We start from the raw sequence: 461,373 nt of genomic DNA, 5'->3' as shown, positions 1-461,373 counted from the left end.
GGCTGATTCCTGCTGCAAGGGTTCCCATTCCGGTATCTGCTGCTTCTGCACCTGCGCTTAATGCTTTTGCGCCGGTGTTTGCACTCTGGATACCTGCTAAAAGCTGAGATGCACCGCTCTGGATTCCGCCTAAGGCTTCTGACTTAAACTGAGTTCCGCCTGCTGCTACCTGCTGGATTCCTGCTGTCAGTGCCGGACTCTGTTCTGCAAGCTGTTTTGTTCCGGCTGCCAGTGTCTGGCTTCCCGGAAGAATCTGAGTACTTAATGCACTGTTAATTGTTGAAATTCCAGTTGTAAGTGCCGGTGCCTGTGCTGTAATCTGCTGAACACCACCTGTATAACTATTTACACCAATTTTTAAACTGTCACTTGCTGATTTCAATTTATCAACCGTAACAATTAACTGTTGTAACTGTTCTGCGCTTACTTCTGCCTGTGCAGAAGTTGAAGTGTTTGTTGTTGTAGTTTCAACGCCTGCCACTTTGTCAAGCTGTGCACTTGCATTATCGGCTGCTGATGAAACGTTCTGGCTTGCACCTCTAAGTGTTTCTGCTGCGCTTGCACTCTGGGATGCTGCATTTGCAAGCTGGCTGTTTGCGTCATTTACAGATGCTGCATTTGCATTCGCTGCTGCAATCGCCTGATTTGCAATGTCTGCTACCTGATTGATATCACCATTTGCAACGGCTGTTGCCAGTGCTTCTGATAATCCATCAACTGAAGTAACCGCTTCCTGATTGGTGCTGATGCTTCCTACGCTGTCTGCTGCTGATGAAAGTGCATCTGCCTGACTCTTTAATCCATTCACTGCATCTTTTGCACCAGATACATCTACGCTAACTTCTTTTGTTGTGCTCTGTGAAGTCTCGTTTGCTGAAGCAGTTGTTCCTGCCATCTGATGAAGCATTGCGGAAAGCTGGCTAAGACCATCATTAATTCCTGTTGCTCCTGCTACAAGCTGTTTGGAGTTTGCTCCATCTGTTCCATTTACTTTTTCAAGTCCTGCCTGTAATGCTTTTGCACCACTTTCTGCACTTGATGCTCCTGCAGTTACCTGCTCGAGTCCTGCCGAAAGCTGAGATGCTCCATTATTTAAAGCTGTGGAAGATTCCGGAAGACTTGCTGTGCTTTCCTGTAACTGATTAAGTCCCGCACAAAGTTTTGCCATTGCCTGGTCTGCTGTACTGATTCCCATTGTCAGAGAAGTTCCACCGGCTTCAAGCTGTTCTGTTCCGGCTGCAAGCTGACTTGCTCCAGTTTTTAAACTAGCTGTTCCAGTTTTTAATTTTCCAGAACCATCAACTAACTGAGAAGTTCCACCCTTTAACTGAACTGCGCCATCTGCAAGTGCATACACACCATCCTGTAAGGTTGGCACCTGTCCATTTAACTGGTCAAGTCCGGTCTTTAATGCACTGGAACCATCTTTTAACTGGCCGGAACCAGATACTAACTGAGAGGTTCCAGATGCAAGCTGTGCGGTTCCGGTTTTCGCAGTTGCAATACCGTCTTTTAACTGACCTGCTCCACTGTCGAGCTGTGTTGCTCCACTGCCAACCGTACTGACACCGTCTACATACTGCTTTAATCCAACTTCAAGTGTATCACTACCATCTTTAAAAGTAAGTGAACTGTCTGCTAAAACATTCAGATTTTCGGAAATGGTATTATTTCCATCGACTAACTGTGTAACTCCGTCTTTTAACTCTTCAGAGCCATCTGCCGCTTCCTGCATTCCATCTCCAACAGTTACAATCTGATCAAATACAGTTTCTACATAAGTCTTTGTTACCTCTTCGGCCACACTGTTTTTAATCTTTTCCATTGCAGTTTCACTCATTTTAGAAGCAATGTAGTTTGTTCCCGGATTGGTATCATAATCGAGTTCCATTTTCTGAGGTTCTTCATCCATAACTGTGGATGCATTTTCTGAGAAGTTTTCCGGAATCGTAATTACCATGTAATAAGTTCCGTTTTTTAAACCTCTGGCTGCTGTCTCCTGGTCTACAAAGTTAAAACAAAGAGAATCCTCATCTTTCAGCTTATCGACTAATTTCTCTCCGACTTTAAGTTCCTTGTCATTGTAGGTCACCGGTTTATCTTTATTGACTACCGCTACCGGAAGTTTATCAAGATTTCCATAAGGATCCCACATTGACCCCAGAAAAAGTGTGGTGTAAATCGTCGGTATTGCAATAACAGCAATTACAACCACTAAAAGCAACTTATTCTTGAACAAGCTTTTCCACTCTTTCCCTAGCATATACATTCCCCTTTCCTTATTCAGTTTTCTCTTTCGGATATTTGTTATCTTTGAAATGCTTATCATTTCTAAAAGATAATTGATAACTCTGTTTCTTTCTACGTCAAATCGCTTATCCGATTTCGATTTGTTTAACGTACTTTGAATAGTTTAATAGATATTGTGTTGATTTTTTCTTCATGATGAATTATACTAAAGGTGCAACAGTGATACAACCATCAATAACTAGTTTTTATGTACATTAATAGACATTTTTTATCATTTATGTTGCTTTTTCTTCAAAAACCTGAGAGGAGTCTTATATATGGAAAAGAAAACTGACCGAAGAGTCCGAAAAACCAAAGCTCAACTTCGTGCCGGACTTGCGAAATTGATGCAGACGAAAAGTATCAAAGAAATTACGGTAAAAGAATTAGTTGATGAAGTTGATATTAACCGTTCTACTTTTTATCTTCACTACACAGATATTTACCAGATGTTAGAATCAATCGAGGATGAGCTTGAGGGGGAAATCAATCAGATTGTAAATAATCATCCTGTGGATTCTTATTACAAAGAAAGTTTCCCTATGATTAAGGAAATTTTAGAAGTATTATGGGATAACCGCGATATCTGCAATGCCCTGCTTGGTTCAAACGGAGACATGGCATTTGTGCTTCGTATGGAATCTATTATTTCACAACACAGCCTGCATGTTCTGACTACAACATTTGCTACAGACGTAACCAATATTAAATATGCTTATGCCTTTTGTCTGACCGGTTGTGTGGGTATGGTCAAATCCTGGCTGGAATCTGGAGATACTACAGATACCCCGCTTCAAATGGCAGAATTGACTTATCATCTGATTATGAATGCACTCAAAGATATCAAACGACTGCCAAGTACAACTTTATAGCTTAAATCAAACATATACGCAAAAAGGTTCAGAAGAAATTCAACTTCTTCCGAACCTTTTCTTGTTTCTTTTTCATTTTTTAAAAATCAAATGTCGCCGTTTTCGTATTTCCCATATTCCATTTATTACGAAGAGTCACATACAATTCTGCATTTGTTGCTTCCACATAAGGTTTTACATAGAACACTACTCCCAGACCACAGGTCACTGCACCAAGCAGTCCCCAAAGAATAAACGATAAATCCAGCACAAATGTATTCATCTTTTCTCCATCCATCATCTCACGGCTGATGCGGATTGCATCCCGATAATTAATATCCGGCTGTTCTGCCAGAATATATGGAACCATGCGGTAAGAATAGGATTTTACAATTCCTGGAATTACAAACAAAAGTGTCCATAAGAAAATATATAAATTCTGCATGAACATTACCATTGCCACATTTGCAAAATTTCCATTCTGAAATCCAAATCCTATCTTTGAAACAGGTGCATTATAGTCTCGATTTTCAATAAAAAAGCGAACTGCTCCAACCATCAATACATTTAACACAAAAATCTTTAAAATCAGAACAAATAATGTAACTCCACCCACAATCGGCAGTGAAATATCTGCGGAATAACCACTGTCATTTACGACACCATTCACTGTGCCTCTGACATCATAACTGCCACCTATCGAAGCTGTTGCAATTGTAATCATCAAACCTGCTAAGACAGATGCTGCGTAGTTTCTATGGAAGCAAAGTTTTCCTCTTTCTTTTAAGTCTGCTCTCGTCCACATAATCATTCTCCCTTTTTATCTCAATATTCGACTTGAACTTTATTTTATCTCCGCTGTCGCTTCTTTGAGCCATTCTTTTTCTTCTTTGTTCTCTAACAATGGCTCTACTACTTCATACACATGTTTATGATATTCATTTAACCATTTTAATTCCGTTTCTCCCAAAAGTTCCGGAATGATTGCTTCTCGTTCAAATGGCACAAGCGTTACGACTTCAAAGTTCATAAACTGTGCATAGTCATTTTTTTCTGCTTTTTTGCACATCAGCAGGTTTTCACAGCGGATTCCGTATTTTCCTTCCAGATACAGTCCTGGTTCATCGGAAATCAATACGCCTTCTTCAAGCGGAATCATTCCACCCGGACGGATTCCACTGTTCCAGTTGATGTTCTGTGGTCCTTCATGTACATTTAAGAGATATCCGACTCCATGACCGGTTCCGTGATTGAAATCCAGTCCCGCATCCCACAGTGCACCTCTTGCCAGTATATCCAGATGTGCACCGCCTACGCCATACGGGAATTTTGCCATTGCCAGACGAATATTTCCTTTTAATACAAGCGTAAAATGTTTTTTCTCTTCTTCGCTTAACGGTCCTACCGCAATCGTTCTTGTGATATCCGTTGTTCCCTGCCAGTACTGTCCGCCGGAATCAATCAGGAAAAATCCTTTTGGTTCCACTTTTGCACAGTCCTCTTTTGACGGTGCATAATGACACATTGCAGCGTTTGATCCATAAGCACAGATTGTTTCAAAACTTAAATCCAGACAGTCTTTATCTTCTTCACGAAACTCTCTGCTTTTTTCTGCAGCATTGTATTCATCCACTGTTTCCTCTGGCACCGTTTTCTTTAACCAGTAAATAAATCTGCACATTGCTCTTGCATCTTTGATGTGCGCAATGCGTTCATTTTCCATCTCAACCGCATTTTTCATTGCTTTTGCCGGTTTGGTCGGATTCATCGCATTGACTGTGGTAACTTCTTCTGGCAGATTTTCAAATAATGTATAGTTTACTACACCTTCATCTAATAAAATCTTACTGTCTTTTGCAAGTGTTTTTACTTCTTCATAAATCGCAAAGTATGGGCGGAGTACCACTCCGGCTTTTTCTAATTCACTCTTAATTTCATCGGAAACCACGCCATCCTGCACATAGAAAATGACTTCGTCTGCTTTCACGACAACATAAGAAAGCACAACCGGATTGTAAATAATATCGTTTCCACGGATGTTTAACAGCCATGCGATATCGTCCAGACTGGATAAGATATGCACGTCAGCTTCATATTTTTTCATTGCTCTGCGCACCATCTCGATTTTTTCTTCTCTGGATGTTCCAACATATTTTATATCCACAAGATAAGCCGGTTCTTTGGACAGTTCCGGACGGTCATTCCAGATGCCGTCTAATAAGTCTTCCTGACAATAGAACCGTCCTTCTTTGTCTTCCATCATTTTTTTGTATGCTTTTCCCTGTGACACGCTGATGACTCTTCCGTCGCAGGCAAGGCAGGAACCTTTTGCCAGGTTCATTTCCAGAAATTCATCGACTGTCGGAACGCCTGGTTCACGCATCTTCATTAAAGTAACTCCGGTATCTTCAAGTTCTTTCGCTGCCTGAATAAAATATCTTCCGTCTGTCCATAAATATGCCTGGTCATCGGTTACAAGCAGTGTACCTGCTGAACCACTGAAACCAGAAAGCCATTTTCTGGCTTTAAAGTAATCCCCTACATATTCAGACTGATGAAAATCTGCTGTAGGAACCAAATACATATCAATGTTTAATTCCTGCATTTTTTCCTGTAATTTCAGGATTCTTTCTCTGTTCTCACTCATGTTAAAAACTTCCTCTCTTGCTTCTATCTCTTACTTCTATTTACTGAATTCCTTTCATAGTAAGGGAAATTCGCTTTTTCTTTTCATCCACATTTAACACTTTGACTTCCACGATGTCTCCAACGCTGACTGCTTCAAGTGGATGTTTGATATATCGGTCTGTCATCTGTGAAATGTGTACCAGTCCGTCCTGATGCACTCCGATATCCACAAATGCACCAAAGTCGATGACATTTCGCACTGTACCTTTTAAAATCATGCCTTCTTTTAAATCTTTCATATCAAGCACGTCGGTACGAAGCACCGGTTTTGGCATTTCTTCTCTCGGATCACGTCCTGGTTTTCCAAGTTCTTTTACGATATCACGAAGGGTTATTTCTCCCGTTCCAAGAGACTCTGCCATCTTTTTATAATCTTTTACATAAAATGCACCATGACCCTTGAAAATATCCTCTGCAGTTGTTCCCATATTTTCCAGGAATTTTTCTGCTACTTCATAGCTTTCCGGATGCACACTGGTTGCATCAAGCGGATTGCTTCCCCCTGTAATACGAAGGAAACCTGCACACTGTTCAAACGCTTTCGGTCCTAATTTTGGTACTTTTAAAAGTTCTTTTCGACTCTCAAAACGTCCATTTTCCTCACGGTATGCTACGATATTTTTTGCAATCGCTTTGCTGATACCGGAAATATATTCAAGCAGGGAAACCGAAGCGGTATTTAAATCAATTCCGACTTTATTCACGCAGTCCTCTACAACTCCAGACAGGGCTTCCCCTAATTTTTTCTGGTTCATATCATGCTGATACTGTCCGACACCAATGGACTTCGGGTCAATTTTTACCAACTCTGCAAGCGGATCCTGAAGTCGTCTTGCAATGGAAGCGGCACTTCTTTGTCCTACATCAAAATTTGGAAATTCTTCGGTAGCCAGTTTACTTGCAGAGTATACAGAAGCTCCTGCCTCGTTTGTAATTACATACTGAACCTTCTCCGGAATTTCTTTTAAAAGTTCCACAATAATCTGTTCGGATTCTCTTGAAGCGGTTCCGTTTCCAAGAGAAATCAGGCTGACATTGTATTTTTTAATTAATTTTTTCAGAGTTTCTTTTGCCGACGCAATCTTAGCGGGAGTGGTCGGTGCAGTCGGATAAATCACAACCGTATCCAAGACTTTTCCGGTTTCATCTACCACTGCAAGTTTACAACCGGTACGAAACGCCGGGTCCCATCCAAGCACTACTTTTCCAACAATCGGCGGCTGCATCAACAGCTGCTGAAGATTTTTCTTAAAGACTTTAATGGATTCATCTTCTGCTTTTTCCGTCATGCTGTTTCGGATTTCTCTCTCAATTGCAGGTGCAATCAGACGATTATAACTATCCTCGATTGCTTCTTTTAATACATCCTGTGTATTTGGATTTTTTCTTGTAATAATCTCTCTTTGGAGATAACCTAAAATTTCTTCTGCCGGAGCTTCAATTTTTACACCTAAAAACTTCTCTTTCTCTCCACGATTAATAGCAAGCACCCGGTGTCCCGGCATTTTTTCCACACGTTCTTCATATTCATAATATTTCTCATAAACAGACGTCTCTTCCGGTTTTTTTGCAGTTGAAACAAGCATGCCTTTCCTGAAAGTACGCTCACGAATTTCACTACGGTAATCCGCTTTATCGGAAATACTTTCTGCTACGATATCTTTTGCACCGGAAATAGCCTCTTCCACTGTTGCCACTTCTTTTTCTTCGGAGACAAATGCCTTCGCTTCTTCTTCAAGGGATTTGTCTGTCATTTGTAATAAAATAATATTTGCAAGAGGTTCCAACCCTTTTTCTTTTGCAATCGTTGCTCTGGTACGGCGTTTCGGGCGGTATGGACGATATAAATCCTCTACCACAACCAGCGTCTGCGCTTCTAAAATCTGTTTCTTTAATTCTTCAGTCAGCTTTCCCTGTTCTTCAATGCTGGAAAGCACCTGAGTTTTCTTCTCTTCCAGATTTCTAAGATAAGTCAGTCTGTCGTTTAAATTACGAAGCACTTCATCATTTAAAGCACCGGTTACTTCTTTTCGGTAACGGGAAATAAATGGAATCGTATTTCCTTCATCTATCAATTTTACAGCAGCCTCTATCTGCCACTTTTCCACATTTAGTTCTTTGGTCAAAGCTAAAATAATGTCCATAATTTTCTCCTTTTAAATCAAGCAATTCTTGCCATTTGCTTTCTTTCTAACCTTACCAACCTATGACAGTTTTGTCAAGAAAACAAAAAACGCAATGAACTTTTTTATTAAAAATCCACTGCGTTTTACTCTTCTTGATTTTGTTTTTGAATTTGATTTCGATTGCAGATTTCCAGACCTGCCTTTAAAAATACTTCCAATTCCTTTTGTAAATCAGAATCAAATTCCTGCCATACTTTATTTAAACTGCTAATGTTTTGTACATCCTCATAAAAAACAACAGATGGCGGATAACCCAGATTCTGATACAACACTGCCAGAAGTTCTGCATTAACACCTAATCTGCCTTTTTCAATTTCACGATACCTTTTTGTCGTAATATCTAAATGCTGTGCCATCTTATCCTGTGTAATATCACTTGCTTTTCTCATCCAATACCAGATTGTTCTTGAATCCGTCTCTTTTTCAAAAGCAGAATAACGGAGCAGTCTGATTTCTTTGGTATAATCCACTCCATTTTTCTGTTCTTTTCCCGAAATATTGATACCCTGCTCTATTGTCCAGACCATAAGCTGTAAGAAATCGCTTTTTATTTCTTTCTTACAGACACCCAGATAGTGATTTAATATCGTTTCTTCACATTCCTCTCCTGTCAGCAGATAATCCATATCACAGCCATGACTGTCAAAATTTTTGAGTTCTTCTGCTGAAATAATGGTCTTTCCCTGTTCCAACTTACTATAGTGGCTCTGGGTAACACCCATCATCTGACTCATGCTCTTCTGATTCAGTTTTCTCTTTTGTCTGTACATCTGCAGTCTTTGCAATACTCCTTCGTATGCACTGCCCATAGTGTTACCTCATTTCCAACGGTCAAATTTTTCTTATCTTTTTATTGTAATATTTTTCAAACTGCCCTTTTATCCCCTATTTTTGACTATTCTGATAATTTTTAGTCAATTTTAAGAGATTGACAGCTTTCATCCCAAACATTTGCCTGACACATAAGGTTTCTGCGCACTTTAAGCGGCGGAATGCTTATCTGCGTTCAAACGCTTGCCCTAATCGGTACAACGTGTTAAAATGAGCAATAACAATTTTTTTATTTTTGAGAAATGAGGTTTTTACAAAATGGATAATTTTTATAATTCAAATGATAATTTTCCGCCACAGACACCGCCTTATTATGAACAGCCTCAGCGTTATCAAGGCAGTTCGAGCTGTGCCTCCGCCTCTTTGATTCTTGGAATTCTTTCCCTGTTATCAATCTGCTGTATGCCACCGCTTGCCCTTGTTTTTGCAGGACTTGCCTTGATTCTTGGTGCACTTTCCAAAGGCGACCGAACCCGTCCGCAAAATGCGCGTGTCGGCATGATTTTATCAGGTATCAGTTTAATAGCTGTTTTAATTTTGCTTGCTGTATTTCTGGTTCGATTCACTTCAAATTCGACCAACACCGAATTTTTCAAGCAATATCTGGACATTATCGAGCATCCGGACGATTATTCCGAAAATGACATCTACAATTTTCTGTATGATTATCTTTATCCAAACGCCGGTTCAGATTCCGATCATAACTATGAAAATTCACAGCCTTATCACTACGACCATACGCCTTATGATGGAGATGATTCCGATGGCTACGACTATTACTATGAATATCCGACTCCACATCAGGAAGATTCTGGACATCATAATGTAATTTAACCAAATCAAGTAAGTCCCCTGCTTCAATTGCGAAAAGCAATAAGCGGGGGTGGGGACTTGCTTGTATCAGGAGGGGGCAAGCCCCTTCTGATAAGCGCGTAGCAGCTATTTGGTTATGAGCAAGTAGCGTAGCGGATTGCGAATATCCACTTGACTAAAACAAAAAAATCCTGCTTTGAGGAATCGAAAACCTCAAAACAGGATTTTTATTTTTCTAATCTGATTTTTCCAGTCTAATTTTTTTATTTTAAATTTTCATATTCTTTTGTTTCCAGTTCAATTACCGGTTCTTCTTTTTTGTCAAACTCACCTTTTAAATCCAGATAAAACGCTGCCATCGTTGCTTCCATATAAGGCATCAGCCATAACAGACCAATATAGCAGGTCAGCATACTTGCCAGAAGCAGTGGAATAAAACTTAAATTAATATAGAAATAACGCCACTTATTTCCTTTCATAAGGGAACAGCTTTTTTTCATTGCATCCACTGCTGATAAATTGATATCATCCAATAACAGATAATCCGTAACAGCCAAAAACAGATTTAAAACCAAAGCTACTATTGTATCCACACACATTGCAAGTACAGAAAGCCAGATATAAGAAATACTGCTACTGTCTGTCCAGAGTGGAATATTAAACGGCAGACCAATTACAAACTGTACAATCAGAATAATCAGGTGTACAATAATAAAACGGTCTGGATGATGCGTAAATGCAAATGCCAGGTCTTTTCCTTCAAAAGACTCTCCACGACAGATATTTACCATCATTTTACTATATCCAGCCTTCAACACGCTGACAAGAAGTGAAATAACATACACTAAAATCTGCGAAGTAACCAGTCCCATTGTTGTACCGGTACCCATCGTAGAAGAAATAAAAAAAGAGGGAAGAAAGGAACAAAGTCCAAGCAGTAAAATTCCTGCCATCGGAGTTCCATAATTTCCACTCAGTTGCTGTCTCGCAATCAGCTTAAGAGAAGCAGAAGTTCTTTTCATAAAATAAAGTCTCCAATCTTTTGTAATTAACTGTTTATTTCAATTGTCCATTTCAATTAGTGTAAGATTATTTTTTCATTTTGTCAAGAAAAGAGGATATATTCCATTATGCATAAACAGGAAGAAAAAAATCTATATCTCTTAGGGTGGATTTTACTCGGAATTTTTCTAAGTTATTTATTGATAGCAAAGTTTTCCCATTTCAGAACCTTCTTTCATCTCCCCTGTCTCTTCCGTACCCTGACCGGATATTACTGTCCGGGATGCGGCGGAACACGGGCATGTATCGCCTTTTTACATGGACATTTTTTACGTTCCCTGCTCTATCATCCGGTTGTTCCTTATACAGCAGTCGTATATTTGATTTTCATGATCAGTCACAGTATCGAACTTTTATCAAAGGGGAACTTCGCCATAGGTTTAAGATACCGGGACAACTATATTAAATTTGCCGGTATCATTATTTTAGTACAATGGATTTTACGGAATTTTTTGAAATGGAAATGGGGAATTGATGTGCTTGGAAATTAAAAAAGAGGCTGTTTTTGACAGAACAGCCTCTTTCATTTTTTACGCTTTAAAACGGATTCTGGAGATGATTTCCGGAAGTTTTGCTGCTTTTGCTTCGTACTCTGCTTCGCTTAACGGTCCTGTGATAATTGCAAATTCGCCTTCCACATCCGGAACGGATACAGTTTTTACTGCACCAAATACAGCTTTTACTGCATCTGCCATTTCCGCTTCCTTTCCTTTTATACGAACCAGGAATGGATGAACCACTTCTTTGATATCCATTAAATCTAATTTTTCACTGTTCCAGCTTGTCATCACATTTTCGTGAAGATGTTTTGCACAATCTACAACATCTCCTACAACTGCGCTTGCTGTCGGAAGTTTTCCTGCTCCACTTCCATAGAACATTGCATCTCCGAGTACATTTCCATGTACGAAGATTGCATTAAAGACATCATTTACACTGTAAAGCGGGCTGTCTGTTCCAACAAGTACCGGACTTACCATCGCATAGAATTTATCATTTTCTTTCTTGCTTGTCGCAAGCAGTTTAATGCTCATGCCAAGTGCTGAAGCATACTTCATATCTTCTACTGTGATTTTTGTAATACCTTCTGTGTAAATCTCTTCATAATTTACATGGTTTCCAAATGCCAGAGAGGATAAGATTGCAATCTTTCTGCAGGCATCATATCCCTCTACGTCTGCTTCCGGATTTCTTTCTGCATACCCTTTTTCCTGAGCTTCTTTTAATACTTCTTCAAAATCTGCATTCTCAGCCTGCATTTTTGAAAGAATATAGTTTGTTGTACCATTTAAGATACCGGAAATTTCATCGATCTCATCTGCTGTTAAAGAAGAGTGAAGTGGACGGATAATCGGAATACCACCGCCACAGCTTGCTTCAAACATATAGTTAATATTTTTCTCTTCTGCAATTTTAAGCAGTTCCAAACCATGTCTTGCAACTAATTCTTTATTGGATGTGCAGACACTCTTTCCTGCCTGAAGTGCACGTTTGGTAAAAGTATACGCCGGTTCTACACCACCCATTACTTCCACTACAATATCTACTTCCGGGTCATTGATAATGGTTTCATAATCATGAACCAAAACTTTTTCTACCGGGTCTCCCGGGAAGTCACGTAAATCTAACACATATTTAATGTTGACTTCCTGTCCTACTCTTTTATTAATGCTCTCATGATTGGTGTTGATTACTTCCACAACTCCCGAGCCTACTGTACCATAGCCTAATACCGCAATCTGTATCATCTTTCCTCTACTCCCTACCTAAGATTTTCAGATAGTGAACGCCCTCGATGTGTTCAATCTCCGCCACCATTGCTTCTGCATCACCCTGTGCAGGCAAAATCTGTACACTTAATGTAAGACTGGCAATTCCGTTAATCGGAATACTCTGGTGTACGGTAAGAATATTGCCATGATAGTAGGCAATCGTTTTTAATACACCTGAGAGCAGTCCTGGTTCATCATCCATCTGAAGAATAAATGTAATATTCTGTCCTTTGGTTTTTTCACGAAAAGGAAAGATATCATCTTTGTATTTATAAAAGGAACTTCTGCTGATTCCTACTGCTTCTACGGCTTCCTGTACCGTTACAGTCCGTTTTGACTCCAAAAGTTTTTTTGCCTCTACTACTTTTAACAGTACTTCCGGGACTGCCTTTTCTGTTACTACAAAATACCTTTTATTATCTGACATTCGCTTCCCCTTTGTTTGTTCCAAAAATACATTTGTGTTTCTCCAAAAGATATTAACACATTCTTGTATTTTTATCAACTATTTTTCTTATTTCCAAGCGCAATCCATTTTAGATAAGCATTGATAAAACGGTCAATATCTCCATCCATAACTGCATCTACATTTCCGGATTCCTCATTGGTTCTGTGGTCTTTTACCATTGTGTATGGCTGCATGACATAAGAACGAATCTGATTTCCCCAGCCAATTTCAGTTAATTCACCCTGAATACCGGAAAGTTTCTGCTCCTGTTCCTGCTGCTTTAACAAGTACAGTTTTGCTTTCAACATCTGCATCGCCTTATCTTTATTTTGGAACTGGGAACGCTCGTTCTGACACTGTACCACAATTCCGGTCGGAAGATGCGTAATACGAATCGCCGATGAAGTTTTGTTGATATGCTGTCCACCTGCTCCACTGGAACGGTAGGTATCAATTCGCAAATCATCATCTTTGATTTCCACATCAACATCTTCTTCAATATCCGGCATCACATCACAGGATACAAAAGAAGTTTGTCTCTTTCCTGCTGCATTAAACGGAGAAATACGCACCAGACGGTGTACTCCCTTTTCGGATTTCAAATATCCATACGCATTTTCCCCATTAATCTGAATCGTAACAGATTTGATTCCTGCTTCGTCTCCATCCAGATAATCCAGTACCTCAGTGGAATAGCCATGACGGTCCGCCCATCTTTGATACATTCGATAAAGCATGCCCGCCCAGTCGCAGGATTCTGTTCCGCCCGCCCCGGCATGTAAGGTCAAAATCGCATTGTCCTTGTCGTATTCACCGGAAAGCAGTGTTTTTACACGGATTTTTTCAAAATCCGCCTGAAATTCATCGAGCATATCCTGAATTTCAGGAATGACCGAAGCATCATTCTCTTCGTATCCCATCTCAATCATCAGCTCAATTTCTTCTTTTTGTGTCTCTAATTTCTGATAAATCTGAATATCCTCTTTTAAGGTACTCAGCTCTTTCATCATTTTCTGGGAACGCTCCGGATTATCCCAAAAATCAGGAGCTTCCATTTCTCTTTCTAATTCTTCGACCCTTTTTTCTTTGTTAGCGAGGTCAAAGTGAATCCCTCACTTCCACTAATGGTCCATTATAGCCGTTTAATGTATATTTAAACTGATCTAATTCTACCAATAGCTTCACCTACTTTCATGAATATTTTTCTTATTTTTATTCCTCATCGATTTCCACAGAAACCATATAAATGGAAATCTGTGGCTCGACTTTTATTACCGTACCGCTTAATTTCTTAAGTGGACGTTTTAAATTACTTGACATTGCAATGGCATCTTTAATTGTATAATAATACATCTGTCCGGACATGGTACTCGCACAGTCCTCTTTTAATTCTACTCGGTCACCCTCTTTTACCAGTCCTTCTCTTTCCATTGTAAATTCTACAATCTGTCCCATTTGTTCACCTTCCGGCTTTTTGCTTTTGCCTGTTCTCTTTTATCTGTATCTGCTTTAGATTCTTTTTCTTCCACAGCACTGTTTATATTTTTTACCGCTTCCACATGGGCATGGGTCATTTGGATAAATTTTGTTTTCTTCTCTTTGAATCGGCTTTTTCGGACCGGATTCATCTTTATTTGTACCGGTTACCTGTGCAACCTGTTCTCTTTCTACCTTCTGTTCAATTCTTACATGATACAGCAGACGAACCGTTGTCTCCTGAATGTTGTTAATCATGTTATCAAACATTTCATAAGCCTGCATTTTGTATTCGACTCTCGGGTCTCTCTGACCATAAGCCTGAAGTCCGATACCCTGACGTAACTGATCCATATCATCGATGTGATCCATCCATTTCTGGTCGATTACTTTTAAGAGGATAACACGCTCTAATTCACGAAGCTGTTCTGCTTCCGGGAATTCTGCTTCTTTTTCCTCATAGAGTTTGACAGCAGCTTCTTTTAATTCCTGTTCTACCTGTTTTTTCTTTTTGCCTTTGACATCTTCTTTGGTCAGAGCTTTTAATGGAATCGTCGGTAAGAGTACAGAATTAAATTCTTCTAAATCCCATTCTGCGGTATCTACATCATCAGAGAAGCACATTTCTACAGCATGTTCTACGGTATCTGTAATCATCTTATAGATAGAATCACGCATGTTTTCTCCGTCCAGTACACGGCGTCTTTCTTTGTAAATAATTTCTCTTTGTTCATTATTTACCTGGTCATAATCTAACAGGTTCTTACGAACACCATAGTTATTTCCTTCAATCTTCTGCTGTGCTTTTTCAATTGCATTGGAAAGCATCTTATGTTCAATCTGTTCATTTTCTGCAACACCAAGTGATTTGAATACTCCCATCAGTTTTTCAGAACCGAACAGACGCATTAAATCATCCTCCAGAGAAATGTAGAAGCGAGATTCACCCGGGTCTCCCTGACGGCCGGAACGTCCACGCAACTGATTGTCAATTCGTCTGGATTCATGACGCTCTGTACCAATAATTTTCAAACCACCGGCTTCTCTTGCTACATCATCCAGCTTGATATCGGTACCACGACCTGCCATATTCGTAGCAATAGTAACCATTCCGGCTTCCCCTGCATGTGCAACGATTTCGGCTTCTTTCTCATGATATTTTGCATTTAATACCTGATGAGGGATTCCTTCCCTCTTTAACATTTTACTGATTAATTCAGAGGTCTCAATGGTAATCGTACCAACCAGTACCGGCTGATTTTTTGCATGTGCTTCTTTAATCGCCTCAACAACTGCATGGAATTTTTCTTTCTTGGTCATGTAAACGGCATCGTCATAGTCAATACGCGCAACCGGACGGTTGGTCGGGATCTCGATAACATCCATTCCATAGATTTCACGGAACTCTTTTTCTTCTGTCAAAGCTGTACCGGTCATACCGGATTTCTTTGCATATTTATTAAAGAAATTCTGGAAAGTGATTGTTGCAAGCGTTTTACTCTCACGTCTTACTTTTACATGTTCTTTTGCTTCGATTGCCTGATGCAGACCATCGGAATAACGACGTCCCGGCATGATACGTCCGGTAAATTCATCAACGATTAAAACCTCATCGTCTTTTACCACATAATCCTGATCGCGGAACATTAAATTATGAGCACGCAGTGCAAGAATAATATTATGCTGGATTTCCAGATTTTCCGGGTCTGCCAGGTTTTCAATATTAAAGAATTTTTCTACTTTATGAACACCCTGTTCTGTCAGGTTTACGATTTTATCTTTTTCATTTACGATAAAGTCACCGGTCTCGATGATTTCCTCACCCATGATAGCTGTCATTTTGGTCATTTCACCACTGGCTTCTCCGCGCTCTAACTGTCTTGCAAGAATATCGCACACTTCATAGAGTTTTGTGGATTTTCCACTCTGTCCGGAAATGATAAGAGGCGTTCTTGCCTCATCAATTAATACCGAGTCAACCTCATCGATGATTGCATAGTGTAAATCCCTTTGCACTAACTGTTCTTTATAGATTACCATATTATCACGCAGGTAATCGAATCCTAATTCATTATTGGTTACATAAGTGATATCGCAGGCATACTGTGCACGTCTTTCATCATTTTTCATGGAATTGAGTACAACACCTACCGTCAGTCCTAAAAATTCATGAACTTTTCCCATCCACTCTGCATCACGGTGTGCCAGATAGTCATTGACTGTTACGATGTGGACGCCTTTTCCCTCCAGTGCATTTAGGTAAGCCGGAAGGGTAGATACCAATGTTTTACCTTCACCGGTTCTCATCTCTGCGATACGCCCCTGATGAAGAATAATTCCACCGATTAACTGAACACGGTAGTGCTCCATATTTAATACTCGCTTTGCTGCCTCACGTACGGTTGCAAATGCTTCCGGAAGTAAATCATCCAGTGTTTCGCCTTCTTCCAGACGTTTTTTATACTCCCTTGTTTTTCCACGAAGTTCTTCATCGGAAAGAGCCTGCATAGATGGACGAAGGGAATCAATCTTATCTACAATCGGCATGATACGTTTTAATTCTCGCTGGCTGTGAGTACCAAACATTTTCTCAATTATATTCATACTTAATTATACTCCTGATTTTATTACTAGCTTAAACATAAGTGTCATACTGTAAGCGTATCTACACTATACCACAGTACTATTTATTGTATCACTTTCCAGTAACGAAAACAAGGGCAGGAATTATGAAATTCCCGCCCTCGTAGCTCTGATTTTTACCAGTTAATTACTAACTGCTTTGTCATCTTTCCTGCTAAAGCTTCACTTCTCTTATCCGGACCGTTTGTTCCGACAAAGAGAACACTGGAAGAAGAATCGAAAATCTTTTCTCCTTCGTCATTTACGACTTTATAAGCTTCTTTTGAAACTGTAATGGTCAGCTCTTTTTCTTCCCCTGCTTCAAGAGAAACTTTTGCAAATCCGCACAGAGCCGGATTTACCGGTGCATACTTAGAATCCTGATTCTTGATATACACTTCTACTACATCTCTTGTTGCTACTTCAGAATGATTTTTCACGGTAACGCGAATTTCAGCATCCTGCTCTTTTTCCGGTGCTTTTGCAAATTCTGCCTTTTCCACCTGCACATCGCCATAGCTTAAACCATATCCAAATGGATATAATGGTTCTTCGGTCAGATAACGATAAGTTCTGCCTTTCATAGAATAATCTGTAAAATCAGGCAGTTCATCTAAAGTACGATAGAAGGTAATCGGCAACTTTCCACTTGGAGAAACTTCTCCAAATAAGATATTTGCCAGTGCTTTTCCACCCTGTGAACCCGGATACCATGCCTGAATGACTGCATCTGCTTTTTCTTCTGCTTCAGAAAGATTCATGGCACTTCCGGTAAAGTTGCATACAATTACTTTTTTACCGGTTTCTAATACTGCATGCATCAGTCTCTGCTGACTTTTTGGAAATTCAAGATTCTCTTTATCTCCGGACGCATAAGCATTTCCGGTATCTCCCTCTTCTCCCTCAAGTGATTCGTCCAGACCAATACATAGTACAACCACATCACTATGCTCTGCTACGCTGAGTGCTTCTGCAATTCTGTCATCTTCCTGTGCAAGCGCTTCTTCTTTATCCAGAAATAAATGACTTCCTTTTGCATACATGACTCTTACATCATCGCCGACATAATCCTGAATTCCTTCAAGTGCTGTAATATAACGGGAAGCTGTCCCATGATAATTTCCATCCAGAGAGCTTCTGTTATCTGCATTTGGTCCGATAACACCAATAATCTTAAGTTCTTCTTTTTTGAGCGGTAAGATTCCATTATTCTTAAGAAGAACAATGCTTTCTTCTGCTGCTTTTCTGGAAAGTTCCAGATGTTCTTTGGATTCTACTGCTGTATACGGAATCTTATCAAATTCAGTCTCGTCGAACATTCCAAGCAGAAATCTTGTAGTAAAGAGACGGATTGCAGCCTCTTTTACTTTTTCTTTTGTGGTCAGTCTTTTATTTAATGCTTCTTTTAAACACAGATAAGTACAGCCACAATTTAAGTCACAGCCTTTATTTAATGCCAGTGCTGAAGATTCTACACCGTTTTTGGTTACCATATGGTGTTCATGGAAATCACGGACTGCCCAGCAGTCTGACACATAATGACCTTCAAACTTCCAGTCTTCACGAAGAATGTGTTCCATCAGTTCTTCACTTGCACAGCACGGTTCTCCGTTTGTACGGTTGTAAGCTCCCATCACTGCTTCTACATCCGCTTCTTTTACGCAGGCTTCAAAAGCTGGAAGATAGGTTTCATACATATCTTTCTTGTTTGCTTTTGCATCGAAAGAATGACGAAGTGCTTCCGGTCCGGAGTGAACTGCAAAATGTTTTGCACATCCTGCTGTCTTTAAATATTCTCCATCACCCTGCAGTCCTTCGATAAATGGAACTGCAAGTCTGGATGTTAAAGTCGGGTCTTCCCCATAAGTTTCATGTCCTCTTCCCCATCTTGGGTCACGGAAGATATTTACATTTGGAGACCATAAAGTAAGCCCTTTGTAAATGTCTCTGTCTCCATGCTTTATAGACTCATTATATTTTGCACGTGCTTCTTCTGAAATAACAGAAGCCTCTGCCTTCATTAAATCTGTATCCCACGCTGCCGCCATTGCGATTGCCTGTGGGAATACGGTTGCTGTACCGGCTCTTGCTACTCCGTGAAGTCCTTCATTCCACCAGTTATATGCAGGAATTCCAAGTCTTTCAATTGCCGGAGCATCAAATTTTAACTGACTTGCCATCTCATCTACTGTCATCTGTGAAACCAGTGCTTCTGCCCGTTCTCTTGCTTTTTTTCTGTCTCTCATCTTTTTTCCTCAATTCCTCTCTTTATTTATCAGCAGACTATTTTATTAGCAGACTTTAATTACACCTTTTACGATATCTGCTTTATTCTTTACGCAGGAATCCAGTGCATTCTGAATATCATCTAACTCAAAGTAGTCTGTTACGATATCTTTGATATTGATTTTTCCGGAAGCAACTGCATCGATTGCCATCGGATAAATATTTCTGTAACGGAATACAGTTTTAAATGTCAGTTCTTTGTCAAGTGCCATACCGATTGGCAGTGTCATTTCACCGCTTGCACTGTATCCGACAAATACGATAGTTGCGCCTTTATTTGCACCTTTTATTAACTGGGAAGCTGTAATCTGAGAACCTGCGGTTTCGATTCCAAGGTCAAATCCTCTTCCACCTGTCAGTTCCATAATGCGGGCAACCGTATCTTCTTCTTTTCCGTTGATAACTGCTGTTGCTCCAAGTTCCAATGCTTTCTGCAGACGTTTTTCCATAATATCAACTACAATTACATTAGATACACCCATTGCTTTCAAAGAAAGCAGAGTTACAAGACCGATGCATCCTGCACCTGTCACAACTGCTGTCTGTCCAAGATGAGCATCTCCCTGATTTGCGGCATGCATACCAACTGCTAATGGCTCAATTAATGCACCTTCCATTGTGCTTACGTTTTCCGGAAGTTTGAAACAAAGGTCAGCTTCATGTGCAACATACTCCTGGAATACACCATCTACCGGCGGAGTTGCGAAGAATACAACGTCTTTACACAGATTGTATTTACCCTGTTTGCAGAATTCGCATTTTCCACAGGTTTTTCCTGGCTCTAAGGCAACTCTGTCACCAACTTTTAAGTGTTTTACATTTTCGCCAACTTCCACAACAGTACCACCTGCTTCATGTCCCAGTACGAAAGGAGTTTCTACGATGAAATCTCCGATTCTTCCTGATTCATAGTAATGTAAGTCAGAACCACAGATTCCTACATATTCTACTTTTACAAGTACTTCATCACTCTTCGGTGTCGGAACTTCACGTTCCTGAATTTCTACTTTCTGTAAATCTGTCATTACTGCTGTCTTCATTTTCATTTTGACTGCCATTGTCTTGTTCCTCACTTTCTTTTTTTATTTTTCTATTGATAATGTTACTCTGCTACATTCTTTTTCCCCGAGATAAGAAGTGTCTCTTTCCATGTCTTTTGGATAAACAACCAATCTCTCCAATACAAGTCCCGCTTCTCTTGCGGAAACTGTAATTTTATTCAAACCTTTTTTCAAAGCAATCTCTGTACTTCCTGTATGTTCCTGATTCAAAACTGCCTGTTCCCATGGAATGCAGCCCGGTTCTCCACCTTTATAGCCATCCTCTGTAAATGTAACCAGCTTATCCACCTCGCCATTTACAGAAACTCCCATAGAAAGTTTTCCTCCATAAATCAGTGGATTTGCAGGAGAAGTATAAAGTTTTAAGATGCACTCTTTTTCTTCTTCACTAAAGAGTTCATACGTTACAGACGGAGCATTTTCTTTTGAATCAAACGCCGCCGTTACCGGAAATGCCTTAATTCCGCTTTGATATTTCCCAAAGTCGTATAACTCTTTAAATTCTACAGTTTCTTTCTCATATGTTCCTGCATTTTTATCTGCATAATGAATTGCATCGATTACAAACATGCCATGTTCTGCAAGAAATGCACCTTTCGGAAGTGCACTGGTATCTTTTTTCAGTGCTTTTACCAGAACCGGAACAAACTCAGTTTCTGTCTTAATTTCAAAACTGCAGGATACTTCTTCTCCAAGCGGGAGATTTTCTTCTTTTAAAGAAATTTCAACTTCGTCCTGAAGTGTAGTCTCTCCTGATATCTGGGAAAATTCTAGCCATTCGCATGAAGTTTCATCCTGAGATTCATGTGCAATTCCATCCAATCCGACTTTTCTTGCGCCTTCCTGTATCTTCCATTTTACGCTTCCCTGACCACCGTTAGCAATTTGAATTTTAGCCTTTTTGCTAGAAGAAACTACGAAATCATCAATCACAAGTGTAATCGGGAAATACTGGTTCGTATAATGCTGGGTTTTATCTGCTCTTGTCACGACCAGTCTCGGTTTTTTCGGAAGACGAATTACGTGACGCACCGGATATCTCCAGTCTTCATCATTCCAGTTTGTAAATCCAATATGAGAAGCCAATTCCATTCCTGCCCATTTTCCATCTTTAAATGCTGCCATCTGAGCTTTTAAGGCTTCATCTTTTTCAATACAAGCTTCCACTAACTTGTCATACTCATTTGCAACTGCCTTTCCCTGAGAAGCATATAAGTGGTTTTTTCCAGAATAAAGATGCATTTTCAGTAAATTAAAGGATGCTTCTGCTGAGAAATAAATCATGCTGAAGTAAGCATCTCCCATACCACGCTCCTCTAAAGTTTTCCACAGCCTTTCATTCTTTTCTTCGAGTTTTCCACAAAAAGATAATTGTTTTTCACATTCTAAGTAATGTGCCGGATGGTAAACCGTATCATTTAAAGATTCCGGTTTTCTTAATGCATTGATTTTTAAATAGCCTTCTAATACTTCCTGAATTTCTTCTCGCTCTTCTTTTGAAGTATAGCTTCCGAACATGGATGAAATCCATGCTTTGGTATACTCTTTTGTGCTGTTTGGAGCAGAAGAACCCCATTTTTCAAAATCATATGCCAAATCCATAAAGTAATTTAACGGAAATTCCTGGAATTTCACATCTCCGACATTGACAATCCAGAGTTCTCTTACTCCGTATTCATAAGCTTCTGTCATCTGCTCCCAAATCTTGGAAAGTTCGGTAGAAGAAACCCATTCATAAGAAACAGGGTCTCCATGATAATCCAGATGGAAATACATTCCAAATCCACCTTTATGATTTCTCTCAAATGCTTCCGGAAGTGCTCTCATATTTCCCCAGTTGTCTTCGCAAAGCAGTAAGGTTACGTCCTCAAGTTCTTCAAATCCACGCAGTCCTTCTTCGCTTCCACCACCAAAATAGTAATCTTCTACTTCTTTATAAACTGCAAATAACTGCGGAACTTTCTTTCCGTCTGTTTCCAGATGTTCATGAATCATCTCACGCTGTTTTGTAATAATTTCTTTTAACAGACGTACATTATCGGAAATCAGAGAATCTTCGCCCAGCATCTTGCTGTCGTTTTCTCCTCTCATTCCGACTGTTGGAAATACATTGTGACCGATGCTTCGTTTCACACCGTCCTCCCAGAATCTTAAGATTCCTTCTTTGTTTGTCACATAGCTCCATGCATCTCCATACGGACTTTTCGGTCCTCTCACCTTGCTGTATTCTGCACCGGAACGCATACAAGGTTCATGATGAGACATTCCGATATAAATTCCGTATTCATCAGCCAGTTTCATAGACTCCAAATCCGGACCGTCTAACATAAAGTTTTCCGCCCACATCGCCGGCCATAAATAATTTCCTTTCATACGGAGGAGGTATTCAAAAATATGGTCATACATTTTTGCATTAAAACTTCCAAAATGAGAAGTTGCCCAGTTTCCACAACATGGCCATTCATCATTGATGAAAAATCCTCTGTATTTCACAGACGGCTCTTTTGATACAAAAGAATCCTCTTCTTTTAAGATAAAAGAGTCCTGTTTCACGTACTGGCAGTCTCCCCAGTCAACCATTGCTGTCACACCTAACAACTCTGACAGATGAAACAGTCCATAAATGGTTCCAAGTTTATCACTTCCGTAAATAACAAGTGCGCTTTCAATTCCTTCTACCGGATTTTCTGCCACAATAAACGCATAAGATTCCCGTTTTCCTTCTACCTGTCCAAGTTTTGAAATCTTACTGCACAGTGTTTCTGCCAGTTTTCCGCTTCCTGCAGTCACTGCAATCACTGCCTGTTTTGCCGGTACAGCTGTTTCACAGATTTCAGGACAAAATGAGAGTGTCCCCTCTACATCTTTTGCCACTTTGCCTGCTACTTTTTTCACACCGATTCCACATTCTTCTGGAATTACAAAATAAAGTCCCTTATTCTTTGAAATTTCTAATGTAGCCATACATCCTCCAGGTTTATTTCCATGTTTTTTGTTCTAAAAAGAACCCGACAGCTTGCGCTGCCAGATTCTTTTCTCTGGTTACTGCTTATTTTAATTATTTAAGAAGGTCTTTTGTATCCTGATAAATTTCGTTTGCTTCGTCTACGTATTTCTGGCTGCCTTTGTTTTCACAGTCTTTTACGTAAGCATCCCAGTCTTTATCCAGATCACGTTTACCAGTGATGAATTCCAGAGCTGCTGTATTTACATAGTCCATAAGAGGAGTCTTAACTAAGTTCATTTCTTCTTTCTGCATTTCATCAGCAAGAATTGGTGGTTTTAACTGGATATCTTCTTTGCTTGCATTTACTCTTTCGTTCCATTCTTTTTCTCCATCAGAGAATTTAGAATACTGAAGTTCTTTAGAACCGCCGTAAGCAAATACACCGTTACCAAATCCATAGTCTACGTTTAACTGTTTTTCTGCACCTGGGTTAATACCATTGTAGTAGATGTCAGAGTTTAATACGATATTTCCATCATCATCTTTTGTATAGGTTTCACCTTCAACACCCCACAGACATAAAGTCTGTCCTTCGTCTGAGTACCATAACCAGTCGATGAAACGAAGCATTTTGATAAATCCTTCTTCACCAAGTTCATCTAAAGCATTCTGAGTAATCATAATACCATTTTCAAGACGACCAGCTGCGCTGGAAACTTTTAACTGTCCTGCGGAACCTGCCGGAGGAGTCAGGAAGTATAATTCAGCTCCATCGACCTGCATTTTACCATTCTGGATATCAGAATAAATCTGATAGTTCATATTTAAGACATAAGAATCACCACGGAAGAATTTTGCCTGCGCCTGTGTGGTATCCTGTGTAAATGTTTCAGGGTCAATTAAACCATCTTCGTACATTTTGTGGAACATTGTGAGGTATTCTTTGTATTCGTCTGTTGTATCAGCGAAGTAGAATTCTCCTTTATCAAAGTCAAATTTTGTACCATCTTTTAAGCCCCAGTCACCACCGTCATTGGAGTAACCACCTGTTACGTTATAAACTGTTGCAGCGATATTCATGGTACTTCCGAACCCAAATCCATCAGACCATACATAATCTGCTTTTGTATATTCTTTTACTTTCTTTAATGCTTCATAAAAGTCATCCCATGTCCAGGAGCTTTCATTTGAAAGGTCTACACCTGCTGCTTCAAATACATCTTTACGAATTGCAAGAGAGTAACCACCGGCTGTTGTCTCCCACATACCCGGCAGACGATAGTATTTACCGTTGGATGCCAGAATCTGCTGTAAGTCGTCTTCCATGCCCCAGTCTTTTACGCATTTTTGATAGTTCGGCATGTACTGAACCCAGTCACTGATTGGAACAATCTGACCGCTGTCTTCGTAAGCAGTAGAATCATAAGTTTTTGGAATGATATAAGGAGCACTACCACTGTTTACAGAAGCAGAAACTTTATCATTGTAGTCTGTTCTTGCAACGATTGTCAGGTCAAATGTTACATTTGTTTTTTCTTCGATTGCTTTCCAAAGTAACCAATCCTCATTGTAAGGATAGTTTTCATGGTCAGAGTACATCATGGAATATTTTACTGCTTCGTCTGAATGGAAAGTTTCGTCTTCTCCATAAGTGTAATCAAGGTCTTTGTCTGCATCTTCTGCTGAAAGAGTCGGTCCGTCTTTGCTGTCTGATGATTTGCTGCCGCCACAGCCTGCTAATGTAGTGCCAGCCATAGCTAACACAAGTGTCATTGCTACGAGTTTCTTTTTCATAATTACCTCCTTAAGTTATGATTTTTTAACGTACGTTTAATCATACGCAATTCACATAGTTAAATTATAAATTTCCTTATATGCGGGTACGCCTTGGCGTACCCTGTTAAAACTTGTTAAGTATCAGCCTTTTACTGCTCCGATTGTCATACCCTGTACAAAGTATTTCTGTACGAATGGATAAACACAGATAATCGGGATAGATGTTAATACCATGGTTGCAGATTTTACAGTTGCCTGTACACTACTTGCATCGGAAGAACCGATTTCCGTATTATTTGCCCCCTCTACTAACTGTCTTACATACAGAGCAACCGGCCATTTGTCTTTTGAATCTAAGTACAGCATTGGCGTGAACCATTCATTCCACATGGTTACCATATAGAACAGACACATGGTTGCAATGATTGGTTTGGATAACGGAATAATGATTTTTAAGAAAATCTGATAAGTATTCATTCCGTCGATTGCTGCTGCTTCTTCAAGTTCTTCCGGAAGTCCTGCGAAGAAAGATTTCATAACCAGTAAGTTGAATGTACTGATTGCATTTGGAAGAATGATTGACCACATACTGTCCTGAAGACCTAACCACTGTGTGATTACGATATAGTTTGGAATCATACCACCTGCAAAATACATGGTGAATACAACTAACGGTGTAATTACTTTGTTTAATCTTAATCTTGGTTTTGACAGCGGATAAGCAATCAGCGCTGTACATGCTACAGAGATAAATGTTCCGACTACTGTATAAAAAATGGTATTTCCATAGTAACGGAAGAACTGATTATCTCTTAAGATATATTTGTAAGTGTTTACGTTAAATCCAATTGGATAAAAAGTAACTTTTCCGGCACTTGCAGCAGCATCACTGCTGAATGACTGTGCTACAAGATATACAAAAGGATACAGGGTAATAAAGATGACAAAAATCATAATAATCGTATTAATGACCTGAAAGGCACGATATCCTTTTGTTGGTTTCATATTGTTCATTTTCTTCCTGTACTCCTTTCTACCATAATGATGTTTCTGTAAATTTCTTAGATAAGAAGTTTGCAGATGTAACAAGAATCAGACCGATTACACCTTCAAACAGACCAACTGCTGCGGCGTAACTGAAGTTACCACCTGTAATACCCATTCTGTATACCAAAGTTCCGATGATGTCGGCTCTCTGCTGATTCAGTGGGTTGTATAATAACAAGATTTTCTGCATATTACTTGATGTTACGATACCACCGATATCCATGATTAACAGGGTCATGATTGTTGGCATGATTCCCGGAATTGTTACATGAATAACCTGCTGGAATCTTCCTGCACCATCCATAGATGCTGCTTCATATAATTCAGTGTTAATACCTGTCATTGCTGCCAGATAAAGGATTGTACCCCATCCTAATGCCTGCCATACACCAGATGCGATGTATACAAAATCGAACCAACCTGGTTCAGACATAAATGCGATTTTATCAGCTCCAAACATCTCAATCAATTTGTTGATTGGTCCTTGTGCTGCTAACAATTCTTTTACCATACCACAGACAACTACCAGTGAGATAAAGTGTGGCAGATAAGAAATTGTCTGCACGGATTTCTTCCACATTTTCTTTCTGATTTCATTCAGAAGAAGTGCAAAGATTAAAGTAACCGGGAAACGCACTAATAAATATCCGATACTTAATCTCAGTGTGTTCCAAAATGCCTGCCAGAACTGAGGGTCTTTGATAAACTGTTCAAAGTACCGAAATCCTACCCAATATTCACCAAGGATATTCGGACCTCCCTTATAGCGTCTGAAAGCAATGATATTTCCGACTACCGGTACATACTTGAAAATAATGTAATATAAAAGAGGGATAATCATTAAAGAATATAATCTCCACTCTTTTTTAATATGTCTCAGCAGTGAATGTTCTTTTGTATTAACTGCTATCTGACCCGACTGCGGAACCTGTACATTGTCTTTCTGTTTTTTCATTTCGTTGCTCCTCCCTTTCAACTAAACTTTCTTGTGTTCCACTTGATAAGTCAATTATATCGTACGGTTAGCGCTTATGCATTTCTTTTTTTGCCATTATTTTAGCAACATGTGCATAATACTTGTATGTTTTTATGCATTTTCCCATTTGGCTAGTCACATCTTGCTAAAAAATGCCCAATTTTTGCTATTTCTTCTGGCTATTTTCCATATCTTTCCTCATAAATTGCTCACATCTTGCGAATAACACCTTAATAAAAACAAGGACTGCCTGTTTTTCCCATGCAGTCCCTGTCTTATTTTTTATGCTTCGCAAAAACAGATACTCGTAAAGTTAAAGTTGCTTCCCGGAAGGAATACCAGACTTACATCGTTAACTCCGTAAATCGGTTCTATCTCAAAGCTCTGTTTCGTCTTTGTTCCCATAAATTCAACCATTCTCTGTTCTTCAACTCCATCTTTGGCAAATTTCAGAATAATCGTATTCTTTTCAAGCGGAGTACTTCCACAAATTACAAGACTCTTTGTTCCTTTTTCGCCAAAATCCATCTGTTCAAAACGAATGGTAACGTTATTTCCAATCTGATGAATTTCTTCTCCTGCACGTTCAAAGCTGTCTCCGTAAATCTTGTCACATTCTCCTGCCACAAGTATCTGCCATGCACGATTATAGCGTTTAAACCAGAATCCTTTGATATGAACCTTCGCACGAAGTACAAAGCAGATTTCGCTTATTCCACGCAGTCTCTTATTCAAATGGAAAGTTTCTAACTGATAAACATTCCATATTTTTGGCTTTTGATAGATAAATTTGCCAAGCAGACTGCCTCCTTCATCCGGCATGCCTTCATAAATTTCAATTTCATAAGGGTCATCGGTCAGTGCAAAAACCGGAACGGTAATTTCGTCAGAACCATACACGCCAAAGTCAATATTTCTAAATCCAACCTGACTTTCTCCATCTCTTGCAGTCGCCACTCCATGTTCATTCCCGTTTCCGATTTCACCTTTGCTGTAGTTATACAGACCTGCACTTACAAATTCATAAGGGTCGGTAAAGGCTTTTCCAAGTCCTGTAATAATAAATTCCAGGGAAGAAATAATACAAATATGGTCTGTTCCGCTCTTTGACATACAGCGAAGTCTGAAATTCCCATCACTCTTTGCGGTTACTTTTACGCGACCGTACCCGATTTCTTCAATTGTTGCAATCTTTAACGGAATCCCCGCATCATCTACAATACTCCAGATTAATTCTTTATCTTTTGCATTTGCCGGACTAAAATGTGCTTTTACGATCGTTTTCTGATTTTCTTCATGCAGATGCAGACCATTTTTGCTTTCCAGATAAATGTTTCTCACTTCCACATCCTCTGTTTTTTCCGGTTCTGCTTTTCTTACTCCTTCATAAGCAAGCAGACTGATTCCTTCTCTTACTTTTGCTTCTTTTACCGGAATGACCAGTTCTTTTGTTTTCATTCCTGCACTGCTGACACGGATTTTTAAATCTCCTGCTTTGTCTTTTGTCTTAAATACTGCTAAGAGTTTTCCGCTGAATAACCTTCTACTTCCGGAAGTATACTGCTCGGTATCGGTACTGTCTCCATTATCTGTTCCAACTAAGACTCCGGCGCCTTCCGCTTCAATCCAGACACGGTTGTTTGCATTTTGAACCGGATATCCGTCTTTATCTCTCATTGAAATTTCTACAAATAATAAATCTTCACCGTCTGCAAGCAGTTCACTTTCGGATGCGTTTAAGCAGATTTTTTCCGCATCTTTAAACGAATGTTGAACATCTTCTGCGATTTCATTTCCTTCTTCGTCACAGGCAACCGCACGCAGTTCGCCCTCTTCATAAGGAATCTGCCAGTGTCCGGCAAGCTGTTTTCCACTCTTTGCATCTAATGTACAGATTCCCTGACTCTTGCCATTAAAAATCAATTCCACAACCGGCGCATTGGAGCAGACTCTTACATCAATAAACTGTCCGTCATTAAAATCCCAGTATGGGAAAATATGCACAAATGGTTCTTTTCTATAATCGACCCACCCCGCCTTATATAAATAGAAAGAATCCTTAAAAAATCCAGCTGTATCAATCTGTCCAAAATAAGAATTTTTTGTGTGATACGGAGTCGGCTCTCCGATATAGTCAAATCCGGTCCAAATAAACTGTCCACAGGAATACGGATGTTCTGCTTCTGCCTGAATACATGCTTCAACCGATTTTGCACCCCAGCTTGTTGTGGAATTTCCAAGAGCAGAACACTGCTCATCTTCATCTGTCAGTACAGACTGGCGGTATGGGAAATGATAGATTCCACGGCTCTGTACAATCGAAGCAGTCTCACTTCCATAAATGACCCATTCCGGATGATTTTTATGGTGGTCTGCATAATATTTCTCTCCATAGTTATATCCGGCATTTTTTACGATATCCGCACATTTCTGTGCATTTTCCCACGGCATATAGTTCGAACCAATCGTCACTTCGGCATTGTTTCTCGGGTCGTATTTTCGTACTTCTTCTATTAAAATACGAGTCCAGTACTGTCCCTTATCACCGACATGGGTATCATAAATTTCGTTTCCGATACTCCACATCATCAGACTTGGATGATTTCTGTCACGTTTCACCCAGTTTTTGACATCTCTTTCATACCATTCAGGGAAAAATCTTGCATAATCATACGGATTCTTAGAAGATTCCCACATATCAAAAGCTTCTGTCACAATCAAAAGTCCCATCTCATCTGCCAGTTCCATGACTTCCGGTGCCGGCATATTGTGAGAAAGACGGACTGCATTGGTTCCCATCTCTTTTAAGAGTTCAAATTTTCTTCTCATTGCCTTTTTATGAAAAGCAGTTCCAAGACATCCTAGGTCATGATGGTCACAGACACCGTTTAATTTTACTTTTCTTCCATTTAATAAAAATCCCTGATTTGGATTCAATTCAATTGTACGGAAACCGACATTCTGCACTTCCTGCTCAATTAATTCTGTTCCCTTATATAAAGAAACGATTAAATCATAATAATCCGGATGTGCTACATCCCAGATATCCGGGTGATTCACTTTTGCCTTTAAATGATGCACATAAATGCCGTCTTCTTTTGTTACAGTCTCTTCCCCGACAAGTTTCTGAATCGTTTCTGAATTTTTTGCTTTTAATTCATAAACCACCTGCAGTTCGCTTGCTGCTTCAACCTCGGCATCAATCTCTACCTGCCATATATTTTCATCTTCTTTTTTGGCTGAAAAATAAATTCCATCTGATACAAAATGTTCCAAAGGAAGCCTCTTTAACCATACATTACGGTAAATTCCGGCTCCGGTATACCAACGGCTGTTTGGAGTCTGAAAAGTAATCGATACAAAGATTTCATTCTCGCCGTCTTTTAACAGGTTCGTAACGTCTACTTCAAATGTCGTATATCCGTATTTCCATTCTCCTGCCTGTACTCCATTTACATAGATACGGCTGTCCATGTAAATTCCATCAAATCGAAGTACAACCAGTCCTTTTTCCTCTTTTGTCCAATTGAACTTTTTATGATACCAGCCCATTCCGTCTTCGTATAAATTTTCCACCTGGGAAATCATCCAGTCATGCGGGATTCCTACTGCATAAAAATCCTGCATTTTTTTCTGTACCTGTTCTAAGCTTGTCTCAAGGGGCTGTTTACAAAACTCCCATCCATCATTAAATAATCGTTTCATCTTCCGCTCCTGTTCCTTTACTTTTTTCTGTCCGATTTAGGTTTGATTCTCTACTTTATTTCCATCTCAAACGGAGCTGTCAAAAATCCCTCTTTATTTTTTAACAGACCATCAAGTGGGGAATCCTTCCATGCATAACGCACTTTTTTAATTTCTTCTCCAAATACTTTTACTTTCGTATCTTCAATTTCCGCTTTTGCCGGATAAAATACTCCATCTGCTTTTGCAGTTTCAAATTCATTTACGCTGTCTCCGCAGGCAATTTCCAGTGGCTGACCATCCTGTGTATCAAAAATAAATTCTACGCCATCTGCTGTTTTCTCATAAGAAATCAGCTTTGGTCCTTCACTGATAATCTCTTCTTTGTACATCACTTTTCTTGCTGCAAGATAAGCACGGTGTGCCACACCTTTTTTATTAAGTGGATGCAAATCATTGTATTCTCCCAAATCTAAGTTTACAGTAACTGCCACATCTGGAAGTTTTGCTGCATTTTTCTGGGCTTCACGAATGACTGCCCATGCGCCGTCTCCACGGTTATCCATTCCACAAGCCGGAAGCTGAATCACAATAAACGGCAGTTCTTCCTGTTTCCAATGTGCTCTCCAGTTCAAAATCATCTTCTGAATCAAATCTTCATAACTTTCCGGATACCACTCATTGGATTCTCCCTGATACCACAGCACTCCTTTTACGGTCATGTTGGTACACGGTGCAACCATTCCCTGATACATTCCGGTTGGCTGTCTTGTAATAAAGGTAAGTATCGGAGCCTGTTCGCTGACTACACGCACCTGATAGTCCCATGTTCCACGAAGGCTGATTTTTTCTCCTGATTCAAAACATACATCACAAGGTTTATCCGGAGTGATACGACCTTTTCCATCACGACACTCCAGACGGATAAAGATTTCATTTTCTCCTGCCTTTAAAAGTCCCTCCGGTACCGGATAAATTCTTGGCGGAAAACAATAACCGGTTTCTCCCACCTTTTCTCCGTTGATAAAGATACGGTCACTATCCACAAGCGTTCCCATTTTTAAAATTGCAGATTTTCCTGCCAGTTCTTTTGGCACTTCAAAAGTTCTCTTTAAATGTAGTAATCCACTGAAGTTTTCAAGTCCCTGTTTATCAAACCAGCCCGGAACTTCCAAGATGTTCCACGGTGCATCCTCTGTCTCTGCCTCTTTCTTTGAAAGCAGTTCATGCCATGCATTTTCTTTTTTATCCTGTGCACTGAGCAGATTTTCAATATATCCGTCTTGTGCAAAACGCTCTTTTACTTCTAAAAACTCCGGGTAATCTGCCAAGGCTTCTTCACTCATCCATGCTTCTACCGGAGTTCCCCCTTTGCTGATGTTGATAATTCCGACCGGAACCTGCTCTTTTTTCTGAATCATATCTCCAAAGAAATATCCCAGTGCAGTTGTCTCTTCTAGTGGCATTCCCACACATTCATTCCAGCCTGCTTCTTTATGTTCTTTTAATGCCCCTGTAAACACCGGACATTCTTCCACTTTATACTGGTGTACCATTGCATTTCCCGGTTCATCCGGAAACATTTCACGCACTCTTGTAATCGGAAGTTCCATGTTAGACTGTCCAGAGCAGACAAATACATCTCCCACATAAACCTCTTTTACGACTGTCTCCTGTCCATCTTCACTTTTTATGCTCAACACATAAGGACCACCTGTTTTTTCACAGGAAATTTCTGTCTCAAATGTTCCTTCCGCATCACATTTGGTTCTGTAAACTTTCTCCTGAAATGTAACCTCAAGCTCTGCCTGTGGTTTGTACCATCCCCAAATTCTTGTTTTTTCTCCACGCTGTAATACACAGCCTTCCTGCAGAAGTTTTGGAAGTTTAATTGACTGACTCATAACGGTCTCCTTTTTTCTACTCTATTCTGAATTTACTCGTTTCTTTATTTTACCCTTATCATAAAGGATTCCCTGTAAAAATTCTCCCTTAATGTTGCCGAGTGTTTCCCGATTCTTGCTTTCTTTTTATACAACAAAAATAAGAACCCCGAAAATGGGATTCTTATTTTTTCCTGCACATCTCATCGGTACTGCTTTTTCCACGATACTCCGATGGTGAACATCCTTTTATTGATTTAAAGGTACGGTTAAATGCACTAATCGAAGAAAATCCGGAGCTCATTGCGATTTCCGTCACACTTTCTCCGGTCGTACTAAGCAATTCCTCTGCCTTTGAAATCCGCTTCTGATTCAGATATTCATAGAATGTCATATTCATACACTGCTTAAAAATCCTTGTAAAATGGAACTTGGAAAATCCACTGAATTCTGCCACCTCTTCCAAAGAAAGAGCTTCCTGATAGTGCTGATTAATATAATTACAGGCACTCATAATCGTTTCCATATATTCCTTTTTCTTTTCCGGATTATTTTCTGTGCGCAAAACCTGATTTTTATTCTTTCGACCTCCGCTTATAACATTTCGTCCGATATGTACAAATATTTCAATTAATTTTGCGTAAATGACTGCATTAAAAAATGCCTTTTCCTCATCATACTCCACAATAATGGAATCCATCTGACGTTTTACAAAACTGTATAATCTCTGCGTGTCTTCTTCCTCTGATAAATACAGCACAGGCGGAAGCACATTTAACAGTGTCTCCATTTCTTTTAACGAATATAATAAGTAGTCACTGAATTGTAAAATAATACGTTCCCCAGTTGGCGGTGCTTCCAATCCATGCAGTACACCCGGGTTGATAATTAAAATATCTCCTTCTTTTAAACAATACTTTTTACTTCCGATAATCACGTTATATCCTTCATGAATCGGCATAATGATTTCAATTGCAGTATGCCAGTGCTCCGGGTAATCCTCGTAGTCTACATTATGAAACAATCTAAGTCCTAATGGATTACCATAGTTGATTGTCTCGTGTGTTCCCTCTAAGATTTCTATCATCCTTCGTATCCACCATCCCTATCTCATCTTTATAGATTTTGTTATCAGGTTCTCTATAACTAGTATACTAGCATGGTAGTTTTGGAAATTCAAGGTACTTTTTTCATTTTGCACGCAAAAATAGAGACTGTAGAACTTCTCCACAGCCTCTATCCATTTTACCAATTCCAATATTCATTTCCCTGTGCAACAACAAATTTTCCTAACCAATCAGCAAATGAATAGGGAAATCTCTTATCTTCTGGAAAAGGATATAGTAGATATTCTTCTCCATCCGAAACTTTTGTATCCAAAAAAATTTCTCCAATATCTTCCAGAAGTAAAATTGGAAGCAAATCCTTCGTATCTTCATTTTGAAATAAAATACTCTGATGTAAATTTTCTCTATGTACAAACGCTTCTTGCAAAGAATAAATTGTACAAATAGTTGATGCTTTACAAGTTAAGCTTTCATAGAGCTGAGCCCCATTAGAGCATTTCAAAAAGGCAATATACGATTCTGGCAGTTTTATATTTGGATACTTTTGGTAAATTTTTTGCAATTCCTCTAACTCAATAGGGGCATTAAATTTACATACTACCTTATCAATTGTTCCATCTTCCAACCATCGATAAATACATTTTTGTTCCTGCATTTGTAATTTTAAATTTTCAATAATTTTTAATATTTTCTTTGAATCTTCCATGTTAATTATATTTCCTCAGAATATAATAGAGACTGTAGATTTTTCTACAGCCTCTATCCCTAGCCTATTCAATTTTTAATCTTCATCAGAGAAATCCGGTTCAATCAGACCATACGTGTTACCTTTTCTCTTATACACAACATTGACTTCTTCTGTTTCTGCATTTAAGAATACAAAGAAATTGTGTCCAAGTAATTCCATCTGTACGCATGCATCTTCCGGATACATTGGTTTAAATCCAAATTTTTTGGTACGAATGATTTTAATTTCGTTTGTATCATCTTCGTAGTCTTTTTCAATAAATTCCGGCTGGAATGTTTCCACGTTCTGTTTCTTGTTAATAATTTTTGTTTTGTATTTTCTTAACTGTCTTTCAATGATTTCTTCTACCAGGTCAATGGAAACATACATATCATTGCTTACCTGCTCAGAACGAATGATATTACCTTTTACTGGAATCGTTACTTCAATTTTCTGACGTTCTTTTTCTACACTTAATGTTACAATAATTTCTGTATCCGCTGTAAAATATCGTTCCAGTTTTCCTAACTTATCTTCGACTGCTGTTCTAAGTCCGTCCGTAATATCAATGTTTCTTCCGCTTATAATAAATTTCATGCTGTCCAACCCCTTTAACGTGTATTTTACAGGTGTTTTACTTTCGTTCCTGTAATGTAAATTTATTATATCAATATTCAGTCAATTATTCAACAGTTTTTAGAAAATTTTAACTATTTTATCTTTTTTGTATACATCATTATTATGTAAACACAGTTGCAGTCTGATTGCAGCTGTGTTAAATCTTCTTTATTAATTATTTTTATTGTTATTCAAGTTATTGTTATCATTATTATTGTTGTTCCCATCTTCTGTCAAATCATTGATGCCGTCTTTTAATCCTTCACCGATATCTTCCACGCTATCACCGATGTCTTCTCCAATATCTCCGATGACACCGTCCCCATTATTATTCCTATCATTATTATTTCTATCATTATTCATTGTATCATCTTTCGTCGTACCATTATCATTTGTCGTACTATCATTTACTGTATCATTTTGATTTCCGCCTGTCGCATCATTCATGTTATTTCCACATGCGGTCATAACAACCATCATTCCTGCAAGCAGTAAAGTAAATACATATTTTTTCATCGATTTCTTCTCCTTTTCCTGTTGAAAATAATTTTCCTGCTTATAATATGCGACAAAAACCGGATTTTTATGTTTTCAGATAACAAAAAAATGCCAGGAAAAATTTCCCAGCATTTTTTTATCCATACGCTTTTTTATTTTCAAACAGATTTTCTATTCTGTCAGCCGATAACATCGCTCATGTCATACATTCCAGCACATTTTCCTTTGAGGAATTTTGCTGCTTCTACTGCACCTTTTCCAAATACAGCTTTTGAATATGCAGTGTGTTTGAACTCAATTACTTCGTCCGGACCGCAGAATAATACTTCGTGTTCTCCTACGATTGTTCCGCCACGAACTGCGGAAATTCCGAGTTCTTTTTTATCTCGTTTCTGTCTTACCTGACTTCTGTCATAGATGTATTCGTACTGATTGTCCATTGCTTCATTGATGCTGTCAGCCAGTGCAAGTGCTGTACCGCTTGGTGCATCCAATTTCTGATTGTGATGTTTTTCTACGATTTCTACATCAAATCCTGCTGCCGCAAGCACTTTTGAAGCATCCTGCAGTAATTTTAAAAGTGTATTGATTCCGAGGGACATATTTGCAGAACGAAGTACTGCAGTTTCTTTTGCAGCTTCTTTAGTCTTTGCAAGCTGTTCTTCAGAAAGTCCTGTTGTACACAGTACTAATGGAAGTTTCTTTTTCGCACAATACTCCAATACCTTATCTGTCGCTTTTGCAGATGAAAAATCAATCATTGCATCGGCCTCTACATCACATGTATCAATATCTGTAAACACCGGATATCCATTGTCTCTGTTATCTACAATATCAATTCCTGCTACGATTTCTGCATCTGCATCTTTTTCAACCAGACCACTGATTACCTGTCCCATGTGACCGTTACAGCCACTCATAATAATTCTTACCATCTTTCGTTCCTCTTTTTCCTGTATTCTCATGCTACTACAGCAAATATTAAGTAATCCACTTATTGTTTTGCCTTAATTTTCGCTGTATTACTTGATAATTTCGAGTGATACCACTCGGTCTGCTGCTTCTTTTAATTTCGGAGTTACAACATTTCCTGTCAAAATCATTTCCATCTCCTCATCTTTTGCCTGTATCAGGTTGACGACATCATCATCTGAAATGATTCCAAACTCCACAGCACCTAATACTTCATCAAGAATCAGCATGTCACATTCCTGTGTCACAAGAACTTTTTTCGCATAATTCAGCCCGTTACGGATATTGAAGTTCTCTTCCTGACGCTCTTCTTCGGTCAGATCCTCATAACACTTGTTCTTTTTTTCAAATCGGAACAATTTTACATTCGGTTCAAGAACCGAAAGATAATCCACCTCGGAAGTCGCTCTGCCTTTCAAAAACTGGATTACAATCGCCGTTTTACCATGACCGATTGCTCGAATTGCCTGCCCAATTGCCACACTTGTTTTGCCTTTTCCCGGGCCACAATATACCTGGACAATTCCTTTGTTTTCCATATTTACACCTCTTACAGATTCGATATAGACCTTTTTCCTCTGTTTCTTGCGTTTTCCACATGCTGTGTATATCTTACTACACCTGACCAAAGATTGCAATCCAAATTCCTGTCCGGCAAAACTTCTCTGTTTTTATCCGTTCAGCAGGTCTGTATCTCCATAATTTTCTCCGTACTCCAGTTTACTGACAGAAACTTCATACGCAGTTCGCTTTTCTGTCTCGGTTTCACTTAATTTCTTTATATATTCCCTGCTCTGGATTCTTCCCCAGATATGGAGACGTCCTCCAACTTCAAATGAACGGGCAAAATTTGCATTTCTTCCCCAACAGATACAGGGAATATAATCCGATTTTCCATAAGGACGGTTCACTGCCAGAAGCACATCCGCAATCTCTCTTCCAAGCGGAGTCATTCTGTGAACCGGCGGCTTACATATGTAACCGTTCAATTCAATCAGATTCGTCTCTACTGAATCATCTTCTTCCTCTACAAAGGTAAGTTCTCTGACAAATACCGACAACACCAGCCGGTTCTTCTTTTCTTCATGTCTGTTATAGGACCGAAACTGTCCCTGCACCTGTATATATTCACCTAAGTAACTTTGCGTAACATCCACCAGTCTTTCTGAGACCATAAGCGGAATTCTGTCCTCCGAACCACTTAAGCGTTTCACCAAAATGTCTACCATGTAAAAGCCCTCCCCATATACTTCGTGGCTCTTTACAAACTCTGATGCAACTACGCCCACCATTGATACCTGATTGTTTTCAATAATTTTATCTGCCATGAATCACTTTCCCCTTCCTCTTTTTGGTATTTTATCTTTATTAATCTATTCATGAGAGTGGGGATTTATTCCTGTTTTTTTATTTTTTTTTGAAAAAATTTTTGAAAACTAAATTTTTTCTTTGTATTTACGGCTAATTGTGATAGAATGGCTTGTGATTAAAAATGTTTTTTACGGTTTCTAATGTGCCATTTACTATTTTATATAGGTACATTCTATTTGGAAAAGAGGTTATTATGAAAACAAAAAGAGAAGATATCAGAAATGTAGCAATTATTGCCCACGTTGACCACGGTAAAACCACCCTTGTTGACCAGCTCTTAAAACAGAGTGGTGTATTCCGTGAAAACCAGGAAGTGCAGGAACGTGTCATGGACTCCAATGACATCGAAAGAGAACGTGGAATCACAATTCTTTCTAAAAATACTGCTGTTTACTACAAAGATACAAAAATTAATATTATCGATACCCCAGGACATGCAGATTTCGGTGGCGAAGTAGAGCGAGTTTTAAAAATGGTAGACGGTGTTATCCTGTTAGTTGACGCCTTTGAAGGTGCAATGCCTCAGACAAAGTTCGTTTTGAAAAAAGCCCTTGAACTGGATTTACATGTTATTGTCTGTATCAACAAAATCGACCGTCCGGAAGCAAGACCAAACGAAGTTATCGATGAAGTCTTAGAACTTTTAATGGACTTAGATGCATCAGACGAACAGCTTGACTGTCCATTTTTATATGCATCTGCAAAAGCAGGTCACGCTGTACTTGACCTTGCTGACACTCCTGAAAATATGGAGCCGCTCTTTGAAACTATCTTAAAATATATTCCGGCTCCGGAAGGTGACCCTGAAGAAGGAACTCAGGTACTGATTAGTACCATCGATTACAACGAATATGTCGGACGTATCGGTGTCGGAAAAGTAGAAAATGGAACAATCCGTGTCAATCAGGACGTTTTACTTTTAAACCATCATGATCCTGATAAGAAAAAACGCGTAAAAATCAGCAAACTCTACGAATTTGACGGACTTGGCAAAAAAGAAGTAACAGAAGCCGGCTTTGGTTCTATTGTTGCAATCTCCGGTATTGCAGATATTCATATCGGTGATACCTTATGTTCTCCGGAAAATCCGGTGGCAATTCCATTCCAGAAGATTTCCGAGCCGACAATTTCCATGAACTTCATTGTAAATGACAGCCCGCTTGCCGGACAGGAAGGCAAATTCGTCACTTCCCGTCATTTAAAAGAACGTCTCTTAAGAGAATTAAATACAGACGTCAGCTTACGTGTAGAAGAAACAGAAAGCACAGACTGCTTTAAAGTTTCCGGACGTGGAGAACTTCATCTGTCTGTTTTAATCGAAAACATGCGTCGTGAAGGCTATGAATTTGCAGTCAGCAAAGCAGAAGTTATTTATCACGAAGATGAACGCGGTAAAAAACTCGAACCAATCGAAATCGCATACATTGATGTTCCGGAAGAATTTTCCGGTACTGTTATCAACCGTTTAAATGAAAGAAAAGGTGAACTGCAGGGCATGAGTCCGGCAAGTGATGGAACTGTCCGTCTGGAATATCACATTCCATCCCGTGGGTTAATCGGTTTCCGCGGAGAATTTATGACCTCCACAAAGGGTACCGGTATCATCAATACTGCTTTTGACGGCTATGCACCATACAAAGGTGATATGAACTACAGAAAACAGGGTTCATTAATCGCTTTTGAATCCGGTGAAGCTGTTACTTACGGACTCTTCTCCGCACAGGATCGTGGTACTTTATTTATCGGACCTGGTGAAAAAGTATACAGCGGAATGGTTATCGGACAGAGTGGAAAATCAGAGGATATTGAGTTAAATGTCTGCAAGACCAAACATCTGACCAACACCCGTTCTTCTTCTGCCGATGATGCCTTAAAACTGACTCCGCCGAGAGTGTTAAGTCTTGAACAGGCTCTCGAATTCATTGATACCGATGAGCTGCTTGAAGTCACTCCAGAGTCCCTGCGTATCCGTAAAAAAATTCTGGATTCCAGACTCCGTAAACGTGACAATATGAAAAAATAGTAAAATCGGAGCATTAAATATCGAATAAAACTCCCAAAAAAGAGAACATTACCGACTGGAAATGTTCTCTTTTTTTTACTTTTTTGATACAGGTCAAGCGGATATTCGCAATCCGCTTCGCTACTTGCTCATAACCAAATAGCTGCTACGCAGCTTATCAGAAGGGGCTTGCCCCTCCTGATACAAGCAAGTCCCCACCCCTGCTTATTGCTTTTTGCAATTGAAGCAGGGGACTTCCTTGATTTGGTTAAATTTTTAACATTTTTCAGAAAATTTCGATTATTTTTTAATAATTCTTGCAATTGCTTCGTTACTATGCTAAAATAATTTCATAAACAAATGGTTTTTATATGCAAAGCAACCAATTTTATTTTAGGAGGTCTCTGAATGGCAAAAAAAGTCGAATCCAAAGTACCTGAAACTATCGATAGCGTAGAAGCACTCCAGACAAAGATTGCTGCTATGAGAGAGGCGCAGAAGAAATTTGCCACCTTTACTCAGGAGCAGGTTGATAAAATCTTTTTTGAGGCTGCAATGGCTGCAAACAAACAACGTATCCCGCTTTCCAAACTGGCCGTGGAAGAAACTGGAATGGGTGTCGTTGAAGACAAAGTAATTAAGAACCATTATGCTGCGGAATATATGTATAACGCTTACAAACGTGTAAAAACCTGCGGTGTAATTGAAGAAGACAAATCTTATGGAATCAAGAAAATCGCTGAACCGGTTGGTCTTGTAGGTGCAGTTATTCCTACCACAAACCCGACTTCTACCGCTATCTTCAAATGTCTGATTTGTTTAAAAACCAGAAATGCAATCTTAATCAGCCCGCATCCGCGTGCAAAAAAATGTACCGCTGAAGCTGCCCGTATCGTTTTAGAAGCAGCTGTAAAAGCAGGTGCTCCGGAAGGAATCATCGGATGTATCGAAGAGCCGACCATCGAACTTTCCAATGAATTGATGAAAGCTGCCGATGTCATCCTTGCAACCGGTGGTCCTGGAATGGTAAAAGCCGCTTATTCATCCGGAAAACCGGCAATCGGTGTAGGTCCTGGAAATACTCCTGTTATCATGGACAGCTCCTGTGATATTCCTACCGCTGTTTACTCTGTCATCCATTCCAAAACATTTGATAATGGTATGATTTGTGCTTCTGAACAGTCCGTTACTGCAATCGCTGATATCTATGATGCAGTGAAAAAAGAATTTGTCAAACGTGGATGTCATGTACTGAACAAAACAGAACTTGACCAGGTTCGAGGCATTATCTTAACAGAAGCAGGCACTGTAAATCCGAAAATTGTAGGACAGCCGGCATACAAGATTGCTGCTATGGCAGGCGTTACTGTTCCTGCTGATACAAAAATCTTAATCGGAGAGGTTACATCCGTTGATGTTTCCGAACCATTTGCTCATGAAAAACTGTCCCCTGTCCTTGCTCTTTATAAAGCAAAAGATTTCGATACTGCACTTGATATGTCAGAACAGCTTATCGCAGACGGTGGATACGGTCATACTTCTTCTCTGTATGTACATCCATCAGAAACTGAAAAACTTGCCAAACATGCCGCTCGTATGAAAACATGCCGTATTCTGGTAAATACTCCGTCATCCCACGGTGGTATCGGTGACCTTTATAACTTTAAGCTTGCTCCATCCTTAACATTAGGCTGTGGTTCTTATGGTGGCAACTCTGTTTCAGAAAACGTAGGTGTCAAACATCTGCTCAATGTTAAAACAGTTGCCGAAAGGAGAGAGAACATGCTGTGGTTCCGTGCACCTGAAAAAGTTTACTTTAAGAAAGGCTGTCTGCCGGTAGCTCTTGATGAATTAAAGAATTATTATCATAAAACAAAAGCATTTATCGTAACTGATACTTTCTTATATCAGAACGGTCATACCAGACCAATCACCGATAAACTCGATGAAATGGGTATTCCTTATGACTGCTTCTTCGAAGTTACTCCAGACCCGACTTTGCAGTGTGCACAGAGAGGTTTAGAGCAGTTGAAAGCATTTGGTCCTGACGTTATCATCGCTCTCGGTGGTGGTTCCGCTATGGACTGTGCAAAAATTATGTGGATGATGTACGAACATCCGGAATGTGCATTTGAAGACCTTGCTATGGACTTCATGGATATCCGTAAGAGAGTTTACACCTTCCCGAAGATGGGTGAAAAAGCAATGATGGTTTCCATCCCGACTTCCTCCGGAACAGGTTCTGAAGTAACTCCATTTGCTATCATCACAGATGCTACAACAGGAACAAAATGGCCAATCGCAGACTATGAACTGCTTCCAGATATGGCAATTATTGACGCTGATTTCATGATGAGCCAGCCAAAAGGACTGACCAGTGCTTCCGGTATCGATGCTCTGACTCATGCGCTCGAAGCTTACGTTTCCATTATGGCAACTGACTTCACAGACGGTATGGCATTAAAAGCAGCTAAGATTATCTTTGATTATCTGCCATCTGCTTACGATAAAGGAGCAGCTGACCCGATTGCCCGTGAAAAGATGGGTAATGCATCTACCTTAGCCGGTATGGCATTTGCCAATGCATTCCTCGGTGTCTGCCACTCCATGGCTCACAAACTCGGTGCTTATCATCACCTGCCACACGGTATCGCAAACGCTCTGTTAATCGAGCTTGTTATGCGCTACAATGCAGACCCGGCACCGGTTAAAATGGGAACCTTCTCCCAGTATCCATATCCACACGCAAAAGAACGCTACTGTGAAGTTGCACGTTTCGTAGGCGTGACCGGAAAGAATGATGATGAAGTATTTGAAAACTTTATCAAAGCAATCGCTGAATTAAAAGAAAAAGTCGGAATCAAGAGAACCATTAAAGATTACGGTATCGAAGAATCTGCTTTCCTCGCTACATTAGATGAAATGGTTGAAAATGCGTTCAACGACCAGTGTACCGGCGCAAACCCAAGATATCCACTTATGTCTGAAATCAAAGATATGTACTTAAAAGCTTACTATGGTGAATAATTGAATCATTGTTACCGCTTATTCACTTTTCGTTAAATTTGAATTACTCCTTTCGCGCTATTACCTAAATAGCAAAACGACCGCTCACAGGGAAACCTGTGGGCGGTTGTTTTTTCTTGTCATAATAAATAATTGTTTTGATTTTTTCTTTACTCGACCTGCTGTTCGCCTTCTCCGAAGTAATAATAAGCATTACCACTCTGAAGGGTTTTTCCTTTTGCTTCTGCCAATTCACTGACAGTCACAAGCTTAAATCCTTTTGCAATCAAATCCGGTATCATTCGAATTGCCGCTTTTACCGACCATTCATGAATGTCATGCATCAATACAACGGAACCGTCCTGTGCATTATCCATAACAACCTGATAAGTCTGGTCCTCACTCTTGGTTGCCCAGTCCCTGGTATCAATACTCCAGATAATCAACGGATGATCAATTGCTGCTTTGACGGAGTCATTGAAAGAACCACCTGGCGGACGCATTACGGTTGCTTCAAATCCCGTTGCAGATTTTAATGCTGCATCCGTATTGCTTACCTGCTGCGCTGCTGCCTCTGATCCAATTGTCACCAAATCCGGATGACTGTAAGAATGATTTCCAAGTTCCATTCCGGCATCCGATACTTTCTTTGCAATTTCCGGATATGCTTCTACATTTTGTCCCAGCATGAAGAATGTTGCTTTTGCATTATTTTCTACCAGACAATTAATCAATTCTTCGGTATACTCACCCGGACCATCATCAAAAGTCAATGCAATCATTGGACGCTGTTTTGTCTCATCGTATTTTCCATCTTCATCAAAATAGCAGTCTTTGTCATCAATTGTCTGCCATCCTGTCAGGATATAACCATTTGAATTAAAATAATATGTACTGCCATTTACTTCCTGCCAGCCATCCTGATAATAACTGCCATCCCGATTCTGATACCACCAGCCGTTTTCATCCTGATGCCATCCAATACTTGGCGCTGCCTTTAACTTATCTACATCAGAAGCACTCATGACCGGCTGTTTTCCTGCCTCACCGGTGTCTTCTGCTGCCTGAACTTCTACGGTACTGCTGTTTGCATTCTTAGCACTACTGTTTTTTATATGAACACCGGAGAACAGCTTTCCAACTCCTCTTCCTGCAAAAAACAATACTAATACCAGTACAACTGCCATTGCACCAATCCGCATCATTTTTCTTCGACGTAACTGACGTATCTTTTCCTGCTTACGGCGCATCATTCTCTCATGTCGAATACGCTGACGCTCTAGTTCGTCTCTTTGTTCTTCGTCCATTTTTCTTTATCCCTCATTTCCTTTTCACACTCAAATCCTTTGTTAATCATACCTTTTTTTTCGACATTATGCAACCTCTACACTCTTAATTTTCCTTTACAAAAGTGTTACAAATGAAAAAAGAGATTAGTCATTTTCTGACTAACCTCTTTCTGCTGTTTTTTCAAGCAGACATTCTTTGACAGCTCGAACTAATTCATTTATTTATTTTCTAATTTGCCTGTACTTCTGCGCTTTTTACTTTCGCTTTCTGTTTTCCAAAAAACGCTTTTGTCTCTGCAAATACAACCGGACTTAACGCAATCAGTGCAATTAAGTTTGGAAATGCCATCAATGCATTAAAGATATCTGCGATATTCCATACTGCTTCTACTGTCATGTAAGGTCCGATAAAAATTGCAAGAATATATAACCAGCGGTATCCTTTTACTACTTTTTTATTACGGTTGAATAAGTATTCAATACATCTTTCACCATAGTAATTCCATCCAAGAATTGTGGTAAATGCAAAGAATACCAAACATACCATCAATACTAAAGATGCAACAGCCGGAGGGAACGGGAGTCCTTTCTGGAATGCAGCTGTTGTAATTGCCACACCTTCAAGACCAGTATTCCATGTACCTGTTATAACAATGGTCAGACCTGTCATCGTACAGATTACAATAGTATCAATAAATGTACCTGTCATAGAAACCAGACCCTGACGTACGGTAGAATGGGTCTGTGCTGCTGCCGCTGCAATCGGGGCACTACCAAGACCTGCTTCATTTGAGAAGATACCACGTGCAATACCCTTCTGCATTGCAACTACCATCGTTCCTGCCGCTCCACCTGCCAGTGCGCTTCCTGTAAATGCACTCTTTACGATTGTGACAATTGCTGCCGGAAGTGCTGTAATATGTGTAATAATGACAATAAAAGCAAATACGAAATAGATGATTGCCATAAATGGCACAACAACCTGTGAAACACTTGCAATTCTCTTTAATCCACCGATAACAACCAGCCCAACACATACTGTCAGAGCCAGACCTGCAATGATTGTTGCGATAGAGTAATCTCTGCCAAATAATGCGATAGTGTTTACTTTATCCGGGTCAAAGAAATTACAGACTGCTGAGGAAATTCCGTTTACCTGTGTGAATGTACCGATTCCCAGTAAACCTACACCCGCACCAAAGAATGCAAACATTTTTGCAAGCCATTTCCATTTTACACCCATACCATTTTCGATATAGTAGAATGGTCCGCCAAGTACATGACCTTCTTTATCGATAGTACGATATTTGATTGCCAGCACACCTTCGGAATATTTGGTTGCCATTCCAAAAAATGCTGCAACAACCATCCAGAATAATGATCCCGGACCACCTGCTGCAAGTGCGGTTGCAACACCGACGATATTTCCGGTACCGATTGTTGCTGACATTGCAGTACAAAGTGCACCAAAACTGCTGACTTCACCTTTTCCGCCCTCTTCATTTTTTACCATAAATTTCAGGGCTTTGCCCAGGTGCCGGATTTGAAGAAATCCCATGCTGACAGATAAATAAATACCTGTACATAAGATGAGAATAATCAGCGGTAATCCCCATACCGCTCCGTCAATCCAGCTGATTACATTGTTCATTGTTTCAAACATTTCTTTTACGTCCTCTCTTTCTTTTCGATGCACCACTTTGGTACATTTCCTAGAACCTCTCTTGAATTTTTCAGTTCAGAAAACAAAAAAACTGTGGAATCCTCATTCCACAGTCTCATAAGAGTACGACAAAACATATACAAGATAACCTCTGTATACTCTGTCCTTTTGCCTGAGAGATTAACAACATAAATGTTGCCGTACACCTTCGGCGCTCTTACTTGAGACTCTCCAGAGTGTTGTCTTTCGACAACGTTTACTATAGCATATTCCCGTGCTGAATACAAGTGTTTTTTTATGGGAGACATTTTTTCTAAAATCTGCTCAAACTACAGTTCCTGTTTCTTGACATTTTATTCGCACAAATTGCATAGTCATTCCCGATTTCCTGTGCTATTATCAAAGCATCATCACTTACTTTATAATTTATTAATTTTTCATGTAAAGGAGCATTAATCATGTTAAAAAATACGTTTAAAAATCCACTTCTTTCCGGATTTTATCCAGACCCGTCTATCTGTCGTGTAGGCGAAGACTATTATCTTGTTACTTCTTCTTTTGTTTATTATCCGGGACTTCCGATTTTCCACAGCCGTGACCTGGTACACTGGGAACAAATCGGCCATGCAATCCATCGTCCGGACCAATTAGATTATAAAAATTGTGAGACCTCTTTAGGATTATGGGCACCAAGCATCCGTTACCACGAAGGTACATTCTATATTATCAATACTTTTGTGTCCGAGGGCAGAGAAGCCAGACGCGATAACTACATTGTAACCGCAAAAGACCCGGCTGGTCCATGGAGTGACCCGGTATTTGTAGAGGGTGCAGACGGAATCGATTCCAGTCTGTTTTTCGACGAAGACGGAAGTCTCTGGTATGCGGGAAACTTTATCAGTGAAGAATGTCGTTATGAGGGACACCACGGAATTTATTTAAATGAATTAGATACCGAAACTTTCCAGTTTAAAGGTCCACGCTACATTATCTGGGATGGTTTCAAAACCAGAAGTAAATGGATTGAAGCTCCACATATTTATAAAAAAGACGGTTGGTATTATCTACTGGTTGCAGAAGGGGGCACATTTGTAAACCACAGTGTACAGATGGCTCGCTGCCGTACCATCAATGGTGACTATGAGATCTGTCCGAGAAATCCAATTATTACTCACCGTCATCTTCCGATCGAAAATCCGATTTCTGTTACCGGACATGCTGATATTGTGGAAACTCAGAATGGAGAATGGTGGATGGTACTTCTTGCCGTTCGTCCTTATGTCGGAGGTCACTATAACCTTGGCCGTGAAACATTTATGGTTCCATTTGTATGGGACAAATATGGCTGGCCAATGATTGACAATGAAACCGGAATGGTTCAGACCGAAGAACGTCTTCCCAATCTTCCAAGAACCATTGTTCCGCTGATTCCGACTACCGATAATTTTGAAAGCGAAACCCTTGCAATGCAGTGGAATACCATTCATCCGCCGGTAGAACCATTTTATTCTCTGACAGAACGTCCTGGATTTCTACGTCTTTCCACCCGCCCGGAAGTGCTTGAAGAAATCTGTACTCCATCTTTTGTTGGACGACGCCAGCAGCATAAAACATTTTTAGCCCGCACTGCCATGGAATTTATTCCACAGACAGAATCGGAAGAAGCCGGTGTTGCGATTCTTCAAGATGACCGCTTTAATTACATTATGGTTCTAAAAGAAAAAGACGATGAACTTGTGCTCGAGCTTCACAAAACAGAAAATGGAACAAGAAGTCTCATTACCTCTGCTCCTGTAAAAAGAAGTAAACGTCTGTATCTTTCTATTCAGGGAAATGTAACCGACTACAGCTTCTATTATGGATATGACGAACAGGAAATGACTTTACTTGCTTCAGGTCTTGATGCTTCTCTTTTAAGCTCTGTTGTAAACGAAGGATTTACCGGTGCTTATATGGGTATGTATACAAGCTCGAATCATACCGAAAGCTTTAACCATGCTGACTTTGACTGGTTTTCTTATCAGGGTGAATAATTTTAATTTTTGCCTCTGCAAGTAAAACATACAAAAAATGGCCCACAGAAAAAACTCTGTGAGCCATTTTTTTATTTAAACGCTTCTGCTATCTGTTGTACCAGAGCGTTTACATCTGCATTTTTTACCAGATATCGTTCCGTTCCATTGACTGCAACACTGTCATAATTTCCATCATAAGTATAATACGTCAGTGTAATTTCCGGTGCTTCTTTTGTACTTCTGTGGAATACCATACACAGCACTTCTTCTTTTTCATTATCCGCCTTCGGAGTATCTAAATTAGAATCCAGCATCACATTCAACAATGCCTGATACAGGGTTGTAAAGGTTTCTTTTTCCACTTCTTTATCGCCCATATAATATTTTCCATCTTTGATTTTCATTGTATAAGAAGATTCTTTTGTCTTGATGTCAATGCTTTCTACGGTATCAATATTTACAAGTGCCGGAATTTTTAAGATATAATCAAATGGATTTAAGTTGTAAATTGCTTCAAGTGTACTGGAAGGGATTGTATACACTTCATTTTCATAGCCTGCTACTGCCACATAACGATTTCCAAGGTCATCTTCATTTCCAAGCAGTAAGGTAACCGTCTTATCTGCTTCGGCAGAGGTATCAGTACTCTCTGTATAATCAATCTGCATCGTTGTTGTACTTCCTTCGACACCGGTATCTGTTCCATCCGGAACTTCCGCAGTTGTTGAAAAATCAAATCCGCTTAACACGTCAAACAATTTATACATGGTTTCCGTATTTACAGTCGCTGTCTCATCGTAAGGATTTAAAATTTCCCAGTAATCAAACTCCATCTTGTAATCGGCCGGTTCTTTTGACAAAGAGAAAATTTCTTCTCCATCTCGGTTAAGTACGAGTTTACGGATTCCATCAGAAGTAAAAGTCGGGTGTTCTGTCTTTTCAAGTTCTACTTTCTTTTCCTCTGTCTTTTCCTCTGTCTTCTCTTCGGTTTCCGTTTTTTCCTCATCTGCAGCTTCTTCGGTTTTTTCTTCCGCTTCGCCATTCGTATCTTCTGTATTTTCTACTTCTTTCGTGCCTTCTTTTTCTGTTTTATCTTCGCTTTCTTCTGCTTTTGTCTCTGTTTTCGTTTCCTTTGTTTCCGTTGTCTGCTTCTGACATCCTCCAAGTGTAAACATACTTAATGATGCTATAATTCCTAACAACGCAATTTTTTGCAATATTTTTCGCATATTCTTTTTGTCCATCCTTTCTTACCCTTTTCTATTCTGTTACTTTTTCTTTAATTTCTCTAAAAAGGGGAATCTCTTCGGATTCCCCTCTATACTAGCACGTTCTCTTTTAAATGGCAAAATCAATTTTTACCGATTTGCATCTCCCTTAAAATCTAATTAACTATTTCTGTCACTTCACAGGCTTCTTCTCTTCCCGCCAGTACCAGATTTTTAGAAAAAGCCTCTCTGATATCATGGCAGAATCCACAAACTCTATTGACATGACCCGCTCTAAATGGTACGATTTTCACAAATAGCCACAAAATTTTTAGAGATGTAGGTGAAAAATATGAACTATCAAACACAAATACAAAGCTTTACAGATGAGCAGCTTGCAGCTCTTATTGACGATGAAACTGCCACAGAAACACTTGGATTAGAAGCCGATAAAATCCGTCGGAAAAACTATGGAGACGAAGTCTATGTACGTGGTTTAATTGAATTTTCAAATTATTGTAAAAATGACTGCTACTACTGCGGTATCCGAAAAGGAAACCGGAAAGCAGACCGCTACCGCCTTTCTTTTGACGACATTTTATCCTGCTGTGAAGAAGGATTTGCTCTCGGTTTCCGTACCTTTGTACTGCAAGGTGGAGAAGACCCGTGGTACACGGATGAGAAAGTCTGTCAGATTGTTTCTGCTATTAAAGAACGCTTTCCGGAATGTGCCGTCACGTTATCGATTGGAGAAAAATCAAAAGAAAGCTATCAGGCTTATTTCAATGCCGGTGCAGAACGCTATCTGCTTCGCCATGAGACAGCCGAACCTGAACATTATCAGAAATTACACCCTGACAGCATGAGCCTTGAAAACCGCAAACGCTGTCTCTTTGATTTAAAAGAAATCGGATATCAGGTTGGCTCCGGTTTTATGGTCGGCTCTCCTTATCAGACTACCAAAAATCTCGTCTGTGATCTTCGATTTTTGCAAAAATTACAGCCTGATATGATAGGAATCGGACCTTATATTACCCATCAGGATACCCCGTTTGCCAATTTTCCAAGTGGAAGCCTTACCAAAACTCTCCGTATGGTTTCTATTTTAAGATTACTCTTTCCTTATGCACTGATTCCATCCACTACTGCACTTGGAACGATTCATCCGGAAGGACGAGAATTAGGGCTAAAAGCCGGAGGAAATGTCGTAATGCCAAACCTTTCTCCGGTATCTGTTCGTAAGAAATATGAGCTTTATGAAAATAAAATCTGCACCGGTGAAGAAGCTGCACAGTGCCGAGGATGCCTTGAAGCAAGGGTAAAAAAAGCGGGGTATCAGATTGTAACGGCAAGAGGTGATGTAAAAAAACATTAAACATAAGGGACGGAGTTCGTGGCAAACGCCATAAATTCCGTCCCTTATTTCTTACTGCAGTGCCTGAAGCATCTGAAGCATTGTCATGTTTGTAATTGGATGACGTTTCCACGGTGCAATTTCTGCCATTGGAATCAATACAAAGTCTCGTAAATGCATTTCAATATGCGGAATATGTAAATCCGGTGCATCGATTACTTCGTCATCATAGAGTAAAATATCCAAATCCAAAGTACGAGGTCCCCAGTGGATGATTCGTTCTCGGTTTGCATCCGCTTCGATTTCATGAAGCAGGTTAAGCAGTTCATAAGGTGGCAGCAGAGTTTTAAGTTCCAATGCTCCATTTAAAAAATCATCCTGTTCCACTCCGCCATAAGGTTCGGTTACAAGATAATCCGAAACCCGAATAACACCGCAGTCGTCTGCTGCATCAAGCAAGGCAACCGCACGGTCAAGATATGCTTTTTTATCACCCATATTAGAGCCAAGAGCAATATAGGCAGTATGCCAGCTTCTGCTGATTTCAACTGAAACGGTATCAAGTGGAAGATTGATTGGTGCCCATGGTTTTTTTACTGTAATATCTACCTGCTTCACAAGATTAGAATAAGTTACTAAGATTGTATGAGCAACTTCTTCTGCGATTTTTTCAATTAAGTTCCAGGTATTTTCCTCTACGACTTTTTTTATCAAATGGGAAACTTCCCCATAATTAATTGAATTTTCAAGGTTATCGGTTAAGCCTGCCATGCGGGTGTCTGTGTGAAGAACTGCTGAAATCACAAATTTCTGTCCCAGAAAATTTTCCTGCTCATACACACCGTGGTTGGCAAATACTTCTAAATCTTTGACAGTTATCTTATCCATAATAAGTTCTCCGATTCGTTATTAGTGAGCAAGAATTGCTTTTGTCATCTGGATGATACGTTTGTTTTCTTTGATATCATGAACACGGACAAATGCACAGTTTTTCATCACACCGATTACAGTTGTGGCAAGTGTTCCTTCTACACGCTGGTCAGCCGGCAGATTCAACGTATTTCCGATTACAGATTTTCTGGAAGTTCCAAGTAAAATTGGGAAACCAAGTCTGTGCAGAACGTCTACATGATTGATTGCAGCGAGGTTCATTTCATAAGTTTTTCCAAATCCAACACCTGGGTCTAACATGATTTTATCATCAGCAACTCCGGCTTCTCTTGCGATTTTAACACATTCAGCCATCTCACTTACCATGTCTTCTAAGAAATCATTGTAAACTGCTTCATCTTTGTTATGCATCAGACAGCAGGCTGCATTATATTTTGCGGTCATAAGTGCCGTTTTTTTATCAAATTTAAAGCCCCATATATCATTTACAAGGTCTGCGCCTGCCTGAAGAGCAGCTTCTGCAACATTTCCTTTATAAGTATCGATTGATACCGGAACATCAAAACGAGCTTTGACAGCTTCAATAATCGGGACAACTCTTGCGATTTCTTCTTCTTCTGAAATTACAATATGTCCCGGGCGTGTGGACTCTCCACCGATATCTACGATATCTGTCCCTTCTTTAATCATTTCTTCTGCATGATGCAGAGCTGCATCAAGATTATTAAATTTTCCTCCGTCTGAGAAAGAGTCCGGAGTTACATTTAAAATCCCCATAATATAGGTTTCATTTTTTACATCAAATTCACGATTTCCGATTTTCATAGTCTTTTATCTCCAAATTTAGTATTTAACAAATTCGTTCTAATAAAACAACGCTAAATTTTTCTTGGTATCCGGCCAGTTACATTCTTTGATTGCCGGACATGCAAAACAGTTCCGAGACTGTTTGTCTGCACGGTAAAGATATTTTGCAAGAAGAGAATCCTCCTCAGAAGATTCTTTTCTGTGACCGGCGATGGCTTCTGCAACCTGTATAACTTCTTCTTTAGAGAAATCACAGAAAGTCATAATTTCATCCGCTATCCTCGCACCGGAAATATGGTGTGGAGTACCAAGTGAAATCTGTTCATAGCGTCCGATATCATGCAGCAGGGCTGCCGCATAGATCAGTTCTTTACTTACGTTTGTTTTTTCTTCTAAGGTATAGATGTACATCAGTCTTGCAACATCAACAAAATGTTCCATTGTATGACGGCAGAACTCACGATCTTTTTCTGCATCCTGTAATAATTTAAACTGTTCCTGATACAATGGATGATTTAAAATTTTCTGGATTCGTTCCATAAATGAATCAACCTTTTACCATCTGGAAGAAAGTCTGCTGAAGGTTAAAGTCTTCTGCAAAAGCACCGCGAACCATAGTTGTTACGGTTTTGCTTCCCGGTTTCTGAACTCCACGCATGGTCATGCACATGTGCTCTGCTTCAATCATAACCATAACACCCTTTGGCTGAAGGTGTTCTTCTAATGCATCTGCAATCTGTGCAGTCATATTTTCCTGAATCTGTGGACGTCTTGCAAATACTTCAACGGTACGGGCAAGTTTGCTAAGACCAGCTACTTTTTCATTTGGAATGTAAGCAACGTGTGCTTTTCCGTAGAATGGAAGTAAATGATGTTCACAGGTAGAATAGAACGTAATATCTTTTTCTACTACCATATTGTTGTTGGTTGCATGGAACTGTTTTTCAAGATGTACACCTGCATCTTCATAAAGTCCGCCGTAAATCTGTTCACACATGCGGGCAATACGGTCCGGTGTCTCTAAAAGTCCTTCTCTGTTTACATCCTCTCCAATACCTTCTAATAACAGGCGAACGCCCTGTTTGATTTTCTCATGGTCCATCATTTCTAAAAATCCTCCTCTAATATAAATGAATAATGTTTCGGGATGTAAGACAAGAAAAGTTTAAAAGACACAAAAAAAACATCCCGATGTGAATAAGTCATCTGGAATAAATAATAATTTTTATATCCCTTCACAATCGAGATGTTGCTGTCATCTGTGTGTTGCAACGGGTGCGGACTCCATATCGTAAGACGAGCTTTTCGTTTCTGCGGCAACTCCCCATCCACTGAACACTTAACGCATAGAATCCTATTTTGCATATTATTTATCTGCGGCTATTATAGCATCGAGTACAGAAGAAAGCAATAGAAATCCGTAGTTTGCAGGGGAGTTTTGGAAGGTTTTTCCTGTTTATGTAAAATTCAAAAGAAGGGAATGTAAAACAATGAGACAAAGAATCTGAAAATTAAATAAATAAGTAGAAATAGCCGCTAAACTGTTGGTATGATATAATATTAATATAGAAATCTAAGAAAACGATTTGCGTATTCATTTTTTTAATTCTTTCAAGGAAAGGGGAAAATGTAATGAAAAAACAGAACAAATCCTCTATTGTATGGTTTATTCTTAGCGTTATTGCAATGATTTTCTTGACAATGCGAGTTGCGATGAACTGGAAATTGAAGGGTGCAGTATTGGTGTTTTTTATTTTGGGTATCGTAATAGAAATTATCTGGATAGCAAAAAATATAATAAAATTTTTTCGAGAATATGAATAAAAAGCCTCCTGATTTTAGAGTCCCAAAAATAAATGGGCCATCCTCAAACTGGATTAGCCCATTTATTTTTTATTTTTCTCGATTTGCCAATTCTTCTGCAATCTGTGGCATTTCACGGTCTAATTTGTAAATCACCAGCATAATTGCTGCAATCACCCAAATGATGACCGGTCCCCATTTATAGATATCAGCAATCATTGAAATCGCACTTCCTGGCTGTACTACATCTGCTCCCTGTGAACTGATGTATCCACTTGCAGTCATTAAAGAAGTAATCACTGCACTTGCAATTCCTGAACCTACTTTAAATCCAAGACTTGCGCCTCCAAAAATCATGCTTTCCTGACGGAAACCATTTTTCCAGTAACTATACTCTACCACATCTCCCAGCATACCAAATACTGTCGCATTTAGCTGTGCTACACCAGCTGAACGAATCAATGTAATCGCAAACATATAGTAGAAGTTGTTTGGATTTAGCATAAGACATACCTGCGCTGCAATCGCAACTACTGCACCGGCGAGTGTAATATTTCTTTTCCCCCATTTCTTGATAAACACAGGACAAACCATCGCACCCAAAATAATTACAATCGTCTCTGCAAAATATAATACACTGTACATCCATGAATCATTATGGAAGATATATTTACAATAATATGGAAGACTTGTACCAATAATTGTCATGTGAGTAACCTGAACTGTCCACAATACCAGTACACACCAGAAATATTTATTTTTAACCAATGCTTTTAAGTGAGTCAATACCGGGATTTTTTCTACTGTTTTTTTCTGCTCTGTTGTTATAGTTTCTTCACATTTTAAGAAGCAGAATAAGAGTAATGCCATAGCAATGACAACCCATAATCCCATTGTTTTAATCCATGCAGCCTGATCATTTCCAAATAATTTTACGATTGGCATTGTAAAAGTTACAGAAATAATTCTTACAAACGGAGAGATAATCATTCTGAAAATTGATAATAAATCCTGCTGATAAGAATCTCTTGTCATTAATCCAGATAATGCGCCATAAGGTACATTAATTGCGGTATAGATTACAGTTGTAAGTACGTTATAGGTAACAAAAATATAAATTCCCTGAATAAATTCCGAAGTATGCGGAACAGTAAATAATAAGATAGCAGCAATTCCATACGGAACCATCATCCATAACAACCAAGGTCTTGCTTTTCCCCATTTACTCTTGGTACGCTCTACCACAATTCCCATAATCAGGTCAGAACTTCCATCGAAAATTCTGGAAATCAGCATAACCATTCCAATTGTAATTGGCGAAATTCCAACGTAATCTGTGTAAAATAATGTAAGTAACGTATTTACCATACCATATACAATATTACATGCTGCGTCACCACATCCATAAGCGATTCTTATCTTGTTTGTTATTTTTTTCAATCTAACATTCCTCCATAATCGCCCTCACTGCGGTTTCTGTATCTTTTAACGGAAACAGCTCATATCCGACATAACCTTTATATCCTGTCTTTTCTAAATGTCGAAGTACTGTCTTATAATTAATTTCTCCTGTTCCCGGCTCATGACGTCCCGGTGCATCTGCAACGTGAATATGACCAAACTGTTCTCCATAATTTGTAATGGTGTCGCAAATACAGCCTTCATTAATCTGCATATGATAAATATCATAAAGTACTTTCAATCTTGGTGAACCAATCAGGCGACAAATCTCTGCTGCCATCTGTGAGCACTTGGACTTGAAAAAGAAATCAAAGTAATCTGCCATGACGTTACTGCTAACACAAAACTTTTATTAGAAGATGGAAGTATTGATTTCACAATTACTCAAAATCTTTATCGTCAGGGTTACCTGCCGATTATTTACTTAAAAGAATATTTAAAAAATGATACCCTTCCAGATTCTACGAATATTACACCTCATATTTCTATCATATCAGACAGAGTACCACGTCTATAATACTTGCATAGGCGTGGGTGAATGGCTGTGTTTTATTTTATTCCCTGATTTTTAATATAATTTTTCACTACATCCAGAGTATTTTCACTTACGGTTGCAATAAAATAACTGTCAGACCAAAAATAAGGTTTCCAGTAATACTTTTTAAGCAATGTATCGCCATAAAGCTTACGAACTTTGCGGGACGTCTGAGTTTTTATTACATTGACAAGTTCTGACGGAGGAGTCTGCGGGTTCGCTTCAATAAGCAGATGTATGTGATCCAGTTCCCCATTTAACTCAAGTATATTAAACCCTCTGCTTTCAGCTACATAATTAATCCGTTCATAGACAGCAGTTTTTACATCGCCGGTAAGAACCGGATGTCTGTATTTTGTTACAAGTACTATATGATACTGCAATAAAAAACAGCTGTGCCTGTTTGTATAATATTCGTACCCTGTTTTCTTTTTCATAAGGATCAAATTCTCCTTTACATCCAAATATATGTTTGCTATGATTATATCAGAGATAATCCATGTTTTCAATACTTATAAAACTTACAAAAGGAGTGCAGCTATATGTCTTATAAGGTAATCCAGTGTCAGATAGCACAGGGCAGCTTAATATATGATTACTGCGACAGCAATGCTCAAAAAGCAAAGCTGTTGTATAATGCTGCGCTCTTTCGTATCAGACAGATTTTCACAGGCTGGGATAAAGACTCTCATACGGACAATGAGAAAGAAGTCTTTGCTGAAGTAGCTCTTCTGCAACAGACTTATCCTTCTGTTAAAGTGAAAAAGGTCATTTCATACGGTCACCTTGAGAAACTGATGCGCGTTACGCATAACCCTGACTTCTTTGCAGGACTTCCAATGCAGACGGCACAGGCTGTTGTCAAACATGCAGGAACCGATTTCTCAAACTGGCTGAAATCCTTAAAGGCTTACAAGCAGGATCCGTCAAAGTTTTTAGGAAAACCGCAGATGCCGCACTACCAGAAGCGTAAGGTTATCACATTTGGTATTACGAATCAGGATGCTGTATTATATCCCGCAGATCATGGTGTTAATTTAAAACTCCCGGGTAGAAAGGAACGCCTTTATCTTTCAAATGTAGAAGCGGATTCCGTCCTCAAAGAGGTTAAAATTAAGCCTTATTATGGAAGATACATCCTGTGCCTTACCCTCGAAAGTGAAAATTTTGCCGCAGATAATACAGACATGCCCAACATATGCGCCATAGACTTTGGTGTGAGCAACTTCGCAGCTGTCGTATGCAATGATGGTTCATCAATGCTGTACAAGGGCGGAGCGGTTCTGTCAGAGTGCCAGTGGTTTCACAAAAAGAGAGCCAAAGCTGTCAGCATTATCACAAAAGGCCATGAACACATGCATGCCAGCTCCAGATACCTGAGCGCCTTAAGCAGGCATCATGCCGATTTCATTAAGGACCAGTGCCATAAAATCAGCCGCAGCATTATAAACTACTGCATAGAACATCACGCCAGTACACTTGTTCTTGGCGAAAACAAACGCTGGAAACAGGACTGCGACATGGGTTCACAGAACAACCAAAACTTTGTCTCAATGCCTACAGGGCTGCTCAAACAGATGATTATTTACAAAGCATCTGATGCCGGAATAAAGATAATCATGCAGGAAGAGTCATACACCTCACAGGCTGACATAACAGCAATGGACTACATTCCTGTTTATGGCGTTGATGCCGAAAATACGGTATTTTCTGGCAGGCGCATAAGCCGCAGTCTCTACCGCTGCTTTAACGGCATGATTATCAATGCCGACTGCAACGGTGCCGCAAATATCATGCGCAAGGCCATAACGGATGCATGGAACAGCATAACTGATTTTTCATTCCTCGCATCACCTGAAGTGTCAGGATTCCACGAACTGAATCCCCTAAGTATTTCCGTAAAAGGGATAGCGGCCGCGTGAACGGCCTCGGCAGGTGGTGGACAGCTTATTTTTAGGTTCGAAAGACGACTTATAAAGTGTCCTGCTGCCACCCAGATACCACTTCCATAGGAGCTATGCACCGCATGGGAGTTGGTAATTCATTATCTGTTCGCAAAATATTTAACTCAGATTCAACACTTGTAAGACTCATCGCATGATTACAAAGAAAAAAGCCATCTTTTTTAATTTTTTAAGATGGCTTTTTTCTTTTTCACAAATTTTTCACATTTTTCCTATTTTATTTTTTATTTGTAGTGTTATAATACAGATAGTGCATATAGAACTTCTGTTATCACATCTTCTATACCTACACGAATAATTATTTTGATTTTTCAGGAGGAATAGATATTATGACTACATTAAAAACCACAAAAAGAAATCCGGAAGTAAAAGCAAAAAAATTAAGACGTGACGGTTTTGCCACAGGTGTTCTTTACGGAAGAGAAATGGACGAAAACATTCCGCTTCAGTTTAGTGCGGTAGACGCCAGCCGCTTTATCAAATCACATAAAGAAGGTTCTCAGGTTATCCTTGATTTCGGGGATACCAAGACAAGCGCTATCGTTAAAAATATTGATTACGATGCAATGAAACGTCAGGTAATGGCTCTGGACTTTCAGGCACTGGTTGCCGGGGAAGCAATTTCTACGACTGTTCCGGTAAAACTGGAAAATGAAGGCGCTGTTCAGGGATTTGTTGACCAGGAACTGACTGAAATTCATTACAAAGCAGACCCTGCACATCTGCTTGAGCCTATTGAAATTGACCTTACCAAATTCCACACAGGCGATGCTCTGTATGTAAAAGATTTGGGTCTGGAAGAAAAAGGTGCTCAGCTTATCACACCGGCTGATTCCTTAATTTTCCACATTGCTGACCATGCAAAAAACATGGAAATTGCTGAAGATGAAACAGCTGACGAAGAAGCTGCTGAAGCCTAAGTAGTAAAATGAATAAAGGACGGAGTTTATGGCATCTGCCACAAACTCCGTCCTTTATTCATTTTTTTATTAAATCTCCACCTTTTCTACTCTCCACTTCCCATCTTCCAGATATAAAAGAGCCATCGACGGTGCATCGAAAAATCTTTTTTCCCCACAACTGCCTGGATTAAGCCAAAGCCTTCCCTCTTTTTCTCTTTCTTCATATTTATGAGTGTGACCGTAAATCACAATCTGCGTTTCTTCTAAATTCCAAGGCACATCTTTTTTCTCATGTACCACACAGAAATTGACTCCGTCCAGTGTAAAGCGCTGGCATTTTAAAAGATGACAATCCCACACTCCATCATTATTTCCACGTACAAAATACACCGGTACTCTTGACTTTAAATGTATAAAAATCTCATCTATAATTCTCTGAGAACCGATATCTCCTGCATGAATCAGCGCATCACAACTTTCAATTTGTTCAAGCACTTCCTGTCGTAATAATCCATGCGTATCCGATAGCACTGCAATTTTCATCCGGCACACACTCCTTTTTGTTTTTCTTTTTATTTTACCACAAAAAAAGCTGTGAGCTAATCTTAATAATCAGCCCACAGTTTTTTTATTTTTTCTGCTATCTGTTGTAATTTCTGTCCACGATATCCAAAAATCCTCACTGCTAAATCTCCACTGCAAAGCTTTGTCACACCGCCGTCACATTCTGATTCCATTTCAAGGATTTCCCAGATTCTTTCTGTAATTTCAGGCATCACTTTTCCGTCCTCAAGTTCGGATAAAAACAGGTTTGCGACATGCGTATACCCTTCATACAGACCAATTTTTTCCATCGGCATTTTTTCTGGTTCATATCTGGTATTGTCCCGGTAAATCATTTTTCCACTTCGGTAAATCGTCACTTTTGAAGCAAACTTTCGGTATAAAAAGCGCTCTTCATGTGCCGTTCTTCCACAGGAAATCACATCCAGAAAAAAGAGTTTTGCACTCTTATCTTCCAGTTGAATCTCCATCGTACTCTCGAAAGCAGAATCTGCAAATGGAATCACCGGCTGAGGATAATAATATAACACCGAATCTTTTTCGACGTTTACTTTGATATTTCTTTTCGCCTCACCGCCATCCATTTTATGGATTTTTTCAAATGACTGTGACAGTACTTCCAAATCTGCGCCCTGTCGTACCTGATAGGAAAATTCCTGCAAATCGCCGCTCATAATTCCGGCGGATGCACAAAGAGGCATGACCTGAATCCCACCATTTTCTTTCTCAAATGGTGTCATAATCTTATACGGAGCGGTAAAGGATACATCCTCTAAAATGGTTTTTCCGTCTTTTTTTCCTGCACAGATTGAGACACGGGATACTTTTCCGAATTTATTTTCCATTCTACATGCCCTCTAAGAGTACGTTTTTCTTAATCCACTCTACCACAATATCCACATTTTCATCCCCACGGATGTTGGTAAACACAAAAGGACGCTCTCCTCTCATTTTTTTAGAGTCTCTGTCCATTACCTCAAGACTTGCTCCAACATAAGGTGCTAAATCAATCTTGTTGATTACCAGCAAATCAGAACGGGTAATTCCCGGACCGCCTTTTCTCGGAATTTTATCGCCTTCTGCCACATCAATGACAAAAATCGTCGCATCGACCAGCTCCGGACTAAAGGTTGCAGACAAATTATCTCCACCACTTTCAATAAATAAAAGTTCAATATCCGGAAAACGCTCTACCATCTCATCCACTGCCTCTAAGTTCATCGAAGCATCTTCACGAATTGCTGTATGTGGACATCCACCTGTTTCCACACCCGTAATTCTCTCTACAGGAAGCACACTGTTCTTCGCCAGAAACTGTGCATCTTCTTTGGTATAAATATCATTTGTGATAACAGCAATGCTATATTCTTTTGCCATTTTCCTTGATAAGGCTTCAATCAACGCTGTTTTTCCTGAACCAACCGGTCCTGCTACTCCAATTTTTACATAAGACATATTGCTTTCCTCACTTTTTAGCTCACATTTACTTTTTACGACATATATAATCTGGAATACAGTTTTTCATGCTGAATTCCACGGATATCAAACCCCGGCGCAGACAGACAAAGCTCCTCTTTGGTCTGTGTTTTTAATGTTTCAAGCACTTCCTGAAATTCAAAAAAGCATCTGCTTAACAACTTTTGCCCTACACTTTGACTTAACGGAATCGTCTTTACACAGTTTGTCACCATTGCAGAGGTCTGCGCATAAAGATAATGTTCTAATGCTTCTTCTAACTCAATTCCAAGCGCCGAACAAAACACTCCATAAACACAGCTGTGACTGATATTTTTTCCTTTTCTTGCTGTCACATACTCTTTATAAATTCCTGTTTCATTAATTTCTAAATCCAGTTTTTCAATCGTCTTTACAAACCGAGAGCCCATTTTTCTGACTGCATCTCTTTGTTCCATCGGAATTCTGGATGCCTCTAAAATTTCTTCTAATTCTTCCAGTTCTTCAAGACGTTCTGCCTCTGCTGACTCATAGGCCAGCTTTACCGAAAGCAGTTCTGTTGTAGCAAAATTCCATTTAATTTTATTTTTAATATACTCTTCTGCTGTTTTTTCATCATGTACAATTCCATTTTGTATATAAGTTTCCAATCCCTGTGAATGAGAATACGCACCAATTGGAAATAAAGCATCATTTACCTGAAGCAGATAAAATTTTTTCTGTGACATGTAAACGTCTCCTTTTAATGATGATGATTATGAATGGAAGCAGAAATCCGTTTATCAAAATCCAATTTCATCACTTCTTTTTCTGCTTTTACACCATGAATTTTTTCAAGCATCACAAGCATTGGCTCATTATAAATCGTAATAAATGTATCATTTTCACCCCAAAAAAGCGGTGCATGACGGTTTCCAATTTCGTAACATACCTTCGCAGACATCTTCTCATGTCCCGGTATCAAAGTCACACGAATCACTTCACATGGAGGGGTATTGACTACCACTAATTTTTTATCATCTGCATAGATGACATCGTCCTGATAAAGACCGCGGGAAAGAATGGAATCATCCATTCTTATCCCAACTTCTGTGCCTTTATCTGTATTTTTCTTATGGATTCTTTTAAATGCTTCATGCCATTCAATATCAACTGTTTCGATTTCTTTTCCGGTTGTATCAAACTCATTAAGCTTTCCAAGTACCTGTTCGCACAGCATATTTTTTCCTCACTCTCTACCAAACCTGTAACAGCATCATAACCCCTGGAATCCAGGCAGTTACCACACCTTCAAAGACCTGCAGGCAAGGTACAAATTTTCCAAGTTTCTTTCCCATAATGTCCTCTACAAAAGCAGTTCCCCACAGAATTGCCCATAAGTACCAGATAGCAGCCCAGCGGATATCTGCAGTAATTCCAAGTGCACTGCTTCCTGTGATACCCTCGATTGTACCAAATACTACGGCATTGACTGCTACAAATGTAGAAAACCAGGCAAACGGAATCGGACTTAATTTTAAAATTTTACTAAATGCTACAAATAAATAAGTAAAGCAGAATAACAGTCCAGTTCCTGCTGCATAATAATTTCCCATAACGAGATTGACAAAATTAATAAATAAAGACAATCCACCGGTCAAAATATTCATGACCGCTGTAGATTTTCCATCCACTTTATATAAGGCGCACATTCCGTTATTAATTAATACAATCCCTACAAATAAAAGACAAACTCCCAGCATAAGCTCCCTCCTGAGTATTATTTTATTTATGTCAATTGAACGTAAAACTTGAATTTAGAACAAGCTGTACAGCTGTGTAAGCGGCAGTCTTTCAGCTGGTTTTGAAGTAATTTCCTCGCCGTCTACCGTCACTTTATAAGTCTCAGGGTCTACGGTAAGTTCCGGTGTTCTGTCATTATATACCATATCTTTTTTACCGATGGTACGACAACCTTTTACCGGAACAACTATCTTTTCAAGACCGTATTTTTCTTTTACATTTTCATCCATTGCTGCCTGTGAAACAAAGGTTAAGCATGCTTCATTTTTTGCTTTTCCATGAGCAGCAAACATTGGCTGATACTGTACCGGCTGAGTGGTCGGAATGGATGCATTTGCATCTCCCATCTTAGATGCCACAATCATACCGCCTTTGATAATCATATCCGGTTTTGCTCCAAAAAATGCCGGATTCCAAAGTACAAGGTCAGCAAACTTTCCTTCTTCAACAGAACCTACATACTGTGCGATTCCGTGTGTCAGAGCCGGGTTAATAGTATATTTGGAGATATAACGTTTTACACGGAAGTTATCATTTTCATGACCTTCATCTTCTGGCAATGCGCCTCTTTCATCTTTCATTTTGCTTGCAGTCTGCCAGGTACGGGTAATGACTTCACCGACACGTCCCATTGCCTGTGAATCAGAACTCATCATGCTGAAAATTCCCATATCATGAAGCACATCTTCTGCTGCAATGGTCTCCGGACGAATTCTGGAATCTGCAAATGCTACATCTTCCGGAATCTTTTTATCCAGATGGTGGCATACCATAAGCATATCCAAATGCTCATCTAACGTATTTACAGTATAAGGCATCGTCGGGTTTGTTGAGGATGGCAGTACGTTTGGTGCTGCTGCCGCACGGATGATATCCGGTGCATGTCCACCGCCGGCACCTTCTGTATGATAAGTATGAATCGTTCTTCCACCGATTGCTGCAAGAGTATCTTCGACACATCCGCCCTCATTTAAGGTATCGGTATGAATGGCTACCTGTACATCGTATTCATCTGCAACATTTAAGCAGTGATTGATAACCGCTGGTGTTGCACCCCAGTCTTCATGGATTTTTAATCCCATTGCTCCTGCTTTTACCTGTTCAATCAAAGGCGCTTCATCGGAGCAGTTTCCTTTTCCAAGAAATCCAAGATTCATCGGATATTCTTCGGCTGCCTTTAACATCATTCTTAAATTCCATGGTCCGGGAGTACAAGTTGTCGCATTTGTTCCATCTGCCGGACCTGTTCCACCACCAATCATGGTTGTGACTCCACTGTAAAGCGCACAGTCAATCTGCTGAGGACTGATGAAATGAATATGGGTATCAATTCCACCTGCTGTGACAATCATGCCTTCGCCTGCAAGTGCTTCTGTGGATGCACCGACTGTCATTCCCGGTGTCACACCATCCATAATATCCGGATTTCCAGCTTTTCCGATTCCCTTAATTTTGCCATCTTTAATTCCGATATCTGCCTTTACGATTCCTGTAGAATCCACGATTAATGCATTTGTAATAACCAGGTCTAAGTCTCCATCTTTACTACAGGTTTTTACAGACTGTCCCATACCATCACGAATGGTTTTTCCACCACCGAATTTGACTTCATCCCCATAAGTGGTATAGTCTTTTTCTACTTCAATTACAAGACTGGTATCTGCCAGACGAACCTTGTCTCCGACAGTTGGTCCGTACATTGCTGCATATTTACTTCCGGAAATTTTTACACTCATCTTCGTACCTCCTTACAGAAATCCTTTTAATTTTGCTGTTTCCATCGATGTCGCTTTGGTATCTTCACCTGTCTGGGCACGGGTTAAATCATTTAACCCAAAGACACGTTTTCTTCCACCCATCTCGGTTAACTGTACCTCTTTTTCTTCACCCGGCTCAAAACGAACCGAAGTACCGGATGCAATATCCAAATGATATCCATAAGCCTTTTCTCTATCAAAAGACAGACATTTATTTACTTCAAAAAAATGATAATGAGAACCTACCTGAACCGGTCTGTCTCCTTTATTTGCAACAAGAATGGTTACTGTTTTTTTGCCTTCATTTAATGTAATATCCCTTTCTGCCGGAATAATTTCACCAATTTTCATCTGATTGCCTCCTTTACTGAATCGGGTTATGTACTGTTACAAGTTTGGTTCCATCCGGAAAGGTTGCTTCGACCTGAACTTCTCCAATCATATCTGCTACACCTTCCATTACGTCATCCTTTGTCAGTATTTTTGTGCCAAGCTGCATCAGTTCTACCACCGTTTTTCCATCTCTGGCAAGTTCTAAAAGTTCTGAACTGATGTAGGCAAGTGCCTCTACATAATTCAATTTCAGTCCTCTTTCTTTTCTCTCTTTCGCAAGATTTCCTGCCATGTGAAGCATTAATTTTTCCTGCTCTTTTGGATTAAGCCTCATAACATTTCCTCCTCTTAAAGGTTCTAAAAGTCAGTTTTTAAGTCTGCAGGTTTTTGAAATTTCAATCGAGCGTAAACAAAAAAAGCAGACAAACCGCACCTTAATTCAAGACGCCATTGTCTGCTTTTAAAATCCCTTATTCTTTTCAAAAACTCTACCCGCATTATACACGAACTACTTTTTTTCGTCAATCATTTTCTTCTCTAATTCAATAAAGTTCACAATTTATTCAGATTTTGCGAAACTCATTTTCACTATACCATACTCTGTCCTTTTCATTAATATCCAGCGCATACAATTTTTCATCTTCTATTTCAATTACGATTGTATGCTGGTTTTCATCCTCTAACCACACCTTATCCATTGCCGGTTTTCCCTCCGGACGCCCCTCACAGCCAAAATCCGGTTCATCAATCCGCTTTACGAAATACTCCATTTTTTCTTCCTCTTTTCCTGGTTTTTATCTTATTTACACAAAATTATAGCAGGTGTTTCTGGTAAAATCCATTCCTAGTCTTGTTTTCCCCCTTCACTTGACTTATAATCGAAACCGAATCTAATGAAAAGAGGAAATTTTTATGGTTACCCTACTTCTTACCGAACAGCTCACTGTGTTATTTCTCATGATGGGCTGTGGTTTTGTTCTTGTAAAGACAAAAATTGTAAAGTCAAGAGACAGCAAAACCCTGTCCCTTATCAGTGTCTATCTGATTATGCCTTGCGTTATTATAAATGCATTCCAGATTGACTATTCAAAAGAAATTCAAGATGGATTTTTACTGGCACTTTTTGCCGCTGTTATCCTTCATCTTCTATTGTTTCTTATCTGCGGAATCCTTGGAAAATTTTTAAATTTAACTTCCGTAGAAAAAGCATCTTTGATTTATTCCAATGCCGGAAATCTGATTATTCCGCTTGTTACTTCCGTTCTCGGAAGCGAATGGGTCATCTATTCAAGCGGATTTATGTGTGTCCAGACCTTGCTTTTGTGGACACATGCACAGTCCATTATGCAGGGAAAAACAGAATTTAACTGGAAAAAGATTTTGCAGAATGTAAACTTAATTGCCATTGTAGTCGGAATCATTCTCTTCTTTTTCCACATCAAACTTCCTGTTATTCTATCCGACACCATTAACTCCCTTGCTTCTTTAATCGGACCGGTCAGCATGATTATGCTTGGAATGTTACTCACAGAAGTAGACTGGAAAGCATTGTTTACTTCCAGACGGATCTACTTAATGACAGCATTAAAAATGCTTGTTCTGCCACTTATTATGGTCGGCTGTATGCGGCTTCTTGCGCATCACTGCTCCCTCGCAAATGCATCTACAATACTGTTAATCAGCCTGCTTGCAACGATCACTCCATCTGCGACAACCATTACACAAATGGCACAGATTTATGATAATCATCCGGATTATGCAAGTGCAATTAATGTATTTACAACAGTTGTCTGCATTGTCACAATGCCAATCATGGTATTATTATATACACTTTAACGCAAACACCCCTGTATTCTGTTTTTTCACAAAATACAGGGGTGTTCTCTCTTCATAATTCACTTTTAAAATGGTCTTGGAGAGCCACAATACTCACAGAATCTTCCGGTATTTTCCGCACCACACTGACATCTCCAGGTACCACCTGACTGCTGCATATTATTCATGTCTTGCTGCATTCCTTGATTCATTCCCCGGTTCATGCCCTGATTCATACCATAATTCACACCTTGATTCATGCCATAACTCATTCCTTGATTCATGCCATAACTCATTCCTTGATTCATGCCTTGGTTCATAGGCATTCCACTCTGCATTCTCGGTGCCTGTCCGGTCAGCGCCGCTATAATTTCATTTCCGACACGTTCCATCTCCATCATCTCTGCTCGATTTTCCTGCTCAATTGCAAAACTGTGTAACTGAAAATCCATATCATCAAACCATGGAGATCTCACCTGAATCTTCATACTGTAATAATACTCGTATTTATAAACCGGTGGCTGATAACTGACTGTCTTTCCATCTTTCGTATATGTCTCTTCGATCCGATCCTGTTTTACATCCATATTACACTGAACCACATCTGACAGTGACAGAATATCCGGATTTTCTTTTGTATCCAAGTTATGCGCAATGGTAAAATTTCCCTGCGTTTCATCAAGAAATACGGTGTACTTTTTTGTTGTGATCCGTCGTGTGATACGGAAATTCTGTACTTTTTCCTTATTTGCTTCACGGTATTCTAATTGTTGTTTAATATCCTCTACGGTACTATGTCTGCGTTCCTCAAACCATGGAGACAGCTTCTTCGCACATTCCTTACATAGATTTCCATCATCTAGTTTGCGATTTCCAAGCAATCCGATTTTTTCTCCACAGATATCACAATATTTCTTATCGAATAATCCCATCTTATTCCTCCCGTCTCTTACATACTTTCAGCATCCTACTCTTCCCCTGCACTTTTTACACATTTGAAGGTCAGATAATCATCTTCATCACTGTATTGAACAGACAGTGACCCATCCTCTTCCATTGTGATAAGTACATTCTCCGGTGCCTCATCATCCATTTCGATTGCATAATATCCATAAAGTGCAGACCACGGATAAGTGCCTAACTCTGCGCCTTTATAAATCACCTGTACTGTGCGATCTTTTGCGAAATTCAAACGCATTGCATCATTAATATTATCTACACCGTCCAGTGTCGTCTGTGCTTCCTCGTCAAGCAACTCTTTTACATTTTCTGAATACCATTCACCAATCACTGCCAATTCATCTTCTGACAGATAATTTTCCGGATTTGTTGCATCTGTCCCTTCTCTTCCGAAGATAATATTTACTCCCTGTCCCAGCAGATCATCAAGAGTAAGGGTATCTCCATCAAGGGTAACTGACATTTCCTCCCCTTCAATTTTTAAAACGGTTTTTTTATCTTTCTTTGCCAGTCTTCCGGTGCCTTTGTCATTGTCAATCGTAAATTTTACTTTTCCGCTGTGCTCTATTTCGAGATTTACATCCCCCTCAAAACACTCTTCAATTGGCATCTGCGTTCCAAGCGCTTCTGCTACAACCGCAATCCATTTCCCCTCATATGGATTCTTTTTAGCAGCTTTTCCACCTCCTCCACATCCGATTAAGGATAACATACTTACAACCAGAATCACGCTCAGCAAATATCTTATACTCTTCTTCATCTCTTTTTCCTCCTTTGCATAATGTGATTTTCTCTTATATTCACATTATACAAGGGAAACACTATTTGTTCACTGTTACTTCTGATAGTAATTTAAAAATTATCTGATTTTTATTAAAAATATCATTTTAATGTCGTAACAATCAACTTACTTTCCAATGCTGCGGCAATCAAATCTTCTTTGCAGCTATAACCGGCTTTTGAAATCATTTCCTGAAAATTCCACCTTACGCCTGCCCTTGAACAATTCATCTTTTGAGCAATCTCTGCATAAGAAAATCCACAAATATACAATCTCAGCATCTCTAGCTGCCTTGGGCTAATTTCCCCACTCGTAATCCAGTTTAACTCCACACTCGGCGTAACATCCGGAAAAACATGTTCTCCTTTTACAGTGCGCCAAATCACATCCCGAATTTCTTCCTCTCCATGATCTTTATACCAAAGGCTGTCCGCACACCCACTTTTTGCACGCTCCAGCACCTTCGGATCAATAAGAGAAGTCACAATCAAAATCTTTGTATACGGACATGCCTCTTTGATTGCTTTTCCCGCTTTTAATCCATCATGATTATGAAAGGTCTGGACATCCATCAATACAATATCAATCGCAGAATAAGTACAAATTTTCACTGCTTCCTCTGCATCTGCAACCGTATCAACATGTCGAAATTCCGGATCCTGCAAAAGGATATACTCAAAGTATCGTTGCATAATCTTTTGATCTTCTACAATTAGTACACGCACCATAATTTTTCCCCTCTTTCAATCCTGTCTCCACTGCTTACTTTGTCTTTGGCATCTTTATAAGTAAACAAAACTCTGGCTCAAACACGATAAACATCCTGCACCCTTCTATCTCCAATGCTCTGCGAAGCGCAGATAATCCCCCACCTTCTCTTGCACCTTTTTTTGGAACCATTCCATCGTTTGTAAGCTTAAGCAGATATTCCCTCCAATCTTCTTCTATCTTCACATTTACTCTTTTTCCATGTGCATGCTTCGCACAATTTGTCACGCACTCACGAATTGCACGGTCAAGCAAAATTCGATATGTTGAATTTTCCGGAACATTTCCTTCCAGACAAATGGTAATCCCAAGTTCTTTGGCATGCTTTTCTGTATCCTGATATAAGTCCTCTAAATTTTCAACTGTCATACTTGTAAGAATATACACTTGTTGCCTTAACAAATCCAATTGTTTATTAATAGAAAGGGTATCTTCTGTATTTTCTTTATTTTCCAGAATTCTTCGTATTGTAAGCAAGCTACGCCCAAAATTATCATGCACCTGCATTTTCATTGCCAATGTTTCCTGTTTGCGTATTCTTTCACCAATCTTTTTATACATTTCTTCTAATTGCTGATTCAGCGTTTCCAATTTTTCATTATTAAACTTAATTCTCTCGCTATTATAATAAATTTCGGAAACATCAAGCGCAATTGCCTGTCTATATCCAGCCAGTTCCCTGTCCTTAAGCTGATACTCCTGAAACATCCAGACTTTCCCATCCGGAAAAGCAAATACACTGCCATCAGAACTCATCGAAATGATCTCTTCTCTGATGTTACCTTCCGAAATAGCCTGATGCAGCATCTTATAATTCTGTAATTTTGTTCCAAGCAGCATTTTGCTTACTTCTCTCATCTTGGAATTGCAAAGAATAATCTGATCAAATGCATTTGCAAAACATACACCGCATGGCGCATTGTCTACTGCTTCTTTTACTGACCATGGTGACAACCTCTGTTTTTCTCGTCTTATCTCCTTTAAAATGCTCCGCACCAGATAAAAAGTCAATCCTGCAATTCCGCATAACATTACCACAATCGGAACATTCAAAAGAAGCGATTGCTCCAGCGCTTTTGCATCGTATTTCTGTACACATTGCAATAAAACCGTTCCCAAAAAAGTAACCCCAAAAAGCACGGTTACTGTAATTTTTCTTCTTAAATGAGCAGAACCGGTCATTCTTAAAAGTATAAGAATAAACTCAAGCACCAGACAAAATTCCATAACACTCATTATTAAATTTTGTATTTCTACACTGCACTCTATAAAATTCGACATCGAATCAGCCACTCTTTCTCGTCTTCTTGTTCTACTTCTGCACCATGTTGCCCGGAAAGCAATGCATAAATGTCATTTTCTGAAATAATATTTACCGAGATAATCAAATGTGCCTCCATCTCAACGACACGAAAAAAGATCATTTGCATTCGATCAAACAGTTGCTCTACCAGCCACTCAAAATAGTCATAACATTTAATTAATTCTTCATCATGGAATTCCAGATTTTGAATATTCACATAATAAAGTGCCCGGATCTTGCACAACTTTAAAGCCATACACGATTCTGCCAGACTCTGTATCAAATCCTCTGTTTTCAGTGCTTCCCTATTTTCATTCTTTTCATTATGAAGCGTTAACGTAAGATTTTTTCGCCTTTTTAAATAGGTTCCGACAACCACAATCTTCCCCAGAAGTCGTTCATATACTTCTTTCGACTCGGTTTTTTCCAGTTCTTCCATAAAGTGTGAAATCAGTTCAATCTGACCGGCCGTCTGGCTTTGTATCAAATCTAAGAGCCGGTTTTGTTCTTCCACTTTTCTCCGCTTTGCCTCCTGCTGATAGTTCTTTTGCAAAAGGCGATTTCGCTCTCTTAATTCTTCTTGCTGTTCTTCAATATCCTGATACTGGTCCATAAGCAAAGAAACATCCTCTGCCCAAAATAAATGACCACCTCGCACTAACAAATGATTCATTCGTGTTCCGTTTTCTATCACAAGGGTGCCAACTAAAAGTGTTTCTCTTACTTCCTGTGGTATGTCCAAAAACTTTCCTGAATGATAACATTTCTTAAAGCTCCAATCAGTAATCTCTGCATCTAATCCGCCCGCAGCTTGAAACAACTCAATATACCTGCTGTTAATTGGAATCAATCCACAGATAATAGAACTCTGATAAATTGCGACCATCAAAAAACAACATACTGCGGTCATATCTCCTACATATGCTTTAATAAATGGCATCCCCAGAATATGACAAAGATTCCAGCCAAGCAATAAAAGTCCCGGAAGCACCGGAAACCAGGTCCACTTTCTTCCGGAAGCGGCACTCTTACGCATCAACACCACTTCCATTATCATCAGACACAGCATCATCCAAATCTGAATCAAAATAAAAATAAAGCGATATTCATAGACCTCATTGGAAAAGAAAAATCCTTTCGGAAAATAAAACACTTTTTGATGCAAGTCATTTGTCAATACTGCAAAAATCAAACATAGTGCCGGTATTATTAAACATGCACTTTGTTTTTTTGTATTTTCTCCTTCTTCTTTATCCATTAATAATGCCGCATTAAGCCCGAGTGTCGGAATCAAAATCATAGGAATATAATAAAGATACCAGCAGATGCGCATCTCTAACGGTTCCATGAAAATAAGAAACTTAATCGTTCTTACTAAAAACCAAAAAACCATAAGACAAGCAATCCACGTCAAACATTGACGCATTTTCGCATCCACCACATGTTTCTCCAAATAGATGACCCAAGCACAATATAAACCGATATAAATGCTGCTTCGACACTGACCGGCAAACTGAATCAAAAATAAGCTTTTAAATGAGATCTGCCGACATATGTAAGCCAATATAACAAGGCTCGCAATTGCGATATAGGATAACAGCCTTTTTTTCTTATAAGACATCTAAGACATCACTCATTCCTTTCTTCATCTGAAAGCAATTTCATATCCAATCGTATTATTTTTATTATATCATATTCGTTTTCCAAAATCGAATCCCAACTGTCGCTGAACACAAAGCGTAAATATGACACAACTCAAAAGCATTAAGTATTGAAATTTTTTTTCATCCATACTAAAAGAATAAAAAAAAAGTAAACTTTTGTCACTATCGTAAGGGCTAGTGTAGACGCTTTGAAGTCATGTGATAATATAATTGAGGTGATTTTATCATCCGCAAAAAAATTCCCAAAAAATTGAGGTGATTTTTATGATTTCTTCCTGGTCAGATGCAATTGGTCTTTCCTTCGCCTGGTCCTTTGGATGGGGACTTGTACTTACCTGCTATGTTCTGGATTGGAAAATCGAATGGATGCAGCCAAAACTTTGGTTTCTTTTTCTAAAAAAGAAACTAAATAAGACAGAAGATTTCTTTTTGAATGCTTCTGCAATTCCACCAAAAGTACTAGGCGCATTTAAGAAGGTTCTCTCGATTTTAGAAACCGGAGACTTTCAAAATTTATCTGCAAGTATCGGACAATCTTACCGAAAAAAGCTGGAGCATGAACTTGCATTACTGAAAAAAAATGAAATCAAACATGAAATTCGCATGACTCATTTAAAACTGACAGAGGAAAATGAAAAGAAACAAGATTTTCGTCATTGGAGCGACGCTGGACGTGAATGGCGCGAAATCGTACTTCAGGGCACGGTATTAAACAGATATCGAAGTCTCAAAAGCGGAAAAATTTTATATGAAGACTTTTTCCCACATGGCTCTGTCCTGCTTAGACAGTCCAGACACATTCGCCATGACGAAGTGGGGAGCAAAAACAGAAATGAAGAACAACAGTTTTATGCTCAGTATCAAAATATTATTTGTCCAAGCTGTGGTGCCGAGATTACATTAAAAGGGGACGAAGCGCACTGTCCTTATTGCGGTGGTTATATCAAAAGTGATTTCTTTGATTGGCAGACAGAAGAATTTTTAGTTTATCGAAGCCTGAATCCGAATGCATCCTATTATAAATTAGTTCTTGCAACCATACTCACTTTTTTCTTTCCGTCTATTCCTTGTTTTCGGTTCATCCATAACGATTATCTGATGTTTGGTACTGCCTTTGCGCTTACACTTTTACTGGCTGGCGCAATCTGGATTTTACTCTTAAACCAAGAAAAGAAAGCTCACGTTTCGACTGACCAAATCGTGCGTTACGATGAAAAAGTTTTAATTGTAGATCTCAATGAAGCACTTTATGGTACCGAGCTAACCGCCGATGCCCTGTTTTACAGTGTCGATAAACTACAGCTGAAAGACGTAGAAAACACAGAGAATCGCACAACGATTACCATTTCTGCAGTGCTGCACAAACTTACACTTCAGCCAAATCAAAAGATTCTAAATAAAAATGAAAAAATAACTTTAAAATTGTACAGAGCCCGTTATCCACGACGCATGAAATCAAAAGGACAAGCAGTGTTTGAAGAAAAAGAATGTCCTCGTTGCGGTGCAAATTTCATGCCGGACAAAAATGGCTGCTGTCCCTATTGTGGCTATCAGCTATCAATAGACAATTCAAAATGGCGAATTGATTACGAGTAGAATATCTTATATTTAGTAAGTGGCTGTTGCACTAATTACTTAGTGCGACAGCCACTTTTTCTGAGTTTCACATATAAAAACCAGCCTTTCTTTATTTTCCCATCCGTTCCACTTCCACTTTCTGGTTCAAAATGCCTTTCTTCCACACCATCACATACACTTCAAACTCTACAGAATCCTGTGCATACACAAATGGCTCCTGCCACAGCACTTCCGACTCGATTCCTTTTGCTTTTAATGCTTTCTGTCTTTCATAAGCCTGTTCGATTTGTTTTTTATGTTCTGCGTTTGATTTCTTTCCAAACGAACGTTTCGGATAATTTTCTGCTTCTTTTTGAAGCTTTTTATCTAAGAGTTTGACTACCGCAAGATGTCTTTTTTGATGTAGCATTTTCGCTATAATCTTTGCAATCGTTTTTACCGGATATTGCTCATAAAGTGCCAGCATCTGTATCAGCATCTTATCCTTTACCTGCATTGCGAGTTCTTTCATCAGACGGATGGCATCGAGATTCACTTGCCAGGGTTCACTTTTTGGAACGACATATTCTGGTTTAACAGAAGGATACGAGCAATAATTTAATGGTGGAAATTCTGCCAGCAGGGCAAGCTTTCGTTCTTCCTTCGTACAACAGTTTTTCTGTTCTCCCAGGTAATCCACCTTGTCTCTTAGAATTGCAATCCGATATTCTAACTGGCGCAGATATTCATAACCTTCTACCCAGAAATGTCCGATTTTTCCATAGTCATAACATTGAATTTCCAGTTTTAATGACTCAAAAAAGATAGTAAATACCGAATCTTCACCCTGATTTACCACCAGAATGTACTCTTTTTCTTTTTTTTCCAAAACTGCCTTGATTGTACCCTCATAATCCGGCAGATATTCTCCTGTAAATCTTGCATTTTCAAATACCAGAAAACTTTCCACTGCATCGTTCATCAGATAAACCAGACGCCAGTTATTACTGCTGTCTTTTGGTGCTAAAAATTCAAGCTGTTCTACCTCTACAAGCTGTGCCAGTTTAAAAAATTCCTCCGGCATTTCTTCTGATAAGCCTTGTAAAACCTGTTTGTAATATAATTTATCTTCGTTGTCCATTTTTTCCTCATTATCTTTTATGGTTTTGATTTATCGTATCATAATTGGAGAAATTTAAAAAGCCCCCGAATCTTAAATCCAAAAGCTTATAAATTCAAACGTTTTCTATAATTAGAGCATTATCGTTTCACTTTAAATGCAACGTATTTTTTTTCGTTGCATTTTTCGTTGCAAATTTTGACATTTTTCTGCTAATCGTTGCATTTCAAATGTATCAAAAACTCTCAGACTTCTGTCCAAGGGTTCTAATTTCTTCTGTTTTCTTTTATCTTCTTCTGCCTTTTCCTGCTGTTTCTATTCTTCTGCTGTTTCTGTTATTCTTCTCTTTGTTTTTGAACTCTCTTATCTACATAAGTCTCTTCGCCACTTTCCAGGCAAATTGCAGCAAGCCTTCCACTTGGATTGCACGCTCCACAATCTATTGCGATATGATTTTTCTCCCGATAAATGTATCCTGGTCTCTCGTTTTCTGCAATTAGCTGGGTTGGAGTGTGTCCTGTTACCAGATAAGTATTTTCAAAATACTGCCGTCCATAATCTGGTCTTTCCCATACAATATCATGCAGAGAATAATCTTCTATGTCTTTCTCCGGTGAAAAATTTCCAAGTCCGCCATGTACCAGTAAATAATTTTTCCCTTCTATTGTAAGTGTTTCATATACCAGAAAATCTTCCATAAAATCCAGCACGTCCAGCTGTGTTTCCTCATCTAATCTACGAAATTCACTGATTGTCGTCTCTGCTCCGTTATACTGCCAGGTTGCCAGATTATCCAGAAGTTTTTCGTCTATTTTTTCAATCGAACTTTCTGTAATTTCCTGTCGAAGAAATTTCAGGCATTTCAGTGCCATCACCTCATGATTTCCAACAAGGCAGACTGCATTAGGCATTTCCATCAATTTCAGCAAAGCCTTTATCGGATGCGGACCTCGGTCTATCACATCACCTAAAACATACAAAGTATCTGCACTTGTAAATCGAATCTTTTCTAACAGCTTGATAAATAATTCATATTCTCCATGAATATCCGAAATAACATAAGTAGCCATGTACTTCTCTCCCCTCTGTCCGTGCTCTTTTTCTTTATTATACCTCTTGTCTGTAGAACCCCACAAGAAAAAATCTCGCATGGCATTTATCTTAGTCGGAAATTAAGACTTTCATTCATGCAAATTTATTAGTAAGCTCGTCACCAGTCTTATATCACCAAAATAAAATTCTATTGAAATGGATTGATAACTCGCTACTTATAGAAGCAGGAATCTTATTGACTAAGATAACGCAAAAATTTAAGCCCCCGAACTTTAAGTCCGAGAGCTTATAAGATATTTTTTAAGCTGCCTCTGCGATTGTAATGCATGCATACCGTTCATCTTCAATGATTTTTCGCATCATCTCAACCGGAGTCATTCCTATTCCTTCATCCAGATGCTCAAAAATTGTGACAGCACTTCCAGACAAAAGCTGTACTCCTTCTCTTTTTTTATCTGCATGAAAGGCATTGTGACGGGAATCTACATTCCAGAACACAACATTCGGAATTGTATAACCATTTCTTTTAAATTTCTTTTTCATAGTTTCATAAAACAGCCAGTCAGAATCATAAGTTGCAGAGTCAAATTCCATATCTGAAATAATAATTAAAGATTTTGGCATTTCTTCTTCTGGTACATGATTTTCCACCGCAGTTTTAAGAATACTATCAAAAGCCGCTTCCAGATTTGTATTCAAACCCCAGTCTGCCTCTACTGCACAAGCAACTTTTTCAGCTAAAGTTTCACCTTCCAAATGCACAATGCTTGGTAAAGCGCTAAACGTCATGAAACGATTATGGTAATCTCCCTTATTTCTTTCTGCAAAATAAATTGCAAGACCAACCGAGGTTGCCATTGGTCGTCCATACATAGAGCCTGAAACATCTGCCATAACAAGCATATTTTCATCACCAACTCCATAATCCGGAAGATTTCTCCACTGTGCTTCCAACACCTTACTATCCTCGTTTCCGTATAAAATCTTTTCTACTATATCATAAGGATACAGTGTTTTAGAATGAATGTTTTCCTTGCCTTCCAGTGCCAGGTTGATAAATTTTTCAAATCTTTCCGTATCGTGTCTGTCAAATGCTCTTCGATACTTCATCATCGCACGTCCTGGAACGGCAGAATAATCAATCTCATCCCAATTGTTGCCACACATTTTTATTTCTGTAACATCAATATATTTTCTTAACGTACGGATTATTCTTTTAAAGTTATAAACTGGATATCCTAATTTCTCTGCAGTTAAAATACCTAATTTTCTTGTTTCTTCTACTTTTGAATCAGCAGTTTTCACCCATTTTGCAAGCAGAGACACTGGTTTGCCTAATTGAAAGTTTTTTAAATCCTCCAGTAACTGTCTTTTCATTGCAGTCCACATTGCCTCTTCTGCCGGTGTACCAATCAGATAGTACCAGTCATCAAAACGACCATATTCACCAATGAAATCAATGTTTGGAATCACTGCCTCCGGATGATATTCAGCCAGATTCTTTAATAAAATCTGAAAGACTCTTCGTTCTCCAAGACCCTCTCGGATGTCTCTTGCATAAAATAAAATTTTAACTGCAGACAATGGGTCTTCTTCATAAGCCTTCTCAAATAAAATTTTGATTCGTTCTTCATCTGCAGTTCTCAGTGCACCGATTGTTGCAAACAAATCCAGATTCGCATTATCTGTTGTATTCACTGCTCTTGCACCATTTTCTGTATGAGTTAATTTATTTGATGTTTTCTCTAATAATTCTACGAAATTCATTTTGCTTCCCCCTATAAGTTCAAGCCAAACGCCAACTCTTATGAGTGTTTGATTCTACAGAGTTACGATGAGTGAGGGCAGGACTCGAACCTGCACTTCGTCCTCTTCTCCTGGAATAAATTGCTGTATGTTCCACAAACATGAAACACTTTTTCGTGCTTTACCATTAAGCTACCTCACTCAGATAAGGCAGGCAGGATTCGAACCTGCATCAATTTACTTACATTAAATTAGAAATAAGAAATTAAAATTGCTGTATATTCCACAAACATGAAACGTGCTTTATCTCATACTCTACCATTGAGCTACTGCCTTATATTTACTTTATCTTGTTGACAAGATTAGAATAATCCTTATCTTCAGAAATTGGAGTGGATTTTTTCTTTTTTTATTATTCCCTCATCAACTGAGCTTATCTTATCATACTGTCGGTACCTCCACAATAAACCGCCGGTTTAAAAATAAAACAAATCGTTAAAGCTCATAAACTATTAGAACCCTCAGACTTCTGTCCAAGGGTTCTACAATTCAAAAATTCATTTTATTTCTTCTCAATTAATGCCATTCTTTTGTATTTTCATCTGTAACTTTTAACGTATCCTTTTGTATTAAGAAAAAATCCACAATCGCAGGAGACGCAGCTTCTGTATTATCAGAATCATAATAATATTCCTGCAATACATATTCATCCGTTTCTTCATCTATATGCGACTCATTATACAGCAAATGCAGTTCTGTTACTGCTCCGGTATTTTCATCAATCTTTTTATTAATAACAGCAAATGGCCAGCCTTTTGAAGTCAGACGAAACTCCAACTGATACTTCGTATCTGGATAAGAATCCAAGAATACATCTGATTTCGTTTGAATATAATCCGATACCTCTGCCAATTCTTTTTTGTATCGTTGATATTCTTCTGTCATCGGATATCCATCTTCATCGTATTTCGTATCCTCTTCTTTTTCTTCATTATCCAAAGAATGAGATTTCCCTATCTTTTTCTGCTGATTCTGTTCTTCTTCTGTTTGTTCTTCTGCTATCTCATTTAATTCGTCTAAAGTTTTTCCATATTTCGTGTTCAGTTCATTTATTTTATATTTTCCATCAAAAAAAAGAAGAAACTGCTCATCGTTTTGCTCCTCTCCATAGATAATAATTTCAACCTGGTTCTTTTTCCACGTAACATGCCAGGTGTCCTGCGAAATATTTCCCCCATCATCTCTTAGCGAAAATTTAACTTTACTGATTCTTTTTTCCCCTTTTTTCAAGATAAACTGACCATCCGCAGAACCGAAAAATAATGGCTCTCCCACTGCCTGCATAGTCAAAGAATACTCTCCACCCGAAGAAAGACTTGTGTCTACATTCGAAACTTTAAAAACAATTAAATAATAAAAGATTCCTGCAAAGCACAATACAGTAATACAAAGTCCTGCCAGAATCCCAAACAAGCATTTTACTATTGTATTATGTACTTTGATACAGCCGATTATCAAACTCACCGACAGCAGAATTAATATGAATAGAATTACCATCTTATTTTCTCCAGTGTCTTTATCAATATCTCACTATTCTTTTCAACTACTGTACAATTCATTTTTTCAATTGATTCATCAATTCCAATAATTCCATTTCCCAGTCACTGATTCTGGAATACCAGATACATCCATAAGCTTCACGAATTTTAATATTTAAAGACGAACAGATAATTACTTTCGTATCTATTCCTCTTTCTTTTAAAATTCCAAGCAGTTTTTCTCCGGCATCGAAATCTCCCTCTTCGCCTTTTCTCATTGGATAATGCATATCTGTAATAATTAAATCAAAGGGATTTCCTGCTTCTTTCTCCTGGATTAATAATTCTAATCCCTCTTCCACATTATCAACCTGTGTAACATCTGTTACGCCACATCTATCATTTAACACTTTTTTGATATCATTTGCTTTATACACGTCATCTTCAAAATTTAAAATTCTCATTTGCTTATTCTCCGTTCAAAATTCTCTGATATAGTTGTTGGACTTCCCCTTTGGCAAGCTGTTTACAAATTTCCATACGTTCCGCAATGACAGGTAACTGGATGTGGCTGTTGCATCTGCCTATTAATTTACTATTTTTAATAACACCTTCTGCACTTCTTCCGACTGTATCAACAACTTTATTCTCTCATTTCCCTTTTTAGTCTCCGGAATTCCACATCTTAAACTATCCGGATGCTCCGATACACAGCAGTCCTGATACCAACATTCACCCATTAAAGTACCTCTAATTGACCATTTTTCATTTTCCGTCAGTTCTCCTGCTAAAGATTTCATTACACGCTCTGTCGAATATTTCTTAAATCCTGTTAAATATTTTAAAGTTTTTCCATCTTTAATTTTTTCCAAATTTATTTTATGATTTTCTATCGCAGAAAGTATTTCTTTGCGAATCTGAATTTTATCTGTTTTACCAGTACCTGTCCATTGTACTAATTTTTCAAATGCTAAAACCAGATATTCAAAACATATCATATCTAAAATTATTATTTGACCATCTGATTTGCGTGCAAATAATTTCAATAAACGATATTTATTACGAATATCCTGATTATCCACAATATAATCAAATGCAATATAATACTTATCTTCTTTTTTTAATTCTAAATTAGAAACCGCATCTAGTATTCCCTGATTACTTTTCTTACTCTCAACAATAAGCTTATCATCAAAAAAGATTTGATTCACCAAATTCCAGAAATGCAGTCCAGCTCCTGTATCTTCCGTCCATAGATAGTTCATTTACAATTCCTCTTCTAAGGTTATCTTATTATTTTCCATTTTTAATTCTTTGAAGCTTTTATCTGACACATTCAGACCATCACAATTTCGCAAGAATAGCATGTATTGATTTGAAAACTCAAAATTAATAAATTTTCTTATATCATCATCCATTAAAATATCCGCATTATCAATTACAATAAAATTATTCCGACACTTTTTAAGATTTTCAACCAGATTATCTGATTTATAATTAAATAATTTAATTGCCTGATATTCGTCTGTTAAGCGCAAATCTTCCAACATTTCATAAAGCACCGTTTTTCCTGTTCCACTGTCTCCTCCGACAAGGGTTATTCTATCTTCAAAAAACAGCTCATATAAAAATGGAGAGGCTTCAAATTTAATTTCTTTATAAATCATGTCCTTCTCTCCTCTCATATTCTTTACTCCACCATGCATGATATCCTGCACTTCCCACTACTACTTCTTTATCATTAAATCTAAGTCTAACATTTTTTGGAATTTCCATGAAACTTGGTCTGGACATATAAATTTTAATATTATCCATTTCAAATATTTTTTTAAGTACATTTGGTCCACATTCTTCGACACAAACCACTTTCTCTGGATGCTTTACAATATTTAACAATGTCTTACAACCAGAAGACAAATTTCTAATTGTTCCCAATCCATATTTTGTTTCAATATGTTTATCCGGAGTTAGTATTGCATCATCCACCTCTCGGATAAGCTCAATTTCTTCTTTTGACATCTCTTCATTACTCGTACTCAAATTAAAATATAAATCATTTTTTAAAATCCAGTCTTTAGAATTTTTCTTTTCTGTATAGATATCAATCATAATTCATTCCCCATTTTTCAAATAGATGCTTATTTATTTTTTATTGATTTGATAGACGGAAATCTTCTTATAAGCCCGCGCAAGTGTTTATAAAACCTTGCGAAAATGGCTTAAAATCAAGGTTTTCCGCGTATCGTCATTTATCTTGCCGTATCTCCGTATAAGATGATTTTGTAAGACCGGGCACCATTTTGGCACCACAGATTATAGGAGGACGACATGAAAAACGTACTTTTAGACAAGGGTATTATACTCCCGTCCGGCGAAATCAGCAAGGATAAGGTAAACCTTGTCGCCGGGGCAATCACGCAGTCATTCGCAGAAATGGTATGGGTAACGACAGGCGGCGACATGGAAACCGTAAACCGCTTGACCGACGTACTTGTTACCATGAACACCCCCGCCGACCGGGGGAAGCTGTTCAAAATCATAAAAATGCTCTATGGGCTTATGGGCTTGCCCTTTTCCGAAGAAGCCGAGCCTATGGACGCAGACCCCGCCGTTTTGGAATACTTCATTTTTTCCTTTACGGCAGACTTTGGCGAAGTCATACAAGACCTCATAGCCGAAGAAGCAGAATAACGCACCGCACAGGCGGCGTTTCTCACTTCCCACAAGGAAGAACAGGAACGCCGCTTTTTTCATGCCCTTTGTTACGCAGTAGGCAGGAAAAAGCCCTTGATTTATGCGGCTTTGCGGGCGCGGTTTTCAGCGGATAAGGGATTGATACCTAAACCCTCAAAATCGCGTTTCTATTGCGTAACAGGTATGCAGCAAAGGAGTGATGAAGCTATGGCAGTTTTCAGAGTGGAGCGCAACAAGGGCTATACGGTTATGAGCAACCACCACTTACGCAATAAGGAGCTATCCCTAAAGGCAAAAGGGCTGTTATCGCAAATGCTGTCCTTGCCGGAGGATTGGGACTATACCCTTGCGGGGCTGTCCTTTATCAACCGGGAGAAAATCGACGCTATCCGGGAAGCCGTTAAGGAACTGGAACGCGCCGGGTATATCGTCCGTTCAAGGGAGCGCGACGAGAAAGGACGCTTGCGCGGCACAGACTATGTAATCTTTGAGCAGCCGCAGACCCCGCCTGTATCGGATTTACCTACATTGGAAAATCCAACATTGGATAATCCAACGTTGGAAAAACCTACGCAGGAAAAACCTACGTTGGAAAATCCAACGCAATTAAATAAAGATATACAAAGAACTAACTTACCAAAAAAAGAAAAATCAAATACGGATTTATCAAGTACCCATTCCATTCCTATCCATTCCCTAAATCCCTTGCCTTATGGCGAGGACGAAACGGCACAGCCGCCGGAACGGAAAAGAACGGAAAGGAACGACGCTTACAGAGTGTATGAGGAAATTATCAAAGACAATATCGCCTATGACATTCTCTTACAGGACAGAAGCCTTGACCGCGACCGTCTGAATGAAATTGTTGACCTCATGCTTGAAACCGTCTGTACGGCAAGAAAGAAAATCCGTATTGCCGGGGACGATTACCCCGCCGAGCTTGTGAAGTCAAAGTTTATGAAGCTGAACAGCGAACATATCCGCTTTGTGCTTGACTGTATGCAGGAGAACACCACGAAAATCCGCAACATCAAGCAGTACCTAAAGGCGGTGCTTTTCAATGCCCCGTCTACCATTGACAGCTACTATACTTCCCTTGTCGCTCACGACATGGCAAGCGGCGCATTATCCGGCAAGCCTAAATACGGCGACCCGGACTACTACACCTACAACGAGGGCGAAAGCCTGTAAACGAAAAAAGGAGGATTTACCACATGGCACAGAAAACAGGAGCTTTAATTTTTGACGAAACCGCTGACCGCTACGATATTCGCTTTGATATTGCCGACTATTACGGCGGCTTGCATTGCGGCGAGTGCATGGACGTATTCACAGGCGGCAAATGGAAGCCGACCCGGATTGAGTACGGGGACAACTGGTATCTTGTAGGTATCCGCGCCGAGGACTTGAACGGGCTGCGGGTGCGGATTTAACGGGGCGGCGTGAAGAACGGACGCCCTTTTTTCACGCCCAAAAGCGGCGTACCACCTTAACACTATCACTACTACCGGGAAAGGAGGACGGTAAACATTGCAAGATGAAATCAACGAAAAAGTGGTTGCGCTCTCTGTCAAGGGAGCGAAGCTGACCGCTGAAACGCTGCAAAAGGCAATCAAAGCCATGCTTGCACAGGCAAAAAAGCAGCAGGAAAAACAGCCCCACGGGAAGCAGACCCTAAAGCAGCTTGCGAAGCAGAACGCGGGGCTATCCAACATTGAGATAACCGAGGGCAATATCAAAGCCTTTGAGCAGACGGCAAAAAAATACGGTATCGACTTTGCCCTAAAGAAAGACAGCACCGAAACGCCGCCCCGTTATCTCGTCTTTTTCAAGGGGCGGGACGCGGACGCTCTGACCGCAGCCTTTAAGGAGTTTTCCGCAAAGAAGCTGACACAGGAGCAAAAGCCCTCTATCCGAAAGGCACTTGCCACATTCCGGGAAGCAGCAAAGCAGCTTAACGCGAACCGTCAAAAGACAAAATACAAGGACAGGGAGGTATCGCTATGAAGCCGAATATCAAGAAGCTGCTTATCCTAAACGCCCCCTATCTGCTCTTTGTGTATCTCTTTGATAAAGTCGGACAGGCGGTGCGGCTCTCGCCGGGGGCTGACCTCTCCGGCAAGCTGGTTTCCATTGGCAGCGGCTTTTCCGCTGCCTTTTCAAATGCCCTGCCGAGTTTTAACCCTATGGATTTGCTTATCGGCATTGTCGGGGCTGTCGTTATCCGGCTTGCGGTCTATGTGAAAGGCAAGAACGCAAAGAAATACCGTAAGGGCATGGAGTACGGCTCTGCACGTTGGGGCAATGCCGAGGATATAAAGCCATATATCGACCCCATGTTTGAAAATAACGTGCTGCTGACGCAGACCGAAAGGCTGATGATGAGCAGCCGCCCGAAGCACCCGAAGTATGCAAGAAACAAAAACGTGCTTGTCATCGGCGGCTCCGGCAGCGGCAAAACAAGGTTTTTTGTAAAGCCCAACTTAATGCAAATGCACAGCAGCTATGTTGTCACAGACCCGAAAGGAACGGTTTTAATCGAGTGTGGAAAGCTCTTGCAGCGGGGCGGGTACAAAATCAAGGTGCTAAACACCATCAATTTCAAGAAATCCATGCGGTACAATCCCTTCGCCTATCTGCGCAGCGAAAAGGATATTTTGAAACTGGTAAATACCATTATCGCCAACACCAAAGGCGACGGGGAAAAATCCGGCGAGGATTTTTGGGTGAAATCGGAACGGCTTTTTTACTGCGCCCTTATCGGCTACATCTGGTACGAAGCCCCGGAGAATGAGAAAAACTTTACGACGCTGCTTGAAATGATAAATGCGTCGGAAGCCCGCGAGGACGACCCGGAATTTCAATCCCCCGTTGACCTCATGTTTGAACGCTTGGAGGAAAAAGACCCGGAACATTTTGCGGTGCGCCAGTACAAGAAGTTTTTGCTGTCTGCCGGAAAAACAAGAAGCTCTATCCTCATTTCCTGCGGTGCGCGTCTTGCCCCCTTTGACATTCGGGAACTGCGCGAGCTGATGGAAACCGACGAAATGGAGCTTGACACCTTAGGCGACCGAAAGACCGCGCTTTTTGTTATTATCTCCGACACCGACGACACCTTTAACTTTGTTGTATCAATCCTTTACACACAGCTTTTCAATCTGCTTTGTGACAAGGCAGATGATGTGTACGGCGGGCGGCTACCTGTTCATGTGCGCTGTCTGCTTGACGAGTTTGCAAATATCGGGCAGATACCGAAGTTTGAAAAACTCATTGCCACGATAAGGAGCCGCGAAATCTCCGCGTCCATCATCTTGCAGAGCCAGTCGCAGCTAAAGGCTATCTACAAGGACAACGCCGATACCATTGTCGGCAACTGCGATACGACCCTGTTCTTGGGCGGCAAGGAGAAAACGACCCTTAAAGAAATGTCGGAAATCTTGGGGAAAGAAACCATTGACAGCTTCAACACTTCCGAAACAAGAGGACGGGAGCTTTCCCACGGGCTGAACTATCAGAAGTTAGGCAAGCAGCTTATGAGCGAAGATGAAATTGCGGTCATGGACGGCGGGAAATGTATCTTGCAACTACGCGGGGTGCGTCCGTTCTTCTCCGAAAAATACGATATTACCAAACACCCGAAGTACAAGTACCTTTCCGACTTTGACAAGAAAAATGCCTTTGACATGGAAAAGCACTTGCGCCGCCGTCCTGCAATCGTAAAGCCGGACGAGGTATTTGACTATTACGAAGTTGACGAAGCAGATTTGCAGGAGGACACAGAAAATGAATAAGCGTATCAGAAAGAAAAAGGCAAAACAGCAGCTAATCCGGGCTATCAGCGGGCTTGTGGAAGCTGCCGAGGAAATGCAGCGGGAACAGGAACGCAGGACAAGACAGGCAGGTATTTCCTATATCAAGTATATCGAAGCTGTCCGGGAACGGCAGTACGGCATTAAGCCTGTCTACACACCGCTTTTTGAAAAGGAGGGAGCTTAAAGTAAAAATAATAAACACGGGCTACATGGTACGCGCCCCTACTCCTTGCGCGTATCGCGGCAGGAAGCCGCACCCTACAACTGAATACCGCCGCGCAGCAGCAACAAACGCAGCGCGGGGACTTATGACCGCGGCAGTTATCGAAAACTGACCGCCGTTTTTTATGCCCTTTTTCGGGCAGCCGCACAGCGGCAGAAAGGAGTTATATTATGGCATTTTTCAACAGCGCAGTAGGCGTTTTGCAGACACTCGTTATCGCTCTCGGAGCAGGTCTTGGCATTTGGGGCGTTATCAACCTCTTGGAGGGCTACGGAAACGACAATCCGGGCGCGAATGCTCATGTACGGTAAAGTATCACAAGAAAATTATGTCGAATTGACAGCCGCCTCCGCTATACCGAATAAGGAAATAAAGAGTCCTCAAATTTTGCGCTACTAAATGAAGACGAGCGGAAGTAATCTCCCGCTCGTCAGTAAACTTAACTATGCCATATCAATCCCGCTTCTTTCCCGCCACCGGCACTAAGAACAGCGCGGGCAACAGCAGGAAAGCGGTACAGACCAGCCCCCAGGGTATGGACACCTGCTGGGCTACCAGCCCCACAATAGGCCCGCCGATGATCTGCCCGAAAGAGTCCAGCTGTCCGCTGGTGGAAAAGACTGTGGCGCGCATTTTCTCATCCACCTGGTCGTTCATCCAGGCGGCCAGCACAGGCTCCTTGATGGTGCGCATAAGCCCCGCCAGCAGGAACACCAACAACATGAACCAAAAGCTCCGCCCCACCGCGAAGAGAACCAGGCACAGGATATACCCGGCGCTGGTGGACATGACCACACTGGTTCGGCTGACAGTCCCTTTTTTCTCCATGCGGGCGATGAGCAACTGAGAAGCCAGAATACCTAAGCCGTTGCCGATAAGACTGATAACACCGAACCAAGTGACGCTGTTCAGCGGCCCGATAACGGGTATTACCGTGTCATCCAGAAAATGAGCGGTGGAGAGCCGGTCAAAGCCTTCACTGGCAAGTCCCCCGCATAGTGTGATTGCTAAGAGCGCCAGCAACACAGGTGCGCCTTTCACAAAGCCCAGGTTGAGCTTGAACAGGCAGACAAAGTCTTTAAGCAAGCCCTGCCGTTCCTCAATAGCAGGGGAGAAGTTGGTTTCTGGCATGATGCGAACCAACACCAGCCCCAACAACAAGCACAAACTGCCCCCCAAGATGAGAGGCATTTGCAGGTTTATGTTTCCCAGCAGTGTGCCCAGCACCACGCCCAGAACGCCGCCGATTTGCCCCATTTGACTGCCCCGCAGGAACACCTTGTCTGTGGGTTTGTCCTCTTCCTCCGAGGCAATCCACGCCTCCAGAGCGCCGGTGATGAAGGTATCACCGCAACCCCAGACAACCTGGGCCAGCAGAACCGGCGCGAACCACGGTAGCGCACCCTCCATCAGAAAGCCCAGGCCGTAGAGGAACATTCCAATCAGCACCGAGCGCCGACGGCTATACAAATCCGCCACCACACCGGTGGGCATCTCGAACAGAAAGCAGGAGGTCTCCTGAACCGTCCCTACCAGGACAAGCTGGAAAGCATCCAGCTGCACCACCTCCAGGTGGTACACGATGGAAAGCACTGTGGACATAGAAACCGCCAGGGAACAGACAAATCGGAACAGCAGGTAGACAGAATATGCCTTTGAATTTTTAGCAAACATGAAGTTACATTCTCCTTTCAAATCTCATTTTATATGACTTTTGCAAGCTGTTAAGCTAACTTGTGGAACATATGCCGAACCTTATCTATACGGCTATTCGGGCGGCGGGGTTGGCAAATAAATTTACCAATAGCTGGCTGGTATCCTTTTAACTCTGTCAAGCAGACTCCCTGCCCATTTGTGAAATAAGTTAAATCGTTCCTGTATTCTTGAATACATCTAGCAGGGATTTCTCCTTTCAGAATGACCTCGTCATTCTTTATCTGAGTACTTACAATATCTGCACAATACCTTGGAGCATCATGATACGCCCGTGAGAGATATTCCTGCGGTGCATAAATTTCAAAGTGGAGATATGGCTCTAATAGTTCTGTCCCTGCTTTTTTTAAAGCCTGCTCCAATACGATAGGGGAAAGCAGCCGAAAGTCTGCGGGGGTACTTACAGGACTATAATACAATCCATATTCAAAACAGATTTTACAGTCTGTCACTTTCCATCCATACAGCCCCTGCTCGCAGCCATAAAGAACCCCCTCCATAACCGCATTTTGGAACGATTGATTTAAATATCCAAGTGAAACTCTGCTTTCATACTGCACTCCGCTTCCAATAGGGAGCGGCTCTATGGACAACCCGACAGAAGCCCAGAAAGGATTTGGCGGGACTTCTATGTGGATGGTATATTCTGCTTTTCTAAGCGGTCTTTCCATATATATAACAGTAGGCTCTTTTATTTCTGCCTCCACATGATATTTTTCCTCAAGGATGGCACAAATGACTTCCATCTGCACTTTCCCCAAAAAAGAAAGTATAATCTCATGCGTTGTAGTATCCACATAATATTTTAAAAGAGGGTCGCCATCTGAAATTTCTGTAAGTGCCCCAAGCAATATTTCCCGCTGTTCAGATTTCTTTGCTGCAATCGTTGTTTGGAGCATAGGGAGAGGATTTTCAATAAATGTTCTCTGCGGCAACAGCATTTCGTTCCCCAAAATACTGTTTAGCTGCAAAACATCATTTGGTAAAATTACAATATCACCAGAGCAGGCTGTATCGGATGAACATAATTCACCGTTTGTCGGAACACACATCTCTGTGATTTTTATTTTCTCTTTTTCAGATATTTTAATAACATCCCTCAAATGCAATGTTCCGCTATATATACGCACATAAACAAAACGCCGCCTTTTCTCTGAATATTCAATCTTAAAAACCTGCCCGCATAGTTCAGATTGACCTTCAGGCGTTGATGAATAAAACTTACTGGCAATCACTTCTATAAGCTGCCGAATCCCCAGATTGTTTTTAGCGCTTCCGTGATAAACGGGAAATAACGTTCCGTTTTGGAATCTCCTGTTTTCTTCCTGTTCCAGTTCTGACATTTTAAACGGTTTCCCTGACATATATTTCTCTAATAGTTCATCGTTTCCCATAATTACCGCATCCCACTGTTCCATATCGTCATTGTCCGTTACATTTATATGAGGATGCTGCCCAACCTTTTGCTTCACTATAATTTCCGAAGAAAGCTTTGCTTTCATTTCTTGATATACCATTGGCAAATCAATCCCCTCTTGGTCAATTTTATTGATGAAAAAAATTGTCGGAATCTTCATTGTCTGTAGTGCATGAAACAGTATACGGGTCTGTGCCTGTATGCCATCCTTTGCAGAAACTAATAATACTGCTCCGTCTAATACGGATAAAGAACGGTATACTTCCGCCAAAAAATCCATATGGCCTGGCGTATCTATAATGTTGACTTTTACATCCTCCCACTGAAAAGATGTCACTGCTGTCTGGATAGTGATTCCCCTTTGACGCTCCAAATTCATTGTATCTGTCCTTGTTGTGCCTTTATCTACGCTCCCTGGTTCTGCAATTGCACCACTGGTATACAATAAACTCTCCGTTAATGTTGTCTTTCCTGCGTCAACGTGAGCCAGAATGCCTAAGTTAATTATTTTCATGTGATTTTCCTCCTATCAACACCCAAAAAAGGGCATAAAAATACCCAGTGATAAATACTCCTATCACTGGGTAAATAACTCCAATAGCCCCAAAACACTTATATGTTTTCGGGCATATAAAATTACATGATAAAAGTATTCTTAAACTGGGTACAAAAAACTAAGCCCCATATTAAAAGTGAAACGGGACTGCTACTTTTTGTTCCCACTATCAAATTGACAGTTTATTTAAGAATACCTTGCCGCATATTTTTTACTCCTTTTCTAGAATGAAGCTATTATATCACATCAGTTTTAGGAAAGCAAGTACTTAAAAGAAATTTTTCTTCCCCTTATATGTAACAATCATACCGGCTTCCTGGTGTTCAGAATGGTTTCTGCTGTCTGCTGTGGTGTTTGATTGGAATTGTCCAGCCAAAAGCCGATCCGTGGTGTTGTCTGCATAAATGTATCGTATATTGATAAAATCAGCATCAGAGAGGAGGAACCATTTTGAACCAGAAACAGACGGATATTACAACAGGAAAGCAAATACGTCATCTGCGAACACAATCGGGAATGACACAGGAAGAACTGGCTGGGGAATTGAATGTTACCCGGCAGGCGCTATCGAATTGGGAGAGAGATGTTAATGAACCCGATTTAAATACGTTGAAAAAAATTTGTTTTCTTTTTGGAGTCCACATGGACGATTTTGCGAAGGAGGTAATAACAAAAATGGAAACATGTGAAAAAAAAGAGAAACGACAATTTAATAAGTATGATATGGCAATTGGACTTTTTTATGGTGTCGGGATATTTCTTGGCATTGGTATTTTCTTTGTTGGCGGTTTTATGACAATGTCGGGTGCAGGGTGGGGAGCATCACTATTTGGCGGTGGCTGTTTTTCTCTTGTATTTGGCTTGATATGCCATGCAGTTATTACATTGAGAAGAAATGACAAATGATGACATATCCTGCTTTCTAGACTTTTCGGTCATATCGCGTAAAAAAGCCGCTGCTTTTGGCTTTCCAATAGCGGCGGCAAAGGGAAATATCCTTTGAATACCTTACAGAAGAAAAGTTTTGCAGCATTATAAAAATAAAAGCCTATACCATTTTGGAAAGAAAAGATACATAATAGTCAAGACGGCAACAATCAGAAGTTATGGAGGGTAACAATGGAATATAGTAAGGAAGATTTAATGGAAGCAAAAAGGCAAATTTTGGGAGTGGGAGAGAACATGGGAACAGAGGAAAGTAAAAAAATCTGGGAGAAAAACGCACAATTTTGGGATAATGCAATGGGTGACAAATCTAATGAATTTCACAGAGAGGTAGTGCGTCCCAAAGTAACGGAACTTCTATCTCCTAATCCTGCGGATTACATTTTGGATATTGCGTGTGGCAATGGAAATTATTCTTCGTATCTTGCACAAAGAGGCGCTTCGATTGTCGCTTTTGATTACAGCAAAAAAATGATAGAATTGGCTAAAAGACGGCAATCACAATATGCAAAACAAATTGAATTTTGTGTAGCGGATGCGACCAATAGAGAAAGTATATTAGAATTAAAAAGAAATCGAGCCTTTACGAAAGCAGTTTCTAATATGGCAATTATGGATATTACGGATATTGAACCACTTCTTATGGCTGTTTATGAACTGTTGGAGGAAAGCGGAATTTTTGTCTTTGCAACGCAACACCCTTGTTTTATCACGTTGACTGAAAAATATATGACACCGCACAGTTACTATGGTATAGCGATTGAAGGGCAACCGGAGGAGCAGATTTATTATCATCGTTCCATACAAGATATTTTTAACCTTTGTTTTAGAGCTGGATTTGTCATTGATGGATTTTATGAAGAATGTTTCAAAAACAACAAAGAAATTCCTATGGTAATGATAGTAAGGCTTAAAAAGGTAAAACGTGATAGCTTAAAATAAATTCAAGTTTGCCGGATAAATAGCAAACCTGGCCGAGCCAGTCAACGGTCAAGATGAACGGGCTTCGCCCGCCGTTGACAGCCCCGCCCGGTTTTGCAGTTAGGCAGTCAAGGAGCGACAGCCTAAAGTGCTGCCGCCCCTTACTATCATAAAAAGCAACTACTAACCAGCCACAGCCCTTTTGGGAGGAAAGGGGGATTTTCCATGACCTGTACAGAAGAATATCGGGAACATATCGAGTACACTTTCCATGCCTTTTGCAAAGTCGTTATCCGAAATGCAACGATCAACGCAGCGAGGACACGGAGCAGGAAGCACAAAAGAGAAATATCCCTTGAATACCTCACAGACGAAAAGCACTACCCTTTAGGCACGACAGATGAATATTTCCAAGCCCCGGAGCCGGACGAGGAATACATACTTACCCTTTGCGGCGATACGGTCATTTTCAGCAGCGGCTTACTTGCGGAAGCCCTGTCACGGCTGGACGAACGGGAGCGGGAAATGATTTACCTGTCCTTTTTCAAGCGTATTCCACAGCACGAAATTGGCAGACAGTACGGGCGCAGCCGCAGCACAGCGGGCTACCATATCCGAAAAGTCCTACGGCAGCTCCAAGCGGAAATGGAGGGAATGGCATATGAGAAATAATAGGCTTCTCCCCTATGAAACAATCGTCCAAGCCACCAGCGGGGAGCCGGAAGCGGTGGGAACTGTATTGCAGTATTACCGCCGCCGCATACAATGTGCCGCCCGTGTGAATGGACGGGTAGACCAAGATACAGAGGACTACATCACCCAGACGCTTCTCACAGCTATTTTCAAGTTCCGCTTTGGGAGATAGCCCTACCGCCTACAACTGAATAACCGCCGCTTCGCCGGCAACCAGAAAGCAGTAAATCTATTCAACAGATTTGCTGCTTTTTTTCGTTCCTGTTTGGCATTTTTGAAAATCCCCAGTATGAAAAAACAAAAGGGAAAATTGCCGCCGCAGTTGGCAAAATCCCTTACTTATCCGTGGAGGGTATCAAAGAAAAAAATACTGCCATTGTCCGCCTTTTTCGGCTTGCGTGGTGTTGTAGGGAATAAGGGGAAATTCTAAAAATCTCCGTCCATTTTGCTTTGCGTGGTGTTGTAGGTAGTGAAAGGAAAATTTTCAAGATATGCCGGAATAGCGGGTAGCAAAGCCCTTTTGAAACGTCTTGTTAGCGGAAAGTACGGAAGCCGGGGAACGCCGGAGTTTTTCAGAGCAAGATTCTACCGCAGTACCAAAATTCGCTTATCGCTCATTTTGCCCCTGCGGGAATCTTGTTGGGGAGTGCCTTCCCCAAACCCTGCTTATGCGGCTTACGCCGCTGGAAAATCCCTCAAAATAATTTTTCGGATTTTTCAAAAACAGTTCCGCTTTACACCCTGTTTTTCTCCTATTAGTGAGAGGACACCACGCACAGCCGAAGGAGGTTTTACCATGCGAAAACGATATAACACGCCGCACCGCAGCCGGGTAGTCAAGACACGCATGACCGAGGAAGAATACGCCGAGTTTGCGGAAAGGCTTTCTGCTTACAACATGAGCCAAGCCGAGTTTATCCGGCAAGCCATAACCGGGGCAGCCATACGCCCCATCATAACCGTTTCCCCCGTCAATGACGAGTTGCTTGCCGCTGTCGGGAAGCTGACCGCCGAATACGGCAGGATCGGCGGCAACTTAAACCAGATAGCCCGGACGCTGAACGAGTGGCACAGCCCCTACCCGCAGCTTGCCGGGGAGGTACGGGCGGCGGTTTCCGACCTTGCTGCCCTAAAGTTTGAAGTCTTGCAGAAAGTGGGTGACGCTGTTGGCAACATTCAAACATATCAGCTCTAAAAATGCGGACTATGGCGCAGCGGAAGCCTATCTCACATTTGAGCATGACGAGTTTACCATGAAGCCCACCCTTGATGAAAACGGGCGGCTGATACCGAGGGAGGATTACCGCATTTCTTCCCTCAACTGTGGGGGCGAGGATTTCGCTGTTGCCTGTATGCGGGCTAATCTCCGCTATGAGAAAAACCAAAAACGGGAAGATGTGAAAAGCCACCACTATATCATCAGCTTTGACCCACGGGACGGGACAGACAACGGCTTGACCGTAGACCGGGCGCAGGAGCTGGGCGAGCAGTTCTGTAAAGAGCATTTCCCCGGACACCAAGCCTTAGTCTGCACCCACCCGGACGGGCATAACCACAGCGGCAATATCCATGTGCATATCGTCATCAACTCCCTGCGGATTTATGAAGTCCCGCTTCTGCCCTACATGGACAGACCAGCCGACACACGGGAGGGCTGCAAGCACCGCTGCACCAACGCCGCTATGGAATATTTCAAGAGTGAAGTCATGGAGATGTGCCACCGGGAGGGGCTTTACCAAATCGACCTCCTAAGCGGCAGCAAGGAACGGATAACCGAACGGGAATACTGGGCGGCAAAGAAAGGACAGCTTGCCCTTGATAAAGAGAACGCTGTCAGAGAAGCCGCAGGACAGCCGACCAAGCCCACCAAGTTTGAAACGGACAAGGCGAAGCTGCGCCGGACGATACGGCAGGCACTTTCCCAAGCTGGCAGCTTTGACGAATTTTCTTCCCTTTTGCTGCGGGAGGGTGTGACCGTCAAGGAGAGCCGGGGGCGGCTTTCCTACCTCACGCCGGACAGGACAAAGCCTATCACAGCCCGGAAGCTGGGGGACGATTTTGACAAGGCTGCTGTCCTTGTCCTGCTTACGCAGAACGCCCACAGAGCCGCCGAACAGAGCAAAGCCATACTCGAATACCCTGCCGCGGTTAAAAAGCTGTCACAAGGGGAAAAAACCACAAAAACCACCCCGGCAGACAACACCTTGCAGCGCATGGTTGACCGGGAAGCCAAGCGAGCCGAGGGCAAGGGCGTGGGCTATGACCGCTGGGCGGCAAAGCACAACCTAAAGCAAATGGCAGCTACCGTTACCGCCTATCAGCAGTACGGCTTTTCTTCCCCGGAGGAACTGGACGAAGCCTGTTCTGCCGCCTATACCGCCATGCGGGAAAGCCTTACAGAGCTGAAGCAGATGGAAAAGACGCTGAACGGGAAAAAGGAGCTGCAACGGCAGGTGCTTGCCTATTCCAAGACCCGCCCTGTCCGGGACGGGCTGAAACAGCAGAAAAACGCCAAAGCAAAAGCAGCCTACCGTCAGAAGTACGAAAGCGACTTTATCATAGCAGACGCAGCCGCCCGCTATTTCAGGGAAAACGGCATTTCCAAGCTGCCGAGCTATAAAGCCCTGCAAGCAGAGATTGAAACCCTTATCCAAGAGAAAAACAGCGGCTACAACGATTACCGGGCAAAACGGGAGGAATACCGCCGCTTACAGACTGTCAAGGGCAATATCGACCAGATTTTACACCGGGAGCGCAAGCCTGTGAAAAGGCAGGAACAGGAACGATAAAAACCGCCCCAAAATGTACCCGAACCTATACAGAACAAGGGGGCTGCCCCGTACCCTATCCGCAAATACCAAAGGATTTTTTAACGGGCTTATAGGGCAGAAAAAACCCGAAAATGATACCGAGATGATACAGAATTACCGCCGATACCGCCACACCAGCGGAAACGGCAGAAAGGAGCGCACCCATGCCAAGAATGAGCAAGAAACGGCGGCTGGAATGGTCTTTTTTCCTGCGGCAAGTGAAAGTCGGGAATTCCACCTGCGATCGTATCACATACAATGACCTCTGCCGGGGCTGTACCCATAGCTGCAAGCAGAGCTTCCGGGCGGTTATCATACTCTGCCCCCACTACTACTCCAAACGCCGGAAAAAGGAGGACAGGGACAATGGCAGATAACCGCAAGTATTACTACCTCAAGCTGAAAGAGAACTTTTTTGACAGCGACTCCATTGTGCTGCTGGAAGATATGAAAGACGGGATTTTATACTCCAATATCCTCTTGAAGCTGTACTTAAAATCGCTGAAAAACGGCGGGAAATTGCAGCTTGACGAGCATATCCCCTACACAGCGCAGATGATAGCGACACTGACCCGCCACCAGATAGGGACGGTTGAGAGGGCTTTAGAGATTTTCCGGCAGTTGGGGCTTGTGGAGCAGCTTGACAGCGGGGCTTTCTATATGACCGACATTGAGCTGATGATAGGACAGTCCTCTACCGAAGCCGAGCGGAAACGGGCTGCAAGACTGGAAAACAAGGCACTTTTACCGCCCCGGACAAAAGGCGGACATTTGTCCGACATTCGTCCACCAGAGATAGAGATAGAGTTAGAGAAAGAGATAGAGATAGAAAAAGAGAGAGAGGGAGAAACGGGACACCCCGCCCCCGCCGCTTATGGCAGATACAACAATGTGATACTGACCGATACAGAGCTTTCCGGGCTAAAAACAGAGTTGCCCGACAAGTGGGAGTATTATATTGACCGGCTTTCCTGCCATATCGCTTCCACCGGGAAACAGTACCACAGCCATGCAGCCACCATTTACAAGTGGGCGCAGGAGGACGCTGCCAAAGGCAAGGCTGCCCCGAAACAGGGCATACCCGATTATTCATGCAAGGAGGGCGAGAGCTTATGAAAAACGGAATTGAAGCTATGATTACGGACATTACAGCCACTACCGCCGAAGCGGAGGACTACACAGGCGAGGACGGGCTTTTATACTGCGGTAAGTGCCATACGCCCAAAGAAGCCTATTTTGCAGAGGGAAAGACTTGTTTCGGGCGTGACCGCCACCCGGCAGAGTGCGACTGCCAGCGGGCAGCCCGTGAAAAGCAGCAAGCCGCCGAAAGCCGACAGAAGCACCTTGAAAAAGTGGAGGACTTGAAACGCCGGGGCTTTACCGACCCTGCTATGCGGAACTGGACATTTGAGCATGACAACGGCAGAAACCCGCAGACCGAAACCGCCCGCTTTTATGTGGAGAGCTGGGAAACCATGCAGGCTGAAAATATCGGCTACCTGTTTTGGGGCGGCGTGGGGACGGGAAAAAGCTACCTTGCCGCCTGTATCGCCAACGCCCTTATGGAAAAAGAGGTTGCCGTCTGCATGACAAACTTTGCAACGATACTGGGTGACCTTGCCGCCAGCTTTGAGGGCAGGAACGAATATATTTCCCGCCTTTGCAGCTACCCTCTGCTGATACTTGATGATTTCGGTATGGAGCGAGGAACAGAATACGGGCTGGAACAGGTTTACAGCGTGATTGACAGCCGTTACCGAAGCGGCAAGCCGCTGATCGCCACGACCAACCTCACGCTGGAGGAATTGCAGCACCCGCAGGACACGCCCCACGCCCGTATCTATGACAGGCTGACTTCCATGTGCGCCCCCGTCCGCTTCACGGGCAGCAACTTCCGAAAGGAAACCGCACAGGAAAAGCTGGAACGCTTAAAGCAACTGATGAAGCAGCGAAAGGAGAGCCTATGACAGAAACGAAACAGACAAGCACCACCAAAACAGACCGCCGCCCGGACTGTGTGACGGAAATCCGCATGGGCAACTCCGTCCTTACCGTTTCCGGCTTCTTCAAGCAGGGCGCAACCGACACCGCAGCCGACAAGATGATGAAAGTGCTGGAAGCGGAAGCTGCTACACAAAAAACGGCGATTTGACCGACCATAAAGAAGCAGATTTGACGCTTTTGCCGCTATACAGACAGCCGCCCCATGTGGTACAATCAAGGTACGGAATAGTGGGGCTGGCTGTCGGAAACGGAGGATTTTATGTTAAGACAGACCAACCAACAACCAATTACCGCCCTTTACCCAAGACTATCCCATGAGGACGAGCTGCAAGGCGAAAGCAATTCCATTTCCAATCAGAAGCGTATCCTTGAAACCTATGCAAAGCAGAACGGCTTTTCCAATCTGCGCTGGTACACGGACGACGGTTATTCTGGTGCGAACTTTCAAAGACCCGGTTTTCAAGCCATGCTTGCGGACATTGAAGCCGGAAAAGTCGGGACAGTTATCGTAAAGGATATGTCGAGGTTAGGGCGAAACTACCTGCAAGTGGGAATGTACACGGAAATGATTTTCCCACAGAAAGGTGTCCGCTTCATCGCTATCAATGACGGAGTGGACAGCGCACAGGGCGACAATGACTTTGCCCCGCTGCGGAATATCTTTAACGAATGGCTGGTGAGAGATACGAGCAAGAAAATCAAAGCAGTAAAACGCTCAAAAGGCATGAATGGCAAGCCCATCACAAGCAAGCCTGTGTATGGCTACCTCATGGACGAGGATGAAAATTTCATTATTGACGAGGAAGCTGCACCCGTAGTCAAGCAGATATACAACCTCTGTCTTGCCGGGAATGGTCCGACCAAGATAGCCCGTATGCTCACAGAGCAGCAAATCCCCACGCCGGGAACGCTTGAATACCGCAGGACGGGCAGCACCCGCCGCTACCACCCCGGCTATGAGTGCAAGTGGGCGACCAATACCGTAGTGCATATCCTTGAAAACCGGGAATACACAGGCTGTCTGGTAAATTTCAAGACAGAAAAACTTTCTTACAAAGTCAAGCACAGTGTAGAAAATCCCCCGGAAAAGCAAGTGATTTTCGAGAACCACCACGAGCCTATCATAGACACCCAAACATGGGAACGGGTGCAGGAGCTTCGCAAACAGCGCAAACGCCCAAACCGCTATGATGAAGTGGGTTTGTTCTCCGGCATACTGTTCTGTGCGGACTGCGGCAGCGTGATGTATCAGCAGCGATACCAGACGGACAAGCGCAAGCAGGACTGTTATATCTGCGGCAACTACAAGAAACGCACCCATGACTGTACGGCGCACTTTATCCGCACCGACCTCTTGACCGCTGGTGTACTCTCCAATCTGCGGAAAGTGACCAGCTATGCGGCAAAGCATGAAGCCCGGTTTATGAAACTCTTGATTGAGCAGAACGAGGACGGGGGCAAACGCAGGAACGCCGCCAAGAAAAAGGAACTGGAAGCCTCCGAGAAACGCATAGCCGAGTTATCCGCTATCTTCAAGCGGCTGTATGAGGACAGCGTGACCGGGCGCATATCAGACGAGCGTTTCACAGAGCTGTCGGCAGACTATGAAGCAGAGCAACGGGAGCTGAAAGAAAGAGCCGCTGCTATTCAAGCGGAGCTTTCCAAAGCACAGGAAGCCACCGTGAACGCAGAAAAGTTTATGAATGTTGTCCGGCGGCATACCAGCTTTGAAGAACTTACCCCTACTCTGCTGCGGGAGTTTGTAGAGAAAATCGTTGTGCATGAGTGCAGCTATGACGAGAACAAGACCCGCAGACAGGACATTGAGATTTATTATTCTTTTGTTGGCAAGGTGGACTTGCCCGAATAACCGCCCGACCTATCCGACACAATGCGCAAGTGCCGGATAGGAACGGCAAAATTTTTTACACTTCTATTACTTCTTTATCGCACATCAGTAAAAAGCCAGGGCATGAAACAGCTCATGGCGGGCGGCGGCGTTGCCCTTATCGGCGGCACCCTCGTACCTCTGCTTGCCGGACTGTTCGGTTAAGCGGCGGGGTTAGCCTATGCAGAGCATACTTGACGCGATTAACGAATGGATAAAGGAAATCCTCATTGGAGCCATTAACGGTAATCTGTCAACTATGTTCGGGGACGTAAACGAAAAAGTCGGAACTATCGCCGCAGAGGTAGGACAAACCCCGCAGGGGTGGAACGCAGGCATATTTTCCATGATACAGAGCTTGTCGGAAAATGTGATTGTACCCATTGCGGGGCTTGTTATTACCTACGTTCTATGCGTGGAGCTTATCAGCATGGTAACGGAAAAGAACAATATGCACGATATTGACACGTTCATGTTCTTTAAGTGGTTTTTCAAGGCGTGGGTAGCGGTGTATCTCGTTACCCACACCTTTACTATCACTATGGCGGTGTTCGATATGGCGCAGCACGTTGTTTCCGGCGCGGCGGGCGTGATCGGCGGCGATACGAATATCGACGTTGACGCCGCCCTCTCGTCCATGCAAGCCGGACTTGACGCTATGGAAATCCCCGAACTGCTTATGCTCGTTATGGAAACAAGCCTTGTGAGCCTTTGCATGAAAATCATGTCGGTGCTTATCACGGTTATCCTGTACGGCAGAATGATAGAAATTTACCTTTACTGTTCGGTATCGCCTATCCCGTTTGCAACTATGACCAACAGAGAGTGGGGGCAGATAGGCAACAACTACTTAAAAGCCCTGTTCGCCCTCGGTTTTCAAGGCTTCCTCATAATGATATGCGTCGGCATTTATGCGGTTTTGGTTGGCAGCATGATTGTAGCGGACAACCTGCACAGCGCGATTTTCTCCCTTGCAGCCTACACCGTGATTTTGTGCTTCTCCCTATTCAAAACAGGCACACTTGCGAAGTCAATCTTTAACGCCCATTAAAGACCGAAAGGAGGTTTTCACTTGGCGTATGTACCCGTACCCAAAGACTTATCAAAAATCAAAACAAAAGTCGCTTTTAATCTGACAAAGCGGCAGATTATATGTTTTGCGGCAGCCCTCGCTATGGGACTACCGCTTTTCTTTTTGCTCAAAGACAGCGCGGGAACAAGCATGGCGGCATTTGCAATGATTGTCGTTATGCTTCCCTGCTTCCTCTTGGCAATGTATGAAAAACACGGGCAGCCCCTTGAAGTCGTGATAAAGAACGTCATTCAGACAAAGTTTATCCGACCAAAGGAACGCCCCTATCAGACGGAAAATTTTTATGCCGTCATAGAAAAACAACGAAAACTGGAAAAGGAGGTATCGGCTATTGTCAATGGCAGAACGAAAAACCATGACCCGCGCGGTAAAAAATCCCGTGAAGCGTAAGCTGACCCGCGCAGAAAAGAAAGAAATCGCCGCCGTGATACAGGCGGCAAAGGGCGACGGGAAGCCCCACACCGCGCAGCAGACCATTCCCTACTTGCAGATGTACCCGGACGGGATTTGCAGGGTAACGGAAAAGAAATACAGTAAAAGCCTTGTCTTTGAAGATATTAACTATCAGCTTGCACAGGCAGATGATAAGACCGCCATTTTTGAAAACTGGTGCGATTTTCTCAACTACTTTGACGCTTCCGTTTCGGTGCAGCTCTCTTTCATCAATCAGGGCGCAAGAAAGGAAAAGGCACAGGCGGCTATCGAAATTCCGGCACAGGACGACGCTTTTAACTCTATCCGCAGGGAGTACGCGGATATGCTGAAAAATCAGCTTGAAAAAGGCAACAACGGACTGGAAAAGTGCAAGTACATTACCTTTTCCATTGAAGCGGACAATCTTGCGGCGGCAAAAGCCCGCCTTTCCCGTATCGAAACCGATGTACTGAATAATTTTAAGGTGCTTGGTGTAACCGCCCGCCCCATGAACGGACAGGAACGCTTGAACGTCCTGCATGGGATTTTCCACCCGGAGGGCGAGCCGTTCCGCTTCTCTTGGGACTGGCTTGTGCCGTCGGGGCTTTCTACAAAGGACTTTATCGCCCCGTCCTCGTTCCGTTTTGGCGACGGGCGCACGTTCCGCATGGGGCGAAAACTTGGTGCGGTATCGTTCCTTGAAATCCTTGCGCCGGAGCTGAATGACCGTATGCTTTCGGACATTCTCGACCTTGAAAACGGGATAATCGTCAATATGCATATCCGCAGTATCGACCAGAGCGAAGCAATCAAGACTATCAAGCGCAAGATAACCGACCTCGACAAGATGAAGATTGAGGAACAGAAAAAAGCGGTACGCAGCGGGTATGACATGGATATAATTCCGTCCGACCTTGCTACTTTCGGCAGCGAAGCAAAAAATCTGTTGCAGGATTTACAGAGCCGCAACGAGCGAATGTTTCTGCTGACGTTCCTTGTGGTAAACATGGCAGACACAAAACGGAAACTAGATAATGACGTATTTGCTACGGCGGGCTTTGCACAGAAAAACAACTGCGCTCTGACCCGCCTTGACTATTTGCAGGAAGCGGGCTTTATGTCCTCTATTCCTCTTGGGGAGAACCTTATCCCCATTCAAAGAGGGCTTACGACCAGTAGCACCGCTATTTTTATCCCGTTCATCACGCAGGAGCTTTTCCAAAGGGGTGCAGCCCTTTACTACGGCTTAAATGCCCTTAGTAACAACATGATACTCTGCGACCGCAAGCAACTGAAAAATCCCAACGGGCTTATTCTTGGAACACCGGGAAGCGGTAAATCCTTTGCGGCAAAACGGGAAATGACAAACGCCTTTCTCATTACCGACGACGATATTATTATCTGCGACCCGGAAGCAGAATATTTTTCCCTTGTGCAGCGTTTGGGCGGGCAAGTGATACGTCTGTCGCCTGCCGGAAAAGGCATGGACGGCAAGCCCCAGTATGTGAACCCTATGGATATTAACCTCAACTACTCCGAGGACGACAACCCGCTTGCCTTGAAATCCGACTTTATCCTTTCCCTCTGCGAGCTTGTTATCGGCGGCAAAGAGGGCTTGCAGCCCGTGGAAAAGACCGTCATTGACCGCGCCGTTAGGAATGTGTACCGACCTTTCCTTGCAGACCCCGACCCGGCAAAAATGCCGATTTTGGGCGACCTCTACAACGAACTGCTGAAACAGCCGGAGCCGGAAGCTGCCCGCATTGCGGCGGCATTGGAGCTTTATGTTTCCGGCTCTCTGAACGTCTTTAACCACCGTACCAACGTGGAGCTTTCAAACCGTCTTGTCTGCTTTGATATTAAGCAGCTTGGAAAGCAGCTCAAAAAATTAGGTATGCTCATTGTGCAAGACCAGGTGTGGAACCGCGTGACCGTCAACCGCGCCGAGAAAAAGGCAACCCGTTACTATATGGACGAATTTCATTTGCTTTTGAAAGAGGAACAGACCGCAGCCTATTCTGTGGAGATTTGGAAGCGTTTTCGTAAATGGGGCGGCATACCGACGGCTATCACACAGAACGTCAAAGTGCGCCCAGATAGGGCGCTGTGCAAAGCAGTTTAAGGTACTGCCGCACACGGCAGTGTGCGAAACAATCTGCCTTACCGACTAAGGAGAAATCCTTTACGGGAACAGCGCATGGCAGAAAAAGGAATAGTCACCAAAGGACTTAGGTGCGACTGTTTCCTAATGTTAAGAAGATATGAGGATAAGATTGGGTTTATCGAATGCAAGGTTCCAGTTCCTGTTTTTTGCAGGTGTGGGAAAAGTCCTGAAACCCATGTCATAACGCTGTCACGTCATCTTTCACGGCGGGACAACTGCCAACACGTTATGAAACAGGCGTGAGAACACGTCACAAAGAACCGAAAGCATATCCGACAATCTTCATTAACCTATGCACAGTGCTAACTGGGGATTGCCTAAGTTCGGCTCATTTGCCGGATATGGTAACGGAGGCTCCATAGTAGTTTGAGAACCCTGAATTGACAGGGAATGCCGTAAATTCGGATGCGGGAAAGCCGCTTACATGGCGAAGGGAGCCAGTTAGTAACATCTAAAATGTAGGAATGAAAGGGAGGAGAAACCTCAATGAAACCAACATCTGAAATTTTAGAGCGTATTGAAAAGTGTTCCAGCGAACACAAAGACGGCGTGTTCACAAGGCTTTACAGATATTTGCTTCGTGAAGATATTTACTACGCCGCCTACCAGAAACTTTATGCAAACAAAGGCGCAACAACACAGGGTATCGACGACGATACCGCAGACGGTTTCAGTGACTTCTATGTAAAAGAGTTAATCCAGTCATTAAAGGATGGAACCTACAAGGCTAATCCTGTAAGGCGTGAGTATATTCCAAAGAAAAATGGAAAACTCCGCCCTCTGGGTATCCCGTCTTTCCGTGACAAACTCCTGCAAGAAGTTGTCAGAATGATTTTGGAAGCTATCTATGAACCTGTCTTTGACAGTCATTCCCACGGTTTCAGACCGGGCAAAAGCTGTCATACCGCACTCCGTCAGATTTCTTCTGACTTCACGGGCGTGGTTTGGTTTATCGAGGGCGATATTCAAGGTTGTTTTGATAACATCAATCACGAAAAACTGATTGAAATTTTGAGCAGGAAAATCAAAGACAGTCGTTTTCTGAACATCATTCGCCAGTTTTTGAAAGCTGGGTATATCGAGAATTGGAAGTACAACGCCACTTACAGCGGTTCTCCGCAGGGTGGTATCTGCTCTCCAATACTTGCAAATATCTATCTGAATGAGCTGGACAAGAAGTTTCGGGAAATCGCAGAACGCTTTGATAAACCGAGGTCTGCATATCAGACACCGGAATATCATGCGGCAAGCAAAGAATTAAAAAGACTGTCCTATTGGATTGACCATACCGCTGATGAAGCGGCAAGACAAGAACTGATTGACCAACATAGGGCGCAGAAGAAAGCTATGAGAAATCTGCCCTGCAAACCTGCCGACAACAAGAAGTTTACTTTTGTCCGTTATGCGGACGATTGGCTGGCAGGCGTGTGCGGCACAAAAACGGAATGTGAGGAATTGAAAGCCGAAATCGCTGAATTTCTAAGCACAGAGCTGAAATTAACTCTAAGCGAGGAAAAGACGCTGATAACGCACAGCTCCGAAAAAGTCCGCTTCATTGGCTATGATATTTGTGTCCGCAGAAATCAGGAAGTCAAAGGTCACAGAATGAAAAACGGAACGTGGAGAAAATCCCGTACCCTGCACATGAAAGTCGCCTTGTCTATTCCCCATACGGAAAAGATTGAAAAATTCATGTTTGCAAAGAAAGTCATTCGCCAGCAGGAAAACGGGGAGTTTCAGCCGATACACAGAGCCGGACTTCTCAACCTTGCGGATTACGAGATTGTGGAACAGTACAATGCCGAAGCAAAAGGATTATGCAACTATTACAATCTGGCTTGTGATTATCACACGCTGGACTACTTCTGCTATCTCATGGAGTACAGTTGCTTAAAGACGATTGCCAATAAGCATAAAACCAGTATCCGCAAAATCATTCGCCAGTATAAAGACGGGAAAACATGGTCTGTCCCTTATGAAACTAAAGCAGGGACTAAACGTGTTCGCCCTGTTAAAATCGCAGACTGCAAGCGTGGCGAAGCGAGTGACATTATTTATCAGAGAAAGAAATTTAGCTGGAAAACCACTATCAGACAACGGCTCAATGCCAGAGTTTGTGAATTATGTGGGTGTAAAGAAGCCGATTTGTATGAAGTTCACGTCATACGGAACTTAAACGAGTTGGGTAATTCTGATTGGGAAACCGTGATGAAAAAGAAGCGGAGAAAAACGCTTGTTGTTTGCAGCAAGTGCCATGAAAGAATACACAGACACTAATCAATACGTCAATTACTAATGGGGAGCCGGATACTTCGAGAGGAGTAAGTCCGGTTCCGAGGGAGGGTGTAGGAAACCTGCCGCCAGCGGCGGCAAGGCGCCTTTACCCTACCCTACGACCTTTTAAGCAGCCGCGAAGTCGAGAATATCTTTGAAAACTCCGATTTTGTCCTCATGCTCAATCAGGCACAGGGCGACCGGGCTATCCTTGCAAAGCAGCTTAACATCTCCCCGCAGCAGATGAAGTATGTAACCCACACCGAAGCGGGCGAGGGGCTTATCTTTTACGGGAATGTGGTGCTGCCGTTCATTGACCGCTTCCCGACGGACACCGAGCTTTACTGTCTGCTTACGACAAAGCCGGAGGAAGTGAGCAAGCCATGAAAACAGACGTAATCATCAACCGCGACGCCCTCTATGCCCTGCGGGAGCTTCCGAGCGAAAGCGTGAACTGCTGCGTCACAAGCCCGCCTTACTATGGACTAAGGGACTACGGGCTTGACGCGCAGATTGGACGTGAGGACACGCCGGAGCAGTATATCGGGCGGCTTGTGGAAGTGTTCCGGGAGCTGCGCCGGGTACTCAAAGACGACGGGACATTTTGGCTGAATATCGCAGACACATACTGCGGCAGCGGCATGAAAGCGGGCTGCAAGCAAAAGGATTTAATCGGTATTCCGTGGCTTCTTGCCTTTGCCCTGCGCTCTGACGGGTGGTATTTAGGTAGTGTAAATTATTTTGTGTAAACCTCTTGAATTGATGAAAAAATCATTGATTTAAGATATTAAATTTATTATGTGACTGGGCTGAATGGCAGCATTTGCTATTCAGCTCTTGTCTATTTATTAGCATGAATACAGAGACATGTCAAGGGCACCCAATAAAATTGGGTGTATTTTTCCCTTTACAGGTTTCTGTATTTGTGCTTATTCAATGTCTATCGGCTGGATTCTATCTCCAAAATAGATACATAACTGATCAAGGGTAAGGCCCCAATCGCATGATTTTCCAGTCCATTTTTTAGTCGCATCTGTCATAGCAAGATACAGCATCTTAAACAGTGCATCATCTGTCGGAAAAATGGTTTTTGATTTTGTCACCTTTCGTAACTGTCGATTGAAATTTTCAATCGAATTTGTAGTATAAATCAACTTTCTGATTTCACAAGGATATTTGAAATAGGTTGACAACTGAGGCCAGTTATTTCTCCAGGATGCTATGGATGCCGGATATTTCTTTCCCCATTTTTCTTCTAAATCGTCTAGTGCTACAAGCGCTAAATCTTCCGTATCTGCTTTATACACCAGTTTTAAGTCGGTCATAAAAGGTCTTACATCTTTATAAGAGATAAATTTTGTAGAGTATCGGATTTGATGGACTATGCATCTTTGAATTTCTGCCTGCGGAAAAACAGCTTGAATTGCATCTCCAAAACCGGTCAAACCATCAACCGATACAATCATAATGTCTTCTACTCCTCTATTCTTAATCTCGTTAAGTACAGAAAGCCAGTACTTTGCACTTTCATTTCCACCAATCCACATACCAAGAACTTCTCGTTTTCCGTTTAATTTTACACCAATCGCAACATATACGGCTTTTTTTACCGTACGATTGTCTTCTCGAACATGAAAATGAACGGCATCCATAAATACAATCGCATACTTCCGTTCTAATGGACGGTTTTGCCATTCTTTTGCAATCGGCAGAATTCTGTCTGTCATGTGTGAAATCATTTCTGCGGATGCTTCTACACCGTAAACATCTCTCAAATGGGAAGAAATATCCCTCGTTGTCATTCCTTTTGCATACATAGACAAAACTTGGTCTTCGATATTTGAGATATCGGTCTGGTTCTTTTTTACAATCTCTGGCTGAAACGTACTTTGACGATCTCTGGGAATCTCTAAATTTATTGTTCCCATAGTTGATGTTACTGTTTTGGGACTATATCCATTTCTGCTGTCATCTGTTTCTTTGTTTTGGTAGTCATACTTAGAGTAACCAAGATGCTCATCCATTTCCGCTTCCAACATACTTTGTAAAGTGTCTCCCAATAAATCTTTCAACATTTCCTGAATATCTTGAGCATCTTTCGGCTGATAGTGCTCCAATAAACTACTGATAAATGCTTTACGTTCTGGGTCCATTTTTCTTCTTCGTGCCATAAAAAAATCCTCCTGAATTGATATTTATTTTAACATCAATCCAAGAGGATATAGAACTCTTTTTTGGAGTTTACACAGAATTATTTACAGTCTCGGTATTTACGCAGCGATATTATCTGGCTGAAAGAAAACCCTATGCCGGAAAGCTGCCGCGACCGACCGAGCCGCTGCTATGAGCATATCTTTTTACTGACGAAATCAAAGAAATATTACTATGACGCTGCCGCCATTGCAGAGCCGATCGCGCCGGGAACGGCTGCGCGCTACAGGCAAGGGCGCAGCGCAGGACACAAATACGCCGAGGAAGTACCAGGACAGGGCAAGGTACAGGGTATCAATCAGCCCCGCAGCGGCAGCTATTATGACGACGCCCTTATGCCGACCACAAGAAACAAGCGGGACGTTTGGCTTATCAATACCGTACCGTACAAGGGCGGGCATTTTGCCGCCTATCCCCCGAAGCTCGCGGAAACGTGCATACTTGCGGGCTGTCCGAAAGGCGGCGTTGTGATAGACCCGTTCTTTGGAAGCGGCACCACCGGGCTTGCAGCGCAAAGCCTTGACCGCCGCTATATCGGCATTGAACTGAACGCCGAGTATTGCGCCCTTGCAGGGGCGCGGATTGGAGGTGGTAACACTTGAAAGACCCATTAAAGCCCCGCGATAAAATCACGCAGAAAATGACCCGCGACGGGGCTATCGCAGAAAATCAGACCACGGGAGACACGGAACGTATCAGCAACCGCATACGGGACGCGGATTTACAAAAGACCCCGGAACAACAGGCGGCACAGGACGCTATGCAGCTTCCCCCGGTATCTGATACAAGCCCGCTTCCCCATGTGCCGGGAGCTGCCCCCAAAGCGGACACAGGCAAAACGGAGCGCGTCATGAAGCATATCGACGACGCCCATACACGAAAAGCCAGTAAAAAGGCAGTACGAAAAGCACAGGCAGAAGCTACCGCCGGGACGAAATCTTCCCGGCTGCAATTTACCGACGAGGAACGCGCTGCCCCGGAGCTTGAAAAGTATATCAAGAAATCCGATAAAGCCGCCGACCGCTTGGATAAGGCAAAGGCAGCTATCCCCAAAGAAAAGAAACTGGTAAAAGAGCGCACCTTTGACGAAACCACCGGGAAAGGCAAGACCCGCCTGCACTTTGAGGAAAAGGACAAGCCGCCCGGATTTAAGGAGAAGCACAACCCGCTATCCCGCCCCACACAGGAAGCCGGGATTTTGGTACATAACAAAATCCATTCTGTCGAAAAGGATAATTCCGGCGTGGAGGGCGCACACAAGAGCGAGGAAGCCGCAGAACGGGGATTGAAGTACGGGGCGCGGAAAATCAAGCAGGGCTACCGCAACCATAAGCTGAAACCCTACCGGGAAGCGGCAAAGGCAGAAAAAGCGGCTTTTCGGGCAAATATGGACTTTCAGTATCACAAGACCCTGCATGAGAACCCGCAGCTAACCAGTAACCCCATTTCCCGGTTTTGGCAGAAGCAGAAAATCAAGCGGCAGTATGCAAAGGAAGCCCGCAATACCGCAAAGGGTATCAAGGGCGCGGCAGAACGCACCCGCAAGGCGGCAGCCAAAGCCGCCGAGAAAACGAAGCAGACCGCAGCATTTGTGGCAAGGCACCCGGCGGGTGTGGCAATCGCTGTCGGGGTGCTACTGCTCTTTATCATGGTTATGTCCGGGCTGTCCTCTTGTGGGGCAATGTTTTCCGGCACGTTAAACGGCGTGCTTGGAACGTCCTATACGTCCGAGGACAGCGACCTTGTGGAAGTGGAAAACAGCTACGCAGGATTGGAAAACGAGCTGCAAAGCAGGATTGACAATATCGAGCGCGACAATCCGGGCTATGACGAGTACCGCTATGACCTTGCAAATATCGGACACAATCCCCATGAATTAGCGTCTTATCTGACCGCAAAATACCAAAGCTACACCTGCGCCGAGGTACAGAGCGAATTACAGCGGATTTTCAATCAACAATACAAGCTGACGCTGACCGAGGAAGTGGAAATACGCTACCGGGAGGAAGAACGCACCGACACATGGACAGATGAGGACGGCAACGAGCATACGGACACCTACACGGTACAAGTGCCTTATGAGTATTACATCTTGAACGTCAAGCTGACGAATACCCCACTATCCACCATTGCGGAAAACAATCTGACCCCGGAACAACTGGAAATGTACCGGGTGTACTTACAGACAAGCGGGAACAAGCCCCTTATCTTTGGCGGCGGCTCTCCCGACACTTCCGCGTCGGAAGATTTAAGCGGCGTGGACTTTGTAAACGGAACGCGCCCCGGCAATACCGCTATCGTTGACCTTGCAAAACGGCAAGTCGGAAATGTGGGCGGCTATCCGTATTGGAGCTGGTACGGCTTTAATTCCCGCGTGGAATGGTGCGCCTGTTTCGTGTCCTGGTGCTACGGGCAAATGGGACTTTCCGAGCCGCGCTTTGCCGCCTGCCAGTCGCAGGGTATTCCGTGGTTTACTTCTCACGGACAATGGGGAGCGCGGGGCTATGAAAACATTGCCCCCGGCGACGCTATCTTTTTTGACTGGGATTTAGACGGCAGCGCAGACCATGTAGGACTTGTTATCGGCAGGGACGAAAGCCGCGTCTATACCGTGGAGGGCAATTCCGGCGACGCCTGCAAGATTAAGAGCTATCCCCTTGACTATGCCTGTATCAAAGGGTACGGGCTGATGAACTGGAACTGACACATTTTTTGAAAATCGAAAGGAGAAAAATTTTATGGCAATGAGTAAAATCGAAAGAATTGACAAGGAAATCCAAAAGACCCGTGAGAAAATCACGGAGTATCAGAACAGGCTGCGCGGACTGGAAGCACAGAAAACCGAAGCGGAAAATCTGCAAATCGTTCAGCTTGTGCGCTCTATGCGCCTTACCCCGCAGGAGCTTACCGCTATGCTTGCGGGCGGAGGTATTCCGGGCATTGCCCCTATGCCCGCAGACTATGAGGAACAGGAGGACAATGCAGATGAAGAATAAAATTCTTAGAAGCCTTACCGCACTTTGCGCCGCCCTTATGCTCATGGGCGGCTTTTCTGTTACCGCCTTTGCACAGACACCTACGACGGAAGAAACCGACGACAGCGGCGTGATCGTGGAAACCGAACCGCAGCCCCTTACCCCGGAGGGCAACATGACCCTTGTGGACGACATCGACGGGGACGCTGCCGAGGATAAACAGTTTATCGTCGTGAAAAGCAAAGGCGGCAACTATTTTTACATTATCGTTGACCGGGCAGCCGAGGGGGAAAATTCCGTCCACTTCCTAAATCAAGTAGACGAAAGCGACCTTATGGCGATTATCGGGGAGGAACAGACCGAACAGCCCCCGGCTGTCTGCAACTGTACCGAGAAATGCAAGGCGGGCGAAGTCAACACCGCCTGTCCTGTCTGCTCTGTAACTATCAATAACTGCACAGGCAAGGACACCGAGCCGGAAGCTCCCGCAGAGCCGGAGAAACCCAAAAACAGCATGGGCGGGCTTCTCATCTTCCTTGTTGTGGGACTTCTTGGCGGCGGCGCAGCCCTCTACTACGTTAAGTTTATGAAACCGAAGCAGAACGTAAAAGGCAGCACCGACCTTGACGAGTTCGATTTTGACGAATACGACGAGGACGAGCCGGAGGAAGAAACTGACATCGCAGACACCGAACAGGAGGACGAGGAAGAATGAAACTTGTGATTTGTGAGAAACCCAGCGTCGGGGCGGCGGTTGCCGCCGCCCTTGGCGTTACGGGTAAGAAAGACGGATATATCGAAAATGACAAGTACATCATTTCTTGGTGTATCGGGCATTTGGTACAGCTTTCCGAAGCTGCCGCCTATGGGGAGCAGTACAGAAAATGGAGCTATGACAGCTTACCCATTCTGCCGCAGGAATGGCAGTACACCGTAGCCGCCGACAAGGGAAAACAATTCAAAATCTTGAAAGACCTCATGCACCGCGCCGACGTTTCGGAAGTCGTGAACGCCTGCGACGCGGGGCGCGAGGGAGAATTGATTTTCCGATTTGTCTATGAAATGGCGGGCTGCAAGAAACCCTTTACCCGTCTTTGGATTTCCTCTATGGAAACGGACGCAATTCGAAGCGGCTTTGAACATCTGAAGGACGGGCGCGGGTATGACACCCTCTATCATTCCGCACTATGCAGGGCAAAGGCTGACTGGCTTATCGGTATCAATGCGACCCGCCTTTTCTCCTGCCTGTATGGAAAGACCTTGAACGTGGGACGTGTGCAGACCCCGACCTTAAAAATGCTTGTAGACCGGGACGCTGCCATTACAAACTTCAAGAAAGAAACCTACTATCATGTGCGCCTTATGCTCCCCGGCGCAGAAGCGGCAAGCGCGAAGATCTGCGCCGCTGATGAAGCGGGCAAACTGAAAGCAGCCTGCGAAGCGTCGGCGGCTGTCTGTACTTCCCTTGTGAAAGAAAAGAAAACCATTGCCCCGCCGAAGCTCTTTGACCTTACCAGTTTACAGCGGGAAACAAACCGTATTTACGGGTACACGGCAAAGCAGACCCTTGACCTTGCACAGACCCTCTATGAAAAGAAGCTCTTGACCTATCCGAGAACGGACAGCGCATTTCTGACCGATGACATGGGAGAAACAGCGACGGGCATTATCGCGCTGCTATGCGGGAAGCTGCCCTTTATGGCGGGCATTTCCTTTACGCCGGAAGTTTCCCGCGTTCTGAACAGCAAAAAGGTATCAGACCACCACGCAATCATTCCCACTATGGAGCTTGCAAAGGCTGACCTTACCGCGCTGCCGGAAAGCGAGCGCAATATCCTTACCCTTGCCGGGGCGCGTCTGCTTATGGCGACCGCCGAGCCGTACAGTTTTGAAGCGGTAACGGCGGTTTTCTCCTGCGCCGACCATGAATTTACGGCAAAGGGAAAGGCGGTAATCGCTGCCGGGTGGAAAGACATGGAACGGCTTTACCGGGTGACCCTCAAAAAGAAGCCGGACAGCGACGACGAAAACGAACTTGTTTTAGATGTGCCGGACTTTACCGAGGGACAGACCTTTGAAAACCCTGCTGCAAAGGTTACGGAGCATGAAACGACGCCGCCGAAGCCCCACAATGAAGCGTCCTTACTTTCTGCTATGGAACGCGCTGGGAATGAGGACACCGACCCGGACGCAGAACGCCGGGGGCTTGGGACGCCCGCTACCCGCGCCGCTGTCATTGAAAAGTTAGTAAAAGGCGGCTTTATCGAGCGCAAGGGCAAGCAGCTACTTCCTACCAAAGACGGCACAAACCTTGTGTGCGTCCTGCCGGACAGCTTAACTTCTCCGCAGCTTACGGCTGCATGGGAAAACAATCTGACGCAGATTGCAAAGGGTAACGCTGACCCTGCCGCTTTCATGCAGGGTATCGAAGCAATGACGCAGGAGCTTGTAAAAACCTATGCTTCCGTGTTGGGTGAGAAACAAGAGCTTTTCAAGACAGAAAAAACAGAGCTTGGGAAGTGTCCCCGCTGCAAGTCCCTGGTCTATGAGGGAAAGAAAAACTACTACTGTTCCAACAAAGAGTGCGGCTTTACCATGTGGAAAAATGACCGCTTCTTTGAGGAACGAAAAACCGCCTTTACCCCGAAGATTGCCGCAGCACTTCTTAAATCCGGCAAGGCAACAGTTAAAAAACTGTACTCTCCGAAAACGGGCAAAACCTACGACGGAACGGTACTTTTAGCCGACACGGGCGGTAAATATGTGAATTACAAAGTAACCATTTCAAAGAACAAAGAACTTGAATAGCAAGCATAGGAAGCGGGTACCCACTTCCGTAAATCCCCCGTTTTCGTCTGCCGACGATTGCGGGGGATTTTTCTTGTTGGGAAGTTTCCCAAACCCTCTGCAATTTTTCAAAATCTTTGGCAGAACAGGCGGCGCGTTGTATTTAGGAGCGTAACCACCAACGCGCAGCGTCTACGCTGCCATTTCAGAAAGGAGCGAATACATGAGCGAACAATTTTCCATTCTTATCGACAGCCGCACCCGCTTTGAAACAAGCGAACCGGGCGGCGTGTGGCTTTCCATGCCGACCACAAAGGAGCAGCTTCACGAAGCTATGCAGCGCGTCGGCATTACTGCGGATAACCCGCAGGACTTCTTTATCAACGGCTTTGCAAACACCGAGCAGCAGCCCTTTGACGTGCCGCTTCCCGTTATCCAGAGCGCAGGGCTTGACGAACTGAACTACTTAGGCAATCTGCTTGCCATGCAGCGCGACGAGGACAGGGACAAGTTTACGGCGGCGGTAGCTCTTGGGGAACGTGCCGGAAGTGTCAAAGACCTTATCAACCTTGCACAAAATCTTGACTGCTACTGGCTTTATCCCACCGTACAGAACGAAGAAGATTACGGCTATTACCTTATCGACGAACTGGACGAATTAGAACTGCCCGAAGAAGCAAAAAAGTATTTCATGTATGAGGATTACGGGCGGGACGCTGCTATCAATGACGGAGGACGCTTTACCGAACAGGGCTATATCTACAACAACAAGAACACCTTTACGGAGTGGTACAACGGCAGAGAAAGCGACATACCGAGGGAATACCGCGTTATGAGCTTCCCGCAGCCGCACCGCCCCGACCCGTCAAAGGTAGAAATGGACGCAGCCGCACCGGGACAGAAAACAGTGCAGACCATAGAGCAGCCGCAGGAGCCGCGCCCGGTTATCCCTATTGTGCTGACGAGCGAAAAACCCGCAGAGAAATTGAAAGAGATTACCGACCGTCTGGAACAGGGAATAACGGAACTCTTTGACAGCGAGCGTTACCGGGAATATCTGCGCGTCATGTCAAAATTTCATAATTACAGCTTTAACAATACGCTGCTTATCGCCATGCAGAAGCCGGACGCTTCCCTTGTTGCGGGCTTTTCCGCATGGAAAAATAATTTTGGGCGAAACGTGATAAAAGGGCAAAAAGGAATTAAAATCATTGCCCCGTCGCCTTACAAAGTCAAACAGGAAATGAAGAAAATCGACCCCCACACGCAGCAGCCTATCATTGGGAAAGACGGGAAGCCGGTTACGGAGGAAAAGGAAATCACGATACCCGCTTATAAGGTAGTGTCTGTCTTTGACGTGTCGCAGACCGAGGGGCGCGAGCTTCCCGACATTGCCGTAAATGAACTGACGGGCGACGTGGAGCGTTACAGGGATTTTTTCGCTGCCCTTGAAAAGACTTCCCCCGTTCCTATTGGCTTTGAGCAGATACCGGGTAGCTCTCATGGTTACTACCATTTGGAGGACAAGCGCATTGCCATTGACGAGGGCATGAGCGAGATTCAAACCTTGAAAACGGCGATACATGAAATCGCACACGCAAAGCTGCACGATATAGATTTGAACGCGCCGGAGAACGAACAGCAGCCCCATATTGACAGGCGTACCCGCGAAGTCGAAGCGGAAAGCGTCGCTTATACCGTCTGCCAACACTACGGGCTTGATACGTCAGACTATTCCTTTGGGTACGTCGCCGGGTGGAGCAGCGGCCGCGAGCTTTCCGAACTGAAAAGCTCCCTTGAAACAATCCGCAGCGCAGCCGCCGAGATTATCAATTCCATTGACGAAACATTAGCGGAGCTTTCAAAGGCGCAGGATAAGGAGCAGACTGCCGGACAGGAGCAGCCGGACAAAGAGGAAAACGCCGCGCCGGAGCAGCCGAAACAGGAAGCCTCCGCACAGGAAAAAGCAGCCTTTATCCCGGAAACAGTTTACCGGGTGCGCCGCAATCCTTACAGCGACAGGAAAGAGAACGCCTATCTGCTGCAAGCCTATGTAACGCAGGAAAACGGGCGGGCAAAAATGGGCGCGGTACTTTTCACAGGAACGCCCCAGAAATGCCGCGAGCTTATGGGGCAACTCAAAAGCGGCGAACTGACCGAGGGACAGGTCAAGGAGCTTTACGCAAAGGCACAGGAAACCGCTAAGACCGCCGAACAGGACAAAGGCACCTTTTCCATTTATCAGCTAAAGCATGGCGACGAAACGCGGGACTTGCGCTTTGAGCCATACGACCGCCTGCAGGCGACGGGAAATGTGGTTGATAAGGCGAACTATGAGCTTGTCTATTCCGCAGAGCTTACGCCGGGGACTTCCCTTGAAGATATTTATACCCGTTTCAATATCGACCACCCCAAAGACTTTAAGGGACACAGCCTTTCCGTTTCCGACGTGGTGGTGCTTCATCAGAACGGGCAGGACGCCGCCCACTATGTAGACAGCTTCGGCTATAAGAATGTGCCGGAGTTTTTACAGGAGCAGAAGCAGCTTACGCCCGACGAGTTGGAAACAGGCGAAACAATCAAAACGCCGCGCGGTACTTTCTATGTAACCGATATGAGCCGCGAACAAATGGAAGCCGCCGGATATGGCTTTCACCATCAATCCGACGACGGAAAATATTTAGTCATGGGAAATGGTACGCGGGCGTTTGCCATAGCAGCCGAGCAGCGGGAAAATCCCTTGAAAGCTGCCGAGCAGACCACCGAGCAAAACGAAAACATGATTGACGGGATTATCAACAATACGCCGACCGTTGACGAACTGGAAGCAAAGGTTAAGGCGGGAGAAACGATTTCCCTTGTTGACCTGGCTAACGCGGTCAAAGCCGATAAGGAGCGCGGCAAGGGCAAGCCGGAAAAGAAGCCCTCTATCCGGGCGCAGCTTAAAGCGGATAAGGAAAAGGCACAGAAGAAAGCCGCAGCGAAAACAAAAAATCACGATTTGGAGGTATGAGCATGAACAGATTTACCGTTGAGGAAACAAACCTTTTGAGCATTTACCATGAGGGAAGCAAGGCGCAGCTTACGGAGAACATCAACGCCGCGCTGCCTTACATGGACGCGGATATGCGGGAACTGGCGAAGCGCGCCCTTTCCAAAGTGGACGCGCTGACCGAGGAAGAATTTGCGGAGCTTACCATTTACGCCGCAGAGGAAGTATGAGCAGCATTAAGCGGCTTTCGCCGCCCCAGAGCCGGAAAGTCAATTCCCTTGTGCGCCGGGAGTGCTGCAACTGCGATAACGGACACTGTATTTTGCTTGACGACGGGGACGAGTGCGTATGCCCGCAGCTTATCTCTTATTCGCTGCTTTGCAAATGGTTTCGGATTGCCGTACTTCCCCTTGATAAGCTCCTGTATGCCGAGCTTTTTAAGACCGAGGATAAAAAGCGTTGTACTGTATGCGGCACGTTCTTTGTATCAAAGTCAAACAGCGTCAAATACTGCCCGGACTGCCGCAAGCGTATCACGAACAGACAGGCAGCGGAGCGCATGAGAAAACGACGCGCCCTTGTTACGCGATAAGGGCGAAAATAGCCTTGATTTACAGGGCTTGCAGCGCGTGAAAATCACTTAGGCGATACAGAATACCTTTTCCCTTAAAAACAGCTTTCTACTGCGTAACATACCAAAATCAGCACCCACAAAAAGACAGGGCGCGGGAGGTCATTACTGGCTTTCCGCGTCCTGTCTTTTTTTGCGCCTGTTTATCCGCGCTCTGTTTCCTTGCCCCGTTCCGGCTGCTTTCCTGTCTGCAAAATGCTGTCTATGTTCTGCTTGATAACGTCATATTCCCGGACTTTCTTTTTCAGCTTGCCATAATCGGCGTAAAGGGCTTCTTTCTGCGCTTGGAGTGCTTCATATTCCTTTTGCAGCGTGGCGGGATTGGGGAGCTTTGTAATGCCCGCCGTTTTGAGTGCCTTTGCCGCAGCTTCATGGAGGATAATATCGCGCTCATGTCCGGCGCGGTATCGCTCTTTGTTCTTTGCCTTGCGGTATGCGTCATAGACAGGCTTTGTCTTTTGATAAGTGGCGACGTGCTTCATCAGCACCGCCATATCTGCAAGCCGCTTTTCAACGCCCTTTAATACGTCTGCCGCCTGTTCGCTTTCTGCCGCCACTTCCTCAATCCGGCTGACTAAATCCGCGTACTGTTCAATCTTATTCTCCGTCAAGAAATTCATGGTCTTAGCTGCCTGTTTCAGATTGTGGATTTTCGCCCAGTGTTCATAGCCTTTGCTCTGCGCCGCCTTGATACTGTTTTCAATGTCAATCAGCAGGCTAACGCCGCCGCGATCTGCGCGGGGAGCTTTCGCAGCGCGGGCGCGTTTGCCCTCTATGCGTTCCCTTATGGCTTCCTCTGTATAGTCTGCGCCGAGGGTTTTAAGACGGGTAAAGCGTTCCTGTCCGGGAGCGCGGCAGGACACATATTTTCCCGGCTTTATCTCATAGCCCGCAGCTTGCAGCCGTTGTAACAATTCCTCAAAACTGGACACTTGGGGAATGAGTGCGTCAACGGCGATTTTCAGCTTGCCTTTCCGACTGGTTCCCGTTTTTTCCTCTTGATACTCTGCATAGCTCTTTCCCTTGTTTCCCTTTTTCGGGACAATGACGGATAAGCCGTTTTCCCGGCACAGCCTGTCGCTCATGTTCCGTATGCCGTAATAACTACGCTTATTGGAATTATACTTGTGGTGGTCTACAAAATTGACCGCGCAGAAAATAATGTGATTATGGACGTGTCCTTTGTCAATGTGCGTCGTCAATACATACTCATGCTGCCCTTTTGTTACCGCGTCGGCAAGCTGCTTTCCGATTTTGTGGGCGGTTTCATAATCCACTTCCCCCGGCTCAAAGGACTGTATCAGATGAAAGGCTAAATTGTTGCCCTTTTGGAGAGCTTGCGACAAGGTATATTCAAATTCAATGTCTGCCGTTTCATAGGAGCAGCCAAAAGAGGACACAAGCATTTTCCCGTCCGTCTTATCGGGATTTTGGATATAGTCAAGGGCTTTGCTCAACGTGCTTTTAATAGGCTTAATCTTTGTAACCGCCATATCTCCGCAAGCACCCCCTTTATTTCCTCTATGTCCTCTTGGTAGACGCTGCCCGTACTGTTTACGCGCTTTGCAATCTGGTTGACGTTGACACCGATTTTCTGTATCTCCGCTGTCATGGCTTTTATGTCGGTGTGGTCTACTTGGATAATGTATCCGTCAATGGCAATCTTCCTAAGATATGCCGCCATGTTCCGGGTGGGGACGAGCTTCATTTTTTCAAGAATTAAATCCCGTTCTGCTTCTGTTACTCTGAATTTGATTTGTACCGTTCTTTTGCGTCCGTCCATGCTTTCGCTCCTTTCCATTCCGAGGGTTTGGGACACTTCCCAACAAGCCATTTTCAACCGACGTGCCGCAGCGCAGGAGGGCGAAAATACGGAAGTGGGTACCCGCTTCCTATGCTTGCTACGAAAGTTTTTTCTTAATCCTTACTACAACGGAAAGCCCCGTTTTGCCAAACTTACACAAAAGAAAAACGCTGCAATCTCAAAAAGATTACAACGCTTCCTAAAGCCTATTTAGTTTTCGTTTTCGACTTCTGCAATTTCTTTCGCCGTCGCGGTAACAATCCGTATTCCTGTATCGCTCATATCATCAAGAAGCGCGTCAAGCTGCCGCCGCTTTGTGTCTTTCTCCGGCTGCGTATCTAAAAGAAACTGGTCTACGGATATATGATAGCGCAGCATAAGCTCAAAGAAAATCTGTAAACTTGGGTGCTGCCCGTTGTTCTCAATGTTTGCAAGGTAACGCGGGGAAATATACATTTCGTCGCTTACTTTCTTGCGGCTCTCTTTGCGCTCTTTCCGCGCGTTCTTTATTGCTTGCCCAAAAGCCTTGAAGTCGTACTTTTCTACTGGTCTTTTTGCCATATTCATTCACCCAGTTACATTTTACTGTTCCCCTTTCTTCTTGGATATGTCTATATACTTCCTATAACGAACCTAAATAATGCCTATTTCCGCACTTGCTATTATTCGCCATACCGTATATAATTATACTGATAAACTTTGAAGAAAGGACGGGTGGCTTATGGAATATATGTCTTGTGCAGAAGCAGCGGGCAAATGGGGCATTTCAGAAAGACGGGTGCAGAAACTTTGTGAGGGGGAGCGCATACCGGGCGTTTCAAAATTTGGTAGTATGTGGCTGATACCAAAAGACGTGGAAAAGCCAACTGATAGACGCAGAAAGGAGTTTCAACATGAATAATGTTTTAATTATCGAAGATGATAAAGAAATTTGCGTTATGATAAAAGACCATCTGGAAAAGTACAATTATCAAGTCTTCTTCACACTTACTGGTGCAAATGCGATTGAACGCATAAAAGAATTATCCCCAGATTTAATTATTTTAGATTTAATGCTTCCTTTTATCAGTGGAGATGAATTAATTAGAAATATCAGAAAATTTTCAGATGTACCTGTAATTGTTGTTTCTGCAAAAAGTTTAACATTCAACAAAGTCGAACTGCTACGCTTGGGTGCTGATGACTATTTAACAAAGCCGTTTGATTTGGACGAATTACTAGCGCGAATTGAACGCAATTTGCTAAGAAGTCAAAAAGATACTCCCCATCTTTGTTTGACCTTTGGAGAACTTTCCATTAATACATCTTCAAAAATAGTTACTGTTGCAGACGAAATTATTGTGCTTACAGCAAAAGAGTATCAACTTGTAGAACTACTGGCGAAATATCCTGATAAAGTTTTTTCTAAGCAAAATCTTTATGAAAGTATTTGGCAAGAACCATTTGCAAGGGATAATGATGTCATTAACACACATATAAGTAACTTACGAAAAAAATTAAAGGGCGAAGGCTGCCGAATTAAGACCATATGGGGCTTGGGTTACCGATTTGCAAAGTGAGCTTTAGATAATCTTTAGCTTTACCTTTAGATTATTCAAGGAATTGTCTGCGATACTAAATAACAAGAAAGGAGCTGTGAAAAAATGAACGTAACAGTTTTTGAAGCTATCAACATCACAAAAAAGTATCGCAATACACTAGCCCTAAATCAAGTATCTATGTCTGTAATGCAAGGAGATATTTATGGGTTTATCGGAGAAAACGGTGCCGGTAAAACAACAATGATTCGTTTACTAACCGGACTGGCAGAACCTACTACTGGCAAAATTGCTTTATTCGGTGAAAGCAATAAGAAACTTGCAAAGCAGCGTGAGCGCATTGGCTGTATTATTGAGAGCCCTTCTCTTTATCTTGATATGACAGCCTATGAAAATTTGGAGGTACAACGTTTGCAACGCGGTATTCCAGGAAAAGGTTGCATTGATAATGCTTTAGCATTAGTTGGTTTGAAAGATACCGGAAAGAAAAAAGCAAAAGATTTCTCTTTGGGTATGCGGCAGAGACTAGCTCTCGCAATCGCTTTGCTTGGGAATCCTGAATTTCTCGTACTAGATGAACCAATTAACGGACTAGACCCTACTGGAATTATCGAATTAAGAAACTTACTCAAAAGACTAAATAAAGAACGTGGAATCACTATTTTGATTTCAAGTCACATTCTCACGGAACTTCATCAATTAGCAAATAGATATGGTATCTTACATGAGGGGAAACTTTTACAGGAAATTACCGCTACAGAGTTAGACAAACGCTGCAAAAAGCATTTGTTGTTGCAAGTGAATGATGTAGCTGCTGCTAGTGTTTTATTGGAAAGCAAACTGAATACTTCAAATTTTTCTGTTATGCCAGACAAAAGTATTCATCTATATGATTATGTTGAAAATGCCGGAAAAGTATCAGCGTTGCTAAGTGCAAATAACATTACGATTTATCAGTTAGCACAATCTGGAGATAGTCTTGAAACTTATTACACTAATTTGATAGGAGGGTGCCAAAATGATTAACCATTTTAAAGCTGAATTTTATAAATTGCGTCACTCAAAGATATTGATAACTATATTAGGCGTATGTGCGGCGGTTATAATGGTCTCTTTTGCACTTGGTGACATGACTTTTTTTGGAGCCGGAGATGGAACAGAAAGTGTAATCGGATTTCAAGCTAAGTGTTATCTATCTAGTGAAATACCAACGTTTCAAACTGTTGCCCGCTCATCTCTTGCATATACAGCCTTTTTCTGGATTATTGGCATTTTATTTGCAACCATATTTTTTACAAAAGAATATAATACGGGTACAATCAAATTATCTGTTGCATACGGCACTAAACGAACTATTCTCTACTACACCAAAGCGATTACAATATTGGTGGTGTCTCTGATAACGTATCTGATTTTTGTAGCTACATTTTTCGTTATTGAAATCATACAATCCGGTTACATTCCAACTGCGAGTGAAGTAATAAACCTTTTGGGATGGGCTCTTGCTTGCGGAACGGTTTTATTAGCATTAGAAAGCATTTCTATTTTTTTATGTGTCGTTATTCAAAATACAGGGATTGTAACAGGGATTTGCTGCTTATATGTATTCAGTGGAGCGTCTGTTTACTTAATGCTATGGAGTGATATGGAGACGGTTTCAATACCCTTAAAATTTTTTGTATATGGAAATCCTATGTACTATTGGATGAATTTCAGCTCTTGTCGCACAATGGGTATTATTGAGCATTTACCATTCTATTTCATAGGGTGCATTTCTCTTTTGATTGTTGGCGGTCTTATTATGATTAGAAAAGAAATCAAGTAAAAGGGAGGTAGAATATGGGTTGGGCGATTATGTTTCTTGTTCTGATAGCATTGGTCATTATCCTTTCAATTTCTTTAATTAACTGGAAAATACAGATATATAAAGTAATCGTCCAACTAAATGCTATTCTGAATAGAAAAACGAAAAAGTTAGTTACAGTGTCTTTATCTGATAGGCGGTTAGAGCATTTGGTTGAAATCATAAATCAGATTGTATCAAAAGATAATATTTATCTGGGCGAAATTCAAAAAAAGGAGAATGAATTAAAAGAGAATATTTCTTGCCTTTCTCATGATTTACGGACACCACTAACTTCCATTCGCGGATATTTGCAACTTCTATCAAGTGCGCCTGATGAAAAAAGAGCGGAATATATTTCAGCATTATCCGGAAAAGCATTGAGATTAGAACGTCTCATAGATGACTTTTATCAAATCTCTCTTTTAGAAGCAGGACAATATCCATTTTACTATGAAAAGGTTGAGCTATGCTCATTGCTTACTGAAATCCTGCTAGACAATTATTCGATTTTCAGCGTTAATGGAATTGAACCCCAAATAGAAATACCTAATATGGACATCTATCTTAATGCTGACAGAAAGGCGTGTATTCGCATTATACAAAATCTTATATTCAATGCGGTAACATCCACTACAAATAATGTTGTAATTCAACTAATTAATATCGCAGATTCTGTACAACTCTGTATTAAAAATCCTGTTGCATCTATTCCTACAGAAGAATATTCAAAACTGTTGGAACGCTTTTATGTAGCAGATGTTTCAAGAAGTAATGGTACGTCTGGACAAGGACTTTACATTGTGAAAAAGCTATTACTTATGATGAATTGTACAAATCCAATAATTGAAATACATGACCATAATTTTATGATTACGATTGATTTTTCGCCCTTACTCATAAAGAAATAATCTGCCGGACGACGGCAAAAGAAAAAAAGCCGTCGCAAAGCAGAGGTATTTTCACGCGCCATTTCTAAATTACGGCGGCTTTGATTTTCAGAGCCGCCGTTTCTTTTTGCGCGACGACCCATAGCCATATAAAACGGCGGCTTTAGGAGGTAGCCGCCATGAGCGATAAACCATATCGACAATATTCTACTTTCTTTGACTTATCAAAAAAAGCCCGACCATCGCCGGGGACACTTCTACCCTTAGATATGAACTGTCAAATCATCTGAATACCGCTTTCAATTCCCTTGCGCTTGTCTGCGTCTTGCAGACAGGCGCATTTTGCATTTTCGGGAGGTTTTTTCAAAAAAGTTTCGCTTTCATTCGGCGTTTGAAAAAATCGCCTGTATTATCCCGCGAAAAGGGGAGGTACTACCTACCTTTCGGCACGAAAGGAGGTGAGAACATGGAACCTAATCGCGTGGAATTTCAGAAGCAATGTATCTTTCAAAGTTTCTGTAAACGGGTGCTGCACAACGAAGCCTGCAACGCCCATGAGGAAATCCGGCGTCGCAGAGCAAAGGAAGTGTCGTTTTCCGACCTTGCCTTGCATGAGGAGCGGCAGCTTTACACGCTTGACAAGTATTTTCAAGACGAAGAAGCCGAGCCGAGCTATCAGCAGGCGGGAAAGAAAATCACGCCGAAGCTGTTGCTTGAAGCAATCCGCACTTTGCCGGAAGAAAAAAGGAAAGCTATCATGCTGTACTATTTCGAGGGCATGACCGACGTGGAGATTGGAAAGTTATTCAATACGTCGCGCAGCACGATACAGTACAGACGGACAAGCTCTTTTGAAATCTTGAAGAAATATTTGGAGGAACACGCTGATGAATGGGACGAATGGTAAACAATCTGACTTCCCGGACGTTGCCCTTGTTCCCTATCCTGTCATTGTGGCAGCGACAAAGGGCGACCCGGACGCTATGAAAATTGTCTTGCAGCACTTTAGCGGTTACATAGCGAGCCTTTCTATGAGAAAGCTCTGCGACGAGCGCGGAAACGTCTATTTTGGCGTTGACGAGGATATTCGGCAACGGCTGCAAGCAAGGCTAATGAGGGCAATCCTCACATTTAGGGCTGAATAGCTGCACCGATACCGAAACGTCTTAACCCCTTTTTCGTTTCGTATCAATCCGCAGCAGCCCCGTATGTTCCTTGACAAAGAAAGCGACGCAAGATAACGGCGACGCAGTATAGGGCAAACCGGGTACGTCCTTTTTGCGCCGAGCCATACAGAGGGTGCGCCATGACGCTATTCCCCTATCGGGAAAAGCCGAGCGAGAAACACCACGATGGAAAGCAAGTTAGCAGCTTGCGGGCGACGACACGCATTGAGGGGAGATAAGCCTTTACAGCCACAGTCCGAGCGTTCAGAGCGTCGCAGGCAATGGGTAAAGCTGCCTTAAATGAGCAGGGGTGCAATTCCCGCGAGGTTGTGCTAACAGCCGCCCGGTTAAAGCCCACTTTTTGTAACTTGACTTTTTAGCCATTTATGAAAGGGGGTATTTTCCTATGGCAAAAAAGGAAACAACAAGCCCCGCTATCCCTGTATTCCCTATGTTAAAGACCGTTGAGCAAATGAGCAAGCTTAGCGGTATCGGGGAAAATAAGCTGCGCGAGCTTATGGATAGCGGCGAGCTTGAATATATACAGAATAGAAACCGCCGTTTGATAGCTGACGCTGCAATCTGGGACTGGTATCACAGGGCAAAGACGACAGCGAAGCCCCCGGCACGACAGGGAGGTTAAGCTATGGCTATATCAACAAGGCAGGTTAAGAATAAACGCGACAGCAACGGCGTACTGACCGGGCGACCGGGAACAGTTTACGACGTGAATATCAAGTACACCGCCCCGAATGGGGAAAAGAAAACCTATTCCAAAAAGGGCTTTCCGACAAAAAAGGAAGCAACGCAGCATGAAGCAGAGATGAAAGCAAAGCTCCATAATCCGGGGCAGATTGCGTCTATCGCTTCACAGCGGAAACAGACCGTTGCAAGCTATCTGAATGAATGGGTGGAAAGCTATGCAAGAGTGAACTTGCGCCCCTCTACTTACGACGGGTACAAAAAGACGATTGCAAACTATATCAATCCCTATATCGGCGGCGTTGCCCTTAATCAGCTTACCCCCGCTATGGTAGAAAAAATGTTTCAGCAGATTATTGACAAAGGCTTGAAACCGTCCACCGCAGCCGGGGCAAAGCGTGTTTTGAGCGTGGCGTTGAGCCATGCCCGGAAATACCGCTATATCGAAACAAACGCAGCAAAGGACACGCTTACGAAGTTTGGAAAGAGCGACAAGACCCCCGACCCTTATACGCCGGAACAGGTAAAAGCCCTTATGCAGCGCGTCGAGGGTACCGTTTGGGAAATGCCCGTTATCTTAGGCGGGCTTTACGGTATGCGCCGTTCTGAAATCCTGGGCTTGCGCTGGCGTAATGTGGATTTGGAAAACAACACCTTTGACGTTTCCGAGCAGCTACCCTTTAAGGTGCCGTCGAAAACAAAAGTCATTGAGGAAATGGCACCGCCGAAATCCAACGGGCGAAAGCTGCCTATCACAGAGCTTGCCCGCCCGTTCTTCCTCAAACAGTTTGCTATGCAGGAAGCGCAGCGCGAACAGGCAGAAAAAGACGGAAAACCATACTATGACAATGACCTTGTTGTAGCGAAGCCGGACGGTTCCCCTATCTCCGCGTCGTGGGTATCTTCCCAGTTTGGAAAACTGCTTGAAGATTTGGATATGCCGCATATCCGCTTTCACGATTTACGCCATACGGCGGCTACGAATATGCACCAACTGACAGGCGACTTCTACACCGTAGGCGAAGTGTTAGGACATACGCTTGCGGGTATCGGCGTATCGCTTGGACTGTCTATGAACTTTGAAGCTGTTACCGCCCGTTATGTGGACGTGCGGCTTGAACGCAAGAAAGAAGTCTTAGACGCTTATCATGGGGCGGTCAAACAGTCTGACCCGGCAAAGGCAGAGAAAGCCGAGCCGAAGAAAGCAAAGAGCGCGGCAAAGAAAAAGAGCAGCGATTTAGAGCTTTAACCGCTGTATCTCTTTACCGCTTCTTATATCGTTTTATAGCCCCGCGTGGGATTTGGGCACCATTTGGGCACCATTTACCGAAAAAGCACCACTAATACAGGCGATAAAAGAAACGCCGAGAACCCGCAAAAACATAGAGTTTATGCGGGTTTCCGGCGTTTTCTAATCCCTCAACCGACCTAAAATCATCTTGCGGCAGAGAGAAAAATTCTACTATTTTTTATTATACAGCTACAGCTTAAAGCCACGCAAGAATAAACAAAAGAATTATCCATAAAGCAAAACGAAAGCCTCCAAAGCTGGCACTCTGAAGGCTTTCGTTTTGTTTTATAGAATCTCATCACATTCCTTAGCTGTTATTCGTATTGTTTTTTACTTTCATTTAATTTTTCAACTGAATTTGATTGACATCTGGTTCCTTTTAGTTGAAAGGTTTTTTCATTTTAATTATTACCCATAATGAACTTAATAGGAAAGCCGAAAATAAAATAACATACTTATAGTTCTTATCATTCGTTCCAGCGTTATTACTTAAAGCAGTTCCATCCGCTTGATTTACAGATTCATCATTTTTAGAATTTGTATTTTCAACAGAACTCTTGTTATTATCACTTTTACTCTCACTATTTTCTACTTTAGAATCTTTTTGGTCTGAACTTTCATTATTTTTATTATCTTTATTTTTGTCTGCGTTATTCGTTATATTATCTTTTTTACCATCATTCTTTACATTGTTATCTTTATTTGGGTTATCTATATCTCCAGATTGATTATTATCTTTTTTATCATCTTGCTTCTTATCTTCTTCAATTTTTTCATTTAAGACGATTTTTTTTATCTCATCTTGAGTTTTTAGATACTCTTCATCAATTGTAAATTTATACCTTGTTTCATACTTTCCATTTTCATCAATAATAATTTCATAATCACCAAATTCTTGTCTGTCCGGCGAAATTTTACCAGCTTTGATGTTTTCATTCATGATTATTTGATTACTATTTTTAATCATTTTTACATTAATATTATCTAAAAAATCTTCTCCTGTTTTTCTCACTAATTGATAATGTATATTAGCTTTTGTTACACTAACTGTTATATCAACTCTTGAACCAACCGTCAATGTCGAAGAAGCATACACATCATTAAGCGTAAATAAAATGGCAAAACTTAAAAATAACGGAAAAATAAAAGAATTTATTTTCTTCATTTATACTCCTCAATTAATTGTTACATTGATTGGGAAAAATGATTGGACATTAGATTTTTCATTTCCATTTGAATATCCAATTTTTATTTTCCATTCAAAAGTTCCTTTTTCATGATTCTCATTTAATGTTATCTCCGTACATTGATATCCTAAAGCGATTTCACTTGATTGAAACATTAAATTATCATTTTCGTCATATAACTCAAAAACAATTGGATATCTATTATTTTCTTTATTCAAGACTTTAAAACTAGTACTATTTTTCCCATCAAAAACAGCACTTGAAGAATAACTAATGTTAATCATTCCCTCTTCTACCGCTTTATTAACAGCTTCTTGTTTTTCGCTATCTGGAATTTCACTAATTTTTTCAGTCTTAGTATCATTTGTTTCATTCTCTTTATTCGTATCTGATTCATATATATTTTCCAGGTAGTAATGATTATAGATAAATATAGATGAAACTAGTAATAAAATTAGTGAAATCATTATAATTATTTTCTTTTTAAAATTAAACATATCATAATCTCTCTATTTAAATCCCAAGAATTTGAACTACCCCAGCCGACTTAACTTGACGGATGGGGTTTTCTGCCTTATAAAAGATCACTTAATTTATTCCAAGGATAAATAAATTATAAAATTTAATGTTTAGTTAAAATCAAATGTTGTTGTCATAGTAAATGCTGCTGCATTTTCAAGTGGAACTGTAAAAGAACCTCTATAAACTTCAAAATCAAGTGTTACTGACTGTTTAGGTTCGATAACAACTTCATCATTTTCAAATCTTGCACTACCTGTTTCCATAGGTTCATCAAGCATTGGAGAGACAGCTTTTGAATTTACAACAAATAAAATCTGCCGTGTATTAGCTGTAAACTGTGTTGGGTCCATACTTTCCGGAATAACTTTCCAACCAGAGCCCTGTGCATCTAATCCTACACTTGTTAAATGAATTGCTGACATACTATTGTTCTGAATTGTATAGTTATCTGGAATAGTATTGCTGCCATCTTCATTAAATACAATTGGTAATGTTGAAGGCACTGTTACATCAACTAATGTTGCTTCTGTTTTGATTTCAACTTCTGTTGATCCTTCTGTGTCTGCAAATGCCACTGTATTCATTGACATAATTGATGCTGCTGCTGTTGCGATTGCTACGATTCTTTTTAATTTCATAATTTTCTTCCTCCCAAATTTTAAAGTAGTGCCAAAAATTACCTATTTTTATTTCCCTTAACCCATTATTTAATAGCTTATTCAGCACCTTTTTATATTTTATAACTATATTTACTATAGCTATAGAACATTATAGCATCACTATAATAATATTTCAACTACAAAACATTTAATGATACTAATTTCCTTTTTCTTTACTAAGCATAGCAGGTATTAATGTCTAAATTGGGCACTGATGGAACAAAAAACAAGATTCTCCAGAGCTGAAACTCCAAAGACAAAATAAGAAAAAAGTTATATTTATGTATGAGATTGGGATAATGAGATTCATGCATTAATAGAAAAATTTACTGAAATCTAATTTATAACTGATACATTCAAAAATCGTAAGCGCTTACCAAGTAACTTATTCGCAATACCTCTTATACAAACTCTCCACCGCATCTCTCAGCTCTTTCCCCAACTCTTCATCTTTATTTTCTATTAACTCTGCCACATCATAATGATGCAACAGCCAATAGACCATTCCTCTTTTCGTTGCTTTTATCCTGACATCTACTGTTTTTTCAGTTTCCGTTCCATCTATTATTTTTATTCCATACGAAAATGTATTTACCAACCGAGAGAAATACTTTTTTTGTACCCTTAACTTATAAGTTTTTATTTCTCCACCAAAATTATATGGCGTCTGCAAGAGATACTCTGCCCGTTCAAAATTTCTTTGTATTTCTTCTTCTCTGATTCCATCCTGAAATCCCGGAACTATCCTAATCTCTTTCATCAAATCCACATTATAAGTGTAAATTTTTCTCCCTTTTTCATAACGAACATGCGCACAGTATCGACCTTCATTTAAAATCAGTCGAATTGGTTTTACTGTTGCCTGATAAATTTCTCTTGTCTCTACTTTTCCATTTACGATATCATAAACATTCCAATTAAAGGAAATACACTGACCGCTTTTTATCGCTTTTAAGATGATATCAATATTTTGAAGCACATCTGTTTCCAAGATAAATCTTTGTCTTCCAAAGCTGTCATTGACATAGGGTGTAATGTCTTTTAAATTTTTCCCACTTAGATTTTGTACTCGTTTTGCAAAGCTTTTTGCCTGTTTAGAGTTGAATATTTTTCCATACATAATCGAGTCGATTAAATATTTTAATTCAACATCTGAAATATCGGTACTGCTTTTGTTATAATAATAATTTGTTTTTCTTCCATAGCGTTCTTCATAACAGATTGTTTTTTCTTCATTTGGTAAGTTTGCTTCTTCTTCAACAAGATTTTTCAGGCACGTTCTGACTTTTTTTAATGTGATATCCGGATAATCCGCATGTAATTTTTCATAAATCTCATTCTGTTGCATTGTTTTTATTTCTTTAGAGTTTTTATCTTCCCCTGTATTGTTCTTCAACAGTTCAATCAAATATTTCCTAAGATTCATGATTTTTCTCCTTGTCCCATAATACAAATTCAAAATAATTTTAAATAATCCTTGAACAGAATTGCTTCTACAGCTGGAGTTTCTGATGCAAATTGAGCCTTTTCGATTCCGTTTGTCAGCAACAAGCGGTCCCAAAGTTTTGTGTCATCCTGAAAGTCAAATTTATTGTCGTCCAAAATAATATATTCTTCTATCTCGGTATGTTCCTCTAAATATGCCTTGATTCCAGCACCTCTCTTGCGCTTATAAGTAATATCTTGTGTCTGCGCTACTATTTTCAGCCCATACAAAGCAAGCTTGTCAACTAAATAAATATAATCATCATCTGTCGACTTCATCTCTTTCCAATCAGAGGATAACACAATATCTCCCCCTCCAATTTTATCAATTATCTTTGCCAGGATTTCCACTCGTGCATTATCAATCCCCTTATATCCATTCGGGGTTTTCTTACACGTTGTTTCAGTATTTAATACACCATCTACATCCAAAAATACTGCAAAATGATTCTGTTTTTTCTGCATCTACGTTTTCTCCCTGATTTTTAATCTAAAACCATTACCTATTTTCTCTTTTATGTTGTTATGTGCTTATTTTATTCTCTATAGGCGTCATTTGCATGCCGCTTTTAAATATTCCACAAAAATATTATTATCGTATGATGCTCAGATTCCTTTTGTTACCAGCTAAATCTTTTATGAAACCGAAGACTCATTCTTTCACTGAATAAAGACCTGCAAGCTCTTTCACTTTGTTCCGAATCATTTCCTGTATCGCTGGTGTCTCCACAATCACATCCTGCGAATTCATCATCGCCCAGTTTGCAATAAAATAAGCGGTTCGAAATACCAACACCCGATCATACTCCTCGGTTCCACCTTCTAAAAAATAAAATTCATTATCAAATGTACGATACATCACCGTATACGCATTTGGAGTTTTTTGCACTCTTAAAATGATTGGCTCCACATCTCCATAACTTCCCCCCTGATGCTCTGTGGTATAGCAATATTTGTCTGTTAAAACTCCTCTCTTTTCTAATTCAGATATTTTACGATATCCTTTTTCCAATATTTTAATATTGTCCATGCGTTCAATCGGATAATGTGACAAATTATTATACGGCTCATGATTTCCAACAAGCCACAGCTTTCCATTCAAACTGCTAATAAAATACGGAGAAATCTTATAGACCTTTCCTCCATTCACATATTCCACCTTACCTTTATCATTATACTGAACTAATTTAAATGATATCTTTCGAACGAATTGCCCCGTGGAATCACTTAATGCTTCAAAAATTTTATATATATTTTCATGCAAATTTACATAACAGCATGATTCTGCCCGTCTTATAATTTTTTCTTCCTCTACTTGAGGATTTTGGGGATATTTATTTTCTTTCTCTTTCTCTGCATCTTCATCTTTTTCCAATCTATATTCTGGTGAAAAATGCTCCAAATAACAACAATACTTTTTCAAATTCCCAGCACCGGCACAGCGGAGTAAATCATCAATAATTTCCCGTTTTTCTTTTAATGTCGCTGTCATTGTAAAAGTATGCTCAATCAAAAAAGGGAGTTTTTCCTGACTCAATGGATGATTGTAATAAATAACTTCCTTTTTATTATCTATATTTCCATTCTCATCTATATCCATAATCCTAATGAGACCCGCTTCTTCTAGTTCAAAAACATCCTTTTTTACTGTTTTGATTTGAGAATCACGCATGTTTTTTTTCGATGATTTGTCCGAATTGTTCTTCAAAGTATTCCATTCTTTTTCGCAATCTCTATAAACTGCAGCTCGTAATTTCCAAATGGATGTTGGTCTTTCCTTGTTTGTATTCTGCATTAACTCCTGTAAAATTTTTAATTTTACGCTGTCCTTTATTCCCATAAATCCAACTCCTCACAAATCCTAAATTTATTTCGCAAATACCTGTTAGTCTAACTCATTTCGAGCAACTTCTCTAAATCTGTCATCATCATAATTTCATTCATCTGATGTAACACGAAACAGAAATCTACTTTAATTAAAGATAGTCTTTAAAATCAAACTCAAATACTCTCTTAAGCGTTCTTAGAAGTTCATTCTGGAAGATTCTGTCCTCGCTGTATCTAAGATTTCTATCCTCAATCTTTTTCTTTTCATCCTCAAAATAACGCTTTCTTGCTTTTATTAAAGATTCATCTGGATAGCAAGCAAGCTTTAAATCTGTAAGTCCCCAACTAATTTGCCGATACATATCTGGGCAAGTTTCCATCAAATCAAATGCACATTCAAAGAATAAAATACGTGGGTTAATTCGTTTCCAGCGAGTCACAACACCTGGCTTCTCATAAGCTCTAACAAACTCTTCTGTCTCATCCGTAATACGAATCAGTTTAGCTTGCATATCCTTATCACCAAGAAAAAGCATATCAATTGTCTTACGAATTTCTAACAGCTTTTCTGTTAAGTAATCCCAAATATCGACCTGCTGCTTTTCTCCTTCTGGCATTTTGTTGAAGCATTCTGTTTTCTCGTACAGTGCTAATACATCCCAAAGCATTCCATAAACAGTTTTAATTGAAGAGCTGATTTCTTTTCCCATTGCAATTGCCTCCTATAATTTCCCATTTCTTTATCATTAACTCGTTTTGTAAATTCCAATTAATTTTTACTTGCCTCATTTTAATCTTTTTCAACTGAGGCTATCTATTTCCTTTAATACATATGTGAGTAAAAATCCAAAACAGGAACATTTTTTTCTATTAACATATTTCCAATTGCAGTTTCTACATCTCCTCTGCTATATCCATCAGGAATATTTTTTAACGGAAATAATAACACTATCGATTCATCCCACTTCTTTCCAAGCTTATGAATAAGAATTCCTGCTGAATTATGAATCCATTCTTCTTTATTTTTCTGTTCATACGAATTATATACAACACGCTTATTATCGTATTCACTACTGTCTTTCGGAATATCAAAATTCACATCCGCACTCACCGCAACAACGCCTAAATATCCATCTTTCGTAAATTTCATCCAAACTAAATCTTCCCTGTCCGCTAAATCAAATTCTTGCTGAATCTTTTCATAATCGATACATTTCGGGTCATATTTAGGATTTTCAGTCGTTCTAATTCCTACTTTATTCAGGTAATTTACAGTATAATTAATTATTGTTTCTTTATCGACAACGTCTCTTTCTGCCTGCTTTTTTGCTTCATTATATCTTATAAAACTTCTTCCATGAACAGATTGACAATACTTTTTACCTTCATTATTTATCCAATATGCTGTTTTAGGTGTTCTATGTAAATATTTTTCCAATTCATTATTCACTGTTTTCATTTTATATCCGTTCCTTTCCCTTTTTATTTTTTAATTTCTTTGGTAATGTTAGTCTACCATTTAGGGGCGTCATTTGTGTGACGCTTTTTTATTTTTAAAATATATGCTGCTCACTATGAGCAGCATATTGGATACCCGGATATTTAATGATTTGGATTTGGTTGATGGATGACACGTTTCAGAATTTATGACTGGTTTTTATTGGTGTCTGGTATTACCCTTTCTGTTCTACTTTTTATAGCAAGCATTAATTATTTTATTTTTCTTCAGTAATCCTTCAATTGTGTTGAACTTTGGTATCAAAGGCATCAATTCATTTTGATATTTCATTAAAAATTTAACAGTTGACAATGTTGCAAATTCTTTATTTCTTTTTAATCTAAGCCTAACTTGTAATGTTTTATCACACATGAACTTATCGCGACACATTTCTACAAAATCGCACATCGTTAAATCTAATCGGTCATTAATCTTCTTTTTCGATTTATATGTCTTTAACCAGAATCCTCTAGCTGAATTATATCCATATGGTACAAGCATCATATTCTGTATTGTATGAGTATGTTTAGCACGTTCCTCAAACGATTCATAACATTCTATCTCTTTAGGAGTAAACATATTTTTAATTTCCGACTGAATTTTTCCCCAGTAATATAGCTTAAAAGGCTCATAAGCATAATCTGCCCAACTACTCGGAAGATCATAAGCTTTCATATATGTTTGAGTCCACATTTTTCCTAGATTTTTGTTAAGTATTTTGCGCATAAAATTTCCAAAATCACCCATAAGGGAAATAGCAGTATCTGTTTCAAAATATAGAGGAGTACTCTGGCCTTTTAAAAATACTTGAAAAGTTCTATACTTTTCATCATCTGAAATTTCTTTTCCTACTTTAACATCGCTAACTTCAGCAATATTTTTCAATTTTTCTTTAAAATGTTCTATTACTGGTGTAGTAATATCCGCATCATCATATCCATCTTCATATAATCCAAAAGCTCCTGCTGCTCTATATCTGCAAAAATTTTCTAATGATGATATTTTAGAGTTAAATTTAAAATATTCCATCCAATCTTTTTCTTCAACCTTATTAATTGACATTAAACCTTTGCATTTGTTTAATGATTTTTCCACTTTTTTTTCACTTATTTTTAAATATTTTTTTAAATCTTCTTCTACTTCCATTTACCTATCCATCCTTTCAAAAATTATATCTTTTTTATTAATTTTTACACTTCAGCCCATAAATGAAACAGTTTTCTCGTAGTTCAACTAAATTTAACTATATCTAATATTCTCGTTACTAAAAATTTATTAGTATATAATATTTTCTTAGTTAATCGCCAATCAGAGACTCAAATAGTAGTGAAACTGTTTCATAACTCTGCCTTTTAACTTACAACAATGCCCCCAATTTTAGAATTCAAATTATGACTTTTTGAAAACGAGCGCCATGATATCCAGATATATTTTCACTTACAATACCTCTCATCCAACCTCTCCACCACATTCCTCAATTCTTTTCCCCCACTCTTTCTCCTTATTTTCTATCCACTCTGCCACATCATAATGATACAACGACCAATAAACTATTCTATTTTATTGTACATTTTGTATAGATAAAATGCAATATATTTATTTTTATTGTGCAATTTTAAAGCTTTTCATAATCTGAATCACCTGCTGTTCTTCTTCCTCTGTAAATGTACCATCTGGTGATTCTGCAATGAATGCATGAGGATTTGGATATTCAAATGAAAATTCATCTACATTTCCTGCCTGTCCCTGAAATTCTCTTTCTCCAAGATAAGATTCCGGAACAACCGCATAAAATGCCTTATCAATAGACATATAATCTGAATCGAGTCCTGGTATCATTTCTCCCACAAGCTGTACTTTGGCTACCACAAATGTTCCAAGTCCCGAACAGTCCTTATCTGTTCCTGCCGGATATCCCGCTACAAATGAAGAATCTGCTGCCTTTGAAATCTCTGCTTTCAACATTGACTTCGCATTTCCTCCTAAATTCGTCTGGCAGTCCCAATAGGTAACTGTAATGCCTCTTGGATTAGAAATCACTACATTTTCTTCTATCACATTTCCAGCATCTACATTTTCCGTTTGAACATTCCATCCTTCTGGATATTCAAACTGAAATACTGGTGCTGTCACTGCATTTGTCTGTGCATATTTTGTTGTATAGGTAGTTCCTGTTACACTTTCTGACTGTACTTGCGGTGTTTCTGATTCTTCTGCTATACCTTGATTTCCCTCATTTTCTACTGCTTCAGATTCCTGTATTGTTTCTTCATTTGCAGTTTCTTCTTCTGGATTTGTTTCCTCTTCTTGTTTTCCAACCGCTTCTTCTTTTTCTTCCATTTCTTCCGGTTCGCTCTGTTCTTCTGCTATTGAACCCTTTTCATTTTCTTTTGTTGCTTCACTTACCTTTGCACTTTGATTCAATTCTTTCTGTTTCATTTTCTCTTTGTATACACAAAATCCCGTAATTCCCAGTGCTGTGACAAGTACAATTGTCACAATAATTATAATTTCTTTTTTCATATTCTTCTTTTCCTCTCCACACACTATTTATAACTATATTTATCATACTTGCAAATCATTATACTCGCACTACAAAAATATTACAATCAGTAAAACTGTAGTATTTTATTTTAAAGGAGTTTTCTAAATGAAAGAACTTGATTTTCCAAAAATAGCAAAAAAATTAAAAGAAATTCGTATTTCTAAAAACATGACACAAGAATATGTTGCCAGTGTTGCCGACGTCAATGTCAGTCATATCAGTAACATCGAAAACAACCGTGTAAAGGTCTCTCTTTCCACTCTTGTTCAGATGTGTAATGCGCTTGATGTGACCTTAGATTTCATTCTTTCCGATGAATATAATGATGTTTCCGGTCCGATTGAGCAGGAAATTCTTCACGAATTACAATCCTGTCCTTATGAAACGAAAGTACAAATTTTAAAAATCGTCAAAGCCCTCAAATAGTTTTTTACATTCTTCCGAATCTATTTGAGGGAGCTTTGCTCCCTGACAGAAACTTTTCTTCTTTTCTTCTAAAAGGATTCCAAAAATTTCATCTCGAAAGGCTTCCATTTCATTTTGGCTTCCTTGGTAATACTTTCGAAATGCTACTATCACCTTAGTATCACACTCTCTGATCTCCTGAATCATCTGCTGGTCTGTTTCCAGTAATATTTCATAAAGTTTCTTTAATGTGGCTTCAGATAGTTTCATACTCATAATTTATATTCTCCTTGTTTTTTCTTCCATAAGCATAACAAGTTCCAATGCCCAAATTGGGCATTGATAAAAAATCTCCCAGATTTTTTCATCTGAGAGACTTTTCTTTAACTATCCTTTACACATTTTCTGTACTCACATATTTGGTTCGATTTATCTGCTCTTTACCCATACACCAGAGCCATTTACATACCAATTACCGACCCATCTGTTTGCAGCCATTTTTCCAGATGCATCCAGATAATACCATTTACCGCCTACTTTCTGCCAACCGGTTTTCATTGCTCCACTTGATACAAAATAATACCAGGAACCGTTTATCTTTTGCCAGCCGGTTACCATTCTTCCGCTTCCGTTCATATAGTATTTTGCATTTCCAACTGTAGTAAAGCCTTTTGCCATTTTTCCACTGCCGTTAAAGTAGTACCATGCACCATCAACTTTCAGCCAACCCTTTGCCATCTTTCCATCAGATTTTAAATAATACCAAGTTTTGTTTTCTGCAAACCAACCGGTTTTCATTGCTCCACTTGAGGCAAAATAATACCAGTTTTTATCGTAACTAGCCCAGCCGGTTCTCATCCATCCTGCTGCATCAAATCCATACCAGGTATTTCCGATTTTGCATAATTTATTTTTCGGATAAGAACCATCTTCATAACGATACCACCATCTGGAACCGGATTTAATCCAACGACCGTTGGTTTGGTATTTAGAATTGAAGTGGTAGACTAAATCCATTCCACTTTCAAAATATTCTCCTTTTGGTATGTTATTCCATTCTTGCTCTGTTCCAGCGTAATAGAAATCTAACTTTATATGTGTATCCAAAAATATATTTCCTAAATTTATTAACGTTTTTGGACAATAAATCTTTTGTAAATTATCACAATACGTAAAAGCAGAATCTTTTATCTCTTTTACTCCCTCTGAGATTATAACTTCCGTCAGACTTTCACATCCATAAAAAGCTGTCTCTCCTATTGTTTCAATGTGACTTGGAATTACAAGTTTCGTAAATCCACACATACCAAAAGCAAATGCTTCTATCGTTTTAACTTGTTTTGGTATTGCAATCTGAGTTAAATTTCTACATCCATAAAAAGCTGATTTTTTTATTCTTTTTACATCATCAGAAATTTTTACGCTTTTTAAATTAACGCAATGTTCAAAAGTTCTCTCACCTATTGAAGTAATTCCTTTTTCTATTACAACAGATTCTATTTTATCTATTTGTTTTGCCCATGGAGTATCTTTCTTTATACCATTTTCATATCCATAATCATACAAATCCCCAGTTCCCGAAATCGTAAGAACCCCATTTTCTAATTTCCAACTAGCATTTGCCCCACAAGGTTCATTTGCCTCTTTTAATTCATTTGTTTGACTTCCAGACAGTTCTCCTTCTTCTGCCTGACTTTCTGTTTGGTTTCCTTCGGAATCTAAGTTTTCTTCACTTAATGTCTCTTCGCTTGATTTTTCTTCTTTTAATGTTTCTTCCTGTTTGCTTTGTTCCGTCTCATCTTCAGTCTGTTCGTCATTTGCGCTTTCAGCCTCTCCAGTTTCCTGTACCTGTTCTTCCGCATCAGCTTCCTGCGCTTCATCATTTACTTCACTACTTACTTCATTTGTTTCTTTTTCTTCTACCTGTCCTGCGTTATTTTCCACTTGCGCTGCCCATGCAGGTGTATTCACGCTCATGCTTAGTGAAACCGCTAACATTGCTGCTACTACTTGCTTTTTCATAATGTTATCCCTCTCCTTATTTTTTTGCAACTATACTTATTTTAGTTTTAAACCATTATATCATTACTATAATAATATTACAATTACAAAACATTTAATGATACTAATTTCTTTTTTCTTTTCTAAGCATAACAGGTATTAGTGCCCAAATTGGGCATTGATGCAAAAAAATCCCCCGAACTTTCGTCCGAGGGCATTTCTTTCTATATATGCAAATGACTGGATGGTAGACATCCGGCAGCAACAGCCTAAACGGAATAACTCACCGTAACGAATACGAAGCTTGAGTTTATTCACCAATTTGTAACCTTGAAAATTATAATCTATTTCTCTTCTTTTCGTTTACTATTGGTATGAATTCCTCTATTTTCATCTCCTGCTTCATTGACACCAAATTCGTAGTCATTTCCCGGCAGAATAATATTTAAGGCAATTCCTGCAATCGCTGCAATCGCAAGTGCTGTCAAAGTAATCGAAGTTCCTGCTACCGTAAAGGTAATTCCATCACTGAATCCCAGACCACAGACAAAGATAACGCCTGCAATAATCAGGTTTCTGGATTTTGTCAGGTCTACTTTATTTTCTACGACATTACGCACACCAATTGCGGAAATCATTCCATAAAGCATGAAGCTGACTCCACCAATAATTGCGCTTGGCATGGTACTGATAACAGCGGATACTTTTGGAATAAAGCTGACGATAATTGCAAACACGGCAGCAATACGGATAACTCTCGGGTCATAGACTTTACTTAATTCGAGTACTCCTGTATTTTCTCCATAAGTGGTATTTGCCGGACCTCCAAACAAACCGGAAACAGCTGTCGCAAGACCATCTCCAAGCAAAGTTCTGTGAAGTCCCGGTTCTGCAAGGAAATTTTCTCCTACTGTTGCGGAAATTGCAGACATATCTCCTACATGTTCCATCATAGTTGCAATGGCAATCGGTGCCATAACAAGAACCGCAGTTACATCAAATTTACAAAGCTGGAATCCCGGAAGTCCCACCCAGCTTGAACTTGCAATAGATGCAAAATTTAAAATTGCAGAACCATCTGGATTCTTAATTCCACACGCATTCATAATCATTGCCACCGCATAGGAAATCACAACCCCCATCAGAATCGGAATGATTTTAAACATTCCTTTTCCCCAGATATTAAACACAATGATAACTGCAAGGGCAACCAGTGCAAGAAACCAGTTTGTGGATGCATTGGAAATTGCAGAGCCTGCAAGACTTAAACCGATACAGATGATAACCGGTCCGGTTACAACAGGCGGAAGATAACGCATCACACGTTTGACTCCCACGATACGGATAATCAGTGCAAATATCAGATAGAAAAGACCTGCTACTACAACTCCCCCGCAGGCATAAGCTGCTTTTTCATTTGCTCCCATAGATGCATACATTCCACTGTTTAAGTTTGCCACTGTGGAAAATCCTCCCAAAAATGCGAAGGATGAACCCAAAAATGCAGGCACTTTGAATTTGGAACACACATGGAACAACAATGTACCAAATCCTGCACCAAATAAGGTTACGGAAACAGTCAGACCGGTTGTAAGCGGTTCCCCACACGCCTGAACAAAATAGCTGTTGACCAGAATCGGTACTAAAATTGTTGCACCAAACATGGCGAACATGTGCTGTAAGCCTAAAATCAGCATTTTAGGCACGCCAAGTTTTCTGGCGTCACGAATTGCTTCTCCTCTTTCTCCCATTTTTTCTCTCCTCTTTCGTTTTTTTATCTTTCATGTGCTCTCGGAATCTTTTTGAGAGTACATCTTACCCATTATAGAGGAGAGAATCCTGTTATGGCAAGCAAAATCAAAGAATCCTTTCAAAAATCATACAAGTTTATAATGAAAAAAACTCTTTAATCTGTCCCACAATAATCTGCATCAGTCTGGTTCTCGCTTCCACACTTGCCCATGCAATATGCGGAGTAATGATAAGCTTCCTGCTGTCTTTTATTTTTACCAATGGATTGGTTTCACTCATCGGCTCTTCGCATAACACATCAAGACCTGCTGCCGCAATTTCTCCGGTCTCCAGAGCTTCACACAAATCCTGTTCTACCACAATCGGTCCACGTCCTAAATTTAAGAAAATCGCTGTCTTTTTCATCTTTGCAAATGCTTCTTTATTCATCAAATCTTTTGTATATTCATTTAACGGAGCATGAACAGAAACAATATCGGATTTAGAAAGCAGCGTATCAAAATCTACCTGTTCATATCCTTCCTGTGCGCTTCTTCCGGAAGCCGAATAATAAACCACATGTGCACCAAATGCTTTCGCAATATCAGCAACCCGTCTTCCGATCGTTCCAAGCCCGATAATTCCCCAGGTTTTTCCGCTGATTTCATTAAAATGCTCTGCAAAATGAGTGAAAATCGTATCATTTACATATTTTTCCGTTTTGACATACTCATCATAATAACGCATTTTTTCCAGTAAATAGAATAACAGCGCAAAGGTATGCTGGGTAACCGACTCTGTCGAATATCCGGCTACATTTCTCCATGCAATTCCACGTTTTTCAAGATATTCCTTATCCAGATTGTTTGTTCCGGTAGCTGTTACGCAGACTAACTTTAAATTTTTTGCTGTTCCAATCGTCTGCTCATTAATCTCAATCTTATTAATTACTAACACATCTGCATCTTTTACACGCTCCGGCACTTCTTCTGATGTGGAAAATCCATATTTCACCACTTCTCCAAGCGCATCATAGGCTGATAAATCAATGTCATCTCCTATTGTCTTTGCATCCAGAAATACAATTTTCATGATCCATCTCTCCCTTAATTAAATTTCTTTACTCATTTCATCATAAGTGCAAAAGTTATATCCTAATCTCTGATATAGCGCAACCGCACCTGCATTTTCTTTTTCTACTTCCAGACGGAATCGTACTGCATCTGTATAGATTTCTTCTACTGCCTCAAAAAATTTTCTTCCAATTCCGTGTCCTCTATACTCTGGCTTCATATACAAATCTTCCAACCAGATACACACTCCGCCAAATTCGGTTGAATATCCGGTCGCTGCAATTCCATATCCGGCAATTTCACCTTCGATTTCAAACACATATCCATCCACGTATGGGCAGTCTCCAACGCAATCTGAAATATCTTTCTGTAATGTTTCATCATCCGCTTTATGAATGACCACATCCGATGCATAAAAGATCTGCATCATTTTTAAGACCTCTGCTCTGTCTTTTTCCTGCATGGAACGAATTATAACCTCTCCCTTTTTCATTTCTACCTTCATTTTTAGTATCCTTTCCTTATAAAATCATGCTCTCCTATCACCGGAAGCGTTTTCACATCCATATCTGTGATCAAAATATACGTCTGTGAATTCAAATACTGAATGAGTTGGTCAATTTGCTCTTCTAAACCTTGCACTTCGGCTTCGACCGTCCCATCGTATTTGTTTTTTACCCAGCCGGTTAATCCAAGCTGCCTTGCTTTATGTACGCAATAATATCGAAATCCCACGCCTTGTACATGTCCATAAAAAATAATATGTCTGCGAATCATAAATACACTCCTACTATCTGTGAATTGCTCAGCTACAAGTAACCGAGCTTCTTGCTTAAAAATAATAAAAAACATTTTTGCTGTAAGTACTATATCCGTTACGTTCATAATTTTTTTCCCTCAAGTGTTTCGTTGCTACTATCATAGGGTGAGCAAGCGGTTTTTGTCAAGCATAAGACAGGAACTAAAAAAAAGACCTCAACAAGCCGCAACTGCATTCCTGTTGAGATCTTTTTTCAAGAACAGATTAATATTACTTTAAAATTTCAATGTCGGTCTGTATTACCTGTGGTTCTTTTTTTAGTAAATATTCTCCATTTCGTACAGAAGCCAGAATTCCGGCTCGTTCGCATACTGCATCAAACTCTGATTTCGCTTCAAGTACAATAAAGTTTGCCGGCTTGCCCTCTTCCAAACCATATTCGTCCTGGATATGCATGGTTTTTGCTCCATTTACGGTAATTAAATCCAGTGCATTGTCGATTTCTTCAAATGACATCATCTGGCAGATATGAATTCCGTGATCCAGAATCATCATCATGTTTCCATTTCCAAGAGGATACCATGGGTCTGACATCGAATCCTGGGCAAAGCAGACATTAATCTTTGCATCATTTAATTCTTTTACTCTGGTTAACCCTCTTCGTTTTGGATAGGTGTCCTGACGTCCCTGAAGGTAAATATTTTCTGTCGGACAGGAGATAAAATTAATTTCTGCTTTCTTCAATAATTTCATCAAACGAAAGGCATAGCTGTTATTTGCAGAACCAAAAGAACAGGTATGGCTGGCTGTTGTTTTACTTCCGATTCCTTCCATATAGCTTAAAGCTGACAACAATTCCAGAAATCTTGACTGGTCATCATCTGTTTCATCACAGTGTACGTCGATTAGTTTGTCATATTTCACTGCCAAGTCCACCGTTTTATGAATGGATTTTTCTCCAAATTCTCTGGCAAATTCATAATGAGGAATGGCTCCGACACAGTCCGCTCCCATTTTCAAGGCTTCTTCTACCAGTTCATCTCCGCCCTTATAAGCGTACATTCCCTCCTGCGGAAATGCCACAACCTGAATCGTCACAATATCTTTTAATTCTTCTCTTAATTCCAGCAAAGCTTTTAAAGAGGTAAAATTCGGGTCTGTTACATCTGCATGAGTACGAATATACTGGACTCCTGCTGTCATCTCTTTTTTTATTCCGGCAATTGCCCTCTGTTTTACTTCTTCTACCGTAAGGTCTGATTTGGTTTCACTCCATCTTTGGATTCCTTCAAACAGAGTTCCGGTGCCATTTAAAGCACCTTCTTTTCTTGCAGTAAATACATAATCCAGATGAATATGAGGGTCTACATACGGTGGAACAGTCAGATACCCCTGCAAATCAATCACTTCTGCCTCATCCGGCACAGAAATCTGCTCTGCTATCTTTTTAATTGTTCCATCCTCTACCAGTATCATTTTTAATTCTTTTTGACCCTTTAAACGCACATTTTTAAATAATTTTATCATAACATTTTTCTCCTGCTTTTTGAACCAGCACTTTCTTATCTGTTACTTGATTCGGTTAAATTTTTAAATCTGAAATTCTTTCTTACATATCTTTACAAGTTCAGGAACCACACTGTCTACAATAATTTTTCCTCTCTCTGCACTTGAAGAGACACTACTTGCCAAAGCTCCGCTTTCCGGCACATCTCCTTTTTTCAGTGGATAACGGAAATATGGAAGTGCTTCTGTAGGAGGAGCTTCCACAGCTCTCTCAAAATGAACCAGTTCCGGCGCAAAATACATCATAAGAGAAGTTTCGGTTACTGCTGCATGTTCAAATGCCCAGCCCGGAAATGGTACTTCGTCAAATACTTTATCAATCACATCTTCCGGCATCGGATCCCACCAGTTCGATTCGATAATCGTAGCCACACCATGTGTATCACGATTGACCAAATCCATCGCTTCTACCACAAACGCTTCATTTTCAAAATGTGCATTCATAATAAAGATTTTTGTAAATCCATCTTTTATCAGCTCCATCAAAATATCATACACTAAATCAATCACGGTTTTTCCATTTAAATCAATCGTTCCCGGAAAAAGTGGACCGCCTCCGCTCAACGGCTTTGATTTATATCCATAAGTTAACGTCGGCATGATAATTCCATCTAATTCTTTTGCCAGATAATATGAAAATTTTTCGGCAATTTTTGCATCTGTACAAAGCGGAAGATGCTGTGCATGCTGCTCCGTCGCTCCAATCGGTAAAATTACTACCGAATCTTTTTTTGCCTGAAATTCAGGCCATGTAATATCGTGCATATAATAGGACATTTTTTTCAACCTCTTCTCATTCTTATTTTTCTACTGCATATTTTTTGCGTATTTTTTCATTTGACAGCTTTCCGCTTTTTTATTGACATAAGCAGAAATTCCAATCATTAAAATTGCGGCAATGACAACTGCAAGCAGGCAGGAAAACCAATAGTTAATTCCAATGACATAATTAAAAATCAGATAGGCAATCGGTCCTGTAATTGAGGATACAACTGCACCTTCTTTTGTCGCACGGTTTGAAATAATTGCTGCAAATAACGGAACTCCAATACATGCTCCAATTCCACTTAATCCCAGATAAAGTACTACGCTCAAAAATTCCGGTGGATTTACAAAATTAAATGCAAAGCAGATAAATGCAACTGCAACAACTGCAATTCTTGTTACACGTACTTCCTGTTCCGCAGTTGCATTTTTATTAATGGTCTTAGAATAGAAATCACGTCCGACTGCCTGACCTACAACCAGCAAAACAGAGGTTGCCGTAGACATCATCGCTGCAAAAATACCAATCATCATCATTGCTGCTGCCCATTTTGGAAGCATTTCTTTTGCCATTGTAACGGTTAAATAATCAGCTTTTACATCTGGGAATAATACTCGTCCGGTTAAACCACAAAGATAAAAGCTGTTATAAATCGTACTTAAGATCAATGCGGTAATTAAGAACGTTCCAATTGTTTTTCTCTTTACATTTGGAATCGCAAGAAATCTGGAGCAAAGGTAAGGCTGACTGATAAAGATAATGCACCAGAATACAAAGTTACCAAACACACCGGATAAGGACATCTGCGCATCGGAAGATTCTGCCTGTACAATATTTAACATGTTCGGGTCAATCTGAGCCAGTTTTGCTTCAAGTCCGTTAAATCCTCCAACTGCTTTTAAAGATAAAATTACAAGTACCACGGAAATAATCAACATCGGAAGTCCCTGTGCAAAATCAGTCCATGCAACGGATTTTAATCCACCCACAATAACATAGAAGATAATAACAACCGTAATAATTGCAAGACCCGCTTTAAAAGAAATACCGGTAAAGGATTCCAATAATACTGCAGCACCTTTAAACTGAGCTACTAACGGGAAAATATAAAAAACAGAAATCACACCTGCAATAATTAATCTCAAAGTTTCACTCTGATAACGGTCACCTAAATATTCCGGAATGGTAAGAGAACCAAGTTTTTCTGCCTGCATCCTCATTTTCGGCATCAACAGTACTGCCGGAATAATCAGCCCCGGAATAACTGCAATAACAACCCAGTAATATGGCCATCCTACGGTTGACATAATACCCGGGTCACCCATAAAACAGGCTGCACTGATGGATGAAGTTACATAAGAAAATGCAAGCACTACGGTTGGTGTACTTCTTCCACCCAAATAATAATCTACATCTGCCGAACCACTGGTCTGCTTTGCTCCAAGTTTACTTGAAATAAATGCAACCAGACCTACAAAAATTAAAAATCCTACGAAAAAAATAACGGAAATCTGTTCAAGTGTCATTTTTTCTCCTCCTTTTTTTGAAAATGGTCTAAAAAAGCGTAAAAAAATAATGCCTGCCGATTTCCTGCTGTATTTTTAAATTTTCACAGCAGGATTCAGGCATTTTCCTTATACAGTTCCATGTGCCAGTGTACCTTCCATTACAGGTGTCGGTTCTGTTTCAACTGCATCTAATGGTTCTTTCTTTAACATAAATGAAATCACTACTCCTGCGGAAGCTAAAATCGAAATCAACTGTGCCCCTATCATAATTTCCCATGTCATCATAATCATTTCCTCCTTTAAATCAACTTTCTATTCTTATTTTTCTATTGCAACCAACAGTAACGCTACTTCAAAACATTAGAATCAAAAAAGGAGCTTACACAGATTTTGTTTATCTGTATAAACTCCTTTGTTTACGATTCCTGTATGTTTTTGATGATGCCATTATAGGCACAATTTTTTGAAAAGTCAATATTTTATTACTTTATTTCTTTTATTTATTAGTCAGAAACGAATCTTCTTTCCTCTATTTGTCATCTTTGCACAAATCACTTCAAAAATAAGTTGAAACCAAACGATTCTTCTTTTATAATGAGTTAAACATTTTTTCAAGGAGGGCGCTATTATGTTTCAATGTAAAGACCTTTACACATTGTCATCTTTATCCAAGTTAAAATTAATCGCCGGAAATAACGGACTGCACAAAGGGATTCGCTGGGTCTACAAAGCAGAGTCTTTGTCCCTTTCTCAATGGGTTCATGGCGGAGAACTTCTAATCATCAGCCGACCGGTCAGCTCTGAACCCAATTTCAATCTTTCAGTGCTTTTAAAAGAAGCGATTCACCTGAATATGTCCGGTGCACTTTTACTAATCGGTCCAAACTATATTGAAAAAATCTCAAAATCCGTGCTTTCCTTATGCAATGAAAATGATTTTCCTTTATTTGCAATTCCATGGAATCTTCCGCTTGTTGACTTCTTTGAAGAAATCGGTCATGCAATTTCCAACAATAACTATTACCAAAGTACCCGCAATGATGTTATCTTTAATATTATATTTGAAAACCATATCAGCGCTTCTGCCCTGAAACTTCAAGCTGCCAATAGTGGATATTCTTTTGAAGGCAGTCATCATTTTTTCCTTCTGCATTTTATCTTACCGGAATCTGGTCAGACTGCCGGAATGGAACAAACCATCAGCAATAATCTTTACGAATATCTTCATCAGGCATTCTCTGAACAAGATGCATCCTTCCTCGCATCTACTTACAGCAACCACATCATTGGTATTTTTCCTGACAAAGATTTTTCTGAAATTACGGAATCATTTTCCCAAACAATGGATTATGCCTGCCAGACCCATCCGCAGTTAACCTGCAATATCGGTATCGGACTTGCTGTATCCGATATTAAAAAATTAAAACAAAGCTATGAGCAGGCTGCGGAATGTATCAATTACTGCAATAAATTAAACTTAAATCATCAGTCCCTCTGCTACAACCAGCTCGGTCTTTATCAGCTGTTTTCCGATTTAAACCAGACTCCTTTATACGAATCTTTCATAGAAAATCAACTGGGTGTACTCATCCGCTATGACGCAGATAACCACACCCAGTTAGTTGAAACGTTATCTCTTTATTTACAAAATAATTGTAATATTCTGCATACCGCAGATGCTACCTATACCCATAGAAATACCATTAAATACCGCATTACAAGAATTGAAGAACTGTTACGTGTCGATTTACAGGATGCTTCTGTTCGTCTGAATCTGCATCTTGCCCTTTATCTGCATCAGTTCATCGTGAACTACTCCGATTTATAGAAGTCGGAGTAGTTCACCTTAGGTATCTATTTTTGTAAAATCATTTACTTTCTACACTTTGAATTATACAGAAAGCTATTTGCCAAAAGAATCCTTATCACACATTAACAGAATCAATGGAAATTAAGTAGTTACTTCATCTTTTCCTTCTCCTCTATTAATTTTATGAATTCTTCTTCTGATATTTCTGCCCGATTGGCAGCATCTTTCGTACTCAATACATGGTCTCTAACCAACGAGATGAGCATTTCTAATTTGCCCTGTTCTATTCCTTTTTCTATTCCTTTTTCTATTCCTCGTTCTTCTACTGCATCTGACAAATTACACATAAAACTCAACTCCTCTCCTAGTCCATTTTCCATTTTAATTTCATACTCTTTTTCTAATCGGTCTTTTTTCTCTTTCTCTGGCATTTCGGTATCAAACAGTGTATTCATCATTTGAAGAAATGTATCTTCGGTCTCTGTTTCGGTATTCAAACACACCATTACAACTGAAAGTTTATCATATTCCAGCCTTTTATCTGGAATTCCCGATATTAAATCACTTTTTTCAATTTTATATTCTGAAATAGCATTTCCAATATATTTCGGTGCGTTCATACAAATCCAGATAGAGTATACTTTTTTCAAATTATTGTATTTAGGAATTTCAAATTCCGTTCCAAGCTGTGCTGAAAGCATTCTTGCAGCATAAAAGACTCCTCTTGTCATTAAAGAATATCCAACATAATATGCTTTCTGTGCTTCAATATTGATAATCAGTTTAATTCTTTCCTCTTTTTTCGGTACCCAGGCAAAAAAGCGGATATCATAATATATTTCTCCTTCTTCATTTACCTTGTCTTCATTAGGTAAACCTGTAATCCGTGTTGCATTCGTCTCTCCCGGATTTACTTTTCTACTTCCAATTTCTGGTTCTCCTTCTATGCATTCCATAATTTCTTCTCGACTCATACCTGCATATTCACTGACAGTACGCTGCATAATCCAAGAAAGAATGTTCTTATCTCCTAATACTTTTTTGCACTGCTCATCATACTGAATCTTTGCTTGCGCCAAATCTAAATTTCGTGCAAATTCAGTTCGCATGATTCCCCTTCTTTCCTTTTTGATTTTCTCTTATTCATAGCCTTATTCCTAATCAAGTTCTAGTTATGCCCTGCATTCTCCAAAATCTCTTTTAACGTCCTCGGCTCATAATTCATCCACGGTTTCATACAGCCGACATTATATGCCCGTGGCATTTTGTCATAAATATGCCCACACTCGTTTTCGCTCATTTGTACGATACATCTTTGGAAATAATCATCCTCTTTCCCATTATGCGTGTGACCATACAGCAAAATCGTTCCTCTTCCCATATTTTTCCAAGTGAACTACTCGGCAACTGAGTTACCAGAGCATCTGAAATCTGGCGGGATACCGCCTTTTTTCAGGGTGCGTCCATGACACCAATACTGCTTGCCTTTCGGCTATGCAGCTACTTTTATTATATCTGGTTTTTTTAGTCCGGTTACGGACAGTTCCTTCTGTTTTCCGGATACGGAAAGATATTTCCGCAGGATATTAAATGCGCCTACCGCATCTGCATTGTATCTTACTCCGTCAGTTACATACATGCCACGTTCTTTTCGGTTTGATGCTTCTGCATATCTTTTTGATACTTCTGGTGATAACGGGCTGCACTGGCTGGTATAGCTTTCTTCTTGTTTTATCAATGGAATCCCATACCGTTTCAGCTTATATTCCAGCATGATATACAACTTATTATACGGCAGGCTGTGAAACTTCTGGTTTGTCTTGTGTCCCATATCTTTTTCTTTCCGGATATTTCGGATGTCTCCCACAACCACACAACGGATCTCTTCTTTTCTGCAGTATTCTGCGATCCATCTGGTCACTTTGTGAAGATAATCCTTCACTGCATTCTGCTTTTTCCTGTAAAGTCTCTGGATATGTTTCGATGATTTTGGATATTTTATTCCTCTTTCCGATTGTTGTGTATACCATACTGACTGCACTCTGGCGATCTCTTTATGAAAATATCTTTCCAAAGAAAGATATTTTCTTCCCAGGATAAAAGCCCGGCCATTTCCAGAATCATAACAGGTCATCAGATTATGAATCCCCAGATCTATAGATAAGTAATGTCCATTCTGGGAAAGCTGTTCCGGCTCTTCACTCTCATAAATAACAATAAGGGCGCATTTTCCATTCTCCGGTGGATAGATCTGCAATTGTTTTATATGGTCCATGCTCCTGAAAATCTTATTTTCAAGATATAGAAATTTCTCATGGATCCCGTATGTTTCTTCCATATAGCTTTTCAGATTCTTTGGCAGAGACAGTCTCAGCTGGTCTGAACCTTTCTCATGCTGAATCCCCATCTGCATATATGTAACCGGGATATTTCCCTGTTTAAAACGGGGCGGATTTGGATCTTTGATCCCTCCAGTCTTTTTTAGGACATAAAAGGATTTCCATGCTTTGTCCAGCTGCTTGCAGATCTCCTGCGCTGTCTGTGACAGAAGCTGTTTATACCACAGATTTCCTTTATGTGCTTTTTTCTGATAATACCAGTCAGGATACTTTTCCAGTCCCAGCTCTTTATAATGACGCCGTTCGTAGTTGCAGATATTCCAGAGTTTGGAGGCTGCATAACACATATGCCCTATGATATTGGAATATTCCTGACTGATCTTTATGGATGTTTTATGTGACAGCAGCATTCCTCTTCCTCCTTTAATCACTGCGCAGATAGGGATTCACACTCCATCTTGAATCAATACGATTTGCTCTGATGTTCAATATAACGGCGGATATTTTCTTCAGATACAGATCCGATCGTTTCCACATAATAAGAATGGTTCCACAGCTCTCCTTTCCATAGCTGGTTTCTTATTTCCGGAAAACGTTCGAACATTTTTCTGCCAGTGATCCCTTTCAAATACTTAACGATTGCTGTTATAGAAAGTTTTGGTGGAGCTGATACAAAGCAGTGGACATGGTCGCCTTCATCACATTCAAATAAATGAACAGTAAAGCCCTTGTCCTCAGCAATCTGCTGCACCAGTTCCTGAAGGTATTCCTCAATTTCTTGTTTTAATATCTTCCGTCGGTATTTCACTGACCACACCATATGGTAGTTAATATTACACACGCAAGTTCTATAATGTATTAGGTTTTCTTTCATGCATATAGTATATCATATTGAATTGTAATGCGCAACAATTATCCGAACATATTTTCGTTTTTATTATATACCGGTTACGGCATTTATTTTTTATATTTATATTTTAACAGAGGATGAGGATTATTATACTGTTTGCATTGTGCAGATATGCACACTCCTGCGCTTTCATCTCGGTAATTGAATTGCCGAGGATTCCCGCTTATTGTCCTAAATGAACCAATAATGTCAATACGTCATCTTTTCCCTGAAAGGTTGTCATATCATTTGAAAATGTTCCAGTTTAAAATTTACCAGTTTATTTTTAATAAACCTTAGCGTTGCAAGTGCCGTTCCACATGTTGACGACATTTTATTCGTTGCCATCGCTATATGTGGAGTCAGACCGGCAATTAAATCCATTTTCTCGTCCCCTCAAGTCTTTTGTTTTTCTTATCATAGGGTGGGCAGACAGTTTTTGTCAAGTAAACAAAAAGAAGCTTTCGGAAAATTTAGAGTTTTCCAAAAGCTTCTTTTTTATTTATTTTTATTTACGCATGCCAGATGTCGTTATTATATTCTGCAATTGTACGGTCAGATGAAAAATATCCTGCTTTTGCAATATTGACAATCATCTTCTTCGCCCATGTTTTTCTATCTTCATAAGCTTCTAAGGCTTCTTCTTTCTTTTTGGTATAAGCCTTGAAATCTAAGAGTGTCATAAACCAGTCTTTATTTAACAGTTCATTCTGAAGTCTGGTTAAGTTTTCTTCATGACCGATTGCAAGCAGCTCTTTAGAAGTAATAAAGTCTACCGCTTCTTTGATTGTCTCATCTTTTTCGTAGAAGTCTCTGGAAACGTAGTCTGCATTTTCATAGTGTTTGATTACTTCTTCACTGGAAGCTCCAAATACAAAGATATTATCATCACCTACCAGTTCATGGATTTCTACGTTTGCACCATCTTCTGTACCGAGAGTCAGCGCACTATTTAACATGAACTTCATGTTTCCTGTTCCACTTGCCTCTTTAGAAGCCAGAGAAATCTGTTCTGAAATATCACATGCCGGAATCAGTTTTTCTGCTTTTGTGACATTGTAGTTTTCAATCATAACAACCTTTAAGTATGGACTTACTTCAGGGTCATTGTTGATTAATTCCTGTAAACATAAAATCAGGTGAATGATATCTTTTGCAATCACATAAGCTGGTGCTGCCTTTGCTCCAAAAATAACTGTGATTGGAGTAGATGGTTTCTTACCCGCCTTGATTTCTTTATATTTATGAATCACATATAATGCGTTCATCTGCTGACGTTTGTACTCATGCAGACGTTTAATCTGAATATCAAAAATAGATTCCGGATTCAATTCTACATTTTGAGTCTGTTTTAAGTAATCGCAGAGTGCTTTTTTATTGTCTCCTTTTACACTCAGTAATTTTTCAATGACTGCATCATCATCTTTGTAAGCCAGGAGTTTTTCCAGTTCTTCTGCATTTTCTCTGTATCCGGTTCCGATTAATTCATCAAGCAGAGCAGTCAGTTCCGGATTGCAGTGAATCAGCCATCTGCGGAATGTAATTCCATTTGTTTTATTATTGAATTTTTCCGGATAAATCTTATAAAATGCATTTAGCTCTGTATCTTTTAAGATTTCTGTATGCAGAGACGCTACACCATTTACACTGAAACCGTAATGAATATCAATGTGTGCCATGTGTACCACATCATTTTTATCAATGATTACAACACTTTCATCATCAAATTTTCTTCTTACTTTATCATCTAAAATTTCGATAATCGGAACCAACTGAGGAACAACTTTCTTTAAATATTCCATCGGCCATTTTTCAAGTGCTTCTGCAAGAATGGTATGGTTTGTGTAAGCACAGGTTTTGGTTACAATCTCAATTGCTTCATCCATCTGGATTCCACGTGCAACCAACAAACGAATTAATTCCGGAATGACCATAGTCGGATGAGTATCATTAATCTGGATAACCGCATATTCATACAGATCATGCAGATTTGAACCACGTGCCACACATTCATCCAGGATTAACTGTGCACCATTACTTACCATGAAATACTGCTGATAAATACGCAGCAGACGACCTGCATCATCACTGTCATCCGGGTATAAGAACAGTGTAAGGTTCTTTTCGATTTCTTCTTTATCAAAATCAATTCCTTCTTTTACAATGCTGTCATCTACAGATTCTAAGTCAAATAAGTGAAGTTTATTGCTCTGATTGTTGTATCCGGTTACTTCAATATCATACATTCTGGAATTTACAGTCAGATTTCCAAACGTTACAGGATAGCTTACTTCCGTTTTTGTCAGCCAGCTTTCTTTTTCAATCCATGGATTTGGAACTGCATTTTGTAATTCATTTTTAAATTCCTGTTTAAATAATCCAAGATGATAATTTAATCCAACTCCATCTCCGCTTAATCCTAATGTTGCAATAGAATCAAGGAAGCAGGCAGCCAGACGTCCCAGTCCACCATTTCCAAGAGATGGTTCCGGTTCAATTTCTTCGATTTCGCAAATATCTTTTCCATTTTCTGCAAGCATTTTTTTCACATCATCATAAATACCAAGGTTAATCATGTTATTGGATAATAATTTACCAATTAAAAATTCTGCTGAAATATAATAGATTTTTTTCTTCTTTACCGGTACTTCTTTATCCTTTGCCATATTCTGAACAACATGTAACAGTGCATAATACACTTCTGCATTAGATGCTTCTTTGACTGTTTTTCCAAGTTTTGTTTCTAATAATTCCTGAATTTTCATCATAAAAAAATCCTCCATCATTTTCTTTATCTTGCTCTAAATTCTATTTTCCTGTTATCCTGTCGTGTTTCTTATCTGCATTTTACTATGCTTTTTCAATTATTTCTTGCAAAATACTCTCTATTTATAATACAATACTATTAAAATATAATTTACAAATTTTGTATAAAAATGGAGGAATTTGTTCATGAACCTCACAGAATACCAAAATTACCATGAGTCAAAATCTCATACTTCTCTCGAATTTCCTTATAATACTTACCTTTGCTGTATCCCTATGGACTTTACGCATGTTCCCATTCACTGGCACAATGAAATGGAATTAATTGTCATCCAGAAAGGCAGTGGAATCATCTCCGTAGACTTTATTACCCATGAAGTAAAAGCCGGAGATATTGTCTTTGTGCTTCCCGGACAACTCCATTCCATCAGGCAAAAAAAAGAAGCACGGATGGAATATGAGAACATTCTCTTTCATCCATCTATGCTTCTTTGTGGTGAACCGGATTTGTGCGGAACAAATTTCATTCTTCCTCTCATGGAAAATCCTGCTACCATTCAGACCTTTCTCACTCCAGATGCCCCTGCTTATGAATCTCTTTCCGGATGCATCCGAAAAATCGATAATCTCTGCGATTCCAGACCAAAAGGCTATCAGCTTGCAGTCAAAGGCTGGCTCTTCCAGCTTATGTTCTTTCTCGTTTCCAATCAGCAGACACTAAAACAGCCTTCTCAGTCTCACCAAAAACATATGGATAAACTGAAAACCATTTTAAAATATGTCGAAGAACATTACAACGAGCCTTTAAACATTGAAGATATGGCAAATCTCATTCATTACAGCAAATCTCATTTCATGAAGTTTTTTAAAACACATATGAATATGGGATTTACCCAGTATCTCAATCATTATCGAATGAGCATGGCGGCAAAACTTTTAGTTTCGACCGATGATTCTGTTTTGACGATTGCAGTCTCTTCCGGCTTTGATAATCTTTCATATTTTAATCGACTCTTTAAAAGAGAATTTCATATGACGCCACGAGAATACCGTCGTCAGCAATGATACGTTTGACACTTACATGATTCTTTTCAAAAAACCTTATTGAGCTTCCGTTTTTTTAACTCAATAAGGTTTTTGTTCTATCTTGATTCTATTTTTATTTTACTTGCTTTTCACTGCTTCTGCAATTTTCTCTACAACTACACAAAGCACAACTGTAATCACCATATCCGGTAATGTGTTTCCCACCGGTGTATCTACCTGCATCAGCAGACGATAAATCACAAAACCAACAAGCCACACCGCCAGATTTCTCCACTGAAATGCAGATTTTTGGGCATCTGCCTTTTTTAACATAAAGTAATCTGCAATTTGCACTGCAATCATCGGTGCAAACACAGAACCAATCAGATATAAGAAATTTGTAATGTTATCCATTGGATACACAATTGCGGCAATTGTTCCAATTATCGTTACTACAATTGCTGCCCATTTTTCCTGAATTTTAGAGGAAATCGATACGCTAGAAACTCCTGCGGAATAAGCATCCAAAAAGGTTGTTGTGACTGTGGAAAATACAATAATTAAAAGTCCCACAATACCAAATCCTGTTTTTAACATAATCTGCGCAATGTCATATTCACCTGTAAAAATAGCTGCTCCCATACCAATCATATACATAAAAATGCTGACCAGACTGTAAACAACTACACTTGCAAATGTCGCTGCAAATGGTTTTTCTGCTTCTCTTGTATAGTCACTGATCAGTGGCAGCCAGGAAAGCGGCATTGCTACCGCAAGCTCTACTGCGGCTCCAAATGTCAGACTTCCATCATCTACAATTGCCGGCATGCTTCCATTTCCAAAAAAGATAACTTTAAAAAGTACCAACGATAAGATAAAAAGTGCAGTCATTGCAACGGTGTTTAATTTACCAAGATTTGTAATCCCAATCAGAATCCATACAATAATCAGAACACCGATAATAATCGCCCAAATCCAAATGCCGGTATGTAGCACACCATCTGCTGCAAGTGCACCGTCATAAATCATAATTGCAGTCCAACCCACAAGCTGTAAGACATTTAAAATGGCAAATAAAAGGCTTCCCCTTTCACCAAAACTCATTTTTACTGTTTCCATGGCACTTTTACGTTCTTTTGCACCAATCATTCCCGCTGCAAACATCATAAGTCCGCCAATCAGATGTCCCAGTAAAATCGCTGCCATTGCTTTTCCAAAGCCAAGTGGTGCAAAATAAGTACCGGTCAGGATTTCAGCTAAAGATACCCCTGCACCAAACCAAATCAGTCCGTTTGAAAAAACGGAAGTTCTCTTTTCACTCATCCCTCGTACTCTCCTTTGACTGCAAACGCATGATTCATCGGTCCGCTTCCTTTTCCAAGGTCAAGCATAGCGGCAAGTGCGCCGGAAATATAATTTTTTGCATATTTTACGGAAGTTTCCAAATCTCTTCCTTTTGCAAGATTTGACGCAATCGCTGAAGAAAGAGTGCAGCCGGTTCCGTGTGTATTAGAATTATCAATTCTCTTTCCATGGAACCATACCGGCGCTTTTCCTTTTTGAAAAAGCAGGTCGTTCGCATCATTTAACTGATGTCCGCCTTTTAATAAAACTGCACAGTCGAATTTCTCACAAATAAGCTCTGCTGCTTTTTCCATATCTGCTTCTGATTTAATTTCCATCTCAGAAAGAACTTCTGCTTCCGGAATATTTGGAGTAATCACTGTTGCAAGCGGTAATAGTTTACTTTTCAATACACTGATAGCATCTTCACTAATCAGTCTTGCCCCACTGGTTGCCACCATAACAGGGTCTACTACGATATTTTTTGCGTGATACTCAGTCAGTTTTTCTGCAATGGTTTCAATCAGCTCACTTGAAGAAACCATTCCTGTCTTAATCGCATCCGGATAAATATCTGTAAAAATACTATCAAGCTGCTCTGCCAAAAATTTTGGTGTTACCTCCATAATATCTGTTACGCCAGTTGTATTCTGAGCAGTCAACGCCGTAATCGCACTCATCGCATACACGCGATTTGCGGTCATTGTCTTAATATCTGCCTGAATGCCGGCGCCTCCACTGGAATCACTTCCAGCAATTGTTAATGCTGTGTACATCATTTTTTCCTCCTTGTTCTTTGCATTAATTTTATAGAGCGACAAAAGGTGGTGCCCCCAATCTGCCGCTGTTATGCCTTGAATCTTTCAATGTATTTTAAAAATGCAGGAACCCAACGAAAGATTCCTGCATCTAAAACACATATCTGTGATTCATTATCTCCCTACGTTGGCATTACCCAAATCAGGTTCTGGGTTAAAGCATCCGCTTACTCTCAGCCTGCTTACGCAAGCACCCCGCTTTTTATAACAATTTTATTATACACCCTTATCTTGAAAATACAAGTTTTTGATGCTATTTTTCCCTTGAACCCAAATAGCAGGTGCAACTGATATAATAATCTATCGCACCTGCCATCTTCCTTCATCGTTCTTACGATCGAGGTAAAGCCTTTTCCACTCCAATAATTTGTTATATGCTTTTCTTCAAGATTTCAATCTCGCATTTTATGACTTTCTTCAAGATTTTATTTTACGTTTTTATGACTTTCTTCAAAATTTTATTTTTCTACCGGCTCATCCATCTTGCCCAGGCTGCCAGCCCTGCTCCATGTTTTATTTCACCTGATGCCACCATTCTTTTAAATTCTTCTATCGAGACTTCATGAAGTTTCAGCACCTCTGCCGGGTCCAAAGATTCCTCCCCCTGCTTTCCACAACAAATTGCAAAAAGATGGATTTTCTCATTCGTCGAACCAAACGACGGATAAAAATCTCCAAGCGGAATCACCTCTTCTGCTTCATATCCCGTTTCTTCTTTCAATTCACGTACTGCTGCCTGCTCTGCTGTTTCCCCCGGGTCTATCAGTCCTCCCGGAAGCTCCGTCTGCCACAAGCGGATTGGATAACGATATTCCTTCAGCGTAATAATATTTTCTCCATGAAACGGAAGAATACTTACTCCTTCAATCATTTCAAGATAATCATAAGGTCGGATCTGATTTTTCACCCGTACTTTATCCTGTACAAGTGTAAAGCGACCCAGCTTTATTTTCTCTGACTCTACTGTTTCAAATGGACTTTTTATTTCCTTCATATTTCTTCCCCATTTGTCTTAATGACATGTTTATACCAATACGCCGAATCCTTTAGAATTCTCTGCTGATTACGATAATCCACATACACAAGTCCAAATCGGTCAGAATAACCTTTTGCCCATTCAAAGTTATCCATCAATGACCACTGGAAATATCCTCTGATATCCACCTCTGTTGCAGCTCTTTTTAGTTCATGCAGATATCTTCCAAGAAAATCAATTCGATTCGGATCATGCACTTTTCTATCCAGTGAAATCACGTCATGGCAAGATAAACCATTTTCTGTGATATAAATTGGTTTTTGATATCTTTCATATAAGAATTTTGGTCCCCAATATAAACATTCCGGAGTAACCGGCCACTGTATCGCTGTTTTCGGAAAACCTTCATATCTTTGAACGGCCTCCGGCTTTCCATTCTCTCCCATACGATAAGCGCAGCCATTATAGATATTTTGTCCATAGACATCAATTGGTTCAGAAATTAATTTCATATCTGCATCTGTAATTTTCGGAAGATATTTTTCATAACGAACCAAGCCTTCTTCCGGATAATGTCCAAGCAGTACCGGGTCAGACCACCACGCTACATTCCAGGTCCAGTTACTGTCATCTTCCTGCATGGAAAAGTACATCTGTCTTGCGGCTTCAATATCTTCCGGACGGTTAGTCTCAGGATAGCAGACAGAAGAAGTCGGAGCATATCCAATCGTCAGCTTTTGTTTTCCATAAGCGCGAAGCATCTGCACTGCACGCCCATGTGCTTTTAATGCATTATGTGCCATCTCAAACGTATCTCTTAACGGTGCTTTTACACCCGGCGCATGCTCTCCTGTAAGAAAGCCAAGTCCTACGAAACACTGTGGTTCATTTAAGGTAAAGAAATGTGTTACTCGATCACTAAAACGCTCTGCGACAAGCTTTGCATATTCTCCAAACCACTCCACAATTTGCGGATTCATCCAACCTCCTCTTTTATAAATCTCATAAGGAAGTTCCCAATGATACAGCGTAATATAAGGTTCAATCCCATTTTCCAGCAACTCATCAATCAGTGCATTATAAAATGCGATTGCTTTTTCATTTACTCTACCATATCCTTCCGGAAGTACACGTGACCAATCAATTGAAAAGCGATACGCTTTTAAACCGATTGCTTTCATTAGCTGTACATCTTCTTTGTATCTGTGATAATGGTCACATGCAACCTCTCCTGTATGTCCGGAGTAGATTTTTCCTAGTTCTTTTGTATATACATCCCAGATGTGTTCCCCTTTTCCATCTTCTGTCACGGCACCTTCAATCTGGTAAGCACTTGTTGCAGCGCCCCAGACAAAGTTTTCTGGAAATTTAACTTCTGTTTTTGCCATTATTTTCACTCCTGTTCCTGTTTTAATCTTAAAGCAAACTTGCAGCTCCAATCATTCCGGCATCATTTCCAAGTGCTGCGCAGTCTGCAACATGTGGATAACTGCTTTTATCTTTTATAATCGGAACACGGTTGGTTACAGCAAGTGCTTTTTCAATGTGTAAATCTCGTTTTTTTGCATCTTTTCCCACTCTGCCGTAATCATACACACGATAAGTCACATTCGAATTTTGCTGAAATTCAGCAATCAAAATGCCTGCGCCAATTGCATGAATGGTTCCGGATTCAATAAAAAGCACATCTCCTTTTTGTACCGGAACTGCATTTAATACTTCAAGTAATGTGTCTTCTTCGATTCGTTTTGCAAACTCCTCTTTACTGATTTCTGTTTTAAAACCATAATACAAATAGGCACCCGGATCCGCATCCATGACATACCACATTTCTGTTTTTCCGTACTGGCCTTCATTTTTCAACGCATAACGATTACTTGGATGCACCTGTACGGAAAGACTTTGTTTTGCGTTAATAAATTTTGTCAAAATAGGAAAATCTCGGAATCTTCGGCAGTTGAGTCCAAGCACTTCTTTGCCTTTGATATCGATATATTCCTGCAGTGTTTTCCCTGCATACATTCCATTTGCAATATAAGATGGCCCGTCCGAATGACAGGAAAGCTCCCAGGCTTCTGCAAGTACCTTTCCATCATATTTTACACCATACTCTTCTGCCAGTCTATGACCACCCCACAGATAATCTTTACAGCTTGGTTTCAATTTTAAAATACTCATCTTTTATCCGCCTCTATCATTTCTCACTTAAACAATCAATATATTTCTGACACATTTCTTTGTGGATTCCGGTCGCCTGAAAAACAAGCACAAGGTCTTCTTTCTCTGTTCCATCAAGCTCACTTTCCAGTTTTGTACCAGTTAAATCAGTTGCTTTTGTTCCTCCAGCTTCACAGCGATTCAAGTCTTTTATCTCAAATTCATCGGCAGAGTAATACTCTCCGCCAACACTGGTGCAGTATTTCAGAAAGTCTTTTGTCAGAATCACTGCATCTAATTCTCCCTTAGACCACTGGAAGAAAAATTTATCAAATCCGCTTTCATTTCCTGCATCCTGTTTTTCTTCAGTTTTCTTATAAGAAATCACATAGTCTGAATCAAATACGATTCTTTTTGCATCAAGACCTGAAAATGTGGCAAATTCTTCTGATAAAACTACATCCCTGTCTGAATCAATTTTCTGATTCACCAAGGCACATTTAAAAAACGGTTTTTCTTCTGGAAATGCAAAATGGACAACCAGGAAAATCAAGAGAGCAAGGACTGCAAGAATGCCTAACATATGGTACCAATAATAGGTAAAAATATATTGTACGGTTTCTTTTCGATTCATGTCCTTTGTATTGTCTTTGATTCTTCCAAATAAGCTGCCCATTTTTCTCATTCCTTTTTTCTGTACCAAATTTTTGGTACCGTTATTTTTTCATTATTTCTTATTTGTTTAATAATTTAAGATTTTTCTCAATCAGTTCACATCTTTGTTTTACGCAGTCCGGGGAACGAAGCGGGTCTTGCGGAGTTGAAAACAGATAGTCTTCTAATTTATCAATTGTTGTGGTAGCTACATGCATTCTGGTATCAGATGATGCATAATAAATATAAACATCTCCATTTTCTTTTGCAATGGCACCGTTTGTAAATACAACATTTGAAACGTCACCGACTCTTTCTTTTCCAAGCGGAACCAAGAACACTCCGGATGGCTGTGCAATTAATTTGTCCGGCTGTTCTAAGTCTGTTCCGAATACATACAATACATAACGAAGTCCTGCTGCGGTATTTCTTACACCATGTGCAATGTGTATCCAGCATTTCTTTCCTTTAATCGGAACTGCACCAGCACCATTTTTGGATTCTGTCAAAGTATGATAAACTCTTCGACTGATAATTTTTTCTTCATCAATCACCGCATGTTCGATATCTTCGCAAAGACCAAATCCGATTCCACCGCCACTTCCGGTTTCGATAAATCCATCCATCGGACGAGTATAAAATGCATATTTTCCATCGACAAATTCTGGATGAAGCACTACATTTCTTTGTTGTGGAGAATGAAGAGTTTTTAAGTTATCCAGTCTTTCCCAGGTTTTTAAATCTTTCGTTCTTACGATTCCAGCTGCTGCAACCGCTGCAGATAAATCTGGATTTTCTTTATCTTTACTTTCTGAACAGAACACACCATAGATGTATCCGTCTTCATGTTTGGTCAGACGCATATCATAGACATTCGTCTCTTCCGGACAGGTATCTGGAAGTACCACTGGATAATCCCAGAACTTAAATCCATCCACACCTGTTTCACTTTCCGCTACTGCAAAAAAAGATTTGCGGTCTGCGCCTTCCACACGTGCAACCAGATAATATTTTCCATTTAACTCGATTGCACCGGAGTTCATCACTGCATTAACTCCAAGGCGTTCCATAAAGTATGGATTTGTCTCTTCGTTAATATCATATTTCCATGTTACCGGCACATGGTCTCTTGTTAAAACCGGGTCTTCGTACCGGTCAAAAACTCCATTATAAAAATCGCTTTTTCTGTTTTTTCTTTCCTGTAAGCGTTCCAGTTTTGCCTGTTCTACATAATACTGGCTGTGAATCATTTGCTTGTCCTCCTGATGATTTCCATACACATTCTTCCGTTGTGATACGGACATTTCCATGGTTCTACAATCGTTTTTTTACTTTCTGGTTCGGAATCTTTATTTAAATCCCAGAACCATTCTGAGCCTTCTCTTTTGTCAATAATATGTTCTTTGATATAATCCCAGAGCATTTCTGTGACTACTTTATATTTTTCGTCACCAGTCTTCTCATAACAATTATAAAATCCGACCATTGCTTCTGCCTGAACCCACCAGACTCTGGTTGTGTCTACAACGCCTTTGGAACATTCATTATTCATTGCTCCATTTTCAAGCGCCTCTTTGTAGACCTCACCTGCAATCGCTGTGGTATACGCTTTCGTTTTCCCGGAAATTTCTTTGTCATTTAATACATCGCAGGCACGGTCTAAGAGCCAGCTTACTTCAATATCATGATCATAAGAGTATAAATCTGAAATGGTATTCATTTTTGCATCAAAGAACACTTCCAGACGATGGTTTTCTTTATTATAAACTTTCCCAGAAAATGCATTTAAGATTTTCTTTAATGCCATGCCAACTTCTTCTGATGGTGCTACACGATAAAGCTCTGTATAGGCTTCCAATATATAAAGCAGAGTATTCATCGTTTTATCTGCAAGCAGTCCATTTTCGGAAAGTTTATCATTATCCTCTAATATCCAGTCTCTTGTAAAGGATTCCAGATATCCAAAAGATTTTGGAAGAGCAAGTACAGAAGTATTTGCATACTCTTCGTTTGATTTAAATGCAGTCAGCACGCAGACTACAACCGGAATGACTGCAATCAATGATGCTGCAATCAGTGAAAAATATTTTACGAAATTTAAAATCAAAGTTCCTGGCTGGATTGATTTCTTCATTATGCAACTCTTCCTTCTCCAGTTTACGACGCCTTTTTTCTTCTTTTTTTCTTTTTCTGACTGCTGCTTTGGACTCATCACTTGTCCCATCATCAAATGCATATTTAAAGAACAATTTCTGTGCGACAGTACAGATAATGATAATGACAAGAAGAATGATTGCCATTGCACAGGCAAGTCCGACTTTCTGGTTTTCATGTGCCAGACGGTTCATGATTACAAAGTAAGTACCGGTTTCCATCTGACCATTTGTGATAACATAAGGCGGTTCAAATGCACTTAAAGAACTACTAATAGAAAGAATCAGGTTTAATACAATAATGGATTTGATACTTGGCATGATAATGTAACGAAACTGATGCCATTTATTTGCTCCATCCAAAGATGCTGCTTCATATAAATCCGTATCGACAGACATCATTGCACCAAGGAATAAAATCATGTTCTGTCCGGTGTATCTCCATACAGAAGTTGCAGCCAGAGCAAAGTTATTAATGCTCTTATTCTGAAGCCACATTGGAATATTATCAGGATTCATTCCGAGTAATTGAAGAATAGTATCTAATACATATCCTCTTGCATAGAAAAATTTAAAGATAAATCCGACTGCAATACCACAAATCAGGTAAGGAAAGAACATAAATCCTTTAAAAATAGATTCGCCCTTTACTTTAAATACCATCATAGTTGCAAAAAATAATGCCAGTATAAGCTGTACAACTGTACCACCCATGTAGTAAACACTGACAAACAAAGAACCAAAAATATCTGGTCTGCTGAATACTTCTTTGTAATTCTTAAGTCCGACCCATACCTTGTCTCCAAGATATTTCATATCATAAAAGCTAAACTGAACCATTTTAATAAATAGAACATAAGTAAAAACGACTAAAAGCAGAAGCGGAAGAAACATAAATATTACAATCAGAAGTCTTTTTTGTACTTTTCTGCGTCTTAGAAGACTCCCAGTCACTGGATGCAGGGTCTTCTTCTACCAGTTTATCTGCAACTGCTGTATACAGAGTGTAGTAAACTGCATAAGGATCGCTGTTTTCTTCATTCTTTGTGAATGGATTTTTTGTATGAAGCAGAATGTTATTCTTGTAATCCGGGTCACCATTGGAAGCGATTCCTACATAATCATTCCATACTCCCATTGTCCAGCCTGCTGCAAAGTTTGTGTAAAGCGGAATGGCGTCTGTTTTTTCTTTAATTGTTTTTAAGTCATCGATAAATTCATCCGAAGTTTTTGGAAGTTCTGTAATTCCGGCTTCTTTCCAGACTGCTTTGTTATAAGCAACACCGCCTGCTGTACCACCATTTGGGATTCCATATACGGTTCCGTCATAAGTTTTTTTCTGTTACGAAATTATAAGTATCATTTAATGTGTCGTAGTCACCAAGCGGAGCAAAATAAGTTGAGAAATCACTCTTGTCACAAAAACTTGGAATAAAGCAGATATCGCCCCAGTCACCATTTGTCAGACGAAGATTTAATCCTTCATCCTAATCTGTAATCGTCTCATAAGTAACTGTGATGTTTGGATACAGTTTATGGAACTCATCTGCATATTCTTTATATTTTGTATCTACAATGTCCGTTCTGTTTGTCAAAATTTTAATGTCTGCTTTTAAGTCCTGATAATCATCTCCAACCTTAATCTGGTCGATTGTCGGGATGTCGGCTGAGCTGCTGTCTCCTTTACTGCTGTCACTGCTTCCACCATTTTCGCAGGCAGTTAAAGATAATACCATGACTGCTGCCATCATAAGACTTGCTACTTTTTTTCTTTTCATAATTTGCCTCCTGATTAATTATTTTTTAATTCTTTTTAAATTAAATTTAGTACGCATCATTTAAGTTCATTTTTCAAGCATTTTATGGCTCAAAATGACATTTTGTTAATTTTTAATTAATTTAAGTGTGGTTTTTTGGTAATATCCCCTATGTTTCTGTGTGTTTTTCGCTTAAATTAAACTTAATAATTAGCTTAAATTATTTTTTAACCAAAAAAATAAAAAGCTGACTCATTTGAGCCAACCTCTTACCTTGTTTACAACCTTTGTATAAATATCCTTGCCATACCACTCAATGCAGTTCGGCATTAAAGCAGAGCATCCGCTAAACATATTTTCTAACTCCTTGACCTGCTTCTTCAGATGCGATGGAATACGAATATGCTTCAAACTTACACAGCCAGCGAATATTTCATCTCCAAGTGTTGTAACACTGGCTGGGATTGTAACTTCTTCCAGTGCACTGCACTCCTTAAAAGCGCCCGCCTCAATATGTATCACGCCTTCGGAAATGTGCAGAGTTTTCAGTTTTTCACACTTCCAAAAGGCCTCCTCTCCAATCTCTGACACACTGGAAGGAATTGTCAATTCTTTCAATGCAAGCGACGAAAACGACCGTTTTCCAATACTTGTGACTGTGTCCGGCAGTACCAGACGCCGTACTGCCGGACGCCTGCTAAGTAAAAATTCTTTTTCTACCCGTACCACCCCATCTGGAATAATGACCTCACCGCCTGGTCCATCATATCCAACCAGTGTACCATCTTCCTCGATGGAAAACTGCGGTATTTCACTGTATGTAATCACCTCGTCAGCTTCAGCTCTACCAGGAAAGAGACAAATATCTGCGTACTCCAAATATTCCGGCATGATTACCCTCGTTACCCAACACTCTGAGAAAATATCTTTTCCAAAACACCTAACACTTAGCGGAATCACGAGTTCATCAATCCATTCACAATCGGCAAATGCCGACTCACCAATTATCTTCAGCCCCTCTGGCAATTCTATCTTCTTTAAACTATAACAACCAAAAAATGCTCTTTCTCCAATCTCTTTCAGTGTTTCTGGCATTTCCACCCTCTCCAAGTTGTCACATTCCATAAATGCCTCTTTCTCAATCACTTCCAATCCTGCAGGCAGTTTTACCTCTTTCATTACTTCTTTTAATTTATTCTTTACGTAATATCCTTCATCCTCCTCAACATATCTCCACTTCCATGCAAATGCGTGTTTTCCTATGACGCGTACGCCCTCTGGAACGACTACAGTCTCGTCAACCCCGCAGTACACACTTAATCTATCATTCTCAATCCAGAACTCATTCTCATTATAATTCGGTTTGATCTCTGGCGATGTCTCTACATTCTGTTTTGCGTCGTACCACTCAATATTGTCATACCATTCCTCGTTCTGGTTAGTATCTCTCGTTGAAGAACGATTCTTCTGGTTTTCTATCGCTCCCCGTAGATGCTCTGGAACAAGGATGTGCTTTATTGTACATCCGTCAAATGCAAGAGGATCAAGTCTTTTCACACTAGGTGGAATAATCACCTGTTCAAATGACCCGCCACACCCAAATGCACGCTCCTCGATACTTATCAATCCATCTGGTAAATTAATCTGTTTTAAATCGCAGTATTCAAACGCACCTCTCCCAATCACTTCAAGACTGGACGGCAATTCTACCTCCTTCAACCCATAGCAAAACCAAAATGCATTCTCAGCAATTCTCCATACTGTTTCTGGAAGGATGACTTTTTTTAATCTTTCTGCCTCACCGTCCATTTCAAGGTTTGGTTGAAATGCGCCATATCCAATTACGTGCACTCCCTCTGGAACGGTCACAACTTCATCTGTCCCATTATATTCTTCCAGCACGCCTTTCTTGATTACAAATTCTTCATTCACGTCCATCCCCCATTTCTTGTCTTCTGTACTCTCGGAATCTTTCTTACACCCGATGCCTCTAGCTTTCCTTTAACCTGCGCAATAAATTTATATTTATCCGCACAAACCGTTATTCGGTTTTGAACAAGTATCAAAGCTTATTTCGAATATCCATTTGAATCTGTTTATTTTTTAAGCTTTACACTCTTCTTAATCACCATCCGTCCAGACACAATATCCATCCCATGTCCACGTTTTGGATTTTTAATCTGTTTCAGTACTTTTTCTAATGCTACTTTTACCATTGCTTTTATATTTACTTCATAAGTTGTAATCTCTCTGTCCGCAAGTTCTGGATAGAGATAATTATCGAATCCAACAACAGAAATATCTTCCGGAACTTTATATCCTCTTTCATTCAGCTTATCAATCAGCATATACGCTGCAAGGTCACAGCTACAGACAAAGCCTTTCGGCAGTCTCTTTGGAAGTTTAAATCCCATCTGTCCCAGTTCACCCCTGTCCTCAATGAGCCACTGTGGTTTTATCTCTTTTTTGTGGCTCATCATTGCTTTTAAGAATCCGCAGTATCGATCCATAATACTGCTTGTTGAATAAATCGAGCCGACAAAGCCAAGTTCTTCAATTTCCTGTTCAAACATGAATTCTGTCAACAGATATGTTCCATAAAAATTATCGGTAACGACTGCATCCTTTGCAAAGTCTTTATCATAATAATCCAGAAATACCACCGGAATCCTTGCTGTTTCTGTCAGCTTTACAATGTATTCTTTATTAATTTTTCCAAGAACAATCAGTCCGTCCACTTTATTTTCTTCCACACATGCCGGAAGTTTTAAAGTATTTCTTTCATCTTCTTTTCTTAAGATTTCAACTGCTGCAAAACAGCGTTTTTCTGTTGCAGCTACCGCAAGTTCCTGATACATTTTCCAATAAAATGTTTCGTATTGTGCAAGATAATTTTCTGCAATAAGCACACCAACTGTATAACTTGCTTCTCCTGCTGCCTCTCTTGCTTTCTGTTTTCGTTCTGACAAAATCTGATAGCCCATCTCACTTGCCACACTTTGAATCTTTTCACGCAGTTCTTCACTGACACCTTTATTTCCGGCAAGCGCATTATGAACCGTAACCGTGCTGACGCCCACTTTTTTCGCAATGTCTGCCAGCCTGACTTTTCCCATCTTTTTCACCTCATCTATTCTTTTAATCTTTTTCATCTACTTAAATTTAAGTTAATTATAAAGGGGTTGGGCTTAAGCTGTCAATAGACGTCTGCCTGCCGATTCCTCCATCCGAGGAACGTTTTTTATTTCTTATGACGCATTCATATAGAATGGACAAAAAAAGAAGACGAGCCCCGGTGATTTCGACCACCTGTACTCGTCTTTTTTATATTCTTATATTTTTACATTACTCCATACTTACCCGCTCAATATGCATCGCAAGATATCCAATCTCAATCTCTTCAAGCTGAACCCGAAGTGCCTTACTCAAATGGTCACAGACAATTCTTGCAAGTTCATAAGACTGTGGAAAATTGTGCTCCACATAATCATTCATATTTACTTTCAGTGACTCTTTATTTAATGCCCGTGCTACCATGAATTTTACATGGTTCATCAAACGGTTATAACTCAAAGACATTACATCAATATGAATCTTTCTCTGTGCTTCAATCAGCGAAATGCATTCTCTTACCGCTCTTGCCATCTGCATAGAAACCGCAACGGACTCTTTTTCAAGCGCTGAATGAATATGCAGTGCGACATATCCAATCTCATCATCCTGCACATCAATTCCTTTTTCTTTTTTTAAGCGTTCTTTTAGTGCCAGCGCGACTTTAAATTCTCCATAGAATAACGTCTTAATATCCTGGGTTAAAGGATTTGAAATCTGTTCTCCCTTTTGCATTCGTTTTACTGCAAACTCGATATGATCTGCCATCGGAAACAAAATGCTCTGATCAATTGTTCCAAACTGCTCTCTTGCCCGATTTAAAATCTGATTTGCCATTTCCAGATATTCAGGCTCTATACTCCTTGCCAGTTCAGATGCAGCTCCTCTTGATGAAGTTTCCTGCAACGAATAAACGGTACACTCTTCTGGTTGTTCCATTCGTTCGCCTACTTTTTTTCCGAACCCGACTCCTTTTCCGAGCAACACATATTCTTTATTATCCTTCATATCAAGCGCAATCACACCATTATGATTTAAGACTTTGCAAATACGATACACCGTTCTCCCACCTTTTCCCAGGATTCCCCCGTTTTTTTCTAAAACCTTTTTGACCCCAACTTTCTATCTCTACTTTAGCATATTTTTTGTTATTTTCCCACTGAAATTTCAGTTTTTTGAGAACTCACAAATTCTTTTTCTCAGTTTCAAAATCATACCCGGAGCAACAGAGAGCTCATCCACTCCCATCTTCATAAATTCATCGGTAAGTTCCAAATCTGCACCTAACTCTCCACAGATTCCAGCCCATTTTCCATATTTATGAGCGTTTTCCACTACCATTCGAATCATCATAAGGATTGCCTTATGATGCGCATTATAGAAATCATCCAGTTTCTCGTTCTGACGGTCAATAGCCAGCGTATACTGAGTCAAATCATTCGTACCAATACTGAAGAAATCTACCATCTGTGCCAGGTCTTCACTAATCATAACTGCCGCCGGAGTTTCAATCATTACTCCCTGTTCCGGTACTTTATACGGAATTTCTGCGGCATCCAGTTCCTGTTTTACTTCTTCCACAATCGCAAAAATCTGCTCTACTTCTTCTGTAGAAGTAATCATTGGATACATAACAGACAGATTGCCATAAACTGCTGCACGCAGCAGTGCACGAAGCTGGGTCTTGAAAATCTCCGGCTGTTTTAAACAGATACGGATTGCACGATAACCAAGTGCCGGATTTTCTTCTTTTCCAAGATTAAAATAATCTACCTGTTTGTCTGCTCCAATATCAAGGGTACGGATAATGACTTTTTTGCCTGCCATCAACTGCAATGCCTGCTTATAGGCATTAAACTGCTCTTCTTCTGTTGGAAAATCTGTTTTTCCAAGATATAAGAATTCACTTCTGAATAACCCGATTCCTTCGGCATCATTTTCCAATACACTGGCAATGTCGCCTACACTTCCGATATTGGCATAAAGATGCACTTTCTTGCCGTCTGCTGTTACGGTTTCTTTTCCTTTTAATTCCTGCAGCAGTTTTAATTTTTCTGCTTCTTCACGCATTTTTGCTTCTGTTTGTTGCTTTACTCCTTCTCCGGGTTCAACAACAAACTTTCCTTCAAATCCGTCTACAACGGCTTCCATTCCGGTTTTCAACTCTTCTAAATCAACCGGAACACCAATCAATGCCGGAATATTCATCATTCTTGCAAGAATTGCCGTATGGGAATTCGTAGAACCATGAACGGTCACAAATCCAAGAATTTTTTCTTTATCCATCTGCACAGTCTCACTTGGAGAAAGGTCATCTGCAACAATGATGGATGGCTCCATTTCACTTAAATCAACAGAAACATCTCCTCTTAAGTTTTGAACCAGACGATTCGAAATATCTTTTACATCTGCTGATCTTGCCTGCATGTATTCATCATCCATACTTGCAAAAATTTCCGCAAAGTTATCACCGGTTACTGCAACCGCATACTCTGCGTTTACCAGTTCTGTCTGTATCATATTCTGAATTGCATCCTGATAATCTTCGTCTTCCAACATCATCTGATGCACTTCAAAAATTGCTGCACTTGCTTCTCCGACTTCTTTTACCGCTTTATCATATAAATGCTGTAACTGTGCCTGTGAATCTGCAACTGCCTGTTTTATCCGTTCTATTTCCAGCTTGGCATCCTCGATTTTTTCACGTTTTACCTGAACATCATTCTTTTTTAATACCGCAATCGGTCCGATTGTCAGACCTCTATACACGGACTTTCCTCTATATTCACGTTCCATTTTCGTTTCCTCTCTTAAAAACGGCCAGATAAAAATCTGACCGCCATTTTTTTATAGATTTTCCTTGAAAAATATTTTTATTTTTATAAGTTTTCTTCGAAAAATGCTTTCATTCCTTCAAATGCTGCCTCTTCGTCGGCACCATCAATTTCTACTCGAACATCCTGTCCGCATTTTACACAAAGTCCCATAACTGCCATCAGTCTTGTCACATCCACTGTTTTTTCCCCTTTACTGATTGTAATGGAACTTTCATATTTCTTTGCCTCTTTTGCAAGAATACTTGCCGGTCTTGCGTGAATTCCCTGTTCATCTTTAATTGTGTAAGTAAATTCTTTCATGGTAATTTCTCCTTTTATTTTTTTATCTTTATATTTTTTTATGCTTCATAAATATCAACTGCGTATAACGGTTCTCCCGCTTTGATTTCTCCGTTTGTAAGCAATCTGACTTTCTGATTATCTTCTAATTCTGTACACAGAATCGGAGAACATAAAGAAGGCGCATTGGCTTTAAGATACTCCAGATCAAGTTCCAGCAATTTATCACCTTTCTTCACTTTCTGTCCATTTTCTACAAAGCAGGTAAACCCTTTTCCATCCAGTTTTACGGTATCAATTCCGATATGCAGCAACATGGAAAGTCCGCTGTCACTCATAAATCCAATTGCATGCTTTGTATCAAAAACAAAAGCAATTTCTCCATCTTCCGGAGCAACAACTACAGGATTTGTCGGTGTTACCACCGCTCCGTCTCCCATCATTTTTCCTGCGAATGCATCATCCGGAGCATTTGCCAGGTCATCTGCAATTCCGGTAATCGGGCTGGAAACGATAATCGTTTCTTTTACTTTTCCAGTCTGTTTTTCTTCTGTTTTCTCTTCTGTTTTTGAATCGGCTGTTTCTTCCATTGTATGAAGTTCTTCATCCGGAGCTGTTTCCAGATAATCTTCAAAGTTTGATTTAATTACAGTAACTTTTGGTCCGTAGATAATCTGCACACCATTTCCTTTATGAACCACACCGGATGCTCCCGTTGCTTTTAAGATTGCATCATTTACCAGCTCTGATTTAAGCACGGTACAACGAAGTCTGGTTGCACAGCAATCTACGTCAGAAATATTTTTCTTACCACCAAGACCTCTTAAGATTCCTTCGGAAACCTGGTCCTCTGCAGATGCACTTTTTTCTCCTTCTTTTCTGGCATTGACATCTGCTCTTGTGTAGAGTTTTACTTCTTCTGCATCATCTCTACCCGGAGTTTTTAAATCTAATTTTTTAATCAGGAAACTGAACAGCACATAATAAACAATGAAGTATACCACTCCGACAACTACAATCCAAATCCAGTTTGTCTTTTTATTTCCCTGTAAAATACCAAATAAGAATAAATCAATAAATCCACCGGAGAATGTCATTCCTACTCCGACTTTTAAGATATGCATCAGCATATAAGCAAGTCCGGCAAATACACAGTGAATTCCGTATAATAATGGTGCTACGAACAAGAATGTAAATTCAAGTGGCTCTGTAATACCTGTCAGCATAGAAGTTAAAGCTGCAGATAAAAGCAGACCTTCTACCGCTTTTCTTTTTTCCGGTTTTGCAGTACGATACATGGCAAATGCAGCTCCCGGAAGACCAAAAATCATAAGTGGGAACTTACCTGACATAAATCTTGTAGCAGATACCGCAAAATGTTCTACACTCGGATCAGATAACTGTGCAAAGAAGATATTCTGAGCACCTTCTATCATCTGTCCGCCTACTTCTAAGGTACCACCAACTGCTGTCTGCCAGAACGGAAGATAAAATACGTGATGAAGACCAAACGGAATTAAGAGACGTTCCATAAATCCATAGACCCAGGTACCGGCATAACCGGAACGAAGTACTAAATCTCCAACTGCATAAATTCCGGCCTGAATGGTCGGCCATATAAAAAACATTGCAATACCAACCACTACATAGACAAGCCCTGAAATAATCGGCACGAATCTGGTTCCTCCAAAGAAGGATAATACCTGAGGCAGCTCAATTTTATAAAAACGATTGTGAAGCGCTGCAACACCAAGTCCGACAATAATACCTCCAAATACACCCATCTGTAAGGAAGTGATTCCACATACATCTGTAGTTGCACCGGAAAGCATAGCTTCTGCTCCGCCATTAATATCAATTAATGCTCCAATAGATGCATGCATGATGAAAAATGCGATTACCGCTGAAAGTGCGGCAACTTCTTTTTCTTTCTTTGCCATTCCGATTGCAACTCCCATTGCAAATATAATCGGAAGATTCGTAAAAATAATATTTCCTGCGGCATTCATAATCTGTAAAACCTGATTGATTATGGTGCCAGGTCCCATTACATTTAATAAGCCATATGCTTTCAACATGGTCTCATTTGTAAAAGAACCACCAAGTCCCAGTAACAGACCGGCTACCGGAAGGATTGCGATTGGAAGCATAAAAGAACGTCCAACTCTCTGCAAAATCCCAAAAATCTTGTCTTTCATAATTTTCTCCTCTTTTCTTTTTTTTAGTATATCCGCTTTTGAGTTTTTATATAGGTAAGTCTTTTTTAGCCGGCTGTTTTCCACAAAGCTTTTTATGGAATAAAAAAAGGCACTAACCCTACACAAATATCTCAAAAAAATATTTATGCACAGTTAATGCCTGCTTACTCAGTAACACACTATGACTGAAATTATTTATATCACAATTCAGATAAAAAGTCAACTACTATTTTTTAACTACCGGAAAACATAATCTCATCCGATAGGTATTTTCTGAAATTCTTGCTTCTGCATATCCATTCATTTGTTTCATCATGAGATCAATATTCTTTAGACCAATGCCTGTTCCTTTTACATAGGGATTCGGTTTAACAATCTCATTTTGAAATTCAAGCCCTATATGTGCAGGAGTGTAAATTATTTTCAAGTAAACCGGCTTATCCCTCATCGCATATTTTTCTACATTTGATATTAAGTTATTCATAATTCTACCAAAATAATTTGTATTAATCCGAACTTTAACCGGATGCCAGTAAACATCTTCAACGTCTATTTTAAAATTATTACACTCAAGAAATGCACAAAATTCTGATAAATAATCTTCAAACGCACTTTTTGCTATTTCCGGTTCTTCCAATTCCATATTTGTCTCATTACTTACAAGAAAATATTCAAATAGCTGGTCAGAAACAGAGCGTAACTGTTCCGCCTTATCAAATGCTTTGGAGGCATATTCTCCCGCAGGTTTTCCTTCTTTTTCCATTTTTTTAATAATTTCAAGATAAGAAAATAGACCCGTAAGAGGAGTTCTCATGTCATGTGCCATTCCCAGAACCAGTGCATCCTGAGCTTCTTTCATTTTCTCCTGTGTTTTCTTTTGTTCTAATAGCTGATTTCTCATAGTATCAATCCCAACAGCAAGCTGGCAGATTTCATCCTGACCGTCAATTGAAACTTTTTCGCCTAATTCTCCACTTCCTATTTTCTTAACTTTTTGTTCCAAATATTGAATATTTTTAATTTCATCTTGAAGTTCGCTCCCAAAAATCAAAATACAAATTACAATACTGATAAAAATAGAAGCACCGGAAATCATATCATAATATTTATCTGCAAATCCATCATAGACGTATAGATTTGCCTGTCCATCCGCAAAATTTATTGAATAAAGATAATTAAATGTATTATTTTTAATCGAGCCCGGAAAAATATCTTCTTCGTATCGATTATCAAAATAAATCTTTGTTCCCTTTGATATGATAAATTCTCGAACATTTTTCTTTTTTATCCAACTTCGGATTTTTTTACTATCTGTAATTTTTAATTGATTTTCATCAATATATTCCTGAAATTCTTCAACTTTTTTCTGTTCCAGCTTAGAGAAATGCCCACTTGAAAGTAAATACTCCTGAAACATAGAGGTTGCACCTCCACTTAATATCAAAAAAGCCACTACACCAATTATCAGGTCTTTCATCATACGATATAGCATTTTCGAAGTCAGATTTTTCTTAACCATTTTTTTCAAAACGATACCCCTTTCCCCATACCGATACAATTCTCTTCGGATTTTGAGGGTCTTGTTCTATTTTTTTCCTTAACCGCCTGATATGTACCATCACTGTATTTCCAGATGTATACAGATATGGTACATCCCATACACTTTCATACAGATTCTGAACAGAAAATATCTTTCCAGAATTTTTCATCAGAAGTAGTAAAATTTTATATTCTATTTCCGTCAGACTGATTTCCCTTCCGTTTAAATACACAATATTGGTCCGCATATTAATACGAATATTTTTCCATTCAATCCATTCTTCTGTTTCTTCTTGTTCCTGCTTTTCTACTCCGGCTTTATCATATATCAGATGTCTGCGCAAAAGTGCTTTTACTCTTGCAAGCAATTCTGCATAAGAAAAAGGTTTTACAAGATAATCATCTCCTCCAGACATCAATCCTAGAAGCTTATCAGATTCCTTATCTTTTGCAGTCAAAAACAAAACCGGAATATTACTTTTCTTTCGAATTTCCTCACAAGTTTTATACCCAGAAATTCCCGGCATCATTACATCAAGGATTACCAGATGAATATCTGCACTTAATTTTCTTAAACCTTCAAATCCATCTACTGCTTCCTCAACATGAAAGTTTTCTCCTTCCATTAAAATACGAACTCCTTCTCGAATATCAGGGTCATCTTCTATCACTAAAATATTTTGAATATTCATAGAAACCTCACAATCAATTTATTCATTTAGCTTTTTTTCTTTTCCATTGATTTCAATGCAATTATAATCACGATTATAAATCCTATCATTGCAGGAAGTCCAGTTTCTATGTCATCCGAGCCTATAATACCTGTAATCCAGCGATACTCTCTAACCGGTGTATATGTCCAAAATGCCGGAAATCCCTGATTTACAGATACATGAAGAATATCAAGGTCTCCAGAGATAATATTATAAACACCATGAAACACAACCCCTGACCAGATAGAACCCGTTTCCAGAACAATTAAAGCAAACGCAATTCCAACAATCGTAATTGCTACAAGTAGCGAAATTACATTATACAAATTAGAGGTATCTATATTCACCAAATGCATTAATGCAAATAAAAACGCCGAGCCGATTACTGCACGTTTAGAACCCCATGCCTTTTTCAGTGAGCTAAAGATTAATCCTCGAAATACCACTTCTTCAGTTATGCCAGCACGTGGTCCACCAGAAAGTATTGTATTACTCACTGCTCCTATTACAGATTCTCTTGAAAAATCTCCCTTTCCAAAAGTTCCCTTTGTCAAAAAAATGCAGCAACATAAAACCCCTGTTGATAATAGAAGTGCAATTATTGTCCATTTCACACTTGGAGCCGGCCTGCATACATAAATATCTGACCATTGCTCTTTCAAAACATACTTATTGTATAAATATACAAAAAATAATACCGCAAAAATATCCAGACTCACATAAATAAATTCCTCTAATAAAACAGGCATATCATACCGGGTTTCATAAAGACCAAAGCGTTGTGAAAAAAATAAAATCAAATATCCCAGAGGGATTGTCATAAAATATTTGAGTTTCATAAATAAAATATCTCCTTCTTTCCTGATATATTTTTAATTCTTTATCTGAACAATTCAAATTTTAATATTTAAATCTTACAAATCATCTTAACTATTTTCTTAACAAACCTTAATTTTCAAGCCATCCTTCACCATATTAAAACTTTATTTTACGTATTGCAATGATTACTAAGCAAACACAAAAAGACGGGTACAAATGGCTTTTGATTCCACCTGTACTCGTCTCTTTTTAACCTCAATTCACAATTCGATAATACTCTTTCGCAGTCACCCCATACACAATCGCATAGAACACCGCAAACACCACCACACTCACAGCCGTACATTCTGCAAACAGCGTTTCATTTGCCAGATTCAGCACCGCCAGCAGTTTGGTCATAACAGGAAATGCAACTGCTACATGTAAGATTGCAACGCCAAGTGGCAAAAAGAACACGCTCAACACCTGACTGTGGATTGCACGTTTGACTTCTCGTTTGCTCATTCCCACTTTCTGCATAATCTTAAAGCGTTCTTTATCGTCATAGCCTTCTGAAATTTGTTTGTAATAAATAATCAACACCGTTGCAATCACAAACATCATTCCAAGATAGATTCCAATAAAGAAGAATGAACCATACAAACTATAGAAAGACTTTTCACTTAAAATCCGGCTTTCAAAATTAATGTTGGTATTTTCTCCGAATTTTATCTGCATTGCTTCTAAGGCTTGTTTGCAGGATTTTTTATCACCTTTTAAATCAAATCCAATCGAATAAGAAACATCTGTCATCGCTTTTGCAGATTCTTCTTCCTGTCCATTTTTTAATGCCAGTTTTTTTGTCTCTTCGGAAAATCGGTGTATTTGTTCCAGATTTGGAAGAATCACATAAAATGTTCCATAAGTACCGGCTTTATTTTTGGGTTCTGCTTTCAGCGTTTTTAATTCTTTCTGGATTTGATAAGTTGTTCCATTTATCGTAATCTGAGATGCACCATAAGTTCTATCTGTGCAATATACTAATGCCTCATCTTTATTTAAAGAAACATTCTGGTGTTCCATCTGATTATATTCATCCACCGGAATTAAAGTCATCCCACAAATCCCAAAAACGGAAAAATCAGATGCCGGTCTTAAGGTAAAGGAAGTTCCTTTTGATTCTGCCATAAGAACTGCCCCATGATAGGTAATCTCAGAAGTTTCTGTCACACCTGCTTTTTCTGCTTCATCCTTTATTATCTGTCTTACCTGTTGTTCCGTCTCTTCATTTGTTGAAAGAATCTCAACCTTTGCCGGACTTGGAAATCTTACGGAAAGAATATTATTCATTCCCATATATAAAGATACCGTCATGGAAATTAGTACAAGCACCATCGTACTTAAAATACAGATATTTGCAAGTCCGACTGCGTTTTGTTTCATTCGATAAATCATTCCCGAAACTGTCGTAAAATGATTTGCTTTGTAATAATATCTCTTATTTCTGCGAAGCAGTTTCAAAAATGCAATGCTTCCTGCAGTAAACAGCGCATACGTTCCAATAATAACAAGAATTGCCGCTACAAAAAATACCCCAAGTGCCGCAAGCGGGTCTTTTGTGGTAAGCGCCAGGTAATATCCTGCCGAGAGGGTTGCCACTCCAAACAGTGCCATCAGCCATTTTGTCTTTGGTTCTCGTTCTCCTGCATTTCCTCCATGAAGAAGTTCCACCGGATTAGACAGACGAATCTGAATGATATTATAGAAATAAGTCAGTAAAAAGATTGCACCAAATACCACAAGAGTATCCACTAATGCCGGCTTTGAAAATGCAATGTTTAAGCTTGCATTTCGATGCAGAATTTTTAAAAACAGCAGATACATCAAGCGATTAAACAGACTGCCCAGTCCAATTCCACCTAAAATACTGATACCGCCAATCAACAGACTTTCAATTCCCATCATTTTTGCAATGTGGAATTTTCCCATTCCAAGAATGTTATAGACACCGATTTCTTTTTTTCTTCGCTTAATCAAAAAGCTGTTTGTATAAAATAAAAAGATAACGGAGAAAATCACCATAATTCCGGCTGCATACTGAAGGCAGACCTGCATCGTTCCTTCTCCCGCGATTTCTTTTATTCTGCCCAAAGTATCAATCATAAAAAACATCATAATACTTAAAATCGCAGTTAGCATATAGGGCACGTAAGTTCTGCGATTATTTTTTAAGTTCGTTACTGCCAGACGAAGATAGAGTCTCAATGCATTTCACCCCCTGTTGTAAGTACCGTAAGCGTTGCCGAAATCTTATGGTACATCTCTTCATTTGTCATATTTCCACGATACAGCTGATGAAAGACTTCACCATCTTTGATAAATAACACTCGACTTGCACTGCTCGCTGCTTTCACGCTGTGCGTTACCATGACGATCGTCTGACCATCCATGTTAATTGTATGAAATAAATGCATCAGGCTGTCTGCTGCCTTAGAATCCAATGCTCCCGAGGGTTCATCCGCTAAAATCAACTGCGGTTTTGTGATTAACGCACGTGCAATCGCAGCTCTCTGTTTCTGTCCGCCAGATACTTCATAGGGATATTTTTCCAACAACATTGTAATTCCAAGTTTCTCTGCTATCGTAGCAAGCCGTCTTTCCATTTCCTGATACTTCTTTCCGGAAAGCACCAGTGGAAGAAAAATATTATCTTTCAAAGAAAACGTATCTAACAAATTAAAATCCTGAAAAACAAATCCCAGATTTTCTCTGCGAAAGGCTGAGATTTCTTTCTCACGAAGCCCTCCCAAATCACTTCCTTTTAAATAAATTTTTCCCTGCGTCGGCTTGTCCAGTGCCGCTAAAATATTTAACAGCGTCGTTTTTCCAGAACCGGACTCACCCATAATCGCTACATATTCTCCCTCTTCCACGGAAAACGTTACATTTTTTAGTGCTTCTACCTGATTCTTTCCAAATCGGGTGGTATATATTTTCTTCACATTCTTTACATCCAGTAATGCCATTTTTTCTCATCCTCTCTTGTTTTGTTCGTCTTTATTTCTTTACCTTACAATGCTTATTATAAAAAAAGAGAAAATGTATTACCATTGAATCAGGTTACATTTTCTCTTTGAATCTTACATTGTTGTAAGTTTAAAATTTCACTGTAAAACTAAATTTTTTATTCTTCATAATTTTGTCATACACATTAAAATAAATCAATACTTTTTTAATTTGACCATACATCACCAAATTAGTATAATAAATTTATAGAAAATAAACATCCAAAAGGGGGATTTATTTCCCTGTGATATATCTTTATTTTTTATTTTTTTATTCCGGATGCAGTTCTTCTCTTGCCAGTCCCAAAAATACCTGTGTTCCCACACCCACTTTGGATTCTATCCGAATCTGATGCCGTAACCGTCCCATCACTTTCTTACAAAGATACAGCCCGATTCCGGTGGATTTTTTATCTGCCCTGCCGTTATATCCGGTAAATCCCCGCTCAAATACTCGTGGCAAATCTTCTTCCCAGATTCCAATTCCATTATCCTCAATCACAAGCCATAACTGATTGGATTCCTGTTTTGTAAAAATCTGAATCGTTCCACCTTTTTCGGTGTATTTTAACGCATTCGATAAAATCTGTTCGATTACGAAACACAGCCATTTTTTATCTGTAATTACATTCTGATTCACCGCCTGATATTCCAGCTGAATTTTCTTTAGGATAAACATCTGGGAATATTTGCGAATACTTGCCCGAATTAAATCATCAAGCGGATAATGCTCAAATTTCAAATCCGAAGCCATATCTTCCATTCTAAGATACGTCAGCACCATTTCCACATACTGTTCAATCCGAAACAATTCCGCTTTTAATTCCCGTAGTTTTTTCTCTTCTGGATACTCCTCTTCCATCGTTTGTAACAGCATCCGCATTGCAGATATTGGTGTCTTAATCTGGTGCACCCACATCCCATAATAATCCTGCATTTCCTGTCTGAAAATCAATTCTTCGGATTTTAATTTTCTTCGGATTTCTTCTAATTTATCAAGCAAATCCTGATAATCATTTTCAATTAAAGTATCCGGTTCCGGCAAATCCAGAAGCGCATCCTGCATATTTTTCTCTACTAAAACAAGCTCTTTATGCCTCTTATAAAACTCGCAAAAATCAATGAAAAATAAAATTCCAGCCAGTACAAGAACCAGCAAAAAACCATAATTCAACACATCAGATGGAAGATTATAGAGGAAAAATACAAATTTCAAAAGTGCCAGCGTTATTATATAAAGCAAAATTTCCCTTGCCCGCTCTTTTAAAAATCCTGCAAATATTCTCATTTTGCCACCATATATCCAATTCCTTTTTTGGTCTGAATCACTTCTTTTAGACCAATCTGTTCGAGTTTTTTACGGAGTCTTGTCATGTTTACAGTCAGAGTATTATCGTCAATAAACTCATCACTTTCCCACAGTCTTGTAATGAGCGCATCTCTCGATACAATCTTTCCGGCATGTTCTAACAACATCTGAAACAGGCGAAATTCATTTTTTGTTAATTCCATTTTGTTCTTCTGATACTCAATCGTTGCATCGGCAAGATTTAAGTATGCCCCGTGCCATTGCATCACATCGACACTGCCCTGAAATTCATACGTCCGTCTGAGCACTGCCTGTACTTTTGCCGTCACCACATTTAAATCAAACGGTTTTTCAATAAATTCATCTCCACCCATGTTCATTGCCATTACAATATTCATGCTCTCGTTAGCCGAAGAAATGAACAGAACCGGCACCTTCGATACTTTTCTGATTTCCTGACACCAGTGAAATCCATTGAAAAATGGCAGAACCAAATCTAAAAGCACAAGCTGTGGCTCAAATTTTAAAAACGTATCCATTACATTTTTAAAATCCGTCACACCCTCCACCTGATAATCCCATTTTTCAAAGTGTGTTTTTAGCCCATCTGCAATTACAACATCGTCTTCTACGATTAATATTTTATACATAATGTCCTCATTTATTATAATTCAAACGCTTCCATATCATCCGGCACATAGAGATTTCCATGATAATAGGCTTTTCCTTCTTCGGTATAAAGTACCTTTCTCTCTTTGATATTTTTATCTTCGGTATGATATAAAATCAGATTTTCCACCCCTAATTTTTCTGCCAGCTCACAGGCATCTTTTACGGTAGAGTGATTTTTTTCATACGGATGGAAGGTATCTCGCTGTCCATACAGGCAAAATGCTTCATGAAGCAGCCATTTACTTTGTCTTGCGTATTTTTCTTCCCAATCGCAGTATGGTTCATCTCCACAGCAGGTCAGTTTCTGTCCTTCTTCTAATTCCATGCAGAAACCAAACTGTTTTGCTTTTGTGGAATGAATATCAAAGAACGTCACTTTCTTTCCAATGATTTCTTTTTCTTCTCCATCTGTAACCACCACCAGATGCACTCGTTTTCCGATAAAATCGGTCTGTTTTTTCTGAAGCAGTTTCTCTGAAAGTTCCTGAATTAAAGAAATCACTTCCTCATGTCCGTAAATATATGCATCGCCTTCATAAGCACCTTTCTGCATATTTTGGCAGATAATACGAGTCATCCATACAATTCCCAAAATGTGGTCGATGTGTTTATGGGTCACAAAGATATGGTGAATATCTGCAATAGAAATCTTAGCGTCTTTTAAGCGTTTTAAAATTTCACTTCCGCCGCCGCCATCAACCAGCAGATATTGGTTTTCATTTTCTATCACAAAACAGGTATTATAAACCTCTGTTACCAGTGCATTTCCGGTTCCAAGCATTGTTAATCTCATTGTTTTTTTCCTTTCTGTCTTACCTATCATTCTCAAATACTGTCTGCTGTTTTAATTCCCGATGCACTTTCTTTCTTACAAAATAAAAGCAGACCGCCTGCATCAAAATAGTCAGCATCCAGGATGCCGGATAGGAAACAAACAAAATTTTTAAAGAACGATGGGATGGGAAAATCCCAAAAATCCATACAATTCTTGTTCCAACGGTACCAATAATGGATAAAATCATCGGCACAGCAGACGCTCCCATTCCTCGAAGTGCTCCTGGGAATAAATCCATCACTCCGCATAAGAAATAGGTCACCGTTGTCAATGCTAAAATCTCCATACCACAGCCAATAACCTCCGGGTCCGTCGTATAAATTTTCAGGATTTCTCCACCAAATGCATAAGCGCCGCATCCAAATACCAGTGACACTCCCACACTTAAAATAACACAGTCCATCATAACCCGATCCATTCGTTTTGGTTTATTTACACCATAATTCTGACTTGTAAAACTCATACACGCCTGTGTCACCGCATTGATTGACGCATATAAAAATCCCAGAATATTATTTGCCGCCGTATATCCGGCCATCGCTGTTGAACCAAATGAGTTTACGGAAGACTGCAAAAGTGCATTGGAAAAATTAATGACCGTACTTTGCACCCCTGCAGGAATTCCAACCTGAAAAATCTGTTTCAGATACTCTTTTTTCATTCTTAATTTTGAAAAACGAAGCTGATAACTTCCTTCTGTTTTATAAAGGCACCACAGCACTAAAACGCAGGAAATCAGCTGTGAAATCACTGTCGCAATCGCAACACCTGCCACTCCCATGTCGAATACAATGACTAAAATCATGTTAAGAATTGCATTGGTAACCCCTGAAATAATCAAAAACATCAACGGACGTTTGGTATCTCCAACAGCTCTTAAAATAGCTGCTCCATAGTTATAAAGCATGAAAAATGGCATACCTAAGAAATAGATTTTCATATACAGACTCGACTGGTCTATGACATCCGCCGGTGTCCCCATCAGTTCCAGCGCCCACCTTGAAAAAAGCAGTCCGACTATCGCCATTGCAATTCCACTAATCAACGCCAACAATATCGAAGTATGTACTGTTTCTGACATTTCTTTTTGTCGCCCTGAGGCATAAAAACGTGCAGCCAACACATTTGCCCCAAGTGATACTCCAATAAATAAATTCGTAAACACATTAATCAATGCCGTCGTTGAACCGACCGCCGCAAGGGCGGAACTTCCACTAAACCTTCCTACCACAACAATATCCACCGCATTGAACATCAACTGTAAGATTCCGGAAAGCATAAGTGGAAGAGAAAATGAAATCAATTTGTCCATAATCGAGCCATTGCACATATCAATTTCATATTTATTTTGTTTCATTTTTATCTCCATCTCCCGTCTTTTTTTACTTCTCTTTATCAGTATACTATACAAAAAATTGCAATACAATGGAGAAAAAATCAAAAAATCAGGTAGGAAAATTCCTGCCTGATTCTTTGACTACTTATTCAATTTAATCACAATATCTCCGTCATCTGCCTGTAATTTCAGATTGCCATCTTTTCCACTTCTTTGATAACTGCTTTCATCCACATCTTCTTCATGAAGCTTTCCTTCAAGAAAATCCGGTACCTCAATATCGCCAAGACTTGTAGATGCATCAAATCCAAGTGCTAAAAGCTGTTCTTTTTTTGCTTCAATATCGATATCTCCCAAGCTGCTGGAAATGGAATTTTCACCAGTAAACTCACTATCTTTTGCAACGAAATCACCATCGGAAAGTTCAAAGTTACAAGCTCTTATCTTAGAATCATAAGTTTTCACATCACCTAAAGAAGCTGAAACAGCAACCTCTTTTAATGTGCTGTTCTTAATAAAAATATCTCCATCACCTGATGAAACTGTTCCACTTTCAAAGCAGACATGATTCAGCAAAATATTACCCAAAGCACTATTTAGCGTTGCATTTTGAAATTTTGCATTCTCCGGAACATATAATGTTACAACATTTTCATCCGTCGTAAAGTCTTTGTCTTTTGACAGGAATGCTGTAAGAAATCCAATATCTATATGTGTATAAGAATTGGAGTCTGAATCTTCTTTAAGCGTAAGAATTTTATTTTTCACATCATAAGAAACCGGTTCTTTTTCCTTTGAATCTGAAGTCGTATAACTGATATAATACGAATCATCATCAGAAGATACAATCTGCAAGTTTAAAGAAGAAAGATCCACGTTTAATGTGCTATAATCATCTATCTTTGTTTTTTCTAATCCATAAGTTGAATCTTCTTTTGTTGCCGAACCTTTCCATTGGTTTAAATCAGCGGCAAGCACATAATTTTTTCCTCCGTTCAAAAATCCAACTGCAAAGAGAAGTGCTCCTGCCACAACGCATCCCGCACCTGCTGCAAGACAATTTTTAATCCATATTTTCATGAATCCTTCCTCCTTTTCCAAATCTCTTTGAACGTCCTGAAACCCATTTTGCCAGTTTCACGAATAATAACCCAATCCCTTTTGCAAGCACAACACCAAGAATAATGCTAAGTATTCCAAGACCAACCACGAAAAGTCCGCTTCCACTTATGATTGCAAATCCTGGTACGGAAAACGGAATTGCTAAAATTCCCCGGATAAATAGTTTTGCTCCGACTAAAAAGAAACAAAATGCAAAAATAAAAATACATAGTACTATGACTCCAAGACAAATTACCAATGATAATACGACTGCAAGGAAAGCAATTGCAAGCGGTGCACCAATCGGTGCCGCACAAATTGCAAGGCAGGCTATCCAAAAGAGACTCCATTTCGATGACTTTTTGGTTGTTTCGGATTCCGACACCTGCTCCTCTAACTTCCTATCCAGAAGATTAGAAATCAAGTCTCTTGCTGCTTCTTTTGGAGTTCCAAGTTCGTTCATTAACTCCTTTGCGCCCTCTTCGTCTGTCTCTTCAAAATATTCTGTGAAATACTCCATCGCATCTTCATAATCCTGCGAAGAAAGTTTTTTCAAATATTTTTGTAACTGTTTTAAATACTCTTCTTTACTCAACTTCGAATCCTCCCCTCTATAATTCCGTCAATTGTATCGCAATAGGCAATCCACTCATGACTAAGATATTCGATTTGCTCTTTTCCACTTTCGGTAATCGAATAATACTTTCGTTTTCTTCCCTGAAACTCCTGTGAATACGTGGTAAGAAATCCTGCCTTTTCAAGTTTTTTCAAAATCGGATAAAGCGTTGATTCCTTAATATCCGCCACCAGTTTAATTGTCTGACTGATTTCGTATCCATAAGAGTCCTGAGTTTCCACAATTGTCAGAATCAGATATTCAATCAATAAAGCAGAAACCGGAAAATACATGCAATCATCTCCTTTTTTAATATGTAAAATATTTATATATATAAATTTTATATATAGTATAATACCAGAGCATCGTATTGTCAATATATATGTAAAAATTTTATATATACATTCTTTCCCAAACAAAAATACAGGATTCCAGCTCACTCATGAGCCAGAATCCCATACTCTTTCGGTAGTTTCATTTCTTTATGCTGATATAAAATTTTTTCTAATTCATAAATCGCAGGTGTCAGAAATTTATTTTTATGATACACCAGTTTAAATTTTCGGTTCCATTCCTGTTTTTCATCATAAAACACCCGAATTTTTTCATGCGCCAGCTCATGTGTTAAAAGACGAAGCGACATAACAGAAAGCACTTTATTCCAAATCACTGCATTGATAATCGTACGTGGACAATTTGCCTCCCACGTTACCTTGATTGAAATGTGATGCCGTTTCACATAGTCCTCAAAAAGCTGTCTTGTTCCGCTTCCCTGCTCACGCATTGCAAAGCACTGACCATTTAATTCTGAATTTGAAATTTGAATTTTTTCAAAAAATGGATGCCGGCTTCCGCATCCAAGTACCAGACAGTCCTCAATAATCGGAATCACAACCAAATCCGGCGACTGAATTTCTCCTTCCACGACTGCCGCATCGAGTTCAGATTTCAATAATTTCTCTTCAATTTCATGCGTATTGCTGACAAAAGAATACACCTCAAGCCCCGTCAGACTCTGTTCTAATTCTCCAATCAATGCCGGTGCAAGGCATGTTCCCACTGTCAGCGTTGTTCCAAGCCGAAATCGTTCGTTCTGTCCCTGATTGAGCATCAACTCATCTAACTGTTCAAACCGGCTCACCAAATCCCTTGCGTGAGAAAGCAATAATTTTCCCCTCTCTGTCAGATATAATTTCTTTCCAAACCGTTCAAATAATAACCCATGATAATGCTGTTCCATTTCACGAATTGCCTGACTGACGGTCGGCTGTGAAAGATAAAGATGTTTTGCCGCCGCACTCATCGTTCCATACTCTGCAACAGCCAAAAAAATCGTAAGGTATCGAATCGTCATTGTTTTTATCATTCCCTTTTATCTATAGGTAAAACCTATCATTTTTATAAAATAATATCATTTTTCAAATACATCAACAAGTGTTATATTATAGTTATTAAAACTGGTACATTGAATATTAAGCAGCTGCTATATTTACGCTGTACTGGTACATAAAAAGCTCAAGGAGGAATAAAATGTCAGCATTAACTGTCAGCAAAGAAGAAGAAAAACGTTTAAAAGGACTTGGCTTCTTAAATAACAAAGGAACCGATAACTTTTCTGCACGGGTTATCACTGTAAATGGAAAAATTTCCGCTGCTCAGGCTCAGTGTTTAACAGAAGCCGCAGAAAAATTCGGAAATGGAGTGCTTACCTTCACTACCCGCCAGACTGTAGAAATTCAGGGCATCCCTTATGATAAAGTAGAAGCATTTCAGGCTCATCTTGCAAAAGAAGGCTTAACCGTTGGCGGAACCGGTCCACGTGTTCGCCCAGTTGTATCCTGTAAAGGAACCACCTGCCATTATGGTCTGTTAGATTCTTTCGCAATTTCCGAGGAAATTCACAAACGTTTTTATGAGGGATATCATGAAGTAAAACTTCCTCATAAATTTAAAATTGCCGTTGGCGGATGTCCTAATAATTGTGTAAAACCAGATTTAAATGACCTTGGAATCATTGGTCAGAGAGTTCCAAACTTTGATAAAGCTCTTTGTAAAGGCTGTAAAAAATGTGCCATCGAAGCAGTATGTCCGTCCGGTGCCGCTAAAGTTGTTGACGGTGTCTTAAACATTGATAAAAAGGTCTGTATCCACTGTGGTCGCTGTGTTGGAAACTGCCATTTTGACAGCATTAAAGATGGTACTTACGGATTTAAAATTTACATTGGCGGACGCTGGGGAAAACAGATTTCACAGGGTCGTGCCTTAAATAAAGTCTTTACTTCCAAAGAAGAAGCAATGGATATCATTGAAAAGACCATCTTATTCTTCCGCGAAAACGGAAAACCGGGAGAACGTTTTGCACTGACAGTAGACCGTCTTGGATTTGAGAATGTAGAAAATGAAATTTTAAACGGAGACATCTTAAGCAGAAAAGAAGAAATTTTAAAACGTGAACTGTAAAAAATCCCCCGAGGTTGTTACCAAAAACAACCCAGGGGGATTTTTTATGCTAAATCTATTAATTTAATTATGCTAAGTATTCTTTTAATGTTGCTCTTACTGCACCAACACCTGCAATCTCTTTTACAAAGATTTCTTCAATCAGTTCGCCGATACCAGCTTTGTAGAGGTCAATTCCGAAGATGTTTTCATTAGAAAGAATGGATTTAAGCTGTCCGTTGTAGCTTTCCGGTTTGCCAAATTCGATTCCTTTTAATTCTGCTTTTAATTCATCCAGCATTGGGTCTGCGGAAAGTTCAAACGCTTCTCCATTGTCATCAAGACCAAGAAGATATCGGCACCATCCAGCGATTGCCAGCGGGATTGCTTTTAATTTCTTTGCATCTCCGTATTTTTCCACATAAGATTTGATAGTTTCTCCGTAACGGATTCCAACTTTCTGAGAAGTATCTGTTGCAATACGCTGTGGAGTATCAGGCATAAATGGATTCGGAATACGAGTGTTGATAACTTCGTCTACGAACTCTGCCGGAGAAAGGATGCCCGGGTCTGTAACAACCGGCATACCTTCTACAGGACCGATTTCATGAACCAGTTTGTTTAACTGTTCGTCTTTCATTTCGTCTGCAATTAAAGTATATCCTAATACACATCCGTAAGTAGCCAGTGCTGTATGCAGTGGATTTAAGCAGGTTGTAACTTTCATACGTTCTACTTTGTTTACAGTGTCACGGTCTGTCATGTAAACACCTGCTTTTTCAAGAGCCGGTCTGCCATTCGGGAAACGGTCTTCAATTACCAGATACTGCGGTCCTTCTGCATTTACAAATGGTGCAATATAAGTTCTCTTAGAAGTAATAACCGGTGCAATGTCTTCGATTCCAAGTTCCTCTAAAGATTTGCATACGGATTCTGCCGGTCTTGGTGTGATTTTATCAATCATAGACCATGGGAAAGATACCTGTGCTTCATCAGAGATGTAAGCCACGAATTCATCTTCTACGAATCCTTTTTTGTTCCATTCTTCTGCCATTGTAAGAATAGAATTTCTCAGCTTTTCTCCATTGTGAGAGCAGTTATCCATAGAAACAACAGCTAACGGAGCTTTTCCTGCTTTGAAACGTTCATGAAGCAATGCGCATACAACAGCCATTGCAGAACCTGCTTTTTCCGGACCATTGTCGATATCGCTCTGGATGAATGGGAAATAAGTTCCATCTGCGCCTTTTAATGCATAACCTTTTTCTGTGATAGTAAAGGAAATCATCTGAAGGTCTTTATTCTGGAAGATTTCTTTTAAACGATTCCACTCAGCCTCTACATTAGACTGTGCTTTGATTGCCTCTGTTAAAGAAGCGATTACTTTTTTATCTGTACTTCCGTCTGCTTTTAAGGTAACACCCAGAACCAGATTGTCATAAGGAGCGTAGATTTTGTCCACTACATCGAAGTCAAATGTCTCTACGCAGGTAATACCTTTGTCCATAGCTCCGTTGGAAATTAAAGTATCTGCGATTCCACCAATGAAGATACGGAAAATATTTCCGATTCCGAAATGTACCCAAGCTGGGGATTTCTTTGTTTCTTCTTTTACTTTTTCAATATCATAGGATGGAAGCACAACGCCTGCTGCTTCCCAGCTTTTCTTATCTTTAATACCGTCTAATGTCAGCTTCATCTTCATTTTCACCTTTCTATTCTTATTTACTATAATTATTTATTTGCGCTTTTTGCTTCTTTTTCGATTGCTTCCCATAATCCGCAAAGGTAAGCTGCACCAAGTGCTCTGTCATACAGACCGTATCCTGGCATTGCTTTTTCGCCCCAAATCATTCTTCCATGGTCTGGACGGATTGGTCCTTCAAATCCTGTTTCATATAAAGCTTTCATAACTGCATGCATGTCAAATGTTCCGTCAGAGCTTAAATGAGCACTTTCTTCAAAATCTCTCATTCCATCATTGAAACGAAGGTTTCTGATGTGCGCGAAATGAATTCTTCCTTTTAACATCTTAACAGTTGCAACTAAATCGTTGTTTAAGTTTGTTCCATAAGAACCCATGCAGAATGTAACACCGTTGTGTTTATTTGGCACCATTTCAATCAGACGTTTTAATTTTGCCTGAGAAGAAATGATACGTGGAAGTCCAAATACGCTCCATGATGGGTCATCTGGATGAATTGCCATGTTGATGTCGTATTTGTCACAAACCGGCATGATTGCTTCCAGGAAGTATTTCAGGTTTTCAAACAGTTTTTCTTCATCAATATCTTTGTAAAGTTCAAACAACTCTTTTACTTTTTCCATACGTTCCGGTTCCCAACCCGGCATTACAGTTCCGTTCATATTGTTTTTGATAGCGTCGAACATTTTTTCAGGATCCATGCTGTCGATTACATCCTGATTATATGCAAGAACGGTTGTTCCATCTTCTCTCATACGGTCAAGTTCTGTTCTTGTCCAGTCAAATACCGGCATGAAGTTGTAACATACCATGTGAATATCTGCTTTACCAAGGTTCTCTAATGTTTTGATGTATGCTTCGATGTCTTTGTCTCTGTCCGGACCGCCGGTTTTGATTGCATCACTTACGTTAACACTTTCGATACCTGCGAGGAAAAGTCCTGCATCTTCAACATCTTTTTTCAGTGCAAGGATTTCATCTAATTCCCATACCTCTCCCGGCATTTTGTTATACAGTGTGGAAATAATTCCTTTTACATAACAGCTCTGACGAATCTGCTGTAATGTAACTGTATCATACTCTTTTCCATACCAACGCATTGTCATTTCCATAATAAACATTCTCCTTATCATTTTGATTTTTTATTTTATGTTTTCAGTTTATGTGTATCTTTTTCTCGTATACTAGTATGGTAGTATAAACTCAAAATTTTTTCAATTCACATTTTCACTATATATTTTTTTATTTTTCTGTGTATTTTGTACAAGTTTTTTTATTTTCAGTTTAAACCATTGACTTTAAGTCTCGATTTTCAGTATACTAGTATGTAAGCTGTTAAAAGGATAACAAACTCTAATTTTCATCTGGTAAAAAACAGTTTCATAGCGTATAATTAGAAATTAGGGTATCATTTCTACTATTAGCAAAGAGAGGGTATTTTATATGATAATACTTAACAGAAATTCTTCTGAAACAGCAAGATCCTATGCCATGCGGGTTCTTTTATATAACATTATCCACGTTGAACTTCAGCCCGGAAGTGCAGTCAGTGAAAATGAACTTTCTTCTGCCCTTTCCCTTTCAAGAACCCCGATTCGTGAAGCTTTAATCGAATTAAACCGTATTGGACTTGTCGAAATTCTTCCACAAAGAGGAAGTTATATTTCTAAAATTAATTATGCAATTGTCGAAGAATCCCGTTTTGTACGTCTTGTTATGGAAACAGCAGTTATCAAACTTGCCTGTGAGTCTATTACAGATGACTACCTGCTTGCACTGAAACAAAACATTGAACAGCAGAAAGCCTGCCAGACTACCAAAGACGGAGACCGTTTTCTTGAAATCGACAATGAATTTCATCGTCTTATTTTTGAATGTGCAGGCAAAATGTGGTCCTATCATTTTGTAGAAGAACAGATGGTTCACTTTGACCGGCTTCGTGCACTTGCAGCAAAATCCGGATATGCGAAATCAACGATTCCGGATCACGAAGATATTTTATATGCATTAAAACGAAAAGATGCTGAAATGGCAGAAATTTTTATGACCCGACATTTGACCCGATATCAGACAGAAAAAACGGAAATTATGAAACAATATCCGGAATATTTCACGAAATAAAAAACAGAGGTGTATCGTTTTTAAGCAATACACCTCTGTTTTATTTTTTATCTATTAAGTTTTTAGCACATCAACAATAATCAAGATATGACGCAGTATGATTTCTTCATATTATTTCATAATTGGTTCTAACGCTTTAGCTAATTTCTCCTTCTCAGCCTCTGCTTCTTCCAGATTCTTTCCAAGTGTTGTGTAATAAATCTTAATCTTCGGTTCTGTTCCGGATGGACGAACAACAACAGTTTCACCGTTATCCAGTTTGTAAATTAAAACATTTGCAGATGGAAGTCCTGTTTCTTCCGGTTTTGTATAGTCTGTTACTTTGACAATCTGATGTCCGGCAATTTCTGTCAGTGGTTTGTCACGAAGTCCCTGCATTAATGCAGACATCTTGTCCATTCCACTCAAGCCCGGGAATTCAAAACTGTCTACTTTATTTAAGTAACGACCATACTGTGCGTAGATTTCTTCCATTCTCTGTTTTAAGGAACTTCCGATACTTCTGTAGTATGCAGCCATTTCACAAATCAGCATAGAACCGATTACAGCATCTTTATCACGTACATACGGTCCTGCAAGATATCCATAACTCTCTTCAAATCCAAAGATAAAGCGGTCTACTTCACCAGCTTCTTCAAGCTGTGCAATCTGGTCACCAATCCATTTAAATCCTGTCAGTACGCTTCTGAGTTCTACTCCGTAATGCTCTGCTACTGCATCCGCAAGTGGTGTGGAAACGATAGATTTTACTGCTACCGGATTCTTCGGCATTGTGCCTTTTTCGATACGACCTGCGCAGATATAGTCTAAAAGCAGTACACCAACTTCATTTCCTGTTACCAGTTCATAGGAGCCATCCGGGCATTTCATTGCAATACCAACACGGTCTGCATCCGGGTCAGTTGCAAGCATTAAGTCTGCACCTGTTTCTTTTGCCAGATTTAATCCTAATTCCAGAGCCGCAAAAATTTCCGGATTCGGATAACTGCAGGTTGTGAAGTATCCATTTGGATATTCCTGTTCCGGAACGATTGTGATATCTGTAATTCCGATATCTTTTAATACCTGAGTAACCGGCACAAGACCGGAACCGTTTAATGGGCTGTAAACCAGTTTAAGACCTGCTGTTTTGCAAAGACCCGGACGAACCTGACGAGATTCGATTGCTTCATAAAGCGCTTTTTTGCAGTCATCTCCTACAAAACGAATCAGTCCTTCTTCCACACCTTCTGCAAAGGACATATATTTGGCACCTGTTAATACATCTGTTTTCTGAATCTCTTCATATACAATTGCAGCTGCGTCATCTGTCATCTGGCATCCGTCCGGACCATAAGCTTTATATCCGTTATATTTTGCCGGGTTGTGAGAAGCGGTTACCATAATACCTGCGTTACATTCATAGTAACGTGTTGCAAAGGAAAGTGCCGGTACCGGCATTAAAGCGTCATAAATTCTGACTTTAATTCCATTTGCAGCCAGTACACCTGCTGCATTTTTTGCAAATACGTCACTCTTTAAACGACTGTCATAACTGATTGCCACAGTCTGATTTCCGCCCTGTGTTTTTACCCAGTTTGCAAGACCCTGTGTTGCCTGACGTACCACATAAATGTTCATGCGGTTTGTTCCTGCTCCAAGTACACCACGAAGTCCTGCAGTTCCAAATTTTAATGCTACAGCAAAACGGTCTTTGATTTCTTCATCGATTCCTTTAATTTTTGATAATTCCGGATTCAAATCCGCATCTTCAAGGTCTGCTGCCAGCCAGCGTTCATATTCTTCTTGATACATTTTTAACCACTCCTACTATTCTATTTTTTATGTATGTATAAAACGTAACTATACTATACCATATTTTTGGTAAAACCGCAATAAAACCAGAGGACTTTGCACCTATTTTTGTGCTCTTTTTTCGACAAAATATACAATGATTATTGGCTTTCTATTTTTTCTCACACTTTTAAGTTCTCCCAAAAAGCCCTTAAAGCCCCTAAAAACCATTGACTATTTCTTATATTTATGGTATTTTTTTGCTATAAGATACTATGTAGGATGTTGAATATATTAAAGATTCCAAAAGTGCATCTAGTAAAAAAGGAGGGTTTTTATCATGAAAATTGGATTTGGAAGTGACCATGCTGCGATTAGCTTGAAAAACTGCCTGCTCGAGCATCTAAGAGAACGAGGATTTGAGTGTGTCGATTATGGCGCATACAGTCCGGAGGAAAAGGTGGATTATCCTGTTCCCGGACGAACGGTAGCCGAAGCAATCCGCCGTGGAGACATTGATAAGGGGGTACTTGTATGCGGAACGGGTGTAGGTATTTCTCTTGCCGCTAACAAAGTCCCTGGAATTCGTGCCGGAGTCTGCAGTGAACCTTATACTGCAAAAATGATTGCGGAACATAACAATTGTCAGATTGTTGCAATGGGTGCACGCGTTGTTGGTGAGGAACTCGCCAAAATGATTTGCGATGCATTCTTTGACTCTGAATTTCTTGGTGGCCGTCATGAAAGACGAGTTGGACTAATCAGCAAAATTGAAGAAGATTATGGATATTCTGATGCTGAAATCAAATAGAATGAGGTGATAACTATGCAAAGAAATAATATTTTAGCTCCATCTATTCTATCTGCTAATTTCAATCATCTCGGAGAAGATATTAATTGTGTAATACAAGCCGGGGCACAGTATCTTCATATCGACGTAATGGATGGAATGTTTGTTCCAAGCATTTCTTTCGGGATGCCCGTTATCCGCTCCATTCGAAAAGAACATGACTGCTTTTTTGACGTTCATTTAATGGTTCAAAATCCAGAGCGTTACATCGAAGAATTTGCCAAATGTGGTGCGGACAGTATTACCATTCATGCTGAGTCCTGTACTCATCTTCACAGTGCCATACAGCAAATCAAAAAACACAATATTCGTGCTGCTGTCGCATTAAATCCTGCAACACCACTTAATGTCTTAGACTATATTTTAAATGACCTTGATATGGTGCTTCTCATGACAGTTAATCCTGGTTTTGGAGGGCAGACCTATATTCCTGAAACGACCGAAAAAATACAAACTCTTCGCAATCGGATTTTAAGTACCGGAAAAGAAATTGATATTCAGGTTGATGGCGGTGTAAATGATTCTACAATTCATACTGTACTGGAAGCCGGAGCAAATATTCTGGTTGCAGGCTCTGCTGTTTTTAAGGGAAACGCAGAAGAAAACGTAACACATTATCTTAACATCTTAAACCAATATCAAACTTACTGATGTTATTTATTCTTGTATGGCTTTTACTCTGAACAAAACGGACATTCGCAATCCACTTTGCTACTTGCTCATGAACACAGAGAAAATTAAAAATTCTGCCATACAAAACAGAAAGGAGACTTATGGAAACCATGATTTATCTCGCACCAATCGTTGGTGTCCTTGCCCTGCTTTTTGCTTTTACACTCTCAAACAATATCAAAAAGCAGGATGCAGGAAATCAGAGAATGCAGGAAATCGCTTCTTACATTCATGAAGGCGCACAGGCCTTTTTAATGGCAGAGTACCGTATTCTCATTATCTTCGTTGCACTTTTATTCTTTATTTTAGGCTTTGCTTTAAAAAGCTGGAGTACTGCCTGTGCCTTTCTTTTAGGTGCACTGTTCTCTTCTGCTGCCGGTTATTTCGGCATGCAGGTTGCCACAAAAGCAAACGTCCGCACTGCCGGAGCCGCAAAAGAATCCGGTATGCCAAAAGCATTATCCATCGCATTTTCCGGTGGTTCTGTTATGGGAATGTGCGTGACCGGACTCGGTCTGATTGGTGTCAGCATTGTCTACTTAATTACAAAAGATACCGGTGTCATTTCCGGATTTGGGCTTGGCGCTTCTTCCATCGCTTTATTTGCCCGTGTAGGTGGAGGAATTTACACCAAAGCTGCGGATGTTGGAGCTGACCTTGTTGGTAAAGTAGAAGCCGGTATTCCGGAAGATGACCCTCGTAACCCTGCTGTTATCGCTGATAATGTTGGTGATAACGTCGGTGACGTTGCCGGTATGGGGGCTGACCTTTTTGAATCTTATGTCGGCTCTCTTGTATCTGCAATTACTCTTGGTGTCATCTACTTCAAAGAACCGGGTGCCGTATTCCCGCTTGCACTTGCTGCATTTGGAATCCTTGCATCGATCGCCGGTACTTTCTTTGTAAAAGCCAGCAAAAATGCAGACCCAGGAAAAGCATTAAAAGCCGGAACTTATGGTTCCAGTGCCGTTGTATTAGTTCTTTCACTTGTACTAAGTAAGGTATTCTTTGGTGATATGAAAGCAGCACTCGCTATCATCAGTGGTCTGATTGTCGGACTGTTAATCGGTATTATGACAGAATATTATACTTCCGGCGATTATAAACCGGTTCAGAGAATTGCAGCCCAGTCAGAAACCGGTTCTGCTACCACAATCATCAGTGGTCTTTCTGTTGGTATGCGTTCCACTATGCTTCCACTGTTTTTTATCGCAATTGGTATTTTATGTTCCTATCATTTCTGTGGACTGTACGGAATTGCTCTTTCCGCAGTCGGTATGCTTTCCACAGCCGGAATCACAATCGCAATTGACGCTTATGGTCCAATCGCTGATAATGCCGGTGGTATCGCAGAAATGTCCGGATTAGAAGATTCTGTTCGTAATATTACAGACAAACTTGACTCTGTCGGAAATACAACCGCAGCTATGGGAAAAGGATTCGCTATCGGCTCTGCTGCCCTGACTGCCCTTGCCTTATTTGTTTCTTATTCAGAAGCAGTCGGACTGGAATCCATTGATATCTTAAATCCACAGGTTATCGTCGGACTCTTCCTTGGAGGCATGCTTCCATTTTTATTCTCTGCTATGACTATGGATTCTGTTTCCAAAGCAGCAAACAAAATGATTGAAGAAGTTCGCCGTCAGTTTAAAACCATTCCTGGTATCATGGAAGGAAAAGGCAAACCGGATTATTCTTCCTGTGTGGAAATTTCTACTCAGGCTGCCTTAAAAGAAATGATGCTTCCGGGTCTGATGGCAGTTGCTGCTCCTCTTTTATGTGGAGTCATTCTTGGTTCTTCTGCACTTGGCGGACTGCTTGCCGGTGCTCTTGTAACCGGTGTTTTAATGGCAATCTTCATGGCAAACTCCGGTGGTGCATGGGATAATGCCAAAAAATACATCGAAGATGGACACCATGGCGGAAAAGGAAGTCCGGCTCATAAAGCAGCTGTTGTCGGTGATACTGTCGGCGATCCATTTAAGGATACTTCAGGACCATCTATCAACATCCTGATTAAACTTATGACAATTGTTGCTGTTGTATTTACTCCATTATTCTTATAATCTGATGTAAGTCTATATTGAAAAAGGATATCCCAAGGCGACAAGGGATATCCTTTTATTGTGTTTTATTTTACTGTGTTTTGTCTTCTTATTTTTTACCTGCATTTAAAAAATAAGTTGCTTCTACAGACTGATGCAGACCCTCTTTCTGGCGATTTTCAATCATTTGATACACTCGTTCATGTGCTTCATACAATTCTTCTTTCCTTCCGGACTCTAACATTCCCTTTACTGATTCGTATCTCGTAGAATATGTGAGAACGCGCGTAATCGCGTTTATTTTAGAAATCATAGAGTTATGTCCCATATCTGTGATTGCATCGTGAAACTCGTTATCTGCCTCAAATACAGCATCTACATCCGGATGTTCTACCATAATTGTTTCTCTTAAATGAATCATTCTTTCTTTCAGCTGTGCAATCTCTTCTTCACTGCATTTTTCAACAGCAAGACGCATCACACCTGTCTCTACCATTGCTCTTAATTCATGCAGTTCTTGCTCATTTTGCTGATTCAAGATAATTCCATAAATCATTGGGTCAATCAGGCTTTCTGAGAATCCATTACATACAAAAGTTCCTTCTGCTCTTTTAATTTCTAATACCCCAATATAAACCAGAATCTTTATTGCTTCACGTATGGAGTTGCGTGCCACTCCCAGCTGCTCCGACAGCTCCATTTCTGTAGGAATCTTATCTCCCGGTTTTAATTCCCCACTCAGCATCGCCTGTGTAAGACGGTCAATTACACGCTGTACAACCGATGACCGGTTAATTTTTTTTAAGTATTCAGGCATCGCTCATACTCCTTTCCTCGTTTTTGTGTAACATTGGATGTTGTTCATTCTATTATACCTGTTACAGTTCGATAAAACAACTAATTTATTCGTGATGTAAACCAAAATTTTTGATATTCATATCAGACTTTAATCGGATAATAGGATAATAAAACCGGTCAGTCAGATTAATCGGATTTTCTGACTGACCGGTTTTGGGAATGAATGCAATGGCAAGTTGCATCAATGGACTTTTATTATTTCTATGATTTTTTCAATTTATTTTAGTAGGAATGAATGAGAATGTTCAATGGATTCATGGCATTAATCCATGTGAGAACCTCCGTTAATATCAATTTCTTCTCCAGTAATATAAGAAGCTTCTTTAGAAGCAAGGAATACGATTGCATTTGCAACTTCCTGTGTTTCTCCAGGACGTCCCATAGGAATTCCTGCAATTACAGCGTCAGCCTGTTCCTTTGGTAAGGATTTCCAGATTTCTGTATTAATCAGACCTGGGCATACACAGTTTGTTGTAATACCATATTCAGAAACTTCACGTGCAAGGTTTTTAGAAAATCCAAGAACTGCTGCTTTGGATGCTGAGTAATGAGCTCCGCCGAAGATTCCACCTCCACGTTTTCCTGATACACTTGATAAATGAACAATACGACCGTATTTCTGTTTTTTCATTACTTCACATACTGCCTGAGTGATTAAAAACAGACCAAACATATTTACGTTAAAGATACGTTTGATATCCTCTAAAGTCATATCAGCAACTGTAACTTTCTGGGAAATTCCGGCATTGTTAACTAAAACATCAATACGACCATATTTATCAACAATTTTATTAACCAGTTCTTTTACTGCTTCCGGGTCAGTTAAGTTTGCCGCAAATCCTGCTGCTTCGATTCCCATTTCCTGCATTTCTTTTACGTTTGCGTCAAGACCTTCCTGATTGATATCACAAATAACTACTTTTGCTCCCTGCTTTCCAAATGTATGAGCAATTGTACGTCCAATTCCTTTTGGAGAACCTGCACCTGTTACAACAACTACCTGATTTGTAAAATCTAACATATTAATTTCCTCCTTGTCTTTTTGGGACTTTCTTATTTTTTTTGCAGGGAAATGCATTTTTTACATTTCCCTGTCTCATATTTATAAGGGTGATTTATGAGCTTTTTTATCAGTTTATACTGATGATGTGAGTATCAAAGGTAAATTTTGTCACTCACCGATGTAATGGATTACTGCATCTTTTCTGCTGTTTCTACAATATTTTCTACTGTGATTCCATTGATTGCCAGCAGTCTTTCATAAGGAGCAGACTGACCAAACTGATCCTGAATACCAATACGTTTTACAATTCCTTTTCCAAGCTCTGCTGCAACTTCACATACTGCTGATCCTAAACCATTCATAATATTATGGTCTTCTACTGTAATAATTTTTCCAATTTCATTTACGCAGGCAGTTACTGCTTCTACATCTAATGGCTTAATTGTATGCATATCCAGTACTCTTACAGAAATTCCTTTTTCCTCTAACAGATTTGCTGCTTCAATTGCCAGACGAACAGTATCACCATTTGCGATAATTGCTACATCTTTACCATCCTGAATCTGATGTGCTTTTCCGATTACCAGTTCTACGCTTTCATCATAAATCTGAGGAATCGCATCGCGGGTGAATCGAAGATACATAGGACCGTCTGTCTCTGCTGCTGCACGTGTCAGTTTTTTTGCTGAAACATAATCCGCCGGCATCATAACAGTCATATTTGGAATAGAACGAAGCACGCCCATATCTTCAATTGCCTGATGAGATGCACCATCATTTGCCGGTGTAACTCCACCATGTGAGCACGCAATTTTTACATTTAAGTTTGTATAGCAGATTTCCTGACGAATCATCTCACACATACGAAGAGAACCAAATACTGCATAAGTTACGACAAACGGAATTTTTCCGCAAGTTGCAAGACCTGCTGCCACACCTGCTGCGTTCTGCTCTGCGATTCCTACGTTCACATACTGATTTTTGTCTTCATGATATTCTGCAGACAATTCTTTACGAAATGCTCCTGTTTTACAGCTTTTTCCGATATCTGCATCTACAATCATAATTTCCGGATTTTCAAGACCGAGTTTTAATATTTCTTCCCCAAAACCATCACGGGTTGCAATCTTTTTTAATTCTTCACTCATTTTTCTATCCTCCTGAATCTATCTTAACTAAATCTCGTTTACTGAAGTTTACGGAATCAGCTGTGCATTTAATTCTTCAAATGCCTGGTCACGCTCTTCTTTATTTGGTGCAGTTCCATGCCATGAGCAGGAATTTTCCATGTAAGAAACACCTTTTCCTTTAATTGTGTGTGCATAGATACATTTTGGTTTTCCGTTTTTGGAAGCATAGCATTTATCAAGGGTTGCGCAAATCTCTTCCATGTCATGTCCGTCAATTTCTAACACTTCCCAGCCAAAACTCTTAAATTTTTCACCCAAATCTCCATTCGGCATTACCTGGTCACAAGTACCATCAATCTGAAGGTTATTAAAATCAACGAATACAATCAGATTATCCAGTTCATATTTATGTGCTGTATTTGCAGCCTCCCAGATTTCACCCTCCTGAGTTTCTCCATCTCCTACCACACAAAATACTTTATAATCTTTTTTGTTGATTTTTCCTGCAAGTGCCATACCGGCTGCACAGGCAAGTCCCTGTCCAAGAGAACCTGTTGAGATGTCAATACCCGGGCATTTATTCATAGAAGGATGTCCCTGAAGCATAGACCCTTCTTTACGAAGCGTATCCAATACATCTTCCGGAAAATATCCCAGTGTCGCAAGGCAGGCATACTGAATCGGGCATACATGACCTTTTGAAAGAACCATTCGGTCACGGTCTTCCCAGCCTGGATTTTTCGGGTCAATATTCATATACTTAAAGTAACATGCAGTTACAAAATCTGCTGCTGATAATGAGCCACCTGGATGTCCAGATTTTGCTTTATAAATCATGTCAACAACTTTCATCCTCATTTGAGTTGCAGTGTTTTTTAATTCTTTCATAGATACATCTTTCATTACTTTCACCTCATTTTAAAATTGTTATGTTGATAGTTCAACGTAGGATGTTTATATTGTTTTTATATGACTGGACTGACTCTTCCACTTGTCAAGCCCAATCATATCTGTTACCTTATTTTGTTTTTCGTCAAGGAGACTTCCTTGATTTGGTTAAACAAACATCAGCGAAATTGCCGGTATGTAAGTTACAAGTAATAATACAATTAACATTGCTATCAGACAGGAGATAACACCTTTTGAAATATCTTCTATCGATATCTTTCCGATTCCACAGGCGACATACAGGTTTACACCAACCGGAGGAGTAAACAGACCAATTGCAAGATTTACAATCATAACCACGCCAAGATGAATTGGATTAATTCCAAGCTCAATTGCTACCGGAGCAAAGAGTGGTGTAAAAATATATAATGCTGATGTAGAATCTAAGAAACATCCTGCAATCAGAAGTACAATATTTACAATGATAAAGAAGATTATCCAGTTTCCACCGGTTATTGATAACATCACATCTTTAATTGCCAGGTCTATTCTTGCACGGGTTAATACATAAGCAAACAGTGATGCGCCCATTGTAATAAACATAACGGTTGCTGTTGTTGAACAGGAATCTACCATAATATCAATCATTTTTTTCACATCGATTTCACGATAAATGAAAATTCCGACAAACAATCCATAAAATACAGAGACAGCTGCTGCTTCTGTCGGTGTAAAGATACCACCGTAAATTCCACCAAGAATGATAACCGGCATCATCAGTCCGAAGAAGGCATCTTTAAATGCTTTTAAACGCTCTTCTTTAGAAGCCCTTGGAGACACCTTTAAATCACATTTTCTTCCGAGAATTAAAGCTACTATAATCAAGCCTGCTCCCATTGCAAGACCGGGAACCATACCTGCTTTAAATAAATCTGTAATAGATGCGTCAGCAATTGAGCCATATACTACAAATGTGATAGATGGCGGAATGACTACACCAATTGCTCCACCCGCTGCCATAAGTGCACAGGAAAATGCTGCCGGATATCCTGCTTTCACTAATGCCGGAATCATAATCAATCCCAACGCTGCTACCGTTGCCGGACCAGAACCGGAAATTGCTGCAAAGAAGCAGGATACAACTACACAGACAATTGCCATTCCACCTTTAATATGTCCAAGACATTTCTCAGCCAGATTAATCAACCGTCCTGAAATACCGGCTTTTTCCATAACATTACCTGAAATGATAAAAAACGGAATCGCTAATAATACGAATTTACTGCTTGAAGCGGAACAAATTCGAGGTAATACTGACATTACCGCTACCAGTGGTTTTCCAGCTCCCTGTACTAAAATTGCAGCCACACTTGACATTCCCAGACAGACCGCAATCGGTGCGCCAAATGCCAGCAGGAGGACAAATACTCCAAGTAAAACAATACCAACCATTTCTTTTTATTCCTCCTTTGTTCTTGCTGTTTCTACTGCTACACTTAAAAATGCAATCATTGCAAACGCTGCACCAATTGGTACAAACAATCCGTAAATCCACTCCGGCCACTGCATTGTCGCTGTTTCCTGACCTAAGGAATACTGACTCATTACCATCTCCACCCCGAAGATGATAATTAACAGACAGAAGATTGCTGCGATTATGTACATCAATACCTGTACTTTCTTTGCTACTGACGGTGAAAGTTTATCCGTTACAATTGTAAGCCCTAAATGAGCTTTTTTTCTGGCTGCAATCGCAGTTCCCATAAAACTCATTAAAACAAACAGATAACAGGACATCTCATCTGCAACTGCAAGTGGACTGTTAAAAACAAATCGTGCAATTACATTTGCAAATACCAGAACCGCCATCACTGATACACAGGCACAAGCAACAAACTTTTCAAATTTCTCTATAAATTTCACGCTCCATGCCTCCTATTTCTTCTTGAATTTCACACCATCTGTGCTGATGCCAAATGCCTCACAGGCTTCTTTTCCATACTCTGCTTTTAACTGATTCATGGAATTTTCAATCAGTTCTTTAAACGGAACAAGTTGTCCTTCTGATAAATATTCCACCTGCATTCCATCTTTGATAAATTCACTGATGATTTCTTTTTCTTCGGTTTCAATTGTTTCATTTCCCCAGTCACAGGCATCTTTAATACATTCCCGTAACAGTTTCTGTGTATTTTTATCCATGCTGTCCCAGACTTTCGTATTACAGATAATCAGGTCACAGTCATAAGCGTAATTCCATACCGTCATATATTTCTGCACTTCATACATTTTTGCTGATTTGGTAATCGGAGCTCCATTCTCCTGACCATCAATCGTTCCCTGCTGAATTGCGGTAAATACTTCTGACCAGCTCATGGCTGTCGGACTTGCACCGATTGCTTCCCAGAATTCCATATAAATTTTAGAACCTGGAATACGGATTTTTAAACCTTTTAAATCTTTTGGTTCTTTTACCGAATGTTTACTGTTTGTCAACTGACGAAATCCATTATGAAATGCTCCCAGATAAGTCAGCTTCTTGTTTGCCAACCGCTTTTCATAATAATCTCCACCAGTTGTATTGATAATCTCTTTTGCTTCATCATAATCAGCAAATGTCCACGGCATTGTTGCTATGTTTAATTTTGGATCAATTGCTGATAATGTACTGGTCGCATAAGCTGCTAAATCTGTTGCCCCCGCACAGACATATTCGATTCCTTTTGTAGCATTTCCCCCTGCCAGCGTATCATTTGGAAATACATCAATTGTAATATTCCCTCCAGATTTCTTAGAAACCAATTCTGCCAAATACTGACCAACCTTAGTATCAATCTGAGTATCCGTTCCGTTTACTGCGAATGATAAATTTAACTTCGGATATTCAACCTTTGTTTCCTTGGTCGTCTTTGCATATACAGCCGTTGTGAAACTTGTTGTGAACACTGCTGCTGCTGTTAGTCCTGCAAGTATTCGTTTAAATTGCTTCAACCACCATACCTCCTTTTTTGTTAATACCTTCTCCGTTATGTCCAATGTAGAATGTTCTCCATTGATTTCATGACTTAATCATACCACATTTCACGAAAATGTCAATATAATCAAATTTTTAACAATGCTTTTCGGCATAATACCTAAAATTCATTTCTCATTTTTGCGCATTATAACCTATGTATAACATCCTACATTGCGTTATATCTTTATTCATTAAAAAAATTCTTTGAAAGAGGTCTCTTCTTCGAGAAATTCTTCACAAATCTTCTTTCTTATATTATTATGTTAATCCAATCATCATATTGATTCACCATGGCATCTCTGCCATGGCAAATCTCTTTTTGTTTTTTACGTTCTAATTTGCTATCTTAATGCACCATCGGAACCAAAGTTATATTTCTTTCCATCAATAGTCTGCCATCCGGTTCTCATTGCTCCGTCATTTGCTCCGCCAAAGTAATATTTCTTTCCTCCAATGGTCTGCCATCCGGTCTTCATTGCTCCGTCATTTGCTCCGCCAAGATAATATTTCTTTCCTCCAATGGTCTGCCATCCGGTCTTCATTGCTCCATCATTTGCTCTTCCAAGATAGTACCATTTGTTATAAATTTTCTGCCAACCGTTCTTCATCGCTCCATCATTTGCATGTCCGAGCCAATAATATTTGCCATAGACCTTTTGCCATCCGGTCTTCATCGCTCCATCATTGGAGTGTCCTAACCAGTAATACTTACCATATACTTTCTGCCAACAGGTTCTCATCGCTCCATCACTTGCCAACCAGTAATATTTACCATAAACTTTCTGCCAGTAAGTTTTCATCACACCGTCATTACCAAACCAGTAGTAGGAGTCATAGATATAATTCCAGTACCGAGCCATATCTCCATATTCATCAAAATAATGAGCTTGATCATAAATATCCCAATACCAGTAATTTTTCAGTGGCACTCCCGAATCATCTAAGACATAAGTATGATTAACTCCATCTATTTCAATTTCAAGCATTTCATAAGACATGTATTCCGATGGAACTTCAAGCCCTTCAATCGGGAATCCTTCATCATTATCATAGTCTCCCTCTTTCATAAAATAATGATAGCTGTCTTCTCCTGTCATTCCATCTGACCATACAAGATAGTACCCTCCTTCTGGAATTCCTGCCGTTCGATCATTATAATCTGCACGAAGATAATATCTTAAAGGAATCTCTCCGAATTCATATTCATATCTGAGCCCTACCATGTATGTTCCGGTGTCCAGCGTATCCGGCACTGCATTCGGCTCATCACTATTATAACATCTCCAGCGCCTGTCATTTGCTGTATAAACCCATTTGCTTTCAAGCTTATTCTTCGTATGTGCATTATCATAGTTACGATAGATTACTTTTTGAATTTCTCCACTGTAAAAATTGGTTACAATTTCCTGTGTCCACTCATCGCCTTGCAACACTTCACCGGTCGACATTTCATCGGACCAGCCAGCCTCCACAGCGGCGGCTGCCACCGGTGCAGGTACAACCGAAGTGACCCCCAATCCAAGTGCTAAAGCAACTGCCAATCCCCCTAATCTTTTTCTCTTCATAACGTTTCCTCCTCTCGGATTATTAGTACTTATATTGTACTATATTCTTTGAGGTTTTCCAACGTTTTTTCTGAAAATTTCTTAAAGCTTTTTTATTTTAACAATTATTTTCATTAATCTTTTTTTCTGTCGCACGAATCCGAATATAATAACTAATGCAAAGTAACAAAGTCGCTCCACTCCAGGCAGCAATCTCGGCAAAAAAGATTCCATTTTGACCGATAAAAATCGGAAGAATCAAGGCAGCACCAATTCGCATCAAGAATTCCGCAAATCCACTTAACATTGGAAGCAAGGTATCTCCAAGCCCCTGGAGTGCCGAACGATACACGTATAAAAAATATAACACCCACAGCATCGCCGCCATAATAGAAAGATAATGAAATGCAATCTCAAGTACCGCTTCGATCTGGTGTTGCTCTCCGGAGAGGAACAAGGATAAGATTGGTTTTCCAAATAGAAACATTGCAATGGAAATCACGATGGAAGTCGCAAGCGAAATCAAAAGACTGACCCGAACTCCACTTTTAATTCGATCAAATTGCTTTGCTCCTAAGTTTTGTCCGACATAAGTTACGATTGCATAACCATAAGAAATTGCTGCCATCTCAAGCAAGCCATACAACTTATTAGTCGCAGTAAATCCGGCGACAAACAAGAAACCATAGCCATTTATTACATACTGAACAACCAAGCCTCCCACTCCGATAATAATATTTTGAAAAACTACCGGAATTCCCAGTTTCAGTAAATTTAAATCCAGTTTTGTCTCATGCTTAAAATCCGATTTTGCTAACTGTACCAGCTTAATCTGCTTTAAAATTACAAAACAATAGATTGCAGAAAACAGCTGTGCAATAATTGTTGCGATTGCTGCTCCGGCAATTCCCCAGCCAAACACAGCAACAAACAATAAATCCAGTACAATGTTGATAATCGATGCAATCAGCATTGCCGTCAATGGTGCTTTACTGTTTCCAATTGCCCGCAGCTCACAGGCAAGCATGTTATATGCCGTCGTAAATGGAATTCCACAAAAGATAATCCGCAGATAAAGCAGCGCCATTCCAATGATGTTTTGCGGGGTATGCAGTCCGGTCAATGCCGCTGAAGCCAACAGCTGGCTCAAAGCAAAAACCAAAACGGCAGTAATCGCAGTCAAACGATAACTATGCGCAATTACTTTTCTTAAAGCGACTCCATTGCCTGCACCGTAATGCTGAGAAATCAAGATCGAAAATCCCTGCGTAATTCCTGTTGAAATGCCTGTCACAATCCACATTAAAAAATCAACTGAGCCAAGCGCTGCCAAAGCCTCTACACCTGCAACCTGACCGACAATCATAGTATCTACCATAGTATAAAGCTGCTGGCAAATGTTTCCAAGCATTAACGGAAGCGCAAAAAAGAAGATTAACTTTGCGGCATTTCCCGAAGTCATATTTTGCGTCTGTGCCTTCATAACATCTCATAAATCCTTTCAAAAAATACGTTTTTTATCCTTTCAGATATTAACTCTATTCTACCATATTGCCCTGTAAAACGGAAGAAAAGGGACTGAAATTCAGTCCCTTTTTTTATGTGTTTTTTTCTCCGGAAGCACCAACATTGCAAGCGCTGCTAATACGATAATTAACCCTGTAATGGAAAGCACAGTTGGGATTTCTCCAAAAAAGCAAATACCAAATACCATTGCCGCAACCGGTTCACATGAGCACAAAATGGATGCCTTACCTGCATCCATATGGTCCAGTGCCACTGTGTAAAATGCATATGGAGCCACCGCAACACATAAAGAATGCACCAACATAAACCCCGAATGCGGTAACGGATTTTGCATAATATACTGCGCCACATCGCCCCATTTTGCAAACGGAAGCAGGATTACTGCAATTGAAAGGATACTATAAAAAGTAATCGTAAGCGCCGGATACCCACGTCTCATCCCAACTTTAGAAAAGATGCTGTACATTGCATAAAAAATGGCGCCGACACTTCCGACTAAAATTCCAATCCAACTCCAATGCATGCTCTCATTTGTTTCAAAAATCCCACTTGTCAACACGCAGCCACAAATTGCTAAAAAAATACTTAATACTTTTCTTTGCGTAATCGCTTCATGAAAGAGAAAAAATGCAACAATCATGACCACAATCGGAGAGAGTGCAAGCAGCACCGCTGCAAGCGAAAGCGACAACTCATTGATAGCAAAATTGTAACATACATTCACACCAAGTGACCCAAGAAGCCCTGCTCCAATAAAAATCCAGCAATCTTTTAAATGAATTTTAAAATACTCCGGATACGAATACGCAAGCCAGATTCCAAGCAACAGTACTGCAACAATCAATCTCGAAGCCACAATTGTGGTGTTATTCATATTTCCGCTCAATTTGCGCACAAAAATCCCGGCAGAACCAAAACAGATTCCGGTAATAATTGGCATAAAACCATATAATTTTTTCATTTTTTACCAACTTTACTCTCATTAACAATACTTTTTCAGAATTTCATGCATCTTCTCAAACTGCTCTTCCATCTCTTTTACCAGGCGAAACTGTGTTCTTGCGCGCACCAGATTGTGCTCCGGATATGACGTTTTAAAGTATACATCGCCCTGAAGGAAATCCGCAAGAAAACGCATTCCACACTCTAAAGTCATCAATCTGGCTCCCCATGGAAGGCTCTCAATTTCTGCCGGAGTCAGCACATCTTTTGCCATCTCCAGATATCCCTTCACATAGATTTCATAAAGGTTGATATCAAAGTGTACTTTGTCCAAATCTTTTTCATCTTCTTCTGCGGTAGAGGCGCCAAAACGAATGGAATCGCCAAAATCGTTACACGCAAGCCCCGGCATAATCGTATCCAAATCAATGATACATAAGCCCTGATCCGTATCTTTATCAAACAAAATGTTATTCAATTTTGTATCATTATGTGTCACACGAAGGGGTAAGACTCCCTTTTCTAACTGCTCCATCAAAACATTACAATCGGATTTACGAGAAAGCACAAATTCAATCTCCGGATGGCATAATCTGGCGCGATTTTTCACATCTTTTCGCTGCGCATCTTCAAAATCACGAAAACGCTTTGCAGTGTCATGAAACTGCGGAATCGTCTCATAAAGACTGTCTGCCGGGTAATCTCCCAGTTGCTTTAAGAAATGTCCAAAACTAAGCGCAGATTGATAAAACTGCTCCGGACGCTCCACCTGCTGATAGCACACGGAATTCGGCACATAATGCAGACAACGCCATGGCTGTCCCTTCTCATCCTCAAAATAAGTATCGCCACTCTTTGTCTTAATATAAGATAAGGATTCTCTGTCTAAATCGCCACCGTCCTGACGAATAATATTACGTAAATATTCCGTCACTCCAAAGATATTTTCCATCACCTGATCCGGATTTTTAAAGACGTTAATGTTAATTCGCTGCAATACAAAGAGCGGCACATCATTTCCATTTTCATCCGGCAAATAGACTGCATAAGTCTCATTAATATGACCTTCTCCAAATGGCTTTACATAGCTACAGCAATCGCCAAACCCAAACGCATAAATCGCATCTTCCAGACTTCGGCTATCTGCGCCTTCGATGGTTCTTCTGGTAGAGAAAATCACTTCTCCTGCTTCCACTTTTCTGCCCGGTTCAATCACACAATGTGCTTTTACTACGCTGCCAAGACCAACATGTGCACCTTCCTCTACAATCGAATCATGGTCTACCACTGCACCGCTGTTAATAAGTGCTGCCATTTTGATTGTTGTATTCATATTTACCACTGCTCTTTGCATAATAAAACAGCCCGGCTCTAAGCGAACACTCGGACTGACGATTGCAGATGGATGTACGATTGCCGGTACTTCATACTCCTCTTCAAGCAATTTTTGCGTCCAAAATAAACGCGTCTTGTTATTTCCAAAAGCTGCTACCGCTACTGAATAATCTCTATGATACAGATGATAATCGCAGCATCTGCCAATCACATCATCATCCTTTGCTGTATCATCTAAAAATAAGACTTCCTCATAACCAAGTGCCAGTGCGGTTTCTTTTATCATTCTTCCAAAACCGCCTGCACCAAGAATTAATAAACTTTTCATTTTCTTCTTTCCTTCTTTTTTATCTTGAGAGCGTACGCTCCGATTTGTATTCTGTAAAATTTATAAGCACAAACCTATTTTATCATCTGCTTCGCTTTCTTTTCAATAATACTTATTGAAAAAAGCCTTGAATTTGCCCAGGAATTTCTTTTTGTTCGAACTTATTCTGCAAATACTTCTTCCAAAGTCTGATATTTAAATACCGGGAAATCGTTCTCATCATAATGTACTTTCATTACCATAGCATGGCGGTTCGGATCGTACAACGGATCTCCCACAATTTCATCGTAAGGTCTTGCATGGTAAATACACAGGTCTGTCACTCCATCTTCTGCTTTTACAAATGAGTTATGACCAGGTCCAAAGACGCCTGCTTCTCTGTCTGTCTTTAATACCGGATGACGTAGTTTTTTCCAGCATGCAGGGTCTAATAAATCTGCATGCTCGTCAATGTAAAGCATACCCATGCAATAACATTCTCCGGTTGCACTTGCAGAGAATGTCAGATAAATTTTTCCATTATGTTTTAAGATTGCCGGTCCTTCATTTACCCAGAAATCAATTCGTTCCCAGTCATAATCCGGTGTTGTTAAAAGTACCTGAACGGTAGCCAATTTGTTCGGGGCTTCCATTTTTGCAATGTACAGGTTTGAGATTTGCTTTCCAACACCTGTTTTTTCAGCCCAAATATAGTAATATTCCCCTTTATGTTCAAATACCGTTGCATCCAATGAAAACGCATGGAAAGAGAATTCATCTTCATCTGCTGCCTGCATCATTCCAAGTTCTTCCCATTCATCTTTCATCGGATCCTGTCCTTTACAATGAAGTACGTAAGGGCGAATCTCCCAGATATCATCTTTGTCTCCTGCTGCATAATATATGTACCATCCACCATCTACATAATGAATTTCCGGAGCCCAGATATGAATACTCTGCGGACCTTCTTCATGTTTTACCCAAAGCGTTCTTTCTTCTGCTTCTGCCAGTCCTTTTACTGTATCTGCTGAGCGTAAAACTACTTTGTCATAAGACGGAACAGATGCAGTAAAGTAATAAGTTCCCTCTTTACTCTTATAGACATAAGGGTCTGCTCTTTGTAAAATCAACGGCTGATTATATTTGGTTTCTTTATAATCATCTTTATTCATTCTCTTTTTTCTCCTCATTTTTATTTTTTTCTGGCAAACTTATTTTATTCTTCTGCCTCAACCCATTCTACGGTATATTCTTTTCCGATTTGTTCTCCTACATTTTTCACATATCCTTCAATCAGGCTTTTCGCCCGTTCTTTTGCCTGATTTAAAAGATTTCCGTTCTCCTTTGCAGTTTCTTCCATGTGATTTTGCGCCTCTGCAAGTGCCTCGGTTTTTTCTTCTTTTGTGATTTTAGTCATAAATCCGGTATCGGTAAGAGGCTCTCCCATAGAATCCTCGTCTAAATCCACACTCAAAATCTCAGCATCCGGAATGGTCACCTTTACCACGTCGTCTTTGCTTGGTTTGGAAACAGACACCTTGCTGACATCTACCCCAAGTTCTACAATTCCACTGTACTCAGTCCGGATTTTTTTATATCCTGTTCCAAGCCATTTAAACAATCCGCTGGCTTCTGTCTCTGATTTTGCTACATTGTGATAATAGCATTTTAAAGTTGCCAGTTCACAGACGGATTGAATTGCTGAAAAATCAGCCTCTTTTTTTCCTCTTTCTTATCTGCACACCCGGTAAGACACAGCATACTGATTACTAAAAGACAAAGTATTTTTTTCGTTTCATTTTATTTTCTCCATTTTTTATCACACTTTACCACTGAATCGAATACCCTTCATGTTCAAGAATCGGTGATAGCAATGCTTCGATTACAGATTCTAGATTTTCCTAGGCTGTTTCATATAATTTATCTGAATGATTTGCCTCATTCATTGCATCTTCTTTACAAAGCGTAATGACTTCTTTTAAAGAAAGGTCTGGATTCTAATGAATTATAACATGAATAATCGGTATCTCACAGATAAAAAAGGCCAGATAATGATTTTTTCTCATTACCTGACCTCTCTCCTAGTCTATCGCATTTAAGCCACTTCCCCAGATTACAACTCCACTTTTACTGTCAAGTGCAGTAAATGTCATGACATATTTCTTCCCATCTTCATCCCACTGTTTTAAAGCAATCCCTTTATACTCTGCCTCGTCGGTCTTTATGGTAATATTATAATCTCCACTTAATTCCCAAGTTCCCTCAAGAGCCCCACTTATCGTATTGTTTTTATTCAATACCAGTTCTTCAGACTCTTTCATATCCGGAGAGATATCACGTCCGTGGTTAATATATTTATACGTTCCAACAAGCTGTTTACTTTCCAGTTTTTCTGCACTTTCTTCGGTATAGCGGTATGGCGCAATAACCGGCCAGCCTTCTTCATTAAAAAACATCTGGTGTACACGCACTTCATGAGTTTCTCCGCTATTTTCAAATCGTGTGTGATAAATAATAAAATATTTTCCGGTTTCTTCCTGATACAGACAGGAATTATGACCTGGTGAAAGATAGCCTTTTCGATCTTCTCCTTCTTCTCCTTCTTTCCAGGTAAATTTATAACCACCCATTAATTTTGTTCCGTACTGTTCTGCCGTTGCATCACTAAAGGCACTTCCCGCCGGACCTTTACAATCTTTCATGTCCTGTCCCATGGAATCTACATAAGGACCATTCGGGTTCTCGGAACGACACACACGGATATTATAGCCTCCATCTGAATCTAAGCCTCCAAACGATAAGAACATATAATAATATCCGGTTTCTTCATTATAGATGACATAAGGAGCTTCAATTCTTAGATGATTTCCTCCAAGCAGTTTTTCTCCATATCCGCTCTCTAAAGGCATTCCGCTCTCTGCATCCATTTCTTTTACAAAGATTCCTCCGGAATAAGAGCCATAAATCATCCAGAGTTTCCCTTCTTTATCATAAAATACAACCGGGTCTACCACATTTGGGTCTGTTGTCGCCTGATACAGATTTCCATCTTCGTCCTTCTCACTTGCACTCATTCCGGATTTTAGCATAATTCCCTCATTGCTATAAGGTCCTTCCACAGAATCTGAAACTGCTGTTCCAAGACAGGATAGCGGAGAGTCCCCTTTGCAATTACAATAATATAATTTATAACTTCCATCGTTTAATTTTATGACGTCTGGAGCCCAAAACGTATTGCTCTGTGACCACTCAAATGCTTCTTTCATTTCTTTTAATACATTTGGAATCACCGTATTATTATTTTTTACTCCCTGATTGACATACGTCCAGTTCATTAAATCCTCTGTTTTTGCTACTGCAAGATGTGAGCCAAAAATATAATAGCTTCCATCTTCTCCCTCTATAATCGATGGGTCATGAACCGATACTTCAGAAAATTCTTTTTCCACCGGAGTATCTGCTTTTAATTTTTCTTTTTGTGCGCCACAACCTGTCATTAACATGAGAGACATTGCAGCAAGCACAATTGCTATTTTTTTTCGTTTCATAAATTAAATCCTTCTCCTGTAAAAAAAGCCCAAATGGATATCATCTACCTTCTATCCATTTGAGCCTTTTCTTATTTTTTTGCTATTTCCATCGGACTATAGGCAATCCGAACTTTAATATCCTGATTATAATTTCCAAATTCACTTCCGAAAATGGTAATTCCACCGATATTTTTTGCATCTTCTTCAATTTCAAATTTAAATCTTACCGTGCTTTTATAATCCAGATTAAATTGATTAATTGTAACATCTGAGATTTTCAATCCATCTACAAACGTTCCCTTTTTATTAATTACAATCATCTTTAACAATCCATACTGGTTCCAGTTTGGAAACCACCAGTCCGGTGTAAAGATTCCCTGTACATCTCCATAGTCTCCCGGACTTGTCCAAGTACCGATTTTTACATCATTCAGGAAAATTGAAATATCCGAAGGCCAGTCATTATTGATTCCCGGTGCTTCTGAACTGATTTCAAGAGAAACCGTAATCTGGTCAATTTTGGTTGCACTCGGCAACAGATTTGGAATCATATACTCAATATAACCTTTTGTAAACCACAAAATTCCAGCATTGATTCTATCCGGATGAGAAAAATAACGTGGGTCATCTACCTCTCCGACAATTGCCTTACTTGTAGCAAGTCCACAGGTCGGATATACATTATAATCCGAATAATGTCCTACTTTCACTTCCGTATTATAAATATTCTGGTCTTCTTCGGTTTCTTCAGATTCTACATCAACCACAATCTTATCAACTGCAACTTTACAGATTTTCTGATTTCCATGTCCTCCGCGTTCTGTCATAACCTGAATGATTCCACTTTCTTCCAGTTTCTTGATATGACTGGTCAGCGCACCATTTGTAATTCCAAGACTTGTTGCAAGTTCATTCATGTTCATCTCATGGTTTTCCTGAAGAAGCTTGATAATATTAATTCTCAGTTCTGAACCAAGCGCCTTGAAAACCTCCAGGCCCTCGTCCAAATTTTTCACATGCAACATCTTATAAGTCCTACTTTCTCAGAAATAAATACCTCGTATCTTCAAAATACCTTTAGATTGGTCTAAAGTATACTATACCACGAATTTTCCCCAATACGCAAGACCTAAGTTGTTGATTCCGGTCAGCACATACCCTTTTTTTTGATTTTCAATATCACAGCATGAATAAATAATTCCATTCTGAAAATATTCACTCTCTTTATCCAGTGTACAGACCTTTGACTGTTTCATATTGTTATCAAATTCATCAAATATAATTAATTCCCAGTCGCCTTGGAGCTTTTCCATATCCGGTTTCGATACCGGCTCAAAGTTCTCTCCCTGATATGGTTCTGCACCAAATACCGGCCAGTCATTGATAAAAAACATCGGCCGTATCATCATATAATGAATCTGATAGCTATCCCTGTCTTCTGCTTCCTCATAAATACGATTTACCTTTGCACCATCCCGTACATGATGCACAAAATAATAATGTTCCGACTGTGGGTCATAAAATGGGACACCATGCCCCGGTCCACGAAATCCTCCCCACTTCCAGTCTTTTTTTGCTTTACCCACTCTTGGATTTACCGCTTCAAACTGATAACTCCCTGCAAGTTTTATCCCCATTCCTTCTTCTACAAGTGAATTTCCATGCCAGTCCAGATACGGCCCTGTCACGCACCTGCTTCTTCCAACACGGATGTCATAAGTATCTCCAAGCCAGCCATAAGACTGAAACAGATAAAAATAACCTGTCTCAGGCGCATAAATGACCGATGCCCCCTCCGGTCCGTCAATCAATGACTTTTTTGCTTTTCTTGAGATACAGTTGCCAAGCTCCTTCGCATCATTTGAGAGAGAAAGACCACTTGTGGCATCTAACTCTTTGATATAAATTCCACCAAAGAAAGAACCATACACTAGATAACACCTCTCGTTATCCCAGATAATATGTGCATCAATTGCATTTGGTGCTGTATCATCCGTCCCCCAGGTATCTGCTACAATTCCTCTGTTTTCAAACGGTCCAAGCGGATGTTTAGAAACTGCAAGCCAGATTCTTGATTCCGAACTGCCAAATGCTTTTGTTGCTGAATAATACATCCGGTATTCTCCATGTGTATATTCCACATAAGGAGCCCAGAAATTCACAGTCTGTGGATACTCTCCGTTGTCTCTTCCTTCTTTGATGGCCTTTTGGGAAAGCGCAATTCCTTCATATTCAAAATGAATCAAATCTTTTGAGCTTCTGACCGGAATTCCGATTTTTTCTGTCAGCCCATCTTCCGGCTGATATACATCCGTACTATAAGAGTAGTATTTTTCTGTCACCGGATCCCACATCATAGAAGGGTCATGGGACCACAGAGATGCATTTTTAAAAACGCTGCCTTCATTTAATGTTAATATTCCTGTTTTCAAAATTTCTCCTCTTTTTAAAAAAGGGCTGTTTTCAGAATATCTGAAGACAACCCTATCTCTTTTTCTTTTCTTATCCTTTTACACCGGATACAGCCATAGATTCAATAATGTAACGCTGGAAGAAGAAGAACAACAACAGCGTTGGAAGAATCGAAAGCACTGACGCAGCCATAATCAGAGGATAATCACTGTTTACCGCATAATATGCATTAAAGGAACGGATGACAACCTGTAACGTAAACCATTCTTCATTCTGAATAAAGATGGTTGGTGCAAGGTAATCATTCCAGATTCCCATAAACCAGAGAATCAACTGTGTCATTAATGCACCTTTCATCAACGGAAGGAAGATGCTCCAGTACATGCGGAAGTAACTACATCCATCGAGTTTTGCAGCTTCTACGATAGAATCCGGAATACTGGTCAGATTCTGTCTTAAGAAGAAAATGATGCTTACATTTCCGAATAATCCCGGAATGATAAGTGGAAGCAGACTATTTGTCCATCCCATTTTTGTAAACATTACATACTGCGGAATCATAACAACTGCAAATGGAATCATCATCGTTGCAAGAAGTCCTAAGAAAATACCATTTTTTCCTTTGAATTTTAATTTACTAAAGGAAAATGCTGCAAGGGAAGAAGTAAATGCTCCCACTACCAACACCGGTATTGCAACAGTTAAGGTATTTCTTAAACCTCTTAAAAATTCCGGTTTCTGCAATACTTCAGAGTATTTTCCAAATTTCCAAGGGTCCGGAATAATACTAAAGTTTGCAGAAAGAATCTGGTTCTTTGTCATAAAAGAACTTAATACCATGTACAAAAGCGGGAATACCATTGCAACCGCTCCGATTAAAAGCAGTAAAAATATAATGCCATCTATCGTTTTTGCTTTTTTTGTTTTTACTTCTGAACTCTGTTCATCTAATTTTGCCATATTCCCACCTCCTTACTCGATTGTCTTAACCCACTTATCCTGACCTTTAAAGTTAATTGCTGTTACAATAAAGATTAAGATAGCAAGTATAAATGCCATTGCAGAACCGTATCCCATCTGATTATTTCCAAAGGATTTATCATACATATAGAATACAACGGTTGCCGCACTGTAGTTTAATCCACCATTTGGAACCATAACAAGTACTTCTACAAATACCTGGAATCCTCCAATCAAACCGGTAATCAACAGATAGAATGTAACCGGTGATACCAGTGGAAGTGTAATGTGACGGAATAATCTCCAGCCGCTGGCTCCATCAATTTTTGCTGCTTCATAATAGTCTCTTGGAATACTCTGTAAACCGGACAGGTAAAGGACGATAGAACCACCAAGTCCTTTCCATACCATGAAAATAATCATGGATACTTTTACCCAGAACTGGTCACCTAACCAGTTTGGTCCGTGTATACCGGATACCGCTTTGATAATACTGTTTAATAGACCATAATCATAGTTGAATACCCACATCCACAGAATTGCAACTGCAACTAAGGAAGATACAACCGGTACATAGTATAAAGTACGAAGAATCTTAATTCCTCTCATTTTACGATTCATTCCAACTGCAATCAACATAGCCAGTGCCATTCCAATCGGAATACCAAGCATGTAAACAATAGTATTTCCTAATACCTTCCAGAATTTTGCATCTGTCAATAATTTTGCATAGTTCTGAAATCCTACAAAATTATCTAACATGCTGTTCATACCATTCCATTTTGTCATACTGGCAATCAGTGCAAACACAATCGGGAATGCCATGAAAATACAGAAACCAATGAACGGCGGTGCTACAAATGCCAGTCCCCAGCAATGTTCTTTATATGCCGCACGGTTCATTTTTTGCTTTGTTTTCGTTTTGCTCATCTCTTCCGCTCCTTAATCTTTAAGGAAGCAAAGCCGGAATAATCCGGTTCTGCTTGAATTTACTATTCTACACTCTCCCATGCTTCATCCAGAGATGCCTGCATCTGAGGCTGTACCTGCTCGATGTATTCATCTACTGTCATAGAGCCATTTTTCACGTTATCAAGTCCTTCAAGAAAAATGTCGTTCCATTCAGCATTTGGAGTATAAGTTGTTTCCTGGAATCTTCCCTCGTATTTGTCTGTTCCCTGTAAATAGTTAAAGAATACATTTACATTTGATGGGAATGCAAGTGTTCCATCTTCAATTGCTGTCATAAATTCACCGTCAGCAAGGTCTTTCATATTTGGCAACTGGATGGACTGCCCACCTTCGATACCACTAAGCTGTTTCTGTCCGGCATCATCTGTACACAGATAAGAAACCAGTTCAGTTGCTTCTTCTTTATTTTTACTGTTTGCAGATACACAGAAACCAACTGTTCCAAGCCATGTCATGGATTTTCCGGTTGACAGTGTCGGATATGCACATAAATCCCAGTTGAATGGGAATGTTTCTTTATCCATAAATGCTGCTACGTCCCAAGTACCACATGCATAAAATGCTTCCTGTCCTGCAAGCCATCTCTGATATACACCAAGAGAAGCATCCTGTTCTACAGTAGGAGTAATTCCAAGTTCCAGTGTACAGTCAACATATTTCTGAAGTGCTTCTTTAAATTCCGGAGTGTCAATGGTTACTGTTTTGTGGTCGTCACTTAAGTAGCTTGCTCCGTTTGACCATACAAATGGCTGAAGCATGAATGCATTTGCAAATCCACATCCCCACTGGTCGATTTCTCCATCACCATCTGTATCTTTAGTCAGTTTTTTACAAACTTCGATGAACTCATCGTATGTATATGGATTTTCCGGGTCCGGATAATCAAGTCCTGCTTCATCAAATAAATCTTTATTGTATGCATAAGCAAATACGGATGCATCTTTTGGAAGTGCATATAAATCGCCACTTCCTGTCTTATCTCCATCATAGCGATAGCTGTCTAAAGCTTCCTGTGCTAACATTCCATCTGTGCTGATTCCTTTTTTATCCAGAATCGGCTGAAGGTCTTCAATATATCCGTTCTCAACAAACTGTTCTACTGATTCCGGTCCAACATAAAAGATATCCGGCAAATCCCCTGCTGTCATCATACCTGTTAATGTTTTGGAATATTCGTCCTGAGTTGTAATCTGTACATCAATGTTTCCAATTGTATCTGCATGGTCTTTCTTATACTGGTCAATCATGCTTTTGTATACAGTTGACTCATGATCATTTGCAAAGATAAAAATAGAAAGGTTTTTCTTTCCGTCTGCTGTTTCTGATGAATCTTTGCTTCCGCCACATCCTGCTAAAAGTGATGTAGCCATTACTGCTACCAGTCCTGCTGAAACTAATTTCTTTAACTTCATTAAGGGCTCCTCCTCTTTCTTCGATAGACTATATCGTACTTCGTTTCTAAAGCCATACTAGCACTTAGTTTTAGATTTAGCAATAGTTTTTTATATTTTTCTAAATATTCACATGATTTTCGCTTTTTTCTACAATTCTGTCATTTTGTTTTTGTGCATATTTTTCTAAAATATTTAGATTAACATAAACTATATTTCTTATGCAAATACCTCTTCCATTGTCTGATATTCAAACACCGGGAAATCATTTTCGTCATAGCGCACTTTCATTATCATCGCATGACGATTTGGGTCATAAAGCGGGTCTCCCACAATCTCATCATAAGGTCTTGCATGATAAACACAAAGGTCTGTCTCTCCATCTTCCGCTTTTACAAATGAATTGTGTCCCGGTCCAAACACACCGGCTTTTACATCTGTTTTCAGTACCGGATAGCGCAGTTTTGTCCAGCACGCTGGGTCTAACAGGTCTGCATCCTCATCGATAGAAAGCATACCCATGCAGTAACATTCTCCGGTTGCACTTGCTGAGAAAGTCATATAAATTTTTCCGTTATGTTTTAAAATTGCCGGTCCTTCATTTACCCAGAAATCAATTCTTTCCCAGTCATAATCCGGTGTTGTTAAAAGTACCTGAACGGTTGCAAGCTTGTTTGGTGTTTCCATTTTTGCAATGTACAGGTTTGAAATCTGTTTGCCAACCCCTGTTTTTTCTGCCCAGATATAGTAATAATCCCCTTTATGTTCAAATACTGTCGCATCCAGTGAAAATGCATGGAAAGAAAATTCATCTTCATTTGCTGCCTGCATCATTCCTAATTCTTCCCATTCATCTTTCATCGGGTCTTGTCCTTTACAATGAAGAACGTAAGGACGAATTTCCCAGATGTCATCTTTATCCCCTGCTGCGTAGTAAATGTACCATCCACCGTCTACATAATGGATTTCCGGAGCCCAAATATGAATACTCTGTGGTCCTTCTTCATGCTTTACCCAAAGTGTTTTCTCTTTGGCCTCTGCAAGTCCTTTTACTGTATCGGAAGAACGAAGCACAATCTTATCATATTCCGGTACGGAAGCAGTAAAATAATAAGTTCCATCCTGACTCTTATACACATACGGATCCGCCCTCTGTAAAATCAATGGTTTGTTGTACTTGGTTTCTTTATAGTTATTTTTGTTCATTCCTTTTTCTCCTTTTAGATTAATGTAAATTAATTTTATATTATTTAAATATAAATTTCAATAGTATTTTAGACTTTTGTAAAATATTACTGATTCCAATTCAGCTTTTTTGTGAATGATTTTGCGGCTTTTTGTTTGAATTTTATATTAGATTATTCTATAATATTATACAGAAACCAAAACATTTAAGATTTTACCGCCAAAAATGGCAGAACGGAGACGATTTTTTTATGAATCTTTTTACCCATGACAGCTTGCTGTCTCGATTTTTCTATCTTGTAGGAGATATCATCACCCTTCATTTTTTATGGATTTTATGCAGTCTTCCAATTATCACCATTGGAGCTTCCACTACTGCTCTTTATTACAGTTGTATGAAACGTATCCGTACGAAAGAAGGATACCCGCTTAAAAACTTTTTTTCTTCTTTTAAAATAAATTTTAAGCAATCCACACTTATCTGGATTGGGCTAATGATTATCGGATTTGTATTTTTTACAGACTTTCGAATTGCCATGGCACTTGAAAATACACTCGGTCGTCTGATGCTGGTGACCTGTTCCTGTTTTCTTATTCCATACCTTCTCATTTGCCTTTATATTTTTCCGGTACAGGCAAAATTTAAAAATACCATCTACAATAATTTAAAAAATGCTTTTTTTATGGCCATCCGTCATTTTCCATTGACTCTGCTTTTAATTGCAATCGATGCCACTTTTATTCTGCTTTTCTTTTCTTTCGTTCCATTTATTGGACTGGCACTTTGCTGTGGAGTCGGATTGCTTGGATATTTAAATGCGAATTTATTTGTTTTTATCTTTCGTAAATATGTACCCGATGAATTAGAACACGACCTGGAAATCTCCGGTGAACGATTTTAAGAGGAGCCCTTTTTATGAATACAAAATTCAAAAAGACTGCTTTGGAAGATGATGCAGAGATTTATCAGCACGGCACAAAATCAGCCACAAAAGACGATATCAAAAAATTGCCGCCCAAAAAACGTATCGCTTACTTTTGTGACTACTATCTGGCAAAATGTCTTGTGGTCCTTGCCCTTATCATCTGCATCATCCTTATTATATGCGCAAGTATCAATGGAAAACAACATACCCCCGTACTTTCTGTCGCACTCATCAATGAAGTCTACCTTTCGGATACGGATGCCCTTTGTGATGAGATAAAAGAAAGTCTTGAACTAGATGAAGATGCCATCGTAAACGTCACTTATTACAATCTCAACGAATATCAAAATAACATGTCTTATCTGGCTCATCTTTCTGCCGGAAGCGTCGATGTGATTCTTTGCTCTGAAGAATTTTTTACTGATTCTGCTCCACAGGGAATGTTTGCAGATTTAAGTACCCTGCTTTCAAAAGAGGAACTTTCTGCTTATTCCTCGCAGTTAAAAGAGGCTTCTATTGTTGATACCGACACAGACGGAAAAATCATTTCTAAATCTGAACCTGCTCCTATGGGGATTGATGCAGGAAATTATATTATCTGTCTAACTGAAAAAGGGGACAACCCAGAAAATGCGAAAAAAGCAGTTTCTTTCTTTACGACACACACAGACTGCCTGAACCCATAAATTCAGGTAGTTTGTGTGTTTTATTTTTGAAATAGACTTTTCCCTTTGTAAAATTTCTGGTATGGTTAAATAATATCAATTACAATATTCCTGCTTATTTCAATTAAATAAACTGGCCGAAGTAAAAGGCATGCCTTCTGTTACCTTAAAACAACGATAACGCCCGTTTTAACGATGCATTAAATCCAGAAAAACTCGAAGGAAGCTATACCTTAAATGGAGAGCTTAATACCAGTGTTACCAGTCCTATCGCAGATGCTGCCAATCAGTTAGGAAATGGCGGTCTTTCTAGCGCAGACGAAGCATTAAATTTATCAAAAAGAGATAACATAAAAAAGGGACGGAGTTTGTAGCTTGACTAAGCCACAAACCCCGTCCCTTTTTAGATTATTCACAATAACTTTTTATCAGTTCATAAATCTCATTTCTATTTTTTCCAAGCACCAGTTCTAATTCTGAATACAGGCGATTCTCCGCTATATCAAAGTATCTCTCGTCTACTATCGGTACTTTTTTGCCTTGTTTTTGACGTCCTTGTTTTCTTTGATAAATCAATTTCACAATACCTATCAGTCGCTCTGGATTATTGCTTTGTATCGCTTCTTTATAGTTTCATTTTTCCCACCTCTGTTTTCTTTCTATCTTTATTTTACTCTTTATTTAATTTTCTTTCAAAGGTGGTTTTTCACAAACTTTTTTGCGATGTCTCTGCAACAAGTTGCACAATTAGAAGTATTTTCTAATCTCTAAGAGGTTTTCTACGCATCCATATAAGATTTCTTTTAATGCTTCTTCTGGTTCTGTCTGGTCCGGAACCATCACAACTTTACACCCTGCACGATAGGCACTTAAGACTCCATTTGGCGAATCTTCCACTGCCATACATTCTTCTGGCAAAAGTTTAAGCTGCCTACAGGCATATTCATAAATATCCGGTGAAGGCTTTCCGTATTCTACCATTGTTGCACAGATAATTTTATCAAAATATGGTTCTAAACCAATTTGTTTTAAGTATTTTCTGGCACGTTCTTCATCCGTTGCCGTAGCAATCGCACGTTTGACATTTTTTGTTTTTAAAAATTCAAGCAGTTCTACTGCTCCTTTTTTCAGTTCAATTCCATTCTTTTGAAGACATTCTTCCATGATTTCTTTTCGATAATTACGAATTGTAGTGTAATCCAGATTCTCATCATGAAACATCTCTTTTAAATGTTTTGGCGCATAGGGTCTTCCAAGAGAGCGCATACTAAGTGCCTGTTCATCACTCATCTCATATCCAAAATGTGCCAGTGCCTTTGGCCAGAAAATCCGGTAATATTTCTCTGTGTCAATTAATGTTCCATCCATATCAAAAATGACTGCTTTTATCATACTGATTTTTTCATTCCTTCTCTTTTTATTCTTCTGTTTTATTCTTCTGCCTTCGCATCAACCCACTCTACGGTATATTCTTTTCCGATTTGTTCTCCTACATTTTTCACATATCCTTCAATCAGGCTTTTCGCCCGTTCTTTTGCCTGATTTAAAAGATTTCCATTCTCATTTGCAGTTTCTTCCATGTGATTTTGCGTCTCTGCAAGTGCCTCGGTTTCTTCTTCTTTTGTGATTTTAGTCATAAATCCGGTATCGGTAAGAGGCTCTCCCATAGAATCCTCGTCTAAATCCACACTCAAAATCTCAGCATCCGGAATGGTCACCTTTACCACTCCGTCTTTGCTTGGTTTGGAAACAGACACCTTGCTGACATCTACCCCAAGTTCTACAATTCCACTGTACTCAGTCCAGATTTTTTTATATCCTGTTCCAAGCCATTTAAACAATCCGCTGGCTTCCGTCTCTGATTTTGCTACATTGTGATAATAGCATTTTAAAGTTGCAAGTTCACAGACGGATTGAATTGCTGAAAAATCAGCCTCTTTTTTTTCCTCTTTCTTATCTGCACACCCGGTAAGACACAGCATACTGATTACTAAAAGACAAAGTATTTTTTTTCGTTTCATTTTATTTTCTCCATTTTTTATCACACTTTACCACTGAATCGAATACCCTTCATGTTCAAGAATCGGTGATAGCAATGCTTCGATTACAGATTCCAGATTTTCCTGGGCTGTTTCATATAATTTATCTGAATGATTTGCCTCATTCATTGCATCTTCTTTACAAAGCGTAATGACTTCTTTTAAAGAAAGGTCTGGATTCTTTGGAATATAGCTAATCGAATTTTCATCTAGCGTTGCAATATTAATCTCTATCTTTGGAAGAACCGGTGTCACAGTCTTTTTTTCTTCATTGATTTTAAATGTCACCTCTTCCATGTTAATTCCGACTTTCACATTGGCATCATACGCAATATAGCAGTCTATCTCATCCGGATTTTCTTGATTATGTTTTTCTGCTACACCGTTATAAACAAACTCTGCGGTAGAAAGCTGGCTGATATTTATCGCATCTTCGAGTTGAGAAGATGTAATGGTCGTTTCTTTTCCTGCCTTGTTCATCACGCCCGGAAGTACCAGACCTGCTCCTGCTGCAATTGCCACAATCAGAACAAGTAAGACAAGTTTTTTCTTCATAGTATTCTCCCATAATTTTAAAGTTTTCTGGTTTCCTGCTATTTTATCATATTTTATTAAATCTGGAAATACAATGAAAATGCACAAATGTTATTGCAAGTCGGACATATTTTCTATATAATGATGTTTGTTGTGACTTTAGATTTACAAAGGAGAGAAACATGAACGAAAATAAAGAGTTCAAGCCGTATATTCCGGCTGAAAAAGTGACACCTGAATTTACAATCACTTCTATTGTAATGGGTATCCTTCTTGCAATTGTGTTCGGTGCAGCAAACGCTTACCTCGGATTACGTGTTGGTATGACCGTTTCTGCATCCATCCCGGCTGCTGTAATTTCCATGGGTGTAATTCGCGTTATCATGCGAAAAAACTCCATTTTGGAAAGTAACCTGGTACAGACTATTGGCTCTGCCGGAGAGTCTTTAGCCGCTGGTGCTATTTTCACCCTGCCTGCTTTATTCTTATGGGCAGCAGAAGGAAAAATGGATAAACCAAGTATTATTGAAATCACAATTATCGCTTTAATCGGTGGTCTGCTTGGTGTGTTATTCATGATTCCGCTTAGAAACGCATTAATCGTAAAAGAACATGGCGTACTTCCTTATCCGGAAGGTACTGCGTGTGCAGAGGTTCTTTTAGCTGGTGAAGAAGGTGGAGCAAATGCTTCTACTGTATTTGCCGGACTTGGTATTGCTGCCGGATTTAAATTCATTATCGATGGATTAAAACTGGTTCCAAGTGAAGTATCTTTCCGCGTAAAAGGATACGCTGGAGAAATCGGAACACAGATTTACCCAGCTGTTATGAGCGTTGGTTACATCTGTGGACCAAGAATTTCTTCTTATATGTTTGCCGGTGGTATTGTCAGCTGGCTGGTATTTATTCCGGCAATTGTACTGTTTGGTAATGATTTGACTTTATATCCGGGAACTGCTCCTATCGGAGAAATGTTTGCAGCCGGAGGCGCAAGCGCAATCTGGGGAAGTTATATCCGCTACATCGGTGCCGGTGCACTGGCAGCAGGCGGTATCATCAGTTTAATTAAATCCCTTCCTCTGATTATCCGTACGTTCCGTGACGCCTTAAAAAGTATGTCCGGTTCTAAAGGTACAGGAAATAAACGTACTGAGCAGGATTTAAGCATGAAATTCTTATTAATTGCTATCCTCATTCTGACTCTGCTTGTATGGTTAGTACCTGCAATTCCGGTAACTCTCGTTGGTGCGATTATCGTTGTTATCTTTGGTTTCTTCTTTGCAACTGTTTCTTCAAGAATGGTTGGTCTTGTAGGAAGCTCAAATAACCCGGTTTCCGGTATGGCAATCGCAACTCTTCTGATTGCTACTATCATCTTAAAAATAACAGGTGACCATGGTGCCCATGGTATGCAGGGTGCAATCGCTATCGGTTCCATCATCTGTATCGTAGCTGCAATCGCCGGAGATGCTTCTCAGGATTTAAAAACCGGATATTTACTCGGTGCAACTCCTAAGAAACAGCAGATTGGTGAAATGATTGGTGTTATCGCCGCTGCTTTTGCAATCGGTGGTGTATTATATTTATTAGATGCCGCATGGGGCTTTGGTACTGAACAGCTCGGTGCACCTCAGGCAATGTTAATGAAAATGATCATCGAAGGCGTTATGGATGGAAATCTGCCTTGGACTCTCGTATTTATCGGTGTATTCCTTGCAATTGCAGTCGAAATCGTAGGAATTCCGGTACTTCCATTTGCAATCGGTGTTTACCTTCCGGTACAGCTCAATGCTTGTATCATGGTAGGTGGTCTTGTTCGTCTTGTATTTGATAAAATGAACAAAGAACAGAAAGAAAAAGATGCAATCATCAGCGACGGTATCTTATATTGTTCTGGTATGATTGCCGGAGAAGGCTTAGTTGGTATTTTACTCGCTATCTTTGCTGTATTTGGACTGAATGATGCAATCGACTTATCTTCTAAATTAAATCTTTCTACACCGGTAGCTAATATCGGAAGCTTAGTTGTATTTGCTCTGATTATATTAAGTTTATTGAAATTTTCCGTCTGGAAAAAAAGAAAGTAAATGATGAAAAAAAATAACAATGTGATTTCAGAGAATTATCTGGAACGAAAACCAAGCCGACCGGAGGGCATCTCCTGGTCGGCTGATGAAAATGGAATTATTACACTCGACATTGAAAATACCGGTGCTTTTAACCGAATTGCGCAAAAATTTTTTAAAAAACCAAAAGTCACACATATCCATCTGGATGAAATAGGAAGCTTTGTATGGCCTTTATTAGATGGAGAAAAAAATATTATCGAACTTGGAAAAGAAGTCGAAAACCATTTCGGTGAAAAAGCAAATCCATTATATGAACGCCTTGCCAAGTATTTTCAAATATTAGATAGTTATCACTTTGTTGAGTGGAAGTAAAAAATAGCTCTTATCATGAAATTGAATTTTCACGATAGGAGCTATTTTTATTTACTTTTATTATTTACTTTTTCTTTTTGACACAATTATCATCTGAGCTTATAATATCTGTAGATTTTTTTAATCCAACTTTAACGAAAGGACACCTTTTATTTATGTTTCAATGCCAATCCGGATACACCCTTCGCAAAATAAAAGACACCTGCTATTTACTGCCTTATGGTCAGCAAATCGCAGATCAACGAAAAGGCATGGTTTTGAATGAAACCGGAACCTTACTCTGGAATCTTTTGCAACACAATGAAGGCATGGAATTTGACGACCTTGTAAGTGCGATTGCCAGAATTTATCATTTGGACTCCGATTCAATTCCAATGCTTTGTGACGATGTGCGTGACTTTCTTACACAACTTCAAGCAAACGGAATCCTTGTAGAGGATCTCCAGCCAGTTTCCAATTTCACTACAATTTACTTAGAAATTGCCGGACTCAAACTGCAGATTTATGACCCAAAGCAGCTTCTCTTAGAGCAATCGGCACTCACGCATTTTGACTCTTTTGGTTTTGAACCGGATTCTTCCACAAATGCCAAAGCTGACCAGCGCTTTGAACTGCTTACAATTCCTCCGGCAAGCCACGCTTATGGAGAAGTACTGCTTCAAAACTCAGAACTGAGCGTATTTGAACACGCCAATCATTACATCATCGTCTTTCATCCTATGCAAAATTTATATGAAGCGCATATGACCAAGGACGGAAGTTATGTCCGAATTTATTGCAAACCGGAACACTCCGATATTGCCACTGAAAATTTATTTCATGCTATCCGTTTATTTTTTCTTTTTATTGCTCAAAAAAACGGATTATTTGCGATTCATTCTGCCTCTCTTTTGTATCATCAAAAAGCATGGCTGTTCTCTGGTCATTCCGGAGTTGGAAAATCTACACATACTGCTTTTTGGAACACACTTTTTCAAACTCCATATTTAAATGGCGACTTAAATCTTTTAGGTTTTGATATCAAAAAAAAGCAGATTATGGTTTATGGAATTCCCTGGTGTGGAACTTCCGGGATTTTCACTGCACAAAATTATGAACTTGGTGGGATTGTTCTTCTCGGGCAGCATCCATCTAAAAATCATTTTGAAGATTTAAATGAATCAGAACAGATTCTTCGGGTGATGCAGAGAATGATTTCTCCGGTCTGGAAAGAACAACAGCTTTCTTTGAATTTGATATTTGCTGAAGAAATTGTTTCCCATGTGCCTGTATTTTCTTTTCTATGTATGCCAGAGCCTTCTTCTGCACAAAGCTTAAAAGCAGGAATTAACCTTTGGGAGGATAACCATTTGACATGAAAGAAAAAATTTCTCTTATATGGAAACACTTCAAGCAGGGTTCTTTACAAAAAATATGGCTTCAGACATTATGGATTTATCAATACGGAAAACATTATTGGAAATCTATGCTTATCTATACTTTACTTGGGCTTACCGGGACCGTGGTTTCCCTCATCTCCAGTCTGATCTCCAAGGATTTGGTAGATATTATTACCGGTCATCAAACCGGAAAATTAGTAAGCACCTTTATTGCAATGATTAGCTTTTCTATCATCAGCATTCTGATTTCTCAGGCTTCCAGCTACGCATCTACTTTTATTAATCTAAAAGTAGATACTGAGATTAAAAATGACATTTTCTCCAAAATGCTCGTTACAGACTGGGAAGCTTTGACCAAATATCATACCGGAGATCTGGTAACTCGCTGGAGTGCCGATGCTTCAAATATTTCAAGTGGAGTTTTAAACTGGATTCCAAATCTAATCATCTACGTCTTTCGTTTTCTCAGTGCACTGGCCATTGTGCTTTACTATGACCCAACTTTTGCACTGTTTGCTTTGATTGGAATTCCATTTAGTGCCCTGCTTTCGCGACCGTTATTAAAACGAATGAAACAAAACAACCAGCGCAGTGCCGCAATGAATGCCAAACTCTATGGCTTTAACCAGGAAAGTTTTTCAAACATTCAGACAATTAAGGCCTTTGACTTGATTCATTTTTATACCAATAAATTAAAATCACTGCAACAGGATTATATTTCCATGCGCCTGGATTTTCAGAAAATGTCCATGCTGACTTCTATCTTAATGTCTATCATCGGATTTATTGTATCTTATAGTTGCTATGGTTGGGGAATTTATCGTGTGTGGAGTCAGGCAATCAGTTATGGAACAATGACCATGTTTTTATCACTCTCCAGCACCTTAACGGCTTCTGTAAATTCATTGGTTGGCTTAATTCCCTCTGCAATCTCTTTGACTATCTCTGCCGGTCGTCTTATGGATATCGTAGAGATGCCACAAGAAGACCATAGCCAGGACACTCTGGTAACCGAGTTTGAAGCACAGCACAAATCGGAAGGCATCGGACTTGAACTAAAAGAATTAAACTACGCTTATCATACCGGTACAAAAGTTTTCTTGAACGCCAACTTAAACGCTTACCCACATGAAATCATAGCGTTAGTCGGTCCTTCCGGAGAAGGAAAGACAACTATGCTTCGCCTACTGCTCTCTTTGCTTAAACCACAAAACGGAGATCTTTCGGTATGTTCCGGAGCAAATTTTAGTAAAAAAATTTCATTGTCTCCTTCCACTCGAAAATTATTTTCCTATGTCCCGCAAGGAAATACTATGTTCTCCGGCACCATTGCCGAAAATATGCGGATTGTAAAACCGGAAGCGACCGATGCAGAAATCATAGAAGCGTTAAAGCTTGCCTGTGCCTGGGAATTTGTCGCAAAATTGCCGGACGGAATTCAAAGTGAAATAAAAGAACGAGGCGGTGGACTTTCAGAAGGCCAGGCGCAGCGACTTTCAATTGCCCGCGCATTGCTTCGAAAATCCCCGATTCTGCTTTTAGATGAGGCAACTTCCGCACTTGACGTTGCCACTGAGCGAAATGTATTAAAAAATATTATGCAGGATACTTATCCCAGAACCTGTATTGTCACGACACATAGACCAACGGTATTAAATATCTGTACCAGGGTTTATGCAATTCGGGAGAAAAAATGTGAGTGCTTAGCCGAATCAGAAATTCAAAAACTGATAGCCGAATTTTAAAAAAACCTCTGCCGCTGTGAACAACATAGCGACAGAGGTTTTTTATTAATTTATTAGTTTACAGAATAAGTAAAGCTTTCCATCTTAAGATCATCAATGCTGGTTCCATGATCAATATGAATTCCAATTGTAAGTGGATTTGATGCAGTACTTGCAAAAGTTAAAGTAGCGGTACTTCCATTCCATGCGCACTGTACCGATGCATCGTCTGTCTCAATCTGGTCTACGGTCTCATTAAATTTAATGTTTAAAGTAATGGTCCCATCAATTCCGGACCAGTCTGCCATAGCCAAACCTTTTCCGCCATTTGTACCCCATCTGTCCCATACTCCATGATAAGTTACATTTAATGTGCCCTGTGTTGCTCCACTTGCTGCATAAATCCCTTCTGCCATTCCACTGTCCACTGTAATTACCGGCTTTTCGTATGCTCTCATTTGTATCTCCTCCTTTAAAACTATACTTACTAAATTAAGATTTGTTTTTTTATTATCATATTCATATATTATCCAAAAGTCAAGAATTTTTTAATAAGATTTATTGTACTTTGTGACTGTCAATGCTATAATTACAAAAATAATTGTACCTTATTTAGACAGGAGAAATTATGGAACCTAAAATTGATCTCGAAAAATTACTAAATGACGGTGCTATCATCCGCATCAAGCCTCAGGGCTATAGCATGTATCCTTTATTTATTCCCGGTCGTGATGAAGCGCTGATTCAACAAGTCCCGATTGGATACTTGCAGCGAAATGATGTCGTGCTCTATCGTAGAGCACATAGCATTCTTGTTCTGCACCGAATTTATGCTGTCACTCCTGCCGGTTTTTTTATGGTTGGAGACAATCAATCTGAGCTTGAAGGTCCAATTCAGCCGGAACAGATCAAGGGAAAGCTGATTGCTTTTATTCATAATGGAAAAGAAATCTCTGTTAACAATATCCCCTATCAAATCCTTTCTTTTTTATGGCTCTGGCTGCTTCCGATCCGCCCGTTTTGCTTCAAATTAAGCGCTTTTTTGCGAAAATTAAAGCAGAATCTCTTTCGCTTTTAACAGCTGCACGACTGCTTCTACATCTTCGTAGACTTCATCCGGCGTTACTTTATACTCTTTTGCCACTAACAGAGCCAGTTGCTCTATAGTCTCTGCTTCTTCGGCATGCTCATAGATAAAACCCGCAGTTTCACTAAGCGAAAGGACTTCATGCACTGTTTCTGTCTTTTCTCCGACAGGCAGAAGAATCCATTCATCTTCCAGTTGCTTTATCAGATATCCATTTGATTTTTTCATATTAGGTTTCCTTTTCTTAGATTTATGCTATAACATTTTTATTTCAGGAGTTTATTTTTATGCAACAAGTATATCATACCTATTTAAGTATTATCAAAAAAAATTGCACTAACTCTGAGTGCAAGATTGTAGTTCCAAAAGAAGAGTATTCTCAATTAATAGAATTGGCAAAGAAACAGTGTACGCTTCCGTTTCTCTTGCCTTACTTTCGTGATACGCCTTATTTTCTGTTCTTGAAACAACAGACGAAACAGATTTTACTAAACTATTATGAGCTGGAACATTTTACCAGAAAAACGGTTTCATTACTTTCACAAAATCAGATTTCCTGCTATCTCTTAAAAGGTCTGAGCCTTGCCAGTTATTATCCGGTTCCGGAGTATCGTAAATCAGGAGATGTGGATTTATATATCAATGATTCCGAAGCCTTTGAGAAAGCGAAATCTCTGCTGATTTCTCACGGATATGTCTTACAAGATGAACTCAGTGACCACCATATGCTTTTTTTGTACACGTTTCCAAAAACCGGGCGCCAATTTGAACTGGAACTGCATTATCGCATTGTCGGGTTATATCAATATGAACAAGCCAATCAAATCGTGGAGGAAGTATTTTCCAATCCATCTAAGCTGACACAAACACTCTATGGATACTCCTATACGGTGCTTGCCCCGACTGAATCTGCATTTTATCTGATTCATCACATGTTAAAGCACTATCTGTACAGTGGTTTCGGAATCCGGCTGCTCTGTGATTTTACCGTTTATTTAAACCATTTTTATAATGAAATTGATTTTGAGAAACTGCATGCCTGGTGCCGAGAATCCAGAATTTTTCATCTTTATGAAATTATTTTAGCGTGTTGTCGAAATTATCTCGGACTTGCAGAGCAAATTGATCCGGAAGTTACTTATGATACTGACGCCTGCGAACACTTTCTTTCGATGATTTTAGAAGGAGGAGATATGGGTACGAATGCGAATCATGCGATTGTCGGATCCACCTCTTATCAAAAAATAAATTGGTTGACGTATTTTAAAGAAGGCCATCTGCAAATGAAAGTACGCTTTCCAAATGCCTCCCATCTCCCTGTTTTATGGCCATTTTTATGGTTCTGGACCTTTGTCTGCTTTCTTAAAAATAATCGAAAACTTCGAAACACAACATTTCGGGCAGTCCTTCGAGAGTTTAAAGAAAAAAATGAACACACCAGGCTTATCCGTATCTTTGAAAACAGCGACTCTTAATAATGAGCCGCTGTTTTATTCTTTTATTTTATCCTCCACAACTTTGTAGCCTTCACCGATTTTATTTACAATCGGATCATATCCAAGTACTGCTTTTAGTTTCTTTCGAAGTGACGACATATGAACTCGGATTGAACCACTAAAACTATCCGCAGACGCATCCCAGACATGTTCAATTAATTCCTCCTGACTAACCGGTCTGCCTTGATTTAGAAGCAAGTATTCTAAGATTCCATTTTCTTTTCGGGTCAGCGCTACAAATTCGCCATTGGCATAGGCTTCTCGTTTCTTTGTATCGAACTTTATGCCTCCGCAAGTCAGGCACACATCTTTTTGTACAAACTTACGGCGGGTCAAGCTTCGGATACGAGCCTCTAATTCTTGTAAATGAAATGGCTTTTCCATATAGTCATTTGCACCGGCATCCAGCCCTTCAACTTTATCTGCTATCTGACTTCTTGCCGATAAAATCAGAACCTTTGTTTCTTCATTTTTTTTGCGTAATTCTTTTAAAAGCTCCATTCCATCCATCCCCGGCAAATTCAGGTCGAGCACAATCAAATCATAGTTTTCTGCCAATATATAATCCAGTGCTTCGCTGCCGTCATAACAGGTATCGACTTCATAGCCGACGTGATACAAAGTTTTGGCAACCGTATCACATAATTCTTTTTCATCTTCAACAATTAATAATCTCAAATTTTTTCCCCATTTCCTTAACAGAAATTTTACACCCTCTATTGTATAATACTTATGTCGACAGGTCAACAAAGACAAATTTGGGCAAAAGAAAGGAGCAATCAATTTTTGAAGAGCAAACAAATACTACAACTTATCTTACTTGCTGCCGGTATTATTCTGGTGACGTATGGGATATCCAGAGGAGAAGCGGCTGTTGTACTTAGCAAAGCAATTAAATTATGTCTGGAGTGTGTAGGAATTGGATAAGAAAACAAAACTCAAATCAAAGAAAATCGCAGGCTTGCGTGGTTGGATTCAGGCGGTCGCCACCTTGCTTACAAATATACATATTCCTAATTTATTTAAGGGAAAAATTTATCAGGGTGCTGCCAAAAATGTCTGTGTACCGGGACTAAACTGTTATTCGTGTCCGGCAGCTGCCGGAGCCTGTCCAATCGGAGCCGTACAGGCAGTGATTGGTTCTTCAAAATTTAAATTTACTTATTACATCACCGGATTTTTTATTTTACTGGGTGTGCTGCTTGGAAGATTTATCTGTGGATTCTTGTGCCCGTTTGGGTGGTTTCAGGATTTACTTCATAAAATTCCGTGCAAAAAGTTTTCTACCGCAAAGCTTAAGCCATTAAGATATCTGAAATATTTCATCTTAATCGTGTTTGTCATCCTACTTCCGATGCTTGTGACAAATTCCATAGGAATGGGCGATCCGTTCTTTTGTAAATATCTTTGTCCGCAAGGCGTGTTGGAAGGTGCCATTCCATTAGCAATCGGAAACACAGCAATTCGCTCGGCACTTGGCAGCTTGTTTCGATTTAAGAGTATTATCTTAATTACGGTGGTTGTCTTAAGCATTTTATTTTACCGGCCATTTTGTAAATGGATTTGCCCACTGGGTGCAATTTATTCTTTATTTAATAAAGTATCCTTACTTAGCATAAAAGTAAAAGAGGATCAATGTATTGGTTGCCACAAGTGTACCACCGCATGTAAAATGGATGTGGATGTGCTAAAAAATCCAAATCATCCGGAGTGTATCCGGTGTGGTGCCTGCATGAAAGCATGTCCAAAAGATGCCATTTGCTTTCAATTTATGAAAAACCAAAAATAATAAACTATATATCTGTAAAGGAGATTTTAACCATGAAAACAAGAAAAAATATTATTACCATTCTCACACTTTGCGCAGCCTTATCACTGACTGCATGCAGCGGAAAAGACACTACTGAAAAGAATCCTAAGAAGAACGAAAGTACTACCTCCGATACAAAAGAGTCAACGGATGCTTCCACTAAAAAATTAGATGATCTCTATCAGCAGGAAAATCAGATTTTTGCGGATCATAGCGAAGTATGGGATAAAGTATTTGGCATGATGAGCAAGACAAATACAGATTCCGATAGTGCCTATGCAGATTTCCTTACCGCAACCATTGAAGAAAATAAATCTTCTTTTACAGAGGATGAACTCAAGACATTAGAGAGCGACATTGAAACCATTCGTGGAATTGAAGAGCAGATTTCCAAGCTGGAAGATGAACTGGCAACAACCGGCTCTGCGGATACAGAAGATGCTGCTGATGAGGATACTCCATTTAAAGATCTTTCCGGAACAGACTTCGACGGAAATAAAGTGGATGGAACTCTGTTTTCCAACAATGCCGTAACCGTTTTAAATTTCTGGTTTACAGGCTGTAAACCTTGTGTTGCAGAATTATCCAAACTCAATGAAATGAATGAAGCAATCAAATCTATGGGCGGAGAAGTCGTAGGAATCAACACTGAAACTTTCGATTCAAATGAATCTGCAATTGAAGATGCCAAAAAAGTGCTGGAAAGCCAGGGCGCAACTTACCGTAACCTTTCTATTGCATATGATTCCAATGCAGGAAAATATGCTTCCGAAATTATGGCATTTCCTACCACGATTCTTGTAGATCGAAACGGAAAGATTGTAGGCGATCCAATGCTTGGCGGAATCGATGATCCGGATAATTATGATACGCTTATGAGCCAGATTCAATCCGTGATTGATGCAGACAGTGCAAATAAGTAAGTAAAAAATCATGAAAAAATTATCAATCCAATGGCGACTTACAATCATCACTACATTATTCATTGCATTAATCTGCGGATGCCTTACGTTATTTATCTATAAAAGCGGAGTTTACTACATTGATTCTCTGCAAGATACGGTAAATGCTCAAAATGAAGACGGCAGCAAAGACGGCTCGGAGGAAATCTATATCAGCATCCCGGATGAAAAATGGCAAGATTTTGCAAATGATTTTTCCATTCAAGTTTACAATAACAAAGCAGATTATAGGAAAACAAGTCTGATTCTTTCCGCACTGATGGCGCTTTTGGGCGGTGTTATTACCTTTTTTATAAGCGGACATGCGCTAAAGCCCCTCAGTGAATTTTCGGATAAAATTGAAAAAGTACAGGCACAAAACCTGGCTGCTTCACGAATTGAGGAAAACAAAGTCAAAGAACTCAATCAACTGAGTATTTCCTATAATAAGATGCTTGAACGACTCTCTGAGTCCTTTGAAACCCAACGCCAATTTACCGCAAATGCCGCGCATGAGCTTCGTACTCCCCTGGCTGTCATGCAGGTACAACTTGATTTGTATAACGCTACCGAACATCCGGATAATGATGAGTGTTCTCAAAAAACGCTCAAAATGGTGACCGAACAAAACGAACGACTCAGCAAAATGGTAAAAACCCTTCTGGATATGAGTGAACTGCAGACCGTGGCACGCGACGAAGAAATTGCACTCGATGCACTCGTCGAAGAAGTCCTCGCAGATTTAGAGCCGCTTGCCCAGAAGAAAGGCATCACCCTTACCGGAAACTGTGAAGCCCTTACTATGATAGGCAGCGACATCTTAATCTACCGACTTGTTTATAATCTTGTAGAAAATGCGATAAAATACAATCGCTCGGACGGTCAAGTTACCGTAACCGTAGCAAAAAAAGACCAAAACATCATTTTATCGGTTGCGGATACCGGAAATGGGATTCCTGAAGAACTCAAAGACAAAATCTTTGAACCGTTCTTTCGCATTGATAAATCCCGAAGCCGTGCACTTGGCGGTGTCGGACTTGGTCTTGCACTTGTGTATGAAATTGTAAGAGTCCATAATGGCAATATTACTGTCAAAGACAATCCTGCGGGTGGTACAATTTTTGAAATTGTTTTTTAAACATGCAAATTTTTTTGCATCTCTTCTTTAAACTCTCTGCCTTTAAACAACAGCACGCCTACTAAAAATAAAAAGCACGCCAATGCACCAAACATACTCACAGTTGGGCGCTTCACCACTTTGCAAAAAAGCAGGATGCCCGGAAGAATCAGCCCATACCCGGCAGCCATAATTTCATAGATCAGATACTCTCTTACCGGGCTTTTCTGCACTTTTGCAATCACACACATTGCAAGCAGAGTTCCTACACTCATCAGCGGCAGCACAAAATCGACCGACCAGCTATGCCATCCGGTTAATGCATCCCAGATAAAGCTAATGATGGTTCCGATTAACAGCTGCCACATCAAATTTTTTAATAAATTGTAGCGTTTAAAGAAGCCAATTGAAGAGGCAATCCACATTGTTGCAACGCCTCCGGCGGTAAACAGTGTCCAACGAATCTTCGGATGGAAATTTAAGTCGGTCACCAACATCAATGCCACTAGTGCAATACATAAAAAACTATAAATTTTATAGACTTTCATCTCCTGCTCACTTGGCATCGTTGGCTTCGGAAAGACCGGCTCTACTTTTTGGGCTGAAATTCCCTGCTCTTTTAATAAGCGATAAAAATTGCGTTCAATATTTTCGGTATCATATCTGGAGGTAAATGCGAAGGACAGTTTATCTTGGAATGAACACAGACATAATTCCATTTTCGGAGTGTTTGTATAGACACCAAATCGCTCAATATAAGGCACATAGCTTTTGGGCATTTTAACCGCACTCATATTAGAAAAAATTGCGGTTACATTCTTTTCTGAGAATTTTGCTCCTGCTTGAATACAGAGATTCTTAAGTTCCAGCGGTGCGAGCCGCAAAATCGGGTGTAGTTCTAATGCAAGTAATTCACTGATATGTGCCGACATTTTTTCTTTGGTCAACTCCGCTTCAAAAAAGGCTTTTGTATGATTCAATACTGCTTCAAAGCTTCCATCTTGCGTTGCAAAATCATATCCCGGTTCAATCCAGTTAAAGAAATTTAACATCGACGTCGATGGAAAAAATTTTCTTAAATTTACCGGTACCATTAATATCACAGAACGTTTTTTCTGCATCTTCGACATTTCTTCGTGAATAGCCATCATATAGATTGCCGTCAAAAAGATGGTCATAGAAACACCAAGCTCCCTGCTTCTTTTTAAGATTGCCTGTACCGAAACAATAGATTCATGGACATGCAGACGGTTTCCATCTTTCTTTTTTCTACGTATCTGAAATGCATGCAGCTTCCTTTTTTTCGGTCGTTTTTGGTCTTTTGAATAATATTTCAGGAAACTATCATCTTCCTGATCCTGCACTGTCATATCTTCCGGCTGCAAGGAAACCTGCTCCAATCTCTCTTCTTTATGCGCAAGATACAGATAGTTTTTCACCAATTCTTTTAAAAATTCGGTTGCCCCTGTACCATCGGTCAGTACATGAAATACTTCAAAATTAATACGTTTTTGATAATATGTCACTTCAAACAGCAAGTTTTTTTTATCTCGGATATAAAGCCTGCTGCAAGGCTCTTTATACTCTTCTTTTACAACCGGACGTAAATTACAAGGCTCAAGATAATGCCAAAATAACCCTTTTCGAAGTACCATAAGAAAAGTCGGAAAGGTCTCTACCGTTTGTTCCAGCGCTTGTTGCAAAAGTTCAGACTGCACTTGTTCTTTTAATTCACAATAAAATCGAAAAACTCTTGTATCTTTTTTGTTACTGGATGCAGAATATAATTTTGCTGCATTATCCAGCTTTCTCCAACGTGCTTTTTTTTGTTTCACGACGCTTCCCCTTTCAAAAATTCATTAATGTAAGTGAAGCTTTCCTGCACATGCAGCTGCTTGATTCCCAATGCAAAATAGCCGTGAAGGGCATCTTTAATGCGATGAATCCGTACCCGGTTGCCAGCTTCTTTTAAACGTTCTCCATACGCTTCTCCCTCATCTCGAAGCGGATCAAACTCGGAGGTAAGAATCAATGTATCCGGCTGATCACTTAAATCTTTTGCCAGATATGGCGCAAAATACGGATTCTTTTTATCTTCCTCATTTCTCGCATAGAGGTCAATATAATCCTGCATTTTTCCTGCTGTCAAAAGATAATCTGTTCCATTTTCTTTTACAGAGGCAAATGGCGACTTTTCGGTGTAATCGTTATACGTAGCAGGATAAATTAAAATTTGTCTGCTCGGCATAAACTCTTTTCGGTCTCTTGCCATCAAAGATAATGCAGCGCAAAGGTTTCCGCCTGCGCTGTCTCCAATCAGTGTAATGTTTTCCGGCTTTACATTTAATACAAACTGACCGGAATATAACGCCTTTGCAACTGCATAGCAATCCTCCAGCCCTGCCGGAAACTTATCTTCCGGCGCCAATCTATATTCCACCGAAACGACATACTGTCCGGTTGCGTCTGCAAGTCGCGCACAGATTCTTTCATAATTGTCAATACTCTCTGTCACCCAGCCACCGCCATGTATAAACAAAAGCAGCTTTCGTTCCTGGCTGTCCGCTTTTTTTTCTTCACTCTCCCGAAAGCTTTTTTCATTTGGGAAAAAAATGCGAACCGGTACTGCATGGCTCCCGTTATATATTTTTTCATCTACTTTTTTATAAAAGATTTTCATAGGATCCAATCGCTTTAAGTCCGCCATATGACGAAACATTTCTACTTCTACACCATCAAAAGAAAGTGCTTTTAAAATTTTCTTTGCCGCTTGATTGATCAATATTTTTTACTCCTTTTGTTCATGAATTTTATATTGATTAAGTTTTAGTATAGCACAAAGCGCAATGGATGCTCTAGGGTTTTTCCTCTTTCTAACTTTTAATTATTTGGATGCACTCAAAACACTATTTCCGTATCTCTGGCATACGCATTTGAAACAATCTCCATCGGCACTCTCTCCAGCCAATCTTCGCCCCACTCTTCACGCTTTTCCAACACAATCATCCGTCCTGTCTCTGTAAGCACTCTGGCTAAACGATCTTCCGATGCTGTTAGTGACGGTTTATTTCCTGAATAATAGCCTGCCGTTGAACTCGGAGTTTTTCCATACTTTTCTGCAAAACAAGAGACTTCCTTTGCGGTTACCGTTCCTCCGGCTCTGTAAATCTCCTCAAGCACCGCCACTCTTCTTATCTCTGCGAGCGTCGCAGTCACTGTGTTATGTTCTGCTTCAAGCCGTACAATTATTGCAGATAGTTTTGCCTGCATTTCTTTTAATTCGTCGAGTAAACTTTGCATGATTTTCGTTTCCTTTCGTATTTCATCCTTCGAACCGTTCTTTCATACTTTATAGGAATACCATACCACAGCTTGACCGCTTAGTCAATTCATTGGTCCATTCATTCTTTGGTTCTTACAATGAATTTTTACAAAAAAACAGTTTGCCTTAACAGAAAACACTCCTGTTAAAACAGACTGTTTTTAAAAGTGCTGTAAAAACCAATGAATTGATTCCCTTCATTCTACTCTTTATCATCTTGTTTTTTACAGGTTCCTTCCATCTTTGCAATTTCTTCTGCGGTATATTCCTCTACTTTTGTCTTTGTTACCGATTTTATATGTTGCTTTTTCAATCTCGAGTATACAAATTCGCGGAAAATCGTATACAATACAGATACCAAAGGAATAAAAACAAGCATTCCTACAATTCCCATAAGATTTCCACCAATTGTAACTGCTGCAAGTACCCAGATTGATGGAAGTCCTACAGACCCACCCACAACATGTGGATAAATCAGATTGCCTTCAATTTGCTGTAAAACAAGAAATACAACAATAAACAAAATTGCCTGTTTGGGACTCACCATAAAAATCAAAAAACATCCCATTACGCACCCGATAAACGCCCCAAAAACAGGGATTAATGCAGTAAATGCAATTAAGACTCCAATTAAAAGTGCATATGGCATTTTCAAAATACTTAATGTAATAACAAACATACTTCCGAGAATCACAGCTTCCACACACTGTCCGGTAAGGAAATTGGCAAATGTGCGATAAGTCAGGGAACAAATATCAAGAAACATCGTCGCTTTTTGTTTCGGAATAAAAGCGAAAAAAATCTTTCTTATCTGTACATGTAATTTCTCTTTTTGAAAAAGAATATAACAGGCAAAAGAAAAGGCAATAAAGAAAGTTGCAAATCCACTAACAAGGGAGCCTACTGCTGACATTGTCGTATTCATCATATTGCCTGCTCCGTTTCCAAGAACGCTGATTCCCCACTTAATTGCTTTATCAGAATCAAATTGCACCTGATTTACCAGGCTCATAATTTCCTGATTATCATTGGAAAACTTTCGAATCCACTCTTGCATCTGCGGAATAAAATCAGCAATACTTGCCATTAAGTTTCCCATTGTTCGCGTAAGTTGCGGAATTACACCAAACAACACTAACAGAATCACACTAAGCACTAATATAATGGTAAGCAGCAGACTGACTGGTCTTGCAAACTTTCCCCCTGCCTGTTTTCCTGCTTCTGCTTTCCCAAAAATTTTCTGTTCTAAAAAACTCATTGGTACATTGATCACAAATGCAATCGCTCCACCAAGAGCAAAGGGGAATACAATTCCCCATAGCTCTTTTATTACGTGGATTACTACATCGAACTTCCATAATGCAACAACAAGAAGTACAGTAAATGCAATCAATTCCCGAATTTTTTTAATATTCATTTTATTTAAATCCATTATTATTCTCCATTTTTTCTTAATTTTATGCGTACCCATTTAAGAAATTGAATAATCGGAAGGCTGACAAACGCATACAGATATACCAAACCCAGTTGAATCCAATTCAGAGTTTCTACTTTAAATATTATATGAAGTTCCGGAATCATCAATACTGCTGTAATAAATGCTGCACCAAGTAAAAATGCTCCCTGAAGCCATTTATTATTAAAACAGCGTTTTGTAAAGAGAACCGGATGATCTGATTTACAGTTAAATCCATGGAACAAACGTGCCAGGCAGAGTGTTCCAAATGCATATGTACTTCCGAGTAACGCACCGTTTTGATGATAGCCTGTCAAAAATCCAATCATCGTCATTGCACCAATTACCAAACCTTCCAGACCGACTTTACCAAGAAAATCTTTTGTCAGTATTGACTCATCTGCGGATCTTGGTTTTTCATTCATCACTTCTCGGTTATGTGGTTCCATTCCTAATGCGATTGCCGGAAGACTATCCGTCAAAAGATTAATAAACAATAGATGCACCGGTGCAAATGGAACCGGAAGCCCTGCCAGTGATGCACAAAGCACCGTTAAAATTGCTCCGAAGTTACCTGATAAAAGAAATTGAATCGCAGACTTGATGTTTCGATATAAATTTCGTCCATTCTCCACTGCTTTTACAATTGTTGCAAAGTTATCATCTGTAAGCACCATTGCCGCTGCATCTTTGGCAACTTCTGTTCCGGTTACTCCCATTGCGACACCAATATTTGCCTGTTTCAATGCCGGAGCATCATTTACACCATCTCCTGTCATTGCCACAATCATTCCTTTTTCCTGCCATGCACGAACAATACGAATTTTATGTTCTGGTGATACTCTTGCATATACAGAAATATTCGGAACAAACTCTCTTAACTGCTCATCACTCATATTTTCAATCTCTGCACCTTCGCAAGCTTCCGATAAATCATGCAATATTCCAATTCTTTTTGCAATTGCTGCCGCCGTGATTTTATGATCTCCTGTAATCATAACCGGACGGATTCCTGCTTTTATGCACTCTTCAACTGCCGCTTTTGATTCTTCTCTCGGCGGATCCATCATGGCAATTAATCCAAGAAATACTAAATGATTTTCATCTTCTATCGTTAATTTATGCTGGTCAGGAATTTCACGATAGGTAAATGCCAACACTCGTAATCCTTCCATCGAAAACTCCTGATTTTGTTGCCGGATTTTTTCTTTTTCTTCTTCCGTAAGTTCTCGAACTCCAGCTTTCGTCCAAATTCGTTCTGTTCGTTCTAAAAGCCGATCAACGGCTCCTTTTACAATCATTCGATTTTCACCGTCAATTTGATGCAAGGTTGACATCATTTTACGCTCACTATCAAATGGAAGCTCTCCAATCCTTGGAGCAAGACTTCTTACACTTACAGCTTCAACCCCATATCGACTTCCTAAGTTAATTAACGCAGTTTCTGTAGGATCTCCGATTTCTACCCCATTTTCATTTGTTGAATCATTACATAAAATACTATCGTCCAAAAGTCGTCTTTGAGCCAGGTCTGTTATATCAATTTCACCTGCCGGAATCCGTTTTCCATCTATATAATAATCTTCTACTGTCATTTTATTCTGGGTTAGTGTTCCGGTTTTGTCTGAACAAATAATAGAAACACTTCCAAGCCCTTCCACTGCCTGAAGCTTACGAATAATTGCATGCTCTTTTGCCATTCTCTGTGTTCCAAAAGAAAGCACAATTGTCACAATCGAACTCAACGCTTCTGGAATTGCTGCAACTGCAAGCGCCACTGCAAACATAAACGCACTGCTGATTTCTTCACCACGAAATACGCTGATTGCAAATAAAATCCCACAAAATATTACAATTAAAATAGAAAGGTTTTTTCCAAATTTCTCCAAACTCATCTGAAGAGGAGTTTGTTTTTCCGAAGTTGATTTCAAAAGCCCCGCAATTTTTCCGACTTCAGTCTGCATTCCTATTTTAGTAACAACTGCTTTTCCTCGCCCATATGTTACAAAGCTACCGGAAAACAACATATTTGTCCGATCACCAAGCGGTACTTCCTCCAAAATAGTATCCATACTTTTTTCAACCGCAAGGCTTTCTCCGGTAAGTGCACTTTCGTCAACCTTAAGGCTTGCATTATCAATTAATCTTCCATCTGCCGGAACCATATCGCCTGCCTCAAGTAAAATTACATCTCCTACAACTAACTCTCTTGCTGGAAGCTGAATGACCGCCCCATCACGCAATACTTTCGCCTCTGGTCCGGAAAGCTTCTTTAAACTCTGTAACGATTGTTCCGCCTTTACAGTCTGTATTGTTCCTAAAATTGCATTAACCGTAATAACTGTCACAATTACCGCCGCACTCTCTATGTCTCCAAGCATACCGGATATGACTGCCGATGCAATTAAAATGAGTACCAAAAAATCTTTATACTGTTCAAAGAAAACTTGAACAATATTTTTTTTCCTGCCTTCTGCAAGCTCATTCCAACCACATTTTTCTCTGGACTTTCCTACCTGCTCACTTGTAAGCCCTAATTCTTTACTGCCTACCTGTTTAAGGACTTCTTCTACTGTTTGTTGATAAATTTCTTTCATTACGTTTCAGCCTCCTCTGTTTACTAATGTACTCTGCTTATTATGCAATGAAAGACTCTTTCGATAAAAATGTATAAAAAAAGAAACCCTTATTGCACAACAAAAAATGCAATAAAAGTCTCACCATTTTTTTGTGGCACCGGATGTCTCCATCGTACTGACGACACCACAAACGTTATTTGTAACGTAGGTTACTCCCCTTTATTGGTACTAATCATATACTAAAAATGCTCCCCTGTCAATATAAAAGATTAACAGATACCCTAATTCATGCTAAAATAAAACTAACAAATACGCAAAAATAGGAGGTATCTATTATGAAAGAATCATTTGTGCACGTATACACCGGGAATGGCAAAGGAAAAAGTACCGCGGCGTTTGGTCTGGCTTTAAGAGCCTTGTTTGCCGGAAAGAAAGTGTATATTGCCCAGTTTATCAAAGACATGAAATACCACGAAACCGGCATAGAAACTGTAATGGACGGCATCAAAATCGAACAGCTTGGAGCTGGCTGTTTCATTGACCGAAAACCTGATGAACATGACAGAGAAGTCGCAACTGCAGCTTTACAAAAATGCGGAAAAATCTTGGAATCCGGCAAGTTTGATGTGGTAATCTTAGATGAGATTACAATCGCCCTATATTTCAAATTATTTTCCAGTGAAGACGTAATTAAAATTTTGCAAAGTCGAAACCCGAAAGTAGAAGTCGTCCTCACTGGAAGATATGCACCGCAGGAGCTTATTGACTACGCAGATTTGGTTACGGAAATGCGTGAAGTCAAGCACTATTATACTCAGGGTGTTCTATCCAGAGATGGTATTGATGTGTAACAAATCGCAAAATGCATCAATCCTATTCATAAACTATTTCAGTTCGCAGGTAAAATGCTGGCGCAGCTGTGCCGGATTTTCACACTCCTTGCCAAGATCAATAAAACTGCGTCCGCTGTGAACTGCAATATACAGCCTGCCACCAAAGTTGAGATTTATAATGCTCTAAACACCTGAGCAAAAACAGTGGGAAGCAATTACAGCCAGCTTTCCAGAACATCATTCAGCTTATTCATATCCAGCGGTTTTGCGATATGTCCATTCATGCCTGTATTTTTGGCAAGCTGTACGTCTTCTGCAAAAGCATTGGCAGTCATGGCAACAATAGGCAGTTTTCCCTTTTCACCCGGAAGACTCCTGATTGCCGCTGTTGCCTCATAACCATTCATAACAGGCATTTGGATATCCATAAAAATAAGATCATACAAGCCTTTCGGTGAAGCTTCCACCTTTTCAACTGCAACTTTTCCATTTTCTGCCGTTTCCACTTTTGCACCTGTCATCTGCAAAATTTCACCAGCAATTTCTCTGTTCAACTCATTATCCTCAACCAGCAGAATCCTTTTTCCCGTGTAGTCTGATTCTGACAGCTTCTCCAAATAATTTCTTGCTGTTTTTTCTTTTCTTCCTGAAGTAAACTGCCGCAGTGTAGCCGTCAGCCTGGAACGGAACAGCGGTTTTGCAATAAAAGCATCTATGCCCGCCGCCTTTGCTTCTTCTTCAATCTCGCTGAATTCATAAGATGTCAATACAATGATGGTGATCTCTTTTCCTATCCGTTTCCGGATCTGTCTGGCAGTCTCTATACCATCCATATCCGGCATCTTCCAGTCTAAAATAACAGCAAAGTAATCATCTTTCAACTCATGCCGTGCATAACAACGTTCAACCGCTTCCCTGCCAGAGAGAACCCATTCACCCATAATACCGATTTCCTTCAGTGTGGCAACTGTACTTTCACAGCATGTCTTATCATCATCCACTACCAGAACCGGCAGATTCATCAGATTTTTGTCCTGTTCTTTTTCTTTTTCCTGAAGCTCCAGATAAATTGTTACTGTGATTTTAGTTCCCTTGTGCAAGATACTATCCACTTTAATAGTGCCATTCATCAGGTTCACAATATTTCTGCTGATTGCCATTCCCAGACCGGTTCCCTGGACTCTGGTTGTCCGGTGGTCATCCGCGCGGCTGAACGGATCAAACATGATTTTCTGGAATTCCGGTGACATACCGATCCCATTATCCTCAATCGTAAATTCATAGCATCCAAGTTCTGAAAATCCATTTAACTTTTCCTCTATGGAAAAAATAATATTCCCGCCATCCGGTGTATACTTGATCGCATTACTCATCAGATTCACAAATACCTGCTGAATCCTCAAGCTGTCACCACAGACAGCCTCATGTTCAATATGATTGATGTGTATATCAAAATTATGTTGATGTTCATCAAGCAGCGGTTTCGTAAGTGTAATAAGATTATCTACCAGCTCTGACAGATTAAAATCTTCCTGTGCCAGTGTCATTTTTCCACTTTCAATACGTGCCATATCCAATACTTCATTGATCAGCCCCAGCAGATGGCGGCTTGATTCTGTGATCTTTCCGAGGCATTCAATGACTCTGTCCTGACTCTCAACATTTGCTCCTGCGATTGCCGTCAGACCGACAATCGCATTCATTGGTGTCCGGATATCATGGGACATATTGTTAAGGAATTCTGTTTTCGCACGATTTGCATTTTCTGCGGACCGGTAAGCCTCTTTCAGCGCCTGACGAGATTCAATCTCTGCTTTCTTCTCCTGCGTCACATCCATGGATGCCAGCAATACTTTTACCAGTTTTCCATTCTCCCATTCTAACGGAATATAAGAAGCGATTTTATAAGTCTTTTCATCCCGGCTGCAGTACTCAAACTTATAAATATCATTTTCACTTTTCAGTTTTTCCCGAATATTATCCGGGGCTATCAGGATATCGATAGCTTCCAATGGTTCCAGTGTCTTATATTTTTCAAGAACCTGCATCTGAAAATCATGATAAAATCCCAGAGGTTTATATATCATCTGTCCATTCAGATTGTAGAATTCATATCTGTCATTTTCCAGATCACAGACAACAAAGCGGTCAACCAGACGCACAATACTCTGAATCAGCTGCTCCATGGAAGCATTATCCGCTGCCATCTGCAGATGCCGTGCGCTCTCTACCTTTGCCTCTGTGATATCACGCAGAAAGATCATGGCATATTCTGAATCCTCTATTTCGCCACGTATGACCACATTGCGGACCCATCGTTCTTTTCCATTCAGAGTGATACGGCACTCTAAAGCCAATTCGGTTTCCAGACCCTTCAGCCTTTCTGCAATATAACCACGGTCGTAAAAAGAGGATACCGCCTTCTTATCTGTCTCCACAACATAGGAATCCACAAAATGCCGAATCAATTCATCCCACGTATAACTCTGTTCAAAGACGGTCATCAGGGACGGTTCAACCTTAAAGGTATCAAAAGTATTCGCTTCCAGATTCACATAATACTCGCACAAATCTGCTTTCGTAAAAGCCCGGTGGAAAGCAGCAGATTTTTGTGCCTGCATGATTTCTTTTTTCTCCCCATCAATGTTAATAAAAATCCCGGCAATCCTGCTGGCAGAACCATCCAGACGGCGTATTACTTCTGCCGATGCCCGAAACCACTGGTATTGATTATCCTTCATTCTCATACGATACTCTACCTGGTATTTTATCTGGTTTGTCTTATCCTTAATTGCCGCCTGAAGCTGCACCATGACTCTTTCTTTATCCTGTGGATGCAGAAGATCTGACCAGGATTCCAGTTTATTCGGAAAGTCCAGAGTGTCATGATAGCCAAGCATTTTTCTAAATTCATGACTCCAGTTTGCATTCACAATCTCACTGTTTTCGTCACAGTCAAAATACCAGAAGCCGGAACAGATAGCCTCATTGAGCAGTGCCAGATTTACATGATCCCAGTTGACCTGTACGGACATAACCCAGATCTGTCTGCCCGCCTCATCTGTCGCATCCTCTTTACAAAGCCGTACATTATTCACTGTACCGTCTGCTGCAAGGATCTGTGCTTCCCCTGTTCCGTGAAGCTGCAAAAAACGTTCCTGATCCAGTATCTCTATACCATCTCCATAAAAGAAGTTTTTCAATGAACCTTTCGTCTGCTTCATAAAAGAATCAAAGGTATATCCTGTACTATGTAACAGCAGATTGCTCACAGACAAAATAGACATATTTTGATCATAATATCCTGTCATTATACCTACTCCGCCATTATTTTCCAGTGTTTTCTGTACTACCTGTGACATAGCCCGTGTTTGTCCCGATACAGTCTCACTTAAAGAATATATTTTATCTTCATAATTTCCCATTTTATAAAAATCCTCACTTCGTTTTATACCTTTTTCATCCTGCTTCAATCTGCCTATTGAAAATTTTCTTGCTGTCTAATGATTTCTGATAATGTCGACAGCAACTTATCAACTTGGATTGGCTTTGCTATATGACCATTCATTCCAGCCGCAAGAGCCGCTTTCTTATCTTCTTCAAATGCATTTGCCGTCATTGCAATGATTGGTATACACGTTTTAGCTTTATCTGGCAGATGTCTAATTTCCTGTGTTGCTTTATAACCGTCCATTTTGGGCATCTGAATATCCATAAGCACCATATCGTACGTACCCACCGGCATTTCCATTATCCTGTTTATACACTGAATGCCATTCTCCACACGTTCTGTTTTAAGACCGGCACGCTCCAGTATTATTTCTGCAATCTCCGCATTCAAATCATTGTCCTCTGCTAAAAGGACATTCCTGCCTTTCAGGATCTCACTACCTGTTTCCTGGTTTTCAACATATTTTTTTGCATAATAGCTTTTATCCGCTATCTTGTGCTTTAGTGTGACTGTAAAGACGCTTCCCTCTCCAAGCTCACTTTCTACATTTATTGTTCCACCAAGCAGAGCAACATATTTTTTTACGATTGACATTCCCAGTCCGGTTCCTGTGATTTTGCTCTTTGTGGTGTTCTGTTCCCGTGTGAACGGCTCAAAAATCTTTGTCAGATAATCCTGACTCATACCGATTCCTGTATCGCTCACCCGAGTTCTTACTATTATGTACCCTGACTCATCGCATGGTAATTCCTCTACGTTTACCGTAACAAAACCGCCGGATAAAGTATATTTCATGGCGTTGCTCATAATATTAACAAATATTTCCTCTACCTTAGTAATGTCTGTCAATATGTGCTTATGCTCTACATCCACCTTGTAATGAAATACAATATTCTTTTTCTTTGCTTCATCATCAAATAGTTCAAACAAATTCTGCCAGATAGCTTCAATCTGGGCATAATTCTCATCAATCTCCATCCTTCCGCTCTCAATCCGAGCCATATCAAGTACATTGTTTATGATTGACAAAAGGATTCTGCCAGACTGTTGCAGTTTTTCCAGATGTTCTGAAGCTTCAGGCAGTTCTTTTCCTTTTAGTTCATCCTCCATAAGCTGTGCATAGCCCAGAATTGCATTCATAGGAGTACGGATGTCATGCGACATATTGTTAAGAAAATTTGTCTTTGCAAGGCTGGCATTTTCTGCTTTTTTCAGAGCAATTTCCAGCTTATCATTGAGTTTTTGTGTATTATTTGCCGCAAGCTTTGCGACAGTTTCCGCTTTTTTTGCCTTTCTTAAAAGTACGAGAATAATGCCAATTATACTAAAGGAAGAAAAACCTATGGTGACAAAAACAACAAGCAGATTGTCTTTTACAAAGTCGTAAAATGTCACCTTACCTGCCGTACTGTCATAAATAGCAATTGCACTTGTAAGCATATCAGACGGCATGGCCTTTAAAGTTTTATTCAGTATTGACAAAAGAGCTGCCTCTCCACTTCTTACCGCAAAGCATGCCTCCATTGTTTTTGTAAGTGGAACACTTTTGAAACTCCTGCTGTTATCATATATCATTGCCTGACTTGCTCCCATGAGGAAACAGTCTGCTTTTTCACCGGAAACCATATCTGCAGCATCCTCAAGCGAATCACAATCTACAAGCTTCCATTGTGGATAACTGAACGCAATATGCTGTTTTAAGGCATCTTTTTCCTTTTGCACAGCTACTGTATACACATTATTTTCATCAAACTTTTTCTCATCTGTTACCGCCATCAGACTGTAAGTCCACGCTGTATTTGTAAGTGCATATCCTTTTTCTTCTGCAAAATCAGGATTTCTGCTGGTATAAAAAATAATATCAATTTCATGTTCCTGTAGCGCCTGAGTCATTTCGTCATAATTATCATACGACTTCATATTAAACTCCAGTGTCTGATCATTCAGGCAATCTTTTGCATAAGAGATATATTCTGACAGCATGCCGGTAAGTTTTCCAGTCTCTTCATCCATAGAAAAGATTGCCGGATCATTGTTTAAAAATCCTACCCAGATATCACCATGTTCTTCCAGATAGGACTTTTCTTCACCTGTAAGAATCTGATTATAATCAAGAGTAAAATACTTCTTATACAGATCTGCCTGAAAAAAAGGACTATCTTGAGCCAACTGACGCATAGCCCAGTCCAGTTCCGTCTTGACATCGCTGCGCTCTTTGTTCATTACAAAATATATACCTGATTTACCAATATTGGTAACAGATGATATTCCCTGTTCAGACCAGATGGATTCCTCCAAAGATACAAAACAGTCTATCTCATGATTTGCTAATTTCTTTTCAACATCATCATTATTATACACATTTATATGTTCTGTATTTATGCCGTTCTTATCTTCCCACTCTGTCAGCATGATTTCAGGTTCTGTACCCATGAGCACACCTACACGTTTCCCATCCAGAGACTTAAAATCAGAAGTCACAATATCCGTATTTGACAAATCAGCATAAAGAATATATTTTTCCTCTCCCATCGGTTCCTCGGAAAAAAGCATCTTTTCTGTACGTTCATCGGTGTAAGAGATATCACCCATAATATCAATCTCACCCTTTTCAAGCATGTCAAAACAGTTTGACCAGTCACATTTCACATACTCAAATTTCCATCCGGTATAGCTTGCCAGAGCCTGCATGAGTTCGTAGCCAAATCCTCGTCTGACACCGTTTTTATCAATATAATTAAAGGTATCCTCAAACGAACCGACACGGATGATCTTCTGCTCTTTTGCCTGCGTGTCTGATTTTTTTGTTTCCTGTTGCGTTAAATTATCCTGCTTTGCCATCTGTGGCTGTTCTTTATCATTATCTGTTTCAGCAGCCCAGCAACGTACTGATACCATCATCCACATTCCCAAAACCACAAGTATACCTATACATAATACGACTAATCTTTTTCTACTTTTGTACATTGCTCTTTTCTCCACAATTTACCAGGTTATTACCCAGCACTGATTTTCTATTTATCGTTTTCCCTACCTTTTTCATCATTATATCTTGTATTGTTAACTTCGGTCAACAATGCACTCTTATTTTTGTCTTTTTTGTGGATATCATTAAATTTAATTTAACCTCAACAGATTCATTACCAATTTTACCATTACATCTTTTTCTTCCGCTTTTGATTCAGCAATCATTAATGTAATTGCTACTAACGTTCCATCACTGAGTCTCTTCTCTCCATCCTGAAACAGCGCATTGTTCTTGTCTAAAAATTCCAGGAACAGTGATGCGGCAATTCTTTTACAGCCATCTGCGTATGGATGATCTTTTATCATAAAATACAATAAATTTGCCGCTTTCTCTTCCAAAGACGGATACGCATCTTGTCCAAATACACTTTGGTAAACTGCAGCAATAATTCCTTCTACCTTACCGGTCTCTTTTTCCACACCAAATACATCTGTTTCAAAAGAATCCTTCATCTGTCCAACCATCTGAACACAATCTTCATAAGTAATGCGGTATATCGGAGTACTTCCCTCTGGCTTACTTAATGCCTGGTGGTCATATTGATCCAGAAGAATCAATGCATCCGTGTATTCATTTATAGCTCTGAGCACATTTTTTTCTTCTATGTCAAGTGCATCCACAAGCATCCTTGACTGAATATCAACTGTTTTCCTAAGTGCCTGAAGATGATTTTCATTGAGCGCATAGCCTTTCAAGATAAACTGTTTAAGAACACTATTGACCCATTTTCTGAAAGCGATACCTCTTTTGGAATGAACTCGATACCCTACAGACAAAATCATATCCAAATTATAAATCTTAGGTTTTCTTCCCCCCGTACTTCTGTCGGAAAAGCCGACAGAAGTCTCATCCAATTCTCCTGAAGCAAGAATATTTGAGATATGTTTGCTTACTGTAGCGCGCTTAACCTCAAACAACGCTTCCATTTGTTTTTGAGTCAGCCAGACAGTCTCTTGCTCAGGATTAATTTGAACTTCTATATTAACATCACCATCTGTAAATAATACAATTTCACTCTTCATCTTTTCGTTCCTTTCCATGAATATTTCACGCTGACTTTTCCAAACCCCATTTTCAGTCAGACTACTTTTTATCCTTTGATTTATAAATGAGTAGTGAAAACCCATAGGCAAACCTATGGGTTTTCACTACTCATTTATCTTTTTTCATTCTTTCACTCCGCCCGTTTTTAAGTATTCATCCGCATTTTTACATATTTTATTAAATACTTCTGTACATATGCGCCTTTCTTCTTGGGTTAGTCCCTGCAAGACCGTTTTTGCAAACTCATTCTGCACTTTAATTCCATCTTCTATGATCGGAATAGCTGCCTCCAATAAAACAATCTCGATATGCTTCTTATTGTCAGTGCTTTGGACTCGCTTTACCAGGTCTCTGCTTTCAAGATTTTTCAAGGAAGAGGACACATGAGATTTTGTGGATTTGCGGATTTTGACAATCTCCGCTGCCGTATTATGCCGTGGATTGTTATGCAAAAATATCAGTATGTCATATTCCATCTGTGTTAACTGGTATTTCTCACATACTTTTCTTGAAAGCATTTCATAACAACTTGAGATTGTCTTATGTTGATCCCAAAAAAACATAGCGTTTCTCCTTCCTTTCACTTCGTTCTATTTAGAACGATTATATGGTGTCTATATCCCCTTGTCAACCCTTACTTATAATTTTTTCCACGATTTTCTGAGTGCCACATAGGAAATCAGAAAATTTGCAAACCAGCCAGCTGGTACAGCAAGCCAGACAAATGAGATGCCAAAACGAGGTGCACAGAGCAAAGCAACTGACAGACGGATTGCCAGGTTTACCATATTCGCAATGAGAAAAGGCTGCATGATTCCAAGTCCGCGAAGAACTCCATCCGTTGCCATCTTGATACCCATAAAAATAAAAAAGCAGCCGAGCCATCTCATATAATCCCCGGACACCTGATATGCCAAAGCGGTTCCATCCTTACCCAGAAATAACGAGGAAATTTGAGTATGCAGTGTTTCAATGATTATAAAAGCAAGAACTGCAAAACACAGATCCAATACCAGTGCAGCATGATACCCTTTTTTGATACGCTTGGGTTTCTTTGCGCCAAGATTCTGGGATACATACGGTGAGACTGCATTTCCAATAGATACAAAGATCAATGAAAAAACATTTTCCACCCGCATCGTTGCTGAATAACCAGCGAGTGCCTGTGTACCAAATGGATTTACAACTGCCTGTACGATCATCATACCAATTGATACTGTGGACTGTTGGAGAATTGATGGCACGGCGATTTGAAGCATAGAATACAACTCCTGCCCATTAAACCAGGCAAAATGACTTTTATATCGGCGCATCCGACTAAAGAAAATCAAAAGCGAAAACACTGCGGAAATCCCCTGTGCAATGAGAGTTGCAAGGGCTGCGCCGAACACACCCATACCAAGTCCGGCCACCATCCAAAGATCCATAAATATATTCAAAACAGAAGAGAATATCAAAAGACCCAATGGAATTTTTGACTCTCCGATAGATGTGAACATCGTTGAAAGGATATTGTACATAAACAGAAACGGAAAGCCTACAAAATAAACGCGAAGATACAGCACTGCTTCATCCAGTATATCAGCTGGTGTCTGTAATAAGTTCATCATTGAACGGGAAAAGCAAAAACCAAAAACCCCCAGAAGCATACTTAGAATCAGAAAGCTAATCAATGATGTTGACACGATTGTTTTCATTTTACTATAATCTCTGGCTCCAAAATAACGGCTCACAAGCACCCCTGCGCCCACACCGGCACCCAAGGCTATACAAATGAAGACATTCGTAAGTGCAGCGCAAGCACCAACTGCCGCAAGTGCAGAAGAGCCGACAAACTGACCAACGATAATAGAATCAGCCATATTATATACTTGTTGAAAAAAGCTGCCTAAAATCATAGGCATTGCAAAAACAGTCAATGCTTTCAGAGGCGCATCTGTGATCAAATATTCATCCTTTGACATTATCTTATTTTCTCCTCCATCAGAATTTTTTGTATTTTCGAAATGTAAGTTATAAGTTTCGTTATGTAATAATTATATGTAGTCACAGTAACCAAGTCAAGCTATTGTTTACTTTTTGTAATATGAATGATATGATATTTAATATGCAATGGACATTATTTTACAGGAGAGACTATTATGTACCTAGACGGTTTAGATGAACTGGATCAGAAGATTATCCAGTTGCTTATAGAAAATGCACGTATCTCTTACTCTGATATTGGTGAAAAAACCGGTATTTCCAGAGTAGCAGTAAAAGCCCGAATTCAAAGTTTGGAGAAAAAAGGTGTAATCGAAGAATATACAACAATAATAAACCCTCAAAAAATTAGTGGTGCTGTATCATGCTATTTTGAAATCGAAACAAAGCCAGAGCATCTATCACAGATAACAGATATATTGTATAAAAATGATACAGTTACACAGATTTACCGTGTTACAGGAAGAGACAAACTTCATATACATGCAGTTGCTTCGTCAAGTGATGAAATGGAATACTTCCTGTACAATGTCATTGACACACTGCCTGGCATTATCAACTGCAGCTGCAATACCATCTTATCACGCATTAAAGATATTAAAGGATTACGGCTATGAATTATATCCAATTTAGACATTGTATAGCTTAATCCCGACATTCTCATGGGATAGTAAATTTAAAGAAGTTTCTGTGGGAGTACTAAACGAATTTACAAGGCTCCTCACACCTCCAAAGGAAGTGGAAAGAGCCTATGACAAACAAAAGGATTTTATTTATGAAATAAACAGCCGTTCCTGATATCCTGCTCTTTTTGAAATCCCGCCACTCCACTATGCATATCTCCATCTTTTTTCACTGCCTCCACCCGATACAACATTACAGAATTCAAAACATCATCCAGCAAAATTCCGGCTGCAAGAAAACTTCTCTGTCTTTTATAGGCCGGAAAGGTCTCTATTTGCCCTATTATTAAATTTCGTAATTCCAAATTTCTCTGAATTATCTGATAAAGAAGTCTGCCTCACACAGTGCCTTGGTCAAATGCATGTGGATTTCCAGTCACCATTGCAGCAAAAACTGCCAGGTATATTTTTTGTGTTTTCCTGTATGGCAGTTTATTAAATATTTCTGCGGAAAGCTTTAACTGTTGCTCCAGTTCTTCAAAATCTTCCCTGGAATTTCCTTTCAGCATTTGCATGAAATATTCCAACTCCACCTGTGCCGGTGTCCCCTCATACTCGCTACTTATGCGCAGTAGCAATTCCTGCTGTTTCTGCGCCTTTAAGATTCTTTCTTCCTGTTTGCTACACAGTGCTTTTCCAAAATAGCTTTCCAGAATCTCTTCCGGTGCAAGTCCTTTATAGCGACTATTTTCTAATACTTTTTGAAATTTTTCAGCAGAAATTGTCACACTTTTTTGCCGATGAAAACTTTTTCCAAATAATCCTTCCAATTCTTCCAGTTCTTCCGGCGATAAGCTCTGAACACGAACGCTCCCTGAGAATCTTCCATAAGAAGCATATTTTTCAAAAAAACCGTTCAGTACCTTTTCCCATACTGAGTTTTGCCGAAAATATTCTACACATTTCTTCAGTTGCTCAGATTCTTGCCGCCTGCTCAATCTCGATTCCTCTCTCTTCTACCTTTTCCTCATCTTCTAACAACTCTTTTTTATGCCCATTCCAGAGATATGGCATCACCGTAACAAATTTCGCATTTTCCGGACGAATTAACTGATAAATTGCAAGTGCATCCAAAGTATCACAGTCTCCCCAAAGCACCTGAGAATTGATGATAAAGTCAAACTGGAATTCTGTCATAAGGCGGAACATATCCCGAATATTTTTATTATCTACTCCGGCAAACGCTTCATCCAGTGAAATCAATCTAGGCGCGTCTGCTCTTCCACCCTGATATTTAGCAACTACTGCTGAAAATAAAGGCACATACATCGACATCGCTTTTTCTCCGCCACTAAATATTCCAAAAACACTGTTTGTCAACTCTTTTTGCCGCTCTCCACTTTTTTGGCAGAATAGTTGAAACTCAAACCACTTTCGATAATCCAACGTATCCTTCATAATCTGATAAAAGAATACCATATAATCCTGATAATTTTGATTCAAACGAACAAAATCATGGTTCAAATCCGTCCACCAGGTATAAACTTCATCTTCATCTAACTCTGACATTTCCGGAAAACGCTCAATTTCTCTTCTGATTCGTTCTAATAAAGTTGGCTCCAGTGATGCACCCTCAATAAAAAGATTCTCTAAACGTAGCACCAAACGTTCAATTTCCACACTATATTCTGACATCTGATAGCGGTATTTTTTATTCTTAAATGCTTCGATAGAGGCTACTTTTCTAGTATCCTGAATCGTGTTCAAATTTTTCCACTCCACTAGCATAGCCAGATCCTGCTGGCATTGTTCAGGCTTATACTCTGCAAAATAAGGATCTTTTATCATTTCTTCATAAATATCTTCCTGATACAGCCAGTACTTCAATTTTTCATAGTTTTCAAAAAAAATGCGCATAATACAGCGATATCTGCTGACATTATCCGCATTTAAATATTTTATTTCTGTTAAGGGTTTGATTAACTTATCTGATACCTGCACGGTAGATCTCCTTTATTCATGAACTCCTATAACTATTAACTATAGCTTGATAAATTTAATCATATCATGCAGGTAACTGTTATTCAATGTGCGATTTTATTTTTTTGCAAAGCGCACTATTAGTAAAGCGGTAAAAAAATCATCTACAACAAAATATATCCATCATCTCCGTAAACCATTTCAATTCGCTGGTAAAACGCTGGCACAGCTGTGCCGGATTTTCACGCCCCTTGCCAAGATCAAAAAAACCGCGTCCGCTGTGCACTGCAATATACAGCCTGCCATCGGAATTGAGGTTCATAGAAAATCTACCAAAGGTAGAGTCTGCCAACGTCAAAATCTGCGCTATGCGACTAGAAGACAGGATATGAAGGGCTGCCTGCACATCATCACTACTCAGATTGAAGCGTTTGTCAAAGGCCTCGTTGTTTGTCTTAATTGTCTGGGCGTTGAAGAGTTTATCCATCCTGTCTCGAGGCCAGATTGTCAGCCATGTAGAAAATTCCTGATTCAGCTCGCACAGCATCCACTGTCCCGTGTAGACCTTCTGTTCCGTCTTTTCCCACAGACCGGTCTCCTCCCGCTGAACTTCACTGACACTTGTTAACTCAATTGTACACAATTCCGTAGTCAAACCACGATATATGCCTCGGACATACCCGCTGCCACTGCAATAGCTGTGATTTGGCAATGGAATATTTGTATCTTTCACATCTAAAAGATGAGGAGCAGGATTTATCTGTACGTCTTCAAAAATCATGCTCATCATATCCGGCACAATGGTATCAAATACCTGCTGGCTTGTCTCTCCCCTGGACTTACCCTGTACCATTTGCCCCAAACCGATAAGCACACCGCCGATGATTACCAACACAATTTTGCCGCCCAGAATCACTCCTGCTATACCAATTACTGCGCCCAACAGCGAAAGCATTTTACCGCCTAACTTGCCACTCTTACTTTTGTTCAGTTCCTGCGCTAACTGTTCCTCTATCATGGTCATTTTCTGTTCTATTGTATTTTTCATAGCTCCCCTTCCTCCATTCCTTCTAAAGTTTTTCGGCATGTTTAAAAGAATGCACGATATGCTTCTATTGTGAATCTAAAACAATCCGTCAAAAGCACATTTATTCCATTTTATAATAAACACCCTCATCTCCCCAAGCCAGAGAATTCTCGTCAATTTCAAAAACTCGGTACGACACACTGTCATACAAAGTGGAATTGGCATAATAGGTGCTCACCTCATCCGTGGAATAAGAAAACGTACCATAGTCCATTTCCGCAGGCTCAGCGCCGGGAGCACGCTGGTAATAACTCCAATTGCCATTACTGTCAATAACAATATAGATTTCCGCTGACAAATCACCATCATAGTACCAAATACCTTTGAATTCCGAAACATTTCGTTGACAAAGTTCGGAATCCCAGCTCCAGTAGATGTCTGACTCTCCACTCAAGCGTCCGTTCCACTCTGGCACTTCGTCTCTCGATGAATCAGATTCGTCGTCCTCGGTAAGACGGCTCCCGTCCTCATACAAAAGATTTTCCATCCCTTCTCCATAGTTAAAATAACCATAAGCTGCACTGTAAAGCTGACCGTCCTCTATGGCAATACGGCTACCGGAATCATCCAGGTTACTATATGCATAGATAGCTTCCCACTCCGGCTCATAGCAGAGATAGCCGCTATCCACCACTTCACCACTGAGAAAAAGCGTCCAATTGCCCTCTGAGTCAATCTCCATAGAATCATACTCATTGTTCGCTTCACCCAACCAAATCCCCTCAAATTCACTGAAATCATTGACCGCATCTTCGTTTAAGCCACCTCCTAAGCCTTCATTTGGATTGTCCTGTGCTGCGATCTGCTCTGAATCCTTAACCCTCCCCTCGAAGGAATCCGAATCATCAGAAAAATTGTCGTCGCTTTTACCATCGCTACCGCAAGCGATAAAGCTCATACATAGTGCCAGTACTAAAGTAAGCGACAGAGATTTTTTTAAGCGTTTCAGCATGCTCTTCCCCTCCTTCTTCAAATAATAAACTATATCTCAAAGCCGCCTTGGATTCTTAAAGAAACTAAAAATCCACTGTACAAATATTGTACAGTGGATTTGATAAAATAACCATTAACCAAAGGTTAGTTCTTTTGCCTGAGCAACTCAGCAAGCTGCTTTCGCTTAGTCTTGGTATCGCCCTCAATATGAAGTTTAGAATAAAGCTGATTTACATACTGCTTTACGCTACCCTCAGAGAGAAACAGCTTTTCTGCGATTTCACGATTTGACAGACGTTGCACTTTCAAACAAGCGAGCTCATACTCCCTTTCAGTCAATGTGACAAATACCGCTGGTCGGACATTTTCACCTCTTCGACGTTTTGCTGCTTCGCCCAGTTTAATAATCTGTGCAATAAAGTCGGTCCGAATTTCCAATGCCAGCACCGGCTTCAAAAAATCATAGTTTTCCACAAATGGCATCACAAGATTATCCGGTTCAGCATCCGAAAGTGCTTTTTTCAGCCATATACGGGCTTCCTCAAGTTTACCCAACTTTTCATAAGCTGCTGCCGTCTGAATCTGAATATGCAGAGCTACCAGCACATAATGCATGGTCTCACACACAGCTAACAGCTGTGTGCTACGTCCTACCACCTTGGCATAAGCGCCCTCTGCAAGATACACCTGATTTTCAATCATCTCCATCATGGGCTTGCCCGGTGCAAGCATATTAATGTCCGAAAGCCGATGTTTTAAAAAAACTTCCGGAATTTTGTCAATTTTGCCACACAATGCATGGTAATAAGCGCTGGTAGCGCACCAAAGGTTAATCCACGAAGCATCATGATAACGCAACAACATCGCATATCGTTCGTCAAAAGTATAACGTTGCTCTACCTCAACATACAGCGAGAGCCTGCGTGAAAGAAAATCACAGCAAAGCGCCATGTTAATCTGCCCATTTTCTTTGACCTGTGTATAGGCGCGTTCCAATTCAATGTGCGCATCAGTGAAATGTCCCTGGCAAAACAACGCCTCTGCGCGCATAATGGTCTCCGCTCCCTGTCCGTGATGACTGGTGACCTTATAATAATGAGGCATGCACTCATCCATTTCAGCAAGTTCATTTTCCAAGTCTCCCGGCATACGGTAAAACATCATCAGAACGGAAGGCGAGCCAAAAGTCCAACCACCGCTCGATTGGATACTAATAGCTGAGTGCGACATCTGGCTGCTGGCGCTACGGTGCAGGCGGCTCATGGCGCCGATGTCATTGTAGCAAAGAAAACTTAAAATAAGATCACATTCTCCCAGTAAATTGCCACGTTCTTCTTCGGGCATCTCCGGATGTTCCTCAATTGCTGTCATCAATAACTCTTTCAGTTCCATCATTTTCGGGATCTGTCGCCATGTGAACATTCGACGCATTAGCACCAAAATTGCAAAAGGATGTGCTTTCAACGTTTCGGCAGGACATTTATCCAGCGCTTTCCGTACATCCTCAGCCTTCAACGACGCCAACAGAATACCTGCGTCGCTGCGAATGACACTCAGCAGTGCATCATAATTTTCGCTCTTTTCATAAGCAGCGATCGCGTGAAGATACTGCCGATGTTCTTCATACCACAAGCCAAAGCGCTCCCAATAAAGTTGCTGCACTTCTGCTTTCATTTTCAGAAAACTACGCTCGGCGCATTCTTTCATCATGTGATGGAAACGATACGTCGTACCGTCCGGCAGGTGCGTAACAAAGGCATTTTGCTCGGTCAGCACAGAAAGCATTTGCCCCGCATCCGCATCACCTGTGATATACTGTGCCATTTCGACCGTAAATTCGTCGGCAAGCCCCATGACCGCCAAAAACTTCCGTTGCGGTCTGGGCAGCGGATCAATCATAGCAGCGGTAAATGTAGCATAAATATCAGAATGACGACCAGGCAACACACCACGCTCAAAAAGTGTGTGCAGATTCAGATACACAGCTGAAAACCAGCCCTCGCTGGAATAAAGCAGATTTTTCAGTTGTGTCTCAGAAAGCTCTGTGCCACAGCGATGGGCATAAGTGGCAAGCTCCGTCTGATTCAGGCGTAGCTGTTCTGTGCCAATCTGATACACCTTTCCTCCAAGCCGCAGCGCCTCTGCAGCAGGCAAAAAACGGTCCCGACTTGCTACAATCAGATGCATATTTGAAGGTAACCGATTTGCTAACATACAGAGAAATAGCGAAGCTCGTTTATCCGTAAGTAGATGAAAATCATCAATAAAGAGATAGCAGGACACTTCCCCCGCCAGCACATGACAAAGATTATCAACCAACAATCCGCCGCCTGCTGCGTCTACCGGACAAGAATACTCCTGTAGAAAAGAGAAGCCAGCACGAGTAAACGCCTCCTGTACATTTTTCCAAAAAATCGCAAGATTATCGGAGTACACGCTGATGCGAATGATATGCAGCTGCTCTACCTTGGTACGTTCACTGAGATACCAGTTTACCGCAGTGGTCTTTCCGTATCCCATAGGTGCAACCACCGTGGTCATAGCACAATGAGAAATAGGCTGTAAACTTTCCTGCAATCGCTCAGATATGTAAATCGTATTTAGCTTCCATTTTGCTTTTGTCATAATGTATCCCTCCGATGTATTACAATCTTTCTAATGATTAACACTATTATACGTTCCATCCATCACTTTCAGCAAGTAAGAAAAAAGGAATCTCCAAACAGTCGAACGATCTAATCATTCACGAGTGACTCTCGACAGCTTCTATACTTTTCTGTAAATTCCGGGTGAAACATCATATTTTCTTTTAAAAATACAATTAAAATAAGACAGGCTGTCAAAACCACTGAACCTGCGAGCATCAAAATAGACTCATCGGATGATTTGAGAAGCTTTGCCGCCATTATAAGCCGGTAATTGTTTAAGTATTCCGTAAAATCCATTCCCATGTGAGCTATAAATAATCCAGATATTGTAATAAAACTGTTTGCTACTGTTTCCGTTGTATTCCAAACGTAGATTTACCAAATTTAAATTGCAATTGATTCTCTTTCACAGAAATTGAAATCCCACGATTCATTTGTTTGGCTCGAATACAGGGCAATACTCCATATTTAGGTATGCCAACCGGGGAAAAAGGTAAAATCTATAAAATGTTTTTCTTTAGTCGACTGATATGTAAGAAGAACACTGACTGCAAAATCAGTGTCCTTCTTTCTTCCTTTACATATATTTCATAATAGTCGGCAATAATACATTCATATCTATTGGTTTTGCAACATGATCATTCATGCCACTTGCCAAAGCCATCTTCTTATCTTCTTCAAACGCATTTGCTGTCATTGCAACAATTGGAATCTGCGATTTGTTACCGTCTTTCAGTTCTCGAATTCTCCTGGATGCTTCATATCCGTTCATAATCGGCATCTGAATATCCATCAGAATCAGACTGTAGTAATTTTGCTTTGCTTTGTTAAACATATCAATACATGCAACGCCGTTTTCCGCTCTTTCTATCATGATTCCCTCTTCCGTCAAAAGTTCCGTTGCAATTTCTGCGTTCAAGTCATTATCTTCTACCAGAAGAACCCTTTTTCCTTCCAGTTTTTTGATATTCAACTGACCGTCTGCATGTTTCGGATTCCTTTCTTCCGCATTTGCTATTTTTAATGGAAGCGTGATTGTAAAAGTAGAACCTGCTCCCGGTTTGCTCTGAACTGTGATCTTGCCATTCATTAAATCCACCAGTTTCTTCACGATTCCCATGCCAAGTCCGCTACCTTCTATTCCGCTGTCTGACGAAGATCGTTCCTGTGAAAATGATTCAAAAATATGTTTTTGGAATTCTTCTGACATTCCGATTCCGTTGTCTGCTATGATAAGCTCTAATACACTCCAACCTTCTTTTTCGCCGGGATATTGGTTCAATGTACAGCCTATGTTACCGCCTTCACCCGTGTATTTCACAGCATTACTCAAAATGTTAATCGTAATTTCAGATGATCTTGCATCATCCATATACAAGTATGGATATCGAATGTTCTTATTGACTTTCAGTGTTTGATGTTTTTCTTCTATCTGTTTCCTAAACATATCAATACATAAATCAAAGTTTTTAGAAACATCTGTTATTGTTTCATCCAGCGTTGCTTTGTTGTTTTCGATTCGTGCTAATTCAAGAATGTTATCAATCAAATGCAGCATTTTCTTTCCGCACAATAATATTTTTTCAAAGTAATCTTCTAATATAGTTGGCTCCTTTAAATGTTTCTCTCCCAATTCTGCATATCCAATGATTGCATTCATAGGGGTACGAATATCATGAGACATATTAAATAGAAATGTTGATTTTGCTTTATTAGCTGAATCGGCCAGTCTTGCAGCTTCCTGCAACAGTTTTTGCTGTTTCTGCTCATTTTCTTTTTGCTTCTTATATACAGAATATCCACAGGTACATAATATTACCAAAATACACGCTGTAATGCATCCCAGTACAATACTTAACTTATTCGTCTTCTCAACCATTCCATACGCTTTCTGCATATCCATTTCTATGCAGAAAGCACCTATCACTTCATTAGATTCATCTTCCGCTGTCACAGGATAACAGGCTGTAAAAATAGGTCCCCATGTTGTATCAACAATATCCTGAGAATATACTGTTTTTCCAGAAAGTGCTTTTTCTATATAAGGAACCATCTCCTTTTCAATCGGATCTCCTGGATGTCTGACGTCACCAGCCGATGGATCCAGTCCGTCTACAACGTAAATCAATCTACCGTCTTCATTTCTGGTTGCTGTGTAAATATATCTCGTAGAATTCAGCGTTCTGATTTCATTCATATATGTCGACATATTCTTGAATAGTTCTGTATTCTCATCAGCTTTACTTTTTATTTCATTAAAATCTTTTCGTCCCAGTCTGTCATTTACCAGCTTATGAACCGCATCTGCACTGGAAATATCTCGTTCAATTTCTGTTTTCAGAGCAGTTTTGGTATATGCTTGTTGTAAAATAAAAGTATATGCAACAACAGCCAAAATCACCATTGCCAGAAGGAATACCAACCGTCCCTCAAAAATTTTCCAATGATTTACCGGATTTTGATCTTTTCTTTTTTGTTTTATATAGTTATTTTTCATCATCGTATTTCACATGCCTTTTCCCTAATTTTAATTTAATACAAAAATGCCTCAACTCTTCACGTATTTTGCAATATAGTGGTTCAGTTGTCAAGACAAAAATCTAAGCATTTTATAATAAACTGATATATGTAACTGGGTAGGGGAGAAAATCCCCCCTTAGGCTGCATGATCATCCAGTAACAGGATTGGATAATAGCAGGATGCCAGTGTCTGATTATTGAGTGCGGAATGACAACGTTCAAAGTTGTATGTATGCACATATTTCCCAATAGCCTTCCTTGCTTCTCGGATATTGTTGTATTGGGTCAGATATGCTTCCTCGTACTTGAAACTCCGGAACCATCGTTCGATCATGATATTGTCAGCCCAGCGATTTTTACCATCCATGCTTTGACGGATCTGGTTCTCAAGGACAGGAAGTGTATATACACTTCTGGAAAACCAGCAATTTAGGGAACCCTGCCCTAAATTAAAAACCCAGAAATCACTACTTCGAAAAACCCAAAAAAGGAGAATCTGCCTATGGCAAATAGAAAAAGAAATATACAGATTTTGTTTTGTGTTTCCCCCGAAGAAAAGAAGCTGATTCGCAGAAAGATGATTGAATCAAAGACCAAAAACATGGGAGCTTACCTTCGTAAAATGGCAATCGACGGTTACATCGTCAACACAGATACCACTCCACTGAAGAAACAGTATGAGGAAATGCACAAGATTGGTGTAAATATCAACCAGATTGCAAAAAAGGTAAATACCACCGGAGATCTATATCCGGAAGAAATGCAAGAATTGAAAGAAATGGTGAAAGAAATATGGCGTATCTTAAGATCTTCCCTATTAAAGTAACAGACAAGAAAGCTCTGGACTACATCACGAATCCAGATAAGACAGATGAAAAACTGTTAGTTTCCAATTTTGGCTGTTCTCCGGAAACTGCAGATCTTGAATTTTCTATGACAAGAGAAATGACAAAAAAGAATGGAATGGACAAAGGTGATAACCTGGCATTTCATCTGATCCAGTCCTTTAAACCTGGAGAAGTTGATGCCGAAACTGCCCATCGCTTAGGGCAACAATTTGCAGACGAAGTACTGAAAGAAAAATATGAATACGTGATCAGCACCCATGTTGACAAAAATCACATTCATAACCATATCATCTTCAACGCTGCAAGCTTTGTTGATCATCACAAATATGTTTCCAATAAGCGGAGCTACCATAAGCTCTGCCGGATCAGTAATCGTATCTGTCATGAAAATGGACTTGCCACCAGTATGCCAACCGGAGAAAAAGGCAAAAGTTATAAGGAGAACATGGAATATCATCGTGGCACCAGCTGGAAAGCCAAGCTACGAGTTGCAGTTGATAAGGCAATCTGGACTTCCATCAACTATGAGGAATTTCTACAAAAAATGCAGTTAGCCGGATATGAAGTCCGCCAAGAAAAACACCTGTCCTTCCGTGCACCGGAGCAGAAGAACTTCACTTATATGAAATCTCTCGGAAGTTATTATAGCGAAGGAAATGTCCTCATCCGTCTGGCAAAAAATCGTAGCAAAGCGAAAGTTCCAAAGCATCTGTCCATAGAAGCTCGCCTGTATATCAATATCTCCACTTATGTTACGACCGGCAATCGAGAAGGATTTGAACGATGGGCAAAACTCAATAACCTGAAAGAAGCAGCCCGCACCTTCAACTATCTTTCCGAAAATAACCTGCTGAATTATGAAGATTTCCAACAGCATGTTTCTGATGTTGATGCTTCTGTTAAAGCGGCTGATCAAAGAATAACGCAAATCAACAGTGATCTGAGCACACAGAAAGTCATTCAGAAACACTGCGATTCTTACCGGCTCTGCCGTAAGGTGATTGAAGATTGCAAATCTGCTAAAAATCCAAAAGCATACCGCACCAAGCATCAGGCAGAATACCAGCTCCATGATTCATTAAAAAAAGAGCTTCAGGATCTGGGTGTTACCAAAATCCCAAGCTCTAATAAAATCCAGAAGCGGATAGAAAATCTTGAATCTGAACAGACTGCTACTGTTCGGGAAAAACAGGAATTGCAAAAAAAGCAGAAGACACTGGATATCATTAGACAGAATTTTACAGCACTATTCTATGCTCCTGAGATCAGTTCAGACTTACTTCCAGCAAAACGGGAACCTATTTCTGTCACGAGAGATAAATAAGATTGCACTGACAACTCAATTATTGGTAGTGTAAATTATTTTGTGTAAACCTCTTGAATTGATGAAAAAATCATTGATTTAAGATATTAAATTTATTATGTGACTGGGCTGAATGGCAGCATTTGCTATTCAGCTCTTGTCTATTTATTAGCATGAATACAGAGACATGTCAAGGGCACCCAATAAAATTGGGTGTATTTTTCCCTTTACAGGTTTCTGTATTTGTGCTTATTCAATGTCTATCGGCTGGATTCTATCTCCAAAATAGATACATAACTGATCAAGGGTAAGGCCCCAATCGCATGATTTTCCAGTCCATTTTTTAGTCGCATCTGTCATAGCAAGATACAGCATCTTAAACAGTGCATCATCTGTCGGAAAAATGGTTTTTGATTTTGTCACCTTTCGTAACTGTCGATTGAAATTTTCAATCGAATTTGTAGTATAAATCAACTTTCTGATTTCACAAGGATATTTGAAATAGGTTGACAACTGAGGCCAGTTATTTCTCCAGGATGCTATGGATGCCGGATATTTCTTTCCCCATTTTTCTTCTAAATCGTCTAGTGCTACAAGCGCTAAATCTTCCGTATCTGCTTTATACACCAGTTTTAAGTCGGTCATAAAAGGTCTTACATCTTTATAAGAGATAAATTTTGTAGAGTATCGGATTTGATGGACTATGCATCTTTGAATTTCTGCCTGCGGAAAAACAGCTTGAATTGCATCTCCAAAACCGGTCAAACCATCAACCGATACAATCATAATGTCTTCTACTCCTCTATTCTTAATCTCGTTAAGTACAGAAAGCCAGTACTTTGCACTTTCATTTCCACCAATCCACATACCAAGAACTTCTCGTTTTCCGTTTAATTTTACACCAATCGCAACATATACGGCTTTTTTTACCGTACGATTGTCTTCTCGAACATGAAAATGAACGGCATCCATAAATACAATCGCATACTTCCGTTCTAATGGACGGTTTTGCCATTCTTTTGCAATCGGCAGAATTCTGTCTGTCATGTGTGAAATCATTTCTGCGGATGCTTCTACACCGTAAACATCTCTCAAATGGGAAGAAATATCCCTCGTTGTCATTCCTTTTGCATACATAGACAAAACTTGGTCTTCGATATTTGAGATATCGGTCTGGTTCTTTTTTACAATCTCTGGCTGAAACGTACTTTGACGATCTCTGGGAATCTCTAAATTTATTGTTCCCATAGTTGATGTTACTGTTTTGGGACTATATCCATTTCTGCTGTCATCTGTTTCTTTGTTTTGGTAGTCATACTTAGAGTAACCAAGATGCTCATCCATTTCCGCTTCCAACATACTTTGTAAAGTGTCTCCCAATAAATCTTTCAACATTTCCTGAATATCTTGAGCATCTTTCGGCTGATAGTGCTCCAATAAACTACTGATAAATGCTTTACGTTCTGGGTCCATTTTTCTTCTTCGTGCCATAAAAAAATCCTCCTGAATTGATATTTATTTTAACATCAATCCAAGAGGATATAGAACTCTTTTTTGGAGTTTACACAGAATTATTTACAGTCTCCAATTATTCTTTTCCAACTCCTCCCAAGGTTTCAGATCTATTTCCTCTCAGGTGACACCATACGGTGCACCTCCGGAGGTATTTACCTTTGGCTTACGCCAGTTGAGTAACTAAACGAAAAGAACGAGATTCCCTGATCTCCTCATATTATTTATGGACTTTTCTTTTACATATACTAAATATGATTAAGGATATTCCCATTAAGGAAAGCCACATAATTACATTTGTATCGTCTCCCGTCTTTACATTTGAAGTATGACTGCTATTATCATCTGATGGTTCTTCTGAAACTGGTGGCGTATTCGTGGTAATTGGTGGTATCGATTCATTTTTAAATTTAGGCTCTGCCGTTACATTCCAAATTATCTGACCATCATAATTACCTGGAACTGTTATGATAAAAGGTTCGCTTTGATATACTTGATTGCTAATTTGTGTTTTTTGTGTCTGGACAAAAAGATACACTCCTTTTTCCAGATCTCTGTACATAACTTCTCCGTCTGAGTTGGTCTTTCCGGACATTCCTTTGATGTTGTTATCCTGTACATATTTTTCCATTTTTTTTGCAGCTTCTGCCTGAGCGGAAGAATCATCAAAATCAAATATGACTCCAGACTTTGCAAACTCACTCACTAATGCCAATGAATTATTTTTATATGTTCCAACCTGATACATCGTAAATTCAGTATTACTTAGCTTATATACCGTGGTCTCATCTTCAACAGTTGCTTTTAATAATATACTTCCCAGATCATTCGCAGACACCGGTAACGGAATGAGGAGTAAAAGCATACACATCACACTGGCCATACACATATATATTTGCTTACGTTTACTTATTCTGCTCATGTTTTTTCTCCTTCCTGCGTTTATGTAACTTAATGCTCACCCATATGATGATTAAAGCAACAATTCCAGCAATCAATAGAATCAAATTGAATGGGATTGTGCGCTGAAGACCAACTTCCTCATCTATCTTCTGTGCCTCTTCATACGGAATTCTAGTGCCACGTACAAGCAGTCTGTGCGTGTTAACTGCATAAGGAGTGCATGTGACCAGTGTTACATAATCCTTGCCCTTTTCAATCTGTAACGAATCTGTATCTGATGGCAATACTGTCAGAATCTGATCCACCTGATAGGCAAAGGTATGATGAAGAACTTTAATATAAAATACATCTCCAACCTCCATCTTGTTCAGGTCGGTGAATATCTTGGCATTTGCAAGCCCACGGTGTCCGGATAATACCGCATGACAGCTCTCACCGCCTACCGGAAGCGAGGTGTTTTTCAGATGTCCTACACCTGACTGCAGTACTTTTTCAGATGTTCCATGATAAACCGGAAGAACAACATCAAGCTTTGGAATATCAATATATCCCATCATTCCAGTATCATCAATTTTCAAAAGTTTGTTATACTCATCATCTTCTGTCTGGTTTTCATTGCTTTCTGAAAATGGATCTGCTATGGAACCAATTCCAATCAGGCTTTCATTGTATTCCTGCGCCTGCTCGATCATTGCATTTTCCTGTTCTTCCGACAGATGAGAAACTTCCTGTTCATAATCTGTAGCAATTGTTGTGCTGTTCATCTGATTGATGTAATTGCTCACTACCGGATACAAGATTAAAGAAAATGCTGCCAGATATCCAATTCCTCTTAGTATTTTCACTATTTTTTTCATAATACCTTTCACCTTTTGTCTGTTTTTTCTGAAATACCCAGTCCTCACTGGATATTTCAGAAAAAGCAGACATCCTCCCGGTGCAATACCGGGAAGATGAACTGTCTTTTTGTCCTTCTTAAACTTCAGGACGCCTTAGTTTTTTGCTTTCTTTTTGCCAAAAGCTTTGCTTGCTGTTAATGCACCGAAAAGAACGATACCAGCCAGTGTTACCATGAGGGCACCCTTGCTACCAGTAGATGGAAGCTGTGCGCCTGTCTTGTTTTCTACAGCTACTTCTGGAGAGCTATCTTTGGTTGTGATTGCAGTACCTGGTGTTTTAGTTCCATTGTATGTGTAATCAACTGAATAGCTTGTCAGTTTGCCAGTTGTTTTATCATAGTTTGCTTTAATCTCAACCTTAATGTCGCTGAGAAGTTTATTGTATCCTTCTGGAGCTTTTGTCTCTCTTAAGTAGTAAGCTCCGGCATCAAGACCTTTTACAAGAACTTTACCATCATCATCAGATACAATTTTTGCTGAAGTAAAGTCTGTTGTTTTAGCTTCATCAGCTGTTGCCTTACGATATACGCCGTTTCCTTCGTTTACGATATTAATCTTAGCATTTGTATCTGCTGCAGTACCTGCTGCATTTTCCTTATAAAGCTCAAATTCTGCATTTGCAAGTGGAGTCTTATCGTCTTTATTATTCTGGTCTTTTAAATAATATTTATAAATTGTGAAATCAAAGGTATGTACATCTACGATGCTTGGCTCAGATGTACCTATTCCATCTGACTTCGGATCATTACTGTACTCAACGACCGCCTTGTTGGTATTTGGATTCATACCGATAACAGCATCTTTGTTTAAGGTTGCAGTATAAACAACTGTGATTGTCTCGCCTGTACGATTCTTATATGAATTATAGAACTCATTTAAAGTAACTGTTAAAGTACGGCTAGTTTTGTCATATGCAAGTGCATATGTATTTGCTCCTGTTTTCTTAGCTGCAAGTGTTGTATTTCCAACTTTTACAGACAGTACTTCTTTTAAGTCCAGTCCTTTGGACAAAGTATCGCTAAATTTAAAAGTATAAGAATTATATCCTGTCATATCCGGCACTTTAGAAGTCAGCTGGTAAGTGACGGTATCGCCAATCCCAAAATCTTCGGCTTTCTTTTCATCTGCTGCGCCACGTGGTGCGATGGTATCTTCAGGATCATTCTCATCATCTAATTCCATATGATGTATACCTGCCCAAGTATCATCCACAATAGCACCAACTTTAATTCCGCTTCCACTCTGTGCCGGAATGATTTTCTTGTCTACTGTCGGGTAATTGCTCTTCATGTTAATTGTAGCTGTCTCAGCTGTAATGTTAACTAAAGATGCTGCAGATGTATAAGTCTGATTTCCTGGTGCTGTGGAGGTATCTGTTGCTCCTTTTGGATAAACTAAGTAGTATCCATATGCTAAATCAGAAACTACTGTAGAAGTTGCTGTTGTTTTAACTGTTTTTGTTGCTTTAATATTGTTCTTTGAATCTAAAATCCATCCAAGCACATCTTTAGCAAATGTTTTTGCTGTCTCAGCATTTCCATCTGTTCCGATCTGTTTTGTAACATAGTTATATGCCGCTTCACTTAAAGCTTCGCCAGATAAAGATGAACCATTCTCTACTTTTGTTTTGAAAAATCCCTCATATTCACTGTTCAGTGTATAAGCTACACTCTCGCCACTTTTTGTTGCTGTAAAAATCTGATACAGATCCAGAGTCTTTTCTGCCACTGTATTGTTGACTGTCAGGGTTCCTTTTGGAGCATCTGCTGCATCTGCTGCAAATGCAGTCATGCTCATGGACAGTATCATGGTCATTGCCATCAGAACTGCCATAAATCTTGATACTAATTTCTTCATGTTCCTCTTCTCACTTTCTTTTGATTTTTTATTGGTTCGCTTGGGATTCCTTCAGCTTTTACGGTGGAAGTTCCCCACGCAGCCATATCTCTCTCATGACTCTACTCCCCTTTCCTACATCGTCTGTTTCCGTTTCCTTCTGCGTCCGGTATAAAGCAGGAACGCTAACAACAGGCCACCTGCTATGATAAACATCATAATGCCCTCGCCGCCGGTATCCGGAAGCAGTGCAAAATGCCGGTTGATAATCGTGAAGGTAAATCCATCTTTAGAAGTTTCTATTGTAGTTGTATATCCTTTTATTTTTGTTTCCGTAACAGAATATGTGTAATAGTGAATGGCTTTATTTTCATCCGTCGTATATGCTGGAAGTCCTTTAATTACTTCCTGCCAGATAGATTTATCACTAGAACCACTTATAATATAGTCCCCATATCCCGGAACAGTTTCTGTCTGTTCTTTTCCTACTGCATCTGTCCATGTACGGGAGATTGTTACTGTAATATTATCCGGACGTTTTTTATCCAGATTGTTGAAATCCTTCCAGATTTTATTGATTGTCAGCTTGATGTGCTCATCACATGGATCCTGTGACTCGGACGGTTCCGGAGTATCACTTTCTCCTGTGTTCAATGTTGTTTTGGTATCTGCCATCAATACTGCTTTTGCTGGTGATTCATATGCTTTAAGCTCTGCTGTCATAGATGAAGTATCATCTGTCAGCTTTGCATTTTGCAAAGTCTCATAGCTTTTTACCGAATTCATATGACCCAGCGTGTAAATATCCCATCCACTGGAAGTATCTTTTTCATGGCTTAGATTCAGCTTGTCTGAACCCTTTTTGATTTGATCCAGTGCCACATCCAGCTTTCTGTAAATACGGTAATTATTATTCTCACCTTCCACCTTCTCCTGTGTGTTAGCTTCATACACAGAATCCAACTTGCTTTTTCCGCTAAATGGTCCGACAAGATCTTTTGTTCCACGGACCACATCACAGTAATACATGTTGTTGTTCTTTAAAAGTCCTTCGTCATTGAATCCAACAAAGCCACCGCTTCGTCCATCATCTTTAGAACCATCTTTGTCGTTTCCAGCTCCACCTGCATAGACATCGTATCCGTAGCTTACACCGTAAACATTACTGTCAGTGATTTTTGTACGATTCGCTTTGATCAGGTTTACACTGATATTGGATTTTGCATCAGTATCATTCAAGAGGCCATTCTCGTCACATGGAAGACTGATGGATGAATCTCCTATCGTAATGATTGCAAGATCTGTCGATTGCTGATTATCTTTTGACTTCTTTGACAATCCTACAGAAATATCCAGTCCGAGAAGATTTACATGGAGCAGGTTTCCATCATATAGTGCTTCCACCTTGATGATTCCAAGATTGATTTTCAAAAGATTGGAGTCCTGGATTTTATCCAGATACAATACCTTTATAAGTTTATTAACAAGTGAGAATATTACATTCACTGCTCCAGAATCCACTTTCAAGTCTGCAAGATAAGCAAAGCTTGTTCGTCCGGCAAATCCTCCGGCTGTTCCTCCTGATGCCACTTGTTTTAATCCAATTTTCTGATTGTTCGCATCACCTGCTGTACAATTCGACATTCTTGCAAGATTTGCATATCCGATAAATCCTCCGGCAATCTGTTCATCTCCATTTGCACTCTGCACGGTGTAACCGTCATCCGTTCCTGTAACTGCACAGTCATCAATGTGAGAACCAAAAATGTCCATAACTCCAAGAGCTCCACCAAGTAACTGTCCTGTATTGTCTCCAATAACGTCTATCTTGTCTGCCTTAACTACTCCGCTCTTTCCAGAATAGCCAACAAATCCACCGACACTATTTAAACCTCTTACATTACTTAATTCTGTTACTTTACTGTTTTTCACAGAACCATTTAACAGTGAGCCGCCAAAACCTCCGGCTGTTCCGCTATATGTAACTTCATTGTTCTGACCAGATTTTATCGCTGTGTTTGCACTGACACTTAAGCCAGCATCCTTACTTCCGCTTACAGTTCCGTAATATACGTAACTTCTAAACGCATCCAACACATCGGTTCTACCAAGCTGCAAAAGTTTATCCAAAAGAGATGTTTCACTTCCTGCACTGATATTGGCAACTCCGGCTACATCAGCAACACCGAAGCATCCTCCGGCATATTCACCGGCTACTACGGAACGGATATTCTGTACAGAAACTCCTGCCTCTTCCGTACCCTTCTTGCCGAGTACCGTTCCTTCCAGATTTCCGGCAAATCCTCCGGCTGCTTTTGCATAAGAAGTGTTATTACTTCCACTTGCATAAGCACCATTTACGATGATTCCCCAGTCATCCCAGGCTTCCACATCTGCATAACGGATCGTTGCGACTGTAGCATTTAATACTTTTATCAAATCTGCCGGTGTACTTAACAGTTTATTCAGAAGCTGACTGAGCAATCCTTCTCCTGCAGTTGGATTCAGTGTTGCTACACTTCCCGGTCTTGAGCTTCCAATAAATCCACCAACATAGCTTCTTCCGTCAACTCGTCTCAGCTTTGTGACCTTGCAGCGTGCATCATTTTCGCCCCAGATCTGCCCACCGATCAGTTTTCCTACATAACCTCCAGCATAACCACAGGTATCCTTGTTATCTACACCTTCTGACTGGACAATCAGTCCACTCTGATAACCCTCTACCGAAGATTTCTTGATTACCGGCACAAAGACATTAAGTACCTGCAGCATTTGTCCTAATTGCAGATTAAGACCAAGGATATCAACTCCTCCAAGCTTTGCTGCTCCGCCGTTTATCATTTCTCCTGCAAAACCACCGGCGCATCGAAGCCCTTTAATTGTCTTCGCCTGATAAGCCTGTCCATTTGTAATAGTTCCGGTCTGCATCGATCCGACATAGCCACCGGCTGCTCCGCCATTTGCCAGTTTTGTCTCATCTCGATAATTAACTCTTCCTGCTACAACATTGTATCCGTAAGCATACTTTCCAATGATTGCATCCAGTTCTGCCTGACTGCCCACTGTTCCATTCGCAGCAAGGTCACTTCCGTAACCGCCTTTTTTTCCGACAAACTCCACCCATTTATTCCAGTTTTCATAATCCATCAGGGCAAGTGGTCCGTAAACTGCCGTATTTTCTTCTGTCGGATAAACAACGCTAAGTGCTCCCAGGATGTTATCTACCTTTACCAATCCCCATAATAAGGACAGGTTTCCGGTGCTTGCAGTATCTGCTGACTCCATAAGTCCTGTAAAACCACCGGCAATTTCTTCTCCGTATACAGATCGGATCCGGACTGCTTTGCAGACACTTGTTGGTCCAGTATAAGCTTTACCTTTCCAATTCTTTGTATTGTTTCCCCAGATGTGACCGCCTTCATTATGTCCTGCATAACCTCCGGCCATACCTCGTTGTACTTGTGTTGTTGAATCCGCATCTGCACGAACCGCACCACCACAAGGAATACAAGTCGTAGAGCTGTTTCTGATCGTCGGTACAAAGTCCTCCGCTAATGATGCCAATGTATCTGACACATCAACAAGACCACCTAAGATACCCGTATCACCAAGTACATTTGCCACATTTCCCGGCTCAAGATCGCCCACATAGCCACCAGCAGTAATCTGTCCAATGATATATGAGAAGTTATTTGCATTTGAATCCTGAATGTGTCCACCAGAAATCTTTCCGGCAAATCCTCCTGCATCTCCAAGAACATCATTTTCTGACGCATCGGATGCAGTATTTTTCCAAGAAGCCTTTACTGCAAATCCTCCAACACTTCCTGTAACATTGGAATGCTCAATTGTAGAAACGACCACATTCAATGCATCCAGCACATTGTTGATTCCTATCGATTTTCCAAGAATACTCAAGCCTTTTCCAACAGAAGCTGCGGAACCAATATCCATATAGCCAATATAGCCACCAGCATATCTTGCACCAGTCACTGCGTACTGGCTCTTTACATCATTAAAATAGTTTGAGCCATCAGTGTCTTCCAAACCTTTCTCAGGTTCTGTTACACTTGTATGTTTCAGACTCGTAACATCACAGTAGCTTACCTGAACACCACTTCCATATCCGATAAATCCTCCGGCACTTCCAGAATGGCTGTCCTCTGATTTCATCTTGTTCGCAGTGACTGTAAATCCGTTGTCTGACTTGACTCCTGCATACTGTATATATGGAATGTAGGCATTGATTAGATTTACAAGTTCTCCAATGTTTATATTCAGCCCATTGAGATTTCCAAGAATACTGATTCCTTTCCCAGCATCTGCCAACGCTCCAGAGTAAACATTTCCTCCAAATCCTCCGGCATAAGACTGTCCGTTAACGGCTGCAAGATTATATACAGCATAATAATCATCCGCTCCCCGCTCAGAATTATTAACTACACCGCTTTGAAAATCTGCTGTAAAGCCACCTGCAACATCAGCCGTTACACTTCCACCATCTACATAACTTACTGTACAGTTTGTATAACGAGGAATTAAATAACTGATCGCATTAAGTAATCCGTTTGCTTCAATCAAAGATTTAACTTCCGTTTTGTCTCCAACTTCAGCAAGTCCTCCTGTTTTGGAAATTGCAACAAACCCTGCTGCATAACCACCTACATCTGCGGCCTCTACAGATTTCAACTTTGTTACGTGTGCATTTTCTACCTTTGTACAATTACTTCTAGCAATAAAACCGGAAGCTGTATAATCTCGTACAGAATTATCTTCACGTACACCCGTAGCTTTTACTTCAAATCCTTTTTCTACACCATTAACCTGAACATTTTGAATCTTAACTTCTACTGCTTGTCCTAAAGAAAGTAGATTGCTAAGCTTCAAAAGATAGTTAAGGCCAAGGAGATTAACCGTTAATCCTCCATCTGTTCCTGCTAGATCCCCCGGCCCTGACAATCCGATAAATCCACCAACTAGATTATCCCCGTTAACAGATACTACATTGTTAAGGGTTACATTTTTTATGCTTCCGCCGATCGCATCACCAAGTCCGGCACCAACTCGTTCTCGACCTTCAACTGAGAAGTTCTCGTTGCCCTGTACTAAAACGTTATCCACGGTAAATGCAAGATACGATGCCACACCAAGCGTTGTGTTAAGAAGCCCCGCTACACTAGCTGTACCTAAAGATCCTGCAATCCCACCTACATAATCTCGCCCTGAAATATTGATATCGCCATTTAGAACAACATTTTTGGTTGCAATTGCTCCTGTTTCGTAAATGTTATTTCTCCAGTAAGATACTTTTTGTAAATATTCTGCACTGGATGGTGCTATAGAAGATCCATTACCACTTCCTACGATACCACCTACATAATCAACACCACTTACTTTAAGAGGTGCTTTTACTGTACATCCTAGAATATATGACGGACTTACACCTGCTAAAGAAAGTAATGAAGATGTTGCACCTGGATTACTACTTAAAAGCTTTACAACAAGATCTACAACACCACCTAATAAGTTATCCTTTGTATCTCCTTTTCCTATATCCGCTGCCCAACCAAGTGCTGCAACGCCGGCAAATCCGCCGGCATGATTTCCTGAAGCCTTCACTGTAAGTTCATTTTTAGCTTCTACTGTACAATTCACCGCAGTAGAATTGGCAAATCCGCCGGCAAATCCGCCCACGTAACTTTCACCTGATACTATCATTCGAGCATTATTTAGTGAGCAATTCAAAAGCAAACTTTCTGGATTCATTTTCGGCAATTTTGTTTCAATATCCAATGCACCAGAAAGTGTACCTTCTATCGCATCATCACGAGCTATTCCAACAAATCCACCTGCAAAAGACTTTCCGTTTATCGTATAAGCACTATTGGAAATGGAACAATTTTCTACAATTGTTCCTTTCTGTTGTCCAATAAATCCACCTGCATACTCTTTATCAGCAGCTGTAGAAATACTTAATCCATTTACAGTACAATTCATAATTTTGGCATTGATATAACCTGTCGGAATTAACTTTTCTAAAGGAATAGCATTTCCAAGCAGAATCGTGATTAAGTCACCTAAACCTAATCCTGGAATTACATTCAATATATTTGTAAGTAACTTGACAAGTCCACCAAGTGCGTTTGATAGCCCATCATACTGTGTTTTACCAACGATATATCCAACAAATCCACCTGTATTGTTATTCACGTTTTCAACATTAGCATTGTTTACTTCAAGATTAGATAGTTCTACCTGCCCTTCTACTCGCCCAGCAATCGCACCAGTTGCTAATGCTGTCGGATCTTTCTTTCTCGCATCAAGAACATCTCCTAATGTTTTTCCAAGATCAATTTTTACCTGACCGAACGTTAAAATAAATGTCAATCCACTTAAAACTCCACCAAGCAACTTACCCAGAGTACTTGTTAATGTACTTATGAGAGTGTCCGGATAATATGTTTCAGAAGTTGATGTTTGAACACTAATATTTTCAAACTTAATATTTGAAACTTGCACTAATCCTTTACTAATACCGATATCGTTATCACTTACTTCACTCGATATTGTAGAGAAAAAGCCTACACCCATTTGTTCTCCAACATTGAGTCTACTTGATTGCACAACTTTTACATTAGAAAGTGCTGGTTTCGTACTAGCTGTAATTTGACTGGATGATGAATCCCAAAGGGACTCATTATCTTTCGCCTTAGCTCCAATCATTGTTCCTTGAAAAGTAAGCGGCTTCCACTCTTCACTGCTCAAATCTATATCTCGGAAAATAATATAATTTGCGTTTGCTGTATATTTCTGTCCTGTTGTTTTGTCTATATCTAAATAAGGGTCAATTTCACCTGTTATCTGATTGACTCCACACCTACCTCTGGCATATATCTTGAGATACTGACTATATTTACTATCAGCATCTTTAATTTGTCCAAAAGTAAAATCTGCTACTCCATTCTGGTCTTTTGTTAAATCAGCATCACCACTATAAAGCATGATCGGTTTGCCACTTGAATCTGTATCATGTCTCCATACTCCACCTTGTAGATATGCCTGATAAACCGCACCATTTACTTGTTCATCCGTACCAATTTTCCTTAACTGCTGCTCATTTCCAATCAAGATGTAGGTCTTATCTCCGATAGCCTTAACAACTTGCCCTTTGAAATCTCGACCTTCTGTTCCTTCTGCACTTGCTTTACTCAATTGATCCGCAACCAGTTCCGGCTTATCTGAATTAAATTTCTGCGACAGTACATACTTATGAGACTTACTATAAGTCAGATACTCTTGATCTTCTCCGTCCGGATAAATCATCTGCCCCATACCAAACTGTGGTGCATCATAATCCAATGTCATAACTGGTTCCGTTTCAGATTCTTCTTGCGCAAGTACCATTAACTGATATGGATTGTATATGTAGATTGTATCCGTTTCCTTATCATACAGCGTTGGTGTTTCGTTTTCTTCTACTTCCGTACCAGTAATAGTTCCGGTAAAGGAATCCGGTACTGACCACATCTGTTCCAAGTTCATCTGGATATCATTCATCAAAATGTATTGGGCATCTGCACCGTATTTCAGCTCAGTGCCTTCACTCTTTACTACATCTCCAGAACCTATCGTTCCGTCCTTATCCCCTGTATATACATAGGCATCCGAACCTATCTGTTTTAACTGCTCGTAATTATAAATGCATATTTTACTATCCTTATAATAAGCATCTATATTATCTGTTGATTCTGCTTTAACATTTTCATTGGAAGATTCCGATTCGTTATTCTTCGAGTTTTCATTTGTTTCCTCCGATATCGAAGATTCGGACTCCGTGGTGCCATTTATTTCATCTGAAACTGTGGATTCGGTTGATGCTTCATCATTGCTCATATTGGTTTCATCAGAAAGGACCACTTGACTCGTGTTGGTACCTGATGGATTCAGATCTGCCGCATCCGCAATATTCACTTGAGAAAATAAGATAGCTATACATAGTATTACTGCGATAATTCTGTTCTCTATCCTTCTTTTTTTCTTCATATCTGGACCTCTAATCTTTTGCCTTCATTTGTTACTTTAATTTTGCCTTTTTAACCAGTTTTGCTGCTTTGCTGCCTCCTGAAAGCATTGCATCAGCTGATTAGAAAACGCTCCGCATTCACCATTTGAAATCATCCGTATCGCCTCTTCAGGTTCATATTTTCTTTTGTATGAACGATCATTGAGCAATGCATCGTAAGCATCAACAATCCCAACGACCTGTGCACACATCGGAATCGCATTCCCTTTTAAACCGTCTGGATATCCTGATCCATCATATCTTTCATGGTGGTGTCTGCATATTTCATAGCTATATTTGTTCAGCTTTTCCGTTGTTATCCCCTCTGGGAATCTCTGGGTCATCGCCGCACCTACTAATGGATGTTGCTTTACTACATTCATTTCTTCATCTGTCAATTTTCCATTCTTATTTAAAATTTCAATTGGCACTTTTATCTTTCCAATATCATGAATCGGCGCTAAATGCGCTACTGACGAAATTTCTTCATCTGTAATCCCATATTCCGGATAATTCTTCTGCAATTGAAGATATACCTGTTTTGTATAGAAGCTGATATCATCTTGATACCCTGATTCAACTAACTGATTATGATTTAATACAGTAGTTAAAAGTGATACCATATCCCAATACTGCTTTGTCATATCTTGTTCTTTTTTTATGAGTTCTCGTTCCATCTTTATAACTGTGTTCTGGACAATTTTCTCATTATGTAAGGTAATAATTGCAGTATTCTCATTTGCATCTATATATTTTTTTGCTTCCATCCAAACATACGCATTCTTATCTTTTCCTGTAATTCTGCGATACGAAAGATCTTTTTCCACACATCCATCAATTAGTCTTTCTTCTAATCCTTCACTTGATAAGAAGTCATGAACCATTTTTTTATCAGAAGTATACACATATCTTTCTATATATTGATTTATGAACTCTTCATAACTTTTTGTTTTCCTTACTTTCTCATACACTTCACGGATATGTGAATATACACACTCGTAGCTTTTTTCCTTCAAGTTCAGTTTTAATACAACATAAAATCGTCCAAAATATTCATCTTCTCCAGGGCGGATAACATCTGAAACTTTTACGCTCTCTAATTTATTATTGTATGTATTCTGCAAACTCAACAATATTTTATGTATCTTGCAGGTATCTTCTAAATTTCTGGAACAAAAACGATCTTCTTCCAAACAACGATTAATTGCCATTGTTTCCTCTACACACGATATAATATCCATTAAAGAAATGTTCTCCGGTTGTTTTGCCAGCATATAGCCACCATTTGTACCTTCACAGGCAGTGACTATTTTTGCATTTTTCAGTTTTTTCGCTATTTTAGGAACATAATTAGCGGAAACATTTAGCTTCCGTGACAATTCTGATGTAGATACCATCCGTTCCTGTGCTGCCAAGTAACATACAATTCTAATTGCGTAATCTGTCGAATTTTTCAGTTGCATCGTTATCCCTCTAATCTAAACCCTGCGAAGTCTTAGTTTATATCAAAAAAAATATCAAAAATTGATATCTTCCATGTTTTCACTAATAATTTTTCTCATCAGTTTCCCAATTATACAGATTTAAAACGGTTAATATAATGTACAATCAATGAAAATATTTATCTGTTTTTTTGTAAAATCTGTTCCATTGTGTCGATATTCTCCATTTATATCTTTTTATGAACTTCGTTCAAAAAAAAGAAACCATGCCTCAACACGATTTCTCTTTCTTTTTCTATTCTATTTCTTTTAACATTTTATAAATAATCAGGCCATTACTGACTGCCAGCACTTCATTTGCATTGTCAAAATTAATTCCGGAAATTTGTTTTATTTTTTCAAGCCTGTAAGATATCGTTCTATAATGAACAAACATTGCGTCTGCAGTTTTCCTGATACTTTGCTTATTTCTAAGATACATCTGCAAGGTTGTAATCAATTCTCCCTTATGTTCATCATCATATAAATATAATTTCTTTAATGTTTCCGGAATGTATCTTTCCAGTTCCGTCACATCATCAATTTCGCTGAATATCTGGAAAAATCCGAGGTTCGAATAATGTACTACTGACTTATTCTTATCACCAGTCACCTGGCGGATAATCTCAATATACTTGATAGCCCGACTTGCTTCGTGATAAGATTCTTTCAGCCGTTGATACCCTTCCACACTTTTTCCTATACCAATCTGAAAGTCTGTATCTTTCTTTCTATAAAAGATGCTTCGCTGGATAACATCCTCTACTTCTTCCATCTCTTTCTGATACTCCAGTTCTGTCTGATTGAAATCTACCTGTTGAATCATAACAATCTGATCCATATTTCTATAAATAAGCGCATCCGGCAAAAGATGCTTCAATTCACCCTCGATAACACCTACTTCGTGAAGCTGTTCTTTTGTATATTTACTTTGTACATTATTTTTGATGGTATGAAAATCAACAACCCTGTAAGTATCGCTTTCTTTCATGCCGAGCTGTGCTGCCGCTTCAGTCATTTCTTTCGAACTCAGTAATCCATTCAGAATATTATGGATAAGATCTCTCTGATACTTCTTTTTCATTTCATCCTGTGCAAATTCACTCAAAAATCCATACTGCAAGTTAATAATCGCATTTTCGATTGCCATATAATCAAGTTCTATCAGTTCTCTATTTTCTTCTGTTATTGTTATATATATTTCCATCTCATTCAATATGGCAAATTTCACTACATATTGAACACAGCTTCCTTTCATCTGCTTCATATATTGAAATTTCGTAATAATATTGGGTTTATATGGCTGAATTTCATCTGACAATATTAACTTGGAGTTGTCCGAGTTTGTTGAAACCATACAATTAAGATTACCATAATACAACACAACAGGATTCTCGATCATGATACTTAAAAATTTGATAATATCACTTGCTGTATTACTTGATCCATTATTTTTTAAAATAAACATATTAAAACTATCATGTGTAATCTTAAAATACTTTAAGCGTGCAGTGTCTTTATCGAATACCTGCATTATAACATAGCGGATAATTCCCCAGTAATATGAATCTTCTGAAATTTCTACCAGAGGAATTTCATATTTTTTGCAGTGTTTTTCTAATAAACTCAATCTGCGTCCTGTAGGATCATATTCTTTTCTTTTCTTTACAATGAATCCACTTATGTCACTTTTAACTAAATCTTCAAAATGCTGCTCTACTTCTCGATCACTGCATGATAAATATACCTGAAAATTGGTTATGAGTATTTCACCACCCGTCAGGTATCGCTCCATATCTTCAATTTCGATTATTCGAATGCCTTTCACTTCCAAATCTAGACCTTTTTCACCGCAAAGCAGCTTCATTTTTGGAAACTGTTCTGATTCAAGTAATTTTCTTACAGTATATGCCATCGTTACTCCTTATCCATTGCAAAATCAATACAACATAATATCTGTTATGTTGTACAGTGTCTCTATTAACCTGTTCTACCCTATTTCTGCAAGTCATTCATTTCCTCAAAAAGAGAACTTTAAACAATAAAAATAATAAAGATTATAGCCAATTTCCCAAAAGCGGTACTTAAATAGGGCACAGCTACCAAAAAAATCAGAAAGGAACTATGTAATATGAACAGTATAACAGATAACATGGTGTTATTTAACATTATATCGTACGAAAATTAATCTGTCCATAAACAACATAACAGATATTATGTTGTACAGTCCAATATTTCCTGTTCGACAATCTTATCTAGCTTCTTTTGGAACACTGTTTCTGTAGTTGCTGTATATATTCTCGTTACATTGATGCTGCTATGTCCAAGTAAATCTGCAAGACCTGTAATATCTTTTGTTACTTTATAATAAATCCTTGCAAATAGATGTCGAAAATTATGCGGGAATATTTTTGATTCTGCTACTCCTGCCTTTTCTTTTAATCGTTTCATTTCTCTCCAAATATTACTTCTGTCTTTTAACTTCCCATTTTTCGTGACAAATATCCAACCTTCTGCTATTTGGTTATTATGGCAATAGGAAAGAAGTTTCCTTTGCAATACCTTCGGCAAAAAAATCCTTCTATACTTTCCTTTATTATAAATCTCTATCTTTCCAGATTTTACACGCTCCACTGTAAAATATTTTATTTCACTGATCCGGATTCCTGTACATGCTATTGTTTCAATACACAATGCAAGCTGTTCTTTTCCTTCTGCCATAGCTGTTGCAATCAATTTCCTGCATTCTTTTTCTGTCACTTCTTTCTGATCCTGTAAAAAAGGCTGCTTCTGCACTTTTATTCTTTTCACTTTCAGATTTCCTACATTCAAAAATTCTAGGAACTGATTCAATGCGGCAAGCATCGAATTAACACTATTGACAGCATATTTTTGGACAAGCCAATCTTTATATTGCAACAATACTTTTTTATTGATCCGCTTATCATCTGCCAAAAAAGATAAAAACTTTTTTATATCTGCCATATATTTATTGATTGTTGCCTTTGCATTTTCTTTCTGGTATAAATAATCTGCAAATTTTTCTATCTCACTTTCTGATACCTCTATTGAAAAATCCATCTGTTCCATAATCATAGTCCTCCTGAGAATTCATTTTCTTTTATTATAGCTGTTCGCTTTTTCGTATTCCCATACACTACTTTTTCTACTTGTTATGCATCCACGATTTTTCAATATTTATCTCTGATAATATATCGTATTATTGATTTTAGCCAACAGTAGACGCTTATTTTTATCATCTATTGTGGATATAATTTAACAATACGAGAGGAGATGTTTTATACTAATGTCGGATAACGAATTATGTTTACAGGAAATTGGAAAAAGAATTATGGATCGTAGAAAAAAGCTGGGACTCACTCAAGAAGCACTTGCAGAAAAAGGGGAAGTCACTACCCAGTTTGTTTCTTATGCGGAATCAGGAAAACGGGCAATGAGACCTGAAAATCTGTTAAAAATCTCCTCTGCTTTAGAAGTAAGTGCCGACTATTTGCTCACTGGTGAAATTATAGATAAGGATCTGTTGATTCTCTCAGATAAGCTCCGCAAGCTCACACCATCACAGGTACGCACAGTTGAAGCTATTATAGATGAATGTAACAACCTTTTTAATCAGAAAGAAATTACCCTTCTCTCTCAAAAAAGGAATGGAAGCTACTAAAACAGTTAATGACATTGCGTATTTATAAAGTTTTTTGCCGTGCAGAAATAAAAAACCTTGAGGTACAAGCTGATTTTTGCTCATATCTCAAGGTTTAATTTCTTTTTGTTGGTCGCTAATCATTTTTACCCTTTTCAGGATAATTATATTTGCACCTTAACATTCAAATTGCTCAAACTCCTTTGCGTACTGCGTTTCATGACACACAAAGACTGTTATTAGAGGCTTGCATTTCGAATGTGTGTTATGTTCTTGTGCTTTTCGCACCGCTTATGAAGAAATAAACTCCAAAATCACTCCATTTTACTCTTTATTATTTTGACGAATAATATTCTTCAAATTTCTGTTCTTTTTCCTCTGATTCATAACGATTGGCAACGTTCGGACAACTTTTCTTTGCTTCCAAAAACACGATACTATTTTCATCATACTTTAGAATGAACTCAACCGTTTTTATCCCTAAACCAAGATCTTTGTAAATTTTAGAATTCTCAATATGAAACAAATCTGTTTCATCAAATTTTCCAAAATTCATTTCCGATTCCGTTATGATTTTCACTTTAGTACCACCCCAATTTCTTCTCTGTAAAGCTGTCGGAAAGTATCCATGATTGCATTATGTTCTAACAGTTCAAATTCTGTTGCTGTCTCACATTGTACTTTTTCTTCATCATCTTTATATAAAGAAATGTATTGAACCTCACTTTCCTTACTCCGTTTTACCTCGATATACTTAGATAAGAAATAATCATGGGTAGATACGAAAATCTGTACTCCCTCACTTTCCAGCATGATCAGCAATTCAGCCAGCACAGGAATATATTTCGGATTGATATTTGCTTCTGGTTCATCCCAAAATAATACAGATCCTTTTTCCAGCGTGCCATTCTTAATTAGCTGCCATAACAATGCTATTTTTCGCAATCCTTCAGCTACCAGGTTGAATTCCAATTTAGCCTGTGTACCTGGTTTCAGATAAAATCTGTCATCATGCAAGGTTACTTTTCCAGAACTGATTTTTTGTAAAATATCCAGATATTTTTTTCTCGATGCGGAATCAACTCCTCTGGAAATATCAATCTTTGCTGCTGCAATAACGTCCAGATAAGTATCATCAAATTCTACATTCCCCATTTTCACTGCTGCATCCAGATTCCACCGAGATTTTTGCTGTATTATTACCATTTTTATTTCTGTTTACCAGCCGCCCGATACTAGACTGATCAGGGCGAAAAAGCATTGTTGTCTTCTGTGAAAATGACACATCATGTTTTGATGCCTGACACGCTGCATAATCCAGCTTCATGATATGCGTTTTTCCCATACCATTTTCTCCAACTAATACATTTAATCCTTTACTGAATGGTATCGTAATATCTTCAAATACTGTGAAATTTTCTGCTTCGATCCTTGTTAATGGCATTTCCATCACCTCAATTATTTTAACTTTTTATATTTTCTTTGACTAATCTTGGACTAACCTATTTTTTACTCCTGTAGAGCTTTATCCACAATCTCCCAGTAACTATTCTTTTGGGAGCCAAGTCTTATAATAATACCATACTTTTTTAACTTCTTATCTTTATCATATTTCAACTCACATCCTCACAAGGAGGATGACAGCAATTTTAAACAAACTCTTTTCATTTAAAATCAAACTTTATATATATTCGCTATTTTTTATATCTATAACTCTATATTATATCCTTTTTTCTTCCCAAAAATGTTCATATTCTGGTGCGAATGATTCAGCAAATTACTGTTCACTTGCCTTTCATACTCAACGTTTCCCTGTTTCATCACTACAAATCCATTTTCCCTAGTGCAACGCCTTTGTTGGACAAGCTTTTGTGCATTCATAGCAAAGAATGCATTCAGTTCCATTTTTTCGCTTTCGGGATTCTTTATTAACTTCCACGTTCATAGGACAGACTCTCAAGCATTTGTCACAATGAATACATTTACTCTCGTCACAATGAACACGTAAAAATGAAAAATAACTCATAGGCTTGAGGAATACTGTAACAGGACACAGATATTTGCAGAATGCACGATTATCCTTGAGTACAAATGCCAGTCCGATACCCAAAATATAATAAAGCACATTTCCTACGATGAACAGCCAAAACATAATTTGTTCCAGCTTTGCAATTTTTATCAGCATCAAACCGGATACCAACGCTAATGACAGTACAAACATCACATAGCGAAGAAAACCAAGCTTCTCTTTTCGTGGCTGTTGCGGCTGTTTGTAAGGTAGAAAATCCAGCACCATGGCTGTCCAGCAGGCATAGCCACACCAACCGCGCCCCAAAAACAATGGACCAAATATTTTCGCCACAGCATAATGGATAGTTGCCGCTTCAAAAACGCCTAAGAACAGATAATACCAGAATCCCTCAATCTGCATATTTTCATGGGAAATCACACCGAGATACAACAACATATAGCTTCCCACCGCCAATTGTATGAAATGTCTGGCATACTGTTTTCCGGCGGTAAATAGTGCTGTTCCCAGTCCAAGGCAGCCTCCTATGTAGCTAAAATTTAATAGATAAAATAGATTTTTCTTAACAAGCCACAATGTAACTGCCACTATCTCAAATAGCAGAAATAGCAAAATTGATGGCACATATTTGCGAAACTTGTTTCTTTTAATTGCTTCTTTTTGTGCGGGTTTGCTCTGAACTCTTTTATCTTTATTCATAGAGGCCTCCTTATCATTTAGCTTTCATTCTTGATTATACATTCCGCCCCATGGTTTCAGCAAGTGAGGAAATAGAAAACTCTGGCTTTAATGAACTATGAGCCAAAGAGTAAAGGACTTGCCCTAATCTTTTATTATCAGCTTCAAACTCTATTTTCATACGATGACTGTACTTATAGCCTTTAAATCTTCGCTTCCAGCTCTTATCTCTGTCCTGATAGCTTTCATATTCTGTATCGACATTAAAATATACTGTTTTAAGGTCTTTTCTCTGAAAGCCAAGTTTTTCAAACAAATCCTTGAGGAGCTCTGTATCTTCTGTTGACCTTCGGAGAGTATCTTCATATTCTTTGCAAAGTTCTTCCTTGCTGACATATAACCGGATCATATCCGGCTTTACTGCTATTTTACCTTTTCCCGTAACTTTAATTGTTCTCATTATCTTTGCTCTTCCTTTTAAAACCGCTATCATCTTCTTTGTCATCTGAATATACTTACCAAATGGATTAATCACAATTCCATTAATCTTTTCCCCTTCTTCTCATCTGAATCAGCATTTTTATCTCTACCAAGAGTATGATCAAACTCATCAAGAACATCCGTCATCAAGCCTTCATCAATCCGGCTTCTACACTCTGCAATCAATACAGCCGGAATTCCATAAAATGCTTCTGCAATACTGCCTGTGATAGCGCCAAGCGTGTCAGTATCTCCACCTAGTGATACTGCATTCCGTATGGCATCCTCAAAATCTTTGGATTCCAGAAATGCAATAATTGCCTCCGGTACTGTTCTCTGACAAGTCTCATCCATATGATATCCCGGTCTGATCTCATCAAGTGTTCTATCAAGATTGTAATGAAACTCCCTCTCGATGTATTCTTTAATTTCTTCTTTTGAAAATCCATTCCTAGCCATGTATATTGCACTGGCTGTTGCTTCTGCACCCTTAATGCCTTCCGGATGATTATGTGTCACATTTGCTGTCGCTCTTGCTACCTCTCTTGTTCTTTCCAGCGAATCATAAAGCCATCCCGCCGCTGACACTCTCATGGCGGATCCATTCCCATAACTTCCGTATGGCTTTGGGTTGCTTTCTCTAAGCCAATACCTGAATCTTCCACCATAACCTGCATATGGATATCTTTTTCCCCAATCCTGCATGTTAGTTACTAGCGCCTCTTCTATTTCCTTTACTGTAGCTTCCGTTCCGACTGCAAGAAGAGCTTCTCCAACTGCTATTGTCATAACAGAATCATCTGTAAAGTCACAGCCTTTAGTAAACAAATCGAATTCCTTTGTTTTATTTCCTCTGTCAAACTCAAATGGACTTCCTATAATATCTCCTAAAATTGCTCCGTACATATATGCCTCCAATCTCCGGATTGCTCCGGCAGCTCTTTTTCTTTGTTACAATATAAGTATAGTTGAGCGGCATCTTTATATGGTCGCTGTCCGGGCGACACTTTTTAGGACAAAAGCAAACGCCGATACTACAAGTATCGACGTAACATATGCCAATCAATATTTACTTGTAACCTCTTTATACTCCCAATATTTCATTCGTATACTTAAACAAAGTCACATTCAACTGCATAATATCATACTGCTTATCAATGATAGCCTTCTGTACAATCAGATCCACCTTACTGCTTGGACTAAATGCCCAATCTGCTCTGGCAAGTAAATCTTTTGACTGTTCCAGGTCAAGCCGCAGTGCGATACAGAGTGCCATCACAGTTTTCTTCTTTGGATGATAGTTCTGGTCACACTGAATCTTTGAAAAATGTTTCCTGTCAAGATTTGCCCGTTTCCACACATCTTTATTATCAAGATGTGCTTCGTCAATCAGTTCAAATAATTTATCATGAAAGGAAGCTCCTATATTGGCCAGCTGGTCTTCCAATGAAATATTTTCTAACGGCATGAGTAACTCTGTCATGCCTGTATCTGTCATTTTCTCAAGTAGATAGTTGTCTTCTTCTCTTTGAAGCATTTCTTCATTGAAATCTTCTTCTGCCAATTCTTTTATACGAGTACTTCTTCTGCTCCTTATCGGGTACTCTTTTCTACGGATTTCTCTGACGTAATTAGCATCTATATAAGAATCAATATCCCCAACAATCTGACCGGACAGCTGAAAAGACCTTTTATCAAACACTACCAGTATGATTTCCATTTCATTTTCAGTAAGAAACTGGCTGAATACTGACACAGCAATCTGTAATGCCTTGTTCTTCGGAAATCCATATACTCCTGTCGAAATCAGGGGAAATGCTATACTCTCACACTCAAGTTTCAATGCTTTCTGTAACGATTTTCGATAACAATTCTCAAGGATTTCAAATTCATGATGCTTTCCGTCTGTCCATACCGGTCCTACTGTATGAATAATATATTTTGCCTTTAAGTTGTATGCACCGGTAACAGCAATATCACCTCTTGCAATTTTGCCGATACCTGCTCTTTCGGCAAGAAGCTGTTCTTTTCCTGCCGCCTCATATATGGCTAAATCTGTACCGCTTGCACATATCGGATTCGGGTTGGCAGTATTTACAATCACATCTGCTTTAACTTTTGTTATATCGTTACGGACAATCTTAAATGGCATCGTGACACCTCCTAGTATTACAACTCTGTATAAGATATGTGATATTCAAACAACCGCATTCTCTTATCATTATGCCCTCTTAAAATAAGTTCCTTTGTCAGATTGTTCAAACAAATAATCCCATATACTTTTTTACCTTTGAATTTTTCACTTTTCTCAAACCATTCGAGGTACTGAACCGTCTGTTCATAAGCATCATCATAGCCACTGTCCTTCTTCAATTCGACAACATACAAATTTCCTTGATTATCCTCACATAATAAATCAAGTCTTCCAACTGGAATAATATATTGTCTGCCATACTCACCTTTACGTTTATACTCTTTAAGGTTCATACCAAATACTGACATATCACTTTCTATTCTTTCAGTAAGCTCATTTTCTAACAACTTTTCATTAGAGAACTGCTGTCGTTTTATCCCAATGTCTATTGTAACTTTTTCAGCACTGTCAGTATCATCAATATCTAATTCAACTGCTACATCACACTTCTTCAACCTTGCATTGTGATTATCCAGCTTTTTCACTCTGTCACGAATAACTTTAGCGACATTAAATCGGGTTACTACCGTATCGTATGCGTTTTTTGTTTTCCTTTTCTGCTGAAAATAAAAAAACACAGATAAGATACATCAAGCCTTGTTTGTGTCATTTTTCGGAGCGAAAATAAGGTAAATATCCCTTTCTAAGCCTTTCCGAAAATCGCATAAGGTATTTGTACTAACCTGTGGTTATGTATTGAATTATAGGTTTTTTGTATATAAGTTGGAAGTGAAACTCGTGTTATCAGAGAGTTATCAGTCTCAAATTCGTGATAAGCATCAAAATGAGAAATAATATAATCACCACGAGTAACTGGCAAAATAGAGAGTTCATTATCCGCAAAAATCCTTGGTAAATTAATTGTATGGTCAAACTTCGCCATCAGTCGTGGCTCTCGTACTTCCTTTATCTGCTTTGCTGAGATTTGAAATTGCCCAGTTCTCTCAATATGTCCTAATATATCGTACTTCTCAAATAGTTTTTCCCACGCTATGTCATTAAGACTTTTTTGACGATCACTTATAATTACGCACCACCACTTCGTTAACATCTCCACGCTTTGAAGCGACTGAATTAACAGCACGTTTCGCTTTAACAATGGTTATGTTGTAAGCTGCATATTGCTCCAATATAAATTCTGTTGCAGAATTTGAAAGCATAAACTTTATGCCACGAGCATTTAAATCATCACAACACTCTCTCAGTCTTATTTGATCTTCTCGTGAAAATCCACCTCTCGAGTATCCGGTAAAACTTGCAGTTTCAGAAACAGGATCATAAGGGGGATCAAGATACACAAAAGCACCCCTTGGAACATTTTTCAATACTTCGGCATAGTCCATTGTCGTCATACGAATATCAGCAGAATTAAAATATGCACTAACAGCCCTCAATACAGGTGCATTCACAATATTAGGATTTCGGTAATTACCAAACGGAGAATTAAACTCACCTGCATTATTTACACGATACAATCCATTAAAACAAGTTTTATTCAAATATAATACTCAAGCAGCTTTTTGAACATCAGTCAATGTCAAATAATAATCCTTATTGCGATCCCAGTCTCTAACTGCATAAAACTTGTTTAGCTGTATTTTCAAATTTCTCTAACTCTTCAATCAGTTCATCAACATTTTCTTTGATAACCGTATATACACGAATTAATTCTGGATTTATATCGTTTATATATGCCGTATTAGGCTGAAGATGAAACAACAATGCACCGCCACCAACAAATGGCTCACAGTATGTTGTAATTTTTTTGGTAACAGTGGGCGAAAAGTATCCAATAATTGTCTTTTCCCACCTACCCATTTTAGAACAGGGGCTACCAGTTTATTCTTTCCCATTTTGCCAACCCCTTTCTTTGCTTCGTTTTTTACATAAAAATTCGTTTTAAATTATACCACCTTTTTTGCTAAAATTCAATTACCTGCTACTGTCAAATAGGGTTGTTTCATGAAGCTTTCACCCTATGCAGGCATGGGTAGATGTTGAAGATAGTTTAGATGTATGGTAAATTAATGGTGAATATTTCCAGTGGATTAAGGATGAATATATGGTAGAATAACCCATATGGTAGATGGTAGACTTGTTCAAGAGACTACCATATCGGAATTTACGCGAGGTGCATTGATGAAACAACTATTGAAAATAGATTTACAAAATTATGAAAATTGCGATAGCGTATTTAGTAGACCATCTGTAAGAGGAATTATTCTCAAAGATAATAGCAAAATTGCACTTGTTTACAGTAAGAAGGAAAAATATTACAAATTTCCAGGTGGAGGGATTCACAAGGATGAAGATAAGAAAGAAGCTCTTATTCGGGAGGTTAGGGAAGAGGTTGGGTTAACTGTTATTCCGGAATCTATATGTGAATTTGGAAGTGTAATGCGTAGGCAAAAAAGCAACGTTTCGCCAAATACAATTTTTGAGCAGGAAAATTTTTACTATATGTGTAAAACAAAAAATCGGATTGTAGACCAAGACTTAGATGATTATGAAGCAGAAGCAGGATTTACGCTTAGGTTTGTTAGCTTGGATGAGGCAATTCGTGTTAATTCAGCATATAAAAGTGAAGATTATTTTAATGAAATCATGATTATGAGAGTTATGAGAGAAACAAAAGTGTTACAGATGATTAAAGACGCAATTCACTGAAATCAAATAAAAAGATTGTAGCTGTTCAGAGCAGACCGAATCACTTGCTGATGAGGTCGTAAGAACATGATTCGTAAAATTTAAAAGGACATAGGTAAAATGAGCTTAATAAAAAATGATATACCAATTTTAGAATATGACACAAACAGCAAGGCTGTTATTATGCCAGGACACAGTACGAATTTTCATTTTCCAGAGAGAGCAGTAATGCTGTTTATGGAAACAGAGATTGACGATTATGCTATGACAAATAAATGCGAGATTATCGGACAGTTTATTAGTATCACAAAAGTCTTTCCTGTATATAAAACGGTACATAATGGTGTTGAGTTGGCAATTTGTCAAGCTCCTTTAGGTGGGGCTGCTTCCACACAAATTATGGAACAGCTGATTGCGGGTAGTGTTAAAAAGGTTATAGCCACAGGCTGTTGTGGTGCTTTAGTTGCAGATAATGAGGGGGATTTTTATATCCCTACCTCAGCACTACGGCAAGAAGGTACATCTTATCATTATCTACCACCTTCACGAGAAGTCATGCTTAATCAATCAGCAATAAATGCGATTGAGAAAATCTTAATCAATCACAAATACAACTATCAAAAATGCAAAACATGGACGACAGACGGATTTTATCGTGAAACAAAAGAAATGGTGGAATATCGTAAAGAAGAAGGTTTTTCTGTTGTAGAAATGGAGTGTGCTTCTCTGGCTGCTTGCGCAGAGTTCCGAAATATAGTTTTCGGTCAGTTATTGTTTACGGCAGATTCACTTGCAAATATAGAATCACACGATACCAGAAATTGGGGTAATAATACTTTTGCGTTAGCTATGAATTTGGCAATGGACGCTGTAACGGAGGTGCAGTAATGCAAACAGAAAAAGAAATGTCTGTATTGGAAGCGACAAAATCGGGCATGATTTTAGGAATTTTTTGAAATTATTTTTTGAAGTGTAAAAAGACATAAAAAAAGATGCCAGGATTTCTCCTGACATCATAGTGACTGTGCCAACTTCGTGCCCAGTGGGCACAAGGTTGGTTCATCTCATCATATACTGTTGTAATTTGAACTACCCCAACCGACTAACGTCGGATGGGGATTCCTACGGGCTTTCGCCCGATACCCACTCGTTCAGCTCATGGGTGTTCCAACAGAGAACAAACCCGTTTTCAGGAATGTTTTTGTATGTTGGCGTAAGTCAGATATTCCCGTCCATCCAGCTCCCTGCCCACTCATTCAACTGACTGGTACAAAGTGACTGGTAAGAATATCCAAATATTTCTTCTATTTCTATATTTTTGTATTTCGCTTTTTCTTTTTTCTATCTTCTTTTATACATACTCATATCGATTATTTTGCGTCCATTTTTTCATTTCCGATGCAATGCTTTTTAAAGTTCCTTTTTTTCTTTCTTCTAAGACTTCATAAGGCAGTTCCCGGTAAAAACTATGGGGCGAAACTCCACGAAATGCTTTTGTTAAATGTTTCCATGCTGGAATGATGCTCACAATATCTGTTCCATTTTTTAGTTTTTCTTTTGCCTTTTCTGGTAATAACATAAGTAACCGCTCATCCGGTAACAGTTTTTCCCGAATTTCCATTCCTTTTAATCCAATCGTATACGATGCTGCTTCATGAATGGAAAGTCCAAATGGTCTTAAATACAAAAACTTCCCCATTTGGCTGGTATAAGCCGGATTCATTTTATAGATTCCAAAACTTTGTTTATAGGCTTGATTTTCCAAACAGCTCGTCATTTTTCGGTAAGCAAACAAAGAAGCATGTCGATTCTTTTTCTTACATCCATACTTCATTCCGTGTTTTGCAAGAGTGGTATCCAAATCTTCCATAATAAGCGGTTTCTTCCGTTCGGCGCAATAACATCCTACCTTTGCCATAACTCTTCCGATTTCTTCTGAAATCTGCCCTTTTGTTTTAAATTCCGGTGAAAAGCGAATGACTGTCCCACCCAGACGGTTTCCTTTTTCATCTAATTCTGAAACTGCTACATGGTCATAATTCAAATCAATCGAAACACAGCCTTTTTCAAAAGATTCATTGCAATCTTTATTTTCCAGTAAAAGCGTCACCGATACAATCAGATATCTTCGACCAGTTTTCTCTCGTTTCAACTGAAAATTATAACAAATCGCTTTTCGTTCCTGTTTTTTTGCCTGAAGCATTTCTTCCCAAAGTTCCTGTTGCCTTGCAAGATGGAACTTTTTAAATACCGTTTCTTTTCCATCCATACATTTTACAATCAAATTTCTTTCTTCTTTTCTGACCAGAAAGTTACAGTTTTTTGAAGTATGACGTCCCGGAAGGCTCATTGAAGCATGGCGGGATTCAAAGAATTCCTGTTTCCACTGTTCACGATCTACTTTTGGATTGTCTTTTTTTTGATATTGTTTTCTTCCACCAAATACAATTCTCTTCGGCGGAAACTTTTTTAACCATTCCAGCCTTTGAATGGCTCTTTTCTTAGAAGATTCCAGTAATGCAATTCTTGTTTTCAATCGACGAATGGAACGTTCTATTTTTCTTTCGTATTCTTCGGCTGGAAAGTATGTTCCATTCGGAAGAAAAATTTGGTTTCGTTCCATTGTAATTCTACACTTTGGATAAGGACGCTCCCAGATTCCGCTTTTAAAATAAGTTCGCAGAGAAGATTTGATTCCCTGCTTCTTTTCCAATTCTTCCTGTGTTCGTTTTATCTTTTGATTCCGTGTCTCAATGTCTTTTTCTTTTGTTCTCTGATACAATCGATTCAATTCCTTTTGAGAAGAAAGAACAGAAGAAGCATAAGTATAGATGGCACAATTATAATAGTCCGTTGTTCCATAGTTCCTTTTCAGCCAGGAGCTGTAGGTTTCTTCTAATAACGGACCTCTTTTTAAAAAGGATTTGTCATACAAGCAGTTATAGAGCTGGATTTTGATATGATTAAATCGTTCCATCGTCTGAATCAAAGACTCTACGTTCTGGATTTCATCCTCATCCAGATAATACCGCTTATCTGCATTTATCGTTCTGGTTAACTGCATGAAAACACTCCTTTTCTCAAAACGGTTTGTCGGTTGAAAATATAACAATAATTGAAATAGTCCTTGATTTATAGTATAATTATAGCACGAATCAAGCCGTTTTACAACATCGGTTATTTTAAAGAAAGGAGAAATTTATGGACAACAAAACTTATACCAGAAATGCTCATTCCGTCTGCTGTCTGACCTATCATGCTGTTTTTGTCATTAAATATCGAAGAAAAGTAATCACTCCAGAAATCCTTGCTTTTATGCGTAGTCACACAGATTACTTAATTTCACAGCGTTATCATGGAAAACTTTTGGAATTTAATGGTGAAGAAGACCACATCCATATCCTATTTGAACTTCCGCCATCCGCTGCACCTTCTGTTATTATCTGTAATTTAAAGACTCAGCTTTCAAAGGAAGTCCGAAAACGCTTCTGGGAACAAATTCACAATCAATTATGGAAAGATTCTTTTTGGAGTGACAGTTACTTCTTATCGACAACTGGCGGTGCAAATTTGGAAGTATTAGAACAATATATTCAACAACAAGGAATCGAAAAACAAAAACGGAAATACGTTCACCACAAGAAAAAATGAGCATTCATCCCCAACCGACTCGTCGGATGGGGTTTTCTGCTCTATAGTAGATAAACGCCACTCATCTTTATTACTTACAATGCTTTTTATTAGTATTTTAGTTCTTTGATAATGTACAGTATCATCTATCACAATACGGATAATACCCACAGGAGTATTGGTTCGTTGCGACTACGAAAATGATACAATTAAACGATGCACCCCCTATGAACACCCCTACACAAAAAAAGAACGCCAGAATCTTATCCAACGTTCTCTTCATTTTCACTTTCTCAAGTCACATGATGCTATCACATACATGTATAAATAAATTGTACCTCTGCATTTAACTGAAACAATCTCTGATCTTATTTGAAATATCAGAATCAACAAAGCCTTTCTGTGCCATATCATCAAGTATCCCACACGCTTTGTCATGTGACAAACCCTTCTTATAAGGTCTGTCTTCAGTAAGTGCCTGATAAATATCAATGCAAGCCATAATACGCTCTGGTTTATTTAATTCATCAGCAGTTTTTCCAAAAGGATATCCTTTTCCATTTAACTTTTCATGATGAAGAGCCGCCCAGTCTCGTATTTCCTCGAAATCATCTATCCCTGACAAAATATAATAGGTATATACTGCATGATGTTTCATCGTTTTAAATTCTTCATCGGTTAATTTTTCTGGTTTTTCCAGAATCTCATTCCCGATTGCGACCTTTCCTATGTCATGTAAAGCTCCGGCAATATACATTTTCTGACAGATATCCTCATCAAATCCCATGAACCTTGATATTTTTTCCGCAACACCCATTGAGTGGTTACTTGTAAAGGGTGATTTATAGTCCACAATATGGGCAAAAAGATCTGCAATAGCTTTAATCTGTGCAAAATTAAGTTCCAGCTTTATTCTGGGTACTTTCTTCCACAACATCGTATCCAGGGTTTCATTATCAATCATATGAATTTTTTCATCTGAAAAAGCATTAAAAAAAACTTCCACGCAGAAGGAATCAAACAATTTATCTTTTGACTTTATTACAAATTCTTCTGTTCTTTTCCACTCATCCGAATCTGATTTCATAGATCGGCAAAATATATCTATCGTATCACACATATGGATAATCCTTGCAAAAAACGGTACTTCATTCCATTGTTTTCCAAAAGGTTCACTTCCATCAGCGTTTTCATGGGGGGGGTACAGTATGACATTAGATACATCATTATGAAACGGTATATTTTTCAGAATTTTTTCTCCTATGGTACAATGCCTTCCCAGCTTCGTCACCCCGTTACGTAAAGCGTCATTTTGAAGCTCTTCCTGAATATATTGTGCCACTGCATTGTCGTGCAGCAATGCACACTCTGCCAGATCCTGCAGGCTTTGACCCTGTATACCCATTTTTTTCAGCAGTACAAACCGCCATATATGCCACACGTTTAGAATGATTGTTTGTTACTTTAATCAGCTCTGCCTCTACACAGTCCAATGCATATGAGCAGGCTGCTAATAACCCCAGCACATCAAATTTCATTTTTGATCTTGTCTCCTCCTTTGTTCTGTTTTCTGAGAAATCTGGAATATGCTTACCATGACAGATTTCTCAGCCTCGGATCAATAAAAGCATATGTTTTGTCTTTTCTTTAATTTTTCCATGACCGTTGGATATTTTTTATAATCTGTGTGAGGTAAGGCCTGGGCAGCTACCATCTGTTCCAGAAAATCATCCACTTCCGCAAATTGTATATAAGTCATTTCTTCCAGTATCTGATCAATATCTGCAAGAAGTTCTTTGTTCAGCAAAAGCTTTTGTGCTCCTTCCAGCGAAGAATTTCCAGCATTGATCATCTTCTCCCGTTCCATGTCAGGATACATCCCAATGGTAACGGCTGATTCCACAGATACATATTTTCCAAAAGAGCCGGCTACATAAAATCGATCTGCCTGATTCAGTTCAAGTCCAGATTCCCGGAGCATGATCTCAACCATTATATGTGCTGCGGCTTTGGTAAGAATAAATTCGTCGATATCTTTCTGATAAAAATACAGACCCGGAGCATATTCTATGCAAAGCTGACCTTCTCGTTTCTGAATAAGATTCGTTTTTTCAGGAGAAAACTTACCACGAATATCTATCCAGCCTTCTAAAAAAAGTTCCGCAATCAGATCGACAATACCGGAACCGCAGATACCCTTAGGGCTAATTTTTCCTGAAGAGTTACCAATTACATGAACATGGATTTTTCCACCTCTTATCCTCACGCTGTCCACTGCTCCGGCATCTGCCCTCATCCCGGTGTGTACTACACCGCCTTCCAATGCAGGCCCCGCCGCACCGGCGCCGCAAAGAAGAAAATCTTTATTTCCTATCACAAGTTCACCGTTGGTTCCAATGTCAAAGAAAACACTGATTCCATCCTTTTTATATAATTCCGTTTCAATCATTCCACTGATGATGTCACCACCCAGATAATTAGACTTCGCCGGATAACAATATACATAACCATTCAGCGGAATGTCCAGATCTTTTGCCGGCTGGAATCCCGGACGGTCTGCATGAACAGCATGTGGCGTATAAAAGACACAGAAAGCATCTATTCCCAAAAGAAAGTGGATCATGGTGGTATTGCCTGCTACTACCATAGACAGACATTTTCGTGACACCGGATGCTTTACATCCAGCTTATCCATGCACTCTATAATAGACTCAACTGTAGCAAGCCGTATCTCTTCCAGTTTTTTCCTGTCATCTTTGCAGAAAAAAATACGTGATAAAATATCGGTTCCCCACTGAATCTGTTTATTAAAGCAGCTCTCTTCTCCCAATATCTCACCACTATTACAATCTAAAAGTCTCACCACTACCGTTGTACTTCCAAGATCCACAGCCAGCCCATAATGCTGTCTGGCTGTATCTCCGCTTTCTATATCAACCAGCTCCCATTTTTCTCCATTCCAGGAAAGCGAAACGGTTATTTTCCAACCTGCACGATCAAGTAATGGATATAGTTGTCTCAACATGCGAACCGGAATATGAACCTCCTCTTTCACGCCCTCCGCGGATAAAGCTTCCAGAATGCGCTGCTGGTCTGAACGCTGATCCTCTTCGGTTGGAACAGAAAGATCAAGATATAATTTTCGGCTAAGACCTCTCATAGTATTCATCTCCCTACAATTTGTGCATTTTTTATTCTGTAAAAAAAGAAGGTCATTTGCTGTAACATGCCTTTTCATTTCATATACAGCATTTTTCACAAGATCTTTCTGAATTGTATTTCTTCTGTTAGTCATTTGCCCTCCTTATTAGGATTTATTCTTAATTAGAAGTATATATCAGAAGTTTTAAAATATCAATATAAAATTAGTAATAATTACTATTATTGAAATATTAGCACTTTGTAAATGTCCCTTTTTCGCACAATCTTATTCCATAATTTTTCGTTCAAAAACATATTCTATTTCAGATGATAAATCTCTTCTAAAATTGTATCCAAGTCTGTCAAACGTTTGTACGTCTGCAGGATTTTCAATTTCTTTTTCTGCCATATATCTGACCATCTCACCACGAGCCATCTTAGCATATGTACCTTTTGTTACCAGTTTATCCCCTGATTGTTCACAAAACGTAACCGTAATATATTTGTCTTTATCTGATAAATATTTTTCTATACATTTCGAGTATTCTTTTGATGCAAGATTAATGATAATCCTGCTGTCATCAAGCACTGAACGATATAATCTTTTACCACAATAGTCATATAGATTTTTGGTATCTTCTATTTCAGCTTTCGCCTTCATCTCCAGGCGATGCCTTCTTTCATCAGCATAATCATTGTATCAGGATAAAGTTCACAAAGTATCCGCAATACATTCCCATAAGTTCATGTCATTATTGAAATTGTACATATTTCAGTATGAAAAGTTCACCATTCAAATTCTGATTATTATTTCTCCACATACTCTTCTGCCATATGTACTGCCATAGCACCATCTGCCACTGCTGTTACTATCTGACGAAGTAACTTTGTTCTGACATCTCCTACAGCATAAACACCCGGAATACTCGTTTCAGTGTTTTCACCTGCCACAATATATCCTTTATTATCCAGTTCTATCTGATTATCTAAAAAATCTGTTGTCGGTTTTCTTCCTATACTCACAAACAGGCCGTCACATTCTATAATGTTTTCTTCTCCTGTGACTGTATCTTTCAACCGCACACCAGTCAATCGTTCTCCATAAATCAGTTCATTTACTGTATTGTTCCATCGAAACTCTATATTTTCAGTTTTCATCAGCTGGTCATGGTAGATTTTCGTTGCACGTAATGTATCTCTTCGATGAACAATGATGACTTTCTTAGCAATTCGACTTAAAAGAACAGCATCTGATACAGCAGAATTTCCACCACCAACAACCACCACGATCTTATCTTTATAAAACATACCATCACAGGAGGCACAATAAGCAACCCCATGACCTATCAATTCTTTTTCTTTAGCGAGACCAAGTTCTCTTGGATTTGCTCCAGTAGCAATCACTACTGTTTTCCCAATATAAATTCCCGAACTAGTTTCTACTCTCTTAAGCTTTCCTGTTAAATCCATATTAAAAACTTCAGCATATTCACTTTTAGCGCCAAATTTTTCCGCCTGTTTTTGCATTTTCTCTGCCAATGAAAATCCGTCAATTCCATTTTCAAAACCAGGATAGTTATCAATCTGCCAGGTCAATGACATCTGACCACCTGCAGATAATTTTTCTAAAACAATGGTATCAAATCCTGCTCTGGCTGCGTATAATGCTGAAGTATACCCTCCAGGTCCTCCCCCCACGATAATCATATCGTAAACATGATTTTCATTCATACAGCAGTCCTCCTTTTATTTTTCCAATGCTTCATTAATAAAATTCTCTATCATTATTTTTGATTCAGGTGCAACAATAGAATCTATTGCCTTTCCATTTCGATATAAAACCAGCGTAGGAATCACCTCAATCTTTTCAGCTTCTGCAATCTGTGGTTCTTCATCAATATTTACTTTTCCAGCAACAAGAATATCGCTGTATTCTTCACTTATTTTTTCATAAGCTGCTCCAATTCTACGGCAATAACCACACCAAGGTGCCCAGAAATCAACCAAAACCGGTTTTTCCTTATGAATTAATTGTCCAAACTTTTCTTTATTTATATTTATAGATGTCATATTTTTCAACTCCTTCTCCTATTTGAACTTAATATACCCCAAATAAGTGCTTGCTTCCGTGATGATATCACAGAAAAGATAATTTACTTTATTACACTTCTTTTTATTTCTATTTATGGCATATGCCAGTTATATAATTGACGCATCTAAAAAAAGCAAGTATACTATGTTCGTAAAGGAGATAACGGTTATGAACTTCGAAAATTGTTTTCCACTATGGAATGACTTAAATACAGCACAGAAAAAACTAATTTCAGACAATTTAATCACACGGGATGTAAAAAAAGGAACGATCATTCACAATGGAAACCTGGACTGTACTGGATTATTACTGGTTAAATCCGGGCAGCTTCGAACTTACATACTTTCAGATGAAGGACGGGAGATTACACTTTACCGTCTGTTCGATATGGATATGTGTCTTTTATCCGCCTCATGTATCATGCGGTCTATTCAATTTGAAGTAACCATTGAAGCAGAAAAAGATACGGATCTTTGGATCATCCCTGCTGAAATCTATAAGGGCATCATGAAAGAATCTGCTCCTGTCGCAAACTATACCAATGAGTTAATGGCTACCCGTTTTTCTGATGTCATGTGGCTGATTGAACAGATTATGTGGAAGAGTTTGGATAAGCGTGTTGCTTCATTTCTTTTAGAAGAAACATCCATTGAAGGAACAAATGAACTGAAAATCACTCACGAAACTATCGCAAACCATCTTGGTTCCCACAGGGAAGTTATTACTCGAATGCTTCGATACTTTCAAGGCGAAGGACTCGTCAGACTCTCTCGCGGCAAAATAACAATCCTTGATTCGAAAAGACTGGAAACACTACAAAGATCATAAAACGTTTTTTTCTCTAAAGAATCCTCCATTTATCAGAATTATGAAAGTCATTCTAATAAATGGGGGATCTTTTTATACTACAATCAAACTATAAAAATATTTTATTTATTTCTAATAATCCATACCACATGCATATGATCTTTCAATCAGTGCATGGTCATTAGCCACTGCATCATAAAAGCGGAATCCACCTGAAAAGTTGTATGTTTCATATCCATTTCCTTCCAAAATACGGCTTGCAATATAACTGCGTAGCCCACTCTGGCATATCAGGTAAACAGGCTTTCCCTTCTCAACTTCATTGATACGTTCCCTCAGTTCATCTACAGGAATGTTTTTAAATCCATTAATATGGCCCCTGCTAAATTCACCTACTGTTCTCACATCCAGCAACACAGCATTTTTATCTTTAGAAATCTTATCCATATCTTCCAAATGCCATTGTTTTAAGGTTCCTTTTGCTATATTGTCTATCATGAATCCGGCCATATTTACAGGATCCTTTGCAGAGGAATATGGCGGTGCATATGCGAGATCCAAATCTTTCAACTGGGTTGCCTTCAGTCCTGCATGAATTGCTGTTGCCAGCACATCAATACGTTTATCAACACCTTCATATCCAATAATCTGAGCACCAAGCAAACGATAAGTCTCTTTTTCAAAAACCACCTTCATGGTCATCACTTTTCCACCAGGATAGTAACCGGCATGACTCATAGGAGAAAGAATTACTGTATCTACATCTAACCCTGACTTTTTGGCATTGGTTTCATTGATACCTGTAGTAGCTGCTGTCATATCAAATACTTTGATAACGGAGCTTCCCTGACTGCCCAGGTAACGACTATCACCGCCACAAATATTATCAGCGATGATTCTGCCCTGTTTATTGGCTGGTCCTGCCAAAGAAATCAGCGCATCATTACCCGTAACATAATGTTTTACCTGAACTGCATCACCTGCAGCATAAATATCCGGTACAGAGGTTTCCATTCTGTCATTCACTACAATACTTTCCTTGATGCCAAGTTCCAGACCGGCTTCTTTTGCTAATACTGTGTCTGGTGTGACTCCGATTGCCAGAACTACCATATCAGCCTGAAGGGATGGATTATCTTTCAACAGGACCTCCACTCCGTTGTCTTTTTCTTTAAATCCTTCTACTGTATAGCCCAGTACCAGTTTTATCCCATGCTTTCTCATTTCATTATGGATCATGGATGCCATATCCGGGTCAAAAGGGTTCATCAGCTGCTTAGGCCTCTGGACAATCGTAACATCCATGCCAAGCTCCCTCAAATTTTCTGCCAGTTCCAGACCAATAAAACCGCCACCTGCCAATACAGCCGATTTTGGATGATTCTTATTTATATATTCCTTTATCCGAAAAGTGTCTTCTACAGTACGAAGTTTAAAAAGTTTATCAATACCTACTCCGGGAAGTCTCGGCTGTGTTGGCTTTGCACCTGGAGAGAGGATCAGCTTATCATATTTTTCTTCAAATATCTCACCATTCTCTAAATTTTTCACTGAAACCGTTTTACGTTCCGGATGTATGGAGATAACTTCATGATGAATTTTCATGTTAATACGGAAGCGTTTAAAAAAACTCTCTGGTGTCTGTAGTGTAAGTTCTTCCGGGTCTGTGATCACGTCTCCAATATAATATGGAAGTCCACAATTTGCATAGGATATGTATCCGGATCTTTCAAACACAGTAATTTCAGCATGTTCATTCAGTCTGCGTATTCTTGCTGCGGCTGTAGCTCCTCCGGCTACACCTCCTACAATTATTACCTTCATCTTATTTTTCCACCTTTCCTGAGTAAGCTGCAATGCCACCGATATTATTTACTTTAGAATATCCCATTCGTTGCAGTATCCCAGTTGCCTGGCGGCTTCGTGAACCGGAATAACAGTATACAAACAGTGGGATATCCTTATTATTCGCTACAGAAGCAATATTGTCAAGTTGCTGCAACGGCACATTTTTACTTTCTGGTATATGTCCTTCCTGATATTCCTGCGGTGTACGTACATCCAGCAGAACTGCATCATCAGTCCTTTTATATTCTTCTATGCCTTGATTAATATTCGACTGTTTAAAGAGATCAAAAAATCCCATTAGCACACCCCCCTAAAGCATTTCTAAAATCGCATTCTTAGGTCTCGCCCCTGAAACCTGCTGTACAATCTTCCCATTCTTCATAACCACTAAAGTTGGAATGCTCATAATACTGAACTTATTTGCCAGTTCAGGCTCTTCATCTACATTAATCTTTCCAACTTTAATATCTCTACGCTCACTTGCAATCTCCTCTACAATAGGTACTACCATACGGCAAGGCGCACACCAAGATGCCCAAAAATCTAAAAGAACGGGTTTATCGGAATTCAGTACTTCGTTCTGAAAATTATTTTTATTGATATTAATAGCAGACATTTTACAGTCCTCCTTATCTTTTTCTTTTTGTAGATTTATTATAGTCTTAATTTCATTTATTTTCCGTGATTACATCACCATACCTCATTAACTTAACTTCTTGCCATACCATCTACACTTAATATAACACCTGTAATGTAACTCGCCTCATCTGAAGCAAGAAACACAAACGCATTGGCAATATCTTCTGGCTGTCCAAGACGACGCAATGGAATTCTTTCAATCATAGGTTCGATAACTTCCTTTGGCACGGCCTTCATCATATCAGTTTCTGTAATCCCAGGTGCAACAGCATTAACACGAATACCTTTAGATCCTAGTTCTCTTGCTAATGATACAGTCAATCCGTTTACTGCAAACTTCGATGCCGGATAAGCAAACCCACTTGGCTGTCCCGAAATACTCACCATGGAAGAAGTTGAGAGAATGACCCCCTTGCCTCTTGCCACCATACATTCTGCTGCTACACGAGTAGTATTAAATACTCCTTTTACATTTAGATCCATGACTTTATCAAAAGTCTCCTCTGTATAATCCATAAATGAGGTGTTTTCTGAAATCCCTGCATTATTTACCAGTATGTCGACACATCCATATTTTTCAGTTGCCTCTTTAAAAGCCTTTCTGACAGACTCCATGCTTGCTAGATTTGGACTAATTCCAGCAACTATTGCATTGGGATATTTTTCTTTTAATTTATCTACAGCAACATCTGCCGATTCCTGTGAACTTGCTGCCAACACAACTGAAGCACCTTCCTTCAAGAATTTATCAGCTGTAGCAAATCCTATACCACGGCTTCCACCCGTAATGATTGCAACTTTATCTTTTAATCTCATTTAGACTACCTCCTTACTTAGTTTCTAACTACATTATAAGCAAAAGGTAGATTATTTTCTGTGATATCATCACAAAATATCGCAATAAAAAACCCTGTTGCTCACGCACCAGGGTTTTGGTTTATCCATCCGTATTTAACACAAGATTAGGCTTCTATTCAACTTCTGAAAACTGATCTTTTCCAACATTACATAATGGGCATTCAAAATCTTCCAGAACATCCTCCCACTTTGTTCCTGGTGCAATACCACCTTCAGGATAACCTTCCTCTTCATCATATTCCCATCCGCAAACGTCACATACATATTTCATTAGTTTATTCCTCCTTATAAATATATTAATACACAGCATATATTACTGTTGTATTTGTGTTGTTCTGTAACCTTAATATGTATAAATGCTTTTAGCATTTCCATAATCCATGCAGGTTACAATATGCATATACTTCTTCTACCTGTTCACCATTGCAAAGACAAAAATCTGCTACCGGCTCCTGCCCTGGATTTAACTGTTTTCTGTATATTCCCTGGTTTGTATTTAATGTAATCCACTCAATGAAATGCTCTTCAAGCATTGGATGTTTTGTCTCTCCGACCACGACATGAACATGACTGCCTTCTATCGTATATACAGGTACATGCTTCTCGACAGCAGCATCTGTCACTCCGGCTTTTAATTCCTGCATAGGTTCTCCGCAACACATTGCTGGTACGCCTTGATCCTTTACCATTTCAATAATGTTTCCACAATGATTGCATACAGAATATTTTACTTCCATCTTTTTTATCTTCCTATGTTTAAAATTTAAAATCCAATTGTTTCTATAACTTTTTTCAAAGCATCCACCGATTCTTAAACTTTAATGCTTCTTTACCAACTGATGCAGAACCAACAAAGCCACAGCCTATCATTACTGCTTTTTTTAATAATCACTTTCTTCTTTGTAATAATCTCCTTCTCTTTAATAGTTCTCTTCACGTATTTCGAAATAACTCTGTGGATGGTTACATACTGGACATATCTCAGGTGCCTTTGTTCCTACCACAACATGTCCACAGTTACGGCATTCCCATACCTTAACTTCACTCTTTTCAAACACCTGTGCAGTTTCAATATTCTTAAGAAGTGCACGATATCTCTCTTCGTGGTGCTTCTCAATCTGTTTATTGTCAATAAATAATAGTAATGATTACTATTATTATAATAATCAATATTACTGATTACCTTTTATTTAAAATAATCATTCAATCATCATTTTTTCCGTTCAAAAACATATTCTGCATCTGATGACAAATCAGAGCGGAATGAATAGCCTAGTCTATCAAATTTCTTAATATCCTCAGGATTTTCAATTCTGTTTTCAGCCATGAACCTAACCATTTCACCACGGGCCATCTTAGCATATGTACCTTTTGTCACCAGTTTATCTCCTGATAACTCACAAAATGTAATCGTAATGTATCTATCCTGTCGTGTCAGATATTTTTCTATGCACTTAGAGTATTCTTTCGATGCCAGATTGATTATAATCCTGCTGTTATCAATCACTGAGCGGTATAATAAATCTCCCCAGTACTCATACAGATTTTTTGTTTCTCCTATTCCAACCTTCGCCTGCATTTCCAAACGATAAGGTGTCACACCATCCCTTGGTTTTAGCACACCATAAAATGCAGATATTATTCTCAAATGATTTTGTACATACTCGAACTGACTGTCCTCAAACACGGATGGAGCCATATATTGAAAAGCAATTCCTTCATATGATAAGACAGCTGGGGTAAGTAAATGATAAAGATCCATGTTTTCCAATCTATTGAAGTTCTGTTCTGTAATTTTGTCATTACATTTCCAGATAGTCTTCAGTTCTTCTTTTGACTTACTTTTCAACCAACTTTGTATCTCTGTCGTCTTTTCAATAAATTCAGGCAATCCATCCGGCGCTATGCTGTCAGTATCTGTAATCATCTTTTTAGCAGGGGATAATATTATCTTCATTAATCTAATTCCTTGAGCATATTTTCAGGATCATCTGCAGCCTTGACTTTATCATTTGCCTTTATAATAATCCCCTGTTCATCAATAAGATATGTGGTTCTTACTACTCCCATAGAGACTTTGCCATAATTTTTCTTTTCTTTCCATACATCATATGCTTCAATAACTTTCCGCTCTGGATCTGCTAAAAGTGTAAATGTCAATCCATATTTTTCTTCAAATCTCTTATGAGAGGATACAGAATCCTTACTGACTCCAAGAATAACTGCTCCTTTTTCGGTAAACTGAGGGTATCGCTCAGAAAAACCACATGCCTGTTTCGTGCATCCCGCTGTATTATCCTTGGGATAGAAATATAAAATCACTTTTTTTCCTGTATAATCCGATAATCTATGTATTTTCCCATTTTGATCTGGCAACTCAAAATCCGGTGCCTTAACCCCTACTTCCAACATTATTTATCTCTCCCTTTCTGTATCTTTCTCTTTATTCGCCTTTTTCTTCCTATTCCCGGTAATCATTTTATGACCTGTATATATCGCCATTACCATACATAACATAGAACTTAAAGCAAAGTATTTGTGACTTGATTTTTGCTTTTTATATCCAGTGTAAAAAGTCCCAAGCATCGTGATCAATGCTCCTACTGACCAATATTTATGTGCTTTCATGTAATTCCTCCATTTTTTCAGTGTATTCAATTCTAATTATACGCTACCATATTCCTATGTCAATTTGATAATAGAGCATTCCTATAAATTTTTTCAAAATATCATTGTCAAAACTATGTATTGTTATCCTTTAATTTTTCTTTGAAATAATTGACAAAAAGCTTGCTTTCAGGAGATTACTATTTAATCTCTTTTCCATCTATATATAGTTGAAATTTATCAGGATTATTGACAACATCATAGTCCTTTCCGTATTCTACAGGTCTATATTCGGCTGTCATTACCGATTCCCCGTCTTCAATATCCTCTTTCCTTAAATAGATGTTCATATCAATGCTCGTCGCATATCCTCTGTCTGTGGAGAATTTTGTCGAATGAAAAGAGACTTTACAACTTAAAATTGAATAAAAAGGACAAAAAAGAAGAGCTGCTTGCTCTTCCCATATAGTAGTAGTAAAATAATATGTCATGCCAGCGCAATATATTACCTAGAATATCGCTATAACAGGAAAGGGGCTGCATTGTGACAGCCCCTAGTTTACTTCATCACGTTGTCTACATTCTGAATGAACTCGTTCCCTGTTTTATTTTAGCATCGGTCTGGATTTTGTTTCATAAAGATAAATTTTGCCACAGAGCGGTCGTATGTTTTAATGTGTCCAAACAGCCAGTCGATTACATTTTTCTGTACAAGTTCACTGAACCGATCTGTCGGTCCTTCATACTCCTGAAGGTATTCATACAGTTCCTGAATTGTCTTTCTAAACTCTTCATGTTTTTCATAATGTTTTTCACGCTCTGGATAACCGGATTTTTCCTGAAGCTTTTCCTCTTCTTTGAAATGAAAGTCAGTATATTCATCCAGATAATCCAGCATTTTGATTGCTTTTACTTTGCTGTCGCCATTTTGACAGGCAGTTACAAAGTTCTGGATACGGTCGATCAATTCTTTATGCTGGGTATCAATTGTTTCATTTCCTGTTACTAAATTGTCATCAAAGGTAATGTTTAAATCGTAAGTCATAATTTGACCTCCATTTCTTTTATATGTTCTCTTAGGCTCTTTTAATCTCTGGCAGTTTCGTACCTGCATTTTCTGCTTAGTCTTCTACAGGAACGAAAACATCTTTTCCTAATCCGCAGATTGGGCATGTCCAGTCATCTGGAATATCCTCAAATGCAGTTTCTGGATCGATACCAGCGTCCGGATCTCCTACTGCCGGATCATAAATATATCCACATGGTTCATATTCCTATTTTATCATAGTCATTTTCCCTTTTCAATATCGATTTATTTTTGTTACCAAGTTCCTAGCAATTTTTCTAACACTTTGTTTCTTGTATATTTGTATTATACATGATAATTATCCTCTTATCAATAATAGTAATTATTATTATTATTATTTTGCTTAGCATAAACTATATTTGAATTGCAAATTTACATATTGTATATATCATGGGAATAGTTGAATAAAAAAATGAACTCTATTCATTAAAGACAGAGTTGAAACCTCAAACAAAAAATAAGCCTGCCATCATCCGCAGATTTCTCCACAGACAACAATAGGCTTCCTACTATCTCATCAACTCATTCACGATTGTCAACGTGTTGCGATGAATTTCACCATACTTAAGATATGCATTTATAAAAATATAAGGCATCCAAGAATATCCCAGATGCCCTATCGAAAATGTGTTTTTTATTTATATAGTCACTTCTATTCCACCTCGAAAAATCACCCTGCAGCTCTTGTCCTTTTCAGCTACAATCTCATCCAGAAGGCCACCCCAAAGCTCCTCTCTGAACTCCACCTGCTCCCCATCAAGGTCCTACAGATTCATGATGAAGTTTGTCAAAATACCACGCTTGTCCTTCCGCTCCTGAATCATATCATTCAGTTCGCCTAACTTCTCTTTTTTCTTTTCGTAAAGATTCCTCAAAGTATCTTCCTTTTTTTGATACTCTTCCTGATCCTGCACAATCCTTGTATTTTCCCAGATGACACTATTGATTTTTTCTGTCAAAAGCTCTATTTCCGCTTCCAGCCTTTCCTGCTGCACTTCTAATTCATCCGTCTGGCAGGTATCCTCGATCAGCTCCTTCAGATTGTCAATGCACTCTTCTTTTTCTTCTATCAGCAGATTCAGTGCCTTCATAAAAATTTCTTTTAGTTCTGACTCTGAAAAGTGTGGAGATTCGCAAGGTTCCTTCCCCTTCTGGTATTTCTTATTGCAACGATAAATGACTCTCCGATATTTGTCTTGGGAATGCCACACCTTTGCACCATACCAGTTTCCACAGCATCCGCATCTGACCTTATTTGCAAAAATATCCGCTCCACTGTATCGCCCCATCTTACTTCTTCTAACAATTTCAGCCTGCACATAATCAAATACTGGCGGCGGGATGATCGGTTTGTGATGCCCTTCTACATAATACTGTGGAATCTCACCTTCGTTCTTCTTCCGCTTCTTCTGAAGAAAATCTGTCGTGTACTGCTTTTGAAGAAGTGCATCACCTTTATACTTCTCATTTGTAATAATGGATTTTACAGTGCTGGCATACCATTTTCTCCTTCCAGCGGGGCTTGGGATTCCTCTTCGTTCCATTTCCTGAGCAACCCCATAAAATGTTTTTCCGCTGATAAACAACCGGAAGATCAGCCGGATGATTTTCGCCTCTTCTTCATTGATTTCAAAATCCTTATCATACCCGAGGAATCTACTGTAAGCCACCGCTCCTTTTCCATCAGCAAACTGTTTTCTCTTGCCCCAAGTGGTATTCTCAGAAATGCTCCGGCTTTCTTCCTGTGCAAAGGAACTCATGATGGTCAAAAGCATCTCACCCTTGGCATCCAGTGTCCAGATGTTCTCTTTTTCAAAATATACCTCTACACCTTTTTCCTTCAATTTTCGGATGGTGGAAAGGGAATCTACCGTATTTCGTGCAAATCGACTGACTGACTTTGTGATAATCAAATCGATCTTCCCTGCAAGGGCATCCTCTATCATCTGCTTAAAGCCATCTCTCTTTTTGGTATTGGTTGCACTGATTCCCTCATCAGAATACATTCCAACAAATTCCCAATCTTCCCGGTTCTCTATGTAGGCTTTATAATAGGCCATCTGAGCTTCATAACTGGTAGCCTGTTCATCCCGATCCGTGGATACTCGTGCATATCCGGCTACCCTTCGTTTCCTTATCGCCACGACTGGTTCCAAATTGAATCTGTTTAAGGTAGCAGGGATTTTCGTTATTTTCTTTGCCATGTTGTCGCCTCCCCATTTTTGAATCTGAACTCGATGCTGTCACTTCCCACAACCAGTTTCTCTATATCCCGTACAACGGTTTGCTGATAGGGATTTTCTAAAACCATTTCGGCAGCCTTCAGAAGATCTTCTTCCGTTAAGGCCCGAACCTTATCTTCCTGGTAATGACGTTTCGAACAATACCATACTTTTTTCCCTTGGTAGCCCTTATCTCTTTGGCATTTTTCTCCGCAGCTGCACCACACCTTATTGGTAAATGCATTCTGTCCTCTCAGTCCGTTGAACTGCCGGATATAATGTTTAACTCCCCTAGAAGTCAAGAACTCAAGCCGATCACTATACACTGTGACCTGTTTCACTTCCTTCAAAAACTTTTCTTCATCAAGTTCTGAAGTCCCAAAAATCTGTGCACTGGCCTTTATCAGTTCCTCTTCCCATATTGGTCGGCAGTCACAAAACTTTGCACCTTTTCTTTCCCTGGTATTGCAAACCCATCTCTTTCTTGTAACTGATGTTCTTCGGCTGACTCCCATTCCGCAATATCCGCATTTCATCCTGCCGGAGAACACCGTCAGTTTCGGATTTTTATTTGCCTGCCGCTCTGCTCTCTGTGCCCTGATCTGCTGTGCCTTTTTTAAATCCTCAACTGATACCAGTGGCTCGAACATCTCTTCTACATAGAACATCGGCAATTCTCCCTTGTTCTTCCTACGCACATGATTTTCTGTAAAAAAGTTTTTTTGAAGGATCATGGTCCCCGTATAGGAAATATTGGAAAGAATATCCTTTACCGAAGTCTGCTCGAATGGTCCGCCCTGTTGCCCGGTTACACCTCTTGCGGCAAGATCCTTTGCGATGCCATATGCTGACTCCCCTGCAAGGTATCTTCTGTAAATCTCCTGTACGATCACACCCTGTTCCGGGATAATGCGGAACATCTCAACTCCGTCCCACCGATATCCGTATGGTGCTTTATGTCCATTCGGAATTCCCTGTTCAAATTTCTTTCGGATAGCCCATTTGATATTCTCGGAGATGCTCCGGCTCTCTTCCTGTGCAAAGGAAGCCAGCAACGTAAGAAGGAATTCTCCATCATGCGATAATGTATTGATCTGTTCCCTCTCGAAATAAACTGCAACTCCGAGGTCTTTCAAACGCCGGATGGTTCGCAGGGTATCAACCGTATCTCTGGCAAATCGGCTGATACTCTTTACAAGCACCAGATCAATCTTTCCCTGCTCGCAGTCTGCAATCAGTCTGTGGAACTCCTCTCGGTTCCGGGTACTCGTTCCGCTGATACCAAGATCTGCATAAATACCAGAAAATTTCCATTCAGGATTTCTCTGTATCAAGTCGTTGTAGTAACTGATCTGTGCAGAAAAGGAACGCTGCTGTTCTTTCTCATCTGTAGAAACACGGGCATATGCCGCTACTCTCAGTTTTGGCTTCAGTTCAACCTTTTTGGGCTTAATTTTTATAATTTTCGGCATAAAGCCATCTCCTTTCGCAGTGACATATTCGCGTACTATCCGCACTATAGCAAGTCCATTTCGGCCCATAATGTGCCGATTATAGGCGCGTATTTCTGCCGCATTTTTGTGTCATATTTCTGATACTGTTCTTCGGTAATAAGCCCCTTTTCCAACATCCGACGTGCTGCACTCATGGTCATCTGATACACGACTTCTTTTCTTCCCTGTTCCCGTGTCATACCTCATCACCTCCGAATCTGGCTTTGATGTAGCATGCGTGGGAACAGTACTTCCGATTTGCATTTCCATACACGGAAAACTGTTTCTTACATACCGGGCAGACAAAGCTATAATTGGCTTTCCGTTTTACCTGATCCAGATGACTGTTCCACCATTTCATACGGCATTTATCGGAGCAGAACTTCTTCGGCTTCCTTCCCGGTATCGGCTCCAGCACACTTTTGCAGCACGGACAATACTGCCTTTTCCCCTCAGATGATGCCAGATTGGTTGCCACTCCTCCAAGGCCATGCCTCCGGCAATATGTCTTGATGGTGTTTTCACTAATTTCAAGTATTTGTGCGATTCTGCCATAACCATAGCCTTCTTCTCTGAGTTCCCTGATCTGCTGTCTCTGTCTATCGTCCATGTCCTTTACCTCCATCAAATCTGAAGGGAACACTTCTGTATCTCTATCGTTATAGCTTTTCCCTTCACTATCCCATGGACACGAAATCGTTAAATGGGCGGTAAGAAATTTATAAAATGTGCATCCCCCTTCCTTTTCTCCTGTTTTCGAGCAAAAAAATAGGCTCTGCACTACGACGTACCGTAATACAAAGCCTATTTCTTTGATTCTTATTTAATTATCCTCAACCATCTCATCATCGACATACAGATGGAACTGCTCTGTGGCATTCACAATATCATATTCTGCATTCCATTCTTCCGGTTTGTATTCTACAGTCATGATGGGATCTTTTTCCCCTATATCTTCCTTTCTGGTATAAACATTCATATCCAGACTGGTAGGATATCCTTCATCCTCAGAAAACTTCATGGATTCAAATGAATTTTCTTTATACATCTGAAGCAAAAGCCTCGCAAATGCCTCTTTATCCTCAATCTTATCCTGATTTGCTACAACGGTAAGCATTTCATCCCGGTTCATTTTCATACTGCCTACAACATCCGGGACTGCTGCCTCTGCCTTACCACAAGCCGAGCATACCATGATTGTCCCAATAATGGTCATAACCACCGCCTGTTTCCTATTATACTTCTTCACACGTTTCCTCCTCCATACACAACATCTCACCAACAAGATACTGGATCAGTTCTTCTGGTGATGGTTTTTCACCCTCATAGGGTACCCTCTTCCAATTTTTTTGCACCTCTTCATCCGAATCCTTCATCCCCACATCAATCACTTTCTGGATTTCTGAATAGACCTCCAAAGCTGTGGTTCCATGTTTCTTAGCAACTTTCTCCATTAGTTCTTTAAATTCCATTTTTCTACACCTGTAGATTTAATTCTTGTTCTATAGAACAATATAGCATAATCAAACAGGTATTGAAACAAAAATCGTTCGACATAGTTCTACAAGAATTTACGAAAGTACAAAAAAAGAAGGGCTTCTCAGCCCTCCATTACTTGCTATTCCTGCACATACGCTTCTATTGCACGTATGACTCTTTTTTGCTCTTTCGGCGGCAGTTTCATGATGCTTGCTGACAGATTGTTTACCACACCATTTACAGACTGTGCCACAACGTCCCTCAAAAGACTATCCGCTGAAACATCCAGTGCATTTGCGATTGCTATAAACGTATCCAGTTTTGGTACTTTCTGACCACGCTCGATCACACTGATATGTGTCGGACTCAAATCTACCAATGCAGCCAGCTCTTCCTGTGTGAGTCCTTTGGTCTCTCTGGTTTCCTTGATACGCAGACCAACATCTCTCAAGTCCATTGCAACACCTCCTTCAGAACGATTTATAGGTCTAAAGATATTATATCGGTTACCCATTTCGGTATACAGAATCTGCAAAACTATTTCTTGTTCTAAAGAACTATATTTGCTGTAAAAAAACAAAAAAAAGGCTCTGTACTACGATGTAAACCGTAATACAGAGCCATCTTTCTTAACATTTCGTTGCAAAATCCAAAGAGATCCACCCGTTCCGCTTTTCCGTATAAGACTTCAAGAGTCCCCATTTCGTTGCTCCAGGGCCGTCTGCCTCATCCACGATGGTAAAGACCCCAATCCCTGTGAATTTTCCCTTCGCATAATTCGTACTAGGACCCTTACGAATATAGAGGTCCTTAATCTTTACCTGCACAGTATACGGTGTAAACTGCTGTTTTGCTGCATACACCACCACTCCATTTCCATCAAATACAGAATAGCCCGGATGCTCATCCGCACATTTCTTCGCATTAGCCAGAATCTTATAGGCTCCAAGCTGGCTCTTTGCATCCGCCCAGGTCTTGCGGACACGGTAATATACCGTACTGGTCTCCTCTTTTGTATTCGAATCTGCGTTATACTTGGTCAGCTCCCACTTTTCAATGATTTCACACAACCGCTGCACATAGGTGCTGGAAGTTGCATATCCACCATCCTTGATGATCTGCGCTGCCTTCTTATAATTCGTACAGCCCTTCAGACCATGATACCGAAGCGTGGAGCCGTTCTTTGCTCCAAGCAAATATGCGGAATGATCCGCAATGGAGTCCTCGATTGATGGATACTTTCGGAAATCTGCTGTGATGGTGATCATCTTTCCGTTTTCTTCTTCCTGCGTTTTCTTGGTATAGATGCTCTTTCCATCCCAGGAAGAATTTCCCCAGGTATTGCCGGACAGGGATTTCTTCATACCAAAACAGTTATTGGCTCCCTGTGCCAGCTCACTCTTTCCATAGCCGGATTCCAAAATGAACTGTGCAAGGGATACACAGGCCAGCTAATGTCATTAACTTAAGAAAATTTATAAAATAAAACAGAAAAAGGTCTTGACAAATGTCAGAAAAAATGTGGCGAAGCCTCCTTGAATGAATACATTTTAGGAGGAATTGCTAATGAACTTTTACGCTGATTATGTCCGCAACAAACTCAACGCTGCCATTTCCAGCATGTCCAGTCAGATAGAAGATTACGTCAAAAATCCCGGGCATGATTTTACCAGAAATCGGAAGATGAACTTTACCTCGACAATAAACTTTCTACTTACTATGGAAGGTGGTTCACTTAACTCAGAATTACATAAATATTTTAATTATGATCTGAATCAAATAACCCGTTCTGGTTTCATAAAGCAAAGGAACAAATTGAAACCAGATACCATGGAACATTTATTTCACAAATTTCATGAGCAGATATTATGTAACAAAAAATACCAAGGCTATCAGTTACTTGCCTGTGATGGTTCTGACTTGAATATATTTCGTGATCCACTAAATCTACACACGTATTTTGCTGGTAAAGAAGGAACTTTTGGTTTTAATCAACTGCATCTTAATGCCTTGTATGACCTCCAAAGCAGGCGATATGTCGATGCTCTGATTCAGGAGCCTTATGAAGAAAATGAATCCTCTGCCATGATTGAAATGGTTAAAAAACTGACTACAAATCAGAAGACTATCATTATGGCAGATCGTGGATACGAAACTTATAACATTTTTGCAAATGTTCAGGAACGTGGTCTCTTTTATCTGATCCGGATTAAAGATACCTCGAAAAAAGGCAGCATTTCCGGAAGCCTTTCCTTGCCGGTATCCTGTGAATTTGACGAAGAAATCGAACTGATTCTGACACGTAAACAAAAGTTTTATAAAACGAAAGGTTATAAATATCTCTCAAATTCATCGCCATTTGACTTTCTTGATTCTGAGAATTTGTTTTATACACTTCATCTCAGACTCACACAGTTTCAGCTGGAAAATGGAGTTTATGAATGTATAGCCAGCAACCTGGATAAAGAAGAATTCCCACCTGAAAAGATCAAGGAACTTTATCATATGCGATGGGGAATCGAAACTTCTTTCCGTGAGCTGAAATATACGATTGGCCTGACAAATCTTCACTCTAAAAATGTGGAATATATCTGTCAGGAAATTTACGCAAAACTGATCCTGTATAATTTTTGTGAAATTATTTCAGCAAATATCATACTGGAAGAAAGAAACCGTAAGTACACATACCAATTAAACTACACAATGGCAATTCAAATATACAGGCATTATCTGCGCCAGACATTCGTAACGATAGATGTTGAAGGTCTGATTAAGAAAGAACTATCGCCCCAAAGACCACACCGACAATATCAGCGTCGAGTAATAAAGAAACGATGGGTTAGTTTCGCATACCGTATAGGATAAAAAATTATTCAAATGAATATAGCTGGCAAAAAGCAGACTTTTGGTTTGTTTATTTGTTATGCGTAAATCTTGTGATTTTTCAAGAAAGCTAATCTGAACACTTATTACAATAATCGAAATTTTCTTAAGTTAGTGACATTACCGTTTCAGGTCCCCCTTGCAATGAACATTTATCGCATTTCTTGGTTTTGCATATCCCAAAGCAAATGCTACATCAATTCCAGAAAATAAAAGTCTGCCTCCATCTTCAATCATACGGATGGAACCAAACTCCGAATTGTGAAACTCTGTGATTTTATAATCCGTCTTCTCCATCCTCTTCTCCTCCTGTCTGTACCGGCAAGTAACATCAAACCATTTTCAATGATTGTGCTCCTAATAAATTCTGCTATATTCACGGTTAAATAACCAAGATATTCTGCAAGGAAACTACTATATTCCTCTTCTGTCAGCAATTCCTCCAGCGCTTCCAAATGAGCTGTCACTTTAGAAGTCTGCTTGCCACCAAGGAGCTTGCCTAATATTTCTGTAAATTCCTCTGTGTCACATGACTCAAACATACATAAGATCATCTCCATTGTTGTTTCCAAAACTAAACGATCCATTTTCATTTTTGTCAGCTCTTCCATTGTTTTCATGGAAGTCATAAGTGCATCGCTTGTCATATGTTCTGTATTGATTCTTCCTTCTGAATCAACCAATCCTATTGCAAATAATTCTAAAAAGTATTTTCTCATAAATCTTGTCTTCCTATCGAAATGGCATTTCTTGTTCAAGTTCTTCTGGTATATCGAATGGAATCTTCCTCTTCTCTGCTGGTTGAAATCCATCAGATTCTTCTTTTTTTGTTTTGGCTTCTGCAAATTCCACATCATCCATAATGACTTCGGTATAATAGGATGCAGTTCCAGTCTGTTCATCTTTGAGCTGAGAGATTACTAACTCTCCGGAAAGAGCAATCTTAATTCCTTTTTCAAGATATTTCTCCACAAATTCTGCATTATTTCCATAAGCTGTGATCATCACTACAAATGCTTTGCTCGTGCGATTTCTTTTTACTACCAGTGGAAACCTGGATACTTTGGTTTGTCCCTTTTGCGTAGATGCCAGCTTAGTTTCTGGATCTCTGGCAAGTCTACCCATTAAAACAATCGTATTCATGCTTCTTGTCCTCCCTTTCTTCCTGCAACACCTTTCCTTGTTATTTCAAAAACAGGATAATAATCTGTGCATTTTCTGCACGAAAAAATGAGGAATGGAGTCGAACCATTCCCCACTTGCTACAGGATTTCTCCTGTAATATAAATAAGAAAATCTAAGTATTCGCATTTGGGCTTTGTCTGTACATATACATCTGATCGTTATCATTCCAGATAACCCGGCTGCAAAAATACAGTCACAGTCTCTGTTTCAGCAGAGGTCCTGTACCTTTCGGTGGTATCATTATTGCTTCGCTCTTCCCGTAGGAGTCTTCGCCTGCACGAGCCGGACTATCTCCGGTAAGCATGTTTCTCAAGATGTATCGGCTCCTTCAATTGTCAGGGTGCAATCGGAAGAACTGTCTGAACCTCTTTTACGTTTGTGATTTTTGAAAATCAGAGGATTTTCAATTTGCCTTCCATATACTCTGTATTGGGAGCGACAAAATCGGACATGATTTTAGAAATTTTTTGAAATTATTTTTTGAAGTGTAAAAAGATATAAAAAAAGATGCCAGGATTTCTCCTGACACCGTAGTGACTGTGCCAACTTCGTGCCCAGTGGGCACAAGGTTGATTGTATTATTCTTCATTTCCTAATGATATTGGTTCTTTCTTTGTTTTCTTGTTTTTAGATATCATCTTATGACCTGTATAAATAGCCATAATCATACAAAGCAAAGAACTTGCCGCAAAATATTTATGGCTTGATTTTGAACCTTTATATCCGCTATAAAAAGTACCTAGCATCGTTATCAATGCTCCGACAGACCAATATTCATGAGCTTTCATTCTAACATCTCCCTTTGTGTTAATTTTAATATGTACCTTTTGATAAAATATGCAAACTGGAAGTTAGCGATTTCTTTTTCCGGTATTCTCTGTCCCACGGATTTCCTCATGATAGAAATAATCTACGATCACCGGATGCCCCTGCGGGACTCTGCCATAAGGCATTTCATTATCCACAAAGGCACAATCATACTTCTTAGCCATTTTCTCAGCTTTTACTTCAAGTGCTTCAAAGTAGCTGCGGTTATGCTTGTTATAGATCTCGTCGTAAAGTGGTACAAGATCAGGATATTTTCCGGCGATATAATCCATAATTGTCTTTTTGAAACCGCCTCGAAGATTGAGATTTTCGAGCCAGAACAGATCGCACTGATTCTTTACCCGCTCAAAGATTGCTTCAAAATCCGTGATACCGGGGAATACCGGGGATACGAAACAGACTGTACGGATACCTGCCTCATATACCTGCTTCATAGCAGCGATACGGTGCTCAATGCTCGAGGCAGAATCCATATCGTTCTTGAAATTTTCATCTAGTGTGTTGATCGACCATGAAACGGTTACACGTCCAAGCTTCTTCAACAGATCAATATCCCGTACCACAAGATCCGACTTTGTGCAGATCAGAATATCTGCGTCACTGCCGATCAGCTGCTCCAGAAGTTTTCTGGTATTCCCGAATTGCTCCTCCTGTGGATTGTAGCCATCTGTCACAGAACCGATGACCACCCGCTGTCCGGCATATTTCTTCGGATTTTTAATTTCCGGCCAATGCTTCACATCAAGGAAAGTGCCCCATTCCTCCTTGTGCCCGGTAAAGCGCTTCATAAAAGAAGCATAGCAATACTTGCAGGCATGTGTACAGCCCACATAGGGATTGACTGAGTAACCGCCTACCGGCAGACTAGACTTAGTCATGATGTTCTTTGTTTCCACCTCACGAATGAGGATTCCATTCATTACTTCTTCCATGATTTCTGTACCTCTAACACTTTATTAAATTCTTCTGGCATTTCCTGAATCATATTTTCATCCCCTATGATAGGGACAAGGTCTTCCTTCATAAACACCGGAATGCCGAGCTTATGTGCCTGGTCCGTCAGAGACCATGCCCATTCCGGCTCCGTATGAATCTTCCTGCTCTGAGCTCCGGTCATGGTACCGACAACGATCCAATTGATTCCGGAAAGGTCAACTGTGCCGGGATCATCGAATAACGGCTCAAAGGTAACATGGTAATGTTTTGCTCTAACGTTTTTCCGAAGGGCGTCGATACGCCACCGTTCTGCTTTCCTCGTCACCGTAACGCCAAACCATGCGTTTTCCAGATCGGTATCAAAATCCAGCAAATCAGGTCGCTTGGTAAGGAACAGGAACTGATGCTGTGGATTTTCACGGATCTTTGCAAATACCTCGTCTCTCCATTCCGGCTTCCATCCGGAGAGATCGCTCATGCCGGTAAGAAGAAAGTTCTGCGGACGTTTCTTTTCCATCATCTTGAGCTTACCCGGAAAGAATTCAGGGTCAGCGAAATCATCAATCATATGCCAGCGTTTCACGTTGTTGCGGGCATAGCAATATGTACACCCCACTGTGCAGCCAATGACGATATTCATGTTCTGAATCTGATCTTTGATACAAATACTCATGACTTCTGCCACTCCTCAAGATTCTTTCTGATGCGGTCGAGGCATTCCTCAAACCGGGTAATTTCTTCCTCTGAAAAATCTTTGTAGTAAATACTGCCCATCTCATCAGATACAGAATCGTACTCGCCCTTTAAGGCATGTGCTTTCTCAGTCAGAAACAGGAGCGTTTTCCTTTTGTCCGTTTCAGACTGAACACGGCTTATCAGCCCTTGATTTTCCATTCTTTCTAGCATCGTAGTAAGAGATGTTATCGCTAATCCGCATTTAGTCGAGATTGACCTGATTGAAATACCATCCTTCTGCCACAGCACATAAAGAATACGCCCCTGGGCTCCATTAAACGCATCAATATTCTTTTCACTGAGAATCTTCTCAAAAATCCGGTCTCCAAGCTGTTTTATTTTGGTGACAAGAAATCCTCCATTCATTTTCATACAAAAGCTCCTATATAGTAGTTCATCAAAAACATACTATATAGGAGCTTTATTGTCAAGAGTTTATATGTCTTAATAGGTAAATTCCGTTTTTTTCAATTCTCCAAACCGGAATTGTTCGAGCTTTTCAAATACTAACGTCCTTAATTCTGTTCAATAATTGATTTATAGTAGTTACCAAAGTCAGCAAGTGAATTAACAATTGGAAGCATTTTTGTTCCGAGTTCTGTTAAGCCGTATTCAACTCTCGGTGGCTGTTCATGGTAATCGTGGCGATATGCCAGTCCATCACTTATCATTTGTCTTAAACTATCTGTCAAAACCTTTTGTGAAATACCATCTATACTTCGTTGTAGCTCATTGAATCTCCATGGACGCTCTTTCAAGTTACGCAAAATCAGCAGTTTCCATTTTCCTCCGATGAGAGATACTGCTGTAGCAACTGGGCATTCCGGTAATTCTTCTTTTGCTCGCATAATTCTCACCTCCGAGTCTATTGTAACACATTCATTTTTGAGTGTACAGTTACAAAAAGGTGCGTACTTGTTTTTGTATGTGTCTCACACTATACTAATACCAAGCAACCAGAAACTACAAATTAACTATGGAGGTTATTATGGCAAATTACACAAAAACAACTATTGGAAAGGAAAACCGAATTGAGCTGCATGAAAAGTTGTCTTTAACAGGTGCAGAAATCAGTTTAAACGAACTACCTGCAGGAGCAAATGTCCCATTTGTTCATTCTCATAAAGAAAATGAAGAAATCTATGGAATTCTTTCAGGTAACGGCAAAGCCATAATTGATGGAGAAGAAATTAGCCTTTCAACTGGAGACTGGCTAAAAATCGCACCTGCTGCAAAGCGTCAGTTTTTTGCATCCGATATTTCTGGAATTACTTATATCTGCATTCAGGTAAAAGAAAATTCTCTGGAACATTTTACAGCAGAGGATGCCGTAATCGGCTAATTAAAAGTATTTATTTACAAAAATGCACAGTTTACGATAAGCTAAGAACTGTGCATTTCTTTTTTGTTCAATATTACGTTTTCTCAATTTTTCAAACAAGAAGTTGTTACTCAATCAAATTCCGTAATGAATAACCCATTTATTTTTGTCCAATGCCTTTTTAAACAGTTTCTTTAATTCGCACAATTCAGGAATATCAGCAATGCTATCAATAAACGCCTTTAATGAACAGGGCGGAACAAGTGTAACACCACAATATGCAAGCCCTTTGCCTTTAACAGAAAGTGTATGCCAATAAAAGTCAATGGATGAAAGTCTTTCAACAACACCTTCTAAATCTTTATCATCAACAGAAATGCATTCGTATTTCCACGGTTCATATTCGTCATATCGCTCGCTCTGCCGAGGAGTATTCATCATAATTCCAAACTCATGTTTTGCCATATACCATCACCTCCGCAACTCCCGATTTTGTGATTACATAATCTGGGAGTTGTCTGTTATTAAATACCTGCGGCAAATTCTTCTATTAAACTGTTTATCAATTCCGGTTTATCTGTATTAGAATTATGTCCAGCTCCTTCAATCCACTTCAAAGGAATTTTGCTCTTTTGGTGCCATGCTTTGTTATACCTTATACATGAACCGGCATGGTCTTGAGTTCCACATATTAACAGAGATGGGCACTTCAGTTCATATGGCAGATTCTTTTCCATTGCCTCTGCCAAAATACGAAAACCATGCCCAGCAATTTGCGCATAACGCTTTTGGTCACCATCATAGACCAGCATCATTTCACGCATTAGATTTCTGCCATAATCAGACGTGGCAACTCCTTCCGTCCCCGATTTCAAAAGCAATTTCCACGGATAATGAGCATATACTGGTTTCATTCGCTTCAGAAGCCAGAGTTCAACCGCAGTCACATAGTTTCGTTGCAACGGTGCAGAGTCAATGGAGACAAAGCCTGTTAATCGGTTTGGATAGAGCTGTGCATAAGCCTGCCCAACATATCCGCCCATAGACTGCCCAACAATGACCGGTTTGGCAATTTTATCTTGATTTAAAATATCGTTCAGCCATTTTGCCTTATCGAACAAATCGAAATCAAACCGAAACGGCCATGAAGCGGCGTGTGCCGGTGCATCCCATACCACAACATTATACTTCTCCTTGAAATGTTGAATCTGCTTATCAAACAATCTATGATCGGCAATCAATCCGGGCAGAAAAACAAGGGTAATTTCATCCGGGTTTGACACGCTTGCCCAATAGTGAATCGTTCCGCATCGAGTATGATAAGTTTTTTCTTTCATTGAGCTCCCCTCCACAAATTCCGATTGAGATTTCACCTGTTTTAAGAGATTTAATAACTGTTATATTTTGTTATTAAATTCTCTGTAAACCCTTGAAAACACTGGATTTGTCGCAGGTGAGCTTTCCCTTATTGTTTCCCTTGTGTTATATCGTCCCACCAGTGTTTACGAACTCTGATAAGGGCAAATACAAGGGCAATAAAATCCTATAAAACAGTATAACACAAAATAAAAGTGACATGGTGAACTGATTGAAATGCTTCTGATTTTTGAAACAAATGATTGATTTAACGATAAGGAGATTTGATACGATGAAAACAATATTTGCAGAATACAATCCACAATGCAACAGTATTGATGTTTATACCAGTGCCGGCTATATGCTTCGCATTGACTGCTGGGAAGCTGAAAAGAAATTAAAGACTACACATGGATCAGACTGTGCATTAAACGCACTCGCCATTGATGCTCCTCTTGAATATTCAAGATTATATCTTGATGGAAATTTGCAGATGTGGGTAGATGCGGAAGACTCCTTGAAAATTTGATAATCTAACATCAAAAATGAGTTGTGCAAAGAGAGAAGAGAAACTATATCTCTCTCCATGCACAGCCCACAAAAAATTTATACAATATCCATTCTTATTTCATCAATAATACTTTTATCTCTTAACTTGTGAATTTCAGTTCGTGTGATAAAAAACACAATTCCTATCAAAACAAATATACCACAAAATAATGCCGCCCACGGAATATGATACAATACCGGGAAAGCCTTCCGAATAGATAAATTAATTAAAAATGGAATGGCAATTCCAAGTATAACTCCCGGAACAAGTGCATTTACAACACAAAAAACACTTTCACTATATAACATCCTGCAAAGTGATTTATTTGTCATTCCAACACTCTTTAATACTGCAAACTCACGGCTTCTGATTCTGATATTTGTCGTCAGCGTACTAATTACACTTGTAAATCCCATGAGAACGAGCAGGATAACAAAACCATACATCACAATTTCAGCAAGAACTATAGCTATATTGAGCATTTTAATCATAGCATCTGTGCGGGCAATTCTCACGGTATATCCCTGCTCTACATAAGAATCCTCTGCCACAATCGGAAAATATTCATCCATGACACTTCTGGCATATTCTGTATAATCATCTTCATCTGATGGCATACTAAACCAGTCAAAATACCTCGCATCCGCATCAGGTACGACAATTCTGACCGGATATGGTGTCTTTTCCCCAAAACCATATTCCTTTAAATCTGACTGTTCTAAAATACCTCCAATTGTAAGTGTGTTCTTCTCATTGGCTGCGTTTATCAGGGAAATCTGTGTCACATCATCTTTAAAAGGTTTTATCGACACATACTCTCCATTGTCATTATATTGGTAAGTGTTCAGCAAAAGGATACTTCCATATTCTGCGCCTGCCCTGTCACACAGTTTTTTATAGAGTTCATCATCAACGGACACGATTTCTGTCCTTGTTTCCCTATTATCATCAGAAAATTTCGGAACCCGTAGCATATCCTCTGTTAATGTATTTTTATCTAATAGCGCATTGTAAGTAAAAGTATCTGCTCCAACACCATATACGTCTATTCCGTACTTTTCCAGCTTTTGTGTAATTTCATTATATTGGTCTGATGTAACAGGTCGGCTGATTTTTCTCTCTTCTTTCCCTGTTTTCGCATTTACCTCGATATCATAATTGGAAGAATAATCCACCATCATTTCTTTTGATTTTGGTGTCATCCATTCTTGGAATTCCTTTGCCTGACCGGATAATCCTCCGGTTAACAGAAAAAGTAAAATCCCAAGTGACAATGCACGTATCGTTGCCTTATAGCCGTATTTGTTTCTTTTCATGTTTTTATAGGCAATTGCAGACTCACATCCAAATATTTTTTGGATAAAGCTGTCTTTTACTTGGATCTCTTTCAAAACTGTACCTGCTCCAATCCCTTTTACACACTGGATAGCAGTAAATTTACCAACCTTTTTAGCTGGTCTGTATGCAGAGAATAATACAATGCAAAACGAAAATACACCTGCAAACAAATATGTCCACACAGATATATGAAAGAGCAGGGAAAAGGTAAAAGGTCTCATAATAATTTCTTTTGCAGCATCATTGATATCGGAAATAAAATGTCCTGTAAATTTCACACTAATATAACCAAGTATAGTTCCTGCAATGAGTCCAAGCGGGATGGCTGTCAGACTAAGCCATAAACTCTCATAGATAACACTTGCCCTTATCTGTCTGCCTGTTGCACCAACACATTTTAAAATACCAAACTCCTGAATCCGCTTATTGGCACTAGCAGAAAATATATTGGATATTACAGTAATCGACATTGCTGCAATAAGAAGACCTAAAAGCAGTGCCGGTATTGCAAGCATGAGAGAGTATGCTCCTCCATATTCTCCATAATCCGAACCAAGGAAATCCGTAAGCATCTTATTTGCGCTTGTCACAAAGCACATTACAGTTGTAATAAGTGATGTTGCAAGTGCGATTGCAAAAATTCCTGCAATCGTTCTTTTTTTATTCACTTTCATCTGGCTTAAGGCGAGTTGTGCTGTTATTTTCATTACTTCATCACCTCGTCTTTTATGATTTTTCCATCTCCGATCGTGATGATTCGGTTCGCCTGCAGAGCTATCTTTTCGTCATGTGTGACAAGAAGAATCGTCTGCTTATACTTCTGATTGGTAAACTTCAAAATATCCAGAATCTCTCTGCTTGTTTTACTATCAAGATTTCCGGTCGGCTCATCTGCAAGAATAAATGCCGGCTCGTTTATAAGTGCCCTTCCTATGGATACTCTTTGCTGCTGACCTCCTGACATTTGCCCTGGCAGATGTTTTGCTCTTTTCTCAAGCCCCAGCATATTCACAATCTCAGAAAGCCGTTCCTTATTCTCTTTTCTTCCATCTAATTTCCATGGCAGTACAATATTTTCCTCCGCAGTAAGAGTTGGAATCAGATTATAAAACTGATACACAATTCCCAGATTTCTTCTGCGGAAAATTGCAAGTTCATCCTCACTCATTGCTTGTATCTCATTTCCATCAATGATAACCGAACCGCTTGTTGGATAATCGATTCCACCAATCATATTCATAAGTGTCGATTTCCCGGAGCCGGATGCTCCGATAATTGCTACAAATTCTCCTCTTTCTACCGAAAAAGACACATGATCCAGCGCAATCACTTCAGACTCACCTTCACCATATTTCTTTGTTAATTCCTTTACTTCTAATACAGCCATTGCATTTCTCCTTGTTTTGCGGAGCAAAATCCGAACCTTTTGTTAGAAGAGGTCTTTACTCCTTTTTTCAAATACCATCCTAGCAATGCAAAATGACTGTTCTGTGACAAAAGAAATTATTATTGTGACAATTTTGTCACTTAGAAACAATTCCTGGTCTTCCAGCATAAATGATATCACTTGAAAAATTTTAAAATAAAAGTCGTTCCCTCTCCCCTGCCTCCAAAATCAACATCAATGTCGCCACCCTGTCCTTTCAGAATAGAGAGTGCAAGCGGCATTCCGATTCCAAATCCATTTTCATTGGTAGAATTTTCAAACCTTTTAAAAAGAGCAGCATACTCTGTTTTGTCCATTCCCATACCGCTGTCCCTGACCGAAATCCAGCTATACATGGGATTTTCTCCGCTGTCAATCTCAATTACACTTCCATCCGGTGAATATTCGATCGCATTTTTGACAATGTTTGTGAGTGCTTCTGTGGTCCAGCGTTTATCACAATGTATGAGGCAATCCTGTTTCAGCTCTATGGTCAGATTGTGGATATCCAAAAGGATTGCCACCGATGGTTTTACCGCCTCTAAGAGTTCTGACGTGTGGATGTCATTTTTGATAAAATCAATTGCATGGGCATCAAGCTTTGCCATCTTAAGAAGTGCCCCTACAAGCCACTCCATTTTGTTTAGCGAAACCTGAATGTTATGAATGAACTCTTCCTGTTTTTCCGGCTCTGCCTCCTCCAGTAAATCTGCCATAATCATCATGGAAGTAATCGGTGTTTTTAACTGATGGGAAATATCTGCCATATAATCAGAGAGACTGTCTCTTTCTGCCTCAACTGCCTTTATCTGTTCATTTTTCGTGTTCACAAGAGCATAAATATCATTTTTTAATATGTTAAAAGAGCCTTCCTTATTCACTCGAATATCCAGTTCCTCGCCGGAACTATAGCCTTTCACAAACTCCGACAACTGTTCTATCTCTTTTTTCTTAATCCACACGATATCCCATTCCTCTCACAGTCTCAATGTGTATTGCCTCTCCAAGTTTCTCCCGCAGCCGTTTCACATAAACGGTAAGTGTATTATCCTCAACAAAGTTGCCGTCTGCATCCCATATTTTGTCAAGAATCTGCTGCCTTTTCAAAAGTATTCCTTTATTACTCGCAAAAATAAGCAGTAACCGATATTCCAATGCTGTAAGTTCTATGCTTTTATCATTCACATAAACCTTTGCCTCATCTGTATGGATGGCTGCATGCCCCATATAGATTATGTTATCCTTCTCTCCATTTTTGATATTGACAGATAAAATGCGCCGAACTCTCGCCAAAAGTTCTCGAATTCTGAAAGGTTTTACAATATAATCCTGTGCTCCTTCATCAAATGCCCTCACAATTGTATTTTCATCATCCACAACTGTCAGGAAAATCACAGATGTAGCATTATTTTTGAATATCTCACTTACATCAAATCCAGTTCCATCCGGAAGCTGCATATCTATAATTGCCAGGTCAAAATTATAATGTTCAATTAAACTTCCGGCATCTTTTATACCTGTGGCATGATTTGTTTCATAACCTTCTGTCTCAAGTGCATACAGAATCCCCGAAGCAATCATTGTGTCATCTTCCACCAAAAGTATTCTACTCATGAATTATAGTCCTTTCGTTATAAGATTATTCTCTTCTTCATATATTCTCCATTAAACAACTTCCGATTTTAATGTCTCTATTATACCATAATGATACTATTATAAAAAAGGAAAAAGAGCTCCTTCAAGCTCTTTTGGGTCAGTTCTGCAAACTTGAATTTGTAAATATCATTTTACATTTTTATATGAAATCACAATATGACTTGGTGCAAATAATACTGATGCAATAATCAATAGCACTGACCTACTCATAATCCCACTAAATAAGAACAACATTGAAGGAATAATAGAAAGTGCTAATGCTCTGAAAACGCTGTTTTTCTTAAAACATATAATCCAAATAGCACAATAAAGCATTACCAATATGGTATCTACAATCAGATATAGTGCAAATGCTTCGTCAGACCACCACCCAAACCAAGTTCCCGGAATATTAATTATCATGAATCCGAAACAACCCAATCTCCCTACTTGTTCTGTGACCTCAACATATTTATTGTTCCACTTATTATCAAATCCATCTTTGCACTTAATCGCAATCTCGTTAAAGAACGTTGCGTCTTTTCTCAACCCACGAAGCGACACCATACCGTCAGCTTCCATCTGCTTTAATTGCTCCATATAGGTCGGAGCAAAAGGCTTTTTGAAATGCACATTATAGGGTATACGTTCCTCAATCACATTTATATTTTCATAGGTTTCATTCTTGCGTTCGTTGTGCCTTTCCGCCTTGCTCACATCAGAAGCGGTGTACTTTTTTACCCTTGCACAACTCATATCCGCCTTGTTGCTTTTCGCCATTTCGTTCTCCTTTCTCGGCAAGACGAAGCCATTACACAACATTCTTTGAATGTGTGTAACCCACTATGACACTTTCAGACGTTCTCCATTTGAGAGCAGGGCGGCGATTGATAACATTAACTTGCTTTTCCCATTGCCGGGATCGCCCTGCAACAGAGTAACCTTGCCAAACAGAATATACGGATACCACAGCCATTTCACTTCTTTTGGCTCAATTTCGCTTGCCTTGATAATTTCAAGATGTACAGTTACATTCATTTCATTTTCAATCATTTTCATAGTTCTTTGTTCTCCTTCTCGATAAATATTTTTGGCAATGCACCACAACACAGCGAAAACTCTGCTTACATTCACTACTGCATTTTCTGCAAAGTCGTTGTAGGTAATGCGATTTCTTTCATTCAGAAACAACGCCCACTCTTGTTTCCGCTTCTTGCTCATTCTCGGCATAGCAAGCAATCCTCCTTTCCTGCCGAAAATAAAAACCACAGGAAAGATACATTAAGCCTTGTTTGTGTCATTTCTCGGGTCAAAAATCAGGGAAAATTTCCTTTCTAAGCCTTTCAAAAAATCGCAAGGTGTTTGTACTAACCTGTGGTTGTGTATGAAATTGTGGGTTTGGGGTAACAAAAAACACCGTATTTCTACGGTGCGTTCTGTCAGATATATTCTGTTTTATGATAGCAGAAAACTGGAATTCACAGTTCTTCCATCCTTCCCATCTTCAGCGCCATAACAAGAGTTCCGGCTGCCATCACAAAGGCACCAATTTCAATCACATAGATGGGAAGAAGCGCCGGACCTGCCACGGCAAAGAAGTCCACGATAAAATGAATCCCATATGCAAGAACCGCTGTAAAAGCCGCTGTCCTGCATTTGCCTGCCTTTACCGCCCGATAGATCAGCAGTGACAACCCGATATGCAGAATGATGGCACTGATTCTTTCGATTCCGCTTACAAAAAAGAGTGGTGCCGGTGTTGTCCATAGGGCCGACAGCTGTGACACGGTCTGGTTTGCAGACTCAGCAGGAAGTGCCGCCAGCGTATTCTGCATGGCTCCGCTGTTGATCATCAGCATGGACACAAGATTGCTAATTCCGGAGAGTCCTCCGAGCAGAATGGCCTCCACACCGCCATGCCCGATTCCATACATCAGTGCATTTGGAAAATCCAGCCATTTCTTCATCCAGAACTTCATGGCAATCAGTCTTCCGGTCTCTTCAAAAACCGCTGCAGCCAAAGCCGCGTACACATAGTAAAGCCATGGTCTGCTCTGTGCGTTCAGTCCGCAGAACTGAATGACAAGAACATGCAGCAGCTGCTCCAACAGCATGGCAAACAGCAGATAGGTTCCTGCTCCGATAAAGAACGAGGAAATCCTTGCCTTAAGCTTCACCCTTCCTGCAATGAACAAAGCAATCGGTACCCCCATCGAGAGGACAACGGAGCAGATAACTCCCGCTATCGCCAGACCTGATATTGTGTTCAATTCCATCTTTATACCTCCCTGATTCTCAAAAAATTCCTTTATTGTATTTGAACTGTCCATACAATATAAAGCCTAATCCGACAATAACTGCTGGAAGAATGATATAATCTATAATTATTTCACTCCAAAACGAAACAATAAAACCTAATACAAGAGATATTCCTATAATCAGCGTTCCTGTGCCGACTGTTTTTCCATACTTTGGTATATCTTCTTCCTTTACTTTTCGCCTGTTATAAGAGTGAATTGTGCTGATATTGCCTTTGATATTTACAATTCCCACAACAGATATGAACACTCCCAAAATCAACATTATAATATTTTCCATAATGACCTCCTAAAAATAGAATAGTTCCTCAAATTTTTTGTCCAATGCAATACAAAGAATTAGAGCCAATTTTGCAGTTGGATTAAACTGTCCTGTTTCAATAGAACTAATGGTATTTCTTGATACCCCTACCATTTCTGCAAGCTGAGCTTGAGAAAGATTTGCTTCTGTGCGAACTTCCTTTAAGTGATTTTTCAGTTGTAATTGTTCTTTCATATTCTCACCTCTAAAAGATGGCTAACAAATCCAACAAATGCCAAAATGGAAAGCACAAAAAACAGAACGGTCAAGACCAAATCACTCTTTCGCTTCATTTTGATAAAACGAACTAACCATTGTGTTGCAATAATGCTGAAGTATATAACCCACGGACTGTAAATCATAGTGTGAGCAAGCACAGAAGATAACAGCGAAAGCAAACAACACACTAAAGCACCAACTTTGCTTGCGTGACTTCCGGCTTGATATACCACTTCCATTTCAGCCAAGTCCTTATTGCGATGTTCTTTTCTGCTTGCATTTAAGATTTCGTCCTTTTTCATAAAAACGCCTCCATGCCAAGTTTTCTTTGCATATTTTAATTATACACATACCAAGTTTTCTTGTCAATAGAGTTCATAAAAAAGTTACAACCGATATAAGAGGTAACTTTTCTACCACTTCGATTATACTCGCAACTTAATAACTTCTTGAATACTTGTCGAAAAAGAAAAACTGTCATCGGTTTGACAGCAGTTCTTCTTCGGTTGGTATCCGTTAGGAATACACAATATCATTCAATACAATCTCATCGGCACAGGCTCGAATGTTATTCATCAATCCTATCCATCTCATCATATCCGTTGCTTTCAGTTCTTCCGTTACACCTTGCTTCTTTGCCATTTCCTTTATCAGATATTCCGCCATATCACGAGCCGAAGTATCAATTTCGGCAAAGGTGTTCATATAACTTTCCGCTTGTCAGCAGATTAAAATATAGCACACTTCTCGACAAATTCTTACAAATAACTACAAATTTTTTCACAAGAAACGAAAAAAACGATACTGCATAGATTTCTTACTCCACACAATATCGTTCTCCTATATTTATACTTTCATTGTCTTCGCCAGAGAAGTAAGTCCTGGAAGTTTAGATACGATATTATACTCCTGCAGATCAGAAGGGTATGAACTGCGTCTGATAATCATATCAGTGTTGATAAAGAAACATTTTCCTTCGATTGCAATATGCTGAACTTTCATGCTAATAATTCACTCCTCGTATAATTTTCTTTGGGTTTAAAGCATCTGAAATCTATATCACTGTATATCCGGCATTTAATAATACAGCTAATGATTTTTCAAAATCCGCATCTTTCACTAAAATATAATCTGTGTTGAATGTAGATACCGCAAAAATTCCAATTTTATTATCTGCAAGTATTCCAGACAACTTTGAAAGAATGCCAATGAGTGAAAAATCTAAAATTCCTTGAATACGGAAACCACGCCACCCATCTTCACGTTCTATTGTGTTTTCAGGAACGTCATTTGTTTCACACACAAGAGAAATTTCTTCATCTGTTTTACCAATGAAGTAGAATTCCTTGCTTAAATCTATATCATCAATGTTTTTGACTTTACATACCGTTAGCAACCGCTCTAATTTATTTAATACCAGCAAATTACTCTCCTCCACAATTTCCGATTTTCTCAATTCTCCAAACTTGAAGTTGTATCATCATTTATCTTTATCTTTTTTTGAAAAAATAAGACTGCCAGATATACCAAAAGATATACCCAGACATATTCCGATTCCAATTCCAGCCATGCTATTTAAGACATTTATAAAAACAACGCTCCAAAGTATTGCTGCGATTATTCCGATAGTGACTCCTATAATTATCCTTTTGTTGTTCATCAGCTTTATCCTCCATAAATTTCGATTTGTTAAACTCAACACACCTATTATACCTTATATCGGCAGATTCGCATGTCCATTTTATGTCATATTTCTGCAATATAAAAGGTCAAACCCGTCAAGCCCGATGGTTACTGACGAATCTGACCTTTTATAATCAAATTTCTGGATTTTTTCTTCTATTACAATATGTGTCAAATCAGGATTTAATTTATCTCGTCTTTATCTTAAATCCGTTCTTGAAGATAAATCGTATATCACTCTTAGCCTTTACCACCACTTCCTGCACCAGACTGCTCCAAAGTCCCTCATCGAATTTCTCTATCAAAGTGCCTTGTTTTTCCAATGCCGAATGAATCCCTTGAATAATTCTCTCTGAGCCTTTTTGCTTTCAATCTGTTCTGAAATCTTGTCATAATCTGCTTTGATGGTATTGTACATTTCGATAATGTCAACATATCTTCTATATCCATTCTGTTCAAGTGCCGTCCGGCTGTTCTCTGCTATGGCTGTCTGCATCTGCTCTACACTAATTATACATTACTCTCCCCACAAATAGAGCCAAACTAGAGCCATTTGATAAAACAAATGCCGGAAACCCGCATAAATACAGGCTTTCGGCATTTTAATCCGTTATTCAAACTCCAGACAGACAGTATGCCATATAAGTGAAAATCATTGATTTTAAGGCATTTTCAGGAACTATCAAACACTAAAATCTATATGAAAAAAAATTAAAAATGCAATAAAAATGCAATCGAAGTACATTCAGATTTTATAAAATAGACCGGCAAACCTCAATATCATCCAAAAATAGACGTTCAACAATGAGCGTCTATTTTTGGTTTCAAAATTAAATGGGGCTGAAAACAGCCCCGATGGGAATTGGAGATTTGACCCTCCCGGATTCTTCATGTCATGCCAGCCGTATTTTTTTCCATTGCCCCTGCACACTTTAGCAAAAATTCCCAGAAATTCCGTCGCCCACCATAATGCTTTTTACAGTTGTTATTATTGTCATAAGCGTACCTCCTGATACTATAAATCTCCACTGAAATCTACTTTTAAGTTGTTGGGAGTACATGACAGAGCTACATGAAAAAACACAAGCTAACAATCCTAACCATGACTATTTAATTTTTAACACCTAGATAATATCACAACCCTGTAATTTCTTCAATAGTCCCAGAAAGGATGTGATACTACGAAGAAATCACCACCGCCGGAGCATTCCCCTCCGGCTTCCAGACCGGAACCCGAAACCGACCACCGAACACAACATTCAGAAAGGACAGGTACATCTATATGGAATTAAAATTCGTTATCCCCAACATGGAAAAAACATTCGGCAACTTGGAGTTCGCCGGAGAAGACAAAACAGAACAAAAAAGAATCAATGGACGTATGGCGGTACTCTCTCGTAGTTTCAACCTTTATTCAGACGTACAGAGGGCGGATGATATTGTGGTTATCCTTCCTGCCGAAGCCGGAGAGAAACACTTTGACTTTGAGGAACGTGTGAAGCTCGTCAATCCCCGTATCACCGCAGAGGGCTATAAAATCGGCACAAGGGGCTTTACCAACTACATTTTACACGCTGACGATATGGTAAAAGCGTAAAGAAAAGGAGGACATCAGACTATGAGATTAGCAAACGGAATCGTGATTGACAAGGAAGCAACTTTCGGGGCATTAAAGTTTTCTGCCCTCCGCCGTGAGGTTCACCTCCAGAATGAAGACGGCTCGGTATCAGAAGAAATCAAGGAGCGTACCTATGACTTAAAATCCAGAGGACAGGGGCGGATGATTCAGGTTTCCATCCCTGCCAGCGTGCCGTTAAAGGAGCTCGATTACAACGCAGAGGTGGAAATTATCAATCCGGTGGCAGACACCGTGGCAACGGCTACTTTTCAGGGAGCAGAGGTGGACTGGTACATCAAGGCGGATGATATTGTCCTGAAAAAAGGAGCTGCCATGAATCCCCAGCCGCCGAAGAAAGACACTCCCCCTGTAAAATAACAGGAACCTAAAAAGAAAATGAAAGGAGGATGATTCCCATGAAGCAGCTTTTCCCCCATGGAAAACGTATCCGCCCCACGGATAAAGACCTTGTGTTCCATACTGCCCTTTCCGCCCTGTTCCCTGTCTTCCTGCTGGTTGTCCTGCTGTTTCATATCCGGCAGATTGCCGGAATCAACTGGCAGGAAGTGTCCCTCTCCCAGATAGTACAGAATGTAAATATCCCTTACCTATTATTCAGCATGGGCGTGGCAGGGCTGGTGTGTCTTGCAGTAATTCTTCTGTTCTGGCAATACCGCAGGGACGAAGTAAAGCAGCTCATCCACCGCCAAAAGCTGGCAAGGATGGTGTTGGAAAATAAGTGGTATGAATCGGAGCAGAGAAAGGAGGACACTTTTTTCAAGGACTTGTCTTCCAGCCGTTCCAAAGAAACCATTACTTACTTTCCCAAAATCTACTACCGGATGAAACAAGGCTTACTCCATATCCGTGTAGAAATCACCTTAGGGAAATATCAGGAACAGCTCTTAAACTTGGAGAAAAAGCTGGAAAGCGGCTTGTACTGTGAGCTGACGGATAAGGAATTAAAGGATTCCTACGTGGAGTACACCCTGCTCTATGATACCATTGCCAACCGTATCTCCATTGAGGATGTACAGGCAAAAGACGGCAGGCTCCGGCTCATGGAAAATGTCTGGTGGGAGTATGACAAACTCCCCCATATGCTCATTGCCGGAGGAACCGGCGGCGGAAAGACCTACTTTATCCTAACCCTTATTGAAGCCCTGCTCCGCACCAACGCCATCTTGTTCGTGTTAGACCCCAAAAACGCCGACCTTGCGGATTTACAGGCGGTTATGCCGGATGTGTACTACAAAAAGGAAGATATGCTTTCCTGCATTGACCGTTTCTATGAAGAAATGATGAAACGCAGTGAAGACATGAAGCTCATGGAGAATTACCGGACAGGGGAAAACTACGCTTACTTGGGGCTTCCGGCAAATTTCCTTATCTTTGATGAATATGTGGCATTTATGGAAATGCTCGGCACAAAGGAAAACGCCGCCGTTCTCAACAAGTTAAAACAAATCGTTATGCTTGGGCGGCAGGCTGGTTTCTTCCTGATTCTCGCCTGCCAGCGTCCGGACGCAAAGTATCTGGGGGACGGAATCCGTGACCAGTTCAATTTCCGTGTGGCTCTGGGGCGGATGTCGGAAATGGGCTATGGGATGATGTTCGGGGAAACCACAAAGGATTTCTTCCTAAAGCAGATAAAAGGGCGTGGCTATGTGGACGTAGGAACCAGCGTTATCTCGGAATTTTACACGCCCCTTGTGCCAAAAGGACACGATTTCCTCAAAGAAATAAAAAAACTGATAGACAGCAGGCAGGAAGTGCAGGCGGCGTGCGAAGCGAAAGCCGCAGAAACGGACTAACCTGCTGTGGCTGGTGTGCCGCAAGGCACGCCAGCAGGAACCCCTCGTATCTAACAGAGGGGTACAAATCGACAGGCAACAACCAAACAACAGGGCAGAATCCCACGGTACACAAGGGATTTTCCCCATATCCGGCGTATGTCAACAAAGCTCTGAAAGTTGACATACGCTTTTTTAGACAGGAGGGATTTTCACTGAATGAAGAAACATGGGTACGGGACATCAAAGAGAAACGGGAAGTTTACGGTATCTCACAACAAAAACTTGCGTTAGCTGCCGGAATTACCCGTCCGTATCTGAGCGATATTGAAACGGGCAAGGCTCATCCATCCGAAGCATTACAGGAAGCCATCACGGAAGCTCTGGAACGCTTCAATCCAGACGCTCCCCTTGAAATGCTCTTTGACTATGTGCGGATTCGCTTCCCCACTACGGATGTGAAGCATATCGTGGAAGATGTGCTGCGGCTAAAGCTGCCCTACTTTATCCATGAAGACTACGGCTTCTACTCGTACACGGAGCATTACTATCTGGGTGATATTTTCGTTCTGGTATCGCCGGAACTGGAAAAAGGGGTGCTGCTGGAACTGAAAGGGCGTGGCTGCCGCCAGTTTGAAAGCTATCTTCTGGCACAGGAACGGAGCTGGTATGAATTTTTTATGGATGTTCTCATGGAGGACGGCGTGATGAAGCGGCTTGACCTTGCCATCAATGATAAAACGGGAATCCTGAACATTCCCCATCTGACAGAGAAGTGCCGGAATGAGGAATGTATCTCGGTCTTCCGCAGCTTCAAAAGCTACCGCAGCGGTGAACTGGTACGGCGTGAGGAAAAAGAATGTATGGGGAACACCCTGTATATCGGCTCCCTCCAGAGTGAGGTGTACTTCTGCATTTACGAAAAAGACTATGAGCAGTACAAAAAGCATGATATTCCCATTGCGGACGCAGAGGTAAAGAATCGTTTTGAAATCCGGCTGAAAAATGAGCGTGCCTTTTACGCCATCCGTGACCTGTTAGAACATGACAATCCAGAACGGACAGCCTTTCAAATCATCAACCGCTATATTCGGTTCGTGGACAGGGACGATACAAAGCCCCGTTCTGACTGGCGTATCAATGAGGAATGGGCGTGGTTTATGGGGGAACACAGGGGAAGCCTGAAACTGACAACCAAACCGGAACCGTATTCCTTTGAACGCACCCTGCACTGGCTCTCCCATCAGGTAGCCCCCACGTTAAAACTGGCTCTCCGTCTGGATAAGATGAACCACACCCAGATTGTCCATGACATCATCACCCATGCAAGGCTGACGGAAAAGCACGAAAAAATCCTGAAGCAGCAAGCTGCCGCTGCAAAGGAGGTGGTGCTTTAACGGCGGCAATTTTAGAACCTAAGAACTCTTACAGCAAAGAAAGGAGCTTTTATGAATTTCGGACAGAATCTTTACAACTGGTTTTTATCCAACGCCCAGTCCCTTGTACTGCTGGCAATCGTGGTGATTGGGCTGTACCTTGGATTTAAGAGGGAATTTTCCAAACTTATCGGCTTTCTGGTGGTGTCCCTTGTAGCGGTCGGTCTGGTCTTCAATGCAGACGGTGTAAAGGACATCTTACTGGAACTGTTCAATAAGATTATCGGTGCATAGGGAACCCATTTTACACTTCCGTTATGGAGCAAGCTCTGATTGCTTCATGGCGGAAGTCCACTAGGGGCTTGGGGAGCGTAACTCCCCAAAAACAAATTGTATCTATATTTTAAATGTGTTATAATTTCAAAAAATTTAGAAAGAGGTAATCACATTGAAATATAGAATAAATAGTATAAGTGTTCCTTTTGGTGGCATATCTTGGGAACAGTACACAACTGAAAAAGATAGAATTGAATATTTGTTTTTTTATTTAGAGTCAAAACGCATATTGACAAATCCGATTGAAATGGAATTACCAGACCAATGCGTACATTCAGTATTGGAAATAAAAGCTGAATTAGTTAATATAGCCAAAGACTTTGATTTTAGCTCTAATGTAAAAAAAGAACTACGTCAACTGATACAAATATGTAATAAATATCTGGATAATTTGAATAAACTCAATCTGCCACACATTATCTACAAAGAAAATGATAGATGGGCTGATTTGAATTTTGATTCAGCTATGAAACAGTTTCGAAGCGGATTTAAGAAATCCATTGAAAATCTGTCAAAAGAAACTAATGTGGTTGTAACTTTTACAATACCTGAAAAATGGTGATTTTATAGTGGATATATTTGAAACAGCTCATTCTTATTTGAATTAGCTGTTTTTTATATACCTTAAATCAGAAAGGACGTGATACCGATTGAAGAAATGAAAATCTACATCCTGAACACCACAAGGTTTTACCATGAAGATTTTGAGGAATATCCTGGGGCATGGTTTTCCTGTCCTGTGGATTTTGAAGAAATCAGGGAACGTCTTGGAGTTCAGAGTGAGGAAGAAATCGAAATTGAAGACTATGAGCTGCCGTTTCCATTGGAGGGAAACACAAGGCTCTGGGAAATCAACGCCCTTTGCCGGATGATACAGGAAATGCAGGGAACGCCCCTCTATTATGAAATGGATGTGGTACAAAAGCGGTGGTTTCCCAGCTTTACGGAATTTATCGACCACAAAGACCAGATACACTGCTATCCGGTGCAGGACGGAGAATCCCTCGCCCGTTATCTGGTGCAGGAGGTACAGCTATTTGGAGAAGTGCATCCAGACCTGTTGAACCATATCGACTACGCTTCCATTGGTCGGGAACTGGAAACCAGCGAAAACTACCTGTTTACGGACAATGGTATCTTTTATTACCGCTAAAAGGAGGTGAGTAACTTGGAAGAAATGCGGATTTACATTGCCAACTTAGGCAAATACAATGAGGGCGAACTGGTAGGGGCATGGTTCACGCCGCCTGTAGACTTTGAGGAAGTCAAAGAACGTATCGGTTTGAATGATGAATATGAGGAATACGCCATCCATGACTATGAGCTGCCCTTTGAGATTGACGAATATACCCCCATTGAGGAAATCAACCGCCTGTGTGAAATGGTGGAGGACTTACCGGAATACATTCAGGAGGAACTATCAGAGCTGCAATCCTACTTTGGCAGTATCGAAGAACTCTGTGAGCATGAAGATGATATTATCTGCCATTCCGGCTGTGATGATATGGCGGATGTGGCTCGCTACTATCTGGAAGAAAGCGGACAGCTTGGCGAACTTCCGGCACACTTACAAAACTATATAGACTATGCAGCCTATGGGCGTGACATGGAATTGGAGGGAACCTTTGTTATCACGAACCACGGCGTATATGAAATCTTACGGTAGCCCCGTCTGTATCTCTTTCAGGAAATACAGGCGGATTTTTTTATTCAGGGGCGGCTTTTGCTGCCCCATCTTTTAGAAAGGACAGACAACATGAAAAAAATACGAAGCTATACCAGTATCTGGTCGGTGGAAAAGGTACTCTATTCCATCAATGATTTTAAGCTGCCATTCCCCATCACGTTCACACAGATGGCGTGGTTCGTGGTATCGGTGTTTGCAGTTATGCTCTTGGGGAACCTCCCTCCCCTTTCGTTCATTGACGGGGCATTTTTGAAATATTTCGGCGTACCCTTTGCCCTCACTTGGTTCATGTGCCAGAAGGCCTTTGACGGGAAGAAGCCTTACGGCTTCCTGAAATCCGTACTGGCATATCTGGTACGCCCGAAACTGACCTATGCAGGAAAGCCCGTGAAGCTGGAAAAGGAATATCCGGCACAGCCCATCACGGCAGTAAGGAGTGATATTTATGGCATATCCGATTAAGTATATCGAAAATAACCTTGTGTTCAACCATGACGGGGAGTGCTTCGCTTACTATGAGCTGCTTCCCTACAACTATTCCTTTTTAAGCCCCGAACAGAAATATCAGGTACACGATTCCTTCCGGCAGCTTATCGCCCAGAACAGGGACGGGAAGATTCACGCCCTGCAAATCAGCACGGAATCCAGCATACGGGCGGCACAGGAACGCTCCAAACAGGAAGTGACAGGCAGGTTAAAGGACGTTGCCTGTGCAAAGATTGACGCACAGACCGAAGCCCTGATTTCCATGATAGGGGAAAATCAGGTGGACTACCGCTTTTTTATCGGCTTCAAGCTGCTTGTCAATGAGCAGGAAGTCACCATGAAGCAATTTCGCAGGGAAGCAAAGACCGCCGTTTCCGATTTTCTCCATGAAGTTAACCACAAACTCATGGGGGATTTTGTTTCCATGAGCAATGAGGAAATCTGGCGGTTTCAGAAGATGGAAAAACTGTTGGAAAATAAAATCTCACGCCGCTTTAAAGTCCGGCGGCTTGACAAGGACGATTTTGGCTACCTGATTGAGCATTTATACGGGCAGACCGGAACTGCCTACGAAGACTATGAGTATTACCTGCCAAAGAAACGCTTTCAGGAGGAAACGCTGGTGAAATACTATGACCTCATCAAACCCACCCGTTGTCTGATAGAGGAAAACCAGCGGTATCTGAAAATCGAACAGGAAGACGGGACAGTTTATGCCGCCTACTTTACCATCAACAGCATTGTGGGGGAACTGGACTTCCCATCCTCGGAAATCTTTTACTATCAGCAGCAGCAATTTACTTTTCCTATTGATACCTCTATGAATGTGGAGATTGTCACAAACCGGAAAGCCCTCTCCACGGTACGGAACAAGAAAAAAGAGCTGAAAGATTTGGACAACCACGCATGGCAGAATGACAGCGAAACCAGTACAAACGTGGTGGATGCTTTAGACAGCGTGAATGAGCTGGAATCCACCTTAGACCAGAGCAAGGAATCCATGTATAAGCTGTCCTATGTGGTGCGTGTGACGGCTCCCGACTTGGAAGAACTGAAACGCCGCTGCAATGAGGTGAAAGATTTTTATGACGATTTGAATGTGAAGCTGGTTCGTCCCTTTGGGGATATGCTGGGGCTGCATGGGGAATTTCTCCCTGCCAGCAAACGGTATCTGAACGATTACATCCAGTATGTCACCAGCCACTTCCTCGCTGGTCTTGGCTTCGGGGCAACCCAGATGTTGGGGGAAACGGAGGGCATTTATATCGGGTACAGCCTTGATACAGGAAGAAACGTGTACTTAAAGCCTGCCCTTGCCAGTCAAGGAGTGAAAGGTTCCGTCACCAACGCCCTTGCTGCCGCTTTTGTCGGCTCCCTCGGCGGTGGAAAATCATTCAGCAACAACATGATTGTTTATTATTCCGTTTTATTTGGGGCACAGGCACTCATTGTTGACCCGAAAGCGGAACGGGGACGCTGGAAAGAAACCCTGCCGGAAATCGCCCATGAAATCAATATCGTAAACCTGACCTCGGAGGAACAGAACAGGGGCTTACTTGACCCGTATGTGATTATGGAGAATCCAAAGGATTCTGAATCACTGGCAATCGACATCCTGACCTTTTTAACCGGCATTTCCAGCCGTGACGGGGAGAAGTTCCCTGTTCTTCGAAAAGCCATCCGTGCGGTGACAAACAGTGAAGAACGGGGGCTTTTCAAAGTGATTGAGGAACTACGGGCAGAGGGAACCACCATCAGCACCAGCATAGCCGACCATATCGAATCCTTTACGGACTATGACTTTGCACACCTGCTCTTTTCGGATGGGGATGTCACACAGTCCATCAGCCTTGAAAAGCAGCTCAACATCATTCAGGTAGCGGATTTGGTGCTGCCGGATAAGGAAACCTCATTTGAAGAATACACCACAATGGAGCTGCTTTCCGTGGCAATGCTCATTGTAATCAGCACCTTTGCCCTCGACTTCATCCACACCGACCGCAGCGTGTTTAAGATTGTGGATTTGGATGAAGCATGGAGCTTCTTACAGGTGGCACAGGGCAAGACCCTTTCCATGAAGCTGGTTCGTGCCGGACGTGCCATGAACGCAGGCGTTTATTTTGTCACCCAGAACACGGACGATTTGCTGGATGAAAAACTGAAAAACAATCTGGGCTTGAAGTTTGCGTTCCGTTCCACGGACATCAACGAAATCAAAAAGACCCTCGCCTTTTTCGGAGTGGATTCCGAAGATGAAAACAACCAGAAGCGGCTCCGTGACTTGGAAAACGGACAGTGCCTTATCAGTGATTTGTACGGGCGTGTGGGGGTGATACAGTTCCACCCTATCTTTGAAGACCTGTTCCATGCCTTTGACACCAGACCGCCTGTTAGAAAAGAGGTGGAGGAATGAAGATAAGAAAGCCCATCCAGCAGGGGACAGCCCTTGTCCCTTGCCGGATAAAGGGAAAAACCTCCCTGAAAAAAATCGGGAGCATGGCAGGAAAAGTGATTGGCAGGGTGCTTCTGGCACTCCTGCTCATCTTCCTGCTGCTGGCAGTCTTCGGCACAGCCGCCCACGCTGCCGGACTGGTGGATGATACGGTGGACGCTGCCAACGAATACAGCAAATACCCTCTGGACAACTACCAGCTTGATTTTTATGTAGACAGCGGATGGGACTGGCTCCCGTGGAACTGGCTGGACGGTATCGGAAAACAGGTGATGTACGGGCTGTATGCCATCACAAATTTTATTTGGACAATCAGCCTGTACCTTTCCAACGCTACAGGGTATCTGATTCAGGAAGCCTACTCACTGGACTTCATTTCCTCTACGGCGGATTCCATTGGGAAAAATATGCAGACTTTGGCAGGCGTTACCACGGGCGGCTTGTCCTCGGAGGGATTTTATATCGGGTTCCTGCTGATTCTCATTCTGGTGGTGGGACTTTACGTTGCCTACACAGGGCTTATCAAACGGGAAACCACAAAAGCCATCCATGCCATTGTGAATTTCGTGGTGGTGTTCGTGCTGTCCGCTGCCTTTATCGCTTATGCTCCTGATTATATCGGGAAAATCAATGAATTTTCCGCAGACATCAGCAATGCCAGCCTGACCCTTGGTACAAAGATTGTGCTACCAAACTCGGAAAGTCAGGGAAAAGACAGTGTGGATTTGATACGGGACAGCCTGTTTTCCATTCAGGTCAAGCAGCCGTGGCTCCTGCTGCAATATGGCAACTCGGATGTGGAAAGCATTGGGGCTGACCGTGTGGAAAGCCTGCTCTCAACCAGTCCAGACGAAAACAACGGGCAGGACAGGGAAGAAATCGTAGTGGAGGAAATCGAAGACAGGGAAAATACGAACCTTACCATCACAAAGACCATCAACCGATTGGGAACCGTCTTCTTCCTGTTCATGTTCAATATCGGTATCTCCATTTTTGTATTCCTGCTCACGGGGATAATGATTTTCTCACAGGTGCTTTTTATCATTTACGCCATGTTCCTGCCTGTGAGCTTCCTCCTTAGCATGGTTCCCTCTTTTGAGGGAATGTCAAAGCGTGCCATTACGAAACTGTTCAACACCATCCTTACCAGAGCCGGAATCACTCTGATTATCACGGTAGCGTTCAGCATTTCCACCATGCTCTACAACCTGTCTGGGGAATATCCGTTCTTCCTGACGGCGTTCTTGCAGATAGTGACTTTTGCCGGAATCTATTTCAAGCTGGGAGATTTAATGGGGATGTTCTCCTTACAGAGCGGCGATTCTCAAAGTATGGGAAGCCGTATCATGCGAAGACCCCGCATGCTCATATACGCCCATATGCACCGTTTACAGCATAAGTTAGGACGTTCTGTGGCGGCTCTTGGGGCTGGAACGGCTGCTTACCATGCAGGGAAAACCTCCGGTACGCCCGCCCCTGAATCCGGTTCTTCCAAACGCACACAGGCAGACCACAGCAGACCAAACGGACAGGCAGCACCGGAAAAAGAATCCGCATGGAAACGGGCTGGTTCTGCTGTGGGTGCGGTGGCAGATACCAAAGATAAAATATTTGATACTGCCGGACAGCTTCGGGAGCAGGCAAAGGATTTGCCCGTCAATGCAAAGTACGCCCTTTACCACGGGAAAACGCAGGTATCAGAGGGAGTACGGGATTTTACTTCCAGCGTGACCCAGACCCGAACTGCCAGAGCCGAACAGCGAAACGCACAGGCAGAAAGCCGCAGACAGACCATTGCAGAACGCAGGACGGAACTGGAACAGGCAAAACAGCCGCAACAAAGAGCTTCCGAAGCCCCCAAAGGGGCGGCTCCTGTCCATGAACGCCCTGTTACTGAAAAGCAGCCAGAAGATTTCCGACATCATGCAGGAAAACCAGCCATGCAGCCTGCTTCCCCATCCATCAGGGAACGGGGACAGGTTCCTGATGGGGGAACTGTGGCGGAACGGGCTTCGGTTCCGGTGGTAAAAGCGGCTTCCATCCACCATGAACAAACACCGCCTGTAAGGACAGAACGCCAGATAGTCCCATCTGCTTCCCTATCCCAGTCGGATGAAAGACAAAAGGCGGCTCCCACTATCACACCGGCTGCTCCCCGTCCGGCAAGACCTGTCAAGAATGATACGGCTCCTGTGATACCGGAAAGAAAACAGGCTACCCCTGCGGTAAAAGAATCAAACTTTACCATCCGGCGTACCACCGCCAGAAAGGAGTGGACAAAAACGGTAAAAGCGGCTGCCAAACAAAAGAAAGGGGAGAAACCATGAAATTAAGACATCTTTTCTTTGCCTGTTCCGGCGTGTTCGTGATGATGTTCTCCCTGCTCCTTTTAGTGGTGATTGTCTTCTCGGATGAGGAAGACGGAGGAAGCGGCGGAAACCTTATCTATGGGGGCGTGAGCGTATCACAGGAAGTCCTCGCCCATAAACCTATGCTGGAAAAGTATGCAAGGGAATATGGCATAGAGGAATACTTAAATGTGCTGCTCGCCATCATTCAGGTGGAATCCGGCGGCACACTGGAAGACGTTATGCAGTCCTCGGAATCTCTGGGGCTTCCCCCGAACTCCCTTAGTACAGAGAAATCCATCAAACAGGGCTGCAAGTATTTCTCGGAACTGCTCGCAGCGGCAGAAACAAAGGGCTGTGACTTAAACAGTGTGATTCAATCCTATAATTACGGCGGCGGTTTCCTAGACTATGTGGCAGGACACAGAAAAAAATACACCTTTGAACTGGCAGAGAGCTTCGCAAGGGACAAATCCGGCGGAAAGAAAGTCACCTACACCAACCCTGTTGCCGTAGAGAAAAATGGGGGCTGGCGGTATTCCTACGGAAATATGTTCTATGTCCTCTTGGTATCGCAATACCTGACCGTGGCACAGTTTGATGATGAAACGGTACAGGCTATCATGGACGAAGCCTTAAAGTATGAGGGCTGGACGTATGTGTACGGGGGCGATTCCCCCTCCACTTCCTTTGACTGTTCGGGACTGGTGCAGTGGTGCTATGGCAAGGCAGGAATCGCCCTGCCACGGACAGCTCAGGAACAGTACAATGTAACGCAGCACATCCCCCTGTCCGAAGCAAAAGCAGGGGATTTGGTCTTTTTCCACTCCACCTACAACGCTGGAACCTACATCACCCATGTGGGGCTATATGTGGGAAATAACCGGATGTACCATGCCGGAAATCCCATTGGTTACGCAGACCTGACAGGCTCCTACTGGCAACAGCACCTTGCCGGAGCCGGACGAATCAAAAAATAAGAAAGGATGAACCGATATGATTCAGATTAGAAAAGAGGAAAACCAGAAAAAGCAGAAAGAAAAGAAACTGAAAGTCTACAAAGTCAATACCCATAAAAAAACCGTGATTGCCCTGTGGGTGCTGCTGGCAGTGAGTTTCCTGTTTGCCGTCTATAAGAATTTCACGGCGATAGACATTCATACTATCCATGAAACCAAAGTGATTGAGGAAAAAATCCTCGACACCCACAAGATAGAAAACTTTGTGGAGAATTTCGCAGAAGTCTACTATTCATGGGAACAGTCTGCCGCTTCCATTGATAACCGGACAAATGCTTTAAAAGGGTATCTCACCGGAGAACTGCAAGCCCTGAATGTAGATACTGTCCGAAAGGACATCCCCGTATCGTCTGCCCTGACTGATTTTCAGATATGGGAAATCACAGAAGAAAAGGAGCAGCATTATCAAGTGACCTATACGGTGGAACAGCATATCACAGAGGGAGAATCCGTTAAAACTGTCCGTTCCGCTTATCAGGTGACCGTCTATGTGGACGGCTCTGGAAACCTGACGATTATCCAGAATCCAACCATTACCAGTGTTCCCGTAAAATCCGGTTACACTCCCAAAGCGGTACAAAGTGACGGTACGGTGGATTCCATCACCACAGAGGAAATCAACGAATTTCTCACCACTTTTTTCAAGCTGTACCCTACGGCAACCGCAAAGGAGCTGACCTATTATGTGAATGAGGGCGTACTGAAACCTGTGGGGAAAGAATACATTTTCTCGGAACTGGTGAATCCAGTTTACAATCGAAACGGAAATCAGGTGACAGCTTCCCTTGCAGTGAAATATCTGGATAACCAGACCATGACAACACAGGTATCGCAGTTTGACCTTGTGCTGGAAAAGAACGGGGAAAACTGGAAGATTGTGAAATAGTTATAGAAAAACGTGCATTTCTCATTTGAGATTTGCACGTTTCTCTTATAAAGTATTTCTTTTTAAAATTTATCATTAGTCTTTATATTTTTGATTAGCTCCCAATAGTAGTGTGTCAATTGCTTCGGATAATTCTTTTCTTACTTTATCAGGATTAGAAAAAGCATATCTTAATTGTAAAGTTGTATAACCATGAAGCATACCTGTTACCATGTTCAAAATTTCAGTGGTCTTATCTGGATTAAAGCCACATGAGCAAATAAGTGTTTTAAGTAAAGATAGATAATCATTAAAAATGATTGCTGTTTCCTCTGTTCCATTCCAACTAGCCCATTGAATTATTTCATAAACACCGGGATGTTCAATCATATAATTAAGATATTCAACTGCCACTAATTTTAACGCTGAATCCCCTGTCTTACCGATTGCTGCACGAATCATTTTTTCATTCATAGTACGCATACCACTATGTGCTATCTCCCTAAGAAGTTCATCCAAACTTCCTATATGATTATATAAGGAGGGGGTACGAATCCCTAAATTTTCAGCAATAGCTTTCAAAGAAACATTATGAAGTCCATTTCTATCAGCCATATCAGAAGCAGTTTTTATAACTTCGGCTTTTGTAACTCGCATATTCATTTTCCTCTTTCTACACATCATTTACTTCATTTTAATTAATCAAATTAATGAAGTCAATAATTTGGTTAGAAAAAATGAACTCTTGTATTGACAAACAGTCTTATAATATTTAAAATTACTAATATAGTTAGTTTTTATACTATTCAAATTAGTTTGCGAAAGGAAATACAAATATGTGTACAAGATTTGTGTATAATGGAAAAGAAACCATTGTTGGGTTCAATTTTGATATTGACCTTTCTGAATGGGAACATACTGTAATTACCGAAAAAGACCGTTTTTTTATAGGGATAAAAATGTCCGATAATAAGTACCACTCTTTTCACGGAATCAATAGAAATGGGAATGTTGGCACATTGTTGTATGTACATGGAAATGACAATGCACAATTTTGCGGTAATGAATCATGCTATACAATAGCTGATTTGACAGAAAACTTTATAAAAGGCAATCTCTCTTTTGACGATTCATTGGAAATAGTGAAAAAAAAGAAAATTACTTATGCACCTGACACTACTATGCAGGCTATGTTTTCGGATAGAAATGGGCGTGTTCTCATTATTGAACCGGGGATTGGGTATCGCTTGGAAAAAGAAAAATATTCCTTAATAACAAATTACTCCATTCTAAAACCAGAATTGACTAATCCATATGTTTTATCTGGGGATAACAGATATGAAAAGGCAAAGGATTTACTGCAAGGATATGGAGAAAACTTCTCTATTTCCAACGCCTTTGATGTACTTAGGTCAGTACGTCAGGAAGGACTTTGGGCAACCAGAGTTTCTTTTGTTTATTCCGTTGCTAAAAATAAGGTATATTATGTGTTGAACAATGATTTCAAAAATATTGCAGAGTATCAATTCTAATATCACTGCAATTATAAACAAAAGTGGAGGATTTACATTTCCCCCACTTCCTTAGATTTGACAATACCATCTGCGACGCTTTCCATAATAACAAGGTCAGCGTCTGTGAAATTGTCTATTTTGTTTTCTAACTGCCTGCGTTTGGTACTTTTCACCTGACTGCTGGCAGGCAAGAAAAACTCATCCACTGATACATTCAGCAGAGATACAAGGTCGTAAAGCACCTGTAAGCTGGGATGCTGCCCTTTGTTCTCAATATTGGTTAAATAGCGTGGGTCAATCTCAATCATTGCTCCCACCTGTTCACGGGTCAAACCCTGTTTTTTACGGGCTTCTTTTATGGCAAGCCCCAAAGCCCTGAAATCATATTTATCTTCTTTTTTACGCATAATACACCACCTCTGTACATTTTACTGTTCCTGTTATAATAGTGACAGGTATAGAAAAACGTATTGTACAGTTGTACAGTTCCTATTATGCGTACCAAAGATAAAACTATGCTGCTGAAACGGAAATAAAAAAAACCGTTATTTGGCAGTACACTTTTCTTGCGTCAAAATCACATAAGCCTTTCCAGACGACGGTTTAATAAAAGCCGCCGTCTTTCTTTTTTCCAGAACACATGGAGGTTGTATTAAAGTCAGCTTTTTTTAGGCTCCGGCGGCTTACAGGAGGAAGCCGCTATGCAAAATATTTTCTTAAATATATCTACATTCGGTAAACCGTTAAAAAAAGCCATCCACCTACGCTAGAAAAGTCTGACCTGCAATATGGTTTTTCACAATACATAGTAAGAACTATCGAAGCACACAAGCAGAAATATCGTCTGTTTGCGTGCTTTTTTAGTTGGAAGAAAAAGTTTTTAAATTTTTCTTCTCAAAACGCAACTGCACCCCCTGTCCTGTCGGGACTAAGAGCGAAAAGGGGGAAAGAAGCAGAAATTCCTATCAACTCGCTCCCTTTCAAGGCTGGAAAGGGGGTGAGCAATGATGAAGCCATCTGAATTTCAGACAACCATAGAGAACCAGTTTGATTATATCTGTAAAGTCGCTATGGAGGATGAACGCAAAGACTATCTCAAAGCGTTGTCCAGACAGTGTAAACGGGAAACCCTGTTCTGTGATATGGACGATTACACCGTCAATCTGTTTTCTTCCGAAGACACCTATCCCTCCCATTTCCATACTTTTGAAATGGATGGATTTACTGTCCGCATTGAAAACAGCCTATTAGCAGAAGCATTAGAAAATCTGGATGGAAAGAAACGTGACGTTATCCTGAGATATTATTTCCTCGGATTTGACGATACGGAAATTTCAAAAATTCTGGAAGTTAATCGTTCTACCATCCAGAGAAGAAGACACGCCGGACTGGAATTTATCAAAAAATTTATGGAGGAAGAAGCATGACAGCAAAGCACCCTATGATTCCGTTTCCTGTGATTGTCAAGGCTGCGGACGGCGATATTGAAGCAGTCAACCAGATTGTACGCCATTACAGCGGTTTTATTGCCAGCCGTTCCATGCGTCCCATGAAAGACGAATATGGGAACACTCACATGGTTGTAGATGAAACCCTACGCCGCCGGATGGAAACACGTCTGATTGCAAAGATTTTATCCTTTGAAATCAGGGAATCAAAGTAAAAATAACGCTCTCCTGTGGAAGCATGGACAAGCCCATGCTTCCCAGACAGAGCTTGCCAGCCTATTAAAGTGCATTATCACCAGTGCATTTTAACAGGCTGACAAAGCCAGATTGTTCCTTGAAAAAGAAAGCGTCTAATCAACGCAGCATAAAGCAGCCGAATACGTTTCGATAGAAAGAGAGCCGTTGGGCTGGCACGCCGTAACCCACCAAAGGAGGGATGAAACCGGATAGCGATTCCTGCCAGCGTTCCATAAGCAGCTTACCGCAAAGCTGCCGCCATGACCTTTCTATTGTGATAATGATACTTCCGTACAGCCTTAGTCCGTGTGATGATGTAGCACCGCTGGCAAAGGGTACGGCTGGATGAGAACCATGCAGGGGTGAGATTCCCATGAGCTTTAGCGGAAGCTGTTCGGTTTGCTTAGATACCATTTTGAATTAGAGTTTTTCATTCAAAATCAAATAACTATTCGCAGGAAATACAATCTTAATATTACTTTTGCCACAAAATCTGATATAATATAGACAGATATTGAGGGTTCCATATCTGGTCTATGGAAAGGAGGAACATGATTACAGTAACAAAAAAAGACTTAATAGAACTGGGTTATGGAACTTCATTCGCAGCAGACATCATAAGAGAAGCAAAAAAACTTATGATTTCAAAAGGGCATACCTACTATCAGTCACGCAAACTGGACAGGGTTCCCAGAGAAGCTGTGGAAGAATTGCTAGGGATTACTTTTACTGATAAATCAAACTGATTGTACTTCTTGCACATTTATGTAAGGAGTGAAATCATGGCAAAAGACCCTATTAAGAAAGCAGAAAATGGAACTTATTATTTTAGAGCCAACTTAGGTTTTCATCCGATTACCGGAAAACAGATTCAGAAATACAAAAGTGGATTCAAGACAAAAAAAGAAGCCAGAGAAGCATATTCAAAACTTATGCTGACATCTACAGAAGAATTGACAGAAAAGAAACAGCAGCTATCCTTTCAGCAGTTTATTGAGGAAACTTATCTTCCTTGGTATAAAACACAGGTAAAGGAAAGCACCTATCTGAACCGCCGTTCTACCATCCAGAAGCATTTTTCATACTTTTACAAAATGACGGTGGATGAGATAGAACCCATTAACGTCCAGAACTGGCAACTTGAACTCGCAAAAGAATTTAGTCCAAACTATATCCGTATTGTACAGGGTATGCTCTCTATTGCCTTTGACAGAGCAGTTGTTCTCGGTCTTGCAAAGAAAAATCCGTCACGGATGATAGGAAACATCAAGAGCAAGAAAACAAAAGTGGATTTTTGGACACTGGATGAATTTCAAAAGGTAATTTCCCTACTCTACAAGGGCGATTATTACGAACATTACCTTTTCATTTCATACTGGCTCCTGTTTATGACCGGAATGAGAATCGGAGAAGCCGCAGCCCTGCAATGGTCGGACATCAACTTTGAAACCGGACTTTTAAGTATAACGAAAACGCTGTACTATAAAACAATGGACGAATACAAATTTGTGGAGCCAAAAACACAAGCCAGTATTCGCACTATCTATATTGACACAGATACCATTAAAGAATTGAAAGCATGGCAGGAAGTACAGCAAAAGGTTTTAAAGGACTGTGACCTTGTACTAAGCTATAATGGGATTCCCACCAGTAAGCACACCCTCCCACGGGCATTAGAAAAACTTGCTGGATTGGCAGGGGTACACCGTATCAAAATTCATGCACTCAGACATTCCCATGCTTCCCTGCTCATCAGTATGGGAGAAAATCCTTTATTGATTAAAGAACGTCTGGGGCATGAAAAGATACAGACCACTTTGGGAACCTACGGACATTTATATCCCAACACCAACGTGGAAGTTGCCAAAAAATTAACTGGCGTTCTCACTTATACTCCAGCAACAACCAGTATTGCCGATTACACCAGCAATCAGCATACTGCAATCTATCACAGAGCAGTTGAATAAAAAAATGCAATCAAAATGCAATTCTAAAAGGAAAGAGCCTCAAAACCCTTGAAAATAAAGGCTTTGAAGCTCTGCTCCAACTATTCAAACTCAATCGTTGCTGGTGGTTTTCCAGTGCAGTCATACATGACACGATTGATGTGTTTTACTTCATTTACAATTCTGCTTGTTGTTTTTCCGATTACATCCCACGGAATTTCTGCGCTTTCTGCTGTCATGAAATCAGTCGTTGTTACCGCACGCAGTGCAATTGCGTAATCATAAGTTCTTTCATCACCCATAACACCTACAGAACGCATATTAGTAAGCGCTGCAAAATACTGTCCGATTTCTTTATCTAATCCGGCATTTGCGATTTCTTCACGCCAGATTGCATCTGCATCCTGTACCATTTTCACTTTCTCAGCGGTAACTTCACCGATAATACGAATTCCAAGACCCGGACCTGGGAATGGCTGGCGGAATACAAGATATTCCGGAATACCAAGTTCCAGACCTGCTTTACGCACTTCATCTTTGAATAAGTCACGAAGTGGTTCAATAATTTCCTTAAAATCTACATATTCCGGAAGACCACCTACATTGTGATGAGATTTAATAACAGTAGATTCGCCACCTACACCACTTTCTACTACATCCGGATAAATTGTTCCCTGTACTAAGAAATCAACAGTTCCGATTTTCTTTGCTTCTTCTTCGAATACACGAATAAATTCTTCACCGATGATTTTACGTTTTTTCTCTGGTTCTTCTACACCTTTTAATTTACCATAGAAACGTTCCTGAGCATTGACACGGATAAAGTTTAAGTTGTAAGGTCCTGTCGGTCCAAATACAGCTTCTACTTCATCTCCTTCATTTTTACGAAGCAGACCATGATCTACAAATACACAAGTTAACTGATTTCCAACTGCTTTTGATAACATAACTGCTGCTACAGAAGAGTCCACACCGCCAGACAGTGCGCAAAGTACTTTTCCATCGCCTACTTTTTCACGGATAGCTTTGATACTTTCTTCTACGAAAGAATCCATCTTCCAGTCACCAGAACATTCACATACATTGTATACAAAGTTAGAAAGCATTGTCTTTCCTTCTTTTGTATGGAGTACTTCCGGATGGAACTGTACGGCATACAGGTTCTTCTCTGTATTTTGAACAGCTGCTACCGGACAGTCATCAGTATGTGCAATAATTTCAAATCCTGGTGCAGCTTCTGCAATATAGTCATTGTGACTCATCCAGCAGATTGTTTTCTCGGATACATTTTCAAAGAGTTTTGTTGACTGGTTAACCGTAACTTCGATTTTACCATATTCTCTTACAGGCGCTGTCTCTACTTTCCCGCCTAATAAGTGCATCATCAGCTGCGCACCATAGCAGATTCCGAGTACAGGAATTCCCAATTCAAAAATTTCTTTTGTATAAGTTGGTGAATCCTCTAAATATACGCTGTTTGGTCCTCCGGTAAAAATAATTCCCTTCGGCTGCATTTCTTTAATTTTTTCGATATCTGTTTTGTAAGAAAAAATTTCACAATATACGTTGCATTCACGCACACGTCTTGCAATTAACTGGTTGTACTGACCACCAAAATCAAGTACAATTACGGTTTCTCTCTTCAACAAACTCTCCTCCTGTTCTTTTTTGAATCTTTTTAATCAGCTTTTTCATGTTTTAGAAGTATGCATTTTAATTTTTGCATTGTCTAAGTGCTCATATTATAAGCCATCTAACTGGATTTTACAAGTTCTTTCAAAAAAACACCTTTAATTTACAATATCCCTAAGCCCGCTTTGCTTTTACATCGGATTCACATGCACCATACAATGTTTTACAAGAGGAAAATTTTTCTCAACTGCATCATGTACTCTCTGCGCTATTTCATGCGCATTTTCCAGAGAAAGTGTTTTATCTGCTGCAATTTCGATATCCACATAAATTTTTGCACCAAACAATCTGGTCTGGAGCAAATCAATATTTTCCACTCCGGCCTGACTTGCAATCACTTCTCTCATTTTCTGAATTGTCTTTTCATCACAAGATTTATCCACCATTTTATCCACGGCATCTTTGAAAATATCGTAGGCTGCTTTCCCAATAAAAATACAAATCACAACACTTGCAATCGGGTCTAAAATCGGATATCCCATTCGAGAACCTAAAATACCGATAAATGCACCAACAGAAGATAATGCATCGGAGCGGTGATGCCATGCATCTGCCATAAGTGCTCCAGAATTAATTTTCCTCGCAGCTCCTCTTGTGTACCAGTACATCCATTCTTTTGTTGCAATTGATACCACTGCTGCAACAAGCGCAACCAAACCAGGAGCTTTATTTCCTTCCACTCCTTTTATAATCTGTTCTAAACCAGTAATTCCTATTCCAATTCCTGTTGCAAACAGAATCACTGCCAAAATAATTGCTGCCACACATTCCATTCTGTCATGACCATACTGATGATCTTTGTCAGATTTTTTTCTTGAAATGTTGATTCCAATCACTGCCACAACTGTACTAAATACATCTGAAGCAGAATGCACTGCATCAGAAATCATAGCACCGGAATGTCCCAAAATACCAGCTAATAACTTCAGCAATGATAAAACAAGATTTCCTGCAATTGTAACTCCGGATACTCTCATCACTATCTTTTTTGATTTTTCATCTGAAAGCTGTTCTAACTGTTCTGCATCCATTTTTATATCCTCCTTCTTCTGTAAAGCGGACATTTGCAATCCACTTCGCTACTTACTCATAAACGCAGTCACTTCGCAACCTGTCACAGTGGGATTAGTGCAGAGTATTTTTTGTTTCATAGGATGCTCCTATGAAATAAAGAAAAAAGCACCTGTGGAACAATAAGTAAACTACTGTCCCACAGATGCTTTTCATTTTCACCTGCTGTCACTTTTGTGACCCGGCACGTAAAGATTTCTCTCTCTTTCCTGCCTGTTTCGTTTTACGTCGCCCTCGGCGTTTTTAAGATTTTATGTTATTCTATGACACGAAATACCTGTTAGTCAATAGAAACATTCGTTTTATGTAACCTCAAAAATTCAGGCATTTATGACGCAAAGTCAGCTGCAAAATCGTCCCCAAACTCGAAGATTGAGATAGCACTCACATCATTTTTATACAAGGGAAGCATGTTTCCACTTTCCACCCAGGTAACGGATAGTAAAACAGATAGACCGAAACAGCCAGTCAATCGTCATTGCAACCCATATTCCAAATACTCCCCATTTTAAATACGAGCCTAAAATATAACTGAATCCAATTCTAAACGTCCACATGGAGACAATCGCCAGTATCATCGTATATTTTACATCGGCTGCCGCACGCAAAGTATTTGCAAGAGAGAAAGACAACGGCCAGATAGTTACAACACAGCAGCTATGATAAATCAAAATTCTTCTTGCATATTCACTGGCTTCCGCTGATAATCCATAAACTTTTATAATGAATGGAAGCAGAAGCACCACCAAAATATTCATTAAAATCAAACAGAGGTACGTCAGCTTCATTAATTTTTTCGTATAATATTTTACCTGTTCAAAATCTCCCGCTCCAACACACTGCGCCGATACCGTGAGCATTGCAAATCCAATTGACATTCCAGGCAGTACCGCAAACATTGCAATATTATTAGATACCGCATTTGCTGCAATCGAAGCAGTTCCAAAGCTCGTCACCAGGCTGAGTACCAGAATTTTTCCAAGCTGAAACATACTGTTTTCCAGACCGTTCGGGATCCCAATATACAAAATCTTTTTCAAAAGATTCCAGTCTGTATGAAATGAAAATGGATGAAAGATATGAATCTGACGACTCTGATTATTTAACAGAACCAATATAATCGCTGCCGCTACACATCTTGATACTAAAGTTGGAATAGCTACTCCCTCAATTCCTCTGTGGCATCCATAAATTAAAACTGCATTTCCTCCAAGATTAACTGCATTCATAATCAATGAAGTAATCATGGCAATGGTTGAATTTCCCATGGAACGAAAAATAGCTGCACCTGCGTTATATACTGCAATCATTGGGATTGACGCAAACACAATTAAAAGGTAAATATTACAGTTATACATAACATCTGCGTCGATTTTACCAAAAATACCATGCAGGATTACATTTCTACCAAGATATCCCAATGCCATAACCACAACCGATGCTTTCACCGTAAATAACAACAGCTGATTCGTTGCCTTACATGCCTCAGCCTCTTTTTGTTTTCCAATAAACTGACCGGCAATTACTGCGCCACCCGTAGCTAATGCCGTAAAAATATTAATAATTAAAACCATTACTGTATCAATTAACGAAACTCCCGATACGGCTGCTTCTCCTACACTTGCTACCATAATAGAATCTGCCAGTCCTACAAATGCCTGCAGAAACTGGTCGATAATCAATGGTACAATCAGTTTTTTCAAATCCTCATTTGAAAAAAATCGCTTCATTTTTTCACTCACACTCCATACTATTTTGTACATTTTCAGATGAGTCTATTATACTCTTGCGATGAGAAAAATAAAAGAGTCGGAACGTTCCAGACTCTTTTATTATTTATAAACACTGCAAAATCAACCATACATTTTCAAAATTTCGCATCTTTAAATCCTGCTTTTTTATCCAAAAATAAAGGTTTCCTTGATATTCCCATCTGTATTCATCATCGTATCCATCTATTGTTCCCACCTGAAATAAAAGCATCCAATCCTTACCTTTTTCCCAAATTTCCTCTCTTTCCTGCTCCGGCACATCCTGCCAGCCTCTGCCTAGATAATATCCCCTTGTAACTCCTTCACATTCTTCTTCCATTCGACCCTGTAAGACATCCGGATTCCCTAACAATTTTATCCTTCTGTATGCCCATTCGTAATAATATTCCATTCCCTCCTCAAATATCGGAACTCCACAGGATTGCAGACATTCATCATAGTCGTCTAAATCATCACACACAATTCCCTCTGTTTTTTTTAATTTTTCTAAATCCGGAAGTAGCTGTTCATATACCGGCAGACTTTCTTCGTTTTTTATCCTTACAATTTTCATTTCTGAAATGATTGCATCTTTCTCTAATTCTGCCGGAAAATCCATTGCTTCAAGTTCATTTTCATCCGGAAAATAATAAACCTTCGCACAGCCTTTATTTGCTGGATCATATCCATAATCCATCGAACGCATTTCATAAAAGAAACTAAGAATTCCTTGTTTCGGCAATAATTCTTCTTTATCATAAGGTGCAACATCCTTTAAATTAATCTGTATAATAAATGATAAGGGTCTTTCTTTCCTGATATCTTCAAAATCTTTCCCTTCATAAACTGGCCATTCAAAATCTTTTGGAACATCCGGCTTTCCTCCGATTTTAGACGCTCTTTTTGCAGCACCACTTTTTAGAGTGTAATTGATTACTATTTCTGTTTTCTTATTTTGTTTTATCAACTCACAAATCCTATTTTTTTCTGCCTGATTCATCTTATTTCCCCCAACCTTTTATTTTTATGCTCTTATCTTACCATTCTTTCCCTTCTCTGCAAAGAACTATCTTTTTTTCTTCCAAAACAAAAAAAGAAAGCCAGATTTTCTGACTTTCTTAATTTTTACAATATAATCAGCAGCAGCTGTCTTACTCTCTTTCTACTGCTTATTCATTACTGATTCATTATTTATTATTTCATTCTATGTTTCATTCTTTTTCCAACAATCACTGCTCCAATTCCCACACAGCCACTTATTCCAAACAGAGCAAGCCAAAATTCTATTCTGCTGTTATCTCCCGTCTGTGCATTTTTAGCAGTTGTACTCTTATTCGCATTACTTGTTGCTGTTTTATTTGCATTATTTGTTGCTGCTTTATTTGCTGTCTTGTTTGAGTTGTTTGCTGTTGCCTTATTTGTATTATCCGTCGTTGTCTTGGTAGATGAGGTCTGTTTTTTCTCTAGTGAAGCAATGGCATCTTCTATTGCTTTTGCCATCTTATCGACTTCTTCCTGCTCGGTGATATTTTTTCCTCGAACTACTGCTTTTACTGCTTTTTCTACTCCAGTAAAGTCTTTATAGTCTGTTTTTTTCAGTGAATTTGCTTTTTTAACTGCTTCATCTACTTTTGTATAATCTGCATCTTTATATTCCAGAGCGCTAATGGCATCTTCTATTGCTTTTGCCATCTTATCGACTTCTTCCTGCTCTGTAATATTTTTGCCTCGAACAACCGCCTGAACTGCTTTTTCTACTCCGCTAAAATCTTTATAATTTTCTTTTTTCAGCGCATTTGCCTTTTCAATTGCTTCATCTGCTTTTGTATAATCTGCATCTTTATAAGTCAATGTCAGTGTCTGGGTATGCGTAGCAATATCTGCAGTAACCGTAATTTCACCGCTAAAAGGATTACAATTATCCGCAGTTATTTCAACCGGATAGATTCCTGCTTCTAATTCAGCCAAACCTGAAGACACTTCTTCTCCATTTACTTTAAGAACCACATTTGTCAATTCTGCCGGCACTACAGCAAAGGAAACTTCATACTTAGGTTTTGGCAGAACCGGAGTCTTTTCAGAAACATAATTATAATTTCCGCCACCTGCCACAATTTCTTTATAAAATGCTTCTGTTCTCATAGAATCAAATGGTTTCGCTGTACCTGCTGCTGCATTTTTTCCGCACGCCAAAACATTTTCTTTCTCTGTATAATAATTATTCGTGAAAATACCTGTACCTGAAACTGCTCCACTAATGCCACCAAACCGGCTATATGGAACAGTCGTTACCGTATACTGTGACAAATCAATATTTCCAGCGAAATAACAGTGGCTGACTGTCGTTTCATTTCCCACTGTTCCTACAATTCCTCCAACATCCGTAATCCCTTTTCCGAGCGGGGTTAATGTTCCTGTTGAATAGCAGTTTAAAATCTTAGAAGTTCCACTAGTCTGTCCGACAATTCCACCACCATGACTTGCTGCCAGTATCATATTTCCAGTATTTACACAATAACTTACTTCTGTATCTCCAGTAGCATATCCTAAAATTCCACCTGCATAAATACTTCCCATGTCACCTGTTATCGTAATATTTCCTTTATTTTCGCAGTAATTTATCTTTGTATTTTCTGCGTATCCACACATTCCGATAAATCCATAAATATATTTCCCATTATTCTGAAATCCAACTTCTGACACACAGTCAAAAATAGAAGCATTCTCTGCGTATCCTGCAATTGTTCCAAAAAAGGTATATTCACTGTCGTCTGCTGTAACATTAACGTTTCCTTTTACTGTCAGACTTGAAATTTCCGCCTTTTCAACGTATCCAAAAAAACCTCCAACTGCTCCTTTTCCATAACTGGAAGAAAAATCCAGATTTGAAATCACATGTCCATTCCCATAAAATTTACCACTGAAACAGTGTTCAATATCTCCGGCAGCATTAGCTTGTCCTATCGGTGTCCACTCCACACCCGATAAATCTAAATCTGCATCAAGCACTACGACTGCATCTGTTTTTTCATCATAATCACCTGCATTGACTGCTTTTGCAAATTTCAGCAATTCGTCCACAGAAGTGATTACTGTTTTACTGCCCTGTTCTTCTCCTTCTGCCCATACCGACTCTGGCAGTAATAACAAACACATTGCCAGCACCAGAAACAGTCCTGTAATCTTTCTTTTCATACGCACCTCCGCTTTTCCATTTGTCAGCTTATTCCACTCTATCTGACCAAATCATATTGTTTATAATTTATATCATACCTTTTTTTCTGACAAATAGCAATCTATTCGAAGATGTTTTGAGATTTTTCATTCCACACTGTGTATCCCGGGAGTTTGGCAGTCGAGTAATTAAATGTTCGTAAAAAAAGAGAGGATACGCTCTCCTCTCTCTTCCCAATTTTTTTATTTTTTCTACATTTCTCCAATTTTCTCTTTCCATATTTCAACCAGTCTTTCCACCGAATATGCTGCATTTGCCGGACTGGTTGATGGAAGTACTTCCGCTTCAATCCCAAGCTCTTTCTGCTGATATTTTCGAAAATACGTTCCGGAAGTTTTTCCATTACAGAAGATTCGTTTTACATTACTATCTTTTACAATCGCTTTTAAATCCGTCGGAACTACATTTTTAATGCTGCTGTCACTGGACCCAATAATATCACAACTGTAAATAGTATCCCAAAGCGCTACATGATGCCGATATAACATTGCTTTCTTTTCTTCGATATTCTTTGGCACCGGTTCATTTAACACTGCTGCGATTACTTTCCAAAATCGATTCTGCGGATGCCCATAAAAAAACATCTGCTCTCTCGATTTTACAGACGGGAGACTTCCTAGTATCAAAATTTCTGATTCTTTATTATAAAGTGCCGGAAATGGATGTGTTACATGAGTATATTCCTTTGTTACTGCTGCTTTTTTGACCATCTTTCTGTCTCCTCTTCTACTTTTGTCCTTCTTTTTCATGCATTAAAAGATATTTCTCCCTCGTTGCAATTCCACCACGAATATGCCGTTCTGATTTATTCCTGTCCAATACCTGACGTACTTCTAATCCCAAAGTAGGATTAATCTGAATCAGACGCTCGGTACAGTCTTTATGTACCGTACTTTTGCTGATTCCAAATTTCTTTGCGGCCTGACGCACAGTTCCTTTGTTTTCAATAATATAGCATGCAATTTCCACTGCCCGTTCTTCGATATAATCTTTCAACGGATAAGCCTCCGAAGACGCTGTTTTTACAGTGTATGCCCTGGATTTACAGGGTATTCTCCAAACTCTATTGTATTATTTTCCTATTTTCCCTGTTCCGGATTAGCACCCGTTTTTCCATTTTCCTGTTCCGTCTGCGTATCCAGCATCATTTTAATAATTTCTTTATCTGTCTGATGCATTCCGACTTTTCCGATGTATCCCACACAGCTGATTGTTTCTTCTGTATCCTCTTTAACAATTCCGGTATATGCTTTATACGCCTTATGATTCATTGCAAGATAATGTGCCATCATTCCCGCGTCTATACTGGATGCAATTTTTGCTGCACAGGAGATTTTTGCACCATCACAGATAATTCCCGGAATATTTGCCAATGTATTGTCAATCGTCGCTTTAATCTGTGCAACACTTCCTCCACATAAATAAGTGATTGCGGCAGCCGATGCACAAGAAGCAGAAACCGCACCACAAAATGCAGACAGTTTTCCAATAAACATTTTTTGGTACGTGGTCAAAAGACCTGAAAAAACCAGTGCCCGATACAATTCATCATTTCTGTAATTTTTTTCTCTTGCATACACGATTACGGGAACAGAGGATGCAATTCCCTGATTTCCACTTCCTGAATTAATAATAACCGGCATATCACAGCCACTCATCCTTGCCTCTGAAGCGGCTGCTGCATAGGCTTTCATACGAGTCACTACTCCGTCTGCATAACTCTCACGCAGCACTCTTCCAATTCCAAGACCATAATCTCCGGAAATCCCCTCATAAGCAATATCCATATTATATCGAATCTGTCGTTCAATCATCGGACGTACTAAATTCAATGGCACTTCATCTGCAAACTGTTTGATATTCTCCAAAGTAAGCACGGAACGGTCTGTCAGACCACCTCCGGTTGCTTCGTTCTCATCACCGATAAAAATCGTTTCTCCATTTTTTTCTATTTTTGCAATATTCGTATGTGAATAACGGATTTCAACCATTGCTGAATCTGCTCCTGATGACACTTCAACCATAAAATGCAGTGGAATATCCGAATCCAGAAATTCAACTTCACAACGTTTTTGTTCCAGCAATTTTTTTGTCTGCGCTCTCTGTTCCTCCGTTACCTTTTCTAAAACTTCCATTTTATTTTCTGAGTGACCTGCAATAGCTCCTAAAATACAGGCTGTTTCGATTCCTGTCATTCCTCCTGAATTTGGAATCGTTACACAACGCACATTTTTAATCATATTTCCCGAACATTTTGCCACAATATATTCCGGTTCACATCCTAATATTTCTCTTGCTTTTGCAGAAGCATAAGCCAGTGCAATTGGCTCTGTGCACCCCATCGCCGGTACTAACTCTTCCTGCAGAATCGCTAAATATTTTTCCTGTAAGTTACTGTTCATTGACGATTTCCCCATCTTTCTACATTTTTTTCTATTGTAACATGATAAGATACCAAGGTCAAAAGACATGATGGGGATAAGCCACCTTTTGACTTTGGTATCTTAAGTAAAGCGGATATTCGCCTGACTATTATCTTCTTTTTTATTCTCCGCTCCGTATCCGTTCTACAACACTTATACGACACATTTTTTCACATGCCAGATACGGTACGAAAAGCACAATCAAAAGCAAAAACGGTATACAGATTAGAATTGGAAGTACAGTAAATTTCCATGTAAAAAAGAAAAATCCGGATGTATAGCTTTTTATTAAAGTCATACTTAAAATACTTCCCGCAAGAACTGCTACTATACTTGTAAAAAGCGCATAATATCCGCCTTCCCACATCAACATCTCTCTTAATTGTTTTCTGGTCATTCCCACTGATTCGAGCATGGCAAATTCCTGTTTCCTTGATAAAATTCCGGTCAAAATCGTATTTACAAAATTTAAAATTCCAATCAATGCCAACACAAAACTTAGAAATCCACCAACGATTACAATCATATTTTGAAGCGTCGCAAATTCTGCCTCCATCGTTGATTTTGAAGTATAAGTTAAATCATCGTTGATATTCGTACAATAATTTTCCAGCCAGCTCTCTATCTGTTTTTCATCTTTTTTTGATACATTAAATAATGTTTTCATCGGCTGTCTGCCCTCAAAGTAATTTAAAAATTCTGAAGACGGAAGAATATAATTTATCTCAAGTGAAAAATACATCTGAAATTCTGCCGGATAAGGCATCGACACAAGTGCCATCACCTCATACTCTTTCGTAAATCCATTTTCTCCAGTCAACGTAATTTTGTCTCCAACATCGTAAATCGGTTTCTCGCCATCATCCGATTCGAATTGATTGACCACAATATAATTTCCACTCTTGAATTTCTCCCAATCTAATTCGCCCTGCTCACATTTTAACTTTTCAAATACCAGCTGGTCCAAACCATACATTTTTGCTGTGATGCTCCCACGCTCTTTATCGGCGTCTATTTCCTGTTTCATGTCCTCTTCACCAATCGACTGAATCATGTAAGCAAAATTTTTCTTCCAATCCTTCCAGATTCTCTCTTCCAATCGTTCTTTTTCCCAGTCTGATAACTTCTGTTCCCATTCGCTGTAATAGACATTTCCGCTTTCTTTGATTCCATCCTGTTCCCGTAATTCCGTCAAAAAATCACTGGTGACTCCATCTTCCGTTCTTTCTGAAAGTGCCGGATTATCCGTTGTCGCATCCGTTACCATATAATCGCTTACACTCCTGTTTGATACATATTTATCCATATCAAATCCCTTTAGCAACGTACAAACCGTATTAAGCAGAATCAGACTTAACGATAAGGAAAATACAACCAATACTGCTTTTTTTCGATTTCTTTTGATATTTGCCAGCCCAAAAGCATGCATGGTAAGCTTATGAGTTCTTCTCTTTTTCCCTTTTACCTTTGCATTTACAGAGCTTTCGGTCAGCTTCACAGCTTCGATTGGGGAAATCTTTGCTACGATACGGCACGGCTTAATACAGCTGATTTGAACCGTCAAAAAAGAAAAGACTGCCGAACCGATAAAAATCCATGGATGAAGCACCACATTTGTTCCTTCTGTATCCCCCATACTTAAATTGGCACAGATAATCGGAAGTAATCCTGCACCCACAACCGCACCTAAAATAAGTCCAATCGGAATTCCTGCAAGAGAAAGCAGATTTGCCTGTTTTCTTACTATTTTTCCAAGCTGTTTTTTTGTCGTTCCAATTGTCTTTAAAAGTCCATAAAACCGAATGTCTCCAAACACATTAATGTAAAAAATATTATAAATAATCAGATAGCCGGAAACCAGAATAATGCCAAGCATTACAACAATAAGTACAACTGTTTCAGCGTCTGCCTTCACTCCAAGATATGCCCAGTTCACTCCCGTTGATTTTTCTTCGAAACCAATCCGCTTATTTAATTCTTCCAGCTGTTTTTTAAGATTAAACGAGGTCTTGAAGTTAAAATCTACCATATAACTTCCTGCTATATCTCCTCCATATTGATAGCTCTCTGCAGTTGGTGCAAGCTGATTGACCAGTTTTTTCGAAACACACATTACCTGTGACATCGAAACACGATCTCCCTTATACCATCCGCACAGGATAAATTCTTTGGAATATTTCTTTCCTCTTACACTAAAATCAACCGAAAATTTCTCACCGATTTTGCACGGAACGCCCAATGCCTTTAAGGTCAAATCGCTTGCCACACATTCATTTTCTTTCTTCGGCATGTGCCCTTCTTCCGGATAACAAAAACTCCATTTTGCCTCCAACTCCTCATAATAAGCCATTTCTGTGCGTACTTTAATCAAAGGTTTATTCTCTGCATCAGCAAGTGCAATTCGATAAGAAACCGATTTTAAGCCCTTGTCTTTTGCCACTTTTTCATATTCTGATTTTGTTAAGTATTTATATCCTGCATGAGCACTGCCTCCGACCTGCCGCATTGTAGATTCCTGATTTTTTTCAATCAGACTTCCTCCAATCGTAAACAGCGCAGTAAATAAAACAGAGGTTAATGCAATGGCTAAAATTGCAATTAAATTTCGCTTTTTTCTTGCCTTTAAAGACTTCAATGCAATTTGATTGATCATCTTTTTATTTTTCACGTTCGACACAGTCTGCACCCTCTTTCTGATTTGGATTTTTGTCCATTATCTGCAAGGTCTGTTTTCCGGACACAATTTTTCCATCTTCAATCCGAATGATGCGATCCGCCATCTGGGCAATTTCTTCATTGTGTGTAATCATCACAATCGTCTGATGAAACCGCTCACTGGTCACTCTCAAAAGTCCAAGCACATCCTGACTGGTCGCTGAATCAAGATTTCCGGTCGGCTCATCCGCCAAAAGAATTGCCGGTTTCGCTGCCAGCGCCCTTGCAATTGCAACCCTTTGCTGTTGTCCTCCCGAAAGCTGACTTGGAAGGCTTTCTAATTTCTTATTTAATCCCAAAAGCCCGATGACTTCTTTAATATAAGCTGTGTCTACTTTGTCTCCATCAAGCTCAACCGGAAGTACCACATTTTCGTACACATTCAAGACCGGAACTAAATTATAGCTTTGAAATACAAAACCAATCTTTCTTCTTCTGAAAATACAGAGTGCATCTTTTTTTAACTGATAAATTTCTTTTCCATCTACAAATACCTTTCCAGAGGTTGGCTCATCCAAGCCGCCAAACAGATGCAACAGGGTCGATTTTCCAGAACCTGACGAACCGACAATCGCAACAAATTCTCCTTTTTCTACAGATAAATCCACACCGTCTAAGGCTTTTACTATATTTTCATGATTTCCATAATATTTCTTTAAGTTCTCGCATTTTAATACTTCCATCTCTCATCTTCCTTTCTGTTTTTCCTAATTTCTTATCTAATCTCTTTTGTTAATTTCAGTATAACAAAAGACTCTTTCGAGATTCTTTCGGAAATCTAACAGTTTTGAAAGATTTAAGACTCCTGTCCTACCTTGGAAGGTAACATAAAAATGTACTTCCTTTTCCCACTTCTGAATTTACTTTTATAAATCCTCCCTCTTTTTGCAAAATCTCCCGCACAAGATACAGTCCGATTCCAACGCCTTCTTCCTGCTGTACTTCTTTTGCCCGATAAAACCGCCCAAATATCTTTGGAATTTCTTCTTCTGAAATGCCACGTCCTCTATCACTTACCGCAATCACGCACCACATTTCATACAGCTTGGTTGAAATCAGGACTTCACTTCCTGCCGGACTGTACTTCACCGCATTGTCGAGCAAATTATAAAGTGCTTCTTCCGTCCATTTTCTATCAAAAACAGCCTCTGCCTCAAAGTCCATTTCTATCTTTATCTGAATTTCTTTTTTCTCTGCCTTCTTCCGAATTTCTTCTACTGCACTTTCAAGTAGCGGTTTTACCTGACTTTTAACCGGTACCACCTCTAAAATATTTGTTTCTAATCTGGAAAGTTTCGTTAACGCCTGAATTAAAAATTCCAGTTTCTGTGCCTGTGCCTGAATCTGTCCCAGCAGTTCCGCTTCCATACCGTCTTCTTCCAACTGTTCCGAAAGCAGTTCACTGTATAGTTTTATGTTTGCCATTGGAGTTTTGGTCTGATGAGAAATATCTGAAATCAGCCCTTTGATATTAGCCTTTTCTGTCTCTAAATTCTGCTTTGCCATTGCAGAATCCTGTAAAAACCGTTTCCACTTTGACTCTACTTTGGAAAGTTCACTTTCATCATATTTAGACTCTTCAAATTCTCCACGGATTCCCTCATCAAGCATTTGATTTAACCGTTCCCAGTTTCTTCTTCCCCAAATCACTTTTTTATCACTCTTCTTTCCTCCAGATATAGCCCTGACCGTATACGGTCTGTATATATTTTGTCTCGCCTTCTATTTTCTTTCTCAGCCGGTTGATTGTCACAGACAACGCATTTTCATCCACAAACTCAGCGCCATCCTGCCACAGACGTTCCATCAAAATTTCTCTTGTCAAAATCCGTCCCTGATTTTTCAAAAAAATCTGAAGCAGTCTCTGTTCATTTCTGCTTAAACTTAATTCTTCTTCTCCTTTAAAAAAACAGAGCCGTTCAAAATCAAATTTCAAATTCTCTATCACATAATAATTTGGCAAAATTGACTTTATACTCTGATTCTCACGCTGTTCCCGAATCCGGCGTTTCTGCACTTCAATCCTTGCACGAAGCACCGCCAGACTAAATGGTTTGGTAATATAATCATCTGCACCGAGTGAAAGCCCTGTCACCTGGTCGATTTCCAAATCATTGGCAGTTAAAAGAATCACCGGAACTTTCGATGATTCTTTTACGAATGCCAAAAAATCATATCCGCTTCCATCCGGAAGATTCACATCAAGAATGACAAGGTCTGCGTTCTCACTTTCCCACATTTCTTCTGCCGTTTTTAAATCATGACAGACTGTGATTTCGTTTTCTTTTTCAGAAAGTGCCAATTCAATTCCCTTTGCAAGTGCCTTGTCATCTTCCACTATCATAAGTTTCATTTTCTTTTTTCCTTTTTATTTTTCTTGTAAAACTGCGGTAAAGCGGACATTCGCAATCCGCTTCGCTACTTGCTCATGAACGCAGTCGCTTTGCGATCTGTCAGTGGGAGCTTTCAACTCCCACTGACAGAAGCATCCCCCTCACCCGCCGCTTATTGCTCTGCGCACTTGAAGCGGTGGAATGCTTATCTGCGTTCAAAAAGCAGACTTATGATTTTTCCACAAATCTGCTTTTCGATTACCGTTTATTTTTTTCCTGTGCTTCTATCATCAGCCAGTTCTAATTCAAACTCCTCTCCAAAAAACTCCTCATATTCTTCTTTGTATTTTTTCCATCTCTCCTTTCGTTCTAACGTTATCTTCTTAATCTCCTCCGGGGTGAGACGATTTTCACGCATCGGTTCACCATAACCGTTCGGATAAGGTTCACTATCTGGTAAACTATCTGTATAAGCGCTATCTAAGTCTTCTCCTTCTGCATCTAAAATTTCTTCCCAATCAATTCCCATAACGATTGTCTCCTTTTCGTAAAATCCTCCGTCTTAATTTTGTTTTTATATTCTACGGAAATATCACTTTTGTCAATAGATTTTCCAAATCCAATGGAAGAATTTATCTCTCTTTTTCTTGTGATCAGTGTTTCAAAGCTTCCACAGAATACAAAACTGATTTTTGAGGTATCAAACTCCATTGCCACCTTTCCTTTATCTTCCGGAAAGAATACTTTGTTTCCCTCAATCATCTTTAACAGCTCATTCTTCATTGCAGCACTGTAGTTATTTCCGCCTGAGCCGTACTTTGGTTCACACAGTTTATCGAACTCGTCGATGACGATAATGGCACTTTCCGCCTGTTCCCGTGACATATTTGCAAAAATGTCACGAAGTTTAAACGCACCGCTCCAGCCTTCCATTGTAAGCATTGTACCATCGACAATTTGGATATTCGGATATAACTGGCTTAGTACCCTCCAGATTTCGGTTTTTCCGCATCCTGTCGGTCCGGCAAATAATACATTGCGCTTCTTTCCATGCCAGAATTTTGCGACGTCTTCAATATCCTTTAACATGCTGTTATAGACTTCATCCGTATAGTTATCATAAAGTCCTGCTTTTGCATCTTTGGTAAATTGAACCGCTGGATTTTCTTTTTGGATGATTCCACAACCTCTGATGAGCTCTTCTAAAAAATATTTAACATTGCGGATATAGCTTTCTTCTTTCATTATAACTGACCTCCTGTGCTTTTTTCTGTATTCTCAAAATTTTCTGTTTCTTTTTGTTCTTCTTGATTTCATTATAAGCACAAGTGCCAAAATTCTCGTAAATTTTACGACAAAAAGAGCGCTGTTTTAAACAAACAACGCCCTCAAGATTTTTCATTTTTTCGCAAAACCAGTGCGACAACTCCACCAACTAACCACAACGGAAGCGCCAGAGATAATAATCCTGAAACTACCATTCCAATTAACCCTACCATTTTTCAGATTTTCTGTAAAGCTATATCCGTCTCCTGCTCACACAGTGCAATCAATTTCAAATCTTGTTCCAATACTCCATTCAATTGCATTCTGACTTCATCCGAAAATTCACTCCAGCATTTATTAATTTCTTCCGCATAATACAGATTTTCATGCAAAATAATCAAAGGAGAATACCCAAACAGTGTATACAAAGAATTTAAAATCACAGCATCCGGCTCTGCTTCCATTCGTTCCAGACGCTGGTAACGTTTGATATTAATATCCAGCCGTTCCGCCATTTTCATTTGTGTCAAATCTTCTATTTTTCGGATACTTCTCCAGATATTTCTATGTTGTTCTTTTTCTTCAGCAAGCCGGATATACTTCCACACTCTCTGATTTGCCTCTTTCCAGTTTTCTCCGTGCATCAGCATAATTCCCTGTCTGGTCAGCCAGAATAATGCCTTCATTAATTCTATTTTTCCATCCGAAGTCCTGCACCGTTTCATACAGTCCTCCACGATTCCTGTTTTATAATGCACACCGGTAACCAGATAATTGACATCTCCTCCAGCCTTTTCAAACTTCTTCAAACTACTGTATGAAATATATTTTGTTCCACTTTCCAGTTTACTGTAGTGGCTTTGATTCACACCAAATTCTCTGCTCATTTCTGCCTGACTTTTGCCAAGCTGCTGGCGGTAAGACACCAGTCTTTGAGATATACTATTGTGCTCCAACGTTATAAACATTCTCCAATAATTTCCAATTTTTACTATATTGTAGAATGTTTTTCTTGTCCTCCTGTATACCCATTTGTGAATATTTGTCGAATTTTGGCAATAAAAATGGGAAAAGGCAAAACCCTTTTCCCAAAAAATATTTATTTTACTGCTTCTTTTAACTTTTTAATTAATTCCTGCACTTCTTCCGTACTGATTCCGGCAAAACTTCTCAAAGCACGAAGTGGAGAATTTTCCATCATCTTAATCATCATCTCTTGAGAAATTGCTTCGCTTGCCGCACTGCCTTCTTCTCCACCACCGATGTTTGCCATCATCTGGTCTACTAAATCTTTCATGACTTCTTTTGCTTTTTCATTTTCCATCAATTCAGAAATAGTCGTGTTTGTATGAATTTCCATCGGAATCTTCATTGTAGATTCAAGTTCTACTGTTTTGGTTAATCGAATATCTCTGGAAGAACTTCCGATTAAGATTTCATAAGTTCCGCTTCCCGCATACCAGTCATTTACTTTTGTATTATACCATGCAAAACTTCGTTTATTAAGTTCCATTGTCACAGTCTTTTCTTCCTGTGGCTGTAATTCTACTTTCACAAAGTTTTTCAGTTCATTTACCGGACGCATGACTGCATTTGTTTTATCAGAAACATAGAGCTGTACCACTTCTTTTCCTGCCATTTTTCCGGTATTTTTTACCTTTACACTAACCTGAAGGGTTTCCGTATCTTTGATTTTTTCTTTTGAAAGCTGTAAATCACTGTATTCAAATATGGTGTAACTTAAACCATATCCAAATGGATATCGAACCGGCATTTTTTTCATATCATAATAGCGGTATCCGACAAATACGCCTTCTTTATATTCCACTTTTTGTCCATCTCCTGGGAAATTTAAGTAAGATGGATTGTCTTCTAAATGATATGGAATGGTTTCTGCCAGTTTTCCGGATGGATTCACTTTACCAAATAAGATATCTGCTTCTGCTGCGCCAACTGCCTGTCCACAAAGATACGCTTCTAAGATTGCACTTACGTCATCTGCCCACGGCATTTCCACCGGTGAACCGTTATGCAGTACAACTACAACACTTTTCTGTACTTTTAAGATTTCCTGAATCAGATAATTCTGACAGTCTGGCATTCCCATATGTTCTCTGTCATATCCTTCGGATTCAAAGGCATCCGGAAGTCCTGCAAAAATAACTGCAACATCTGCATTTTTTGCAGTTTCCACAGCTTCTTTTACCATCGCTTCGTCAATTTTATCTTCTTTTACATCATACCCCTGTGCATAAGCAACTTCCGTATACGCTTTTACCGCATCCAGTGCACTTTCTACTTTAAAAGAATTAATATGGGAACTTCCGCCACCCTGGAATCTTGGTTTTTCTGCAAATTTACCAATAAAAGCAATCTTCTGTTCGCCGGCTTTAAGTGGCAGGATTCCGTCATTTTTAAGCAGAACCATTGATTCTTCCGCAATTTTCTTTGCGATTTGATGGTCCGCTTCTAAATCAAATCTGCCTTCCTGACGATTATCTGTATATTTAAAAATAATATTTAAAATACGTTCTACTGCGGTATCAAGCACACTTTCTTCTAATGTTCCATCTTTGACCGCTGATACGATTTCTGCATCGGTATATCCACCGCTTCCTGGCATTTCCAAATCCAGACCGGCTTTTAATCCTTTCACACGTTCATTAACTGCACCCCAGTCAGACATGACATAACCTTCAAATCCCCACTCATCTCTTAAAATTTCTGTGAGCAGTTTATGATTTTCGGATGAAAATTCGCCATTAATTTTATTATAAGAGCACATCACGGTGTCCGGTTTGCCTTCTTTAATCGCAGTTTCAAATGCCCCTAAATAGATTTCACGAAATGTACGCTCATCAATTTCCGAAGAACAGGACATTCTTCTATATTCCTGATTGTTTGCTGCGAAATGCTTAATCGAAGTACCGATGTTTTTAGACTGTACTCCTTTGATGTGTGCCCCTGCCATCTCGGATGCAAGATACGGGTCTTCCGAGAAATATTCAAAATTTCTTCCACACAGCGGAGAACGTTTGATATTAACTGCCGGACCTAAAATAACAGAAAGGTTCTGTGCCTGACACTCATCACCTAAGGTCTCTCCCAATTTGTATAATAAGTCTCGGTCAAATGAGCAGGCTGTCGCACACGCAGTTGGAAAGCACACTGCTTTAATACTATCATTTGCTCCAAGATGGTCTGCCTCCTGATCCTGTTTTCTTAACCCGTGAGGACCGTCACTTACCATCACACTCGGGATTCCAAGACGCTCTACACTCTTTAAATGCCAGAAATCTTCTCCGGAACACATTCCGGCTTTTTCTTCTAACGTCATCTGTTTTACAATTGCTTTAATATCACGCTTCATTAAAAAATAATTCCCCTTTCTACGTTGGTTTTCTACTTTAAACTTTATCACATCTGAACCGTTCTGAATATCAAAATTTCTATTTTTTTATACAATTATCGTATCTTTATCTATCCAATATGTATAGAAAAAGAAGCCACGGCAATTGCCATGGCTTCCTTTTCTCTTTTCGCTTTTACTTACTCTTCCATATTTGCGTAAGCACGCTCTCTGTCTTTTTCTTTAAACTTATGAGCATCCTCAAGCATCATATCTTTTACTTTCATCAGACGAATCTGGGTACTTCTCTCATTTTCATCCAATTTCATAGTAATATATTTAATATTATTCTGTGCTTCCGGAATAATTACATGTTCCAGAGCGTTTACTCTACGACGGGTCTTTTCGATTTCCGCAGCCATCAGCTGACAGGATTTCTCCACTTCAGCCAGGCGCAGCATATCCGGCAAAATGTCTGCCAGTGATTTTACCGCACCATCCAAATCTCCGGAAGTAAATGCAAAACCGTAAGAATAAATATCATTTGCATCAGCAGTTCTTGTCTGTGACTGGAATACCGGAATATCAACGCTCATTACGTTTTTCTTTCCCGCTTCCAGATAAACTTCCTGCTTTGGTGCCATCAGCGCAGTATTTAAAATCTGTTCTGACATTCCGGCTTTTGCAATGACAAAGTTCTTATTTGCATTTGCGATTCCCTCTTCTACTTTTAAACGCAGAGCCATATTTTCCCTTGCCAGGTCAAGGAACTGACGCATCAGTTCATCACGTTTATCCTTTAAAAGTTTATGTCCTTTTACGGCAGTGACTAATTTTTTCTTCTGCTTATTCAGCTCCATTCTGGTTGGATTTATCTGGGTAGATGCCAAATCCAATCACCTCTTTCAACATTTGCCGTAATATTCGTCCAGATACTTGTCATCGATACGTTTCAGTTCGCTTCTAGGCAGTAAGGAAAGCAATTTCCAGCCGATACGAAGAGTTTCTTCGATATCACGGTTTGCATTATATCCCTGTGAAACATATTCCTGTTCAAATGCATCTGCAAATTTTGCATAAATTAAGTCGATATCTGAAAGTGCTGCTTCACCAAGAATAGTCATCAGCTCTTTCGCATCTTTACCACGCGCATAAGCTGCAAATAACTGATTCATTGTATTTGCATGGTCTGCACGGGTTTTACCTTCACCAATACCTTTATCTTTCAGACGAGACAGAGATGGTAATACATCGATTGGCGGTGTTACACCTTTTCTGTAAAGTTCACGGCTTAAGATAATCTGACCTTCTGTGATGTATCCGGTAAGGTCAGGGATTGGATGAGTTTTGTCATCTTCAGGCATGGTCAGAATCGGAATCATAGTAATAGAACCATTACTTCCTCTCTTACGTCCTGCTCTTTCATACATTGTTGCAAGGTCTGTATACATGTAACCCGGATAACCACGACGTCCCGGAACTTCTTTACGTGCGGCGGATACCTCACGAAGTGCATCGGCGTAGTTTGTGATATCAGTCAGAATAACCAGTACGTGCATATCTTTTTCAAATGCAAGATATTCTGCTGCGGTTAATGCCATCTTCGGTGTTGCAATACGCTCTACCGCAGGGTCATTTGCAAGGTTGATAAACAGAACAGTTCTGTCAATCGCTCCTGTTTCTTTAAAGCTTTCAACAAAGAAGTTAGATTCCTCGAATGTGATACCCATTGCAGCAAATACAACGGCAAAGTTTTCACCTGTTCCACGAACTTTTGCCTGTCTTGCTATCTGTGCTGCCAGCTGTGCATGCGGCAGACCGGATGCTGAGAAAATCGGAAGTTTCTGTCCACGAACCAGTGTGTTCAATCCATCGATTGCGGATACACCAGTCTGAATAAATTCTTCCGGATACATTCTGGCTGCCGGATTCATTGGCAGACCATTGATATCTCTTCTCTCTTCCGGAAGGATTTCCGGACCATCATCAATCGGACGTCCCAGACCATCAAAGACACGCCCCAGCATATCTTCAGATACACCAAGTTCCATGCTTCGTCCAAGGAAACGTACTTTACTATTTGACAGGTTGATACCTGTTGAACTTTCGAATAACTGTACCAGCGCATCGGTTCCGTTAATTTCCAGAACTTTACAACGTCTTGTTTCTCCACTTGCCAGCTCGATTTCTCCCAGCTCGTCATAGTGTACATTTTCAACACCACGTACTAACATCAGAGGTCCGGCAACTTCCTGTATGGTTCTATACTCTTTCGGCATTTTAGAAGTCCCCCTTTCCTAATACATTCGCAATTTCTGATGCCAGTTCTTTTTCAATGCGGTCGTATTCTTCATCTAATTTATCTTCTGTCACATATTTGAAACGTCCGATTTTTTCACGAACTTCCATTTTAAGCAGTCCCTGAATGGAAGCACCTTTTTCCAATGCTTCTTTGGACTGTTCATAGAATGCTACAACCAGCTGCATCAAAAGATGCTGTTTTTTCAGTGAACTGTAGGTATCTACTTCGTGGAAGGAGTTCTGATGTAAGAAGTCCTCACGAATAGAGCGAGCTGCTTCCATTTTCAGACGGTCGCCTGCAGAAAGGGCATCCATACCTACCATCTTAACGATTTCTTCCAGTTCTGCCTCATCCTGAAGCAGACCCATTAATTTCTGACGGTTTTCCATCCAATCCGATGCAACCTGTGTATTAAACCAATCTTCCATATTGTCAAGATACAGAGAATAACTGGTCAGCCAGTTGATTGCCGGGAAATGACGTTTATAAGCCAATGCGGAATCCAGACCCCAGAATACTTTTACAATACGCAGGGTTGCCTGGGAAACCGGCTCGGAAATATCACCACCTGGAGGAGATACGGCACCGATAACAGAAAGTGCTCCTTCTCTCTTATCTTTTCCAAGAGAAATTACATGTCCGGCTCTTTCATAGAACTGTGCCAGACGGGAACCAAGATATGCCGGATAACCTTCTTCACCTGGCATTTCCTCCAGACGTCCTGACATTTCACGAAGTGCCTCTGCCCAACGTGAGGTGGAGTCTGCCATCAGCGCTACGGAATATCCCATATCACGGAAATATTCTGCAATTGTAATACCGGTATAAATAGAAGCTTCTCGGGCTGCAACCGGCATATCGGAAGTATTTGCAATCAGAACGGTTCTTTCCATCAGAGACTGACCTGTTTTCGGATCCTTCAGTTCCGGAAACTCGTTTAATACGTCTGTCATCTCATTTCCACGTTCTCCACATCCGATGTAAACAACGATATCTGCATCGGCCCATTTTGCAAGCTGATGCTGGATTACGGTTTTTCCACTACCGAATGGTCCAGGAACTGCGGCAACACCACCTTTTGCAATTGGGAAGAAAGTATCAACAACTCGCTGTCCTGTTACAAGCGGCATTTCCGGAGGAAGTTTTTTCAGATATGGACGTCCACGACGAACCGGCCATTTCTGCATCATTGTAAGTTCTTCTTCTCCGTTTTCGGTTTCGATTACAGCAACCACTTCTTCTACTGTAAATTCACCGGCTTTAATTTTTTTTACTTTACCTTTGATTCCGTAAGGAACCATGATTTTATGATTTACTACAATTGTTTCCTGAACAGTACCGAGAATATCTCCGGCTTCTACTTCATCACCTGCTTTTACAACTGGTTCAAAGTTCCATTTGATATCTCTTTTCAGAGAAGGAACTTCAACACCTCTTTTTAAGTTAGTTCCGGAAACTTTCATGATATCATCAAGTGGACGCTGGATTCCATCATAAATACTGGTAATCAAACCAGGTCCAAGTTCTACGGAAAGAGGTGCATCTGTAGATTCTACCGGTTCTCCAGGTCCGAGGCCTGATGTCTCCTCGTAAACCTGAACACTGGCTTCATCACCATGCATCTCGATGATTTCACCAATCAGACGCTGGTTACTTACACGAACCACGTCGTACATATTTGCATCGCGCATTCCCTCTGCAATAACCAGCGGTCCTGCAACTTTTTTAATCGTACCTTTGCTCATGGGAACGAATCACCTGCTTTCTAAAATATTCGTATCGTGACTTTAATAAAGTTAATCATCACGTTTCACTTCCAAAAAGGATATCCGAGCCAACAGCCTGCTCTACGGATTTCTTCACGCCTTCCACACCATCGCCTGTATTACCGGAGACTCCCGGAATACGGATCACAGCAGGGAAAAGCTGCTCCTGAAATTTTTCGATTATTTTTTCACACTCTGCAGCCATCGCTTCTGTAATATAAATAATTCCATATTCATTTGCTGCAAGTGTCTCTAATTTTTCTTCGGCCTCTTTTCGGGATGTTACCGGAAACGTGTCAAGACCCAGCGCCGCAAAGCCAAAAATGCTGTCATAATCACCTACTACCGCAATCTTATACATACATTTCCCTTACCCTTTCCCGAATAGAATCATCCGACAGTCCGCTGCGCTTACCGGACACAATGATTCGTACCGTTTTTATTTCATTTTCCCTTGCCAGCACATAAGCTACCAAAGGACCTACCGAAAACGACTGATATTTCTGAGGCTGCATGGTCTGCATCATTCGGTTGTCACACCAACGTTCAAATGCGGAAGCTGATTCTGCAATCGCTCTTCCACCTTCTGCATACTCTGTCTGGGAAAGATACTCTACAATTGCATCCATTCCACTGACTGCTGCTTTTGCAAGCTGGGTTACACTTAATGATTCACATTCCGCCATCGCACGCTTCATAAATTCCATAGATTTTGCGGTTTTCTGTGCACGCACGGCAATCTTAATATCGGCAATGGCAACTGTCGATTCAGCATACTCTTTAATAATGCTGTCCTTTGCCTCTTTTCCTGCCTGATAAACAGCTTCGAGCTGTGCCTTGTCTATGATGATATCACAAAGCTGCCCGTCTCTGGTATGAAGCAGTGTCTCATAAGCTTCTTTTGCCGCTTCCGACATTATCTTTGGAAGTCTGGAAAAATCTTTGCTTCTTACAATCTCAAGCATCTCATCCGGACTGATGGAAGTATCTTCATAATAAATATTTAAATGCTTTCCACTTTCAGATGTACACGCATCTTTAATTGCAGCTTTTAAATTGTGAAACAGATTCGGATAAGACAATACATCAAATACTGACATATCCACCCCTAAATCACGGATTGTCTCCCAGATTTTTTCCTGCTCCCTGCTTAATATCGCCTCTGCATTTTCCGGTGTATCGGCATCTCCCCAACCTTTTTCCTGAAGCAACTGCAGGCACTGCACATCTGTCTGGCATGCCATCAGCTGTTCAATCACCGCTGAATTTAATAAAGATGTCTCTAACGCACGGATTCGCGCAACCGCATAAGTGTATTTTGTATCAATCAAAACAAGTTCCTCCTTTTTGCGGTTATCGCTTATGAAAATAATAATACATGAACTTTATCGGAAAGTTCACCTTTCTTGGAATCGAACATTGCCTTAAAGGTACAGTTTTCTTCGATTCCTCCATATAAAAGAACAAAACCGCCGCGGATAGTATCATTTCCCTCTTTTAACAGAGTCAGTTTTCCGCCTTTTTTGGCTGCAATGTCCATAATTTCGCTTTCAAAATTTTCCGGCATTCTCTTTAAATCATTGGAAGAGAAGCAGATGCTTCCCTCCTGTGGCAGAACGAATTTTTTCAGCATTTTGCGGATAAATTCAAAATAAGATTTATCATCTAACACCAACAGTGCTTCATAAACGTCATCGAGAATCTTTGCAATCACTTCCTGTTTTGCCTGAAGAATTGCTTTTCTTTTCTGCAGGTCACGGGAAGATGCTGCTCTTTCTTTTACCGCTTCGAGTTCCGCCTCTGATTTTTTGGAGATACGCCCACATTCTGCCTCAGCATTTTCTTTTGCTGTCTGCATTACTTTTTCTGCATCCTGCTTCGCTTCATCCAAAATTTTCTTTGCACTTAGCTCTGCTTCGTTCAGAATCTGGCTTTTCATTTTTTCTAATCCAGTCATTCCTGCGCTCTCCTTTGCTCTTTTTCTTTCCTGTTTCTATTTTTCGCCCTATAAGTCCTGTAAAATTAGAAGGACAGGTTTGTTACTGAAAGAATAGAAATCAGAAGAGCAAGGATTGCATAAGTTTCAACCATTGCAGGGAAAAGCATTGCTTTACCAAACTGTTCCGGTTTCTTTGCTACAATACCGATTGCTGCTGCTGAAGTCATTCCCTGATATTTACCGGAAATCAGACCTACAATACCAATCGGAAGGCATGCTGCAAGTACTAAAAGACCCTGCTGAGGTGTTAAATCTAACATTCCGCCACCTAATAAACCGATTTTAGAAAGTGTAATAAATCCAACTAACAGACCATAAATACCCTGTGTACCCGGAAGAAGCTGCATAATCAGAACTTTCGCAAATTTGCTTGGGTCTTCTGATACAACTCCTGAAGCTGCCTGTCCTGCAATACCTACACCGATTGCTGAACCTGCACCTGCTAAAAATACTGCTACTGCTGCACCAAGTAATGCATAAACAATTCCTAACTGACTCATAAATAAGTTTCCTCCTTAACATCCACGTATTTCGTAGTTAATTTAAATGGGTTAAATGGCTTTCCGCCACCCTCGTAAAATTTTCCGAAGAATTCTACAAACTGCAAACGGTTTGTATGCACATAAGCACCTAACAGGTTAATTGCCAGATTTAATGTGTGACCAATGATAAATACAACAATAAATCCGATTGCACCAAGAATTCCATCTCCTAACATACTTCCCATCTGGTTTACAACCGATGCGATAACTCCTGTCGCAAGACCAAGAGCTAACAGACGGGAATAAGAAAGTACATCACTTAACCATCCTGTTACGTTATAAATATCATAAGCTCCAAGTGCCAGACGAAGTGCAACATTTTTATTTGCACGTCCAGACATCAGAAGCAGACCGACTGCACCTGCGATTGCCATTACTTTACCTGTCACAGAAACTGCCGGTGGGAATGTTCCTGCCGGAATCTGTGAGATAGAAGCAAAGATTGAACTTGGAAGCAGCATTAAAATCAAACCAATTAAGAACACATACCAGATAATAACATCACAGAAGAAATCCATATATTGTTTTTCTTTTGCTAACATATATCCTTTAATTCCAAGTCCCATAAACAGGTGAATCACACCAAACAGCATGGAGTACATTAAAAGGCGCATCGGGTCGTTAAGAGGAACAAACCATACTGCCTTAATCAATCCCGTTGACGGCACATCTACGTGGAAGAATGTTCTTGCAACCACGTCAATGGCATCACCAAAGTATCCGCCAAACAGGACACCCCATACTAAAGTGGAAAGTCCACAATACATAAACATTTTCAATGACTTATACATTCCACGCTCCATGCGCGGGAATTTTTTGATTGCGATGAAACAGGCCAGGAAAATAACCAGACCATAAGCCGCATCGGAAAGCATCAGACCGAAGAAGAACACATAGAAAAATGACATAATAAATGTCGGGTCTACTTCTCCTTTTTTCGGGAGACCATAAGATTCCAGAACACCTTCTACGGATTCAGAAAATCCATTGTTGGAAAGCACAACAGGTGCTTCTTCCTCTTCTTTGATTTCTTCAATTTCGACAACTAAATCATAGTTCTCTTCCATCGCTTTTTTTACTGCGTTTGCTGCTTTTTTCGGTACATATCCGCTGATTAAAAATGTCTTTTCAGACTGCGGAATTGTGCCTAATACTTCATATTTCTGTGCTCTTGTACGGAAATAATCGGAAATCACACGCAACTGTGCACGCTTATCTGCACATTCTTTGATATGATTCTGACAAACTTCAATCTGTTTTTCCAAAAGTCCAATTTCAGCAGTCAGATTTTCCTGCTCTACTTTTGGAATTTCATCACACAGCTGAGACGGTCTTGCAAATCCACCCTGTCTCAATGCGTTTTCAACCAGTTCTGCCTGCTCTCTCAGACAAAGTACTACTACATAAGTACTGTCTCTGTCTGAGGAAAGAATCGTAACATCTACACCTTCGACATCCGGTGCATGTTCTGCTGTCAGTGTATAAATTTCTTCCAGCGTCATAACACTTGAAAAACTTCCAATCAGAGCTTTTACGCTGCCGGTACCTTCAAAATTCATCGGTACATCCAGACTAAGCCATGGACTTAAGGCTTCTATCTGATTTTCTGTTTTCTGAATATTTGCACGACATTCTGCAATTTCTTTCTGCCAGCCAACCAAATCAGATACCACATCCATGATGTCTTCTTTTTTTGAAATACTCTCTGCGTATTTTTCTTTTTCAATTAGTGCCTTGCCCTCAAGACTGGACAAAAAGGAAGTTTTTTCCGGTGCATATTCCTGAAGAATCTCAAGTGCCTGGTCTGCAGATGACGCTTTCTTTTCAAAGAGAATTCTTGTTCCCTGCGTATCCTGCTTCTCAAAACCACTTTCGTCCTCAAGCACCTGACTGACTTCCATTACTCCCATGGACTGCAGTCTCTCAAGGATAGATTTCCGGTCCTTTTTCAGTGCGCAGATACTAACTCGCTGCATCTGCAATACTGCCATGTTCGCATCCCTCCTTTTTTGTTTTGTTAAACTTTAAGCGGATATTTTTTATTTCTACCGCTTCTTCCGGTGCATTTTGCACTCAGATTAATTCGGAAATAATCAAATCAACCGCTTCATTCTTGCGGCCTATTGCCGCAGCTTTCATGCTTTCAATTTCTTTCTCCGTCTGTTTTAAAGCTTCGTCTGTGCGTTGCTTTTCGGAGTTTTCTGCAGATTCACGCAATTTTTCCGCCTTCTGCTGTGCTTCAGAAACCATGTCCGCATACAGTTTTTTGGAAGCTTCCTCTGCTTCCTGGGATATTTTTAAGCTCTGACGTTTGGCTTCCTGCACCATTTCATCTGCTTTTTTCTCTGCATCCCTGATTTCTTTGATTGTTCCTTCTATCACAGTATCACCACCTTCACATATTTTAAATATTACTATGCTTTATGCATTTTGTCAATATTTTAACGTACAAATACACATTTTACATCATTATTTTAGAATAAGCACAACACGCAAGAAAATTCACGTCATACTACCCACCTATTTCTGTATTTTTTTGTATATTTTGCCAATTTCCATTCAAAAAATGAAGGTGTTTCTTCTTATTATAAATGTAGTACTTTAGCACAAAAAAATCGCCCTGTATTTATTCAAAAATACAAGGCGATTTTTTTACTCTATTTTTTTATCTTTACATTTCGATTGTAAAACGAACATTCGCAATCCGCTTCGCTACTTGCTCATGAACGCAGTCGCTTTGCGATCTGTCAGTGGGAGCTTTCAACTCTCACTGACAGAAGCATCCCCCTCACCCGCCGCTTAGTGCTCTGCGCACTTGAAGCAGGGGAATGCTTATCTGCGTTCAATTTTTAATCATACAAATAATTAGCATACCGCTCATCGGAAATATTTTCTGAATCAATCCATTCCATTCCAGGATTAATACTTTCATCATTTTCCATTCCAAGCACTGCTCTTGCTGCTGCTACAACAGTTGCATAGCCCATTCCATAAGCATTTTGTACCAGCACTCCGACTTCTTTTCCAGACTTAATGGCATCTTTTTGTTTCTTTCCCGCATCGATTCCGACAACTGCCACTTCTTTTCCGGATGCAGAGATTGCATCCAGCACATCCCCTGACACATTTTCATTGGTACAGAAATAGCCTTTTACATCCGGGAACAATTTTAACACACTTTCTGCCATCTCGCTGACAGAAGTTTCTTCATTTTGATGGGAAATATTTACAATCTCGATATCCGGATATTTTTCTGCAATTGCTTCAGTAAAGCCCTGCTCTCTTTCCTGACAGTTCTGAGCACTTTCCACATGCGTCATCACAGCTATTTTCCCACTTCCGCCGATTGTATCTGCAAGCTTTACAGCAGCTTGTACTCCTGCCTGATAGTTATCCACAACGCAGGTTGCATTGACATTTCCGGTTTTCACTCCAGAATCTAATACAATCACCGGAATTCCATTTTCTTCTGCTGCTTCAAGCTGAGCCTGACAGGAATCCATGTCAATTGCAGAAAGGCATAATACATCCGGATTTTCACCAAGCACAGCATCAATAATGTTAATCTGATCCTCTACATCTGTTTCATCTGACGGACCTTCAAAGGTCAGCTTTATTTTGTCATCACCTTTATAACCCAGTTTTTCATTTAAATCAGCCACTGCTGCGTCCATACCGCGCTTAACCGAAGTCCAGAAACCGCTCTTTGTGCTCTTTACTACCACTGCAATATGACTTCCGGCCTCTAAATTAATTTCTTCTAAAGAAGTATAATCAATCGAGCTTCCATTTTCACGAAGCTTTTGCATGGTCAAATCATCCTTCATATCATCGTTCTCGGCATCTGTATTTTCTGACTCGTCACCTTCTGATTTTGTATCTGTTTTGATGTCGGTTGATACATTCTCTTGATTTTCCGTATTCTCTGCACCTTTTGAGTCATTTTTTGATGTATCGTCTTTTTCGTTCTCGTTATCCTTGTCTGTCTTTGTCTCTTTTTCTTCTTTCACACTAGAACTTGCCGCTGTTTCACTCTTCTTGCTCTGGCAGGAAGTTATACTTCCTGTTGCAAGCACTGCACATAATAAAACTGCAACTGCTCTTTTCATACACTTTTTCCTCCGCTTTTTTCTCCAGGTGTTTCTATTCTTCTCACTACACTATTTTCTCAGCCGATAACTCCTGTTTATATGAGTGAGTTATCAACCAGTTTGTATCCCAACCACGTTTTCATTATACACGAAACAGTTTTTGTGTCTATAGGTATTTTGTGATAAATTTGTGAAGAAATGCACTAAAGCAGCCAGGTTCAACGTGTAATTAAGCAAAATCGCGTATTTTTATTTATTTCATGCTGTCAAGCTACCGGAAAATGCTCCGGCGTCGGAAGTTCAAACTTCATCTGTTTTTTCGTAATCGGATGCGCAAAATTTAACTTATACGCACAGAGTGCAATCTGCACCCATTCCTTTGTTCCGACAAATTCCGGATTGTACTTGGTATCTCCATAAAGTGGAAATCCTGCATTAGCAGTCTGAACACGAATTTGATGATGCCGTCCGGTAAACAGATGGATCTCCACCAATGCCATTTCATCTTTTTCTTTTAACACCTGATACTCCAGTACTGCCTTCTTCTTTCCTGCCTCAGATTCTTTTGCAATTCTCGACGTATTCTTTTTTGCATCTTTTATCATCCAGTCTTCTAATCTGCCACTCTTTTTTTCCGGTATCTTAGATGTCACAGCCAGATAATACTTATCCATCTTTCCGTCCTGCATTTGTTTATTCAATCCCGCCGCTGATTTTTTATTCTTTGCAAAAACAAGGATTCCCTCAACCGGCTGATCCAACCGATGAATCACCGCAAGATACAGCGGCTCTTTTTTTCTCGCGAGATATCCGAGCAGGGCATGCTCCATATCCTGACTTCCAACCTGTCTGCTCTGCACCGGCATGCCCGCTGGTTTATGACAGACCAGTAAATCCTTGTCTTCATAAAGAATTGTGTCCTCAATTACTGTATATCCCATTTTATTTTTCCTCGTCTTTCCGTCTCCTTAATGTATTCTGAAAATTTTATTCTTCTGCGCACACAAGGACAACCGCCATACCTTCAACTTTTTTCAGATACAACGGTTGCCCTAATGATGTTCTGCGTTATTCAATTTTAATAATTCCTCTCTTTTTTATTATTTGTATTGTTATTTTTAATTTAACACTAATACCTGTTTTTATAAAAAATCTGGAATGATAATTGGTTATTTAGTTCCTCTTAATTTTATTTTACTATATTCAATTATCAAATGAAATATCTTTTCCGGTTTCTCTCTTTATTCCCCATTTTACAACTTTTATTTTCTTTTCTTAGAATATAGATTGGATTTCTTTACATCCTTACTTTTTATTCTTAGAAAGTTAAAATAATATTGCTGAAAGTTCATATCATCTATATTGATAATAAAAAGCTTCTTTCAAATATCCCGAGCATTTGCTTTCAAAACATTTCTTTATATATTTTTTCTTGATATGAAGTTCTCAGGAAATCAAAACAAATATTTTCGATTATAAGTATATAAATATCTATAGATACCAACTGATTAAAACCGACTTTCTATTTTTTACTCTATCTTTGTTTTTCTTGATTTCATACCTTTGAAGGATATATAAATACTTTGTTTTTTCAAAATATATTTCTTTACATATATCTTGAAACCTTTTTATCATCTTTTGTGGTAATGATTCAATATGAGGACATTTTTGATATTTTACCTGATTTTTATTTTTAAAATCTTATTTTGGAATTTCTGAAAATTTCCTAATGGAAATCAGGTCTTTCTTAGGGAACTATGCCTTACCACTCTCATACTGATAATTTGTTGTCTCTGTTATTTCCAATGGACGTTACCTCCTTATCAATATTTCACGATTCCACCTTTTACTTTATCCTTAGTACTTCTCTAATTATGATTTATTCCTATTATATACTCTCCATACACTTAAGGAAAAATGATAACTATCGTTTGTACCTTGTAGCCAACTTCCTAAATAGATTTCTCTTCTCAATATCTAGGAATTGGTTATGTAGTAATTGGTGTTTTCTTTTGATGGTTATATATTACCATGCTAAAGCATATTTGTCAATATATTTTTTATAAAAAGTTTTATTTTTAGTAATTTATTTTTTATTTGATTTTTATTGCTGTAAATTGTGAATTATTTTTTAAATTATATATACAATTTATTTTATATCTAATCTTTCGAGCAATTACGGCAATAGCTCTATCTCTAATGCATTTCATAATTACACAGTAAAGCGGACATTCGCAATCCGCTTCGCTACTTGCTCATGAACGCAGTCGCTTTGCAATCAAAAAGAGGATGCCATTCTCACAGCATCCCCTTTTAACTCAAAGTATTTATCCTCTATAATAGTTAATTAAACAACCTTTCAAGATAATCTCTCTCTCATCATCTGTCAAATCGCCTAATTTTAATGTAAATTCTTTTAATTCATCACCAACTGCATAAGCCTTGATTTCGTCCCATTTTTCTTCTACTGCCTGACGAATCTGCGGAACAAAGATATAATCTTTATTCTTAAACGGCAGTTCTCCGTCTGAAATCAAGAATGGAAGCATACCCCAGTTAATCAAATTGGAACGGTAACGTTTGGTTGCATACTCGTTTGCAATATTTGCCCATCCTCCTAATACTTTCTGACAGGATGCTGCCTGCTCTCTGGCAGAGCCGTCACCAGGTTTCACTGCAAAAATGGTACTTCCGATTCCGGTGTTTTCACTGTTCATGTCCGGGAAAGAATCCTTAATCTTATCCCATACCGGTTTTAATTCTGCAACTGCTTCTAATGGGCAGTTTCCTTCTTCTCTTGCTTTTTCCGCTTTCTGGACTTCTTTTGCAAGAGGAACATAATCCGGGTCTTTTCTTGATAATGCAAATTCAGCCAGTTTCAGTGGATTGGAACGGAAAGAAGAAGTTTCGCCGGATGGAATCAGTTCATCCGTTGTTGTAACCGGGTCATGAATTTCAGAGACTACTTTCAATACCAGATTATCGGTCAGTGCACACATTTCCGGCCAGTCTTTGATATTTGGACCAAACTGAATTTCTGTGTTCGGGTCTGCTATACCCTTGCTGTCAAAGACTCTGTTTTCATAAATTGTCTTATCAAAGAAATAACGCGGTTTCGTATATTTTACATCAAAATCTGCTGCGGAAGTAAGGTACCCCTTATTTGCTGCAGTTGCTGCAATGGAACGTGCATCCATCAAAGCGACAGAAGAAATCTGACCATTTTGAATCTTAGAACCTTCACGATTTGGGAAGTTTCTGGTAGAGTGACGAATACTAAGCGCATTGTTTGCCGGTGTATCTCCGGCTCCAAAGCAAGGACCGCAAAACGCTGTTTTTACAACTGCACCCGTCTGCATTAAAGAAGCCAGCACACCATTTTTTGCAAGTTCCACATAAATCGGGGTACTTGCCGGATAAATGCTTAAGGTAAAGGCATCCGAACCAATGCTTGCACCTTTTAAGATATCAGCTGCATCACAGATATTTTCAAATCCACCACCTGCACAACCTGCAATAATTCCCTGCTCCACATAAAGTTTTCCGTCACGAACTTTATCTTTTAAAGTAAATGGAATCTTGCCGTCCAGACTAATCTGGGCTTTCTTCTCAACATCATCTAAAATATCATATAAGTTTGCATTTAACTCATCAATGGTATAAGTGTTGCTCGGGTGGAACGGCATTGCAATCATCGGTTTTACCTGACTTAAATCCACATAAACCATGCCGTCATAGTAAGTCACTGCGCCCGGCGCAAGTTCTTTATATTCTTCACTTCTTCCATGAACCTCATAGAACTCTTTAATCTTATCATCCGTTACCCAGATAGAAGACAGACAGGTTGTCTCGGTTGTCATAACGTCAATTCCGATTCTGAAATCTGCACTTAAATTTGCAACTCCAGGTCCAACAAACTCCATTACTTTATTTTTTACATAACCATTTGCAAATACTGCTCCGATAATTGCAAGTGCCACATCCTGTGGTCCAACACCCGGAATCGGTTTTCCGGTCAGATAGACACCGACAACCTGCGGACGACGAATATCATAAGTTTTAGAAAGTAACTGCTTTACCAGCTCTGGTCCGCCCTCTCCCATTGCCATTGTACCAAGCGCACCATAGCGTGTGTGACTGTCAGAACCAAGAATCATTTTTCCACCGCCTGCAAGCATTTCTCTTGCAAACTGATGAATGACTGCCTGATGCGGCGGTACATACATTCCACCATAACGTTTTGCGCAGGTAAGTCCAAACATATGGTCATCTTCATTGATTGTTCCACCGACCGCACAAAGAGAATTGTGACAGTTTGTCAGTACATAAGGAATCGGGAATTTTTCCAGTCCTGAAGCTCTCGCCGTCTGGATAATTCCTACGAAAGTAATATCATGAGAAGTCAATTTATCAAATTTAATCTGTAAATCATCCATATTGCCGGATGTATTATGTTTTTCAAGAATTGAATATGCAATTGTCTCTTTGGAAGCTTCTTCTTTGGAAACAGGTGCTTTGCCTGTCAAATTTGCAATTACTGCTGATGCATCTTTATTATCTTCTACAATTTCTGTGCCGTTTACCAGCCATGCACCGCCATTATACAACTTAACCATAACCATACTCCTTCATTATTATTGGTGTATTTTACTAGTGAACTACCCATCTTCTATATGTAATGGGCTTCTAAGGAGCTGACGCTCCCATTTAAGAAGTCTGATATTTAAGTTTCCACCTAACCAATCAGGCACTCCTTATTCTTACAGGCGTGTCCACCTCGCCTCTGCTGTATAGGATATTCCTATCCACAACACTACTTTTACGCTCTAATTATAAATTTTATTACGGTAAAATGCAAGCATTTTATCACTTTATTGTATGAATTTAATTGTATACATGAGTGCACGTATTCTTTTAAAGCATAAAAAAATACTTCCCGACTTTTTTAACAGGAAGTACTTTTCTTATTTTCTATCGTGAATTACTTGGCTGCAAGCAACCAAGCTTTTCGCTTAAATCAGGAAACTATATCAGTCCTGATTGTTCATAAAATCCATGTAACTGGAAACCATAAGCGCAATCTTAAAGGTCAATGCGTCATCAAATACACGGATATCAAGTCCGGTGCTTTTCTGGATTTTTTCTAAACGGTACACAAGAGTATTTCTGTGCAGGAAGAGCTGTCTTGATGTCTCGGAAATATTTAAGTTATTATCAAAGAATTTATTAATGGTATTTAAAGTTTCATCATCCAGAGATTCCGGAAGCTTTCCACCAAATACTTCTTTCATGAACATTTCGCACAGAGGCATTGGAAGCTGATAAATCAGACGACCGATTCCAAGATTATTGTAACCTACAATATTTTTTTCCACATAGAAAATCTTTCCTACATCAAGTGCCATCTTTGCCTCTTTGTAAGAGCGGGATACATCTTTAATTTCATGGATGATATTTCCATAAGAAACTCTCGCTTTTGCCATCGCCTCAGAATTGAGCATATCTACAATCATTCTTGCAATCGCTTCGATGGATTCATAATCGTCGCTCTCTTCCAGATTACGCACAATAATAATATTTTTCTCATCAATTGCCGTAATAAAATCATTGCTTCTTGAAATAAACATATTTTTCAGGATTTCAATCGCATCCTGATCTTTCTCGTTTCTTATTTCAACCAGAATAACCACACGTTTTGCTTCTACCGGAATGTGCAGTTTTTTTGCTCTGTTATAGACATCCACAAGAAGAAGATTGTCAAGAATCAAATTCTGAATAAAGTTTGATTTATCAAAACGCTCTTTATAAGCCACAATCAGATTCTGAATCTCCGAAACTGCAACACGCCCAATCATGTATGTGTCTTCGTTTCCACCTTTTGCAATCAATATAAATTCGACAGTCTGACCATCATAAATTTTGAAGAAATGATACCCCCTTATGACCTGGCTATCTGCCATAGATTCCACAAAACTGGATATATCCCCAAAATCCTCATCTTCTATCGGAAAAGTAGTTGAATTTACTTTGCCGTCTACGTCCATCACACATAAATCAATTCTTGTTATGCTTCTCAATTCATCCAGTGTCTTTTGTATCACCTGACTTGATATCATATTGTATCCTCTTTTCTCTGTATTTTTATAAGTTTCTGTCGCCGTAAAACCACATGCCTTTCGGCGTGTGGTAGTTCACATCAAAATGCATATTATCACAAAAAAACTTTTCGTTATTTTTTATATAATATCTTATTTTACTAAAATTTGCAAGAAATCCAACAGTTTTTTGAACTGCCCCAACCGACTAATGCGGATGGGGTTTTCTGCTCTATAGTAGATAAAAAAACTGCTGCGGAATTTCCGCAGCAGCTTGAATTATCGTGAATAACGAACAATTAGTTAGCGATAACCAGTTCTGTTTCTTTATCAAATACATGAATTTTTTCCATATCCAGAGCGAATTTAACTTTATCACCTGTTCTGGCAGTTGTACGAGGATTTACTCTTGCTGTCAGATGGAATCCTTCGATATCGAAGTATAAGTAAACTTCAGCACCAAGTAATTCATAAACAGTGATGTCACCTTCGATTACGCTTTCTGGATGAGCAGCGATAGCCATCTGTTCGTCAGATACATGTTCCGGACGAATACCAAGAACAACAGTTTTTCCATCATATCCGCCGTCGATTAATGCTTTTTTCTTAGAAGCCGGAACAGACAGAGTAGTTTTACCAATCTGAAGTGTAACATCTTCACCTTTTACATGGCAAACAGCATCTAAGAAGTTCATCTGAGGAGAACCAATGAATCCGGCAACGAACAGGTTGCATGGGTTATCATACAGATTCTTAGGTGTATCAACCTGCTGTACAACACCATCTTTCATAACTACGATTCTTGTACCCAGTGTCATAGCTTCTGTCTGGTCATGTGTTACGTAGATAATTGTTGCTCCTAATCTTTCATGAAGTTTGGAAATCTCAGTACGCATCTGAACACGAAGTTTAGCATCCAGGTTTGACAGAGGTTCGTCCATAAGGAATACTTTAGGTTCACGCACGATAGCACGTCCCATAGCAACACGCTGTCTCTGACCACCGGAAAGAGCTTTCGGTTTACGATCTAACAGTTTTTCCAGGTCAAGGATTTTAGCTGCTTCTTTAACCATTTTATCAATCTGATCTTTTGGTACTTTTCTTAATTTCAGACCAAATGCCATGTTATCGTATACTGTCATGTGTGGGTACAGAGCGTAGTTCTGGAATACCATTGCGATATCTCTGTCTTTTGGTTCTACATCGTTTACAACTTTGTCACCGATTTTTAATGTACCACCGGAAATTTCTTCCAGACCTGCAATCATACGAAGTGTTGTAGATTTACCACAACCTGAAGGTCCTACGAAGATGATGAATTCTTTATCTGCGATTTCAAGGTTGAAATCTTTAACTGCTTCAAAACCATTTGGATATTTTTTTGTAATATGCTGTAATGATAAACTTGCCATTGTTCTCTTCCTCCTAATTGTTACGTTTTCACGCTTATGTTTCGTTTTCCACGCTTGTTCTGCTGTTTTAAACGTTTTTGTCTCGTTTTCAACTGCTATCAGTATACCACTGACCACACACATTTTTCCATAGGTCAATTAAACAAATATTATCACAAGTCTTAGTTAGCCTCTCCAACGAAAATTTCGCCATTGTCATTCTGCCGAATTTCCCTTCTTCAAAATATGCATATTGCACAATTTTGATTGGTAAGACCTGTTTTAAAGCAAGTTTCCGCGTTTTTTTCTTGTAAAATTCCAATTTTTTTCTTCTTTACAGAAATCTTTTTCTTTCTTATACTGTTTTAAGACAACAATGTAAATCTATGTTACTATGTTTCGAAATTGGCAAAAACAGAAAGCGCACCAACACTTATGCACGAAAGGAAAATTACTATGTTTCGATTAATGGGATGTATCTATAAAGACGCACGTATTTTAAAAAGCACGGTTATCTGTGATGAATCAGCTTCAAGCAGAACTCATAAAATTTTCTCCGGACTCAATTTTATCTGTCTGGAATTTGACCTTGAAAAACCAATCTGGCTCGAATCCAACATCACAGATTTTCAGCGTCATTCAAAAACCCGCTTTACGCAGGATAACTTCATTGAGGAACTTGATTTTGACTATCTCTCCATTGAAGTAATTGAAGAGGGCTAACTCAGGATAATTCATTAGAAGAGAGATAATTTATTAATTAAAGTCAGACCAGTTCTCTTACGACCAAAAACAGGGACACATCGCTTTCGATATGCCCCTGCCCTTTTCTCCTAAATGAAATCTATTCTAACTCAAAAACTCTTTAATCACATCTTTTACAATCTTCTCCTCCTCTTCATCTAAAAGATGCCGATAGCGTTCATCCGTAAGCGCAGCTTCCCGAATCCTCGCTTCCACCTGTTCCATTTTCTGCTGCTGACTCCGTACCGCAGACGGACTCTCCCTGCCTCCGTTTCTTGCCCGCTCTTTCTGCGCTCGTAAAAGTTCTTCCCTGAGCTTCTGCTCCTGCTGTCTCGCCTTACTGCGCGCCTTCCTGCTCATTTTTTTTGCAGCAGCCTTTTTCGCCTCATTTGCAATGGGCGGTTCTATCTTCACAATTCTTCCTGCCGAATCCTTTTCATTTTCCATATAATCCAGCAGATTCGTCTCTATCATCTCCTCCTGATAGGCAATAGAAAAAATCAGGCGCAGCATTCCATTTACTGCACCAAGCACCACAGTTGTTCCAATCAGCCCCTCCATAGCCGGCATGAAACTTTTCACAAACGGAAACGAAAGTGTCATAATGCCTGTCCCTCTCACCTGCCATACGCCAACTGCAGATACAAAAAAAGAGAGAACAAAAGCTGTCCAGGAAAATCCCTTTAGCATTCTTACGGAAATCTTCCCAATCTTTCGTTCTCTCAGCCGTCTTGCCATATAAACCGACGGATTGTGTATCGTTATGTGATTCTGCGTATCCCTCTGAAATTCCTGCAGATACGCCTGCAGCCATCTGTTCTTGACCTTTGGAATCTGCTGTAAATCCTTTAAGACTCCACGGTTGCTTTTGTAAACCACCAGCATGGTGATGATACTTACCAGCTCAAAAAGCCAGATTCCGTAATAAAACAATTCCACAGACAACCCTCCTAGTCCGATGCACCTCTTCTGCATCTTTATGAGACCATTATATAGCAGAGCTGTCTGTTTGAAAACAAAAATCGTACGACAAATTCAGTCATCCATGCCTCGAATTTTGTCACACCCACCAGGCAAAGCGGACATTCGCAATCCGCTTATCTGCGTTCAAATTTCAGTTTTACAGCATGAGAAGCAGTTCCTCTACCAGTTTGACAGAATGTAAAATTGCCTGTCTTTCAAAAGTCGGATAATCCACCTGTGCGCTGTCATCTGCTTTGTCAGAAATCGCCCGGATAATCAGGTATGGTATTTTATTTAAATGCGCTGCCTGTCCGACTGCTGTTCCTTCCATCTCTGTACACCAGCCATTGGTTCTCTCAATAATCCGATTTTTCAGAGCCTTATCTGCCACAAACTGGTCACCACTTACGACTCTTCCCTCAAATACACTGATTTCCGGATTTACTTTCTCGCAGGCTGTCTTTGCCAGTTTTCGTAAAGTTTCATCTGCCGGGAAAGCATGAACATCCATACGCGGAACTTGTCCAATCGGATACCCAAATTCTGTTGCATCCATGTCATGATACATCGTGTCTGTGGAAAGTACAATATCTCCAATGTTGATTTCTGCTTTTAAAGAACCTGCGATTCCGGTATTAATAACTGCATCCACCTGATAATCATCTGCTAAAATCTGTACACAGATTCCGGCATTTACTTTTCCGATTCCGGAACGAACCACAACAACTTCTTTTTTATTTAATGTTCCATGGAAAAATTCCATTGCAGCTTTTTCCTTTACCGTTACATCCTTCATCTGCTCTTTTAACATTGCTACTTCTTCTTCCATAGCACCGATAATTCCAATACGATTCATTTTAACTCTATCTCCTTTATTTCCTTTATCTTAGCCTTTTTGCTATTTTCATCATAACACACTTGCAAATAAGGTACAATTCTTAATCCTTAACTTAATAAAGGGTGCAGACTTTTTCGCTCTGCATCCTTTTTCCTGATTTTCATCCTTATCTTTTCTATTCTTTCTTTTCAGATAAGCGTTCTGCCTCATCCTCATCTTTTTCCCGCTTCGAGTTTATCGCAGAGGCAACTCCATGCAGAATCACTGCTCCTAAAATTGCTCCTCCTGCCAGAATTTTCCCATAAACTCCAGTCAGCACAAGTGCAATCCCTCCGACTTTTGGAATCGAATAAGCAACCTTTCCAATAAAATTATCATACGGCGCCGGGTTCATATCTTTTGTTGCATTAGCATCACCTTTTGTGATAAATTCACCCATCAGTACACGATTTTCCACAACGCGGTGCGTAATAATAGAAGCCGCATCCTTTGTTCCATAAAATGCAATCACATCATCTACCTGAACATCCTTTGGCTCCATCTCTTTAATATAAACCAGACTTCCTGTTGGAATCGCCGGCTCCATACTTCCACTGATTACTGTATAAACATGATAATGAAATGCTTTTGGTACGGTAAGCGGAAGGCAGATTACAATTAATAGAATTAATAAAGCAGTGCCCAGTGCACTGCACACAGCAGCCACTGGGCTTTTTTTTGTTTTTTTTGTATTCAAGACCAATAAGTCCTTTCGTCATGTTGTGTGCTTATTTCTTTTTAGCCATGTATTTCTTTAATAATACACCCATTCCGGCAAGTACTGCAACCCCACAGATGCCAATCGCAACACCTGCTGCAACAGGAAAGCCTTTTTTCACTTTCCCCTGATTTATATCTGCGTCTCTGGAAAGAGGAGTCTCATCTTCGTCTAAATCCTGAATCTCCTGTGTTCCCTGTGGAGTCTGGTCTTCTTCAATTGTCTGGGTATCCTGAGTACTATCTGTTCCTGCGTCTGTATCAGTCGTTGTATCGGTCTCTGTTGTTCCTGCCGTTCCGGCGTCTGTATCAGTCGTTGTACCGGCATCTGTGCCTGTTCCGGTTTCTGTCGTTGTACCAGCTCCTGTTCCTGCTCCTGTACCCGTTGTGCCCGTACCGGTTGTACCTGTACCGGTCGTTCCTGTACCAGTCGTTCCTGTTGTTGTTCCTGCGGATGTCGTAGCCGGTACTGTAATTGTTTCCACATTTGTTGTTCCCGGAACAACTGTTGTTACAGTTGTTGTCTCTCCCGGAATCGTTACAACCGTTGTACCGATTGGCGTATAACGGAAGGTAAATACATTTTCTGCGGAATTTTCTGATAATGTCTTTGTAAGTGCTAATGCCTGAGGAGTATATCCTTCCACATACTGATAAGCAACTACCGGTTTGTCACCCACATTTCCATAATAGGTATTGCTTGCAAGCAGTTCCTTTCCATCTGCATCCTGATAATTGACTGTATAAGCAACCTGATTTCCTTTGATTCCATAAGCAACTACATAATCGGCATCGCCTTTTACCGTAACACTGTATCTCGAAGCTTCTAATTCATCGGTTTCACTGTTATCACGTCCACTCTTACGAAGCCCTTTTACATAATATTTATCGCTGTTATTTAACGTTACCACACCATCTTTCTGTACATCGAAAGATACGAAAGCTCCGTATTTTAGATTGCTCATCACAATCTTACCTGCTCCGTCTGCAAATGTACCTTGATTTCCGGCATAGAATGTAACGGTATAAGTATATTCGTCATCTGCGAAAACAGAAAGCAGAGAACATTGAAACATCATGCAGAAAGCCACTACAAAAGTTAAAATCTGTCTTAACTTCTTCACTGTCCTCACTCCCCTTTCTCATCCTCGCGACGTCTCTTTACTGCCAAAACCGCGATAATCAATACCACAATTCCACTCACCAGTGCAATCGCACTAAACAATAATGCATGCATGGTATCACCGGTCTTTGGACTTGTCACCGCTGTTTTTCGGATTGTCGAAGATTTTCCGGTCATTGTCTTTTTGACTACTTTATTTTTACCCTTTTCCACTTTTGTCTTTTTGGAAACTTTTTCAACTGCAAAATTTAACTGTAATTTTGCAAGTGTATTCTGATATGCATTTCCCTGGGTTTCACCCTCAAGTCCGACTTCTAATTCAACTGTTCCTGTTTCATTCTTATCCAGACGATCCAGATAGAAATAATCTTCCATGGAATTTGTTGCCTGATGAAGACCTTCTTCTCCGCTTTTCTTATCCTCTCCACCTACCGTATCACTGTCATAAAGTACGGTTTCTTTACCGGAAACATCTTTATAAGAAAGTTTGTAAGTATAAGCTCCATTCTCCGCCTGACTTTCATCTTCCAGACTCTTTAGGATTTCATTGGACATATACCAGTCTGTCTGAATGCTTTCTGAGTTTTTAATTTTCACACCAATCTTCATGGTATCACCAGGAAGCATTCCATAAACTTCTTCTGCGATTTCCTTTGAGGTAAAGTTACTGTTTAACTTATCATTCTTAAAATCTACCGTCCAGTCTTTACTGCTTGTAATCTCTTCTGCTTTCGCAGTTGTTGCCGTGCCAAATGTCATAACAGCCGCCATGACCAGGCACAAAATATTCTTTTTTAACATATCGTGCACCTCCTGTGGCTACTGTAAGCTGATACTGTTTCCGTCTTCTGAGACTGTCACATCAATCCCCCATGCACTCTTGATTGCATCCTGTGCATTGTGAGTCTGTACGGCATCGGCTTCTGCATCAATCGTAAAATGATATCCATCGTATTCATAAATGGTTTTGATGGTCTTCTTTCCATCTTCTTCGGAAACTACCTGTTCCTTTACCTTTGTTCCGATAGAAGGGTCAACTGTTAATGTATCACTAATTGCCGGAGCGCTTTCTCCTGCTGGCAAAAGCCTGGTATAATAAAGTACGGTACGCTCTCTTGTTGTTGCACTTTCATCAATCACCCAGCCATTGTCTGTGAGCAGGTTTAAATCAATCAAATCCGGAGAAAGTCTGGTATTTTTATTTCCGTCTGCGTCAGTCCAGCTCTTTGTAAGAATGACCCTTACAAATGTATCAATTGAGCCGCTGTTTTGTACGGTTAAGGCTTCATCGTAAGCTTTTCCAAGCGCAAATTTCTCATCTTTTCCAACCAGATTTTTAAGAAGTTCTCCATGTTCTTCCATCCACTGATTATCCTTGTTGTAATCTCTCTTACTGATTATTTCACCATTTTCTAAAAGGCTGATACCAATCTTTGAAACCTCTGCCTGCACTGCATAATTCTCACTGTAATAAGTCAGTGCCGCTCTTGTACTTCCCACGGTACTGCCAAGAATTAAAAGTCCGGCCACCGCAAACAGGAAAACGGGCTTTACAGAAAAGGATTTTTTCTTCTTTTTCATTACTCACCCACCTCCTCAGTCTGCGCAACATCTGCTTTCTTTGTCCAGTCTGCACTTGGATTTCCCTCTGCGTCTAAGATAACAGGTGTACATTCTGAAACAACAATTACATTAAAATCTTTTGGAAGGTTCATGTTACTGATTTTTACCAATAATTCTTCGCTCTTTGCCCCAGGAGCTATAACATCAGAATAGTAATAATATCCGTCATCTCCCGGCGTCCATTTTCCACTCTCATCGGAGTAGACCAGTCCTTCCTGATACTGGCTTCCGGCAAATACTTTTACTCTTACATAACATTCGTAATCACCGGTATTTTCAATTTTGATATGCTTCGTCCAATCACTGACCTCTTCATCCGGAATAACCTCGGTAAATCCAAGACTTAATTCCTGTCCACCCTGTGCTGTTACATAAGTGGTAAAGTAAGCCATGGCACTTCCTACAGAAAGCCCTGCGGTAAGTGTAAGAGCTGCAGCAGTCAGACAAAGCGTTTTCTTATTCAACTTTTTCTTCATTGCTTAACCCCTCCCCTTATTCCTGTGCCTGTGTACTGTCCGTTTGCTGTTCCCAGTCCCAGACACCATCTTCGGCTGACTGTTTCTGGTCATCTGCTGTTTCCTCATTTGGAGTAAATTCAAAATGATTGACAACACTTGAACCTCCGTTTAATTTACCATCATACTGATTTTCAAATGCTGTGGAAACCATTTCATCCGCTACGATTTGAGTGGTCTGCTCTGCCTCTCCTGTTGCCTCATAACTTGAACCACTGTAAACTTCGGTTACCGTTATATTTGCGCCCGCCGGAAGTTCCTTTATCACAACACTCTTTGTGCCTGTTCCATCAAATACCATGGAAACTACATCACTGTAAACGATTTCTCCATTTACTTCTGCTTCAATATCAAATACAAACGAAGCACCTTTCATCGTCTCATTATAAGAAGTTAAAGTTTTATCGATTTCAAGGTCACCATATCGTTCCTGTTGGTCTGGTTTTAATCCTGTTGATGTATCATAAAGCCACTCGTCGCTTCCGGTTACATAATACTGATTATTCGGCAGGGAAATCAGATACGGTGTAAAACTGTAAGTATAATATGGAGACTGCACTTCTTCTGCCTCTACCAGATACATTCCGACTGAAAGCCCATCCACACTGCCCTTGCCTCCAATCAGATTATCAGAAGCTGTTGCCTCTGTCTGGTTTTCTTCTACTGCCTTCACTGCACTCTTGGCTTTCTCTTCCCATTCTTGTGCTGTTGTCTTACTGCTGATGGAATCCAGCTTCAATTCCTCAAATCCGGCTAAGGCCTGATACTCTCCATATTGATTCACATCTGCTACCTTATACATGCGAACCGGAATTGTCATATTCTCCCCTGAAAGTTCCGGATAAACCGCATCCAGCTCAAATTTCACAGAGCACTGCCGGTCAGTTTCAATACTGATAGCAGCCTGAACTTTGGACATTACTACGGTGGAAAGTGTCAACACCAGAGCCAGAGCCAATGCGCTTCCTTTTTTTAGTTTTTTCTTCATCTTCACATTTCCTCCCCTCTGATAACAGATAAGTAACTATCCTGTACTGAAAAGTCTTTCTTGTTCTTTCTTATTCTTTTTTGTGTTTCTTCTTTCCAGGTTTAATCAGGAACTTCATCAAAAGTATTACAAGTAAAGTTACCGATAATCCAAGTATCAGATAAATCATGTAGTAATTCTGAATTGATTTCAACATGGATTCTGCGGCTGTAGATTCTATCTCTTCCTCTCCGTTATACGGTACTCTTGTGCCACGGACCAAAAGTCTGTGAGAGTTTACACCGTACGGCGTACAGGTAAATAGCGTTACATGATCCTGACCCTCTTCAATCTGGAGAGCCTTTTGAAGCGTCTCACTGTCATCCTTATCCACCATATCTAAAATCTGGTCAACCTGATAAGCAAGCGTTTCATCCAAAACGTGAACGTAAAACATGTCTCCACGTTCTAACTGGTCAATATCTGTAAATAATCTGGCACTCGGCAGACCCCTGTGCGCTGCCAGTACACTGTGTGTGCTCTCACCACCGATTGGAAGCTTGGTTCCATTTAAGTGACCGATTCCTGTCTGAAGCACATCATCCGCTGTTCCATGATAAATGGACAGCTTTACATTAATCTTTGGAATGGATACATATCCCATGACACCGTCATTTCCCACATTTAAAATCTGCCAGTATTCGGTATTTTTAATATCGTCTCCATTTTCTCCAAAAACATCACCAAATATATTGTTATGGATAATCGTATCATTAAAAGCTTTCGCTTTTTCCCATTCCTTTGTAAAATCCTCTTCTGCCATCTTTCCGATTAACTCTTCATAAGATGAAATCAATTGATTCTGCCGGTATGTATTCCACTGGTTAGAAACTGTCGGATAAATCAAGATTGCAAATCCCAGCAGGAACATTAAGCCAAACAAAATACCTGAAATTTTTCTCTTCATAATACATCCCTACTGTTCCTTTGATTTTCTCTTCTTATCATAACAATAAAGTATAAGGATAAAGCCTCCTGTTACTGCCAGTCCGATAACTACCCACAACCCATAATTGGTATGGAGACTGACTCCTCCAAGTGGTGTGGATGCCTCTTCTATATCGGCTGTCTTGTAATCTACTCTGTGTCCTCGAACCAGAAGTCTGTGGCTGTTCACTCCATAAGGAGTACAGGTAAGAAGTGTTACCAAATCTTTCTCTTCCTCTACTGCTAAATCATCCGTTTCTTTTGGTTCAACGACTGAAATTTTATCTACTTCATAGCAAAGCACGTCATCTAATATATAGAGAAGAAAATGGTCTCCCTCTTCGAGTTTATCAAGGTCTGTAAAAAGTGTAGCACTCGGAAGTCCTCTGTGTGCAGAAATTACTGCATGTGTTCCTTTGCCTCCAACCGGAAGTGAACTTCCTTCAAGATGACCGGCTGCTTTCTGAAGCACCTCGTCTTCTGTTGTATGATAGATGGGAATTTTAATATTAATCTTAGGCACTTCTATATATCCCATCATACCATCACCACCAAGGTTCAAACAAGCAAAATAATTAGAATTTTCTTCATCGGAAGCCTCTGCAACTGCAAAAGAATCCGGAAGAACGGATGGCTGAAGAGAATCATTATACGCATCGGCATTTTTCCATTCCTGCTCATAATTAATTTCTCCATCTTTTTCTTTCTGCGCAACAACTTCTTCATAACCGGATATCAGCTGCTTCTGCCTGTGATTGTTCCACTGATTTGCAACCAAGGGATACAACAGCAAGGACAAACCGGCTAAAAATATAATTATAATCAATATCGTAGTAACTTTTTTCTTCATCCGGGCTCTCCTTATTGTTGTATTTTTTGTCAGGTTTCAATTTTCTGTGAAATGAAAAACCAAGGCGGGCGAGCCGCCCTGGTTTTTTCACAAAATAGGCATTTCAATTGTTACTTATTCTATTTCTTCTATTTCATTATTTAGCAGATTTTTTGCGAGTTGCGAAGAATAAACCTGCTGCTGCAATCATAACTACACAACCACCGATTGTGAAGATTGTAGTACCGATACCACCTGTGGATGGTAAGGAAGAAAGTTTAGTATCTGTTAAAGAACCTGTAACGCTTACATTTCGTTCTGTATTTTCTACTACTTCAACAGTAACACCATCTCCATTAATGGAATAACCTGCTGGTGCTAAAATTTCTTCAAACCAGTACTTTCCTTCATCAAGACCTGTTACTTTCACTGTTCCATTTGTTGCTTCAATTTCTTCAACTGCGCCTTCTTCATCTGTTTCTGCTAATTTATATTCACCTGTTGTCTTCTGAACAAATTTTAAAGCTTCGCCATGCTGATCTTTTGTTCCTTTATATACTTTGAACTTAGCACCATTTAATACAGTTGTATCATTTTCTGCATACTTTGTAATTGTAATATCACCAGTATAACCTTTTTCTTCACCTGGTTCTCCAACTATCTGACCATCTCTATAAGAGTTAGCTGTATTCTGATATCCATCATCTGCTGTTACAATTGCTTTGTATACGAGAACTACTTCTTTACCAGCATTTTCATTTTCTGTACCGATTAAACTGCTAAAATCAACTGTATATTTTGTTGTAGCACCCTTTTTGTCTTCAACTACTTTATCCTTTACATTAGTTCCACCAACCGTAACACGTACAAGCTCTATAATATCCAGCCCTGTAGGAGTATCTTCGATATAATATTTATGTCCGCCCTCTGGTGCTGCTTCAGTAAATGTAGGGAATGTTGTTTTAACGGTGAATGTAACTTCCTGTCCTCTTGCTACAAAGTGATCATCTGCCTCTTTATCTGTTACATATCCAGATGTTTTTGCTGTTACTGTAACATCTTTAGATGCCATATAAGTCTGATCTTTGTCGTATGTGTTTGCACCCATTACTGTATAGGTTGCTTTTTCACCATTCGCAATAATCAAATATGCTCCAACTGGAACTTCCTGTTCAACAGAAGTCGTATATTCTTCTCCTACCGGCTTTGTTTTAAGCGTATAATCTGCGCTTATAGTTCCAACTTTTCCATTTAAGGCTTCCCAATTAATTCCAAATGGATTCTCTGTTGTATCTACATCAGCAGTTGCCCAATCTGCTACTACCCATTTACTATTTGCTTCATCAAAACTTACTACCTTATAAAGTTTAACTGTTGTCTCTTCTCTGGATGATAAACCTGTCACTTTAATTTTGCTTGTGTACGGACTTTCTGTGTTTGGTGCTGCAAATGCAGTTAATGTGGTTGCAAGTACCATTACCATTGCTACTACCAGTGATAACATCTTTTTAAATTTACTCATACTCTCTCTCCTTTTCTTTCCAGGATTTCCCTTACTTAATTATTAGTTTCTTTTGTTACTTGGTTTCCCCTTTACTTTTGCGATTTGGAAGTCGCTGAAACCATAATCTCATTTTGTTATTTATTCAGCACCTCCTTGGATTTGTTTTTATATAAGATTAGTGCCGCAGCCATCATAAGCAATGCGCCTCCAATCGTATATCGATAGATACCAGAACCACCGGTACTTGGAAGTTCGTATACCACCTGATTCTTGATTGTTAATACGTTCTTCTCATCTGTGGTTAAAAACCACATATCCGGTTCCTGAGTAAGTGGATTACCTGCCATATCTGTTAAAATAACCTCACCCTTTTCCTGCTTGAAGTAAATTTTATTGCCTAAAGGCAAGTAACCTGTTGGAGCTTTTGTTTCTTCAAGATAATATTCTCCCGGTTCTAACCCTTTGAGTTCTATCTCATTTGCTCCATTTTTAACGGTTAAAACATCTCCCAATTTTTGATAAGCGTTACCAGCTTTCTTATACAGCTGGAATTCTGCTCCATCTAATTTTAAGTCTGTATTATTTTCTGAGACTTTCATTAAATCAAGGTCTGCTGTTTCTTCCTGATAGGTATTCGTAAGTTCTACTTCTGCATCCTGACCATCTGTCACTGTATAATTACCTGTTGCAAACATTGCCCATTGTTTTGATTTATCAAAGTGCATAATGTTTTCACCGTCGTAAGTAATCTCTCCGTCTCGGAATGTCAATGTGGAACTAATTTTATCCACTCCACTAAAGAAATAACAATTCTCTAAAACTGCTTTTGGTGAAAATTTTATTCCTTTTTTGCTGGAAATCAAATCAACAATTGCCATTCTTGCTTTGATACTTGCCGGCTGTCTGGTCCAAACAAAATATCCTTCATTTGAGGTTAATTTCGCAACAATTAAATTTACTTTTCCAACTGGATAATCCTGTGCGGAACATGTTGTTTCCCTCTTAGTTGAAGTATATTCAATTGTTGCCTGCTTAACTGTCACATCTGCACTGTCTCCATTTGAACCATTAATTGATGGCGTTACCTGATATCCATCTTTTTTATAATTAGACTCGACAACTCTGTAAGTTCCTGTTGAACAATTTTCCAATTTCCATGTGTAAACCCAGGTTGTATCTTTCCCTGTCAGATTCTCGTCCAGCTTATCTGCATCCATTGTAAGCGTTCTTGTATCACTTCCATTTGTTACGGTTATCTGATACGCAGGATTTACTTTTGCCAGTTCTCTGATCTGCGCTTTTGTTAAACCATTAAATCTCTTAGTCACTTCAATAAATGGAGCATCCGGCTCATCCAGTTCTTTTATTTTGTTTGCAATTGTTACTTGAGCATCTTTTTTCAATTCTATTTTTCCATCTGCAACTCTTTGCTCTTCTACTTTTTCGTCTGCTGTTTTAATGTCCGACTTTTCACAATTGCTGACAGATTTTTCAGGCTCTAAATATCTTGTTTTATCCAGATTCACTTCTTCTACCAGAAAACTTGTTTCCGAAAGAATCTGTGTAACAATCACTGTATAACCTGCCGGTATTCCAGTAACAATTCCATTTGCATCTGTTTTGCCACAAACAACACTCTTACTGCCATTTGATTCCAATTCTCCATCTTTGTAGTAATAATAATTTCCTTCCCCATCTTTAAGATAGTAATCACCCTTTGTATAAGGCACTAACGTTTGATTAGCCTCATTATTAGATAGTTGAATCTTAAATGAAAAGGTATCGTTTGTTACCTGTCCATCTCTCATCTGCTTTGTAATCCGAAGTTCACGGCTGTTATATGCAGAACAATTATTTACACAAACTACTGTCGGTCTTTCTTCTACTGTCTTTTTATCTGTTTTAACATCCGAAATCGTTCCACTAAGCTGTGCATTTTCATCAAATGCTTTATACTCAACGCCATTAATAATAACCTTATCATATTGCTGAGCATTCACTCCAACCTCTATTACATAATACTTTCGGTTAGCTTTCAGTCCGCTAAATATTGCTGACTCATCTGGTTTTAGATAAAATACCTTTTTATATCTCGTATCATTAAATGTTACATCCTGGAACTTAACTTTTTCTGTTGAATCTTTATACGTTGCACTGTCTAATAATTCATACTCGTCATCGTAATACGTTTCATTTCCTTTTGGATCTGTTGATTTAATTTTCTGTGCATAGACCTGGAAAGCAAATTTTACATTGCTGTATTTTTCTTTATCTGTGTTTTCCAGTTCTTTTCTAACTTCCACCTGACCTTCCGGAATAACCTGAAGATTAAATTTCATGTGAAGATTAGATGCACCTGCACCACGTTCCATGTAGAACATTTTAAAGGAATGGAGAGTATAATCTTTCAATGTGTCGTCATCAAAACATGCTTCTATTTCTTTATCACTGGTTTTACTCGTCCACTTATTTCCATTCGGAAGCTTTTTAGCATCTTGGAAAAGTTTTTTAATCGTTGTCTTATATTTTTTTGGTGTACCTCCTTTAATACAATCATACCAGCTTACCTCTCCTGTATTAAAATTAATACTGCCGGAGTGAGCATCATGAACACCACCAATATCAAGCACCAAGACGTCGTCGATATAAATCCATAAGTCATCATCCCCATTGAATTCATATATCATCGGGTCTTTTTGACCACTAACCTGTTTAGAAGCTATTTTACCATCTTTTGGCTGAAAAAAACTTGCGCCCATATACATCCCAAAGTAATAATTATTTCCATTTGTTTTATAAAGTGTTTTTCCTTTTGCACTATCTGAATCTGATAAAACACTACCATTTTCATCATATTCATTTTTATTCGTTGATACGTTTTGACTATTAATTGTGTTATACGGCATAAAGTTTCCACGTTTATAATAATACTGATTTTCATTACTTGGTGTACCCAGTGCATTGTATACGGTAAAATTTGTATTGTTTCCTAAATATGCATAATTCTGAAAACTACTGTATTCATAATAACCTGTGCTGTTATAGATATCTTTTCGGAATAAATGATCTACTTCCGTTCCTCCGCTAAAAAGACTCGCCAAACTTTCATTAGCAGTTCCGGGAATTGCTGAACCCGTAGATTTCTGACCTGTAATACAGGTATTTTTTCCTGTTGTAATTGGATAGCCATCTGTGCCTAACACATTTTTTAAAAGACCTTTTTTAATACTTCCTGACTGATTATTATTATTCTGCCAGCTTCCATTATTCCACGTTCCGGCACAATAGCCTCCTCCTAAATCTATCCAGGTACTACTATCCAAAGCTTTTATCTTATATTTGTTAGAATCCTTACCTTCCATATCAATCATTCGCATTGTAATACCCGCTTGAGCATGACTGACTGTTTCAACTTTATCCAACCCGGATTCTTCATCGCGAGCATACCAGGCTAGCACATAATTAGAAAAACTATCTGTTATAAATTCTGCCTTTGTAACTTTTGTTTCACTTGTTGTCTGTATATTTGCTTCTTTCTTTTCATCAGCCACCATATCGACAACCCGTTTTACTACTCCATTCTTATCTTCTTCAAGATGAATAACTGTAACATCAAGATCTGATTTTTCTGTATCAACATCTTCCGGTGATACTCCTTTTTTATACTTCATCGTAACCTTGACATTTCCATCCGGCTCAATTTTATTTCCATCTTTATCTGTGAGTGTAATGTCATAAGCCAGAAATCCTGCTATAGAGTACTCTTCGTCCTCTGCCTTCTGATTTAATTTTTCCTCTACCTCAGTATATTCTGTCGTATCTTTTTGAACCGATGTTACACTTAAGGTTGTTCCTTCTGGAATTGCACCTTCTTTTTCCTCTGTGATATTAATTGTTACCTCTTCATCTTCGTATGTAAGTATAGGTTTGGTTTCTTTTATTTCAGTTTCAGCTTTTGCTGTCTTTTCTGTTTTTGTCTCTTCTTTTGCCTCTTCTTTTACTTCCTCTTTAATTTCTTCTTTAATTTCTTCTTTCGGCTCTTCAACTATCCTTTCTTCTGCCTCAGCCGTTTCTTTTACATAACATCCATAAACTCCGGACTTTTCAGCTTTTAATAGCACCTTATTAACTGCATTTTTTTCCTGATTCAAGCTAACATCGGAATAGATATATTCATCAATATTATCTATACTCTTTCCTTCCGCTTTCAGAGCTTCCTCTAAGTCCGTTTTTGATGTTATATTTAAAATTTCATCGGATTCTTTTTTATTTTCTTCGGTTGCTTTGTCCAGATAGAAAACATTTATTTGTTTCGTATCTTCTGTCTGAATATTGGTATTGTTTTCTTCAATTGTAATGGTAACCGGTTTGTTTGGATTCTGATTTTCACCGTTTACTTTAAAATTAATTTCATAGAACTGATAATTTCCAAGCTTTTCTGTTTCCGGAAGATTTTTTCCGATTAACGCTTTTACATGTTCCTGAGTTTCGGCATCCAGTTCTTTTACTTCCATCACAATGTCTGAGGTTAATGCTTCAAATGCACCTTCCGGAAGATTTGCGATAACGCTTGTAAGCACGTTTCCGTTTTCATCCTGAAATTCATGTCTGATTTCAGTTGCTTCAGACTGTACACCTTCTTTAGAAACAGTTTCTTCAGAAACGGTCTCTTCTGCAACTGCTTCTGTTTCTTTTTTCACTTCCGGTATTGTTTCTTTCGATGTACTTAGCTCTTCGTTAATTCCTTCTGCCTGCGTCTCTCCCGTTGTCGTTGTTTCTGTACTTTGTGTTTCAGGTTCCTGACTTGCCATGGATTCAGAAGAGGTTTCACCTATCAGACCACCCTCTGCCATAGTAGACATGCTGGTTGTCAGCATCAGAACCATGCAAAGCACAAACGCCAGAATTTTTTTACTTTTCTCACTTTTCATGGCTTCCTCCTTCTACTATCTCATCCTCGTCTTCAGTTACTGCACCATCTATTAACTTCAATAATTCTAAGGCACTGCGAAAATATTGTTCCTGTTTTGTTTCTGCCCATAATACACTTCCCTGCCAGGTTGAGTTCTGACATTCATTAATCTTTACGATAAATGTTTTTGTCTGTTTTTTCTTAGCCACAATATCTTCGCCTCCTTTCTTTTCTCAAATTAAAACATTACATATTCTATATTCTTTACTATGTGGTTATTATAGCGTATTGCCCATTACAAAAAGCATTACACCTTATTTTTTTATTAAATTTTTCCACAAAAAAACATTACCATACATCTGCTGGTAATGTTTTTTCTTTCGTACCTTAAAAACTTGAAGTATTGTTGATAATTTTAACTAAATCCAGTGCACTGGAAAACTCATAACTTTCTTCTGATTCCATTAAAACAATTTCGCCCTGCCAGGTTGCATTCTGTCGATACTGAACGCACACCAGAAATGTTCCCTTTGTGCCTTTTTGTTCTAATACAATTTTAGGTTCAACAACTTTAGGAATTGTTTCTCTTTGCTGTAGAGCTTTTTCTCTCAAAAAAGACCTGCTCTTTGTTGATGCTTCCGGAAAATGAAGTTTATCATACAGTTTTTCCATTTCATCCAAAAGCTCAACGACATTTGTAAAATTCGTCGCCTCTTTTTTATAACAATGATAAAGACGTCCTTTCATTTCTTCCTGCGCAATTTCGTCTACACATATATTTACAAGATTAGGTGCCGCCTTTATTCGTCCTATATTTTGTCCGCTTCTCATATTTTCATACACCACACCTTTACCCCTTAACCTTCAAAGGTCATCTTGCCCGTTGAAGGTAATCTTTGATTTTTTCTGTTCAACATCCACAATAGATGATACATAATATTCTAAGTACTGTGCCCATGTTTTATGCTCACGGCTGAAATATTTTGTAATTCTATCATAAATCTGAGGACAATTTTCCTGTTTCGTCCCTACCAGTAAAATCAAAAACTGATTCGGACTGTATCTGGTATAAGAGTCGCCTTTACGCAGCGAACATTTAATTGTATGATTTAACTCTTCAGATAACACCTTTAAACGCTCTTTATTTTCTAATGGGCGTCCTTTTCCGTCTGTTATCGTTACCAACATCAAATAAACAGACTGACCATTTCTTTCGATAATACGGGTCACCAAACGATAGGTATCACGGAAACTTGGCAGACTACAGTAATACGCACCTTTTTCTTCATATTTCTCTTTTAAACCGCCACGAATATCTTTCAATACCTGCGGTTTGTAACTGACCCGTTCGCTCATTTCTTTAAACTGCTCCATCATTTTTTCAGATGGACTGATACCCAATTCTGCAAAGAAAAATTTTGCCGTATCTTCGTAAATCTGAATGGCTTCTTTATATCGATTCATAGCAACCAGCGCTTCCATCATCACAGACTGCCATTCATCAAATGGATAAATTTCAGACGCTGATTTAGAAAGTTCCAACACGCTTTGGTACTCTTTTTGCACCTTTTTATAATCACATACTTCTTTCAGTGCTTTTTCATAAACTTTTTTATATTCTACACTTTCAAGCAGTGCCCAGTCCTCTCCCGAAAGTTCCGGAAGAAATTCTCCTTTATAAATCCGGCAGGCTTTTGTCAGCAGTTCCATCTTTGTCCGGATATCCTCTGTCGCTTCTGACTCTTCAATGAGCTTTTTTAATTCCAAGGCATCCACTTCAACTTCCATCGGACTGTTCCACTTATAGACTCCCTTTTTAATTTGTATGTAATCATACTCAGGCATTCCTGCATCTACAAGCATTTTTTTCAGTCTGTGTGAAGTTACCCTTAAATTGTTTGCCATATCTGCCAGTTCATCTCTGCTATAAAGATAATCAAGCAGACGAGTTCTTTGAATTCCTGTTTCTTTTGTATACAATAGTATCTGAAACAGCTGCAATGCTTTCGTTGACGTTGTTCTCTTAAATGCAATGTCTTTTTCTCCCCAGTTCACGGAAAAACGCCCTAACATCCTCACTTTTAAAACCGGTAATTCCTTACTCATCCTCATACACCCCTTTTCATAGGATTTCTCCCTGTTTGTCAAATTACAGCCACTCCCTAATGCCGTACTTTTGCAGCCATATCTTAAATACAAAATATAGTTACTAAACTAAGCGAGTATTCGCACTTCCCTTTCCTGCTTACTTACTTTCGTTAATCTCTTTATACTTAAGATATCCTAGCCTAATTCTAACTTTTTGCCATTCTTTTGTCAACAAAATAGATTGTCAGATTATGTCGAAATTGGAGCAAAAAATTTTACTCTGAGTTTTTTTGTTAATTGTAAACTATAAATGAGCAAGTTCGTGATTTTGCATTTCTCATCATTTTTTGACCACAAATTTACGACATTTACAACAAATCTGACATCACTTTACAATACCAGACAAAAAAAGATGCAATCCACATTTCTGTGGCTTACACCTTTCTCTACTCATATTTTCGTCATCCAGACTTTTCACTCTGCTTCTGATAATTTACTGATGGCAACAGTTCTTGCAGATGGCATTACTTTCCACAGCACTCCACAATGGCTTTTTCCACATTTTCTATCTGAAATGGTTTTGCCAGATGTGCGGTCATGCCGGCTGCGAGACATCTTTTTGCATCTTCCTCAAATGCATTTGCAGTCATTGCAATGATCGGAATTGTTTTTGCATCTGCCCTCTCCATAGCACGAATCGCCTTTGTTGCTGCAATACCATCCATAACAGGCATCATGACATCCATCAATACGGCATCAAAGGTTCCCGGAGGATTATTTTCGAAGCACTCCACTGCCTGTCTGCCATTTTTTGCAACTGTAACCTTCGCACCGTCATCTGTCAGCAGCATTTCTACGATTTCTGCATTAAGATCATTATCCTCGGCTACCAGCAGATGCAGTCCACAAATATCATATTTCTCTACAATTTCCTCATCCTTTTTCTGTTTCTCTGCAATCTCAAAGGGAATGGTAACGACAAACACAGATCCAACTTCCTCCTGACTTGTCACTTCAATACTTCCATTCATCTGCTCAATCAATCCCTTAGTGATCGCCATCCCCAGACCGGTTCCCTGGTAAACACTACGGGCATCTGTTTTTTCCTGTGAGAATGGATCAAAAATGCGACTCAGGAACTCTGCACTCATCCCTATACCTGTATCAGAAATCGTCCATCTGTATGTACAAATCCCATCCTGTACATCTGCCGCCTCCATTACGGTAGTAATCTTTCCTCCCGGCCGGTTATACTTAATACAGTTCCCATAGATATTCAGAAAAATCTGGCGAAGATGCAGTGAGCTTCCATAGACATAAGGATAGGGAATATCCTCCTTATTTTTCTCATAAATCCACTGAATATTCTCATCTGCTGCCTTGTGAGTGATAACGCTCTCAATCTCATAGACCAGATCTTTGAGACAGATATATTCATGAGCCAGAACAATATGACCTTCCTCTATTTTACTCATCTGCAGAACATCATTGATAAGGGAAAGCAAATAATCTGCTGCTATCTTCATCTTTTTATGATTTTCCTGTATCAGTGCCTTATCCTCAAAATGGATCTCATCAAGCTTTAACAGACCAATAATACCATTCAAAGGTGTCCTGATATCATGGCTCATACGACTGAGGAAATTTGTTTTTGCCCTGCTCTCGGCACGCATCTCATTGAATGCAGCCTGAAGGCGTGCCTGTTCCTGTTCATCACGTTCATGTCTCTGTGTGGTATCCTGCAGCAGAATGATCGCATAGATCATAGGGATCTCAGCATGAATTTCTGTATCAAACACTACCATACTGGTCATAAGCACTGTTTTCTGTACCCATCGGATACTTCCATCGTCTTCGCAGACACAATATTCTACAGATATATGTGTTTCTCCGTTCTCAAACCTCTTACGAAGCTTTTCACAATTATCTGTCATGCAGTAACCGGCAATTGTTTCCTGGGTGATTTTTTTCTTATATTCCCAGCAGTAATCCTGATAAGAGTACGGAAGCGGATAATCCATAAAAAGTTCCCGGCTCTTCTGCTCTTTTCCATTCAGTACGATCCTTCTTTCCAGAACATCCTTTGTCAGATTTACTGTATAGATCACATCTGACAATTCCAGAAGCGCATCCACATAGCTGTCATTTTCCAAGATAGACTGCTTCAACTGTTCATAATAAAGCTGCAACTGCTCTTTTGCACCTGTCTGACCTTCAGAAGTCTTTCGGATAGTTTCAAATGCCAGGAGAAAATGATGCAGCTTTTTATCCTCATCCCAATCCACCGGAATCAAGGTCAGACGGTTATATGCCCCCTGTTTTCCGGTATTATACTCATATTCCAGCACATCTTCCTTCGTATGCATCTTCCTTTGAAGCTCAGAAATCTGTAGCCCTTCGCAGATATCTACCTGACAGGAACTTTCAACATGTTCCTCTATGATCTGTTCCACTGCTCCGGAATATGCACCGTCAGAAGCTAGGAAAAAATTCTCGCTGGAACGAATCGCCCGATAGGTATCCATCCTGGCATCACAGTACAGACAGTCTGAGAAATTACTCCCATGCTGATTAAGCAGCTTTAACAGCTGATATCCCTGATTCTTTTCTGCTGTAGCCGCTTCCCGTTTCACATGATTTTTATTGATATACATGTTTTTGTCTGCGCAGTTAAACAGCTCTCTCATTGTACTTCCGGGAAAATCACCGGCCAATGCAAATCCCACCGCATAACTTAAGGGTGTATCCGGATACACTCTGGATTCCTCTGTCATATCTCTGCGCACCTTTTTAAGACACTGTATCATCTGTTCCCTGTCCAATCCATGGGTAACTGCAAGAAATTCGTCTCCACCTGCTCTTCCCACAAACTGCTCAGCCGGCATGGAATTCCGCAGACAGATAGCAAATCTACGGATATAGGCATCACCGGCTTCATGTCCTCTGCTGTCATTAATACGACGGAGATTATTAAGATCAAAACTGCAGACACCGATATCTACATCCGGTTCTTCCTCATTCAGCAATTCTTCACATTTATTTTTGTTCGGAAGTCCCGTCGCATCATCCAGATATACCTTTCGCTGCAGCAAACGGTTCATTGCAGCATATTGTATTGCTTTGATAAACTCATATCCGATCAACAGCATCAATACAACAATATCTGCTGTGATATATTTTTCAAGCAATGATAAGGATGTGGCTTTTTTCTGCGAATATTTTTCGGCCAGACCTGTTGCTTCATCACAGATTACAAAGAAGTCCTCACTTCTGGATATAATATCTGTTTTTTCATATCCTTCAGACCGCCCCAAACAGATTTCGTTATACAGATCAGAAAAGCCTTCGTCCAGTTCCTGCATTTTATTCTGAAAATCCTTATCATTCAGATATACCAGATTCAGTTTCGTATTTCCATCACGCAGACCACCAATAAAAGACCTTACCTCCTGGATCATTGCATCGTCCTGTTCCCCGGCAACCTCCAGCTTGATGATCCTCTGTGTCTCTCCACGGACTAAACCAGTATAATTTACAATACGGGCCGTTCCCTGAATATCAGAAACAATTCTCATCATTATAATAATAAGGATAGCCAGAATAACTGCCAGAATACCAATACTGATCTGAATAATACTGGATTTCTTTTTCTTATTCTTTACTTCAGACATGGTTCTCCCCCTTCTTGTTCTATTCTGTAAAAAATGACCTGGATGAACCGATATCCCAGATATCCTGATATAGCGCCTGCCAGAGCTCCGCCAAGAACATCTGTGGAATAATGCACATATCTTTTCTCCCATTTTTTCAGCATATGCATTATTTTACCCTACTTTCTCCTGTATGCCTACTCAAATTTTAATATATTTACTATAAATGAGCAAGTTCGTGATTTTACATAAAAAGAAAGACACCTTAAATCGTTCATGTTGTATAATGAAAGTGACAAAACAAACATTGCAACATTCACGAAGGAAGGTGCCTCTCGCAAATTCTTAAAATATAAAATAAAAAATACACCCCTGTCTTACCCTTAAACAGGAGCGTATTCTACATTTCTATTTTTTTATCTCCTCTGTCTCGATAATAAACCGTACACTTCCGCTCTGCCCTTCGTAAATCCCTCCAAAGTTCTGGTACTCGGCATCTACTTTTTTAAGACCTCGTATCTTTGTTGTCAAATTTGTCAGGTCATCACCTGCAAGGTCGGTTAATTTCTGAATGGCTTCTTTATCAAACTCTGCAAATCCTTCATCTAAAGCTTTCATCCCATCTATCAATGCCTGATAACCACTGTCGAGAGCACTTCCGGCACTGCTTAACTGGTCTGTTCCTTCACTTAAACTCTGACCGCCCACGTATAGCTGACCGATTCCATCTGAAAATACACTGATTCCGGTGTTTAACTGACTGCTTCCTTTGGCAAGCTGCTCGGCTGCATTTTGAATCGTCTCCATTCCTTCCTGCAAGGTCTGCATCTGTTCCGGAAGTCCTCCAAGCAATTCCGCTGCTTCTCCAAGTGCCTGCATCTGAGCCTGCATATCCGTCAAAATCGCAGGAAGGGCACTGATATCCACGCTTAAATCCGGAATATCAAGCGCCGGAATTGAAAGTAAGATCTGCACTGCCTCTTCCGTTTTTTCTCTGGCTTCTTTTGTCAGCTCGGTATCTTTATCGTTTTCCTTTAACTGGGTTTCCAGACTGCTCTTTAATCCCTCTTTTAAAATTTCCTTTTCTTCTTCACTTAAGGAAGTTTCCTGCATCGTCTCATTAAGAGCTGCCTCTACTGCCGAATCTATCTGTGCTTCCCTCTGCGCCTTCGCATTATCTTCAATTGCATCCCAGTCAATCTCTTCCAGTGTATTTTTAGCAGTTTCAACAGTGGTCTGAACGGTTGTCTGATAGGTTGCTGCCTCTGTCACAAAGTTTCCAGCCGTTTGAAGCTGAGTCTGTAATTGAGTCAGCGCTGTATTTAATTTCTGACCATCTGCCACTAATGCGATCATTGCATTTTCCACTCCACTAAAATCAAATCCACTCTGATCGGAAGCATCCCCAAATGAAATCGCTGACACGCTATTTGAAAACTGACACAATCCGTCTGCCAAAGCCTGAGCCCCGCTTCCAAGCACCGTCTTGTTTTCATTTAATACCTGCATTCCACTCTTTAAGGCATCCACTCCTTCTTTTAAAGAGTTAACTCCGCTTAGATACTGTTTCATATACTCATCATAGGTTTTCATCCCATCTAAAAGCTTGCCACTGCCGTCTTTTAATTTTCCTGAAGCCTCTTGAATTTTATCCATGTTATCGGAAGTTTCATCCAAATCATCGAGATTCTCTTCATCTAAATCACTCAGCAATCCTGATGAAAGCACGGTCGCTGTAAAATCCAGTTCAAAATCCGTTACATCTGCTGTCACTTCCACATATTCCGGAAGCTCAATATCTTTCGTCAGCTCAGAATCGGAGAGATTCAGATTTTCGGAAAGTCCGGGGCAGGCATATCCAATAATCAAATTCTGTCCATCCAATGAAATAACTTTTCCATTTTTTACTTCGATATTTGTTGCATTATCCTCTGATAAAAGCAGGGCAGAAATCGCTGCAAACGGAACAGGAAGTTCCACTTTTTTTCCCTTTACATTCGTCTCTTCTTTGGTATGATTTTCATAATCAAAACGAATCTTAAGTGAGCCGCTTTTTCCTGCCAGCTCTTTTGGACTGACTTCTTTATCATCCAGAAAATAACTGATTTGAACCGTCACCGGAAGCTGTTCACTGCTCTTTCCTTCATATTCAATGTCTTCTCCCTGATTGTCCCAGAGAATTGTTCCATCCGATTGTCTGGTATATTCTTCGTCCCCTTTTATATTTTTGATATCGGTCAGATTCGAATAATCCTGAATCTTCTTCTCATTTTTATTTTTTAAAACTGTATTTACGGTAACCTCATTTACGGTTCCATCTGCGTCTGCCTTTGCATATACTGTTTCTGTTTTATCTTTTTCTTCATCAGACTGCTTCTCACTGCTTTGTTCTTTTGTATCATTATCCTTTTGAGACTTTGTTTCCCCCTGTGTATTTCCAGAGGTTTTATCCACATTTTCCTTATCGGAAGAGTTATCCACACTGCAGGCAGTCAGTCCAAGAACCACAGCCGTTCCGATTCCAAGAGATTTTTTCCACAATGCATTTCCTATTTTCTTTTCCACTTTTTCTCCCACCTTTCACTCCACATTTTTCAAGGCTTCTTCCATCGGAATCTTTCGCACTTTCCGATATTCGATGACTGCAACTACTGCGTAGGTTAAAATTCCGATTGCAAACATTTCCGGAAACAGTGTCGGACTTACATAAAATGGAATCCATCCGCTCATACTTGTCATCATCATCTGATAAAAAATGATTTCCATCAAACTTTTTTCCAGCGGAAGCGTGATAATCAGAAGCAGTGCCGTTACAATCGAAGTTGGTATAATGTAAAGTCTCGCAATCTCTGCATTGCTGTAACCTAAAATTTTTGCCATTGAAATCGACTGCGCATTTTTCTCAATGACAATCTTAGAAAGCAGATAGATGACAACCATAAAGATGACAATCGCAAAACCAGCCACCATATACATCATGCCGCCCATTGATACAGTAAGCTGTCTTGAAATCTTCGTTAAACTTTCCAAATCAATCACAGACGAAATATATTTTTCATCAATATCTGTAATCTCACTGTCTGATAAATATCCGCTGAAATAATCATTTCCCAAATCAAAGGTTCGGTTCAATTGTTCGATTGGCATAAATACGCATAAACCGCCCTCATAATCATAAATTCCGCCTACCGTAAATTCATACTGTGTATCTTCATAGCTTTCTCTTAATGTTATCACATCGCCTTTTTTCACTTTATACTTATCAGAGTACGCTTTGGAAACCAGCACTTCGTCTCCATCTGTATCTTCAAGTGGAATGTAACAGCTGTCCGACTTTACTCCATAGAGCATAATTTCATCGGTTTTATACTCACTATCCAAAGTCTTTAAAGAATACGCACTAAATTTTTCTGCATCTTCATTGTCCGTCTGAACTTGATATTCAAAATACATTAAATTCATCAGGCTTTCTAATTTATGTTCTTCATTCATCGCATTTAACGGTATATTTAAAATATACTGATAATTGCACAACAAATTCTTTTCGATTTCTGTTTGATAATGATTTAAAACCTGCGGAAGCATCAACCCAAACATCAAGAGCAGGTTTGCAAATAGAATTCCGACTGTAAGCACAACATAATTGCTGACATTCTGGAAAATCACACGAAGCCGGAATCTTGAGAAAAATGGAATCCTGGCACTCAACGGTAATGTATATTTTTGTTTTCTTTTCTTTAAATCCCTTCTTAAAAATTTGAGTGGGGACAACGATAATGTTCTTTTTAATAGGAAGAAATTAATCACTGCCATCAAAAAAACCGGTACAATTGTCGTCATCACAAAGGCTTCACCGTTCCATAATGTCACATAAGTCGGCAGACTGTAGCTTCCATAATACATGCCTGCACAGACATTTTTCAGAACCGTATAACCTAAAATATTTCCGATCACCGCTCCCGCAAATGTAACCAGCATCGGTGCAGTCATATAGTGAAGAATCAGTTCCCGTCTGGTATAACCCGAAGCCCTTAATGTTCCGATTACTGTAGACTCTTTATGTATCGTATTACTGATTGTAATTCCAAATACAAAAGCAAGAATTGCAATTACAATATAAAGCAGGATAATCATCATCATACGGTCACTGCCCATATCTTCACCGGTAAATTGAATCGCCTGATTACTGTAACGTGGAACAAATGTTTCAAGGCTGACTTCACTATTTAAGACTTTCATAAAATCTTCTGCCACATTTTTTTCTTCCGTCTCACCTTTTAGCTCTGTTCCATATTTCCAGGAATAATTACAAATCATGTTGTCCGTATTAAAAGTATCAAACGCCTCCTCAGTTACAATTCCGACACCAAATTTTACCGCATCAAACATTGAATCATTATTGTCCGAAAACAGACAGCTATAATCTGAAAGCGCCACAAGCCCTGTAATTTTCCACTCTCTTCCACTTTCCTCTTCGGTAATGATATCTCCTACAGACAGTTCATTGTTATCCGCATACATACGGTCAATTGCGATTTCATCTGCTGATTTTGGAAATTCTCCTTTCATCAGGCTGACACGATTAACTTCTTCACGATTTTTAAAAATTCGCATCGTACTTCCATTTGTCAGCACCGGCTCTGCATAAAAATTTTCATACAATGTCACATCTGACTTTGCTATTTCTTTCTGCTGTGCACGGTTCACTTTTTCTTTTACCGTGAAATTCCCATCTTCAATATTATATTTCTCAAAACTTTCATTGTAAGCAGTCAGCATACTTCCATCTGCTACAAGAAAACCAGATACAAATCCAATAATGCTCATTAACAGAAAGAAAATAACAAAATATTTCCCTGCCTCACCTTTCAGCTCACGAAACAGCCTCTTTCTTAAAGGATTTTTCATTTTTTCCTGTCACTCCCCTATTTCCCATTTACCACTCTAAATCCTGGGCACTTACACGTGCTTCATTCACATAATTCTTCCGAATCATTCCATCTCGCAGACGCACCACACGATCCGCCATATCTTTGATGGCATCGTTATGCGTTACCATGATAATTGTATTGCCATATTTTTGATTTACGGTCTCAATTAATTTTAAGATTTCTTTTGAAGTTTTATAATCAAGCGCGCCTGTCGGTTCATCACAAAGCAAAATGTCCGGATTTTTAATAATTGCACGCCCAATGGCAGTACGCTGCTGCTGGCCACCTGAAAGCTGGTTCGGCAGTTTTTTGCGGTGTTCATACAATCCTAATGTACGCAGAAGTTCTTCCATCTCAAGCGGTTTGTCACTTAAATACGCCCCGACCTCAATGTTTTCCTGAACTGTCAGGTTTGGAATTAAGTTATACATCTGGAAAATATAACCCAGATGCTTTCTTCTGTATAATGTCAGACGCTTTTCATTCATGTTTGACATTTTTTCGCCCTCAATGCAGATATCTCCACTGTCTGCCCCGTCGATTCCCCCGATGATATTTAATAATGTAGATTTTCCCGAACCCGACGGTCCAAGTAAAACACAAAACTCTCCTCTATTGATTTCCAGATTAATTCCCTTTAAGACTTCAACAAAACTGTCCCCCTGCCCAAAGGATTTTTTTATATCACGAATCTCAAGAAACATAGTTCGTTTTCTCTCCCTTATATTAGTTTATACTAACCATTGTAGCACCAGATGGTTTTTTCGTAAATAAAAAAGAATGTTTTAAAATATGAAATTTGCTCATGCTCTTAAAACATTCTCTAAACTTTTTTGTAATTTATTTTCCTTGCAATTCTTTTTTTGCAAATTCCGCAATTGGCTCTGCTACTGCCAACGCTAATCTTACCGGAACTGCATTTCCAATTTGTTTATATACCAAATCTAATTTTGCATTTTCATTACGATTACTTTTGCCACGGCTAAATTCATACCAATCAGGAAATGTCTGAATTCTGGCAATTTCTTTTACTGACAAGCGCCTATTATTTTCTTCTCCATCAGTAAAAATATATTTATCTTTTCCAACTTTAACCATTGGTTCTCCGCCCGGATGGATCGGTGCCTGCCTTCCGGATGCCTGAATCGTAAAACTAGGTTCTGACCATGATTTTTTTCTATTTCTGGACATGAACATTGAAGAATACGAGCCTGTAAAATATTCTCCCGGATTGTCCTCTAAATCTCCAATTGCGGTTCTAAGGTCAACAATTTTCTTTAATCCTTTTTTCTCATCTCCATAAGCAGGCTCAGGATACTGATATTCAAAGTCAATGTCATTTCTTACTCCCACTAAAATCACTCGTTTTCTTATCTGTGGAACACCATATTCTTCAGAACTAAGCAATTTATGATAAATTGTATATCCAGCCGCTGCAAAATCTTCAACAATCTGTTTAAACACTTCGCCTTTCCCTAATGTCGTCATTCCCTTTACATTTTCGGCAACAAATAGTTTCGGCTTACTTTGCATTAAACAGCGAATAAAATGCAAATATAAGAAATTCCTCTTGTCATCTAAAAGTCTGGGACCTGCCTCTGAAAAACCAGGACACGGAAAACCGCCCAAAACGATATCTGCTTTAGGAAACTGTTTTATTTTCCTAATATCACTTTTATCCATGTAAATGTATTTTCCTGCATTCCCGGCATAAGTTTCTCTGGCCTCAGTAAATATATCATTTACAAAAATTGTATTAAACACATTGTTATTGATATTCTTTTGAAAAACTGATTTATCTCTAAAAGCCTCTTCCATGACTTTTTCGCCCATAACTGCCTTTAATCCAGCCAATTCAAAACCTAAATCCAGTCCTCCACATCCTGAAAATAATGATAGTAAATTCCATTTATCAGAAGCATATTCTAATTTGTCCAACGCTATTTCTTCACTACAATTTTCAAACGCATTTCTTTCTTCTTCTATTTTTTTATTAAGGAGTTCCCTTATCTCACCCACATTACAATCTGGTGCAGGTTTAAACTTACCACGCCCACGTTCCTCTAAAATTATTGCCATCTTTCTCCACCTCTATATGATTCTGTCTGTTCCCGAGTTGTTTTCATCAATATCATCTGTCGTTTTGATATTCAATTTTTTCATGTAACGTAACAGTCTCTCTGCAACTTCATTTCCTTTTACAACTAACGGTCTATTATAGATTAACTCTGGAACTAATTTTCTTTGCTCTTCACTCCACTTTACTTGCACGGAAAGCGGTCGGTTTCCATCCCATTTTTCTGCAAAAGAGCGATAATTTAGTGCTTTGCATGCAAAATAAATATCAGGATGCATTTTTACATACTCTTTAATCGGAATCATTTTATTTATAATATCTTGAGCCGAACTAATATCCTCTTCCATAAGTATATAATTTGCCACACCACTATTCTCAATCATCTTTCCATCAATGTATGCATTTCTTTTATCTTCCGACAAGTTACTTCCCGAATACACATCTATAACCTGCTGTTCAGTAAGCATCATTTTACCGGATAATTCTCCATTATTTTTGTTTAATAATTCAAACTTCCATCCTAATGTAATGGAACCTTTTTCCGTCCTTTTAAATTTATTTTTATATATAAGCATCCGTTCCTCAAAACGTTCACTAATTGCCGTAGTTGATCTTTCTATAATATCTGCCCAGTTTTCCCCCAATAGCTGAGCAGCTCGTTCCGAACTCATCTTATTTTCAATAAAATCAGCATTTTCTTTTTTGTATGATATCTTTATTTCTACTTTATCAAATTCTGATTTTGCTAATACATAAATATCTGTTTTCGGTTCACCTTTCTGACATGTAGGTTTTCCTGATAATATTACTTTGTAGTATTTATCATGAAAAATAAATTCTGTTCCTTCAGACATCAGATTTAGTATTTTTCTTTCTGCTTCTCCAAAATTCTTCATTCAAATCCCCTCCAACATTTATTTTTACCCTTCTGGTTTTCTTATTTAAAAAATAATCTTAGCATAAATGCTTCTTTTTCTCTAGTTCTTTTCTATTTCTTTTTAAATTAGTCTTTGTCACTCTATATTTTTTCTGCTATAATGTGCGTAGACAAAAAATTATCTATTATTCTTAATTTTATGGAGGGCTTTAAAATGACAGTATTTAATACAAAAGGTGTCTGTTCTCGTTCTATTGAAATTGAACTCGACGGTGACACTATAAAATCAGTAAAATTCAATGGCGGATGCAATGGAAACACTCAGGGTGTTGCTGCTTTGGTAAAAGGAATGAAAGTAGATGAAGCAATCTCCCGCTTAAAAGGAATTGACTGCGGTGGTCGTGGCACATCCTGCCCGGATCAGCTTGCTAAAGCATTAGAACAAATGAAAACCCAGAATGCATAAAGCATAGAAAAAGAGTGGTTCTGAATCCTTTTTTCAGAATCACTCTTTTTTTCTACCATCTCTTTTCAACTGCCGGACAGTGATTTTTCTTCATCACTGCCCGCATTTCCACGAAACACCCACAGATTCGACACATTCCACTCAGCAGATTATCACACTCCTTACATTTTGCAAGGCGGTTTTGATACTCCTCATCTTCTACTTTTAAGTCTTTGTCTATCTGTGCGATGTACTTTCGCAAATCTGTAAAATATTCGTTTTCATCCATATCCTGCAGAAGACATTTTCTACAGATTTTTCTATACGATGGCTCTTTCTCTATCTGTCCCATTTGTCACAAAGCGAATTAATCTGGTCTGCCAATCTTGCAAGATCCTTATTTGCTCCGCCCTCATTATGCCGGATAACTGCAAGCAGTCTGTGACCGGCAGCCACAAGTCTCGCATAAACACCAGATGCCTTGCGTGCTTTCGCTTTCTCCTTTGCATGTTCTATTATGATACCTTCGGTCTCTTTCTCCAGTACATTATTTGCCAAATCAAAGACCGTTCCACTAAACGGAGCGTAGGTATCATAGCCCAGTTCATTTTTCAGCCGTTCTGCAAAGAGTGTACAGACGGTATCTTCTCCATGTGTCACAAACACACGCTGTGGTTTTTCTTTAAATGCAGATGCCCAGCGCATCAATCCTTCATTATCTGCATGACCACTGATTCCCGAAAGTCTTACAATCTCTGCTGATACATGAATTTCTTCACCAAACAGTCTTACATCCTTTGCACCCTCCAAAAGTGCACGACCAAGTGTTCCAACTGCCTGATATCCGACAAACACAATCGTAGAATTTTCACGCCACAGATTATGTTTTAAATGATGTTTGATTCGACCGGCATCACACATACCACTTGCAGAAAGAATGACTTTATAATGTTCATCAAAGTTAATGGCACGGGATTCATCACTTGTAATCGAAAGCTTCAGCCCCGGAAATGCAATCGGGTTAATTCCCTGATTCAAAAGCTCCATTGCCTCTTCATCATAGCAATCTACATAATGCTCTTTAAAAATATTGGTCGCCTGCACAGCAAGCGGGCTATCGACATACACATCAAAATCTGGAAATTCCGGAAGCAGGTTATCTGCCTTAATCTTACGAAGAAAATACAGCATTTCCTGCGTTCTGCCGACTGCAAATGAAGGAACAACAACATTTCCATGACGCTTAAAGGTTCGCCTTAAGATATCAACCAATTCCTGCACATAGTCTGGGCGCTCTCCATGACTTCTGTCACCATAAGTAGATTCCATGACTACATAATCCGCAGCCTCAAGGTATTCAGGGTCTTTAATCAATGGCTGGTCTGTATTTCCGATATCACCGGAAAATACAATCTTCTTCTCAACGCCATCTTCCGTAATCCAAATCTCAATACTTGAAGAACCTAATAAATGTCCTGCGTCCACAAAACGAACTTTAATTCCATCTGCAAGCTGAACTATTTTATGATAATCACACGGAACAAACTGCTGAATTACATTCAAAGCATCTTCCATCGTATACGCCGGAACAAACTCCGGCTGCCCATTTCTTCTTGCCTTACGGTTTCGCCACTCTGCCTCAAAGGTCTGAATGTGAGCACTGTCACGAAGCATGATATCACACAAATCGCAGGTTGCAGCGGTTGCATAAATCGGACCGCGAAATCCTCTTGCATAAGCCAGAGGGAAATTTCCGGAATGGTCAATATGCGCATGCGTCAGCAATGCAAAATCCACATCCGACATCGGAACCGGCACATCCTGATTCTCATACTGGTCAGGACCCTGTTCCATACCACAATCCACGAGAAATCTCTTGCCCGCAGCTTCTAAAAAGTAACAGCTACCTGTAACTTCATGAGTCGCACCTATAAATGTCAACTTCATAAAAAAACCCCCTTTGCGGTTTTAATTCAAGCACTTTCAAGATAGTACTATTATACCGCAAATAGGGGGGTTTTGATAGTTTTTTCAGATTATTTTATAAAAGTTTATGATTTTTTTTAAAACAGGGAGGGCAAAATATTATTGAATCCAGATGCCGTTAGTAACTGGAACTTGAGATTCATAGGTACTACCTTTCTGTGCAACACATCCTACTCTTACTCGATAGTAATATCCACCTTTAACTTTTACATTATAACTACGAGACATAGAAGAGGCATTTGTTGCAGTATCACCATAAGTGCCACAATTTATCCACCCGCCATCATAGCGCTGTAAATACATCTTTACCGTCAATTTATCACAGGTTACATAAGCAAGCGTTGCACCATAAATATTTACTGTTCTATTTCCAATATTTGTAATTTTTCCAATTCCTTGATTTAAAATGCTTCCTCTTGCTACATTCTGCCAGATAGCTTCTGCTGACTCTTCATTCGTTAAAATAGAACCATCTACTTCTTTTCCTAAATCTTCTAATCCATCTGCCGAAGCTGAAACCGAAGATATTGTTAAAAATAAGGACAAAGCTAACATAGCTACTACCGATTTTTTAATTATTATTTTCAAATAAAGTCCCCTTTCCGAATTAATATACTAGATTTACAATAATTCCTTTTATTTCATCTTCTGTTATTTTTCCGGAAATCCTATAGTAAGTGTTCTTGTAATCCCACTGTACAAGATAACTTTCTGAATTATTTGAATCTTCATCATTTATCTTCCATAATTCTGGACTTATATTTGCCATATTACACTCAATATTTCCCAGATATTCACCTTCATCATTTCGATAAATTCCACTTGATTCAGCATAATTTGTTTGTACAACAAAATACAAGTATATATCACCTATTTTATATTTTATATATACCGACTGAGCCACATCATCTATTTCATAAGAATCAAATTCCATTTGGTCTGGCATATATATAAACGTAGGTAATTCAACTTGCAATTTCTCTTCTATCTCATTTCTGGCTTCTTCTTCTGTTCTGTCAGTGATTAATCTATCTTCACCATTTTCTATTTCTGTATTTTTCTCATCCCCCAACACTTCATTCGCTTTATCCATAACATAGCTCCTGCCTCCTTGTGTGCTCATACTCACACCGAACAATCCAAAGCAGGTTATCACAGCTGCGGCGGTCATGCCGAGGAATTTTTTGCTTATGCGGTGATTAAAGAACTTAACCACTTTTGTATTCTGATTTTCTTTTGTTTTTTCTTCTGTAGATTTGGTTTCATCTTGAATGCATTTTGTGTTCTTTTCTTCGAGCAGCCCCTCATCTCGAGCTTGGTCTACGAGTTTTTGGAACAAATTTTCTGATGGTTCTGGAACATTAAATTCTTCATCTGTTTCCAGTTTTTTCACTAGCTCATCTGCTTCTTTTCTGAACTGCTTTCCTGCCCAGGTACTGCTTTTTGTGCTGTTTTCTTCGTTTTTATTCATAAAAAATCCTTTTGTTTCTCGTAGGCGGAAACCCATTACCTTTAGATGTTGGAAGGAGTCTTGTAGATTTTCAGCTATCAATCTTAACTTTTGATATATTTTTGTATAGTGATTGATGATACTTCTCCTATGCTACAGACCAAACAACCATCAGGTCAAAATCTTCTTCTACTGTTTAGACAGAAAGTTTAAATATTTTTGCCATAAAATAGTAAGCTGCCTGTTACTTAATTATTTTTATTATATCACATACTCTATCTGTTGCATCGTAACTGATTAGAAAATATATATAGTATTTGTCAGTTTCCATAGCAATAATCACCCAATCGTTAATATTACATATATCGAAAATCTTTTGTTTTACATCATCAGAAATAAAGGTTTTGAGTATCTGTTCGCATTACTTTGTAACAAGAACTGTATGTATTTTCAAGCTATACTTGCGTCTGTTATGACGATTAGATTTATTGTCCATATAAATCATCTCAAATCTATTGTTTTTCACTAATAAGTATTATATACTATATCTAATGAAGTATCAATGAAAGGAGTACATCTATGGAACAAATAACTATTACAGCTAAAATACAAATCTCTGCTACTGCTGATGACAAGGTTTTACTTAATAAAACTATGTCTGTATATACTGACGCTTGTAATTATGTTTCAGACTATGTATTCTATACTCACGACTTAAAACAGTTTTCGTTGAATAAGTCTTTGTACTCTACGCTTCGTGAGAAGTTTGGACTTAAATCACAAATGACTCAGTCTGTATTTAAGACCGTCATTGCCAGATACAAGACTATTCTTGAAACTCAAAAAAAGTGGATTAAACCATCTTTCAAAAAGCCTCAGTACGACCTTGTTTGGAACAGAGATTATTCCCTTACACAAAACTGCTTTTCGATAAATACCTTAAATGGTCGTGTCAAGCTTAAATATTATGCTAAAGGTATATCTAAATATTTTGACCATACAATCTATAAATTTGGCACAGCCAAACTTGTAAATAAGCATAGTAAATATTTTTTACATATCCCTGTCACTTATGATATTGAAGAAAGTAATATCACTGATATCTGCAATGTTGTAGGCATCGACAGAGGTATCAACTTTGTTGTTGCCACTTACAATAGTAAACATAAGTCTGGCTTTGTCAGTGGCAAGACTATTAAACAGAAACGTGCTCACTATTCCAAACTTCGTAAAGAACTCCAAATACGGAATACTCCATCTTCAAGACGAAGAATTAAAGCGATTGGTCAGCGAGAAAACCGTTGGATGCAAGATGTAAACCATCAAATATCAAAGGCACTCGTTGAAAGTAATCCAAAACATACATTGTTTGTACTTGAAGATTTGTCAGGTATCCGCAATGCTACAGAACATGTCAAAACCAAAGACCGCTACATATCCGTATCATGGTCTTTCTATGATTTTGAACAAAAACTAATGTACAAAGCCAAACAAAATCAATCTTCTGTTATTAAAGTTAATCCAGCTTATACAAGTCAATGTTGCCCTGTTTGCGGGCACATTGAAAAATCTAATCGTAATAAAAAGATACATTTGTTTAGCTGTAAAAACTGTGGATACAAATCTAATGATGACCGTATTGGAGCTATGAACCTGTACCGTATGGGAATAAACTTTCTTGAAGAAAGTCAAGTACCTAGTACAGTTACAGTTGAGTAAACTCTACTGTAAAGGGCGTTGTCAACCGCCCTATGATGTAACGCCACGTTAAGTAGTAATACTTATCGAATTTTAAAGGTCGGAGGCTTACGCCGTTATTACGACCGGGCAGTTATAAGCCCACTACCTTTAGGTGGTAGGTAGTTGACGAATTTCCTATCTTTTCTTGACTTTTCACAACGACTGTATCATATTATCTAATAGACGCTGCAATGTCCGTCTTATGAAATGTTGTACATCGAAACATTGATTTTTGATTTATCAGGAGGTTCCAATGAAACATATTGTGCTCACCGGTGGCGGCACTGCCGGACATGTTACACCAAATATTGCTATGATTCCGAGACTGAAAGAACTCGGTTACAAGATTTCTTACATCGGTTCTTACCAGGGTATGGAAAGAAAACTGATTGAAGAAATGGGGATTCCTTATTACGGAATCTCTTCTGGCAAACTACGACGTTACTTTGATGTCAAAAACTTTACTGACCCTTTCAGGGTTTTAAAAGGTTTTCATGAAGCGAAAAAACTCATGAAGCAGTTGAAACCTGATGTTGTTTTTTCTAAGGGTGGTTTCGTTACCGTTCCTGTTGTTATTGCTGCAGGACGTCGAAAAATCCCTACTTTTATCCATGAATCTGATATGACACCTGGACTGGCAAATAAACTTTCCATTCCATTTGCCACTAAAGTGTGCTGTAATTTCCCTGAAACTGTCTCTGAACTTCCGGCCAACAAAGCCATACTTACCGGTACCCCTATCCGCCAGGAATTATTAAGCGGAAATCCCCAAAAAGCACTTGCCTTTACAGGTCTTTCCAATGAGAAACCGGTCATTATGGTTATCGGAGGAAGTCTCGGTGCCGTTGCAGTCAACAATGCAGTACGTGCCATTCTGCCTGAACTTTTAAAAGACTTCCAGGTCATTCATCTTTGCGGTAAAGGTAAACTGGACTCTTCTTTAACCGATACCAAAGGTTATGTTCAGTACGAATATATCAAAGATGAGCTTGCTGACCTTTTTGCACTGGCTGACATCGTCATTTCCAGAGCAGGGGCAAACGCAATCTGTGAAATCAGTGCACTGAAAAAACCAAATCTGCTGATTCCGCTTTCCGCACGTGCAAGCCGTGGAGACCAGATTCTCAACGCCCGCTCTTTTGAAAAGCTTGGTTACAGCATGGTACTTGAAGAGGAGGAAATTACTAACCAGAAACTGTTAGAATCCATCCAGACTCTTTATCAGAACCGCGATTCGTATATTCAAGCGATGGAAAAAAGCAAACAAACTGATTCTATTGAACAGATTGTCCAGTTATTTGAACAGGCAGTCAACAAATAATTATTTCTCCTGTGCCGGCATTTGGCACAGGAATTTTTTTTGGAAATCTATCCACAAGTATTGTTCTGCCGGATTCACTGGATTCTGTTCTTATATATCATCGTATTTGTCTCCATACGTTTTTTCTATCCACTTGTTCATCCTATGTTTTTTAACTCTTAAGTTTTCTATAGTCAGACCCAGAGCGGCCGCCATTTCTGCATCCGTTGCCTGTTCGTAAACCTGCATCGTCATAATTTCGTGCCACTGAGGGTTCCTGGCGTACAGCCTGTCCATAAATTCTGTCGTGAATTCCCGCTTGATAATTGCATCGAGCAGGTCTTCTCCTGTTGTTGCCTCTCTATGATAAATTAACTTTTCTGCGTGTTCCCCTTTTCCATTTTCACACGGCTGTTCAAGAACAGTCATCTCATGTTTTCGATAACTTTTTTTGAGGAAATCCAACGCCTTTCTTCGAGCAGTTAATGCCAGCCATCCCGCATAGTCTTCAGGACTTACCTTGTTCCATTTCTGTATCAGCTTATGGAACACTTCCTGACAGACATCCTGCGAATCATCGAAATCTTTTAAGACATCATAAGCGGCTTTCATTACCAGTCGATAATACTTGTCATAAACTTCACGTAATTTTTCCTCTGTCATCTTCACCTGTTAATTCATCTGAATTTTGGAAATTTTTTCGAGGATTTCATTTTTATCCTCTTCTGTCAATTTCCCAGGAGTCCATGTCACTCCTACGTGGTCCTCATTATTTCTTGGAATCAGATGAATATGAAAATGGAACACCGTCTGACCTGCGGCTTCTCCATTGTTCTGTACAATATTATAGCCGTCACAGCCTAATACTTCAGTCATTACGGTGATGATTCTTTTTGCCAGAACGATTGCTTTTCCTGCAAGTTCATCCGGAATTTCATATAAATTTGCATAATGTTCCTTCGGTAAAATCAGCGCATGACCTTTGCTTGCCGGTCCTAAATCAAGAATAACTCTGAAATCATTATCCTCATATATAGTTGCTGACGGAATCTCTCCTCCTGCTATCTTACAAAAAATACAATCTGACATTTTAAATCTCTCCCTTCTAGCTGTCATTGTCGAATTTTCAAATATTTTGTAGAATGATTTTATTTGCTATTTGCCTATAACGGTGCTACACTATCAAGAAAAAAAGAGGAGGTAACACCAAATGACAAAATCATCTGCTACTTCACAGATTGAAGGCAAAAATAAAACAATTGATTACAAAAAACTTTATCAGGAACAGGCGAAAAAACATCAGCTGATGCTTTCTCAGATTTCCCACGAAATCCGTAATCCTGTTACACTTATCAACAGTTTTCTTCAGATTCTGGAAAAACAGCATCCTGATTTATCAGAAGACCAAAACTGGATTAAAATCCTGGAAAATATGGATTTTCTCAGAGGTCTGCTTGGTGAGCTTTCCAGTTACAATAATTCTCTCAGACTGAACCTTGAATCAACCAACGTCTATGCATTATTTGCAAATGTAATTGAATCCATTAATCCAAGTCTGGAAAAGAAAAACGTTTCTATTGCTTTTAATAAATTGTCTCCAATCCCTTTATTGTATGTTGACCACACCAAACTTCAGCAAGTATTTCACAATCTGCTTCGCAATACATTTGAAGCGGTTAAAGAGGGCGGTCATATCGTCTGTTCAATTGAATCAGACGGTACAGGTGTGACATTTAAGGTTACCGACGACGGATGCGGTATTTCTCCTGAATACCAGAACTCTATCTTTGAACCATTTGTCACTTATAAACCGGATGGCAGTGGTCTGGGACTTGCAATTTCAAAGCGGATTGCCGAAGCCCATAAGGGAAGTCTTGAATTCACCTCAAGCCCTGAAAAAGGAACTACATTCATCCTGAAGATTCCGATTCTGTGAAAGCAGAATCGTTGAAATCTTTGATTATTCTAAGTTACTCTGATTATTCTAATTACTCTTCATTCTGATTAGAATTTTTTAAGTCCTCTGCCATTTTTTTGTCCTCTGTAAATTAATACTGCAAGGACAAATCCACACAAGAATCCGCCAAAATGTGCGGCATTGTCAACTCCTGTGCTTGTTACTCCATGATATAAAGTTAAAGCTGCCAAAAATAACAGCTTCTTTGTCGTAAAATTTTCCAGTCTGCCTTTATTTCTGATTACTACATAAATCAATGCACCCACTACGGCAAAAATTGCACCGGATGCCCCGGCAGACACGACGTTTTCTCCTATTCGCACCTCTGACAGATAAGAAATCAGACTGGCTCCCATTCCTCCTGATATGTAAATGAACAGGTATCGTACCCTTCCTACCGCCCGTTCCAGACAATCTCCCAGAAAGAATAAAACCAGCATGTTGTTACCCAGGTGCGTCAGACCAAAATGCAAAAACATACAGGTAAAAAAGCGATAATATTCATGCCCCTCCTGAATCAATGGCGTGTATGCCGCACCCCATTCAACCAGATGTTTTCCATCCAGTGAAGAGCCTGTCAACTCTGTCAAAAAGAACACTACAATATTAATCAAAATAATCATTGTATTAACCGGCACTTCTTTTCTTACCTTTAAAAATTGAAGGATATCGGGGTCAATTTTCTGTACTATCTTTTGCTTTTGCATCTTATTTTCCACCTTTGCAAGGTATAAATTTGCTTTTTTTCACTCTTTTTATACTCCTCCCCTCATTTTTTTCAATCCCCTCTTGGTTTATGCCCATTATACCATATTTTCCCTGTTTTGTGCGCTTTTTTCATCGCCAAAAAACGACACCTTTCGCCATTTTTTTTGAAAAGGTGTCGTTTTTATCTAAAATAATAGCTTATCTTATTTTATTTTTCAAGAATTTTCTTTAAATCTTCTTCCGGTGTGCTAGTCGGTGAAATCTGGAAATTTTCCACCAGATAGTTTAATACGTTTTCAGAAACAAAAGACGGAAGTGTCGGTCCAAGGTAAATATTCTTGATTCCAAGGTGTAACAGTGTCAGAAGGATGCTGACTGCTTTCTGTTCATACCAGGATAATACCAGTGTCAACGGCAGTTCATTGACACCACATTCAAATGCTTCCGCAAGAGCCAGTGCCACTTTAACTGCGCCAAATGCATCGTTGCACTGTCCCATATCCATAATTCTTGGAAGTCCTTCGATTGTTCCAAGGTCTAAGTCATTAAAGCGGTATTTTCCGCAGGCAAGAGTCAGAATAATAGAATCTTTTGGAGCTTCTTTTACGAAATCCGTATAATAATTTCTTCCCTGACGTGCACCGTCACATCCGCCTACTAAGAAGAAATGGCTGATTTTTCCGGCTTTTACAGCCTCAATTACCTGTGGAGCAGCACCTAAAATTGTATGATGTCCAAATCCGGTTGTCAGTTTTGTTCCACCATTGATTCCGGTAAACTGCTTATCCTCAGAAAATCCACCAAGTTCAATCGCTTTTTCAATCACTGCGCCAAAATCTTTTTCTTCTCCATCTACATGCTGCATGCCTGGATAGGCTACCACACCTGTTGTAAATACACGGTCTGCATAACTTTCTTTTGGCGGCATAATACAGTTTGTGGTAAATAAAATCGGTGCCGGAAGATTAGCAAATTCTTTCTGCTGATTCTGCCATGCTGTTCCAAAATTACCTTTTAAATGGCTGTATTTGCGAAGTTCCGGATACGCATGTGCCGGAAGCATTTCTCCATGTGTATAGATGTTAATGCCTTTGCCTTCGGTCTGTTCTAAGAGCATCTTTAAATCTTTTAAATCATGACCGGAAATTACGATAAATGGTCCTTTTTCTACTTTTAAAGAAACTTCTGCCGGTGCCGGAATTCCATAAGTTTCGGTGTTTGCTTTATCCAAAAGTTCCATGCATTTAAAATTCACTGCACCGGTCTCCATTACGATACCAAGCAGATTTTCCATGGTGCGGTCCTGTCCTAAAGCTGACATACCTTTGTAGAAGAAACGGTTCACTTCTTCATCATTATAGCCAAGCACCATTGCATGATAAGCATAAGCCGCAATCCCACGAAGTCCGAATAATAATAATGATTTCAAGGATTTGATATCCTCATCCGGCTCTCTCCATACTTTTTCCATTTCATAGATTTCCATGCGTCCACATGGAGCCTGACATACAGAACATCCTGATGCATAAACCTCTTTCTCTTTGACTGCTGTTTCGATTAATTTTTCCAACGCTTCATCATCGAAGTTTACATTGGTAAGAGTTGCAAACAATCCTTCAATCATAATACGATTTGTCTTTTCAGATACATTCTGTTCTCCGACTGCTTCTGCAAGCGCAACCAGACTTCCGGTTAATTTGTCCTGAAGGAGTGCCGTTTTACTGCTCTTTCCACAGACTCCTCTTGCCCCTGTACATCCACTGCATCCTGCTCTCTGCTCACACTGGTAGCAGAACATTTCTTCTGTTTTTTCTATTTTGCTCATCTTCTATTCTCCTTTAGCTGTTTCACTTATTTTTTCAAATTTCTTGTTTCTATGGTTAGAATATACTATAATTAAAATAATTATTCTGTTGTACTTCCAACAAATTCAAGGAGTTTATTTATGGAAAAAAATAATAATTTAAATGAAGCTTTTTTAGAAGTGCTTGCGGAGTCTCCATTGTTTCGTGAAATCGAAAAGAAAGAACTTCGTGCCATGTTAGTCTGTCTTGGCGGTCAGATAAAAGAATATACAAAAGGGACTTCTATCTTCCGCTGGGGCGATAAAATCTCAAAAATCGGATTTGTTTTAAAGGGAAATGTTCACGTGCTTCGGGAAACGTACTGGGGAAAGGAATCTCTGCTTGGACGGATTGGTCCTGGTGATTTGTTTGGAGAAGTCTATGCCTGTCTGCCGGATTTGGAATTTGACGGAACAGTTGTCGCCCAGACTGACTGCAGTATTTTATTTCTTAATTTAAACCGCACGATTGCTACCTGTTCCTCCGCCTGCCATTTTCACACGCAGATGATTTCTAATCTGTTGCAGATTCTTGCACAGAAAAACATTGCATTTTCAAGAAAACTCGACTGCCTGAGCCACCATACCATCCGTGCACGACTTATTGAATATTTCTCAAAACAGGCACAGATTTGCGGAAATTCTTCTTTTTCGATTCCATTAAACCGGCAACAGCTTGCAGATTACTTGTGCGTAGACCGCAGTGCCATGACTGTAGAATTGTATAAGCTAAAAGATGAGGGAATTTTGGATTTTGACAGAAATAAATTTACACTTTTAGAATAAAAAAAGGAACCTTGTCACCAAGATTCCTTTTTTTAAACAGTTTTTCAATTTCAATTCCATTTTTAAGCTGTTGCTGTTTTACTTTCTTTTTCTGGTTTTTCAAGTAATTTCTTGATACCCTGAATTGCTACTAATACACCAAGGATTAACAGCAGAACTGCGAAGATAAGCTGTAAGCTGTTTCCAAGGTCTAAGCCTGTTGTCATAAATGCTTTGCTTAATTTTACGATAGTCATGCCAAGTGCTGTAAATGTAACAGCCATCATAAATACCATCGGTCCCCAAAGCATGAAGCCCTGACGTTTTGTTTTCTTTAAGAATACTGCGCAGGCTACCAGTGCCAGTACGGATAACAACTGGTTTGCTGAACCAAACAACGGCCAGATTTCTGCATATCCTACTTTTGTCAGAAGGTAGGCAAGTACCAGTGTAATGATAGTTGCAAAATATTTGTTTGTCACAAATTTTAAGAATGGGCTCATATTCTCTTCATCTACATCGGCATCAAGGAAGAATTCCTGGAAGGACAGACGACCAACTCTGGCTACAGAGTCCAGTGAAGTTAATGCAAATGCAGATACTGCCAGGTTAATCAAAGTAAATACCAAGGAGTGTGGCAGACCGATTACGGAAAGGAAGTTTGCGATTGCACCTGCGAAAATCTGAGGCTGAGTTGTCAGTCCCTGTGCTGCTGCTTCTCCTTTTGCAAAAGATGCAACTGCGATTAAGGCGATAACTGCAAGCATACTTTCCATTAACATTGCTCCGAAGGATACCGGAAGCATATTTTTTTCATTTTTAATCTGTTTGGAAGCAGTACCGGAAGAGACCAGTGAATGGAAACCGGAAACCGCACCACAGGCAATTGTTACAAATAAGATTGGGAACATGTACTGTCCATCTACGTTAAAGCTTGTAAATGCTGCAAGGTTACAGGATGGATTTGCTACGAACACACCAACAACCGCACCGACAATCATGAAGATTAACAGGTAGCTGTTTAAGTAATCTCGTGGCTGAAGCAGTGCCCATACCGGAGCAACACTGGCAATCATGATATATACAAAGATGATGATGTGCCATGTTCCAAGGCTTAAGTACATCGGGAAGTTTAATCCCAGTGCAATTGCTACTACTAATAATAAGACAGCCACCGCTGTATTCACCCATTTGTTAAATCTTGTGTATTTTAAGAACATTCCAAGTCCAACGGCTTCTAAGATAAACAACATAGAAGTGGTTGCAACTGCACCGTTAGCTACTACTTTTGTTACTTCTCCGGCTTCGTTTGCTGCAAATCCGTTAAATGTTCCGGCTACAACATCGGCAAATGCCGCAACAACCAGAATACAGAATAACCAGCAGAATAACAGGAATAATTTCTTACCTAATTTTCCAATATATTCTTCGATGATATAACCAATTGTACGACCTTTATTTTTTACAGATGCATACATGGATGCGAAATCCTGAACAGCGCCAAAGAATACGCCACCAATTAAAATCCAAAGCAATACCGGAAGCCATCCAAAGATTGCTGCCTGAATCGGTCCATTGATTGGACCTGCACCTGCGATAGATGCGAACTGATGTCCAAATACTACGTTTGTGTCCGCCGGCACATAGTCAACTCCATCTTCCATTTCGTAAGCAGGAGTTTTTGCGTTTGGGTCGATGCCCCATTTGTTTTGAAGATAACGGCCATACAGAAGATATGCACCTCCGAGTACTACAATGGCGATTACCATCATTAAGATTCCACTCATAGCTCTTTCCCTCTTCTCTTAAATTTATTTTTTACCAAGTTTTGAAAATAGAAATAAATTTATCTATAAAAAAACGCCCTTGCTACCCTCTCGGATAACAAAGGCGGAATTTTCTTTCCGTGGTACCACTTTGTATTATTGTACCTATCGCTAACTACAATCTCTTACCACTGTCTTTTTTAACAGTCTCTTCTGTAACGTGAAGCCCACGTCCCTGCCTACTTTCAAAGTTTTCAAAGCTTTTCAATACTTTTAATCTCTCAAAGCTTTCATTTCAGCGGGATGCTCTAGGGTGATGTCACAAAACACTTTCTACCGTTTCACACCTGCCAACGGCTCTCTGGATTCCAGTTCTCTTTTGTGATGTATCCCTTTCACTGCATTTCCTTTTCTTAACTTATGTTATGTTTTACTCTTTTTTTATTTAAAATACAAGAGTATTTTTGAACATATTTTATAGTTTCGTCGATTTATTTTTGTGCAGTTTTCAGATAACACCTTTTATTTTCTCCAATTTAGCAATTTGATAGCTGTTTTTGAATTTAATTCCAGTCATCTTGTTCTTCTGCTTCCTGCACTTTTTTTAATTTTACTTCTTTTTGTTTTTTATTATTATGACTGTTTCGGATTACAAGCACAACAACCACAATCAGGATAAGCACAGCCAGCGCAATCAGGATTCCCGCCATCTGTCTCAGCTTAGAAGTCTCCTGCTGTGGTGCACTGTTATCTACACTCTGCGCATCTGTTAAATCAAACAGGGTATTTTCTCCCTGCTGATATCTTTTATAACTTTCAAGCGCATAAAGCGTCTGATATCCTGCCATTGCATCTGGTGCATTTTCATTTTCTGCCAGAGAATGAGCCATTCCTCCATTCTCTGTCCGAAACTGTAAGATTCCGTCTAACAGACTGTTTTCCTCTTTTAAGAAACGGGCATCTTCTAATGGATTGATGTCATTACTGCATACTGCAATCAGCGTCCAGTCTGTACTTTCTACACTTTCTACCCCCATAGATGGCATTGCTCCATCTGCCTGCTGCTGACTGGAAAGCCAAGAAAATCCATTTTCAATTGCCGTACTTACTTTTTCCTCATCTTTATACGGAGCTAGTGCTGTGAGTGCCATTGCTGTGATATCCACATCGGAATCTCCATCTGTGGAAAGTGAAAATCCTCCATCTTCCTGCTCTTTTTCCAGAATCGCATCCACTAATTTTTCACGATTCCAGACAGCATCTTCCGGTTCTTCATAATCTTTACTGTCTAATGCAAGCAGTGCCCAGATATAACCATTTGCGCCCTGTACTCCAGGATCTTGATTTTCAAACACACAGTCAAAAATCCCATCTTCTACCAGATTGATTTCTTTTTTATCTTTATCTGTGCCAAAAGCAAGGGCATCTCCCCCACAGGCATTTATTGTCAAAATTTCCCGGTAAAAATCTGTCGGATTCATGTGCTGTTCTTCCACTGTTTTTGTAATATCATCTTCATACAGTGTTTCTATCTGATCCTGCAGTGCACTAAGATAACCATTTTGATTATCCGGCTGTTCCATTCTGCTGACTGTAAATGCAAGCCAGTCTCCTGCTGAAGTTCCCGCACTCTCCAGTACTACGCCATCCAGAAGATTTTTCCCATCAATTCCCATCTGGTCTTTTTCCCAGGAAACAATTCCATCCTGAATGGACTTAATTTCATCCACCTGATACTTCTCGCTGTCTGCCTGTACCGGTACTGCCCCTCCTACAAACAGCACTCCTGTCATAAGCAGAGTAAACATTGATTTTTTCATAAATAAGTTCCTCTTTTTATTTTACACATACTATTTATCAATACTTCAATAAAATTTTCTTTCGTTTCTTTGAGCCAATTACCATGAATCCAATACCTGCAAGCACCAGAGTCACAAGTACACCAAGCACCGCACATAAAATCTTTACTACCCTGTAATTTTGTGCTGCCGGTGCACTGCCTTTTGCCGTGTTTTCTTCTCCATTCTGCATGCTTACACCGGCATCTCCTTCTTCTCCTGACAAAAGTGCAGTTTCATTTTCTGCCGAAGTTTCTTCTCCATCCGCATTTTCTGCTTCCTCTGCCTTCGCCTCTTGATTCTCTTTTGCAGTCTCCTCGGTTTTCTTTTCCTGTGCCTGCTCTCCGTTCTTAGCATTACCTGATTTTTCTGCTGCATTTCCTGATCCAGTTGCATTAGAGCTTCCATTTTGTTTCGCATATCCACTCTCATGCGCACCTGCATGGGAATTAGCTGTTTCTCCTGCTGCCGCAGTATTTTTTATCTGGCTGGTTTCATCACTCTTGTTTAAGCCCTGATAAGCGGATTCTGCCTTTTCCAAATCGCTATAATTTTCCACCAGTGATTTTTGTCTGTCACTTAAATTGTTGTAAGCATTTCGGATTTGCCCAAGCAGAGAACCACTCTCTTTTGTCACCACTCCGATTTGAGAAATCTTTGTGCTGACCTGATGCGCCGCCAATAAATCAGAATAATTCCGATAGGCATCTTCTAATACCGAATAGTTGCTGACTAATTCCTGCTGTTCTGCGGTGAGTGCATTATACGCTTCGATTGCACGGGTAATCGCACCGCCTTTTTCAAGCGTCACTTCTCCGATATTTTTAATTAATTCGATGACCGGACTCGCTAAAATCAGGTTCTGATACGTCGCTTTTGCATTTTGAAGCTGCTTATAGTTTGTCACTAATTTCTTTTGATTGTCCGTTAAGGCATCGTATAACTGCTGTGCCTTATAGATGGCATCTTTACTGTTTAAGGTAATTGTTCCGGTCAAAATCGCAGAGATTTCAGCGGAAACTTCCTGTGCCTTTAACTTATCATAAGTCTGTTCCGCACGATTCAGATATTCTGGATGTGCCACAAGGCTCTGCTGTTTTTTTGTGAGCGTATCATAAGCTTTTCTTGCCTGTAAAATCGCATCTTTTTTGTCTATTGTCACAGGTTCAAGTTTATTTATCAACTCATCCACTGCTGATGCTGCCTTTTTATCAGCTTCATCCACTTCACTTTCTTCTAACAGGCGGGCATATTCTTTTTCTGCCGATTCTAACACATCATAATTGCTGACCTTTGCTTTTAACTCTTCTGATAATTCATCATAAGCACTTCTTGCAAGATTAATGTAAGTCTTGCTCTCTAAATTGACCGTTCCTATCTGATTAATATAAGCTTCTACCGCAGAAATTTTCTCCTGATTTTCTTTCTGGGTTTTCTGCTCATCTGTCTCAAGACGGTCAATTCTGGATTTCACATCGGCAAGTATCTGATTGACTTTTTCAATACTGGCTGCCTGATGCAGATATTTCACTCCATCGGAAACATAAGTTTCAAGCTGAATTTTTTCCGCTTCACGATATGCAGTTTCATCCGCATAATTCTGCAATTCTTCAATTGCCGATGCAATGGCTGATTCTAACTGTTTTTGTTCGGCTTCTTTTAAGGTTTCGATTTCATAAATCTTCTGCTTACTGTCTGTCAGAATTTCATTCATCTCGTCCATATTCTTTGCAGACTGTAATTTTTCGACGCCTTCTGCTATCAGAGCCGATACCTGTACCCAGTTTTCTTCTGTATATTCCTCTGCTTTTACAAAAGTCTGTAAATCTTTGACTGCCCCTGCACGGAACTCTTCGAGATTTAATTCCCATTTTAAAATCGGAAATCCATCCTGTGTGTTCATATAATCTTTGATAAAATGATTTCCCGATGCAAGCAGTGCATTTAAGAAACTCTCTGTTTTCATCTTATCCGCTTCCAGATATTCCCCGGTACTTGCACTTCCGTTTAATAAACCAACTAACGGAAGGGAGGCATTTGCCGGATTTTTGAGCGCCGTCAGATTCGTATAGGTTCCATCTAACATTGCTCCAAAGAGTGCCCCGATACATTTTCCACTGATATTCAGGTTCACATCTCCAATGTTATAGCAACAGGAAATCTGTGAACCGCCTGAGGCACCGGTCATAACACCAATCAGACCGCCGGCATAAGAATTTGCCAGTACATCTCCGGTATTATAGTTGGATGTCACTGCACCATTACTTCCACTCATACGTCCAACCAGTCCGCCTGCACAAAACTCTGCTTCAACACTGCCACGGTTGACGCTCTGGCGAACACTGACAGAATTTGCCATATCTCCAATAATTCCTCCGGCATAGAACTGGATTCCTCCGGCACTTTCCAGACTGACATTTCCTTTATTTGAGCACTGGTTCACCCACATCTTATCTGCATAACCGACAATTCCTCCGACTGCTGAACGGTGACGTTTTGCATTTTTCACCTGAATCTGTACTTCACTGTGACAGTTTCGGATATAATTTCGCTGACTTTCATTTTTTCCGTGCATGTATGCCACAATTCCACCGGCATAAGCAATTTTTTTGCTGCATTCAATGCTTCCCTTTACGGTAAGATTTTCAATGCTTTGCTTTTCGTCGCCATATACGATACCAAACAGACCAGCGTATGTGTCGCCGCTTTCGATTCTAAGCCCACGCACAACATGATCCTGTCCATCAAAACTTCCGGTGTATGGAATTTTAGAACTGCTTCCGATTGGTGTCCAATTGTGATTTCCAAGATTGATGTCATCGCACAGTTTTGCATTTGCTTTCGCCCCTGTTACGCCGGAATTTACCAGTTGTGCAAACCAGGCAAGCTCCGCACCGTTTGAAATCTGATAGTATCCTTCTGCAAATTTCGGTTCTTTTGTGCTCTTTCCGTCCCATGCACCTTCCTGCGGAATAGTATTTAAAATCTCATCGATTTGTTTCTTTGCCTCAGCAAGGGCAGAAGCGACTTCTTTGCTGGTTTTCGCTGACTGAATCTGTTTTTCTCCGTCTGCTTTTGCCGTTTCGATTTTATTTTTCCAGGTTTCATCAACCGTAACATCCGAAGCATAATTTTTCAGTTCTTCGATTGCAGACGCTTTGATTTCTCCTAACTTTGCACTTTCGGTATACTCGATGGACAATTCATTCAAACGGTCTTTCGCAGTTTTTAATAACGCTTCGACGTCAGCAATGGTCAGGGCATTTTCGATTTCATCTTCAAATTGTTCTTCTGTCTGTTTTAGCTCGGCAATCTGTTCCTCACTCCATTTTTCACTGCCCTGTAAGAGTTCTTCCTGATACTGTGCAAGCTCTAAGATTGCATTATTTCTTGCCTCTAACAATTTGGAATCGACTTCCGAACCAGGTTTGATTTTTTGAAGGGCTTCTCTTGCCTCTTTCATGACGCTGTCCAAATCATCCTGAGTCACAACCGAATCAATTTTCTCTAAATAATTTTCCACTGTCTGTTCGATTAAAATATAAGTTGTTCCATATTTCTTCTTATTTTCCTCGCTTTGCCAGCCCTGTAATTCTTCAATTGCAGAATCAATTTTGCTCTTTAAATCCGTCGTCTGTTCCTCAAAAGCCAGTTTAGGATACCCGCCTCCCGCATCAAAAATACTTGCTTTAATAAAAGCAGAACCAAGTTTCGTTATCATTTTCTGGCTTTTCATTGTTTTTTCGATATAAAGACCCGTCTCGTCAATAATTTCTGTCGTTTTATCTTCTTTAAAAGAGTATAAATCCAGATTGTAGGAAGAATCAGCTCGAAGTGCATACACGCGTCCGATTTTTCCACTTTTAAAAATACCGATAATTGCGCCTCTGTATTCAAAGGTTTTATTCGTATAGACTGCAATGTTATAGGCATTTTTAATGACTGGCTGTGCCGGATTCTCTTCTTCTTTGGTATCGGTATAACCCAGTTTACCGACGATTCCTCCGACAATCGTTCCTGTATAGGAAACCAATCCTCCAAGTTCTCCCTGATTGTAAACATTTTGAACCAGACATTCTTTTACCGTTCCATCTGCATAGACACTGCTTTCATTGACACCACCGGCAATTCCTCCAATCGTATCCACTCCGCTGATTTTTGCTTTATTATAACAATTCTGCACCGTCGCACCCTGATAGACTCCTCCGGCAATTCCTCCAACCGAATAATACCCCTGCACTGCTTCTTTATTTTCGCAGTAACGAATGACTGCATTTGGTCCGACTTCCATTCCGGCAATTCCACCGATGTTATGCTGTGCAAATCTTACCTTGGTAGAAAGCGTTCCATTATTGACACAACGTCTGACTGTCCCGGAACAGATTCCGACAATTCCACCTGCATTACGACGAAGGGCTTCTCCTGCCATCGTGGTTTCCGTATAGTTGGTACAGCCGGATATGGTTCCGCTTTTTAAATAACCGGCAATTCCTCCGCTTCCGATATAGAGTTTTTCATACTTTCCCTCGGTCTTATAAGCTGCATAATTATTATGAACTTCTCCGGATACTTTTACATTGGAAATGGTTCCGCCATCAACAACACCAAATAATCCGGCATAACGCACGTCTGGATTTTCTTCTGAAATCTCGGCATCTAAAAAGTATACCGTATAGCCATTTCCGTTAAATGTTCCTTTATAGGCATGTTCGGCAGTATCGCCAATCATCAGCCATTTATTTTGAGACGTTCCATCACCCAGATAAATTTTATCCGTCAGTTCTCCGTTTATCGAACTTGCGCCGTCATTTACTTTCTTTGCAAACCACGCAAGCTCTGCTCCGTTTGAAATCTGATACGTTCCATTTTCATCGGTTTTTGGAACTTCGGTTGTCTCTCCATCCCAGGCATTCATAATTTTTGCTGCCTGTACTTCTCTTTGTCCCATGACAGGAACCAGAGTCATACTAACTGCCAGGGCAAGTACCCATGCCAGCAGTTTATTTCCATAACTTTTCTTTTTCATTTTGATTCCACCTTACAGGAAATAAATAAACTTCAACTGGAATCGTTCCAGCCATCCTGCTTCTTTGTAAACTTTTTCCCAGACCTTATTCTTAAATTCCATAACAAAATCTCTCTGTTCTTTTGCTATGCTGTGGCTGCTGTAAACGGCTTCCTGTCTGATATCTACCACCTTGGTATATTCTGTTTTCATTTCTTCATCAAACAAGCTTTCTATCTGACTTCCATAACGATACAAAGAAGCATTTCGCACTTTCAAACCAAAGACTGCTAAAATATTCATGGTATATTCAAACAATGCATTGACTGCCTGATTATAATCTTCACTGTCAAATAATTTTTTTATCTTCTGACAGCGAATCCGCTCACGGATGATTTTTACAATAATTAAAATCAAAAACAAGGTAATCAGTACAATCAAGATACCAAGAAGCATTTCCAGTATCAAAATCCAGTCAATCTCATCTTCCTCTTCTTCCGGTTGTTCTTCGTCCTCAAGATTATCCTGTTCATCCTGTTGTTCCTGCTCGTCATCTGCTCCAATACCCGAAGTAATTCCCGAGATATCCTGATAATCTTCTGCGGTCTCCATAATTCCAAGATAGGAAGGAGTCGATTCAAATGGAAGCCAGCCAACTCCATCCTGATAATATTCCACCCATGCATGTGCATGCGTTCCATCTACGGTATAAGGCTCTCCGGCTTTCATACTTTTGACATCGTCCGGTGTAATCACATACCCCTCGACATATCTTGCCGGAATTTTATAATACCGGAACATCAATGCTGCCGCTGTCGCATAATGCACGGAATAACCTTTTTTGGTATTTTCAAGAAAATTCGTTAAAAAATCCAAATCTCCTGTTTCTTTTTTGATTTCTTCACTGTAAGTACAGCGGGAACTCAACACATATAAAATATTCTGTTTCGCCTTTGTATAATCAAAATGAGTACTGCCATTTGCAAGGGTATACTCTCCAAGTATCTCTTTTAATTCTGTCTCAACAGACTCTGGAAGTTCCAAATTGGTCTCATAGACATATTGATTATAAAATGCTTCTTTTTCACTGTACGCTTTTCCCTCTTCATCCAGATTTTCTGTATCTGCAAGTTTTGCGGTAAGAGACGGATATTTTTTAATCTGATTTTCCAGTGCCGTATAAGTATATTTTCGCTGTCCCTTTAAGCCTTTTGCAATAACACCTTCATCTCCGATTCGATTTTTATCAGGTATTGTTCCGGTAAGTTCATAAGGTGTGTACAGATAACGGCTGTTCTCTTTTAAGTTTTTTATGGTGACAGTATTTTCCGGTTCTTCTTTTGTCGTCTCATCTAAAGCTAAAGATGCAAGCGGTAAGGTTTCCTGTCCGAAAAATCCATCCTGATGCAGCCAGTAAAATAAATCCGAAGCGTTATAAAGTACTTTTTTATCGGTTGTTTCCCAACCATGTTTATTGTAAACACTGCCGGTATATCCTCTTAAATAATAAGACTGTGGGTCGCTCATTGTCACTTCAAGCACCTCATCATCTTTTAATTTCAAAGAAGAAAGTCCTTCAAAATCTCCTTTTGGCATCGCATCATAACTTCCACTATACCGCCAATCTTCTATTTTTTCTTTTATCGAAGCTTCTAACTTGCTGACTGTTTCATTTTTGGAGTATTCTTTTTCGGGCACAAGCAGCATGAAAATAAGTGTTGCAAACAAAATCATACCTGCTGTAAAACAGGCACTTTCTATTTTTAAGGCACTTTCTTTGCTTCCGGTTTCCTCTTTTCGATGCATCCGAAACCATATCAATAACAATGCACCTGAAAATACAACATTGAAAACAAACGATGGACCAAATCCGAGCACAATCTGTAAAGTTATCCACATAAGTCCAATCAGACCGGTTATCCACCGGTTTTCCATCTTGATAAATACGGTACTTATCTTTTCGATAACCACAACCAATACCGCCATCGTAACCGAAAGTTTCCACTTGTCTGACAGATCTCCATCTGATACCGGATACTGCGGATAAATATAAGGAAGGTGCTGTTTGATTTCATCTAAAATCTGGTTTAAAAACAGATTCCATCCATCCAGTATCGTTTTATGAAAGAGGAGAAGCACCAGTATCAGCAGCAAAACTTCTGCAAGCAGTGCATATTTTTTCAGTTTTCCTTTCCACTCAGCTTCAAAAGAAAGATACACCGCAAACACAATTCCTGCAATGGCAGGCAGTGCATTTACCTTTATTCCAAACATGTTGCAGACGGCGATGCCTGTCAGCATTGCAAATATCCATACCAGCAGTCCGTCTATGAAATTTTCTATTCTTTTTTGTTTTTGATTTTTTTCTGTCTGTACAGCAACAAGCAGAATTCCTGTACTGTTTTTTTGATTTTTTTTCATGAATCGAACCACCTATAATTTTTTCTCTTGCTTGCGGAATTTTCCACCTATATTTCAAGATATGAGAGTTCCGCTTCGGCATTTTCTGTCGATACGGAAATCACATGCGCCCCTTCCTCCGTAAATTCACCTCTCGGCTCTTTCTCACAAATCACTTCCGTCACCAGACACCGTTCTGCCAAAGCCAAGGCATCTGCCGTCAGATACGGAGTGAATAGAACCAGATGTGCAAACTCACACTGTTCTCTCTGTTCCATGTAATGACCGAGAACCGAAGTTCCATCTTCTCCCGGAACCGCTGAAAGAAATTCCGGAAGTATCATTGTAAATTCTTCCAGACTGTCAATTTCCGCACTGCTGTAAGTCTGCTCTTTATGGTTATACCAGCCAATACTATGTACAATCTGCTGTTCGCACATTTCCTGTGAAACCGATACCAGACATTCTACCAGCTTTTCCATCTGCGATGGAAATTCTTCGCTTTTTTCCGGATATCCGGTCTCTAGTAAAAGTAAAATGGTATTCTGCACCGGGAGTCCATAATCTCTTACGATTAATCCATCTAATTTTTCTGAAAGTTTCCAATGTATCTGATGAATGTGGTCACCTGCACGATATTCTCTGACTGCAAATGTTTCACTTGGGTCAAATCCGGCTTTGCTCATAGAATATTCTTCGGCATCCAGCACTGCATTTTCCCCATAAACCACTTCCACCTGAAGTCCAAAAGTATTCGGAGTAATCAATGTCATTTTTTCAGAATCTGCTGGAATTTTTGTTTTTCTAAGTCCAAAATAATCCATTACCAAAAATCCTTCTAAGCCCAGACAAAGTTTTCCGCAGTGCCTGCTTTTTAATTGTAACTGCTGAAGTGTTTCTGTTTTTGCGGGAGCAGAAGCTAAAATCTCATACTCTTCTGCCTCTCCTGTCAGCATGTTTTCGCATTTTATCTTTGCAATTATTCTGTCAAAGGGGAACAAACCTGTATTCTTAATCTTTAACATGGCTGTCATGTCTTTTTGTTTTTCACCCAGATTGTCTATGCCTAAAGTTCCGAAAAGTTTTTTTGCACAAATCTCTGCCCCTATCATCTCAACAATCGGAAGCACCAATGAAATTGCCAACAGCCACAGCCCTGCATAACTATCTGTAAATACATAAAACATCACGCATAAAATCAGTTCGAGTCCCCATAGAATCCTTGATTTTGCCATAGTCTCTCCTATCGACCATTATCCGGCGATTTTGTCTGTTTTAAAACTTCTATTAAAACATCCGAAGCCGAAAGTGCTGCAATTTTTGCCTTTGGATTTAAAATAATACGATGCGCACAGACGTCCAAAAAGACTTTCTGCACATCTTCCGGGGTGACATAATCTCTTCCCTGTACGTAAGCTCTTGCCTTGGCAAGTCTGGTCACCGCAAGTGCCCCTCGAGGACTGACTCCTAAACGAATCATCTCCTGTTCTCTGGTATTCATTGCCAGAGAGGTAACATATTCTAAAATTTTATCTTCAATGTAAATCTGTGTGACTTCATCCTGCATTTCTAAGATTTCATCGGTTGATGTCACCTGCTCTGCCTTATCGAGTGGATTCTCTGTCTGACGGTCACGCAGGATATTGACCTGACTTTGAAAATCCGGATATCCCATTTCCATACGAATCATAAAACGGTCCAATTGTGCCTGTGGCAGCAACTGAGTTCCTGCAGAACCAACCGGATTCTGGGTTGCAAGTACCACAAACGGTTTTGGCAATTCATGCGTCTCTCCATCTACTGTCACCTGTCCTTCCTCCATAACTTCCAGAAGCGCAGACTGCGTCTTACTGGAAGTACGGTTAATTTCATCCGCAAGCAAAAGATTTGTCATAACCACACCTGGCTTATATTCAAATGTTCCACTTTCTTTATTATACATTGAAAAGCCAATGATGTCGGACGGCACAACATCTGGTGTAAACTGAATTCGATGATAATCCAGACCTAATACTTTAGAGCATGCAAGTGCCAGCGTGGTCTTTCCCACCCCAGGTACGTCATCTAACAAAATATGACCCCTTGATAAAATTGCCATCAATGTCTTTTCCAGCACCGCTTCTTTTCCCACGATGATTTTATTTAATTCTTTCAGAATTTCTTCTGTTTTTGTATTCATCTATTCCTGCCTCTCTTTTCCTGATTCTTTATTTTTCTGTTTCTTTTACCATTCTTTGCCATAATTACCCTGAACATTTCCGTATACACCTTCATTTCCATACTGACCGATATCCTTTCCTCCTGCCAGGGTGTAACGGACACGAATTTCATCTCCGTCAGAAAGATTTCTGCTTGCCATTCCTGTTCCGACGTAATAATTATTGACGCAGACCATCCAGCCTGACCATTGTGCAAAATCTTTTTCCCATAAGGCATCGGTCTGATAGCTTCCGGTCCAGCCCATTCCATCCTCAATAATCATCTGTTTCAATTCATCCGGTACACGAAGACCATTTGTCATTCCCGGCTTTTTGATTCCGGCAAGATAATAACTGTTGTCCACACTTCCTGTAATCATAGAAGTAAAACTATATTCAGCAAGCTGTTGTTCGACTAGCTGTGCCAGCGTGGTGTTTCCATCTATTGTTACTTCATGACGTGGAATCAACATTCCAAGACCGACTGTTCCGGCTTCTAACTGGAAGGTAACGGTAATCTGGGACGGATTATAAAGTACCGTATAGGTCTTCGTCGTCTCATACTGCTGATTATCTTTTACAGAAATGACAACTTCATTTTCTCCCTGCTGAAGATGCAGGAGATATTCATAAGCAGTTCCGGAACAACCACGATATTTTACTTCTTCTCCATTGACGTAAATGTGCATGTTGTCTGCACTTAATGCGCCACCGCCACCACTGACTTCTTTTGCAGAAACATTCAAATCCACATATTCGGTGTTGTATTCTGATTTTAAATTATGTTCCACAACCGGTGCCATATTGGATGGTGTCTCACCGGTTCGGTTAAATTCGATATTCCAGGTATAACTGCCCGAATTTCCATTGGAATCAATAAATCCAACTGCAATTGGCATCTCCCTGTCTGCATACAGAGAAATTGTATACCAGCCATTTGAATTGGCAGACGGCGAGTATGTTCCACCTCTGCTGTCTCCGCAGACCACACTTGTAATTTCTTCTTTTCCGGTAATCTGACTGTGATTGAAACGGAAACGAAAACTATTTGTATTATTTTCATATCGAAACGTCTGAGAACCTCCGCTCATCTGCGGGGTAATCGTACTCGAATTTTTTTCACCCTCAAGCGTCAAAGTAAAATCGTCCGCCTGTTTTTGAGAATCATAGTAAATTGTATAATTCTCTGATACCGTTGCTGTTCCGGTTCCCGCAATTAATGTAAATACATTCTTTCCTTCACTTAAAGTTTCTGTATAAGCGGTATCTCCATCGGTCGATTTTAGGGCTTTTTCACTATTTCTTCGGATGATTAATTTTACCCGCTCTGTTCCTTTTAAGGCATAAGCGGTAAAATCAAGCTGTTGTTCCTGCACCGTCTGTCCATCTAATGCTTTTAACTCATCGGCAATAATCAAAATCTGATTGGATGGATTGTAATAAATCGTATAGGTTGGAGAAGAGACTCGGATATTGCTCCATTTATCACGAAATGTCACATAAACTGTAACTTTATTTTCACCTTCAGAAAGAGTAATGCTTCCGTTATAATTCTGCTGATTCCCATTTATGTCAACTACCGTACTAATCACAGAAAGTTTGGAATGATACGTAATTGAAAATGGATATTCTGCTTCCGTTACAACTTCGTTTTTCAAACTTGTCGTAAAATACGCTTCAGAATTTTCCGGTGCTACCACAATCTGTTTTCCATCTTTCTGGCTGTCCCCGTCGCCGTCTCCTTTTCCGTTGCCATTGCCACCGGTTCCCTGACCACTATTTCCGGAATTTCCATTTCCTCCATTTTGACTGTCACCGCCGGATGGTCCTGTACCGGAATTATTTTTTGTTTTATCTTTTTTTACAATTGGAAGCAAGCTGTCAAGTTGTTCCGAATTACTGTCAAGAGGAGTCTGTGAAACCTGCTGCTGTTCCTCAGAAGTTTGCTGTTCCTGTGTTTCTGTAGAATTATCCGAATTCTCTTCTTGATTTTCTTCCTGCTGTTGTTCTTCTTGCTGCTCCTCGTCCTGATTTTCTTCGTCTTGTTCTTCTTGTTGCTCCTCTTCCTGTTCTTCTTGATTCTCTTGATTTCCCGTATTGATATTGGCATTCTCCACACTGTCCAGAAGTGACTCATCCATGGCCAGACTGGAGGAGGTCACATACATACGGGATGGGTCTGCATTTTCTTTTTCCATAGGATTTTCCGGTGCTGCCTGATTCTGTGTCACAGATACGACAAAAAGCAGCAGAACCAAAATCACTGCTGCTACGGTCATAAATGGTTTTTTTATTTTTTTCCAGAAATTCCGTAAATTCATATCTTCTACCTGCTCTTTTTATATAGAGAAGAACAGACCCCTGTCGCCAGGGTCTGCTCTTCCTTTGTTTTATTACTGTTTATTACTGTACTGTTTTTTTGTAACACATTGATTTTCTATCAAATGTTAATCTGTCCGTACACTAATTATCTGCTTCTTGTGCGTACACCGGATGCATTTACATAGTAGTTTCCAATCCATGTATTGGTTTTCATAGCACCATCATTGGCTCCGCCAAAGTAGTACCAGTTTCCACCAATCTTCTGCCATCCGGTTTTCATAACACCATCATTTGCTCCGCCGAAGTAATATTTCTTTCCGTAGATGGTCTGCCAGCCGGTCTTCATTGCTCCATCATTGGAATGACCCAGCCAGTAATATTTTCCATAAACTTTCTGCCAGCCGGTTCTCATTGCTCCGTCGCTTCCAAGCCAGTAATACTTGTTGTAAACTTTCTGCCAGTATGTTTTCATAACGCCGTCCGTTCCAAACCAGTAGTATTTACCATCTACTGACTGCCAGTAAGTCTTCATTGCGCCATCGTTTCCAAGATAATATTTCTTGCCATCGATCGTCTGCCAGCCGGTCTTCATTGCTCCGTCGCTTGCATTTCCAAGATAGTATTTCTTGCCATCAACGGTCTGCCAGCCAGTCTTCATCGCTCCATCATTGGCATTTCCAAGATAGTATTTCTTGCCGTAAATAGTCTGCCAACCGGTTCTCATTGCTCCGTCGCTTCCAAGCCAGTAATATTTGTTGTAAACTTTCTGCCAGTATGTCTTCAAAATTCCGTCAGTTCCAAACCAGTAGTAGTTTCCATCTACTTTATACCAGTAAGTTGCCTGTGTACCATCTTCTTTGTAGTAATATTTCTTACCGTCGATGGTCTGCCAGCCTGTTTTAACAACCAGTCCATCTATTGCTGACTGAAGTTTTTCAGTCATTTCGGCAACCTGTTCTTTGGATTCTGGATTTTCTGCTACCGCTTCTGCTTCTGCAATCACATCCTGTAATGCATTGTAAGATTCATCTGTGTATTTGGAAGCATCTGTTGCTTTTGCTGTTTCAATTAAATCCTGAAGTTTGTCTGTATCAATTGCGGAATTTCCAACTGCAATCATGTAAGCAGAGTCATTCTTGAAGTAAATGGTACCATCTTTGTCCACAGCTACGCTGGAGATGCAGTATTGTTTGTGTTCCGGTGTATACAGAACCTGACTTCCTTCATCCGGTTCTGTCATGCCAGGAGCATCTTTTACCACCCAGAGATTTCCGCTTGGTCCGTTTGTTGCAAAGTATACATAGTTATATCCTTTGTAACCTGTTGATACAACACCTGAAGTCTGAGGATAAGCATCTGTGTATACTACATATTCAAGACTCATTGCACCTGTTTCCTCATTAATATCTACAACTGAGATTCCATAAGTTCCACTGAAATTTGAACCGTAAGAAGAACCTACATAACAGCGACCATTTGCGATTGCCGGAGTACTTGTGCTCATTTTTCCGATTTCGATTGGCTCGATCAGATTTTCTGTATCAATTGTTCCGTCTTCCTTCAGGTTATAGGAATACAGATATCCACCTTTTGATGTAAAATAAATTCTTCCGTCATAATAGGAGATATCTGAACGGATATCGCCATGATGCGGACCGACTTTCTGAACTACTTCACCAGTCAGCTTATCAAAGCAATATACATAAGAAGAATCACTTGTTGAATCGGATTCTCCATCATCGCTTCCTACGATTGCGTATTTATCAGTTACATAAGCACCTGCCCAATAGAATCCACCCTGTACGGCATAAGTCCAGGTTGCATATTTTGTTTCTGTCGGATTATCTGGGTCTTCATCTGTTGCAGAAACACATACGAAGTTTGCATCTTTTGTTTCACTGTTCCAGAATCCTGTATAAATATATCCATCAGAATACTGAATCGTACAGTTTGGCTGTCCTCCAAGTGTATCTTTAAATACCCATAAGGATTCCAGAGTTTCTGCATTAAATGCCTGTACTGCTCCACCTGCAAGTCCGACAAAAATCATTCCACCACCGTAGCATGGAGGGTTGATTCCAAAACTACTGTTTCCTGCCATCGGTGCACTTGCAATGATATCACCAGTTTCTTTATTAATTTTAAGAAGCTGTTTTCCTGCATAGCAGTAAAGATTGTTGTCTACGATAATCGGAGAGCTGACTGCCCAGTTGCTGAACCCTTCTCCGACTTTCTTTTCCCATTTCTGGAATGCTGTTTCCGGTGTGGCTGCTGTCTTTGCACTTGTTACAGCCTGATTACTTCCATCTTTTCTAAATCCAGCCCAGTCACAGTCTAAATCTTTTAAGTTGCTGCTCTGCGCTTTTTCCAGAGAAGCTTTGATAACAGTGTCTTTCTCTACTGTAATCTCTTCATGTTTTGTTACATAACCGGTCTTAGATACCGTATAGGTATAAGTTCCCGGAAGAACTTTATAAATGCCGTCTTCTCCGCCTGCTTTGATTTTATCTTTGTCAATAACTGTGATAATTGCATCTTTCGGTTCTGTTTCAAAAGTAATCGTAACAGGTTCTTCTCTTAAGATAGAAACTGTATATTTACCTGCAACAGTATTTTCATTTCCTACCTCAATTTCTGTAACTACTTTTGCATCGTCTCCGGTTAAGGCAAGTGTGTATTCACCGTTTTCTGCTATCTTTCCGTTTACTTTAATTTCAGAATTGGCAGCGGTTCTTGCAGTTGCTTTAAATACTACGCTTTCTAATGTCTTAGGAACAACAATCGTATATTCTTTTTTTCTTGCATTGAAAACCGGATCTAATGTCACTTTTGTTCCATCTGCTTTTGTGACATTTAAACCGGAAAGGGTCGTCTCACGAATAATATGAACTTTATAAGTTTCTGTTTTACCGGTTTTTGAAGTTACATCAATTGACATTTCTCTTGCTTCAATGTCAGACTGAAGCACACGATTTACACCGCTAAACTGTGTAAATTCATTTGCCGGCATAGCTTTTGTTAAATCTTTTGTATAGTTATAGTTTTTGTAGTTTGCAGTAATTGTATTAACTTCTGCATCATCACTTAAAACCGGTTTTAAATAAAATGTATTTACCATTTCCGGTACTACAACGGTACATTCTTTTGTCTTTGCATCTAATTCAGACTGCATCGCATAAACATTTTCACCGTTTTTATCGGATGCAAATACAAACTCTTTTACCATAGGCTGTGCAGCACTTACTGTTACTTCACAACTTGCTTTGAATGTTCCTGCTGTTACAGTAATTGTAGCACTTCCTGCTCCAACTGCTTTTACAGTTGCGCTCTTGCCTTCACCTGTTACGGTTGCTACATTTTTATCATCAGATTCCCATTTAACATCTAAATCTTCTGTTGCATTTGCAGGTTCAAATGTTACATTTAATTTGCTTTCTGCATCTTCTTTTAAACTCAGGCTTTCTTTGTCCAGAGCAATTTTTGTCACTGCAATCTGTTCTACTGTTACTTTGCACTCTGCACTGACTACTGTACCTTTATTATTGGTAAAGGAAGCCTTGATTACAGTAGTACCTGGAGTTTTTGCTGTAATTTCGCCATTCTGTGCGTTTATATCAGCAACTCCTTTATCAGAAGATTCCCATGTTAAAGCCGGTGCCGTTTCACCTTTTTCCAGTTCTGGTGTATAAACCGGTGTCAGAGTTTTTACCGCACCCGGAGCCATGGAAATTTCAGTTCCCTCCGCAAAGGAAAGATCTGTTACGGTTGTACCGTTTGAAGTAACTTTTACATCGCAGGCTGCTTCAACGGTGTCTCCTAAGGTATTAACCATAGAAGCTTTAACGGTAGTTGTTCCTGCTGATTTTGGAGTTACGACTGCACCTGTTTCAGATGCTGTAACCGTTGCAACATCCTGATTACTGGAAGTCCAGTTTAATGCCTTTGATACGGTTGTCTGAGCCGGTGCTGTAAAACTTGTCAGTAAATCGATATCCGAACCAACTTCTGTTTCGATTTCTGTTAATGCAGCATCTGGCTGTTCCTCTGTTGAAAAACGAAGTCCTGTTACAGCATCCGTATCATAGTTAAGCTGGGTATTCCAGGAATCATCTGTGGTCAGACGACAGTCATTTGTCGGATTGTCTGACCAGTAATAAATCAGACGGCATCCATCCTGAAGCTGGGCAGCTCCATCATAACTACTCCATCCATTGGAATTAAAAGAGCCATCTGCGTACTGAACGATAACAGACCAGTATCCTTTACTCCAGTCACTCTGTAAGTCAACTCCGTCCTTATTTTTCATATCATCTGGGAAGCAGCTGCCTTCATCTGAAAAATGATAGTCAATCTTTGCTTCTTTTAATGCAGCCTTAATCTGGTCTTTACAGTTTTCAGCCACATAATAACTTTCCAGACTGTTTACATCAATATTAAGCGGCTGGTCTTTTAACCAATACACATATCCGGTATGTTCATCCAGATTTTTACTGTGATTTCCGGTATCGCCGATTACAGTTAAGGTAATGCCTGTATTTGTATCTGCTTTTGCAACAACCGGATACCAACCCGTTGCAACAGTTGATACAATCATTAACATCGCCATCAGCATTGCCAGAAATCGATTGTTCTTTCTCTGTTTCATTTTGTTTCCTCCTTCTTTTTATGCGCTTTGAGAGTGCATTATTTCTTTTGCGTTATATAAAAAAAGACCTTCCCATCAGGAAAGGTCTTCATTTATCCTTGTGTCTACTGTGTTATAATGAAATAGTTCATAACTATCCGCAGTATTTTTCACTCTATGTATTCTACTGCAAATTCAAACTTTTTACAGTATGCTTCTACTTTGCTGTCTTTTCTGCACCGTATCACCGTACTTTTGTTTACAATCCAGTCTCCGATAAATTCCGGTTCATGAGCAATCTCAACTACTTTCAGACGATGACATCCATGAAATGCCCATTTTCCTATCCGCTTCACACTTTCTGGAATTTTCACGGATTCCAGATTGTTACATTTTAAAAATGCACTGTCTCCAATCTCACGCAGTCCATCCGGAAGTTCCAGTTCTTTTAATGCTGTTTGATAAAATGCCTGAGAACCAATCTTCCGAAGTGCCAATGGAAATTCTACCTTTTCAAGATTTAAACATTTATAAAAGGCACGACTTTTAATTTCCTGGACAGACTTTGGAATCTTAATTTCCTTCAGACTTTCACATCCATAAAATACCTCTTCCGCTAGATACACACACGTTACACTTTCAGGAAAAGTCGCTGTTTCCAGTTTTTTACACCGAAAAAAAGCACCTTTTCCAATGTACTGCAGTTTTTTGGAAAATTCTGCTTTCCGAACTCTGATGCAACACGAAAATGCTTCCTGCTTAATTCTTTCTATGTTATCAAAACACAGCTCATTTAAAGCTGTACAATTTGCAAAGCTCTGTTTTCCGACTTCTGTTACCGATGAAGGAATCTGTACTCTTTTAATTTTTACGTTATTCATCAGTGCTTCATCTTCTATCTTTCTGCAATCCGAAGCCAGTACCAGTTCTTTTTCCCGTACTTTCTTTCCCTGTGCTCTGGTAAAAACATTTTTTTCTTTTGCTTTCCACGTTAATATTTGTCCCATTGTCTTATCCATTCTTTTCCTTTTCATCAAGCTAAATTGGTAAAGAAAAAGAAATCTCCCAGATCACGGGAAATTTCTTTCTTTACTTTTCGCATGCCAGAGTTGCTGTCACATATTTAAAATGTTTATTCACATACACAAAAATAAATTTACTTTCTTTTCCCGAAAATAAATTTAAATTTAAAAAACGGCAGTTTTCTGGCTTCACAACATCTGTGTTACAGTAGGGGAAACTGCGCCGGTTTCTCACCGAGCTTACCTTTTAACCTATCTTAAATCATTTTTTCTGTTTTCATTATTTCGTCAAGGACCGTTTTAAAACTTATTTATTTTCTGTAATTATACTTTATTTTTCCATTTTTGTAAAGCAAGTTTAAAACTTTCTTTTAGCAATATCAGACTCTTTATATACAACAAATTCTGTCGTCGTGATTATCATCTCGGTCACCGGAAAGTTAAATCGTCGGAGCAATTCCATCAATAAACTTTTTCACATAAAAAAGAGCTGCACCGATTGCCGGAGTGTACTGTCCATTTGTCCCAACTATCAGATTTTCTTTTGGAAACTCAAACGGAAGCGATAAATTGATCTGTTTTAACAGATAATTCAAATCATTCTCCATAAAATAGGGTGCCAGATACCCACTGATAATAATCGGTCCGTCAACGACCAGATTCAGATTTCTCATGGCAAATGCCAGATGTTTTAAATACTCTTTCCAGATTTGCTTTATATTCTCCTCTTTATTTTCTCTTAGTTTTTCAAAAAATTCCTTTATTGACATTCCTGCAATTTCAGACAGTGAATTTGCGGAACAATAGGTTTCCAGGCAGCCACGGTTTCCACAATAACACAGCGGTCCATCTGAATTAATGCAAATGTGTTCAATCACTCCGCTATGCATGAAACTTCCTTCATGCACCTTTCGATTTGTAATAATCGCTCCACCAAGGTTGCGATTTAATAAAAACACCACTGCACTGTCGAGTTCCGAATGATTCCATAATTCCAGATAAGCAGCCGCTTTTGAATCATGTACCAGACGGCATGGATAAGGCAGCTTAGAAGAAAAATCAGACAGACGCATCTTCACATTATTCATAATCGTACCATACATGACTCCGGAACCATCCGGAGAAATAATTCCCTGAGTTGCAATCGAAACACCAAGGATTCTTTCTTTCTGATATTTGTATTCTTCTATAAATTCATCTATTTTATTTGCTACCTTTTCATAATATTCTTCTGTATCGCTATAATCCAAATCAATGGTGTCTTTTGCAATCACCTTTCCATATAAATCAATTGCAACAATATAAAACATTTTTTTTAAAATTCCAATTCCTATTGAAATCCGGACATCTGATACAATCTGAATCACCTGTGCCTTCCTTCCACCCGTTGATTCGAAATAGCCATCTCTTTGAATCAGACCTTCTTCTTCAAGCACATTTAAATTTTGACTGACAGTAGACAGACCCATCTTTAAATCCTGCACAATCTGAAGTTTTGAAGTCTGTTTCGTACGATAAATATATTGATATACCTTTTCTTTATTAATCTGTTTTAATGTAATCGTAGTAACGCCTCGTTCGCTCATTTTGTCCTCCTTGCTTTTCCATACTTTTCAGTCATAGTTCCATTTTAATACAGTATACTATGAAACGCAAACAAGAATATTTTATGTGCATTTTAACCAAAATAAGTTTTAAAAAATTATTTTTTATGTCAATAGACATATTTTTTCCTCTTATTATATACTTCACTTACAGTTAAGTAATAAGCATAAGTGAAAAAGAAAAGTATTTTTTAAAATAAGGAGAGTTAAAATTATGGAAACTGTATTTACCGCAGACCCTGCCCGATTATTAATTGCTGCCGCCGCAGGTATTTTATGCCTATATTAACGAAAACGGACTGAATACAACTTCCGATACGATTCATTTTCTTCCATTCTGGGAAAATGGAGTACGCTTCTTCTATCCATAACTTTTTGATATGAATAGAATCAAAATAAATGATTTAACGAATTTTTGAACTTATGTTATGATTACACCATCAAATAATTAACAATTAGAAATCTATTTTACTAGGAGGAAACACATGTCAGAGAATACTTGTCTTGAAAAACAGCCATTATCTCAGGAAATGTTAGATAAAATGGATGCTTATTGGCGTGCATCTAATTATTTATCTGCTGGTCAGCTTTATCTCTTAGACAACCCGCTTCTTAAAAAGCCATTGTCTATGGACCAGATTAAGAAAAAAATTGTTGGTCACTGGGGAACTGTACCAGGTCAGAACTTTGTTTACGTTCATTGTAATCGTGTAATCAAACGTTACGATTTGGATATGATTTTACTTTCCGGTCCGGGACACGGCGGAAACTTCATGATTGCAAACACTTATCTGGAAGGCTCTTACAGTGAAATTTATCCAAACATCAGCCAGGATGAAGAAGGTATGAAGAAAATGTTCAAACAGTTCTCCTTCCCTTGCGGTGTTCCAAGCCACTGTGCTCCGGAAACTCCAGGTTCTATCAACGAAGGTGGCGAGCTTGGTTATTCTATCGCTCATGCATTTGGTGCAGTATTTGATAACCCGGACTTAATCGCTACTGTAGTTGTCGGTGATGGTGAAGCCGAGACAGGTCCTCTGGCTACTTCCTGGCAGTCAAATAAATTCTTAAACCCAATTACAGACGGTGCTGTCCTTCCGATTCTTCATCTGAACGGATATAAAATCAGCAACCCTACAATCTTCTCTCGTATTTCTCACAAAGAAATCGAAAGCTATTTTGTAGGATGCGGTTGGGAACCAATCTTCGTTGAAGGTGACGACCCAATGACAATGCACAAACTCATGGCAGAAGCTATGGATACTGCAATCGAAAAAATCAAAGCAATTCAGGAACATGCTCGTAAAGAAAACGATGCGGAACGTCCAGCATGGCCAATGATTATTCTTCGTACTCCAAAGGGATGGACAGGTCCTAAGGTTGTTGACGGACTTCAGATTGAAGGTTCTTTCCGTGCTCATCAGGTTCCGATTACAATGGAAAAACCGGAAGAACATCTTCCACTGTTACAGGAATGGTTAGAAAGCTATCATCCGGAAGAATTATTCGACGAAAATGGTCGTCTGATTCCGGAACTGGCTGAACTTGCTCCTAAGGGAAATGCTCGTCTTGGTGCTAACCCACATGCAAATGGTGGTCTTTTACTGAAAGACTTAAGACTTCCGGATTTCCGTACTTATGGAATCGATGTTGACCCAGGAAAAACAAAAGCTCAGGATATGATTGAACTTGGCGGATACATCCGTGACATCTTCAACTTAAATCAGGATAACAAAAACTTCCGTATCTTCGGACCGGATGAAAGTATGTCTAACCGTCTCTACAAAGTATTTGAAGCAGAAAAGAGAGACTGGAACGCAGAAATGCTTGATACAGATGACTGCCTGGCAAGAGGCGGACGTATTATGGATAGTATGTTAAGTGAGCATATGTGTGAAGGATGGTTAGAAGGTTACCTGTTAACAGGTCGTCATGGCTTCTTCGCTAGTTACGAAGCATTTATCCGTGTTGTAGACTCCATGGCTGCACAGCATGCAAAATGGTTAAAGGTCTGCAATCAGCTTTCCTGGAGACAGCCAATTGCTTCCTTGAATTTCATTCTTACATCAAATGTATGGCAGCAGGACCACAACGGATTTACACATCAGGATCCAGGATTCCTTGACCATATCGCTAACAAAAAAGCAGACGTAGTTCGTATGTATCTTCCACCGGATACTAACTGCTTATTATCCTGCTTCGACCACTGCATCAAGAGTAAAAACTATGTAAATGCTATCGTAGCATCCAAACATCCAAGTTATCAGTGGTTAAGTATGGAACAGGCTGTTAAACACTGCACACAGGGTGTAGGTATCTGGGAATGGGCAAGTAATGACTGTGGTGAAGAACCAGATCTTGTTATGGCTTGCTGCGGTGATACACCAACACTTGAAACAATGGCAGCTGTTACTATCCTGCGTGATGAACTTCCGGAACTGAAGATTCGTGTAGTCAACGTAGTTGACTTATTCAAACTGGAGTCCAACCACAAACATCCTCACGGATTAAGCGACAGCGAATACAATGCACTGTTTACAACAGACAAACCGGTTATCTTCGCATTCCACGGTTACCCAACTCTGATTCATGAGTTAACTTACCGTCGTGACAACCAGAACGTATCTGTTCATGGTTATCAGGAAGAAGGTACTATCACAACTCCATTCGATATGAGAGTTCAGAATGAAATCGACCGTTTCAACCTTGTAAAAGATGCTATCATGCACCTTCCACAGTTAGGAAACCGCGGTTCTTACCTGATTCAGAAAATGAACGACAAACTGGTAGAACATAAACAGTACATCGCAGAATACGGACAGGATATCGAAGAAGTTCGTAACTGGGAATGGCATACACCAGAAAATAAATAATTAACGTTTTCTATGATACAAATTTCTCTATAAAGTAAAAAACCCCGGAACTGTTATCTGACCTCCAACAGCTCTGGGGTTTCTATTATTCTCTATCATATCAGCCAGAATACCACGTCTATAATACTTGCATAGGCGTGGGTGAATGGCTGTGTTTTATTTTATTCCCTGATTTTTAATATAATTTTTCACTACATCCAGAGTATTTTCACTTACGGTTGCAATAAAATAACTGTCAGACCAAAAATAAGGTTTCCAGTAATACTTTTTAAGCAGTGTATCGCCATAAAGCTTACGAACTTTGCGGGACGTCTGAGTTTTTATTACATTGACAAGTTCTGACGGAGGAGTCTGCGGGTTCGCTTCAATAAGCAGATGTATGTGATCCAGTTCCCCATTTAACTCAAGTATATTAAACCCTCTGCTTTCAGCTACATAATTAATCCGTTCATAGACAGCAGTTTTTACATCGCCGGTAAGAACCGGATGTCTGTATTTTGTTACAAGTACTATATGATATCCCGCAGATCATGGTGTTAATTTAAAACTCCCGGGTAGAAAGGAACGCCTTTATCTTTCAAATGTAGAAGCGGATTCCGTCCTCAAAGAGGTTAAAATCAAGCCTTATTATGGAAGATACATCCTGTGTCTTACCCTCGAAAGTGAAAATTTTGCCGCAGATAATACAGACATGCCCAACATATGCGCCATAGACTTTGGTGTGAGCAACTTCGCAGCTGTCGTATGCAATGATGGTTCATCAATGCTGTACAAGGGCGGAGCGGTTCTGTCAGAGTGCCAGTGGTTTCACAAAAAGAGAGCCAAAGCTGTCAGCATTATCACAAAAGGCCATGAACACATGCATGCCAGCTCCAGGTACCTGAGCGCCTTAAGCAGGTGAGACTGTAAATAATTCTGTGTAAACTCCAAAAAAGAGTTCTATATCCTCTTGGATTGATGTTAAAATAAATATCAATTCAGGAGGATTTTTTTATGGCACGAAGAAGAAAAATGGACCCAGAACGTAAAGCATTTATCAGTAGTTTATTGGAGCACTATCAGCCGAAAGATGCTCAAGATATTCAGGAAATGTTGAAAGATTTATTGGGAGACACTTTACAAAGTATGTTGGAAGCGGAAATGGATGAGCATCTTGGTTACTCTAAGTATGACTACCAAAACAAAGAAACAGATGACAGCAGAAATGGATATAGTCCCAAAACAGTAACATCAACTATGGGAACAATAAATTTAGAGATTCCCAGAGATCGTCAAAGTACGTTTCAGCCAGAGATTGTAAAAAAGAACCAGACCGATATCTCAAATATCGAAGACCAAGTTTTGTCTATGTATGCAAAAGGAATGACAACGAGGGATATTTCTTCCCATTTGAGAGATGTTTACGGTGTAGAAGCATCCGCAGAAATGATTTCACACATGACAGACAGAATTCTGCCGATTGCAAAAGAATGGCAAAACCGTCCATTAGAACGGAAGTATGCGATTGTATTTATGGATGCCGTTCATTTTCATGTTCGAGAAGACAATCGTACGGTAAAAAAAGCCGTATATGTTGCGATTGGTGTAAAATTAAACGGAAAACGAGAAGTTCTTGGTATGTGGATTGGTGGAAATGAAAGTGCAAAGTACTGGCTTTCTGTACTTAACGAGATTAAGAATAGAGGAGTAGAAGACATTATGATTGTATCGGTTGATGGTTTGACCGGTTTTGGAGATGCAATTCAAGCTGTTTTTCCGCAGGCAGAAATTCAAAGATGCATAGTCCATCAAATCCGATACTCTACAAAATTTATCTCTTATAAAGATGTAAGACCTTTTATGACCGACTTAAAACTGGTGTATAAAGCAGATACGGAAGATTTAGCGCTTGTAGCACTAGACGATTTAGAAGAAAAATGGGGAAAGAAATATCCGGCATCCATAGCATCCTGGAGAAATAACTGGCCTCAGTTGTCAACCTATTTCAAATATCCTTGTGAAATCAGAAAGTTGATTTATACTACAAATTCGATTGAAAATTTCAATCGACAGTTACGAAAGGTGACAAAATCAAAAACCATTTTTCCGACAGATGATGCACTGTTTAAGATGCTGTATCTTGCTATGACAGATGCGACTAAAAAATGGACTGGAAAATCATGCGATTGGGGCCTTACCCTTGATCAGTTATGTATCTATTTTGGAGATAGAATCCAGCCGATAGACATTGAATAAGCACAAATACAGAAACCTGTAAAGGGAAAAATACACCCAATTTTATTGGGTGCCCTTGACATGTCTCTGTATTCATGCTAATAAATAGACAAGAGCTGAATAGCAAATGCTGCCATTCAGCCCAGTCACATAATAAATTTAATATCTTAAATCAATGATTTTTTCATCAATTCAAGAGGTTTACACAAAATAATTTACACTACCAAGCAGGTATCATGCCGATTTCATTAAGGATCAGTGTCATAAAATCAGCCGCAGCATTATAAACTACTGCATGGAACATCACGCCGGTACACTTGTTCTTGGCGAAAACAAACGCTGGAAACAGGACTGCGACATGGGTTCACAGAACAACCAGAACTTTGTCTCAATGCCTACAGGGTTGCTCAAACAGATGATTATTTACAAAGCATCTGATGCTGGAATAAAGACAATCATGCAGGAAGAATCATACACCTCACAGGCTGACATAACAGCAATGGACTACATTCCTGTTTATAGCGTTCTTATGATAATAAAAAAAGAACCCTTTCGGATTCTTCTTCATGTTTCTTATAAACATGTACCTTCAAAACTACATATACAAAACCGAAACCATGCAGACACTTGCCGCTCCACTGATTTCTCAGCTTCTGGTCAAGCCCTCGACCGATTAGTAGCAGTCAGCTCCATACATTGCTGCACTTCCACCTCTGCCCTATCTACCTCGTCGTCTTCAAGGGGTCTTACTTCCTAAGAATGGGATATCTCATCTTGAGGGGGGCTTCACGCTTAGATGCCTTCAGCGTTTATCCCTTCCAGGCTTGGCTACTCTGCCATGCAGTTGGCACTACAACAGATACACCAGCGGCCTGTCCATCCCGGTCCTCTCGTACTAAGGACAGCTCCTCTCAAATATCCTACGCCCACGCCGGATAGGGACCGAACTGTCTCACGACGTTCTGAACCCAGCTCGCGTACCGCTTTAATGGGCGAACAGCCCAACCCTTGGGACCTACTACAGCCCCAGGATGCGATGAGCCGACATCGAGGTGCCAAACCACTCCGTCGATGTGAACTCTTGGGAGTGATAAGCCTGTTATCCCCAGGGTAGCTTTTATCCGTTGAGCGATGGCATTCCCACTTAATACCACCGGATCACTAAGCCCTACTTTCGTACCTGCTCCACCCGTCGGTGTCGCAGTCAAGCTCCCTTCTGCCTTTGCACTCTTCGAATGGTTTCCGTCCATTCTGAGGGAACCTTTGGGCGCCTCCGATACCCTTTCGGAGGCGACCGCCCCAGTCAAACTCCCCGCCTGGCATTGTCCCACCGCCGGGTCACGGCGGTGGGACAATGCCAGGCGGGTCACGGCGGCTGGTTAGAAACCCAATACTGCAAGGGTGGTATCCCAACATCGACTCCGTAGCAACTGGCGTCACTACCTCTTAGTCTCCCACCTATCCTGTACATGCAATACCGAATCCCAGTACCAAACTGGAGTAAAGCTCCATGGGGTCTTTCCGTCCTGGCGCAGGTAACCAGCATCTTCACTGGTACTTCAATTTCACCGGATGCATTGCCGAGACAGCGCTCAAATCATTACGCCTTTCGTGCGGGTCGGAACTTACCCGACAAGGAATTTCGCTACCTTAGGACCGTTATAGTTACGGCCGCCGTTTACTGGGGCTTAAATTCAATGCTTCGTTTCCTGACATCTCCTCTTAACCTTCCAGCACCGGGCAGGCGTCAGCCCATATACCTCACCTTTCGGTTTCGCATAGACCTGTGTTTTTGCTAAACAGTTGCTTGAGCCTATTCTCTGCGGCCCGCTTTTACACGGGCACCCCTTCTCCCGAAGTTACGGGGTCATTTTGCCGAGTTCCTTGGCAATGCTTCTTCCGTCGGCCTTAGGATTCTCTCCTCATCCACCTGTGTCGGTTTACGGTACGGGTACGTTACAAACAATAGCGGCTTTTCTTGACGCATGGCTCACACACTTCCCTACTCTAGTTCGGTCCGCATCACGCTTTTGGATTGCCACACGGTTTTTCCTATGTGACTCCTCCTTCGCTTGCCCCGGGATTCCATTCCCGGGTTGTGCTTTCCACACGTGTCCCCACAGTTCTGTTCTAACGCAGTACAGGAATCTCAACCTGTTGTCCATCGGCTACGTCTTTCGACCTCGCCTTAGGTCCCGACTTACCCAGGGCAGATCAGCTTTACCCTGGAAACCTTAGATATTCGGCCATAAGGATTCTCACCTTATTCTCGCTACTCATTCCGGCATTCTCTCTTCAATACAGTCCACAGCTCCTTTCGGTACTGCTTCTTCCCGTATTCAATGCTCCTCTACCAATGTATTACTACATTCCTCAGCTTCGGTGTCGTGTTTTAGCCCCGGACATTTTCGGCGCAGGACCTCTCGACCAGTGAGCTATTACGCACTCTTTGAATGTATGGCTGCTTCTGAGCCAACATCCTGGTTGTCTTCGAAATCCCACATCCTTTTCCACTTAACACGTACTTTGGGACCTTAGCTGGAGGTCTGGGCTCTTTCCCTTTTGACTATCCAACTTATCTCGTATAGTCTGACTCCCGATAATCAATTCCATGGCATTCGGAGTTTGATATTCTTCGGTAGGCTTTGACGCCCCCTAGGAAATTCAGTGCTCTACCTCCATGTATCTCTATCGAGGCTAGCCCTAAAGCTATTTCGAGGAGAACCAGCTATCTCCGGGTTCGATTGGAATTTCTCCCCTATCCACACCTCATCCCCACCCTTTTCAACGGATGTGGGTTCGGTCCTCCACTGCCTCTTACGGCAGCTTCAACCTGGACATGGATAGATCACCCGGTTTCGGGTCTGCACATACTGACTCTGGCCCTATTCAGACTTGGTTTCCCTACGGCTCCACGCCTTTAGCGCTTAACCTTGCCAGCATGCACAACTCGCCGGACCGTTCTACAAAAAGTACGCGGTTCCGCATATAAAGCGGTTCCACAGCTTGTAAACACAGGGTTTCAGGTTCTCTTTCACTCCCCTCCCGGGGTCCTTTTCACCTTTCCTTCACAGTACTATGCACTATCGGTCACTAAGGAGTATTTAGCCTTACGGGGTGGTCCCCGCTTCTTCCCACAAGGTTTCTCGTGTCTCGTGGTACTCTGGATCCTGCCTTGTCCTCTTTCCTTTCCCATACGGGGCTTTCACCCTCTCTGGCTGGCTTTCCCAAAACCATTCTGGTAGAATCAAGGA

419 protein-coding genes, 2 tRNA genes, 1 rRNA gene, 11 pseudogenes and 5 riboswitches (2 of these 438 cut by a window edge) are annotated in these 461,373 nt (G+C 39.8%); of the genes and pseudogenes, 115 read left to right on the top strand and 318 right to left on the bottom strand.

Translation table 11 applies throughout. The features are described 5' to 3' along the window. Positions 1–2,263 carry the 5' portion of a YhgE/Pip family protein gene (locus ACYQ2D_RS12855; protein ID WP_459786185.1) on the bottom strand. The gene continues 1,136 nt to the left of window position 1, outside the view, so 2,263 of the gene's 3,399 nt are visible here — the first part of the coding sequence; it begins with the start codon at positions 2,261–2,263; the stop codon falls past the left edge of the window. A 304-nt stretch (positions 2,264–2,567) separates the two neighbouring features. Here ACYQ2D_RS12855 and ACYQ2D_RS12850 point away from each other — a divergent pair, with 304 nt between their 5' ends. Further along, positions 2,568–3,161, top strand: coding sequence for a TetR-like C-terminal domain-containing protein (locus tag ACYQ2D_RS12850; protein WP_022303460.1), 594 nt, complete (start codon positions 2,568–2,570; stop codon positions 3,159–3,161). A gap of 79 nt (positions 3,162–3,240) precedes the next feature. On the opposite strand, the gene ACYQ2D_RS12845 is transcribed toward ACYQ2D_RS12850, so the two are convergent. The 4 genes from ACYQ2D_RS12845 to ACYQ2D_RS12830 all read right to left on the bottom strand — a co-directional run bounded on the left by ACYQ2D_RS12845 (position 3,241) and on the right by ACYQ2D_RS12830 (position 8,823). Then, positions 3,241–3,945, bottom strand: a complete 705-nt coding sequence (locus ACYQ2D_RS12845) for a DUF975 family protein (RefSeq protein ID WP_459785697.1) — start codon at positions 3,943–3,945, stop codon at positions 3,241–3,243. Positions 3,946–3,984: 39 nt separating this feature from the next. Continuing rightward, complete coding sequence (locus ACYQ2D_RS12840; protein WP_459785696.1) at positions 3,985–5,787, bottom strand: aminopeptidase P family protein; 1,803 nt, start codon at positions 5,785–5,787, stop codon at positions 3,985–3,987. A 40-nt stretch (positions 5,788–5,827) separates the two neighbouring features. Next, a complete protein-coding gene (locus ACYQ2D_RS12835; protein ID WP_459785694.1) occupies positions 5,828–7,972 on the bottom strand; it encodes a Tex family protein in 2,145 nt (714 codons plus the stop codon). A gap of 125 nt (positions 7,973–8,097) precedes the next feature. After that, positions 8,098–8,823 (bottom strand): helix-turn-helix transcriptional regulator, encoded by a 726-nt coding sequence (locus tag ACYQ2D_RS12830; RefSeq protein ID WP_118701501.1) that lies wholly within the window; start codon positions 8,821–8,823, stop codon positions 8,098–8,100. Between the two features lie 280 nt (positions 8,824–9,103). On the opposite strand from ACYQ2D_RS12830, the gene ACYQ2D_RS12825 reads away from it, so the two are divergent. Further along, a complete protein-coding gene (locus ACYQ2D_RS12825) occupies positions 9,104–9,679 on the top strand; it encodes a hypothetical protein (RefSeq protein WP_459785692.1) in 576 nt (191 codons plus the stop codon). 242 nt (positions 9,680–9,921) lie between these two features. On the opposite strand, the gene ACYQ2D_RS12820 is transcribed toward ACYQ2D_RS12825, so the two are convergent. After that, positions 9,922–10,680 (bottom strand): DUF975 family protein, encoded by a 759-nt coding sequence (locus ACYQ2D_RS12820; RefSeq protein WP_117456621.1) that lies wholly within the window; start codon positions 10,678–10,680, stop codon positions 9,922–9,924. A 108-nt stretch (positions 10,681–10,788) separates the two neighbouring features. On the opposite strand from ACYQ2D_RS12820, the gene ACYQ2D_RS12815 reads away from it, so the two are divergent. Then, on the top strand, positions 10,789–11,211 hold the full coding sequence (locus ACYQ2D_RS12815; protein ID WP_187558926.1) for a DUF2752 domain-containing protein: 423 nt from the start codon (positions 10,789–10,791) through the stop codon (positions 11,209–11,211). A 39-nt stretch (positions 11,212–11,250) separates the two neighbouring features. Here ACYQ2D_RS12815 and ACYQ2D_RS12810 read toward each other — a convergent pair whose 3' ends face one another. The 20 genes from ACYQ2D_RS12810 to ACYQ2D_RS12715 form a co-directional block, all read right to left on the bottom strand. Continuing rightward, positions 11,251–12,468 (bottom strand): homoserine dehydrogenase, encoded by a 1,218-nt coding sequence (locus tag ACYQ2D_RS12810; RefSeq protein ID WP_117456619.1) that lies wholly within the window; start codon positions 12,466–12,468, stop codon positions 11,251–11,253. A gap of 7 nt (positions 12,469–12,475) precedes the next feature. After that, positions 12,476–12,919, bottom strand: a complete 444-nt coding sequence (locus ACYQ2D_RS12805; RefSeq protein WP_022303469.1) for an ACT domain-containing protein — start codon at positions 12,917–12,919, stop codon at positions 12,476–12,478. Between the two features lie 74 nt (positions 12,920–12,993). Next, a protein-coding gene (gene prfB, locus ACYQ2D_RS12800; protein WP_117456618.1) for a peptide chain release factor 2 occupies positions 12,994–14,116 on the bottom strand; the annotation gives its coding sequence in 2 pieces (ribosomal slippage) (positions 12,994–14,040 and positions 14,042–14,116; 1,122 coding nt in all). A 36-nt stretch (positions 14,117–14,152) separates the two neighbouring features. Then, a complete protein-coding gene (locus tag ACYQ2D_RS12795; protein ID WP_022303471.1) occupies positions 14,153–14,395 on the bottom strand; it encodes a hypothetical protein in 243 nt (80 codons plus the stop codon). Positions 14,396–14,449: 54 nt separating this feature from the next. Continuing rightward, on the bottom strand, positions 14,450–17,020 hold the full coding sequence (gene secA / locus ACYQ2D_RS12790; RefSeq protein ID WP_117456617.1) for a preprotein translocase subunit SecA: 2,571 nt from the start codon (positions 17,018–17,020) through the stop codon (positions 14,450–14,452). 155 nt (positions 17,021–17,175) lie between these two features. After that, positions 17,176–19,284, bottom strand: coding sequence for a glycoside hydrolase family 3 C-terminal domain-containing protein (locus tag ACYQ2D_RS12785; protein ID WP_459785689.1), 2,109 nt, complete (start codon positions 19,282–19,284; stop codon positions 17,176–17,178). Positions 19,285–19,329: 45 nt separating this feature from the next. After that, entirely contained in the window at positions 19,330–20,382 is a 1,053-nt protein-coding gene (locus ACYQ2D_RS12780) for an NAD(P)-dependent alcohol dehydrogenase (RefSeq protein WP_459785687.1), read from the bottom strand. A gap of 24 nt (positions 20,383–20,406) precedes the next feature. Next, positions 20,407–23,349, bottom strand: coding sequence for a glycosyl hydrolase 115 family protein (locus ACYQ2D_RS12775; protein ID WP_459785685.1), 2,943 nt, complete (start codon positions 23,347–23,349; stop codon positions 20,407–20,409). A 94-nt stretch (positions 23,350–23,443) separates the two neighbouring features. Next, positions 23,444–25,126, bottom strand: coding sequence for an extracellular solute-binding protein (locus ACYQ2D_RS12770; RefSeq protein ID WP_022303476.1), 1,683 nt, complete (start codon positions 25,124–25,126; stop codon positions 23,444–23,446). A gap of 123 nt (positions 25,127–25,249) precedes the next feature. Further along, a complete protein-coding gene (locus ACYQ2D_RS12765) occupies positions 25,250–26,122 on the bottom strand; it encodes a carbohydrate ABC transporter permease (RefSeq protein WP_022303477.1) in 873 nt (290 codons plus the stop codon). A 19-nt stretch (positions 26,123–26,141) separates the two neighbouring features. Beyond that, on the bottom strand, positions 26,142–27,110 hold the full coding sequence (locus tag ACYQ2D_RS12760) for an ABC transporter permease (protein ID WP_022303478.1): 969 nt from the start codon (positions 27,108–27,110) through the stop codon (positions 26,142–26,144). A gap of 303 nt (positions 27,111–27,413) precedes the next feature. Next, positions 27,414–30,836 (bottom strand): glycoside hydrolase family 2 TIM barrel-domain containing protein, encoded by a 3,423-nt coding sequence (locus ACYQ2D_RS12755; protein WP_459785683.1) that lies wholly within the window; start codon positions 30,834–30,836, stop codon positions 27,414–27,416. A 50-nt stretch (positions 30,837–30,886) separates the two neighbouring features. After that, positions 30,887–32,719 carry a sialate O-acetylesterase gene (locus ACYQ2D_RS12750; RefSeq protein ID WP_459785681.1) on the bottom strand — a complete coding sequence of 611 codons (1,833 nt, stop codon included), beginning with the start codon at positions 32,717–32,719 and terminating at the stop codon, positions 30,887–30,889. A 163-nt stretch (positions 32,720–32,882) separates the two neighbouring features. Beyond that, positions 32,883–33,785 carry an AraC family transcriptional regulator gene (locus tag ACYQ2D_RS12745; RefSeq protein WP_118701507.1) on the bottom strand — a complete coding sequence of 301 codons (903 nt, stop codon included), beginning with the start codon at positions 33,783–33,785 and terminating at the stop codon, positions 32,883–32,885. A 158-nt stretch (positions 33,786–33,943) separates the two neighbouring features. Then, a complete protein-coding gene (locus ACYQ2D_RS12740; protein WP_117456612.1) occupies positions 33,944–34,471 on the bottom strand; it encodes an SMI1/KNR4 family protein in 528 nt (175 codons plus the stop codon). Positions 34,472–34,546: 75 nt separating this feature from the next. After that, complete coding sequence (gene hpf / locus ACYQ2D_RS12735) at positions 34,547–35,089, bottom strand: ribosome hibernation-promoting factor, HPF/YfiA family (protein WP_117456611.1); 543 nt, start codon at positions 35,087–35,089, stop codon at positions 34,547–34,549. 192 nt (positions 35,090–35,281) lie between these two features. Further along, the gene (locus ACYQ2D_RS12730; RefSeq protein WP_459785679.1) at positions 35,282–35,626 is read right to left on the bottom strand and encodes a hypothetical protein; all 345 of its coding nucleotides are present in this window, start codon (positions 35,624–35,626) and stop codon (positions 35,282–35,284) included. Positions 35,627–35,787: 161 nt separating this feature from the next. Continuing rightward, positions 35,788–36,543 carry a 4-hydroxy-tetrahydrodipicolinate reductase gene (dapB, locus tag ACYQ2D_RS12725; protein ID WP_459785678.1) on the bottom strand — a complete coding sequence of 252 codons (756 nt, stop codon included), beginning with the start codon at positions 36,541–36,543 and terminating at the stop codon, positions 35,788–35,790. Positions 36,544–36,630: 87 nt separating this feature from the next. Beyond that, positions 36,631–37,119 carry a cob(I)yrinic acid a,c-diamide adenosyltransferase gene (locus ACYQ2D_RS12720; RefSeq protein ID WP_117456609.1) on the bottom strand — a complete coding sequence of 163 codons (489 nt, stop codon included), beginning with the start codon at positions 37,117–37,119 and terminating at the stop codon, positions 36,631–36,633. A gap of 132 nt (positions 37,120–37,251) precedes the next feature. Next, a complete protein-coding gene (locus ACYQ2D_RS12715) occupies positions 37,252–37,908 on the bottom strand; it encodes a single-stranded DNA-binding protein (protein ID WP_022303487.1) in 657 nt (218 codons plus the stop codon). A 236-nt stretch (positions 37,909–38,144) separates the two neighbouring features. Here ACYQ2D_RS12715 and typA point away from each other — a divergent pair, with 236 nt between their 5' ends. Next, positions 38,145–39,974: a translational GTPase TypA gene (typA, locus tag ACYQ2D_RS12710; protein WP_117456608.1), complete on the top strand. Its 1,830-nt coding sequence runs from the start codon at positions 38,145–38,147 to the stop codon at positions 39,972–39,974. A gap of 387 nt (positions 39,975–40,361) precedes the next feature. Further along, on the top strand, positions 40,362–42,980 hold the full coding sequence (adhE, locus tag ACYQ2D_RS12705; RefSeq protein WP_022303488.1) for a bifunctional acetaldehyde-CoA/alcohol dehydrogenase: 2,619 nt from the start codon (positions 40,362–40,364) through the stop codon (positions 42,978–42,980). Positions 42,981–43,129: 149 nt separating this feature from the next. Here the strand turns inward: adhE and ACYQ2D_RS12700 are convergent, their stop codons facing one another. Beyond that, positions 43,130–44,266 carry a polysaccharide deacetylase family protein gene (locus ACYQ2D_RS12700; RefSeq protein WP_459785677.1) on the bottom strand — a complete coding sequence of 379 codons (1,137 nt, stop codon included), beginning with the start codon at positions 44,264–44,266 and terminating at the stop codon, positions 43,130–43,132. Positions 44,267–44,477: 211 nt separating this feature from the next. Continuing rightward, positions 44,478–45,911 (bottom strand): alanine/glycine:cation symporter family protein, encoded by a 1,434-nt coding sequence (locus tag ACYQ2D_RS12695; protein WP_187558937.1) that lies wholly within the window; start codon positions 45,909–45,911, stop codon positions 44,478–44,480. Between the two features lie 150 nt (positions 45,912–46,061). Beyond that, positions 46,062–46,156, bottom strand: a riboswitch (glycine riboswitch). 213 nt (positions 46,157–46,369) lie between these two features. Between ACYQ2D_RS12695 and ACYQ2D_RS12690 the strand changes: the two genes are divergently transcribed. After that, on the top strand, positions 46,370–47,944 hold the full coding sequence (locus ACYQ2D_RS12690) for a glycoside hydrolase family 43 protein (RefSeq protein ID WP_459785676.1): 1,575 nt from the start codon (positions 46,370–46,372) through the stop codon (positions 47,942–47,944). Between the two features lie 71 nt (positions 47,945–48,015). Here ACYQ2D_RS12690 and ACYQ2D_RS12685 read toward each other — a convergent pair whose 3' ends face one another. Both ACYQ2D_RS12685 and ACYQ2D_RS12680 read right to left on the bottom strand, forming a co-directional pair. Further along, the gene (locus ACYQ2D_RS12685; protein WP_459785675.1) at positions 48,016–49,170 is read right to left on the bottom strand and encodes a hypothetical protein; all 1,155 of its coding nucleotides are present in this window, start codon (positions 49,168–49,170) and stop codon (positions 48,016–48,018) included. A gap of 140 nt (positions 49,171–49,310) precedes the next feature. After that, positions 49,311–49,448 (bottom strand): hypothetical protein, encoded by a 138-nt coding sequence (locus ACYQ2D_RS12680; protein WP_459785673.1) that lies wholly within the window; start codon positions 49,446–49,448, stop codon positions 49,311–49,313. Between the two features lie 38 nt (positions 49,449–49,486). On the opposite strand from ACYQ2D_RS12680, the gene hydE reads away from it, so the two are divergent. Then, a complete protein-coding gene (gene hydE, locus ACYQ2D_RS12675; protein WP_459785672.1) occupies positions 49,487–50,509 on the top strand; it encodes a [FeFe] hydrogenase H-cluster radical SAM maturase HydE in 1,023 nt (340 codons plus the stop codon). A 51-nt stretch (positions 50,510–50,560) separates the two neighbouring features. Here the strand turns inward: hydE and folK are convergent, their stop codons facing one another. The 4 genes from folK to folE are packed head-to-tail and all read right to left on the bottom strand — an operon-like array spanning position 50,561 to position 53,291. Continuing rightward, positions 50,561–51,376, bottom strand: a complete 816-nt coding sequence (gene folK, locus ACYQ2D_RS12670; protein WP_459785670.1) for a 2-amino-4-hydroxy-6-hydroxymethyldihydropteridine diphosphokinase — start codon at positions 51,374–51,376, stop codon at positions 50,561–50,563. Positions 51,377–51,397: 21 nt separating this feature from the next. Next, on the bottom strand, positions 51,398–52,204 hold the full coding sequence (gene folP / locus ACYQ2D_RS12665; protein WP_117456602.1) for a dihydropteroate synthase: 807 nt from the start codon (positions 52,202–52,204) through the stop codon (positions 51,398–51,400). A 39-nt stretch (positions 52,205–52,243) separates the two neighbouring features. Beyond that, positions 52,244–52,726 (bottom strand): HD domain-containing protein, encoded by a 483-nt coding sequence (locus ACYQ2D_RS12660; RefSeq protein WP_117456601.1) that lies wholly within the window; start codon positions 52,724–52,726, stop codon positions 52,244–52,246. 7 nt (positions 52,727–52,733) lie between these two features. Then, positions 52,734–53,291, bottom strand: a complete 558-nt coding sequence (gene folE, locus ACYQ2D_RS12655; protein WP_117456600.1) for a GTP cyclohydrolase I FolE — start codon at positions 53,289–53,291, stop codon at positions 52,734–52,736. Positions 53,292–53,453: 162 nt separating this feature from the next. Then, a riboswitch (THF riboswitch) is annotated at positions 53,454–53,550 on the bottom strand. 268 nt (positions 53,551–53,818) lie between these two features. On the opposite strand from folE, the gene ACYQ2D_RS12650 reads away from it, so the two are divergent. Next, entirely contained in the window at positions 53,819–54,010 is a 192-nt protein-coding gene (locus tag ACYQ2D_RS12650; RefSeq protein ID WP_459785667.1) for a hypothetical protein, read from the top strand. A gap of 69 nt (positions 54,011–54,079) precedes the next feature. Here the strand turns inward: ACYQ2D_RS12650 and ACYQ2D_RS12645 are convergent, their stop codons facing one another. The 3 genes from ACYQ2D_RS12645 to tnpA (ACYQ2D_RS12635) all read right to left on the bottom strand — a co-directional run bounded on the left by ACYQ2D_RS12645 (position 54,080) and on the right by tnpA (ACYQ2D_RS12635) (position 56,422). Next, positions 54,080–55,429 (bottom strand): MFS transporter, encoded by a 1,350-nt coding sequence (locus ACYQ2D_RS12645; RefSeq protein ID WP_459785665.1) that lies wholly within the window; start codon positions 55,427–55,429, stop codon positions 54,080–54,082. Between the two features lies 1 nt (position 55,430). Continuing rightward, positions 55,431–55,775, bottom strand: a complete 345-nt coding sequence (locus tag ACYQ2D_RS12640) for a TIM barrel protein (RefSeq protein WP_459785663.1) — start codon at positions 55,773–55,775, stop codon at positions 55,431–55,433. A gap of 224 nt (positions 55,776–55,999) precedes the next feature. Further along, positions 56,000–56,422 (bottom strand): IS200/IS605 family transposase, encoded by a 423-nt coding sequence (tnpA, locus tag ACYQ2D_RS12635; RefSeq protein ID WP_459785662.1) that lies wholly within the window; start codon positions 56,420–56,422, stop codon positions 56,000–56,002. A gap of 105 nt (positions 56,423–56,527) precedes the next feature. On the opposite strand from tnpA (ACYQ2D_RS12635), the gene ACYQ2D_RS12630 reads away from it, so the two are divergent. Together ACYQ2D_RS12630 and ACYQ2D_RS12625 are read left to right on the top strand one after the other, a co-directional pair. Further along, the gene (locus tag ACYQ2D_RS12630) at positions 56,528–57,907 is read left to right on the top strand and encodes an RNA-guided endonuclease InsQ/TnpB family protein (protein WP_459785660.1); all 1,380 of its coding nucleotides are present in this window, start codon (positions 56,528–56,530) and stop codon (positions 57,905–57,907) included. A 371-nt stretch (positions 57,908–58,278) separates the two neighbouring features. Continuing rightward, positions 58,279–58,869 (top strand): 50S ribosomal protein L25, encoded by a 591-nt coding sequence (locus ACYQ2D_RS12625; protein ID WP_022304062.1) that lies wholly within the window; start codon positions 58,279–58,281, stop codon positions 58,867–58,869. Positions 58,870–58,938: 69 nt separating this feature from the next. On the opposite strand, the gene ACYQ2D_RS12620 is transcribed toward ACYQ2D_RS12625, so the two are convergent. From ACYQ2D_RS12620 to ACYQ2D_RS12575, 10 genes are all read right to left on the bottom strand, one after another. Continuing rightward, complete coding sequence (locus ACYQ2D_RS12620; protein WP_459785659.1) at positions 58,939–59,394, bottom strand: metallophosphoesterase family protein; 456 nt, start codon at positions 59,392–59,394, stop codon at positions 58,939–58,941. A 62-nt stretch (positions 59,395–59,456) separates the two neighbouring features. Further along, complete coding sequence (locus ACYQ2D_RS12615) at positions 59,457–60,260, bottom strand: urease accessory protein UreD (RefSeq protein ID WP_459785658.1); 804 nt, start codon at positions 60,258–60,260, stop codon at positions 59,457–59,459. Between the two features lies 1 nt (position 60,261). Beyond that, positions 60,262–60,870, bottom strand: a complete 609-nt coding sequence (gene ureG, locus ACYQ2D_RS12610; protein ID WP_117456596.1) for an urease accessory protein UreG — start codon at positions 60,868–60,870, stop codon at positions 60,262–60,264. 35 nt (positions 60,871–60,905) lie between these two features. After that, positions 60,906–61,598, bottom strand: coding sequence for an urease accessory protein UreF (locus tag ACYQ2D_RS12605; protein WP_022304058.1), 693 nt, complete (start codon positions 61,596–61,598; stop codon positions 60,906–60,908). Between the two features lie 14 nt (positions 61,599–61,612). Next, positions 61,613–62,089, bottom strand: coding sequence for an urease accessory protein UreE (locus tag ACYQ2D_RS12600; RefSeq protein WP_459785657.1), 477 nt, complete (start codon positions 62,087–62,089; stop codon positions 61,613–61,615). A 16-nt stretch (positions 62,090–62,105) separates the two neighbouring features. Then, positions 62,106–62,612 (bottom strand): AmiS/UreI family transporter, encoded by a 507-nt coding sequence (locus ACYQ2D_RS12595; protein ID WP_022304056.1) that lies wholly within the window; start codon positions 62,610–62,612, stop codon positions 62,106–62,108. A gap of 54 nt (positions 62,613–62,666) precedes the next feature. After that, the gene (gene ureB / locus ACYQ2D_RS12590) at positions 62,667–64,388 is read right to left on the bottom strand and encodes an urease subunit beta (RefSeq protein ID WP_459785655.1); all 1,722 of its coding nucleotides are present in this window, start codon (positions 64,386–64,388) and stop codon (positions 62,667–62,669) included. Positions 64,389–64,400: 12 nt separating this feature from the next. After that, positions 64,401–64,760 carry an urease subunit beta gene (gene ureB, locus ACYQ2D_RS12585; RefSeq protein ID WP_022304054.1) on the bottom strand — a complete coding sequence of 120 codons (360 nt, stop codon included), beginning with the start codon at positions 64,758–64,760 and terminating at the stop codon, positions 64,401–64,403. A 13-nt stretch (positions 64,761–64,773) separates the two neighbouring features. Next, positions 64,774–65,076 carry an urease subunit gamma gene (ureA, locus tag ACYQ2D_RS12580; RefSeq protein ID WP_022304053.1) on the bottom strand — a complete coding sequence of 101 codons (303 nt, stop codon included), beginning with the start codon at positions 65,074–65,076 and terminating at the stop codon, positions 64,774–64,776. A gap of 229 nt (positions 65,077–65,305) precedes the next feature. Next, on the bottom strand, positions 65,306–65,512 hold the full coding sequence (locus tag ACYQ2D_RS12575; protein ID WP_022304052.1) for a hypothetical protein: 207 nt from the start codon (positions 65,510–65,512) through the stop codon (positions 65,306–65,308). Between the two features lie 142 nt (positions 65,513–65,654). On the opposite strand from ACYQ2D_RS12575, the gene ACYQ2D_RS12570 reads away from it, so the two are divergent. After that, positions 65,655–66,578, top strand: coding sequence for an AEC family transporter (locus ACYQ2D_RS12570; protein WP_117456594.1), 924 nt, complete (start codon positions 65,655–65,657; stop codon positions 66,576–66,578). Positions 66,579–66,643: 65 nt separating this feature from the next. On the opposite strand, the gene ACYQ2D_RS12565 is transcribed toward ACYQ2D_RS12570, so the two are convergent. The 5 genes from ACYQ2D_RS12565 to ACYQ2D_RS12545 form a co-directional block, all read right to left on the bottom strand. Then, positions 66,644–67,489 carry a DUF4428 domain-containing protein gene (locus ACYQ2D_RS12565; protein WP_459785653.1) on the bottom strand — a complete coding sequence of 282 codons (846 nt, stop codon included), beginning with the start codon at positions 67,487–67,489 and terminating at the stop codon, positions 66,644–66,646. Between the two features lie 35 nt (positions 67,490–67,524). Continuing rightward, positions 67,525–68,277: a hypothetical protein gene (locus tag ACYQ2D_RS12560; RefSeq protein ID WP_459785651.1), complete on the bottom strand. Its 753-nt coding sequence runs from the start codon at positions 68,275–68,277 to the stop codon at positions 67,525–67,527. A gap of 122 nt (positions 68,278–68,399) precedes the next feature. Continuing rightward, the gene (locus ACYQ2D_RS12555) at positions 68,400–69,026 is read right to left on the bottom strand and encodes a DNA-binding response regulator (RefSeq protein ID WP_022304048.1); all 627 of its coding nucleotides are present in this window, start codon (positions 69,024–69,026) and stop codon (positions 68,400–68,402) included. 34 nt (positions 69,027–69,060) lie between these two features. After that, positions 69,061–70,347, bottom strand: coding sequence for a sensor histidine kinase (locus tag ACYQ2D_RS12550; RefSeq protein ID WP_459785649.1), 1,287 nt, complete (start codon positions 70,345–70,347; stop codon positions 69,061–69,063). After that, positions 70,332–71,990: a histidine kinase N-terminal 7TM domain-containing protein gene (locus ACYQ2D_RS12545; protein WP_459785647.1), complete on the bottom strand. Its 1,659-nt coding sequence runs from the start codon at positions 71,988–71,990 to the stop codon at positions 70,332–70,334. Before ACYQ2D_RS12545 ends, ACYQ2D_RS12550 begins: the two co-directional genes overlap by 16 nt. A 307-nt stretch (positions 71,991–72,297) precedes the next feature. Between ACYQ2D_RS12545 and ACYQ2D_RS12540 the strand changes: the two genes are divergently transcribed. Beyond that, a complete protein-coding gene (locus ACYQ2D_RS12540; protein ID WP_459785645.1) occupies positions 72,298–73,629 on the top strand; it encodes a zinc ribbon domain-containing protein in 1,332 nt (443 codons plus the stop codon). 91 nt (positions 73,630–73,720) lie between these two features. Here ACYQ2D_RS12540 and ACYQ2D_RS12535 read toward each other — a convergent pair whose 3' ends face one another. The 10 genes from ACYQ2D_RS12535 to ACYQ2D_RS12490 form a co-directional block, all read right to left on the bottom strand. Beyond that, the gene (locus tag ACYQ2D_RS12535; RefSeq protein ID WP_459785644.1) at positions 73,721–74,731 is read right to left on the bottom strand and encodes a DUF3878 family protein; all 1,011 of its coding nucleotides are present in this window, start codon (positions 74,729–74,731) and stop codon (positions 73,721–73,723) included. 314 nt (positions 74,732–75,045) lie between these two features. Continuing rightward, entirely contained in the window at positions 75,046–75,780 is a 735-nt protein-coding gene (locus ACYQ2D_RS12530) for a metallophosphoesterase family protein (RefSeq protein ID WP_459785643.1), read from the bottom strand. A gap of 283 nt (positions 75,781–76,063) precedes the next feature. Beyond that, positions 76,064–77,530, bottom strand: a complete 1,467-nt coding sequence (locus ACYQ2D_RS12525) for a DUF2828 family protein (protein WP_459785642.1) — start codon at positions 77,528–77,530, stop codon at positions 76,064–76,066. 69 nt (positions 77,531–77,599) lie between these two features. Further along, positions 77,600–77,711 (bottom strand) — tRNA-OTHER (locus tag ACYQ2D_RS12520). 4 nt (positions 77,712–77,715) lie between these two features. Beyond that, positions 77,716–77,845 (bottom strand) — tRNA-OTHER (locus ACYQ2D_RS12515). A gap of 240 nt (positions 77,846–78,085) precedes the next feature. Continuing rightward, the gene (locus tag ACYQ2D_RS12510; protein WP_459785641.1) at positions 78,086–79,066 is read right to left on the bottom strand and encodes a hypothetical protein; all 981 of its coding nucleotides are present in this window, start codon (positions 79,064–79,066) and stop codon (positions 78,086–78,088) included. A 58-nt stretch (positions 79,067–79,124) separates the two neighbouring features. Next, entirely contained in the window at positions 79,125–79,511 is a 387-nt protein-coding gene (locus ACYQ2D_RS12505) for a response regulator (protein WP_022304040.1), read from the bottom strand. A gap of 123 nt (positions 79,512–79,634) precedes the next feature. Further along, the gene (locus ACYQ2D_RS12500; RefSeq protein WP_459785639.1) at positions 79,635–80,312 is read right to left on the bottom strand and encodes a hypothetical protein; all 678 of its coding nucleotides are present in this window, start codon (positions 80,310–80,312) and stop codon (positions 79,635–79,637) included. Then, positions 80,313–80,714: an ATPase gene (locus ACYQ2D_RS12495; protein ID WP_117456583.1), complete on the bottom strand. Its 402-nt coding sequence runs from the start codon at positions 80,712–80,714 to the stop codon at positions 80,313–80,315. Next, positions 80,704–81,156 (bottom strand): DUF4869 domain-containing protein, encoded by a 453-nt coding sequence (locus ACYQ2D_RS12490; RefSeq protein WP_459785638.1) that lies wholly within the window; start codon positions 81,154–81,156, stop codon positions 80,704–80,706. The genes ACYQ2D_RS12495 and ACYQ2D_RS12490 overlap by 11 nt, the downstream gene beginning before the upstream one ends. Before the next feature lie 219 nt (positions 81,157–81,375). On the opposite strand from ACYQ2D_RS12490, the gene ACYQ2D_RS12485 reads away from it, so the two are divergent. The 7 genes from ACYQ2D_RS12485 (at position 81,376) to ACYQ2D_RS12455 (ending at position 86,087) form a co-directional block, all read left to right on the top strand. Next, complete coding sequence (locus tag ACYQ2D_RS12485; RefSeq protein WP_117524153.1) at positions 81,376–81,738, top strand: hypothetical protein; 363 nt, start codon at positions 81,376–81,378, stop codon at positions 81,736–81,738. 210 nt (positions 81,739–81,948) lie between these two features. Then, on the top strand, positions 81,949–82,932 hold the full coding sequence (locus tag ACYQ2D_RS12480; protein ID WP_117524151.1) for a DUF6017 domain-containing protein: 984 nt from the start codon (positions 81,949–81,951) through the stop codon (positions 82,930–82,932). 23 nt (positions 82,933–82,955) lie between these two features. Then, on the top strand, positions 82,956–83,174 hold the full coding sequence (locus ACYQ2D_RS12475; protein WP_005422968.1) for a DUF5348 domain-containing protein: 219 nt from the start codon (positions 82,956–82,958) through the stop codon (positions 83,172–83,174). Positions 83,175–83,271: 97 nt separating this feature from the next. Beyond that, positions 83,272–83,748 carry a PcfB family protein gene (locus ACYQ2D_RS12470; RefSeq protein ID WP_005928540.1) on the top strand — a complete coding sequence of 159 codons (477 nt, stop codon included), beginning with the start codon at positions 83,272–83,274 and terminating at the stop codon, positions 83,746–83,748. Beyond that, entirely contained in the window at positions 83,745–85,532 is a 1,788-nt protein-coding gene (locus ACYQ2D_RS12465) for a VirD4-like conjugal transfer protein, CD1115 family (protein WP_005928544.1), read from the top strand. Before ACYQ2D_RS12470 ends, ACYQ2D_RS12465 begins: the two co-directional genes overlap by 4 nt. After that, a complete protein-coding gene (locus ACYQ2D_RS12460; protein WP_117524149.1) occupies positions 85,525–85,737 on the top strand; it encodes a condensin complex subunit 2 in 213 nt (70 codons plus the stop codon). The genes ACYQ2D_RS12465 and ACYQ2D_RS12460 overlap by 8 nt, the downstream gene beginning before the upstream one ends. Positions 85,738–85,946: 209 nt before the next feature. Then, positions 85,947–86,087, top strand: a complete 141-nt coding sequence (locus tag ACYQ2D_RS12455; protein WP_039909177.1) for a Maff2 family mobile element protein — start codon at positions 85,947–85,949, stop codon at positions 86,085–86,087. A gap of 142 nt (positions 86,088–86,229) precedes the next feature. Here ACYQ2D_RS12455 and tet(40) read toward each other — a convergent pair whose 3' ends face one another. Together tet(40) and tet(O) are read right to left on the bottom strand one after the other, a co-directional pair. Beyond that, positions 86,230–87,450: a tetracycline efflux MFS transporter Tet(40) gene (gene tet(40), locus ACYQ2D_RS12450; RefSeq protein ID WP_117980785.1), complete on the bottom strand. Its 1,221-nt coding sequence runs from the start codon at positions 87,448–87,450 to the stop codon at positions 86,230–86,232. Positions 87,451–87,500: 50 nt separating this feature from the next. Continuing rightward, on the bottom strand, positions 87,501–89,420 hold the full coding sequence (tet(O), locus tag ACYQ2D_RS12445; RefSeq protein WP_006858004.1) for a tetracycline resistance ribosomal protection protein Tet(O): 1,920 nt from the start codon (positions 89,418–89,420) through the stop codon (positions 87,501–87,503). Between the two features lie 492 nt (positions 89,421–89,912). Between tet(O) and ACYQ2D_RS12440 the strand changes: the two genes are divergently transcribed. The 18 genes and pseudogenes from ACYQ2D_RS12440 to ACYQ2D_RS12355 all read left to right on the top strand — a co-directional run. Further along, positions 89,913–90,368, top strand: coding sequence for an XRE family transcriptional regulator (locus ACYQ2D_RS12440; RefSeq protein ID WP_003505401.1), 456 nt, complete (start codon positions 89,913–89,915; stop codon positions 90,366–90,368). Positions 90,369–90,581: 213 nt separating this feature from the next. Then, entirely contained in the window at positions 90,582–91,349 is a 768-nt protein-coding gene (locus ACYQ2D_RS12435; RefSeq protein ID WP_003505400.1) for a class I SAM-dependent methyltransferase, read from the top strand. A gap of 204 nt (positions 91,350–91,553) precedes the next feature. Further along, on the top strand, positions 91,554–92,000 hold the full coding sequence (locus ACYQ2D_RS12430) for an RNA polymerase sigma factor (protein WP_003505338.1): 447 nt from the start codon (positions 91,554–91,556) through the stop codon (positions 91,998–92,000). Next, on the top strand, positions 91,990–92,193 hold the full coding sequence (locus ACYQ2D_RS12425; protein WP_003505336.1) for a helix-turn-helix domain-containing protein: 204 nt from the start codon (positions 91,990–91,992) through the stop codon (positions 92,191–92,193). The genes ACYQ2D_RS12430 and ACYQ2D_RS12425 overlap by 11 nt, the downstream gene beginning before the upstream one ends. Positions 92,194–92,817: 624 nt before the next feature. Further along, a complete protein-coding gene (locus tag ACYQ2D_RS12420) occupies positions 92,818–93,216 on the top strand; it encodes a plasmid mobilization protein (RefSeq protein WP_002569238.1) in 399 nt (132 codons plus the stop codon). After that, positions 93,188–94,810 (top strand): relaxase/mobilization nuclease domain-containing protein, encoded by a 1,623-nt coding sequence (locus ACYQ2D_RS12415; RefSeq protein WP_002569237.1) that lies wholly within the window; start codon positions 93,188–93,190, stop codon positions 94,808–94,810. Before ACYQ2D_RS12420 ends, ACYQ2D_RS12415 begins: the two co-directional genes overlap by 29 nt. A gap of 185 nt (positions 94,811–94,995) precedes the next feature. Further along, on the top strand, positions 94,996–95,208 hold the full coding sequence (locus ACYQ2D_RS12410; protein WP_002569236.1) for a hypothetical protein: 213 nt from the start codon (positions 94,996–94,998) through the stop codon (positions 95,206–95,208). Further along, the gene (locus tag ACYQ2D_RS12405; protein WP_002569235.1) at positions 95,198–95,947 is read left to right on the top strand and encodes a phage replisome organizer N-terminal domain-containing protein; all 750 of its coding nucleotides are present in this window, start codon (positions 95,198–95,200) and stop codon (positions 95,945–95,947) included. Before ACYQ2D_RS12410 ends, ACYQ2D_RS12405 begins: the two co-directional genes overlap by 11 nt. After that, positions 95,944–96,798, top strand: a complete 855-nt coding sequence (locus tag ACYQ2D_RS12400) for an ATP-binding protein (RefSeq protein ID WP_002569234.1) — start codon at positions 95,944–95,946, stop codon at positions 96,796–96,798. Before ACYQ2D_RS12405 ends, ACYQ2D_RS12400 begins: the two co-directional genes overlap by 4 nt. Then, on the top strand, positions 96,795–96,983 hold the full coding sequence (locus tag ACYQ2D_RS12395) for a transposon-encoded TnpW family protein (RefSeq protein ID WP_002569233.1): 189 nt from the start codon (positions 96,795–96,797) through the stop codon (positions 96,981–96,983). Before ACYQ2D_RS12400 ends, ACYQ2D_RS12395 begins: the two co-directional genes overlap by 4 nt. 111 nt (positions 96,984–97,094) lie before the next feature. Continuing rightward, positions 97,095–98,705: a recombinase family protein gene (locus ACYQ2D_RS12390; RefSeq protein WP_002569232.1), complete on the top strand. Its 1,611-nt coding sequence runs from the start codon at positions 97,095–97,097 to the stop codon at positions 98,703–98,705. 21 nt (positions 98,706–98,726) lie between these two features. Next, positions 98,727–98,888, top strand: coding sequence for a Maff2 family mobile element protein (locus ACYQ2D_RS12385; RefSeq protein ID WP_004604820.1), 162 nt, complete (start codon positions 98,727–98,729; stop codon positions 98,886–98,888). Positions 98,889–98,904: 16 nt separating this feature from the next. Then, on the top strand, positions 98,905–99,774 hold the full coding sequence (locus ACYQ2D_RS12380; protein ID WP_117524147.1) for a VirB6/TrbL-like conjugal transfer protein, CD1112 family: 870 nt from the start codon (positions 98,905–98,907) through the stop codon (positions 99,772–99,774). Positions 99,775–99,795: 21 nt separating this feature from the next. Continuing rightward, positions 99,796–100,206, top strand: coding sequence for a PrgI family protein (locus tag ACYQ2D_RS12375; protein ID WP_035290041.1), 411 nt, complete (start codon positions 99,796–99,798; stop codon positions 100,204–100,206). Then, a pseudogene (locus ACYQ2D_RS12370) lies at positions 100,154–102,316 on the top strand (VirB4-like conjugal transfer ATPase, CD1110 family); the annotation flags it as partial. The gene ACYQ2D_RS12375 and the pseudogene ACYQ2D_RS12370, both read left to right, overlap by 53 nt. Positions 102,317–102,880: 564 nt before the next feature. Next, positions 102,881–104,671 carry a reverse transcriptase domain-containing protein gene (locus ACYQ2D_RS12365; protein WP_009296951.1) on the top strand — a complete coding sequence of 597 codons (1,791 nt, stop codon included), beginning with the start codon at positions 102,881–102,883 and terminating at the stop codon, positions 104,669–104,671. 117 nt (positions 104,672–104,788) lie between these two features. Beyond that, positions 104,789–105,055 (top strand): annotated as a pseudogene (locus ACYQ2D_RS12360) (VirB4-like conjugal transfer ATPase, CD1110 family); the annotation flags it as partial. Next, positions 105,052–105,399: pseudogene (locus ACYQ2D_RS12355) on the top strand (DNA methyltransferase); the annotation flags it as partial. The pseudogenes ACYQ2D_RS12360 and ACYQ2D_RS12355, both read left to right, overlap by 4 nt. Positions 105,400–105,597: 198 nt before the next feature. Here the strand turns inward: ACYQ2D_RS12355 and ACYQ2D_RS12350 are convergent. After that, positions 105,598–106,821 carry an IS256 family transposase gene (locus ACYQ2D_RS12350; protein ID WP_459785290.1) on the bottom strand — a complete coding sequence of 408 codons (1,224 nt, stop codon included), beginning with the start codon at positions 106,819–106,821 and terminating at the stop codon, positions 105,598–105,600. Positions 106,822–106,935: 114 nt separating this feature from the next. Here ACYQ2D_RS12350 and ACYQ2D_RS12345 point away from each other — a divergent pair. The 8 genes and pseudogenes from ACYQ2D_RS12345 to ACYQ2D_RS12310 all read left to right on the top strand — a co-directional run. Next, positions 106,936–107,481 (top strand): annotated as a pseudogene (locus ACYQ2D_RS12345) (DNA-methyltransferase); the annotation flags it as partial. Between the two features lie 38 nt (positions 107,482–107,519). Continuing rightward, a complete protein-coding gene (locus ACYQ2D_RS12340; RefSeq protein WP_118601758.1) occupies positions 107,520–109,583 on the top strand; it encodes a C40 family peptidase in 2,064 nt (687 codons plus the stop codon). A 34-nt stretch (positions 109,584–109,617) separates the two neighbouring features. After that, entirely contained in the window at positions 109,618–109,875 is a 258-nt protein-coding gene (locus tag ACYQ2D_RS12335) for a DUF4315 family protein (RefSeq protein WP_005928569.1), read from the top strand. Next, entirely contained in the window at positions 109,865–110,569 is a 705-nt protein-coding gene (locus ACYQ2D_RS12330; protein WP_117524145.1) for a DUF4366 domain-containing protein, read from the top strand. The genes ACYQ2D_RS12335 and ACYQ2D_RS12330 overlap by 11 nt, the downstream gene beginning before the upstream one ends. Next, positions 110,566–112,662 (top strand): DNA topoisomerase 3, encoded by a 2,097-nt coding sequence (locus ACYQ2D_RS12325; RefSeq protein WP_117524143.1) that lies wholly within the window; start codon positions 110,566–110,568, stop codon positions 112,660–112,662. The genes ACYQ2D_RS12330 and ACYQ2D_RS12325 overlap by 4 nt, the downstream gene beginning before the upstream one ends. 196 nt (positions 112,663–112,858) lie before the next feature. Next, a pseudogene (locus ACYQ2D_RS12320) lies at positions 112,859–115,654 on the top strand (YodL domain-containing protein); the annotation flags it as partial. Then, positions 115,651–115,863: a transposon-transfer assisting family protein gene (locus ACYQ2D_RS12315; protein WP_442857729.1), complete on the top strand. Its 213-nt coding sequence runs from the start codon at positions 115,651–115,653 to the stop codon at positions 115,861–115,863. The pseudogene ACYQ2D_RS12320 and the gene ACYQ2D_RS12315, both read left to right, overlap by 4 nt. Further along, a complete protein-coding gene (locus ACYQ2D_RS12310; protein WP_117524139.1) occupies positions 115,860–116,225 on the top strand; it encodes a cysteine-rich VLP domain-containing protein in 366 nt (121 codons plus the stop codon). The genes ACYQ2D_RS12315 and ACYQ2D_RS12310 overlap by 4 nt, the downstream gene beginning before the upstream one ends. Before the next feature lie 182 nt (positions 116,226–116,407). Here ACYQ2D_RS12310 and ACYQ2D_RS12305 read toward each other — a convergent pair whose 3' ends face one another. The 3 genes from ACYQ2D_RS12305 to ACYQ2D_RS12295 form a co-directional block, all read right to left on the bottom strand. Beyond that, complete coding sequence (locus ACYQ2D_RS12305) at positions 116,408–117,757, bottom strand: relaxase/mobilization nuclease domain-containing protein (protein WP_117524137.1); 1,350 nt, start codon at positions 117,755–117,757, stop codon at positions 116,408–116,410. Continuing rightward, positions 117,718–118,047, bottom strand: a complete 330-nt coding sequence (locus ACYQ2D_RS12300) for a plasmid mobilization protein (protein ID WP_117524135.1) — start codon at positions 118,045–118,047, stop codon at positions 117,718–117,720. The genes ACYQ2D_RS12305 and ACYQ2D_RS12300 overlap by 40 nt, the downstream gene beginning before the upstream one ends. 231 nt (positions 118,048–118,278) lie before the next feature. Next, complete coding sequence (locus ACYQ2D_RS12295) at positions 118,279–118,629, bottom strand: helix-turn-helix transcriptional regulator (RefSeq protein WP_117524190.1); 351 nt, start codon at positions 118,627–118,629, stop codon at positions 118,279–118,281. 160 nt (positions 118,630–118,789) lie between these two features. On the opposite strand from ACYQ2D_RS12295, the gene ACYQ2D_RS12290 reads away from it, so the two are divergent. The 9 genes from ACYQ2D_RS12290 to ACYQ2D_RS12250 all read left to right on the top strand — a co-directional run bounded on the left by ACYQ2D_RS12290 (position 118,790) and on the right by ACYQ2D_RS12250 (position 125,456). Next, entirely contained in the window at positions 118,790–118,969 is a 180-nt protein-coding gene (locus tag ACYQ2D_RS12290; RefSeq protein ID WP_015533991.1) for a MerR family transcriptional regulator, read from the top strand. Further along, a complete protein-coding gene (locus ACYQ2D_RS12285; protein WP_117524133.1) occupies positions 118,962–119,627 on the top strand; it encodes a response regulator transcription factor in 666 nt (221 codons plus the stop codon). Before ACYQ2D_RS12290 ends, ACYQ2D_RS12285 begins: the two co-directional genes overlap by 8 nt. Before the next feature lie 84 nt (positions 119,628–119,711). Beyond that, on the top strand, positions 119,712–120,632 hold the full coding sequence (locus ACYQ2D_RS12280; protein WP_015533989.1) for an ATP-binding cassette domain-containing protein: 921 nt from the start codon (positions 119,712–119,714) through the stop codon (positions 120,630–120,632). Then, a complete protein-coding gene (locus ACYQ2D_RS12275) occupies positions 120,625–121,431 on the top strand; it encodes an ABC transporter permease (RefSeq protein WP_055057437.1) in 807 nt (268 codons plus the stop codon). Before ACYQ2D_RS12280 ends, ACYQ2D_RS12275 begins: the two co-directional genes overlap by 8 nt. Positions 121,432–121,445: 14 nt before the next feature. After that, entirely contained in the window at positions 121,446–122,360 is a 915-nt protein-coding gene (locus tag ACYQ2D_RS12270; RefSeq protein ID WP_014081148.1) for a sensor histidine kinase, read from the top strand. Between the two features lie 445 nt (positions 122,361–122,805). Continuing rightward, a complete protein-coding gene (locus tag ACYQ2D_RS12265; RefSeq protein WP_033120017.1) occupies positions 122,806–123,246 on the top strand; it encodes an RNA polymerase sigma factor in 441 nt (146 codons plus the stop codon). Continuing rightward, positions 123,227–123,484, top strand: a complete 258-nt coding sequence (locus ACYQ2D_RS12260; RefSeq protein ID WP_087361314.1) for a helix-turn-helix domain-containing protein — start codon at positions 123,227–123,229, stop codon at positions 123,482–123,484. The genes ACYQ2D_RS12265 and ACYQ2D_RS12260 overlap by 20 nt, the downstream gene beginning before the upstream one ends. A 427-nt stretch (positions 123,485–123,911) precedes the next feature. After that, positions 123,912–124,148, top strand: a complete 237-nt coding sequence (locus ACYQ2D_RS12255; protein WP_459785630.1) for a MerR family transcriptional regulator — start codon at positions 123,912–123,914, stop codon at positions 124,146–124,148. Positions 124,149–124,151: 3 nt separating this feature from the next. Continuing rightward, a complete protein-coding gene (locus ACYQ2D_RS12250) occupies positions 124,152–125,456 on the top strand; it encodes a tyrosine-type recombinase/integrase (RefSeq protein WP_459785628.1) in 1,305 nt (434 codons plus the stop codon). A 421-nt stretch (positions 125,457–125,877) separates the two neighbouring features. On the opposite strand, the gene ACYQ2D_RS12245 is transcribed toward ACYQ2D_RS12250, so the two are convergent. From ACYQ2D_RS12245 to ACYQ2D_RS12200, 10 genes are all read right to left on the bottom strand, one after another. Further along, positions 125,878–126,663, bottom strand: coding sequence for a hypothetical protein (locus tag ACYQ2D_RS12245; RefSeq protein WP_459785627.1), 786 nt, complete (start codon positions 126,661–126,663; stop codon positions 125,878–125,880). A 9-nt stretch (positions 126,664–126,672) separates the two neighbouring features. Further along, on the bottom strand, positions 126,673–127,182 hold the full coding sequence (locus tag ACYQ2D_RS12240) for a hypothetical protein (RefSeq protein ID WP_117456580.1): 510 nt from the start codon (positions 127,180–127,182) through the stop codon (positions 126,673–126,675). A gap of 132 nt (positions 127,183–127,314) precedes the next feature. Further along, complete coding sequence (locus ACYQ2D_RS12235) at positions 127,315–127,845, bottom strand: hypothetical protein (protein ID WP_459785625.1); 531 nt, start codon at positions 127,843–127,845, stop codon at positions 127,315–127,317. 406 nt (positions 127,846–128,251) lie between these two features. Then, positions 128,252–129,292, bottom strand: coding sequence for a WYL domain-containing transcriptional factor (locus ACYQ2D_RS12230; RefSeq protein ID WP_459785624.1), 1,041 nt, complete (start codon positions 129,290–129,292; stop codon positions 128,252–128,254). 29 nt (positions 129,293–129,321) lie between these two features. Next, on the bottom strand, positions 129,322–129,816 hold the full coding sequence (locus tag ACYQ2D_RS12225) for an HAD domain-containing protein (protein ID WP_459785622.1): 495 nt from the start codon (positions 129,814–129,816) through the stop codon (positions 129,322–129,324). Positions 129,817–130,003: 187 nt separating this feature from the next. Continuing rightward, the gene (locus tag ACYQ2D_RS12220) at positions 130,004–131,191 is read right to left on the bottom strand and encodes a WYL domain-containing transcriptional factor (protein WP_459785621.1); all 1,188 of its coding nucleotides are present in this window, start codon (positions 131,189–131,191) and stop codon (positions 130,004–130,006) included. Positions 131,192–131,327: 136 nt separating this feature from the next. After that, positions 131,328–131,888 (bottom strand): hypothetical protein, encoded by a 561-nt coding sequence (locus ACYQ2D_RS12215; RefSeq protein ID WP_459785620.1) that lies wholly within the window; start codon positions 131,886–131,888, stop codon positions 131,328–131,330. A gap of 113 nt (positions 131,889–132,001) precedes the next feature. After that, positions 132,002–132,637 (bottom strand): hypothetical protein, encoded by a 636-nt coding sequence (locus tag ACYQ2D_RS12210; RefSeq protein ID WP_459785618.1) that lies wholly within the window; start codon positions 132,635–132,637, stop codon positions 132,002–132,004. A 228-nt stretch (positions 132,638–132,865) separates the two neighbouring features. Then, on the bottom strand, positions 132,866–133,822 hold the full coding sequence (locus ACYQ2D_RS12205) for a hypothetical protein (RefSeq protein ID WP_459785617.1): 957 nt from the start codon (positions 133,820–133,822) through the stop codon (positions 132,866–132,868). Positions 133,823–134,278: 456 nt separating this feature from the next. Continuing rightward, positions 134,279–135,199, bottom strand: coding sequence for a hypothetical protein (locus ACYQ2D_RS12200; RefSeq protein WP_459785616.1), 921 nt, complete (start codon positions 135,197–135,199; stop codon positions 134,279–134,281). Between the two features lie 127 nt (positions 135,200–135,326). On the opposite strand from ACYQ2D_RS12200, the gene ACYQ2D_RS12195 reads away from it, so the two are divergent. Next, complete coding sequence (locus ACYQ2D_RS12195; RefSeq protein ID WP_117456571.1) at positions 135,327–135,647, top strand: helix-turn-helix domain-containing protein; 321 nt, start codon at positions 135,327–135,329, stop codon at positions 135,645–135,647. On the opposite strand, the gene ACYQ2D_RS12190 is transcribed toward ACYQ2D_RS12195, so the two are convergent. The 10 genes from ACYQ2D_RS12190 to ACYQ2D_RS12145 all read right to left on the bottom strand — a co-directional run bounded on the left by ACYQ2D_RS12190 (position 135,621) and on the right by ACYQ2D_RS12145 (position 145,316). After that, positions 135,621–135,902 carry a hypothetical protein gene (locus ACYQ2D_RS12190; protein WP_459785615.1) on the bottom strand — a complete coding sequence of 94 codons (282 nt, stop codon included), beginning with the start codon at positions 135,900–135,902 and terminating at the stop codon, positions 135,621–135,623. The two genes, ACYQ2D_RS12195 and ACYQ2D_RS12190, sit on opposite strands and share 27 nt — an antisense overlap. Positions 135,903–136,055: 153 nt before the next feature. Next, positions 136,056–137,648 (bottom strand): leucine-rich repeat protein, encoded by a 1,593-nt coding sequence (locus ACYQ2D_RS12185; RefSeq protein ID WP_459785614.1) that lies wholly within the window; start codon positions 137,646–137,648, stop codon positions 136,056–136,058. 323 nt (positions 137,649–137,971) lie between these two features. Beyond that, entirely contained in the window at positions 137,972–139,378 is a 1,407-nt protein-coding gene (locus tag ACYQ2D_RS12180; RefSeq protein WP_187558955.1) for a uracil-xanthine permease family protein, read from the bottom strand. A gap of 136 nt (positions 139,379–139,514) precedes the next feature. Then, positions 139,515–140,450 carry a D-2-hydroxyacid dehydrogenase gene (locus ACYQ2D_RS12175; protein WP_459785613.1) on the bottom strand — a complete coding sequence of 312 codons (936 nt, stop codon included), beginning with the start codon at positions 140,448–140,450 and terminating at the stop codon, positions 139,515–139,517. A gap of 18 nt (positions 140,451–140,468) precedes the next feature. Beyond that, positions 140,469–140,936, bottom strand: coding sequence for a GNAT family N-acetyltransferase (locus tag ACYQ2D_RS12170; RefSeq protein ID WP_022304037.1), 468 nt, complete (start codon positions 140,934–140,936; stop codon positions 140,469–140,471). 2 nt (positions 140,937–140,938) lie between these two features. Further along, positions 140,939–141,316 carry an acylphosphatase gene (locus ACYQ2D_RS12165; RefSeq protein WP_459785611.1) on the bottom strand — a complete coding sequence of 126 codons (378 nt, stop codon included), beginning with the start codon at positions 141,314–141,316 and terminating at the stop codon, positions 140,939–140,941. A 145-nt stretch (positions 141,317–141,461) separates the two neighbouring features. After that, positions 141,462–142,718, bottom strand: coding sequence for a cytosine deaminase (gene codA / locus ACYQ2D_RS12160; protein ID WP_459785610.1), 1,257 nt, complete (start codon positions 142,716–142,718; stop codon positions 141,462–141,464). Between the two features lie 63 nt (positions 142,719–142,781). After that, entirely contained in the window at positions 142,782–143,534 is a 753-nt protein-coding gene (locus tag ACYQ2D_RS12155; RefSeq protein WP_117456565.1) for a creatininase, read from the bottom strand. Positions 143,535–143,564: 30 nt separating this feature from the next. After that, complete coding sequence (locus ACYQ2D_RS12150; protein WP_459785609.1) at positions 143,565–145,049, bottom strand: sodium:solute symporter family transporter; 1,485 nt, start codon at positions 145,047–145,049, stop codon at positions 143,565–143,567. Positions 145,050–145,157: 108 nt separating this feature from the next. After that, positions 145,158–145,316: a hypothetical protein gene (locus tag ACYQ2D_RS12145; protein ID WP_459785608.1), complete on the bottom strand. Its 159-nt coding sequence runs from the start codon at positions 145,314–145,316 to the stop codon at positions 145,158–145,160. A gap of 343 nt (positions 145,317–145,659) precedes the next feature. Between ACYQ2D_RS12145 and ACYQ2D_RS12140 the strand changes: the two genes are divergently transcribed. After that, positions 145,660–146,859, top strand: coding sequence for a PucR family transcriptional regulator (locus ACYQ2D_RS12140; RefSeq protein WP_459785606.1), 1,200 nt, complete (start codon positions 145,660–145,662; stop codon positions 146,857–146,859). A 131-nt stretch (positions 146,860–146,990) separates the two neighbouring features. Here the strand turns inward: ACYQ2D_RS12140 and ACYQ2D_RS12135 are convergent, their stop codons facing one another. The 6 genes from ACYQ2D_RS12135 to ACYQ2D_RS12110 all read right to left on the bottom strand — a co-directional run bounded on the left by ACYQ2D_RS12135 (position 146,991) and on the right by ACYQ2D_RS12110 (position 152,834). Next, positions 146,991–147,950 carry a hypothetical protein gene (locus ACYQ2D_RS12135; RefSeq protein ID WP_459785604.1) on the bottom strand — a complete coding sequence of 320 codons (960 nt, stop codon included), beginning with the start codon at positions 147,948–147,950 and terminating at the stop codon, positions 146,991–146,993. 59 nt (positions 147,951–148,009) lie between these two features. Next, positions 148,010–148,141, bottom strand: a complete 132-nt coding sequence (locus ACYQ2D_RS12130) for a hypothetical protein (RefSeq protein ID WP_459785603.1) — start codon at positions 148,139–148,141, stop codon at positions 148,010–148,012. A 192-nt stretch (positions 148,142–148,333) separates the two neighbouring features. Continuing rightward, positions 148,334–149,590, bottom strand: a complete 1,257-nt coding sequence (locus ACYQ2D_RS12125) for an RNA-guided endonuclease InsQ/TnpB family protein (protein ID WP_459785601.1) — start codon at positions 149,588–149,590, stop codon at positions 148,334–148,336. Positions 149,591–149,643: 53 nt separating this feature from the next. Further along, a complete protein-coding gene (gene tnpA, locus ACYQ2D_RS12120) occupies positions 149,644–150,054 on the bottom strand; it encodes an IS200/IS605 family transposase (protein WP_459785599.1) in 411 nt (136 codons plus the stop codon). A 255-nt stretch (positions 150,055–150,309) separates the two neighbouring features. After that, positions 150,310–150,453: a hypothetical protein gene (locus ACYQ2D_RS12115; protein ID WP_459785597.1), complete on the bottom strand. Its 144-nt coding sequence runs from the start codon at positions 150,451–150,453 to the stop codon at positions 150,310–150,312. A 128-nt stretch (positions 150,454–150,581) separates the two neighbouring features. Beyond that, positions 150,582–152,834 (bottom strand): glycogen/starch/alpha-glucan phosphorylase, encoded by a 2,253-nt coding sequence (locus ACYQ2D_RS12110; protein WP_459786184.1) that lies wholly within the window; start codon positions 152,832–152,834, stop codon positions 150,582–150,584. Between the two features lie 187 nt (positions 152,835–153,021). On the opposite strand from ACYQ2D_RS12110, the gene ACYQ2D_RS12105 reads away from it, so the two are divergent. Further along, the gene (locus tag ACYQ2D_RS12105; RefSeq protein WP_459785596.1) at positions 153,022–153,900 is read left to right on the top strand and encodes an AraC family transcriptional regulator; all 879 of its coding nucleotides are present in this window, start codon (positions 153,022–153,024) and stop codon (positions 153,898–153,900) included. Positions 153,901–153,999: 99 nt separating this feature from the next. Here the strand turns inward: ACYQ2D_RS12105 and cytX are convergent, their stop codons facing one another. The 30 genes from cytX to ACYQ2D_RS11955 form a co-directional block, all read right to left on the bottom strand. Next, positions 154,000–155,184 (bottom strand): putative hydroxymethylpyrimidine transporter CytX, encoded by a 1,185-nt coding sequence (gene cytX, locus ACYQ2D_RS12100; protein WP_459785595.1) that lies wholly within the window; start codon positions 155,182–155,184, stop codon positions 154,000–154,002. Beyond that, positions 155,181–155,981, bottom strand: a complete 801-nt coding sequence (thiD, locus tag ACYQ2D_RS12095) for a bifunctional hydroxymethylpyrimidine kinase/phosphomethylpyrimidine kinase (protein ID WP_117456557.1) — start codon at positions 155,979–155,981, stop codon at positions 155,181–155,183. Before thiD ends, cytX begins: the two co-directional genes overlap by 4 nt. Positions 155,982–156,124: 143 nt before the next feature. Continuing rightward, positions 156,125–156,231, bottom strand: a riboswitch (TPP riboswitch). Between the two features lie 258 nt (positions 156,232–156,489). Next, positions 156,490–157,017, bottom strand: coding sequence for an NUDIX hydrolase (locus tag ACYQ2D_RS12090; protein WP_459785593.1), 528 nt, complete (start codon positions 157,015–157,017; stop codon positions 156,490–156,492). Beyond that, the gene (locus ACYQ2D_RS12085; protein ID WP_459785591.1) at positions 157,014–158,387 is read right to left on the bottom strand and encodes a GH1 family beta-glucosidase; all 1,374 of its coding nucleotides are present in this window, start codon (positions 158,385–158,387) and stop codon (positions 157,014–157,016) included. The genes ACYQ2D_RS12090 and ACYQ2D_RS12085 overlap by 4 nt, the downstream gene beginning before the upstream one ends. A 28-nt stretch (positions 158,388–158,415) precedes the next feature. Beyond that, on the bottom strand, positions 158,416–159,177 hold the full coding sequence (locus ACYQ2D_RS12080) for a type I phosphomannose isomerase catalytic subunit (RefSeq protein WP_459785589.1): 762 nt from the start codon (positions 159,175–159,177) through the stop codon (positions 158,416–158,418). Between the two features lie 16 nt (positions 159,178–159,193). Beyond that, positions 159,194–159,832, bottom strand: coding sequence for a hypothetical protein (locus ACYQ2D_RS12075; protein WP_459785588.1), 639 nt, complete (start codon positions 159,830–159,832; stop codon positions 159,194–159,196). 58 nt (positions 159,833–159,890) lie between these two features. Beyond that, positions 159,891–161,060 carry a glycoside hydrolase family 130 protein gene (locus ACYQ2D_RS12070; protein ID WP_459785587.1) on the bottom strand — a complete coding sequence of 390 codons (1,170 nt, stop codon included), beginning with the start codon at positions 161,058–161,060 and terminating at the stop codon, positions 159,891–159,893. After that, positions 161,057–161,944, bottom strand: coding sequence for an AGE family epimerase/isomerase (locus ACYQ2D_RS12065; RefSeq protein WP_459785586.1), 888 nt, complete (start codon positions 161,942–161,944; stop codon positions 161,057–161,059). Before ACYQ2D_RS12065 ends, ACYQ2D_RS12070 begins: the two co-directional genes overlap by 4 nt. Further along, positions 161,826–162,779: a carbohydrate ABC transporter permease gene (locus ACYQ2D_RS12060; RefSeq protein ID WP_459785585.1), complete on the bottom strand. Its 954-nt coding sequence runs from the start codon at positions 162,777–162,779 to the stop codon at positions 161,826–161,828. Before ACYQ2D_RS12060 ends, ACYQ2D_RS12065 begins: the two co-directional genes overlap by 119 nt. Positions 162,780–162,804: 25 nt before the next feature. Next, positions 162,805–163,272: an extracellular solute-binding protein gene (locus ACYQ2D_RS12055; RefSeq protein ID WP_459786182.1), complete on the bottom strand. Its 468-nt coding sequence runs from the start codon at positions 163,270–163,272 to the stop codon at positions 162,805–162,807. A 178-nt stretch (positions 163,273–163,450) separates the two neighbouring features. After that, positions 163,451–163,741, bottom strand: coding sequence for a hypothetical protein (locus ACYQ2D_RS12050; protein ID WP_459785584.1), 291 nt, complete (start codon positions 163,739–163,741; stop codon positions 163,451–163,453). 231 nt (positions 163,742–163,972) lie between these two features. Then, a complete protein-coding gene (locus ACYQ2D_RS12045; protein ID WP_459785583.1) occupies positions 163,973–165,652 on the bottom strand; it encodes a leucine-rich repeat domain-containing protein in 1,680 nt (559 codons plus the stop codon). Positions 165,653–165,816: 164 nt separating this feature from the next. Then, the gene (locus ACYQ2D_RS12040) at positions 165,817–166,836 is read right to left on the bottom strand and encodes a substrate-binding domain-containing protein (RefSeq protein ID WP_459785582.1); all 1,020 of its coding nucleotides are present in this window, start codon (positions 166,834–166,836) and stop codon (positions 165,817–165,819) included. 229 nt (positions 166,837–167,065) lie between these two features. Continuing rightward, positions 167,066–167,890 carry a PRD domain-containing protein gene (locus tag ACYQ2D_RS12035; protein WP_117456551.1) on the bottom strand — a complete coding sequence of 275 codons (825 nt, stop codon included), beginning with the start codon at positions 167,888–167,890 and terminating at the stop codon, positions 167,066–167,068. A 108-nt stretch (positions 167,891–167,998) separates the two neighbouring features. Continuing rightward, positions 167,999–169,627, bottom strand: a complete 1,629-nt coding sequence (gene ptsP, locus ACYQ2D_RS12030) for a phosphoenolpyruvate--protein phosphotransferase (RefSeq protein WP_117456550.1) — start codon at positions 169,625–169,627, stop codon at positions 167,999–168,001. 83 nt (positions 169,628–169,710) lie between these two features. Continuing rightward, positions 169,711–169,968, bottom strand: a complete 258-nt coding sequence (locus ACYQ2D_RS12025; RefSeq protein ID WP_117456549.1) for an HPr family phosphocarrier protein — start codon at positions 169,966–169,968, stop codon at positions 169,711–169,713. A 38-nt stretch (positions 169,969–170,006) separates the two neighbouring features. Then, entirely contained in the window at positions 170,007–172,145 is a 2,139-nt protein-coding gene (locus ACYQ2D_RS12020; protein WP_459785580.1) for a PTS sugar transporter subunit IIABC, read from the bottom strand. A 226-nt stretch (positions 172,146–172,371) separates the two neighbouring features. Continuing rightward, positions 172,372–173,664 (bottom strand): HAMP domain-containing sensor histidine kinase, encoded by a 1,293-nt coding sequence (locus ACYQ2D_RS12015; protein ID WP_459786180.1) that lies wholly within the window; start codon positions 173,662–173,664, stop codon positions 172,372–172,374. Beyond that, complete coding sequence (locus ACYQ2D_RS12010; RefSeq protein ID WP_459785579.1) at positions 173,657–174,376, bottom strand: response regulator transcription factor; 720 nt, start codon at positions 174,374–174,376, stop codon at positions 173,657–173,659. Before ACYQ2D_RS12010 ends, ACYQ2D_RS12015 begins: the two co-directional genes overlap by 8 nt. Before the next feature lie 26 nt (positions 174,377–174,402). Then, a complete protein-coding gene (locus tag ACYQ2D_RS12005; RefSeq protein WP_459785578.1) occupies positions 174,403–175,236 on the bottom strand; it encodes a CPBP family intramembrane glutamic endopeptidase in 834 nt (277 codons plus the stop codon). 235 nt (positions 175,237–175,471) lie between these two features. Beyond that, entirely contained in the window at positions 175,472–177,460 is a 1,989-nt protein-coding gene (locus tag ACYQ2D_RS12000; RefSeq protein WP_459785577.1) for an FtsX-like permease family protein, read from the bottom strand. After that, positions 177,457–178,221, bottom strand: a complete 765-nt coding sequence (locus tag ACYQ2D_RS11995; protein WP_022304020.1) for an ABC transporter ATP-binding protein — start codon at positions 178,219–178,221, stop codon at positions 177,457–177,459. The genes ACYQ2D_RS12000 and ACYQ2D_RS11995 overlap by 4 nt, the downstream gene beginning before the upstream one ends. A gap of 310 nt (positions 178,222–178,531) precedes the next feature. After that, positions 178,532–179,548, bottom strand: coding sequence for a sensor histidine kinase (locus ACYQ2D_RS11990; RefSeq protein ID WP_459785576.1), 1,017 nt, complete (start codon positions 179,546–179,548; stop codon positions 178,532–178,534). After that, positions 179,545–180,219, bottom strand: coding sequence for a response regulator transcription factor (locus ACYQ2D_RS11985; protein ID WP_459785575.1), 675 nt, complete (start codon positions 180,217–180,219; stop codon positions 179,545–179,547). The genes ACYQ2D_RS11990 and ACYQ2D_RS11985 overlap by 4 nt, the downstream gene beginning before the upstream one ends. A gap of 14 nt (positions 180,220–180,233) precedes the next feature. Next, complete coding sequence (locus ACYQ2D_RS11980; RefSeq protein WP_459785574.1) at positions 180,234–181,034, bottom strand: MBL fold metallo-hydrolase; 801 nt, start codon at positions 181,032–181,034, stop codon at positions 180,234–180,236. A 19-nt stretch (positions 181,035–181,053) separates the two neighbouring features. Then, the gene (locus ACYQ2D_RS11975) at positions 181,054–182,433 is read right to left on the bottom strand and encodes an MATE family efflux transporter (protein ID WP_459785572.1); all 1,380 of its coding nucleotides are present in this window, start codon (positions 182,431–182,433) and stop codon (positions 181,054–181,056) included. Positions 182,434–182,553: 120 nt separating this feature from the next. Continuing rightward, positions 182,554–183,492 (bottom strand): DUF4097 family beta strand repeat-containing protein, encoded by a 939-nt coding sequence (locus tag ACYQ2D_RS11970; protein WP_459785571.1) that lies wholly within the window; start codon positions 183,490–183,492, stop codon positions 182,554–182,556. After that, positions 183,476–184,108: a DUF1700 domain-containing protein gene (locus tag ACYQ2D_RS11965; RefSeq protein WP_459785569.1), complete on the bottom strand. Its 633-nt coding sequence runs from the start codon at positions 184,106–184,108 to the stop codon at positions 183,476–183,478. The genes ACYQ2D_RS11970 and ACYQ2D_RS11965 overlap by 17 nt, the downstream gene beginning before the upstream one ends. Further along, positions 184,105–184,422: a PadR family transcriptional regulator gene (locus ACYQ2D_RS11960; protein WP_187558975.1), complete on the bottom strand. Its 318-nt coding sequence runs from the start codon at positions 184,420–184,422 to the stop codon at positions 184,105–184,107. Before ACYQ2D_RS11960 ends, ACYQ2D_RS11965 begins: the two co-directional genes overlap by 4 nt. A 143-nt stretch (positions 184,423–184,565) precedes the next feature. After that, positions 184,566–185,495, bottom strand: coding sequence for a LysR family transcriptional regulator (locus tag ACYQ2D_RS11955; RefSeq protein WP_372554899.1), 930 nt, complete (start codon positions 185,493–185,495; stop codon positions 184,566–184,568). Positions 185,496–185,659: 164 nt separating this feature from the next. Here ACYQ2D_RS11955 and ACYQ2D_RS11950 point away from each other — a divergent pair, with 164 nt between their 5' ends. Continuing rightward, positions 185,660–186,589: a 4Fe-4S dicluster domain-containing protein gene (locus ACYQ2D_RS11950; RefSeq protein ID WP_117456534.1), complete on the top strand. Its 930-nt coding sequence runs from the start codon at positions 185,660–185,662 to the stop codon at positions 186,587–186,589. Positions 186,590–186,656: 67 nt separating this feature from the next. On the opposite strand, the gene ACYQ2D_RS11945 is transcribed toward ACYQ2D_RS11950, so the two are convergent. Together ACYQ2D_RS11945 and uxuA are read right to left on the bottom strand one after the other, a co-directional pair. Next, positions 186,657–188,267: a mannitol dehydrogenase family protein gene (locus ACYQ2D_RS11945; RefSeq protein WP_117456533.1), complete on the bottom strand. Its 1,611-nt coding sequence runs from the start codon at positions 188,265–188,267 to the stop codon at positions 186,657–186,659. Between the two features lie 35 nt (positions 188,268–188,302). Then, on the bottom strand, positions 188,303–189,385 hold the full coding sequence (gene uxuA / locus ACYQ2D_RS11940; protein WP_459785566.1) for a mannonate dehydratase: 1,083 nt from the start codon (positions 189,383–189,385) through the stop codon (positions 188,303–188,305). A gap of 331 nt (positions 189,386–189,716) precedes the next feature. Between uxuA and ACYQ2D_RS11935 the strand changes: the two genes are divergently transcribed. Further along, positions 189,717–190,394, top strand: coding sequence for a GntR family transcriptional regulator (locus ACYQ2D_RS11935; protein ID WP_117456531.1), 678 nt, complete (start codon positions 189,717–189,719; stop codon positions 190,392–190,394). Positions 190,395–190,505: 111 nt separating this feature from the next. Here ACYQ2D_RS11935 and ACYQ2D_RS11930 read toward each other — a convergent pair whose 3' ends face one another. Beyond that, the gene (locus tag ACYQ2D_RS11930) at positions 190,506–192,188 is read right to left on the bottom strand and encodes a phospho-sugar mutase (protein WP_022302708.1); all 1,683 of its coding nucleotides are present in this window, start codon (positions 192,186–192,188) and stop codon (positions 190,506–190,508) included. A gap of 319 nt (positions 192,189–192,507) precedes the next feature. On the opposite strand from ACYQ2D_RS11930, the gene rpiB reads away from it, so the two are divergent. The 3 genes from rpiB to ACYQ2D_RS11915 all read left to right on the top strand — a co-directional run bounded on the left by rpiB (position 192,508) and on the right by ACYQ2D_RS11915 (position 195,755). Beyond that, positions 192,508–192,978 (top strand): ribose 5-phosphate isomerase B, encoded by a 471-nt coding sequence (gene rpiB / locus ACYQ2D_RS11925; protein ID WP_459785565.1) that lies wholly within the window; start codon positions 192,508–192,510, stop codon positions 192,976–192,978. Positions 192,979–192,993: 15 nt separating this feature from the next. Next, positions 192,994–193,668, top strand: coding sequence for a ribulose-phosphate 3-epimerase (gene rpe, locus ACYQ2D_RS11920; RefSeq protein ID WP_459785564.1), 675 nt, complete (start codon positions 192,994–192,996; stop codon positions 193,666–193,668). Between the two features lie 122 nt (positions 193,669–193,790). Next, on the top strand, positions 193,791–195,755 hold the full coding sequence (locus ACYQ2D_RS11915; RefSeq protein ID WP_459785562.1) for a sodium-translocating pyrophosphatase: 1,965 nt from the start codon (positions 193,791–193,793) through the stop codon (positions 195,753–195,755). Between the two features lie 88 nt (positions 195,756–195,843). Here ACYQ2D_RS11915 and ACYQ2D_RS11910 read toward each other — a convergent pair whose 3' ends face one another. The 20 genes from ACYQ2D_RS11910 to ACYQ2D_RS11815 form a co-directional block, all read right to left on the bottom strand. Further along, positions 195,844–196,551: a FadR/GntR family transcriptional regulator gene (locus tag ACYQ2D_RS11910; protein ID WP_459785560.1), complete on the bottom strand. Its 708-nt coding sequence runs from the start codon at positions 196,549–196,551 to the stop codon at positions 195,844–195,846. Between the two features lie 303 nt (positions 196,552–196,854). Then, the gene (locus tag ACYQ2D_RS11905) at positions 196,855–197,613 is read right to left on the bottom strand and encodes an SDR family NAD(P)-dependent oxidoreductase (RefSeq protein WP_459785559.1); all 759 of its coding nucleotides are present in this window, start codon (positions 197,611–197,613) and stop codon (positions 196,855–196,857) included. A 170-nt stretch (positions 197,614–197,783) separates the two neighbouring features. Further along, complete coding sequence (locus ACYQ2D_RS11900; RefSeq protein WP_444147512.1) at positions 197,784–198,743, bottom strand: transketolase family protein; 960 nt, start codon at positions 198,741–198,743, stop codon at positions 197,784–197,786. A gap of 48 nt (positions 198,744–198,791) precedes the next feature. Continuing rightward, the gene (locus ACYQ2D_RS11895; RefSeq protein ID WP_459785558.1) at positions 198,792–199,628 is read right to left on the bottom strand and encodes a transketolase; all 837 of its coding nucleotides are present in this window, start codon (positions 199,626–199,628) and stop codon (positions 198,792–198,794) included. Positions 199,629–199,781: 153 nt separating this feature from the next. Next, complete coding sequence (locus ACYQ2D_RS11890; protein ID WP_459785556.1) at positions 199,782–201,065, bottom strand: TRAP transporter large permease; 1,284 nt, start codon at positions 201,063–201,065, stop codon at positions 199,782–199,784. 6 nt (positions 201,066–201,071) lie between these two features. Beyond that, positions 201,072–201,536 (bottom strand): TRAP transporter small permease, encoded by a 465-nt coding sequence (locus ACYQ2D_RS11885; protein WP_459785554.1) that lies wholly within the window; start codon positions 201,534–201,536, stop codon positions 201,072–201,074. Positions 201,537–201,548: 12 nt separating this feature from the next. Further along, positions 201,549–202,604, bottom strand: a complete 1,056-nt coding sequence (locus tag ACYQ2D_RS11880; RefSeq protein WP_459785553.1) for a DctP family TRAP transporter solute-binding subunit — start codon at positions 202,602–202,604, stop codon at positions 201,549–201,551. Between the two features lie 366 nt (positions 202,605–202,970). Beyond that, positions 202,971–204,194, bottom strand: a complete 1,224-nt coding sequence (locus ACYQ2D_RS11875; RefSeq protein WP_459785552.1) for an N-acetylmuramoyl-L-alanine amidase family protein — start codon at positions 204,192–204,194, stop codon at positions 202,971–202,973. Between the two features lie 97 nt (positions 204,195–204,291). Beyond that, on the bottom strand, positions 204,292–205,656 hold the full coding sequence (locus tag ACYQ2D_RS11870) for an MATE family efflux transporter (protein WP_459785551.1): 1,365 nt from the start codon (positions 205,654–205,656) through the stop codon (positions 204,292–204,294). A 102-nt stretch (positions 205,657–205,758) separates the two neighbouring features. Then, complete coding sequence (locus ACYQ2D_RS11865) at positions 205,759–206,661, bottom strand: DMT family transporter (protein ID WP_459785550.1); 903 nt, start codon at positions 206,659–206,661, stop codon at positions 205,759–205,761. Positions 206,662–206,682: 21 nt separating this feature from the next. Continuing rightward, the gene (locus tag ACYQ2D_RS11860) at positions 206,683–208,305 is read right to left on the bottom strand and encodes a phosphotransferase (RefSeq protein ID WP_459785549.1); all 1,623 of its coding nucleotides are present in this window, start codon (positions 208,303–208,305) and stop codon (positions 206,683–206,685) included. 161 nt (positions 208,306–208,466) lie between these two features. Continuing rightward, positions 208,467–209,456: a glycoside hydrolase family 43 protein gene (locus ACYQ2D_RS11855; RefSeq protein ID WP_459785547.1), complete on the bottom strand. Its 990-nt coding sequence runs from the start codon at positions 209,454–209,456 to the stop codon at positions 208,467–208,469. Positions 209,457–209,500: 44 nt separating this feature from the next. Further along, positions 209,501–209,983 (bottom strand): DUF4230 domain-containing protein, encoded by a 483-nt coding sequence (locus ACYQ2D_RS11850; protein WP_187559033.1) that lies wholly within the window; start codon positions 209,981–209,983, stop codon positions 209,501–209,503. Between the two features lie 382 nt (positions 209,984–210,365). Then, positions 210,366–211,832, bottom strand: coding sequence for a glycoside hydrolase family 43 protein (locus tag ACYQ2D_RS11845; RefSeq protein ID WP_459785545.1), 1,467 nt, complete (start codon positions 211,830–211,832; stop codon positions 210,366–210,368). Between the two features lie 71 nt (positions 211,833–211,903). Then, positions 211,904–212,839 (bottom strand): ArsR/SmtB family transcription factor, encoded by a 936-nt coding sequence (locus ACYQ2D_RS11840; protein ID WP_117456524.1) that lies wholly within the window; start codon positions 212,837–212,839, stop codon positions 211,904–211,906. 72 nt (positions 212,840–212,911) lie between these two features. Further along, entirely contained in the window at positions 212,912–214,246 is a 1,335-nt protein-coding gene (locus ACYQ2D_RS11835) for an arabinan endo-1,5-alpha-L-arabinosidase (protein WP_459785543.1), read from the bottom strand. A gap of 70 nt (positions 214,247–214,316) precedes the next feature. Further along, positions 214,317–215,186, bottom strand: a complete 870-nt coding sequence (locus ACYQ2D_RS11830) for a carbohydrate ABC transporter permease (protein WP_117456523.1) — start codon at positions 215,184–215,186, stop codon at positions 214,317–214,319. Between the two features lie 12 nt (positions 215,187–215,198). Further along, complete coding sequence (locus ACYQ2D_RS11825) at positions 215,199–216,116, bottom strand: carbohydrate ABC transporter permease (RefSeq protein WP_117456522.1); 918 nt, start codon at positions 216,114–216,116, stop codon at positions 215,199–215,201. A 62-nt stretch (positions 216,117–216,178) separates the two neighbouring features. Next, positions 216,179–217,570, bottom strand: a complete 1,392-nt coding sequence (locus ACYQ2D_RS11820) for an ABC transporter substrate-binding protein (RefSeq protein ID WP_459785540.1) — start codon at positions 217,568–217,570, stop codon at positions 216,179–216,181. 198 nt (positions 217,571–217,768) lie between these two features. Further along, complete coding sequence (locus tag ACYQ2D_RS11815) at positions 217,769–218,755, bottom strand: glycoside hydrolase family 43 protein (RefSeq protein ID WP_117456520.1); 987 nt, start codon at positions 218,753–218,755, stop codon at positions 217,769–217,771. Positions 218,756–218,985: 230 nt separating this feature from the next. On the opposite strand from ACYQ2D_RS11815, the gene ACYQ2D_RS11810 reads away from it, so the two are divergent. After that, positions 218,986–219,636, top strand: coding sequence for a YesL family protein (locus ACYQ2D_RS11810; RefSeq protein WP_117456519.1), 651 nt, complete (start codon positions 218,986–218,988; stop codon positions 219,634–219,636). A 14-nt stretch (positions 219,637–219,650) separates the two neighbouring features. Further along, on the top strand, positions 219,651–220,346 hold the full coding sequence (locus ACYQ2D_RS11805) for a hypothetical protein (protein ID WP_187558983.1): 696 nt from the start codon (positions 219,651–219,653) through the stop codon (positions 220,344–220,346). A gap of 387 nt (positions 220,347–220,733) precedes the next feature. Here the strand turns inward: ACYQ2D_RS11805 and ACYQ2D_RS11800 are convergent, their stop codons facing one another. From ACYQ2D_RS11800 to ACYQ2D_RS11785, 4 genes are all read right to left on the bottom strand, one after another. Next, on the bottom strand, positions 220,734–220,901 hold the full coding sequence (locus tag ACYQ2D_RS11800; RefSeq protein WP_459785538.1) for a hypothetical protein: 168 nt from the start codon (positions 220,899–220,901) through the stop codon (positions 220,734–220,736). Positions 220,902–221,072: 171 nt separating this feature from the next. Then, positions 221,073–221,717 carry an HAD family hydrolase gene (locus ACYQ2D_RS11795; protein WP_117456515.1) on the bottom strand — a complete coding sequence of 215 codons (645 nt, stop codon included), beginning with the start codon at positions 221,715–221,717 and terminating at the stop codon, positions 221,073–221,075. Between the two features lie 38 nt (positions 221,718–221,755). Further along, positions 221,756–222,346, bottom strand: a complete 591-nt coding sequence (locus ACYQ2D_RS11790; protein WP_459785536.1) for a DUF4230 domain-containing protein — start codon at positions 222,344–222,346, stop codon at positions 221,756–221,758. 27 nt (positions 222,347–222,373) lie between these two features. After that, the gene (locus tag ACYQ2D_RS11785) at positions 222,374–222,919 is read right to left on the bottom strand and encodes a DUF4230 domain-containing protein (RefSeq protein ID WP_117456513.1); all 546 of its coding nucleotides are present in this window, start codon (positions 222,917–222,919) and stop codon (positions 222,374–222,376) included. A gap of 161 nt (positions 222,920–223,080) precedes the next feature. Between ACYQ2D_RS11785 and ACYQ2D_RS11780 the strand changes: the two genes are divergently transcribed. From ACYQ2D_RS11780 to ACYQ2D_RS11765, 4 genes are all read left to right on the top strand, one after another. Continuing rightward, positions 223,081–224,985 (top strand): OPT family oligopeptide transporter, encoded by a 1,905-nt coding sequence (locus ACYQ2D_RS11780; RefSeq protein ID WP_117456512.1) that lies wholly within the window; start codon positions 223,081–223,083, stop codon positions 224,983–224,985. Further along, positions 224,986–225,339 carry a PqqD family protein gene (locus tag ACYQ2D_RS11775; protein WP_459785534.1) on the top strand — a complete coding sequence of 118 codons (354 nt, stop codon included), beginning with the start codon at positions 224,986–224,988 and terminating at the stop codon, positions 225,337–225,339. Positions 225,340–225,494: 155 nt separating this feature from the next. Continuing rightward, positions 225,495–226,697, top strand: coding sequence for a PqqD family protein (locus tag ACYQ2D_RS11770; protein ID WP_459785532.1), 1,203 nt, complete (start codon positions 225,495–225,497; stop codon positions 226,695–226,697). Beyond that, the gene (locus ACYQ2D_RS11765) at positions 226,694–228,463 is read left to right on the top strand and encodes a peptidase domain-containing ABC transporter (protein WP_459785530.1); all 1,770 of its coding nucleotides are present in this window, start codon (positions 226,694–226,696) and stop codon (positions 228,461–228,463) included. Before ACYQ2D_RS11770 ends, ACYQ2D_RS11765 begins: the two co-directional genes overlap by 4 nt. Positions 228,464–228,516: 53 nt before the next feature. Here ACYQ2D_RS11765 and ACYQ2D_RS11760 read toward each other — a convergent pair whose 3' ends face one another. Next, positions 228,517–228,900, bottom strand: a complete 384-nt coding sequence (locus tag ACYQ2D_RS11760) for a hypothetical protein (protein ID WP_187558990.1) — start codon at positions 228,898–228,900, stop codon at positions 228,517–228,519. Positions 228,901–229,070: 170 nt separating this feature from the next. Here ACYQ2D_RS11760 and ACYQ2D_RS11755 point away from each other — a divergent pair, with 170 nt between their 5' ends. Further along, positions 229,071–229,520, top strand: coding sequence for a S26 family signal peptidase (locus tag ACYQ2D_RS11755; RefSeq protein ID WP_459785529.1), 450 nt, complete (start codon positions 229,071–229,073; stop codon positions 229,518–229,520). On the opposite strand, the gene ACYQ2D_RS11750 is transcribed toward ACYQ2D_RS11755, so the two are convergent. Beyond that, the gene (locus tag ACYQ2D_RS11750; protein WP_459785528.1) at positions 229,494–229,757 is read right to left on the bottom strand and encodes a PqqD family protein; all 264 of its coding nucleotides are present in this window, start codon (positions 229,755–229,757) and stop codon (positions 229,494–229,496) included. The genes ACYQ2D_RS11755 and ACYQ2D_RS11750 overlap by 27 nt on opposite strands. Before the next feature lie 59 nt (positions 229,758–229,816). On the opposite strand from ACYQ2D_RS11750, the gene ACYQ2D_RS11745 reads away from it, so the two are divergent. Next, positions 229,817–231,004: a nucleotidyltransferase domain-containing protein gene (locus ACYQ2D_RS11745; protein WP_459785526.1), complete on the top strand. Its 1,188-nt coding sequence runs from the start codon at positions 229,817–229,819 to the stop codon at positions 231,002–231,004. 15 nt (positions 231,005–231,019) lie between these two features. On the opposite strand, the gene ACYQ2D_RS11740 is transcribed toward ACYQ2D_RS11745, so the two are convergent. Then, positions 231,020–231,703 (bottom strand): response regulator transcription factor, encoded by a 684-nt coding sequence (locus tag ACYQ2D_RS11740; RefSeq protein WP_372554920.1) that lies wholly within the window; start codon positions 231,701–231,703, stop codon positions 231,020–231,022. Between the two features lie 108 nt (positions 231,704–231,811). On the opposite strand from ACYQ2D_RS11740, the gene ACYQ2D_RS11735 reads away from it, so the two are divergent. Genes ACYQ2D_RS11735 through ACYQ2D_RS11720 form a run of 4 tightly spaced genes read left to right on the top strand, consistent with a single transcriptional unit; the run spans position 231,812 to position 234,914 of the window. Then, the gene (locus tag ACYQ2D_RS11735) at positions 231,812–231,952 is read left to right on the top strand and encodes a CD1871A family CXXC motif-containing protein (RefSeq protein ID WP_459785525.1); all 141 of its coding nucleotides are present in this window, start codon (positions 231,812–231,814) and stop codon (positions 231,950–231,952) included. Beyond that, entirely contained in the window at positions 231,945–232,814 is an 870-nt protein-coding gene (locus tag ACYQ2D_RS11730; protein ID WP_444138829.1) for a 4Fe-4S binding protein, read from the top strand. The genes ACYQ2D_RS11735 and ACYQ2D_RS11730 overlap by 8 nt, the downstream gene beginning before the upstream one ends. 32 nt (positions 232,815–232,846) lie before the next feature. Then, the gene (locus ACYQ2D_RS11725) at positions 232,847–233,758 is read left to right on the top strand and encodes a TlpA disulfide reductase family protein (protein ID WP_372554921.1); all 912 of its coding nucleotides are present in this window, start codon (positions 232,847–232,849) and stop codon (positions 233,756–233,758) included. 10 nt (positions 233,759–233,768) lie between these two features. Further along, complete coding sequence (locus ACYQ2D_RS11720; RefSeq protein WP_459785522.1) at positions 233,769–234,914, top strand: sensor histidine kinase; 1,146 nt, start codon at positions 233,769–233,771, stop codon at positions 234,912–234,914. On the opposite strand, the gene ACYQ2D_RS11715 is transcribed toward ACYQ2D_RS11720, so the two are convergent. From ACYQ2D_RS11715 to ACYQ2D_RS11695, 5 genes are all read right to left on the bottom strand, one after another. Then, positions 234,911–236,728 (bottom strand): DUF6320 domain-containing protein, encoded by a 1,818-nt coding sequence (locus tag ACYQ2D_RS11715; RefSeq protein ID WP_459785521.1) that lies wholly within the window; start codon positions 236,726–236,728, stop codon positions 234,911–234,913. The genes ACYQ2D_RS11720 and ACYQ2D_RS11715 overlap by 4 nt on opposite strands. Beyond that, entirely contained in the window at positions 236,725–237,678 is a 954-nt protein-coding gene (locus tag ACYQ2D_RS11710; protein WP_459786178.1) for an alpha/beta hydrolase, read from the bottom strand. The genes ACYQ2D_RS11715 and ACYQ2D_RS11710 overlap by 4 nt, the downstream gene beginning before the upstream one ends. 113 nt (positions 237,679–237,791) lie before the next feature. Then, positions 237,792–238,193 carry a hypothetical protein gene (locus ACYQ2D_RS11705; protein ID WP_459785519.1) on the bottom strand — a complete coding sequence of 134 codons (402 nt, stop codon included), beginning with the start codon at positions 238,191–238,193 and terminating at the stop codon, positions 237,792–237,794. A 224-nt stretch (positions 238,194–238,417) separates the two neighbouring features. After that, the gene (locus tag ACYQ2D_RS11700) at positions 238,418–239,647 is read right to left on the bottom strand and encodes an AI-2E family transporter (protein ID WP_459785518.1); all 1,230 of its coding nucleotides are present in this window, start codon (positions 239,645–239,647) and stop codon (positions 238,418–238,420) included. A 2-nt stretch (positions 239,648–239,649) separates the two neighbouring features. Beyond that, positions 239,650–242,268, bottom strand: coding sequence for a cation-translocating P-type ATPase (locus ACYQ2D_RS11695; protein ID WP_459785517.1), 2,619 nt, complete (start codon positions 242,266–242,268; stop codon positions 239,650–239,652). Between the two features lie 317 nt (positions 242,269–242,585). Here ACYQ2D_RS11695 and cobO point away from each other — a divergent pair, with 317 nt between their 5' ends. After that, entirely contained in the window at positions 242,586–243,101 is a 516-nt protein-coding gene (cobO, locus tag ACYQ2D_RS11690; protein ID WP_459785516.1) for a cob(I)yrinic acid a,c-diamide adenosyltransferase, read from the top strand. 197 nt (positions 243,102–243,298) lie between these two features. On the opposite strand, the gene ACYQ2D_RS11685 is transcribed toward cobO, so the two are convergent. The 5 genes from ACYQ2D_RS11685 to ACYQ2D_RS11665 all read right to left on the bottom strand — a co-directional run bounded on the left by ACYQ2D_RS11685 (position 243,299) and on the right by ACYQ2D_RS11665 (position 252,570). Next, on the bottom strand, positions 243,299–246,508 hold the full coding sequence (locus ACYQ2D_RS11685) for a hybrid sensor histidine kinase/response regulator (protein ID WP_459785514.1): 3,210 nt from the start codon (positions 246,506–246,508) through the stop codon (positions 243,299–243,301). A gap of 53 nt (positions 246,509–246,561) precedes the next feature. Then, positions 246,562–249,501: a transporter substrate-binding domain-containing protein gene (locus tag ACYQ2D_RS11680; protein WP_459785513.1), complete on the bottom strand. Its 2,940-nt coding sequence runs from the start codon at positions 249,499–249,501 to the stop codon at positions 246,562–246,564. 150 nt (positions 249,502–249,651) lie between these two features. Then, positions 249,652–250,584: a type II toxin-antitoxin system death-on-curing family toxin gene (locus ACYQ2D_RS11675; protein WP_117456495.1), complete on the bottom strand. Its 933-nt coding sequence runs from the start codon at positions 250,582–250,584 to the stop codon at positions 249,652–249,654. A 144-nt stretch (positions 250,585–250,728) separates the two neighbouring features. Further along, positions 250,729–251,169 carry a MarR family winged helix-turn-helix transcriptional regulator gene (locus ACYQ2D_RS11670; RefSeq protein ID WP_117456494.1) on the bottom strand — a complete coding sequence of 147 codons (441 nt, stop codon included), beginning with the start codon at positions 251,167–251,169 and terminating at the stop codon, positions 250,729–250,731. Between the two features lie 75 nt (positions 251,170–251,244). After that, the gene (locus ACYQ2D_RS11665; protein ID WP_459785511.1) at positions 251,245–252,570 is read right to left on the bottom strand and encodes an MATE family efflux transporter; all 1,326 of its coding nucleotides are present in this window, start codon (positions 252,568–252,570) and stop codon (positions 251,245–251,247) included. Between the two features lie 177 nt (positions 252,571–252,747). Here ACYQ2D_RS11665 and ACYQ2D_RS11660 point away from each other — a divergent pair, with 177 nt between their 5' ends. Then, positions 252,748–253,206: an Lrp/AsnC family transcriptional regulator gene (locus ACYQ2D_RS11660; RefSeq protein ID WP_459785510.1), complete on the top strand. Its 459-nt coding sequence runs from the start codon at positions 252,748–252,750 to the stop codon at positions 253,204–253,206. Between the two features lie 152 nt (positions 253,207–253,358). On the opposite strand, the gene ACYQ2D_RS11655 is transcribed toward ACYQ2D_RS11660, so the two are convergent. The 8 genes from ACYQ2D_RS11655 to ACYQ2D_RS11620 all read right to left on the bottom strand — a co-directional run bounded on the left by ACYQ2D_RS11655 (position 253,359) and on the right by ACYQ2D_RS11620 (position 262,759). Beyond that, entirely contained in the window at positions 253,359–253,577 is a 219-nt protein-coding gene (locus ACYQ2D_RS11655) for a hypothetical protein (protein ID WP_117456491.1), read from the bottom strand. A gap of 33 nt (positions 253,578–253,610) precedes the next feature. Beyond that, the gene (locus tag ACYQ2D_RS11650) at positions 253,611–254,210 is read right to left on the bottom strand and encodes a TIGR02679 domain-containing protein (RefSeq protein ID WP_459785509.1); all 600 of its coding nucleotides are present in this window, start codon (positions 254,208–254,210) and stop codon (positions 253,611–253,613) included. After that, entirely contained in the window at positions 254,188–255,213 is a 1,026-nt protein-coding gene (locus ACYQ2D_RS11645; RefSeq protein ID WP_459785508.1) for a DUF2397 domain-containing protein, read from the bottom strand. Before ACYQ2D_RS11645 ends, ACYQ2D_RS11650 begins: the two co-directional genes overlap by 23 nt. A gap of 139 nt (positions 255,214–255,352) precedes the next feature. Then, on the bottom strand, positions 255,353–256,240 hold the full coding sequence (locus tag ACYQ2D_RS11640; protein WP_372554932.1) for a DUF3137 domain-containing protein: 888 nt from the start codon (positions 256,238–256,240) through the stop codon (positions 255,353–255,355). 100 nt (positions 256,241–256,340) lie between these two features. Continuing rightward, positions 256,341–257,231, bottom strand: coding sequence for a hypothetical protein (locus ACYQ2D_RS11635; RefSeq protein WP_022302594.1), 891 nt, complete (start codon positions 257,229–257,231; stop codon positions 256,341–256,343). Positions 257,232–257,356: 125 nt separating this feature from the next. Next, a complete protein-coding gene (locus ACYQ2D_RS11630) occupies positions 257,357–259,837 on the bottom strand; it encodes a helix-turn-helix transcriptional regulator (RefSeq protein ID WP_459785506.1) in 2,481 nt (826 codons plus the stop codon). Positions 259,838–260,437: 600 nt separating this feature from the next. Next, positions 260,438–262,360, bottom strand: coding sequence for a hybrid sensor histidine kinase/response regulator (locus ACYQ2D_RS11625; RefSeq protein ID WP_187559004.1), 1,923 nt, complete (start codon positions 262,358–262,360; stop codon positions 260,438–260,440). A gap of 156 nt (positions 262,361–262,516) precedes the next feature. Further along, on the bottom strand, positions 262,517–262,759 hold the full coding sequence (locus ACYQ2D_RS11620) for an integrase core domain-containing protein (protein WP_459786176.1): 243 nt from the start codon (positions 262,757–262,759) through the stop codon (positions 262,517–262,519). A gap of 123 nt (positions 262,760–262,882) precedes the next feature. Between ACYQ2D_RS11620 and ACYQ2D_RS11615 the strand changes: the two genes are divergently transcribed. Together ACYQ2D_RS11615 and ACYQ2D_RS11610 are read left to right on the top strand one after the other, a co-directional pair. Next, on the top strand, positions 262,883–263,206 hold the full coding sequence (locus tag ACYQ2D_RS11615) for a MobC family plasmid mobilization relaxosome protein (RefSeq protein WP_459785504.1): 324 nt from the start codon (positions 262,883–262,885) through the stop codon (positions 263,204–263,206). Beyond that, a complete protein-coding gene (locus ACYQ2D_RS11610; protein WP_459785503.1) occupies positions 263,173–264,552 on the top strand; it encodes a relaxase/mobilization nuclease domain-containing protein in 1,380 nt (459 codons plus the stop codon). The genes ACYQ2D_RS11615 and ACYQ2D_RS11610 overlap by 34 nt, the downstream gene beginning before the upstream one ends. A 228-nt stretch (positions 264,553–264,780) precedes the next feature. On the opposite strand, the gene ACYQ2D_RS11605 is transcribed toward ACYQ2D_RS11610, so the two are convergent. The 8 genes from ACYQ2D_RS11605 to ACYQ2D_RS11570 all read right to left on the bottom strand — a co-directional run bounded on the left by ACYQ2D_RS11605 (position 264,781) and on the right by ACYQ2D_RS11570 (position 282,314). Next, a complete protein-coding gene (locus ACYQ2D_RS11605; protein ID WP_459785290.1) occupies positions 264,781–266,004 on the bottom strand; it encodes an IS256 family transposase in 1,224 nt (407 codons plus the stop codon). Positions 266,005–266,263: 259 nt separating this feature from the next. Beyond that, positions 266,264–266,965, bottom strand: coding sequence for a pilin N-terminal domain-containing protein (locus ACYQ2D_RS11600; protein ID WP_459785502.1), 702 nt, complete (start codon positions 266,963–266,965; stop codon positions 266,264–266,266). Continuing rightward, complete coding sequence (locus ACYQ2D_RS11595; RefSeq protein ID WP_459785500.1) at positions 266,949–267,803, bottom strand: class C sortase; 855 nt, start codon at positions 267,801–267,803, stop codon at positions 266,949–266,951. The genes ACYQ2D_RS11600 and ACYQ2D_RS11595 overlap by 17 nt, the downstream gene beginning before the upstream one ends. 135 nt (positions 267,804–267,938) lie before the next feature. After that, entirely contained in the window at positions 267,939–269,702 is a 1,764-nt protein-coding gene (locus ACYQ2D_RS11590; protein WP_459785499.1) for a SpaH/EbpB family LPXTG-anchored major pilin, read from the bottom strand. A gap of 114 nt (positions 269,703–269,816) precedes the next feature. After that, entirely contained in the window at positions 269,817–277,724 is a 7,908-nt protein-coding gene (locus tag ACYQ2D_RS11585; RefSeq protein WP_459785498.1) for a Cna B-type domain-containing protein, read from the bottom strand. A 36-nt stretch (positions 277,725–277,760) separates the two neighbouring features. Then, positions 277,761–279,206, bottom strand: a complete 1,446-nt coding sequence (locus ACYQ2D_RS11580) for an Rrf2 family transcriptional regulator (RefSeq protein WP_459785497.1) — start codon at positions 279,204–279,206, stop codon at positions 277,761–277,763. A gap of 274 nt (positions 279,207–279,480) precedes the next feature. Continuing rightward, positions 279,481–281,139, bottom strand: coding sequence for a PucR family transcriptional regulator (locus ACYQ2D_RS11575; protein WP_459785496.1), 1,659 nt, complete (start codon positions 281,137–281,139; stop codon positions 279,481–279,483). Between the two features lie 299 nt (positions 281,140–281,438). Next, a complete protein-coding gene (locus tag ACYQ2D_RS11570) occupies positions 281,439–282,314 on the bottom strand; it encodes a tyrosine-type recombinase/integrase (protein ID WP_459785495.1) in 876 nt (291 codons plus the stop codon). Between the two features lie 217 nt (positions 282,315–282,531). On the opposite strand from ACYQ2D_RS11570, the gene ACYQ2D_RS11565 reads away from it, so the two are divergent. Continuing rightward, positions 282,532–282,906, top strand: coding sequence for a helix-turn-helix domain-containing protein (locus ACYQ2D_RS11565; protein WP_459785493.1), 375 nt, complete (start codon positions 282,532–282,534; stop codon positions 282,904–282,906). A gap of 313 nt (positions 282,907–283,219) precedes the next feature. Here the strand turns inward: ACYQ2D_RS11565 and ACYQ2D_RS11560 are convergent, their stop codons facing one another. The 11 genes from ACYQ2D_RS11560 to ACYQ2D_RS11510 all read right to left on the bottom strand — a co-directional run bounded on the left by ACYQ2D_RS11560 (position 283,220) and on the right by ACYQ2D_RS11510 (position 290,084). Further along, positions 283,220–283,465: a hypothetical protein gene (locus ACYQ2D_RS11560; protein WP_243182774.1), complete on the bottom strand. Its 246-nt coding sequence runs from the start codon at positions 283,463–283,465 to the stop codon at positions 283,220–283,222. Then, positions 283,462–284,040 carry an AAA family ATPase gene (locus tag ACYQ2D_RS11555; protein WP_459785492.1) on the bottom strand — a complete coding sequence of 193 codons (579 nt, stop codon included), beginning with the start codon at positions 284,038–284,040 and terminating at the stop codon, positions 283,462–283,464. The genes ACYQ2D_RS11560 and ACYQ2D_RS11555 overlap by 4 nt, the downstream gene beginning before the upstream one ends. Next, on the bottom strand, positions 284,021–284,329 hold the full coding sequence (locus tag ACYQ2D_RS11550) for an AAA family ATPase (RefSeq protein WP_459785491.1): 309 nt from the start codon (positions 284,327–284,329) through the stop codon (positions 284,021–284,023). The genes ACYQ2D_RS11555 and ACYQ2D_RS11550 overlap by 20 nt, the downstream gene beginning before the upstream one ends. 396 nt (positions 284,330–284,725) lie before the next feature. Further along, a complete protein-coding gene (locus tag ACYQ2D_RS11545) occupies positions 284,726–285,613 on the bottom strand; it encodes a 4Fe-4S binding protein (RefSeq protein WP_459785490.1) in 888 nt (295 codons plus the stop codon). Between the two features lie 34 nt (positions 285,614–285,647). After that, the gene (locus tag ACYQ2D_RS11540; protein WP_243182777.1) at positions 285,648–286,097 is read right to left on the bottom strand and encodes an SIMPL domain-containing protein; all 450 of its coding nucleotides are present in this window, start codon (positions 286,095–286,097) and stop codon (positions 285,648–285,650) included. 26 nt (positions 286,098–286,123) lie between these two features. Then, on the bottom strand, positions 286,124–286,978 hold the full coding sequence (locus ACYQ2D_RS11535) for an ADP-ribosylglycohydrolase family protein (protein ID WP_117456478.1): 855 nt from the start codon (positions 286,976–286,978) through the stop codon (positions 286,124–286,126). Positions 286,979–287,156: 178 nt separating this feature from the next. Beyond that, on the bottom strand, positions 287,157–288,224 hold the full coding sequence (locus ACYQ2D_RS11530) for a macro domain-containing protein (RefSeq protein WP_459785489.1): 1,068 nt from the start codon (positions 288,222–288,224) through the stop codon (positions 287,157–287,159). A gap of 17 nt (positions 288,225–288,241) precedes the next feature. Beyond that, entirely contained in the window at positions 288,242–288,844 is a 603-nt protein-coding gene (locus ACYQ2D_RS11525; protein ID WP_459785488.1) for an endonuclease NucS domain-containing protein, read from the bottom strand. Positions 288,845–288,909: 65 nt separating this feature from the next. Then, the gene (locus ACYQ2D_RS11520; protein ID WP_408610104.1) at positions 288,910–289,317 is read right to left on the bottom strand and encodes a type II restriction enzyme; all 408 of its coding nucleotides are present in this window, start codon (positions 289,315–289,317) and stop codon (positions 288,910–288,912) included. Beyond that, entirely contained in the window at positions 289,283–289,765 is a 483-nt protein-coding gene (locus ACYQ2D_RS11515) for a DNA adenine methylase (RefSeq protein WP_459785486.1), read from the bottom strand. The genes ACYQ2D_RS11520 and ACYQ2D_RS11515 overlap by 35 nt, the downstream gene beginning before the upstream one ends. Before the next feature lie 70 nt (positions 289,766–289,835). Beyond that, positions 289,836–290,084, bottom strand: coding sequence for a DNA adenine methylase (locus ACYQ2D_RS11510; RefSeq protein ID WP_459785485.1), 249 nt, complete (start codon positions 290,082–290,084; stop codon positions 289,836–289,838). 321 nt (positions 290,085–290,405) lie between these two features. Between ACYQ2D_RS11510 and ACYQ2D_RS11505 the strand changes: the two genes are divergently transcribed. Both ACYQ2D_RS11505 and ACYQ2D_RS11500 read left to right on the top strand, forming a co-directional pair. Further along, positions 290,406–290,933, top strand: coding sequence for an NUDIX hydrolase (locus tag ACYQ2D_RS11505; RefSeq protein WP_459785483.1), 528 nt, complete (start codon positions 290,406–290,408; stop codon positions 290,931–290,933). 99 nt (positions 290,934–291,032) lie between these two features. After that, the gene (locus tag ACYQ2D_RS11500; RefSeq protein ID WP_459785482.1) at positions 291,033–291,800 is read left to right on the top strand and encodes a nucleoside phosphorylase; all 768 of its coding nucleotides are present in this window, start codon (positions 291,033–291,035) and stop codon (positions 291,798–291,800) included. Between the two features lie 463 nt (positions 291,801–292,263). Here ACYQ2D_RS11500 and ACYQ2D_RS11495 read toward each other — a convergent pair whose 3' ends face one another. Beyond that, a complete protein-coding gene (locus ACYQ2D_RS11495; RefSeq protein WP_459785481.1) occupies positions 292,264–293,976 on the bottom strand; it encodes a hypothetical protein in 1,713 nt (570 codons plus the stop codon). Between the two features lie 137 nt (positions 293,977–294,113). On the opposite strand from ACYQ2D_RS11495, the gene tnpA (ACYQ2D_RS11490) reads away from it, so the two are divergent. Further along, positions 294,114–294,563 carry an IS200/IS605 family transposase gene (tnpA, locus tag ACYQ2D_RS11490; protein ID WP_022304752.1) on the top strand — a complete coding sequence of 150 codons (450 nt, stop codon included), beginning with the start codon at positions 294,114–294,116 and terminating at the stop codon, positions 294,561–294,563. A 325-nt stretch (positions 294,564–294,888) separates the two neighbouring features. Here tnpA (ACYQ2D_RS11490) and ACYQ2D_RS11485 read toward each other — a convergent pair whose 3' ends face one another. From ACYQ2D_RS11485 to ACYQ2D_RS11460, 6 genes and pseudogenes are all read right to left on the bottom strand, one after another. Next, the gene (locus ACYQ2D_RS11485; protein WP_459785480.1) at positions 294,889–295,947 is read right to left on the bottom strand and encodes an HD-GYP domain-containing protein; all 1,059 of its coding nucleotides are present in this window, start codon (positions 295,945–295,947) and stop codon (positions 294,889–294,891) included. 213 nt (positions 295,948–296,160) lie between these two features. Beyond that, positions 296,161–297,702 carry an ASKHA domain-containing protein gene (locus tag ACYQ2D_RS11480; protein ID WP_459786175.1) on the bottom strand — a complete coding sequence of 514 codons (1,542 nt, stop codon included), beginning with the start codon at positions 297,700–297,702 and terminating at the stop codon, positions 296,161–296,163. Positions 297,703–297,750: 48 nt separating this feature from the next. After that, a pseudogene (locus ACYQ2D_RS11475) lies at positions 297,751–297,837 on the bottom strand (Fur family transcriptional regulator); the annotation flags it as partial. Positions 297,838–297,969: 132 nt separating this feature from the next. After that, a pseudogene (locus ACYQ2D_RS11470) lies at positions 297,970–298,356 on the bottom strand (YaaA family protein); the annotation flags it as partial. A gap of 134 nt (positions 298,357–298,490) precedes the next feature. After that, positions 298,491–299,414, bottom strand: a complete 924-nt coding sequence (gene trxB / locus ACYQ2D_RS11465) for a thioredoxin-disulfide reductase (RefSeq protein ID WP_005421617.1) — start codon at positions 299,412–299,414, stop codon at positions 298,491–298,493. A 15-nt stretch (positions 299,415–299,429) separates the two neighbouring features. Continuing rightward, positions 299,430–299,753, bottom strand: coding sequence for a thioredoxin family protein (locus tag ACYQ2D_RS11460; RefSeq protein ID WP_015524989.1), 324 nt, complete (start codon positions 299,751–299,753; stop codon positions 299,430–299,432). A gap of 166 nt (positions 299,754–299,919) precedes the next feature. Between ACYQ2D_RS11460 and ACYQ2D_RS11455 the strand changes: the two genes are divergently transcribed. Further along, entirely contained in the window at positions 299,920–300,603 is a 684-nt protein-coding gene (locus ACYQ2D_RS11455) for a Crp/Fnr family transcriptional regulator (protein ID WP_106492460.1), read from the top strand. Positions 300,604–300,714: 111 nt separating this feature from the next. Here the strand turns inward: ACYQ2D_RS11455 and ACYQ2D_RS11450 are convergent, their stop codons facing one another. From ACYQ2D_RS11450 to ACYQ2D_RS11350, 21 genes and pseudogenes are all read right to left on the bottom strand, one after another. Further along, positions 300,715–302,406, bottom strand: a complete 1,692-nt coding sequence (locus ACYQ2D_RS11450; RefSeq protein WP_459785478.1) for an FAD-dependent oxidoreductase — start codon at positions 302,404–302,406, stop codon at positions 300,715–300,717. Between the two features lies 1 nt (position 302,407). Continuing rightward, entirely contained in the window at positions 302,408–302,728 is a 321-nt protein-coding gene (locus ACYQ2D_RS11445) for a rhodanese-like domain-containing protein (protein ID WP_459785477.1), read from the bottom strand. 12 nt (positions 302,729–302,740) lie between these two features. After that, complete coding sequence (gene trxA / locus ACYQ2D_RS11440) at positions 302,741–303,046, bottom strand: thioredoxin (protein ID WP_005421612.1); 306 nt, start codon at positions 303,044–303,046, stop codon at positions 302,741–302,743. A 92-nt stretch (positions 303,047–303,138) separates the two neighbouring features. Next, positions 303,139–303,885, bottom strand: coding sequence for an SDR family NAD(P)-dependent oxidoreductase (locus ACYQ2D_RS11435; RefSeq protein ID WP_459785476.1), 747 nt, complete (start codon positions 303,883–303,885; stop codon positions 303,139–303,141). A gap of 154 nt (positions 303,886–304,039) precedes the next feature. Next, on the bottom strand, positions 304,040–304,198 hold the full coding sequence (locus ACYQ2D_RS11430) for a rubredoxin (protein WP_459785475.1): 159 nt from the start codon (positions 304,196–304,198) through the stop codon (positions 304,040–304,042). A 91-nt stretch (positions 304,199–304,289) separates the two neighbouring features. Then, positions 304,290–304,664: a desulfoferrodoxin family protein gene (locus ACYQ2D_RS11425; RefSeq protein ID WP_459785474.1), complete on the bottom strand. Its 375-nt coding sequence runs from the start codon at positions 304,662–304,664 to the stop codon at positions 304,290–304,292. Between the two features lie 183 nt (positions 304,665–304,847). Next, positions 304,848–305,048: pseudogene (locus ACYQ2D_RS11420) on the bottom strand (rubrerythrin family protein); the annotation flags it as partial. Between the two features lie 89 nt (positions 305,049–305,137). Continuing rightward, positions 305,138–305,884 (bottom strand): peroxide stress protein YaaA, encoded by a 747-nt coding sequence (gene yaaA / locus ACYQ2D_RS11415; protein ID WP_005421606.1) that lies wholly within the window; start codon positions 305,882–305,884, stop codon positions 305,138–305,140. Beyond that, complete coding sequence (gene bcp / locus ACYQ2D_RS11410) at positions 305,884–306,339, bottom strand: thioredoxin-dependent thiol peroxidase (RefSeq protein WP_005421605.1); 456 nt, start codon at positions 306,337–306,339, stop codon at positions 305,884–305,886. The genes yaaA and bcp overlap by 1 nt, the downstream gene beginning before the upstream one ends. A 3-nt stretch (positions 306,340–306,342) precedes the next feature. Next, a complete protein-coding gene (locus ACYQ2D_RS11405) occupies positions 306,343–306,555 on the bottom strand; it encodes a DUF6219 family protein (protein WP_117457937.1) in 213 nt (70 codons plus the stop codon). A 179-nt stretch (positions 306,556–306,734) separates the two neighbouring features. Beyond that, the gene (locus tag ACYQ2D_RS11400; RefSeq protein WP_187559018.1) at positions 306,735–306,884 is read right to left on the bottom strand and encodes a hypothetical protein; all 150 of its coding nucleotides are present in this window, start codon (positions 306,882–306,884) and stop codon (positions 306,735–306,737) included. A gap of 260 nt (positions 306,885–307,144) precedes the next feature. Beyond that, the gene (locus ACYQ2D_RS11395; protein WP_008708195.1) at positions 307,145–307,579 is read right to left on the bottom strand and encodes a bacteriohemerythrin; all 435 of its coding nucleotides are present in this window, start codon (positions 307,577–307,579) and stop codon (positions 307,145–307,147) included. A gap of 76 nt (positions 307,580–307,655) precedes the next feature. After that, positions 307,656–307,787, bottom strand: a complete 132-nt coding sequence (locus tag ACYQ2D_RS11390; protein ID WP_187559042.1) for a rubredoxin — start codon at positions 307,785–307,787, stop codon at positions 307,656–307,658. Between the two features lie 598 nt (positions 307,788–308,385). Beyond that, positions 308,386–309,825 carry a recombinase family protein gene (locus ACYQ2D_RS11385; RefSeq protein WP_459785472.1) on the bottom strand — a complete coding sequence of 480 codons (1,440 nt, stop codon included), beginning with the start codon at positions 309,823–309,825 and terminating at the stop codon, positions 308,386–308,388. Continuing rightward, positions 309,810–311,315, bottom strand: coding sequence for a recombinase family protein (locus ACYQ2D_RS11380; RefSeq protein WP_459785471.1), 1,506 nt, complete (start codon positions 311,313–311,315; stop codon positions 309,810–309,812). The genes ACYQ2D_RS11385 and ACYQ2D_RS11380 overlap by 16 nt, the downstream gene beginning before the upstream one ends. A 44-nt stretch (positions 311,316–311,359) precedes the next feature. Continuing rightward, a complete protein-coding gene (locus ACYQ2D_RS11375; RefSeq protein ID WP_187559021.1) occupies positions 311,360–311,536 on the bottom strand; it encodes an SHOCT domain-containing protein in 177 nt (58 codons plus the stop codon). Next, positions 311,533–311,946 carry an RNA polymerase subunit sigma-70 gene (locus ACYQ2D_RS11370; protein ID WP_459785469.1) on the bottom strand — a complete coding sequence of 138 codons (414 nt, stop codon included), beginning with the start codon at positions 311,944–311,946 and terminating at the stop codon, positions 311,533–311,535. The genes ACYQ2D_RS11375 and ACYQ2D_RS11370 overlap by 4 nt, the downstream gene beginning before the upstream one ends. 213 nt (positions 311,947–312,159) lie before the next feature. Then, entirely contained in the window at positions 312,160–312,585 is a 426-nt protein-coding gene (locus ACYQ2D_RS11365) for a hypothetical protein (RefSeq protein ID WP_330600438.1), read from the bottom strand. Further along, the gene (locus ACYQ2D_RS11360) at positions 312,572–312,808 is read right to left on the bottom strand and encodes a sporulation initiation factor Spo0A C-terminal domain-containing protein (RefSeq protein ID WP_117457932.1); all 237 of its coding nucleotides are present in this window, start codon (positions 312,806–312,808) and stop codon (positions 312,572–312,574) included. Before ACYQ2D_RS11360 ends, ACYQ2D_RS11365 begins: the two co-directional genes overlap by 14 nt. Before the next feature lie 146 nt (positions 312,809–312,954). After that, on the bottom strand, positions 312,955–313,272 hold the full coding sequence (locus ACYQ2D_RS11355) for a helix-turn-helix domain-containing protein (protein WP_459785468.1): 318 nt from the start codon (positions 313,270–313,272) through the stop codon (positions 312,955–312,957). A gap of 172 nt (positions 313,273–313,444) precedes the next feature. Further along, positions 313,445–314,266 carry a glycoside hydrolase family 73 protein gene (locus ACYQ2D_RS11350; protein ID WP_459786173.1) on the bottom strand — a complete coding sequence of 274 codons (822 nt, stop codon included), beginning with the start codon at positions 314,264–314,266 and terminating at the stop codon, positions 313,445–313,447. Between the two features lie 115 nt (positions 314,267–314,381). Between ACYQ2D_RS11350 and ACYQ2D_RS11345 the strand changes: the two genes are divergently transcribed. Further along, on the top strand, positions 314,382–315,680 hold the full coding sequence (locus ACYQ2D_RS11345; RefSeq protein ID WP_459785467.1) for an IS4 family transposase: 1,299 nt from the start codon (positions 314,382–314,384) through the stop codon (positions 315,678–315,680). Between the two features lie 251 nt (positions 315,681–315,931). Here the strand turns inward: ACYQ2D_RS11345 and ACYQ2D_RS11340 are convergent, their stop codons facing one another. The 7 genes from ACYQ2D_RS11340 to ACYQ2D_RS11310 all read right to left on the bottom strand — a co-directional run bounded on the left by ACYQ2D_RS11340 (position 315,932) and on the right by ACYQ2D_RS11310 (position 320,230). Continuing rightward, a complete protein-coding gene (locus ACYQ2D_RS11340) occupies positions 315,932–316,417 on the bottom strand; it encodes a hypothetical protein (protein WP_459785465.1) in 486 nt (161 codons plus the stop codon). Between the two features lie 13 nt (positions 316,418–316,430). After that, complete coding sequence (locus ACYQ2D_RS11335) at positions 316,431–316,841, bottom strand: single-stranded DNA-binding protein (RefSeq protein ID WP_459785464.1); 411 nt, start codon at positions 316,839–316,841, stop codon at positions 316,431–316,433. Between the two features lie 620 nt (positions 316,842–317,461). Continuing rightward, positions 317,462–317,671: a DUF6219 family protein gene (locus ACYQ2D_RS11330; RefSeq protein ID WP_009300563.1), complete on the bottom strand. Its 210-nt coding sequence runs from the start codon at positions 317,669–317,671 to the stop codon at positions 317,462–317,464. Between the two features lie 63 nt (positions 317,672–317,734). After that, the gene (locus tag ACYQ2D_RS11325; RefSeq protein WP_015567824.1) at positions 317,735–318,643 is read right to left on the bottom strand and encodes a radical SAM mobile pair protein B; all 909 of its coding nucleotides are present in this window, start codon (positions 318,641–318,643) and stop codon (positions 317,735–317,737) included. Continuing rightward, positions 318,631–319,320: a radical SAM mobile pair protein A gene (locus ACYQ2D_RS11320; RefSeq protein WP_008704237.1), complete on the bottom strand. Its 690-nt coding sequence runs from the start codon at positions 319,318–319,320 to the stop codon at positions 318,631–318,633. The genes ACYQ2D_RS11325 and ACYQ2D_RS11320 overlap by 13 nt, the downstream gene beginning before the upstream one ends. Continuing rightward, entirely contained in the window at positions 319,317–319,754 is a 438-nt protein-coding gene (locus ACYQ2D_RS11315; protein ID WP_459785462.1) for a radical SAM mobile pair system MarR family transcriptional regulator, read from the bottom strand. The genes ACYQ2D_RS11320 and ACYQ2D_RS11315 overlap by 4 nt, the downstream gene beginning before the upstream one ends. Positions 319,755–319,897: 143 nt before the next feature. Continuing rightward, a complete protein-coding gene (locus tag ACYQ2D_RS11310) occupies positions 319,898–320,230 on the bottom strand; it encodes a winged helix-turn-helix transcriptional regulator (RefSeq protein ID WP_117457914.1) in 333 nt (110 codons plus the stop codon). Positions 320,231–320,370: 140 nt separating this feature from the next. On the opposite strand from ACYQ2D_RS11310, the gene ACYQ2D_RS11305 reads away from it, so the two are divergent. Beyond that, a complete protein-coding gene (locus ACYQ2D_RS11305) occupies positions 320,371–320,724 on the top strand; it encodes a cupin domain-containing protein (RefSeq protein ID WP_004614173.1) in 354 nt (117 codons plus the stop codon). 114 nt (positions 320,725–320,838) lie between these two features. Here the strand turns inward: ACYQ2D_RS11305 and ACYQ2D_RS11300 are convergent, their stop codons facing one another. Together ACYQ2D_RS11300 and ACYQ2D_RS11295 are read right to left on the bottom strand one after the other, a co-directional pair. Beyond that, positions 320,839–321,168, bottom strand: coding sequence for a hypothetical protein (locus ACYQ2D_RS11300; protein ID WP_117457915.1), 330 nt, complete (start codon positions 321,166–321,168; stop codon positions 320,839–320,841). Positions 321,169–321,227: 59 nt separating this feature from the next. Continuing rightward, positions 321,228–322,040 (bottom strand): alpha/beta fold hydrolase, encoded by an 813-nt coding sequence (locus ACYQ2D_RS11295; RefSeq protein ID WP_459785461.1) that lies wholly within the window; start codon positions 322,038–322,040, stop codon positions 321,228–321,230. A gap of 311 nt (positions 322,041–322,351) precedes the next feature. Between ACYQ2D_RS11295 and ACYQ2D_RS11290 the strand changes: the two genes are divergently transcribed. Then, positions 322,352–322,588 (top strand): DUF6061 family protein, encoded by a 237-nt coding sequence (locus ACYQ2D_RS11290; RefSeq protein ID WP_118701304.1) that lies wholly within the window; start codon positions 322,352–322,354, stop codon positions 322,586–322,588. A 77-nt stretch (positions 322,589–322,665) separates the two neighbouring features. On the opposite strand, the gene ACYQ2D_RS11285 is transcribed toward ACYQ2D_RS11290, so the two are convergent. From ACYQ2D_RS11285 to ACYQ2D_RS11210, 16 genes and pseudogenes are all read right to left on the bottom strand, one after another. After that, the gene (locus tag ACYQ2D_RS11285) at positions 322,666–324,654 is read right to left on the bottom strand and encodes an ABC transporter permease (protein ID WP_459785460.1); all 1,989 of its coding nucleotides are present in this window, start codon (positions 324,652–324,654) and stop codon (positions 322,666–322,668) included. Continuing rightward, the gene (locus tag ACYQ2D_RS11280; protein ID WP_144366508.1) at positions 324,654–325,334 is read right to left on the bottom strand and encodes an ABC transporter ATP-binding protein; all 681 of its coding nucleotides are present in this window, start codon (positions 325,332–325,334) and stop codon (positions 324,654–324,656) included. Before ACYQ2D_RS11280 ends, ACYQ2D_RS11285 begins: the two co-directional genes overlap by 1 nt. Before the next feature lie 176 nt (positions 325,335–325,510). Next, the gene (locus ACYQ2D_RS11275; protein WP_459785459.1) at positions 325,511–326,335 is read right to left on the bottom strand and encodes a sensor histidine kinase; all 825 of its coding nucleotides are present in this window, start codon (positions 326,333–326,335) and stop codon (positions 325,511–325,513) included. After that, positions 326,325–326,987: a response regulator transcription factor gene (locus tag ACYQ2D_RS11270; protein WP_118701307.1), complete on the bottom strand. Its 663-nt coding sequence runs from the start codon at positions 326,985–326,987 to the stop codon at positions 326,325–326,327. Before ACYQ2D_RS11270 ends, ACYQ2D_RS11275 begins: the two co-directional genes overlap by 11 nt. A 168-nt stretch (positions 326,988–327,155) precedes the next feature. After that, positions 327,156–327,788 (bottom strand): plasmid recombination protein, encoded by a 633-nt coding sequence (locus ACYQ2D_RS11265; protein WP_118030113.1) that lies wholly within the window; start codon positions 327,786–327,788, stop codon positions 327,156–327,158. A gap of 63 nt (positions 327,789–327,851) precedes the next feature. After that, a complete protein-coding gene (locus ACYQ2D_RS11260; protein WP_252969459.1) occupies positions 327,852–328,067 on the bottom strand; it encodes a DNA repair protein RadA in 216 nt (71 codons plus the stop codon). Next, positions 328,054–328,238: pseudogene (locus tag ACYQ2D_RS11255) on the bottom strand (hypothetical protein). Before ACYQ2D_RS11255 ends, ACYQ2D_RS11260 begins: the two are co-directional and overlap by 14 nt. Positions 328,239–328,486: 248 nt before the next feature. Next, on the bottom strand, positions 328,487–329,284 hold the full coding sequence (locus ACYQ2D_RS11250; RefSeq protein ID WP_459785458.1) for a YhfC family intramembrane metalloprotease: 798 nt from the start codon (positions 329,282–329,284) through the stop codon (positions 328,487–328,489). A 19-nt stretch (positions 329,285–329,303) separates the two neighbouring features. Next, positions 329,304–329,606, bottom strand: a complete 303-nt coding sequence (locus tag ACYQ2D_RS11245; RefSeq protein WP_008121271.1) for a hypothetical protein — start codon at positions 329,604–329,606, stop codon at positions 329,304–329,306. A 9-nt stretch (positions 329,607–329,615) separates the two neighbouring features. Then, positions 329,616–329,822 carry a helix-turn-helix transcriptional regulator gene (locus ACYQ2D_RS11240; protein WP_003865061.1) on the bottom strand — a complete coding sequence of 69 codons (207 nt, stop codon included), beginning with the start codon at positions 329,820–329,822 and terminating at the stop codon, positions 329,616–329,618. After that, positions 329,819–330,148 carry a DUF6442 family protein gene (locus ACYQ2D_RS11235; RefSeq protein WP_118030115.1) on the bottom strand — a complete coding sequence of 110 codons (330 nt, stop codon included), beginning with the start codon at positions 330,146–330,148 and terminating at the stop codon, positions 329,819–329,821. The genes ACYQ2D_RS11240 and ACYQ2D_RS11235 overlap by 4 nt, the downstream gene beginning before the upstream one ends. Before the next feature lie 214 nt (positions 330,149–330,362). Beyond that, positions 330,363–330,551: a TnpV protein gene (locus ACYQ2D_RS11230; RefSeq protein WP_459785457.1), complete on the bottom strand. Its 189-nt coding sequence runs from the start codon at positions 330,549–330,551 to the stop codon at positions 330,363–330,365. Positions 330,552–330,692: 141 nt separating this feature from the next. Next, complete coding sequence (locus ACYQ2D_RS11225; RefSeq protein WP_207661617.1) at positions 330,693–330,848, bottom strand: hypothetical protein; 156 nt, start codon at positions 330,846–330,848, stop codon at positions 330,693–330,695. A gap of 52 nt (positions 330,849–330,900) precedes the next feature. Next, on the bottom strand, positions 330,901–331,266 hold the full coding sequence (locus tag ACYQ2D_RS11220; protein WP_055298413.1) for an ACT domain-containing protein: 366 nt from the start codon (positions 331,264–331,266) through the stop codon (positions 330,901–330,903). A 60-nt stretch (positions 331,267–331,326) separates the two neighbouring features. Further along, on the bottom strand, positions 331,327–331,506 hold the full coding sequence (locus ACYQ2D_RS11215) for a hypothetical protein (protein WP_022233904.1): 180 nt from the start codon (positions 331,504–331,506) through the stop codon (positions 331,327–331,329). A gap of 324 nt (positions 331,507–331,830) precedes the next feature. Beyond that, positions 331,831–332,025, bottom strand: a complete 195-nt coding sequence (locus ACYQ2D_RS11210) for a hypothetical protein (protein WP_117457916.1) — start codon at positions 332,023–332,025, stop codon at positions 331,831–331,833. A 786-nt stretch (positions 332,026–332,811) separates the two neighbouring features. Between ACYQ2D_RS11210 and ACYQ2D_RS11205 the strand changes: the two genes are divergently transcribed. From ACYQ2D_RS11205 to ACYQ2D_RS11145, 13 genes are all read left to right on the top strand, one after another. Then, positions 332,812–333,126: a YdcP family protein gene (locus tag ACYQ2D_RS11205; RefSeq protein ID WP_279073643.1), complete on the top strand. Its 315-nt coding sequence runs from the start codon at positions 332,812–332,814 to the stop codon at positions 333,124–333,126. A gap of 21 nt (positions 333,127–333,147) precedes the next feature. Continuing rightward, on the top strand, positions 333,148–333,525 hold the full coding sequence (locus tag ACYQ2D_RS11200; protein ID WP_459785456.1) for a YdcP family protein: 378 nt from the start codon (positions 333,148–333,150) through the stop codon (positions 333,523–333,525). Positions 333,526–333,563: 38 nt separating this feature from the next. Continuing rightward, complete coding sequence (locus tag ACYQ2D_RS11195) at positions 333,564–334,961, top strand: FtsK/SpoIIIE domain-containing protein (protein ID WP_459785455.1); 1,398 nt, start codon at positions 333,564–333,566, stop codon at positions 334,959–334,961. A 152-nt stretch (positions 334,962–335,113) separates the two neighbouring features. Continuing rightward, positions 335,114–336,337, top strand: coding sequence for a MobT family relaxase (gene mobT / locus ACYQ2D_RS11190; protein ID WP_459786171.1), 1,224 nt, complete (start codon positions 335,114–335,116; stop codon positions 336,335–336,337). 51 nt (positions 336,338–336,388) lie between these two features. Next, on the top strand, positions 336,389–336,610 hold the full coding sequence (locus ACYQ2D_RS11185; protein WP_002570387.1) for a hypothetical protein: 222 nt from the start codon (positions 336,389–336,391) through the stop codon (positions 336,608–336,610). Positions 336,611–336,764: 154 nt separating this feature from the next. Next, the gene (locus ACYQ2D_RS11180) at positions 336,765–337,214 is read left to right on the top strand and encodes a DUF6650 family protein (RefSeq protein WP_173903950.1); all 450 of its coding nucleotides are present in this window, start codon (positions 336,765–336,767) and stop codon (positions 337,212–337,214) included. 96 nt (positions 337,215–337,310) lie between these two features. Further along, a complete protein-coding gene (locus ACYQ2D_RS11175; protein WP_118731136.1) occupies positions 337,311–337,805 on the top strand; it encodes an antirestriction protein ArdA in 495 nt (164 codons plus the stop codon). Between the two features lie 24 nt (positions 337,806–337,829). Further along, complete coding sequence (locus ACYQ2D_RS11170) at positions 337,830–338,318, top strand: antirestriction protein ArdA (RefSeq protein ID WP_165487753.1); 489 nt, start codon at positions 337,830–337,832, stop codon at positions 338,316–338,318. 90 nt (positions 338,319–338,408) lie between these two features. Then, on the top strand, positions 338,409–338,801 hold the full coding sequence (locus ACYQ2D_RS11165) for a conjugal transfer protein (protein ID WP_459785454.1): 393 nt from the start codon (positions 338,409–338,411) through the stop codon (positions 338,799–338,801). Then, positions 338,785–341,238, top strand: a complete 2,454-nt coding sequence (tcpF, locus tag ACYQ2D_RS11160) for a conjugal transfer ATPase TcpF (protein WP_459785453.1) — start codon at positions 338,785–338,787, stop codon at positions 341,236–341,238. The genes ACYQ2D_RS11165 and tcpF overlap by 17 nt, the downstream gene beginning before the upstream one ends. Next, entirely contained in the window at positions 341,235–343,604 is a 2,370-nt protein-coding gene (locus ACYQ2D_RS11155; protein ID WP_459785452.1) for a CD3337/EF1877 family mobilome membrane protein, read from the top strand. Before tcpF ends, ACYQ2D_RS11155 begins: the two co-directional genes overlap by 4 nt. Further along, positions 343,601–344,605, top strand: coding sequence for a bifunctional lytic transglycosylase/C40 family peptidase (locus tag ACYQ2D_RS11150; protein WP_459785451.1), 1,005 nt, complete (start codon positions 343,601–343,603; stop codon positions 344,603–344,605). Before ACYQ2D_RS11155 ends, ACYQ2D_RS11150 begins: the two co-directional genes overlap by 4 nt. A gap of 16 nt (positions 344,606–344,621) precedes the next feature. After that, complete coding sequence (locus ACYQ2D_RS11145) at positions 344,622–345,530, top strand: conjugal transfer protein (protein ID WP_459785450.1); 909 nt, start codon at positions 344,622–344,624, stop codon at positions 345,528–345,530. A gap of 75 nt (positions 345,531–345,605) precedes the next feature. Here ACYQ2D_RS11145 and ACYQ2D_RS11140 read toward each other — a convergent pair whose 3' ends face one another. Further along, the gene (locus tag ACYQ2D_RS11140; protein WP_020994406.1) at positions 345,606–346,166 is read right to left on the bottom strand and encodes a TetR/AcrR family transcriptional regulator; all 561 of its coding nucleotides are present in this window, start codon (positions 346,164–346,166) and stop codon (positions 345,606–345,608) included. A 179-nt stretch (positions 346,167–346,345) separates the two neighbouring features. Between ACYQ2D_RS11140 and ACYQ2D_RS11135 the strand changes: the two genes are divergently transcribed. Further along, positions 346,346–347,041: an Ntn hydrolase family protein gene (locus ACYQ2D_RS11135; RefSeq protein ID WP_074133958.1), complete on the top strand. Its 696-nt coding sequence runs from the start codon at positions 346,346–346,348 to the stop codon at positions 347,039–347,041. Positions 347,042–347,073: 32 nt separating this feature from the next. On the opposite strand, the gene ACYQ2D_RS11130 is transcribed toward ACYQ2D_RS11135, so the two are convergent. Continuing rightward, positions 347,074–347,430: a helix-turn-helix domain-containing protein gene (locus tag ACYQ2D_RS11130; RefSeq protein WP_009009558.1), complete on the bottom strand. Its 357-nt coding sequence runs from the start codon at positions 347,428–347,430 to the stop codon at positions 347,074–347,076. A gap of 597 nt (positions 347,431–348,027) precedes the next feature. Between ACYQ2D_RS11130 and ACYQ2D_RS11125 the strand changes: the two genes are divergently transcribed. The 5 genes from ACYQ2D_RS11125 to ACYQ2D_RS11105 all read left to right on the top strand — a co-directional run bounded on the left by ACYQ2D_RS11125 (position 348,028) and on the right by ACYQ2D_RS11105 (position 350,675). After that, positions 348,028–348,450 carry an RNA polymerase sigma factor gene (locus ACYQ2D_RS11125; protein ID WP_022615780.1) on the top strand — a complete coding sequence of 141 codons (423 nt, stop codon included), beginning with the start codon at positions 348,028–348,030 and terminating at the stop codon, positions 348,448–348,450. Continuing rightward, the gene (locus ACYQ2D_RS11120) at positions 348,447–348,686 is read left to right on the top strand and encodes a helix-turn-helix domain-containing protein (protein ID WP_459785449.1); all 240 of its coding nucleotides are present in this window, start codon (positions 348,447–348,449) and stop codon (positions 348,684–348,686) included. Before ACYQ2D_RS11125 ends, ACYQ2D_RS11120 begins: the two co-directional genes overlap by 4 nt. Positions 348,687–348,907: 221 nt before the next feature. Then, positions 348,908–349,057, top strand: a complete 150-nt coding sequence (locus tag ACYQ2D_RS11115; RefSeq protein ID WP_172749838.1) for a hypothetical protein — start codon at positions 348,908–348,910, stop codon at positions 349,055–349,057. 202 nt (positions 349,058–349,259) lie between these two features. After that, positions 349,260–349,454: a DUF3173 domain-containing protein gene (locus tag ACYQ2D_RS11110; RefSeq protein ID WP_011861908.1), complete on the top strand. Its 195-nt coding sequence runs from the start codon at positions 349,260–349,262 to the stop codon at positions 349,452–349,454. A gap of 36 nt (positions 349,455–349,490) precedes the next feature. After that, the gene (locus ACYQ2D_RS11105; protein ID WP_459785448.1) at positions 349,491–350,675 is read left to right on the top strand and encodes a site-specific integrase; all 1,185 of its coding nucleotides are present in this window, start codon (positions 349,491–349,493) and stop codon (positions 350,673–350,675) included. 80 nt (positions 350,676–350,755) lie between these two features. Here ACYQ2D_RS11105 and guaA read toward each other — a convergent pair whose 3' ends face one another. The 30 genes from guaA to ACYQ2D_RS10955 all read right to left on the bottom strand — a co-directional run bounded on the left by guaA (position 350,756) and on the right by ACYQ2D_RS10955 (position 388,696). After that, positions 350,756–352,300 (bottom strand): glutamine-hydrolyzing GMP synthase, encoded by a 1,545-nt coding sequence (guaA, locus tag ACYQ2D_RS11100; RefSeq protein ID WP_117457387.1) that lies wholly within the window; start codon positions 352,298–352,300, stop codon positions 350,756–350,758. A gap of 177 nt (positions 352,301–352,477) precedes the next feature. Continuing rightward, positions 352,478–353,377: a cation diffusion facilitator family transporter gene (locus ACYQ2D_RS11095; protein ID WP_459785447.1), complete on the bottom strand. Its 900-nt coding sequence runs from the start codon at positions 353,375–353,377 to the stop codon at positions 352,478–352,480. Between the two features lie 172 nt (positions 353,378–353,549). Beyond that, positions 353,550–353,648, bottom strand: a riboswitch (NiCo riboswitch). Between the two features lie 164 nt (positions 353,649–353,812). Further along, on the bottom strand, positions 353,813–355,147 hold the full coding sequence (locus ACYQ2D_RS11090) for an MATE family efflux transporter (RefSeq protein WP_187559082.1): 1,335 nt from the start codon (positions 355,145–355,147) through the stop codon (positions 353,813–353,815). A 106-nt stretch (positions 355,148–355,253) separates the two neighbouring features. Further along, positions 355,254–356,168, bottom strand: coding sequence for a YwqG family protein (locus ACYQ2D_RS11085; RefSeq protein ID WP_117457384.1), 915 nt, complete (start codon positions 356,166–356,168; stop codon positions 355,254–355,256). Positions 356,169–356,362: 194 nt separating this feature from the next. After that, positions 356,363–358,363: a GLUG motif-containing protein gene (locus tag ACYQ2D_RS11080; protein ID WP_459785446.1), complete on the bottom strand. Its 2,001-nt coding sequence runs from the start codon at positions 358,361–358,363 to the stop codon at positions 356,363–356,365. Between the two features lie 231 nt (positions 358,364–358,594). Then, entirely contained in the window at positions 358,595–359,113 is a 519-nt protein-coding gene (locus ACYQ2D_RS11075) for a DNA-deoxyinosine glycosylase (protein ID WP_372554987.1), read from the bottom strand. A 16-nt stretch (positions 359,114–359,129) separates the two neighbouring features. Further along, the gene (spoIIID, locus tag ACYQ2D_RS11070; RefSeq protein ID WP_022302866.1) at positions 359,130–359,399 is read right to left on the bottom strand and encodes a sporulation transcriptional regulator SpoIIID; all 270 of its coding nucleotides are present in this window, start codon (positions 359,397–359,399) and stop codon (positions 359,130–359,132) included. A gap of 83 nt (positions 359,400–359,482) precedes the next feature. Continuing rightward, entirely contained in the window at positions 359,483–360,805 is a 1,323-nt protein-coding gene (locus ACYQ2D_RS11065) for an L-cysteine desulfidase family protein (protein WP_459785445.1), read from the bottom strand. A 142-nt stretch (positions 360,806–360,947) separates the two neighbouring features. Then, positions 360,948–363,503 carry an ABC transporter permease gene (locus ACYQ2D_RS11060; RefSeq protein WP_117457381.1) on the bottom strand — a complete coding sequence of 852 codons (2,556 nt, stop codon included), beginning with the start codon at positions 363,501–363,503 and terminating at the stop codon, positions 360,948–360,950. After that, entirely contained in the window at positions 363,484–364,224 is a 741-nt protein-coding gene (locus tag ACYQ2D_RS11055; RefSeq protein ID WP_372554989.1) for an ABC transporter ATP-binding protein, read from the bottom strand. Before ACYQ2D_RS11055 ends, ACYQ2D_RS11060 begins: the two co-directional genes overlap by 20 nt. Before the next feature lie 127 nt (positions 364,225–364,351). Continuing rightward, a complete protein-coding gene (locus tag ACYQ2D_RS11050; RefSeq protein WP_372554990.1) occupies positions 364,352–365,191 on the bottom strand; it encodes a sensor histidine kinase in 840 nt (279 codons plus the stop codon). Positions 365,192–365,198: 7 nt separating this feature from the next. Then, the gene (locus ACYQ2D_RS11045) at positions 365,199–365,894 is read right to left on the bottom strand and encodes a response regulator transcription factor (RefSeq protein ID WP_187559079.1); all 696 of its coding nucleotides are present in this window, start codon (positions 365,892–365,894) and stop codon (positions 365,199–365,201) included. 245 nt (positions 365,895–366,139) lie between these two features. Beyond that, entirely contained in the window at positions 366,140–366,403 is a 264-nt protein-coding gene (locus ACYQ2D_RS11040) for a hypothetical protein (RefSeq protein WP_117457379.1), read from the bottom strand. After that, the gene (locus ACYQ2D_RS11035; protein WP_117457378.1) at positions 366,376–367,119 is read right to left on the bottom strand and encodes an AAA family ATPase; all 744 of its coding nucleotides are present in this window, start codon (positions 367,117–367,119) and stop codon (positions 366,376–366,378) included. The genes ACYQ2D_RS11040 and ACYQ2D_RS11035 overlap by 28 nt, the downstream gene beginning before the upstream one ends. Before the next feature lie 257 nt (positions 367,120–367,376). Then, a complete protein-coding gene (locus ACYQ2D_RS11030) occupies positions 367,377–368,108 on the bottom strand; it encodes a helix-turn-helix transcriptional regulator (protein ID WP_117457376.1) in 732 nt (243 codons plus the stop codon). A gap of 131 nt (positions 368,109–368,239) precedes the next feature. Then, entirely contained in the window at positions 368,240–370,510 is a 2,271-nt protein-coding gene (locus ACYQ2D_RS11025) for a glycoside hydrolase family 3 C-terminal domain-containing protein (protein WP_459785444.1), read from the bottom strand. Positions 370,511–370,689: 179 nt separating this feature from the next. Next, a complete protein-coding gene (locus ACYQ2D_RS11020; RefSeq protein ID WP_022302878.1) occupies positions 370,690–371,379 on the bottom strand; it encodes a V-type ATP synthase subunit D in 690 nt (229 codons plus the stop codon). Positions 371,380–371,394: 15 nt separating this feature from the next. After that, positions 371,395–372,768, bottom strand: coding sequence for a V-type ATP synthase subunit B (locus tag ACYQ2D_RS11015; protein ID WP_187559074.1), 1,374 nt, complete (start codon positions 372,766–372,768; stop codon positions 371,395–371,397). A gap of 1 nt (position 372,769) precedes the next feature. Beyond that, positions 372,770–374,536, bottom strand: coding sequence for a V-type ATP synthase subunit A (locus ACYQ2D_RS11010; RefSeq protein ID WP_118701319.1), 1,767 nt, complete (start codon positions 374,534–374,536; stop codon positions 372,770–372,772). Positions 374,537–374,594: 58 nt separating this feature from the next. Then, entirely contained in the window at positions 374,595–374,918 is a 324-nt protein-coding gene (locus tag ACYQ2D_RS11005) for a V-type ATP synthase subunit F (RefSeq protein ID WP_022302881.1), read from the bottom strand. Further along, positions 374,911–375,888, bottom strand: coding sequence for a V0D/AC39 family V-type ATPase subunit (locus tag ACYQ2D_RS11000; RefSeq protein ID WP_459785443.1), 978 nt, complete (start codon positions 375,886–375,888; stop codon positions 374,911–374,913). The genes ACYQ2D_RS11005 and ACYQ2D_RS11000 overlap by 8 nt, the downstream gene beginning before the upstream one ends. 29 nt (positions 375,889–375,917) lie before the next feature. Continuing rightward, the gene (locus ACYQ2D_RS10995; RefSeq protein WP_117457371.1) at positions 375,918–376,514 is read right to left on the bottom strand and encodes a V-type ATP synthase subunit E; all 597 of its coding nucleotides are present in this window, start codon (positions 376,512–376,514) and stop codon (positions 375,918–375,920) included. A gap of 65 nt (positions 376,515–376,579) precedes the next feature. Continuing rightward, a complete protein-coding gene (locus ACYQ2D_RS10990; RefSeq protein ID WP_022302884.1) occupies positions 376,580–377,056 on the bottom strand; it encodes a V-type ATP synthase subunit K in 477 nt (158 codons plus the stop codon). After that, the gene (locus ACYQ2D_RS10985) at positions 377,053–379,089 is read right to left on the bottom strand and encodes a V-type ATP synthase subunit I (RefSeq protein ID WP_459785442.1); all 2,037 of its coding nucleotides are present in this window, start codon (positions 379,087–379,089) and stop codon (positions 377,053–377,055) included. The genes ACYQ2D_RS10990 and ACYQ2D_RS10985 overlap by 4 nt, the downstream gene beginning before the upstream one ends. An 82-nt stretch (positions 379,090–379,171) precedes the next feature. Continuing rightward, positions 379,172–379,480: a hypothetical protein gene (locus tag ACYQ2D_RS10980; RefSeq protein ID WP_118701322.1), complete on the bottom strand. Its 309-nt coding sequence runs from the start codon at positions 379,478–379,480 to the stop codon at positions 379,172–379,174. Between the two features lie 467 nt (positions 379,481–379,947). Beyond that, a complete protein-coding gene (locus ACYQ2D_RS10975) occupies positions 379,948–381,207 on the bottom strand; it encodes an ABC transporter substrate-binding protein (protein ID WP_459785441.1) in 1,260 nt (419 codons plus the stop codon). Positions 381,208–381,455: 248 nt separating this feature from the next. Beyond that, positions 381,456–382,130: an RluA family pseudouridine synthase gene (locus tag ACYQ2D_RS10970; protein WP_117457367.1), complete on the bottom strand. Its 675-nt coding sequence runs from the start codon at positions 382,128–382,130 to the stop codon at positions 381,456–381,458. A 1,386-nt stretch (positions 382,131–383,516) separates the two neighbouring features. Then, positions 383,517–385,805 (bottom strand): hydratase, encoded by a 2,289-nt coding sequence (locus ACYQ2D_RS10965; protein ID WP_459785440.1) that lies wholly within the window; start codon positions 385,803–385,805, stop codon positions 383,517–383,519. Between the two features lie 414 nt (positions 385,806–386,219). Then, positions 386,220–387,305 (bottom strand): PucR family transcriptional regulator, encoded by a 1,086-nt coding sequence (locus ACYQ2D_RS10960; protein ID WP_459785439.1) that lies wholly within the window; start codon positions 387,303–387,305, stop codon positions 386,220–386,222. Between the two features lie 278 nt (positions 387,306–387,583). Next, positions 387,584–388,696, bottom strand: coding sequence for an ABC transporter ATP-binding protein (locus tag ACYQ2D_RS10955; protein WP_118701326.1), 1,113 nt, complete (start codon positions 388,694–388,696; stop codon positions 387,584–387,586). 435 nt (positions 388,697–389,131) lie between these two features. Here ACYQ2D_RS10955 and ACYQ2D_RS10950 point away from each other — a divergent pair, with 435 nt between their 5' ends. Beyond that, the gene (locus ACYQ2D_RS10950; RefSeq protein WP_118701328.1) at positions 389,132–389,398 is read left to right on the top strand and encodes a hypothetical protein; all 267 of its coding nucleotides are present in this window, start codon (positions 389,132–389,134) and stop codon (positions 389,396–389,398) included. A 126-nt stretch (positions 389,399–389,524) separates the two neighbouring features. On the opposite strand, the gene ACYQ2D_RS10945 is transcribed toward ACYQ2D_RS10950, so the two are convergent. The 21 genes from ACYQ2D_RS10945 to ACYQ2D_RS10845 all read right to left on the bottom strand — a co-directional run bounded on the left by ACYQ2D_RS10945 (position 389,525) and on the right by ACYQ2D_RS10845 (position 418,078). Continuing rightward, the gene (locus ACYQ2D_RS10945) at positions 389,525–390,358 is read right to left on the bottom strand and encodes a hypothetical protein (RefSeq protein WP_022302756.1); all 834 of its coding nucleotides are present in this window, start codon (positions 390,356–390,358) and stop codon (positions 389,525–389,527) included. Between the two features lie 181 nt (positions 390,359–390,539). Then, a complete protein-coding gene (locus ACYQ2D_RS10940; RefSeq protein WP_459785438.1) occupies positions 390,540–391,238 on the bottom strand; it encodes a 5'-methylthioadenosine/adenosylhomocysteine nucleosidase in 699 nt (232 codons plus the stop codon). Between the two features lie 157 nt (positions 391,239–391,395). Next, entirely contained in the window at positions 391,396–391,956 is a 561-nt protein-coding gene (locus ACYQ2D_RS10935) for a signal peptidase I (protein WP_459785437.1), read from the bottom strand. A gap of 31 nt (positions 391,957–391,987) precedes the next feature. Next, positions 391,988–393,100: a MucBP domain-containing protein gene (locus tag ACYQ2D_RS10930; RefSeq protein ID WP_459785436.1), complete on the bottom strand. Its 1,113-nt coding sequence runs from the start codon at positions 393,098–393,100 to the stop codon at positions 391,988–391,990. Between the two features lie 5 nt (positions 393,101–393,105). Next, positions 393,106–393,900 (bottom strand): hypothetical protein, encoded by a 795-nt coding sequence (locus tag ACYQ2D_RS10925; RefSeq protein ID WP_459785435.1) that lies wholly within the window; start codon positions 393,898–393,900, stop codon positions 393,106–393,108. Positions 393,901–393,918: 18 nt separating this feature from the next. After that, positions 393,919–394,680, bottom strand: a complete 762-nt coding sequence (locus ACYQ2D_RS10920; RefSeq protein ID WP_459785434.1) for a hypothetical protein — start codon at positions 394,678–394,680, stop codon at positions 393,919–393,921. Continuing rightward, entirely contained in the window at positions 394,680–395,198 is a 519-nt protein-coding gene (locus ACYQ2D_RS10915) for a hypothetical protein (RefSeq protein WP_117457359.1), read from the bottom strand. Before ACYQ2D_RS10915 ends, ACYQ2D_RS10920 begins: the two co-directional genes overlap by 1 nt. 16 nt (positions 395,199–395,214) lie before the next feature. Beyond that, entirely contained in the window at positions 395,215–396,225 is a 1,011-nt protein-coding gene (locus ACYQ2D_RS10910; protein ID WP_459785433.1) for a DUF5979 domain-containing protein, read from the bottom strand. Between the two features lie 70 nt (positions 396,226–396,295). Further along, positions 396,296–397,171 (bottom strand): class C sortase, encoded by an 876-nt coding sequence (locus tag ACYQ2D_RS10905; protein ID WP_459785432.1) that lies wholly within the window; start codon positions 397,169–397,171, stop codon positions 396,296–396,298. A gap of 9 nt (positions 397,172–397,180) precedes the next feature. Next, on the bottom strand, positions 397,181–398,041 hold the full coding sequence (locus ACYQ2D_RS10900) for a class C sortase (RefSeq protein WP_444138956.1): 861 nt from the start codon (positions 398,039–398,041) through the stop codon (positions 397,181–397,183). 136 nt (positions 398,042–398,177) lie between these two features. Further along, on the bottom strand, positions 398,178–399,542 hold the full coding sequence (locus ACYQ2D_RS10895) for a SpaA isopeptide-forming pilin-related protein (protein ID WP_459785431.1): 1,365 nt from the start codon (positions 399,540–399,542) through the stop codon (positions 398,178–398,180). Positions 399,543–399,658: 116 nt separating this feature from the next. Then, on the bottom strand, positions 399,659–404,455 hold the full coding sequence (locus tag ACYQ2D_RS10890; RefSeq protein ID WP_459785430.1) for a SpaA isopeptide-forming pilin-related protein: 4,797 nt from the start codon (positions 404,453–404,455) through the stop codon (positions 399,659–399,661). Next, complete coding sequence (locus ACYQ2D_RS10885; RefSeq protein WP_022302744.1) at positions 404,445–404,645, bottom strand: hypothetical protein; 201 nt, start codon at positions 404,643–404,645, stop codon at positions 404,445–404,447. The genes ACYQ2D_RS10890 and ACYQ2D_RS10885 overlap by 11 nt, the downstream gene beginning before the upstream one ends. A gap of 178 nt (positions 404,646–404,823) precedes the next feature. Next, the gene (locus ACYQ2D_RS10880) at positions 404,824–405,279 is read right to left on the bottom strand and encodes a hypothetical protein (protein ID WP_459785429.1); all 456 of its coding nucleotides are present in this window, start codon (positions 405,277–405,279) and stop codon (positions 404,824–404,826) included. A 21-nt stretch (positions 405,280–405,300) separates the two neighbouring features. Then, positions 405,301–406,542, bottom strand: coding sequence for an AfsR/SARP family transcriptional regulator (locus ACYQ2D_RS10875; RefSeq protein ID WP_459785427.1), 1,242 nt, complete (start codon positions 406,540–406,542; stop codon positions 405,301–405,303). A 506-nt stretch (positions 406,543–407,048) separates the two neighbouring features. Further along, complete coding sequence (locus ACYQ2D_RS10870) at positions 407,049–410,195, bottom strand: response regulator (protein WP_459785426.1); 3,147 nt, start codon at positions 410,193–410,195, stop codon at positions 407,049–407,051. A gap of 387 nt (positions 410,196–410,582) precedes the next feature. Beyond that, positions 410,583–412,739: a hypothetical protein gene (locus ACYQ2D_RS10865; RefSeq protein WP_459785425.1), complete on the bottom strand. Its 2,157-nt coding sequence runs from the start codon at positions 412,737–412,739 to the stop codon at positions 410,583–410,585. A gap of 15 nt (positions 412,740–412,754) precedes the next feature. Continuing rightward, positions 412,755–415,082 (bottom strand): ABC transporter permease, encoded by a 2,328-nt coding sequence (locus ACYQ2D_RS10860; protein WP_459785424.1) that lies wholly within the window; start codon positions 415,080–415,082, stop codon positions 412,755–412,757. 28 nt (positions 415,083–415,110) lie between these two features. Further along, complete coding sequence (locus tag ACYQ2D_RS10855) at positions 415,111–415,809, bottom strand: ABC transporter ATP-binding protein (protein WP_459785423.1); 699 nt, start codon at positions 415,807–415,809, stop codon at positions 415,111–415,113. A gap of 136 nt (positions 415,810–415,945) precedes the next feature. Further along, a complete protein-coding gene (locus ACYQ2D_RS10850) occupies positions 415,946–417,184 on the bottom strand; it encodes a DNA cytosine methyltransferase (RefSeq protein ID WP_459785422.1) in 1,239 nt (412 codons plus the stop codon). A 12-nt stretch (positions 417,185–417,196) separates the two neighbouring features. After that, the gene (locus ACYQ2D_RS10845; protein ID WP_459785420.1) at positions 417,197–418,078 is read right to left on the bottom strand and encodes a hypothetical protein; all 882 of its coding nucleotides are present in this window, start codon (positions 418,076–418,078) and stop codon (positions 417,197–417,199) included. 195 nt (positions 418,079–418,273) lie between these two features. On the opposite strand from ACYQ2D_RS10845, the gene ACYQ2D_RS10840 reads away from it, so the two are divergent. Beyond that, a complete protein-coding gene (locus tag ACYQ2D_RS10840) occupies positions 418,274–418,525 on the top strand; it encodes a TIGR03905 family TSCPD domain-containing protein (RefSeq protein ID WP_459785418.1) in 252 nt (83 codons plus the stop codon). 52 nt (positions 418,526–418,577) lie between these two features. On the opposite strand, the gene ACYQ2D_RS10835 is transcribed toward ACYQ2D_RS10840, so the two are convergent. From ACYQ2D_RS10835 to ACYQ2D_RS10815, 5 genes and pseudogenes are all read right to left on the bottom strand, one after another. After that, positions 418,578–418,856, bottom strand: coding sequence for a DUF6171 family protein (locus ACYQ2D_RS10835; protein WP_187559058.1), 279 nt, complete (start codon positions 418,854–418,856; stop codon positions 418,578–418,580). Next, on the bottom strand, positions 418,844–420,451 hold the full coding sequence (locus ACYQ2D_RS10830) for an MBL fold metallo-hydrolase RNA specificity domain-containing protein (protein ID WP_459785416.1): 1,608 nt from the start codon (positions 420,449–420,451) through the stop codon (positions 418,844–418,846). The genes ACYQ2D_RS10835 and ACYQ2D_RS10830 overlap by 13 nt, the downstream gene beginning before the upstream one ends. 138 nt (positions 420,452–420,589) lie before the next feature. Further along, on the bottom strand, positions 420,590–421,045 hold the full coding sequence (locus ACYQ2D_RS10825) for a DUF6147 family protein (RefSeq protein WP_444138877.1): 456 nt from the start codon (positions 421,043–421,045) through the stop codon (positions 420,590–420,592). A 52-nt stretch (positions 421,046–421,097) separates the two neighbouring features. Further along, on the bottom strand, positions 421,098–421,961 hold the full coding sequence (locus ACYQ2D_RS10820; RefSeq protein ID WP_459785415.1) for a DUF4367 domain-containing protein: 864 nt from the start codon (positions 421,959–421,961) through the stop codon (positions 421,098–421,100). An 83-nt stretch (positions 421,962–422,044) separates the two neighbouring features. Next, positions 422,045–422,352: pseudogene (locus ACYQ2D_RS10815) on the bottom strand (transposase). Positions 422,353–422,519: 167 nt separating this feature from the next. Here ACYQ2D_RS10815 and ACYQ2D_RS10810 point away from each other — a divergent pair. Both ACYQ2D_RS10810 and ACYQ2D_RS10805 read left to right on the top strand, forming a co-directional pair. Continuing rightward, complete coding sequence (locus ACYQ2D_RS10810; RefSeq protein ID WP_459785414.1) at positions 422,520–423,659, top strand: RNA-guided endonuclease TnpB family protein; 1,140 nt, start codon at positions 422,520–422,522, stop codon at positions 423,657–423,659. A 274-nt stretch (positions 423,660–423,933) separates the two neighbouring features. After that, on the top strand, positions 423,934–425,001 hold the full coding sequence (locus ACYQ2D_RS10805) for an undecaprenyldiphospho-muramoylpentapeptide beta-N-acetylglucosaminyltransferase (protein WP_187559054.1): 1,068 nt from the start codon (positions 423,934–423,936) through the stop codon (positions 424,999–425,001). Between the two features lie 90 nt (positions 425,002–425,091). On the opposite strand, the gene ACYQ2D_RS10800 is transcribed toward ACYQ2D_RS10805, so the two are convergent. Together ACYQ2D_RS10800 and ACYQ2D_RS10795 are read right to left on the bottom strand one after the other, a co-directional pair. Beyond that, entirely contained in the window at positions 425,092–425,643 is a 552-nt protein-coding gene (locus tag ACYQ2D_RS10800) for an RNA polymerase sigma factor (RefSeq protein ID WP_022302732.1), read from the bottom strand. 9 nt (positions 425,644–425,652) lie between these two features. Beyond that, complete coding sequence (locus ACYQ2D_RS10795) at positions 425,653–426,069, bottom strand: HIT family protein (protein ID WP_459785413.1); 417 nt, start codon at positions 426,067–426,069, stop codon at positions 425,653–425,655. Positions 426,070–426,190: 121 nt separating this feature from the next. Here ACYQ2D_RS10795 and ACYQ2D_RS10790 point away from each other — a divergent pair, with 121 nt between their 5' ends. Continuing rightward, complete coding sequence (locus tag ACYQ2D_RS10790; RefSeq protein WP_459785412.1) at positions 426,191–426,916, top strand: sensor histidine kinase; 726 nt, start codon at positions 426,191–426,193, stop codon at positions 426,914–426,916. 68 nt (positions 426,917–426,984) lie between these two features. Here ACYQ2D_RS10790 and ACYQ2D_RS10785 read toward each other — a convergent pair whose 3' ends face one another. Together ACYQ2D_RS10785 and hcp are read right to left on the bottom strand one after the other, a co-directional pair. Continuing rightward, entirely contained in the window at positions 426,985–427,644 is a 660-nt protein-coding gene (locus tag ACYQ2D_RS10785; protein ID WP_459785411.1) for a rhomboid family intramembrane serine protease, read from the bottom strand. Positions 427,645–427,853: 209 nt separating this feature from the next. Continuing rightward, on the bottom strand, positions 427,854–429,443 hold the full coding sequence (gene hcp, locus ACYQ2D_RS10780) for a hydroxylamine reductase (RefSeq protein ID WP_459786168.1): 1,590 nt from the start codon (positions 429,441–429,443) through the stop codon (positions 427,854–427,856). A gap of 147 nt (positions 429,444–429,590) precedes the next feature. Between hcp and ACYQ2D_RS10775 the strand changes: the two genes are divergently transcribed. Then, positions 429,591–430,274: a Crp/Fnr family transcriptional regulator gene (locus tag ACYQ2D_RS10775; protein WP_459785410.1), complete on the top strand. Its 684-nt coding sequence runs from the start codon at positions 429,591–429,593 to the stop codon at positions 430,272–430,274. A 62-nt stretch (positions 430,275–430,336) separates the two neighbouring features. Here the strand turns inward: ACYQ2D_RS10775 and ACYQ2D_RS10770 are convergent, their stop codons facing one another. The 10 genes from ACYQ2D_RS10770 to ACYQ2D_RS10725 form a co-directional block, all read right to left on the bottom strand. Beyond that, positions 430,337–432,040 (bottom strand): carbon starvation CstA family protein, encoded by a 1,704-nt coding sequence (locus ACYQ2D_RS10770; protein WP_117457340.1) that lies wholly within the window; start codon positions 432,038–432,040, stop codon positions 430,337–430,339. Between the two features lie 542 nt (positions 432,041–432,582). Continuing rightward, the gene (locus tag ACYQ2D_RS10765) at positions 432,583–433,839 is read right to left on the bottom strand and encodes a prenyltransferase/squalene oxidase repeat-containing protein (RefSeq protein WP_459785409.1); all 1,257 of its coding nucleotides are present in this window, start codon (positions 433,837–433,839) and stop codon (positions 432,583–432,585) included. Positions 433,840–433,876: 37 nt separating this feature from the next. Then, on the bottom strand, positions 433,877–438,883 hold the full coding sequence (locus tag ACYQ2D_RS10760; RefSeq protein ID WP_459785408.1) for a hypothetical protein: 5,007 nt from the start codon (positions 438,881–438,883) through the stop codon (positions 433,877–433,879). A gap of 12 nt (positions 438,884–438,895) precedes the next feature. After that, the gene (locus ACYQ2D_RS10755; protein ID WP_459785407.1) at positions 438,896–441,283 is read right to left on the bottom strand and encodes a transglutaminase-like domain-containing protein; all 2,388 of its coding nucleotides are present in this window, start codon (positions 441,281–441,283) and stop codon (positions 438,896–438,898) included. A 47-nt stretch (positions 441,284–441,330) separates the two neighbouring features. Further along, positions 441,331–442,497, bottom strand: coding sequence for a DUF58 domain-containing protein (locus tag ACYQ2D_RS10750; protein WP_459785406.1), 1,167 nt, complete (start codon positions 442,495–442,497; stop codon positions 441,331–441,333). Between the two features lie 8 nt (positions 442,498–442,505). Next, on the bottom strand, positions 442,506–443,441 hold the full coding sequence (locus ACYQ2D_RS10745) for an AAA family ATPase (RefSeq protein WP_117457335.1): 936 nt from the start codon (positions 443,439–443,441) through the stop codon (positions 442,506–442,508). A 45-nt stretch (positions 443,442–443,486) separates the two neighbouring features. Further along, on the bottom strand, positions 443,487–445,781 hold the full coding sequence (locus tag ACYQ2D_RS10740; protein ID WP_459785405.1) for a hypothetical protein: 2,295 nt from the start codon (positions 445,779–445,781) through the stop codon (positions 443,487–443,489). Between the two features lie 146 nt (positions 445,782–445,927). After that, on the bottom strand, positions 445,928–450,427 hold the full coding sequence (locus tag ACYQ2D_RS10735) for an Ig-like domain-containing protein (RefSeq protein ID WP_459785404.1): 4,500 nt from the start codon (positions 450,425–450,427) through the stop codon (positions 445,928–445,930). 149 nt (positions 450,428–450,576) lie between these two features. Beyond that, on the bottom strand, positions 450,577–451,425 hold the full coding sequence (locus tag ACYQ2D_RS10730) for a leucine-rich repeat domain-containing protein (protein ID WP_022302718.1): 849 nt from the start codon (positions 451,423–451,425) through the stop codon (positions 450,577–450,579). A 160-nt stretch (positions 451,426–451,585) separates the two neighbouring features. Then, positions 451,586–451,743: riboswitch (cobalamin riboswitch) on the bottom strand. 125 nt (positions 451,744–451,868) lie between these two features. Beyond that, the gene (locus tag ACYQ2D_RS10725; protein ID WP_459785403.1) at positions 451,869–453,014 is read right to left on the bottom strand and encodes an ROK family transcriptional regulator; all 1,146 of its coding nucleotides are present in this window, start codon (positions 453,012–453,014) and stop codon (positions 451,869–451,871) included. A 503-nt stretch (positions 453,015–453,517) separates the two neighbouring features. Here ACYQ2D_RS10725 and ACYQ2D_RS10720 point away from each other — a divergent pair. Continuing rightward, positions 453,518–455,905, top strand: coding sequence for a phosphoketolase family protein (locus ACYQ2D_RS10720; RefSeq protein WP_459785402.1), 2,388 nt, complete (start codon positions 453,518–453,520; stop codon positions 455,903–455,905). Between the two features lie 156 nt (positions 455,906–456,061). Here ACYQ2D_RS10720 and tnpA (ACYQ2D_RS10715) read toward each other — a convergent pair whose 3' ends face one another. Continuing rightward, complete coding sequence (gene tnpA, locus ACYQ2D_RS10715; protein ID WP_459786167.1) at positions 456,062–456,418, bottom strand: IS200/IS605 family transposase; 357 nt, start codon at positions 456,416–456,418, stop codon at positions 456,062–456,064. Positions 456,419–456,596: 178 nt separating this feature from the next. Between tnpA (ACYQ2D_RS10715) and ACYQ2D_RS10710 the strand changes: the two genes are divergently transcribed. The 3 genes and pseudogenes from ACYQ2D_RS10710 to ACYQ2D_RS10700 form a co-directional block, all read left to right on the top strand. Then, positions 456,597–456,806 (top strand): transposase, encoded by a 210-nt coding sequence (locus ACYQ2D_RS10710; RefSeq protein WP_459785401.1) that lies wholly within the window; start codon positions 456,597–456,599, stop codon positions 456,804–456,806. Between the two features lie 110 nt (positions 456,807–456,916). Then, positions 456,917–458,140 carry an IS256 family transposase gene (locus tag ACYQ2D_RS10705; protein ID WP_459785290.1) on the top strand — a complete coding sequence of 408 codons (1,224 nt, stop codon included), beginning with the start codon at positions 456,917–456,919 and terminating at the stop codon, positions 458,138–458,140. Between the two features lie 226 nt (positions 458,141–458,366). Further along, positions 458,367–458,588, top strand: a pseudogene (locus ACYQ2D_RS10700) (IS200/IS605 family accessory protein TnpB-related protein); the annotation flags it as partial. Positions 458,589–458,772: 184 nt separating this feature from the next. Here ACYQ2D_RS10700 and ACYQ2D_RS10695 read toward each other — a convergent pair. Continuing rightward, positions 458,773–461,373: ribosomal RNA gene (locus ACYQ2D_RS10695) — 23S ribosomal RNA — on the bottom strand (it continues 313 nt past the right edge of the window).

It is taken from the genome of Blautia stercoris (genome assembly GCF_054657695.1).
The sequence above is the reverse complement of the archived record's forward strand: the minus strand, read 5'-3'. Positions and strand labels throughout refer to the sequence as shown.

What these genes read in the sequence shown, in the direction of transcription:
- ACYQ2D_RS11995 (WP_022304020.1), bottom strand. Translation starts at nt 178,221, where the DNA reads ATGGCATTACTGGATGTAAAGAATGTGAAGAAAATATATACCACCCGA.
- ACYQ2D_RS12775 (WP_459785685.1), bottom strand. Translation starts at nt 23,349, where the DNA reads ATGGCTACATTAGAAATTTCAAAGAATAAGGGACTTTATTTTGTAATT.
- ACYQ2D_RS11750 (WP_459785528.1), bottom strand. Translation starts at nt 229,757, where the DNA reads ATGAAAAAATCAAATGGATATCTGATAAAGCAACTGGAAGATGAATGG.
- ACYQ2D_RS11425 (WP_459785474.1), bottom strand. Translation starts at nt 304,664, where the DNA reads ATGGAAGTAAAATATTCTGTATGCAATCATTGTGGAAACATTATTGAA.
- ACYQ2D_RS11105 (WP_459785448.1), top strand. Translation starts at nt 349,491, where the DNA reads ATGGCAAAAGACCCTATTAAGAAAGCAGAAAATGGAACTTATTATTTT.
- ACYQ2D_RS12040 (WP_459785582.1), bottom strand. Translation starts at nt 166,836, where the DNA reads ATGGGAAAAGTCAGGCTGGCAGACATTGCGAAAAAAGTGGGCGTCAGC.
- hcp (WP_459786168.1), bottom strand. Translation starts at nt 429,443, where the DNA reads ATGTTCTGCTACCAGTGTGAGCAGAGAGCAGGATGCAGTGGATGTACA.
- ACYQ2D_RS11285 (WP_459785460.1), bottom strand. Translation starts at nt 324,654, where the DNA reads ATGAAAATAACAGCACAACTCGCCTTAAGCCAGATGAAAGTGAATAAA.
- ACYQ2D_RS11380 (WP_459785471.1), bottom strand. Translation starts at nt 311,315, where the DNA reads ATGCCGAAAATTATAAAAATTAAGCCCAAAAAGGTTGAACTGAAGCCA.
- ACYQ2D_RS12490 (WP_459785638.1), bottom strand. Translation starts at nt 81,156, where the DNA reads ATGATTGATATCTATACAGAAAAGAAAAATTCTAAAGACTGGATTTTA.
- ACYQ2D_RS12070 (WP_459785587.1), bottom strand. Translation starts at nt 161,060, where the DNA reads ATGATTCACAGCCAGTATTATGTAGAACAGGCAAAACTGGAACGCTTA.
- ACYQ2D_RS11500 (WP_459785482.1), top strand. Translation starts at nt 291,033, where the DNA reads ATGAGCTTAATAAAAAATGATATACCAATTTTAGAATATGACACAAAC.
- ACYQ2D_RS11045 (WP_187559079.1), bottom strand. Translation starts at nt 365,894, where the DNA reads ATGAAACTTATGATAGTGGAAGATGACAAGGCACTTGCAAAGGGAATT.
- ACYQ2D_RS12180 (WP_187558955.1), bottom strand. Translation starts at nt 139,378, where the DNA reads ATGGGAGAAAGAGGAGAAGCAATTCGTGACGCCAGAAAACTTGGCGTG.
- ACYQ2D_RS12085 (WP_459785591.1), bottom strand. Translation starts at nt 158,387, where the DNA reads ATGGCAAAAACAGAAGTTAAATTTCCAGAAAACTTTGTCTGGGGCGCT.
- ACYQ2D_RS11495 (WP_459785481.1), bottom strand. Translation starts at nt 293,976, where the DNA reads ATGCAGTTAACCAGAACGATAAATGCAGATAAGCGGTATTATCTGGAT.
- ACYQ2D_RS12230 (WP_459785624.1), bottom strand. Translation starts at nt 129,292, where the DNA reads ATGAATCTTAGGAAATATTTGATTGAACTGTTGAAGAACAATACAGGG.
- ACYQ2D_RS12365 (WP_009296951.1), top strand. Translation starts at nt 102,881, where the DNA reads ATGAAACCAACATCTGAAATTTTAGAGCGTATTGAAAAGTGTTCCAGC.
- ACYQ2D_RS12130 (WP_459785603.1), bottom strand. Translation starts at nt 148,141, where the DNA reads ATGAGCGAAAACGAGTGTGGGCATATTTATGACAAAATGCCACGGGCA.
- ACYQ2D_RS12295 (WP_117524190.1), bottom strand. Translation starts at nt 118,629, where the DNA reads ATGGCAAAAAGACCAGTAGAAAAGTACGACTTCAAGGCTTTTGGGCAA.
- tnpA (WP_459785599.1), bottom strand. Translation starts at nt 150,054, where the DNA reads ATGAAAGAAAACCTAATACATTATAGAACTTGCGTGTGTAATATTAAC.
- ACYQ2D_RS12730 (WP_459785679.1), bottom strand. Translation starts at nt 35,626, where the DNA reads ATGAAAAAATATGTATTTACTTTACTGCTTGCAGGAATGATGGTTGTT.
- ACYQ2D_RS12620 (WP_459785659.1), bottom strand. Translation starts at nt 59,394, where the DNA reads ATGAAAATTGCAGTGCTATCGGATACGCATGGATTATTACGACAGGAA.
- ACYQ2D_RS11200 (WP_459785456.1), top strand. Translation starts at nt 333,148, where the DNA reads ATGAGATTAGCAAACGGAATCGTGATTGACAAGGAAGCAACTTTCGGG.
- ACYQ2D_RS12475 (WP_005422968.1), top strand. Translation starts at nt 82,956, where the DNA reads ATGGCACAGAAAACAGGAGCTTTAATTTTTGACGAAACCGCTGACCGC.
- ACYQ2D_RS11125 (WP_022615780.1), top strand. Translation starts at nt 348,028, where the DNA reads ATGATGAAGCCATCTGAATTTCAGACAACCATAGAGAACCAGTTTGAT.
- ACYQ2D_RS12325 (WP_117524143.1), top strand. Translation starts at nt 110,566, where the DNA reads ATGAAACTTGTGATTTGTGAGAAACCCAGCGTCGGGGCGGCGGTTGCC.
- ACYQ2D_RS12765 (WP_022303477.1), bottom strand. Translation starts at nt 26,122, where the DNA reads ATGAACAATATGAAACCAACAAAAGGATATCGTGCCTTTCAGGTCATT.
- ACYQ2D_RS10940 (WP_459785438.1), bottom strand. Translation starts at nt 391,238, where the DNA reads ATGAATCGTATTGGAATTATCGGTGCTATGGAAGAAGAAGTAGCAATG.
- ACYQ2D_RS12745 (WP_118701507.1), bottom strand. Translation starts at nt 33,785, where the DNA reads ATGATAGAAATCTTAGAGGGAACACACGAGACAATCAACTATGGTAAT.
- ACYQ2D_RS11640 (WP_372554932.1), bottom strand. Translation starts at nt 256,240, where the DNA reads ATGAAAAATACAATAGAACAGAAAATGACCATGATAGAGGAACAGTTA.
- ACYQ2D_RS12135 (WP_459785604.1), bottom strand. Translation starts at nt 147,950, where the DNA reads ATGCGAACTGAATTTGCACGAAATTTAGATTTGGCGCAAGCAAAGATT.
- ACYQ2D_RS12390 (WP_002569232.1), top strand. Translation starts at nt 97,095, where the DNA reads ATGTTAAGACAGACCAACCAACAACCAATTACCGCCCTTTACCCAAGA.
- ACYQ2D_RS12505 (WP_022304040.1), bottom strand. Translation starts at nt 79,511, where the DNA reads ATGAGAATTTTAAATTTTGAAGATGACGTGTATAAAGCAAATGATATC.
- ACYQ2D_RS11725 (WP_372554921.1), top strand. Translation starts at nt 232,847, where the DNA reads ATGAAAACAAGAAAAAATATTATTACCATTCTCACACTTTGCGCAGCC.
- ACYQ2D_RS11400 (WP_187559018.1), bottom strand. Translation starts at nt 306,884, where the DNA reads ATGAACATCTATTTAAGGAAAGAGGATATTGAAGACGGGGAATCGGTA.
- ACYQ2D_RS11985 (WP_459785575.1), bottom strand. Translation starts at nt 180,219, where the DNA reads ATGTATAAAATATTAATCGTAGAAGACGATGTTGTAATTGCAGATGGG.
- ACYQ2D_RS10860 (WP_459785424.1), bottom strand. Translation starts at nt 415,082, where the DNA reads ATGAAAAATCCTTTAAGAAAGAGGCTGTTTCGTGAGCTGAAAGGTGAG.
- ACYQ2D_RS11820 (WP_459785540.1), bottom strand. Translation starts at nt 217,570, where the DNA reads ATGAAGTTAAAGAAATTAGTTTCAGCAGGACTGGTAGCAGTAATGGCT.
- ACYQ2D_RS10730 (WP_022302718.1), bottom strand. Translation starts at nt 451,425, where the DNA reads ATGGATAAGACAATGGGACAAATATTAACGTGGAAAGCAAAAGAAAAA.
- ACYQ2D_RS12605 (WP_022304058.1), bottom strand. Translation starts at nt 61,598, where the DNA reads ATGTCACAGAAAAAATTTTATCTGCTTCAGGTAAATGATGCTTTATTT.
- ACYQ2D_RS12630 (WP_459785660.1), top strand. Translation starts at nt 56,528, where the DNA reads ATGTCTTATAAGGTAATCCAGTGTCAGATAGCACAGGGCAGCTTAATA.
- ACYQ2D_RS11680 (WP_459785513.1), bottom strand. Translation starts at nt 249,501, where the DNA reads ATGTACAAAAGTAGAAAAAGATTAGTCGTATTATGTATAGGTATACTT.
- ACYQ2D_RS11225 (WP_207661617.1), bottom strand. Translation starts at nt 330,848, where the DNA reads ATGAAAGTTCAGCATATTGCAATCGAAGGAAAATGTTTCTTTATCAAC.
- cobO (WP_459785516.1), top strand. Translation starts at nt 242,586, where the DNA reads ATGAAAGAATCATTTGTGCACGTATACACCGGGAATGGCAAAGGAAAA.
- ACYQ2D_RS12715 (WP_022303487.1), bottom strand. Translation starts at nt 37,908, where the DNA reads ATGGCAGATAAAATTATTGAAAACAATCAGGTATCAATGGTGGGCGTA.
- ACYQ2D_RS11605 (WP_459785290.1), bottom strand. Translation starts at nt 266,004, where the DNA reads ATGGACCCAGAACGTAAAGCATTTATCAGTAGTTTATTGGAGCACTAT.
- ACYQ2D_RS11215 (WP_022233904.1), bottom strand. Translation starts at nt 331,506, where the DNA reads ATGAACAACAAAAGGATAATTATAGGAGTCACTATCGGAATAATCGCA.
- ACYQ2D_RS12805 (WP_022303469.1), bottom strand. Translation starts at nt 12,919, where the DNA reads ATGTCAGATAATAAAAGGTATTTTGTAGTAACAGAAAAGGCAGTCCCG.
- ACYQ2D_RS11895 (WP_459785558.1), bottom strand. Translation starts at nt 199,628, where the DNA reads ATGAAAGATGTATCTATGAAAGAATTAAAAAACACTGCAACTCAAATG.
- ACYQ2D_RS12455 (WP_039909177.1), top strand. Translation starts at nt 85,947, where the DNA reads ATGGCATTTTTCAACAGCGCAGTAGGCGTTTTGCAGACACTCGTTATC.
- ACYQ2D_RS12400 (WP_002569234.1), top strand. Translation starts at nt 95,944, where the DNA reads ATGAAAAACGGAATTGAAGCTATGATTACGGACATTACAGCCACTACC.
- ACYQ2D_RS11855 (WP_459785547.1), bottom strand. Translation starts at nt 209,456, where the DNA reads ATGAATAAAGATGATTATAAAGAAACCAAATATAATCAGCCGTTGATT.
- ACYQ2D_RS12310 (WP_117524139.1), top strand. Translation starts at nt 115,860, where the DNA reads ATGAGCAGCATTAAGCGGCTTTCGCCGCCCCAGAGCCGGAAAGTCAAT.
- bcp (WP_005421605.1), bottom strand. Translation starts at nt 306,339, where the DNA reads ATGTTGGAAGTAGGGGTTAAGGCACCGGATTTTGAGTTGCCAGATCAA.
- ACYQ2D_RS11080 (WP_459785446.1), bottom strand. Translation starts at nt 358,363, where the DNA reads ATGAAAAGAAAGATTACAGGACTGTTTCTGGTGCTGGCAATGTGTTTG.
- ACYQ2D_RS11580 (WP_459785497.1), bottom strand. Translation starts at nt 279,206, where the DNA reads ATGCAACTGAAAAATTCGACAGATTACGCAATTAGAATTGTATGTTAC.
- hydE (WP_459785672.1), top strand. Translation starts at nt 49,487, where the DNA reads ATGAACTATCAAACACAAATACAAAGCTTTACAGATGAGCAGCTTGCA.
- ACYQ2D_RS10810 (WP_459785414.1), top strand. Translation starts at nt 422,520, where the DNA reads ATGGAACAAATAACTATTACAGCTAAAATACAAATCTCTGCTACTGCT.
- ACYQ2D_RS12280 (WP_015533989.1), top strand. Translation starts at nt 119,712, where the DNA reads ATGAACGTAACAGTTTTTGAAGCTATCAACATCACAAAAAAGTATCGC.
- ACYQ2D_RS12500 (WP_459785639.1), bottom strand. Translation starts at nt 80,312, where the DNA reads ATGAACTATCTATGGACGGAAGATACAGGAGCTGGACTGCATTTCTGG.
- ACYQ2D_RS12270 (WP_014081148.1), top strand. Translation starts at nt 121,446, where the DNA reads ATGGGTTGGGCGATTATGTTTCTTGTTCTGATAGCATTGGTCATTATC.
- ACYQ2D_RS11445 (WP_459785477.1), bottom strand. Translation starts at nt 302,728, where the DNA reads ATGGGATTTTTTGATCTCTTTAAACAGTCGAATATTAATCAAGGCATA.
- ureB (WP_022304054.1), bottom strand. Translation starts at nt 64,760, where the DNA reads ATGAAAATTGGTGAAATTATTCCGGCAGAAAGGGATATTACATTAAAT.
- ACYQ2D_RS11230 (WP_459785457.1), bottom strand. Translation starts at nt 330,551, where the DNA reads ATGAACACCTTTGCCGAAATTGATACTTCGGCTCGTGATATGGCGGAA.
- ACYQ2D_RS10745 (WP_117457335.1), bottom strand. Translation starts at nt 443,441, where the DNA reads ATGAATACAAAAACAGAAGAAATTCTGAAAGAATTAAATAAAATCATC.
- ACYQ2D_RS11830 (WP_117456523.1), bottom strand. Translation starts at nt 215,186, where the DNA reads ATGGCAAAATTAGATGAACAGAGTTCAGAAGTAAAAACAAAAAAAGCA.
- trxB (WP_005421617.1), bottom strand. Translation starts at nt 299,414, where the DNA reads ATGAATGAAAATCATGTTTACGATATGATTATCGTGGGGGGAGGACCT.
- ACYQ2D_RS10950 (WP_118701328.1), top strand. Translation starts at nt 389,132, where the DNA reads ATGTTTCGATTAATGGGATGTATCTATAAAGACGCACGTATTTTAAAA.
- ACYQ2D_RS12110 (WP_459786184.1), bottom strand. Translation starts at nt 152,834, where the DNA reads ATGAAAATTCAGGAATTATTAGAAACAAAACTTGGAAAAACAGTCAAA.
- ACYQ2D_RS11775 (WP_459785534.1), top strand. Translation starts at nt 224,986, where the DNA reads ATGATGAAAAAAAATAACAATGTGATTTCAGAGAATTATCTGGAACGA.
- ACYQ2D_RS11505 (WP_459785483.1), top strand. Translation starts at nt 290,406, where the DNA reads ATGAAACAACTATTGAAAATAGATTTACAAAATTATGAAAATTGCGAT.
- ACYQ2D_RS10790 (WP_459785412.1), top strand. Translation starts at nt 426,191, where the DNA reads ATGACAAAATCATCTGCTACTTCACAGATTGAAGGCAAAAATAAAACA.
- ACYQ2D_RS12285 (WP_117524133.1), top strand. Translation starts at nt 118,962, where the DNA reads ATGAATAATGTTTTAATTATCGAAGATGATAAAGAAATTTGCGTTATG.
- ACYQ2D_RS11295 (WP_459785461.1), bottom strand. Translation starts at nt 322,040, where the DNA reads ATGAAAGAAAAAACTTATCATACTCGATGCGGAACGATTCACTATTGG.
- ACYQ2D_RS11065 (WP_459785445.1), bottom strand. Translation starts at nt 360,805, where the DNA reads ATGAACAGTAACTTACAGGAAAAATATTTAGCGATTCTGCAGGAAGAG.
- ACYQ2D_RS12825 (WP_459785692.1), top strand. Translation starts at nt 9,104, where the DNA reads ATGGATAATTTTTATAATTCAAATGATAATTTTCCGCCACAGACACCG.
- ACYQ2D_RS11115 (WP_172749838.1), top strand. Translation starts at nt 348,908, where the DNA reads ATGAAACCGGATAGCGATTCCTGCCAGCGTTCCATAAGCAGCTTACCG.
- ACYQ2D_RS12740 (WP_117456612.1), bottom strand. Translation starts at nt 34,471, where the DNA reads ATGGAAGATTCAAAGAAAATATTAAAAATTATTGAAAATTTAAAATTA.
- ACYQ2D_RS11165 (WP_459785454.1), top strand. Translation starts at nt 338,409, where the DNA reads ATGAAAAAAATACGAAGCTATACCAGTATCTGGTCGGTGGAAAAGGTA.
- ACYQ2D_RS11150 (WP_459785451.1), top strand. Translation starts at nt 343,601, where the DNA reads ATGAAATTAAGACATCTTTTCTTTGCCTGTTCCGGCGTGTTCGTGATG.
- ACYQ2D_RS12175 (WP_459785613.1), bottom strand. Translation starts at nt 140,450, where the DNA reads ATGAAAATTGTATTTCTGGATGCAAAGACAATAGGAGATGACATTGAT.
- thiD (WP_117456557.1), bottom strand. Translation starts at nt 155,981, where the DNA reads ATGTACACAGCATTAACAATTGCTGGAAGTGATTCCAGTGGAGGCGCC.
- ACYQ2D_RS12595 (WP_022304056.1), bottom strand. Translation starts at nt 62,612, where the DNA reads ATGCTGGGAGTTTGTCTTTTATTTGTAGGGATTGTATTAATTAATAAC.
- ACYQ2D_RS11025 (WP_459785444.1), bottom strand. Translation starts at nt 370,510, where the DNA reads ATGAAGCGTGATATTAAAGCAATTGTAAAACAGATGACGTTAGAAGAA.
- ACYQ2D_RS11010 (WP_118701319.1), bottom strand. Translation starts at nt 374,536, where the DNA reads ATGAGCAAAGGTACGATTAAAAAAGTTGCAGGACCGCTGGTTATTGCA.
- ACYQ2D_RS12435 (WP_003505400.1), top strand. Translation starts at nt 90,582, where the DNA reads ATGGAATATAGTAAGGAAGATTTAATGGAAGCAAAAAGGCAAATTTTG.
- ACYQ2D_RS11960 (WP_187558975.1), bottom strand. Translation starts at nt 184,422, where the DNA reads ATGTATTTTCCGGTTTCTGCTTTATTGATTGAATATCTGATTCTGACA.
- ACYQ2D_RS12210 (WP_459785618.1), bottom strand. Translation starts at nt 132,637, where the DNA reads ATGAAAACAGTGAATAATGAATTGGAAAAATATTTACATAGAACACCT.
- ACYQ2D_RS12020 (WP_459785580.1), bottom strand. Translation starts at nt 172,145, where the DNA reads ATGAAAGACAAGATTTTTGGGATTTTGCAGAGAGTTGGACGTTCTTTT.
- ACYQ2D_RS11755 (WP_459785529.1), top strand. Translation starts at nt 229,071, where the DNA reads ATGGAACCTAAAATTGATCTCGAAAAATTACTAAATGACGGTGCTATC.
- folE (WP_117456600.1), bottom strand. Translation starts at nt 53,291, where the DNA reads ATGATGGACCATGAGAAAATCAAACAGGGCGTTCGCCTGTTATTAGAA.
- ureG (WP_117456596.1), bottom strand. Translation starts at nt 60,870, where the DNA reads ATGTCTTATGTAAAAATTGGAGTAGCAGGACCGGTTGGTTCAGGAAAA.
- ACYQ2D_RS12815 (WP_187558926.1), top strand. Translation starts at nt 10,789, where the DNA reads ATGCATAAACAGGAAGAAAAAAATCTATATCTCTTAGGGTGGATTTTA.
- ACYQ2D_RS10805 (WP_187559054.1), top strand. Translation starts at nt 423,934, where the DNA reads ATGAAACATATTGTGCTCACCGGTGGCGGCACTGCCGGACATGTTACA.
- ACYQ2D_RS10770 (WP_117457340.1), bottom strand. Translation starts at nt 432,040, where the DNA reads ATGAGTGGAATCTTAATGATGGTAATCGCCATTGTAGTACTCGGAGGT.
- ACYQ2D_RS12115 (WP_459785597.1), bottom strand. Translation starts at nt 150,453, where the DNA reads ATGGATTTAATTGCCGGTCTGACTCCACATATAGCGATGGCAACGAAT.
- ACYQ2D_RS11950 (WP_117456534.1), top strand. Translation starts at nt 185,660, where the DNA reads ATGTCAGCATTAACTGTCAGCAAAGAAGAAGAAAAACGTTTAAAAGGA.
- ACYQ2D_RS11015 (WP_187559074.1), bottom strand. Translation starts at nt 372,768, where the DNA reads ATGCCGAAAGAGTATAGAACCATACAGGAAGTTGCCGGACCTCTGATG.
- ACYQ2D_RS11155 (WP_459785452.1), top strand. Translation starts at nt 341,235, where the DNA reads ATGAAGATAAGAAAGCCCATCCAGCAGGGGACAGCCCTTGTCCCTTGC.
- ACYQ2D_RS12640 (WP_459785663.1), bottom strand. Translation starts at nt 55,775, where the DNA reads ATGGCAGATTACTTTGATTTCTTTTTCAAGTCCAAGTGCTCACAGATG.
- trxA (WP_005421612.1), bottom strand. Translation starts at nt 303,046, where the DNA reads ATGTCTGCTATTAATATCAATAAAAATAATTTTCAGAACGAAGTACTG.
- ACYQ2D_RS12615 (WP_459785658.1), bottom strand. Translation starts at nt 60,260, where the DNA reads ATGGAAAATAAATTCGGAAAAGTATCCCGTGTCTCAATCTGTGCAGGA.
- ACYQ2D_RS11810 (WP_117456519.1), top strand. Translation starts at nt 218,986, where the DNA reads ATGAATCTTTTTACCCATGACAGCTTGCTGTCTCGATTTTTCTATCTT.
- ACYQ2D_RS12010 (WP_459785579.1), bottom strand. Translation starts at nt 174,376, where the DNA reads ATGAATATTCAAAATATTTTAGTGATAGAAGATGACCCTGATATTCGA.
- ACYQ2D_RS11890 (WP_459785556.1), bottom strand. Translation starts at nt 201,065, where the DNA reads ATGGTTGGTATTGTTTTACTTGGAGTATTTGTCCTCCTGCTGGCATTT.
- ACYQ2D_RS12845 (WP_459785697.1), bottom strand. Translation starts at nt 3,945, where the DNA reads ATGTGGACGAGAGCAGACTTAAAAGAAAGAGGAAAACTTTGCTTCCAT.
- ACYQ2D_RS12145 (WP_459785608.1), bottom strand. Translation starts at nt 145,316, where the DNA reads ATGATGACATGGGAAATTATGATAGGGGCACAGTTGATTTCGATTTTA.
- ACYQ2D_RS12405 (WP_002569235.1), top strand. Translation starts at nt 95,198, where the DNA reads ATGGCAGATAACCGCAAGTATTACTACCTCAAGCTGAAAGAGAACTTT.
- ACYQ2D_RS12850 (WP_022303460.1), top strand. Translation starts at nt 2,568, where the DNA reads ATGGAAAAGAAAACTGACCGAAGAGTCCGAAAAACCAAAGCTCAACTT.
- ACYQ2D_RS11210 (WP_117457916.1), bottom strand. Translation starts at nt 332,025, where the DNA reads ATGCAGACAGCCATAGCAGAGAACAGCCGGACGGCACTTGAACAGAAT.
- ACYQ2D_RS11570 (WP_459785495.1), bottom strand. Translation starts at nt 282,314, where the DNA reads ATGGAACAGATGGATTTTTCAATAGAGGTATCAGAAAGTGAGATAGAA.
- ACYQ2D_RS11370 (WP_459785469.1), bottom strand. Translation starts at nt 311,946, where the DNA reads ATGGACGATAGACAGAGACAGCAGATCAGGGAACTCAGAGAAGAAGGC.
- ACYQ2D_RS11195 (WP_459785455.1), top strand. Translation starts at nt 333,564, where the DNA reads ATGAAGCAGCTTTTCCCCCATGGAAAACGTATCCGCCCCACGGATAAA.
- ACYQ2D_RS12535 (WP_459785644.1), bottom strand. Translation starts at nt 74,731, where the DNA reads ATGGACAACGAAGATAAATTATATTACAAACAGGTTTTACAAGGCTTA.
- ACYQ2D_RS12600 (WP_459785657.1), bottom strand. Translation starts at nt 62,089, where the DNA reads ATGCTGTGCGAACAGGTACTTGGAAAGCTTAATGAGTTTGATACAACC.
- ACYQ2D_RS11430 (WP_459785475.1), bottom strand. Translation starts at nt 304,198, where the DNA reads ATGAAATATGTATGTGACGTTTGCGGATGGGAATATGATGAAGAGGAA.
- ACYQ2D_RS11875 (WP_459785552.1), bottom strand. Translation starts at nt 204,194, where the DNA reads ATGAAGAGAAAAAGATTAGGGGGATTGGCAGTTGCTTTAGCACTTGGA.
- ACYQ2D_RS11935 (WP_117456531.1), top strand. Translation starts at nt 189,717, where the DNA reads ATGATAATACTTAACAGAAATTCTTCTGAAACAGCAAGATCCTATGCC.
- ACYQ2D_RS10850 (WP_459785422.1), bottom strand. Translation starts at nt 417,184, where the DNA reads ATGGCAATAATTTTAGAGGAACGTGGGCGTGGTAAGTTTAAACCTGCA.
- ACYQ2D_RS12075 (WP_459785588.1), bottom strand. Translation starts at nt 159,832, where the DNA reads ATGGGCAGCTTATTTGGAAGAATCAAAGACAATACAAAGGACATGAAT.
- ACYQ2D_RS10905 (WP_459785432.1), bottom strand. Translation starts at nt 397,171, where the DNA reads ATGAAGAGAAAAATTTCAGGTATTTTGTTTGGCTTAATGTTCCTGCTG.
- uxuA (WP_459785566.1), bottom strand. Translation starts at nt 189,385, where the DNA reads ATGGAAATGACAATGCGTTGGTATGGAAAAGAGTATGATACAGTTACA.
- ACYQ2D_RS12340 (WP_118601758.1), top strand. Translation starts at nt 107,520, where the DNA reads ATGACCCGCGACGGGGCTATCGCAGAAAATCAGACCACGGGAGACACG.
- ACYQ2D_RS10750 (WP_459785406.1), bottom strand. Translation starts at nt 442,497, where the DNA reads ATGGCAAAATCAAGGATTCTATGGGGACTCGAACTGATTTTATGCGTG.
- ACYQ2D_RS12335 (WP_005928569.1), top strand. Translation starts at nt 109,618, where the DNA reads ATGGCAATGAGTAAAATCGAAAGAATTGACAAGGAAATCCAAAAGACC.
- ACYQ2D_RS10800 (WP_022302732.1), bottom strand. Translation starts at nt 425,643, where the DNA reads ATGACAGAGGAAAAATTACGTGAAGTTTATGACAAGTATTATCGACTG.
- ACYQ2D_RS11535 (WP_117456478.1), bottom strand. Translation starts at nt 286,978, where the DNA reads ATGTACGGAGCAATTTTAGGAGATATTATAGGAAGTCCATTTGAGTTT.
- ACYQ2D_RS12780 (WP_459785687.1), bottom strand. Translation starts at nt 20,382, where the DNA reads ATGGCAGTCAAAATGAAAATGAAGACAGCAGTAATGACAGATTTACAG.
- ACYQ2D_RS11610 (WP_459785503.1), top strand. Translation starts at nt 263,173, where the DNA reads ATGGCGTATCTTAAGATCTTCCCTATTAAAGTAACAGACAAGAAAGCT.
- ACYQ2D_RS10820 (WP_459785415.1), bottom strand. Translation starts at nt 421,961, where the DNA reads ATGAATAAAAACGAAGAAAACAGCACAAAAAGCAGTACCTGGGCAGGA.
- ACYQ2D_RS12465 (WP_005928544.1), top strand. Translation starts at nt 83,745, where the DNA reads ATGAAGCCGAATATCAAGAAGCTGCTTATCCTAAACGCCCCCTATCTG.
- ACYQ2D_RS12650 (WP_459785667.1), top strand. Translation starts at nt 53,819, where the DNA reads ATGAAAAAACAGAACAAATCCTCTATTGTATGGTTTATTCTTAGCGTT.
- ACYQ2D_RS12300 (WP_117524135.1), bottom strand. Translation starts at nt 118,047, where the DNA reads ATGGACGGACGCAAAAGAACGGTACAAATCAAATTCAGAGTAACAGAA.
- ACYQ2D_RS12225 (WP_459785622.1), bottom strand. Translation starts at nt 129,816, where the DNA reads ATGCAGAAAAAACAGAATCATTTTGCAGTATTTTTGGATGTAGATGGT.
- rpe (WP_459785564.1), top strand. Translation starts at nt 192,994, where the DNA reads ATGCAAAGAAATAATATTTTAGCTCCATCTATTCTATCTGCTAATTTC.
- folK (WP_459785670.1), bottom strand. Translation starts at nt 51,376, where the DNA reads ATGGATAAGATAACTGTCAAAGATTTAGAAGTATTTGCCAACCACGGT.
- ACYQ2D_RS10870 (WP_459785426.1), bottom strand. Translation starts at nt 410,195, where the DNA reads ATGTCTGAAGTAAAGAATAAGAAAAAGAAATCCAGTATTATTCAGATC.
- ACYQ2D_RS11005 (WP_022302881.1), bottom strand. Translation starts at nt 374,918, where the DNA reads ATGTATAAGATTGCGGTAGTAGGTGATTATGACAGCATTTTTGGCTTT.
- ACYQ2D_RS12430 (WP_003505338.1), top strand. Translation starts at nt 91,554, where the DNA reads ATGACCTGTACAGAAGAATATCGGGAACATATCGAGTACACTTTCCAT.
- ACYQ2D_RS11915 (WP_459785562.1), top strand. Translation starts at nt 193,791, where the DNA reads ATGGAAACCATGATTTATCTCGCACCAATCGTTGGTGTCCTTGCCCTG.
- ACYQ2D_RS12150 (WP_459785609.1), bottom strand. Translation starts at nt 145,049, where the DNA reads ATGACACTTGAACAGATTTCCGTTATTTTTTTCGTAGGATTTTTAATT.
- ACYQ2D_RS12835 (WP_459785694.1), bottom strand. Translation starts at nt 7,972, where the DNA reads ATGGACATTATTTTAGCTTTGACCAAAGAACTAAATGTGGAAAAGTGG.
- ACYQ2D_RS11035 (WP_117457378.1), bottom strand. Translation starts at nt 367,119, where the DNA reads ATGAAAGAAGAAAGCTATATCCGCAATGTTAAATATTTTTTAGAAGAG.
- ACYQ2D_RS11545 (WP_459785490.1), bottom strand. Translation starts at nt 285,613, where the DNA reads ATGAATAAAGATAAAAGAGTTCAGAGCAAACCCGCACAAAAAGAAGCA.
- ACYQ2D_RS10915 (WP_117457359.1), bottom strand. Translation starts at nt 395,198, where the DNA reads ATGAAGAAAAAGTTGAATAAGAAAACGCTTTGTCTGACTGCTGCAGCT.
- ACYQ2D_RS11305 (WP_004614173.1), top strand. Translation starts at nt 320,371, where the DNA reads ATGGCAAATTACACAAAAACAACTATTGGAAAGGAAAACCGAATTGAG.
- ACYQ2D_RS12385 (WP_004604820.1), top strand. Translation starts at nt 98,727, where the DNA reads ATGCGCAAGTGCCGGATAGGAACGGCAAAATTTTTTACACTTCTATTA.
- ACYQ2D_RS11790 (WP_459785536.1), bottom strand. Translation starts at nt 222,346, where the DNA reads ATGAAACGAAAAAAAATACTTTGTCTTTTAGTAATCAGTATGCTGTGT.
- ACYQ2D_RS12090 (WP_459785593.1), bottom strand. Translation starts at nt 157,017, where the DNA reads ATGAAGGAAATAAAAAGTCCATTTGAAACAGTAGAGTCAGAGAAAATA.
- ACYQ2D_RS11395 (WP_008708195.1), bottom strand. Translation starts at nt 307,579, where the DNA reads ATGACTTACGATTTAAACATTACCTTTGATGACAATTTAGTAACAGGA.
- ACYQ2D_RS12185 (WP_459785614.1), bottom strand. Translation starts at nt 137,648, where the DNA reads ATGAAAAAGCAAGTAGTAGCAGCAATGTTAGCGGTTTCACTAAGCATG.
- ACYQ2D_RS10825 (WP_444138877.1), bottom strand. Translation starts at nt 421,045, where the DNA reads ATGTTAGCTTTGTCCTTATTTTTAACAATATCTTCGGTTTCAGCTTCG.
- ACYQ2D_RS12080 (WP_459785589.1), bottom strand. Translation starts at nt 159,177, where the DNA reads ATGAGTATTTTAAAATTGAAACCAAGCTGTAAAGATTATCTGTGGGGT.
- ACYQ2D_RS10740 (WP_459785405.1), bottom strand. Translation starts at nt 445,781, where the DNA reads ATGAATTTACGGAATTTCTGGAAAAAAATAAAAAAACCATTTATGACC.
- ACYQ2D_RS11320 (WP_008704237.1), bottom strand. Translation starts at nt 319,320, where the DNA reads ATGAGTATTTGTATCAAAGATCAGATTCAGAACATGAATATCGTCATT.
- ACYQ2D_RS11315 (WP_459785462.1), bottom strand. Translation starts at nt 319,754, where the DNA reads ATGAAAATGAATGGAGGATTTCTTGTCACCAAAATAAAACAGCTTGGA.
- adhE (WP_022303488.1), top strand. Translation starts at nt 40,362, where the DNA reads ATGGCAAAAAAAGTCGAATCCAAAGTACCTGAAACTATCGATAGCGTA.
- ACYQ2D_RS12495 (WP_117456583.1), bottom strand. Translation starts at nt 80,714, where the DNA reads ATGATTTATAAAGAAATTAAATTTGAAGCCTCTCCATTTTTATATGAG.
- ACYQ2D_RS11355 (WP_459785468.1), bottom strand. Translation starts at nt 313,272, where the DNA reads ATGGACTTGAGAGATGTTGGTCTGCGTATCAAGGAAACCAGAGAGACC.
- ACYQ2D_RS11260 (WP_252969459.1), bottom strand. Translation starts at nt 328,067, where the DNA reads ATGAAAATGATTGAAAATGAAATGAATGTAACTGTACATCTTGAAATT.
- ACYQ2D_RS12755 (WP_459785683.1), bottom strand. Translation starts at nt 30,836, where the DNA reads ATGAAACGATTATTTAATGATGGATGGGAGTTTTGTAAACAGCCCCTT.
- ACYQ2D_RS10895 (WP_459785431.1), bottom strand. Translation starts at nt 399,542, where the DNA reads ATGAGTAAATTTAAAAAGATGTTATCACTGGTAGTAGCAATGGTAATG.
- ACYQ2D_RS12105 (WP_459785596.1), top strand. Translation starts at nt 153,022, where the DNA reads ATGAACCTCACAGAATACCAAAATTACCATGAGTCAAAATCTCATACT.
- ACYQ2D_RS11555 (WP_459785492.1), bottom strand. Translation starts at nt 284,040, where the DNA reads ATGGGGAATGTAGAATTTGATGATACTTATCTGGACGTTATTGCAGCA.
- ACYQ2D_RS12510 (WP_459785641.1), bottom strand. Translation starts at nt 79,066, where the DNA reads ATGGTAATTCTATTCATATTAATTCTGCTGTCGGTGAGTTTGATAATC.
- ACYQ2D_RS10795 (WP_459785413.1), bottom strand. Translation starts at nt 426,069, where the DNA reads ATGTCAGATTGTATTTTTTGTAAGATAGCAGGAGGAGAGATTCCGTCA.
- ACYQ2D_RS11455 (WP_106492460.1), top strand. Translation starts at nt 299,920, where the DNA reads ATGTTCGTAAAGGAGATAACGGTTATGAACTTCGAAAATTGTTTTCCA.
- ACYQ2D_RS10995 (WP_117457371.1), bottom strand. Translation starts at nt 376,514, where the DNA reads ATGACTGGATTAGAAAAAATGAAAAGCCAGATTCTGAACGAAGCAGAG.
- ACYQ2D_RS10910 (WP_459785433.1), bottom strand. Translation starts at nt 396,225, where the DNA reads ATGAAGAAAAAACTAAAAAAAGGAAGCGCATTGGCTCTGGCTCTGGTG.
- ACYQ2D_RS12215 (WP_459785620.1), bottom strand. Translation starts at nt 131,888, where the DNA reads ATGGGAAAAGAAATCAGCTCTTCAATTAAAACTGTTTATGGAATGCTT.
- rpiB (WP_459785565.1), top strand. Translation starts at nt 192,508, where the DNA reads ATGAAAATTGGATTTGGAAGTGACCATGCTGCGATTAGCTTGAAAAAC.
- ACYQ2D_RS11635 (WP_022302594.1), bottom strand. Translation starts at nt 257,231, where the DNA reads ATGCTGAAACGCTTAAAAAAATCTCTGTCGCTTACTTTAGTACTGGCA.
- ACYQ2D_RS11130 (WP_009009558.1), bottom strand. Translation starts at nt 347,430, where the DNA reads ATGCGTAAAAAAGAAGATAAATATGATTTCAGGGCTTTGGGGCTTGCC.
- ACYQ2D_RS12250 (WP_459785628.1), top strand. Translation starts at nt 124,152, where the DNA reads ATGGCTATATCAACAAGGCAGGTTAAGAATAAACGCGACAGCAACGGC.
- ACYQ2D_RS11120 (WP_459785449.1), top strand. Translation starts at nt 348,447, where the DNA reads ATGACAGCAAAGCACCCTATGATTCCGTTTCCTGTGATTGTCAAGGCT.
- ACYQ2D_RS12565 (WP_459785653.1), bottom strand. Translation starts at nt 67,489, where the DNA reads ATGGGATTATTCGATAAGAAATATTGTGATATCTGTGGAGAAAAAATC.
- ACYQ2D_RS10985 (WP_459785442.1), bottom strand. Translation starts at nt 379,089, where the DNA reads ATGGCAGTATTGCAGATGCAGCGAGTTAGTATCTGCGCACTGAAAAAG.
- ACYQ2D_RS10875 (WP_459785427.1), bottom strand. Translation starts at nt 406,542, where the DNA reads ATGAGTAAGGAATTACCGGTTTTAAAAGTGAGGATGTTAGGGCGTTTT.
- ACYQ2D_RS12025 (WP_117456549.1), bottom strand. Translation starts at nt 169,968, where the DNA reads ATGAAAGAATTTACTTACACAATTAAAGATGAACAGGGAATTCACGCA.
- ACYQ2D_RS10900 (WP_444138956.1), bottom strand. Translation starts at nt 398,041, where the DNA reads ATGAAGAAAAAAGTTACTACGATATTGATTATAATTATATTTTTAGCC.
- ACYQ2D_RS10765 (WP_459785409.1), bottom strand. Translation starts at nt 433,839, where the DNA reads ATGAAAAAATCAATGTTTACTCTGCTTATGACAGGAGTGCTGTTTGTA.
- folP (WP_117456602.1), bottom strand. Translation starts at nt 52,204, where the DNA reads ATGAAAATCGGAAATCGTGAATTTGATGTAAAAAATGAAACCTATATT.
- ACYQ2D_RS12625 (WP_022304062.1), top strand. Translation starts at nt 58,279, where the DNA reads ATGACTACATTAAAAACCACAAAAAGAAATCCGGAAGTAAAAGCAAAA.
- ACYQ2D_RS11460 (WP_015524989.1), bottom strand. Translation starts at nt 299,753, where the DNA reads ATGACATCTATAAATATAAATAAAGAAAAGTTTGGACAATTAATTCAT.
- ACYQ2D_RS12305 (WP_117524137.1), bottom strand. Translation starts at nt 117,757, where the DNA reads ATGGCGGTTACAAAGATTAAGCCTATTAAAAGCACGTTGAGCAAAGCC.
- ACYQ2D_RS11660 (WP_459785510.1), top strand. Translation starts at nt 252,748, where the DNA reads ATGTACCTAGACGGTTTAGATGAACTGGATCAGAAGATTATCCAGTTG.
- ACYQ2D_RS10830 (WP_459785416.1), bottom strand. Translation starts at nt 420,451, where the DNA reads ATGAAGTTGACATTTATAGGTGCGACTCATGAAGTTACAGGTAGCTGT.
- ACYQ2D_RS11785 (WP_117456513.1), bottom strand. Translation starts at nt 222,919, where the DNA reads ATGAAGAAAAAACTTGTCTTACTTGTTCTGATTGTGGCAATTGCAGCA.
- hpf (WP_117456611.1), bottom strand. Translation starts at nt 35,089, where the DNA reads ATGAAATTTATTATAAGCGGAAGAAACATTGATATTACGGACGGACTT.
- ureB (WP_459785655.1), bottom strand. Translation starts at nt 64,388, where the DNA reads ATGAGTGTAAAAATTTCCGGAAGTAAATATGCAGCAATGTACGGACCA.
- ACYQ2D_RS11240 (WP_003865061.1), bottom strand. Translation starts at nt 329,822, where the DNA reads ATGAAAGAACAATTACAACTGAAAAATCACTTAAAGGAAGTTCGCACA.
- ACYQ2D_RS11310 (WP_117457914.1), bottom strand. Translation starts at nt 320,230, where the DNA reads ATGCGAGCAAAAGAAGAATTACCGGAATGCCCAGTTGCTACAGCAGTA.
- ACYQ2D_RS11540 (WP_243182777.1), bottom strand. Translation starts at nt 286,097, where the DNA reads ATGACAAAGAAGATGATAGCGGTTTTAAAAGGAAGAGCAAAGATAATG.
- ACYQ2D_RS11110 (WP_011861908.1), top strand. Translation starts at nt 349,260, where the DNA reads ATGATTACAGTAACAAAAAAAGACTTAATAGAACTGGGTTATGGAACT.
- ACYQ2D_RS12560 (WP_459785651.1), bottom strand. Translation starts at nt 68,277, where the DNA reads ATGAAGAAGAGTATAAGATATTTGCTGAGCGTGATTCTGGTTGTAAGT.
- tcpF (WP_459785453.1), top strand. Translation starts at nt 338,785, where the DNA reads ATGGCATATCCGATTAAGTATATCGAAAATAACCTTGTGTTCAACCAT.
- ACYQ2D_RS11675 (WP_117456495.1), bottom strand. Translation starts at nt 250,584, where the DNA reads ATGAAGAGTGAAATTGTATTATTTACAGATGGTGATGTTAATATAGAA.
- ACYQ2D_RS11335 (WP_459785464.1), bottom strand. Translation starts at nt 316,841, where the DNA reads ATGAATACGATTGTTTTAATGGGTAGACTTGCCAGAGATCCAGAAACT.
- ACYQ2D_RS12015 (WP_459786180.1), bottom strand. Translation starts at nt 173,664, where the DNA reads ATGGTTAAGAAAAATCTGACTTCGAAAATGCTATATCGTATGATGAAA.
- ACYQ2D_RS11330 (WP_009300563.1), bottom strand. Translation starts at nt 317,671, where the DNA reads ATGAAAGCTCATGAATATTGGTCTGTCGGAGCATTGATAACGATGCTA.
- ACYQ2D_RS12840 (WP_459785696.1), bottom strand. Translation starts at nt 5,787, where the DNA reads ATGAGTGAGAACAGAGAAAGAATCCTGAAATTACAGGAAAAAATGCAG.
- ACYQ2D_RS10755 (WP_459785407.1), bottom strand. Translation starts at nt 441,283, where the DNA reads ATGAAAAAAAATCAAAAAAACAGTACAGGAATTCTGCTTGTTGCTGTA.
- ACYQ2D_RS12265 (WP_033120017.1), top strand. Translation starts at nt 122,806, where the DNA reads ATGGAACCTAATCGCGTGGAATTTCAGAAGCAATGTATCTTTCAAAGT.
- ACYQ2D_RS11595 (WP_459785500.1), bottom strand. Translation starts at nt 267,803, where the DNA reads ATGAAAAAAATAGTGAAAATACTAAGAGGAATTGGATATCTGGCAGCA.
- tnpA (WP_459785662.1), bottom strand. Translation starts at nt 56,422, where the DNA reads ATGAAAAAGAAAACAGGGTACGAATATTATACAAACAGGCACAGCTGT.
- ACYQ2D_RS11405 (WP_117457937.1), bottom strand. Translation starts at nt 306,555, where the DNA reads ATGAAAGCACATAAATATTGGTCAGTAGGAGCATTGATCACGATGCTT.
- ACYQ2D_RS10710 (WP_459785401.1), top strand. Translation starts at nt 456,597, where the DNA reads ATGCCCAACATATGCGCCATAGACTTTGGTGTGAGCAACTTCGCAGCT.
- ACYQ2D_RS12550 (WP_459785649.1), bottom strand. Translation starts at nt 70,347, where the DNA reads ATGTCGAATTTTATAGAGTGCAGTGTAGAAATACAAAATTTAATAATG.
- ACYQ2D_RS12785 (WP_459785689.1), bottom strand. Translation starts at nt 19,284, where the DNA reads ATGAGAGACAGAAAAAAAGCAAGAGAACGGGCAGAAGCACTGGTTTCA.
- ACYQ2D_RS12460 (WP_117524149.1), top strand. Translation starts at nt 85,525, where the DNA reads ATGAATAAGCGTATCAGAAAGAAAAAGGCAAAACAGCAGCTAATCCGG.
- ACYQ2D_RS10735 (WP_459785404.1), bottom strand. Translation starts at nt 450,427, where the DNA reads ATGAAACAGAGAAAGAACAATCGATTTCTGGCAATGCTGATGGCGATG.
- ACYQ2D_RS11075 (WP_372554987.1), bottom strand. Translation starts at nt 359,113, where the DNA reads ATGGTCAAAAAAGCAGCAGTAACAAAGGAATATACTCATGTAACACAT.
- ACYQ2D_RS10920 (WP_459785434.1), bottom strand. Translation starts at nt 394,680, where the DNA reads ATGAAAAAGAAGAAAAAATCCTTTTCTGTAAAGCCCGTTTTCCTGTTT.
- ACYQ2D_RS12235 (WP_459785625.1), bottom strand. Translation starts at nt 127,845, where the DNA reads ATGAAATTAAAAAGAATCGTAGCAATCGCAACAGCAGCAGCATCAATT.
- dapB (WP_459785678.1), bottom strand. Translation starts at nt 36,543, where the DNA reads ATGGTAAGAATTATTATGAGTGGCTGTAACGGTCACATGGGACAGGTA.
- ACYQ2D_RS12695 (WP_187558937.1), bottom strand. Translation starts at nt 45,911, where the DNA reads ATGTTTGAAACAATGAACAATGTAATCAGCTGGATTGACGGAGCGGTA.
- ACYQ2D_RS11815 (WP_117456520.1), bottom strand. Translation starts at nt 218,755, where the DNA reads ATGAACAAAAATAACTATAAAGAAACCAAGTACAACAAACCATTGATT.
- ACYQ2D_RS12240 (WP_117456580.1), bottom strand. Translation starts at nt 127,182, where the DNA reads ATGTTTAATTTTAAAAAGAAAATAATTATAATGATTTCACTAATTTTA.
- typA (WP_117456608.1), top strand. Translation starts at nt 38,145, where the DNA reads ATGAAAACAAAAAGAGAAGATATCAGAAATGTAGCAATTATTGCCCAC.
- ACYQ2D_RS12195 (WP_117456571.1), top strand. Translation starts at nt 135,327, where the DNA reads ATGAAAGAACTTGATTTTCCAAAAATAGCAAAAAAATTAAAAGAAATT.
- ACYQ2D_RS11055 (WP_372554989.1), bottom strand. Translation starts at nt 364,224, where the DNA reads ATGGAAGTATTAAAATGCGAGAACTTAAAGAAATATTATGGAAATCAT.
- ACYQ2D_RS11510 (WP_459785485.1), bottom strand. Translation starts at nt 290,084, where the DNA reads ATGGGTAGGTGGGAAAAGACAATTATTGGATACTTTTCGCCCACTGTT.
- ACYQ2D_RS11745 (WP_459785526.1), top strand. Translation starts at nt 229,817, where the DNA reads ATGCAACAAGTATATCATACCTATTTAAGTATTATCAAAAAAAATTGC.
- ACYQ2D_RS10960 (WP_459785439.1), bottom strand. Translation starts at nt 387,305, where the DNA reads ATGATATCAAGTCAGGTGATACAAAAGACACTGGATGAATTGAGAAGC.
- ACYQ2D_RS11325 (WP_015567824.1), bottom strand. Translation starts at nt 318,643, where the DNA reads ATGGAAGAAGTAATGAATGGAATCCTCATTCGTGAGGTGGAAACAAAG.
- ACYQ2D_RS11825 (WP_117456522.1), bottom strand. Translation starts at nt 216,116, where the DNA reads ATGAGCAAAACGAAAACAAAGCAAAAAATGAACCGTGCGGCATATAAA.
- ACYQ2D_RS12820 (WP_117456621.1), bottom strand. Translation starts at nt 10,680, where the DNA reads ATGAAAAGAACTTCTGCTTCTCTTAAGCTGATTGCGAGACAGCAACTG.
- ACYQ2D_RS11770 (WP_459785532.1), top strand. Translation starts at nt 225,495, where the DNA reads ATGTTTCAATGCCAATCCGGATACACCCTTCGCAAAATAAAAGACACC.
- ACYQ2D_RS11795 (WP_117456515.1), bottom strand. Translation starts at nt 221,717, where the DNA reads ATGATAAAAGCAGTCATTTTTGATATGGATGGAACATTAATTGACACA.
- ACYQ2D_RS10990 (WP_022302884.1), bottom strand. Translation starts at nt 377,056, where the DNA reads ATGAGTCAGTTAGGAATTGTTTATGCATTACTTGGTGCAGCAGTAGCA.
- ACYQ2D_RS11135 (WP_074133958.1), top strand. Translation starts at nt 346,346, where the DNA reads ATGTGTACAAGATTTGTGTATAATGGAAAAGAAACCATTGTTGGGTTC.
- ACYQ2D_RS10720 (WP_459785402.1), top strand. Translation starts at nt 453,518, where the DNA reads ATGTCAGAGAATACTTGTCTTGAAAAACAGCCATTATCTCAGGAAATG.
- ureA (WP_022304053.1), bottom strand. Translation starts at nt 65,076, where the DNA reads ATGAGGCTTAATCCAAAAGAGCAGGAAAAATTAATGCTTCACATGGCA.
- codA (WP_459785610.1), bottom strand. Translation starts at nt 142,718, where the DNA reads ATGATAAAATTATTTAAAAATGTGCGTTTAAAGGGTCAAAAAGAATTA.
- ACYQ2D_RS12155 (WP_117456565.1), bottom strand. Translation starts at nt 143,534, where the DNA reads ATGTCCTATTATATGCACGATATTACATGGCCTGAATTTCAGGCAAAA.
- yaaA (WP_005421606.1), bottom strand. Translation starts at nt 305,884, where the DNA reads ATGAAGATAATATTATCCCCTGCTAAAAAGATGATTACAGATACTGAC.
- ACYQ2D_RS11760 (WP_187558990.1), bottom strand. Translation starts at nt 228,900, where the DNA reads ATGAGAGCATACGAAAAGCCGGTAATTACAGTGGACAGTGGAATGGCA.
- ACYQ2D_RS11565 (WP_459785493.1), top strand. Translation starts at nt 282,532, where the DNA reads ATGTCGGATAACGAATTATGTTTACAGGAAATTGGAAAAAGAATTATG.
- ACYQ2D_RS11175 (WP_118731136.1), top strand. Translation starts at nt 337,311, where the DNA reads ATGAAAATCTACATCCTGAACACCACAAGGTTTTACCATGAAGATTTT.
- ACYQ2D_RS11700 (WP_459785518.1), bottom strand. Translation starts at nt 239,647, where the DNA reads ATGGATTTAAATAAAATGAATATTAAAAAAATTCGGGAATTGATTGCA.
- ACYQ2D_RS11705 (WP_459785519.1), bottom strand. Translation starts at nt 238,193, where the DNA reads ATGCAAAGTTTACTCGACGAATTAAAAGAAATGCAGGCAAAACTATCT.
- ACYQ2D_RS11340 (WP_459785465.1), bottom strand. Translation starts at nt 316,417, where the DNA reads ATGAGAAAATACTTTTTAGAATTATTTGCAATAGGATTGGTTGATTCA.
- ACYQ2D_RS11930 (WP_022302708.1), bottom strand. Translation starts at nt 192,188, where the DNA reads ATGTATCAAGAAGAATATGAACGCTGGCTGGCAGCAGACCTTGAAGAT.
- ACYQ2D_RS11945 (WP_117456533.1), bottom strand. Translation starts at nt 188,267, where the DNA reads ATGAAGCTGACATTAGACGGTATTAAAGATAAGAAAAGCTGGGAAGCA.
- ACYQ2D_RS11530 (WP_459785489.1), bottom strand. Translation starts at nt 288,224, where the DNA reads ATGCCATTTAAGATTGTCCGTAACGATATAACAAAAGTTAAAGCAGAT.
- ACYQ2D_RS11435 (WP_459785476.1), bottom strand. Translation starts at nt 303,885, where the DNA reads ATGAGATTAAAAGATAAAGTTGCAATCATTACGGGTGGAAGCCGTGGT.
- ACYQ2D_RS10925 (WP_459785435.1), bottom strand. Translation starts at nt 393,900, where the DNA reads ATGTTAAAAAAGAATATTTTGTGCCTGGTCATGGCGGCTGTTATGACA.
- ACYQ2D_RS11170 (WP_165487753.1), top strand. Translation starts at nt 337,830, where the DNA reads ATGCGGATTTACATTGCCAACTTAGGCAAATACAATGAGGGCGAACTG.
- ACYQ2D_RS11695 (WP_459785517.1), bottom strand. Translation starts at nt 242,268, where the DNA reads ATGAAAGAAATTTATCAACAAACAGTAGAAGAAGTCCTTAAACAGGTA.
- ACYQ2D_RS12205 (WP_459785617.1), bottom strand. Translation starts at nt 133,822, where the DNA reads ATGGAAGTAGAAGAAGATTTAAAAAAATATTTAAAAATAAGTGAAAAA.
- ACYQ2D_RS12005 (WP_459785578.1), bottom strand. Translation starts at nt 175,236, where the DNA reads ATGAAACTCAAATATTTTATGACAATCCCTCTGGGATATTTGATTTTA.
- ACYQ2D_RS10855 (WP_459785423.1), bottom strand. Translation starts at nt 415,809, where the DNA reads ATGTTTCTTGAGATTCGTGATATAAAAAAATCCTTTGGGCAGGGGGAC.
- ACYQ2D_RS11910 (WP_459785560.1), bottom strand. Translation starts at nt 196,551, where the DNA reads ATGCCTGAATACTTAAAAAAAATTAACCGGTCATCGGTTGTACAGCGT.
- ACYQ2D_RS12170 (WP_022304037.1), bottom strand. Translation starts at nt 140,936, where the DNA reads ATGAAGGTAGAAATGAAAAAGGGAGAGGTTATAATTCGTTCCATGCAG.
- ACYQ2D_RS11375 (WP_187559021.1), bottom strand. Translation starts at nt 311,536, where the DNA reads ATGACACGGGAACAGGGAAGAAAAGAAGTCGTGTATCAGATGACCATG.
- ACYQ2D_RS11575 (WP_459785496.1), bottom strand. Translation starts at nt 281,139, where the DNA reads ATGGCATATACTGTAAGAAAATTACTTGAATCAGAACAGTTTCCAAAA.
- ACYQ2D_RS12810 (WP_117456619.1), bottom strand. Translation starts at nt 12,468, where the DNA reads ATGATACAGATTGCGGTATTAGGCTATGGTACAGTAGGCTCGGGAGTT.
- ACYQ2D_RS11205 (WP_279073643.1), top strand. Translation starts at nt 332,812, where the DNA reads ATGGAATTAAAATTCGTTATCCCCAACATGGAAAAAACATTCGGCAAC.
- ACYQ2D_RS11860 (WP_459785549.1), bottom strand. Translation starts at nt 208,305, where the DNA reads ATGAAAAGTTTATTAATTCTTGGTGCAGGCGGTTTTGGAAGAATGATA.
- ACYQ2D_RS11520 (WP_408610104.1), bottom strand. Translation starts at nt 289,317, where the DNA reads ATGTTAACGAAGTGGTGGTGCGTAATTATAAGTGATCGTCAAAAAAGT.
- ACYQ2D_RS12050 (WP_459785584.1), bottom strand. Translation starts at nt 163,741, where the DNA reads ATGAAAAGAAAAAAAGTAGCAAGTCTTATGATGGCAGCAGTCATGGTA.
- ACYQ2D_RS11625 (WP_187559004.1), bottom strand. Translation starts at nt 262,360, where the DNA reads ATGATGAAAAATAACTATATAAAACAAAAAAGAAAAGATCAAAATCCG.
- ACYQ2D_RS12570 (WP_117456594.1), top strand. Translation starts at nt 65,655, where the DNA reads ATGGTTACCCTACTTCTTACCGAACAGCTCACTGTGTTATTTCTCATG.
- ACYQ2D_RS10890 (WP_459785430.1), bottom strand. Translation starts at nt 404,455, where the DNA reads ATGAAAAGTGAGAAAAGTAAAAAAATTCTGGCGTTTGTGCTTTGCATG.
- ACYQ2D_RS12545 (WP_459785647.1), bottom strand. Translation starts at nt 71,990, where the DNA reads ATGTCTTATAAGAAAAAAAGGCTGTTATCCTATATCGCAATTGCGAGC.
- ACYQ2D_RS12275 (WP_055057437.1), top strand. Translation starts at nt 120,625, where the DNA reads ATGATTAACCATTTTAAAGCTGAATTTTATAAATTGCGTCACTCAAAG.
- ACYQ2D_RS11450 (WP_459785478.1), bottom strand. Translation starts at nt 302,406, where the DNA reads ATGAAGGTAATAATTGTAGGAGGTGTAGCCGGAGGAGCTACAGCCGCA.
- ACYQ2D_RS11145 (WP_459785450.1), top strand. Translation starts at nt 344,622, where the DNA reads ATGATTCAGATTAGAAAAGAGGAAAACCAGAAAAAGCAGAAAGAAAAG.
- ACYQ2D_RS12525 (WP_459785642.1), bottom strand. Translation starts at nt 77,530, where the DNA reads ATGAATTTCGTAGAATTATTAGAGAAAACATCAAATAAATTAACTCAT.
- ACYQ2D_RS11905 (WP_459785559.1), bottom strand. Translation starts at nt 197,613, where the DNA reads ATGTTAGATTTTACAAATCAGGTAGTTGTTGTAACAGGTGCAGGTTCT.
- ACYQ2D_RS11870 (WP_459785551.1), bottom strand. Translation starts at nt 205,656, where the DNA reads ATGAAGGCACAGACGCAAAATATGACTTCGGGAAATGCCGCAAAGTTA.
- ACYQ2D_RS10965 (WP_459785440.1), bottom strand. Translation starts at nt 385,805, where the DNA reads ATGGTTAAGTTGTATAATGGCGGTGCATGGCTGGTAAACGGCACAGAA.
- ACYQ2D_RS12060 (WP_459785585.1), bottom strand. Translation starts at nt 162,779, where the DNA reads ATGAAATATCTTGGAGACAAGGTATGGGTCGGACTTAAGAATTACAAA.
- ACYQ2D_RS11345 (WP_459785467.1), top strand. Translation starts at nt 314,382, where the DNA reads ATGAACTTTTACGCTGATTATGTCCGCAACAAACTCAACGCTGCCATT.
- ACYQ2D_RS12770 (WP_022303476.1), bottom strand. Translation starts at nt 25,126, where the DNA reads ATGAAAAAGAAACTCGTAGCAATGACACTTGTGTTAGCTATGGCTGGC.
- ACYQ2D_RS11360 (WP_117457932.1), bottom strand. Translation starts at nt 312,808, where the DNA reads ATGGAATTTAAAGAACTAATGGAGAAAGTTGCTAAGAAACATGGAACC.
- ACYQ2D_RS11280 (WP_144366508.1), bottom strand. Translation starts at nt 325,334, where the DNA reads ATGGCTGTATTAGAAGTAAAGGAATTAACAAAGAAATATGGTGAAGGT.
- ACYQ2D_RS11185 (WP_002570387.1), top strand. Translation starts at nt 336,389, where the DNA reads ATGAATTTCGGACAGAATCTTTACAACTGGTTTTTATCCAACGCCCAG.
- ACYQ2D_RS12165 (WP_459785611.1), bottom strand. Translation starts at nt 141,316, where the DNA reads ATGAACGTAACGGATATAGTACTTACAGCAAAAATGTTTTTTATTATT.
- ACYQ2D_RS12575 (WP_022304052.1), bottom strand. Translation starts at nt 65,512, where the DNA reads ATGGAGTATTTCGTAAAGCGGATTGATGAACCGGATTTTGGCTGTGAG.
- ACYQ2D_RS12420 (WP_002569238.1), top strand. Translation starts at nt 92,818, where the DNA reads ATGCGAAAACGATATAACACGCCGCACCGCAGCCGGGTAGTCAAGACA.
- ACYQ2D_RS12530 (WP_459785643.1), bottom strand. Translation starts at nt 75,780, where the DNA reads ATGGCTACTTATGTTATTTCGGATATTCATGGAGAATATGAATTATTT.
- ACYQ2D_RS12245 (WP_459785627.1), bottom strand. Translation starts at nt 126,663, where the DNA reads ATGAAGAAAATAAATTCTTTTATTTTTCCGTTATTTTTAAGTTTTGCC.
- ACYQ2D_RS11805 (WP_187558983.1), top strand. Translation starts at nt 219,651, where the DNA reads ATGAATACAAAATTCAAAAAGACTGCTTTGGAAGATGATGCAGAGATT.
- ACYQ2D_RS11095 (WP_459785447.1), bottom strand. Translation starts at nt 353,377, where the DNA reads ATGGATGCAGAACAGTTAGAACAGCTTTCAGATGAAAAATCAAAAAAG.
- ACYQ2D_RS12700 (WP_459785677.1), bottom strand. Translation starts at nt 44,266, where the DNA reads ATGGACGAAGAACAAAGAGACGAACTAGAGCGTCAGCGTATTCGACAT.
- ACYQ2D_RS11030 (WP_117457376.1), bottom strand. Translation starts at nt 368,108, where the DNA reads ATGTTTATAACGTTGGAGCACAATAGTATATCTCAAAGACTGGTGTCT.
- ACYQ2D_RS12555 (WP_022304048.1), bottom strand. Translation starts at nt 69,026, where the DNA reads ATGGTGCGTGTACTAATTGTAGAAGATCAAAAGATTATGCAACGATAC.
- ACYQ2D_RS10955 (WP_118701326.1), bottom strand. Translation starts at nt 388,696, where the DNA reads ATGGCAAGTTTATCATTACAGCATATTACAAAAAAATATCCAAATGGT.
- ACYQ2D_RS11140 (WP_020994406.1), bottom strand. Translation starts at nt 346,166, where the DNA reads ATGCGAGTTACAAAAGCCGAAGTTATAAAAACTGCTTCTGATATGGCT.
- ACYQ2D_RS10975 (WP_459785441.1), bottom strand. Translation starts at nt 381,207, where the DNA reads ATGAAAAGAGCAGTTGCAGTTTTATTATGTGCAGTGCTTGCAACAGGA.
- ACYQ2D_RS12065 (WP_459785586.1), bottom strand. Translation starts at nt 161,944, where the DNA reads ATGAAGAAATCAATCCAGCCAGGAACTTTGATTTTAAATTTCGTAAAA.
- ACYQ2D_RS11840 (WP_117456524.1), bottom strand. Translation starts at nt 212,839, where the DNA reads ATGTTGCATGTGAAAAATTTGGACGAGGGCCTGGAGGTTTTCAAGGCG.
- ACYQ2D_RS11615 (WP_459785504.1), top strand. Translation starts at nt 262,883, where the DNA reads ATGGCAAATAGAAAAAGAAATATACAGATTTTGTTTTGTGTTTCCCCC.
- secA (WP_117456617.1), bottom strand. Translation starts at nt 17,020, where the DNA reads ATGAATATAATTGAGAAAATGTTTGGTACTCACAGCCAGCGAGAATTA.
- ACYQ2D_RS11385 (WP_459785472.1), bottom strand. Translation starts at nt 309,825, where the DNA reads ATGGCAAAGAAAATAACGAAAATCCCTGCTACCTTAAACAGATTCAAT.
- ACYQ2D_RS11765 (WP_459785530.1), top strand. Translation starts at nt 226,694, where the DNA reads ATGAAAGAAAAAATTTCTCTTATATGGAAACACTTCAAGCAGGGTTCT.
- ACYQ2D_RS10760 (WP_459785408.1), bottom strand. Translation starts at nt 438,883, where the DNA reads ATGAAAAAGAAAAGTTATGGAAATAAACTGCTGGCATGGGTACTTGCC.
- ACYQ2D_RS11630 (WP_459785506.1), bottom strand. Translation starts at nt 259,837, where the DNA reads ATGACAAAAGCAAAATGGAAGCTAAATACGATTTACATATCTGAGCGA.
- ACYQ2D_RS12760 (WP_022303478.1), bottom strand. Translation starts at nt 27,110, where the DNA reads ATGAAAAAACAGAAAGACAATGTACAGGTTCCGCAGTCGGGTCAGATA.
- ACYQ2D_RS12795 (WP_022303471.1), bottom strand. Translation starts at nt 14,395, where the DNA reads ATGGGACAGATTGTAGAATTTACAATGGAAAGAGAAGGACTGGTAAAA.
- ACYQ2D_RS12395 (WP_002569233.1), top strand. Translation starts at nt 96,795, where the DNA reads ATGACAGAAACGAAACAGACAAGCACCACCAAAACAGACCGCCGCCCG.
- ACYQ2D_RS11550 (WP_459785491.1), bottom strand. Translation starts at nt 284,329, where the DNA reads ATGCCATTAACAAGGATCGAAGCAGAAAATTTCACAGTATTTGAAGAT.
- ACYQ2D_RS11685 (WP_459785514.1), bottom strand. Translation starts at nt 246,508, where the DNA reads ATGGGAAATTATGAAGATAAAATATATTCTTTAAGTGAGACTGTATCG.
- ACYQ2D_RS11975 (WP_459785572.1), bottom strand. Translation starts at nt 182,433, where the DNA reads ATGAAACAAAATAAATATGAAATTGATATGTGCAATGGCTCGATTATG.
- ACYQ2D_RS12540 (WP_459785645.1), top strand. Translation starts at nt 72,298, where the DNA reads ATGATTTCTTCCTGGTCAGATGCAATTGGTCTTTCCTTCGCCTGGTCC.
- ACYQ2D_RS12255 (WP_459785630.1), top strand. Translation starts at nt 123,912, where the DNA reads ATGGCAAAAAAGGAAACAACAAGCCCCGCTATCCCTGTATTCCCTATG.
- ACYQ2D_RS12330 (WP_117524145.1), top strand. Translation starts at nt 109,865, where the DNA reads ATGAAGAATAAAATTCTTAGAAGCCTTACCGCACTTTGCGCCGCCCTT.
- ACYQ2D_RS11265 (WP_118030113.1), bottom strand. Translation starts at nt 327,788, where the DNA reads ATGGCGAAAAGCAACAAGGCGGATATGAGTTGTGCAAGGGTAAAAAAG.
- ACYQ2D_RS10835 (WP_187559058.1), bottom strand. Translation starts at nt 418,856, where the DNA reads ATGGGACAGATAGAGAAAGAGCCATCGTATAGAAAAATCTGTAGAAAA.
- ACYQ2D_RS11300 (WP_117457915.1), bottom strand. Translation starts at nt 321,168, where the DNA reads ATGGCAAAACATGAGTTTGGAATTATGATGAATACTCCTCGGCAGAGC.
- ACYQ2D_RS11955 (WP_372554899.1), bottom strand. Translation starts at nt 185,495, where the DNA reads ATGATAAAAACAATGACGATTCGATACCTTACGATTTTTTTGGCTGTT.
- ACYQ2D_RS12660 (WP_117456601.1), bottom strand. Translation starts at nt 52,726, where the DNA reads ATGGAACGAATCCAGAAAATTTTAAATCATCCATTGTATCAGGAACAG.
- ACYQ2D_RS11600 (WP_459785502.1), bottom strand. Translation starts at nt 266,965, where the DNA reads ATGAGCAGAATAAGTAAACGTAAGCAAATATATATGTGTATGGCCAGT.
- ACYQ2D_RS12220 (WP_459785621.1), bottom strand. Translation starts at nt 131,191, where the DNA reads ATGGGAATAAAGGACAGCGTAAAATTAAAAATTTTACAGGAGTTAATG.
- ACYQ2D_RS11590 (WP_459785499.1), bottom strand. Translation starts at nt 269,702, where the DNA reads ATGAAGAAATTAGTATCAAGATTTATGGCAGTTCTGATGGCAATGACC.
- ACYQ2D_RS11235 (WP_118030115.1), bottom strand. Translation starts at nt 330,148, where the DNA reads ATGAAAAAGGACGAAATCTTAAATGCAAGCAGAAAAGAACATCGCAAT.
- ACYQ2D_RS12685 (WP_459785675.1), bottom strand. Translation starts at nt 49,170, where the DNA reads ATGGACAAAAAGAATATGCGAAAAATATTGCAAAAAATTGCGTTGTTA.
- ACYQ2D_RS11480 (WP_459786175.1), bottom strand. Translation starts at nt 297,702, where the DNA reads ATGAGAGGTCTTAGCCGAAAATTATATCTTGATCTTTCTGTTCCAACC.
- ACYQ2D_RS12260 (WP_087361314.1), top strand. Translation starts at nt 123,227, where the DNA reads ATGAATGGGACGAATGGTAAACAATCTGACTTCCCGGACGTTGCCCTT.
- ACYQ2D_RS10970 (WP_117457367.1), bottom strand. Translation starts at nt 382,130, where the DNA reads ATGGGATATACAGTAATTGAGGACACAATTCTTTATGAAGACAAGGAT.
- ACYQ2D_RS12315 (WP_442857729.1), top strand. Translation starts at nt 115,651, where the DNA reads ATGAGCATGAACAGATTTACCGTTGAGGAAACAAACCTTTTGAGCATT.
- ACYQ2D_RS11485 (WP_459785480.1), bottom strand. Translation starts at nt 295,947, where the DNA reads ATGGGTATACAGGGTCAAAGCCTGCAGGATCTGGCAGAGTGTGCATTG.
- ACYQ2D_RS11990 (WP_459785576.1), bottom strand. Translation starts at nt 179,548, where the DNA reads ATGAGAATATTTGCAGGATTTTTAAAAGAGCGGGCAAGGGAAATTTTG.
- ACYQ2D_RS11040 (WP_117457379.1), bottom strand. Translation starts at nt 366,403, where the DNA reads ATGGGAATTGATTGGGAAGAAATTTTAGATGCAGAAGGAGAAGACTTA.
- ACYQ2D_RS12830 (WP_118701501.1), bottom strand. Translation starts at nt 8,823, where the DNA reads ATGGGCAGTGCATACGAAGGAGTATTGCAAAGACTGCAGATGTACAGA.
- ACYQ2D_RS12480 (WP_117524151.1), top strand. Translation starts at nt 81,949, where the DNA reads ATGGCAGTTTTCAGAGTGGAGCGCAACAAGGGCTATACGGTTATGAGC.
- ACYQ2D_RS10785 (WP_459785411.1), bottom strand. Translation starts at nt 427,644, where the DNA reads ATGCAAAAGCAAAAGATAGTACAGAAAATTGACCCCGATATCCTTCAA.
- ACYQ2D_RS10845 (WP_459785420.1), bottom strand. Translation starts at nt 418,078, where the DNA reads ATGAAGAATTTTGGAGAAGCAGAAAGAAAAATACTAAATCTGATGTCT.
- ACYQ2D_RS12690 (WP_459785676.1), top strand. Translation starts at nt 46,370, where the DNA reads ATGTTAAAAAATACGTTTAAAAATCCACTTCTTTCCGGATTTTATCCA.
- ACYQ2D_RS10775 (WP_459785410.1), top strand. Translation starts at nt 429,591, where the DNA reads ATGGAAAAAAATAATAATTTAAATGAAGCTTTTTTAGAAGTGCTTGCG.
- ACYQ2D_RS12425 (WP_003505336.1), top strand. Translation starts at nt 91,990, where the DNA reads ATGAGAAATAATAGGCTTCTCCCCTATGAAACAATCGTCCAAGCCACC.
- ACYQ2D_RS12350 (WP_459785290.1), bottom strand. Translation starts at nt 106,821, where the DNA reads ATGGACCCAGAACGTAAAGCATTTATCAGTAGTTTATTGGAGCACTAT.
- ACYQ2D_RS10840 (WP_459785418.1), top strand. Translation starts at nt 418,274, where the DNA reads ATGACAGTATTTAATACAAAAGGTGTCTGTTCTCGTTCTATTGAAATT.
- ACYQ2D_RS11585 (WP_459785498.1), bottom strand. Translation starts at nt 277,724, where the DNA reads ATGAAGAAAAAAAGAAGGATAGAGAACAGAATTATCGCAGTAATACTA.
- ACYQ2D_RS11290 (WP_118701304.1), top strand. Translation starts at nt 322,352, where the DNA reads ATGAAAACAATATTTGCAGAATACAATCCACAATGCAACAGTATTGAT.
- ptsP (WP_117456550.1), bottom strand. Translation starts at nt 169,627, where the DNA reads ATGGAACGTGAATATAGAGGAAAGTCCGTGTATAGAGGTCTGACAATC.
- ACYQ2D_RS11250 (WP_459785458.1), bottom strand. Translation starts at nt 329,284, where the DNA reads ATGGAATTGAACACAATATCAGGTCTGGCGATAGCGGGAGTTATCTGC.
- ACYQ2D_RS12485 (WP_117524153.1), top strand. Translation starts at nt 81,376, where the DNA reads ATGAAAAACGTACTTTTAGACAAGGGTATTATACTCCCGTCCGGCGAA.
- ACYQ2D_RS11980 (WP_459785574.1), bottom strand. Translation starts at nt 181,034, where the DNA reads ATGAGATTAACAATGCTTGGAACCGGAAATGCACTGGTAACAGAGGTT.
- ACYQ2D_RS11245 (WP_008121271.1), bottom strand. Translation starts at nt 329,606, where the DNA reads ATGGAAAATATTATAATGTTGATTTTGGGAGTGTTCATATCTGTTGTG.
- cytX (WP_459785595.1), bottom strand. Translation starts at nt 155,184, where the DNA reads ATGAGTGAAAAGAGAACTTCCGTTTTTTCAAACGGACTGATTTGGTTT.
- tnpA (WP_022304752.1), top strand. Translation starts at nt 294,114, where the DNA reads ATGGACAACAAAACTTATACCAGAAATGCTCATTCCGTCTGCTGTCTG.
- ACYQ2D_RS11900 (WP_444147512.1), bottom strand. Translation starts at nt 198,743, where the DNA reads ATGAGTGAAGAATTAAAAAAGATTGCAACCCGTGATGGTTTTGGGGAA.
- ACYQ2D_RS12410 (WP_002569236.1), top strand. Translation starts at nt 94,996, where the DNA reads ATGCCAAGAATGAGCAAGAAACGGCGGCTGGAATGGTCTTTTTTCCTG.
- ACYQ2D_RS11780 (WP_117456512.1), top strand. Translation starts at nt 223,081, where the DNA reads ATGAACGAAAATAAAGAGTTCAAGCCGTATATTCCGGCTGAAAAAGTG.
- ACYQ2D_RS12200 (WP_459785616.1), bottom strand. Translation starts at nt 135,199, where the DNA reads ATGAAAAAAGAAATTATAATTATTGTGACAATTGTACTTGTCACAGCA.
- ACYQ2D_RS11085 (WP_117457384.1), bottom strand. Translation starts at nt 356,168, where the DNA reads ATGAATCAGGCAGAAAAAAATAGGATTTGTGAGTTGATAAAACAAAAT.
- ACYQ2D_RS10705 (WP_459785290.1), top strand. Translation starts at nt 456,917, where the DNA reads ATGGACCCAGAACGTAAAGCATTTATCAGTAGTTTATTGGAGCACTAT.
- ACYQ2D_RS11970 (WP_459785571.1), bottom strand. Translation starts at nt 183,492, where the DNA reads ATGAAAATATGGATTAAAAATTGTCTTGCAGCAGGTGCGGGATGCGTT.
- ACYQ2D_RS11090 (WP_187559082.1), bottom strand. Translation starts at nt 355,147, where the DNA reads ATGAAGCGATTTTTTTCAAATGAGGATTTGAAAAAACTGATTGTACCA.
- ACYQ2D_RS12125 (WP_459785601.1), bottom strand. Translation starts at nt 149,590, where the DNA reads ATGCTGCTGTCACATAAAACATCCATAAAGATCAGTCAGGAATATTCC.
- ACYQ2D_RS11270 (WP_118701307.1), bottom strand. Translation starts at nt 326,987, where the DNA reads ATGAGTAGAATACTTTTGGTGGAAGATGACACAATGATTGCTTCGGGG.
- ACYQ2D_RS11670 (WP_117456494.1), bottom strand. Translation starts at nt 251,169, where the DNA reads ATGTTTTTTTGGGATCAACATAAGACAATCTCAAGTTGTTATGAAATG.
- ACYQ2D_RS12720 (WP_117456609.1), bottom strand. Translation starts at nt 37,119, where the DNA reads ATGGAAAACAAAGGAATTGTCCAGGTATATTGTGGCCCGGGAAAAGGC.
- ACYQ2D_RS12380 (WP_117524147.1), top strand. Translation starts at nt 98,905, where the DNA reads ATGCAGAGCATACTTGACGCGATTAACGAATGGATAAAGGAAATCCTC.
- ACYQ2D_RS12290 (WP_015533991.1), top strand. Translation starts at nt 118,790, where the DNA reads ATGGAATATATGTCTTGTGCAGAAGCAGCGGGCAAATGGGGCATTTCA.
- ACYQ2D_RS12190 (WP_459785615.1), bottom strand. Translation starts at nt 135,902, where the DNA reads ATGAGTATGAAACTATCTGAAGCCACATTAAAGAAACTTTATGAAATA.
- ACYQ2D_RS10725 (WP_459785403.1), bottom strand. Translation starts at nt 453,014, where the DNA reads ATGAGCGAACGAGGCGTTACTACGATTACATTAAAACAGATTAATAAA.
- ACYQ2D_RS12750 (WP_459785681.1), bottom strand. Translation starts at nt 32,719, where the DNA reads ATGAGTCAGTCAATTAAACTTCCAAAACTTCTGCAGGAAGGCTGTGTA.
- ACYQ2D_RS12140 (WP_459785606.1), top strand. Translation starts at nt 145,660, where the DNA reads ATGTTTCAATGTAAAGACCTTTACACATTGTCATCTTTATCCAAGTTA.
- ACYQ2D_RS11865 (WP_459785550.1), bottom strand. Translation starts at nt 206,661, where the DNA reads ATGAAAAAATTATATGGTTTTATGCCAATTATTACCGGAATCTGTTTT.
- ACYQ2D_RS11720 (WP_459785522.1), top strand. Translation starts at nt 233,769, where the DNA reads ATGAAAAAATTATCAATCCAATGGCGACTTACAATCATCACTACATTA.
- ACYQ2D_RS11845 (WP_459785545.1), bottom strand. Translation starts at nt 211,832, where the DNA reads ATGAAACGAAAAAAAATAGCAATTGTGCTTGCTGCAATGTCTCTCATG.
- ACYQ2D_RS11665 (WP_459785511.1), bottom strand. Translation starts at nt 252,570, where the DNA reads ATGTCAAAGGATGAATATTTGATCACAGATGCGCCTCTGAAAGCATTG.